Origin of the sequence: Pseudomonas sp. JL3 (assembly GCF_031570575.1) — a bacterium.
Classification (GTDB): Bacteria; Pseudomonadota; Gammaproteobacteria; order Pseudomonadales; family Pseudomonadaceae; genus Aquipseudomonas; species Aquipseudomonas cucumis.
The window spans coordinates 281,912-632,238 of the sequence record NZ_JAKWJK010000002.1 but is presented as its reverse complement, the minus strand read 5'-3'; the positions used below and the strand labels follow the sequence as shown (position 1 = coordinate 632,238).

General features: G+C 59.3%; 316 protein-coding genes, 2 tRNA genes, 12 pseudogenes and 2 riboswitches (1 of these 332 cut by a window edge). Of the genes and pseudogenes, 141 read left to right on the top strand and 189 right to left on the bottom strand.

Features of this window, described 5'->3' with window-relative positions; genetic code table 11:
• The 6 genes and pseudogenes from MMG91_RS06210 to MMG91_RS06190 all read left to right on the top strand — a co-directional run.
• Positions 1-3,228 (top strand): condensation domain-containing protein (locus MMG91_RS06210; RefSeq protein WP_310659067.1); only part of this gene is annotated, 3,228 nt, incomplete at its 5' end.
• Between the two features lie 609 nt (positions 3,229-3,837).
• A complete protein-coding gene (locus tag MMG91_RS06205) occupies positions 3,838-4,668 on the top strand; it encodes a helix-turn-helix transcriptional regulator (protein WP_310659066.1) in 831 nt (276 codons plus the stop codon).
• A gap of 108 nt (positions 4,669-4,776) precedes the next feature.
• Complete coding sequence (adeC, locus tag MMG91_RS06200) at positions 4,777-6,195, top strand: AdeC/AdeK/OprM family multidrug efflux complex outer membrane factor (protein ID WP_310659065.1); 1,419 nt, start codon at positions 4,777-4,779, stop codon at positions 6,193-6,195.
• A 402-nt stretch (positions 6,196-6,597) separates the two neighbouring features.
• Positions 6,598-6,822, top strand: a pseudogene (locus MMG91_RS28905) (HesA/MoeB/ThiF family protein); the annotation flags it as partial.
• 14 nt (positions 6,823-6,836) lie between these two features.
• Positions 6,837-7,271: pseudogene (locus MMG91_RS28900) on the top strand (metal ABC transporter solute-binding protein, Zn/Mn family); the annotation flags it as partial.
• Positions 7,168-7,509: pseudogene (locus MMG91_RS06190) on the top strand (DUF4198 domain-containing protein); the annotation flags it as partial. The pseudogenes MMG91_RS28900 and MMG91_RS06190, both read left to right, overlap by 104 nt.
• A 30-nt stretch (positions 7,510-7,539) precedes the next feature.
• Here MMG91_RS06190 and MMG91_RS06185 read toward each other — a convergent pair.
• The 7 genes and pseudogenes from MMG91_RS06185 to MMG91_RS06155 form a co-directional block, all read right to left on the bottom strand.
• Positions 7,540-7,884 (bottom strand): annotated as a pseudogene (locus MMG91_RS06185) (integrase arm-type DNA-binding domain-containing protein); the annotation flags it as partial.
• A 222-nt stretch (positions 7,885-8,106) separates the two neighbouring features.
• Positions 8,107-8,182: transfer RNA gene (locus tag MMG91_RS06180), tRNA-Gly, on the bottom strand.
• Between the two features lie 62 nt (positions 8,183-8,244).
• Complete coding sequence (pgsA, locus tag MMG91_RS06175; RefSeq protein WP_052964322.1) at positions 8,245-8,805, bottom strand: CDP-diacylglycerol--glycerol-3-phosphate 3-phosphatidyltransferase; 561 nt, start codon at positions 8,803-8,805, stop codon at positions 8,245-8,247.
• 33 nt (positions 8,806-8,838) lie between these two features.
• Positions 8,839-10,662, bottom strand: a complete 1,824-nt coding sequence (gene uvrC / locus MMG91_RS06170) for an excinuclease ABC subunit UvrC (protein ID WP_310659063.1) — start codon at positions 10,660-10,662, stop codon at positions 8,839-8,841.
• 2 nt (positions 10,663-10,664) lie between these two features.
• Positions 10,665-11,306, bottom strand: coding sequence for a UvrY/SirA/GacA family response regulator transcription factor (gene uvrY, locus MMG91_RS06165; RefSeq protein WP_008015884.1), 642 nt, complete (start codon positions 11,304-11,306; stop codon positions 10,665-10,667).
• Positions 11,307-11,433: 127 nt separating this feature from the next.
• Complete coding sequence (locus MMG91_RS06160) at positions 11,434-11,877, bottom strand: GNAT family N-acetyltransferase (RefSeq protein ID WP_305502158.1); 444 nt, start codon at positions 11,875-11,877, stop codon at positions 11,434-11,436.
• Complete coding sequence (locus MMG91_RS06155; protein ID WP_310659062.1) at positions 11,878-12,636, bottom strand: carbon-nitrogen hydrolase family protein; 759 nt, start codon at positions 12,634-12,636, stop codon at positions 11,878-11,880. It lies immediately after the preceding gene.
• A 626-nt stretch (positions 12,637-13,262) separates the two neighbouring features.
• On the opposite strand from MMG91_RS06155, the gene MMG91_RS06150 reads away from it, so the two are divergent.
• On the top strand, positions 13,263-14,351 hold the full coding sequence (locus MMG91_RS06150; RefSeq protein WP_310659061.1) for a 3-deoxy-7-phosphoheptulonate synthase: 1,089 nt from the start codon (positions 13,263-13,265) through the stop codon (positions 14,349-14,351).
• A 59-nt stretch (positions 14,352-14,410) separates the two neighbouring features.
• Here the strand turns inward: MMG91_RS06150 and MMG91_RS06145 are convergent, their stop codons facing one another.
• Positions 14,411-15,463, bottom strand: coding sequence for a hypothetical protein (locus MMG91_RS06145; protein ID WP_305445793.1), 1,053 nt, complete (start codon positions 15,461-15,463; stop codon positions 14,411-14,413).
• 339 nt (positions 15,464-15,802) lie between these two features.
• Between MMG91_RS06145 and MMG91_RS06140 the strand changes: the two genes are divergently transcribed.
• The 10 genes from MMG91_RS06140 (at position 15,803) to MMG91_RS06095 (ending at position 28,845) form a co-directional block, all read left to right on the top strand.
• On the top strand, positions 15,803-16,684 hold the full coding sequence (locus MMG91_RS06140; RefSeq protein ID WP_310659060.1) for a triacylglycerol lipase: 882 nt from the start codon (positions 15,803-15,805) through the stop codon (positions 16,682-16,684).
• Between the two features lie 151 nt (positions 16,685-16,835).
• Positions 16,836-17,117, top strand: coding sequence for a peptidylprolyl isomerase (locus tag MMG91_RS06135; protein WP_310659059.1), 282 nt, complete (start codon positions 16,836-16,838; stop codon positions 17,115-17,117).
• A 136-nt stretch (positions 17,118-17,253) separates the two neighbouring features.
• On the top strand, positions 17,254-19,122 hold the full coding sequence (locus MMG91_RS06130) for an extracellular solute-binding protein (RefSeq protein WP_310659058.1): 1,869 nt from the start codon (positions 17,254-17,256) through the stop codon (positions 19,120-19,122).
• On the top strand, positions 19,122-20,183 hold the full coding sequence (locus tag MMG91_RS06125) for a microcin C ABC transporter permease YejB (RefSeq protein WP_305502166.1): 1,062 nt from the start codon (positions 19,122-19,124) through the stop codon (positions 20,181-20,183). Before MMG91_RS06130 ends, MMG91_RS06125 begins: the two co-directional genes overlap by 1 nt.
• On the top strand, positions 20,183-21,205 hold the full coding sequence (locus tag MMG91_RS06120; RefSeq protein WP_305445797.1) for an ABC transporter permease: 1,023 nt from the start codon (positions 20,183-20,185) through the stop codon (positions 21,203-21,205). The genes MMG91_RS06125 and MMG91_RS06120 overlap by 1 nt, the downstream gene beginning before the upstream one ends.
• 14 nt (positions 21,206-21,219) lie before the next feature.
• Positions 21,220-22,794 carry an ABC transporter ATP-binding protein gene (locus tag MMG91_RS06115; protein ID WP_310659057.1) on the top strand — a complete coding sequence of 525 codons (1,575 nt, stop codon included), beginning with the start codon at positions 21,220-21,222 and terminating at the stop codon, positions 22,792-22,794.
• 72 nt (positions 22,795-22,866) lie between these two features.
• Positions 22,867-24,282, top strand: a complete 1,416-nt coding sequence (locus MMG91_RS06110; RefSeq protein ID WP_310659056.1) for a sigma 54-interacting transcriptional regulator — start codon at positions 22,867-22,869, stop codon at positions 24,280-24,282.
• A 275-nt stretch (positions 24,283-24,557) separates the two neighbouring features.
• Positions 24,558-25,949 (top strand): GntP family permease, encoded by a 1,392-nt coding sequence (locus tag MMG91_RS06105; RefSeq protein WP_305445800.1) that lies wholly within the window; start codon positions 24,558-24,560, stop codon positions 25,947-25,949.
• A gap of 7 nt (positions 25,950-25,956) precedes the next feature.
• Complete coding sequence (gene hbdH, locus MMG91_RS06100; RefSeq protein ID WP_310659055.1) at positions 25,957-26,730, top strand: 3-hydroxybutyrate dehydrogenase; 774 nt, start codon at positions 25,957-25,959, stop codon at positions 26,728-26,730.
• A 159-nt stretch (positions 26,731-26,889) separates the two neighbouring features.
• A complete protein-coding gene (locus MMG91_RS06095) occupies positions 26,890-28,845 on the top strand; it encodes an acetoacetate--CoA ligase (protein WP_310659054.1) in 1,956 nt (651 codons plus the stop codon).
• A 129-nt stretch (positions 28,846-28,974) separates the two neighbouring features.
• Here MMG91_RS06095 and MMG91_RS06090 read toward each other — a convergent pair whose 3' ends face one another.
• Together MMG91_RS06090 and MMG91_RS06085 are read right to left on the bottom strand one after the other, a co-directional pair.
• Positions 28,975-32,754: a hypothetical protein gene (locus MMG91_RS06090; RefSeq protein ID WP_310659053.1), complete on the bottom strand. Its 3,780-nt coding sequence runs from the start codon at positions 32,752-32,754 to the stop codon at positions 28,975-28,977.
• A gap of 304 nt (positions 32,755-33,058) precedes the next feature.
• On the bottom strand, positions 33,059-34,168 hold the full coding sequence (locus tag MMG91_RS06085; protein ID WP_310659052.1) for a PilT/PilU family type 4a pilus ATPase: 1,110 nt from the start codon (positions 34,166-34,168) through the stop codon (positions 33,059-33,061).
• Positions 34,169-34,287: 119 nt separating this feature from the next.
• Here MMG91_RS06085 and MMG91_RS06080 point away from each other — a divergent pair, with 119 nt between their 5' ends.
• Both MMG91_RS06080 and MMG91_RS06075 read left to right on the top strand, forming a co-directional pair.
• A complete protein-coding gene (locus MMG91_RS06080; RefSeq protein WP_310659051.1) occupies positions 34,288-36,825 on the top strand; it encodes a PAS domain S-box protein in 2,538 nt (845 codons plus the stop codon).
• A gap of 66 nt (positions 36,826-36,891) precedes the next feature.
• Positions 36,892-37,167 (top strand): peptidylprolyl isomerase, encoded by a 276-nt coding sequence (locus tag MMG91_RS06075; protein ID WP_007898282.1) that lies wholly within the window; start codon positions 36,892-36,894, stop codon positions 37,165-37,167.
• Positions 37,168-37,238: 71 nt separating this feature from the next.
• Here MMG91_RS06075 and MMG91_RS06070 read toward each other — a convergent pair whose 3' ends face one another.
• From MMG91_RS06070 to MMG91_RS06035, 8 genes are all read right to left on the bottom strand, one after another.
• Positions 37,239-38,171: a sugar kinase gene (locus MMG91_RS06070; RefSeq protein ID WP_310659050.1), complete on the bottom strand. Its 933-nt coding sequence runs from the start codon at positions 38,169-38,171 to the stop codon at positions 37,239-37,241.
• 67 nt (positions 38,172-38,238) lie between these two features.
• Entirely contained in the window at positions 38,239-39,456 is a 1,218-nt protein-coding gene (locus MMG91_RS06065; RefSeq protein ID WP_310659049.1) for an amino acid deaminase, read from the bottom strand.
• A gap of 39 nt (positions 39,457-39,495) precedes the next feature.
• Positions 39,496-40,260, bottom strand: a complete 765-nt coding sequence (locus tag MMG91_RS06060) for an IclR family transcriptional regulator (RefSeq protein ID WP_305445808.1) — start codon at positions 40,258-40,260, stop codon at positions 39,496-39,498.
• 176 nt (positions 40,261-40,436) lie between these two features.
• Complete coding sequence (locus tag MMG91_RS06055; RefSeq protein ID WP_123356725.1) at positions 40,437-40,826, bottom strand: RidA family protein; 390 nt, start codon at positions 40,824-40,826, stop codon at positions 40,437-40,439.
• A 24-nt stretch (positions 40,827-40,850) separates the two neighbouring features.
• Complete coding sequence (locus MMG91_RS06050) at positions 40,851-41,642, bottom strand: amino acid ABC transporter ATP-binding protein (RefSeq protein ID WP_305445809.1); 792 nt, start codon at positions 41,640-41,642, stop codon at positions 40,851-40,853.
• A complete protein-coding gene (locus MMG91_RS06045) occupies positions 41,639-42,301 on the bottom strand; it encodes an amino acid ABC transporter permease (protein WP_310659048.1) in 663 nt (220 codons plus the stop codon). The genes MMG91_RS06050 and MMG91_RS06045 overlap by 4 nt, the downstream gene beginning before the upstream one ends.
• A gap of 9 nt (positions 42,302-42,310) precedes the next feature.
• Entirely contained in the window at positions 42,311-42,973 is a 663-nt protein-coding gene (locus tag MMG91_RS06040; protein ID WP_105341167.1) for an amino acid ABC transporter permease, read from the bottom strand.
• Between the two features lie 52 nt (positions 42,974-43,025).
• Positions 43,026-43,874: a transporter substrate-binding domain-containing protein gene (locus MMG91_RS06035; RefSeq protein ID WP_305445811.1), complete on the bottom strand. Its 849-nt coding sequence runs from the start codon at positions 43,872-43,874 to the stop codon at positions 43,026-43,028.
• A gap of 341 nt (positions 43,875-44,215) precedes the next feature.
• Here MMG91_RS06035 and MMG91_RS06030 point away from each other — a divergent pair, with 341 nt between their 5' ends.
• Entirely contained in the window at positions 44,216-44,665 is a 450-nt protein-coding gene (locus tag MMG91_RS06030) for a thioredoxin family protein (protein ID WP_310659047.1), read from the top strand.
• 64 nt (positions 44,666-44,729) lie between these two features.
• Here MMG91_RS06030 and MMG91_RS06025 read toward each other — a convergent pair whose 3' ends face one another.
• The 5 genes from MMG91_RS06025 to cobW all read right to left on the bottom strand — a co-directional run bounded on the left by MMG91_RS06025 (position 44,730) and on the right by cobW (position 53,164).
• Positions 44,730-46,376 carry a phospholipase D-like domain-containing protein gene (locus MMG91_RS06025; RefSeq protein WP_310659046.1) on the bottom strand — a complete coding sequence of 549 codons (1,647 nt, stop codon included), beginning with the start codon at positions 46,374-46,376 and terminating at the stop codon, positions 44,730-44,732.
• 130 nt (positions 46,377-46,506) lie between these two features.
• Positions 46,507-47,052 carry a VWA domain-containing protein gene (locus MMG91_RS06020; RefSeq protein WP_305445814.1) on the bottom strand — a complete coding sequence of 182 codons (546 nt, stop codon included), beginning with the start codon at positions 47,050-47,052 and terminating at the stop codon, positions 46,507-46,509.
• A 119-nt stretch (positions 47,053-47,171) separates the two neighbouring features.
• On the bottom strand, positions 47,172-48,179 hold the full coding sequence (locus MMG91_RS06015; RefSeq protein ID WP_305445815.1) for an ATP-binding protein: 1,008 nt from the start codon (positions 48,177-48,179) through the stop codon (positions 47,172-47,174).
• Positions 48,180-48,319: 140 nt separating this feature from the next.
• The gene (cobN, locus tag MMG91_RS06010) at positions 48,320-52,099 is read right to left on the bottom strand and encodes a cobaltochelatase subunit CobN (protein ID WP_310659045.1); all 3,780 of its coding nucleotides are present in this window, start codon (positions 52,097-52,099) and stop codon (positions 48,320-48,322) included.
• A gap of 3 nt (positions 52,100-52,102) precedes the next feature.
• Positions 52,103-53,164, bottom strand: coding sequence for a cobalamin biosynthesis protein CobW (gene cobW, locus MMG91_RS06005; RefSeq protein WP_305445817.1), 1,062 nt, complete (start codon positions 53,162-53,164; stop codon positions 52,103-52,105).
• Positions 53,165-53,264: 100 nt separating this feature from the next.
• Positions 53,265-53,479: riboswitch (cobalamin riboswitch) on the bottom strand.
• A 188-nt stretch (positions 53,480-53,667) separates the two neighbouring features.
• A riboswitch (cobalamin riboswitch) is annotated at positions 53,668-53,896 on the top strand.
• Between the two features lie 121 nt (positions 53,897-54,017).
• Between cobW and MMG91_RS06000 the strand changes: the two genes are divergently transcribed.
• The 4 genes from MMG91_RS06000 to cobM all read left to right on the top strand — a co-directional run bounded on the left by MMG91_RS06000 (position 54,018) and on the right by cobM (position 56,182).
• The gene (locus MMG91_RS06000; protein WP_305445818.1) at positions 54,018-54,224 is read left to right on the top strand and encodes a CbtB domain-containing protein; all 207 of its coding nucleotides are present in this window, start codon (positions 54,018-54,020) and stop codon (positions 54,222-54,224) included.
• Between the two features lie 11 nt (positions 54,225-54,235).
• A complete protein-coding gene (locus MMG91_RS05995; RefSeq protein ID WP_310659044.1) occupies positions 54,236-54,943 on the top strand; it encodes a CbtA family protein in 708 nt (235 codons plus the stop codon).
• Positions 54,940-55,353: a cobalamin biosynthesis protein gene (locus MMG91_RS05990; protein ID WP_305445820.1), complete on the top strand. Its 414-nt coding sequence runs from the start codon at positions 54,940-54,942 to the stop codon at positions 55,351-55,353. Before MMG91_RS05995 ends, MMG91_RS05990 begins: the two co-directional genes overlap by 4 nt.
• Positions 55,354-55,435: 82 nt before the next feature.
• Positions 55,436-56,182, top strand: a complete 747-nt coding sequence (gene cobM / locus MMG91_RS05985; protein WP_305445821.1) for a precorrin-4 C(11)-methyltransferase — start codon at positions 55,436-55,438, stop codon at positions 56,180-56,182.
• A 160-nt stretch (positions 56,183-56,342) separates the two neighbouring features.
• On the opposite strand, the gene nfuA is transcribed toward cobM, so the two are convergent.
• Both nfuA and MMG91_RS05975 read right to left on the bottom strand, forming a co-directional pair.
• Positions 56,343-56,927, bottom strand: a complete 585-nt coding sequence (gene nfuA, locus MMG91_RS05980) for a Fe-S biogenesis protein NfuA (protein ID WP_007898222.1) — start codon at positions 56,925-56,927, stop codon at positions 56,343-56,345.
• A 158-nt stretch (positions 56,928-57,085) separates the two neighbouring features.
• A complete protein-coding gene (locus MMG91_RS05975; protein WP_310659043.1) occupies positions 57,086-59,371 on the bottom strand; it encodes a fatty acid cis/trans isomerase in 2,286 nt (761 codons plus the stop codon).
• A gap of 155 nt (positions 59,372-59,526) precedes the next feature.
• Between MMG91_RS05975 and metH the strand changes: the two genes are divergently transcribed.
• Positions 59,527-63,237, top strand: a complete 3,711-nt coding sequence (metH, locus tag MMG91_RS05970; protein WP_223485206.1) for a methionine synthase — start codon at positions 59,527-59,529, stop codon at positions 63,235-63,237.
• Between the two features lie 175 nt (positions 63,238-63,412).
• Positions 63,413-63,628 (top strand): DUF2970 domain-containing protein, encoded by a 216-nt coding sequence (locus MMG91_RS05965; RefSeq protein WP_310659042.1) that lies wholly within the window; start codon positions 63,413-63,415, stop codon positions 63,626-63,628.
• A gap of 6 nt (positions 63,629-63,634) precedes the next feature.
• On the opposite strand, the gene MMG91_RS05960 is transcribed toward MMG91_RS05965, so the two are convergent.
• Positions 63,635-64,714, bottom strand: a complete 1,080-nt coding sequence (locus tag MMG91_RS05960) for an ABC transporter substrate-binding protein (RefSeq protein WP_310659041.1) — start codon at positions 64,712-64,714, stop codon at positions 63,635-63,637.
• Between the two features lie 522 nt (positions 64,715-65,236).
• On the opposite strand from MMG91_RS05960, the gene MMG91_RS05955 reads away from it, so the two are divergent.
• On the top strand, positions 65,237-66,895 hold the full coding sequence (locus MMG91_RS05955; RefSeq protein ID WP_305445824.1) for a nitrite/sulfite reductase: 1,659 nt from the start codon (positions 65,237-65,239) through the stop codon (positions 66,893-66,895).
• Positions 66,879-67,373: a DUF934 domain-containing protein gene (locus tag MMG91_RS05950; protein ID WP_305445825.1), complete on the top strand. Its 495-nt coding sequence runs from the start codon at positions 66,879-66,881 to the stop codon at positions 67,371-67,373. Before MMG91_RS05955 ends, MMG91_RS05950 begins: the two co-directional genes overlap by 17 nt.
• A gap of 41 nt (positions 67,374-67,414) precedes the next feature.
• Here the strand turns inward: MMG91_RS05950 and MMG91_RS05945 are convergent, their stop codons facing one another.
• Together MMG91_RS05945 and sohB are read right to left on the bottom strand one after the other, a co-directional pair.
• Positions 67,415-71,356: a dermonecrotic toxin domain-containing protein gene (locus tag MMG91_RS05945; protein ID WP_310659040.1), complete on the bottom strand. Its 3,942-nt coding sequence runs from the start codon at positions 71,354-71,356 to the stop codon at positions 67,415-67,417.
• Between the two features lie 190 nt (positions 71,357-71,546).
• Positions 71,547-72,569, bottom strand: a complete 1,023-nt coding sequence (gene sohB / locus MMG91_RS05940; RefSeq protein ID WP_305502198.1) for a protease SohB — start codon at positions 72,567-72,569, stop codon at positions 71,547-71,549.
• Positions 72,570-72,759: 190 nt separating this feature from the next.
• Here sohB and MMG91_RS05935 point away from each other — a divergent pair, with 190 nt between their 5' ends.
• The 7 genes from MMG91_RS05935 (at position 72,760) to MMG91_RS05905 (ending at position 81,295) form a co-directional block, all read left to right on the top strand.
• Positions 72,760-73,470: a histidine phosphatase family protein gene (locus MMG91_RS05935; protein WP_310659039.1), complete on the top strand. Its 711-nt coding sequence runs from the start codon at positions 72,760-72,762 to the stop codon at positions 73,468-73,470.
• A gap of 64 nt (positions 73,471-73,534) precedes the next feature.
• Positions 73,535-73,849, top strand: a complete 315-nt coding sequence (locus tag MMG91_RS05930) for an SCP2 sterol-binding domain-containing protein (protein WP_310659038.1) — start codon at positions 73,535-73,537, stop codon at positions 73,847-73,849.
• Positions 73,850-74,153: 304 nt separating this feature from the next.
• The gene (locus MMG91_RS05925) at positions 74,154-76,001 is read left to right on the top strand and encodes an amidohydrolase (protein ID WP_310659083.1); all 1,848 of its coding nucleotides are present in this window, start codon (positions 74,154-74,156) and stop codon (positions 75,999-76,001) included.
• 293 nt (positions 76,002-76,294) lie between these two features.
• Positions 76,295-78,013 carry a hydrogenase maturation protein gene (locus tag MMG91_RS05920; protein ID WP_310659037.1) on the top strand — a complete coding sequence of 573 codons (1,719 nt, stop codon included), beginning with the start codon at positions 76,295-76,297 and terminating at the stop codon, positions 78,011-78,013.
• A gap of 83 nt (positions 78,014-78,096) precedes the next feature.
• On the top strand, positions 78,097-78,960 hold the full coding sequence (locus tag MMG91_RS05915; RefSeq protein ID WP_007898206.1) for a LysR family transcriptional regulator: 864 nt from the start codon (positions 78,097-78,099) through the stop codon (positions 78,958-78,960).
• A gap of 110 nt (positions 78,961-79,070) precedes the next feature.
• On the top strand, positions 79,071-80,213 hold the full coding sequence (locus MMG91_RS05910) for an SRPBCC family protein (protein WP_310659036.1): 1,143 nt from the start codon (positions 79,071-79,073) through the stop codon (positions 80,211-80,213).
• Positions 80,210-81,295: an SMP-30/gluconolactonase/LRE family protein gene (locus MMG91_RS05905; protein ID WP_310659035.1), complete on the top strand. Its 1,086-nt coding sequence runs from the start codon at positions 80,210-80,212 to the stop codon at positions 81,293-81,295. Before MMG91_RS05910 ends, MMG91_RS05905 begins: the two co-directional genes overlap by 4 nt.
• 27 nt (positions 81,296-81,322) lie before the next feature.
• Here the strand turns inward: MMG91_RS05905 and MMG91_RS05900 are convergent, their stop codons facing one another.
• Both MMG91_RS05900 and MMG91_RS05895 read right to left on the bottom strand, forming a co-directional pair.
• Complete coding sequence (locus MMG91_RS05900) at positions 81,323-81,583, bottom strand: hypothetical protein (RefSeq protein ID WP_310659034.1); 261 nt, start codon at positions 81,581-81,583, stop codon at positions 81,323-81,325.
• Between the two features lie 108 nt (positions 81,584-81,691).
• Positions 81,692-81,934, bottom strand: coding sequence for a DUF465 domain-containing protein (locus MMG91_RS05895; RefSeq protein ID WP_305445832.1), 243 nt, complete (start codon positions 81,932-81,934; stop codon positions 81,692-81,694).
• Between the two features lie 218 nt (positions 81,935-82,152).
• Between MMG91_RS05895 and MMG91_RS05890 the strand changes: the two genes are divergently transcribed.
• The gene (locus MMG91_RS05890; RefSeq protein WP_310659033.1) at positions 82,153-82,674 is read left to right on the top strand and encodes a DUF4142 domain-containing protein; all 522 of its coding nucleotides are present in this window, start codon (positions 82,153-82,155) and stop codon (positions 82,672-82,674) included.
• Positions 82,675-82,778: 104 nt separating this feature from the next.
• Here MMG91_RS05890 and MMG91_RS05885 read toward each other — a convergent pair whose 3' ends face one another.
• From MMG91_RS05885 to MMG91_RS05855, 7 genes and pseudogenes are all read right to left on the bottom strand, one after another.
• On the bottom strand, positions 82,779-84,890 hold the full coding sequence (locus tag MMG91_RS05885; RefSeq protein WP_310659032.1) for an ATP-binding protein: 2,112 nt from the start codon (positions 84,888-84,890) through the stop codon (positions 82,779-82,781).
• Between the two features lie 131 nt (positions 84,891-85,021).
• Complete coding sequence (locus tag MMG91_RS05880; RefSeq protein WP_310659031.1) at positions 85,022-88,099, bottom strand: error-prone DNA polymerase; 3,078 nt, start codon at positions 88,097-88,099, stop codon at positions 85,022-85,024.
• On the bottom strand, positions 88,096-89,511 hold the full coding sequence (locus MMG91_RS05875) for a DNA polymerase Y family protein (protein WP_310659030.1): 1,416 nt from the start codon (positions 89,509-89,511) through the stop codon (positions 88,096-88,098). Before MMG91_RS05875 ends, MMG91_RS05880 begins: the two co-directional genes overlap by 4 nt.
• Positions 89,512-89,518: 7 nt before the next feature.
• On the bottom strand, positions 89,519-90,136 hold the full coding sequence (gene imuA, locus MMG91_RS05870; protein WP_008006531.1) for a translesion DNA synthesis-associated protein ImuA: 618 nt from the start codon (positions 90,134-90,136) through the stop codon (positions 89,519-89,521).
• On the bottom strand, positions 90,136-90,753 hold the full coding sequence (gene lexA / locus MMG91_RS05865) for a transcriptional repressor LexA (protein ID WP_310659029.1): 618 nt from the start codon (positions 90,751-90,753) through the stop codon (positions 90,136-90,138). The genes imuA and lexA overlap by 1 nt, the downstream gene beginning before the upstream one ends.
• Before the next feature lie 38 nt (positions 90,754-90,791).
• Positions 90,792-90,950, bottom strand: a pseudogene (locus MMG91_RS05860) (LysR family transcriptional regulator); the annotation flags it as partial.
• Positions 90,951-91,026: 76 nt separating this feature from the next.
• The gene (locus MMG91_RS05855; RefSeq protein WP_310659028.1) at positions 91,027-91,914 is read right to left on the bottom strand and encodes a Dyp-type peroxidase; all 888 of its coding nucleotides are present in this window, start codon (positions 91,912-91,914) and stop codon (positions 91,027-91,029) included.
• A gap of 215 nt (positions 91,915-92,129) precedes the next feature.
• On the opposite strand from MMG91_RS05855, the gene MMG91_RS05850 reads away from it, so the two are divergent.
• On the top strand, positions 92,130-93,755 hold the full coding sequence (locus MMG91_RS05850) for an NADP-dependent glyceraldehyde-3-phosphate dehydrogenase (RefSeq protein WP_310659027.1): 1,626 nt from the start codon (positions 92,130-92,132) through the stop codon (positions 93,753-93,755).
• Positions 93,756-93,761: 6 nt separating this feature from the next.
• On the opposite strand, the gene MMG91_RS05845 is transcribed toward MMG91_RS05850, so the two are convergent.
• Positions 93,762-94,655 (bottom strand): DMT family transporter, encoded by an 894-nt coding sequence (locus MMG91_RS05845; protein WP_305449816.1) that lies wholly within the window; start codon positions 94,653-94,655, stop codon positions 93,762-93,764.
• Positions 94,656-94,789: 134 nt separating this feature from the next.
• Here MMG91_RS05845 and MMG91_RS05840 point away from each other — a divergent pair, with 134 nt between their 5' ends.
• Positions 94,790-95,227: an Lrp/AsnC family transcriptional regulator gene (locus MMG91_RS05840; protein WP_305445842.1), complete on the top strand. Its 438-nt coding sequence runs from the start codon at positions 94,790-94,792 to the stop codon at positions 95,225-95,227.
• Between the two features lie 57 nt (positions 95,228-95,284).
• The gene (locus MMG91_RS05835; RefSeq protein ID WP_305445843.1) at positions 95,285-95,614 is read left to right on the top strand and encodes a YceK/YidQ family lipoprotein; all 330 of its coding nucleotides are present in this window, start codon (positions 95,285-95,287) and stop codon (positions 95,612-95,614) included.
• A gap of 93 nt (positions 95,615-95,707) precedes the next feature.
• Here the strand turns inward: MMG91_RS05835 and MMG91_RS05830 are convergent, their stop codons facing one another.
• Positions 95,708-96,379: a Bax inhibitor-1/YccA family protein gene (locus MMG91_RS05830; RefSeq protein ID WP_007898177.1), complete on the bottom strand. Its 672-nt coding sequence runs from the start codon at positions 96,377-96,379 to the stop codon at positions 95,708-95,710.
• A 124-nt stretch (positions 96,380-96,503) separates the two neighbouring features.
• Between MMG91_RS05830 and MMG91_RS05825 the strand changes: the two genes are divergently transcribed.
• A tRNA-Ser gene (locus MMG91_RS05825) sits at positions 96,504-96,591 on the top strand.
• Positions 96,592-96,972: 381 nt separating this feature from the next.
• On the opposite strand, the pseudogene MMG91_RS05820 reads toward MMG91_RS05825, so the two are convergent.
• A pseudogene (locus MMG91_RS05820) lies at positions 96,973-98,409 on the bottom strand (IS1182 family transposase).
• 182 nt (positions 98,410-98,591) lie between these two features.
• Between MMG91_RS05820 and MMG91_RS05815 the strand changes: the two are divergent.
• The gene (locus MMG91_RS05815; RefSeq protein ID WP_310659026.1) at positions 98,592-99,134 is read left to right on the top strand and encodes a DinB family protein; all 543 of its coding nucleotides are present in this window, start codon (positions 98,592-98,594) and stop codon (positions 99,132-99,134) included.
• A 698-nt stretch (positions 99,135-99,832) separates the two neighbouring features.
• On the opposite strand, the gene MMG91_RS05810 is transcribed toward MMG91_RS05815, so the two are convergent.
• Positions 99,833-102,922, bottom strand: a complete 3,090-nt coding sequence (locus MMG91_RS05810) for an efflux RND transporter permease subunit (RefSeq protein ID WP_310659025.1) — start codon at positions 102,920-102,922, stop codon at positions 99,833-99,835.
• Positions 102,919-104,028 (bottom strand): efflux RND transporter periplasmic adaptor subunit, encoded by a 1,110-nt coding sequence (locus MMG91_RS05805; protein ID WP_310659024.1) that lies wholly within the window; start codon positions 104,026-104,028, stop codon positions 102,919-102,921. Before MMG91_RS05805 ends, MMG91_RS05810 begins: the two co-directional genes overlap by 4 nt.
• Before the next feature lie 222 nt (positions 104,029-104,250).
• On the opposite strand from MMG91_RS05805, the gene MMG91_RS05800 reads away from it, so the two are divergent.
• Positions 104,251-105,711, top strand: coding sequence for an efflux transporter outer membrane subunit (locus MMG91_RS05800; RefSeq protein ID WP_310659023.1), 1,461 nt, complete (start codon positions 104,251-104,253; stop codon positions 105,709-105,711).
• Positions 105,712-105,833: 122 nt separating this feature from the next.
• On the top strand, positions 105,834-106,619 hold the full coding sequence (locus tag MMG91_RS05795) for an SDR family oxidoreductase (protein ID WP_310659022.1): 786 nt from the start codon (positions 105,834-105,836) through the stop codon (positions 106,617-106,619).
• 111 nt (positions 106,620-106,730) lie between these two features.
• On the opposite strand, the gene MMG91_RS05790 is transcribed toward MMG91_RS05795, so the two are convergent.
• The 3 genes from MMG91_RS05790 to MMG91_RS05780 form a co-directional block, all read right to left on the bottom strand.
• Positions 106,731-108,002, bottom strand: a complete 1,272-nt coding sequence (locus tag MMG91_RS05790; protein WP_305478109.1) for an OmpP1/FadL family transporter — start codon at positions 108,000-108,002, stop codon at positions 106,731-106,733.
• 200 nt (positions 108,003-108,202) lie between these two features.
• Positions 108,203-108,829 (bottom strand): TetR/AcrR family transcriptional regulator, encoded by a 627-nt coding sequence (locus MMG91_RS05785; RefSeq protein ID WP_105341372.1) that lies wholly within the window; start codon positions 108,827-108,829, stop codon positions 108,203-108,205.
• Between the two features lie 368 nt (positions 108,830-109,197).
• The gene (locus MMG91_RS05780) at positions 109,198-109,467 is read right to left on the bottom strand and encodes a hypothetical protein (protein WP_305445870.1); all 270 of its coding nucleotides are present in this window, start codon (positions 109,465-109,467) and stop codon (positions 109,198-109,200) included.
• Positions 109,468-109,619: 152 nt separating this feature from the next.
• On the opposite strand from MMG91_RS05780, the pseudogene MMG91_RS05775 reads away from it, so the two are divergent.
• Positions 109,620-109,928 (top strand): annotated as a pseudogene (locus MMG91_RS05775) (class I SAM-dependent methyltransferase); the annotation flags it as partial.
• Here the strand turns inward: MMG91_RS05775 and MMG91_RS05770 are convergent.
• The 5 genes from MMG91_RS05770 to MMG91_RS05750 all read right to left on the bottom strand — a co-directional run bounded on the left by MMG91_RS05770 (position 109,916) and on the right by MMG91_RS05750 (position 116,221).
• Complete coding sequence (locus MMG91_RS05770; protein ID WP_310659021.1) at positions 109,916-111,235, bottom strand: outer membrane protein transport protein; 1,320 nt, start codon at positions 111,233-111,235, stop codon at positions 109,916-109,918. The pseudogene MMG91_RS05775 and the gene MMG91_RS05770 overlap by 13 nt on opposite strands.
• A gap of 162 nt (positions 111,236-111,397) precedes the next feature.
• Complete coding sequence (locus MMG91_RS05765) at positions 111,398-113,299, bottom strand: acyl-CoA synthetase (RefSeq protein ID WP_310659020.1); 1,902 nt, start codon at positions 113,297-113,299, stop codon at positions 111,398-111,400.
• Positions 113,299-114,255 (bottom strand): fumarylacetoacetate hydrolase family protein, encoded by a 957-nt coding sequence (locus tag MMG91_RS05760; RefSeq protein ID WP_310659082.1) that lies wholly within the window; start codon positions 114,253-114,255, stop codon positions 113,299-113,301. Before MMG91_RS05760 ends, MMG91_RS05765 begins: the two co-directional genes overlap by 1 nt.
• Before the next feature lie 175 nt (positions 114,256-114,430).
• Positions 114,431-115,522, bottom strand: a complete 1,092-nt coding sequence (locus MMG91_RS05755; RefSeq protein ID WP_310659019.1) for a VOC family protein — start codon at positions 115,520-115,522, stop codon at positions 114,431-114,433.
• A gap of 84 nt (positions 115,523-115,606) precedes the next feature.
• Complete coding sequence (locus MMG91_RS05750) at positions 115,607-116,221, bottom strand: TetR/AcrR family transcriptional regulator (protein WP_095053411.1); 615 nt, start codon at positions 116,219-116,221, stop codon at positions 115,607-115,609.
• A 354-nt stretch (positions 116,222-116,575) separates the two neighbouring features.
• On the opposite strand from MMG91_RS05750, the gene MMG91_RS05745 reads away from it, so the two are divergent.
• The gene (locus MMG91_RS05745) at positions 116,576-117,811 is read left to right on the top strand and encodes an NADH:flavin oxidoreductase/NADH oxidase family protein (protein ID WP_310659018.1); all 1,236 of its coding nucleotides are present in this window, start codon (positions 116,576-116,578) and stop codon (positions 117,809-117,811) included.
• Between the two features lie 22 nt (positions 117,812-117,833).
• On the opposite strand, the gene MMG91_RS05740 is transcribed toward MMG91_RS05745, so the two are convergent.
• The gene (locus tag MMG91_RS05740) at positions 117,834-118,478 is read right to left on the bottom strand and encodes a TetR/AcrR family transcriptional regulator (RefSeq protein WP_310659017.1); all 645 of its coding nucleotides are present in this window, start codon (positions 118,476-118,478) and stop codon (positions 117,834-117,836) included.
• 2 nt (positions 118,479-118,480) lie between these two features.
• Complete coding sequence (locus tag MMG91_RS05735) at positions 118,481-120,139, bottom strand: bifunctional 3-(3-hydroxy-phenyl)propionate/3-hydroxycinnamic acid hydroxylase (protein WP_310659016.1); 1,659 nt, start codon at positions 120,137-120,139, stop codon at positions 118,481-118,483.
• 302 nt (positions 120,140-120,441) lie between these two features.
• Between MMG91_RS05735 and MMG91_RS05730 the strand changes: the two genes are divergently transcribed.
• The 7 genes from MMG91_RS05730 (at position 120,442) to MMG91_RS05700 (ending at position 131,686) form a co-directional block, all read left to right on the top strand.
• Positions 120,442-123,339: an AAA family ATPase gene (locus MMG91_RS05730; RefSeq protein WP_310659015.1), complete on the top strand. Its 2,898-nt coding sequence runs from the start codon at positions 120,442-120,444 to the stop codon at positions 123,337-123,339.
• A gap of 107 nt (positions 123,340-123,446) precedes the next feature.
• Positions 123,447-123,662, top strand: a complete 216-nt coding sequence (locus MMG91_RS05725) for a hypothetical protein (RefSeq protein ID WP_310659014.1) — start codon at positions 123,447-123,449, stop codon at positions 123,660-123,662.
• Positions 123,663-123,779: 117 nt separating this feature from the next.
• Entirely contained in the window at positions 123,780-125,294 is a 1,515-nt protein-coding gene (locus MMG91_RS05720; protein ID WP_310659081.1) for a TolC family protein, read from the top strand.
• 31 nt (positions 125,295-125,325) lie between these two features.
• Complete coding sequence (locus tag MMG91_RS05715; RefSeq protein ID WP_310659013.1) at positions 125,326-126,438, top strand: efflux RND transporter periplasmic adaptor subunit; 1,113 nt, start codon at positions 125,326-125,328, stop codon at positions 126,436-126,438.
• Positions 126,435-129,530, top strand: coding sequence for an efflux RND transporter permease subunit (locus tag MMG91_RS05710; RefSeq protein WP_310659012.1), 3,096 nt, complete (start codon positions 126,435-126,437; stop codon positions 129,528-129,530). The genes MMG91_RS05715 and MMG91_RS05710 overlap by 4 nt, the downstream gene beginning before the upstream one ends.
• A gap of 403 nt (positions 129,531-129,933) precedes the next feature.
• Positions 129,934-130,725: an XRE family transcriptional regulator gene (locus MMG91_RS05705; protein WP_305445871.1), complete on the top strand. Its 792-nt coding sequence runs from the start codon at positions 129,934-129,936 to the stop codon at positions 130,723-130,725.
• A 286-nt stretch (positions 130,726-131,011) separates the two neighbouring features.
• Positions 131,012-131,686: a polysaccharide lyase family 7 protein gene (locus MMG91_RS05700; protein WP_310659011.1), complete on the top strand. Its 675-nt coding sequence runs from the start codon at positions 131,012-131,014 to the stop codon at positions 131,684-131,686.
• Positions 131,687-131,776: 90 nt separating this feature from the next.
• Here the strand turns inward: MMG91_RS05700 and MMG91_RS05695 are convergent, their stop codons facing one another.
• Positions 131,777-132,022 (bottom strand): DUF3079 domain-containing protein, encoded by a 246-nt coding sequence (locus tag MMG91_RS05695; protein ID WP_310659010.1) that lies wholly within the window; start codon positions 132,020-132,022, stop codon positions 131,777-131,779.
• A gap of 206 nt (positions 132,023-132,228) precedes the next feature.
• Between MMG91_RS05695 and MMG91_RS05690 the strand changes: the two genes are divergently transcribed.
• The 4 genes from MMG91_RS05690 to MMG91_RS05675 are packed head-to-tail and all read left to right on the top strand — an operon-like array spanning position 132,229 to position 135,336.
• Entirely contained in the window at positions 132,229-132,759 is a 531-nt protein-coding gene (locus MMG91_RS05690; protein WP_310659009.1) for an iron transporter, read from the top strand.
• Entirely contained in the window at positions 132,760-133,092 is a 333-nt protein-coding gene (locus tag MMG91_RS05685) for a cupredoxin domain-containing protein (protein WP_305426570.1), read from the top strand.
• A 22-nt stretch (positions 133,093-133,114) separates the two neighbouring features.
• Positions 133,115-133,969, top strand: a complete 855-nt coding sequence (locus tag MMG91_RS05680) for an FTR1 family protein (RefSeq protein WP_310659008.1) — start codon at positions 133,115-133,117, stop codon at positions 133,967-133,969.
• Entirely contained in the window at positions 133,957-135,336 is a 1,380-nt protein-coding gene (locus MMG91_RS05675) for a 4Fe-4S binding protein (protein WP_310659007.1), read from the top strand. The genes MMG91_RS05680 and MMG91_RS05675 overlap by 13 nt, the downstream gene beginning before the upstream one ends.
• Positions 135,337-135,351: 15 nt before the next feature.
• Here MMG91_RS05675 and MMG91_RS05670 read toward each other — a convergent pair whose 3' ends face one another.
• The 11 genes from MMG91_RS05670 to MMG91_RS05620 form a co-directional block, all read right to left on the bottom strand.
• The gene (locus MMG91_RS05670; RefSeq protein ID WP_310659006.1) at positions 135,352-136,047 is read right to left on the bottom strand and encodes an anaerobic ribonucleoside-triphosphate reductase activating protein; all 696 of its coding nucleotides are present in this window, start codon (positions 136,045-136,047) and stop codon (positions 135,352-135,354) included.
• Positions 136,044-136,211 carry an anaerobic ribonucleoside-triphosphate reductase gene (gene nrdD, locus MMG91_RS05665; RefSeq protein ID WP_305502229.1) on the bottom strand — a complete coding sequence of 56 codons (168 nt, stop codon included), beginning with the start codon at positions 136,209-136,211 and terminating at the stop codon, positions 136,044-136,046. The genes MMG91_RS05670 and nrdD overlap by 4 nt, the downstream gene beginning before the upstream one ends.
• 32 nt (positions 136,212-136,243) lie before the next feature.
• Positions 136,244-138,259: a ribonucleoside triphosphate reductase gene (locus tag MMG91_RS05660; RefSeq protein WP_310659005.1), complete on the bottom strand. Its 2,016-nt coding sequence runs from the start codon at positions 138,257-138,259 to the stop codon at positions 136,244-136,246.
• A gap of 200 nt (positions 138,260-138,459) precedes the next feature.
• The gene (gene moaA / locus MMG91_RS05655) at positions 138,460-139,452 is read right to left on the bottom strand and encodes a GTP 3',8-cyclase MoaA (protein ID WP_310659004.1); all 993 of its coding nucleotides are present in this window, start codon (positions 139,450-139,452) and stop codon (positions 138,460-138,462) included.
• A 23-nt stretch (positions 139,453-139,475) separates the two neighbouring features.
• Positions 139,476-140,435: a peptidylprolyl isomerase gene (locus MMG91_RS05650; protein ID WP_310659003.1), complete on the bottom strand. Its 960-nt coding sequence runs from the start codon at positions 140,433-140,435 to the stop codon at positions 139,476-139,478.
• A 10-nt stretch (positions 140,436-140,445) separates the two neighbouring features.
• Entirely contained in the window at positions 140,446-141,126 is a 681-nt protein-coding gene (gene narI, locus MMG91_RS05645; RefSeq protein ID WP_305426563.1) for a respiratory nitrate reductase subunit gamma, read from the bottom strand.
• Positions 141,119-141,874 (bottom strand): nitrate reductase molybdenum cofactor assembly chaperone, encoded by a 756-nt coding sequence (narJ, locus tag MMG91_RS05640; protein ID WP_310659002.1) that lies wholly within the window; start codon positions 141,872-141,874, stop codon positions 141,119-141,121. Before narJ ends, narI begins: the two co-directional genes overlap by 8 nt.
• 2 nt (positions 141,875-141,876) lie before the next feature.
• Positions 141,877-143,415: a nitrate reductase subunit beta gene (gene narH, locus MMG91_RS05635; RefSeq protein WP_038982852.1), complete on the bottom strand. Its 1,539-nt coding sequence runs from the start codon at positions 143,413-143,415 to the stop codon at positions 141,877-141,879.
• A 1-nt stretch (position 143,416) separates the two neighbouring features.
• Positions 143,417-147,190: a nitrate reductase subunit alpha gene (locus MMG91_RS05630; RefSeq protein WP_310659001.1), complete on the bottom strand. Its 3,774-nt coding sequence runs from the start codon at positions 147,188-147,190 to the stop codon at positions 143,417-143,419.
• Positions 147,191-147,259: 69 nt separating this feature from the next.
• Positions 147,260-148,657 carry a NarK family nitrate/nitrite MFS transporter gene (locus MMG91_RS05625; RefSeq protein ID WP_310659000.1) on the bottom strand — a complete coding sequence of 466 codons (1,398 nt, stop codon included), beginning with the start codon at positions 148,655-148,657 and terminating at the stop codon, positions 147,260-147,262.
• Positions 148,635-149,939 (bottom strand): nitrate/nitrite transporter, encoded by a 1,305-nt coding sequence (locus tag MMG91_RS05620; RefSeq protein WP_310658999.1) that lies wholly within the window; start codon positions 149,937-149,939, stop codon positions 148,635-148,637. Before MMG91_RS05620 ends, MMG91_RS05625 begins: the two co-directional genes overlap by 23 nt.
• Before the next feature lie 304 nt (positions 149,940-150,243).
• Between MMG91_RS05620 and MMG91_RS05615 the strand changes: the two genes are divergently transcribed.
• The 4 genes from MMG91_RS05615 (at position 150,244) to MMG91_RS05600 (ending at position 153,924) form a co-directional block, all read left to right on the top strand.
• Positions 150,244-152,046, top strand: coding sequence for a HAMP domain-containing protein (locus tag MMG91_RS05615; RefSeq protein WP_305445887.1), 1,803 nt, complete (start codon positions 150,244-150,246; stop codon positions 152,044-152,046).
• Positions 152,043-152,690 carry a two-component system response regulator NarL gene (narL, locus tag MMG91_RS05610; RefSeq protein ID WP_052964418.1) on the top strand — a complete coding sequence of 216 codons (648 nt, stop codon included), beginning with the start codon at positions 152,043-152,045 and terminating at the stop codon, positions 152,688-152,690. Before MMG91_RS05615 ends, narL begins: the two co-directional genes overlap by 4 nt.
• Before the next feature lie 86 nt (positions 152,691-152,776).
• Positions 152,777-153,451 carry a Crp/Fnr family transcriptional regulator gene (locus MMG91_RS05605; protein WP_305502239.1) on the top strand — a complete coding sequence of 225 codons (675 nt, stop codon included), beginning with the start codon at positions 152,777-152,779 and terminating at the stop codon, positions 153,449-153,451.
• A 74-nt stretch (positions 153,452-153,525) separates the two neighbouring features.
• Positions 153,526-153,924 (top strand): putative zinc-binding protein, encoded by a 399-nt coding sequence (locus MMG91_RS05600; RefSeq protein ID WP_310658998.1) that lies wholly within the window; start codon positions 153,526-153,528, stop codon positions 153,922-153,924.
• Between the two features lie 860 nt (positions 153,925-154,784).
• Here MMG91_RS05600 and MMG91_RS05595 read toward each other — a convergent pair.
• The 7 genes from MMG91_RS05595 to norR all read right to left on the bottom strand — a co-directional run bounded on the left by MMG91_RS05595 (position 154,785) and on the right by norR (position 161,484).
• Positions 154,785-155,252 (bottom strand): SCP2 domain-containing protein, encoded by a 468-nt coding sequence (locus MMG91_RS05595; RefSeq protein ID WP_305445890.1) that lies wholly within the window; start codon positions 155,250-155,252, stop codon positions 154,785-154,787.
• Positions 155,246-156,136: a U32 family peptidase gene (locus MMG91_RS05590; RefSeq protein ID WP_310658997.1), complete on the bottom strand. Its 891-nt coding sequence runs from the start codon at positions 156,134-156,136 to the stop codon at positions 155,246-155,248. The genes MMG91_RS05595 and MMG91_RS05590 overlap by 7 nt, the downstream gene beginning before the upstream one ends.
• Before the next feature lie 10 nt (positions 156,137-156,146).
• On the bottom strand, positions 156,147-157,142 hold the full coding sequence (locus tag MMG91_RS05585; protein WP_218394681.1) for a peptidase U32 family protein: 996 nt from the start codon (positions 157,140-157,142) through the stop codon (positions 156,147-156,149).
• A 132-nt stretch (positions 157,143-157,274) separates the two neighbouring features.
• Positions 157,275-158,510: a gephyrin-like molybdotransferase Glp gene (glp, locus tag MMG91_RS05580; RefSeq protein ID WP_310658996.1), complete on the bottom strand. Its 1,236-nt coding sequence runs from the start codon at positions 158,508-158,510 to the stop codon at positions 157,275-157,277.
• Positions 158,507-159,061 (bottom strand): molybdenum cofactor biosynthesis protein B, encoded by a 555-nt coding sequence (gene moaB, locus MMG91_RS05575; RefSeq protein ID WP_310658995.1) that lies wholly within the window; start codon positions 159,059-159,061, stop codon positions 158,507-158,509. Before moaB ends, glp begins: the two co-directional genes overlap by 4 nt.
• A gap of 167 nt (positions 159,062-159,228) precedes the next feature.
• Positions 159,229-159,876, bottom strand: coding sequence for a pyridoxamine 5'-phosphate oxidase (gene pdxH, locus MMG91_RS05570; protein ID WP_310658994.1), 648 nt, complete (start codon positions 159,874-159,876; stop codon positions 159,229-159,231).
• A 78-nt stretch (positions 159,877-159,954) separates the two neighbouring features.
• The gene (norR, locus tag MMG91_RS05565) at positions 159,955-161,484 is read right to left on the bottom strand and encodes a nitric oxide reductase transcriptional regulator NorR (RefSeq protein WP_305502243.1); all 1,530 of its coding nucleotides are present in this window, start codon (positions 161,482-161,484) and stop codon (positions 159,955-159,957) included.
• Between the two features lie 154 nt (positions 161,485-161,638).
• Here norR and ytfE point away from each other — a divergent pair, with 154 nt between their 5' ends.
• A complete protein-coding gene (gene ytfE, locus MMG91_RS05560; RefSeq protein ID WP_305502244.1) occupies positions 161,639-162,313 on the top strand; it encodes an iron-sulfur cluster repair protein YtfE in 675 nt (224 codons plus the stop codon).
• A 75-nt stretch (positions 162,314-162,388) separates the two neighbouring features.
• Here the strand turns inward: ytfE and MMG91_RS05555 are convergent, their stop codons facing one another.
• Positions 162,389-162,826, bottom strand: coding sequence for a hypothetical protein (locus tag MMG91_RS05555; RefSeq protein WP_310658993.1), 438 nt, complete (start codon positions 162,824-162,826; stop codon positions 162,389-162,391).
• Between the two features lie 28 nt (positions 162,827-162,854).
• Positions 162,855-164,045, bottom strand: coding sequence for an NnrS family protein (locus MMG91_RS05550; RefSeq protein WP_310658992.1), 1,191 nt, complete (start codon positions 164,043-164,045; stop codon positions 162,855-162,857).
• 504 nt (positions 164,046-164,549) lie between these two features.
• On the opposite strand from MMG91_RS05550, the gene MMG91_RS05545 reads away from it, so the two are divergent.
• Positions 164,550-165,233: a Crp/Fnr family transcriptional regulator gene (locus tag MMG91_RS05545; protein ID WP_008075049.1), complete on the top strand. Its 684-nt coding sequence runs from the start codon at positions 164,550-164,552 to the stop codon at positions 165,231-165,233.
• The gene (locus tag MMG91_RS05540) at positions 165,230-165,430 is read left to right on the top strand and encodes a protein DnrP (protein ID WP_095055898.1); all 201 of its coding nucleotides are present in this window, start codon (positions 165,230-165,232) and stop codon (positions 165,428-165,430) included. Before MMG91_RS05545 ends, MMG91_RS05540 begins: the two co-directional genes overlap by 4 nt.
• A 23-nt stretch (positions 165,431-165,453) precedes the next feature.
• On the opposite strand, the gene MMG91_RS05535 is transcribed toward MMG91_RS05540, so the two are convergent.
• The 6 genes from MMG91_RS05535 to MMG91_RS05510 form a co-directional block, all read right to left on the bottom strand.
• Entirely contained in the window at positions 165,454-167,295 is a 1,842-nt protein-coding gene (locus MMG91_RS05535; RefSeq protein WP_310658991.1) for a VWA domain-containing protein, read from the bottom strand.
• 78 nt (positions 167,296-167,373) lie between these two features.
• Positions 167,374-168,801, bottom strand: a complete 1,428-nt coding sequence (locus tag MMG91_RS05530) for a cbb3-type cytochrome c oxidase subunit I (RefSeq protein WP_310658990.1) — start codon at positions 168,799-168,801, stop codon at positions 167,374-167,376.
• A gap of 3 nt (positions 168,802-168,804) precedes the next feature.
• Entirely contained in the window at positions 168,805-169,245 is a 441-nt protein-coding gene (locus MMG91_RS05525) for a cytochrome c (protein ID WP_038982840.1), read from the bottom strand.
• Between the two features lie 159 nt (positions 169,246-169,404).
• Entirely contained in the window at positions 169,405-169,662 is a 258-nt protein-coding gene (locus MMG91_RS05520; RefSeq protein WP_305445902.1) for a cytochrome C oxidase subunit IV family protein, read from the bottom strand.
• An 11-nt stretch (positions 169,663-169,673) separates the two neighbouring features.
• Positions 169,674-170,261 (bottom strand): cytochrome c oxidase subunit 3, encoded by a 588-nt coding sequence (locus tag MMG91_RS05515; protein WP_310658989.1) that lies wholly within the window; start codon positions 170,259-170,261, stop codon positions 169,674-169,676.
• Complete coding sequence (locus MMG91_RS05510) at positions 170,245-171,027, bottom strand: CbbQ/NirQ/NorQ/GpvN family protein (protein WP_405046520.1); 783 nt, start codon at positions 171,025-171,027, stop codon at positions 170,245-170,247. Before MMG91_RS05510 ends, MMG91_RS05515 begins: the two co-directional genes overlap by 17 nt.
• A gap of 208 nt (positions 171,028-171,235) precedes the next feature.
• Here MMG91_RS05510 and MMG91_RS05505 point away from each other — a divergent pair, with 208 nt between their 5' ends.
• The 11 genes from MMG91_RS05505 to MMG91_RS05455 all read left to right on the top strand — a co-directional run bounded on the left by MMG91_RS05505 (position 171,236) and on the right by MMG91_RS05455 (position 180,275).
• Complete coding sequence (locus MMG91_RS05505; RefSeq protein WP_405046517.1) at positions 171,236-172,927, top strand: cytochrome D1 domain-containing protein; 1,692 nt, start codon at positions 171,236-171,238, stop codon at positions 172,925-172,927.
• 24 nt (positions 172,928-172,951) lie between these two features.
• Entirely contained in the window at positions 172,952-173,266 is a 315-nt protein-coding gene (locus tag MMG91_RS05500; RefSeq protein ID WP_063340230.1) for a c-type cytochrome, read from the top strand.
• Between the two features lie 16 nt (positions 173,267-173,282).
• Positions 173,283-173,609 (top strand): cytochrome c, encoded by a 327-nt coding sequence (locus MMG91_RS05495; RefSeq protein ID WP_310658987.1) that lies wholly within the window; start codon positions 173,283-173,285, stop codon positions 173,607-173,609.
• On the top strand, positions 173,606-174,784 hold the full coding sequence (locus tag MMG91_RS05490) for a cytochrome D1 domain-containing protein (protein WP_310658986.1): 1,179 nt from the start codon (positions 173,606-173,608) through the stop codon (positions 174,782-174,784). Before MMG91_RS05495 ends, MMG91_RS05490 begins: the two co-directional genes overlap by 4 nt.
• Before the next feature lies 1 nt (position 174,785).
• Complete coding sequence (locus tag MMG91_RS05485; protein ID WP_310658985.1) at positions 174,786-175,244, top strand: Lrp/AsnC family transcriptional regulator; 459 nt, start codon at positions 174,786-174,788, stop codon at positions 175,242-175,244.
• The gene (locus tag MMG91_RS05480) at positions 175,241-175,756 is read left to right on the top strand and encodes an AsnC family protein (protein WP_310658984.1); all 516 of its coding nucleotides are present in this window, start codon (positions 175,241-175,243) and stop codon (positions 175,754-175,756) included. The genes MMG91_RS05485 and MMG91_RS05480 overlap by 4 nt, the downstream gene beginning before the upstream one ends.
• On the top strand, positions 175,749-176,192 hold the full coding sequence (locus tag MMG91_RS05475; RefSeq protein ID WP_310658983.1) for an AsnC family transcriptional regulator: 444 nt from the start codon (positions 175,749-175,751) through the stop codon (positions 176,190-176,192). Before MMG91_RS05480 ends, MMG91_RS05475 begins: the two co-directional genes overlap by 8 nt.
• A complete protein-coding gene (locus tag MMG91_RS05470; protein ID WP_310658982.1) occupies positions 176,167-176,670 on the top strand; it encodes a nitrite reductase in 504 nt (167 codons plus the stop codon). Before MMG91_RS05475 ends, MMG91_RS05470 begins: the two co-directional genes overlap by 26 nt.
• A 26-nt stretch (positions 176,671-176,696) precedes the next feature.
• The gene (gene nirJ / locus MMG91_RS05465; RefSeq protein WP_310658981.1) at positions 176,697-177,875 is read left to right on the top strand and encodes a heme d1 biosynthesis radical SAM protein NirJ; all 1,179 of its coding nucleotides are present in this window, start codon (positions 176,697-176,699) and stop codon (positions 177,873-177,875) included.
• Between the two features lie 70 nt (positions 177,876-177,945).
• On the top strand, positions 177,946-178,785 hold the full coding sequence (cobA, locus tag MMG91_RS05460; RefSeq protein ID WP_310658980.1) for a uroporphyrinogen-III C-methyltransferase: 840 nt from the start codon (positions 177,946-177,948) through the stop codon (positions 178,783-178,785).
• Positions 178,782-180,275: a cytochrome D1 domain-containing protein gene (locus tag MMG91_RS05455; RefSeq protein WP_310658979.1), complete on the top strand. Its 1,494-nt coding sequence runs from the start codon at positions 178,782-178,784 to the stop codon at positions 180,273-180,275. The genes cobA and MMG91_RS05455 overlap by 4 nt, the downstream gene beginning before the upstream one ends.
• An 893-nt stretch (positions 180,276-181,168) precedes the next feature.
• Here the strand turns inward: MMG91_RS05455 and MMG91_RS05450 are convergent.
• The 10 genes from MMG91_RS05450 to MMG91_RS05405 form a co-directional block, all read right to left on the bottom strand.
• Positions 181,169-181,912: an SDR family oxidoreductase gene (locus MMG91_RS05450; RefSeq protein ID WP_310658978.1), complete on the bottom strand. Its 744-nt coding sequence runs from the start codon at positions 181,910-181,912 to the stop codon at positions 181,169-181,171.
• Positions 181,913-182,027: 115 nt separating this feature from the next.
• Positions 182,028-182,555, bottom strand: coding sequence for a nitrous oxide reductase accessory protein NosL (locus MMG91_RS05445; RefSeq protein WP_310658977.1), 528 nt, complete (start codon positions 182,553-182,555; stop codon positions 182,028-182,030).
• Between the two features lie 31 nt (positions 182,556-182,586).
• On the bottom strand, positions 182,587-183,417 hold the full coding sequence (locus MMG91_RS05440) for an ABC transporter permease subunit (RefSeq protein ID WP_310658976.1): 831 nt from the start codon (positions 183,415-183,417) through the stop codon (positions 182,587-182,589).
• On the bottom strand, positions 183,414-184,337 hold the full coding sequence (locus MMG91_RS05435) for an ABC transporter ATP-binding protein (RefSeq protein WP_310658975.1): 924 nt from the start codon (positions 184,335-184,337) through the stop codon (positions 183,414-183,416). The genes MMG91_RS05440 and MMG91_RS05435 overlap by 4 nt, the downstream gene beginning before the upstream one ends.
• Positions 184,334-185,626 (bottom strand): nitrous oxide reductase family maturation protein NosD, encoded by a 1,293-nt coding sequence (locus MMG91_RS05430; protein ID WP_310658974.1) that lies wholly within the window; start codon positions 185,624-185,626, stop codon positions 184,334-184,336. Before MMG91_RS05430 ends, MMG91_RS05435 begins: the two co-directional genes overlap by 4 nt.
• A 27-nt stretch (positions 185,627-185,653) precedes the next feature.
• On the bottom strand, positions 185,654-187,573 hold the full coding sequence (nosZ, locus tag MMG91_RS05425; protein WP_310658973.1) for a TAT-dependent nitrous-oxide reductase: 1,920 nt from the start codon (positions 187,571-187,573) through the stop codon (positions 185,654-185,656).
• Between the two features lie 55 nt (positions 187,574-187,628).
• The gene (gene nosR, locus MMG91_RS05420) at positions 187,629-189,809 is read right to left on the bottom strand and encodes a transcriptional regulator NosR (protein WP_305502271.1); all 2,181 of its coding nucleotides are present in this window, start codon (positions 189,807-189,809) and stop codon (positions 187,629-187,631) included.
• 109 nt (positions 189,810-189,918) lie between these two features.
• A complete protein-coding gene (hemN, locus tag MMG91_RS05415) occupies positions 189,919-191,307 on the bottom strand; it encodes an oxygen-independent coproporphyrinogen III oxidase (protein ID WP_310658972.1) in 1,389 nt (462 codons plus the stop codon).
• Positions 191,308-191,329: 22 nt separating this feature from the next.
• Positions 191,330-192,676 (bottom strand): coproporphyrinogen III oxidase, encoded by a 1,347-nt coding sequence (locus tag MMG91_RS05410; protein ID WP_305445921.1) that lies wholly within the window; start codon positions 192,674-192,676, stop codon positions 191,330-191,332.
• Positions 192,677-192,793: 117 nt separating this feature from the next.
• Positions 192,794-193,237, bottom strand: a complete 444-nt coding sequence (locus MMG91_RS05405) for a CopD family copper resistance protein (protein ID WP_305445922.1) — start codon at positions 193,235-193,237, stop codon at positions 192,794-192,796.
• A gap of 177 nt (positions 193,238-193,414) precedes the next feature.
• On the opposite strand from MMG91_RS05405, the gene MMG91_RS05400 reads away from it, so the two are divergent.
• Positions 193,415-194,107, top strand: a complete 693-nt coding sequence (locus MMG91_RS05400) for an SOS response-associated peptidase family protein (protein WP_310659079.1) — start codon at positions 193,415-193,417, stop codon at positions 194,105-194,107.
• Between the two features lie 157 nt (positions 194,108-194,264).
• Entirely contained in the window at positions 194,265-194,681 is a 417-nt protein-coding gene (locus MMG91_RS05395; RefSeq protein WP_305445923.1) for a CBS domain-containing protein, read from the top strand.
• A gap of 186 nt (positions 194,682-194,867) precedes the next feature.
• Here the strand turns inward: MMG91_RS05395 and MMG91_RS05390 are convergent, their stop codons facing one another.
• From MMG91_RS05390 to MMG91_RS05380, 3 genes are all read right to left on the bottom strand, one after another.
• Complete coding sequence (locus tag MMG91_RS05390) at positions 194,868-195,122, bottom strand: hypothetical protein (RefSeq protein WP_305445924.1); 255 nt, start codon at positions 195,120-195,122, stop codon at positions 194,868-194,870.
• Between the two features lie 489 nt (positions 195,123-195,611).
• Positions 195,612-195,809, bottom strand: coding sequence for a hypothetical protein (locus tag MMG91_RS05385; protein WP_305445925.1), 198 nt, complete (start codon positions 195,807-195,809; stop codon positions 195,612-195,614).
• Positions 195,806-196,000: a hypothetical protein gene (locus tag MMG91_RS05380; protein ID WP_305445926.1), complete on the bottom strand. Its 195-nt coding sequence runs from the start codon at positions 195,998-196,000 to the stop codon at positions 195,806-195,808. Before MMG91_RS05380 ends, MMG91_RS05385 begins: the two co-directional genes overlap by 4 nt.
• A gap of 183 nt (positions 196,001-196,183) precedes the next feature.
• On the opposite strand from MMG91_RS05380, the gene MMG91_RS05375 reads away from it, so the two are divergent.
• A complete protein-coding gene (locus MMG91_RS05375) occupies positions 196,184-196,378 on the top strand; it encodes a hypothetical protein (RefSeq protein WP_305445927.1) in 195 nt (64 codons plus the stop codon).
• 252 nt (positions 196,379-196,630) lie between these two features.
• Here the strand turns inward: MMG91_RS05375 and MMG91_RS05370 are convergent, their stop codons facing one another.
• The 4 genes from MMG91_RS05370 to MMG91_RS05355 form a co-directional block, all read right to left on the bottom strand.
• The gene (locus MMG91_RS05370; protein WP_305445928.1) at positions 196,631-196,861 is read right to left on the bottom strand and encodes a hypothetical protein; all 231 of its coding nucleotides are present in this window, start codon (positions 196,859-196,861) and stop codon (positions 196,631-196,633) included.
• Positions 196,862-196,971: 110 nt separating this feature from the next.
• A complete protein-coding gene (locus tag MMG91_RS05365) occupies positions 196,972-197,307 on the bottom strand; it encodes a hypothetical protein (RefSeq protein WP_305445929.1) in 336 nt (111 codons plus the stop codon).
• Between the two features lie 74 nt (positions 197,308-197,381).
• Positions 197,382-197,618 (bottom strand): hypothetical protein, encoded by a 237-nt coding sequence (locus tag MMG91_RS05360; protein ID WP_305445930.1) that lies wholly within the window; start codon positions 197,616-197,618, stop codon positions 197,382-197,384.
• A gap of 102 nt (positions 197,619-197,720) precedes the next feature.
• Entirely contained in the window at positions 197,721-198,947 is a 1,227-nt protein-coding gene (locus tag MMG91_RS05355; RefSeq protein WP_310658971.1) for an RtcB family protein, read from the bottom strand.
• Positions 198,948-199,038: 91 nt separating this feature from the next.
• On the opposite strand from MMG91_RS05355, the gene MMG91_RS05350 reads away from it, so the two are divergent.
• On the top strand, positions 199,039-199,278 hold the full coding sequence (locus MMG91_RS05350) for a hypothetical protein (protein ID WP_253549002.1): 240 nt from the start codon (positions 199,039-199,041) through the stop codon (positions 199,276-199,278).
• 54 nt (positions 199,279-199,332) lie between these two features.
• On the opposite strand, the gene MMG91_RS05345 is transcribed toward MMG91_RS05350, so the two are convergent.
• Complete coding sequence (locus MMG91_RS05345) at positions 199,333-199,551, bottom strand: DUF2188 domain-containing protein (RefSeq protein WP_305445932.1); 219 nt, start codon at positions 199,549-199,551, stop codon at positions 199,333-199,335.
• 221 nt (positions 199,552-199,772) lie between these two features.
• Here MMG91_RS05345 and MMG91_RS05340 point away from each other — a divergent pair, with 221 nt between their 5' ends.
• Positions 199,773-200,135 carry an NUDIX hydrolase gene (locus tag MMG91_RS05340; protein ID WP_310658970.1) on the top strand — a complete coding sequence of 121 codons (363 nt, stop codon included), beginning with the start codon at positions 199,773-199,775 and terminating at the stop codon, positions 200,133-200,135.
• A gap of 21 nt (positions 200,136-200,156) precedes the next feature.
• On the opposite strand, the gene MMG91_RS05335 is transcribed toward MMG91_RS05340, so the two are convergent.
• The 8 genes from MMG91_RS05335 to MMG91_RS05300 all read right to left on the bottom strand — a co-directional run bounded on the left by MMG91_RS05335 (position 200,157) and on the right by MMG91_RS05300 (position 207,581).
• Positions 200,157-200,930: a 1,6-dihydroxycyclohexa-2,4-diene-1-carboxylate dehydrogenase gene (locus MMG91_RS05335; protein WP_310658969.1), complete on the bottom strand. Its 774-nt coding sequence runs from the start codon at positions 200,928-200,930 to the stop codon at positions 200,157-200,159.
• 24 nt (positions 200,931-200,954) lie between these two features.
• Complete coding sequence (gene benC / locus MMG91_RS05330) at positions 200,955-201,968, bottom strand: benzoate 1,2-dioxygenase electron transfer component BenC (RefSeq protein WP_310658968.1); 1,014 nt, start codon at positions 201,966-201,968, stop codon at positions 200,955-200,957.
• Positions 201,969-201,978: 10 nt separating this feature from the next.
• The gene (gene benB / locus MMG91_RS05325; RefSeq protein ID WP_007941543.1) at positions 201,979-202,467 is read right to left on the bottom strand and encodes a benzoate 1,2-dioxygenase small subunit; all 489 of its coding nucleotides are present in this window, start codon (positions 202,465-202,467) and stop codon (positions 201,979-201,981) included.
• On the bottom strand, positions 202,464-203,828 hold the full coding sequence (gene benA, locus MMG91_RS05320) for a benzoate 1,2-dioxygenase large subunit (RefSeq protein ID WP_310658967.1): 1,365 nt from the start codon (positions 203,826-203,828) through the stop codon (positions 202,464-202,466). Before benA ends, benB begins: the two co-directional genes overlap by 4 nt.
• A gap of 244 nt (positions 203,829-204,072) precedes the next feature.
• Complete coding sequence (locus MMG91_RS05315; protein WP_310658966.1) at positions 204,073-205,032, bottom strand: AraC family transcriptional regulator; 960 nt, start codon at positions 205,030-205,032, stop codon at positions 204,073-204,075.
• Positions 205,033-205,150: 118 nt separating this feature from the next.
• Entirely contained in the window at positions 205,151-206,080 is a 930-nt protein-coding gene (gene catA / locus MMG91_RS05310; RefSeq protein WP_305445938.1) for a catechol 1,2-dioxygenase, read from the bottom strand.
• A gap of 51 nt (positions 206,081-206,131) precedes the next feature.
• Positions 206,132-206,422, bottom strand: coding sequence for a muconolactone Delta-isomerase (catC, locus tag MMG91_RS05305; RefSeq protein ID WP_007936026.1), 291 nt, complete (start codon positions 206,420-206,422; stop codon positions 206,132-206,134).
• Between the two features lie 10 nt (positions 206,423-206,432).
• Entirely contained in the window at positions 206,433-207,581 is a 1,149-nt protein-coding gene (locus MMG91_RS05300) for a muconate cycloisomerase family protein (RefSeq protein ID WP_310658965.1), read from the bottom strand.
• 130 nt (positions 207,582-207,711) lie between these two features.
• On the opposite strand from MMG91_RS05300, the gene MMG91_RS05295 reads away from it, so the two are divergent.
• Positions 207,712-208,602: a LysR family transcriptional regulator gene (locus MMG91_RS05295; protein ID WP_310658964.1), complete on the top strand. Its 891-nt coding sequence runs from the start codon at positions 207,712-207,714 to the stop codon at positions 208,600-208,602.
• On the opposite strand, the gene MMG91_RS05290 is transcribed toward MMG91_RS05295, so the two are convergent.
• From MMG91_RS05290 to MMG91_RS05270, 5 genes are all read right to left on the bottom strand, one after another.
• On the bottom strand, positions 208,599-208,850 hold the full coding sequence (locus MMG91_RS05290) for a DUF1652 domain-containing protein (protein WP_305449820.1): 252 nt from the start codon (positions 208,848-208,850) through the stop codon (positions 208,599-208,601). The genes MMG91_RS05295 and MMG91_RS05290 overlap by 4 nt on opposite strands.
• 136 nt (positions 208,851-208,986) lie before the next feature.
• The gene (locus MMG91_RS05285; protein ID WP_310658963.1) at positions 208,987-209,886 is read right to left on the bottom strand and encodes a polysaccharide deacetylase family protein; all 900 of its coding nucleotides are present in this window, start codon (positions 209,884-209,886) and stop codon (positions 208,987-208,989) included.
• Positions 209,887-210,153: 267 nt separating this feature from the next.
• Entirely contained in the window at positions 210,154-210,312 is a 159-nt protein-coding gene (locus MMG91_RS05280) for a hypothetical protein (protein ID WP_310658962.1), read from the bottom strand.
• 68 nt (positions 210,313-210,380) lie between these two features.
• Entirely contained in the window at positions 210,381-210,692 is a 312-nt protein-coding gene (locus tag MMG91_RS05275; RefSeq protein ID WP_162830927.1) for an AzlD domain-containing protein, read from the bottom strand.
• Entirely contained in the window at positions 210,692-211,390 is a 699-nt protein-coding gene (locus MMG91_RS05270; RefSeq protein ID WP_032830637.1) for an AzlC family ABC transporter permease, read from the bottom strand. Before MMG91_RS05270 ends, MMG91_RS05275 begins: the two co-directional genes overlap by 1 nt.
• A gap of 136 nt (positions 211,391-211,526) precedes the next feature.
• On the opposite strand from MMG91_RS05270, the gene MMG91_RS05265 reads away from it, so the two are divergent.
• Complete coding sequence (locus MMG91_RS05265) at positions 211,527-211,913, top strand: DUF2784 domain-containing protein (protein ID WP_310658961.1); 387 nt, start codon at positions 211,527-211,529, stop codon at positions 211,911-211,913.
• Positions 211,914-211,928: 15 nt separating this feature from the next.
• On the opposite strand, the gene MMG91_RS05260 is transcribed toward MMG91_RS05265, so the two are convergent.
• Positions 211,929-213,503 carry a sensor domain-containing diguanylate cyclase gene (locus MMG91_RS05260; RefSeq protein WP_310658960.1) on the bottom strand — a complete coding sequence of 525 codons (1,575 nt, stop codon included), beginning with the start codon at positions 213,501-213,503 and terminating at the stop codon, positions 211,929-211,931.
• 151 nt (positions 213,504-213,654) lie between these two features.
• A complete protein-coding gene (locus tag MMG91_RS05255; RefSeq protein ID WP_305506870.1) occupies positions 213,655-214,182 on the bottom strand; it encodes a DUF3087 family protein in 528 nt (175 codons plus the stop codon).
• 225 nt (positions 214,183-214,407) lie between these two features.
• Here MMG91_RS05255 and ppnN point away from each other — a divergent pair, with 225 nt between their 5' ends.
• Complete coding sequence (gene ppnN, locus MMG91_RS05250; protein WP_305445945.1) at positions 214,408-215,781, top strand: nucleotide 5'-monophosphate nucleosidase PpnN; 1,374 nt, start codon at positions 214,408-214,410, stop codon at positions 215,779-215,781.
• Positions 215,782-215,927: 146 nt separating this feature from the next.
• On the opposite strand, the pseudogene MMG91_RS05245 reads toward ppnN, so the two are convergent.
• From MMG91_RS05245 to MMG91_RS05235, 3 genes and pseudogenes are all read right to left on the bottom strand, one after another.
• Positions 215,928-216,065, bottom strand: a pseudogene (locus MMG91_RS05245) (DUF6124 family protein); the annotation flags it as partial.
• Positions 216,066-216,108: 43 nt separating this feature from the next.
• Positions 216,109-217,551, bottom strand: a complete 1,443-nt coding sequence (locus tag MMG91_RS05240) for an FAD/NAD(P)-binding protein (RefSeq protein ID WP_310658959.1) — start codon at positions 217,549-217,551, stop codon at positions 216,109-216,111.
• 62 nt (positions 217,552-217,613) lie between these two features.
• Positions 217,614-218,177 carry a helix-turn-helix domain-containing protein gene (locus MMG91_RS05235; protein WP_310658958.1) on the bottom strand — a complete coding sequence of 188 codons (564 nt, stop codon included), beginning with the start codon at positions 218,175-218,177 and terminating at the stop codon, positions 217,614-217,616.
• Between MMG91_RS05235 and MMG91_RS05230 the strand changes: the two genes are divergently transcribed.
• The 7 genes from MMG91_RS05230 to MMG91_RS05200 all read left to right on the top strand — a co-directional run bounded on the left by MMG91_RS05230 (position 218,172) and on the right by MMG91_RS05200 (position 225,436).
• Positions 218,172-219,200: a DMT family transporter gene (locus tag MMG91_RS05230; RefSeq protein WP_310658957.1), complete on the top strand. Its 1,029-nt coding sequence runs from the start codon at positions 218,172-218,174 to the stop codon at positions 219,198-219,200. The two genes, MMG91_RS05235 and MMG91_RS05230, sit on opposite strands and share 6 nt — an antisense overlap.
• 160 nt (positions 219,201-219,360) lie before the next feature.
• Positions 219,361-222,291: a monovalent cation/H+ antiporter subunit A gene (locus MMG91_RS05225; RefSeq protein WP_310658956.1), complete on the top strand. Its 2,931-nt coding sequence runs from the start codon at positions 219,361-219,363 to the stop codon at positions 222,289-222,291.
• Positions 222,291-222,635 (top strand): Na+/H+ antiporter subunit C, encoded by a 345-nt coding sequence (locus tag MMG91_RS05220; RefSeq protein WP_007935994.1) that lies wholly within the window; start codon positions 222,291-222,293, stop codon positions 222,633-222,635. Before MMG91_RS05225 ends, MMG91_RS05220 begins: the two co-directional genes overlap by 1 nt.
• Positions 222,632-224,317 (top strand): monovalent cation/H+ antiporter subunit D, encoded by a 1,686-nt coding sequence (locus tag MMG91_RS05215; RefSeq protein ID WP_310658955.1) that lies wholly within the window; start codon positions 222,632-222,634, stop codon positions 224,315-224,317. Before MMG91_RS05220 ends, MMG91_RS05215 begins: the two co-directional genes overlap by 4 nt.
• Positions 224,314-224,802 carry a Na+/H+ antiporter subunit E gene (locus tag MMG91_RS05210; RefSeq protein ID WP_305445952.1) on the top strand — a complete coding sequence of 163 codons (489 nt, stop codon included), beginning with the start codon at positions 224,314-224,316 and terminating at the stop codon, positions 224,800-224,802. Before MMG91_RS05215 ends, MMG91_RS05210 begins: the two co-directional genes overlap by 4 nt.
• The gene (locus MMG91_RS05205; RefSeq protein ID WP_038982602.1) at positions 224,799-225,077 is read left to right on the top strand and encodes a K+/H+ antiporter subunit F; all 279 of its coding nucleotides are present in this window, start codon (positions 224,799-224,801) and stop codon (positions 225,075-225,077) included. Before MMG91_RS05210 ends, MMG91_RS05205 begins: the two co-directional genes overlap by 4 nt.
• A complete protein-coding gene (locus MMG91_RS05200) occupies positions 225,074-225,436 on the top strand; it encodes a Na+/H+ antiporter subunit G (protein WP_305445953.1) in 363 nt (120 codons plus the stop codon). Before MMG91_RS05205 ends, MMG91_RS05200 begins: the two co-directional genes overlap by 4 nt.
• A gap of 76 nt (positions 225,437-225,512) precedes the next feature.
• On the opposite strand, the gene MMG91_RS05195 is transcribed toward MMG91_RS05200, so the two are convergent.
• From MMG91_RS05195 to MMG91_RS05180, 4 genes are all read right to left on the bottom strand, one after another.
• The gene (locus tag MMG91_RS05195; RefSeq protein WP_310658954.1) at positions 225,513-225,950 is read right to left on the bottom strand and encodes a DUF3995 domain-containing protein; all 438 of its coding nucleotides are present in this window, start codon (positions 225,948-225,950) and stop codon (positions 225,513-225,515) included.
• Positions 225,951-226,111: 161 nt separating this feature from the next.
• The gene (locus MMG91_RS05190; protein ID WP_310658953.1) at positions 226,112-227,128 is read right to left on the bottom strand and encodes an ABC transporter substrate-binding protein; all 1,017 of its coding nucleotides are present in this window, start codon (positions 227,126-227,128) and stop codon (positions 226,112-226,114) included.
• 119 nt (positions 227,129-227,247) lie between these two features.
• Positions 227,248-227,451, bottom strand: a complete 204-nt coding sequence (locus MMG91_RS05185) for a hypothetical protein (protein WP_030130591.1) — start codon at positions 227,449-227,451, stop codon at positions 227,248-227,250.
• Positions 227,451-227,921, bottom strand: coding sequence for a hypothetical protein (locus MMG91_RS05180; RefSeq protein ID WP_007907879.1), 471 nt, complete (start codon positions 227,919-227,921; stop codon positions 227,451-227,453). The genes MMG91_RS05185 and MMG91_RS05180 overlap by 1 nt, the downstream gene beginning before the upstream one ends.
• A gap of 410 nt (positions 227,922-228,331) precedes the next feature.
• Between MMG91_RS05180 and MMG91_RS05175 the strand changes: the two genes are divergently transcribed.
• Both MMG91_RS05175 and MMG91_RS05170 read left to right on the top strand, forming a co-directional pair.
• A complete protein-coding gene (locus MMG91_RS05175; protein ID WP_310659078.1) occupies positions 228,332-228,580 on the top strand; it encodes a hypothetical protein in 249 nt (82 codons plus the stop codon).
• A 148-nt stretch (positions 228,581-228,728) separates the two neighbouring features.
• Positions 228,729-228,959: a hypothetical protein gene (locus MMG91_RS05170; protein WP_305445955.1), complete on the top strand. Its 231-nt coding sequence runs from the start codon at positions 228,729-228,731 to the stop codon at positions 228,957-228,959.
• Positions 228,960-229,085: 126 nt separating this feature from the next.
• Here MMG91_RS05170 and MMG91_RS05165 read toward each other — a convergent pair whose 3' ends face one another.
• Positions 229,086-229,664 (bottom strand): hypothetical protein, encoded by a 579-nt coding sequence (locus tag MMG91_RS05165; RefSeq protein ID WP_305502311.1) that lies wholly within the window; start codon positions 229,662-229,664, stop codon positions 229,086-229,088.
• Positions 229,657-230,289 (bottom strand): hypothetical protein, encoded by a 633-nt coding sequence (locus MMG91_RS05160; RefSeq protein ID WP_305445957.1) that lies wholly within the window; start codon positions 230,287-230,289, stop codon positions 229,657-229,659. Before MMG91_RS05160 ends, MMG91_RS05165 begins: the two co-directional genes overlap by 8 nt.
• Positions 230,290-230,571: 282 nt before the next feature.
• On the opposite strand from MMG91_RS05160, the gene MMG91_RS05155 reads away from it, so the two are divergent.
• The gene (locus MMG91_RS05155) at positions 230,572-230,811 is read left to right on the top strand and encodes a DUF2789 domain-containing protein (RefSeq protein WP_310658952.1); all 240 of its coding nucleotides are present in this window, start codon (positions 230,572-230,574) and stop codon (positions 230,809-230,811) included.
• 63 nt (positions 230,812-230,874) lie between these two features.
• Here MMG91_RS05155 and MMG91_RS05150 read toward each other — a convergent pair whose 3' ends face one another.
• The 14 genes and pseudogenes from MMG91_RS05150 to iolC form a co-directional block, all read right to left on the bottom strand.
• Positions 230,875-232,098, bottom strand: coding sequence for a methyl-accepting chemotaxis protein (locus MMG91_RS05150; protein ID WP_405046519.1), 1,224 nt, complete (start codon positions 232,096-232,098; stop codon positions 230,875-230,877).
• Between the two features lie 588 nt (positions 232,099-232,686).
• Positions 232,687-233,091, bottom strand: coding sequence for a TraR/DksA family transcriptional regulator (locus tag MMG91_RS05145; RefSeq protein ID WP_007907888.1), 405 nt, complete (start codon positions 233,089-233,091; stop codon positions 232,687-232,689).
• 327 nt (positions 233,092-233,418) lie between these two features.
• Positions 233,419-234,441 (bottom strand): ABC transporter permease, encoded by a 1,023-nt coding sequence (locus MMG91_RS05140; protein ID WP_310658950.1) that lies wholly within the window; start codon positions 234,439-234,441, stop codon positions 233,419-233,421.
• 56 nt (positions 234,442-234,497) lie between these two features.
• Positions 234,498-236,063, bottom strand: coding sequence for a sugar ABC transporter ATP-binding protein (locus tag MMG91_RS05135; RefSeq protein WP_310658949.1), 1,566 nt, complete (start codon positions 236,061-236,063; stop codon positions 234,498-234,500).
• A gap of 69 nt (positions 236,064-236,132) precedes the next feature.
• Positions 236,133-237,059 carry a sugar ABC transporter substrate-binding protein gene (locus tag MMG91_RS05130; RefSeq protein WP_310658948.1) on the bottom strand — a complete coding sequence of 309 codons (927 nt, stop codon included), beginning with the start codon at positions 237,057-237,059 and terminating at the stop codon, positions 236,133-236,135.
• 366 nt (positions 237,060-237,425) lie between these two features.
• Positions 237,426-238,478 (bottom strand): Gfo/Idh/MocA family oxidoreductase, encoded by a 1,053-nt coding sequence (locus MMG91_RS05125; protein WP_310658947.1) that lies wholly within the window; start codon positions 238,476-238,478, stop codon positions 237,426-237,428.
• A 165-nt stretch (positions 238,479-238,643) separates the two neighbouring features.
• Positions 238,644-238,748, bottom strand: a pseudogene (locus tag MMG91_RS05120) (sugar phosphate isomerase/epimerase); the annotation flags it as partial.
• Between the two features lie 128 nt (positions 238,749-238,876).
• Entirely contained in the window at positions 238,877-239,887 is a 1,011-nt protein-coding gene (locus MMG91_RS05115) for a Gfo/Idh/MocA family oxidoreductase (protein ID WP_310658946.1), read from the bottom strand.
• Positions 239,888-239,923: 36 nt separating this feature from the next.
• Positions 239,924-241,855: a 3D-(3,5/4)-trihydroxycyclohexane-1,2-dione acylhydrolase (decyclizing) gene (iolD, locus tag MMG91_RS05110; protein ID WP_310658945.1), complete on the bottom strand. Its 1,932-nt coding sequence runs from the start codon at positions 241,853-241,855 to the stop codon at positions 239,924-239,926.
• 31 nt (positions 241,856-241,886) lie between these two features.
• A complete protein-coding gene (locus MMG91_RS05105) occupies positions 241,887-242,708 on the bottom strand; it encodes a TIM barrel protein (RefSeq protein ID WP_310658944.1) in 822 nt (273 codons plus the stop codon).
• Positions 242,709-242,734: 26 nt separating this feature from the next.
• Entirely contained in the window at positions 242,735-244,237 is a 1,503-nt protein-coding gene (locus MMG91_RS05100) for a CoA-acylating methylmalonate-semialdehyde dehydrogenase (protein ID WP_310658943.1), read from the bottom strand.
• Between the two features lie 44 nt (positions 244,238-244,281).
• Positions 244,282-245,091 (bottom strand): 5-deoxy-glucuronate isomerase, encoded by an 810-nt coding sequence (gene iolB / locus MMG91_RS05095; protein ID WP_310658942.1) that lies wholly within the window; start codon positions 245,089-245,091, stop codon positions 244,282-244,284.
• Positions 245,088-245,981 carry a myo-inosose-2 dehydratase gene (gene iolE / locus MMG91_RS05090; protein ID WP_310658941.1) on the bottom strand — a complete coding sequence of 298 codons (894 nt, stop codon included), beginning with the start codon at positions 245,979-245,981 and terminating at the stop codon, positions 245,088-245,090. The genes iolB and iolE overlap by 4 nt, the downstream gene beginning before the upstream one ends.
• Positions 245,982-246,137: 156 nt before the next feature.
• Positions 246,138-248,075: a bifunctional 5-dehydro-2-deoxygluconokinase/5-dehydro-2-deoxyphosphogluconate aldolase gene (gene iolC, locus MMG91_RS05085; RefSeq protein ID WP_310658940.1), complete on the bottom strand. Its 1,938-nt coding sequence runs from the start codon at positions 248,073-248,075 to the stop codon at positions 246,138-246,140.
• Between the two features lie 310 nt (positions 248,076-248,385).
• Between iolC and MMG91_RS05080 the strand changes: the two genes are divergently transcribed.
• Both MMG91_RS05080 and MMG91_RS05075 read left to right on the top strand, forming a co-directional pair.
• Positions 248,386-249,306: a MurR/RpiR family transcriptional regulator gene (locus MMG91_RS05080; RefSeq protein ID WP_310658939.1), complete on the top strand. Its 921-nt coding sequence runs from the start codon at positions 248,386-248,388 to the stop codon at positions 249,304-249,306.
• 109 nt (positions 249,307-249,415) lie between these two features.
• A complete protein-coding gene (locus MMG91_RS05075; RefSeq protein WP_310658938.1) occupies positions 249,416-250,027 on the top strand; it encodes a glutathione S-transferase in 612 nt (203 codons plus the stop codon).
• A 198-nt stretch (positions 250,028-250,225) separates the two neighbouring features.
• Here MMG91_RS05075 and hcnC read toward each other — a convergent pair whose 3' ends face one another.
• The 5 genes from hcnC to MMG91_RS05050 form a co-directional block, all read right to left on the bottom strand.
• Positions 250,226-251,485, bottom strand: coding sequence for a cyanide-forming glycine dehydrogenase subunit HcnC (gene hcnC, locus MMG91_RS05070; protein ID WP_310658937.1), 1,260 nt, complete (start codon positions 251,483-251,485; stop codon positions 250,226-250,228).
• The gene (gene hcnB / locus MMG91_RS05065) at positions 251,478-252,887 is read right to left on the bottom strand and encodes a cyanide-forming glycine dehydrogenase subunit HcnB (protein ID WP_310658936.1); all 1,410 of its coding nucleotides are present in this window, start codon (positions 252,885-252,887) and stop codon (positions 251,478-251,480) included. The genes hcnC and hcnB overlap by 8 nt, the downstream gene beginning before the upstream one ends.
• The gene (locus tag MMG91_RS05060; RefSeq protein WP_305445976.1) at positions 252,884-253,198 is read right to left on the bottom strand and encodes a (2Fe-2S)-binding protein; all 315 of its coding nucleotides are present in this window, start codon (positions 253,196-253,198) and stop codon (positions 252,884-252,886) included. The genes hcnB and MMG91_RS05060 overlap by 4 nt, the downstream gene beginning before the upstream one ends.
• A 212-nt stretch (positions 253,199-253,410) precedes the next feature.
• A complete protein-coding gene (locus MMG91_RS05055; RefSeq protein WP_310658935.1) occupies positions 253,411-253,950 on the bottom strand; it encodes a hypothetical protein in 540 nt (179 codons plus the stop codon).
• Between the two features lie 231 nt (positions 253,951-254,181).
• On the bottom strand, positions 254,182-255,108 hold the full coding sequence (locus MMG91_RS05050; protein WP_310658934.1) for a hypothetical protein: 927 nt from the start codon (positions 255,106-255,108) through the stop codon (positions 254,182-254,184).
• Between the two features lie 272 nt (positions 255,109-255,380).
• Here MMG91_RS05050 and MMG91_RS05045 point away from each other — a divergent pair, with 272 nt between their 5' ends.
• Positions 255,381-256,064 carry a response regulator transcription factor gene (locus tag MMG91_RS05045; protein ID WP_052966859.1) on the top strand — a complete coding sequence of 228 codons (684 nt, stop codon included), beginning with the start codon at positions 255,381-255,383 and terminating at the stop codon, positions 256,062-256,064.
• Positions 256,042-257,436 (top strand): HAMP domain-containing sensor histidine kinase, encoded by a 1,395-nt coding sequence (locus tag MMG91_RS05040; RefSeq protein WP_310658933.1) that lies wholly within the window; start codon positions 256,042-256,044, stop codon positions 257,434-257,436. Before MMG91_RS05045 ends, MMG91_RS05040 begins: the two co-directional genes overlap by 23 nt.
• Positions 257,437-257,495: 59 nt before the next feature.
• On the opposite strand, the gene MMG91_RS05035 is transcribed toward MMG91_RS05040, so the two are convergent.
• Both MMG91_RS05035 and MMG91_RS05030 read right to left on the bottom strand, forming a co-directional pair.
• Complete coding sequence (locus MMG91_RS05035) at positions 257,496-258,002, bottom strand: DinB family protein (protein WP_305445980.1); 507 nt, start codon at positions 258,000-258,002, stop codon at positions 257,496-257,498.
• Between the two features lie 99 nt (positions 258,003-258,101).
• Positions 258,102-259,220, bottom strand: a complete 1,119-nt coding sequence (locus MMG91_RS05030; protein ID WP_310658932.1) for an NAD(P)/FAD-dependent oxidoreductase — start codon at positions 259,218-259,220, stop codon at positions 258,102-258,104.
• Positions 259,221-259,525: 305 nt separating this feature from the next.
• Here MMG91_RS05030 and MMG91_RS05025 point away from each other — a divergent pair, with 305 nt between their 5' ends.
• The gene (locus MMG91_RS05025) at positions 259,526-259,822 is read left to right on the top strand and encodes a DUF2388 domain-containing protein (RefSeq protein WP_305502340.1); all 297 of its coding nucleotides are present in this window, start codon (positions 259,526-259,528) and stop codon (positions 259,820-259,822) included.
• Between the two features lie 64 nt (positions 259,823-259,886).
• Here the strand turns inward: MMG91_RS05025 and MMG91_RS05020 are convergent, their stop codons facing one another.
• From MMG91_RS05020 to MMG91_RS05010, 3 genes are all read right to left on the bottom strand, one after another.
• Positions 259,887-260,819 carry a pyridoxal-phosphate dependent enzyme gene (locus tag MMG91_RS05020; protein ID WP_310658931.1) on the bottom strand — a complete coding sequence of 311 codons (933 nt, stop codon included), beginning with the start codon at positions 260,817-260,819 and terminating at the stop codon, positions 259,887-259,889.
• Between the two features lie 147 nt (positions 260,820-260,966).
• Positions 260,967-261,635 carry an HAD-IA family hydrolase gene (locus MMG91_RS05015; RefSeq protein WP_310658930.1) on the bottom strand — a complete coding sequence of 223 codons (669 nt, stop codon included), beginning with the start codon at positions 261,633-261,635 and terminating at the stop codon, positions 260,967-260,969.
• A gap of 60 nt (positions 261,636-261,695) precedes the next feature.
• Complete coding sequence (locus MMG91_RS05010) at positions 261,696-262,103, bottom strand: response regulator (protein WP_305445989.1); 408 nt, start codon at positions 262,101-262,103, stop codon at positions 261,696-261,698.
• 202 nt (positions 262,104-262,305) lie between these two features.
• Between MMG91_RS05010 and MMG91_RS05005 the strand changes: the two genes are divergently transcribed.
• Complete coding sequence (locus MMG91_RS05005; protein ID WP_310658929.1) at positions 262,306-263,277, top strand: class I SAM-dependent methyltransferase; 972 nt, start codon at positions 262,306-262,308, stop codon at positions 263,275-263,277.
• Between the two features lie 185 nt (positions 263,278-263,462).
• Here MMG91_RS05005 and MMG91_RS05000 read toward each other — a convergent pair whose 3' ends face one another.
• The gene (locus tag MMG91_RS05000; protein WP_310658928.1) at positions 263,463-264,116 is read right to left on the bottom strand and encodes an NAD(P)H-dependent oxidoreductase; all 654 of its coding nucleotides are present in this window, start codon (positions 264,114-264,116) and stop codon (positions 263,463-263,465) included.
• 100 nt (positions 264,117-264,216) lie between these two features.
• On the opposite strand from MMG91_RS05000, the gene MMG91_RS04995 reads away from it, so the two are divergent.
• From MMG91_RS04995 to MMG91_RS04950, 10 genes are all read left to right on the top strand, one after another.
• Complete coding sequence (locus MMG91_RS04995; protein WP_310658927.1) at positions 264,217-264,858, top strand: TetR/AcrR family transcriptional regulator; 642 nt, start codon at positions 264,217-264,219, stop codon at positions 264,856-264,858.
• A gap of 101 nt (positions 264,859-264,959) precedes the next feature.
• Entirely contained in the window at positions 264,960-266,717 is a 1,758-nt protein-coding gene (locus MMG91_RS04990) for an L-lactate permease (protein WP_310659077.1), read from the top strand.
• A gap of 226 nt (positions 266,718-266,943) precedes the next feature.
• On the top strand, positions 266,944-268,317 hold the full coding sequence (locus MMG91_RS04985; protein WP_310658926.1) for a glutamine synthetase family protein: 1,374 nt from the start codon (positions 266,944-266,946) through the stop codon (positions 268,315-268,317).
• 7 nt (positions 268,318-268,324) lie between these two features.
• Positions 268,325-269,716 carry an aldehyde dehydrogenase family protein gene (locus tag MMG91_RS04980; protein WP_310658925.1) on the top strand — a complete coding sequence of 464 codons (1,392 nt, stop codon included), beginning with the start codon at positions 268,325-268,327 and terminating at the stop codon, positions 269,714-269,716.
• Between the two features lie 3 nt (positions 269,717-269,719).
• Positions 269,720-270,880 (top strand): iron-containing alcohol dehydrogenase, encoded by a 1,161-nt coding sequence (locus tag MMG91_RS04975; protein WP_305445995.1) that lies wholly within the window; start codon positions 269,720-269,722, stop codon positions 270,878-270,880.
• A 50-nt stretch (positions 270,881-270,930) separates the two neighbouring features.
• Positions 270,931-271,818 carry a YghX family hydrolase gene (gene yghX, locus MMG91_RS04970; protein WP_310658924.1) on the top strand — a complete coding sequence of 296 codons (888 nt, stop codon included), beginning with the start codon at positions 270,931-270,933 and terminating at the stop codon, positions 271,816-271,818.
• A gap of 246 nt (positions 271,819-272,064) precedes the next feature.
• Positions 272,065-272,253 (top strand): DUF1843 domain-containing protein, encoded by a 189-nt coding sequence (locus MMG91_RS04965; RefSeq protein WP_305445996.1) that lies wholly within the window; start codon positions 272,065-272,067, stop codon positions 272,251-272,253.
• Positions 272,254-272,294: 41 nt separating this feature from the next.
• A complete protein-coding gene (locus MMG91_RS04960) occupies positions 272,295-272,939 on the top strand; it encodes a DUF1842 domain-containing protein (protein ID WP_305445997.1) in 645 nt (214 codons plus the stop codon).
• A 54-nt stretch (positions 272,940-272,993) separates the two neighbouring features.
• Positions 272,994-273,575 (top strand): DUF1842 domain-containing protein, encoded by a 582-nt coding sequence (locus MMG91_RS04955; RefSeq protein ID WP_310658923.1) that lies wholly within the window; start codon positions 272,994-272,996, stop codon positions 273,573-273,575.
• A gap of 168 nt (positions 273,576-273,743) precedes the next feature.
• A complete protein-coding gene (locus MMG91_RS04950) occupies positions 273,744-275,201 on the top strand; it encodes a GDL motif peptide-associated radical SAM/SPASM maturase (protein ID WP_305502354.1) in 1,458 nt (485 codons plus the stop codon).
• A gap of 64 nt (positions 275,202-275,265) precedes the next feature.
• Here the strand turns inward: MMG91_RS04950 and MMG91_RS04945 are convergent.
• Positions 275,266-275,754: pseudogene (locus MMG91_RS04945) on the bottom strand (substrate binding domain-containing protein); the annotation flags it as partial.
• Between the two features lie 72 nt (positions 275,755-275,826).
• Entirely contained in the window at positions 275,827-277,248 is a 1,422-nt protein-coding gene (locus MMG91_RS04940) for an MFS transporter (RefSeq protein WP_310658922.1), read from the bottom strand.
• A gap of 128 nt (positions 277,249-277,376) precedes the next feature.
• On the opposite strand from MMG91_RS04940, the gene MMG91_RS04935 reads away from it, so the two are divergent.
• Positions 277,377-278,270, top strand: a complete 894-nt coding sequence (locus MMG91_RS04935; RefSeq protein WP_310658921.1) for a LysR family transcriptional regulator — start codon at positions 277,377-277,379, stop codon at positions 278,268-278,270.
• A gap of 19 nt (positions 278,271-278,289) precedes the next feature.
• Here the strand turns inward: MMG91_RS04935 and MMG91_RS04930 are convergent, their stop codons facing one another.
• Entirely contained in the window at positions 278,290-278,466 is a 177-nt protein-coding gene (locus tag MMG91_RS04930; protein WP_038982653.1) for a DUF1289 domain-containing protein, read from the bottom strand.
• Between the two features lie 3 nt (positions 278,467-278,469).
• Entirely contained in the window at positions 278,470-278,841 is a 372-nt protein-coding gene (locus MMG91_RS04925; protein ID WP_310658920.1) for a hypothetical protein, read from the bottom strand.
• Between the two features lie 454 nt (positions 278,842-279,295).
• Between MMG91_RS04925 and katG the strand changes: the two genes are divergently transcribed.
• Entirely contained in the window at positions 279,296-281,584 is a 2,289-nt protein-coding gene (katG, locus tag MMG91_RS04920; RefSeq protein ID WP_310658919.1) for a catalase/peroxidase HPI, read from the top strand.
• 316 nt (positions 281,585-281,900) lie between these two features.
• Here katG and MMG91_RS04915 read toward each other — a convergent pair whose 3' ends face one another.
• Both MMG91_RS04915 and MMG91_RS04910 read right to left on the bottom strand, forming a co-directional pair.
• A complete protein-coding gene (locus tag MMG91_RS04915) occupies positions 281,901-282,494 on the bottom strand; it encodes an NAD(P)H-dependent oxidoreductase (RefSeq protein WP_310658918.1) in 594 nt (197 codons plus the stop codon).
• On the bottom strand, positions 282,491-283,345 hold the full coding sequence (locus MMG91_RS04910) for a sterol desaturase family protein (protein ID WP_310658917.1): 855 nt from the start codon (positions 283,343-283,345) through the stop codon (positions 282,491-282,493). The genes MMG91_RS04915 and MMG91_RS04910 overlap by 4 nt, the downstream gene beginning before the upstream one ends.
• Before the next feature lie 64 nt (positions 283,346-283,409).
• Between MMG91_RS04910 and MMG91_RS04905 the strand changes: the two genes are divergently transcribed.
• Positions 283,410-284,372, top strand: coding sequence for an AraC family transcriptional regulator ligand-binding domain-containing protein (locus MMG91_RS04905; RefSeq protein ID WP_310658916.1), 963 nt, complete (start codon positions 283,410-283,412; stop codon positions 284,370-284,372).
• Positions 284,373-284,447: 75 nt separating this feature from the next.
• On the opposite strand, the gene MMG91_RS04900 is transcribed toward MMG91_RS04905, so the two are convergent.
• Entirely contained in the window at positions 284,448-284,822 is a 375-nt protein-coding gene (locus MMG91_RS04900) for a tautomerase family protein (RefSeq protein WP_123722202.1), read from the bottom strand.
• 108 nt (positions 284,823-284,930) lie between these two features.
• On the opposite strand from MMG91_RS04900, the gene MMG91_RS04895 reads away from it, so the two are divergent.
• Entirely contained in the window at positions 284,931-285,824 is an 894-nt protein-coding gene (locus MMG91_RS04895) for a LysR substrate-binding domain-containing protein (protein WP_310658915.1), read from the top strand.
• Positions 285,825-285,830: 6 nt separating this feature from the next.
• Here the strand turns inward: MMG91_RS04895 and MMG91_RS04890 are convergent, their stop codons facing one another.
• From MMG91_RS04890 to MMG91_RS04875, 4 genes are all read right to left on the bottom strand, one after another.
• Positions 285,831-286,724, bottom strand: a complete 894-nt coding sequence (locus MMG91_RS04890; protein WP_305446014.1) for a tyrosinase family protein — start codon at positions 286,722-286,724, stop codon at positions 285,831-285,833.
• Positions 286,711-287,166 carry a hypothetical protein gene (locus MMG91_RS04885; RefSeq protein ID WP_310658914.1) on the bottom strand — a complete coding sequence of 152 codons (456 nt, stop codon included), beginning with the start codon at positions 287,164-287,166 and terminating at the stop codon, positions 286,711-286,713. The genes MMG91_RS04890 and MMG91_RS04885 overlap by 14 nt, the downstream gene beginning before the upstream one ends.
• Positions 287,167-287,324: 158 nt before the next feature.
• The gene (locus MMG91_RS04880) at positions 287,325-288,224 is read right to left on the bottom strand and encodes a DMT family transporter (protein WP_305446016.1); all 900 of its coding nucleotides are present in this window, start codon (positions 288,222-288,224) and stop codon (positions 287,325-287,327) included.
• A 133-nt stretch (positions 288,225-288,357) separates the two neighbouring features.
• Positions 288,358-289,428, bottom strand: coding sequence for an SDR family oxidoreductase (locus tag MMG91_RS04875; protein WP_310658913.1), 1,071 nt, complete (start codon positions 289,426-289,428; stop codon positions 288,358-288,360).
• 74 nt (positions 289,429-289,502) lie between these two features.
• Here MMG91_RS04875 and MMG91_RS04870 point away from each other — a divergent pair, with 74 nt between their 5' ends.
• The 3 genes from MMG91_RS04870 to MMG91_RS04860 all read left to right on the top strand — a co-directional run bounded on the left by MMG91_RS04870 (position 289,503) and on the right by MMG91_RS04860 (position 291,401).
• A complete protein-coding gene (locus MMG91_RS04870; RefSeq protein ID WP_305446018.1) occupies positions 289,503-289,892 on the top strand; it encodes a MerR family transcriptional regulator in 390 nt (129 codons plus the stop codon).
• Positions 289,893-290,280: 388 nt separating this feature from the next.
• The gene (locus tag MMG91_RS04865; protein ID WP_310658912.1) at positions 290,281-291,123 is read left to right on the top strand and encodes an AraC family transcriptional regulator; all 843 of its coding nucleotides are present in this window, start codon (positions 290,281-290,283) and stop codon (positions 291,121-291,123) included.
• A gap of 62 nt (positions 291,124-291,185) precedes the next feature.
• On the top strand, positions 291,186-291,401 hold the full coding sequence (locus MMG91_RS04860) for a DUF6434 domain-containing protein (RefSeq protein WP_310658911.1): 216 nt from the start codon (positions 291,186-291,188) through the stop codon (positions 291,399-291,401).
• 337 nt (positions 291,402-291,738) lie between these two features.
• On the opposite strand, the pseudogene MMG91_RS04855 reads toward MMG91_RS04860, so the two are convergent.
• Positions 291,739-291,822: pseudogene (locus tag MMG91_RS04855) on the bottom strand (transposase domain-containing protein); the annotation flags it as partial.
• Positions 291,823-291,922: 100 nt separating this feature from the next.
• Between MMG91_RS04855 and tnpA the strand changes: the two are divergent.
• From tnpA to MMG91_RS04830, 5 genes and pseudogenes are all read left to right on the top strand, one after another.
• Positions 291,923-292,240 (top strand): IS66-like element accessory protein TnpA, encoded by a 318-nt coding sequence (gene tnpA, locus MMG91_RS04850; RefSeq protein WP_310658910.1) that lies wholly within the window; start codon positions 291,923-291,925, stop codon positions 292,238-292,240.
• Positions 292,237-292,386, top strand: a complete 150-nt coding sequence (locus MMG91_RS04845) for a hypothetical protein (RefSeq protein WP_310658909.1) — start codon at positions 292,237-292,239, stop codon at positions 292,384-292,386. The genes tnpA and MMG91_RS04845 overlap by 4 nt, the downstream gene beginning before the upstream one ends.
• Positions 292,383-292,571: an IS66 family insertion sequence element accessory protein TnpB gene (gene tnpB, locus MMG91_RS04840; RefSeq protein WP_310658908.1), complete on the top strand. Its 189-nt coding sequence runs from the start codon at positions 292,383-292,385 to the stop codon at positions 292,569-292,571. Before MMG91_RS04845 ends, tnpB begins: the two co-directional genes overlap by 4 nt.
• A 61-nt stretch (positions 292,572-292,632) precedes the next feature.
• Positions 292,633-293,535: pseudogene (tnpC, locus tag MMG91_RS04835) on the top strand (IS66 family transposase); the annotation flags it as partial.
• Positions 293,536-293,548: 13 nt separating this feature from the next.
• The gene (locus MMG91_RS04830) at positions 293,549-293,761 is read left to right on the top strand and encodes a DUF3224 domain-containing protein (protein ID WP_310658907.1); all 213 of its coding nucleotides are present in this window, start codon (positions 293,549-293,551) and stop codon (positions 293,759-293,761) included.
• Positions 293,762-293,976: 215 nt separating this feature from the next.
• Here MMG91_RS04830 and MMG91_RS04825 read toward each other — a convergent pair whose 3' ends face one another.
• From MMG91_RS04825 to cls, 5 genes are all read right to left on the bottom strand, one after another.
• The gene (locus MMG91_RS04825) at positions 293,977-294,285 is read right to left on the bottom strand and encodes a hypothetical protein (RefSeq protein WP_310658906.1); all 309 of its coding nucleotides are present in this window, start codon (positions 294,283-294,285) and stop codon (positions 293,977-293,979) included.
• Positions 294,286-294,329: 44 nt separating this feature from the next.
• The gene (locus MMG91_RS04820; RefSeq protein ID WP_310658905.1) at positions 294,330-295,043 is read right to left on the bottom strand and encodes a YafY family protein; all 714 of its coding nucleotides are present in this window, start codon (positions 295,041-295,043) and stop codon (positions 294,330-294,332) included.
• Positions 295,036-295,290 (bottom strand): hypothetical protein, encoded by a 255-nt coding sequence (locus MMG91_RS04815; protein WP_026331705.1) that lies wholly within the window; start codon positions 295,288-295,290, stop codon positions 295,036-295,038. Before MMG91_RS04815 ends, MMG91_RS04820 begins: the two co-directional genes overlap by 8 nt.
• Before the next feature lie 234 nt (positions 295,291-295,524).
• The gene (locus MMG91_RS04810; protein WP_310658904.1) at positions 295,525-296,136 is read right to left on the bottom strand and encodes a hypothetical protein; all 612 of its coding nucleotides are present in this window, start codon (positions 296,134-296,136) and stop codon (positions 295,525-295,527) included.
• A gap of 954 nt (positions 296,137-297,090) precedes the next feature.
• Complete coding sequence (cls, locus tag MMG91_RS04805; protein ID WP_310658903.1) at positions 297,091-298,386, bottom strand: cardiolipin synthase; 1,296 nt, start codon at positions 298,384-298,386, stop codon at positions 297,091-297,093.
• A gap of 315 nt (positions 298,387-298,701) precedes the next feature.
• Here cls and MMG91_RS04800 point away from each other — a divergent pair, with 315 nt between their 5' ends.
• On the top strand, positions 298,702-299,001 hold the full coding sequence (locus tag MMG91_RS04800; RefSeq protein WP_305502372.1) for a hypothetical protein: 300 nt from the start codon (positions 298,702-298,704) through the stop codon (positions 298,999-299,001).
• Positions 299,002-299,341: 340 nt separating this feature from the next.
• On the opposite strand, the gene MMG91_RS04795 is transcribed toward MMG91_RS04800, so the two are convergent.
• Entirely contained in the window at positions 299,342-299,956 is a 615-nt protein-coding gene (locus tag MMG91_RS04795; RefSeq protein ID WP_305502373.1) for an alpha/beta fold hydrolase, read from the bottom strand.
• A 223-nt stretch (positions 299,957-300,179) separates the two neighbouring features.
• On the opposite strand from MMG91_RS04795, the gene MMG91_RS04790 reads away from it, so the two are divergent.
• Positions 300,180-300,896 carry a class I SAM-dependent methyltransferase gene (locus MMG91_RS04790; protein ID WP_310658902.1) on the top strand — a complete coding sequence of 239 codons (717 nt, stop codon included), beginning with the start codon at positions 300,180-300,182 and terminating at the stop codon, positions 300,894-300,896.
• 114 nt (positions 300,897-301,010) lie between these two features.
• Here the strand turns inward: MMG91_RS04790 and MMG91_RS04785 are convergent, their stop codons facing one another.
• Entirely contained in the window at positions 301,011-301,913 is a 903-nt protein-coding gene (locus MMG91_RS04785; protein ID WP_305502376.1) for a LysR family transcriptional regulator, read from the bottom strand.
• Between the two features lie 92 nt (positions 301,914-302,005).
• Between MMG91_RS04785 and MMG91_RS04780 the strand changes: the two genes are divergently transcribed.
• On the top strand, positions 302,006-303,016 hold the full coding sequence (locus MMG91_RS04780; protein WP_310658901.1) for an aldo/keto reductase: 1,011 nt from the start codon (positions 302,006-302,008) through the stop codon (positions 303,014-303,016).
• A gap of 54 nt (positions 303,017-303,070) precedes the next feature.
• Here MMG91_RS04780 and MMG91_RS04775 read toward each other — a convergent pair whose 3' ends face one another.
• The 4 genes from MMG91_RS04775 to MMG91_RS04760 all read right to left on the bottom strand — a co-directional run bounded on the left by MMG91_RS04775 (position 303,071) and on the right by MMG91_RS04760 (position 307,071).
• Positions 303,071-304,669 (bottom strand): DHA2 family efflux MFS transporter permease subunit, encoded by a 1,599-nt coding sequence (locus tag MMG91_RS04775; RefSeq protein WP_310658900.1) that lies wholly within the window; start codon positions 304,667-304,669, stop codon positions 303,071-303,073.
• Positions 304,666-305,763, bottom strand: a complete 1,098-nt coding sequence (locus MMG91_RS04770; protein ID WP_310658899.1) for an HlyD family secretion protein — start codon at positions 305,761-305,763, stop codon at positions 304,666-304,668. Before MMG91_RS04770 ends, MMG91_RS04775 begins: the two co-directional genes overlap by 4 nt.
• Positions 305,764-305,861: 98 nt before the next feature.
• Positions 305,862-306,275, bottom strand: coding sequence for a cupin domain-containing protein (locus MMG91_RS04765; RefSeq protein ID WP_305426418.1), 414 nt, complete (start codon positions 306,273-306,275; stop codon positions 305,862-305,864).
• Positions 306,276-306,318: 43 nt separating this feature from the next.
• Positions 306,319-307,071: an SDR family oxidoreductase gene (locus tag MMG91_RS04760; RefSeq protein ID WP_310658898.1), complete on the bottom strand. Its 753-nt coding sequence runs from the start codon at positions 307,069-307,071 to the stop codon at positions 306,319-306,321.
• A gap of 241 nt (positions 307,072-307,312) precedes the next feature.
• Here MMG91_RS04760 and MMG91_RS04755 point away from each other — a divergent pair, with 241 nt between their 5' ends.
• Both MMG91_RS04755 and MMG91_RS04750 read left to right on the top strand, forming a co-directional pair.
• Entirely contained in the window at positions 307,313-308,902 is a 1,590-nt protein-coding gene (locus MMG91_RS04755; RefSeq protein WP_310659076.1) for a winged helix-turn-helix domain-containing protein, read from the top strand.
• A gap of 227 nt (positions 308,903-309,129) precedes the next feature.
• The gene (locus MMG91_RS04750; RefSeq protein ID WP_310658897.1) at positions 309,130-309,456 is read left to right on the top strand and encodes a barstar family protein; all 327 of its coding nucleotides are present in this window, start codon (positions 309,130-309,132) and stop codon (positions 309,454-309,456) included.
• Positions 309,457-309,647: 191 nt separating this feature from the next.
• Here MMG91_RS04750 and arsN2 read toward each other — a convergent pair whose 3' ends face one another.
• Positions 309,648-310,097, bottom strand: coding sequence for an arsenic resistance N-acetyltransferase ArsN2 (gene arsN2, locus MMG91_RS04745; protein ID WP_310658896.1), 450 nt, complete (start codon positions 310,095-310,097; stop codon positions 309,648-309,650).
• Between the two features lie 529 nt (positions 310,098-310,626).
• On the opposite strand from arsN2, the gene MMG91_RS04740 reads away from it, so the two are divergent.
• The 6 genes from MMG91_RS04740 (at position 310,627) to MMG91_RS04715 (ending at position 316,895) form a co-directional block, all read left to right on the top strand.
• A complete protein-coding gene (locus MMG91_RS04740) occupies positions 310,627-311,019 on the top strand; it encodes a hypothetical protein (RefSeq protein ID WP_310658895.1) in 393 nt (130 codons plus the stop codon).
• Complete coding sequence (locus MMG91_RS04735; RefSeq protein WP_310658894.1) at positions 311,019-311,879, top strand: SEC-C metal-binding domain-containing protein; 861 nt, start codon at positions 311,019-311,021, stop codon at positions 311,877-311,879. Before MMG91_RS04740 ends, MMG91_RS04735 begins: the two co-directional genes overlap by 1 nt.
• Positions 311,880-311,935: 56 nt before the next feature.
• Positions 311,936-314,890, top strand: a complete 2,955-nt coding sequence (locus MMG91_RS04730) for a KAP family NTPase (protein ID WP_310658893.1) — start codon at positions 311,936-311,938, stop codon at positions 314,888-314,890.
• Between the two features lie 451 nt (positions 314,891-315,341).
• Entirely contained in the window at positions 315,342-315,584 is a 243-nt protein-coding gene (locus MMG91_RS04725) for a DUF4177 domain-containing protein (RefSeq protein ID WP_310658892.1), read from the top strand.
• Positions 315,509-315,787, top strand: coding sequence for a membrane protein insertion efficiency factor YidD (gene yidD / locus MMG91_RS04720; protein ID WP_310658891.1), 279 nt, complete (start codon positions 315,509-315,511; stop codon positions 315,785-315,787). Before MMG91_RS04725 ends, yidD begins: the two co-directional genes overlap by 76 nt.
• Before the next feature lie 739 nt (positions 315,788-316,526).
• Positions 316,527-316,895 carry a DUF6124 family protein gene (locus MMG91_RS04715; RefSeq protein WP_007902308.1) on the top strand — a complete coding sequence of 123 codons (369 nt, stop codon included), beginning with the start codon at positions 316,527-316,529 and terminating at the stop codon, positions 316,893-316,895.
• 294 nt (positions 316,896-317,189) lie between these two features.
• Here MMG91_RS04715 and mqo read toward each other — a convergent pair whose 3' ends face one another.
• The 4 genes from mqo to MMG91_RS04695 form a co-directional block, all read right to left on the bottom strand.
• On the bottom strand, positions 317,190-318,836 hold the full coding sequence (gene mqo, locus MMG91_RS04710) for a malate dehydrogenase (quinone) (protein ID WP_305446037.1): 1,647 nt from the start codon (positions 318,834-318,836) through the stop codon (positions 317,190-317,192).
• A gap of 318 nt (positions 318,837-319,154) precedes the next feature.
• Positions 319,155-319,865 carry a GNAT family N-acetyltransferase gene (locus tag MMG91_RS04705; RefSeq protein ID WP_310658890.1) on the bottom strand — a complete coding sequence of 237 codons (711 nt, stop codon included), beginning with the start codon at positions 319,863-319,865 and terminating at the stop codon, positions 319,155-319,157.
• 76 nt (positions 319,866-319,941) lie between these two features.
• Positions 319,942-320,511: a YceI family protein gene (locus tag MMG91_RS04700; protein ID WP_310658889.1), complete on the bottom strand. Its 570-nt coding sequence runs from the start codon at positions 320,509-320,511 to the stop codon at positions 319,942-319,944.
• Positions 320,512-320,826: 315 nt separating this feature from the next.
• Positions 320,827-322,158, bottom strand: a complete 1,332-nt coding sequence (locus MMG91_RS04695; RefSeq protein ID WP_310658888.1) for a PLP-dependent aminotransferase family protein — start codon at positions 322,156-322,158, stop codon at positions 320,827-320,829.
• Between the two features lie 88 nt (positions 322,159-322,246).
• Here MMG91_RS04695 and MMG91_RS04690 point away from each other — a divergent pair, with 88 nt between their 5' ends.
• Entirely contained in the window at positions 322,247-323,143 is an 897-nt protein-coding gene (locus MMG91_RS04690; RefSeq protein WP_310658887.1) for a DMT family transporter, read from the top strand.
• Between the two features lie 139 nt (positions 323,144-323,282).
• Positions 323,283-323,828 (top strand): Hsp20/alpha crystallin family protein, encoded by a 546-nt coding sequence (locus MMG91_RS04685; protein WP_305502406.1) that lies wholly within the window; start codon positions 323,283-323,285, stop codon positions 323,826-323,828.
• Positions 323,829-323,913: 85 nt separating this feature from the next.
• On the opposite strand, the gene MMG91_RS04680 is transcribed toward MMG91_RS04685, so the two are convergent.
• Together MMG91_RS04680 and MMG91_RS04675 are read right to left on the bottom strand one after the other, a co-directional pair.
• Positions 323,914-324,831 (bottom strand): universal stress protein, encoded by a 918-nt coding sequence (locus MMG91_RS04680; protein WP_310658886.1) that lies wholly within the window; start codon positions 324,829-324,831, stop codon positions 323,914-323,916.
• A gap of 2 nt (positions 324,832-324,833) precedes the next feature.
• Positions 324,834-325,760 carry a universal stress protein gene (locus MMG91_RS04675; protein WP_305446045.1) on the bottom strand — a complete coding sequence of 309 codons (927 nt, stop codon included), beginning with the start codon at positions 325,758-325,760 and terminating at the stop codon, positions 324,834-324,836.
• A gap of 317 nt (positions 325,761-326,077) precedes the next feature.
• Between MMG91_RS04675 and MMG91_RS04670 the strand changes: the two genes are divergently transcribed.
• Positions 326,078-326,998 carry a universal stress protein gene (locus tag MMG91_RS04670; protein ID WP_305446046.1) on the top strand — a complete coding sequence of 307 codons (921 nt, stop codon included), beginning with the start codon at positions 326,078-326,080 and terminating at the stop codon, positions 326,996-326,998.
• 58 nt (positions 326,999-327,056) lie between these two features.
• Here MMG91_RS04670 and MMG91_RS04665 read toward each other — a convergent pair whose 3' ends face one another.
• Positions 327,057-329,897 carry a cation-translocating P-type ATPase gene (locus MMG91_RS04665; RefSeq protein WP_310658885.1) on the bottom strand — a complete coding sequence of 947 codons (2,841 nt, stop codon included), beginning with the start codon at positions 329,895-329,897 and terminating at the stop codon, positions 327,057-327,059.
• Between the two features lie 45 nt (positions 329,898-329,942).
• Positions 329,943-331,331, bottom strand: a complete 1,389-nt coding sequence (locus MMG91_RS04660) for an MBL fold metallo-hydrolase RNA specificity domain-containing protein (RefSeq protein ID WP_310658884.1) — start codon at positions 331,329-331,331, stop codon at positions 329,943-329,945.
• A 291-nt stretch (positions 331,332-331,622) separates the two neighbouring features.
• Here MMG91_RS04660 and MMG91_RS04655 point away from each other — a divergent pair, with 291 nt between their 5' ends.
• Positions 331,623-332,270, top strand: a complete 648-nt coding sequence (locus MMG91_RS04655) for a BON domain-containing protein (RefSeq protein WP_305446049.1) — start codon at positions 331,623-331,625, stop codon at positions 332,268-332,270.
• 57 nt (positions 332,271-332,327) lie between these two features.
• Complete coding sequence (locus MMG91_RS04650; protein WP_305506876.1) at positions 332,328-332,753, top strand: potassium channel family protein; 426 nt, start codon at positions 332,328-332,330, stop codon at positions 332,751-332,753.
• Positions 332,754-332,797: 44 nt separating this feature from the next.
• Here MMG91_RS04650 and MMG91_RS04645 read toward each other — a convergent pair whose 3' ends face one another.
• Positions 332,798-335,077, bottom strand: coding sequence for a heavy metal translocating P-type ATPase (locus MMG91_RS04645; protein WP_310658883.1), 2,280 nt, complete (start codon positions 335,075-335,077; stop codon positions 332,798-332,800).
• Positions 335,078-335,344: 267 nt separating this feature from the next.
• On the opposite strand from MMG91_RS04645, the gene MMG91_RS04640 reads away from it, so the two are divergent.
• Positions 335,345-335,887 (top strand): Hsp20/alpha crystallin family protein, encoded by a 543-nt coding sequence (locus tag MMG91_RS04640; RefSeq protein WP_305502413.1) that lies wholly within the window; start codon positions 335,345-335,347, stop codon positions 335,885-335,887.
• 61 nt (positions 335,888-335,948) lie between these two features.
• A complete protein-coding gene (locus MMG91_RS04635) occupies positions 335,949-337,316 on the top strand; it encodes an erythromycin esterase family protein (RefSeq protein ID WP_305446052.1) in 1,368 nt (455 codons plus the stop codon).
• Between the two features lie 21 nt (positions 337,317-337,337).
• Here MMG91_RS04635 and MMG91_RS04630 read toward each other — a convergent pair whose 3' ends face one another.
• Positions 337,338-338,000: a dienelactone hydrolase family protein gene (locus MMG91_RS04630; RefSeq protein WP_305446053.1), complete on the bottom strand. Its 663-nt coding sequence runs from the start codon at positions 337,998-338,000 to the stop codon at positions 337,338-337,340.
• A 1-nt stretch (position 338,001) separates the two neighbouring features.
• The gene (locus MMG91_RS04625) at positions 338,002-338,700 is read right to left on the bottom strand and encodes a phosphoribosyltransferase (protein WP_310658882.1); all 699 of its coding nucleotides are present in this window, start codon (positions 338,698-338,700) and stop codon (positions 338,002-338,004) included.
• 243 nt (positions 338,701-338,943) lie between these two features.
• Here MMG91_RS04625 and MMG91_RS04620 point away from each other — a divergent pair, with 243 nt between their 5' ends.
• Positions 338,944-339,510, top strand: a complete 567-nt coding sequence (locus tag MMG91_RS04620) for a phosphoribosyltransferase family protein (RefSeq protein WP_310658881.1) — start codon at positions 338,944-338,946, stop codon at positions 339,508-339,510.
• A 21-nt stretch (positions 339,511-339,531) separates the two neighbouring features.
• On the opposite strand, the gene MMG91_RS04615 is transcribed toward MMG91_RS04620, so the two are convergent.
• The 8 genes from MMG91_RS04615 to MMG91_RS04580 form a co-directional block, all read right to left on the bottom strand.
• Positions 339,532-339,795 carry an acyl carrier protein gene (locus MMG91_RS04615; RefSeq protein ID WP_305502419.1) on the bottom strand — a complete coding sequence of 88 codons (264 nt, stop codon included), beginning with the start codon at positions 339,793-339,795 and terminating at the stop codon, positions 339,532-339,534.
• A 9-nt stretch (positions 339,796-339,804) separates the two neighbouring features.
• Positions 339,805-340,920: a dihydrolipoamide acetyltransferase family protein gene (locus tag MMG91_RS04610; RefSeq protein ID WP_305502421.1), complete on the bottom strand. Its 1,116-nt coding sequence runs from the start codon at positions 340,918-340,920 to the stop codon at positions 339,805-339,807.
• A 40-nt stretch (positions 340,921-340,960) separates the two neighbouring features.
• Positions 340,961-341,947 carry an alpha-ketoacid dehydrogenase subunit beta gene (locus MMG91_RS04605; protein WP_310658880.1) on the bottom strand — a complete coding sequence of 329 codons (987 nt, stop codon included), beginning with the start codon at positions 341,945-341,947 and terminating at the stop codon, positions 340,961-340,963.
• Positions 341,944-342,927, bottom strand: coding sequence for a pyruvate dehydrogenase (acetyl-transferring) E1 component subunit alpha (pdhA, locus tag MMG91_RS04600; RefSeq protein WP_310658879.1), 984 nt, complete (start codon positions 342,925-342,927; stop codon positions 341,944-341,946). Before pdhA ends, MMG91_RS04605 begins: the two co-directional genes overlap by 4 nt.
• Positions 342,924-344,687, bottom strand: a complete 1,764-nt coding sequence (gene acsA, locus MMG91_RS04595) for an acetate--CoA ligase (RefSeq protein WP_310658878.1) — start codon at positions 344,685-344,687, stop codon at positions 342,924-342,926. The genes pdhA and acsA overlap by 4 nt, the downstream gene beginning before the upstream one ends.
• 72 nt (positions 344,688-344,759) lie before the next feature.
• The gene (locus MMG91_RS04590) at positions 344,760-345,644 is read right to left on the bottom strand and encodes a universal stress protein (protein WP_310658877.1); all 885 of its coding nucleotides are present in this window, start codon (positions 345,642-345,644) and stop codon (positions 344,760-344,762) included.
• A 171-nt stretch (positions 345,645-345,815) separates the two neighbouring features.
• The gene (locus MMG91_RS04585; RefSeq protein WP_310658876.1) at positions 345,816-346,049 is read right to left on the bottom strand and encodes a hypothetical protein; all 234 of its coding nucleotides are present in this window, start codon (positions 346,047-346,049) and stop codon (positions 345,816-345,818) included.
• Between the two features lie 73 nt (positions 346,050-346,122).
• Positions 346,123-346,620, bottom strand: a complete 498-nt coding sequence (locus MMG91_RS04580) for a BCAM0308 family protein (protein WP_105347051.1) — start codon at positions 346,618-346,620, stop codon at positions 346,123-346,125.
• Positions 346,621-346,898: 278 nt separating this feature from the next.
• Between MMG91_RS04580 and groL the strand changes: the two genes are divergently transcribed.
• Together groL and ftsH are read left to right on the top strand one after the other, a co-directional pair.
• Entirely contained in the window at positions 346,899-348,515 is a 1,617-nt protein-coding gene (gene groL, locus MMG91_RS04575) for a chaperonin GroEL (RefSeq protein WP_310658875.1), read from the top strand.
• Positions 348,516-348,646: 131 nt separating this feature from the next.
• Positions 348,647-350,327, top strand: the 5' portion of a protein-coding gene (gene ftsH / locus MMG91_RS04570; protein ID WP_310658874.1) for an ATP-dependent zinc metalloprotease FtsH. The gene runs 146 nt beyond the window's last position; 1,681 of the gene's 1,827 nt are visible here — the first part of the coding sequence; the start codon lies at positions 348,647-348,649; the stop codon falls past the right edge of the window.

The following is a 350,327-nucleotide window of genomic DNA, read 5'->3' as shown; positions in this document are numbered from 1 at the left end:
TACCTGGGGCGTAACGACTTCCAGGTGAAGATCCGTGGGTTTCGCATCGAGTTGGGGGAAATCGAAAACGCCCTGGTAGCGTGTCCAGGCATCCGTGAAGCGGTGGTGATCGCTCGCGAAGACAGCCCGGGAGAGTCGGACAGCAAACGTCTGGTCGCCTATGTCTGCGGCGAACCTGTGCCGGCCGAGCAACTGCGCAGCGCGCTGTTGAACGGTCTGCCCGAGNAAAACGCCCTGGTAGCGTGTCCAGGCATCCGTGAAGCGGTGGTGATCGCTCGCGAAGACAGCCCGGGAGAGTCGGACAGCAAACGTCTGGTCGCCTATGTCTGCGGCGAACCTGTGCCGGCCGAGCAACTGCGCAGCGCGCTGTTGAACGGTCTGCCCGAGTACATGGTGCCCAGCGCCTTCGTGCACCTCGACGCCCTGCCCCTCACCGCCAACGGCAAACTCGACCGCCGGGCCCTGCCCGCGCCAGGCCAGGAGTCCCTGGCCAGCAAGGCCTACGAGGCGCCCCAGGGTGACACCGAAGTCGCCATCGCCGAGATCTGGAAAGGCTTGTTGCATCTGGATCAGGTCGGGCGCCATGACGGTTTTCTAGAACTGGGCGGCCATTCTCTGCTTGCCGTGCAATTGCTCTCGCGACTACGGCGCAAGCTCGGCGCGCGGATCACCTTGCGCGAGTTGTTCGACGCGCCGACGGTACGCGGCCTGGCGTCACTGGTCAGCGCCGCCTCGCCGACCGAGTCGCAGTCGATTCCGCTGGCCAACCGTTCGGGACGCTTGCCGTTGTCGTTCTCTCAGCAACGGCTGTGGTTCCTCGACCACCTGGACCACGCCGCCGGTGCCGCCTACCACCTTCCGCTGGCTTTGCGCCTCAAGGGGGCGCTGAACAAACCGGCATTGCACGCCACCCTGGATCGTGTGGTGGCACGCCACGAAACCCTGCGCACCCGTTTCGAATTGGTGGACGGCGAACCGCTGCAAAAAATCGCTCCAGCCGATTACCGCTTCACGCTGGAGCAAGAGGATCTGCGCGCACTATCGGCGGCTGAGCGGTCGGCGACCCTCGCCCGCCTCGGCCAGAGCAATGCGACGCAGCTGTTCGACCTGAACCACGGACCACTGATGCGCGGCCATCTGGTGCAGTTGGCGGACGAGGAACATGTGCTGTTGATGACCCTGCATCACATCGTTTCCGATGGCTGGTCCAACAGCGTGCTGGCGCATGAGGTGAGCGTGCTCTACACCGCGTTCAGCCAGGGGCGCAAGGACCCGTTGCCCGCCCTGGCGCTGCAATACGTGGACTACGCCGCCTGGCAACGAAACGCGCTGGAAGGCTCGGCGCTGCAGGCTCAGATCGACTTCTGGCGGCAACATCTGGAGGGTGCGCCAAGCCTGTTGAACCTGCCGCTGGATCGCCCGCGTCCGGCCATTCAAAGCTATGCCGGCGGTATCGTCGACTGCGTCTTTTCACCCACACTCAGTGCCGATCTGCGAGCGTTCAGCCAGGCCCGGGGCACCACGTTGTTCATGACACTGCTGGCCGGCTGGTCGGTGCTGATGAGCCATCTGAGCGGTCAGCATGATGTGGTGATTGGCACCCCCGTAGCCAATCGTCAGCGTCCGGAACTGGAGCCCTTGATCGGCTTCTTCGCCAACACCCTGGCATTGAGAGTCGCCACCGGGCGTGAAACGAGTGTTGCTGAGCTGTTGGGCCAGATCAAAAACCTGACCCTGGCCGCCTATAACCATCAAGACCTGCCGTTCGAGCAAGTCGTGAGCGCCCTGCAACCGACCCGCAGCATGAGCCACAGCCCGTTGTTCCAGGTGATGTTGAGCCTGAACAATACGCCACCGGCCCCCCTGCAATTGCCGGGATTGGAGGTGGAGTCAATAGAAAGCGCCCACCGCACCACGCAGTTCGACCTGTCGCTGTCACTGATCGACAACACCGACCGCATCAGCGGCAGTTTGCAATACGCCAACGACCTGTTCGACACCGCGACCGTACAAAACATTGCCGAACTGTTCGCCAAGGTGCTGGAAAACCTGGTGGCCGATGGGCAGCAGTCGATCGGTCATCTGTTGGGCGACACGCCGACGCTGGTCCGTTCGACCAACGCCGTGGTCGTGCCACCCGCCGCCGAAGACAGCCCACCCCCGGCGTTACCTTACGAGGCCCCCCAGGGGGACACCGAAATCGCCATCGCGGCAATTTGGCAAGACTTGTTCAAACTGGAGCGAATCAGTCGGCATGACGACTTCTTCAGCATTGGCGGCATTTCCTTGATGGCGGTCCAGATGGCCTCACGCTTGCGCAAGGTACTCGGCAAGCCGGTGGCGATTCGCGACCTGTTTGTCGAGCCGACCATTGCCGGGTTCGCCTGGGCCCTCGACGGCCAGGCACGGCCAGTGTCTCGCAGCAATCTGGTGCCCATCCGCCGTACCGGCTCTCAGCGCCCGCTGTTCCTGGTCCATCCTCTGGGCGGCGAAGTGCAATATGCGCGGGATCTGGCTCCGTCGCTGGACCCACAAGTGCCGGTCTACGGCCTGGCCGCCAGCGGCCTGGTGGCGGGAGAAGCGCCGCTGTCCGACGTACCGGCCATTGCGGCGCGCTACCTGTCGGCGATTCGCCAGGTCCAGCCGCAAGGTCCGTACCGAATCGCCGGCTGGTCGGCCGGCGGTTTGATTGCCTATGAGATGGCTCGGCAACTGCAGGCCGGCGGCGAGCCCATCGACTTCGTGGGCATCATCGATGCGTCGGCACGCCCTGCTCCGACACCGAATGAATCCGTGAGCGAAGCGCAGTTCCTGATGGCCTGGCTGCCCGAGCAGATCGATGACGAGGTGTTCCGACAACTGACAGCGCTGGCGCAAAACGCGGACATCGAGGCGATGTTGGCCCTGTGCATCGCCAACCGCTTGCTCCCGGAGGAACTGCCTCACGATATCGATGCCGGGTTGTTGCGCAGCCACCTTGGGGTGGCCTATGCGACACGCCTGGCCATCGGCGCCTACGTCAGCCCGCCCACCTCGCTCAAAGTGTCGCTGTTTACCGCGAGCGAGCAGAAACGCAGCGATCCAACCCTGGGCTGGGGTGCGTTGCTCAAGGATCAGGTGAGTGTGACGACATTGCCCGGAACGCATAACACACTGGTCAGGGCCCCCCATGTGAGCGCTCTGGGCGAGGCGATTTCCCACGCATTGAAAACCGATACGGCGTCATAAACAGGCCTGGTTGTACGGCGATAAACACGCCGTACAACCCAGGGTTTGTATTCAGCAGAAAACTGCCGTTTTCAACGAAAAAAAAGCTGAAATATGGGGAAAACTACCCATAACTCAGGGCAATAAATAGAAAATAAATCTTAAAACGTGATTTTTTTGACAGCCATAGAAAATTTCTTCCATGCATTTATCCCGGGAAAATCAACCCAAAAAGATCACACGGAAATAGCGAAGCGCATCTATGCAAGCAACCCAACTCATTCTTTTAGCTAAATATTTTTCTTTAAAAGCGCTCACCACCACGAACTCTCCTTAGCCGCAGCCATAGAAAAAAACCTGCGCGATCTCCGTGTTCAACAGACACCGCCAACTAAACAGCGCCAAGTCAATGGCGTAGGATGTCCCTGTTTTCCACTACAGACTTTTCCTACGAAGGAACGCTTAATAACCCTACAGGCTGAATCGTTTTTGTGGACGGATCCCACAGGTGATATCTGACTCCCTAGGTATCAATTCCAGAAATAGCTGCAGCAATGGGTATCGAGTCGGATTTCATCCGTCAACGCCCCCATGAACTACAAGCAATTTCGAATATGCAGGATAAGCATAATGACTCAACAAACGAGTGTTGTTAGGAGTGTGGAAAAAACACACATCTACTTAGAGCTGGGAAAACTGATTTCAAGTGTTGGACAAGAAAAATTCCTGACGAATATGCACCAGCTGATTGTGACTTCGGTAGCTGTCAGTCGGATCGTTCTGAGTGAATGGACAGTTGACGACACACAATCAAATATTGTCGATGTGCAACTCTTGGGCTACGCCGGATTGCAGGAAAGCGCGCAAATGCATTCCGCTTGCCCGACCAGCGCCAAACAGCGTCACGATCATCCCTTGGTAAAAAGAGTGCTGGAAGTAGACGATGCCCTGTTGATTCATCTGAACGGGCGGATAAAAAACGAGAACGGCAATAGCTGGCTCGGTGTATCCCATCAATGCAGTCTGATTTCACGCAAGGCCAATCGTCGTTGCGTGATCTCACTGCACCGTCCCCGTGATCACCGCGATTTCTCCCTGCGAGAGCTGTCCTTTTTGAAATACCTCTCGGAGACACTGCTGCCGCTGGCGGAACGACATGCACATATCAATCGTCAGTCCAGTGCCAGGAACCCTGGCACCGCTGCGGCCCATTCGCTCAATGCCTTTGAACAGACGCAGTTGCAGCGCGAGTTCGATGAACGGCTGATGCCATGCGACGTAACCCTTTCGGTGCGTGAAAAAGAAGTCTGTCTGGGGCTGCTGGCCGGGGGCACCGTACCGGAGATGGCCGAAAAACTCTGTGTCAAAAACAGCTCCATCGAAACCTATCTCAAACGCGCCGCCGCCAAGTTGGGTGTCAGCGGACGACATGGCCTGGCCAAGTGGATGATCGGGTCATGACGACTCGCCACGGGCAACGGCAGACAAGGTAAACCTCGCCTGTGCCTCAGAGGCACGGGCAGTGTGACCGGATAACGACCAGGAATTTCCAGACAATGAGACAGGCCGATGTATAAATCCCTGAGCCCCTTGGTGTCCGCTGCATTCATCCTTGGCGGCTGCTCGCTGATCCCGGACTACCAGCGCCCCGAGGCCCCGATAGCCACACAGTACCCGCAGACGTCCGCCTACGCCCCGGCCCTGTCGGGTCCAATCGGCGCCGATCAGGGGTGGCGAGAGATGTTCCGCGATCCGGTGCTGCAACAACTCATCGAAAGCTCGCTGCTCAACAATCGCGACTTGCGGGTGGCGGTCCTCAACGTCGAGGCCTATCAGGCGCAATACCGAATCCAGCGTGCCGATATTTACCCGGCGATCAGTGCCAATGGCTCAGGTTCGCGCCAGCGCCTGCCATCCAGCCTGACGCAAACCGGTGACTCCGCGATCAGCAGCTCGTATTCGGCGACGCTGGGTATCAGCGCCTATGAACTGGACCTTTTCGGACGCATACGCAGCCTCAGCGAAGAGGCCTCATTCATCTATCTGTCCAGCGAAGAAGCCCGCCGCAGCACCCAGTTGAGTCTCGTGGCCAGCGTTGCCAATGCCTACCTGACCTGGCGTGCCGATCAGGAGTTGCTGAAGTTGACCCAGGACACGCTCCAATCCTACGAGCAAAGCCTGCGCTTGACCGAACGCACCAATCAGGTCGGTACCACTTCGGCCCTGGCCCTGAGCCAGTCGCGAACCTCGGTGGAAAGCGCCAGGGCCAGCCTGGCCAAATTCCAGCGCCAGGTTGCCCAGGACCTCAACAGCCTTGCATTGCTGGTGGGCACATCGGTATCGGACGACCTGCCCAGCCTCCCGCTGGCGTCCGACTTGCTCGCCGAAGTTCCCGCCGGCCTGCCTTCGGACCTGCTGCAACGACGCCCGGATATCCTCCAGGCCGAATACCTGCTGCAGTCAGCCAACGCCAACATCGGTGCGGCCCGTGCCGCGTTTTTCCCGAGCATCAGCCTGACCGCAAACGCCGGTAGCTCAAGCAGCGAATTGTCCGGACTATTCAAGGGTGGCTCCGGCGGCTGGTTGTTTCAACCGCAAATCAACATCCCCATTTTCAACGCCGGCAGCCTTCGGGCGAGCCTGGACTATTCGAAAATCCAGAAAGACATAAGTGTTGCGCAATATGAGAAGTCAATCCAGGCAGCCTTTCAGGAGGTCGCCGACGGCCTGGCCGCACGCAAAACCTTCCGCGACCAACTCACCGCGCAACACGACCTCGTGCAGGCCAACCAGGACTATTACCGTCTGGCCGAACGTCGTTATCGCATCGGCGTAGACAACAACCTGACCTTTCTCGATGCGCAACGCTCCCTGTTCAGCGCCCAGCAAACATTGATCATTGACCGGCTGGCGCAACTGACCTCCGAAGTCAATCTGTACAAGGCACTGGGTGGGGGCTGGACAGAACGTTTGAATGCGACGTTATGAGGATAATGAACATGAACACCTTCCAACCCGGCGAATACGTTCGCCTGCGCTCGGGTGGCCGAAAAATGATGGTAAAGCACCCAGCATTCGCCTCCCACCTGCCAGGGACGCCACTAGTGCCTTGCGAATACCGCGCAAAAAATCACAGGGTTCTGGGCTTCTTTGCTGCCCATTACCTGGTCCCAGCCCGGCCTTGAACCACCCATGGCGGTGGCGTGGCCAAGACGGTGCCCGACAACCGCACTATCACCCTGGAAGAAACATCGTCGCCTTGGTGACCGCCGTCAGGGAGGCCAATTTGTACAATTTGGTGGTACCCGTCCGAATTACATTCCATGCGTTATCTACCGTCCAAGGTTGAGATAGCACGCTGAGGGACAGCAGCGCCTCAAAGACAGCAAGGTGCTGGTGGTCGGTGCCGGGGGGCTGGGTTGCCCGGTACTCCTGTACCTGGCAGGTGCTGGCGTCGGGACGATCGGCATCATTGATAACGACATCGTCGACGTGAGCAATCTGCACCGACAAATACTCTATTCGATTGCCGATGTAGGCGACCTGAAAGTGTTGGCAGCCTTGCGCCGCATCAACCAGTTGAACCCCGACATCGTCGTCCACACCGTTGCCACGACGCTGAACCCGGACAATGTCCTGTCGCTGCTGGCGAACGCGACGTCGATGGCGGACTGTCGCCGTACGCCTGGCTCGGCCCCGTCAACGCCATGCGCATGTCGGCGATTATCGCTACCGACCTGGCACGCCTGTCCCCCTTCGATGCGCCTCGGATAGAGCGCAACCTCGCCGCACTCAAAGACCGATTGCGCCAGCTCAAGGCCAACTACGGTGCCCGGCTGCGATTCAGTCCTCCGACATTTCAAGGTGAAATCGACCATGCCGATCCAACGACGACTGCTCCAAGCACTTGCCGCCGTAACATTAGGCTGCCTGACAGGCGCTGCACAGGCCCATTTCCAGATGCTCTACGTCGAGGAAACGGCGCTGCCGCGTGCGGACAAACTGGAGTTCGCGCTAGTGTTCACGCATCCCTTCTCCGGCGGCCCCACCATGACCATGGATGAACCCCGCGCCTTCAGCCACATCAGCTCGCACGGCGGGGAAAAAATCGATCTGCGCCAATACTTGCGCCCTGTCCAGTGGCAGAGTCGCGATAACCAAACGACTGCCTATCGTGCGTCGATTCCACGGGAGTTGGTGCGCTCACTGGGTGACCATATCTTCGTACTCGAGCCCGAGCCCTACCTGGAAACCGAGGAAGACGTCTACATCCAACAGTTCACCAAACTGATCGTGAACGTGGGCGGAGTACCCGGCAACTGGGCAGAACCACAAGGGTTGCCGGTTGAGATCCAGCCACTGATCGAACACGGCCTCGAAGGTATGCTCTGTCGCAAAACGAACAGCACGGCGCTGCTGTTTACGGTGCTCATAGGGATTGATGCCTTGGGCAACCAAGGCACGCGCTTCATCACGACGGGTACGCGCTTCTTTGAGGCTAATTTGCGGGTAACAACCCAAGGACATGCGCTTCTGCTTGCCCGTCCAGTAGTAACGGAAAAGCCAGATCTTTCCACCGCTGGCCGTCACATTGAGCGTGAGGCCGTCACTGTCACCGAGCGTGTAGTCAATACCAGTGATTCGGGCGTACCGAATAGACATTTCTGAGAGTGCCATCGCGAGCTCCTGAACAGAGTCAGGACTAGATGCTCATCTCGCTACACAATCTGCTCCAGCCATAAACCGATTCAGTGCTCGTCAGAATCCTGGACTCAATCCTGGACTTAAACACACCGGATAGTGCTGGATTTCGGTGGTTCCCGCCGAAACGAAAAAAGGACCCGAAGGTCCTGATTTCAATCACTTACAGAATTCAGTGGAACTCTGCAGCGCAATATTTGGAGCGGGAAACGAGACTCGAACTCGCGACCCCGACCTTGGCAAGGTCGTGCTCTACCAACTGAGCTATTCCCGCGTCTTGGTGAGGCGCATTCTATAGAATCCTGATGCCCCGTCAACCCCTTGATTCAAAATAGTTTATTTCTTTTCCACGTCCGTCTTCAGATGCGGCCAGGCGGCCCGCAAGTATTGGACCATGGACCACAACGTCAGGCCAGCGGACACCAGCAGCAAGGCGTAACCCATCAGTACCCAGAAGGTGAAGTCCGAAGGGTTGGCCAGCAGGATCACCAGCGCCAGCATTTGCGCGGCGGTTTTCCATTTGCCCAGGTTCGACACCGCAACATGGGCGCGGGCACCGAGTTCGGCCATCCATTCGCGCAGTGCCGAGACGACAATTTCGCGACCGATGATAACGGCGGCCGGCAGCGTGAGCCACAGATTGCCATGCTCTTGCACCAGCAGAACCAGGGCAACGGCGACCATCAACTTGTCTGCAACAGGATCGAGAAAGGCCCCGAACGGTGTGCTTTGTTCCAGACGACGGGCCAGATACCCGTCGAGCCAGTCGGTCGCGGCGGCAAATGCGAAGACCGAGGCGGACGCCAAATAGCTCCAGTGGTAAGGCAAATAAAACAGCAAAATGAAGATCGGGATGAGCAGGACGCGTAGAACGGTAATCAGATTAGGGATATTCATCGGCACAACTGGCTACGAGGTGAGTTGGGCATTCTACTCGCTGTGCAGATTTGCATAAATCAACTCTGCGAGCTTTTTGCTGATTCCGGGTGCTTTGGCGATCTCTTCGATGCTGGCACGAGACAGCTCCTGCAATCCACCAAAATGTTTCAACAAATCGCGTCGACGCGTCGGACCGACGCCGGCAACGCCCTCAAGCGTAGACGTACGGCGAGTTTTTCCACGACGTGCGCGGTGCCCGGTAATGGCGAAACGGTGGGCTTCGTCGCGGATCTGCTGGATCAGATGCAGTGCGGGGGAATCGCCGCGCAAGGTAAATTCATGGGCCGCATCGTTGAGGTACAGGGTTTCGAAACCGGCCTTGCGCGTCGCGCCCTTGGCCACACCCAGGAGAATCAGGTCGGGCACAGCCAGTTCGTTAAGCACGTCACGAGCCATGGACAGCTGACCTTTACCACCGTCGACCAGCAGGATGTCCGGCAACTTGCCCTCCCCGTCCTTCAATTTGCTGAAGCGTCGGGTCAGGGCCTGGTGCATCGCGGCATAGTCATCGCCCGGCGTAACGCCTTCAATGTTGTAGCGGCGGTAGTCGGATTTGATGGGGCCTTCCGGGCCGAACACCACGCAGGACGCCACAGTGGCTTCGCCGCTGGAATGGCTGATGTCGTAACACTCGAGACGTTGCGGCGGCTCGTCCAGGCTCAGCACTTCGGCCAGGGCATCGAAACGTGCCGCAACGTGCTGCCGGTTAGCCAGACGCGCGCCCAGTGCTTGCTCGGCATTGGTGACCGCCAATTGCTGCCAGCGCGCTCGTGTGCCGCGCACTCGATGGCTGATGGTCAATTCACGACCGCGCAGCTCTTCGATGGCTGCGATCAGGGTCGGGAAGTCTTCGTGAACCACGTTGACGATCAACTCGCTCGGCAAGTCGCGCTCGGGACTGCTGATGAAATATTGGCCGAGAAACGCGGCCATGACTTCGGAAACGTCCTCCTCGATACCCACCTGCGGAAAGAAGTTCTTGCTCCCCAACACCCGGCCACCGCGCACGCTGATCAAGTGCACGCAGGCGCCTCCCGGGTTGACGAACGCCGCGATCACATCGACATCGCCCGTCCCGCCTTCCATGCTTTGCTGGTCCTGGACCCGACGCAGCAATGAGATCTGGTCACGCAGCTCGGCGGCACGCTCGAATTCGAGGTTAACCGCCGCCTCCTCCATGGCCGCAGACAACTCGTCCGCCAGGGCGTTGCTGCGCCCTTCAAGAAACATCACCGAGTGGCGTACATCTTCGGCATATACTTCAGGCTCCACCAGCCCCACACACGGCGCCTTGCAGCGTTTGATCTGGTATTGCAGACAAGGTCGAGCGCGGTTCTTGTAAAAGCTGTCTTCACACTGACGAACAAAAAAAGCCTTTTGCAGCAGACTCAGGCTTTCGCGAATCGCCCCTGCGCTGGGATAAGGGCCGAAATATTTACCCTTGGCCTTTTTTGCCCCCCGATGGATGCTCAAGCGTGGGAACTGGCCATCCGAGAGAAAAACATAAGGGTAGGATTTGTCGTCGCGCAGCAGGATGTTGTACGGCGGACGCCATTCCTTGATCAGCGTCTGCTCAAGCAACAAGGCCTCGGTTTCGTTGGCCGTGATAGTGGTTTCGACCTGGGCGATACGGCCCACCAGCGCAGCGGTCTTGGGGGCAAGACCGGCTTTGCGGAAATAGCTCGCCAAACGCTTCTTGAGATTTTTGGCTTTGCCGACATAAAGCAGCCGCGCATCGCAGTCGAACATGCGATAGACACCCGGCCGCCCGCTGACCGTCGACAGAAAAGCACTTGGATCGAAGATTTCAGTCATTTTCAGAGGCTGGCATCAACCATGCCGTGACGAACCGCCAGCAGCGTCAACTCGACATCGCTGCTGATCGAAAGCTTCTCGAAAATACGGTAACGGTAGGTATTCACTGTTTTTGGCGACAGGCACAGCTTGTCGGAAATGATCTGCACCTTCTGACAGCCGACAATCATCAAAGCAATCTGGATTTCCCGCTCCGACAAGGCGTCGAAGGGCGAATCATTGGTTGGCTGGAACGATTTGATCGCCAATTGCTGGGCAATCTGCGGGCTGATGTAGCGCTGCCCGGCAAACACCAGGCGAATGGCCTGGACCATTTCCGGCAATCCGGCGCCCTTGGTCAGGTAACCTGCAGCCCCTGCCTGTAACAGGCGGGTAGGAAACGGATCTTCTTCGCACACCGTGACCGCGACGACTTTGATGTCCGGATGACTGCGCAATAATTTGCGCGTGGCTTCAAGACCGCCGATCCCGGGCATCTTGACGTCCATCAGCACCACATCAGGTTTCAACTCACGTGCTTTAAGCAGGGATTCCTCCCCTGACTCAGCCTGGCCGACTACTTGCAGGCCATCGATGTCAGCCAGCATTCGTGTAATGCCTGTACGAACGAGATCATGGTCATCGACTACTAGCACCCTAATCAAGCAGACACCTCGCGATTTGGTCTTATTGGGTTGCCGGACACCTTAGCAAAAAGCAACTGGCAGACCTAGCGGCAAGCAGCATATAAAAAGTTTCAATTTATCTGACAAGGCTTGCCACCTGTGTGTTTCAGCGATGCAGCTCATTGATATCACGCTGCATTCTCAGGAAACACTCGTCTTTACCGACCACCTTCAAGCCCTTTCTTTCGTAGAGCACTTTCGCCGGGTTATTTTCAAAAACAGTCAGGCGTAATGCCGGGCGTCGTTCCTTGCACGCCATGGCGAATACCTGATCGATCGCCCAGGAACCGGCGCCCTGCCCCTGGTACGCTTCTAATAAATGCAATTCGCGGATATACAAGGCTTTAGCATCGCGGCTCAGACTGACATACCCCATCAACGTGTCATCACGCACAATCAGCCAGTTTTCGCGTCCCTCCCAAGCGACATCGAAGGCATCATCCAGCCACAACAGCTCATGTTGAATGTAGTAGCGAAGCATATTTCGACAAGTCAGGTCACGAGCAAAGTCCAAGTCCCGAGACGTTGCCGGACGCAATTCGAAACCCATTCAAGCCTCCGCGACCGCCACGATTTGCCCTTTCCAGCCGTCAGCATCGCGGCGAGCAACCACCATAAGATTCCCCGCCCCCGGCGCCGCCATAATCAACGTCCCGTCCGCTGCCCAGACCGCACTGCGCCCAGCCGACGCCCAGCCACCCGTTGCGCCACCATGGTTGGCCATCAGTACCGCCATCGAGTGGGTGCAAGCATAGCCTTGCAATAGCGCGGTATCTGGAGCGTAGCCGTTTTCTGTGATCAACACGCCCGCGGCATAAAGATCAGCCCCCCTCCGTGCCGCGGCTGCCGCGTGACTGGCGTGAGAAAAATCGGCGCAAACCGCCAGCGCGACGGTGTCGGTACCGATCTTCAATGTCGAACCGCCCGTTCCCGGGACAAATGCCACTTCCTCGCCGGGATGCAGATACTGCTTGCTGTAAACCTCGAGCGAACCATCGGCGCCCAATACCAGAGCACCGATCAATACCGGTGAATCGTCCGACAGACGAATCGGCATCCCAACGACACTGGTCACACCGACTTCCCGCGCGAAATCGCGCAGCGGTTGCAGCACCCCGACGTCTGGCACGATGGCCAGCTCCGCCGCCAAGCCGCGTTCGTACCCAGTCAGTGACAGTTCCGGAAACACCAGCAATTGCACGCCTTGCTCCGCAGCAACCTGCATGAAGCGCTGATGCCAGGCCATATTGGCGGCAAGATCACCGGCGATGGAGATCGATTGAGCAGCGGCAATGGTCAGTGTTGTCATGGTTCGTCCTTGTGACGCTGTGGTGGTTGGGCGCAGTGCGAAGTGTGTCACAACCCCCGACGTACTCAAGCGATAGACCCCCCATGATCATCGATAGCATTTTCTGATTGAATCCGCGTACCGGCCTCTAGTAAGCTCGGCGCATTCATCGGAGACAGACCATGCTCAACGCCCTCTCACAGCTTCGTACCGCCAGCGCCCCGCGCTCGGTTGCGGCTGCCCGGGCGAATGACGTTTGTGCTTCGGTCAGCTTTTATTTTGGGTATTGGTTTAGCCACTGGCGCGCCTGATACCTACAAGGCGCCCACTTTAAACGGGTCGCCACCAGAGAATTCTCAACCCCCGGTCGGCCTCCCGACCGGGGGTTTTGTTTTTTCAGCCCTGAACATTTTTAGCGTCAACCAGACAATTAGAGGATTCACGACATGAACTACGCCACTTATTACCGTTACGACAGTTTTACCGCCTGGCGATTTACCAGCCTCCGCTCGGGACAGCCTGCCGCCTCCGATCGGTCACCCACAGGTGGCAAGCACACACACGCAGCCAATCCGGCCAATTGTCGAACACCCCAGTAGGGCCGAGCGTGCGGGAACGAACCCGCCGCCAGCCCAGGAAGCCCGAATATGAACTCGTCCGTCTCTGCTCTGCCGCTGTCCACCCTGAGCCCTGCCAATGAAGCGCTGACCTTGCGTCTGCCCAGCTCATTGCAACTCAAACAGCAATTACCCCTCAGCAACGCCCTGACCCGGCAAGTCGCCGACCACCGTCAGGCAGTTCGCGCGATCCTCAACGGTGAAGACTCCCGTCTGCTGGTCATCGTCGGCCCCTGCTCGATTCACGATCCCCGTTCAGCCCTCGAATACGCCGCCAACCTGGCCCGTCTGTCTGCGCAAGTCAGCGATGAGATGCTGCTGGTGATGCGTGCCTACGTCGAAAAACCCCGCACCACGATCGGATGGAAAGGCTTGGCCTACGACCCGCATCTGGATGGCAGCGACGACATGGCAGGCGGTTTGACGCTGTCTCGCGAATTGATGCGCGAAATGCTCCAGCTGGGCTTACCCGTTTCCACCGAGCTGCTGCAACCGATGGCCGCCGGCTACTTCGACGACCTGCTGAGCTGGGTCGCGATTGGCGCCCGCACCACCGAATCACAGATCCACCGGGAAATGGCCAGCGGCCTGAGCATGCCGGTCGGGTTCAAGAACGGCACCGATGGCGGTGTGGCTGTTGCCAGCGACGCCATGCGCTCGGCCGCCCATCCGCATCGCCATTTCGGCGTCGATAGCCAAGGGCATCCTGCGATTATTCAGACACCGGGCAACCCCGACACCCACCTGGTACTGCGTGGCGGCCATCGCGGGCCGAACTACGACCGCGACAGCATCACCCAAGTGCACAACGATTTGACCAGGCTCAAGATCCCGGCGCGAATCATGGTCGACTGCAGCCACGCTAATAGCGGTAAAGATCCATTGCGTCAGCCAGCCGTGTTCAATGACGTGCTTGAGCAGCGCCTGCAAGGTGATCGCTCGCTGATCGGCATGATGATTGAGAGCCATCTGTTCGAAGGCTGCCAGCCGTTGAGCCCGTCGCTGCGTTATGGTGTGTCGGTCACGGACGGCTGCCTTGGCTGGGCCGGGACGGAACAATTGTTATTGCAGGCAACCGAGCGACTTCGTGCGCAGCGCCTTACTCGACAGCCAAAGTGACCAATGCCCGCCTTCCGGTTTTCAATCGAATACCGGAAGGCGGTTGACGTTATAAAGGTTTACGAGTGCACTTGAACCAACGTGGCTTCGGACTGCTGGCTCACATCATCGAGACGCTCGACCGAATAGGCTACTCGGACCGTCAAGTCCTGATGCTCACGCCAAAACCTGTAGGGAACGATAAATACAAGCGGTTGACCGGCCATTTCCCTGGAGATTTCACGATCATCGCGATGATTGAAATGCTCACCGTCACATTTCAGGTAAACCAGTTCCCCCTCTTCGGCCTGAGCATTGTCGATTACAACGGTGACACCATCGATCGCATCTTGCAGATCCAGCCAGCCCTCATCGGCTTCCAGCACGGTCGGTGCCAAAAGCGGCTCTCGTTGCAACGGGCCAATCAACAGTTTTGCAGGCTCTGAGAAGCGTGACGCTTGCCCCTTCTGCTCGACGCAATAGCTGATCGTAACGGCTGTCCCGAGATTAGGTGCAATACAGTCGGGACTTACCCAGAACGACAGTTCGCCGCCAACAGCAAAGGATTCGATTTTCAATGTGTCATTGAAACTCGCTTGTGGCGTAACACCTGCCCAGGACAGCAAGACCCGATCTCCAGCCGCCATCCGGGCATACGGTCTGATCGTTACGCGCGCGCCCTCCGTAACTCTGTCCGGATCGAGCGTGCCGCCCACCGCATCGTTCACAATCACAGGCAGCAAGTCTGGCCGGGCATCACCGACGCTCAGGTATAAACGCCCGGACTCCACAGGTCCACGAAGGCGCGCAGTGTAGAGGGTGTAATAAACCTCGAGTGACCCGCCATCCAGTGCGGCGATGTGTACGGCCGATACGCAAAAGACAATCGCCCTGCCCACCTGAGCTTCGCTGACAAAACGTGACACCTCATGCCGATACGCAACACCCTCTGAATCGATACCTGACCAGAACATGACCAGCTTGTCCCCGCAAGCCATGTGCGGGTAAGGCGTGACAGTGACAATGGCCTTATTGTCGGACGGATCGAGCGTGGCGTTATCCGCCTGATCCAGCTGTGGTGCCGCCATGCATTGCTCTACAACATTCAAACTATCTGCTTCATAAGTAGCCATTCATACACTCCAGTCCTTGGAATCAATGCCGCCTTGAGGTCGGCATCGAACGAAGCTTATTGAAACCCGCAGTGCTGATTCGCGCTGCCGGACAATCGCGTCGGCTTGCGCGGTAAAAGGACGTTTCAGAAGTAGGTCATTGCGAGGAAGCTCGCCGTCATCGCTAAAAAGATGTCCGAATATTCCGACCAAGACCTCACGCTCATCCGAACTTTCCTACCATTTCTATTCCGTTTTCATCAGGTTACAGCGGCTTTTTCATACATCGCTGAGCGGGTTGTGTGCTTTAGAGTGCCCCCTTGACCACACACCTGACCCTACTGCGAAAAAGGAATCTACATGCTACGGAATGCAACCACTCAGTATCCGATCCTGCTGGTCCATGGGCTGTTCGGCTTCGATCGCATCGGCAATCTGGAACTGTTCCATGACGTCAAACTGGCCCTGAGAAGTGCCGGCGCGAGGGTTTTCATCCCTCATCTGTCAGCCACCCACAGCAATGAAACTCGCGGCGAACAACTGTTGGCCCAGATCGATCGGGTATTGCAAGGAACCGGTGCAAGCAAAGTCAACCTGATCGGTCACAGTCAGGGCGCACTGGCTGCACGGTATGCTGGAGCGCTTGCGCCGGAGGCGGTCGCTTCGGTGACATCGGTCAGCGGGCCGAACCATGGCTCGGAACTGGCCGATTTCTTGCGCAAGGCGCTGACGCCCGGGCGCCTGCCGGAACAGGTGGCCGGAGCGGTGGCCACCCTGTTCGCCGACTTCCTGTCGTTGCTCAGTGGCAACCGACACCTGCCACAGAACGCCATCGCCGCGCTCAATGCATTGACTACCGAAGGTGTCGGCGCATTCAACGACAAATACCCTCAAGGGTTACCGAAAACCTGGGGCGGCAAGGGTCGCGAATTGGTGAACGGCGTGCGCTACTATTCCTGGAGCGGCACCTTGCAGGGAAATGTCGTCGATGAGGGGCTCCATGCACTCAATCCGCTGCACGGGTTCCTGCGGGCCTTCTCCCACTATTTCACCACCGAAGCCGAGCAAAATGATGGGTTGGTCGGCCGATTCAGCACCCATCTGGGTAAAGTGATCCGTTCGGACTACCCGCTGGATCATCTGGACAGCCTGGGCCAGACAACCGGTCAGGTCCGCCAGGGCATCGACCCGATCTCCCTGTATGTCCAGCATGCCGAACGCTTGAGAAATGCCGGCCTTTAAGCAATGCCAGGATGCCGCGCGATGTAGACGGGACTGAAATTGCCGGAATTGATATTGATGGAACTGATTTTGACGGAACTTTGAGAGAGAAATAGCCCACTGAATCCGGTAGGCTCCGCACTTTATTGAACATTGAATGGAGTATTTTCCCATGGCCAAAGCCACTGCCCGTCACATCCTGGTTTCCAGCGAAGAAAAGTGCAACGAACTCAAAGCCCAAATCGAAGCCGGCGCCGACTTCGCCGAAGTAGCCAAAGCCAACTCCACCTGCCCTTCCAGCCGCCAGGGCGGTGACTTGGGTTCGTTCGGCCCGGGCCAGATGGTCAAGGAATTCGACACCGTGGTCTTCAGCGCGCCAATCAATGTGGTGCAAGGTCCGGTCAAGACCCAGTTCGGTTATCACCTGCTGGAAGTGACCAGCCGTCAGGACTGATCAACGCTTTGAGTTTGCTACATAACGGCCCGCCTTTTGGCGGGCCGTTATGTTTTCGTTACGTGATACGGCTGGCGAGGGACGCGCCGCTAGCGTACAAATTGTGGTTATCGACCACCCGGCTCCAAGGCTGACAATGCGACTGGCTTTCCCTACTTTATTGTTCACTGCCGTGGCCCTGTTGCTGAGTGCCGCCGGTTTGTGCGCTGCACCGCAACATGCGTTGACCGTGTACGGTGAACCGGCGAAATATCCCGCGGGCTTCAGCCATTTCGCCTACACAAACCCGCAAGCGCCCAAGGGCGGCACGATGCGTCGCTCGGCGATGGAAATTGGCCATTTCGACCATATCCTGCCGTACATCGACAAGGGCACGGGTGTCACGCAGATCGACGGCTTGATCTACTCGCCTCTGGCCCAGCGCTCGCTGGACGAGCCCTATACCGTTTACCGCTTGGTGGCCCAACAGATGGAGCGTTCCGACGACGGACTGTCTCTGCGCTTCTATTTGAATCCGAAGGCCCGCTTTGCCGACGGCAAGCCGATCACCGCCGAAGACGTGCGCTACACCTTCGACCTGCTGATGACCCAGGGCAGCCTGCGCTATCGCACGCAATTTGCCGACGTCAAAGGCGTCGAAGTGGAGTCACCACTCACCATTCGGTTCGACTTCAAGAGCAACGAAAACCGTACCCTGCCCCTCGACATCGCCACCTTGCCGGTGTTTCCCGAGCACTGGTGGAAGACCCGCAACTTCGCCAGCGGCGGTGGTTACGAGCCGCCACTGGGCAGCGGGCCGTACCGGGTAAGTAAAGTCGATTCCGGGCGCAGCATCACCTTCGAGCGTAACGCCGACTGGTGGGGCAAGGATTTACCGGTCAGCCGCGGCCTGTACAACTTCGATCATTTCAGCATCGAGTACTTCGGCGATACCGACGTTGCCCGTCAGGTGCTGCGTGGCGGCGCCTATGACTACAACCGGGAATTCTCCGCCACCGCCTACTCCATCGGCTACGAAAGCCCGGCCCTGAGTGACGGTCGCCTGCAAAAGGCCCACTTGGCCAAAGAGGCACCGCAAACGGCCCAGGGGTTTGTGTTCAACCTGCAAAACCCGATGTTCCATGACCGCCGCGTGCGCCAGGCCCTGGCCATGCTCTGGGATTTCGAATGGAGCAACCGGCAGATGATGCGTGACCTGTACATCCGCCAACAGAGCTTCTTTTCCAACACCGACCTCGCAGCCCGACAACTGCCCGACGCGGGTGAGCGGGCGATTCTCGAGCCGTTGCGCGGGCAGATCCCCGACGAAGTCTTCACCCAGGTCTTCGAAGCCCCGAAAACTGACGGTAGCGGCATGATACGCGACAAACAGCTGCAGGCCCTGGACTTGCTCGAACAGGCAGGCTGGAAACCCGATGGCGATCAACTGGTCAATGCCCAAGGTCAATCGCTGAGCTTCACTTTCCTGGTCAGCCAGAATGGCATGGACCGGCTACTGCTGCCTTATAAGCGCACCCTGAAACAAATCGGCATCGACCTGAATATTCGCCGCATCGACGCCTCCCAGTACGTAAACCGCCTGATGTCCCGGGACTACGACATGATCGTCACCGGCTACCCGGTCACCACTTCGCCGGGCAACGAGCTGTACAACTACTTTGGCTCGATGGCGGCCAACGATCCCGGTTCCAACAACTACATGGTGCTGAAGAACCCGGCGGTCGATACGCTGGTCAATGGCCTGGTTCGCGCCACCACCCAGGCTGACATGCTTCGCTACGCCCATGCCCTGGACCGAGTACTGCAATGGAACTTCTATTGGATTCCCAATTATTACCCGCCAGGCAGCTCGACCGTGTGGTGGAACCGCTTCGGCATTCCCTCTGTGCAAGCGAGCAATGACGAAGCCATCGAGAGTTGGTGGGAAGTGAGCACCACCCCTTTGACCAACCAACAGATGACTGCCGAGCTCATCAAACGCGGCAAACCCGGAGGGCCGCACTGATGTGGGCTTACATACTGCGGCGCTTGCTGCTGATCATTCCGACACTGGTGATCATTCTTCTGGTCAATTTCGTTATCGTCCAGGCCGCACCCGGTGGCCCGGTGGAACAGGCCATCGCGCGCCTGCAAGGCATCGGCGGCGCAAGTGTCGGCGGCACTTCCAGCGAAGCCGTGCAGGGCAGTTCGCGTGCCAGCCGTGGGCTAGACCCTCAGTTGATCAAAGAGATCGAAAAACAATACGGCTTCGATAAGCCCGCGCCAGAACGTCTGTGGCTGATGCTCAAGAGCTACGCCCGCCTCGACTTCGGCAAGAGCTTTTTCCGCGGCGCCACTGTCACCGACCTGATTCTGGAAAAAATGCCGGTGACCATTTCCCTCGGGCTCTGGGCCACGTTGATCACCTACCTGGTGTCGATCCCTCTGGGCATCCGCAAGGCCGTGCACCACGGCAGCCATTTCGATATCTGGAGCAGCACCGCGATCATCATCGGTTACGCCATGCCGGCGTTCCTGTTCGCGATGTTCCTGATCGTGGTCTTCGCTGGCGGCACGTCGTTGAACTGGTTCCCGGTGCGTGGCTTGGTCTCGGACAATTTCGAGTCGCTGTCGACCCTGGGCAAAATCGCCGATTACTTCTGGCACCTGGTGCTGCCAGTGACGGCGCTGGTGGTCGGCGGTTTCGCGACCCTGACCATTCTCACCAAAAACTCCTTCCTCAATGAAATCACACGCCAATACGTGGTCACCGCCCGCGCCAAAGGTTTGAGCGAACGCCAGGTGCTTTACGGCCATGTGTTTCGCAACGCCATGCTGCTGGTGGTGTCGGGAATTCCCCAGGCCTTTATCAGCGTTTTCTTCGCCGGCTCGCTGTTGATCGAAGTGATTTTCTCCCTCGATGGCTTGGGTCGCATGAGTTATGAAGCCGCGGTGTCACGGGACTATCCGGTGGTGTTCGGTTCGCTGTTCATCTTCACCCTGTTCGGCCTGCTGATAAAACTTATCGGCGACCTCTGCTACACCCTGGTCGACCCGCGTATCGACTTCGCCGCGAGGAACGCCTGATGTTCAAGCTCTCGCCGCTGGGCCGTCGCCGTTTCGAGCGTTTCAAGAAAAACCGCCGGGGCTGGTGGTCGTTGTGGTTGTTTATCGGCCTGTTCCTGTTGACCCTGGGCGGCGAGCTGATCGCCAACGACAAACCGCTGATGGTCAGTTATCAAGGCTCGCTGTACTTCCCGGCGTTCAAACGCCACACCGAACAGGAATTTGGCGGGCAATTGCCATTCCAGGCCGATTACCGCAGCGATTACGTACAAAAGCTGATCCACAAGGATGGCGGCTGGATGCTGTTCCCGCCGATCCCGTTCAGCGATGACACGCCCAATTACGACCTCAACCAACCGGCACCGAGCCCGCCCTCGAAGGTCAACTGGCTGGGTACCGACGATCAGGCCCGCGATGTGCTGGCCCGGGTGATTTTCGGTGCGCGGGTGTCGATCCTGTTCGCACTGGCGCTGACCTTCATCAGCGCGTTGATCGGCATCACCGCCGGCGCGCTGCAAGGCTATTACGGCGGTTGGGTCGACCTGCTCGGTCAGCGCTTGCTGGAAGTCTGGTCGGGGCTGCCAGTGCTGTACCTGCTGATCATTCTGTCGGGCTTCGTCGAGCCGAATTTCTGGTGGCTGTTGGGAATCATGGCGCTGTTCTCCTGGCTGGCCCTGGTGGACGTGGTGCGCGCCGAGTTCCTGCGCGGGCGCAACCTGGAATACGTCAAGGCCGCCCGTGCGCTGGGCCTGACCGACCGCAAGGTGATCGTGCGGCACATTCTGCCCAACGCGATGAATGCCACCCTGAGTTATTTGCCATTCATTTTGACCGGGGCGATTTCCACTCTCACGGCGCTGGATTTCCTCGGTTTCGGCATGCCGGCCGGCAGTGCATCGCTGGGTGAGTTGATCGGTCAAGGCAAGCAGAACCTGCAAGCACCGTGGCTGGGGCTGACGGCATTTTTCACCCTGGCGCTGATTCTTTCTTTACTGGTGTTCATCGGCGAGGCATTGCGTGATGCCTTTGACCCACGATCTTGACGCGGACTATTGATATGACTGACAACCTGATCGAAATCCGTGACCTCAACGTGGCCTTCAGCGGCCAGACCGTGGTGCGCAACCTGTGCCTGGACATCCGCCCCGGCGAATGCCTGGCGCTGGTCGGCGAGTCGGGCTCCGGCAAGTCGGTGACCGCGCACTCGATCCTGCAACTGCTGCCCGAAAACGGCACGCAAACCACTGGCAGCATTCGCTATCGCGGCCAGGAATTGATCGGCGCCGACGCCAACGTCTTGCGCGAACTGCGCGGCAACCGGATCGCGATAATCTTCCAGGAGCCGGTGACCTCCCTCAATCCGCTGCACAGCATCGAAAAGCAGATCGGCGAAACCCTGTTGCTGCACAGAGGGCTGGGTGGCAAAGCGGCACAAGCGCGGATTCTCGAGTTGTTGCAGCTGGTGGGCATCCAGAAACCCGAAGAGCGGCTCAAGGCCTACCCGCACCAACTGTCCGGCGGCCAGCGGCAACGGGTGATGATCGCCATGGCCCTGGCCTGCGAACCGGAATTGCTGATCGCCGACGAGCCGACCACCGCGCTGGATGTGACGGTGCAGCGCAAGATCCTGCGGCTGCTTAAATCCCTGCAAGAGCAGCTTGGCATGTCGCTGCTGCTGATCAGCCACGACCTCAATCTGGTGCGCAGCATGGCCCAACGGGTGTGCGTGATGCACGCCGGGGAAATCGTCGAGCAGGCACCTTGCGAAACGCTGTTCACCGAGCCAAAACACCCTTACAGCTGCGTGCTGCTGAACGCCGAACCGGAAGGTGAAGCCCTGCCCCGGGACGAGCGTGAAAAGGTCCTGGAAGTGAACAATTTGCAGGTGCAGTTCGTCATCGGTGGCGGCCTGTTCCAGCGTAAAACTTACCTGCGCGCGGTGGACGGCATCAGCCTGAACGTTCAGCGCGGCAAGACTTTGGGCATCGTCGGCGAGTCCGGTTCGGGCAAGTCCACCCTTGGTCAGGCGATCCTGCGCTTGCTTGATTCCGAAGGCAGCATTCGCTTTCAGGGGCAGGCGCTGGATGGCCTGACGCAAAAGCAGCTGCGGCCATGGCGCAAGAAGATGCAGGTGGTGTTCCAGGATCCCTTCGGCAGCCTCAGTCCGCGAATGTCGGTGGCGCAGATCATCAGCGAAGGTCTTGAGGTGCACAGCCAGTCCACCCCGGATGAATGCGAAGCCCAGGTGATCAGGGTGCTGGAAGAAGTCGGCCTCGACCCGCAAAGCCGTCATCGCTACCCGCACGAATTCTCCGGCGGCCAACGCCAGCGCATCGCCATTGCCCGCGCGTTGGTGCTGAAACCGGCACTGATTCTGCTCGACGAACCGACCTCGGCGCTGGATCGCACGGTGCAAAAACAAGTGGTCGCCCTGCTCCGCCAGCTTCAGGAAAAATATGGCCTGACCTACTTGTTCATCAGCCACGACCTGGCGGTGGTGCGCGCCCTGGCCCACGACATGATCGTGATCAAGGACGGCAAAGTAGTGGAAAGCGGCGCGAGCCATGATGTGTTCGAGTCGCCGCAGCATCCGTATACCAAAGAGCTGTTGGCGGCGGCGCATCCGGGGTAGGCATAATCTGTGTCATGCAGTTGGACCGCGAAGGCGCCCGCCCAGACACCCTACATTCTGGACATGAAGCCCATGAACACCACCGAAAGCCTCAAGGACTACCAGCGCGTTCGCACCCTGGCGATCCGCTCACTGTTCGAAATCATCGAGCAATCGAGCGAAGGCACGGTGATTGTCGACCGCGATGCGAACATCGTCTGGATGAACGAGCGCTATGCCCGGCGCTTCGGTCTGGAGTCGGCCGCAGGTGCGATCGGCAGGGCCTGTGAAAGCGTGATCCCCGGCAGCCTGTTGCGCGAAGTGGTGCGCACTGGACGCCCCATCCTGCTGGACATGCAAGACACCCCCAAGGAACCGCTGATAGTGATGCGCCTGCCGATTCACGACGATGCCGGCGCGGTGATCGGCGCCATCGGTTTTGCCCTGTTCGATGAATTGCGCAGCCTGTCACCGATGCTCAAGCGCTACCTGAGCATGCAGGAAGAACTGGCATCGACCCGCTCGCTGTTGCGGGCGCGGCAGACCAAGTACAACTTCGCCCATTTCATCGGCACCAGCGCCGCCAGCCTCGAAGTCAAACGCCGCGCCCGGCGCAGCGCCAGTGCCGAGTCACCGGTGTTGCTGCTCGGCGAAACCGGTACCGGCAAGGAGTTGCTGGCCCAGGCGATCCACGGCGCCTCGCCTCGTGCGCACAAAGCTTTCGTCAGTATCAACAGCGCGGCGATTCCCGAGTCGCTGCTGGAAGCCGAGTTCTTCGGCACTGCCCCCGGCGCCTTCACCGGCGCCGATCGCAAGGGTCGCACCGGCAAGCTGCAGATCGCTCAGGGCGGCACGCTGTTTCTCGATGAGATCGGCGATATGCCGCTGCCTCTGCAAAGCAAGTTGCTGCGGGTGCTGCAGGAAAAGGAATTCGAGCCGGTGGGCTCCAACGAAGTGATCCAGAGCGATGTGCGGGTGATCGCAGCCACCTCTACCGATCTGGAAGCGGCGATCAAACGCGGCGAGTTTCGCGCCGATTTGTATTACCGCCTCAACGTGCTGCCGATTCAGGTCCCGCCCCTGCGTGATCGCCTCGACGACCTGCCAGCCCTCAGTGAAGCGATCCTCGAAGAGCTGCGCAGTCAGCACGAACTGAACCCCGAAGCTTTGGATTTGTTGGGTCAACACGCCTGGCCGGGGAACATCCGCGAACTGCGCAACGTCCTGGAACGCGCGGCCTTGCTCAGTGATGATTTGATGCTGAACGCGGCGGATATCCGCTCGGCGATTGGCAGTTTTACCCCAGTGCAGCGTGTGGTGCCTCTGCCCCTTCAACCGATTGCCCATGAAACCTTCAGTGAAGCTCGCGAACGGTTTGATCGGCAGTTGATTGAATCCGCCCTCGCGCAATGCGGCGGGAAGGTTATCGAAGCGGCGGCGCGGTTGGGGCTGGGGCGATCGACGTTGTACAAGAAGATGGTGGCGTTGGGGATTGCTGAGTCTCTATAAAGAGACATTGATCTCTATTGGTAGATATGACCTCTTCGCGGGCAAGCCTCGCTCCTACAAGTGGTGCGTTGACGTTCCCCGTAGGAGCGAGGCTTGCCCGCGAAAGCGTCAGCCCAACCACCAAAAATCTCAATACAGAGACAAAAACCCACACAACTCTCTCATTAATTAATAAACCCTTTATATTTCAACAACTTATCTTCTGGCACGAAACTCGCTATAGCCCTTCCCACAAAGCTTCACCCTACAAAAATAACAATCGAAGGAGACACACCATGAGTGTGATCATTGCCTTGGCAGCTCTTACGCTGCTGATGGTGGCTGCCTACCGTGGCTACAGCGTTATCCTCTTTGCCCCGATCGCCGCCCTCGGCGCGGTCCTGCTCACCGACCCTTCCGCCGTTGCCCCCGTCTTCACCGGGGTGTTCATGGAAAAAATGGTCGGCTTCGTCAAACTGTATTTCCCGGTGTTCCTGCTCGGTGCCGTGTTCGGCAAGCTGATCGAGTTGTCGGGCTTCTCCCGCTCCATCGTCGCAGCGGCGATTCGTTTGCTCGGCACTCGCCAGGCGATGCTGGTGATCGTGCTGGTCTGCGCCCTGCTCACCTACGGCGGCGTGTCGCTGTTTGTGGTGGTGTTTGCGGTCTACCCGTTTGCCGCCGAGATGTTCCGCCAGAGCAATATCCCCAAGCGCCTGATCCCGGCGACCATCGCCCTCGGCGCATTTTCGTTCACCATGGACGCCCTGCCCGGCACGCCGCAGATCCAGAACATCATCCCCAGCACCTTCTTCAACACCACCGCCTGGGCTGCGCCGTGGCTGGGTGTAATCGGCACGATTTTCGTGTTCTGCGCCGGCATGCTGTTCCTTCAGAGCCAGCGCAACAAGGCCCAGCGCAGCGGTGAAGGGTATGGTTCAGCGCTGCGCAACGAGCCGGAAACCGCACCGGACATCAAGCTGCCCAACCCATGGATCGCACTGTCGCCGCTGTTGATGGTGGGCCTGATGAACCTGCTGTTCACCCGCTGGATTCCAGAGTGGTACGGCAAGACGCACAGCCTTTCGCTGCCGGGTATGGCAGCACCGGTGACCACCGACATCGCCAAGCTGACAGCGATCTGGGCGGTCCAGGCAGCCTTGCTGGTAGGCATCGTCATGGTGCTGGTGTTCGCCTTTCAGACGATTCGCGGCAAGTTGGCAGAAGGCAGTAAAAGTGCGGTCAGCGGAGCGCTGCTGGCGGCGATGAACACCGCGTCGGAATACGGTTTCGGTGCAGTGATCGCCTCGTTGCCGGGTTTTCTGGTGCTGTCCGGCTGGCTCAAAAGCATTCCCAACCCGCTGGTCAACGAAGCGATTACCGTGACCCTGCTGGCCGGCATCACCGGTTCGGCGTCGGGCGGCATGAGTATCGCTTTGGCAGCAATGTCCGAGACATTCATCAGCGCCGCCCACGCCGCCAATATTCCACTGGAAGTGCTGCACCGGGTCGCCGCGATGGCCAGTGGCGGCATGGACACCCTGCCGCACAACGGCGCGGTGATTACTTTGCTGGCGGTCACCGGTTTGACCCACCGCGAGGCCTACAAAGACATTTTCTGTATTACGCTGATCAAGACACTCGCTGTTTTTGTGGTGATCGGTACTTTCTACGCCACTGGCATTGTGTGAGGTATTCATGACGACTCTTTCGGGCAAGACCGCACTGGTCACCGGTTCCACCAGCGGCATCGGCCTGGGAATCGCCCTGAGCCTGGCCAGGGCTGGCGCCAATCTGATTCTCAACGGTTTCGGCGATGCGTCGACGGTGATCGCCGAGGTCGAACAATTCGGTGGCAAGGTCGGCCATCATCCGGCCGACGTCAGCGACCCGGCGCAGATCGCCGACATGATCGAGTACGCCGAGCGTGAGTTCGGCGGCGTGGATGTCCTGGTCAACAACGCGGGCATCCAGCATGTGGCGCCGGTGGAAGATTTTCCCGTGGAGCGCTGGGACTCGATCATTGCGATCAACCTGTCGTCGGTGTTTCACAGCACCCGGTTGAGCTTGCCGGGGATGCGCACCAAGGGCTGGGGACGGATCATCAACATCGCCTCGGTGCATGGCCAGGTCGGTTCGGTGGGCAAGGCCGCGTACGTCGCGGCCAAGCATGGCGTGATCGGCCTGACCAAGGTGGTCGGTCTGGAAACCGCTACGACGAACGTCACCTGCAACGCCATCTGCCCGGGTTGGGTGCTGACGCCACTGGTGCAGAAGCAGATCGATGATCGCGCCGCGACCGGGATCGACCCCCAGCAGGCGCAACATGATTTGCTGGCCGAGAAGCAGCCGTCCCTTGAATTCGTGACACCGCCGCAGCTGGGCGAGTTGGTGCTGTTTTTATGCAGCGAAGCCGGTAGCCAGGTGCGTGGCGCCGCGTGGAATATTGATGGTGGGTGGTTGGCGCAGTAACTCGCCGCTAGCCCCCTGACACTGATCGTTCCCACGCTCTGCGTGGGAATGCAGCCCGGGACGCTCCGCGTCCAAAAAGCGGATGCAGAGCGTCCATTGGGGCATTCCTTTGCTGCGCGTGGGAACGATCTGGATGCATAAACAAGAAGAGGCCAAGCCATGTCCGACATCCTCTGGCAACCCGGCACCGAGCGCATCGGCAAGACCCGCATGGAGGCCTTCCGGCGCTTCGTCAATCAGCGACACACCCTTGAGATCGCCGACTACCCTGCCCTGCACCAATGGAGCATCGATCAACGGGCAGCTTTCTGGCAGGCCATCGTCGATTTCTTCGACATCCGTTTTCACGATCAACCGGACGCTGTGCTGATAGAAGGTGAACAAATGCCCAGCGCCCAGTGGTTTCCCGGCGCCACGCTGAACTTCGCCGAACACCTGTTGCGCCGTCGCGACGATGCCGTGGCGGTGGTGGCCATCGGCGAAAACGGCCAACGAGAACAACTGACCTGGGCCGAACTGGTGAGCCATGTCGCGGGTTTTCAAAATGGCCTGAAAGCCGCCGGTGTCGGCCTCGGCGATCGTGTAGCCGCGTGCATGCCAAACACCTGGCAAACCCTGGTGGCGATGCTCGCCACCACCAGTCTGGGCGCGATCTGGTCCTGTTCTTCACCCGATTTCGGCACCCACGGGGTGATCGATCGCTTCGGCCAGATCGAGCCGAAAGTGCTGATCACCTGCGCCGGTTACCGCTACGCCGGCAAAGAGATCGACCAGACCACCAAGGTCAATGAAATCCTCGGACAACTGCCGTCCTTGCAGCAATTGATCGTTGTGCCTTACGCACGTCCTCAAGCGCGCATCGAGGATTTCCGCTGCCAGGCCAATGTGACGCTGTGGGACGATTTTTACGACCCGGGCGGCGAGCCGCAATTCGTTCCCGTGCCTTTCGCCCATCCGCTGTACATCCTCTACTCCAGCGGCACCACCGGCGTACCGAAGTGCATTGTGCACGGCACCGGCGGCGTGCTGCTGCAACACGTCAAGGAACATGGCCTGCACACCGACCTCGGTGCCGGCGACCGTTTGTTCTACTACACCACCTGCGGCTGGATGATGTGGAACTGGCTGGTCTCGGCCCTTGCCGTCGGCAGCGCCGTGGTGCTGTATGACGGCTCGCCGTTTCATCCGGGTCCGGAGCGCTTGATCGACCTGATCGACGACGAACGCCTCAACGTCTTCGGCACCAGCCCGAAATTCCTCACTGCGCTGGAAAGCAATGGCTTGAAGCCGTGCGAAAGTCATGACCTGAGCAGCCTGAGAACCATCCTGTCCACCGGCTCGGCGCTGTCGCCGCAAAGCTTCGATTACGTCTACCGCGCGTTCAAGTCCGACCTGTGCCTGTCCTCGATGTCCGGCGGCACCGACATCGTTTCGTGTTTTGTGATCGGCAATCCGGTGCTGCCGGTGCGCCGTGGCGAAATGCAGTGCAAAGGCCTGGGCATGGCGGTCGAAGTCTGGAACGACGCCGGGCAGCCTGTGATCGGGGAAAAGGGCGAACTGGTGTGCACCCGACATTTTCCGGCGATGCCCATCGGACTATGGCATGACCCTGATGGGGAAAAGCTGCGAAAGTCCTATTTCAGCCTGTTCCCCGGCGTCTGGGCCCAGGGCGATTATGCCGAGCAACTGCCCCATGGAGGGATGCTGATCCACGGCCGCTCGGATGCGGTGCTCAACCCCGGTGGCGTGCGCATCGGCACGGCGGAAATCTATCGTCAGGTGGAGAAAGTCCCGCAGGTGCTGGACAGCGTCGCCATCGGTCAGCAATGGCAGGATGACGTGCGAGTGGTGCTGTTTGTGCGCTTACGCGACGGCGTGGAACTGGATGAACCGCTGCAACAGCAGATCCGCCAGGTGATCCGCGCCAACACCACTCCACGGCATGTGCCGGCGAAGATTGTCGCGGTGACGGACATTCCACGGACCATCAGCGGCAAAGTGGTCGAGCTGGCGGTGAGGAATGTGGTGCATGGCCAGAAGGTGAAGAACACCGACGCACTGGCCAACCCCGAGGCACTGGAGCAGTTTCGCGACCGCCCCGAATTGAATGACTGAAACACCCTTCGCAGGAGCTGCCGCAGGCTGCGATCTTTTGATTTTTGGTGTTAGATAAATTGCTAAATATCCAAAAATCGCAGCCTTCAGCAGCTCCTATGGGGGGTCGCCAGGAGGGTGCCGCTAAATTTAGTTCAGGGTTACCAGGACCGGTTCGGCAATTTTGCCATCGCCGCTTGCCATAGCGGCCTGCAGGATGGACATGTTGTTGTCATAGGTCAGCTTGTCGGTGTACAACTGACTGAGCAGCGACGTGACCACAGCCAGGGAGTCGGCATTTTCGAAAGCATTGTATTGCACCACCGCACCATCCTCGGCCACCGGAAGTTGCCCTGCAGCCAAGTTCAGCAGTGGCGCGACATCCAGCACTTGCTGTTTGCCACCTGCATTTGCCATATCGATGGCATAGCCGACATCCTTTGTCTGAGCCGCACCGTGGAGCATTTCATGAATCAGATCGTCAGCCACTACGCCATGGTTGAAACCATGACGGATGAAATGCTTATTTAGATTTCCCGTGTAGATTTCAATGAACGCTGTACCGGGTTGATCAGCAGCATTCAAGGCCTTCCAATGCTTGTAAGCGTCCGTGTTGAATGCAGCAATGTTGCCGTTATCCTTGAACGGGTCGAGAATAAAATTGCTCAGGGAGAAACCTGCGAAGTCTGTCCTGATCAGTTTCAGGTATTTCAATACTCGATCACGGGCACCGGCCGTATTTCTGCCCAAAAACATCTTCATGACAACATCGCGTTCCTTTGTGAAGTCATGAAGACTCAAAGCATTGATCGCGTTTTCAATTTTTGCTTTTGCCTGTGGCAAGCTTTTCTCAATGAAATGACGGGTATAACTGACTGGCAACGTTTTGAATCGAGGAATTCTGACGGGTGTCTGAAACGTGAAGTTGCTCAGCTTCGGCCCCCAGGGTTTACCGGTTCGGTCAAGGGCATACCATTTGAAGTCTTTACGCGCCGCCACAACGGTCAACGTTTCAGCACTTCCGCTGTGGGGTCGCCAAGTGCCCTGCCCGGTTTTCACGCCATGGGTTGTGCCAATCAGGCTTTGAGGTTTATGGGCTCCTTTGATATGCCTCAGCTGTTCCTTCGCCATGGCAACGATCTCTTGGACCTGCCCGCTCAATCGCATCCCTCCCTTGTAAACCAGCTTCCCTGTACCTTTCAGTATCGATGGCACGTCGTCCAACGGGTTAAAGATGGAAATGCCCGTACCAATAACCAGCTTGGCCAGACCTGTGAGCCGGGAGGCCATGCGAGAAGTCTTGGCCACCATACTCGCGGCCTTGGCGCCTGCGCCTGCAAAGGTCGCCACCAGAGCAATAGCATCCATGGCGCAACCATAGATGCCATCAACCACAAGATTGTGTTCCCCGGTAGACAGATCCTGTACGCACTTTTTGAACGGCACCGCGAGATCGACGATATAGGTGGCAATTCTTTCGCCTGTTGCACGCTCCAGTTCAAGCGCCGTGGGTTGAGTAGCGCTCGCTTCGAGTTGTTCGAACGTCATCAACGGGTGATGAGCTACGATGAATTGTGCGACTCGGGCAAGCTGCGGTTCTGCGAAATTCTGGTACTCACTTCTCTTCGGACTTGATGGCGTGACCGGCGCTGGCAATACGGCTAACTTGTCGATAATCGCCTTGCTGCGGATGACCTGGAAATCGTTCGCTACGCCCTCGGTATAGCATTTGAAATTGACTGGCAGACTTTCTTCAGGTGTCGGCGACACATGTGTTTTCAGATCGCCGCTGAAATCCATCCTTGCAGCCGACTGTAATTTTCCGGTACTGACGATCAGCCTTCCGAGTTCGTCGTTTTTATGTATCTCGCCGCGCAAAGTAAAAATCTCATAACACGATACGCGGCCACGATAGGAAACGCACATCACAATGCCAAAACGCCCTGTAGCGGCATCTTTACCTTTTTGACTCTCCACCGGTTCCTGAAAGACAAATGGGCCTGATATCGGCCTTTCTCGCATGAATACCGCTGAGTGACGGAGGGTGAAAAAAGTGACCTCACCGTTCAGAACATTCTGCAATTCGAAAAAGGAAAGCCGCGCGAGCGCTAACTTGATGCTTGTCGCGAGTGCTTTATTCAACTCGCTCAGGTAAAGATGTAATTGACGATGAAATTCATCGTTATTTTTCCTCATCAGTAACAGCAGCGGGTAACGAGTGTAAACACTGGCAACCGTGGGATCGTAGAGGTTCGGTTCTTTCTGGCCGCTGATATCGCGCAACAGATCCGGGGAACGGTGATTGGGGAAAACAGCGCGAAAGTCCCACTGACCTTTCACCAGATCGCCCGACATATGCAAGTCAACCATGGACATCTTGGTCGGCGAAGCATAGAGCCCCGGTTGCTGAGAAAGTACCGGCAGCTCGAGGAAATCACAGTTCGGGGCAGCGCGCTCCAAGGCCGCTCGCGCGATGGTTTTCCTGTCGGGCAATGGGGTGGAATACGCTTGGACGACCTGTGAAAAATTAGCCCCATATTGCTGATACGCGGTAATTGCACGTTGCGTCGTTTCTTGTTCGGTTCGACGCAGTTCTTCATTCGTCACCACGCCGTTAACCAGGGCCCAGTCAACGATCGGATCAATCAATGCCAAGGTGTGCAAATTCGCCAAAGACTGGCTGACCGGTTCCTGTTCCGCGTATGCCATGATCTGCGCATAAGTCATCACACGCGAAGCGCCACGGGTGACGGCTTCGACCAGTGCCACTCCACGGCAAAAGGACACCCATTCAACCGAACCGATCAGAATGGAAGTCGGAACCTGTCTGACCAGGAACTCGGGCGCCGTTTGCGCCAACAACAGATGAATCGCCAAGGGAGCCGTGTCGTGCGTTGCCCATCCATTGACAACGATGTGATCGCGCAAAGCCTCAAGGACGATGGCTGACGGCCTCCCGATATAACTTGGCGAGTACATTTCAAAGCTGCCGACAGATTTCCTTCCCTGGCTCTTGCCAATAAAAGGATTGATATCCAGCAACATGGCGGTAATGAATACTTGCCCAAGTTGTTGCGGGGAAATTTCCTGATCGGCCTCCACTCCAAACCACCCCAACAGCTCCAGGTACTTCTTGGCATACTCCTGAGAGATCGAGTGGCTGATCAATTGTTTTATCAACACGGCGGCATTGTCGTGCAGTGCAATCGCGGAAGCTGTTTCGCGGAACAGGACATCGAGCAGTCTTTCGCCCTTCGGAACAAGTTTGGCAGTTGCGTTCCTGATGGCTTTGCACTGTTCGGCAGACAAAACGATCAACGATTGATCATCGGCAACGATCTGTCCCCAGTAATTGCCAAGATGATCGATTTCAGGAAAATCAAATTCAAAATAATCTATCAGGCCTTTGACTTGCGCAACATTCTTGGGCACATCGAAACCGTGAAACTGAAGCCATTGGTCGACAACTATAATATTGTCCGTCCATATGTTACCTCCAGCTTCCCTGGCAACTTCCACAAGGATTTCCATAGCCTTTTGGCCATATGGAAAATTTTCGAAGTAACCCAGCTTGACGAAATCTTTCCAGTCCGAGCCACTCCATACTTCCAGCTTGCCGGAATCGGTAACGCGAAGAGGCAGGGGTCCGATAACATACTCTTGAGTCAATGCACTTCTTATAGCAACTGTGCTGGTCAATTCATTCAATAGAACGCTTCCCGGCACATAAATCTCATACAACGAAGAATCCTTCTGTAACTCCAGCTCATATTCGAACCAATCGATTGGTTCGTCACCACTGTAGTCTTTCAAGCATTCTTTCAGGCCAGTCAAAACCAATTGCCGCTCCACGGCATCCGCTTCTTGACGCTGTTGCTCATCACTATCTGATGCATACTTATAGGATTTATTTACACGTTCAAAGCTCATGACTAACCTTATATAAATTAACTTGCCGACTTATTCAGCCAAGACAGTCTTACTGACCAAAACCAGACAATCCAGCAGCAATCTATTAAGTAACATTTCCGACAAGCCAACAACGTAAAAACCAGCAAACTACAAATCAGCCTCAAACTCCCTACTCTCTAAAACTTGAGTCAATCACAGAAGCAGAACCACTCTTAAGTTTTAGATGTAACTTCAGGTTAGCAACCGAGACAGTGTGTTTTAACACCTGCTACAACCAACTTATTGTAGGCGCAGCCTTCGGCAGCGCCTACAAGGGTATGCGTCAGTCCACTAATCCCCATTCTCCCGGCGGGGTATGGGGCCCCGGCGCGGCCTCGGCGTGCATTTTCAGGCGCAGTCGCAAGTTGTTCACCGAGTCCGCATGTTTCAGCGCCTGCGCCTCATCAATCGCGCCCTCGGCAAACAGCGCGAACAGCGCCCCATCAAACGTCTGCATCCCCGCCTCTGAAGATTTCTCCATGATTCCCTTGAGCTCGCCAAACTCATTGCGCCTGATCAGGTCGCCGATGGTCGGCGTTCCCAGCATCACCTCCACCGCCGCCCGGCGCTGCCCATCGCGGGTACGCACCAAACGCTGGGAAACAAAGGCCTTGAGGTTATTGCCCAGGTCATGGAGCAGTTGCGTCCGGCGTTCTTCGGGGAAGAAGTTGATCACGCGGTCCAGCGCCTGATTGGCGTTGTGCGCATGCAAAGTGGAAATTACCAGATGGCCGGTATCGGCAAACGCCAGCGCGTGCTCCATAGTCTCGCGGTCGCGGATCTCGCCGATCAGCACCACGTCCGGCGCCTGGCGCAGGGTGTTTTTCAACGCTGCATGAAAGCTGCGGGTGTCTACGCCGACTTCACGCTGGTTGATGATCGACTTCTTGTGCCGATGGATAAACTCGACCGGGTCTTCAATGGTGATGATGTGGCCGCTGCTGTGGCGGTTGCGGTAATCGATCAGCGCCGCCAGCGAGGTCGATTTGCCCGAACCGGTCGAACCGACGAACAGTATCAGCCCCTGCTTGAGCATCACGGTTTCGAGCAGCACCGGTGGCAGCTTGAGGTCTTCGAAGCGTGGAATGTCGAGCTTGATGTTGCGCGCCACGATGGACACATCGTTACGCTGCTTGAAGATATTGAGCCGAAAGCGTCCGACCCCCGGCAGGGAAAGCGCCAGGTTCATTTCCAGTTCGCGATCGAACTCCAGGCGCTGTTCGGCGTCCATGATGGACGCGGCAATAGCCGCGACTTCACCCGGTTTGAACGGTTGCTCGGTCAGGGACTTGAGCACACCGTCAAATTTCGCGCTGGGTGGCGCGCCCGTGGACAGGTAGAGATCGGAGCCATTGCGGCTGGCCAGAGTTTGCAACAGTGCATCGATTTCCATGGCAAAAAGCACCCGCGAAGCATTCAATTGAAAAAATGACCCAAAACGGGTCATCCAGCGTCTACCGCCATGCAAGGATAGTAGACGCCGCCACACCGACTCACGCGCAGGACATTGTAATGAACGCACCACCGACCGCCAGCGACGCCCAGGCCCTGATTGCCCGACTGGACTGGACAAACAACCCGCTGGGCGCCGCCGATCACTGGCCGCAGAGCCTGCGCACCGCCGTGGACATTGTGATTCACTCGCCAATGCCGATGCTGTTGCTGTGGGGCTCGCAGCTTACGCAGATCTACAACGACGGCTTCGCCTTCCTCGCCGGCAGCAAACACCCTCACGCTTTCGGACAACCGACGCACCTGATCTGGCCAGAACTGAAAGACTTCACCGACCCGATTTACAGCGCCGTCCTACAGGGCCAGGTGCGAACCTACAGCGAACAGCGCTTTACCTTGCAACGCGACGGGCAAGATTCCGACTTCTGGCTGGATTTGACCTACAGCCCCATTCGCAATGAAAGCGCCGAGGTCGCCGGCATTCTGGTCACGGCCATCGAAACCAACGAACGCCGCCGCATCGCCCTGGAACTCGAGCAGCGCTCCGCCGCCAGCCTCAAGGCCCAGCAGGAAACCGAGCAGCGCCTGCAACTGGCGCTGGCTGCCACTGATGCGGTCGGCACCTGGGACTGGGACATCGGCGAAGACCGTTTCATCGCCGATGCCCATTTCGCCCAATTGCATGGCGTCGACGCAAGCCTGGCCAACCAGTTGCCCATCAGCGAATACCTCCACGGCGTACACCCGGAAGATCGCGCCATGATTGCCCGCAGCATCAAGCATTGCATTACTCATGGCAGCGAGTACGCCGAGGAATATCGCTTGCTGCAAGCCGACGGCCAATTGCGCTGGGTGTTTGCCCGGGGTCGTTGCTACAAGGATCATCATGGCCGGCCGATCCGTTTCCTCGGCGCCGCATTGGACCTGACCGAACGCAAACACATCGAACAGGCCTTGCGCCAAAGCCAGACCGAGCTGCAGCTGATCATCAACGCCATGCCGATCCTGATCAGTTACGTCGACAGCGAGGAGCGCTTTCGCCTCAACAATGCCGCCTACCTGGAATGGTACGGCCTGACGCCGCAGGAGCTTTACGGCCGCACCGTACGTGAAGTGCTGGGCGATGAAGCCTATGCCTTGCGCGCCGAATACATTGCCGAGGCGCTGAAAGGCAAGGCTTGCAGTTTCAGCATCAGCGCCGCGCACCGTGATGGCAGCACCCGTCAGGCCCTGATGAACTACCTGCCCCGTCATGGCGCGGACGGCGCGGTCAATGGCTTTTACATCTTCGTGATCGACGAAACCGAGCGCAAACAGACCGAAGAGGCCCTGCGCAACCTCAACGAAACCCTTGAAGAACGCGTCAGCGCCCGCACGCAGCAATTGGCCGAAGCCAACCAGCGACTGCAGAACGAGATGTTCGAACGCGAGCGCGCCGAAGACGCCTTGCGGCATGCGCAGAAAATGGAGGCGGTGGGACAGCTCACCGGCGGCATCGCCCATGATTTCAACAACATGCTCACCGGGATCATCGGCAGCCTCGATTTGATGCAGCGCTATATCGCCGACGGGCGTGCCGCCGAGATCGGTCGTTTTACCGAAGCCGCAGTGTCCTCGGCCCACCGTGCAGCCGCCCTGACCCATCGCCTGTTGGCGTTCTCCCGGCGTCAGTCGCTGGATCGCAAACCGCTGAATGCCAACCAGCTGGTGCATTCCCTGGAAGATTTGTTCCGCCGGACCAAGGGCGACCATATCGAGCTCAAAATGCAGCTGGCCGATGAAGTCTGGCCGGTCAGTACTGACGTCAGCCAACTGGAAAACGCCCTGCTCAACCTCGTTATCAATGCCCGGGATGCGATGCCCGAAGGCGGCGAGTTGGTGATCGAAACCGCCAACGTTCACCTCGACGGTAGCGACATTACCCCTCTGGAACCGGTCAGGGCCGGGGATTATCTGATGATTGCCGTTAGCGACAACGGCACCGGCATGACCCCGACAGTGTTGGCCAAGGCCTTCGACCCGTTTTTCACCACCAAACCCATCGGCCAGGGCACCGGCCTTGGGCTGTCAATGATCTATGGCTTCGCCCAGCAGTCGGGCGGGCATGTCAATCTTCACAGCCTGCCGGGCCAGGGCACCTGCGTTCGGCTGTATTTGCCACGGTTGCACGTCGCGGTGCCGGAGCACACCCTGGAGCCGCTCAACGGCGAAACACCGGCAGCGGTTGCCGGTGAAACCGTGGTGTTGGTGGAAGACGATCCAGCAGTGCGCATGCTGGTGCTCGACCTGCTCAATGAGTTGGGTTATCACGCTCATGAAGCTGAAGACGCGAAGGCCGCCCTGCCCTTGCTGGAATCAGACCTGCGGGTCGATCTGCTGGTGACCGATGTCGGGTTGCCGGGCATGAACGGTCGGCAGCTGGCGGAAATCGCGCGTCAGCATCGCCCGGATCTGAAAGTGCTGTTCATGACCGGTTATGCGGAGAAAGCTGCCGAACGCCAGGGTTTCCTGGAGGAAGGCATGGACATGGTGGCCAAACCCTTTTCCATTGACCTGTTGGCCAACAAGATTCGCACGATGATCGGCCAAGCGGGCTGAGTTAAGGCATAATCGCGCGCCCCACGCTGGCACCAACATAGCCACCACCGTTGCAAGGTACTGCCAATGAAAGCCCAAGCCCGCCATATCCTGGTGAAAACCTCGGAAGAAGCCGAGCAGCTCAAACAACGCATCGCCAAGGGTGAAGCCTTCGATGTGCTGGCCAAGAAATACTCCACGTGCCCGTCCGGCAAACGCGGCGGCGACCTGGGCGAAGTGCGGCCCGGGCAGATGGTCGGGGTGATCGATGCGGTGATCTTCAAAAAACCGCTGCGGGTGGTGCATGGGCCGATCAAGAGCAAGTTTGGTTATCACCTGGTGCAGGTGTTTTACCGGGATTGATTGGCTTGGCTTCAGGGCCTCATCGCGGGCAAGCCCGCGATCCGGTTGCGCAGCAAGCGGCCAACCACTGCTTATCTCGGAATCAGCGCCCCCGGCACCTGAATCACCCGACTCGCCAACCGATGCCCCGCCTCGGCAGCTTCAACCGGGCTGCCGCCCTTGAGCCGACAAGCCAAATACGCCGCACTGAACGAATCCCCCGCCGCCGTGGTGTCCACTACCCGTTCGACCACCTGCGCCGGCACTTCGAACGACTCACCGTCACAGCGAATCAGACACGCCTCGGCGCCGCGCTTGAGCACCACTTCCGGTGTGCCCATCTGCTCATACGCGGCAAACACCGCCGCGCAATCGGAGAAGTGGAACAGCGCCTGCTCGTCATCCACCGTCAGCAACGCCAGGTCGATATAGGGCAGAACACTGCGATAGGCCTCCCGCGCGTCCTCAACCGAGGCCCACAGGCGTGGTCGATAATTGTTGTCGAACACGATCCGCGCATCCCGCTGTCGGGCTTCGATCAGGGTTTCCAGAAGCTTTTCCCGCCCCTGCACACCGAGCACCGCCAAGGTGATGCCACTGAAATACAACACGTCGTAATCCGGCAGCGCCGCCAGAATCGGCGCGGCGGCCGGGGTGGTAAAGCAATCGCGCACTGCGGCTTCATTGCGCCAGTAGAGAAAGCGCCGCTCGCCGGCCGCATCGGTCTGGATGCAGTACAGGCCGGGCAAGCGACCGGGCAAACGCTGGACCATGTCCAGGCCAATGTTTTCGCTGGCCCAGCTCTGGCACATCGCATCGCTGAAACTGTCGTCACCCAGGGCAGTGACGTAATCCACCGTGCCGCCATCGCCCAGTTCACGGGCCAGGTAGACCGCGGTGTTCAGGGTATCGCCGCCGAAGCTTTGTTGCAGGGAGCCGTCGGCGCGCTGCTGCAATTCGATCATGCATTCGCCGATCAGGGCGATGCGCGGGGTGTTGGGGCCCAGGGGGCTGATGTTGTTCATTGATGTGGTGTCTCTGGTGTTTCGGTGGTGTCTGGATGCCCGCGAAGGCCGCACCTCGGTCTAAACCTTAGAAACAGGTTTCCATGGTTTCGATGACATTCAGTTGCTCATCCACCAAACACCCAATGCGCCATTTGTCGAACGTCAGACACGGGTGTGAAGTACCGAACGAAATGATATCGCCCACCTGCAATTCAACCCCCGGCGCCACGGTCATGAACGCGTGCTGGTCCATCACCGCCGTCACCTTGCAGGCACTCACATCATCGCCGACCGCCGGCACCACACCGGCCTTGTAACGCAGCAACGGCACCGGCAGACCGGCATCATAGGCCACGTCGCGCTTACCCAAGGCGATCACCGCAAAACCCGGTTCCGGCAACGACTGCACATGCGCCCAGACCTCCAGCGCCGGGCGCAAACCTTCGTGCAGGTCGCTGCGACGGTCGAGCACGCAGCATTGCGCTTCTTTGTAGATGCCATGGTCATGGGCCACGTAACTGCCGGGACGCAGCACGCTGAGGAATCGGCCGCCGGCATTCTGCGCTTCAAACGACTCGGCGATCAGGTCATACCAGGCCGAACCCGATGCGGTGATGATCGGCTTGGCAATGGCGAAAGCACCACTGTCCTGCAGCTGCACGGCCAGGCGCACCAAAGAATCGGCGAACGCACGGATGCCGCTCACCGCGTGATCGCCGTGAATCACCCCTTCGTAACCCTCGATGCCGGTCAATGCCAACGCCGGTTGAGCCGCGATTGCCTTGGCCAGCGCCAGCACTTCGGCCTCGGTGCGGCAACCACAACGACCGCCGACTACGCCGTACTCGATCATCACGTTCAGGCGCACACCGCGCGAGGCGAAATACGCGCCCAGGTCCGCGACGTTATCCGGGTGATCGACCATGCAATAGAAATCGAAGGTCGGGTCTGCCAACAGATCAGCAATCAGGGCCATGTTCGGCGTGCCGACCAATTGGTTGGCCATCAGCACCCGATGCACGCCATGGGCGTAAGCCGCGCGGGTTTGCGTGGCGCTGGCCAGGGTGATGCCCCAGGCACCGGCGTCCAGTTGGCGACGAAACAGCGCCGGGGTCATGCTGGTTTTACCGTGCGGCGCCAGCTCCGCGCCGCTGTTGCTGACGAAGTCCTGCATCCAGCGAATGTTGTGTTCCAGCGCGTCGCGGTGCAGCACCAGGGCCGGCAGGCTGACGTCACGCACAAGATTGGCGCCTGTGTGGGCGAAGCCCTTTTCCACGGCGGCAGTATTTTTGGCAGAAAACATGGTCGATCTCCTCACACTCGCGGCCGCAGACAGCCGCTTTTATTCGTTGATACGCCGGGCCAGGCTGTTGGCACTGTCGATCAGCACCCGACGATAGTCGTTGTAATTGTTCTTGGCATCGGCCCGTGGAGCGACGATGCACAGGGTCGCGATGGCCACGCCGTTCGGGTCTTTGACCGGGGCGGCGAAGCAATGGGTAAAGGTGTCGGCGACGCTATCGAAGGAAAAGAACCCGTCGATACCGGCTTGGCGGATTTCCTCTAGAAACCGCTCCAGCGGCAGACGTTCGCCGTCGGGCAGGATGAAGTCGTCGGGGTCGATCAAATCGACGATCTGCTGATCGCTCAGATGCGCCAGCAACAGGCGCCCGGAAGCGGTCCAGGGGATAGGTGCGTTCTCGCCGATGTCCGAGGAAATGCGAAAATGTCGCTCGCCCTCTTTCATCAACGCCACGGTGTATTTACGCCCGTTGAGCAGGCACATCTGCGCGGTTTCACGGGTCTGGCTGACGATCTCCTGCAAGGCAAGATCGGCCTCGCGAGTCAGGTCGAAATGGCGCAAATGCGCCTGCCCGAGGAAGTACAACTGACGACCGAGGTAAACGTGACCGTCCTTGCCCACAGGTTCGAGGATACGCCGCTCCAATAAGGACGCGACCAGTTCGTAGACCGTTGATTTCGGGCTGCCGATGCCGCTGGCGATTTCGTTCGGCCGCAGGGGCTGGCCGATTTCCTTGAGGAAATCGAGAATGTCGAACGCCCGGTCCAGACCGCGAGCCCGGCGCTTGATGGTGTCTTCGATCATGTTTCAGGTTCCCATTCAAAGTGCCGGGCAATCTACCAGATCACGCCCTTGAAGATCGTTCCCACGCTCCGCGTGGGAATGCCGCCAGGGACGCTCCGCGTTCCGCTTCCGAGCGTGACGCAGAGCGTCACGGGATGCATTCCCACGCAGAGCGTGGGAACGATCGGTGTCGGAACTCAGGCCTTTTTCTTGTACGCGACGCAATCAATCTCAACCTTGCAATCGACCATCATGCTCGCCTGTACGCAGGCCCTCGCCGGTGCGTGTTCGCTTTTGAAGTACTCGGAGAACACCTTGTTGAAACTCCAGAAATCCCGCGGGTCTTCCAGCCACACGCCGGTACGGACCACGTCTTCGAGCCCGTAACCGGCCTCTTCCAGAATCGCGATCAGGTTTTTCATGGTCTGGTGAGTCTGCTCGACAATGCCGCCCACGATAATTTCACCATCCAGCGCCGGCACCTGGCCAGACACGTGCAGCCAGCCATCGGCTTCGACGGCGCGGGCGAAAGGACGGGGCTGGCCGCCACCGGCGGTGCTGCCGGTGCCGTAACGAGTAATGCTCATGGGTGTTTCTCCTGATTGAAAAGGTTAAAAGCGAGTGTTCTTGAGAAATTCCGCCAGACGCGGCGACTGCGGGCGTTCGAACAGTTCCTTGGGTGGCCCCTGCTCTTCGATCCGCCCCTGATTCATGAACACGATCTTGTCTGACACCTCGAAGGCAAAGCGCATTTCGTGGGTCACCAGCAGCATGGTCATGCCATCTTCGGCCAGGCCCTTGATCACGTTCAGCACTTCGCCCACCAGCTCCGGATCGAGGGCCGAGGTGACTTCATCGAACAGCATCAGGCTCGGGTTCATCGCAATCGCCCGGGCAATCGCCACGCGCTGTTGCTGGCCGCCAGACAACTGACCGGGGTAATGATCGCGTCGGTCCAGCAGGCCAACCCGCTCCAGCCATTTTTCCGCCAGCGCCACGGCTTCATCCTTGTGCAGCTTTTTGACCTTGAGCAAGCCGAGGGTGACGTTCTGCAATGCGGTGAGGTGCGGGAACAGATTGAATTGCTGGAACGCCATGCCAGTCATGGCTCGATGACGGGCGATGACTTTTTCCGGGTGACGCACACGCTTGCCATTGACCTCGTGATAGCCGATGGATTCGCCATCGAGCAGAATCTGCCCGCCCTGGAACTCTTCGAGCATGTTCACGCAGCGCAGCAGCGTGGTCTTGCCCGAGCCGCTGGAGCCGATCAGCGTGACCACATTGCCGCGCTGCAGGGTCAAGTCGACGCCCTTGAGCACTTCGAGCTGGCCGTATTGTTTGTGCAGGCCGCGGATGTCCAGCAGCGCTTGATTCTGTGTCGAAACTTGAGCTTGTGTCATGGCAAGGCCACCCGCTTTTCAATGTGCCGGCCGAGTAATTCGATGGCGTAATTGATGATGAAAAAGAGCAAACCGGCGAACAGATAAAACTCCAGGGTCATGAACGTCCGGGCGATGATCTGCTGAGTGCTGAGCAGCAATTCGGCGACGCCGATCACCGACAACAGCGTCGAGGCCTTGACGATCTCGGTGGACGAGTTGACCCAGGTCGGCAAGATCTGCCGCAATGCCTGGGGCAACAACACGTAGCCCAGAGCCTGGTAGAACGTCAGGCCGATGGCCTTGCTTGCTTCCATCTGGCCACTGGGCAGCGCTTGCAATGCACCGCGCACGATCTCGGCGACGTGGGAGCCGCAAAACAGCGTCAGCCCCAACGTACCGGCCCCGAATGCGCTGATTTGCCAGCCCAATGCCGGCGCCATGTAGAAGCAGGCCAACACCAATACAAACACCGGCGTGCCGCGAATGATGTCGACGTAAAACCGGAACGGCGCGCGCATCCAGACCGTGCCGTAGGTGAGCACCAGACCGGCAACGATGCCGACCAGTGTGCCCAACAAAATCGCCAGCGCCGAACACTGCACACTGGCCAGAAAACCCTGCCACAGGACTTCCCGCGCCACCCATAACTCATGCAACCAACTGGGGGATTCGTACATGGGGGCCTCCTATCGGCGAATCGCCAGACGCTGCTCGAGGTAACGCAGCATCATGGCAATGAGGTAACAGGCCGCAACATAGAGCGCTGTGGTCACCAGCCAGGTTTCGATCACCCGGTAGCTCTCGACATTGATCTTGCGCGCGTAATAGGTCAGCTCCGGCACGGCAATCGCCGCCGCCAGCGAGGTGTCCTTGAACAGCGAAATGAAGTTGTTCGAAAGGGCCGGCAGCACGTTGCGCAGCATCACCGGCACGGTGATGTACGCCTTGACCTGCCACTCACCGAGCCCGATAGCCAGGCCGGCTTCACGTAGCCCCTTGGGAATGCTCAGCAGCCCGCCGCGAAACACTTCGGTCAGGTACGCCCCGGCATACAGCGACAGCGTGATGATGAACGACGGGATCTTGTCCAGACGAATGCCCAGGCTTGGCAACGCGAAGTAGATCAACAGGATCAACACCAGAATCGGCGTATTACGGATCACCGTCACATACACCGACGCCAGCACCCGCAATGCCCGATGCTTTGACAGCAAGGCAAACGCCATCAACAGGCCGATCACGCAGCCGATGGCGATCGACACCAGCGCCAGCTCAAGCCCCAGACCGAGCCCCGCCAGCAAGGTGTCGAAGTCGCGCCAGACGGCGGCAAAATTCAACTGATAGTTCATGGTCAGCAGTACCTTGAGCGGGGCGATTTAAAACCGCCCCGCTCTCACGGGATCATTTGTATTCGACGGGGAAACCGATGGTTGGGGTCGGCAGGTCTACACCGAACCACTGCTTGAACGACGCCGCGTAAGTCGGGAACTCAACGCCCGTCATGGCTTCATGCAGCACGGTGTTGACGAAGTTCAGCCAGTCCTGATCGCCGCGTTTGACGGCACACGCATAGGTCTGCGGGCTCCAGGCGTAGGTCGGGCTGCGATAGCGACCGGGGTTCTGCACCATCAGGTATTTCACCGACGACTGATCGGTGGCGGCAGCGTCGGCACGGCCGGAGTTCACCGCCTGATACATCAAGTCCACGCTGTCGTACTGATCGACCTTGGCCTTGGGCAGCGCCTGATGCACCAGTTCTTCGGCGTACACGTTCTGCAGCACCGCCACGATCACACCGTCGCCGGCGGCTTTCAGGTCGTCGATTTCCTTGTACTTGCTGTTGGCCGGCAACAACAGGCCCACGCCTTCGCGGTAGTACGGCAGCGTGAACGCCACTTGCTGGGCACGACTGGCGGTCACGGTGATGAACTGGCAACTCATGTCGACCTTGTCGGTCAGCAGATTGGGAATCCGCGCATCGGACGACTGCACCACGAATTCGACTTTGCTCGGGTCGTTGAACAGCCCTTTGGCCACCATCCGCGCGATATCAATGTCAAAACCCTGCAACTTGCCATCCGCTCCCTGGAAGTGCCACGGCGCATTGGTACTGCCCGTGCCCACAATCAACTTCCCACGGGCCAGCACACTGTCGAGCTTGCTGTCTGCCGCTTGGGCGACACCCATGACAGCGGCCGAAGCCGCGAGAACGAAAACACACGCTTTAAACAAAGAAGGTCGGCGTTGCATGGCAAGCACTCCAGGGTCATGTTTATTCCGCTATACCGGAACTAGGTATGTAACAACGGAATAGACAGCAGAAAGTGTGCCACAGGTTGTGGGGGGAATCTCGGGGAATTGAAAAGTGTTTTGAATCAGATGGATGCGCATGAGCGCGAGGAAGGCGTTACGAAACGCACAAATAAGAGAACGCTACCGTGGGACACAACGCTCGAGTACTTGCACCACATCTGAAGCCGTAGCGATTCAAAATGAAGCAGAGCCCTACCTGTAATTTCTGACAGTAGACCCACCTGCTCGCCTCCTTTAACGTCAACAGGCCTTCGATAGTCTTTGAAAAGGAGATTTCAATGAGCTCGATGACCACCCACCCGACCATGGCTGCGGTCTACCGCAAGGCGCTGAAAACCTGGCGCCCGGTGATTCTGTATTTCGGCAGCCAACACTGTCCCGCCTGCGAAATGGCCGGGCCGATTTTCCGTCAGATTGCAGAGCCCTATCGGCATCACGCGCAAATCTACATGCTCAATACCGGCGAATCGCCCAGGCATCCGGAAGTCACCGGCACACCCACTGTGCTGTTCTACAAGGACGGGAAGTTGCTGAAGAAACTCAAAGGAATTGGAACCCGGGAAACCCTGGAAGAAAACTTCAAAAAGCACATCGGCAAGCTCAGGCCCAAACAGATTGCCCGCAAATCCCGCCATGACTTGCCGTGGTTGCAGAAAACCTTCAGCACTTTATGCACCGCGCCTCGGGCACGGGAGCTGTTGAATGTACGTTTGATGAGTCATGTTTGAGTCGTCTGGGTGATCGCCTTCGCGAGCAAACCCGCTCCCACAGGTTCCCCTCCTTGCCGGGCTGTTATCGTCCGGCAAAACGCAACCGCGACAGCATGCGCAGATCGCCCGGGAGGTAATAATCATCGGTCCAGCTGTCATCCGGAGCCAACGGCCGGACTTGCTTGAGCGCCAGTTTTTTTGCGAAGTAGCGGAACCGGTAATGCTCGTAAAAGCGCAGCAGCTCGAGCCCATAACGATCGGCCAGGTCGGTGTCACCGCGGATAATCAGGTAGTTCTCGTCATTGCCGTTGCTGGCTGCGGCGCTGAGGTTGTGGCTGCCGCTGATGATGGTCGGTGTGTCGGTGGTGAAGTCGACGACGATGGCTTTGGTGTGCACCAGCAGGTTGCCCTTCTGGCCCTTCATGTTTTCCTTGAGCCAGCCTTCCAGGCCGGTGTTGAGCAGTGCAGTGGCGGCAAATTGGGCGGTGCGGTCGGCGTGGAAACCGGTGATGCGGCTCGCGGTGTTTTGCAGGCCGTAACGCAAGATGTCGTCGTGGGGTTGGCCGAGCAACGCGTTGAGCACTTCGTCCGGCAAGGCAAATGCCGTGACAAACAGCAGGTCTTTTTTCGCGGCGCTGATGATTTCGACGAACTCACGCAAGTCGCCCTGGCCAGAGCGCGGTGAGAAGCCGGCGAACAGCGCCTGGTCCGGCTCCATCGGATTGTTTTCCGTGAGCCATTCCCGGGTAGCGCCGACGTCCGCCGGTGTGGCCCAGACTTGCTCGAAAGTTTGCAAATAACTGGCGCCGATCCGAGCATCGTCCAGCACATGCACAACATTGGCCTGACGATAAACGCCGTTGGCGGTGAAATTGGTGCTGCCGCAGAGTACCGCTTCGGGCTGATGCTGCCCCGCTGCGTCGAGTCGGCTCAGGACCATGAACTTGTTGTGAAAGATGTTGTGGGTGACCCGCCCACGCTTGTTCGCCACCGGAATTTTTTCCAGGCTGGCTTCGTTCAGCGCCGTGGTGTCTTCGTCCGGTTGGGCGTGGTACAGAACCCGAACCTTCACGCCGCGCTCGAAGGCAGCGTTCACCGCATCGACGATCACCTTCAACTGGTATTCGTAGATCGCGATGTCCAGCGCCCACTGGCCATCCTCGGCCCGCTCGATGAACCCCAGCAAGCGTGCGAGCAGACCGTTTTCCAGCCATTGCCGCGGCGCGTCGGGCCAGGCTTCGATGGGCAGTTTCTTGTTGGCGCTGAGCAGCGCATCGAGGTCGGCGAACTTGCGCTGGAAGGCCTGACTCGCGGCCACCGCCCGGTTGAAGATGACGTTCTGGCCCGCTGGAAGGCCATTGTCGGTGGTGAGCGTCACTTCCAGAAACTCACCCAGCTGCGGCGCATCGGCGGTGCCGTAGGCCAGGTGAACCCGATAATGGATCGTCACACCCGGATTGACCGCGTAATCGGCCCAACGAAATTTCTGCAACGGCGCGGTATCGCTGGGGGTGGCGCGAAACTGGGGGAATGTATGAGCCTTGCCGGGGAAGGTCAGGCTGTTGAACAGAAACAGCCAGGGTTTGCTGCCTTGCTGTTTTTCGATGGCGAAACCCAGCAGACCTTTGCGGCGGGGTTCGGCCAGATCGATCGCCAGCAACACGCCGTTGGTGCCAGCGTAGGCTTTGACGCGAAAATCGTCCTGGTCATTGCGGGCTAGAACACGCATGGGTCACTCCTGTGATTGGCTTGCTTACAGCAGCATAGGGCAGCGATGCAGATGAGCTGCGATTATCCGTTTCCGAGGTGATGCCATCGCGAGCAGGCTCGCGATGGGGTCAATACTGTCAGCACAAAACTCAACCAGAAATCAGCTCATCGATATGTCGATAATCAACCTGCAATTGCGCCGCCAACACCTTTGCCCGGCCAAGACGAATCGGTCCGCGCTCGATGTCGATCAGCAACCCCGGGCAATCCAGCGCCGGCAACGTTGACCATTCCTTCAGCCGTCCATCCGTCACCAGCAGCAGCCGTTGCTGCTCTGCCGGAAAGCGCTTTTGCCGTGCCGACAGCCAACGCCCTGCCTCGCCCAATGCCGCCAGCACCGGTGTGCCGCCGCCGGCACCGAGCCCCTCGAGCCAGTCGCGCAAGCCAGCGGAAGCTTTCAAACCTTGCACCTGCCACGTCGGCACATGGCCGCTGGCGGTCAGCAAAGCCAAGCGCGCACGCTGTCGATAGGCATCGTCGAACAGTTGCGCCAGCAAGCCCTTGGCATCGCTCAACGCTTGACGACGCCGGGTCGAGGCCGAGGCATCGACGATCACCAGCCATAATTCATGAGGACTGCGGGTGCGCAGGTGAAACAACACATCATCGCGTTGACGCGGTCGGCCATTGAGCAAGGTGCCGGGCCAATTGATCGAACCGCTCAGGGCGGCGTGACGCTTGCCCTGTTTACCGTGATCCAGCCGTCCTGCGCGGGGTCTGGCATTCGCCCCCGCGTCTGATCGAGGGCGAATGCCTAGGGCTTTTTTGGCCAGCTCGGCACTTCACGTCGAGCGCCGACCGGCAGCGCCTGGGCGGGCATTTCGCCCCACTGGCCCTGACCTTCGCTTGGGTTGGGATTCTGGTTAGAGGGCGGCTGCGGTGCCTGGGATTGTTGCGGCATCGGTGGCGAGTGTTCGCGACGACGATGGCGCAAGGCAAATTCAGCGACCGCGTCGATATCGTCCTCGCTGATCGCGGTCGCGCCCCGCCATGCCGCGTGGGCCCGTGCCGCGCGCAACCAGACCAGATCGGCTCGCAAGCCATCGACGCCGGCAGCAAAACAACGCTCGGTGATCTGCGCCAGCGCGGCATCGTCGAGTGGAATGCTCGCCAGTGCCGAGCGCGCCTTTTGGCAACGCTCGCGCAGTGCGTGTTGTTGGCTTTCCCATTCGGCGCAGAACCCTTGCGGGTCGCTGTCGAAATCCAGTCGGCGACGGATGATCTGACCACGCTCGGCGGGTGCGGTGTGGCCACTGAGGGCGACGTTCAAGCCAAAGCGGTCGAGCAGTTGCGGACGCAGCTCGCCCTCTTCCGGGTTCATGGTGCCGATCAGCACAAACTTCGCCGAATGCCGATGGGAAATCCCGTCGCGCTCGATCAGGTTGGTGCCGCTGGCGGCCACGTCGAGCAGCAAGTCCACGAGGTGATCGGGCAGCAGATTGACTTCATCGACATACAACACGCCGCCGTCGGCCTTGGCCAGTACGCCGGGGGAGAACTGTGCGCGGCCTTCGCTCAAGGCCGCGTCAAGATCGAGTGTGCCTACCAACCGTTCTTCGGTGGCGCCTAGCGGCAAGGTGACGAATTGACCGCTGGCCAACAGGTCCGCCAGGCCTCGGGCCAGGGTCGATTTGGCCATGCCGCGCGGGCCCTCGATCAGCACGCCACCGATTTTCGGGTCGATGGCGGTCAGGTACAGCGCGAGTTTCAAGTCGTCGGCGCCGACCACGGCGGAGAGTGGGAAATGGGGGGTGTCGGTCATGTGGCATTACTCATTGTGGTCGGTGGTGTGATCGTTCCCACGCTCTGCGTGGGAATGCCTCAACGGACGCTCCGCGTTCGGCTCTTGGGACGCGGAGCGTCCCGGGCCGCATTCCTTTGCTGCGCGTGGGAACGATCCGGTTAGCCGTCTTCTTCTATATCCAGCAACAAATTCTCCAGCGCCTCGCGGTACTCGCCCGGCTCTTTCCACATTCCCCGCTGCTGGGCCTCCAGCATGCGCTCGGTCATGTCGCGCAAGGCGTGGGGGTTGTGTTCGCGAACAAACTCCCGGGTCGCCGGATCGAGCAAATAGGCGTCTGCCAGCAACGCATATTGATGATCGTCGATCAACTGCGTGGTGGCGTCGAACGCAAACAGGTTATCGACCGTCGCCGCCAGTTCGAACGCGCCTTTATAGCCATGGCGCTTGACCCCGTCGATCCATTTCGGATTGGCCGCGCGGGAACGAATCACCCGGTTAAGCTCTTCCTTCAACGTGCGGATCTTCGGCAAGTCCGGCTGACTGTGATCGCCGTGATAACTGGCCGTCGCTTCACCGCTGAGGCTTTCGACGGCCGCCAGCATGCCACCCTGGAACTGGTAATAGTCGTTGGAATCGAGCAAGTCGTGCTCGCGGTTGTCCTGGTTTTGTAGCACCGCCTGCACCTGGCTCAGACGCTGGGCGAACTGTTCGCGGGCGGCGGTGCCTTCATCGGAGCCGCCGTAAGCGTAACCGCCCCAGTTCAGGTAAACCTCGGCCAAGTCTTCACGGCTTTGCCACAAGCGACCGTCTATGGCGCCCTGCACGCCCGCGCCGTAAGCCCCCGGTTTGGCCCCGAAGATGCGCCAGCCGGCCTGCCGCCGCGCCGCTTCTTCATCCAGCCCGGACTCCAGCAGCGCTTGCCGCTCGGCGCGGACCTTGGCCGCCAACGGGTTGAGATCGTCCGGTTCATCCAGCGCGGCGACCGCTTGCACGGCTGCGTCGAACAGCCGGATCAGGTTGGCAAAGGCATCACGGAAAAATCCGGAGACGCGCAAGGTCACGTCCACCCGTGGGCGGTCCAGCAGACTCAACGGCAGAATCTCGAAGTCGTCAACCCGCTGACTGCCGGTCGCCCAGACCGGACGCACGCCCATCAGCGCCATGGCCTGGGCGATGTCGTCGCCGCCGGTGCGCATGGTTGCGGTGCCCCAGACCGACAGACCGAGCTGACGCAGGTGATCGCCGTGGTCCTGCAAGTGCCGCTCAAGAATCAGGTTCGCGGATTGGAAGCCAATGCGCCACGCGGTGGTGGTCGGCAGGTTGCGTACGTCCACCGAATAGAAATTGCGCCCAGTGGGCAGCACGTCCAGCCGGCCGCGACTCGGCGCGCCGCTCGGGCCGGCCGGGACGAATCGGCCGTTGAGGGCGTCGAGCAAGCCGCGCATTTCCGCCGGGCCGCAGGCGTCCAGGCGTGGGGCAACGACTTCGCGCAAGCTATCGATGATGGCGTTCACCTCCGACCAACCACCCTCCTGTGGGCCGGGTTGGGCTTGAGGCTGGTTCAACGTGTGCGAAATCAGTTGAGTGGCGAACAGCTCCAGGCGTTCACGGGTATCCCCGGCGGTGCGCCAGGGTTCATCGTTAAGCGATTGCAGTTCCACGGGACGTGGTCCGGTCCACGGCTCGGCCAACGCACAATCCAATGGATCAAACCCCAGCTCGAACGCCTTGGCCAACGCCCGCAACAGACTCGATTGCGCCCCACGACCATCGCCGCGAGGAATACGCAGCAAGGCCAATAAGGTGTCGATGCGCAACCGCCCGACCGGCGATTCGCCAAACACATGCAGGCCATCGCGGATCTGCGACTCCTTCAAGTCGCACAGGTACGTGTCCAGGCGCGGCAACCAGATCGCCACATCGGCATCGCTGTCGAGCTTCTCGTCCAGTTGCAGTTCGCGGTCGATGTGCGTGTCGCGCACCAATTGCAGAATGTCGCGCTGCAGTTCCCGGGCACGGCGCGGATCGAGCAATTGCGCTTCGTAATATTCGTCGGCCAACAATTCGAGATTGCGCAGCGGACCGTAGGTTTCGGCGCGGGTCAGCGGCGGCATCAGGTGATCGATGATCACTGCCTGTGTACGGCGCTTGGCCTGGGCGCCCTCACCCGGGTCGTTGACGATGAACGGATAGATGTTCGGCAGCGGCCCGAGCAACGCATCCGGCCAGCAGTTTTCCGACAGCCCGACGCCTTTGCCCGGCAGCCATTCGAGGTTGCCGTGCTTGCCCACATGAATCACGCCGTGAGCGCCGTAGGTGTTGCGCAACCAGAAGTAGAACGCCAGATAGCCGTGAGGCGGCACCAGGTCCGGGTCGTGATACACCGCGCTCGGGTCAACCTGATAACCCCGGGCCGGTTGAATGCCGACGAAGGTCAGGCCGAAGCGCAGACCGGCCACCATCATTCGTCCGCCACGGAACATTGGGTCGTTTTCGGGGGGGCCCCAACGTTCCAGCACGGCTTGGCGATTGGCCTCGGGCAGCGCGTTGAACATCAGGTTGTAGTCGTCCAGCGCGAGGCTTTGATGACAGGGACGCTGGTCGAGGGTGTCTAGGTCGTTGCTGACGCCGCCGAGCAATTGCTGGATCAGCGCGGTGCCGCTGTCCGGCAACTCGGCCGGCAGCGGGTAACCTTCGGCGTGCAGGGCGCGCAGGATGTTCAATGCCGCAGCCGGTGTGTCGAGGCCTACGCCATTGCCGATGCGCCCATCGCGCGTCGGGTAGTTGGCGAGGATCAGAGCGATGCATTTTTCGCCGTTAGGCACTCGCGCCAGATCGATCCAGCGCCGTGCCAGTTCAGCGACAAAATCCATGCGTTCAGGTTGCGGCCGGTAGCAGACCACGTCGGACTGACTGCGCTCGCTGCGCCAGGCCAGATCCTTGAAACTGATCGGCCGGCTGATGATCCGCCCGTCCAGCTCCGGCAGCGCGATGTGCATTGCCAGATCCCGCGGCCCGAGGCCTTGTTCGCTGGCGCGCCAACCGGGTTCATTGTCTTGGGCGCAGATCGCCTGGATCACTGGAATGTTGCGGCGAAACGGCCGCAAGTGCGGCGCTTCGGGGCTGGACTGGGCGAAACCGGTGGTGTTGAGAATCACCCCCGCCTCCACTTCATCCAACAGGTCCTCAACCACCATCAGGCAGCCGGGCTCTTTCAAACTGGCCAGCGCAATCGGCAACGGGTTCAACCCCGCCGCTTGCAAACGCTGGCAGAAAATATCGATGAAACCGGTGTTCGCCGCCTGCAAATGCGAGCGGTAAAACAGCACCGCCGCCACCGGCTGATCAGCTTGCCAGTCGGCTTGCCAATCGCTTAGTTCTGCGGGGCTTTTTTGCGGGTGATAGATCGCGGTGCGTGGCAGGGTTTGCGGCTCGGACCATGGATAGTCGCGGCCGAGCCAACGACTGGCGAGGCAGCGAAACAGGTCGAGCGCGTTGGCCATGCCGCCCTGACGCAGGAAGTGCCAGAGCCGGTCGCGGTCTTGCGCGGTGACGGTGCTCAGGTCACTGAGTTCCGGGTCCGGCCGATCGTCCCCCGGCACCAGAATCAGCTGCACGCCGCGCTCGGACAATTCCACCAGACGCTCAATGCCATAACGCCAATAGGCGATGCCGCCGTGCAGCGAGATCAGAATTACCTTGGCGTGGCGCAGTACTTCGTCGACGTATAGATCGACCGAGGCGTGATTCTGCACCTGCATCGGGTTGGCCAGGCGTACGCTCGGGTAATCGTCGGGCAACTGCTGCGCCGCTTCGGCGAGCAACGCCAGGCTGGAATCGCCGCTGCACAGGATCACCAGCTCGGCGGGGGTTTGTCCAAGGTCGGCAATGTTGTCATCCGACACGAAACCGCCGGGCTGGGTCCTGAGCAGGTGCATGGTTTAAACGCTGAGCGCAGCGCGCAATTGCGCTTCGAGCTGTGCGGCATCCAGCGCCTGACCGATCAACACCAGACGGGTGGTGCGCGCTTCTTCAGCGCCCCACTGACGGTCGAAGTGCTTGTCGAAGCGCGTGCCCACGCCCTGGATCAGCAGGCGCATCGGCTTGTTCGGCACCGCTGCAAAACCTTTCACCCGCAGGATGCCGTGCTGGACCACCAATTGAGTCAGCGCATCCATCAGCAGGCTTTCGTCGGCTTGGGGCAGCTCAATCGAGATGGAGTCAAACGCGTCATGGTCGTGGTCGTCTTCACCTTCATGGTGATGATCGTGATGGCTGTGGCGACTGTCGATGTGCTCTTCGGAACCGGCACCGAGGCCGATCAGCACGTCCAGTGGCAGACGGCCGCTGCTGGCTTCGATGACTTTCACCGCTGGCGGCAGTTCTTCGGCGACTTCCAGGCGCACACGGGCCAGGTCTTCAGCGCTGATCAGATCGGCCTTGTTGAGGATCACCAGGTCGGCGCTGGCCAGTTGATCGGCGAACAGCTCGTGCAGCGGCGATTCGTGGTCCAGATTCGGGTCGAGTTTGCGCTGGGCATCGACCTGATCCGGGAACGCAGCGAAGGTGCCAGCAGCGACGGCCGGGCTGTCGACCACGGTGATCACCGCGTCAACCGTGCAGGCGCTGCGGATCTCTGGCCATTGGAAGGCTTGAACCAAAGGTTTTGGCAGGGCCAGACCCGAGGTTTCGATCAGGATGTGGTCGAGGTCGCCGCGACGAGCGACCAGTTCACGCATCACCGGGAAGAATTCTTCCTGAACCGTGCAGCACAGGCAGCCGTTGGCCAGTTCGTAGACGCGACCGTTGGCTTCTTCTTCGGTGCAGCCGATCGAGCACTGCTTGAGGATTTCGCCGTCGATGCCCAGCTCGCCGAACTCGTTGACGATCACCGCGATACGGCGGCCCTGGGCGTTGTCGAGCATGTGGCGTAGCAAGGTGGTTTTGCCCGAGCCGAGGAAGCCGGTAACGATGGTGACGGGGAGTTTGGCCAGTGTTTTCATCGGATGCCCTTTGGCAAGGTGGCGGGCATACGGGACGACAATCGCAGCGGCAGGTGCGCGCGCGCAAGAGTTCCGCCACCGGATCACCCCGCCCGGTTGTAGTGAGAATCTGTATCGAGGCAGGTCTCCTGGCTGACGGTGTGCCAATCGTTCGACTGGCGTTTGCTGCGCCTTCCCGCGACCCTGATGGATCAGGGTTTGCAGTGGCGTGGCAGCGAACATCACCGTTCACAGTTGCGGGGGCAGCCGCGGCATCGACCGCGTTCCCTTCTTAGCTTCGGCAGATGCCGAAGAACCTCGAAAGCGCAAGGCTACGCATCGTGTGGGGGCGGGTCAATGTCCATGCCGCGTTCTGTGGCGGCTGGGATGACGCCATCGCGGGCAAGCCCGCTCCCACAGTTGATCGCATTCCCTTGTGGGAGCGTGGCTTGCCCGCGATGCAGACGACCGGGTTCCGAGTTGAGAACCCCTGCCAATTGACTCCCCGCCCCCGCCCATGCTCTCCTACACGCCTTGTTACGGGTGCCCTTCACAGGGTGAAACGGGAAACCGGTGAATCATGTGCTTTACTCTAAAGCCATGTCAGTCCGGTGCTGCCCCCGCAACGGTAAGCGAGTGAAGCGTCAAATCCACTGTGCCCGTCACACGGCATGGGAAGGTGATGCTTGCAGGTTTCGGCGCAAGCCCTGCCCCTCGCGAGCCCGGAGACCGGCCCGCAACACTAAAGTGACTTTTACGTTCACTGAATAACAAACCCGCGGTGGGCGGGCGCTGTTCGAAATCTCTGCGTGCCCCGGCGTGCGGCGGTTTTCATGCGCTCTATTCACCCGCTGACAGACCAGAGGGAAGCGCCATGTCGATCATCAGCAGCACCGGCAGCAACACCGATAAAAAGATCACGATCAGCACCACCACAACCCTGAGCCAACGCCTGACCGCCGCTTTTTGTGCGTCGATCCTTGGCGCCAGCCTTGTGTATTTCGCCGGTTTCTCGCACATCGAAGCGGTACACAACGCCGCGCACGATACCCGTCACAGCTCTGCCTTTCCGTGCCATTGAGACCTGCTGACATGAGCAAGCGTATTGCGCAAACCGCAGGTTTCACCGGGCTGCTGGCCGCCCTGCTGTTGACCCTGCTGCAAAGCTTCTGGGTCGCCCCGCTGATTTTGCAGGCCGAGACCTACGAAAAATCCGAGCCGGCCGCCGTTGAAGTCCACGAGCACGCTGCTGGTGCAGTCGCCGCTCACACCCACGATGCCGAAGCCTGGGAGCCGGAAGACGGCTGGCAGCGCGTGCTGTCGACCACCGGCGGCAACCTGGTGGTCGCGGTCGGTTTCGCCCTGATGCTTGCGGGCCTCTACACCTTGCGCGCTCCACGCCGTACCTCTCAGGGCCTGCTCTGGGGTCTGGCCGGTTATGCGACATTCGTGCTGGCGCCCACCCTCGGCCTGCCACCTGAACTGCCAGGCACAGCCGCAGCGGACCTGGCGCAACGGCAGATCTGGTGGATTGGCACTGCCGCGTCCACCGCTGTCGGCATCGCGCTGATCGTGTTCAGCCGCCACTGGCTGATGAAGATCCTCGGTGTAGCGATTCTGGCCGTTCCGCACGTCATTGGCGCGCCGCAACCGGAAGTCCATTCGATGCTGGCGCCGCAAGCCCTGGAAGCGCAATTCAAAATCGCTTCGCAGCTGACCAACATGGCGTTCTGGCTGGCCCTGGGCCTGATCAGCGCCTGGTTGTTCCGCCGCAAAAGCGATGGTCAATACTCCGCATGACTGACATCAGCGCAGTGCCGACCCTGGTGGTCGGCCTGGGCTGCCAGCGCGGCTGCCCCGTCAGCACGCTGCGGGCGCTGCTTGATCAGGCGTTACAGGCCCATCAAATCGAGCTTCGTGAGATCAAGGCCTTGGCCAGTATCGACCTCAAGCGCGAAGAACCCGCCCTGATCGAACTGGCTGAGCAACTGGCATTGCCGCTGATGTACTTCAGCAGCGAACAATTGGCCGGTTATGAACCGCAACTCAGCCACCACTCGGACATCGCGTTCGAGCGCACCGGCTGTTACGGCGTAGCGGAAAGTGCCGCGCTGGCACTGGCCGAACAACTTGCTCAGGCACCGGCAAAGTTGCTGATTCCACGACAAAAATACGCCCAGGCCACCCTTGCATTGGCCAGCGCCGCGTAAAATCCCCGATAATCCCCGCCTTCGATCATGAGCAATCTTCATCTGAAGTGTGCCCATGCCCTTTTTCTGACAGGAAACGACGATGACCGTCTACTTCATTGGCGCAGGCCCCGGCGACCCGGAACTGATCACCGTCAAAGGCCAGCGGCTGATTCGTAGCTGCCCGGTCATCATCTATGCAGGCTCCCTGGTCCCTGCCGCTGTGCTGGAGGGTCACCGGGCCGAACAGGTGGTCAACAGCGCCGAATTGCACCTGGAACAGATCATCGAGCTGATCAAGACCGCCCATGCCAACGGCCAGGACGTGGCCCGGGTGCATTCCGGCGATCCGAGCCTGTACGGGGCGATTGGCGAGCAGATTCGCTACTTGCGTGAACTCGACATCCCTTTCGAAATCATTCCCGGCGTCACCGCCACCGCCGCCTGCGCGGCCCTGTTGGGTGCTGAACTGACCCTGCCGGACGTGTCACAGAGCGTGATTCTGACCCGCTACGCCGACAAGACCGCGATGCCGGCCGGTGAAGAGCTCGGTAGCCTGGCGCAGCATGGGGCGACCATGGCAATCCACCTCGGGGTCAATCATCTGGAGAAGATCCTTGCCGAATTGCTACCGCACTACGGCGCCGATTGCCCGATCGCGGTGATTCATCGGGCGACCTGGCCGGATCAGGATTGGGTAGTGGGGACGCTGGCGGATATTGCCGGGAAGGTTCAAGCCAAGGGATTTCGCCGCACGGCGCTGATTCTGGTGGGTCGGGTGTTGGGTAGCGATCACTTCAGTGAGTCGTCGCTGTATCGCGCGGGGCATGCGCACCTCTACAGACCCTGAGATGATCGTTCCCACGCTCTGCGTGGGATGCCTCAATGGACGCTCTGCGTCCGCTCTTGAGACGCGGAGCGCCCCGGGCTGCATTCCCACGCAGAGCGTGGGAACGATCAAAAAAAACGGTGCTCACGGGCACCGTTTTTTTATGTTTGCAGCGAACACCTTAGTAGTAGGCGTTTTCTTTCTGCGTGTGGTCGGTCACGTCACGAACGCCCTTGAGCTCGGGGATGCGCTCGAGCAAGGTGCGCTCGATGCCTTCGCGCAGGGTAACGTCTGCCTGGCCGCAGCCTTGGCAACCGCCGCCGAATTTCAGCACGGCGATACCGTCTTCGACCACATCGATCAGGCTGACCTGACCGCCGTGGCTGGCCAGCCCCGGGTTGATTTCGGTTTGCAGGTAGTAGTTGATGCGCTCGTTGACCGGGCTGTCAGCGTTGACCATCGGTACTTTGGCGTTTGGCGCCTTGATGGTCAGCTGGCCACCCATGCGGTCGGTGGCGTAGTCGACTACCGCATCGTCCAGAAACGCTTCGCTGAACGAGTCGATGTAAGCGGTGAAACTTTTGAGCCCCAGCGCCGTGTCTTCAGGTTTTTCTTCGCCCGGCTTGCAGTAGGCAATGCAGGTTTCGGCGTACTGGGTGCCAGGCTGGGTGATAAAGACGCGGATGCCGATACCCGGAGTGTTCTGCTTGGAGAGCAGATCAGCCAGGTAATCGTGGGCGGCGTCGGTAATGGTAATAGCGGTCATGGAAACTCCTCGCAGGCTTGGACGCAGTTTACGCCAATCATCGCGCCGGACAAAGTCCTAGTATTTTTGTCGGGAAAGATGCGCCTGTCGATGATCCTCTGATCACCGCTCCTACAAGGGTTCGGTCAGGGTTCGGCGGTGCGTGTTCAGGCCCTCAATCAAAGATTCTCGTAGCGGTTCATATCCAGCACGCCCTCTTCCACCGGGTCGGTGTCGTGGATGTAGCGGCTCAGATCATGGAAATACTGCCAGAACTGCGGATGACTGCGGCGAATGCCCCAGCGTTCGACGATTTTCTCGAAACTGGCGGCGTCCCTGGCATTTTCCATCGCGTCGACGAACGCGGGTACTTGCCCGGCCGGGATGTTGAACATGAAGTTCGGATAACTGCTGAGAACACCCGGATAGATCGTCAACGTATCGAGCCCTGGCTGATAGCGCAGCGACTCACCGAGCAGGAACGCCACGTTGCTGTGGGCGCGGTTGCGCAGCAGGCTGTAGACCTCGCGTTTGCCGCTTTGGGTCTCGATGCGCAACATCGTGGCTTCTGGCAACTGATCGATGACCTTCAGCCCCGCAGCCGGACGTGAAGTCAGGCGGCTCAAGGCCTGTTCGGCGTTCTGCAACGCCAGATCGATGTTCGGCCGCGAGCAGTAGGCACCATCGCAACGGTTGATCGGGTCGGGCTTGGCATTGAGGTCGCCGTACCGGGCCAGCAATTGCAGGGCAAAATCGCGTTTCGGGTCCTTTTCGTCCAGCGTCAGCGCCGTCGGCTTGTCGTTATCGATGTACTCATAATCCAGCCACATCTTGAACTTGCCGCCGTTCTGATACCAATCGTCGAGGTAGCCATCCCGTGAGTCGGCCGGCATCAAGCGCAAGAAATTCTGCTCGGCACCGTTGCGAATCAGGTCGAAGTACAGTCGGGTCTGGGCCTGATGGGATACGTTGCCGAATACATCGAAGTTGACCGCCAACTGGTAATACGTGCGTTCCAGCAGCGGGTAATCGAACAGCCAAATGGTTTGCGGCACGTCACCGATCAGGCCTTTGTTCACCGAGGCGCTGTCGAAATGCCGGAAGATGCTCAGCAGTGCGTTGTCATTGCCGGCCCACAGGGTCGACCAGCTCGGTGCCGGTAAATCGGCGTAGTTGTCCCGGCGCAAGGCTTCATATTCGTTGCGTTTGTCGCGGTAGTCGTGCCACAGGCTCAGAACACTGCCGACGTCATCGTTCTGCCCCGGCATCGCCAGCAACGGCGTGGCCTGGCCGCGATAATTCGGGTCGGTGATGTAAAGGTCATGCTCGGGGGCCTGGAACAGCGCCCAGAAGTTGTCGCGGATCACGTCGGTGGCGATCTGGCCCCGGCAGACCGGGCCACGAATAAAGGTACGCACGAAGTACTCGGCGTTATCGAGCATGAACTGGTAGCGCGCCTGAGCCGGGATGGCCTCAAAGGTCGTGAACGGATTGGCCCGTCGCTCCGGCCCGTAACCCGGCAGCGCATTGACCTGCCAATTGCCGCTGTAAAACAGGCTTTTGATCCGCGCCATCTTCGCCGCGCTCAGCGGATAGGTGATGTGGGTCTTGTGCACGATCACGCCTTGCACCGGCCATAAACGGTAGTAAACCTGAGTGCCCGGATCGTCATTCGGACGGCGAGTGTTGATCAGATCGATCGGCTGCCCGGTTGGCGTGCGCGAACGTACCCACTGAAAGAAATGCCCCGGCTCGCCGTCCTTGAAATAGAGGTGCGCCAGGAACCAGTGCTCGAACAACCAGCGCCCCACCAGACTCTCCCGGGCGCCTGGCGCGTTGAGCAAATTTTCCCACTGCACCACCTGCAAGGCTTCCTTGGTGCTGGGCACCAGGCCCTGTTCATCAATCGGCGCGCCGGAGGCCAGCCAGCGTTGCAACGTCTGGTATTGCTGATCGGTCAGGCCGGTGACCGCCAACGGCATGCCTTCTTTCGGGTGGGAGCTGGCATAACCGTCAAACTCCGCCGGCATGGCGCACATGTTTTCCCGGTTCAGGCCCAGGACGATGTCTTCCGGCAACTTGGCGTTAGGTTGCAACGGCGTTTTGTGGCCCAGCTCGAGCATGCGCGCCATCAGCGCCGCCTGGCTGCCCTGGGCGTCAAGCACCGAATAAAAGCCCTTTTGCTGCCAGGCACGCTTGCCGAAGGCGTCATAAAACAGCCGGGTCGGCGCTGCGGCCTGGCTACGCTCGCCGTCATAGACAGGCACCTTCGTCGCGCCTCGAACCGCCCCTTCGCCACTGCCCAGATTGAGCTGACAGGCGGAGTCGTAGCAGGCATGGCAGGCCACGCACTTTTCGGTGAAGATCGGTTGAATGTCGCGGACGTAGGAAATATCCGGAGCTTGTGCAGCGGCGCCCCCGCTTAAAAACAGCATCAATAGGCTGGTGACGACGCGATACGACATATCCCTGGTCCTGATCATGAGAAAACGCCGCGATTCTACCGGCCTGACCCTCGTACCAACATGAACGATATTCATGCAAAACCCGCACATGCTCCAAAAGCGCACAGGTTTGTTATCATCCCGGGCCTTCGTCATGGCCTTACCGAGTAGTCCAAATGTCCGATCGCAGCGTTCGCCTTCAAGCTCTCAAGCACGCCCTCAAAGAGCGCATCCTGATTCTCGATGGCGGCATGGGGACGATGATCCAGAGCTACAAGCTCGAGGAGCAGGATTACCGTGGCAAACGCTTCGCCGACTGGCCGAGCGACGTGAAAGGCAACAACGACCTGTTGGTGCTGACGCGCCCGGACGTGATTGGTGCTATTGAAAAAGCCTACCTGGATGCCGGCGCCGACATTCTGGAAACCAACACCTTCAACGCCACCCAAGTGTCCCAGGCCGACTACGGCATGCAGGGCCTGGCATACGAACTCAACGTAGAAGGCGCACGCCTGGCGCGCAAGGTGGCGGACGCCAAGACCCTGGAAACCCCGGACAAGCCGCGTTTTGTCGCCGGCGTGCTCGGCCCGACCAGCCGTACCTGCTCGCTGTCACCTGACGTGAACAACCCCGGCTACCGCAACGTGACCTTCGATGAGCTGGTGGAAAACTACACCGAGGCCACCAAAGGCCTGATCGAAGGCGGCGCCGACCTGATCCTGATCGAAACCATTTTCGACACCCTCAACGCCAAAGCCGCGATTTTCGCTGTGCAGGGTGTTTACGAAGAGTTGGGCGTCGAGTTGCCGATCATGATCTCCGGCACCATCACCGACGCCTCTGGCCGCACCCTCTCCGGCCAGACCACCGAAGCATTCTGGAACTCCGTGGCCCACGCCAAGCCGATCTCCGTCGGCCTGAACTGCGCCCTGGGCGCCAGTGAACTGCGCCCATACCTGGAAGAACTGTCGAACAAGGCCAGCACCTACGTGTCGGCGCACCCGAACGCCGGCCTGCCGAACGAATTCGGCGAGTACGACGAACTGCCAGCGCAAACCGCCAAGGTCATCGAAGAGTTCGCCCAAAGCGGCTTCCTGAACATCGTCGGCGGCTGCTGCGGCACCACGCCGGGCCACATCGAAGCCATCGCCAAAGCGGTGGCCGGTTATGCGCCGCGTGAAATCCCGGACATTCCCAAGGCCTGCCGCCTGTCGGGCCTGGAACCGTTCACCATCGATCGCAGCTCGCTGTTCGTCAACGTCGGCGAGCGCACCAACATTACCGGTTCCGCCAAATTCGCCCGGCTGATCCGTGAAGACAACTACACCGAAGCCCTGGAAGTCGCCCTGCAACAGGTCGAAGCCGGCGCCCAGGTGATCGACATCAACATGGACGAAGGGATGCTCGATTCGAAGAAGGCCATGGTGACCTTCCTCAATCTGATTGCCGGTGAACCGGACATCTCCCGCGTGCCGATCATGATCGACTCCTCCAAGTGGGAAGTGATCGAAGCCGGCCTCAAGTGCATCCAGGGCAAGGGCATCGTCAACTCCATCAGCATGAAGGAAGGCGTCGAGCAGTTCATTCATCACGCCAAACTGTGCAAGCGCTATGGCGCCGCCGTGGTGGTGATGGCCTTCGATGAAGCCGGCCAGGCCGACACCGAAGCGCGCAAGAAAGAAATCTGCAAACGCTCCTACGACATTCTGGTCAACGACGTCGGCTTCCCGCCGGAAGACATCATCTTCGACCCGAACATCTTCGCCGTGGCCACCGGTATCGAAGAACACAACAACTACGCTGTGGACTTCATCAACGCCTGCGCCTACATCCGCGACGAACTGCCGTACGCCCTGACCTCCGGCGGCGTGTCGAACGTGTCGTTCTCGTTCCGTGGCAACAACCCGGTGCGCGAGGCGATTCACTCGGTGTTCCTGCTGTATGCGATCCGTAATGGCCTGACCATGGGCATCGTCAACGCCGGCCAACTGGAGATCTACGATCAGATTCCAGCCGAGCTGCGCGACGCCGTCGAAGACGTGATCCTCAACCGCACCCCGGAAGGCACCGACGCCCTCCTCGCCATCGCCGACAAGTACAAGGGCGACGGCAGCGTCAAGGAAGCCGAGACCGAAGAGTGGCGTAACTGGGACGTCAACAAGCGTCTGGAACATGCGCTGGTCAAGGGCATCACCACACATATCGTGGAAGACACCGAAGAGTCGCGCCTGTCGTTCTCGCGCCCGATCGAAGTGATCGAAGGCCCATTGATGGCGGGTATGAACATCGTCGGCGACCTGTTCGGCGCCGGCAAAATGTTCCTGCCGCAGGTGGTGAAGTCCGCCCGCGTGATGAAACAGGCCGTGGCCCACTTGATCCCGTTCATCGAACTGGAAAAAGGCGACAAGCCGGAAGCCAAGGGCAAGATCCTCATGGCCACGGTCAAGGGCGATGTGCACGACATCGGCAAAAACATCGTCGGCGTGGTGCTGGGTTGTAACGGCTACGACATCGTCGACCTCGGTGTGATGGTGCCGGCGGAGAAGATCCTGCAAGTCGCCAAAGAACAGAAATGCGACATCATCGGCCTGTCCGGTTTGATCACGCCTTCGCTGGACGAAATGGTTCACGTGGCCCGCGAGATGCAACGTCAGGACTTCCATCTGCCGTTGATGATCGGTGGCGCGACCACTTCCAAGGCGCACACGGCGGTGAAGATCGAGCCCAAGTACAGCAACGACGCGGTGATCTACGTCACCGATGCCTCCCGCGCCGTGGGCGTGGCGACGCAGTTGCTGTCCAAGGAACTGAAGGCCGGTTTCGTCGAGAAGACTCGCCTGGAATACATCGACGTTCGCGAGCGCACTGCCAACCGCAGCGCCCGTACCGAACGCCTGAGCTACCCGGTGGCCATCGCCAAGAAACCGCAGTTCGACTGGGGTAGCTACGAACCGGTCAAACCGACGTTCACCGGCGCCAAGGTGCTGGACAATATCGACCTTAAAGTTCTGGCCGAATACATAGACTGGACGCCGTTTTTCATCTCTTGGGATCTGGCCGGTAAATTCCCGCGCATCCTGCAAGACGAAGTGGTCGGTGAAGCCGCCACCGCGTTGTACGCCGATGCCCAGGAAATGCTTGCCAAACTGATCGACGAAAAACTCATCAGCGCCCGTGCGGTATTCGGCTTCTGGCCAGCCAATCAGGTGCGCGACGATGACATCGAAGTCTACGGCGATGACGGCAAGCCATTGGCCAAGCTGCACCACTTGCGCCAGCAGATCATCAAGACCGACGGCAAGCCGAACTTCTCCCTGGCCGACTTCGTTGCGCCCAAGGACAGTGGCGTGACCGACTACGTGGGTGGCTTTATCACCACCGCCGGCATCGGCGCCGAAGAAGTGGCCAAGGCCTATCAGGATGCGGGCGACGACTACAACTCGATCATGGTCAAGGCCCTGGCCGACCGCCTGGCCGAGGCCTGTGCCGAGTGGCTACACCAGCAGGTGCGTAAAGACTACTGGGGCTACGCCAAAGACGAAACGCTGGACAACGAGGCGTTGATCAAAGAGCAATACACCGGCATCCGCCCTGCTCCGGGCTACCCGGCGTGCCCGGATCACACCGAGAAAGCCACGCTGTTCAAACTGCTGGACCCGGAAGCGGAAGAACTCAAGGCCGGCCGCAGCGGCGTGTTCCTCACCGAGCACTACGCCATGTTCCCGGCGGCAGCGGTCAGCGGCTGGTACTTCGCGCACCCGCAGGCGCAATACTTCGCCGTGGGCAAGATCGACAAGGATCAGGTGCAGAGCTACACCTCGCGCAAAGGTCAGGAATTGAGCGTGACCGAGCGCTGGCTGGCGCCTAACCTGGGTTACGACAACTAACCCTAGGCCTGCTTTTGCTTTTGCTTTTGCCTTCGTAGGAGCGAGGCTTGCCCGCGAAGAACGATGATGCGGTCTCACGGGAAAGTCGCGTCATCGTTCTTCGTGGGCAAGCCTCGCTCCAGGTTTCGGGTGTATTGTCTATGCTTACCTCTCATGCATTGATGACGGGGGATTTATGGACGATCCAAACAACAAACCACCAACCTTTTGGCAGATGCTGCACAGCGTCATGGCGGCGGCGTTCGGGGTGCAGAGCGGGAAGAATCGGGCCCGGGATTTCACCCACGGCAAGCCGAGTCATTTCGTGATTCTGGGGATCCTGTTCACGGCAGTATTCGCGTTGACGCTGTTTGCCATCGTGAAACTGGTGCTGCTCCTGGCCGGGATTTGACCGAGCTCAGTGCATCAGGGTTTGCAAGCTGAACGGGTAGCGATACGACGTCGGTCGCCCCTTGGCCGAGAGCTTTTGAAAATCCACGCCGTAATCCTGAGTGGCATTCAACGCCAGCAATCGCTTGGCTTGTGCGTGAGCGATCAGCTGCAACAGCGGGATCTGCCGGTCGCGCCCGCCGTACTGGCTGACATCCACCCCCTGCTCGTAGTCATGCAGTTGCACCAGGGCCCAACCACCCAGGGTGAAGTGCCCGCCCAGCAGCACGCTCAACCGCCCCTCCAGCAGCGCCTGCAACGCGGCCGGTGAATTGTTGACGGCGCTGAACAGCACGTCCTTGCCGGGTTGACCACCCGTTTCGGCGTAGGCCTGCATGGCGCCAAAGGCCATTTCATCGTTGGCCGACCAGACCAGCGACGTTTGCGGATAACGCTTGAACAATAACCTGGCCTGTTCATAGGCGCGCTTGCGGTTCCAGCCGCCATAGACCAACTGGCGCAACCGCACTTCAGGGTGTTCGGCCAATGCCCGCATCATGCCCTTCTCACGCTGTTGCGCGGCTGGGGTGATCTTCAGGCCGGAAAAGGCCACGAGGTCAATGACTTCACCGGGTGCGATTGGGCGATGCAGGCGAATCAGCTCCTTGAGCATCAGGTAGCCACCCTCCTCATTGTTGGGCACCAGGCTGCCCAACCAGTCGGGATACTTGTCCGGCTGGGCGCCGAGCAGGCGCATCTGGTCAGCGGTCAGGCCGTTGTTGACCAAAAACAGCTTCACGCCGCTGCCCTGAGCCAGGCGCAGGATTTCGGGGGCGACGTACAGTTCGTTGACGAACACCAGATAATCTGGTCGATTCGGCCCTTGCAGAGCTTCGCGGGCCTGCTTGAGGGTTGTTTCAGCGTTTCGCTCGGAATACTGGATGTGCAAATCCATGCCCAGGTCCTTGGCCGCGGCCTGCATGAACTGCGAGTAACTGACCCAGAACGTCTCTTGGGTGGTCCCGGGATTGAGGAACAACACCGACGCCGCCTGGGCACACGCCCCCATGCCAAGCGTCAGCACTACACCACAGAGATACTTCAACATTAACGTCCGAGCCCCCGAAAATCCGCCGCGCATTATAGCCAGCGAAGTTCCTTGAAACGGCGCTTATTCCGTTTTTTGTCCGACAATCGTCGGCACCGGCCCGGACGGGGTCGTTTATTGATGGCTGACCCAGAACACCGCTGTGCCCACGACCAGGATGATCAGGAACAAAATCGCCCAGGCATCGACCGTGCTATCGCTTTTCCTTGCTTTGGTGGGGTTGCTCATTGCATCGCCTCTTGTCGGTTTTATCGGTGATTGCATAAAGACTCGAGCACAGTTAAGACGATGATTGCCCGCACCACAAATGTGGGTTTTACTCCCATGTGTTTCATTAGTCGTTTTGGTTCTTTACATATACTCAAACATCACTTTTGCGCATAACTGCAAACTGGTATCTTGCCTCCGCTCCGTTGGGAGTGCGCGGCCGTGCGCGCAGAATTGCCGAGGCAGTATCGGAGACTTCAGCAAGCGAAAAACGCAACTGGATCCGACCGGCCCAAGCCTGAGAACAGGACTTATATGTACGTATACGACGAGTACGATCAGCGGATCATCGAGGACCGCGTCAAGCAGTTCCGTGATCAGACCCGACGCTATCTGGCAGGCGAGCTGAGCGAAGAAGAATTCCGCCCCCTGCGCCTGCAAAATGGCCTTTATATCCAGCGCTTCGCGCCGATGCTGCGGGTGGCGGTGCCTTATGGCCAACTGACTTCGCGCCAGACGCGAATGATGGCCAAGATTGCCCGCGACTATGACAAGGGCTACGCCCACATCAGTACCCGGCAGAACGTGCAGTTCAACTGGCCGGCCCTGGAAGACATCCCGGACATCCTGGCTGAGCTGGCGACCGTGCAGATGCATGCGATCCAGACCAGCGGCAACTGCCTGCGCAACGTCACCACCGATCAGTTCGCCGGTGTTGCAGCCGACGAGTTGATCGACCCGCGTCCATGGTGCGAAATCGTCCGTCAGTGGACCACGTTCCACCCGGAATTCGCCTACCTGCCGCGTAAATTCAAAATCGCCATCAACGGTTCGACGTCTGACCGTGCGGCCATCGAAGTCCATGACATTGGCCTTGAGCCGGTGCACAACGCCGCAGGCGAACTGGGCTTCCGTGTGCTGGTCGGTGGCGGCCTGGGCCGTACCCCGGTGGTGGGCGCGTTCATCAACGAGTTCCTGCCATGGCAAGACCTGTTGAGCTACCTCGACGCCATCCTGCGGGTCTACAACCGCTACGGCCGTCGCGACAACAAGTACAAGGCGCGGATCAAGATTCTGGTCAAGGCCCTGACGCCTGAAGTGTTCGCGCAAAAAGTCGACGCGGAAATGGAACACCTTCGCGGTGGCCAGACCACGTTGACCGAGGCCGAAGTGCATCGCGTGGCCAAACACTTCGTCGATCCCGAATACAAGGCTCTGGACAACCAGACTGCCGAACTGGCCGAACTCGACAAACAGCACCCAGGCTTCGCCCGCTGGCGCACCCGCAATACCCTGGCTCACAAGAAGCCAGGTTATGTCGCCGTGACCCTCTCCCTGAAGCCGACCGGTGTTGCACCGGGCGACATCACCGACAAGCAGCTCGACGCCGTGGCCGACCTGGCCGACCGTTACAGCTTCGGTCAGCTGCGCACGTCTCACGAGCAGAACATCATTCTGGCCGACGTTGAACAAAGTCAGTTGTTCGCGATGTGGGGCGAGTTACGCGAGCAGGGCTTCGCCACGCCGAACATCGGCTTGCTGACCGACATCATCTGCTGCCCGGGCGGCGACTTCTGCTCCCTGGCCAACGCCAAGTCGATCCCGATCGCCGAGTCGATCCAGCGTCGCTTCGAAGACCTGGATTACCTGTTCGATATCGGCGAACTGGACCTGAACATCTCTGGCTGCATGAACGCCTGTGGTCACCACCACGTCGGCCACATCGGCATCCTCGGGGTGGACAAGAAAGGCGAAGAGTTCTACCAGGTATCCCTGGGTGGCAGCGCCAGTCGCGATGCGAGCCTGGGCAAGATCCTCGGCCCGTCTTTCGCACAGGAAGCCATGCCTGACGTGATCGAGAAGCTGATCGACGTGTACATCGAACAACGTACCGAAGACGAGCGCTTCATCGACACCTATCAGCGTATCGGCATCGACCTCTTCAAGGAGCGCGTCTATGCAGCGAATAATTAAGAACAACGAAGTCGTCGACGAAACCTGGCACCTGCTGCCGAAGGACTTCAACATCGACGAGATCAGCAATTGCGACGACCTTATCGTCCCGCTGCAACTGTGGCGCGAACACAGCCGTATGCTCAAGGCTCGCGATGGCGGCCTGGGCGTGTGGCTGGACGCCGATGAAGAAGCCGAAGAAATCGGAGATGACGTCGATCAGTTCCAGGTCATCGCCTTGAACTTCCCGGCGTTCACCGATGGACGCAATTACTCCAATGCTCGCTTGCTGCGAGACCGTTATGGTTTCAAAGGCGAACTGCGGGCGATCGGCGATGTACTGCGCGACCAACTGTTCTACATGCATCGCTGCGGTTTCGATGCCTTTGCATTGCGCGCCGATAAAGACCCGTACGAAGCCCTGGAAAGTCTCCAGGATTTCTCGGTGACGTATCAGGCCGCCACCGACGAGCCGCTGCCGCTGTTCCGTCGCCGTTGATGTCCAGGCCTTGAACCCTTTGCGGGGTTCAAGGCCATCCTCTAGGCCTGCTCGGCGATCACCGGAAATGGCCGCCCCATCGCCACCCAATCGCGATAAAGCCTGGCCCGATCCTCCAGCGACATGAACATCTCCAACGGATTTTCAGCATCGACCTCTGTGCCCTCGACCACCCAGATCAGCCAGTTCCACAACTCGTCCGATGCCTGCGCCTCGCTCAACAGTCGCCAGACCCTCGCTTGCAACGCCAGATAATCGACCTGAAAGTCCGCCGTCAGGCTGAGCCCATCAATGAGCCTCAGGAATCGACTGCCTGACGGCTTGACCGCCAATTGCTGCCAGATCGTTCGCCTGGCTTGCCGCAGTGCTTCGTCACCCTCCTGCAACCACGCAACCGGATTGCCATAATCGGCTCCTGGCGCGCTCAACCAAAGGTTGATCCCGGTGCGCTGTCGATGCCTGATCAGGCGTAGCAGCGTGTCTTCGTCCGTCAGCGGATTGCCCCAGAGCTTTACCCGATCCCGGGCAATGGCCTGGCTCAATACCGCCGGCGGAACCCGGGTTATTCGGTTGTCACGCAGGTCCAGCAACGTCAGGTAGGGCTCATCCCGAATCCCGATCGGGCACGAACGGATCTCTGTTTTCCTCAAATTCACCTCCCGCAGTTTGTCCATCCCTAACAACACAGGCGAAACACTCAGGGGGTTTTCACTCAAGTCCAGTGATTGCAAGTTGATCAAGTCACACAGTTGAGACGCCGTGTCCTCCCTGAATTTGAGAAACGCGGCTTTCAGATTCAGCGTTGTGAGATGGCTCATTCGCGGGATCGCCGGCGGTAGAACGCTCTCCAATACCTCCATGGCATCAGGCAGTCGCAGATCGACTTTCTCCAGACTCAATACGCGCAGGTTGGGGAAAGATTCAAGAAACCCGTTCAAGCTCTCACGTTCCGTCAGGTGCAATCCGCGCATCGACAGCTCAATCACGTCGTTGAACTTGACGTTCATGACCGGCAAGCGGTGGTAGTCCTCGAACTCCAGATCCAGTTTGTATCCCACTAACGCTTCGCCGGAATAGAGGCGATTGGCCTGCGGCGGGCACTTTTGCCAGATTGAGACCAGCTCGTCAGCCAGGTCTATCCGGGTCTCGCGCTCGAACTCCATCGTGTACTGCACCTGCGCGACGTTATGCTCCGCGATTTGCGCATGAGTCATGCCCACGGCGTCCTCGTCGCCAGCGGCCAGAAAGTCGATGTCCATGTCATCGAGATCCAGTAGGGTCCGGTCAATCCAACTGGTCAAATCCGTACTCAATTGCTCGAACTGTTGCTTCAGACCATCAAGGTGTGACTGAGCGCTTGCTCCGGCATGTTGCAGCCATTCATCGGCCTGCGCGTTGCTGAATTCGGGATAGAGTTCCCTCACTTGCAGCCTCATCGTCTGATGGGTCAACGCTGCGGCCTGCGGAGTCGTCGGAAAACCGCCGCCCCTCAAACCCTGCATTTCGAAAGGCAGCCCCCCGTCCATTCTGCCCAGGCCCAAGGCGAACTCGGCGCGTGACAGTGCCCGGTCGCGGAGTTTGAGCTTCAGTTCGCTGGCCGGGTTCAGCGACTGTAACTGCAGCGCCACCCGCTCGTCCGCGGACAACACACCGATGATGGCCCCGTAAAAATCCGTGCGCGCGATGGCTTGGGCGGGCACATCGACGTATTGATAGTGGTCGCCGATTTTGATCAAGCGTCGACAATCAGCCGCATCAAGCGAGCCGCAACGATCCAGCACCCGACCTTGCAGCGAGCCGTCGAGCACCTCGATTCGCAGGCCTTTCGGCCAGCCGGGCAGGTTTTTCAGCGAATGCAAGGCCAGCGTGTCCGAACCGGAATGGGCCACCGACCGCAGATAAAGGCCTTCGTAAGCTCGGGTAAGCCTCACATGCTGCTGGTACTGGCGGGCCTTGCTGTCCAGTTGTCTGAAGACTCCCTTGACCTGGCTCGCATCCGGCGTCGCCGTGAACTCTACGCCACAGCGATCAAGCATCTGCTCCACCGCACTTTTCGGCAGGCCGGGATATTGCTGTTGAAACAATCGAACCCATTCATGCTCCGAGTGTTGGAGCGCCTGATAGCGAGCGTTGAACAACTCCACTCGCCGGGCCTGCAACGCCTCGCTTCCGTCAGCCTGCGTTTTGTCGATGACCTCCACGACGTCCTGATCGATTTTGAAGCGGCTGATAGTGTCGGCCAACACAGGAGTGGGTCGACGACCGGTCTGCATCATTCGCAGCAGATCGTCATCAACAGCGCTGACCTTGCCGATTTGCGCCAGCACTTCGTCGCTGAAGGAATCCACCGGGGCGCCGATCCCTCGCAGCAGGCTCAGACGGGTCGGCATCTGCGCCCCCGACTCCACGGGGGCGACATGAACGGGTGGAGCGCCCACCGACGTACCATCGAGCCGCACAGCGGGCTCCTCGACCCCGTGTTCGGCCCTGGCCAGCGCGGCGGCCTCGGCGCCTTCGCCTTTTAACGAAGCGACAGCCCCAGCCAGCGGCAGTGCATTGAGCAAGCCGAACACGGTTCGCGTCACGCCTTCAGAACGCTCACTGGCCGTTTTCCCCTCAATGGCCTCATGCAGACCGTAACCGGCGTCAATTAGCCCGGCCAGCACCAACAATCCCTCACCTCCGGGCACAAACAACGCCAGCGGCCCGAACTGGTTGATCCATTGCACGATCGGCTCGACGAAAGCGCTCAGATTGTCACGGTTGACCTGGGCATCGTCGCGGATAGTCTTGACGCTGTCCTGGGCGGCCTGCTTCATGGAACGCACCAACTGCGCAAAAGGGTCGGATGCGCCGGGTGAGCGATCAAAGTCGATGTAGTCATCCGGATCCCAATGGCCATCATTATTGAAGAACCCGGCACTCTTCGTCAGCCTGTGCATTTTGGGATAAATCGCCATGCCCTCCAGCGCGGTCAGTACACCCGCATGAAAGGTGCCGTCCTCGCGATCCTCTTCAGAAAAGTGAGCCGCCAGTGCCTGTTTCGTATCAGCCACCCGGCCCTGCGCCACGATCCACTGACGCAACTGCCGGCTATCGGTGAATTCGTGCAGCGGTGAAGAATTTCCGGGGATGTACAGCAGCACCCTGGAGCCTGATCGCGCTCGAAAACACCAGATATCTGTCGCCGTATAACGGTACAGTTTCAACCGACTCGCCTCGACGCCGGGGGGCATTCTTGTCGGCGCCTGCAACTGCTTGATTGTCAGCGTTTCCCAGGTCTGCGCGGCGGGCAACCCGGCGGCTTGCATGGCGAGTTCCAGCCCCTTTCGGGACAGACACCGTTCTTGATATTGCAGCCGGGCCGCCATGACGAAAGCCGCCTTGACCGATGTCCTCAAGGCATAAGAACCGGGAACAGCAATGACTGCGTCCGACGGCCAGGCCTGATCAAGATAAGTCTGGTATCGACGGGGAAGAAACAACCCCCAGACCCACTGCTTGAAATCGGCAGGCCGCAGATTGATTTGCGTGTGCGGGCCATAGGATTGCGGAACCGTGGCGCGGTAAATGCCTTCATAGGTGTCGTGATTGCCGTTGCCCACATAGGCAAACTCATCGACCTTTTCGACAATGCGCACCGACGGCCCGATGTCGGGCGGTGTGTACAGCCCAAACGCGGTTTCGCCGAAGCGCCCATCACCCACCGTCTGATAATTGCCAAGCAGCGCCTGGATCAGGGAGCGAGAACTCCCCACCTGCCCCTGGTGGACACCGCTCTCAGGAGGATGCCCATGGTAGTTGTAGTCGAGCGTTACCAGCAGGGCCGTCTGCGGATCAATGTCGGCCCCCCACTTCTCCTTGATCAAGGACTCGCCAAACTGAGCGGGGGTTTGCGGTAGTGCGGTCTCCACCGCGGCCTTCAGTTCGTTACGTATCAGGACATTGGGCGTTGGGGCGTCGCCATGTGCGTGATCATTCATGTGCATTCCATTGCAAACTATTGGGAATCACCACATTACCCAGCCGCAACTCAAGCGTAAGTCGGAATGATCGGCAGGCCAGTTAGGACGTTTCGCAGAGTCCGCAGGAAAGTGACAGTCTGAAACGCCGGACGAAAAAAAACCGCGGAAATCCGCGGTTTGATTTTTTCCGGAGACGCCCGCCAGAGGCTTACCAGAAGCGTTGCTGGGTCAACCGGCTCCACCAGCTCAGCAATACGCGATCGATCGAACCGCTGGCCGCGATGCCGATGCGCTCCTGCAGGCTTTTGCGTTCGGCGTAATGCAAGTGATAGAGCTCGGACTGCTTGGCCCGTTCGGCAAGGTATTCATCGCTGGTCTTGAGTTCATCCACCAGTTGCTTGTCCAAGGCCGAGACGCCCAGCCAGATTTCACCCGTGGCCACTTCATCGATGGCCAGTTGCGGGCGATAGCGGGAAACGAAGTTCTTGAACAGCTGATGGGTGATGTCCAGGTCTTCCTGGAATTTCTCCCGGCCTTTCTCGGTGTTTTCACCGAATACCGTCAGGGTGCGCTTGTACTCACCGGCCGTCAGTACTTCGAAGTCGATGTCGTGTTTTTTCAACAGGCGATTGACGTTGGGCAACTGCGCCACCACGCCGATCGAGCCGAGGATCGCGAACGGCGCACTGATAATCTTCTCGCCGATGCACGCCATCATGTAGCCGCCGCTGGCCGCGACCTTGTCGATGCACACGGTCAACGGCACGCCGGCGTCACGAATCCGCGCCAGTTGCGAAGACGCCAGGCCATAGCTGTGGACCATGCCACCGCCGCTTTCGAGGCGCAGCACCACTTCATCCTTTGGCGTGGCGAGGGTCAACAGAGCAGTGATTTCATGGCGCAGGCTCTCAGTGGCCGAGGCCTTGATGTCACCATCGAAATCCAGCACGAACACCCGTGGTTTGGCCTCGGGTTTCTTCTTTTGCTTTTTCTCGGTTTTAGCCTGGGACTTGCGCAGTGCCTTGAGCTGATCCTTGTCGAGCAAGGTTTGCTCCAGGCGTTCGCGCAGCCCTTTGTAGAAATCATTGAGTTTGTTGACTTGCAACTGCCCGGCCGACTTGCGCCGCCCTTTGCTGCGCAACGCCGCAAAACTGGCCAGGACCACCAGAATGGCGATCACCAGAGTCACGGTCTTGGCCAGGAAAATGGCGTACTCGAACAAAAGCTCCACAGGGACTCCTTCAATCAATGCGCGGGGTTAACACGCGCGGGATACCTCCAGCATACCCATCCGCCAGCCTGACGACCACTGGCAACAGGCCTGTAACGGGCATTTCAAACAAGCGTATGTTTTTTCATTGACAGCTCACCGCCATCCTCATAACCTCGCCAAACCTTCAACGTACCGGGATGACGCGGACGTGGGCAGCATCTACTTGATTCGACATGGCCAGGCCTCCTTTGGTGCAGACGACTATGACGTCCTGTCGCCGACCGGTATTCGCCAGGCAGAACTCCTCGGCCAGCACCTGGCCGAACTCGGTGTCAGCTTCGATCGCTGCCTGTCGGGCGACCTGCGCCGCCAGCAACACACCGCCAACAGTGCGCTGGAACAATTCGCCGCCGTCGGTATGCCGGTGCCGCTGCTGGAAATCGATTCCGCCTTCAACGAATTCGACGCCGACGCGGTGATCCGCGCCCTGCTGCCGGCCATGTTGGAGGACGAGCCCCAAGCGCTGGATATCCTGCGCAACGCCGCACAAAACCGTACTGAATTCCAACGCATCTTTGCCTTGATCATCGAGCGCTGGCTCGCCGGCACCTACGACACACCGGGCCTGGAGAGCTGGCTGGGTTTCGTCGAACGCGTGCAGGCCGGTCTGCATCGATTGCTCGAACAAGCCGACAACACCCAGAAAATCGCCGTGTTCACCTCCGGCGGTACCATCACTGCCCTGCTCCACCTCATTACGCAAATGCCCGCAAAGCAGGCCTTTGAACTGAACTGGCAAATCGTCAACACCTCGCTCAATCTGCTGAAGTTTCGCGGTCGCGAGGTGGCCCTGGCTTCCTTCAACAGTCATGCACATCTGCAACTGCTGAAGGCCCCGGAACTCATCACGTTTCGCTGAGTCCGGATTATTGTGACCCTGGCTGTAATCACCCAGCTCTTATTACCCAAGAAAGGATCGAACCATGACCTCCGTAGCTGATGCCGTACAAGCAATGAAAGCCAAGTTCAACCCAGCCGCTGCTGCCGGTCTGGACCTGGTCTTCGGTTTCCGCATCGACGACACCAAGAACTTCTCGCTGATCGTCAAAGACGGCACCTGCGAACTGCAAGAAGGCGAGAACCCGGACGCCCAGGTCACTCTGGTAATGGACGGTGAAACCCTGCAAGGCATCGTCGACGGTTCGACCGACGGCATGCAAGCGTTCATGGGTGGCAAACTGCGCGCCGAAGGCGACATGATGCTGGCCATGAAACTGTCCGAGCTGTTCCCGGCCTAAGCACGCCGCTCCCGTCTTTCGGGAGCACGTCTGGCTGCATACGAATCCCGCCCCTTGTGGCGGGATTCGTCGTTTTCGCCCTCGGAAAACGGCTATCTATGGATTTGCCGACTATATTCCTTCTGGCCGCATGCGTCAGACATCGGCTGTTTGCCCTCACTTCTTTGTGAAGAACTTAGTGGAGAGCAGTGCCATGAGTCCACCTGACGAGCCCAACGACTTCAGCCGTCGCCGTGTATTGCAAGGCCTTTCGGCAGGCGCCGTCGGTGCCTGGGTCAGCCCACTATTCGCAGGGAGTAAAACCATGCCCGATGCTCCGGCCGATCTGATTCTGTACAACGGACGCCTGCACACCGTCGACTGCAAGAAACCCCAGGCCAGTGCTGTCGCGATCAAGGACGGGCGCTTCGTGGTGGTCGGCAGCGATGCCCAGGCCATGGCTCTGCAAGGTCCTGGCACGCAGATCATCGACCTGCATGGCCGCACGGTGATTCCCGGGCTCAATGACTCCCACCTGCACTTGATCCGTGGTGGTCTGAACTACAACCTCGAACTGCGCTGGGAAGGCGTGCCGTCCCTGGCCGATGCCTTGCGCATGCTCAAGGACCAGGCCGATCGCACGCCAACGCCGCAATGGGTGCGAGTGGTCGGTGGCTGGAACGAGTTCCAGTTTGCCGAGAAGCGCCTGCCGACGATTGAAGAACTGAACAAGGCTGCGCCGGACACCCCGGTGTTCGTCCTGCACCTCTACGACCGCGCCCTGCTCAACCGCGCGGCGCTAAAAGTGGTCGGCTATACCCGCGACACGCCAAACCCGCCGGGCGGCGAGATCCAGCGCGATACCAATGGCGACCCCACTGGCATGCTGATCGCCCGCCCCAATGCGATGATCCTCTACTCGACCCTGGCCAAGGGACCGAAGTTGCCTCTGGAGTATCAGGTCAACTCGACCCGCCAATTCATGCGCGAACTCAATCGCCTGGGCGTCACCAGCGCCATCGATGCCGGCGGCGGTTATCAGAATTATCCAGACGATTATCAAGTCATCCAGCAACTGGCCAAAGACCAGCAGCTCACGGTACGCATTGCCTACAACCTGTTCACCCAGAAACCCAAGGAAGAGCTGACCGACTTCAAAAACTGGACCAGCACTTCCCATTACGGTCAGGGCGATGACTTCCTGCGGCACAACGGTGCCGGGGAAATGCTGGTGTTCTCGGCAGCGGATTTCGAAGACTTCCTCGAACCCCGCCCCGACCTGCCGCAAACCATGGAGCAGGAGCTGGAACCGGTGGTGCGGCACCTCGTCGAGCAGCGCTGGCCCTTCCGCCTGCACGCCACCTACAACGAATCCATCAGCCGCATGCTCGACGTGTTCGAGAAGGTCAACCGGGATATTCCGTTCGACGGCTTGCCATGGTTCTTCGATCATGCCGAAACCATCACCCCACGGAACATTGAGCGGGTCAAAGCCTTGGGGGGCGGCATCGCGATACAGGACCGCATGGCGTTCCAGGGCGAGTATTTTGTCGACCGTTACGGCGCGAAGGCGGCCGAAGCGACACCACCGATCGCGCGCATGCTGGCCGAGGGGGTGCCGGTGGGCGCTGGCACCGATGCCACGCGCGTGTCCAGCTACAACCCCTGGACCTCGCTGTACTGGCTGGTCAGCGGCCGCACCGTTGGCGGGCTGGCGTTGTACCCGCAAGGTTTGAGCCGGGATACGGCGCTGGAACTGTTCACCCATGGCAGCGCCTGGTTTTCCTCCGAACAAGGCAAGAAAGGCCAGATCAAGGTCGGGCAACTGGCGGACCTGATTGCACTGTCGGCGGACTACTTTCACATCGAAGACGAAGCGATCAAATGGATCGAGTCGGTGCTGACCATTGTCGACGGCAAGATCGTCTACGGCAGCGTGGAATTTGAAAAACTGGGGCCTCCGCCCATTCCGGTGGTGCCTGAGTGGTCGCCCGTGGTGAATGTACCGGGGCACTGGAAACCATTGGCGCCGCTGACCGCACAAGTACACCAGTGTGTGGGCGCTTGCGCGGTGCATGCCCACAGCCATGAGCGGGCGCGGTTGTCGTCAGCGCCGGTCAGTGACTTTCAAGGGTTCTGGGGGGCGTTTGGCTGTTCGTGTTTCGCGTTTTGATTGGGACTTTTGGGCGCTGAGGAAGGCGCCCCTCTGAATCAAGCGAGTAAACCGCTTTTCGTAGGAGCCAGGCTTGCCGGCGAAGGCGCTCTCAAGGACGCCTTCGCCGGCAAGCCTGGCTCCTACATGTCTGATTTGCCCTTAACTGACGGGCCAATGAAACACCCACTGACACAAGCTTGATCTCGATCAGTCGCTCACTCCCTCGCAATCACTACTATCGCGCTTCCATCGAAGGCCACGGACGGCTCATTGGGAGCCTGCGGCCCATTTTTCTCAAGGAAGAGTCAATCATGCGGTCATTGAAAATCATTCTGCTGGCATCAGCATTCAACGGGCTGACCCAACGGGCCTGGCTGGACTTGCGTCAGGCTGGTCACTCACCCAGCGTGGTGCTGTTCACCGATGCAGACGCGGTGTGCGAGCAAATCGAACACTCTGGCGCAGACCTGGTGATCTGCCCGTTTCTCAAGGACCGGGTACCCCAACAACTATGGAGCAACCACCAGCGTCCCGTGGTGATCATTCATCCGGGCATTGTCGGCGACCGTGGCGCCAGTGCGCTGGACTGGGCCATCACCCGCGAACTCAGCCGCTGGGGTGTGACCGCGTTGCAAGCAGTGGAGGAAATGGATGCCGGGCCGGTCTGGGCCACCTGTGAATTCAACCTGCCCCAAGACCTGCGCAAATCCGAGTTGTACAACGGGCGCGTCAGCGATGCCACGATCTCCTGCATCCGCGAAGTCGTGGAAAAATTCATCGCCGGGTTCGTGCCTGTGCCCTTGGATTACAGCCAACGCCATGTGATTGGCCGCTTGCAGCCGAACATGAAGCAAGCCGACCGATCCTTCAGCTGGCACGATAGCTCGCGCTTCATCAAACGCTGCATCGACGCTGCCGACGGCCAGCCCGGCGTATTGGCGAGCCTGGCCGGCGGTCAGTATTACCTGTACGACGCTCACCTGGATTCGCGCAGCGGCATGCCGGGGGAGATTCTCGCGGTGCACGATGATGCGGTGCTGGTGGCGACCGGCGATACCAGCCTGTGGATCGGCTCGCTGCGACACAAACCCCAGCCCGGTGAAGAAACCTTCAAACGCCCAGCCCGGCATGTGCTCGCCGAACAGCTGGCGCAAGTGCCGCCCCTTGATTGGTCGATCGCCTCCCAGCCGTTCAACAATGAAAATTATCAACCGATCCGCTATCGCGAATCCGGCCACGTCGGCGAGCTGACCTTCGAGTTTTACAATGGCGCGATGAGCACCGAACAGTGCCAGCGATTGGTGGAAGCCCTGCGCTGGGCCAAGTCCCGGGACACCCAAGTGCTGCTGATCAAGGGCGGGCGCGGCAGTTTCTCCAACGGCGTGCACCTCAACGTGATCCAGGCCGCAGCGGTTCCGGGGCTGGAAGCCTGGGCCAATATTCAGGCGATCGACGACGTTTGCCAGGAACTGCTCAGCGCCCGGCAACTGGTGGTCAGCGGCCTGACCGGCAACGCCGGGGCCGGCGGCTTGATGCTGGCACTGGCGGCCGACATCGTCTTCGCCCGGTCCGACATCGTGCTCAACCCCCATTACAAAACCATGGGCCTGTACGGCTCCGAGTACTGGACTTACAGCCTGCCCCGCGCTGTCGGCCAGGCAATGGCGGAAAAACTCACGGAGGATTGTCTGCCGATCAGCACCGCCCAGGCCTTGCAACTGGGCATGGTCCAGGAAATCGGCCCTCGCTGCCCCGACGAGTTTGATCTGTGGTTGTTGCAACGGGCCAATGGTGCGTTGAGTGATCCGGCGTATCAGGCGATACGCGAACGTAAAAACCAGCTCGATACTCAGCTGATGCAACACTGTCGCAATGCCGAGCTGGAAGAAATGCACCAGGACATGGTGCAGAACCGCAAACAGTTTGCCGAGAAGTGCCGTAACTTTGTGTTCAAGCGCAAGGCGTGTGGCACGCCGCAACGGTTGGTGGCGCAGTGGGCGGTGGTGAAGGAAGTTGAATTGGCCGGGTGATCGGTAGCGATCTTTTGACCTGCTTTCTATCCCCAGGCGGCGCCTGCTCTTACAATGCCCGGACCTCCCACATCGGCCTGCCCATGGACATTGACCTCGCCCGCACCTTTCTGGAAATTGTCCGCCACGGCAGTCTGGCCGCAGCGGCTGAAAAACTGCATGTCACCCAGACCGCGATCACCGCCCGTGTGCAGAAGCTCGAAAGTCAGCTCGGCAGCACGCTGTTCGTGCGCAACCGCGCCGGAGCACGCCTGACGCCGAACGGTGAGGCCTTTGTGGTTTACGCCAACCAACTGGTGCAGACCTGGGAAGCGGCGCGCCGTGACTTGCCGCTGCCCGAGGGCTACCGCGATGTGCTGCACATCGGTGGCGAGGTCAGTCTGTGCAACCCGTTGATGCTCAGTTGGGCCGGCGAGCTGCGCGAGAAAATCCCCAGCCATGCCCTGCGCATGGAAATCCGCGACGGCGAAAACCTGCTGCGTCAACTGGAACTGGGAGTGCTGGATGCGGCGCTGGTCTATCAGCCCGAGTACTGGCCACGCCTGCAAGTGGAGCAGGTGCTGGAAGAAAAACTCATCCTGGTCCGCCTGGCCGGGCAGCCCGATCCTTACGTGTATATCGATTGGGGCCCGGACTTCCGTCGTCAGCACGATGCCGCGCTGCCGGAAAAGGCCAAGGCGGCCTTGAGCTTCAACCTCGGACCGCTGGCCTTGCAGTACATCCTGGAAAACGGCGGCAGCGGCTATTTCCGTACCCGCGTGGTCCAGAGCTACCTGGAAAGCGGCGTGCTGGAGCCAGTGCCCAAAGCTCCGGAGTTCAGCTACCCGACCTACCTGGTTTACTCCCGGGACCGCGACTCGGCGACCCTGCAACGAGCCTTCGATTTGCTGCGCGAAGTGATCAAGACGGATGACGACTGGTCCCAGCGCTGGAACCCCTTGACCTGACGCCAGGCGTCTTGCACCGGAGCATGGCGCATGTGGCCTCAAGGTTGGGCCAGCCTCTACGGCGGGATCGACTAATCTGCTGGTTATAACAATAACCCCAGGTGAACGCAGTGAGGCAAACCACCGAAGCATTCCGCGCGCGCTACCGTGCCGCTATTCATCCACTCTATAACCCTTGGCTGCATGGCGCCTTTGTGTTGCTGTTCGGTTTGCTGGCCATCGGCGCGTTCTGGAGCACCGTGCATCAGGTACACCCCCTGGAATGGCTGGCGGTGCCGCTGACTCTGTTGTTCTTCAATTTCGGCGTCTACGTCGTGCATCGACATCTGGGGCACCACAAAAAGCGTCTGGCGCGAATGTTCTACGCCCGTCACGCCGGTGACCATCACAGCTTTTTCACCCCCGGCCACATGACCTACGACAACGCACGCGACTGGCGGGTGATTCTGTTTCCGGCCTGGCTGATTGTGTTGCATACCCTCGTCATCACCGCGCCCGCGTGGTGGCTGCTGGCGCAGCTCAATGGCAACATCGCAGGGCTGTTTGGCGGCTGCATGGTCCTCGGTTACCTGACTTATGAAGTGTTCCATGCCTGCGAACATTTACCGCCCGGCAACCCGCTGACACGTCTGCCGTGGATTCGCCAGATGCGCCGTCTGCACGAACTGCACCATCGCCGTGAGCGGATGCAGGAGCGCAATTTCAATATCGTGTTTCCACTGATGGACTACCTGTTCGGCACCCTGTACTGGGAGCCGGAACAAGCGCCTCCACACCTGACGAGAACGCCCACCCGCCTGCAGCACGTGGTCGACATCGCTGGAAATCCGCTCGCCGTGCTCGCCTACGCCAGCACGGCGACACGTTGGCCGGAGTGGCATCCGTCCTCCCTCAAGGTCGATGGCCAGAGCGGCCCGTTGTATGCCGGGACGCGGTTCGAGGAAGACATTCGGGCCGGTGGGCGTGAGGGACACTTGAGTTGGGAGGTCGACGAATACTTGCCTGGTCGCCGCTGGAGCGCTCGGGCTCGGGGCGATCATGGACTGTCACTGGTGGTGACTTACGAGTGCGAGGCTTTTGGGGACGGCACGCGATTTGTCCGCACCCTGGAATATTGCTTCAGCGGTGTGGTGATGCGCATCGCCAATCGACTGTTGCTCAAGCGGCGCATCGAGCGTGAATCGGCGCAATCAATGCTGGCGTTACGCGAGATGGCGCAAAAACATCTGGCCTCGACAGGAGTCACCGCGTGAAAGCCCTCAAGTTTCGGCATTTATTGTTGCTGTTGATCATTGTGATTGGCGGCTTCCTGTTGTTATTACCCACCAAAGTCCAACCAATCGCCTGGACCCCGTCACCGGCGCCCTCCCTCATCGATGGCATCTACACAGACAATCAGCGCCTCAAAGGCGTGGAACGTGTCGGCGCCGCTGACATCGACGGCCCGGAGGCGTTGCTACTGGAGGAAGACCTTCTCATCACCGGCCTGCATGACGGCCGCTTGATCAGCACCAGCCTCGATGGCAAGACCACCAAGGTGCTGGCCGATACCGGTGGCAGGCCATTGGGTCTGGCGCGCCATCCCAATGGTTTGCTGGTGATCGCCGATGGGGTCAAGGGTTTGCTCTCGCTCGATGCTCAAGGCCGTGTGATTGCATTGAGCACCGCGGCCAATAACGTGCCCTTCGGCTTTACCGATGACGTGGTCATCGACAAACCCGGGCATTACGCCTATTTCAGCGATGCTTCCAGCCGTTGGGGTTACGGCAAGGATGGCGAGGCGATCATCGAGCACGGCGGCGACGGTCGATTGCTGCGTTATGACTTCCAGACCGGCACGACGACGGTCTTGCTGGATAAGCTGGAGTTCGCCAACGGCGTGACCCTGGGGCCTGACGATGCGTTTGTGCTGGTCAACGAAACCGGCGCCTATCGCATCAGCCGCTATTGGCTGACCGGGCCGAAAGCCGGAACCCATGATCTGTTCATCGATAATTTGCCGGGGCTGCCGGACAACCTGGCATTCAATGGCCGCGACCGTTTCTGGGTGGCGCTGTATGCCCCGCGCAATGCATTGCTCGACGCCACAGCGCCCTACCCTCTGGTACGCAAAATGATCGTGCGCGCGCTGACGGTCTTGCCCAAACCGGTGGAAAGCCGCGCCTTCGCCCTCGGCCTGGACCTCGACGGTAAAGTGATTGCCAATCTGCAGGACGCCAGCAGCGGCAATTATTCGCCCATCACCACCGTGCGCGAGTATGGGGACTGGTTGTATCTGGGGTCGCTGAAAGCGCGGCACATGGCGCGGTTGCCGTTGAGTACGGCATTGAAATAGGCGTGGCAGCGATCTTTTGATCGTGAGTCAACGCGGATCGATCTCACCATCGCGTTCCGAATTGTCTGTCTCTTCGCGCACTCGTTCCGGGTCGATGTCGGTGACGTCATCCTGCTCCAGAGGCGTTATGTCCTCATTGTCCGGCAATTCATCGATGCCCGGTTCATCCTCGGGGTTGACGGTGGTGCGTCCTGGGCTCAGGGGTTCGGGATGAGTCGGGATCGGATCGTAGCCGCCCTGTTCTTCGCTGGGGTATTTTTCTTTATGGGGAAAGGCTGGATGGGGCATGGGGCACCTCGCACGAGCCGCAAAGTCGGCTCTGATCGTTCGAGGTGCCGGTATTTATCCCCGTTCCAATTTTTCAGTCACCGGTCGTCGGTGATTCTGCATAGCGTCTCAAGAGGGCGTCTGAAGTCGATCAACGATTTTGTTCTTGACCTGTACGCGCTTCTCCTTGAGCTTCTTCAGTGCCTCATCGCTGGGCGCATCCGATTGTGCGGACTCGGCCTTCAACACCTCGGCATCCACCTGGGAGTACTTGTTGAGCAGTGAATCCAGTAACGTATCCTTGGTGCGTTTTTGCTGGATCTCTTCCTTTGAAAGTTTCAGATCCTGATACAGATCATGAGTCACCGGCATGGAACACCTCCGTTTGTTAATCGGTAGCAAACGCGATTGATTGCGCTCACCAGCTATCAGAATGGCCTTGCTCACCCTGTTCTGTCGACCGTCTATCAGACCAGCGGTGTCCGTTCGTCGCCCTGTCGCAAATGAGATAAAACCTTTGTATTCGCGCTCGCCTCCATTGATTAACGATCACCTGGATCGCCCATAAAAACCTGTGTGGAGAATGACCGATGGACGGATTCAATCTGCGTCACCTCGCCCTGGCCGTAGCCTTGAGCACCAGCATGGGCACGGCTTTTGCCGCCGCCTCCAATGACTTCGTCGATGACGCAGTGGAGGGTGGTATCGCGGAAGTCGAGACCAGCAAACTGGCTCTGGAAAAAAGCTCATCGGCCGACGTCAAAGAGTTCGCCAAGATGATGGTCACCGATCATTCCAAAGCCAATGATGAACTGGCGGCACTGGCGAAAAAGCATGACATCGAGGTGCCGGACACGACGACGATGGTCAAACAGGCCAAGGAAAAAATTCTCGATCTGCGCGATGAATCCTTCGATGCGGCCTATGCCAACAATCAGGTAAAGGCTCACGAAGAAGCCATTGAACGGTTCAAAAAAGAAGCCAACACGGTGACGGACGACAAAGAGAAAGGCGCCACCGACCTGAAGGCGTTCGCGCAAAAAATGTTGCCTGCGCTGGAAAAACACCTGGAGCAGGCAAAAAAACTCCAGGCGGCTCATCCCGATAAATAACCCTCGCGGAAACAAGGTTTACCCAGTGATCGCTCATCACGGGTAAGCCTTGATGTCGGTCGGTTAGTCCCCTGTAGGAGCGATCGCATTACGGCCTACAGGTCTCAACCACCCAGCACGCTGCGGATCATGCTCAACAGCGCTTCAGGACCATAAGGTTTGCTCAGCAGATAAGTGTCGGGGCTGAGTTGGTGATTGCGCGAAATAATGTCCCGGGTATGGCCGGAGGTAAACAGCACCGCCACCGGGGGATTCTGCACCTTGGCCCAGGCGGCCAGGTCCGAGCTTTTGATCAGACCGGGCATAACCACATCGGTGAAGATCAGGTTCACCGCCACGCCATCGAGCAACATCTGCATGGCCAAGTCACCGTTGGCCGCGGTCAGCACCTGATAGCCCTCTTCACGCAACAAGTCCACCACCGAGCCACGCACCGCTTCGTTGTCCTCGACCACCAGAATGGTTTCGTGCCCGCCCGGGTGCTGCGGATCATGGCGCGTTGTTTCACCGGGCAATGGGCGCAAGCTACGCGGGAAATACAGCTGCACCCGAGTGCCCTGCCCGACGACGCTGGAGATCTCGATATGCCCGTCGCTCTGTTTGACGAAACCGAACACCATGCTCAAACCCAGGCCGGTGCCTTGGCCGTCGGCCTTGGTGGTGAAAAACGGTTCGAAGGCCTGTGCGAGCACTTGAGGCGGCATGCCGACACCCGCGTCAGTCACCGCGACGCAAACATAGTCGCCGGCGACGATGCCTTTGCCTGCGCAAAACCTGCGGTCCAGGGCAATGTTCTCGGCGCTCAGGGCAATGGTCCCCTCGCCGTTCACCGCATCTCGGGCGTTGATCGCGAGGTTGAGAATGGCATTTTCCAGTTGATTGCGGTCCACGTAGAGATGCCATGGAGCGTCAGGCGCCGTCACCTTGATCTGGATAGTTTCCCCCAGCGCCCGCTGCAACAATTCTCCCAGTCCTTCGAAGATCTGCCATGGATCACAGACCGCCGGCGACAAAGGCTGACGACGGGCGAACGCGAGCAATTGCGACGACAGTTTGGCACCGCGCTCGACCGCGGCAATCGATGCACTGACCCGACGTTGCACGTTGGCGTTGTCCGGCTCGTGACGCGCCAGCAAATGCAGGTTGCCGGCGATGACCTGCAACAGATTGTTGAAGTCATGGGCCACGCCGCCGGTGAGACCGCCGATGGCTTCGAGTTTTTGTGACTGACGCAACTGCTCTTCGGCCGCCAGCCGCGCTTCGACTTCGTCGGCGACGCGCTGCTCCAGGTTGCGGGTGAATTTGAGCAACGACTCTTCGGCGCTCTTGCGTTCGTGGATGTCGATCAACACCCCGGGAAAGCGGAACGCCTCACCTTGCTCATTGAACTCGCAACACCCGCTGGCGAGCACCCACAGGTAACTGCCATCGGGACGCAGAACCCGGTATTCAGCGTTATAGGGAATGCCGGTTTCCACCGACTGGTTGATCCGTTCCTGAACCCAACTGCGGTCGTCGGGATGAATCTGCATTTCGGCGATGAGGGGTGGCAGGTTGGCCAGGTCCTGATCGGGCGGGTAGGAAAACGTGCGGGCGAAGCGTTCGTCGGCAGACAGCACATCAGCCTTGATGTCCCAGACGAACGAGCCGAGCAAAGCCCCGGCATTGAGCGCCAGGCGAACTCTTTCGTTGTCGGCGCGATAAGCGCGTTCGGCTTCCTGACGGCGGCGCTCGGAAATCACATGGTCAGTGGTGTCGACCACCATCGCCATGACCCCCGAGGGATGCCCGTCATCATCGGCGACGGGACTGTAGTAAAGATCCATCCAGACGTCTTCGGGTACGCCATCACGCAACAGCACCAAGGCTTTGTTGTGATAGGACAAGGTACCGCCCGCAAGGCAGGTATTCACCACATGCCGATTGAATTCGGCGACCTCTGGCCAGCCCAATTCCACCGGGGAACCCAGCAGGTAAGGATGGCGCCCACCGGCAAATCTGGAGTAGGCATCGTTATAGATCATGTAACCGGGCCGGCCCCACAGCATCACCATCGGCAGGGGGGAGGCGAGCAATAACTGCACCGCGCTGCACAGGCTCCCGGGCCAGGTATCGATGCGCCCGAGCTCGGTCAGGCTCCAGTCGAACGCACGAATGCGTCCGGCCATTTCGCCGCTCCAGCCGGTACATCCGTGGCTATTGTCTAGAAACTGCATCGACTGGCCTTATGTCCTGTGAATGACATGTTTCAGGCAGTGCAACGGCGTGAGGAGACGGTGCGTGCCCGTTTGTTTCGAGCACCGCCGACGCCAATGGTTTCATAGAGGTATAGACGAATGTCGCAGGTTCAGCGGAAATCCCGGCTGCGCACATGGATGCCGTCGAGCAATGAACTCAGGTCGCTCAAGCGCCCGGCAATCAGGTGCCGCACCTCGCCTTCCTTTTCCCAGCGCCCATCGACCTTGAGCAATTGCGAGCCAACCAATACCTGCCGTTGCCGTTCGGCCAGGTCACGCCAGACCACCACGTTGACATTGCCGAACTCGTCTTCAAGCGTCACGAAGGTCACGCCGCTGGCGGTGCCTGGGCGTTGCCGGCCGGTGACCAGCCCGGCAACGCTGACCGGTCGGCCGTGCTCGACATCCATAAGTTCTTTCGAACTGCGGCAACGCCGGGCTTTCAATTCACCCCGCAGCAATGCCAGCGGATGCGGACCGAGGGTGGTGCCGACACTGTTGTAATCGGCTTGCAGGTCCTCGCCCACGGTGGGTTTGGGCAGAGACACCGCCGGCTCTTCCGGGCTCGGCAAACCGGCAAACAAGCCGAGCTGTTTCTGCACCCCCGCCACCTCCCAGCGCGCCCGATGCCGATCACCGGCCAGCCCGCGCAACGCACCGGCATCGGCCAGTTGCTCCTGGGTGCGGGCATCGAGTCGCGCCCGTTCGCCGAGGTCGGCGATGTCGGCAAACGCCCCTTTCGACCGGGCGACTTCAATACGCCTGGCATCATCCTCGCGAAAGCCTTTGATCATCCGCAACCCCGTGCGAATGGCCGGCTGCGCGCCGGTGATCGGTTCCAGGCTGCAATCCCAGTCACTGGCCCGCACGTCCACCGGGCGAATCTGCAAATGATGCCGGCGGGCGTCCTGAAGAATCTGGTCCGGGCTGTAGAAACCCATGGGCCAGCTGTTGATCAACGCACAGGCGAAGGCCGCCGGCTCGTGGCATTTCAACCAGCAACTGGCATAAGTCAGCAAGGCGAAACTGGCGGCGTGGGATTCGGGAAAGCCGTAATTGCCGAAGCCTTTGATCTGCTCGAAGATCTGCGCGGCGAACTCCGCCGTGTAGCCGTTTTTCTTCATTCCGTCCGCCAGACGTTCCTTGTGCGGCTCCAGTCCGCCGTGGCGCTTCCAGGCGGCCATGGAACGGCGCAATTGATCGGCCTCGCCGGGGCTGTAGTCGGCGGCGACAATCGCAATCTGCATCACCTGTTCCTGGAACAGCGGCACGCCCAACGTACGCTCCAGCACCGCTTCGAGTTCTTTCGACGGGTAGATCACCTCTTCTTCGCCCTTACGCCGCCGCAGATAGGGATGCACCATCCCGCCCTGAATCGGCCCCGGACGAACGATCGCCACTTCGATCACCAGATCGTAGAAATTCTTGGGCTTGAGCCTCGGCAACATCGACATCTGGGCCCGGGATTCGATCTGGAACACCCCGATGGTGTCTGCATGGCCAATCATTTCATAGGTTTGCGGGTCTTCGGCCGGCACCGTCGCCAGACTCAGGTCACGGCCACGGTGCCGACGCAGCAGGTCGAAACAACGACGAATCGCGCTGAGCATGCCCAGCGCGAGGATATCGACCTTGAGCAACCCGACCGCGTCCAGATCGTCCTTGTCCCACTGGATGATGGTGCGCTCGGCCATGGCGGCGTTTTCCACCGGCACCAGGCTATCCAGGGGCTGTTCGGAAATCACGAAACCGCCAGGGTGCTGGGACAGGTGCCGGGGGAAACCGATCAACTGTCCCGTCAGGCTCAGCACCCGGCGCAACACCGGGCTATCGGGATTGAACCCCCCTTCACGCAGGCGCTCGACGGGCGGCGCCTGATCACTCCAGTGGCCGCAACAGTCGGCCAGGGCGTTGACCTGATCCGGCGGCAAGCCCAGTGCCTTGGCCACATCGCGGACCGCGCCGGCACCGTGGTAAGTACTGACCACCGCCGTCAGCGCCGCACGGGTCCGGCCATAACGCTGAAACACGTACTGCAGGACTTCTTCACGCCGCTCGTGTTCGAAATCCACATCAATGTCTGGCGGCTCATTGCGCTCTTTGGAGAGGAAACGCTCGAACAGCAACGTGCTCCGCTCCGGGTCAATCTCCGTGATACCCAGCACGTAGCACACCACCGAGTTGGCGGCAGAACCGCGCCCCTGACAGAGAATGTGTTGCTTGCGGGCGAAATTCACAATGTCGTGAACCGTCAGGAAGTAGCTTTCGTACCCCAGCTCGGCAATCAGCTCCAGTTCCTTGTCGATCTGCGCCAACACCTCGGCTTTAGGACCTTTTTCCCAGCGCCACCGAACACCCTTCTCTGCCAATTCCCGCAGCCAGGACGTGGCCGTTTGACCGTCAGGCACCAGCTCCCGGGGATATTGATAACGCAACTGACTGAGGTCGAACGTGCAGCGCCGGGCGATGGCCAGCGTTTCGTCGAGCAGTGCCTGCGGATAGAGATCGCGCAAGGCGTCGAGACTGCGCAAATGCCGTTCGCCGTTAGGGTGCAGACGCAACCCGGCCTCGGCCACCGGCAGGTGATGGCGGATCGCGGTCATGGTGTCCTGCAAGGCACGCCGGCCGCGAGCGTGCATGTGCACATCGCCGCTGGCCACCGCAGGGATTCGCAGTTCCCGCGCCAGGGTCAGCAGCGCCGCCAGTCGCCGGGTGTCGTCCTGCCCGCGGTGTAACTGAACGCTCAGCCACAAGCGCTCGGCGAAGGCCCGCTTCAGCCAGTGGCCCTGCTCAAAGTCATCGACGGCGTCCGGCACCCACAACGCCAACAGCCCCGGCAACGGCTCGCCGAAATCCTCCCGCAGCACCTGATACTGGCCTTTCTGCGTACGGCGTCTGGCGCGGGTAATCAGTCGGCACAGGGTCTGGTAACCCTCGAGATTTTCCACCAGCAGCACCAGTTTCGGGCCGTCTTCGATGCGTATTTCACTGCCGATGATCAGCGGCAATTCCACGGCCTTGGCTGCCTGCCAAGCGCGGACGATACCCGCCAGGGTGCATTCGTCGGTGATCGCCAACGCTTGATAGCCCTGCTTTTTCGCCCGTTGAAAAAGCTCAAGCGCACTGGAAGCACCGCGCTGGAAACTGAAGTTCGACAGGCAGTGCAGCTCGGCATAATCAACACTCATGCGAACCAGCCTTGCAGCCACAACGGACCGTCTTCACCCACTGCCCGATAGGCCCAGCCCTGCTGGCCGGAGCGGGTTTCGATCAGGTAGTAATCGCGGCGCACGTCGTCGCCATCCCACCAGCCCGATTCGATGCGTTCCGGCCCCATGAGGATGCGCGTCGAACCTTCGTGTACTGCCTGCGGCTCCGTCAGCAACCAGCCCGGACGTTGCACGGCAGGCAGCCCCCCGCAGGCCTGGCTGTCGACACTGGCCTGCCACGCGCATTCCGGCCGGTGATCGGCCTGGAACCGCAAGCCTTGCACCGCGTCATCTCCCAATCGCGCGCGCAAGCGTTCGCGCAGTTGCTCCCAGGGCAAGGACTGCTGCGGACGATCATCGAACAGTTCCTGGTACTGGGGCACGAAGGTCGGCAAGTCTTCAGCGCGCAGACGAAAACCGCGCACCGGCGCCTCGACCTGAACCTGTTCCAGGCGCCCCCGGGCCAGCTCGAACAGCATCGCCGGATCGCGCTCGGCACTGAGCAGGCCGACCTTGATCAGCGTGTCTGGCAACCCGGCGTGTTCCAGGTGCAGATCAAAACGCTGCACACCGCTGTCCCGGCCGCAGAGGAACGCCGACAGATCGCCGGTCAGCCTGCGCAACGGAAACAGCAACGCCTGATGAGACTGCACATCGAAATTGAGCTCGATGCGCACATCGAAACGGTCCGGCGGCAGGTAAAACGCCAGCGCCAGCCGTCGCTCGCCGAACAGGGTGTCCAGATGCTTGAGCACCTGAGCTTCGAAACGCCGGGCCAGGCTATGTCGTGGCAACGCCTGCACCTGACTCAAGGTGCGCAGCCCCATGCGCGACAGTGCCGTGGCAACGCTTGGCTCCAGCGCGATCCGGTCGACGGGCAACTGCCCGAGGTGGTGCTGCAAGGCTTCATTGTCCGGCACCACCAGACCGTCATAAACGTTGGCCAGCACCCGCGCCGCCACCGGGTTGGGCGCGGCAACAATCCGGTGACGAAACCCCAGCTCGCCGAGTTCCGCCCGCAATCGCGCCTCGAACTTCGGCCAGGGCCCGAACAAGCCTAGGCTGGATTCGATTTCAAACACCACGGCGCGCGGGTAATGCACGCTAACCTGAGAGCTGAACCGATAGGCCCAGGCAGCCAGGAACTGCTGCCAGTGCTCGATCTCGGCGGCGTCGTATTCGGCAGTGACAAAACCTTTGCTCAGGGCCTGGGCGGCGGTCATCGACTGGCCGGGCCGCAAGCCCAGCGCCCGCGCCGAACCGTTGACCGCCTGCAGTACCCGACGCTGGGCCGGACCGGTCAGCAGCGCCAGCGGCTCATCGGGGTCGGGGCGCTGACGCAGTACCGCGTCCAGCGCCAATTGCGGGAAGAGAATGCAAACCCAGCGCATGGCAACCTCAATGCCCGACGGCAAAGGCAATCGGCGCCGAACGGGCCAGCCCGCCCCGACACTTGAGCACCCGCAATTGCGCAGGTTTGGCGTCGATGGCGATGCGCAGGGCCGCTGGCGACGGGTTGATGGCTTCACTGAGCGAGCGGTAGGCGAACGCCAGGGTCTGACCCGTTTCCGCCGCCACCTGCAAACGTCGCAACGCTCGATCGTCGGCTTTGTGCGGCCAGCACAACACCGCCCCGCAACTGCCCGAACGCAGGCATTGCTCCGCCGCCCACAGCGCATCGCGCTCACTGGCCTGGATGATCGACAGTTGCCGCAAATCGACCCCGGCGTTCTGCCAGGCCTGGGGATACGGCACGTAAGGCGGCGCCACCAGCACGATGCGCTCACCTGCCGCCGACAGCCGCGCCAGCGCCGGCCACACCAGTTGCAACTCACCCACGCCCTGCCCGGCCAACAGGATTTCAGTCAGCGCCGCTTCCGGCCAGCCGCCAGTGGGTAATGCCGCATCCAGCGCCGCATGCCCGGTGGGTTGCGGGCTGACGGCCGGTGGCGCAGGCCGGCCCTTCCAGACCTGGCCGCCATTGAACAGCGTATCCAACGCAACGACGGCGCCCATCACCCTTGCCTCACCAGACCGCAGAACACGCCTTCGATGGCCAGGTCCTGATCGGCTCGAACAATGATCGGTTTATAGGCCGGATTGCGCGGTAACAGGCGGACAGAATCGCCAACCCGTTCAAAACGCTTGATGGTGACTTCGCCGTCGAGCCGCGCCACGACGATCTGGCCATTGACCGCTTCGGGATTGCGCCGCACGCCCACCAGATCGCCGTCGAGAATGCCGTCCTCGATCATCGAATCGCCCTGCACCCGCAGCATGTAATCCGGTAGCCGCGAGAAGATCGACGGATCAAGCAGCAAACGGCTGTGGACCTCGGCATCAGCACCGATCGGCGCACCGGCCGCCACTCGACCGAGAACCGGAACATCCAGCAGTTCGGGCCGCGGCGGTTGATTCAGCAGCCGGATACCTCGCGCCTGATGCGGATTGACCTCGATAAAACCGGCTTCGGTCAGCGCCAGCACATGCTTGCGCGCCACGCTACGGGAGGCGAAGCCAAAGGCCTCGCTGATTTCAGCGAGGCTCGGGGGCTGACCGTGTTCGGCGATTCGATCGCGGATGAAGGTCAGGATGGCGGTACGGCGGGGAGTTAAAGTCGTCATGGAGTACATTTGTACTCTTTTGGGTTTTTCCTGACAAGGACCGCCAGTCAGCTCAGCCCGCGTGAGGCCAGAAACCCTGCGATGTAATCGATAAAAGCCACGACTTTGGCGGTCGCTCGCCGATGGCTCGGATACACCGCCAGAATGTGCGGGCCAAAGCTGTCTGGGTCGATGTCGTAGTCCGCCATCACCCGCACCAGTCGACCGCTCCTACAGGGATTGCGCTGCAACAGTTCTGTACGTGATCCCTTGCAGGAGTTGCCGAAGGCCGCGGTCCGATGTTTAGCCGATGCGCAATGCGCGCAGGTCGAGGCGACCGTCCTTGAGCGGTGGGCACCAGTAGTAGCCGCCAGTGATCGGTCGGCTGATGCGATACAGACCGTCGGTGATGCCGTCTTCCAGACCGCTCATGCGCCGCAGCTGGGATTCGAATGCATCGAGGGAAAAACCAAAAGCCAGGAACATCAGGCCGGCGTCATCGCCTTCGATCCACGGCATCGAGCGACGGACCACGAAGGCTTCGGGTGTGAAGCTTTCCTGAGCGGTGCGTTTGACGTGGGCGGAGATCGGCGCGTCGTCGAGCTCTTCGTTGTCGCTCAGGCGACGGCCCATGATGTTGTCTTTCTCATGGGACGGCATCGCGTGGAAGCCTTTCAAATCATGCTGCCACTGTTGGATCGCGGCGAAGCTGCCACCGACCAGACCGTCCGCGCCTTCGCTCAGCAATGCGGCCGCTACAGCGGCTTCGGCGTGAGGGTTTTCGGTGCCGTCTTCGTAACCGGTCAGGTCGTGGCCGGTCATGTGGCGGAAGGTTTCGTTCATCTGCACCAGACGCAGGGCCGGTGCCAGCGCGGCTTCGATCGCATGGCTGCGATTGAACAGTTCGCCACGGTCAACACCGTGCAGCCAGCACCAGAGCGCGTGTTGGGTCGACGGATTGTCGACGCCGACACCGACCAGCGCAGGAAAAGCGCGCAGCCCGTCGATCTGCGCGTGCAGCGCTTTGACCAGGGATTCACCGAAGCCGACGACCGCCGACTTTCCGTCCACCAGGCGCATCAGGTTATCCAGCGCAGCCGGCAGTGCCTCGGCGGATTCAAGGGCGAAGAACATATGACGAGCTTGAGGCGGAACAGGGGTGGCGAGAATGCCCGGCTGGTAATAACTCATATGAACTCCTTCAGAAAAGAGCATGAAGTTTAACCGGGGGATCGTTACTTGTGTGTTTTCAGGCGAAAGATCGCCGCTTTCATGACCGGGGGAGCCGACAGATTCGCGATCCACAACGCCAAGCCAAAAAATCATAAGATGAGCCATGACAAGCGAGTCCGAGGTCTGCTAAAACGATTCATCAGTGCATCACCCAATCCAGACGGGGTAGCGATATGACCACAGCACAGATCCTTGGCAACCTGTTTCCCACCGCCGACAACGTCCCGGAAAAGTACCGCCTCAACGGCCAGACCGAACAGCGCGAATACTTGGTCGATGGCGAACTGAGAACCTGGTCCGGGCCCCTCGCCCAAGTCCGTAGCCCGGTGTACCTGAGCGGCGCGAATGGCGATGAACAAGTAATCCTCGGCAGCACGCCGCTGCTCGATGCCGATACCGCACTGACCGCGCTCGACGCCGCCGTCCGCGCCTATGATCGGGGCCAGGGCTTGTGGCCGACCATGCGCGTGGCCGAGCGCATCCAACACGTCGAAACCTTCCTGGCTCGCATGCGCGAACAGCGCGAGGCGGTGGTCAAGTTGCTGATGTGGGAAATCGGCAAGAACCTCAAGGACTCGGAAAAAGAGTTCGACCGCACCTGCGACTACATCGTCGACACCGTCAACGCCCTCAAGGAACTCGACCGCCGCTCCAGCCGCTTCGAACTGGAACAGGACACCCTCGGCCAGATCCGCCGCGTTCCGCTGGGCGTGGCGTTGTGCATGGGGCCTTACAATTACCCGCTGAACGAAACCTTCACCACGCTGATACCGGCGCTGATCATGGGCAACACCGTGGTGTTCAAACCGGCCAAGCTCGGCGTGCTATTGATTCGCCCGCTGCTGGAGGCATTCCGCGACAGCTTCCCGGCCGGGGTCATCAACGTCATTTACGGCAGCGGCCGCGAGACTGTCAGCGCACTGATGGCCAGCGGCAAGATCGATATCTTTGCGTTCATCGGCACCAACAAGGCCGCCAGCGACCTGAAAAAACTCCACCCAAGGCCTCACCGCTTGCGCGCGGCACTGGGCCTGGATGCGAAGAACCCCGGCATCGTTCTGCCGGAGGTCGATCTGGACAACGCGGTCAATGAAGCCGTTACCGGTTCCCTGTCGTTCAACGGCCAGCGCTGCACCGCGCTGAAAATCCTCTTCGTCCACGAAGACGTGGTCGAGGCGTTCATCGAGAAATTCAACGCCAAACTCGCCAGCCTCAAACCCGGTATGCCGTGGGACAGTGGCGTGGCCCTGACGCCATTGCCGGAATCAGGCAAGGTCGATTACCTGCACACGCTGGTGGCGGACGCGGTCAGCAAAGGTGCAGCCGTGGTCAACCCCAACGGCGGTGAAGCCCGCGCATCGTTCTTCTACCCGGCCGTGTTGTACCCGGTGACACCGCAGATGCGCGTCTATCAGGAAGAACAGTTCGGCCCGGTCGTGCCGATCGTGCCTTACCGTCATCTGGACACCGTGATCGATTACGTCCTGGAATCCGACTTCGGCCAGCAACTGAGCATTTTCGGCACCAACCCGGTGGCGGTCGGCAGGCTCGTGGACACGTTCGCCAACCAGGTCGGCCGGATCAACCTCAACGCCCAGTGCCAGCGCGGTCCGGACACCTATCCGTTCAACGGCCGCAAGAACTCCGCCGAGGGCACGCTGTCGGTGCATGATGCGTTGCGGGTGTTTTCGATTCGGACACTGGTGGCGACCAAATTCCAGGAGAGCAGCAAAGAGCTTCTCAGCGAGATCATCAGCGGACGTAACTCGAGCTTCCTGACCACCGACTACATCTTCTGAGGTCGATTATTGCGTCGCCACCCGCCGAAGCTTCAGGCTCCAGCCCTGTTGCATCCCGGCGGCGGCCAACAGAATCGCGGCGACACCGATCCACTGCAGCAGCTCCAGGCGATGGCCGAAGGCGAACCAGTCAACGAAAATTGCCGCAATCGGGTAGATGAACGACAGCGCGCCGGTGAGCGCTGTCGGCAGTTTTTGAATCGCACCGTAGAGCAGCACATACATCAAACCGGTATGCACGATGCCCAGGGTCACCAGACTGGCCCAGGCATCGGGCGTTTGCGGCATCGCCGAGAAATGTGCAAAAGGCGCGAGCAACAGCACGCCGGTGCAAACCTGGATCAACGCGATCAGATGCGGTGGCGTGCCGGTCAGGCGTTTGATGATCAGCGCGGCAATCGCGTACAGAAAGGCAGCCCCCAGCGCCAGAGCAACCCCCATCAGGTAATCGTTGCCGCCCTCGCCCTGCTCACCATGCGCGCTGACAATTGCCAGCATTCCGAGAAACGAAATGCCCAGCCAGAACAGTTTCTGCAGGGTGATCTTCTCTCCCAGAAACAGCGCGGCCAACCCGACCAGCATGAATGGCTGGACGTTATAAACCGCCGTGCCAATGGCAATCGAGGCGCGGGAGTAGGACGCAAATAACAGCACCCAGTTACCGACAATCGCCACACCGCTCAGTACGGCTAGCAAGAAAGTGGTGGATGTCAAAATGCCGGGGCGCAGAAAGCCGAACGCCGCGCAGATCAGCAATAAGGTGGCGGCACCGAACACGCAGCGCCAGAACACCACGTCCAGCACCGGTTGCCCGGAGACCAGCACGAACCAACCAATGGTCCCGGAAATGAGCATGGCGGCGGTCATTTCGAATGAGCCGTGACGTAGTGTTTTGTCCATCATCAACCTCCTGTGTTTGAGCCCAAAGTATGCCAATCCACCGAGGGGCTACTCCAGCGCAAAAAGCAGGCTAAACTCGGTTTCTGCCTTTTTTATCAAGGCTTATTCATTCGATTGCCTAACAGGGGTTCGCCATGACCGATGACATCGACCAAGTGCTGATCAGCGCGTTGATGGAAGACTCACGCCGCTCGCTCAAGGCCCTGGCACAGATCAGCGGCCTGTCCTCGCCCAGTGTCGCCGAGCGCCTGCGCCGCCTCGAAGAACGTGGCGTGCTCAAGGGATATACCGTCGAGATCGACCCCAAATGCTTCGGCTATCAACTCCAGGCCATCGTCCGCATTCGCCCGTTGCCGGGCCAGTTGCAGGAAGTAGAGCGACAGATTCAAGCCATCCCCGAATTCACCGAGTGCGACAAAGTCACCGGCGACGACTGTTTCATCGCCCGCCTGCATGTGCGCTCGATGGAACAATTGGACACTCTCCTTGACCGCCTCAACAGCCACGCCGAAACCAGCACCGCCATCGTCAAGAAGACCCCGGTCAAGCGCCGGCTGCCACCGATGGCGTGAGTGCTGTTTTGTTCGCAAAAGCGTAGATTGATCTTTTTCCGGCGAAGGATTGGCGGTATGAAAACTCAAGTCATGTTACTGGCGGCGCTGATGCTCGCCGGCTGCGGCACGTTCCAGACGGTAGTGCGCAGTGACGAGGCTGCGGCAAAGAGTCTCAAGGAACAGAAAACCTACTGCGGTGCGGTTCCACGGATTTATAGCGGCGTGACTTATGATTTTTGCACCCTGCATGCGCTTCCAGGCCCGGGCATCGATGAGTATCAATACAACAATGCCACGCCCTTTGTGCTGATCGACGTAGTTATTTCGGGCGCACTCGACACCATGCTGCTGCCCTACACCATTTATCGGCAGCAGGCTGATGGCAGCATTGTCATTGCCGAATAATCTTGGCCTCCCCAGACACGCTGGATGATCGGTGCTCCGATTTCCAGGCAATAAAAAACCCGCCGAAGCGGGTTTTTTACTCAAGGCTGACGATTAATCATCGCGGCTCATGATGCCGAACAGTTGCAGCAAGCTGACGAACAGGTTGTAGATCGATACATACAGGCTGATGGTCGCCATGATGTAGTTGCGCTCGCCACCGTGAATGATGGCGCTGGTCTGGAACAGAATGCACACAGAGGAGAACAGCACGAAACCTGCGCTGATCGCCAGTTGCAGACCGCTGATCTGGAAGAACAAGCTCGCCAGAGTCGCGCCCAATAGCACAAAGAAACCGGCCGTGATGAAACCACCGAGGAAGCTCATGTCCTTACGGGTGATCAGCACATAAGCCGACAGGCCGCCGAACACCAGCGCGGTCATCGCGAAGGCCGAGCTGACGACTTCCGCGCCGCCCTGCATACCCAGATAACGGTTGAGAATCGGGCCGAGCAGGAAACCCATGAAGCCGGTCAGCGCGAACGCAGAAACCAGGCCCCACGCCGAATCACGGAGTTTGTTGGTGAGAAAGAAAAGACCGTAGAAGCCGATCAGCACCACGAAGATATTCGGGTAGCCGACACGCATCTGCTGCGCGACAAACGCCATCACGCCGCTGAATGCGAGGGTGAGGGCGAGTAAGCCGTAAGTGTTGCGCAGGACGCGGCTAACCTCTAGCTGCTCAGCCTGCACGCTGTTATTAACTGCGTAATCCTGTTCGCGCATGGCGACACTCCTGTTGGGTTTGAAACGTTCAGTCGCAAAGATCATAACAGACGCTCTGTAACAAGCCATGCAGAGAGTTTGACAGTGTGTTTCATTCAGGTATTATGGCGCCCGCAACGCAAACGGAGGTGTGGCCGAGTGGTTTAAGGCAACGGTCTTGAAAACCGTCGACTGTAACAGGTCCATGAGTTCGAATCCCATCGCCTCCGCCATCTTATGTATGACAAAGCCCTGATTTTTCAGGGCTTTGTCGTTTCTGGGGTTCGCAGACTCTGTCGCAGCGTTTCTGGATCGTTTCCGCATCTTTTCGGCCATTTCCGCAACCTTGCCTCTCAGCCCGCCCTCCTCCCGCCAACATCAACTGCCCGACCTGATATGAAGGATGCGTTTGGTGTGGTGCAACAGGCAGCTTTCGGCCCAGGCTGTGTGAAAACGCACTGAATACGTCGAAAACGGAGAGTTGCGCGCGTTGCCTGCGAAACCAGCAGACGGACGCGCGAATTGCCTTAGTCCGCTACATAGGCGTTCGTAAATGCGGTTTGGGCCGCGCCAGCGGCCCAAACCGCCGCTCACGGACAATCATGCGGCTGGATTCACGACCTGATCGCTTCAAGCAATCCTGCGATGCCAAAGATGTTCATCATTCGCTTGAGGTTGTAGGCGAGCACGTGAAGGCTCATCTCAGTGCTCACTTTCGGCAGTGTTTTGGTCAGGAAGTGGGTGCTTCCCATCCAGAACTTGAGCGTTCCAAAAGGATGTTCAACGGTCTGTCGACGAACCCTCATCATCGCTGGATCATGTTCTAGCCGAACCTGCATTGCGTCGACTACCGCTTCATGCTCCCAGCGTTTCACACGGCGCTCCTTACCCGTCGTACATTGCTTGTGCATTGCGCAGGACTGGCAGCCCGAGAAGTAGTAACAATGCAATAACATGCCGTCTTCCACCGACGAATGCCGCCGGGTCAGTAACTGCCCCGCAGGGCATCGATACTCGTCCGATGCAGCAACGTAGATGAAGTCCTGCTTGCCAAATCGGCCTTCGGCTTTGCTGCCCGAGGTCAGGGGTTTCGGTACGAAGGTGGTGATGCCAGCCTGCTCGCAGGCAAGGATTTCCAGACCCTTGTAATAACCTCGGTCGGCTACCACCGTCAGCGACTCAGCGCCGATCTCTTCACGCGCGTGGTTCGCCATATTGCTGAGTTGCGTCCGGTCATTGCCAACATTGGTCACCTCATGGGCAATGATCAGATGGTGCTTGTCGTCGACGGCTGTTTGTACGTTATAGCCAACCGTTCCGGTGCCTCGGCCGCTCGTGGCCATTGAGCGTGCATCTGGATCGGTAAGAGAGATTTGCTGGTCCGGACTGTCATGAAGCTGCGCCTCGATGTCCTAGAGTTTCTGCATCTGCTGTTTCAGGGTTTCGATTTTTTCTTTCAGCCGCTCGGCCTTGGCCTCGGCCACTTCGGGCGTTGCCCGATCCGCCGAATCCATCGCCGCCAGATAACGGTCAATGCTCTGCTCGATCTGCTGCATGCGTGCCTTCACCTTGCCCTGGGTGAAGTTACGGTCACGATTATTGACGGCTTTGAATTTGCTGCCGTCGATGGCGATGATCGATTGAGAGAAGAGATTGAGGTTGCGACAAAGCACCACAAATTGCCGGCAGACACTGCGAATAGCCTTGCCGTTATCCTTGCGAAAGTCGGCAATGGTTTTGAAGTCTGGGGCCAAACGCCCCGTCAGCCACATCAACTCGACGTTACGCTCGGCCTCCCGTTCCAGCCGGCGGCTGGACTGAATCCGATTGAGGTAGCCGTAGATATAGATCTTCAGCAAGATCGCTGGATGGTAGGCCGGACGGCCCGTTGCAGCAGGATCAACGCCTTCAAACCCAAGTGCACCCAGGTCGAGTTCATCGACGAAAACGTCGACCACGCGCACTGGATTTTCTTCGGCTACGTAATCGTCCAAGCACTCAGGCAGCAACGTGACTTGCGTCCGAGCCTCACCCTCAATGAATCGCTTCATGATCGCCCCCTATACGATCTAGACGATCAGAAGGTTAGACAATCACTGGCGTTTTCACACAGCCTGGACCCAAAGCAGCCGGTCACGTGTCTACGAAATCAGCGGCGATTCAAAAAAACCTGCTCTAGAATGGCCCCCCAGATGAGCGTGGATCGCTTGTACTCACTCAAAGGATGAACACGATGGGCCGCACCAACCATATCTGCCTGATGGCGACCTATAATGATTGGATGAACGCAAAGGTTTATGAGGCGGCCAGAAGTCTGACAGATGAAGAGCTGTCAGTGGATAGGAAAGCATTCTTTGGTTCTATTCTCGGGACGTTGAACCATCTGGTGGCCGGGGACACTATCTGGCTAAAGCGATTTGCCAAGCACCCAGCGAATCACTTGGCTCTGGAGCCGATTCGACAGCTCCCTGCCCCCCAAAGCCTCGACCAGTTACTGCTCTCAAATATCCGAGAACTTTCGGCACATCGCGTTTGGCTCGATCAGCTAATTGTCGAGTGGTCTCGCTCCATTACAGAGTCGGATTTAGATTACACCCTCAATTACACAAGTATGAAAGGAGCCCCCGCTGACAAGAGCTTTTATGGCTTGGTCATGCATTTCTTCAACCACCAGACTCATCACCGAGGCCAAGTTACTACTTTGCTGTCACAAGGTGGTGTCGACGTAGGCGATACTGATCTGGTCGTCCTCATTCCTTCCGAGTCCCGCGCATAATCTAAAAACCAGCACTAGACCGGGATTTTCATCATGCCGGGTCGGTAAACCAGCGTGGCCATCTTAAATGACTACTGTGCCCTGAACGGACGCGAGGGGTGATCAGCTCATTCCTCAGCGACCGCTTTTGGCCGTTTTCTACCTGTCACGACTGACCAGGGCTGACTCCAAATCCCACTTCTGATGAAGGCCGTTTTCCACCAAGCGCAGTCTCTCGATTGCAGCTATGAAATTTAGGGCGATCATGAGCCCACCCAGAATGCCAAATAACCGGCCAAATTCGTTTCCGTAAATAAGTTCCCCCCCTTGATTTCAGAGGCCTCCAGAGCATCAATGAATACTGCCTAGCGGAAATGAATAAAACTTAAGGTATTGAAATATAAGGATTAATCTTCGGACTTGAAAACCGTCGACTGTAACAGGTCCATGAGTTCGAATCCCATCGCCTCCGCCATCTTTATACGACAAAGCCCTGATTATTCAGGGCTTTGTCGTTTTTGCCAGTTCACCCTTGTCGCCAACTGGAGTAGAGGTCGCGTGCGATTCGCTTTTGAGCTTCGGGATTAATCATTGAACCCTCTTCATTTTTCAGTCGACGCCCGTCAAAAGAAGCAAGCTATGGTGTACGGCTAATGCTTGTGATGAGGTAAACAGCGAGAGGACTCGGTGGTGCCCTCTCGTCGAGTAGATTCGATTGCTTACATCAGTTCGGCTGTTTCAGTTTGCCTCTGACTGACATGACTGATCTTGAACCAGATGGAGTACATCGCCGGCAGGAACACCAGCGTCACGATGGTTCCGACGAACGTACCTCCGATCAGTGTGTAAGCCAGGGTTCCCCAGAAGACGGAGTGTGTCAGGGGGATGAACGCCAGGATGGCCGCCAGCGCTGTCAGCAGCACCGGGCGAGCGCGCTGTACTGTGGCTTCGATAACGGCGTGAAACGGATCAAGTCCTTCTTGAGCGTTGTGATGGATTTGTCCAATCAGAATAAGCGTATTACGCATCAGAATACCCGACAGGGCGATTAGACCGACCAACGCATTGATACCAAACGGCTGCTGGAAGATAAGCAATGTCGGCACCACACCAATCAGCCCTAGTGGCGAGGTGAGGAACACCATGATCATCGCCGAGACCGAACGTACCTGCAGGATGATGATCAGCAGCGTGATGGCAATCATGATCGGGAGCAGCGGTAATATCGCCTGGCCGGCCTTGCCCGACTCCTCAATAGCCCCCGACTGCTCGATACGATACCCATCAGGCAACTTGTCAATGACCGGCTGCAGCTCCTTCATGATCACGCTCGAGACGTCCGGTGGCTGCAAGCCTTCGGCAATGTCGCCGCGCACGGTAATGGTCGGCGTGCGGTCACGCCGCCGAAGAATCGGATCCTCCATACGCACGTCCACTTCCCCTACCTGGGACAGCGGAACCCGCTGGCCCGCCGTGCCCACGAGCGTAATGCCTTCTATTTTTGCAGGGTCGAGCCGGATTTCACCCGCTGCACGCCCGATCACTTGCACTGAACGAATGTCTTCACGAACGGCCGTGATCGGTACTCCCGTGAGCAGGAACTGCAGCTGCTGCGCGACAGCACTGGACGTCAGTCCCACCGCCTGCAAGCGGTCCTGATCCAGGGTGAAATGCAGCGTCGGCGTTAGCGGGCCCCAGTCAGTATTGACGGTTCTCATCATGGGGCTCGCCTGCATCACTTCCTGTACCTGGCCGGCGATCTCACGCAATTTTGATGGGTCAGGCCCCATCACCCGATAGGCGACAGGAAAGGGTGAATACGGACCAAACACCAACTGCGTCACCCTGACACGCGCTTCTGGGGCAAGTCCTTCAGCAACTGCCTCGCGAATACGGAACTTGAGGGTCTCACGTGCCTCCTGACTATCCGTCAACACCACAACCTTCGCGAATGATGGATCAGGGAGCTCCGGCGCCATCGCCAGGTAGAAGCGCGGCGCACCTTGTCCGATATAGGCCGTGACGATTTTTGCTTCATCCTGCTTTTGCAGCCAAGCCTCAATCTTGGCAGTGGTGCTGCTGGTCTGCTCGATGGAGGTTCCATAGGGCATTTGCACTTCGACCAACACTTCTGGACGGTCCGAGGTGGGGAAGAACTGCTTCTTGACCAGGCTCATGCCAAGAATCGCCAGGGCGAACGTAGCGATAACAGTACCGGCCACCAGCCATTTGCGGGCGATGACGCGCGTCAAAATCCGGCGGAAGCGGTTGTAGTTGGGGGTGTTGTAAATGGCCGCGTGACCACCTTCGACCTTCTTGATCTTCGGCAACATCTTCACACCCAGGTAGGGGGTGAAGGCTACCGCGACCACCCATGAGGCAATCAGGGCAATGCCCACGATCCAGAACATGTTGCTGGTGTACTCGCCGGCTGTCGATTGTGCGAAGCCGTTGGGCAAAAAACCGATAGCGGTCACCAGCGTACCGGAAAGCATCGGTGCGGCCGTATGACTCCAGGCATACGCGGAAGCTTTGATGCGGTCGTAGCCTTCCTCCATTTTCACCACCATCATCTCGATAGCAATGATGGCGTCGTCCACCAGCAGCCCAAGCGCCAGAATCAGGGACCCGAGGGTAATACGATCAAAGTTCTTTCCAGTGGCCGCCATCACCACAAACACCACGGCCAGCGTCAGCGGCACAGCCGCCGCCACCACAATGCCAACATGCCAGCCCATGCTGAGAAAGCAGACAAGCATCACAACCAGCAAGGCGACGAAGAACTTGACCATGAACTCGTCGACGGCCGAACTGATATTCACAGACTGATCGGTGACCTTGGCGAGCGTCATGCCCAGCGGCATGCCTTCATTGATCCTGGTCGTCTCCGCGTCCAATGCCTTGCCCAGGTCAAGACCGTTCCAGCCCTCACGCATCACGACCCCCAGTAACAGGGCCTCCTCACCGTTATTACGCACGAGGAAAGTTGCCGGATCTTCATAACCACGCTCGACCGTCGCCACGTCCGAGAGCTTCAGTGTTCGACCTTGAATCGCAAGAGGTGTGTCACGAATCTTCTGCACCTTATCGAACGCACCGTCGAGACGGAGGAAGACTTGCGGCCCATTGGTTTCAATTGAGCCGGCAGGTGTGAGCACGTTCTGATTGTTCAGTGCGGCAAAAATGTCCTGGGGAGATACTCCCAGCGTGGCCAACCGATCATGGGAGAAGGAAACAAAGATGCGTTCGGTCTGCTCACCAATGATGTTGACCTTCTTCACGCCCGGCACATGCAACAGGCGCTGGCGCAACGATTCCGCTTCACGCACCAACAGTCGCTGCGGCTCGCCTTTGGCTTTCAAGGCGAAAAGCGCAAATGTCACATCTGAAAACTCGTCGTTGACCATCGGGCCAATCACACCCGCCGGTAGCTTGCGGGCCTCATCGTCAAGCTTTTTACGCGCTTGATAGAACTCCTCCTGCACTTGGGAGGGCGGTGTGCGATCGAGCAGTGTCACCATGGTGAAGGCGAGACCAGGACGGGTGTAGGTTTCCGTGCGGTCGTACCATTTCAGTTCTTGCAGGCGTTTTTCAAGTGGCTCTGCTACCTGATCCTGCATCTCCTGCGCAGTAGCGCCCGGCCACGCGGTAATGACCGTCAGCTGCTTGACCGTAAACGGAGGGTCCTCCGCACGCCCCAGTTGGAAAAACGACAGGATCCCTGCAACACCGATCAGGAAGATCAGGAACACCGTGATCGAGCGCTCGCGAACGGCGATCGCCGAAAGATTGAAGCGCCCCTGGCTCATGGATGGCTCCCGGCAACTTCAACGTCACCCTGTTGAGCCAATCTCACCTCCTCACCATCGCGCAGTAGATGTGCACCTAACGCTACAATCTGCTCGCCGACCTTGAGATCACCTGCAACTCGCGCTGCGTCATCGCTCAAGCCCAAGACCCGAACGGGTGTCCAGGTCACCTTCGCTGGTTTGCCAACAATGACCCACACGCCAGAGCCTTTGCCCGGGTCATAAACGGCAGCGATCGGCACTTGCAACACCTGTCCATTTGCGGTGCCTTCGGCAATCCGAAGCGTGACGGTCGAACCTAACGGCGCATTGGCCAGCGCGCCATCAAGCACATACCGTGCCTCAAAGGTGCGCGTCATATGATCGGCCGAATCAGAAAGCAGCCTCAGCTTCGCTGTAACTGCATCCGTGGTGTTGCCATAAAGCGTCGCCTGCGCAGTGGATCCTGCTGCCGGGCGTAGCGTCTCGGGCAAGTGCACGATGGCTTCGCGCTGCCCGGCCCGCGCCAGTCGAACAACAGGCTGCCCCGGGCTGATGACTTGCCCGGGCTCGGCGAGCGTCTCCACCACAACTCCATCGGAATCAGCAAACAACACCGCATAACCAGAAGCATTGCGAGCCACGTCAGCCTGCGCTTCGGCAGCGCTGAGCTGCGCTTTTGCGGTATCAGCCGCTGCTTTGACCTGATCGTACGCCGATGCAGAAATAGCACCCGCGGCGACCAGGTCGCGATATCGAGCCTCGTCATCTGCTGTCTGCCTGGCTCGGGCCCGAGCGGCTATGACCGACTCTTGCTGTGCTCGCGCCTGCAACCCCAGGTCGATTGGATCGAGGCGCATGAGCGGCTGACCCCGCTTAACGGTCTGGCCAGTGTCAACCAAACGCTCAAGGATCTTGCCTGAGACCCGAAAGCCCAGGTCACCCTGGACGCGGGCGGCCACTATGCCAGTGAAAGAACGTGAAACGTCGGACGCCACCTGAACCGCAGAGGACCTCACCAGAGGGGCATGCGTGCGTGGATCTTCAACGACGGATGAGTCGCCACACGCCGTCAGGACGAGAGGTAACAAGCAAGCGGCAACAGGGACAGGTAGAAGCCGGCGCATAGGTTCCCTTACTTAAACAATAGGACATGCGCCACATTCTCAGCACAGTGACCATTTATGTCAATGGTCACGCAATATGAGCTATCGAGATTCTCTGTGCCTATGCGATAAACGCCATATCTACTGGAGTAATCTTACAATTTGATCAAATGGCATTGATTGACAGGGCGTGACCATAAAGTAATATGGTCACAAATCATCCCCCGATTTGAAGGAACCTCAATGCCTCCCCTTCGCCCCATTGCTCTTTTGGTGAGCGCCAGCCTGATGGCAGGCTGTGCGGTCGGTCCGGACTATCAACGTCCGGACTCCCCTCTTTCGGATCGTTACCTGGGTCAGCCTGCTGTCGAGCAAAGGCCTGTAGCGGCGCCAGCCAGTCTTGTGACCTGGTGGGAAGGTTTTGGTGATCCCGTGCTAACCGACTTCGTCTCCAAGGCTCTTGAACAGAATCTGGATCTGGCGCAGGCGTCGGCGCGAGTCAAACAGGCACGGGCAGGATTGGGTGCCGCCAATGCCGCCTTACTGCCCTCGGGGAACATCAGTGGCCAGGCCGCGCGCGCCTACCAATCAATCGAGACTCCACTCGGCCAGGTGTTGAACTCAACGCCTGGCTATGATCGGTATGGAAGCTCCTACGAGGTTAATCTCGGTGCTGGCTGGGAGGTTGATGTCTTTGGCGGCCTGCGACGCGGACGCCAAGCCGCACTCTCCGAGTACCAGGCTTCTGAGGCGGGCGCCGCTGCCACACGACTGACCATCGCCGCGCAGACCGCCGATATCTACATCACCCTCCGCGGTTTGCAGGCCCGGCTGGACATTGCGAACCGACAAGTCAAAACGCAACAGGGACTGCTAGAGAAAGTCCGCTTGCTCTACGGCAAGGGCCTCGCTGCCAACTATCAGGTTCACCAGACCGAGGGAGCGTTATCGCAGGTCCAGGCGACAGTGCCAGTGCTGCAGACCGGCCTGGATGCTGCCATGAATGCACTGGATGTAATGCTCGGTACACCGCCAGGCACTCATCGCACGAAACTGACAAGTGCAGGAAGCATTCCTCTTGCGCCGCAGATAAAGGCCACGGGAACGCCGGCCGATCTGCTGCGCCGCAGGCCAGATCTCATCATGGCTGAGCGCCGCCTTGCGGCCTCCAATGCACGCATCGGGGTCGCGATTGCTGAGTACTACCCGAAATTCTCCCTCAGCGCATTGCTGGGGAGCGCCACGGCCGTCTCCGGCGGCAACCTTTTCACTGGCGGCGCCAATCAGTCGGCGGGCGTACTGGGGCTGCGCTGGAGACTTTTCGACTTTGGCCGCATAAACGCTCAAATCGATCAAGCCAAGGGACAAGAAGCCGAAGCCTTGGCCGCTTACCGTCAGTCCGTGCTGCGCGCCACCGAGGATGTCGAAAACGCGCTCTCCTCCCTGGTGAATCGGGAAGCTCAAGCAGCCACTCTCACCGGGGGTGAGGCGTCTCTGACACAGGCTCGCCAATCGTCGTTTATTGCCTATGAGAAAGGCACGGCCAGCCTGATCGATGTCCTGCACGCCGACGAGACGATGCTGCAGGCTTCCGATGCTCGGGCACAAGCGCGAACGGAATCGGCACGGGCGGCGGTTGCGGCATTCAAGGCGCTCGGTGGTGGCTGGCAGCCTCCTGAAGCTCAGCCTGTTGCGACACGATGATTTAACCAGGTGACGTAGCACTTGATGCACGCACCTCCCCCTCCTCTTTCAGCTACGACCCAATCCGAGAGCAGGTTTCGCTCAACCAATTGCTCAATAGAAACCAACTGGAGTACAGCGAAATGAAGTCGAACGAAAATTCCTGGGTGCTCATCACCGGCGCATCAAGCGGATTTGGCGAGGAGTTTGCCCGGCAATATGCAGCGCAGGGAAAATCGCTCGTTCTGGTAGCAAGAAGGCTGAGTAAGCTCGAAGCGCTATCGGCGCAGTTGCGCGAACGCTTCGGCGTTGATGTGATCGTCGAACAAGTAGACCTGTCCTCGATCCCCGCGATCATCGAACTGCATGAGCGACTCAGCGAACGCAATATAGTGATCGATGTGCTCATCAACAATGCGGGCCATGGATTGCAGGGGCCTTTCCTGGATCAACCTCTGGATGAGTCCCTGACCATGATTGATTTGGATATCGCCAGCCTGACAGCCCTGACACGCCTTTTCGCGGCCGACATGCGAGCCCGCAAACGTGGGCACATCCTGATGGTCGCAAGCTTGCTGTCCTTCCAGGGCGTGAAGAATTTCGCCGTTTACTCTGCCGCGAAAGCCTATGTTCTTCGCTTCTCTGATGCGCTTCATCGCGAACTGAAAAATGACGGCGTCGTCGTTACCGCACTTTGCCCAGGAATGTCGGATACCGGATTTGCAGAAAGCGCCAAGCAAAAGATCACGCCGGTCTTGAAAAGAGTGATGATGCAGCCTCAGCCCGTCGTGCAGGCAGGAATCCGTGCGCTGCAAGCTGGACGCATGAGCGTCGTGCCAGGCTTTGGCAACAAGGCCATCACTGTCTTGACGTGGGCCACGCCACGTCGCTTTCATCAGAATCTCATGGCGCAAGTTATGGGAGTCTGAGGAGGAGAAAAAGAGGCCTTTGCTTTGAGAGGAAAGGCCTGAATTATTTCCTTAAGAGTAGGGAGGCAACACGTACTCCCTACCCAACATTTGTGATGTAAAAGCGCTCAGCTAGAAACGGTAGCTAACAGAAGTACCGAGGCCTCTGGCACTGTTCTTGTATTTGGCACTGTATGCACCTCTGTTCGCCGAGGTCTCATTGATCTGCACGCTTTCCTCCCAAAGATAGGAATAAGCAACGTCGATCGTGACATTTTCCGCTGGAGTCCAACCGGCACCAAAGCTGATTACCTTTCGGTCGCCCGTAGGAATACGGGGACCCCGGTTGGTATTGTTGGTGGGCGACTGATCAACCGAAAACCCAGCACGAAGTACCCATTGGTTGTTTAGTTGATACGCCGTACCTATAGCGTGAGCCCACGTATCATGCCAGTTCTGTTCTTCGGTAATGGTGCCCAATTGGCCGCTCAGTAGTGGCGGTAAGCCGCTGTTCTCAATCGTCAACTCTTTAAAGCGGCTCCAGCGCGTCCAAGTACTTCCTACATATAGGGTCCAGTCGTTATTGAGTTGATGAGTCACCGAAAAGTCCACCGACTCGGGGGTGTCCACGTCCAACGATGCGTCATAGCTACGGCCACTGACTCCAAGCAAGCTAAAGATGCCATCGGTGACCTTGGTTTTGGCATCCAAGTGATAGCTAACCTTGGAGTGATAGGTCAGCCCCAAGCGTGTTTGGTCTGTCGCCTGGACCAGAACACCTGCGTTGAAGCCAAGTGCAGTGTCATCGCCAGTGCTTTTGAGCTTCCCGTCATTACGCCCAGGGCTTAGTGGATTGGGCACCATCCCGGACAGCTCACCGCTGATACGGTTGATGGTCGGACCAAATCCAATCGAAACTTTTTCGTTGAAGGCATAGCTGATGGTGGGCTGGAAAGTAAGTGTCGTGACTTCGCTCTTATTGGCGTAATAGCGTCCGGCAAAACCACTGCCGTAGTCGGTGATCAAGCCAAAAGGCACATAAAATCCGATGCCGAATGCCCAATGGTCATCGATAGGCTTGACGTAGTATCCCATCGGCACCGTAGTCGTGGGCACCATGTCACCGTCTTCCTTTCCCCCAAACGTACTGCGAGTCTGGCTGATGTCGGACTTCGCGAACAGCGTCGCCGCCCCCACGCTGACCTGCTCTCTTTTAAGTCGCGCCATGCCAGCCGGATTGCCGAAAACTGTGCTGGCATCTTCCGCAGAGGAGGAGCGACCAGCAAAGCCGGACCCCATCCCGCTGATGCTTTGTTCGTTGAGTGCGAAACCACCGGCAAACACATTGGAGGACGCAAGAACGACAGCCAGGCCAACGGGGCTCTTGAGCATTATTTTCTTCATTGTTTGGACTCTATGGGCGTCACTGAAAATAGAACATCGAGAACTACAGGGGCCCATACTATCCATGTGACCATATCAGTCAATGGTCACAATCAGCAAAAATTGAATGCCCTCCCCGGCGCTCGTTTACCGGAAACAGGAAACTGATGAGGGGATGTCGCCTTGACTCAAATGACCTGAATATTTTGATCAGCGAAGAGTCAAGGCATGAGGCTACGCAAGATGAGGTTGGTGGTAAGCGTGGGCGCCTCCTCAATAAAATCCAGATTGTGTTGCAGCAGCAATGGGTTGACGAAAGGTCGCAGCGCCAGATGGATCGCTTCGACGGTCTCGTCTAGCGGGGTCTTGCGCTCGAACTCTCCGACCTCTCGCCCTTCACGCACGATGTCAAAGATAAAGCGCTTGATCTGTGCTTCATAAACCTGGGCACTGGGCCAGCGCTCCGAAGCGGAAAATGCTGCGATGTCGTAGAGCTTGCGATCATTGAAGAACAGGTCCACACCCGTAGCAATCACGGTTTTTACCAGTCGACGGAAACGCTCGGTCGGTGAAACAGCTTCTGTGTTAACAGCCTGTTCGACTGCTGCAACGATTTGCCCCAAACAGTTTGAGCAAATGGCTTCGCCGATCGCCTGCTTGGAATCAAAAAATTTATAGATGTACGCTTTGGAAAAACCGATGGCCTTGGCCAGGTCGGAAACCGTGGTTTTACCGTAGCCATACTGACTGAAGTGCTCGTTGGCAGCGGCGACAATCTGGTCTCGAATGTCGTGCTCGGCTGGGCCACGAGTGCTCGGCGAGGATGAAGATATTGATGGCTGATTCATGAGAGCAGCTTACTCACCCTATCGCAGGCTGACAACTTGTGACTCTATATGAATATTGTCACACGTCAGCCGCATTACGTTTTTCAGTCCCACTCAGACGACTCGGCTAAAGCCACTGCAAGACAAAATCAATACAGAATTGAATCCCAATAAGCCATATCGATTCTCCTGGATCCGGCCTTATGCCGGGCGATCAACAAATAGCCCACGAATACATCTCACAGGCGCCGAAGAGTGGCTCCCGATCAACAAGACCAACCAGGTGGACTGAACGGCAACGGCGTCTGCCCCGATGAGGCAAACCCTGGTCGCGGCCAACGCCGCCGACATCACAGGGCTATAGCCGCGCCTCGCTGCCTGACCCACCCTCACTTTTTTCGCGAACTCTCCACGATCAGTTGATGCTTCGTGGTCTCGATACGTGTAATCGCAGGCACCTGGCCCGACCGAGAGTGGATCATCAAGTATTGCTGGGTGCGCTCGGTATCAAAGACCTGATTGGCTGCCTCCATCTCCTCAATCAACTGCCGATTGACTGAATAGTAGCCACAGGTCGCACATTTAAACTCATCAAAACTGCCTACTGGATACGCTTTCTCGGCGCTATCACCACATACGACGCAGACAGTGATGCTCATATACACCTCCTTTTTGAATCATCTATCAACTGTAGCTGATCCCGCCTCTATCAACCCTTCCGTCCGGGCATGGCCCGGCCTGGGACGCCCCATGCCCACAGAAAACAAACCGGCCGAGCCTAAATTCAACCTGAACACGCTAGACGGAGGTTTCCATAAACGCCCTGCTCGCCCCTGGCGGCGCGCTGGTGATCCAGACGCTGCATCCGTGGACTGTGGCGGCGGGCGACTATCAGGATGGTTGGCGGGAGGAGACCGTCACTGGGTTCAAGGGGCAGTGGCAACCCATGCCGTGGTACTTGCGAACGTTGTCCAGTTGGCTCAATGCGCTGGACATGGCCGGTTTTCGGCTGGTCGGCCTGCGGGAACCGCAGCACCCGCAAAGTCCTGTGCCGCAGTCGTTGCTGTTGGTGGCGGAGCAACGGGGATGCCTTGGGAATAGAGTCGATCAGTACCGATAGGTTGCCTGCACTGAAATTCCATTCGCACTATTTTTGTAGTTGGCACTGTATTCCGGTTGAAGTCCGGAGTTGTTCTCCTGAGTTACGGAAACTTTCGAATCCCAGAGATAACCATAAGCAAAGTCTATCGTCAGATCGGAATTCGGTGAGTAAGCGCCGCCCAAGGTCACGGCTTGGCGGTTACCAACCGGAACGCGCACGCCGCGATCAGCATTTCTAATGGGCGACGGATCATAGGCGTAGCCTGCGCGCAGCAGCCATTGTTGGTTCAATTGATAGGATGCGCCAACTGCGGCAGCCCAAGTGTCGCGCCAGTTCATTTCTTCGGTCACACGTCCCAGGCCAGCCGCTTGGCCCAGCGGGGAAAGACCGCTGTTGACTGCCTCGACCTTCTGGATCCGGCTCCAACGTGTCCAGGTGGCCCCCAGGTATCCCGTCCATCGACTATTGAAATGATGGGTGATGGATGTGTCCACGGATTCGGGCATAGTGAGGTCTATCTTGTTGTCATACTTTCCGTCCAGCGGGATAACGCTCGGGGAGGCGGAAACCTCAGTATGCCCTTCGAGTTCATAGCTCACCTTCGAGTGATAGGTAATCCCCCAACGGGTTGCCTCACTAAAGTCGACCAAGAGGCCGACGTTGTAGCCAATCGCCGTGTCATCGCCTTTGATGGTAACCAGTGTGTCCTGGCCGTTGTTCAGGGCGCCGGTGGCCAGGTAATTCTGAAGCTTTGCACTGAAATGGTTTATGGTCGGTCCACCACCAATGGACACGTAATCATTGATCCGCCAGGCAATGGTGGGCTGCAGGGTTATTTCCTTGGTCGTGCTGTAGGAGCCATGATAGCGACCCTGAAAAGAGCCCTCGTAATCATTGATCAGACCACTCGGGGCATAGAGACCCAGACCCATCGAAAAACGATCGTCAAGCGGCGTCGACATATAGGCGAAGGGCACGACCCCCAAAGGCACCGAGTCTCCCTCATTCGTTCCTGGGGCACTGCTCTGAGCATCGCTAATGTCGTCGCTTGCCGAGATGATCCCGGCGCCGCCGGAAATCTCACTACGTTTCAACTTGGTCAAGCCTGCAGGATTTCCAAAGATGGTGCTGGCGTCCAGTGCGGATGACGACCTTCCCGCATACGCAGTCCCTGCACTGCTGGCACTTTGTTCGTTAAGGCCAATGCCATTGGCGCCTGCCATTGTTGAGGCACCGAGGAGTGCCATGGCACTGGTGAACTTAATCCAGACAGCACACTTTCGCTGAGCAGAGAGACACGGAATCGCACGGCTATTCAGTTTCATTTTCCACCTCTTATTTATTATTTTTGTTGACTGCACGTAGGCAAGGCTTCGCCTTCCTGTGCACTTTTCAGTGCCGGTTGGAGTTGATCGAAGTTGTGTAAAAGGCCCTGGCTGAACAGCGCCAGGGCACGACTGCTGGACTTACGGGTGCGAATCAGAAACTCAATTAAGCCACTCGACTTGAAAGCTATAGCGCCCCAAGAGCGGAGCCAGGACTTCTTGGCCAGTTCCGGCCCTGATGCAGGCGACATGCCCACGGCGATTGTCCTGCACGACCTCAACAGCAATATCCGAAAGCCCGAGGCGTTCCACTTCCTCCTGGACTACTTTGGCAATCTCCCGCTGCTGCAAGGCAGGCTTGAATATCTTGCCCACGGCAGTCAGTGGTAACGCATCAAGGATTTCAATGCGCTTGGGGACCGCTGCCCGCTCGCTGATATTGAGATGAGCGAATGCTTCAAGCTCTTCGGCGTTGCAGGCTTGCCCGGGACGCAGTTGAACGTAGGCGACTGGCACCTCGCCCGAGTAGGCATTGGGGCTACCGATTGCGGCGGCCAAGGCGACGGCGGGATGCGCCTGCAGAGCCTCCTCGATTTGCTTGGGATCGATGTTGTGGCCGCCGCGAATGATCAACTCCTTCTTGCGTCCGGTCAGCCAGAAGTAACCCTGCGCATCCTGGCGACCCAAATCGCCCGTATTCAACCAGCGCTGACCGTCGATATCGATCCAGAGGCCCTGGTTGTGACGCTCCTCCAGATAGCCATTGAAGAGGTTCGGACCACTAATCGTGATGAGGCCGATCTCATCCACGCTGGCGTCGCGCAGGTACTCTCCAGCATCATCGAGCAAGATCGCGCGCATATCCTGGTAGGCGATCCGTATCCCGATGGAGCCGATATGGCGCTCGCCATTGGGCGGATTGACTGAGGAAACGCAAGCGCCCTCCGTAAGTCCGTAACCTTCAAGGATCTTTAACCCGGTCCGGCGCTCGAACTCTCGGAAAAGCTCAGCCGGCATAGGGGCGGCGCCACACATTGCATAGCGAAGGCTGGACAGGTCGCGGCCCTCACATTCATTTTGCAGAAGTGCAGCGTAGACAGTTGGCACACCGGAAAAGAAGTTGATACCGAAGTGCTCGACCATCTCCCAGAATCGCGGGATCACACCCTCGCCACGATACCCATGAGGCGTCCCAAGAATCACATGATCGCCTTGAGTCCAAGGCATCAGTCCGGTAACCAGTTGTCCATTGACATGAAATAGCGGCAGGCCACAAAAGATAACCTGGCCACTACTGCGTGGCTGTAAGTGAGCGGCCATGGCCCATGCATTGAATACTTCCGAGCCATGAGTACGCGCGGCGATCTTGGGAAGCCCGGTGGTGCCGCCCGTACAGATGTAAGAGGAGCATTCATCGTGGCGGATTTGCCGACCGCTCTTCAGGTGTGTGCGCGGCTGAGTATTCATCAGCGATAGCCAGTCGTGGATCGCGATACCGCTGTGTAAGTCTCGCGCCTTCAGTGCCGCCGCTTTCAAGGCCCCACGCACAGGTTCGGCGACATAGGGCTCCATGCTGACCCAAACGACAGACCTGATATCGGGTAATTGATCCAGCTGCGAAGCCAGTTTGGGCCATAGATCGCTGCCTGCCGTCGGCGCGAGCGTCACCACCACGGATGCCTTCGCGGCATTCAACAAGCCTGCCATCTGCTTGGCCTCGAGCAGAGGATTGATCGCCATGACGATGCCCGCCGCCTCCCCGCCCCATATCGTGAAATGGGTTTCCGGCAGATTGGGCAAGATAAAGGCAATAACCTCGCCCGGTTTTATGCCCAGGTCATGGAAGGCATTCGCCGCGCGGGTGATATCCGCGAAAAGCTGGGAGTAGTTCCACTTGTAGGTGCGCCGGAAATCGGCGGCGTCGGCGAAGAAGCTTAGTGCCGGTGCCTGGGGGGTACACCGGGCCGCCTGTCGCAGCGCTTCATAAGTGCTGCAAGCCAGGCCACGCTCCGACAGGGGGACTTGTTCGAGACTTTCGATGTCACTCAGGGTCTGCACAACCATCAGGCTTCCTCCACGACTCGGTTGCGTTGCACGCCGAGGTCGATCACACCATCGGCGCTGCGAATGCGCGCCTCGACCACGTCACCCGGCTTGAGATATTGCGTCCGACCTTCCTGCGCCTTGAGGAAAAGCTTCCACTTCGTGGCTTCTGGCATCAGGGCCGCAATGCGCTGTTTGGCAGGCGAAGGTACCGTTAGCGCACAGCCGGCAGGCGTACCGGTGGCGATCAGGTCTCCAGCGGCGAGATCTTGCAAGGCGGAGAGTTCGGTAAGGGTTTCAGCGGGGCCGAAAACCAGATTGGCCGTGCTGTCGTTCTGTCGCACCTGGTCGTTGACCGTCAGGCGCAGCTGCAGTGCTTTGAGGTAATGCATACTCTTGGCATCCAGCAGGCAGAGGTAGGGGCCGACCGGGCCGAAAGTGCGGTAGCTCTTGCCCTTGTAGAACTGCATCTGGGGAATCTGGATGTCACGGGCCGAGTAGTCATTGACGATGACGACGCCAGCGATGAACTCATGCAGATTGGCGTCGGTGACAGCAACAGCCCCGGTGATCGAGCGCTTCATCACAAGGCCCAGTTCGATCTCGTAGTCAAGGAAGCGCACGTGGCGCGGCTTGATCAGGTCGCTGTCAGCCGCCACCAGGCAACTCGTCGCCTTGGTGAAGATCATGTTGAATTTCTTCGCATCCGGGTCCATGCCCGATTCGATCATGTGCTGACGGTAATTGGCGCCCTGGCAGACAAACTGCTGGTTACGGGTCACCGGCGACAGCAGTTTCACTTCGCCCTGCGCAAGCTCCGTACCTTTGATTTGAGCGAGGTCGTCGATACTGTTCTCGCGAATGAAATCACCAGTGGTTTCAAAAACACCGGGGACAACCGTGATACGGCCCTGGCGAAGCACGCCCCAGTGGATACCGTTCTGAAATTCGAAGCGGACTACGTGTACAGCAGACATTGAAGGTACTCCTGGAGCGGCGTTTGTCTCACGCTCGGTGGCGGGAGAACTGTGGTGTTGTTCTGAGGGGGGGCTGGCAACGCTGAAGACCAACGCGCCGCCGGCGATCAAGGCGCCGGCTTTAAGCACATCCCGCCGGCCATACTGGGTTGGGTTGCCCGACATGGCGGCAGTCCTACCCGAACATCCGCATGAGCGTGATCAACTTGCGAATGCTCAGGTCCGGGCTGCGTCGCAGGTTGCGAAATAGCGCACGCAGTTTGGCCAAGCTCATCTTGGGTTTTGTAAAACGCTTGGGCATGCGCTGCCCCCACTGCGCCATTGCCTCGGGGCTCACCGGATGAATGCCCATAGGCCGCGTGGCCGTGAAGATATCCCCATCGCAGTAATGCTCGTGCTTATCGCCCCAAGGGTCTTGCCAGTAATCGAAGATCTGACTGCCCAGAATGTGTCGACCGATTCCCCATGAGTGCACCCAACCTCGCTCGCGCAGGACGCGCTGCCCCATGCCCACAGCGTCTGCATCGACGACCTCATAGGCGCTATGGCTATAGGTCGCCATGAACCCTTGCGCTATCGCGAGCGTGTGGTGATCCGCGGGAATGTCACCGAGGTCAAGGCGCATGAAGGCGACAATAGGGGTGCCATCGGGGAGTACCTGCACATCGCTGGGAATAAACCCGAAATGCTGCGTATACCAGGCACAGGTCGCCTGGTAGTCAGCCACTTCGATGACGATGTGGCCCAGTTTGAGTACTTCAGATGGAGCAATCGGCGGGCGCTGCGTGGCGTTGATTCGCGGTTGCTCCTGCGCCAGATTCCAGGAAAGAGGAGCTCTGTGTCCCAGCGTTATACCTGGAGTCTGGTCGCAAACCGCTTCCACAATGAAACCCGAAGGGTCGGTCAATCTGACGTAAGACCCGCCACCAGGATGTTCCGATTTCTCGACCGGTGACGCGCCTGGGATGCGCGTCAGTTTTTCCAGATCCTTGAGCGACTGGACTGCCAGTCCGAACCCGACAAAACGCGCCTGTTCTGCACGATGGATGCGGTAACAGTATGCAGTGGGGTCGGCGGCGCGCAGGTAAAGCGTATCGGCGTCCTGCTGATTGACCGTCAGGCCGAAGTCAGTCAGGAACCGCGCCGCCTCGTTCAAGTCCGGCCGTTGAAAGATCAGGTGAGTCAGATCCCGAGCCTTCACCGTCGGTTGCTGATGCCGGGCAGGTTGTGGTGTCGCTAACCGGGGCATTTCATTTTTGTGGGTCATTGTTCTTGTTTTCCGGGTTTTTAGAGCAAAGCCGTCCCCGCACCCCTGAAAATCAGGGGTGTCTGGTTGGGTCAGTTAACTAACTCAGTCGAGAGAAGGAAGTGCCGGCAACTCTGTGGTCGCCAGCGCACGAGCCTCCTCTGGTGAAACACCCAATGCCCGCAGCACCAGCTCGGCCGTGTCAGAACCTGATTCGCGCCACGTTCTGTGCCCTTCCAGCACCAGGAAAATCGAGCCGAGGACGCTGCTCGATATCAGCGTCAGTACAGAGAGCAATTGCTCCTTTTCAAACGTGTAGCGCCCACTGGACAGTCCGCTCAGAAGATCCGTCGTCGCTTGGCTGCTGAACATTTCGCGCAACGAAGAATTGCTCATGGCGAATTTATGTATGAACGCCCCCCACTGGGAGTCCTCGTGAGCCCGACGAATGAACAATCGAATGCCATTGGCAAGGCGCTGAGCCGGATCAGAGAGGGAATTGAAGCTCTTGTTGACGCGCTCATGCATCTCCTTCGCGAGATGGCTGGCGACCGCCTCGAACAGGCTTTCCATGCTGTCGATGTTGCTATAGACCGTGCCGCGCGCCACGCCGGCCTCTTGTGCGAGGTCGAGAATGTTCACTTGTGAGGTGCCTCTTTCAGCGAACAGGCGAAAGGCGGCTTGATGAATGCGGCGCTGTGTTGGATTTAGGGATTCCACGGTTCTCTCTCCAGGATTACCTTATGGCCTGATTGAACACTCGTGTTCATCCAACGTCAACAAAGTTTTTTCAATCAAGTACGTCAACCCCAATAAAAACCGTTCTACGACCGAAAAAAACTGGATGGTTAGATTGATATGGCAGATCGATGGAGGGCTCTGCACATTGACACAACTGAACACGCGTGTTCAGCTATATCGTGTTTCTGGCTCGCCGTCCCGGCAGGTCATCAAGCCGGCCCATCGATGCAAACCAGGACCTCAACAACCTGAGCAAGCACTGTGCAGACTGTGCTCAAACGGTATGACTCTTAGCGATGGCTGGCCGAATTCTCATCAGCTGAAGGACAAAACATGACCGGCTCAAAGCTCTTCAAACCGCTTCGTTTGCCTAACGGTACGGTGATTCCAAACCGAATCGCCAAGGCTGCCATGGAGGAGAATCTTGCCAATGAGGATCACGCTCCGGGGGAAGCGCTGGTTAAGCTCTATCGGCGTTGGGCGGAAGGTGGTGCCGGCCTGATCATCACTGGCAACGTCATGGTTGATCGCCACGCCTTGACCGGACCCGCTGGCGTAGTGCTTGAGGACGATCGGAACCTGGGCAAATTCAGGCTATGGGCCGACGCTTGTCGCAGTCACGGAGCCCAGGCCTGGATGCAAATCAATCATCCCGGACGGCAGCTGTTGGCTTCAATGGGGCAATCGGCACGGGGGCCCTCCGCGGTGGCTGTCGACATTCCCGGACTATCAAAGGCTTTTGTGCCGCCCAGGGCTTTGAATGAGCAGGAGATCGAAGAGCTGATTGAGCGCTATACCCAGGCTGCAGTGCTAGCCGAGCGCGCCGGATTCACCGGCGTGGAGATTCATGCAGCGCATGGTTATCTGTTCAGCCAATTCCTTTCGCCCTTGACCAATCGGCGTAGCGACCGTTGGGGTGGCAGCCTGGAAAATCGTGCGCAAATTCTCCTGCAAACCATCGACGCAATACGCCTGCGAGTGGCACCGACCTTTTGCGTCGCTGTGAAGCTCAATTCCGCGGACTTTCAGCGAGGCGGTTTCGATGCCGAGGATGCGGCTCGCGTGGTGGAAATGCTCAATGCCAAGGCGGTCGACCTGGTCGAATTGTCAGGTGGCAGCTATGAAAGCCCGGCGATGCAGGGGCAAACCCGCGATGGAAGCCGCTTGGCTCGAGAAGCGTATTTTCTCGAGATCGCGCAAAGAATAGGAGAAATAGCGCGCATGCCGCTGATGGTCACTGGTGGCGTGCGCAGAAAGGAGGTCGCGGAGCGAGTGGTGAGCGGCTCGGTGTCAATGGTGGGGCTTGCCACGGCGTTGGCAATCGAGCCGGCCCTGCCAAGCCAGTGGATGGCAGGTCAGGACACCGAAGTGGAGCCCGTCGTCGTCCCCTGGAAAAACAAGGCACTGGCGTCGCTTGCAGTGGCGTCAGTGATCAAGAAGCAACTCGGCTTGTTGAGCCAAGGCAAACAGACGAAACCCAGGACGTCGCCACTCATGGCATTGATCGGCAATCAGCTGAAGTCTCGTCGCCAGGCGAAGAACTATCGGCAATGGATTGGCCGGGCTTAGCCGGCCGAAGATGACATCAGCACTAGGGTAGCGGCTTACCGGCGATTTTCTTGGCTTTGGCAGGTGTGACGCCCAGAGCCTTGAGAATCATCTCGGCGACCCGCTGGTCATGCTCCGCCACCACACGCCCTTCCACAACCGAGCGCATGGCGCCGGTTGTGCACGATACGACCATGTCCAGGGCACTCCCTTCGTCCTCATAAGCGAAAGTGCCCGCGCGCAGGCCTTCACGCAGGTCGCCCAGCACATGAGTAGCCAGGCGCGAGCGCATGGTTTGATCGGAATGGATGATGCGCAGCAGTGCATTGGCCCATTGATGGTCGTAGGCGGCCCGACATACGAACATGCGCACGCCAATCGAAAGCCGCTGCGCGCCGCAATGCACGTCCGAACTCAGGGCGGAAATGGCATCGGAGAACTCGCTCGCCATGGCGATGCCAACCGCCTCGAGTACTTCGTCGCGTGTTCGAAAATAGTTGTAGATGGTGCCGTTGGATACCGCGGCCTCCGAGGCGACATCGAGCAGTGCAATCTCCCCCACCTCCTTACGTGCGACAAGACGCAATGCCGCATCCACCAGGCCGCGACGGGTGCGTTCACGCTTCTTGTGGCCCCGAGTGAGAGGCTCTTGCTCAGTTGCTTCTGAAGGAAAAGTGGGAGAAGACATCTTCACGCTCTTAATCGAGGAGGCTCGTTGATGGTAATGGAAACGCTGTCGGCAGTGGAATCGGCGCTACCCATCAGCATCAGGCAGTCTCGAACCAGGCTGCCTGCATCGAAGCCGGGAGCGTGGTGCATGATGATACGGTCTGGGCGGATCGCGACGAGCGTGCCTTTGGCAGCCAGCGGCAGGATGTCATGGTTCAGGTCTTCGATGAAGTCGCAAACGCTGTCGGAGCGCTGACCGCAAGGCCCTATCTGCAAGAAGTGACCTCCCATCTTTGTCCAGGAAAAGACCTCAGCAGCGCTCAGCAGTGACAACGGGTCAACACCGAATCCGACCAGGGTCAGGTTGTGTCCAAGAGCATCGTCGCTCAGTTGGATCTCCTGTTGCGTGTTGCGAACCCAGGCCTGGGGAAACAGACCGCCACGCACCAGCTTGTCGCCACGACGATGCTGCACGAACAGACCGTCTTTGAAGATGTTCTTCGGCTTGATGTCCAGCTGTTCGAAGTACTTTCTGGAAGCGGGAGTCAACGCCAGCACGCGCATCATTGCGTGGATGAAGAAAGCGCCGACCTTGTTTCTCGGCATCACCAGACTGCCCATGAGTTTCGCCAGATTGATCATCGCCTGGGCATGGGGGCGGCGCTCTACGTCATAGGTATCGAGTATTGAAGGCGCGGCTTGGCCCTGAAGGACCCACGCCAGTTTCCAGGCAAGGTTGGCGCCATCTCGAAGCCCCGCTACGAGGCCTTGCCCGACAAAGGGGGGGGTGATGTGGGCTGCATCCCCGACAAGAAAAGTTCGTCCCTTGCTGAATCTGTTGCAGCAACGCGCGTGGAATCGATAAATCGCCTTGCGCTCGATTTCCAGCTCCTGCGGATTGACCCATGGCGCGATCAGCCGGGCGATGCTTTCCGGGCTTTCCAGCTCTTCCCGGGATTCACCCGGGTGGAGCATGAACTCCCAACGCTCCCTTCCGCCGGGCGCGGGCATGTGTGGGGTTGGGCGCTGTGGATCACAGAGAAACTCAACGTGATCAATGGCTGACTTATGCCGGTTTTTGGCATCGACAATCAGCCAATCCTCTGCATAGGTTTGTCCTTCAAATTCCTGGCCAATCAAGGCCCTGACCCTGGAGCTTGCACCATCCGCACCGACCAGATATCGGGTGCGAATGAAATGCTGATGGCCGTCCTGGTCCCGCACGGAGGCGACGACACAATCCGGTTCCTCGACCAGATTCTCGAGTTCGAAGCCACCCAGGCTGGTCACCGACTTCAGTCCAGAGACCTGGTAACGCATCGCGTGTTCGAGGTCGGGTTGATAGAAAGTCACCAGTTTGGGGTGGCCGTCGATGCACCCCGCGGTATTGGCCCGACTGAACTGCCCGAGGACCGGGGAATGCATCTTCACTTCAGGGATAACGATCTTCTCGAAAGCATCTTCCGACAATCCGGCGAGTTGCAGGATACGAAGCGCCTCGTTGTCCAGAGCAATGGCGCGGGGCATGAGTACGACCTCATGGGTCTTGTCCAATACCAGGGTCTTTACCCCGTAGCGGCCGAGCAGCGCCGCGATTGTCGCCCCTACCGGACCGTTACCGACGACCAGCACATCGACGGCGGTGGGAGGCAGTTCGGTACCTTTCTTGTTGTTGTTCATCTCGAGCCCTTGTTGTGATTGAAGTCGTGAGATGCGCAGATCTCATCGTCAGGCAAGGTGAAGGTATGTAAAATTGAGACATATTTCAATATTGAAATTTTCGTCATTACCATTTCAGGGTCCATTACCACCCCCGAAAATGAGGCCATATGTGCTGTGCCATTGAATTGGCCCGCGATGGCCAGCGGGTAACGTCTGCGTCAATTTCCGACCGGCGAGGCTTGGCTTCTGCGCCAATCAGCGTTGTTATTGAATTAATGACCCAGCGCTATAAACGATGTTTTAGTCTTCAGGAATCCAACGTGGCGCGTCCGCAGCCCCATCCGAACCCAGTCCAGCTCTGCTTCGTCGAGTTCGAGCTCGACGAGGCCAATGCCTGCTTGTTGCGTAACGGAGAAACCGTGGCGCTGGCCCCAACGCCCTTCACCCTGCTGTGCGTACTTGCGCGCCAGCCGGGATCGCTGGTGACCAAAGATGCCTTGCTTGATGCCGTGTGGGGGCATCGGTTCGTCAGCGATTCAGTGCTGAAGACGGCCATCAGCGATCTGCGCAAGGTGCTGGGCGATGACCCAAGGCAGCCCCGCTTCATTGAGACTGTGTCGCGGCGCGGCTATCGCTTTATCGCCGCGCCCTCCCCTGCGCCTTCGATGCCACCGGCATCCGCGACGGTGTCAGCGGCAGACGCGTATCCGTCACCGCCTTTCATTGGTCGCACCGACAAGCTCTCAAGACTGCAACGGGCGTGGGAACGGGCTTACAGCGGGCAACGTGCAGTGGTCTGGCTGGCCGGAGAACCGGGGATTGGCAAGACCACGTTGATCGAGCATTTCCTCGCCAGCCTTGGTGGCATCGCCTGCGCACGCGGCCATTGCGTGGAGCACTACGGCACCGGTGAGCCATACCTGCCGGTGCTGGAGGCGTTGGCCGATCTGTGCCGCAGCGACCCCTCCCTGCCGACGCTGATGCGCGCCGTGGCGCCGACCTGGTTGTTGCAACTGCCGTGGCTGAGCACCGCGCAAGAACGAGACACGTTGCGGCGCGAGCTTGCCGGCATCGGTCCGGATCGCATGTTGCGGGAAATGGGTGAACTGCTGGACCGCTACACCGAACAACGGCCACTGTTGCTGATAACCGAAGACCTGCATTGGAGCGATCGGGCGACGGTCCAGCTCATCGACTATGTAGCGCGGCGACGTGGCCGCACGCGGCTTATGTGGCTGGCGAGCTTTCGCGTCGCCGAGGTGGTGGCGCTCGATCATCCACTCAACTCGTTGCGCCACGAACTGCGCCAGCAACGTCTGTGCGAGGAAGTGGTGCTCGATCCGTTCTCGGAAACCGAAGTCGCTGACTATGTCGCGCTGCGTTCGACCTCTCTGGCCCGCGATGAAGCCTTCGTGCGAGCCCTGCATGAGCGCACCGACGGTGTGCCGCTGTTCGTGTCGTCAGTCATCAGTGAGGTGATGGACACCACCGACGACGACGCCACCATCGAGGCCCGGCTGACGGGGATGGCGGTTCCCGAGAACCTCGCGACCATCATTGATCACTACATCAGCAAGCTCGGGCCGGAGCAGCGTGCACTGCTCTCGGCGGCAGCGGTATGCGGAGTCGAATTCCGGGTCGAGACGGTTTCGCTGGCCCTCGAGCGCGACCTCGTTTCGGTGGCCGACACCTGCGAGGAGCTGGTGCGCGAGCAGGTATGGCTCACACGGTCGCGGGCCGCCGAACTTGAAGAAACGATGGAGCTACCCTACTCGTTCCGGCATGCCCTCTTCCGCCAGGTACTGTACGACCGCACGCCGCGCTCATTGCGCACCCACCTCCATCGCCAGGTTGGCACTGCGCTCGAACGCGAGCGCATGGCCGGCGTGCCGGTTGCAGCCTCTGAGCTGGCGACACACTTCGACCGGGCCCGGCAGCCGATGACCGCGCTGCGCTACTACGCCGAGGCCGCGGAAGCCGCGTTGCTGCACTTCAGTCCGGCTTTGTGCATCAGTCTCACTGAGCGCGCGTTGGTCCTGCTGCGCCAAGCGCCAGAAGGGATAGAGCGCGATACGCTCGAAATCACCTTGACCACGCTGCAAGGCGTGTCGGCGTTCCATACGCTCGGTGTCGGCAGCGAAGCCAGGAACGCGTTCGAACGCGCCTACACGTTGCTAGCGGATGTACCCGAGCATCCGATGCGCGGTCGCCTGCTGCACGGATTCGGCTATCTGCTCGGTCTGCGCGGCAACTATACGCAGGCGCTGGCGGTAGCGGAACGCGCCGAAGCCCTCTCGTCCGAGGCAAACGATCCAGCGCTCATGCTGGTGGCGTGCATCGTCCAGGGCGAGGTGCATCACCTCCAGGGGCGCACGCAGGCGACCCGCCGCTGGCTGGAGCGCACCCTCGCAATCGCCGAGCCGCTGGACATCGGGGCGAACGAGATCTTTGCGGCCGATCCTCAGGTCATGCTGCACGGCATGCTGGCCATAGAACTTGTGCGTTCTGGCCTGGTTAAGCAAGGCCGGGCTCACATGCAGCAGGCACGGACCCGCGCACAATCGCTTCGCCAGCCTATGACCTGGCTGGTCGCCACCTGGCAAGAGGTGTTGATCGAGGTGCGGATGGGAAACCCTGTACGGGTGGCAGCGCTGGCCGACGACATGCAGACGTTGGTCGACGAGTATTCGCTCGCACTCGGGCGCACGGCTTGCCGCTGGTGGCGCGGCTGGGCCGACGCGCGCAACGGCGCACCGCTCGATGGCTACCGGAGCATCCGCGAAGCCTACGACGAACACACCGGGCTCGGCATGCGATCCGGCGCCAGCGAGGTGCTCGGCTACGCCGCCGAGGCGTTGCTGCTGGCGGGTGATTGCGACGCCGCGCAAGTCGAGCTACAGGAAGCCCTACGGGTGGGGGAAGAACTGGGCGAGCGCATATACCTGCCGCAACTGTTGCTGCTGGAGGCATCGATTGCGCGGATGCAAGGCCGGCTCGTTGCCGCCAGCACTGCGGTGCGGCGTGCAGTCGAGGAGGCTCGCGCCCAGGAAGCACCGTGGCTGGAGCTGCAGGCGCTGGTAGAGCTGTGTGAGCAATACGACGCCACAACCGAGGACCGCCAGGCCCTGGCGGCGCTGCTTGACCAGTTGCCCGAAACGGGGGGAACCGAGCTGGTGAAACGTGCGCGCTCGCTGCTTCAGGGCGCAAAGTCGGCTTGATGAGTTAAGGCCGGCGCTGGCCCGACCGAAGTCTGACCTTTCGCTTACGACTCGACCAGGGGGACGGCCTACGCTGTCGTCGAACTTTCTTACCCCCCTGGTCTGTGATGAGCCTGAACCCTGAATCCAAGTACCCAAACCGTCGCTCGTACGTCGTGAAGCTGCGCAGCGATGCCACGCCCGGGGCCCTCGTGGGCCGCCTCGAAAACCTGGTCACCGGGCGTCAGCGCGAGTTTTCGTCCGCCGATGAGTTGCTGGAGTCGATTGACTCGGACCTCACGTCGGCGGCCGGCGAGCACGCGGCAGAAACCGACGGCGAGTGACGCCTCCAACATGAATGAGCGCTCGATATGGCGACCGAATGGCGACGCTTCGCTGACGACTTCGCACACACCGGGCCCTACGCTGATGCCACCTCGAATCTACACGAGTCCAATCCGATGCCGCGACTTCCACTCACCCATCCACTTAACCGCTACGCCGGGCAGACGCCCCTGCAACACGCCGAACGCCTGCTCGGCGTCGTCGTGGGTGCGGCACTCGCCGCGTCTTTCGCTCTGGTCTTGACCGGTTGTTCCACAGAGGTCGCCAAGCCGTCGGTAGACCTGCCGGCCAAGTTTGCCGCAAGCACGGCCTCCGAAATGGAACCCGAAGCCGCGTGGTGGGAGACGTTCAACGACCCGGTGTTGACGGATCTGGTGCGCCGCGCGATGCGCGAGAACCGTGACATCAAGATCGCCGCCGAGCGTGTGCGCACCGCTCGCGCCGGTGAGACGATCAGTCGCTCCTGGCTCTTTCCGAGTATCGGAATGTCCGCCTTCGGCTCCGACCGTAGCAGCGGCTACGACACTGCCAAGAAGCAGGCTTATCCAGATACCAAGACCGTGGGCGCAGGCCTGGACGTCTCGTGGGAACTTGACCTCAGCGGACGCCTGCGTGCTGGCGCGGAAGCGGCCGATGCCGAAGCACTGGCTGCGGAGGATGGCGTGCGCGGCGTGCGCCTGCTGGTGATGAGCGACATCGCCAGTAACTACTTCACACTGGTCGGCGCACTGCGCCAGGCCGAAACATTACGCGCGATCTCGACGGCACAAGACGAAACACTGCGCCTGGTTAATGCGCGCCACCGTGTAGGGTTGGCGACGTCCTTCGACGTCGAGCGCGCACAGACCGATGCCGCATCGGCGCACGCGCAGATCCCACCGCTGGAGACGCTGGCAGCCGTATCGCGACACCGCATCGCGGTACTGATCGGTGACCAGGCCTTTAATGCCACGAGCATCCAGCCCTCCCGTGGCAACGCGGTGGCGCCCGAGGCACGCCAAGGCCAGCCCGCCACGCTGCTACAGCGCCGGCCTGATGTATTGGCGCTTATGGCGCAGCTCGATGCCGCCAATGCGCGTCGTAAACAAGCCGCAGCCGAGTGGTTCCCCCGACTGTTCCTCGGCGCATCCTACGGCCGCCAGGGCCTTGAGCTGAACGGTCTGGATCTGGGCGCCGCCCGCTTCACCAATGTGGCCGGCCTGCTCGCGATGCCGATCTTCAACGCCGGGCGCACACGCGCCATCAACGAGGTCGCCGAGAGCGGCCAGCGTGAGGCGCTACTGCGTGCCGAGGACGGCATTGTGCGCGCGCTCGAGGACGTGGAGAACGCCCTCGTCACGCAGACGCAAGAGCGTCAGCGCGCCCAGTCGTTGCAGTCGGCGACCGAGTCTGCGGAAGCAGCGCTGAGCCACGCGCAGTCGCTCTACGACAGGGGGCAGATCGACCTGTTGCCGCTGCTGGACGCGCAACGGGCGCGCTTGTCGGTGCGCCTGAGCGCCAACGACAGCAACACCCGACTGCTGCTCGATAGCGTGCAGCTCTACAAGGCACTGGGCGGGGGCTGGCAGGTGTTCGAACAACCCGCCACTCCCACCGCAGCCACCAAAGCCGACCGGCCACCACTTTCTTAAGAAACTGCCGTTTTTTCAAAGAGGAACCGCCTTGAAAACCTCCCTTACTGCGGCCGGCGCCTTGGCCGTAGCCGTCATGCTGTCCGCGTGTAGCCCGGACCAGCCAACCGTGCAGGCACCACGACCAGTACGCACCGTTGAAATCAGCTACGACCATGCACGCGACATCAATCGCTATGTGGGCACCGTACAGTCGCGGCACGAAGTCGACCAAGCCTTCCGCGTAGGCGGCAAAGTCGCCCAGCGCAACGTCGATGTAGGCCAGTTTGTACGCGAAGGCAGCATCCTGGCTGTGCTGGATGACAGCGACTATCGACTCGCCGAGGAAGCGTCGCGACAACAGTGGGCGGTTGCCGTCGAGCAGACGCGCCAGGCCGACTCGGACCGACAGCGCCTGACCGCGCTGAAGGCTGACGGCTCGGTCAGCGCGGCCGACGACGAGCGCGCGCATACCAACGCCCAGACCGCGCATGCAACCGCCGAGGCCGAGGCGCGAAAGCTTGAGCTCGCACGCAACCGGCTCAAATACACCATGCTGCGCGCCTCGCGTAGCGGCGTCGTCACGGCTGTACGCGCTGAGGCCGGGCAAGTCGTGGCGGAGGGCCAACCCGTTGTCTCGATCGCGAATCCGGATGAATCCGAGATCGTCATCGATGTGCCCGAGGATCAGCTGTCCGTCTTCAAGGAGGCGCGTTTCAAGGCCTCGCTGGCCAGTGCGCCGAACGAGATCTTCGATGTCACGCTGCGTGAGCTTTCGCCCCAGGCTGCAGCGCAAACACGCACCTATCGCGCGCGGCTCAAACCGATGCAGGCGCTGCCGCTGGGTGCCACTGCCACAGTAACGGCCGAGCGCGTGATGACCAGCATTTCGGTGGCGGCTGTGCCGGCCACGGCACTGACGCAAAACGGCGGCCAGCCGGCGCTGTGGGTGGTCACGCCCGAGGGCAAGGATCCGGTAGGCGTCGTCGAACTGGTGCAGGTGGCCGTGTTGGGCTACCGCAACGACGAGGTGCTCGTCTCCGGGCCGCAGGCCGGCGCATTGGTCGTCACCGCTGGGGTGCAGAAGATGGCATCCGGACTGAAGGTCGCGCTTCCCGGCGCGGCGATTGTTGACGCGAACACCACGCAGCAGGCCGCCCGATGAACAACCTGAACCTCACCGACTGGGCGCTGCGCCATCGCGCCATCGTCCTGTTCATGCTCCTCATTGTTGCTGTGGCCGGCGCTTTCAGCTTCACCAGGCTCGGTCAGCTCGAGGATCCGAACTTTTCCGTGCCCTCCATGACCGCCATGGTCATCTGGCCGGGCGCCACCGCCCAGCAGATGCAGGATCAGGTCCTCAATCGCATGGAGAAGAAATTCGAGCAAATCGACAACTTCGAAAAGGTGGTCACCTACGCACGGCAAGGCTACGCCGGCATGACGCTCACCGTGCGCGGCGGCACCTCCAAGGCTGACCAGCGCGAGGCCTGGTACCAGGCGCGCAAGAAACTCAACGACCTGAGCCGCGAGCTGCCTGATGGAGTGATCGGCCCGATCCTGAACGACGAGTACGGCGACGTGTATGGCCTGATGTACGCCGTCAAGGGCGACGGTGTTGGTCACGCCGACCTGTCGGACGCGGCCGAGGACATCAAGCGCCGCATGCTGAAGGTGCCGATGGTCAAGAAGATCGATGTCATCGGCAAGCAGGCCAAACGTATCTACGTCGAGTTCTCGCATGAACGTCTGGCAGCGCTGGGCATTACACCGTTGGCCATCGCCGAAAGCCTCAAGAGCCAGAACGCCCTGTTGCCCGCAGGCCAGATCGACACCCGCGGCGACCGCGTCATGGTGCGCGTGAGCGGCCAATTCGCCAGCGAAGAGGCAATCCGCAACGTGCCCATCTCCGCAGGCGGCCGGCAGATAAAACTCGGCGATATTGCGACCGTTACACGTGGCTTCGAAGATCCGCCGACCTACACGGTGCGCCACAACGGCCAGCCAGTGCTGATGCTCGGCATCACGATGACCGGCGACGGCAACATCGTGGACCTTGGCAAAGCGATGGACACGGCAGTCGCCAAGATCCAGTCGGAGCTTCCACATGGCGTGGAGCTTGAACTCGTGGCCGACCAGCCAACCACGGTGAAGGACGCAATCCTGGACTTCGGGCGCGCGCTGGCCGAGGCGCTGATCATCGTGATCGCGGTGAGCCTGGCCAGTCTGGGCTGGCGCGCCGGCCTCGTGGTCGCGACCACGGTGCCGCTGGTGCTGGGCGGCGTTGCGCTGGTGATGCTGGCGATGGGCTGGAACCTCGAACGTATCTCACTCGGCTCTCTGATTATTGCGTTGGGACTGCTGGTGGATGATGCCATCATCGCCATCGAGATGATGGTGGCGAAGATGGAAACCGGCATGGACCGCGTAAAGGCGGCCGCCTTCTCCTATCAGTCCACCGCCATGCCGCGCCTGACCGGCGCACTCATTACCATCGTGGGCTTCCTGCCGATCGGCCTCTCGAAGTCCACCACCGGCGAGTACGCGGGTGGTATTTTCTGGATCGTCGGCGCCGCGGTGCTGTTCTCGTGGATCTGTTCCGGCATCTTCACGCCGTACCTGGCGGTCAAGATGCTGCCCAACGACTTGGGCAAGCATCAGCACGGTGATCTGTACGACACGAAGTTCTATCGCGGCCTGCGCCGCCTGATCGACACCGCCATCGAGCGCCGCTGGGTGGTCATCGGTGCGACGGTTGGCGCTCTGGTGCTTGCCCTGGCCTGTATCAAGCTAGTGCCGCAGCAATTCTTCCCCAACAGTTCGCGTCCTGAACTGGTCATTGACCTGCGCGTCAAGGAAGGCGCCTCGTTCGCCGCGACGACCGAGCAGGTCAAGCACATGGAGGAGATCCTGGCGAAAGACGAGGACGTGCGTTTCTATACCGCCTACACCGGCGCTGGCGCACCGCGCTTCTATCTCTCGCTCAACCCCGAGTTGCCGAATCCGGGATTTGCCCAGTTCGTTGTGATGACCAAGGACCTGGATGCACGCGAGCGAGTACGTGAGAGGCTGGTGACCTCGGCCGACCAACAATTCCCGCAGGCGTGGGTGCGCGTGACTCGCCTCGAGTTGGGGCCGCCTGTCGGCTACCCGGTGCAGTTCCGCGTCGTAGGACCCGATACCCAAGTGGTGCGCCAGATTGCCCGCGACGTAGAGAGGGTGGTTGGGTCCAACCCGAAGGTGCGCGACCTCCAGCTCGACTGGAACGACCCGGTGCGCACGCTGAAGTTGGAGCTCGATCAGGACAAGGCGAGTGTGCTTGGCCTCACGCCGGCCGACGTGTCGCTGGCGACCCAGACCGTGATGAACGGCGCCACCCTGACGCAGCTGCGTGAGCACGAGGACCTGATCGACATCGTCGCCCGTGCCGTGCCCGCTGAGCGCCTGAGCCTCGACACACTGAAAGACATCAACCTCTACACGCGCCAGGGCACGGTGGTGCCGCTGTCGCAAGTCGCACAGGTGCGCTCTGAGCTGGAAGAACCAGTGCTGTGGCGCCGCAACCGCGACATGGCGATCACGGTGCGTGCCGACGTGAAGGATGGCGAGCAAGGTGTATCGGTGACGCAGGAGATCCAGCCGCTGCTTAAGGATATCGAAGCGAAGCTGCCTTCGGGCTACCGCATCGACGTGGGCGGCGCGGTGGAGGAAAGTGACAAGGCCAACAAGGCTCTGCTGGCGGTGGCTCCGTTGATGCTGATCAGCATCCTGCTACTGCTTATGCTGCAACTGCAGAGCTTCTCTCGCATGTGGATGGTGGTGCTGACCGCCCCGCTGGGCCTTATCGGTGTGGTGCCGGCGCTGCTGGTGTTTCAGTCGCCACTGGGTTTCGTCGCTATCCTGGGCATCATCGCACTGGGTGGCATGATCATGCGTAACTCGGTGATCCTGATCGATCAGGTGCAAACCGAGATCGCCGAAGGGCGTGATCCGTGGAATGCTGTGCTGGATGCCGCCATTCACCGAGCCCGTCCAGTGATGCTGACGGCGCTGGCCACCGTGCTTGCAATGATCCCGCTAACACGCAGTGTGTTCTGGGGGCCGATGGCAATTGCGATCATGGGCGGCCTTACCATGGCGACGCTACTGACGATCTTCTTCGTCCCGGCGTTATACGCCGCATGGTTCAAGGTGGGTCGCCAGACGGCCGCTGACAGCCAACAGGTACGGAAGGACGTCGCGCTCGCTTCTGAGTGATGAGTGCCGTGGCACTGTGTTCCCGACCTCACCGCTATTAGAAGGGCTTGCTCAGCATCGTTGTTGAAAACAACCAAGGTCAGCCGCGAGGTTCTGCAACAAAAACGCCGCTCAGTGAGCGGCGTTTTTGCGTTTTTTTGTGCGCAGGCGCGACTGAGAATGGGGCTATCGATTTTCGCCACATGGGAAGAACAGGATGTCGAGAATCCAGTGCGGCTTATGCGCAAGTTGCCAACGACATCAAAGATGAGCGTTGATAGTTTCAAGATGCCCGGATAATCCTGCAGCCACACCGGGGATCATCACGATCGGCCCCGTAGAGCAGCAGAGTTGCTTTTATCAGTCGAAAACTACTAGCAACGCTACTTGCAGAATTATCAGTTCTGCTAATACTCTTGTCGCCATGAAAACACGACGCCCCCTTACCCCTGAAGAAGTCGCTGAGAGCACCAGGCTCAAGGCTATTTACGACCAGCGAAAGTCTGCTGCCAAAGCAGCTGGATCAAATCTCACTCAAGCGAATGTGGCTGAGGCTTGCGGATGGTCTGGCCAAAGCGCCTTCAGTCAGTACGCCACCGGCAAGGTTCCACTGAACGTCGAGGCACTTCTGAAACTGGCAAAAGCCTTGAGTTTCAATGCCAGTGAAGTGAGCCCGCGCCTGATGTCGACCGTTGCAAGCGTTCAGCCATTCGAGCGCATTCAGCCAAGCGTATTGATGTCGGACATCCAGCCCTGGGATGACGACACTCCCCTGGATGACGATGAGGTCTACGTACCCTTCCTGCGCGAAGTGGAACTGGCAGCCGGATCAGGCCGTTTTGTGATTGAGGAAAGCGACAGTGCCCGGCTGCGCTTTTTCAAGAAAGACCTTCGCCATAACGGCGTTCAGTTCAGCAACGCGAAGTGCGTGGTTGTCAGCGGCAACAGCATGCTGCCAGTGCTGCGTGACGGCGCGACCGTAGGCATCAACGTCGGCAAGAGCTCATTGGGCGATATCGTTGACGGCGACATGTACGCCATCAATCATAGCGGTCAGCTACGCGTGAAACAGGTTTACCGCCTGCCGACGGGCATCCGCCTGCGCAGCTTCAATCGCGACGAGCATCCGGATGAGGACTACACCTTTGCCGAGATCCAGGAACAGCAAATCGTGATCCTGGGCCACGTGTTCTGGTGGGGGATGTTCGCCCGCTGATTGAGTCGAACCGTAGACCCTTTTTTTACCGATGAAGCCCGCCTGGCGCGGGCTTTCTTATGTCTGTCGAAAATATTATTAGCAATGCTATTTACTTAAAATATAAGCACTGCTACTTTTACTTCAAGCCAAGACAACACTACCCAGCATCGAAAGTCGCGGCACGAGCAACAACGAAAGCATCACTTCTGCCCATTCATCGAGTGGGCAGTGGGATGTAGGCCTACATCAAAAGCGCAAGGCTCATCGGAGCACAAGGTGACATCAATGAATTAGGGAAATGACCATGACCGTAGACATCAGCAACTACACAATCGCTACACCGCTTCCTATCTCCGACACCAACCCCATCGCACTTGAGCTCATCGGTTGGCGGGCACTGCTTGAATGCCCGGAAGTCGTTTCGATGCTTGCGGATGGCTCGCTGCAAATGACGGCACCGACGCTCGGCGCTTCGAGCAAAAGCACGCACCGGACGCGCTGCGAGTGGAAAGAGCCGGGTTATTGGCTGTTCACCAGCGCTGCTGACCACTGGAACCGACAAGAAATGCGGCTGACCAAAGTTAACTCGCTGCAAAAGGTTGTGATCGGTCAGATTCATGTGCAGGGTTCAGAGCGACCACCTGTCAAAGTGTTTTGGAACAAAGGCCGAATCACCATGGGGTTTCGGTCGAGTTATCTTCAAGAAGACCCGGTGAACACGACGGTTCTGGAAAATGTGCCGCTTGGAGCACTGTTCAAAATCAACATTCACGCCAATTCGAATGGCGCGGTCTCCGTTTCGGCGAGCTGTAACGGCGTCAAATCGACCTCCGCAATCATGCGTCTCGACAACACCTGGGACACGAAAACGCTGGCCTTCCACGGCGGTGTGTACAACCAGATCGATTACTCCGACACCACCGACCCCGAAGACGGTTCGGTGTGCATCATCAGCGATCTTTCCATCACCCACGCTTGATATCGCCTGAGTAAAACGGACCTGTAGGAGCCAGGCTTGCCGGCGAAGACGTCCTCAAGGGCGCCTTCGTCGGCAAGTCGGATCGCCGCATCAACTCTTTGCGGGCAGCGCATCATCGAGCAGTGTTTGGAAGTCATCCACCACCTTGTCTGTAGTAATGACCGCATCAAGGCCCCAGTCGCCAGGCAGGTGCCAATCCTCTCCAAACATCTCCGCCGGATGCATCGTGCGCTCGGAACCATTGCCGCATGCCAGGGACTTCGCCGGACAATACAGGTCGCATCCCCAACAGATCCGCTCGGGGTGCTTGGGGTTGACGGGGAAGTTCTTGGCCATGCCGATCTCCGATCATTGAGTGGCGTTCTTCCAACCTACAGCCCTTGCGCAACAGCAGCCTTGATACATATCAAGAATCGACATCCGGCCCCCCGCGCAATCCCTTGCCATCGGTTTAATTGCTCAAAACTTGATAACAATCATTATTGTTCGCAGCAAAGCTTCCTAGACTCGGGCTCCTACTCGTCAGTGCACAGGAAGCTATTATGCGTACCCCTTTTTCGCTGCCACTCGCCCTGCTCTTGCTCACACCACTGGCTCACGCCAAGGAATACCCAATCGGGGAACCACAGTTGTGTCCCGGGCTGGAAGTCGGGGCGGTGTATTTGCAGCCGATCGAAATGGCACCTGCGGGGATGATGCGCGCCACCGCGGATTCCGACGTCCACCTGGAAGCCGATATCCGGGCGACTGCGGACAATCGGCAGGGCTTTCAGGAAGGCAGTTTCGTGCCCTACCTGAATGTCTCTTTCAACCTGAAAAAACACGGCAGCGACCCCGAGATCAAAGGCGATTTCCACGCCATGGTGGCCAATGACGGTCCGCACTATGGCGATAATGTGAAGCTGCTCGGCCCCGGCAAATATCAGCTGACATTCACCGTCCTGCCACCTGGCGGTCATGGCTCCCTCGGGCGCCACACCGACAAGGAAACCGGTGTCGCCCCCTGGTTCGAACGCTGCGAACTGCACTACGAATTCATCTACGCCGGCATCGGTAAAAAAGGCGGCTATTGAATGAAGCGCCTGCATCTTGCCTGGCTGATGGTGGCCGGAGCCGTTGCGCCGTTGACGGCCCATGCCGAGTTGCCGAGCTTTGAGCTGATCCTGCGCGATGGCCACTTCACGCCGGCCTTGCTGGAGGTGCCGGCCGGACAGCGCTTCAAGATCGTTCTGAAGAACGTCGGCCAAGGGCCGGCCGAGTTCGAGAGCACGCCGTTGCGGGTTGAAAAAGTCCTGTCGCCGGGCGTGACGACCTTCGTGGTCATTCACCCGCTCAGGCCCGGTCACTACCCCTTTTTCGACGAGTTCAATCCGCAATTGCCCGAAGGCGGCATCCTCGCGAAATAACCTGTTAGCGCACGGAGCTTCCATGAATCAATCAATGTTCATCGTCTGGCGCGAAAGCGTCGAGGCGTTGCTGGTGATCGGTATTCTCCAGGCCTGGGCCGGCCAGCAAGGCCAACGTCATCGGCTGGTCAAATTCCTCTGGGCGGGCGTGGTGCTGGGGCTGATGCTCTCGGGCCTGCTGGCGGTGTTGATTCTGTTTGCCGGTGAGGCCATGAGCGGGTCAGCCAGTGAATGGTTCCAGGCCGCACTCGCACTGGTTGCCAGCCTGTTGATGGTGCAAATGGTCGGCTGGATGCACCGTCACGGGCGCAGCCTCAACCACGATTTGCGACGGCACGCCGATAGCCACCTGGCTCGACAAGGAGGCGCAGGCCTATTACTGCTGGCCATGCTCGCGATCAGCCGCGAAGGCAGCGAAACGGTGGTCTTTCTCTATGGCGCCGGCGCCCGGTTGCGAGGTCCGCAGCTCGGTTTGTTTGCCGTCGGCGGCGTGTTGGGACTGGTGCTGTCGGTGCTGACCATTACCCTGCTGCACAGCAGTCGCCGCTTCATTTCATGGCAACGATTCTTTGCCATCAGCGAAGTCATCTTGCTCATGCTCGGCGCCGCCTTGCTGGTCAGCGGCACCGAACGAATCGGCGGCCAATTGCTCGCCCTGGATTTGCCGGACGGGGTTTACCGCATCGTTGGCGAAGCGCTTTGGGACAGCAGCACGTTGCTGAGCGACAGCCACGGATTGGGTGGCTTTCTTGCAGGGTTCGCCGGTTATCGCGCAAGCCCCAGCGGCCTGACCTTGTTGGTGTGGATCGGTTATTGGCTGGCCGTCGGCGGCTGGCTACGGCAACGCACTGCGGAAAACCTGCCATGCCCGACCTGAGCCGACGCAATCGATGGCTCCAGCGTTTGGGTGACGGAATGCGTCGTCATGCGCCCGTCATCCGTGGGGTGCAGTGGGCTGTTGTCGTGTTTTACGCAGTGCTGTTGGTGACCCCGGCGCTGTTGCCGCTACCGGACAGCCAGGCACGGATATTAGACAACCTGACCTTGCTCGCGCAGTTCCTGTTCTGGGGGATCTGGTGGCCGTTCGTGTTGCTGTCGATGGTGTTTTTCGGCCGACTCTGGTGTGGCGTTCTGTGCCCGGAAGGTTCGCTCAGCGAATGGGCCAGCCATTACGGTAAAGGCCTGGGTGTGCCGCGCTGGTTGCGCTGGGGCGGCTGGCCGACATTGGCGTTCTGCCTGACGACCCTCTACGGCCAGTTGATCAGCGTCTATGACTACGCCCAGGCCGCACTGTTGATTCTGGGTGGCTCGACCGTCGCAGCGGTCAGCGTCGGGTTGTTGTTCGCTCGGGGCAAGCGAGTCTGGTGCCGTTATCTGTGCCCGGTCAGCGGCGTTTTCGCCCTGCTCGCAAGGCTGGCCCCTGTGCACTTTCAGGTCGATGAGCAACGCTGGATAGAGAATGCCGCACCACGCCTGCCGCCACCCAACTGCGCGCCCCTGCTCGATATTCGCCGCCTGCAAGGCGCCAGTGATTGTCACGCCTGCGGACGCTGCAGTGGGCAACGTGGTGCCGTGCAACTGATCGCCCGCTCCAGCAATCAGGAGATTCTTCAAGCGACGGCGCAGACCCTGTCCCCCTGGGACGCCCGCTTGCTGCTGTTCGGCGTAATCGGCTTGGCCATGGGCGCGTTTCAGTGGACGGTCAGCCCATGGTTTATTGCCCTCAAACAACACCTGGCCCAGTGGCTGGTCGAACACAACCAGCTCTGGGCCCTGCAGGACAACGCTCCCTGGTGGCTGCTGACCCATTACCCGCAGCTCAACGACAGCTTCAGCTGGCTCGACGGTTTCAGCATCGTCGCTTACCTGAGTCTGAGTTCGATCGTGCTTGGCACGGCGTTGATGCTGCTCCTGCGTCTGACGGCTCGACTGGCGCAAGACCGCGCACTGTATTGGCCTCTGGCGCTGACACTCACGCCCCTGGGCGGCGCCGGTCTGTTTCTCGGGCTGTCGGCCACCACCGTCAAATTGCTGCGTTATGAAGGCCTGCTGCTGGAGTGGGTGCAACCGGTCAGGGCCTGCCTGTTGATGGCCGCGATGGGCTGGAGCCTGCTACTGGGTTGGAAACGGCTGAGCCGCGAAGGTCTTTCCCAAGTGCAACGCGGGTCCGCCATCGCTTGCCTGCTTCTGGCCGAAGGCATGGTGGGATTTGGCTGGTGGTTGCAGTTCTGGGGCTGGGCTTGAGTTCCCCAGCCCCCGTTACCCCCGCAACACGAAGGCTGGAAACAACCCGCGCATGGCCTCCCACAACTCTGGCAGCAACGCTTGTGCCGACACGCTCGGCAACAGCGGATCGAACATCCGCTCGGTGCGAACCAGTTGCACGGCAAAGCGTTTGACGCCGAGTGCATTCAAGCGCTTTGCCAGGGTCAGAAGGCGCGCCGGCTCGAACAGATGCCAATGCACGGTGGTGCGGCATTCGTAGTCCACGCCACTGGCCAGCAGATGCTCGAGGCTGCGCCAGTTGGCGGTTCCACTGCCCTCGACCCGGGTGATGGCCTGGCAATCCTCGGGCAACGCCTTGACGTCGAAACCGACCCAATCCGCACCGGTCAGTGCTTTGGCGAACGCGGCCGGCTTAATCCCGGCGCTGTGCAAGCCGATGCGAAAGCCCATCGCCCGCACTTCATCCATGGCGCCGAGCAAGCCGTCCTGCAGAGTCGGCTCACCGCCGCTGAACACCACGGCATCGAGCAGGTCCTGACGACGTTGCAGAAACGCCAACACCCGCCGCCACTCCACTTCCTCACTGCCACGAGGGGGAATCAGCTGCGGGTTATGACAATAACGACAACGCCAGGCGCACCCCTGGCAAAACAGCACGCAGGCGAGCTGTCCCGGATAGTCGATAGTGGTCAGGGGCACCATGCCCCCGACCCGAAGCATTCGACTCATTGGCGCCCGGCCATTGCCGCGCTTTCAGTGAAGTGCACCCGCTCACGGTGCTCCGACTGTTTACCCGGATTGAACGCCGACACAGGACGGTGATAGCCCATCACCCGGGTCCAGACTTCGCAGCGTTGACGTTGAGCCTGGGGCAGTGTTTGCGATGCAGTCATGGTGAAGCTCCTTGCGGTTGAGTGGATCGAAATCAATGAGCGGCGCCGGCTTTCTGCTCTTGCAGCAGCAGGACCTCGTCGCATTTGGGGCAGAACTCATGTTCGCCATCGAGGTAACCGTGCACCGGGCAAATGGAGAAGGTCGGGGTCACGGTCAGGTACGGCAGGCGGAAGCGGCCAAGGGCTTTTCGCACCAGTTGCTTGCAGGCCTGGGTCGATGAAATCCGCTCGGCCATGTACAGGTGCAGGACCGTGCCGCCGGTGTATTTGCATTGCAGTTCGTCTTGAAGTTCCAGGGCCTCGAAGGGGTCTTCGGTGTAGCCCACGGGCAGTTGCGAGGAGTTGGTGTAATACGGCGCCAACGGGCTACCGGCCTGGAGAATGTCCGGATAGCGCTTGAGGTCTTCCTTGGCGAAGCGGTAAGTGGTGCCTTCTGCCGGTGTCGCTTCCAGGTTGTAGAGATGGCCGGTTTCCTCCTGGAAACGCAGCAACGTGGCGCGCACGTGGTCCAGCATGTTCAGGGCAAACTGCCGGCCATGCTCGGTGTGCATGCCCTCCTCGTCGCCGCTGAAATTGCGCAGCATTTCATGCAGGCCGTTGAGGCCGATGGTGGAGAAATGGTTGCGCAAGGTGCCCAGGTAACGCTTGGTGTAAGGGTACAAACCGGCATCCATGTGGTGCTGAATGACTTTGCGCTTGACCTCCAGGCTCTCCATCGCCAGCTCCATCAGCGTGTCCAGGCGCTGCAACAAACCACTGGTGTTGCCCTTGAACACATAGCCCAGACGCGCGCAGTTGATGGTCACCACGCCGAGCGACCCGGTCTGTTCCGCAGAACCGAACAAACCGCCGCCGCGCTTGAGCAACTCGCGCACATCCAGCTGCAACCGGCAGCACATCGAACGCACCTGATTGGGCTGCAGATCCGAATTGAGGAAGTTCTGGAAGTACGGCAAACCGTAGCGCGCCGTCATCTCGAACAGACGGTCGGCGTTTTCACTGTCCCACGGAAAATCATGGGTGATGTTGTAGGTCGGGATCGGAAAGGTGAAGACTCGCCCTTTCGCATCGCCAGCCTGCATCACCTCGATGTAGGCGCGGTTGAGCAGGTCCATTTCGACCTGTAGATCGCCATAGGCAAACGGCATTTCCTCCCCGCCGATGACAGGTATCTGCTCACGCAGATCCTGCGGGCAAACCCAGTCGAAGGTCAGGTTGGTGAACGGCGTCTGGGTGCCCCAGCGTGACGGCACGTTGAGGTTGTAGATGAACTCCTGGATCGCCTGGCGCACCTCCTGATAACTCAGCTGATCCTTGCGCACGTAGGGCGCCAGGTAGGTGTCGAACGAGCTGAACGCCTGGGCACCGGCCCATTCGTTTTGCAGGGTGCCGAGGAAATTCACCATCTGCCCCAAGGCGCTGCTCAAGTGTTTCGGCGGACCGGCTTCGACACGCCCCGGCACACCGTTGAGCCCTTCGTGCAACAGTGTGCGCAGCGACCAGCCAGCGCAGTAGCCGGCGAGCATGTCCAGGTCGTGCACATGCAAATCCGCCTCGCGGTGGGCCTGGCCGATGGCCTCGCTGTACACCTCGTCCAGCCAGTAATTGGCAGTGACCTTGCCCGACACGTTCAACACCAGCCCGCCCAGTGAGTAGCCCTGATTGGCATTGGCCTGGACCCGCCAGTCTTCACGGTCCAGGTATTCGTTCATCGAGGTCGCCACTTCGACCATGGTCCGGCGATCGCGACGCAAACGCGCGTGTTGTTCGCGGTAGACGATGTAGGCGCGCATGGCGAAGAAAAAACCGGCGTCCATCAACACCCGTTCGACACGATCCTGGATCTGCTCGACATGCAGCCTTGGCACTCCGTCCAGACGAGCGAGTACCGCCTGAAGCAAACCTTCAACCTCAACCTCGGTGTACTCCCCGGTTGCCTTGCCGGCGGCGATCAACGCCTGACGGATCTTGTCCGCATCGAAAGCGACCAGACTGCCATCGCGCTTGTGCAAGCGGTTACATCCTACTGAGATCAGCGTGCTCTGCATTCGGCCTCCAGATACTACATATAGATGTTTATAGACAAACAAACACAACATGCAGTGAAGACTACGGACAAAGGGCTGATCTGCAATTGATCGATATCAAGATTTTGCGGTGAAAAAAACGCCCGATGACGACACAGATCCTGTGGCAAGCCCGCTCCCACATTTGATCATCTGTGTTCTTACAAGCCGTGCAAGACAGCTCAACCGCCACTCATGTTCATGAACCGCACTATCTGCACCTCCCCTTCGGGGGTGAAATCGTGGCGCAACGGCTTGCCGCGCAGAGCCTTCTGCACCGCGTTGATCAGCGGTTGGTCATCCAGCGGATATCGCCGCAGCAATCCTCTTAAATCCAGTGCATCGTCCTGCCCCAGACAAAGCAACAGCTTCCCTTCAACGGTCATCCGCACCCGATTACAGCTGCCACAAAAGTTGTGGCTGTTGGGTGAAATGAAACCGATCCGGGTATCGGGATGGCGTTCCAGGCGCACATAGCGTGCCGGTCCGCCGCTGTTTTCAGTGCTGTCGAGTAACCGATGCTGGCTGGCGATCAGCGACCGAACCTCGTCGCTGGAACAAAACGATTCGCCCCGTGAACGCCCGACGTCGCCCAAGGGCATTTCTTCGATAAAACTGATGTCGATGCGCTGATCGATGGCGTATTGCACCAACGCCGGGACCTCATCGAAGTTGCGCCCTTTCATCACCACGCAGTTGAGTTTGATCCGCTCAAACCCCGCGTCCCGCGCCGCTTCGATGCCGCCCAGCACCTGATCGAGATCGCCGATGCGGGTGATCGCGCGAAACTTTTGCCCGTCCAGGCTATCGAGGCTGATGTTCATCCGCTTGACCCCCGCCTCCACCAATGGCCGAGCCAGACGGCCCAGTTGCGAGCCGTTGCTGGTCATGACCAGTTCACGCAAACCGGGCAGCGCGGCGATGTTGCGGCACAGTTCGACAATGCCCGGACGAATCAGCGGCTCGCCGCCGGTCAGACGGATTTTGCGTACGCCCAACCCGACGAACAGCGTTGCCAGACGCTGCAACTCTTCCAGCGTGAGCACCTGCTGACGCGGCAGGAAGGTCATGTTTTTCGCCATGCAATACACACAGCGAAAATCACAACGGTCCGTCACCGACATCCGCAGATAATCGATCTGCCGTCCAAAACCATCCTGCATGACAGCGTTCATCACATCTCCCGGTTTGCCTTGGATCACTGCACCAGCGGTGAGTCGGCGCCCTGCAAGTGGATACCGCGAATATCCGCCGCACCGATCAGGGTTTGCAGGTATTGCACCAGGGCTTTTTGCCAGACGCCTTGCTGCAACTGCGTGCGAATCGCCGTCGACACCACTTCATAGGGCAGCGGCATGCCTTCGATCCGCTGATCGACACTGACCACATGCCAGCCGTAGCGACTTTCCAGCGGTTTGCTGGCCAGGCCCGGCGCCAGAGTGAACAGCTGACGTTCCAGTTCAGGCACGGTCTGGCCCTTGCTGATCTGCCCTAAAGAACCACCCTGAGCCTTCGACGGGCAGGCCGAATACTTCACGGCCAGCTCGGCGAAACTGCCGGGAAACTCTTCCAGACGTTGCAGCAGAATTTGCGCCTGTTCATGCGCAACGGCGCGCGCCTCGACATCATCCGGCGCGCATTCGAGCAGGATGTGCCGAACCGCCAGCAACGGCGCGCTGTGAAAGCGCCCACGATTGTTTTCGTAGTAACGAAGACTGGTTTCCTCATCGCACTGCGGCACGTGCACCTCGCGTTCGAGCAACAAGCGCGTGGCCGCTTCTTCTTCGTTCTCGCCGGCACCGATCTCCATCGACACGCCGAGTTCGGCAATGCGCTGCTGCAACAACTCGCGGATCACCAGCGCCCGGGCGGCCAAATACACCGCCTCCTCGCGGCTTTCGGCCGGGTGATATTGCAGCTCCTGGGCCATTGCCTCCGGGGTGATCGGCACCTCGTTGACGCTGATGATCGGCCATTCCTGTTCGCTGCTGGCGATCAACTGCGCCGGGGCGTCATCGGCAACCGCCGGCTCAACCGGGAGTGCTTCAAACTGCGCCTGTGCGACTGGCGCGATGTCGAGAACGTCCTCGGCTTTTTTGGAAGACCCGCAGCCACCGCTGCCGCCGTTACCACCACCACATCCACATCCACCTGACATGATTGTCTCCTCAGTACTTCTGACGAACGATTTGATAACGACGCCCCAAGTACCAGACCGGTGCGCTGATCATGTGTACGAGACGGGTGAAGGGGAACAGCACAAACAGGGTCAAACCGAGAAACACGTGCAGCTTGTAGGTCAGCCCGACCGGCGCGATAGCCGCCGCCGCTTCCATCGGCCGCAACAGCACGGTGTTCTGCGCCCAGTCAGCGAGCATCACCATCACCGAGCCGTCCATATGCGCGGTGGACGCGGCAATCGTCAGCAGACCGAGCAGCAACTGCGCCAGCAGCACCAGCAAAATCAGGATGTCCGAAGGGCTGGAGGTGGCACGTACCCGAGGATCGGTGAGCCGCCGATTGACCAGCATCAGCAAGCCGATCAGGCACAACAAGCCGAAAAATCCACCGGATACCATGGCCAGCAACTGTTTGTTCTCAGTGCTGATCACATGGTGATAGACCGACGCAGGCGTCAGCAGGCCGACGAAGTGCCCGGCCAACACAAACAACACACCGATGTGAAACAGATTGCTCGCCACGCGCATGCCCCGTTGGTTGAGCATCTGGCTCGAACCTGCCTTCCAGCTGTATTGCGACAGGTCGAAGCGGGCCCAACTGCCGATCAGGCAGATCGCCAAAGCGACATAGGGATAGATCCCGAACAACAACAGATTCCATTTAGACATTACCGACCTCCTTGGCTGGCACGGCGGCCAACCCTTCATGCTGAAAATCCACCCAGTGCAACGGCACCGCGCTTTCTTCCCGAGCTTTGCCCGGTGCGCTTGGCAGTCCACTGCAACGGTCCTGCTGTTCGGCCTGGAGGAAATCCACGGCCTCCTCTTCCCAGATCTTGTCGAGGGCTTCGAGGGAGTCGTCGCGCGGTTCGGCGGCCACCTGCTCGCGCAGGTCAGCGACCGCTTGATGGGGCTCGGCCCCGGCGATTTGCAGCAGCGCGCGGAAGCAGCTGGCATAGGCGCTCTCGCGCTCTTCCAGGCGTGCGGCGAGCAAGGCCAGCAAGTGAGAAACATCCGCCAGGCCCTCGCGGGCCTCGATGTCTTCGCGGGTGGACAGGAACTCCAGGTACAGCGGGATATAGTCCGGCAGCTCTTTGACCCCGATGGCAAAACCGGCTTCTTCGTATTGCGCCATCATGTCGACCATGGCTTGGCCACGGTCGCGGGACTCACCGTGGACATGTTCGAACAACAGCAGCGACAGCGAGCGACCTCGGCCAAACAGCGCACCGTAATGCTCCTGCCCATCCATCAGGTCATTGCCGCAGATCAGCTCGAGCAATTCGAACAACGCGCCGCGTTGCTTGGGGCTGATTTCCCGTGACTGGATAATCGCTTGCTCCAGTTCATCGCGACCGCCAATCAGCGTCTCGGTCGGGTAATCGAGCAGCAGCGAAATCACTTTGAGAATTTGCATGCTCATTCCTCCCACAACTGGACGGTTTTCAGGATGTCGCGGCGGTTGGCTTTCTTCGCACCGAACATGTTGGTGTCGGAGCTGCCGCTGCAGCCGCTGCCGAAACTGAAGCCGCAACCGGAGCGTTCGGCAAAGGCGTCGCTCATGGCGTCTTCACGGTGCGCGCTCGGTACCACAAAGCGGTCTTCATAGTTGGCAATTGCCAGGTAGCGATACATCTCCTCCACCTGGGCCACGCTCAAGCCGACGTCCTTGAGTACTTGCAGGTCCTGAACGCCATCGACTTGTTCGGAACGTTTGTAGGCGCGCATCGCCAGCAAGCGTTTAAGCGCACGCTTGACCGGTTTTTCATCGCCCGCCGTCAGCAAGTTGGCCAGGTACTTGAGTGGAATACGCAGGCTGTCGACGTCCGGGATTACCCCGTTCATACCGACGGTGCCGGCCGTGGCGGCGTTCTGGATCGGCGACAGCGGCGGTACGTACCAAACCATCGGCAAGGTGCGGTACTCCGGGTGCAGCGGCAGTGCCAGTTTCCAGTCCACGGCCATTTTGTAGACCGGCGAACGCTGGGCGGAATCGATCACCGACTGCGGTACGCCATCGGCCAGGGCCTGACGAATCACCGCCGGGTCGTTTGGATCGAGGAAGATCTCCAGTTGTTTCTCGTACAGGTCCTGCTCATTGGCGGTGCTCGCCACTTCGCTGATGCGGTCGGCGTCATACAGCAGCACACCGAGGTAACGAATGCGCCCGACGCAAGTCTCCGCGCAAACCGTCGGCATCCCGGCTTCGATCCGTGGGTAGCAGAAGATGCATTTCTCGGACTTGCCGCTCTTCCAGTTGAAGTAGATTTTCTTGTACGGGCAGCCGCTGATGCACATCCGCCAGCCACGGCATTTTTCCTGGTCAATCAGGACAATCCCGTCTTCTTCACGCTTGTAGATCGCCCCGCTCGGGCACGACGCCGCGCACGTCGGGTTGAGGCAGTGCTCGCACAGGCGCGGCAAATACATCATGAAAGTGTTTTCGTACTCGCCGTAAATGTCCGCCTGAATCTTGTCGAAGTTCTTGTCCTTGCGACGCTTGGCGAATTCGGTGCCGAGGATCTCTTCCCAGTTCGGGCCCCACTCGATTTTTTCCATGCGTTTGCCGGAGATCAGCGAGCGCGGGCGCGCAGTGGGCTGATGCTCGCCCAGTGGCGCGGTGTGCAGGTGCTGGTAATCGAAGTCGAACGGTTCGTAGTAATCGTCGAGGCTCGGCAGATCCGGGTTGGCGAAAATGTTCGCCAACACGCGGAATTTACCGCCGATGCGCGGGTTGATCGTGCCGTTGGCGTTGCGGATCCAGCCGCCCTTCCACTTGTCCTGGTTTTCCCATTCTTTCGGGTAGCCGATCCCGGGTTTCGATTCAACGTTGTTGAACCAGGCGTATTCCATGCCTTCGCGGCTGGTCCAGACGTTTTTGCAGGTGATTGAACAGGTGTGGCAACCGATGCACTTGTCCAGGTTCAGAACCATGCCGATTTGTGAGCGAATCTTCATCTCAGTTCTCCTCGATATCGGTCGGCAGTGGACGTGGCAGGTCATCGCCACTTGAACCATCGAGCCAGTCGACTTTGGACATTTTGCGCACCACGACGAACTCATCGCGGTTGCAACCGACCGTGCCGTAATAATTGAAACCGTAGGCCTGCTGGGCATAGCCGCCGATCATGTGGGTCGGCTTGAGCACCACTCGAGTGACCGAGTTGTGGTGGCCGCCACGGGTCTTGGTGGTTTCCGAACCTGGCACGTTCACGATCCGTTCCTGTGCGTGGTACATCATCACCATGCCGTCCTTGACCCGCTGACTGACCACCGCCCGGGCGGTCAGTGCACCGTTGACGTTGAAGCATTCGATCCAGTCGTTGTCCTCGATGCCGGCGCGTTTCGCGTCGTTCTCCGAGAGCCACACAATCGGCCCGCCACGGCTGAGGGTCAGCATCAGCAGGTTGTCGCTGTAGGTACTGTGGATGCCCCATTTCTGGTGCGGGGTGATCCAGTTCAGGACGATTTCGATCTCGCCGTTGCTGCGCTTGCCTTTCACCCCTTCGATGGTGCGGGTGTTGACGGGCGGGCGATAACTCATCAGTTGCTCGCCGAACGCCTGCATCCACGGGTGATCCTGGTAGAACTGCTGGCGACCGGTGATGGTGCGCCACGGGATCCCTTCGTGAACGTTGGTGTAGCCGGCGTTGTAGCTGACGTGATCGTCTTCGAGACCCGACCAGGTCGGGCTGGAAATGATTTTGCGCGGCTGTGCCTGAATGTCGCGGAAACGAATCGCCTCGTGTTCCTTGGACAGCGCCAGGTGGCTGTGATCGATGCCAGTGAATTCCGACAACGCAGCCCAGGCCTTGACGGCGACATGGCCATTGGTTTCCGGCGCCAGGGACAGAATCACTTCCGCAGCATCGATCGCCGTGTCGATTTTCGGCCGACCCTGGCTGATACCGGCAGCCCCTTCGCGGTGGTTGAGCGTACCGAGGAATTTCACTTCGGCTTCGGTGTTCCAGTTGATGCCCTTGCCACCGTTGCCGTGTTTTTCCAGCAATGGCCCGAGGGACGAGAACTGTTTGTAGATGTTCGGGTAGTCACGCTCCACCACGTGCAGGTTCGGCGCGTTCTTGCCTGGTTGCGGCGCCACGCCGGCGCTTTTCCAGTCGGTGCCGCCAAACGGTTGGGCCAGTTCGCCGACGCTGTCGTGCATCAACGGGATGGTCACCAGGTCCTTTTCAACGCCCAGATGCCCTTCGGACATGCTGGAAAACGCCTTGGCGATGCCTTTGTAGATTTCCCAGTCGGAACGCGATTCCCATGCAGGGTCGATGGCGGCCGACAACGGGTGAATGAACGGGTGCATGTCCGAGGTATTCATGTCGTCTTTTTCGTACCAGGTCGCGGTCGGCAAGACGATGTCGGAATAGACGCAGGTCGAAGACATGCGGAAGTCCAGCGTGGTGACCAGATCGAGCTTGCCGATGGCGCCCTCGTCCACCCATTCGGCTTCTTCGGGTTTGCAATCGCCGACCTGACCGATGTCTTCGTTCATCACCCCGTTCTTGGTGCCCAGCAGGTACTTGAGCATGTACTCGTGGCCCTTGCCCGAGGAGCCCAGCAGGTTGGAACGCCAGATGAACATGTTGCGCGGGAAGTTCACCGGGCTGTCCGGCTGTTCGCAGGAGAAGCGCAGCGAACCGTCCTGCAGCGACTTGACCACGTAGTCTTTCGGGTCCATGCCGGCCGCAGCCGCATCGCGGCAAATGTGCAAAGGGTTAGTGTTGAGTTGCGGTGCGCTGGGCAACCAGCCGGCGCGTTCGGCGCGGATGTTGTAGTCCAGGGCATGCTCTGGGAATTGCGATTTATCGGCCAATGGCGAGAGCACGTCGTGCATGCTCATCTTCTCGTGGCGCCATTGCGAACTGTGGGCGTAGAAGAAGCTGGTGCCGTTCATTTGGCGAGGCGGACGGTTCCAGTCCAGGCCAAATGCCAGGGGCAGCCAGCCGCATTGCGGACGCAGTTTTTCCTGGCCGACGTAGTGCGCCCAACCGCCACCGGTCTGGCCGACACACCCGCAGAGCATGAGCATGTTGATCAGCCCGCGGTAGTTCATGTCCATGTGGTACCAGTGGTTCATCGCCGCGCCGACGATGATCATCGAGCGACCCTTGGTCTTGTCGGCGTTATCGGCGAACTCACGGGCGATCTGAATGGCTTTCTCGCGGCTGACGCCGGTGATCTGCTCCTGCCACGCCGGGGTGCCGGGCACCGAGGCGTCATCGTAATCCTTGGCGACGTTTTCGCCGCCGAGGCCGCGATCGATGGCCAGGTTGGCGGCCGACAGGTCGAACACAGTGGCGACCTTGGCCACGCTGCCGTCCGCCAGCACCACGTTATGCACTGGCACGCGGCGGTATTGCACGGCATCGCCGGCCACGTGCTGGAAATGCTCGTGGGACTCGCCGGCAAAATACGGGAACGCCACTTCGGCGACGTCATCACCGATCAGGCTCAGCTTCAGATCGATCTCTCGGCCTTCGCCGCCTTCGCGCGGCAGGATGTTCCACTTGCCCTTCTCGCCCCAGCGATAACCGATGGAGCCTTGAGGGGAAACCAGTTCGCCGCTGACATCCAGGGCGATGGTTTTCCATTCCGGGTTGTTTTCCTGGCCGAGGTTGTCGGTCAGGTCGCTGGCGCGCAGGAAACGGTCTGGCTGGTAACCGGCGCCCGGTGCCTTGTCGACCATTTGCTTGAGCAGCACCAGCACTGGCAAATCGGTGAAGCGCTTGGCGTAGTCAGTGAAATAGGCGCTCGGTTTGTCCAGGTGGAATTCTTTGAAGATCACATGGTTGAACGCCTGGGCCAGCGCCGCATCGGTGCCTTGTTTAGGGTTCAGCCACAGGTCAGTGAGCTTGGCGACTTCCGAGTAGTCCGGGGTGATCGCCACAGTCTTGGTGCCCTTGTAGCGGACTTCAGTAAAGAAGTGCGCGTCCGGGGTGCGGGTCTGCGGGACGTTGGAGCCCCAGGCAATGATGTAGTTGGAGTTGTACCAGTCGGCCGATTCCGGCACATCGGTCTGCTCGCCCCAGACCATCGGCGAGGCCGGTGGCAAGTCGCAGTACCAGTCGTAGAAACTCAGGCAGGCGCCGCCGATCAGCGACAGGTAACGCGAGCCTGCGGCGTAGCTGACCATCGACATGGCCGGGATCGGCGAGAAGCCGACGATCCGGTCTGGGCCGTATTGCTTGATGGTGTAGACGTTGGCCGCGGCGATGATCTCGTTGACTTCCTCCCAGTTGGAACGAATGAAGCCGCCCATGCCGCGCTTGCTTTTATAGGAGTCGGCCTTGACCTTGTCCTCGACGATGCTGGCCCAGGCTTCCACCGGCGCCATGGTCTGCCGCGCATCGCGCCAGAGCTTGAGCAACGGCTTGCGGATTTTTGGGTACTTGAGCCGGTTGGCGCTATAGATGTACCAGCTGTAACTGGCACCACGGGGGCAGCCACGGGGCTCATGGTTCGGCAGATCGTTGCGGGTACGCGGGTAGTCGGTCTGCTGGGTTTCCCAAGTAATCAGGCCGTTCTTGACGTAGATTTTCCACGAGCAGGAGCCGGTGCAGTTCACCCCATGGGTGGAGCGCACGATCTTGTCGTACTGCCAGCGCGAACGGTAGACGTTCTCCCAGTCGCGAGACTCTTTGCGGGTCTCTCCATGACCGTCGGAAAACTCGTTTTGCTTACGGTTGAAAAACCGCAATTGATCCAGTAAATGACTCACGGTGTAGTCCTCTCAGGCTTTGTCGCGGAGTCTGTGCTCCGCCCACGCAATGGTTGGATGCAGCTCGGCTCAGCAGGGTGTCGCGGCGCCTTTGCGCGCGTACCACCACCAGGTCACCACGATGCAGCTCAGGTAAAAGCCGACGAACATGTAGAAGGCCATCTCCGGGCCGCCGGTCTGGGCCATCGAAGTGCCGAAGGATTTGGGAATAAAAAACGCGCCGAAGGCGCCCATGGCCGAACTGAAGCCCAGGACGGCAGCCGATTCCTTGCCGGCATCCTTGAGCGCTTGTTCGCGCACTGCCGGTGGTTTTCCGGCCGAGGCTTTTTCATGTTGGGTGCGGAAGATCACCGGGATCATCCGGAAGGTGGAACCGTTGCCGACGCCGGTGGTGATGAACAGCAGCATGAACATGCCGAGGAAGCCGTAGAAGTTACCGCCCTGGCCGCTTTGCGGCAGAAAGTGCAGAACACCGAACACCATCACGATCATCAACACGAAGTTCCACAAGGTCACTTTCGCGCCGCCGAGCTTGTCCGCCAGCCAGCCACCCAATGGACGTACCAGCGCACCCACCAACGGGCCGAGGAAGGCGAATTTCAAGGCAATCACGTCAGGAAAAGAGGTTTTGATCAGCAGCGGAAACGCGGCGGAAAAACCGATGAACGAACCGAAGGTCGCCAGGTACAACCAGCACATCAGCCAGTTGTGTTTGCGCTTGAAGATCACCGCCTGTTCGCTGAACGAAGCGCGAGCACTGGACAGGTCATTCATGCCGAACCAGGCCAGCACCGTCACCAGGACAATGAACGGCACCCAGATGAAACCGGCGTTTTGCAGCCACAACTGACCACCGTCCGGCAGCGCTTGCGGCGAGCCGCCCATGAAACCGAACACCCCGAAGGTAATCACCAGCGGCACACAGAACTGCATCACCGAGACGCCCAGGTTACCCAACCCGGCATTGAGGCCCAGAGCTGTGCCCTGCTGCGACTTGGGATAGAAGAAGCTGATGTTGGACATGCTCGAGGCAAAGTTGCCGCCACCAAAACCACAGAGCAAGGCAATCAACACGAACACGCTGTAGGAGGTGCTCGGGTCCTGCACGGCGAAGCCCATCCAGATCGATGGCAACAACAGCGACGCGGTGCTCAGGGCGGTCCAGCGACGGCCACCGAAGATCGGCACCATAAAGGAATAGAAAACGCGCAAGGTCGCGCCGGACAACCCCGGCAACGCCGCCAGCCAGAACAGCTGGTCAGTGGTGAAGCTGAAGCCGATGGCGTTCAAACGCACAATCACCGTGCTCCAGACCATCCACACCGCAAAGGCCAACAGCAGCGCGGGGATGGAAATCCACAAGTTGCGCGTGGCGGTCTGTTTGCCGCTACTTCCCCAGAACGCGGGGTCCTCGGGACGCCAGTCATGAATGACCGGGCCTTTGTCAGGCTTTTGCAGAACGGACATGTTCTTCTCCTTGGGCAATGCTGGAAATCGGGGATGGGGTCAGCAGCGGCGCTTTACCCAGCACCGGGCTTTTGCGTATTTCGCTGAAGTACATCCAGGTGAGGGAGACCCAGACCACGCCGTACATCAACATGAAGCAGGAAGAGCGCACGCCGGTGAGGTCCACTAGGGCGCCGAACAGGATCGGCAGCACAAACCCGCCCAGGCCACCGGCGAGGCCGACGATGCCGGACACCGCGCCCATGTTTTTCGGGTAGTCATTGGCGATGTATTTGAAAACCGAGGCCTTGCCGAACGCGAAGGCGATGCCCATGACGAACAGCAGCACGGTGAACAACGCGGGGCTCAGGCCGATGTGGAAATCCACCGGACCGTCGATGGTCTGCACTTGCAGTTGGGTCTGGGGATACGAGAGCAGGAACAGGCAGATCCAGCTGACCCACAACACCCACCAGGTCACGCTTTGCGCACCCCAGCGATCCGACATCCAGCCGCCGACGGCGCGCAGCACGCCACCAGGCAGGGAAAAACAGGCCGCCAACAGCGCCGCGCTTTGCAGGCTGAAACCGTATTCCTGCACGTAGTACTTGGTCATCCACAGAGCCAGGGCGACGTAGCCGCCGAAGACGATCGAGTAGTACTGGCAGTAGCGCCACACCGCAGGGTCTTTCAGCGAGCGCAGTTGCTCACGCAAAGTGGCGCCGTTGGCACTGTGGTGGTCCTTGTTCTCGGCACTGAGGAACCAGAACAGCAGCGCGGTAATGAAGAGGATCGCGCTAAAGACTTTCGGCACCAGTTGCCAGCTGCCGGCGGCGATCAGTGCCGGGGCAAGAAACTTGGTCACCGCGGCCCCGGCGTTACCGGCGCCGAAGATGCCCATGGCGAAGCCTTGATTCTCTTTGTCGAACCATTTGGCGACGTAGGCAATCCCGACCGAGAACGAGCCGCCGGCCAGGCCGACGAACAAGCCCAGCACCAGGAACTGCCAGTAGGTGGTGGCGTGACTGATCAAATACAGCGGCGCGACGCAGGCCAGCATCAGCAGGAAGAACACGCTGCGCCCGCCAAAACGGTCGGTCAGCAAACCCAGCGGCAAACGCACCAATGAGCCGGTCAGCACCGGGGTCGCGGCCAGCAGTCCGAACTGGGTTTCGTTGAGCTGGAGCAGTTCCTTGATCGGCACCCCGAGCACGGCAAACATCATCCAGACCATGAAGCACACAGTGAAGGCCAGCGTGCTCATGCCCAGCACCAAGCCTTGTCGTACACGCGGTTGGGTCACAATGCTCTCCAGTCAGTTAGCCATGGCGGCAGACTAGAGAGGCCAACCCCGCAAAAACTTGACCCATGTCAACGAAGCCCAAGGGGGCATAGGCCTATGCTTGCACTGCCTACCTCTAAGGAGGTAGTGCAGAAAAACCTTAAAAGCCTTTATTTATCAGCTTGTTAAAGGTTTTAACCGACGCTTTTGCTGACAAGGAACTGTCGCCAACTCTTTAGAGGTAGCGCGCCCGGGATCGGCGGCAAAACCCCACGCTGGAACTTTGCATGCTTTGTTTTCTGATCTTTTTCCCGGACCTGAGCCGATGATGCGCTGGTTGCGCAGCTCCCTGCCCGCTCGCGCCGGGCTGGCGGTGATCCTGATCGCCGTACTCGCCCTCGCCAGTTCATTGAGCGCCGGGCTGATCGCCTGGTTCAGTCAGGGCGATGCCGCCGCCATCAACACCGCTGGCTCGGTGCGCATGGAGACCTATCACCTGAGCTGGAAACTGGCCGCGGGTGCAACGCCCTCAGAAATCGCCGCCATCACCGACAGCCTGCAAACCCGTCTCACCAGCCAGTCACTCAAGGCCGTGCTGGAAGATGGCCCAACCGCCGCCCTGCGAGTCAGCTATGGGCACATCCAGCAACAATGGAACGAGGATTTACTCCCGGCACTGCTGCGCGGCGATGCTGCCTACTTTCAGGTCCAGGCCCTGCCCTTCGTTGAACAACTGAACCAGTTCGTCAACCTGTTGCAGCGCCAGAGCGAACAAAAGCAGGGCTGGCAACAGGTGATCCAGGGCCTGGCCTTGTTTACCACCATGATTGTCCTGCTGATCGGTTTGTACGAGTTGCAGTACGGTGTCGTCACGCCCCTCAAAGAGTTGGTGGACGCAACCCAGCGCTTTCGTCGCGGTGACTTCAAGGTGCGGGTCAACCATCAGTCCCAGGACGAACTGGGCCAGTTGGCCACGAGCTTCAACACCATGGCCGAGACGATCGAAGAGTCGCATCGCACCCTGGAAAGTCAGGTCCGGCAGAAAACCCTGAACCTGCAACAGGCCAATGCCGCCCTGGAACTCCTGTATCAAAGCAGCCGAAGCCTGGCCACACGCCTGGCCAATGCCGAAGGCTTGGATGAGTTGATCCGACGCTTCCAGCAACGCCTGCCCGGCTTGCGCCTGTCGCTGTGCCTGCAAGGCCAACTGCAGGCACCGGCCCAACAGCTACTGGCCCTGCATGGCGCGAACATCCGCGAAGTCTGCGCCAGTAGCGACTGCGCCACTTGCCAGAAGCACCATAAAGCCAATCCGCAAGCCTTCAGCATCAGCAACCAGGGCAGTGAGCTGGGTGAGCTCAAGGCGCACTTTGTCGACGGGCATTCCATGCAAGCCTGGGAAACCCGACTGATCCAGGCCCTGGCCAACCTGATCGGCACCTCGCTGTCGCTCAAGCGCCAACGGGAACAGGATCATCGCCTGCTACTGCTCGAAGAACGCACGATCATCGCCCGTGAGCTGCACGATTCGCTGGCCCAGGCCCTGTCTTACATGAAGCTGCAAGTCAGCCGCATGCAGACCCTGATGCGCCGGGGAGAACCGACCCAGACCCTGGAAACCGTCACCGCCGAATTGCGCGAGGGACTGAACAATGCCTATCGCCAGTTACGCGAGTTGCTGACGACTTTTCGTTTGCAGATCCACGACGCGGGGCTGGTGCAGGAACTCAAGGACACCGCCGAGGAATTTTCCCGTCGCGGGGAATTTCAGGTGCATCTGCACGTCGACGCGCTGGCCTTTCAGCTCTCGGCCAGCGAACAAATCCACATTCTGCAGATCACCCGCGAAGCGCTCTCCAACTGCCTGCGCCACGCCCATGCGCAAAACGCCTGGCTGCAACTGCGCCAAGACGGCGAGACAGTCAGGCTGTCGGTCGAAGACGACGGTCGCGGTTTCAGCGGCAACGTCGACCAACGCGAACACCACGGCCTGAACATCATGGATGAGCGGGCTCGCAGCTTGCACGGCCAGCTGCAGATATCTTCCAGGGAACCCCAAGGCACCCGTGTCCAACTGGAATTCCACCCGGAATTTCTCGGGCAGCAAACAGAAGGCAGCACCCTATGACCCCGTCCCCGCAACACAGAATCCTGCTGGTAGACGACCATCCGATGATGCGTCACGGCATTCGCCAGATGCTCGAACTCGAAGATGATTTCCTGATCGTCGGCGAAGCCAGTCAGGGTGAAGAAGCACTCGGCCTGATTGAGCCGCTTCGACCGGATCTGGTCTTGCTCGACAACAACATGCCGCAAATGAATGGCATCGAAACCCTGCGCCGATTACGGGCGATGCACTACACCGGCAAAGTGCTGCTGTTCACCGTGTCGGACGCCGAAGACGATATTCGCGATGCATTGCGGCTGGATGCCGACGGCTATCTGCTCAAGGACATGGAGCCCGAACTGTTGATCCAGTACATCCGCGATGCCTTGAACGGCGCCTTGGTGATCAGCCCCGGCCTGACTCAAGTCATGGCCCAGGCGCTGCGCTCGCCGCCGCGCCAGGCCGTGGTGGAATTGACCGAACGCGAACGCCAAGTGTTGAAAACCATCGCCAGCGGCTTCAGCAACAAGGTCATCGGGCACAAGCTGGGCATCACCGAAGGGACGGTCAAGGTCCACGTGAAAAACCTGCTGCACAAACTCGGCTTGCGCTCGCGGGTAGAGGCGGCAGTGTGGGCCATGGAGCATCTGCGCAGTGCGGGCTGACGGGCATCCCTCCTTGGAGGTAGGCCTGCAGAGGCATAGGTCAATTGGCCTGCGCTCTCTACTATGACGGTCAGCGGAGGTACGCCATGCTGACCCACCCTTCCATCGTTTTAACGTTGCGCCGTCATCATCTGTTCAGCCAACTGCCGGAGAAAGTCTTCGAGGAAGTCTGCGGCCTGGCGATGCTCAAGCGCCTGAGTTGTCACAGCACACTCATGCACCAAGGGGATCCGGCCAGGCGTTTTTTCCTGCTGGTCAGCGGCCAGATCAAGTTGTACCGGCTCACCGGCGAAGGCCAGGAAAACCTGGTGGAGATCATCCAGCCCGGCCAGACCTTTGCCGAAGCCTTGCTGTTCAGCCAGGCCCGGCTCTACCCGGTGAGCGCCACCGCGCTGAAGGACAGCGTGCTGGTGAGTATCGAGGGCAACCATTATCGCAATGCCCTGGAGGACCAGCCGAAAGTCTGCCTGGCGATCCTCGCGAGCATGAGCGTTCACCTGCACCTGCGTCTGCGCGATATCGATACCTTGACCATGGCCAGTGCGACTCGTCGGGTGATCAACTTTCTGTTCCAGGAACGCCACCCGGTGACCGGCCAGATTGTCTTGCAGGTGTCTAAACGCCTGGTGGCGTCGAAGCTTGGGATTCAACCGGAAACCTTCTCGCGGATTTTGCATCGCCTGGTGGAGTGCGGCCTGATCGCCATGGAGCGTCGTCATATCAGCATCCTCGCTGAAGAGGAGCTGACGGCTTTCCAATAGTCGGAATTGACCGCCATCAAGGCGCGATGCCACGCACCTTGCACACTGGCAGCGTCCATCCACGGAGAGTGCAAATGCCCCGTTCAACCCTGCCTTTGGTTTACTCCTGCTCCGGTTGCTCCAACGTCGCCCAACTGGCCAATAGCCTGGCCGTGCGACTGGACCGCAGCGGCCTGGCTGAAATGTCCTGCATCGTTGGTGTTGGCGGGCATGTGGCAGCGCTGGTCAACAAGGCACGCTCGGGGCGGCGGATTTTTGCGCTGGATGGCTGCCCGTTGCAATGCGTTGAAAACTGCCTCAAGCAACATGGGCTGCATGCTGATGTGCATTTGATTCTTAGCCATTACGGGTTGCGCAAGCGCTATGGCGAGGACTGCACGGAGGCTCAGGGGGATGAGTTGTTTGAAGGGATCAAGCAGTTGATTGCCAGTGATGCTCGGCAGCATGAAAGCCGGCAGGAAACGATGGCCTGAAGAACAACAAAAAAACCTGTGGGAGCGGGCTTGCCCGCGATGGCGGACTGATCGCCGACCTATAATTTTGGTCGGGGTACATATCCATTCCTGCGGTAACGGCCACTATTGGTTTCGCTTTTACAGCGAGTCACTTTCGAAAAGCGCGAAAGTAACCAAAGCGCTTTTGCCCCTTTCGTTCGGTGGCTCGCCTGGGCTCGCCATGCCCTCGCTCCGGTCCTGCTCCGTGGGCCCGCCGCCATCGGCCATCCATGGCCGGGGGCGGCTAACCCGGCATCCATGCCGGGTTGCCCACTACGCAGAACCTCCACTCGGCCTCTCGAGGGGGCGAGTACCGCAAAAGCACCGCGAGGCGGCCTACCGGCCGGCCTGCTTCCTCAACGCCTGCGCGTGTTGATCGTTCCCACGCTCCGCGTGGGATTGCATCCCGTGACGCTCCGCGTCACCAGTGCGCAGGACTCAAGTCTTGCGTCGACAGCGGAACGCGGAGCGTCCCCGGCGGCATTCCCACGCAGAGCGTGGGAACGATCAGTGTGGGAACAGCTCCTGTTGCTTTTGCTTTGGCTTTGGCTTTTGATCTTGATCTGCCCCGTCGGAAGGCCGAGCGCAGGTTCTGCGCAGTGGGCACCGCGGCAAGAATGCCGCGGTAGCCGCCCCCGGCCATGGATGGCCGATGGCGGCGGGCCCACGGAGCAGGACCGGAGCGAGGGTACCCTGAGCCTAGGCGAAGGGCCGTACGTCAGGGGCGAAAGCGTTTGGTTACTTTGCGCTTTTCAAAGTAACCCGCCGTAAGGGCGGAACCCAAAGCCGCCGTTACCGCAGAAATGGATATGTACCCCGACCGAAAAACAGGTCGACTATCAGGCCGCCAACCCCTTCCCCGCCCGCTCCAGATTGCGCCACAACCACACAGGCAGCACATCAGGATCCAGACTGTCGATCAGGTTCTTCAACGCCAACCCCAACTCCGTATCACCCTCAATCACCAAACGCCGGCGAAAGAACAGCGTATCCGGATCTTCCTGACGACTCGCCAGCAATAAAAACTCCCGCCAGTTACCACTGATCGTCACATGCGCCATGGCGTGCTCGGCAATTCGCAACCCTTTACCACTGAGGGTCAGGTACCAGGACAACCCCAGATCCGGAATCCGCAGGCACAACCAACGCCCACGCAAAACCTCGAACTCGCCATCGCGCAATGGCTCGGCGAGGCAGCGATTCAGCGCCTGTTGCAACGCCAGGCGCTGCACGGCAAAAGGTACCCGGCGCACCAGCGGCAACAACCGGTCGGCACCTTTCAACAACCACTTTTTTCGATTCAACACAGGCCGACCTCCTCGACACGCAGCATGCCGGCCTGGCCATGCCAATAACCATTGCACCCTTCGACGAACAGCGGCGGCGTCTCGCCCAGACGAACCCGTTGATAGGCGGCGACCACTTCGGCCATGCCCTGGGCGCGAGGGCTCAAGCGCAACAGATCGGCACCGCAGGCCACCAGCCCGGAGTAATCGGCCAGCAGATTGGTCACCTCGGCCGACATCGTTTGAATACCGTTGATGGTGAACAGCGCCTGCCCTTCCTGGCTGGTCAACGCCAGGCCGTCGGGGTAGTTGATGCAGCAAAACTGGCAGTCATCCTTGGGCCGGTTTTCCGCACGGGCGGTGAAGCAGCGGGCGGAATAGGCCAACGGCAAATGCCCATAGGCAAAGATTTCAACTTCCGGCACTGCACGGCCCAGTTCGCGCACCTGCCCGATCACATCACCAATCAGCGCTGCCGAACATTCCACGGGCGGCACCCAACGAGTCATGCCGCTGTCGAGCAATTGCGCCAATGAGTGACCGTTGTACAGATTGAGGGCCGGGCCGCCCACGAACGGCAATTTGCGCTCGGCCAGGAACTGCACCGCGCCCATGTCGTTGGCTTCCACCAGCAATTGGCCGTTGTCGCACAGCCGGCGCAGGCTGGAGAGCTCAGACGCAGCCTCGATCAGCGTCAGGCTGGAAAGCATCAACTGTGCCTGGGTACATTCCTGCAACTCTCGCCCCAGCCCCAGCCATTGATCCAGTGAAAATGCCCGGCGTTTCGAGCACACGGTTTCCCCCAGGTAAATCACGTCCAGGGGCAAGGCCGACATCTCGGCGTAAAAGTTGCTAAGTTGCTCTTTGTCCCAATAAAACAGGACCGGTCCCAGGCTGAGCTTCATGTCGCCTCCCTCATTGCCATGATCGATGATAAGCACCCAAGGTGGTCTGGCTGCCTTCGGACAAACCGGCCAACACCTGACGCCATTCCTCCTTGACCCGAAAACTGCCCGGCGCGCCGCGATGGGCGTCCAGTGCCGCGCGCCAGACGCGGGTGACTTGCTCGACATAGGCCGGGCTGCGTTGGCGGCCCTCGATCTTCACGGCTTCGACACCGATGGCCGTCAGTTCCGGCAGCAAGTCCAGGGTGTCGAGGCTGGTGGGTTCCTCCAGCGCATGAAAGCGTTTGCCGCCGACCAGAAAGCGGCCCTTGCACAAGGTCGGGTAACCGGCCGATTCGTCAGGGGTGTAGCGATCGATCAGGACTTCGCTGAGGCGCGCGCTCAGGCCTTCGGCGTCCTCGCTCCAGCGCACCGCCTTGGCCGGCGAACAGACACCGCACAGGTTCGGCGACTCGCCGGTAATGTAGGAAGACAGATGGCAACGCCCCTCGGCCATGATGCACAAGCTGCCGAAGCCAAACACTTCGATGGGCACCGGGCTGCTGGCGGCGACCTGGCGTACTTGCGCCAACGACAACACTCGCGGCAGCACCGCGCGGCGAATGCCGTAGCGCTGCGCATAAAACTCCAGCGCCGCGGCGTGGGTCGCCGAGCCCTGCACAGACAGGTGCAACGCCAGTTGTGGATGCCGCTGGCTGGCGTAGTTGAGCACCCCGGGGTCGGCGGCGATCAGTGCATCGACGCCGAAATCGGCGGCACGGTCCACCGCTCGCTGCCAGCGCTCCCAGCCCTTGGGTTGTGGGTACGTGTTGACCGCGACGTAGAGTTTGCGTTGATGCTGGCGAATGTGGGCGACGGCGGCGTCGAACTGCTTGTCGTCCATGTTCAGCCCCGCGAAATGCCGGGCGTTGGTGTCATCGCGAAAGCCGACATAGACGGCATCGGCGCCTTGGCGCACCGCCGCTTTAAGCGCAGGCAGGTTCCCTGCCGGGCAGACCAGTTGCATGGGTAATCCTCATGAAAAAACGCGTCCGGGCCATCGCCTGATGCCCATGACGCGAGGGTCCGGGGCGTTCGAAAAAGGCGCTGCCAGTCTAGCGAGACCGGCAGGCACGGCCTTGACGGCAATCAATTGCCATCAATGCATCAGGTCGGCGAAGGACAGGAACATCACGTTGTCGTGCTTGAGCACTTGCTGCTCGCACTCAATCACCGCCAGCCCATCGGCCCAGCACGCGGCGGTCAACATGGCCGAGCTTTGCTGAGGGTGCAGTTCCACGCTCAACTGGCCGTCGGCGCCGGACGTCAATCGGGCCCGCAGGTACTGTCGACGCTTGTTACGCTGCATCCAGTCAAACCCGGCTGGCACGGCCAACGGCACCGGCAGCACGTCAGTCACGCCTTGGGCCCTGAGCAGGAACGGACGCACCACCACCAACGCGGTGATCAGCGCCGCCGAAGGATTTCCCGGCATGCCGATCCAGGGTTTGCCGGCCACTTCGCCAAAAGCCAGTGGCTTGCCCGGCTGGATGGCCAGCCGCCAGAAATCCACGTTGCCCAGTTCCTCGATCGCCTGTTTGAGGTGATCTTCCTCGCCCACCGACACGCCACCGGAACTCAACAGCAGGTCGCATTCAGAAGACGCCAGGCTCAAGGCATGCCGGCTGGCCGCCAACTCATCGACCATGACGCCATAGTCGTGCACCTCGACGCCCCAGCCGCGCAACAACGCGGCGAGACAATACCGGTTGCTGTTGTAAATCTGCCCCGGCGCCAAAGGTTCGCCCGGTTCACGCAGTTCATTTCCGCTGCTGAGCAAGCACACCTGCAACGGCCGATAGACCTCGACCCGCGCGATCCCGGCGCCAGCCAGCAACCCCAGTTCTTGTGCGCGCAGGCGTTTGCCGGCCTTGAGCAACAAATCCCCGCGACGAACTTCCTCGCCCTCCTTGCGCACATGATCGCCAACGGATACAGGCGGCAACCAGACGCGCTCGCCCTCGACCCGGCAGCGCTCTTGCGGCACGACGGTATCGGCACCCGGCGGCAATGGCGCGCCGGTAAAGATCTGCACCGCTTGCTGCGCGAGCAAGGGTGAACACGCTTGATCCCCCGCCGCAATGCGCCCGCCAATCGATAAACAGCCACCCGCCTGGGGCAGGTCAGCCGCCCTGAGGGCATAACCGTCCATGGCGCTGTTGTCCCAGGCGGGCAGGTTCACCGGGGAATGAATGTCCGCCGCCAGCACCCGCCCCATGGTTTGATCCAGACAGACCATATGCGCCAGGGGCGGCGGCGGTGCCTGGTCCAGCAGACGGCTGATGGCCTCGTCCACCGGCATCAGGTTGCCGATGTCGCATACCCGACCGGTCATGAGCGTGTCCCGCAGGCGTCGATGACCCGCTGCGCTTGCGGTTTCAAATGCGGGGCGAAATTGCACGGGCCGGTGCGACTGTCCAGTTGTTCGAGCAGGATCTTGTTCCAGGCCGTTCGGCAGGCTCCCGGCGAGCCTGGCACGCAGCACACCAGTACGCCGTTACTCATGCCGGCCAATGCCCGGGACTGCAGACTGGACATGCCGATCTCCTCCAGCGACACCTGCCGAAACAGTTCGCCGAAGCCTTCAACGTGCTTGTCCAGCAATGGCAAGACCGCTTGCGGTGTGTTGTCGCGAGCGGTGAAACCGGTGCCGCCGGTCATCAACACCACTTGCACCGCAGGGTCGGCGATCCACCGGGAAACGGTGGCGCGGATCTGATAAATGTCGTCCTTGACCAGCTCACGATCGATCAACACATGCCCGGCGGTTTGCAGCAAATCCGTCAGGGTCTGTCCCGACGTGTCGGTGTCAAAAGTGCGCGTATCGCTGATGGTCAGTACGGCAATGTTCAGGGGTTCAAACGTGCGTTGCGCCAGATGGGCCATATCCAGGTCTTCCCGTAGATGAGGGTATGGCCCGAAGCCTGAACCGGAATAGCGAGCGAGCCTATTCCTCCAAGGAGGTACCTCGACAGGGGGGACAATGGAGTGAATAACCGTAGCAGCTGGCGAAGCCTGCGTTCGGCTGCTGCTACGGGGAATTCATTCGTCGCTCAAGGCGCCAAGCGATTCCGTTGCCAAGCACCATCGCGCAACCGGTAATCGAGTCGATCATGCAAACGGTCGGCCCGCCCCTGCCAGAACTCCAGACGTTCAGGGCGCAAGCAGTAGCCGCCCCAATGCTCGGGGCGCGACACAGTTTGGCCGACGAAGCGTTTGATGGTTTCAGCCAGCATGGATTCCAGCGCTGCGCGGCTGGCCAACGGACGACTCTGCGGTGACGCCCAGGCCCCCAGGCGACTGGCCATGGAACGAGTATCGAAGTACGCATCCGACAACGCCGGATCGAGCCTGGACACTTGCCCTTCGATACGCACCTGACGCTCCAGTCCCGGCCAGAAAAACGTCATCGCAGCATAGGGGTTGGCGGCCAGTTGCTGCCCCTTGTCGCTCTGATAGTTGCCGAAGAACGTAAAACCTTCATCACTCAAGCCCTTGAGCAGCAGAACCCGACAGTGCGGCCGCCCTTCAGGGTCGACCGTCGCCAGCACCATGCTATTGACCTCGACAGGTGCGCACTCGGTGTCGCGAGCCTGTTGCAGCCACTGCCGGAACATCGCCAGCGGATCATCCAGCGCAGCTTCATCTTGCAGACCATTGAGGGTGTAGTTGCGGCGCATCTGAGCCAGGGAAAGGGGCATGACGGTGATCTCCGGAAGGTTTTACGCAGTGTGCGAGGCACTGCGCAAAGCCACCTTGACCGCCATCAACACTGTCGCCTACTTGAGACGCAGACGCCGCGCCAGTTTGTGCAGGTTGCTGGGGTCGATTTCCAGGATTCGCGCAGCGCTGGCCCAGTTTTCCCCGGACAGGCTCAAGGCCTGGAGGATTTTCTTGCGCTGGTAATCGTCGACGGCTTCGCCCAGGGGCTGGAACGGCAGATCAGCCGTAACGTCCGGGGATGATTCGACCACCGTCCCCGATGCCGCCATCGCGCTGTCGAGATCGAGAATTTCAGGCTCCAGCGTCATGATCAACGCGCGACTCGTCCCGCGACTGAGCTGCTTCAACGCAGCCCGACTGATCACGTGTTCAAGTTCGCGCACATTGCCCGGCCAGGTATAAAGCAGCAGCGCGCGTTCGGCCGCCGGCGACAGGCGCAAACCACGCAGGCCGAGCCGCGCCCGATTGAGTTCAAGGAAATGCCCGGCCAGCATCAACACATCGTTACCGCGTTCGCGCAAGGGCGGAATCGGCACCGGGTACACCGAGAGCCGGTGATACAGATCGGCGCGAAACAAGCCGTCGCGGATGCTGTCCGGCAGGTGCCGGTTGGTGGCGGCGATGATGCGCACATCGACATGCAGCGGTTTGTCGGCACCGAGGCGCTGGATCTCGCCGTTCTGCAGAGTGCGCAACAACTTCGCTTGCACACTCAAGGGCAACTCCCCGACTTCATCGAGAAACAGCGTGCCACCGTTGGCGGCATCGAAGCGTCCGGCACGGTCACTGGTGGCGCCGGAAAAGGCGCCTTTGACATGCCCGAACAACTCACTCTCTGCCAGCGACTCCGGCAAGGCGGCGCAGTTAACGTGTATCAGCGGTTTGTGGTGGCGCCGTGAAAGACGATGCAAGCGCCGGGCGAACAGCTCTTTGCCGACGCCGGTCTCGCCCAACAACAATACCGGCAGATCGGAGTCGGCCAGCACATCCAGCTCATTGAGCAACTGATGCAACACCTCACTTTGCCCGAGGATCTCGCCCTCCTCGACCGGCATGCGCAAGTCCTGGGGATCGCTGCGGGACAAACGCAAGCTGCGGTTTTCCTGTTCCAGACGGGTAACCCGCACAGCGGCTTCGATCTGCAACGTGCAGCGCTTGAGCTCTTCCCGCGCGCGGCTGTCGAAGGTCCCGGCGTGCAGCGCATCGAGGGTGATCGCGCCCCAGATCCGCCCCTCGACATACAGGCTCACGCCCATGCAGTCATGCACCGGCAGCGGTTCGCCGACATGGTTGTCGAGCAAGCCGTCGTAGGGGTCCGGCAGGCGACTGTCGGGTTCGAACCAGGTCGGCTCGCGCGACGCCATGATTGCCGCCAGCCGCGGATGCTGGGCGATGACGAACCGGCGCCCCAACGCTTCATGAACCAGCCCCACCGTCGCAACGGGCCTGAGGCTGTCGTCATCCAGACGCAGCAAACCCACGGCGCCACTGTTGAAGTATTCGCGCAGGGTATGGACCAATCGTTGCAACCGCACAGCATTGGGCAGCTCGACAATCAGGTCGGCTGCCAGGCTTTCTCGCAGCATGGTAGTAATCACCCTCTATGGTTGGATTCACCCTAAAGCGTCAGGGTGCCTATCACCACAACTAAAAATTAATCCTTGTTTTTCAATCAGTTGAACATGGCATGCCGGATGCAATAGATCAGGGGAACCGTTGAAACCCAAACAAGGAACCCTGATGAGCCAGACCCTATTGGAACAAAGCCTCGGCCAACTGGCCTGCGACATTCCCGGTGCCACCCGGATCTTCCATACCTTCAAACTGGACTTCTGTTGCGGCGGGCATAAAAGCCTGCGTGAAGCGGCCCTTGGCAAACACCTCGACCCGGTCCTCATTGCCGACGCCCTGAACATTCTGCAAGACGCCGGCGAAACCCAGCACGACTGGCGCAACGAACCTTTGGAACTGTTGATCGCCCACCTTCTGACGCGCTATCACGCCCGTCACCGCGAGCAATTGCCGGAGCTGATCCGTCTGGCCCGCCGCGTCGAGCAGGTCCATGGTGCGCGCAGCAGCTGCCCCAACGGCCTGGCCGATCTGCTGACCGACATGCAACAAGAACTCGAAGGCCACATGCTCAAGGAAGAACAGGTGCTGTTCCCGATGCTGCAACAAGGCATCGGTGCTCAAGCGGCTCCGCCGATTCAGGTGCTGCGTTTCGAACATGATCAACATGGTGAAGCACTGGAGAAAATGCTCGCCCTGACCAATCACATCATCCCGCCTGCCGATGCCTGTAACACCTGGCGTGCCCTTTATCGCGGGCTGCTGGAATTCAAGGATGACCTGATGCAACACATTCATCTGGAAAACAACGTGCTGTTCATCAATGCCCTGAACCCTCGCCATTGATCGATCGACAGTCACACCCAACCCGCGGCAGCCCACCGGTTGACGCGGGTTTTGTTTATCCGGAACTGCTTGTGATCAACCGTGCCAATAGAACATCGCCTTGGCCAGGATCACGATCAACACCATGTGCCCGAGGATGCTGCGGCGAATCCAGCTGGCGCGAGTCGCGGTCAGGCGCGCATGGGTCAGCCAATAGGCCAACAGCAAGTAATGACCGATGATGCTCAGGGCCAGGATGATCTTCAGGCTCAGCAACGTACCAAAGCTGCTGGCCAGCGGCTGACTCAATGCGCCCCGGTACTGCCACGCCAGGCCGACGCCAGCGCCATACAACAGCAACACCACGCCATGCAGCACCTTGCGCGAGCGCACGGCAATCGCCTGATCCGCCGTGGATTGCGCGGTATCCGCCAACTGCTGACGGGCGCGATGCCAGATAACCACCTCGAAAAACAACGTGCCGATGAAGGCAATCGCTGCCAGCAGGTGTGTGACCAGTAAAAAGGGATACATCAGCGCCAGCCTCTGTCAGTTCGCGTGCTCATCCCGGATGACCGTCCACCCGGGCCCGCAACAGCATCGGCCCATAGCGCCAGACATACAGCGCAAACGCCAACGCCCAGCACAGACCGGCCAGCCACAATGCCGGCAAGGGAAAGAACTCGACCAACACGACCCGGCTCAGGCACGCCAGGTTGAGCAAGATGAACGCCAGGGTCATGCCAGGCGGCGGCTCCAGCGCACGGCCGGTATGCCCGAGGCTGACCCGGGCGATCATCGCCAGCACCAGGCCGCCCATCGCCCCGATGGTCAGGCAATGCACTGCCAGGCTCGGATTAATCGGCACGCCGAAATGCCACAGCGCCATCCCGAGACACGCCACCGCCAACCAGCCATAAGCCAGGTACAACGACCACAGCAACGGCACGTGCCAGAGGGCGCGATCATGCCAGCGAACCAGGCGCACCAGATGCCCTGCGGCCAACACGGCGAACAACAGGCCCACCCAGAGATTGGGGGCAAGCGCAGGTCCGGCGGCATATAACAACGCCACGAGGGGCGAGCCAATCAGCAACAGCCAATCCAGCCATGGCCAAGGGGCAACGCCATCGACCTTGCCGAGGCCACGCTGGATGAAGAACGGAATCACCCGCCCGCCGATCAACCCCATCATCGCAGCCACCAGCCAAATGCCGGTCAGCACGCCTTGGCGCTGCAAGCCTTCATGCCCCTCGACCAGGCCATACAGGGACAACCCGTCGGCCGCGGCCAACAGCAGCAGAACCACCACAATCGGGTAGTTACGTTTCTGCCGCACCTTCCACAAGGTGAAGCCCATGAGCACCGCCACCGCCAACGGGAACGCCAGCTCAAGCACGGCAAGCAACGGCCACGGCGCATTGGCCAGCCAGGCCGCCCGCGCCAATAACCACAGCAACGCCAGCGCGGCCAACGGTTTGCCGCTGAGGCCGGGGCGACCGGTCCAGGTCTGCACCGCCGTCAGCAGAAAGCCCGCGATAATCGCCAAACCGAACCCGAACAGCAATTCATGCCGATGCCAGCCCAGCCAACCACCCGCCGGCTGCCAGTCCGACACCGAACCGCTAAAAGCCGCCAGCCACAGCGGAATGAACAGCACCGCCAACAGGGAGCCGGCGAGGAAAAACGGCCGAAAGGCCAGCCGAAACAGCGGCGTGATTGCCATCGCTTTACGGCGGTCAAGCACTTGCATAAAACCACTCCTCTGCCTTGTTGCCGACCTGGCGCCGACTCGCAGGCGCCGAGGTAAATCCAGGGGCAATCATCGGGCATTACCGATCCCTTGCCTTTGTCGCAGATCAAGTGTGCAAGGGGCGTGCCCCGATGCTCATTCGCCCCCCTGTAGCGAGAGGACTTACCCTTGTGGGAGCGAGCCTGCTCGCGCAAGGGTGATGGGTTCAGGGTACAAACGACCCTTTGATGGTCATTTAAACCCTAAAGATCACGGTATTTTTTACCCTGATTGCTGACAGCCCCAATAAACAAGGCCCTCCACGCCTGGCCCGCGTCTTGCTCTGCATGGGCAACCTTTTAAAAATCCTGGATCCCTCTCGATTACCCGGAGTCGTCATGAAAAAAGTCATCCAGCCACTGGCCTGGTTTGTTGTGCTGACCTCAATCCTGGCCTTGGCCAGCGGCGTTTCCCTGGGTCTCGTCTGACCTGATCCCCCCTTCTCAATCTTCAGGATGAATTCTCATGGTGCTTCATCGCGTCCATCACCAGATTCTGCGCAGTCATCATTTGTTCGAGCCATTGAACGAAGAACAGCTGGATGAATTGATGAGTACCAGCCACTTGTTGAGCATCGACAAGGGCGAGCCATTGTTCCGTCAGGGTGAGCCGGCCGATTCGTTCTATTTCATCATTGCCGGCGCGGTGAAAATCTACCGGCTGACACCCGATGGGCAGGAGAAAGTGTTTGAGGTCATCAGCGATCGGCAAACCTTCGCCGAGGCGATGATGTTGATGGACACCCCAAACTATGTGGCCTCGGCCGAAGCCATCTGCCCCACCCAGCTCTACCGGTTATCCAACAGCACTTACATGCGTCTGCTGCAGAGCAACAGTCGGCTGACCTTTGCACTGCTGGGCAAGCTCTGCGTTCGCTTGCATCAACGGGTCAACGAAATCGAGACCCTGTCACTGAAAAACGCCACCCACCGGGTCGTGCGTTATTTGCTGACGCAACTGGTGCGGCAGCAAACCGTAGACAGCCAATTCGAGCTGCCGATGGCCAAGCAACTGATTGCCGGGCATCTGTCGATCCAGCCGGAAACCTTTTCGCGGATCATCCGTCGCTTGATCGATGAAAACATCATCACTCAGGACGGCCGTCAGATCGCCATTCTTGATCGCTTGCGCCTGGAACAGTTCGAGTGAGTGCCATGCCCGTCTGCCTGTACTGCCAACACGCCAACCCACCACAAAAAGTCGAGTGCCGCCAATGCGGCATGCCCCTGCCGGCATTGGCCGCACACGCGGCGCAACGTCGGTTGCGCCGATTCAAGTGGTTCTGCATCGGCCTGACAATCTTCTGCGTGACGATGTTTTTCTGGCTGCCGCGCAGCATCAGCTGATGCTGCGTTGATCAAACCGGGGTTCAAGGCTGGGTCAGCTGGCGATACAACTGCGGCAGACGCAGCGGTAACTGCTCGGGCTGACGGATCAAGGTGAAACCATTGGCGCCGAACATGTACGGCAGGTAATCCCCGGCCTCGCGATCGATCGTGATACAGAACGGCGTCAGCCCCTGACGCCGCGCCTCCAGCACCGCCTCGCGGGTGTCTTCGACACCGTAGCGCCCTTCATACAGATCCAGATCATTCGGTTTGCCGTCCGTTAGCAGCAGCAACAGTTTGCTGCGCCGCTTGCTGTTGCCCAGCAATTGCGTGGCCTGGCGAATGGCGGCGCCCATGCGCGTGTAATACCCAGGCTTGAGCCCTTGAATGCGGCCTCGAGTGTTGTCGTCATAACGCTGGCTGAACGCCTTGAGTTCCTGCATGCGCACTTGCTGACGACGCAGCGAGGAAAACCCGTACAAGGCGAAATCATCGCCCAGCACCGACAGGGTTTCGCCGAACAGCAGCAGGCTGTCGCGGATGACATCGATGACGCGATGTTCATCGTTCAGGTGGGCGTCGGTGGACATCGACACATCGGCCAGCAACAGGCACGCCAGGTCGCGGCGGGTCTGTCGTTGCTCCATGAACAGACCGCGTTCGGCACACTGGCCATGCTCGCGCTCAACGTGAAAATCCAGCCAGGCCTGCATGTCCAGCTCAGAGCCCTGGGGTTGTTGGCGCAACCATTGACGGTCATTGCGCAGGTGCTCGAACTGGCGCCGCAAGCGATGCGCCGAGGCCTTCAACCGTAATGGCAGCGGCTGTGCCTCACAATCACGAGGCACCATCATTTGCAGATTGACGAAGCTGTCCTGCATCTGTTGTTTACGGTAGTCCCACTCCGGCAACTTGATGCCTTCGCCAAGGGGAATATCGTCGACATCGGCCGGTGGCAAATCCAGGTGCAGCTTGAGACCGCCGCCCTTGCGCAGGCGAGTGCGCGACAGGGTCAGTTCATCCAGGTCGTCGGCGACTCGGGCAGCGTCCGGGTCTTCGCTGTCATCCGACCAGCGATCCAGGTCGACGTGCTCGGTCCAGCTGAACAGGTTCTCCAGACGTACCACCAACAGCCCGCCATCGCGGGTGCTTTCGTCGATCCGCGTCGCGCGTTTACGCCCGCCTTTCTGTTCGCCGGGCGGCGTGGTCAACGACTCTTCGGATTCATCGCCCAGATCGGCAGCCTGCGGGCTGGCGAGGTTTTGTGGCGGGTACAACCACAGCGGCAACGGCCAGGCGGCCCGTTCGCTGCGGGGGAAATGTTCGACACTGCCAGGTTCGCGCAACGCCTGACATAACGCCCGCTCCAAAGCCGCTTCGCCGGCATTCAACGAGGCCGGATCGGGGCGCAATTGCAGATGGGCATCGACCAGTCGTTTGTAACGAGCACGCAGCGCGGGATAGCGTCGCAGCAGCTGTTGCGTCCAGCGTTGATTGTCCCGACCCCAGTGACGCATCTGACCGGCCTGTGCCGCCAGCAACGCGAGCCAGCGATAGAGCTCCTCATTCAATGCGACTTCAGGGAAGACCGCCAGGCTCGACGGCAGGCGCAGGTTCGTCGCGTCGCACCACGCCAACGGCACTTGTTTGCAGGTACCGGCGATCTGCTGCAACACGTTGCGCCGCAGCAGCAGGTCGCGGTCGCTGGCGGCTTCCACTCCGATGCCATTGGCACCGCCCATGGCACGAAACAACAGCGCCAGCGGGCGTTGCTGGCTGGCCAGTTCAACCCGTGCTTCAGGGAAGTCCGGGCTGGCACGCCGGGTAATGAAACGATGCCAGACACTGCCTACCCACTCTTCCAGTTCGACGGTAAACGCCATGATGCTTGCCCTTCCTGGAAACCAAAAAAACGGCCCGCTGTATCAGCCGGGCCGACCTTTTCTAGCCATTGCACTCGTTCATGAAGGTACAACCGCAGCCGGGGCGCGCAAGGCTGCGCGGCCACGTTGCTTGAAGCTGAGCAGGTAGCACAGCAACCCGGCGAAGAAGCCGAGACCGGCGCCCAGACGGGCCCAGAACAGCACCTGCAGATGTTCGACCGTGGCCATGAATGGCAACGCAATCCCGTCGGCCTGCCAGCGTTGCAGGTAAACCTGGACGACACCGGCAGCGGTCAGGAACAGCGTGATCATCACCATCGACAGGGTCATCAACCAGAAGCCCCAGATTTCGAAGGTCTGCGAACGCTCGTCAGCGGCTTCACCCAGCCCGCGCAAACGCGGCATGGCGTAGCTGATCAAGGTCATCACGATCATCGCGTAAGCACCGTAGAAGGCCAGGTGACCGTGCGCCGCCGTCAGTTGCGAACCGTGGGTGTAGAAGTTGACCGGTGCCAGGGTGTGCAGAAAACCCCAGACGCCCGCACCGAAAAACGCGGTGACCGTCGTGCCCTTGGCCCACAGTGTGGCGGCGCGGTTCGGGTGTTGCCGGCGACGGTTCTTCACCATGCTGAAGGCGAATATCACCATGGCCAGGAACGGTAGCGGTTCGAGTGCCGAGAAGATCGAGCCGACCCACAACCAGACCTCGGGCGCACCGATCCAGAAGAAGTGGTGACCGGTGCCGATGATCCCGGTAATCAGCGCCATGGCGATGATCACGTACAGCCATTTCTCCACGACTTCCCGGTCGACACCGGTGATCTTGATCAGGACAAAAGCGAGCATCGAACCCATGATCAGTTCCCACACGCCTTCCACCCAAAGATGCACCACCCACCACCAGTAGAACTTGTCGCGGGCCAGGTTGCCGGGGTTATAGAAGGAGAACAGGAAGAACACCGCAAGGCCGATCAGCCCGGTCATCATCACCATGCTGACGGTGGTCTTGCGACCTTTGAGCAGGGTCATGCCGATGTTGTAAAGGAAGCCCAGACACACCACCACAATGCCCATCTTGGTGATGGTCGGCTGCTCCAGGAACTCCCGGCCCATGGTCGGCAGCAACTCGTTGTGGGTCAGTTTGGCCAGCCCCGCATAAGGCACCAGCAGATAGCCAAGGATCGTCAGCACGCCCGCGGCGGCGAATACCCAGAACAGGATGATCGCCAGCTTGGGGCTGTGCAGTTCGCGGTCGGCCTCTTCCGGAATCAGGTAGTAGGCAGCGCCCATGAAGCCGAACAGCAGCCAGACGATCAGCAGGTTGGTGTGCACCATCCGCGCCACGTTGAAGGGAATGATCGGGAACAGAAAGTCTCCGATCACGTATTGCACACCCATGATCAAACCGAACAGCACCTGACCGAGAAACAGTATCAGGGCGAACACGAAGTACGGTTTGGCCACGGCTTGTGAGGCGAATTTCAGATGCGGATTAGCAATGCTCATCTCTCAGCCCTCCTTGTTTGGCGGCCAGCCATTGGTGTTGATGTTCGAGCTCCATTTGAGGAACTCGGCGATGTCATCCACCTCTTGCTCGCTCAACTTGAACTGCGGCATCGCTCGCCGGCCCGGTACGCCCAGCGGCTGCATTTTCATCCAGGCATGCAGAAAGGGTTTGAAACCCGCCTCCCCGCCGCGCCGCTGAAACACGTTGCCCAGCTCAGGCGCAAAGTAGGCACCCTCGCCCAGCAGCGTGTGGCAGCCGATGCAGTTGTTTTGCTCCCAGACCGTCTTGCCGCGGATCACGGATTCGGTTAACTGCGCTTCATTGCTGCGCTCTGGAAAGGTCTGTTCCGTGTGATAGGTCAAGGCCAGGAATATCAGGAAGAAGAAGATGCTTCCCCCGAAGTAGATGTTCCTGGCCATGCCTTTGGTGAAGGTCTCTGACATGGTCGCTTCCTCTTTGCTTGGCGTGCCCATGATAGAAAGCGAAGGGTTGAAAGCTGCTTGATGGCGATCAAGAAAGGCAGATGGTTTTGGTCGGGTAATACGCTTAAGTCGCACTCGGTCCATGTAGCAGCTGGCTTCGCCAGCTGCTACATGGATTGGTTAACCGACTGAAACCAGCGTCAGCCCTACAATGGCGGCCAACACCAACGCCCAGCTCACCATCAACCGGCGCCACAATCGCGGGGCATGGCGCATCTCCATAAAGCCATCGGCAATCAACCAGGCCTTGCCAACCGCCACCAGCAAAATGGCCACCGACAGCAGCCACGTCGCGCCCATCTGTGCCAGCACCACCGTGCACACGCTTAACGTGGCCAGCGCGGCCCAGCAGACCAGCAAAAACCTGGAAGCCGACATCGGAACCTCCGTCAATTCAGAACGTAGACCAGCGGAAACAGCACGACCCAGATCAGATCGACCATGTGCCAATACAGCACACCCGATTCGAGCCCACTGCGATTGGCCACGTTGTACAGGCCTCGACGGCAACGCTCGGCCAGCCAGCCGAGGATGACCATGCCGAGCAATACATGGAGAAAATGAAAACCGGTGAGGATCCAGTAGAGGGTGAAAAACGTGTTGTGCTCCATGCCCAGCCCCGAGGCCAGCAAGTGCCGGTATTCAGTAATTTTCAACACCACGTAGACACTGGCCGCGAGCAACGCAGCCAGCAGGTAGACAGCGCCGTGGCGAGACCGTGAACGCTTGACTTGCTCCTGAGCCAGCGCGGCGAACAGCCCGGCGGTGAGCAGGCTGAGGGTCATCGCCAGGCCGGTAGAAGTGTTGAGCAATAGACGGCTTTCACCGAACAGTTGCGGCTTGAGTGCCTGGGTCACGGCGAACGCCAGAATCAGGATGGCGAATACCGACAGCTCGGCCAGAATGAAAAACCACATCGCCAGATCACCCGGCAAGTGTCCCGGCGCAACGCGTCTGGACTCAGCCGAAATGGACATCAACCACGCCCATCAGCGCCGCAACGGTCAACGGATCATCGCTCAGCGGCTCGGCCAGGCAGGCCATGCACGCCTCGCGCGGGCTCATGCCGGAGCGGATCATTCGTGCGGTGAAAATCAGCAGCCGCGTCGAAGCGACTTCCTCCAGGTCATGTTGATCCAGCCTTCGCAGGGCCTGCCCCAGCTTGACCACTTGCGCCGCCAGCACGCTGTCTACCTGCGCTTCCCGGGCAACAATACGCTCTTCATCGGCCACCGGCGGATAGCCGAAACGCATCGCCACGAAGCGTTGTCGAGTGCTGGGTTTCATGCCTTTGAGCAGGTTCTGGTAGCCGGGGTTGTACGACACCACCAGCATGAATGACCGCGGTGCCTGCAGCACTTCGCCGGTGCGCTCCAGGAACAGCTCACGACGATCATCGGCCAATGGGTGCAGTACGACCACTGTGTCCTGGCGCGCTTCGACCACTTCGTCCAGATAACAAATGCCACCTTCACGCACCGCGCGGGTCAGTGGCCCGTCCTGCCACCAGGTGCCTTGGGCACCGATCAAATGACGGCCGATCAGGTCGGCGGCACTCAGATCGTCATGGCAAGCCACGGTGTACAGCGGCAGTTTCAACCGATGGGCCATGTGCTGGACGAAACGGGTCTTGCCGCACCCCGTCGGGCCTTTGATCAGCACCGGCATGCCGTGTCGCCAGGCTTGCTCGAACAGCGCCTCCTCATTGTTGAGCGGTTGATAGAAGGGTTCGCAAGACGGGATTCGGTCCATGGGCTGTGTGTTCCAAAAGCGGATTCAAGCCACACGCTACGGGCCCCTGCGACAACCTGGCAAGTGACATGGCCGGCAAACTTGATCGCGGTCAAGCGAGCATTGGCCTGCTCGGGCATAGCCTTGCACGGCACTAAGAACCTGCGTTCTGCGCTGCCGTTTCAGCACATCGCAAAGGTCTTGCCTGAGGAGAAATGGAATGCTGATCAGCAATAGAAAAACGTTTGCTCTGACTGTCGCCACATTGTGTTCGGCGCTGGCCCTTGCGGTGACTCATGCGGCCCGGGCCGAAGAGCCCGCTGCCGCTGCGGCCAGCCCGCTGATGGTCAAAGCCGCCGGGGCGCCCGACATGAGTCAGGCCGAGTTCGACGCATCCAAGGAAATTTACTTCCAGCGCTGCGCCGGCTGCCACGGCGTTCTGCGCAAAGGCGCCACCGGCAAACCACTGACACCGGACATCACCCAGTCCCGCGGGCAACCGTTTCTGGAGGCGTTGATTACCTACGGTTCACCGGCGGGCATGCCGAACTGGGGGACGTCGAATGCGCTGACCAAGGATCAGATCACGTCAATGGCCAAGTTCATTCAGCACGCGCCGCCGACGCCGCCGGAATGGGGCATGGCCGAGACGCTGAAAACCTGGAAAGTGCTGGTCAAGCCTGAGGACCGTCCGAAGAAGCAACTGAGCAAACTCAACCTGCCCAACCTGTTTTCAGTGACATTGCGCGATGACGGCAAGATTGCCCTGATCGACGGTGACAGCAAGAAAATCGTCAAGTTGATCGAGACCGGTTATGCGGTGCACATCTCGCGCATTTCCGCCTCCGGTCGCTACCTATTGGTGATTGGTCGAGACGCGCGGATTGACATGATCGACCTGTGGCCGGTGGAGCCGACCAAGGTTGCCGAAGTCAAAGTGGGCATCGAGGCGCGCTCGGTGGAGACCTCCAAGTTCAAGGGCTACGAAGACAAATACACCATCGCCGGCTCCTATTGGCCGCCGCAATTCACCATCATGGATGGCGAAACCCTGGAGCCCAAACAGATCGTCTCGACCCGCGGCATGACCGTCGACAAGCAGGAATACCACCCCGAACCCCGGGTCGCGGCGATCATCGCCTCCCATGAATGGCCGGAGTTCATCGTCAACGTCAAGGAAACCGGCAAGGTCATGCTGGTCAATTACCAGGACATCAAGAACCTCACCATCACCTACATCGATGCCGCGCCCTTCCTCCATGACGGCGGTTGGGACAGCACCCACCGCTACTTCATGACCGCCGCCAACAACTCCAACAAAGTGGCCGTGATCGACTCCAAAGATCGCAAGTTGGCCGCTCTGGTGGACGTCGGTAAGACCCCTCACCCCGGTCGCGGTGCCAACTTCGACCACCCGACCTACGGGCCGGTCTGGGCCACCAGCCACCTTGGCGATGACGGCATTTCCTTGATCGGCACCGACCCGGTCAAGCATCCGCAATTTGCCTGGAAACAGGTTGCCTCACTCAAGGGCCAGGGCGGTGGATCGCTGTTTATCAAAACCCACCCTGACTCCCGTCACCTGTATGTCGACACCACCCTCAACCCCGACGCCAAGCTGAGCCAGTCGGTAGCAGTGTTCAACATCGACAAACTCGACGCCGGCTACACCGTGCTGCCCATCGCCGAATACGCCGGCATCAAGCAAGGCGCGATGCGGGTCGTGCAGCCGGAATACAACAAGGCCGGTGATGAAGTCTGGTTCTCCGTGTGGAGCGGTCAGTCAGAGGAATCGGCGCTGGTAGTGATCGACGACAAAACGCTGAAGCTCAAATCAGTCATAAAGGACAAACGACTGATCACACCCACCGGGAAATTCAACGTCTACAACACCCAACACGACATCTATTGAGCTCCATCAATGCAAGGAATCCCCATGAAAAATACTCTGTTTTCACTGTTCGCCCTGACCGCTGCGCTGAGTGTGCAGCCGGCCATGGCCCAAGACGGCCAGGAGCTGTTCAAGAGCAAACCCTGCGCCGCCTGCCATTCCATCGACACCAAGCTGGTCGGCCCGGCGCTCAAGGATGTCGCGGCCAAAAACGCTGGTGTGGCCGGGGCCGTGGACACCCTGGCCAGCCACATCAAGAACGGCACGCAAGGCAACTGGGGCCCGATGCCAATGCCGGCCAACCCGGTGACGGATGAAGAAGCGAAGACACTTGCAACCTGGGTACTGAGTCTCAAATAGCCAACTGGAGGGCGCCATGAAGGTTTATCGACACGCTGCGATTCTGGCGGCCCTCCTCCTCATTTGCGCAACCGCGGTTGCCGCGCCCGACGCCCAGCGTCAGGTACAACTCGAACACCTGCTGGCCCAGGACTGCGGCGCCTGTCATGGCCTGCGCATGACCGGCGGGCTGGGTCCCGAGCTGACCCGCGCAACGCTGGCGGGCAAGTCCAGGGACAGCCTGATAGCCACCGTCAGCCAAGGTCGGCCCGGCACCGCGATGCCCGGTTGGGCCCCGCTGCTCAGCCCGGATGACATCCGTTGGCTGGTCGATCTTCTTCTCCAGGGATATCCCGCACCATGATCCGTTCAACCCTGCTTTTAGCGGCGACCGGGCTGTTGTTGTCCGCCTGCGCTCAGTCACCCTTGCGTGGTACCGGCGATCTGGGCGTGGTGGTGGAGCGCGCCACCGGCAGCGTGCAAATCATCGAAAGCGACACCCGCACCGCACTGGCCCGTCTCGAAGGCTTGGGCGATCTGTCCCATGCCTCGGTGGTGTTTTCCCGCGACCAGCGTTATGCCTATGTGTTCGGCCGCGACGGCGGGCTGAGCAAGATCGACCTGCTGACCCAACGCATCGATCAACGGGTGATACAGGGCGGCAACAGCATCGGTGGCGCGATCAGTCAGGACGGCAAACTCATCGCCGTGTCCAACTATGTGCCCGGAGGGGTCAAGGTGTTCGATGCTGAAACCCTGCAATTGGTGGCCGATATTCCGGCCACCCCCTTGGCCGATGGCAGCAAGCGCTCACGGGTGGTCGGCCTGGTGGATGCGCCCGGCCAGCGTTTTGTGTTCAGCCTGTTCGATACCGGCGAGATCTGGACCGCCGATTTCAGTCAGGGCAACACGCCTCAGATCAGCCGCTTCACCGACATCGGCCAGCAACCCTACGACGCGTTGGTGACCCCGGATGGTCGCTATTACATGGCTGGACTGTTCGGCGAAGACGGCATGGCGCAACTCGACCTCTGGCATCCGGAGCGCGGGGTGCAACGAGTGCTCGGTGATTACGGACGCGGCCAGGCGAAATTGCCCGTCTACAAAATGCCGCATCTGGAGGGCTGGGCCGTCGCCGATCACCAGGCCTTCGTGCCCGCCGTCGGCCGTCATCAGGTGCTGGTGATGGATTCGCGCACGTGGCAGCAGACCGCAGCCATCCCCGTTGCCGGCCAACCGGTGTTCGTCACATCGCGGCCGGACGGTCGGCAGCTGTGGGTCAATTTCGCCTACCCGGACAACGATCGGGTTCAAGTCATCGACAGCGAAACCCGTGCCGTGGTCGCCGATCTGCGGCCAGGCCCGGCGGTGCTGCACATGGAATTCACCGCACGCGGCGATCAGCTGTGGCTGTCGTTACGCGATGGCGATCAGGTTCAGGTCTGGGACCCGTACAGCCTGAAGCAACTGAGCACCCTTCCCGCCACCGCGCCGAGCGGCATCTTCTTCAGCAGTCGCGCGCAAAAAATGGGCTATTGAAATGAACCTCGACCCGCTCAGCCGCCAACTGATCGACCGCTTCCAGCACGGCATGCCGCTGTGCGCGGAACCGTACAAGGAGATGGCGCGGATTCTCGGTTGTCGCGTGGGCCAGGTGATGGCTTGCCTGGAAGAAATGGATCAGGCCGGCACCCTCTCACGGATCGGCCCGGTGTTCGAACACAGTCGCGCCGGGGCCAGCACCCTCGCCGCGCTCGCCGTGCCCGCCGAACGCTTGCAGCAGGTCGCCGAGCACGTCAGCCAATACCCCGAGGTCAACCATAACTACGCGCGGGAGCATTTCTACAACCTGTGGTTTGTGCTGACCGGCCCCGATCGCCAACACATCGACCGCGTTCTCGAACAACTTGAGAAAGACACCGGCCTCATGCCGCTGGATCTGCCGATGTTGACCGCATACCGCATCGACCTCGGTTTTGCTCTGGGAGAAAACTCATGAAGCCGGGATTGGGTCCGAAACAGGCACTGGCGCTGCGTCGGCATCTGGAAGGCGGATTGCCGTTGGTATCGCGCCCCTACCAGGCCCTCGCCGAACGGATAGACGCCGACGAAAACCAGGTGCTCGCGCAAATGCATCAGTGGCTCGAGCAAGGGCTGTTTCGCCGGGTTGGCTTGGTGCTCAACCATCGCGCGCTGGGTTTTACCGCCAACACCATGCTGGTGCTGGATGTTCCGGACGCGCTGATCGACGAAGTCGGCCAGCGTCTGGGCCGGGCGCACGGTATTACCCTCTGCTACCAACGGCCACGGCGCCTGCCGCAGTGGCGCTACAACCTGTTCTGCATGGTTCACGGGCGCCAACGCGCGCAGGTCGAGGCACAGATCCAGGCGTTGCTGGAAGAACACCTGCTGAGCGATCTGCCCCATCAACTGCTGTTCAGCACTCACGCGTTCAAACAGTGCGGCGGACGCTTTGCCCCCTCACCAACCGGAGCCTCCACCCATGGATGACCTTGACCGTCGGTTGATCAACCGCCTGCAACTGGGCCTGCCGCTGGTGCGCCACCCGTGGCAGGCACTGGCCGCCGAACTGGAGAGCAGCAGCACCGAACTGCTCGACCGCCTCCACGAATTGCTGGAAGACGGCATGCTCACGCGCTTCGGCCCGATGTTCGACATCGAACGCCTCGGCGGCGCCTTCACCCTCGCTGCGCTGGCGGTGCCGGAGGAGCGTTTCGAAGACGTCGCCGAGCAACTGCAGGCCCTGCCTGAAGTGGCGCACAACTACCGACGCGAACACGCCTGGAACATGTGGTTCGTGCTCGGCTGCCCGACCGAACAAGGCATCACCGAGACCCTGCAGCACATCGAAACCCTGACCGGCCTGCCGCTGCTCAACTTGCCCAAAGAGGAGACCTACCATGTCGGTCTGTACTTCCCGGTCTGAAGACACCCTGGCTCAGCGTCTGATCGAGCTGACCCAGGCGGGCTTGCCATTGCTGGACGACCCGTGGGCCTGGCTCGCCGAACAGCTGGAGCTGAGCGTCGAATCCACCCTGAACTTGCTCAAACGCTTGCAGGCCGAGGGCGCCATTCGGCGCATCGCCGCCGTCCCCAATCACTATCGCCTGGGCTATCGCTACAACGGCATGACCGTCTGGGATGTGCACGATAGCGACATGCCGCGCCTTGGCGCGCTGATCGGTGCGCAGCCCTTCGTCAGTCATTGCTATCGACGCCCGCGACGAACCGCGTGGCGCTACAACCTGTTCGCCATGGTCCACGGCCGCAGCCGCGAGGAAATCGACAGCTACCGTGAACACCTGCGCTACTTGCTGGGCGACGCCTGCACCGCCGACGAGATGTTGGTGAGCAGTCGCATCCTGAAGAAAACCGGTTTGCGGCTGCCGCCAGTGCCACGCTGAACACGCGCTTGTTCAAGGAGATTTGCATGTTGAGGATCAGCCAATACCTGCGTGCCCTGACCGGCCAGGCGCCTGCCCCCAGAACCAGCCCACCGGGCAGCAACCGGCCACCGGTGGTGATCTGGAACCTGCTCAGGCGCTGCAACCTGACCTGCAAACACTGCTACGCCACGTCCGCCGACAGTGTCTTTCGCGACGAACTGGATACGTCCGCCGCGCTGACCGTGATCGACGATCTGCACGACGCCGGGGTGAAGGTCCTGATTCTTTCCGGCGGTGAACCGCTGTTGCGCGACGATCTGTTTGTGCTCAGCGCCTACGCCCGCACCAAGGGTTTCTTTGTCGCGTTGTCCACCAACGGCACGCTGATCGATGAGCAAAACATCGCACAGATCCGCGCGGCGAATTTCGACTATGTCGGGATCAGCATCGATGGCCTGGAAGCCACCCATGATGCCTTCCGCCAACTCAAGGGCAGTTTCGCCAGCTCCATGCGGGCGATCCGTCTCTGTCGTGAACAGGGTATCCGGGTCGGCCTGCGCACCACCCTGACCCAAGAGAACCATCAACAACTGCCCCAGTTACTGGCGCTGATGCGCGAGTACGACGTGCAGAAGTTTTATCTGTCGCACCTCAACTACAGCGGTCGCGGCAAACGCAGCCGCAAGCTCGACGCCCGGCAGCAGATGAGCCGCGAGGCGATGACGCTGATCTTCGAACGGGCCTGGGAAGACATTGAGCACGGTCGCGACAGCGACTTTGTCAGCGGCAACAACGATGCCGACGCGATTCTCTTGCTGCAATGGGTGGGCCTGCATCTACCCGAACATTACCCGCGCCTGGAACACATGCTCCGGGCCTGGGGCGGCAACGCCTCGGGCAGCGGCATCGCCAACATCGACAACACCGGCGAAGTGCACCCCGACACCTATTGGTGGCAGCACTCGGTGGGCAACGTCCGGCACACGCCGTTTCGCACGCTCTGGCTGGACCAACCGGACGCCTTGTTGCAGCAGCTGCGTGTGCATCCGCGCGCCGTCGGTGGCCGTTGCGGCCAATGCCGCTGGCTGAGCATCTGCAACGGCAATACCCGCACCCGTGCCTGGGCCGAAGGCGACCTCTGGGGCCAGGACCCCGGTTGCCATCTCAGCGATGAAGAAATCGGTATGCCGCCATTAATGACCATCCCTTGCGTCATGCACTGAAGCACCCGCCTGGCGAGCCATCCGGCAAAGGATGGGGCCGGCTCACCTGATGAAGAACCAAGGACGTCCCATGCACCCATCGATTGTTTTACCGGCCGCACTTGCGTCCCCGTTCAGACCGGGCGAAGTAGCCTTGGTCGGCGCCGGCCCCGGTGATCCACGCTTGCTGACCCTGCGTGCCTGGAGCCTGTTGATGCAGGCCGACGCCGTGGTTTACGACCGCCTGATCAGCCCCGAGCTGCTGACGTTGATCCCCCTCACCTGCGCTCGGCATTACGTTGGCAAGGCCAGCGGCTGCCACAGCCTGCCCCAGGAACAGATCAACGAACTGCTTGCCGACCTCGCCGATCGGGGGCAGCGTGTGGTCCGGCTCAAGGGAGGCGATCCGTTCATATTCGGCCGTGGCGCCGAGGAGCTGGAGTATCTGCTGCAACGCAACATTGACTGCCAGGTGGTCCCGGGCATCACCGCCGCTTCCGGCTGCAGCGCTTATGCGGGCATTCCGCTGACCCACCGGGACCTGGTCAACTCCTGCCGCTTCATTACCGGGCATTTGCAGCGCGATGGTGAGTTGCAATTACCCTGGAGCAGCCTCGCCGACAGCAGCCAGACCCTGGTGTTTTACATGGGGTTATCGAACCTCGGGATTATCGCCCTGCGCCTGATCGAAGCCGGAATGGCCGCCGATACACCGGCGGCGCTGATCAGCAATGGCACGCGTCCCGACCAGCACGTCGCCCGAGGCAAGTTGCACCAGTTGCCAACCCTGGCGCTGGATTGCCCACCGGGCATTCCGACGCTAACGGTGATCGGCAAAGTGGTCGATCTGTTCGCTACCCAACAGCAGGAATACCCGGCACGCTTTTACGCCGCTCCGGTGTTGCAACGCCACGGTAAGGTGGCGATATGAGACGTATGCTGCTTGCCCCCTTGTTATGGATCGGTACGGCCCATGCCGGCGCAGCGATTCCACCCTCCGACGCGGCCGCCGACCTCTACCAACAGCATTGCCAAAGCTGCCATGGCGCCAACCGTTTCGGCGGTACGGGGCCGGCCTTGCTGCCGGAAAGTCTGAGCCGGATCAAACCCGATGAAATCCGCAGCGTCATTCAGAACGGTCGCCCCGCGAGTCAGATGACCGGGTATGCCAACGTATTCAGTCCGGCACAGATCGACGCGCTGGTGGATTACCTTCAGCAACCACCCGCCACCCCGCCCACCTGGAATAACGACGACATTCGCGGCAGTCATTCCATTCTCGCCGATATCAGCAAACTGCCCGACACGCCCCAGCATGGCGCCGATCCGCTGAACCTGTTTGTGGTAGTGGAAGCCGGCGACCATCACATCGACATCCTCGACGGTGATCGTTTCGACGTGCTGGCGCGGTTTGCTTCGCACTTTGCGGTGCATGGCGGGCCGAAGTTCTCGCCGGATGGACGCTTCGTCTATGTCGCCTCACGGGATGGCTGGGTGAGCCTGTACGACTTGCACAACCTGAAGCTGATCGCCGAGGTCCGCGCCGGGCTCAATACCCGCAACCTGGCGGTGAGCAAGGATGGCCGCTGGGTGCTGGTGGGCAACTATCTACCCGGCAATCTGGTGGTGCTCGATGCCCGCGATCTGTCGCTGGTCAAAACCATCCCCGCAATCGGCCAGGACGGCACCGCGTCACGGGTCAGCGCGGTCTACACCGCCCCGCCACGAGACAGTTTCATCGTGGCGCTAAAGGATGTGAAGGAAGTCTGGGAGCTGTCGAGCGCCGGCACACCGGACTTCGAACCACGACGCATCCAGGCCGAGGATGTGCTGGACGACTTTTCCTTTTCACCGGACTACAAGCAACTGCTGGCCACATCGCGCAAGGCCAAGGGCGGCCAGGTGATCGACCTCGACAGTGGCAAGGTGGTCACTGACATACCGCTGCCAGGCATGCCGCACCTGGGGTCCGGCACCTACTGGAAACGTAACGGTGAGTGGGTGTTCGCCACGCCGAACATCAGCAAGGGACTGATCTCGGTCATCGACTTCAAGACCTGGAAACTGATCAAGGAAATTCCGACCCTGGGGCCGGGGTTCTTCATGCGCAGTCATGTCAACTCGCGGTATGCCTGGACTGACGTGTTCTTCGGGCCTGATAACGATGCGATCCATTTGATTGACAAACAGACTCTGGAAATCGCCCATACCTTGCGTCCGATGCCTGGTAAGACGGCTGCCCATGTTGAGTTCACTCGGGATGGTCGCTACCTGCTTTTGAGTATTTGGGCCAATGAGGGTGCGCTGATTGTTTATGACAGCAATACCCTTAAGGAGATCAAGCGACTGCCGATGAACAAGCCGTCGGGCAAATATAACGTGGGGAACAAGATTGAGTTTGTGGAGGGGACTTCGCATTAGGGCTTGGGCTTGGGCTTGGGCTTGGGCTTGGGCTTAGGCTTGCGTGTATATCCGTTTCTGCGGTAACGGCGACTTATGGTTCCGCCCTTACGGCGGGTCACTTTCGAAAAGCGCGAAAGTAACCAAAGCGCTTTTGCCCCTTTCGTTCGGTGGCTCGCTTAGGCTCGCCATGCCCTCGCTCCGGTCCTGCTCCGTGGGCCCGCCGCCATCGGCCATCCATGGCCGGAGGCGGCTACCGCGGCATCCCTGCCGCGGTGCCCACTGCGCAGAACCTCCACTCGGCCTCTCGAGGGGGCGACTACCGCAAAAGCACCGCGAGGCGGCCTACCGGCCGGCCTGCTTCCTCTACGCCTGCGCGTGTTGATGATCGTTCCCACGCTCCGCGTGGGAATGCATCCCGTGACGCTCCGCGTCACCATTACGCAGGACTCAAGCCTTGCGTCGCGAGCGGAACGCGGAGCGTCCCCGGCGGCATTCCCACGCGGAGCGTGGGAACGATCTGTGTGGGAACGGCTCCTGTTGCTTTGCTTTGGCTTTTGATCTTGATCTGCCCCGTCGGAAGGCCGAACGCAGGTTCTGCGCAGTGGGCACCGCGGCAAGGATGCCGCGGTAGCCGCCCCCGGCCATGGATGGCCGATGGCGGCGGGCCCACGGAGCAGGACCGGAGTGAGGGTATGGCGAGCCTGGGCGAGCCACCGTACGTCAGGGGCGAAAGCGTTTTGGTTACTTTGGCGCTTTTCCAAAGTGACCCGCCGTAAGGGCGGAACCAATAGTAGTCGTTACCGCAGCAACGGATATGTACACCATCAAAACCTCACCCAACACGCCGCTTTCGCAGGCAAGCCAGCTCCCACAAGGGTCCGGGAACATCCGCAAAATTGTGAGCTCACCCATCACCCCAAGGTATAACCGTTATCAACCTTCCAGTCCTGCCCATAGACACCCCGGGCGCCTTGGGACAGTTGAAAAATAATCACATTGGCCACCGCCGACGCATCGAGAAAATGCCCCGGCAGCAGACGCTTGCCAAGGGTATCAGCGACATCATCGAGCTCACCGTCGCTCAATCCCAGGTTGTCCCACATCGAGGTCGCGGTCGGCCCCGGCGAAACAAGGTTGATGCGCACATCGTAACGCGCAAACTCCACCGCCAGCGTGCGCGCCTGAGCCGTCAGCGCGGCCTTGCTGGCAATGCAGGCAGCCAGACCGGGAAAGCTCGAACCGGTCAGGAAACTACCGACAAACACCACCGAGGCCGGGTTCGCCAACTCACCGCGCAACGCCGCCAGGGTGTTCAACGCCCCGGCACCGTTGACCGCCCATTGGCGCTCGAAGGCTGGCATGTCCAGGCTGTCGGCCATTTCGGCAATACCCGCGTTGGGCACCAGATAATCCACCCGTCCAAGCGCCGCCGCCCGCCGGGCCAGCTCTTGCAAGTCTTCCTCGCGCGTGACGTCCCCGGCGCACCATTGCAGCCGTTCACCGTAGATCTGTTGCAAGGTCGGCAAATCACCGGCAGAGCGTGACATCGCAAGCACCTTGACGCCACGTGGCAACAGCGCGGCGCACAACGCCAGGCCAATTCCGGAGCTGGCGCCGGTGATCACCGCCAAACGATCCTGAAACTCGGTTTGCATCATGTTCTCCTGGGCATCGTGAATGCCAAGCACTGGGGACGTTGTGAGCCCCTATCTTTGAACAGGCGCAGAAATACTGACTTGACGGCGATCACTTTTCTCGGTGGCACGCCGATCAATGAGTCGAGTGCGACATCGCTGGCTGCTGCTGAAGTACCGCCTGATCGATATCACTGAACCGCAGCACACGACCGCCCTGGTCGGCGGCCAGTTGTTCCGCAGCCTGCTGGCTGGAGAAAGACGCCAGCACCACGCCCATGGCGCCTTTGAGTTGGGTGCCGACCACGTAAAAAGCATCCTTGGCATCGATCAGATGGGCATCATTGGGTGCGTTCCACGGACTGCGGCCCATGTCGTGGACATACAACCGGGCCTCGCCATGATGATTTTCCGGTTGCAGCCACCAACCGATCATTTCCGCCGTGGAGCAGAATTTCTTGATGCCACTGCGCTCGACCACTTCACCCTTGGGCCCGGGGAAGCCATCGATGATCATGCCGCAAACATGGCATTCATCACTGGGATGAAAAGCAGCGGCGGCATCGCTGTAGGTGGTTTGCACCGGCTTGTCACAAGCCGCCAGCAGCACACAGACCATCAAGCCCGCCACGGCGCGTACCGTCGTCGAATACAGATTACTCATCGTCAGATGCTCCAAAAACCAAGGTGTGAATTCATGTCGCCCGTCGACGGAACAGCAACCAGGCCAAGCTCAAAGGCACCGCCACCCACAGCAACAGGCACAACCAGAGCATCGAGCCCGGCACAGGCAAATCGCTGCCCAGCGTCAGCACGCCAGCACTGCCGGCGCCGGGCTCGAAACCGGAGAGATTGATCAGGCGATAGACATCGGCGGGGTTGAGCAGCAATAACCAAGGCAGCACCTTCGGGTTGAACTGCCCTTCGCTGAGCACCAGCAGTGCCAGCAGCGCCAGGTCGAACACCAGCACGAAGAAGAACCACACCCCCAGCGCCAGCCCGGCAGCCGTGGATTTCTCGGCGGACACGCTGCTCAGCACATAGGCCAGCCCAAGAAAGCCCCAGCCCAGTAACGTCGACGACAGCATGAATCGTCCAAACGCCCAGAGCAGCAGGTTCAGTTCGACGTCTTCCACCAGCACGGCAATCGCGAGCATCGCGCAGCCAAAACCGATGAGGGTCGCCAGCGCCAGGATCAATCCGTGGCCGACAAACTTGCCGAGCAGAATGTGTCCGCGCCCCAGTGGATAGGTCAGCAACAGCAACAACGTGCCGCTTTCGTCTTCGCCGACGATGGCGTCATAGGCCAGCAGCAAGGCAATCAGCGGCATGAGGAATGTCGCCAGGCTGGCCAGGCTGCCGATGGTGGCGGGCACAGAGGTGAAGCCCAGTTGCCCGGAAGCCGCCGCCCCCAACCAGGCGATGCCGGTCGCCAACACCGCGAACAACAGGCTGATCGCCAACAACCAGCGGTTGCGCAAACCGTCGTTGAATTCCTTGCGGGCCATGTTCCAGATCGGGTTCATACGGTCTCTCCACTGGGGGTCGCACCGGCCCGGCCCATGTAATAGCGGTAGATGTCCTCCAGGGACGGCGGGTCGATTTCCACGTCGGCCGGCTCATGTTCATTGAGCAATTGGCGCAACAGGTCCAATTTGTTGCCATTGAGCGCAGCCACTTCAAGGCCCTCCACGCCCCAGCGCTGGGTGACGTGCCCAGCGTTGTTCCAGGATCGCTGCAACGGCCCGGCGTGCTTGAGCCCGTTGGCGCGAATCAGCGTCGGTAACCCGGCTTCTTCGCGCAAACTGCGCAGACTGCCGAGGGCCAGCAGGCGCCCCTGGGTCAGAATCGCTGCACGGTTGATATGCGCCTCGACGCCCGGCAATACGTGGGAACAGAGAATGATGCTGGTGCCCTGGCTGCGCAGCCGGTCGAGCAACCGATAAAGGTCTTGAGTGGCGATGGGGTCGAGGCCGACGGTCGGCTCGTCGAGCAGCAATAAGCGCGGCTCGCCGAGCAAGGCTTGCGCCAGTCCCAGGCGCTGGCGCATGCCCTTGGAATAGGTCTTGACCCGTCGATGCGCCGCACCCGCCAGGCCGACTTCCTCCAGCAGCACGTCCACCTGCGCGGGCGCTGCGCCTTTGAGTCGGGCGAAATGCCGCAAGGTCTCCTGGCCGCTCATCTGCGGATAAAAGGTCACGTTCTCCGGCAAATAGCCCAGCAAACGCCGAACCTGCGGATCACTGGGCGTGCGACCGAACACCCTGACCGATCCTTCACTGGCCTGGAGCAGACCGAGTACCAGTTTCATGCTGGTGGTCTTGCCCGCGCCGTTGTGCCCGAACAAACCCAGCACTTCGCCTTCGCCCAGGCTCAGGTTCAACTGATGCAACACGGTGGTGTACCCATAGCGCTGGCTGACGCCTTCCATGTCGATGACGTTCATGCGGTGGGCTCCTGGGTCAGGGGTCGTGTGGTGGGATTCATCAGCGGATGGCTGTCCAGGACGCCCGGCGATTTCATCACCGGAAAGGCCCGTTGCACCCAACGCAGCAATTCAATCCCGGGGCTGTTCATCAACAGCCGCACCTGCGGGTACAGCCACAGCAAGCGGTCGACGTTGTCGTTGGGTTCGTAGGCGATATCACCCAGGCCATCGTTGTTGCGATCCCAGCCCAGGTAATCGCTCCAGTAATTGCCCCGGCCATCCGCCGACCATTCCTGCAAGCGGGTGGCGACGTATTTGACCTGCCGTTGGTTGCCGATAAACGCGTTGTCGGCGATGCGATTGTCTTCGGAGCCGGCGGTGAGGTGAATGCCCACGGCGCTGTGTTCGAAGTGGTTGTGTTCGATGGTATTGAACAGCGAGTTGTAGATGAACAGCGCCTTGCCTTCGGCGCCGCTGATCATGCTGTCGCCGGTCGAGCCATCGCGCACGTCTGTGACGAAGTTGTCGCGCAAGGTTGAATAGGTGATGTAGTTCATCAGGATGCCGTAGTTCTGATCCTGTTCGGAGCGGTTGCCGATCACCGTGAGCTTGCGGCTTTGCATCAAGGCGTAGCCGGTGCGGGTGCGACGAGTCGTGTTGCCGATCAGCCGATTGTCGTTGGCGAACATGTAATGCACGCCGTAACGCAGGTCTTCCAGGGTATTGCCCTGCAGCAGGTTGCCGTTGGAGGTGTCGATGTAGATGCCATCGCGGGTGTCGCGCACCTGGTTGCCGATGACCCGGGCGCCATGCACCGCATACAGATGAATACCGTTGCCGCGATCCTGGGAACGCAGCGCCGGATCCCCCTGGATGCGGTTGTCGATCAGGCTCGCATCCTGCGTACCGTCGACCCAGATACCAAAACCCTGGCCCTGCAGGCGATTGCCTTTGATCACCGCGCCACGGGCCTTGGGCTGGAGGAACACCGCCGAATTCATGGCCGTGAGGTCGTGCCCCCAATCCAGAAAGGTACAGCCCTCGATCCGCACATCGGGCGCACTGACGATCACCCCGTTGCCCTGCCCTTGCGCCTGAAACACCGCGCCGGGCTCGCAAACAATCTGCATCGGTTGATCGACGCTGAACGAGCCACGGTACTCGCCCGCCGGCAAGTGCCAGCGTTGTTCAGCGTCAACCCGCAACGGCAAGGTGGTGATCGGTTGCACCGCCGCCAGTGCCCCACCTGACATCAACAGGAGCACAAGGGCAATGGCCTTCACCGGGTTTTCCTTGAAATCGGTCATCGCCCCGCTCCTGTCGAATGCCAACCGTCAGGCCCGCTCGACCTTCATGCGGCCGACCATTTCCATGTGCAGCGCATGGCAGAACCAGCTGCAGTAGTACCAATGCAGGCCGGCCTTGTCGGCGGTAAAGGTGATGGACGACGTTTGCTGCGGGCTGATCTCCATGCTGGCGCCATGGTTGGTCATCACGAAACCGTGGGTCACATCCTCGATCTGGTCGATGTTGGTGATGATCACGGTCACCTCGTTGCCCTGCTTGACGGTGAACTCGGTCAGGCCATAGGCCGGTGCCATGGAGGTCATGTAGACCCGCACATGATTGCCGTCGCGGATGACCTTGTTGTCGGTCTCCAGGTTGATCCCGTCTTTCTTGGCCAGCTCCACGGTGGCGGCAAAGAAAGGGTCGTTGCGGCTCCAGATCTTTTGGGTCTTGATCTGGTCCCGGCGCGCCAGGATGCAATCGTGAGGTTCGGCAAACGCAGGGCCGTCATGCACCAGCTTCATCTCATCGCCGGAAATATCGATCAACTGGTCATTTTCCGGGTGCAGCGGCCCGGTCGGCAGGAAGCGGTCCTTGGAGAATTTGCACAACACCACCAGCCACTTGCCATCCGCTTCACTGGTTTCGGTCAACGAAGCGTGGTTATGGCCAGGCTGATACTGCACGTCGAGCTTTTGCTTGATGTAATTGACCTTCTCGCCCTTGTAGGCGCGTATCGCTTCCTCCATGTTCCACTTCACCACCTGGCTGTCGATAAACAGCGTGGTGTAGGCATTGCCGCGACCGTCGAAGGTGGTGTGCAAAGGGCCCAGGCCCAGTTCCGGCTCGGCGACGATAACCTCGCGCGGGTCCTTGAATTTATCGGCGAACAAGTCGTCCAGCCGGTCGATGGCGATCATCGAGACCGTTGGCGACAGCTTGCCGTTGGCAATGAAGTACTTGCCATCGGATGAGGTGTTGAGGCCGTGGGGGTTCTTCGGCACCGGAACATAGCGAGTGAACTCGGAGTCCTTGCCATCGGTTTTACGACCGTCGACCACCGGCACTTTCGAGTCTTCCAGGGTGATGAACTTGCCGGCCTTGATCGCAGCCTCGATGCGCGGGATGTTGAACACCACGACCCAGTCGCGCTCGTTGCGCATCATGCCGCCAAGGTCGTAAGCCTTCTCCGAGTTGTAGCAGGTGGACGCCGCGTACTTGCCGGTGTAATCGGCGTCGGAGTTGTCCAGGTTGCCGTCGACGATCACCTGGAAAGCCATCTCCATTTTCTCGGCATCGATGGCATTGAACATGGTGAAGCTGTTCTTGTCTTGCAGGTCGAAGGTACGGCCGTCATTGGGGTGCGGGATGACAAATTCGGCATTGGCGAACACGTACTTGGTGTAGGGCACTTTTTGCAGACGCAGGCCGTGAATGGCTTGCACGTTCGGCACCGTGAGGATCTTGTCGCACTTCATGATGTCCAGGCGAATGCGCGCGACCCGGGAGTTGGCCTTGTCGTTGATGAACAGGTATTTGCCGTCGTACTTGCCATCGGTCATGGAGATATGCGGGTGATGGCAATCGCCATTCTGGAACTTTGCACTGTCGCCCAGGATCCGTTTGCTTTCGTTGGTCAGGCCCCAGCCGGTGGCCGAGTCGACGTTAAACACCGGAATACGCATCAACTCGCGCATCGACGGCACGCCCAGCACCCGCACTTCGCCCTGATGACCACCGCTCCAGAAGCCGTAGTATTCATCCAGCTCACCGGGGCCGACATGGATTTTCGCCTGCGCATCCTTGACCGCCGCGGCCCAGGACTCACGGCTGAATACCGCGCCGCCGAGGGTCGTGGCCCCCGCCAGCACCGCACCGGTGACGGCGCTACTGCCCAGAAAACCGCGACGGCTGAGCCCAGCCTTTTCCTCTTCCGGCATGGCTTTCTTGGATTCTGTGTCAGTCATGTTGCGTACTCCTTGAAGAGATAAAACGGTCACTGCGCACGTGCGTTCGCGAGCTTCATTCAGTCGCCGGCACTTCCACGACAGGTATCAGTTGCACCGCCACGGGCGCCGGTTTGCCGCGCTTCTTGCGCTTGTTGATCAGCGGCGGGCATTTGTTTTCGTTGTGGTAGGTCATCTGGCAATCGAGGCAGTAGTGGCACTCGTTGGCATTGATCCGGCCATCGGGATGAATCGCCTGGATCTCGCATTCCTTGGCGCACAACTGGCAGGGGCTGCCGCATTCCTTGCGGCGCTTGAGCCAGTCGAACAGGCGTAATTTGGTTGGAATCGCCAGCGCCGCGCCCAAGGGGCAGATGTAACGGCAATAGACTTTGCGCGTGAAAATGTTGATCACCAGCAGCCCCACCGCGTAGAGCACGAACCACCACTGGCGGTCGAACTTGAGGGTGATGGCGGTTTTGAAGGGTTCCACCTCGGCGAACAGTTCGGCGGTGGACATCGATTCCAGGGAAATACCAAAAAGCAGCAGCAAGATGATGTACTTGATCGCCCACAGCCGCTCATGCACCGCGAACGGCAATTCGTACTGGGGGACTTTCAATTTGCGCGCGGCTTCGTTGATCAACTCTTGCAGGGCGCCAAACGGGCACAGCCAGCCGCAGAACACGCCACGGCCCCACAACAGAATGCTCGCGGCGGTGAAGACCCAGAGCATGAAGATCAGCGGATCGGTGAGAAACAGCTCCCAGCGAAAGTGCTCGAACAGCGCATGCACAAAGGTCAGGACATTGACCACCGACAGCTGCCCCAAGGCATACCAGCCCAGAAAGACCACAGTAAAAAGCAAGTAACCACGACGCAGCCAGTGCAGAAAGCGTGGCCGGCGGGTGAGTTTGTCTTGCAGGAACAGAATGGCCGTCAGCAGCAACAACGCGCTCGCGAGTACGGCAATCTGGAAGTGTTTCTGGTACCAGATGGTCAACCACATCGGCCGGCTGGCTTCCTCGATGGCCGCCCGTTCTTCGGCACTGGGCGCAGGTCGCTCAAGGTAAGGTTCGGGCAGTTGATAAGGCAGTTCGAAGCTGCTGAAGGTGCCGCTGACCGGGCCGGTCTGACGCCGCACCAGCAGCTCCAGGGACCAGGGCGATCCCGGGTCGAATCCGGCCGGTTTGCGCACAATGAAAATCGACATTTCATTGAACTCGGGCATGCCCTCGGCAAACACGTCGGAAAGCCGCTGATGGTCCATGTCGCGAAAGCTGATGACGTTGCCGAACTGGCGCAATTGCACCCGATCGAAAATCCCGCCGCGCACATAACCTGAACCTTTATAGGAAAACAGCCCGCGCCCCAGCACCGCGATGGCCTGCTCGCCGGGTTTGAGTTCCTGCATGAGGAAGCGATATTGATTGTCGCCCAGCAGCGCGCGGCCAATGGTCGGCGGGTTCAAGTCGGCGGTGTACAGCTCGATAAAGGTATCATCGACTTGATCCGGGCCGGCGTTGTCGACGCCTTCGGCTTCGGTGCCCTTGAAGGCGGCATCGACCTGCCCACGGGTCAGGTTCAACCGGCGAATGGCGCCGTTACCGGTCAGTTGCTCCCAGGTGGCGGGCTCGTAAAAATCCTGGCGCACGGTGGCGGGCTTGTTCACCACCCCGCCCTTGTCCTCGATGAGCTTCAGCGATACGGCCACCTCATGGGCGGCACGCATGATGACCTCGTTGACCACCATGGCGGTGACCGTTGCGCCGGCAATGGCATCCACGGTGACCGCGCTCGGGTCGCTGGAGTGGCCGACCACCACCCGCTGGCTGACCTTGATCCCTTTGTATCGGGCGCTGAAACCATGGAGTTTTTCTTCGGGGATGCCGATCAGCAGAATCGGTTCGTGGTGCTCCAGCACATAGGCGTCCTGAATCACCCCGGCGGTGTCGAGGATCACCTGGGTGTTGATGGGTTTGCCCGAGTAGGCCGGAATGTCCACCACATCCAGGCTCTGGAACACATACCCGATGACCTTTCCGGCGGCGGACAGCGTGCGCACCTTGAACTTGCCTTCGGGTGCGGACACTGAATCGGTTTGCGGGAAGACCTTCTCGATGCGCTGCTGCTCGATGTCGCCGTATGACTTGGCCTGCACCGTCGCGAACATCGCGATCATCAGCAAGACCATCACCACTAGCCCGACGCTCCAGATGCGCAGGTTGCCAGGTATCGAAGGCTGATGGATTGTCATGAGCTCGCTGATTTCAAAGGGGCTTGCGGCCATGTTAGGGAGCGTTGTGTGCCCCGCCCTTGATTGAAATCAACTCGATAAAATTCCTCGCGCCAGAGCGCCCGACGCCTCAAACGGTGCGGGAAAACCGGCCTTTTTGCTCCCCTCCCAGATAGGCGTCAAATGCCATCGCGGCACTGCGCATCATCAAATGCCCTTGCGGCAACAGCACTAATTCGTCGCTGTGAATCTGCAGCAGTCCGTCGCGCACATGCTCGTCCAGTTGCGCCAGCGAATCGGAAAAATACTCGGTGAAGCAAATGCCATGACCCGCTTCGAACTTGGCGAAATCGATCCTGCCGTGGCACATCAGGTCGCTGATCACCTCGCGGCGCAGCAAGTCATCGGCGCTCAAGCGGTAGCCTCGATGCACCGGCAACAAACCTTGATCGATACGGGCGTAGTACTGCGAAAGCTCCTTGACGCTCTGGCTATAGCTGTCACCGACCTTACCGATCGACGACACCCCCAGGCCGATCAGGTCGCAGTCGGCATGGGTCGAGTAACCCTGAAAATTGCGTTGCAGGGTGCCATGGGTGCGGGCCCGCGCCAGTTCGTCGTCCGGCAAGGCGAAGTGATCCATGCCGATATAGACATAACCGGCTTCGGTCAGCCGGCGGATGGTCAGTTCCAGCAACTCCAGCTTGCGTTCCGGTGGTGGCATGTCCGCCGGGCGAATCAACCGTTGCGCGCGTACCAGCTCGGGTAAATGGGCGTAGCTGTAGGCGGCAATCCGGTCCGGGCGCAGGGCGATGATCTTGCCGAGGGTGACGTCGAAACTGTTCACGGTTTGCAGTGGCAGGCCGTAAATCAGATCGACGCTGATCGACTTGAATTGCGCCTCACGCGCCGCAGCAACCAACGCATAAATCTGCTCTTCACTTTGCTGACGATTGACCGCTGCCTGCACGTCGGGATCGAAGTCCTGCACGCCGAAGCTCAAGCGGTTGAAGCCCAGCTGACGCAGCGACTGGATTTGCTCGGTGCTGATGGTGCGCGGATCGACCTCGATGGAAAACTCATGGTCATCGCTGTCGTCCATGTCGAACGCCTGGTGCAGGCAATCCATCAGGTCCGCCAGCTGTTCACGGGTCAAATACGTCGGCGTGCCCCCGCCCAGGTGCAGTTGCGTGAGTTTGCGCGTGCTGTCGAACAACGCGGCCTGCATGACGATTTCACGCTTGAGGTACGTCAGGTATTCGACCGCCCGATGGGTTTTCTGGGTAATGATTTTGTTGCAGGCGCAGTAGTAGCAAAGGCTCTTGCAGAACGGAATGTGGATATACACCGACAAGGGCTTGGGCACCGCCGCCAGGTTGCTGTCGGAGGCGGCACGTCGATAATCGTCGACGGCAAACGCCTGATGAAACTGCGGCGCCGTGGGGTAAGAGGTATAGCGCGGCCCGGTGCGGTCATACTTTTCGACCAGGGCTCGATCGAAATCGAATGCAGGTTTCATGATCAATCAACTCGCGGGTGGGTTAATGCCTTGCACTGCCCGAATCCTTTTCAAACAGGTTGCAGATGGCATCCACTTCCGGCCGGCCGGCGGGAAGAATGCTGATGAAACGGTCCGACAATTCAATCAACCCGTCACGACTCAATTGCTCCAGCAATGGCCAGACAGATGCAAAGTACTTGGAGAAAATCAGCCCGTAGCGCCGCTCGATGGCGCGGATATCCAGCTCTTGATCACACGCCAGGCGCTCCATGACCATGTGTCTTATCTGATCCCCCGCTTCGAAACGCCAGCCGCGAGACGTCGGCAATTGGCTCCGGTCCAGTTGCTGCTGATAGCGCTCGATTGCGTCGGTGTTTTGCGTGTACAAATCGTCGATCTGGCTGATCGCCCCCAAACCGAAGCCGATATGGTCGCAATAGCCGTGACGGGTAAAACCGTCACAGGTGCGACGCAACCGGCCCCGCTCCTGAGCGATTGCCAGATCATCATCGGGCCGCACAAACTGCCCCATCCCGATGTAGTGATAACCGGCGCCCATCAACTGTTCGAAGCAGATCTGGCGCATCGCGCCTTTATCGTCCTGACTGCAGGGTTCTCTGACCTGGTCGCCGAGCATCGGCCGATAGCGGCGTGGTGGCCGTGCGTAGTCGAACACCATCAGCCTGTCCGGCTCCAGCTCGATAATGGTCGTCAGTTTCAGCGCGAAACTTTCTGGCGTCTGCCAGGCATGGCCAAAACCCAGATCGACGTTGATGGATCGATAACCAAAGGTGCGGGCGGCATCGATCAGTGAATGAACGGGCGCCGGGTTCTGGTAACAGGTCACGGACATGTCACAGTCACTATCGATATCCGGAACGCCAATGCTGACATGATTGAACCCCTGGTCGCGCAACGCGCCCATGGTCGACCAATCGGTATGGTGAAGGTCGACGTCGACACTGTAGTCGCCGCATTCGTGTTCGAGGAAGTTGAACCGGCCACGCAGATGATTCATCAGCCGCTCGAGGTGAGCGATGGTGGGTGTTCCGCCACCCAGATGAAATTGTTCGACCCGCTGCTCCGAGCTCAGGTGGCAACCGACGAGGTCGATCTCGTGTTCCAGGCGCTGGAGGTACTGTTCGATATCGCCATGCTCGCAGGAGGCATCGCGCGGGGAACAGAAGGACGGCTTGAGCCGCGACGGCAGCTGCACGTTCAGAGCTATCGGGCGTCGTTTCTGGCGGCTGACGCGCAAGGCTCGAAGCAAATCCAGAGAGCCGATGCCGTCATGAAACTTTTGCGTATCGGCATGGCAGTTGGGGTCGAGTACGCCCTGATCGCACCGAGCGATCAGATCGCCGGGGGCGTGAGAAAAATCGAGCATGACAGGTCTCCGAGACTGGCTGCGGATCAACAGTGTCCGGGATTGGCGATCAATGCTCCTTGACTTGTATCAAGCGCAAGCCAAGTGCTTGCAGGGCTGACGTTGCGGCACGGCGGCTCACCACGTCAGGTAAAACATCCCCTTGGCCAGCAACACGATGAGGACCATATGGCAGAACACACTGCCATGGATGAAATGCAGGTATCGAGCGTTCATTCGGCCGCTTTTGAACAGAAACATAGCGGCCAGAAAATGCAGGAGCACGCTCACGGCGACCATGATTTTCAATAGCAACAAGGTGCTGAACGATGAGGTCAGTGGCGTTGCAAGGACGGGCAGATAGCGCAGCCAGACCATGCCCAGCCCCGCGCCGAACAATACCAGCAGCACCCACGGCATCAGGGTGCGGGCTCGGCGGCCAATACCTTCCTCGACCAGCAGCATTACTTTGGCGGGCAATTGTTTGCGGATGCTTTCCAGGAACAGGACTTCGAAGAACACCGTGCCAATAAAGATCAGGGCGGCAAACAGATGAAAGGTTAGAAACAGCGGATAGAGCATGACTTTTCGCCCTCAGTTCAGCTGTCGGTTTCTGCGAAGAATACAGAGCAGCTCGACTCAGGCGGTTGACATCAATCAAGAAACCCGCGAATGCCGGATACGCCCTGGCAGCGGGTTGCGAACACGATCATCTTGAAACTATTGTCTAAGCTTAAGCTTCAGCATGAGGGCTTAGCCATGTGCGGACGACTTTCGCAGTATCGAGGTGTTCATGAGTTCGTGGCGGCGCTGAGCATGCCCAACGCCTTGGTCAACAATGCTGGCGATCAGCCGCTCGAGTTCTACAATGCCGCGCCGTCGACTCAGCTCGCCCTCTTCCACGAGGAAAGCGGCATGCTGCACGCCGACAGGGTTCGTTGGGGCTGGCGACCGCGCTGGGCCAAGGATCACGCAACACCGATCAATGCCAGGGTTGAGAAAGTCGCCCACGACCCATTCTTCAAGGAGATATGGCCGCACCGGGCAATTATTGCCATCGACAACTGGTTTGAATGGGTTTACGAGGGCGGTCCGAAAAAACAACCTTACCTGATCCGTCGCAAGGATTACGCGCCGATCCTGTGCGCCGCCATTGGTCAGTATCCAAGGTACGAAAAGGAGCCGGATGAGCATGACGGCTTCGTGATCATCACCGCGGACAGCGAGGGCGGCATGGTGGATATTCACGACCGGCGGCCAGTGACGCTCAATCCCGAACTGGCCCGGGAATGGCTTGATCCGTACACGCCCAAGGAGCGTGCCGAACAGATAATCCTGCAGCAACGCGAACCTTGCGATGCCTTCGAATGGTTCAAAGTGGACGTGGCTGTGGGCAATGTGAGGAACCAGGGCTCAGAACTGATAGAGCCTGTCGCCGGCCTGCGCACATGACCCGCCCGCTCAGACTCACCCTGCCTGTACGAATCCCCAGTGACGCCCCGCTACCATGACGAGTGGGGATAAAACAATCTGAACCCGCCCTTCACCTCCCAGTCGAAAAAATTGGCAGCCCTTAATCACTGAAGCATCCCTTTAAAGGAGTTTTTTCATGAAGATTTCGGAAGTCATGACGAAAGATGTTTTAACAGCCAAACCAAATCAGTCGATCCAGGAGGCCGCGAACATGATGGCCAGGATCGATAGCGGCGCCATCATGGTTGAGGAGCAAGAGCGTCTGGTTGGCATGATCACTGACCGGGATATAACCATTAGAGCCGTAGCCGAAGGGCTCACTGGCAACACCCCCATCAGTAAAATAATGACGGGCGGCATCCGTTATTGCTTTGAGGATGAAGACATAGAACAGGTCGCAAAAAACATGGCGGACGTGCAACTGCGTCGCCTGCCCGTGCTCAACCGAGACAAGCGTCTGGTTGGCGTCGTATCACTGGGGAACATCGCCAGCACTCGATCTCAATCCGCTGCTGCTACGGTTTTGCGCGGAGTGGCACAGGCTCATCATTGACCGGGCCGCTTAGCGTTCATCAGGATTAAAGCTCGCATGGATCTGGCACGCTCGCCTGGCCTGAAATATTCCTTGCAGAATCGGATTTCCAGGCCAGGCGAGTCTTTCTGTAAACATACACCGGGGAAGCTCACCACCCGGCTCGCCGAGATAGCCTCCCTCCAACCCGGTGCGTCTTGCGAAAAGTCAGTTTGGCTCGACGAGCAGGTCTTTGTCCTCCGCGCCTAGCGCCGGCTCTTGATCTTCCAACTTGTCGGTTTCACGCTTCTTTTTCAGTCGGGCTCGAGCGCGCTCGGTGTCATAGGTTTTTCCTTCAGCCAAGGCATCCAGGGTTGATGAAATCCGATAGAAACCACCGCACGGTTCGCAATGAATGCGCAAGCCGCCCCCGAATGAAAGATCTTCCAGCGCACTAGTGTTTCCACACAGCGGACAGTGCATAGCCACCTCCTGATTATTCAGTTAGCCGCTTTCAGCCCGCCATAAATGCTGACAACCTGGGTAGGCGCGATGACGAATAGCGGGGCATGTTGATATCGACAAGGGCTATCCATGGAGGTTGCTTATTTTCTTGTCGATAGATCGAGCAATGCCTGCGTGAGCTGAGCCCCTGTCGGAGCTGCCGAAGGCTGCTCCGACTTTAAAGCCAGAACTGACTAATCCGAAGTCAGCGGCTGCCTGGAACGGCTCAGCGCGATGACCGACCTCTCCCCGGTGTCGCGATGCAACAAGGAAACGTTGTAATCGTAGGTAGATATCAACGGCACCGGATCGTCATTGCGTGACATCTCAAGCCATCGTCTTGTGCGTTCGATGTCAAAGAACTCGTTCTTGCGTTTCATTTTCGCAACAAGGTTCGCCGAGACCTTGTAGCGTCCACATCCGGCCGGGCATTTGACTTCTGACCAGTCTCCAGTCGCGTGAACAGTGTTAGCGGCTGCCTGACAGATTAAGCACTTCATGTTCGATCTCCATATCCATGAACTTCCAACTGTAGACGATCCGCGACCAAGGGGCGTTCACCTGGCAGAAAACCCGATCATCCGTCGCGCCGACCGCCACGACCGCTTGGCCAGAATCGATCGTCGAAACGTAAAGAGCCCAGCGCAATGGCTGGGCTCCGGTCATCTTCTATTCTCAAGCATTTTGTCGGCGAGCGCTTTAGCCCTTTGGATCAGCAAATTCTGCCTGTCTTCGTGGGTGGCTTCTCCAACCACCGGTGCCGTCAGATGGCTTTCGGCAATCAACGCGGCACAGAAGTATTGATCCCAAACAGCGCTTTGCTCCGACACCTGTTTCTTCATTTGGTCGGCGATCATATGCGGCTCCTTTTGATGAGGTAGCACCGCCAGTTTACGCTCGAATCGCGAACAACCCGCGTTGCTTGAGATAATCGGCAGCTCATCGCGTTCACTGGCGACAAGTCGTTTCCTCAACTAGGATTTTTAGCGCACAGGACTTCGCCCACTGTGTCGTCGGGCGATTCATCAAAGGAGAGATAGATGACATCTACTCGTGATTCCGAGCAAACCTATCGAGCATGGTCGAACCCCATCTTGCTTGAGCTCAAGGAGAGAGAACATCAGCTAAGCCCTTCGGCACGCCAGGCGCTGCAAAATGTCCTGGTAGAGAGAAGGATTCTAAATACCGGAAACCCTTCTGGTAGAGATCGTCGCAAGGCTGATCCGGCTTGGTGAGTCCCAGGCATCAATAGCTTTCATACCCCCCGCTGCTGGCGCCTTGCCGGCAGCGTGCTCATCAGCAATCATCAGATTCCAGACAAAAAAAAGCCCAGGCAGCTGATGGACGCCTGGGCTTTAAAAATGCATAAACCGTGGTGGTGAACGCCGGGCAATATTACCCAATTGCTCGACTTGTAACAAGATGTTCTGATTCACCATCCAGTTACTAAATCTCCTAACTCATTAAATATCCACACTATTTTTAAGTCATCTACTGACCGTTCCGTCACTGACACCTTCGTTTACCGCGGAAAAAGCTCCTCGCGCATCGCGCACCAGTTCACGCCATTCAGCATTATTGATGAGCCCGGCTCCTTCCATTTCATCCGCAGCCGTCAGCAGTTTGTCGTAGTGTTCTTCACAATCCATCCCGGCCTCCGGTTCTCTCAAAAGCCGGTACCAGGCATCAAGGGCTGCCTTCTTTCGATCATCATTCATAATCAAACTCCCATGGACTGTCAGCTCTTGGAAGTTGATTCAGGAATGACCGTTCCTCGGTTCCGACATACGGCGGCTACCGACATCCAAAAACAGGAACGAAGCGAGCGTTACAAACAATCCCGGACGGCCTGGCGCAGCGACCCGGATTTGGCCCACGGTGGTCCCTGGTAAAGCGAGACTCGGCTGCCGTCCTTCGATTTCACGATATCCAGAATTTCGTCAGCGGTGATGATGCTCGGTGCGGTGATCCGGTAGCCGTTGGAAATCGCCGATTGCGTCGATCCAGGAATGTCCTGACGCCATAATGGCAGTACACACGCGGCATACTCCTTGGGCGCCTTCTCGCTGTACTTGCTGACATTGGGCTCGCCGGGCACCACGGATGCGGGTAGTGAACAGCCCGCCAACACAGCCACCGCTATTCCCGCCATCAACGTGCGCATAACGCTTCCCTATCCTGAAAAACGGGGAATGTAGCCTGTACTTGCGCAGACATCCAGCGGACAACCGACGATGTCTATAACGGGGCTTCGCCCTGCCCCGGCCCGGCCCCCGAGCCGGACTCGGGATACGATCTCGCGTTCAGATACGCCATCCACCGCTCATACGCTTCATGCTGCCATTTCGTGACCCGCTCCCATTCCGGACCGCTCAGCTGATGGGCCGAGATCAGTTTCATCATCTCCGTGGTTGCCGCATCCAGGTCAACGATCAGCTCATGTGCATGGTGTCTGAAATCATCGGTAGTCGTCATTTTGAAGATGGCCTCGCCCGAGCGAATAGATCATTACCTCAATACGACAGCAGAGCTGTTCACTCCGTTAATGTTCCCGACCAATGGAAGCACCTTCCATCACTATCCCTTCACACAGACCACCTGTCGCAAGGTGTGCAGCACTTCCACCAGATCACGCTGGGCGTACATGACTTTGTCTATATCCTTGTAAGCCATCGGAATCTCATCGATGACCGCTGCATCCTTGCGGCACTCCACATGAGCGGTCGCGCGGATCTGGTCTGCGACAGTGAAGGTATTTTTGGCTTTGGTGCGGCTCATGACACGACCGGCACCGTGGCTGCAGGAGCAGAACGATTGCTCGTTGCCGAGCCCCCGAACGATGAAGCTTTTGGCCCCCATGGAGCCGGGAATGATCCCCAGTTCGCCCTTCTTCGCCGACACCGCGCCCTTGCGGGTGACCAGGACCTCTTCACCGAAGTGCCGCTCTTTCTGCACGTAATTGTGGTGACAGTTCACGGCCTCCAGCGCGACCTCGAAAGGTTTTCGAATCACTTGCCGCGCTGCCTGAATCACCGCCTGCATCATCAACGCCCGGTTCTGTCGGGCGAAGTCCTGAGCCCAGCCCACCGCTTCGACGTAGTCGTCGAAATGCCGGCTGCCTTCCTTGAAATAGGCCAGATCGCGGTCCGGCAGATTGGTAATGTGCTGACGCATGTCCGCCTGGGCCAATTGAATGAACAGGGTCCCTATGGCATTGCCAACGCCGCGAGAACCGCTGTGCAGCATGAACCAGACGCGGTTGGCCTCGTCCAGGCAGACCTCGATGAAGTGATTACCGGTACCGAGGGTGCCCAGGTGATGGCGGTTGTTGGTACTGGCAAGTTTCGGGTACTTGTCGGTGATCGCCTTGAACCGTGAGCTCAGCGCTGCCCAGGCTTGATCGGCTTGCTGTGGAACGTGATTCCAGGCGCCTTCATCGCGCCGGCCATGGCTCAACGTGCGGCCATGGGGCACGGCCTTTTCGATGGCGCTGCGCAGGCCGTGCAGGTTGTCTGGCAAGTCGGCGGCGGTCAGTGAAGTGCGCGCGGCAATCATGCCGCAGCCGATGTCCACCCCCACGGCCGCCGGAATGATCGCGCCTATGGTTGGGATCACACTGCCGATGGTGGACCCTTTGCCCAGATGCACATCCGGCATCACCGCCAGGTGCCTGAAGATGAACGGCATTTTCGCGATATTGATCAATTGCTGCCGGGCTTCGCTTTCAACCGGCACACCCTCGGTCCAGAGTTTGATCGGCTTGCCGTTGGCGACTTCCAGCAGTTGGTAGACAGGTTGTTGCATGGTTTCGACTCTCGTGCGATCAGACGAACATAACGCTCCAGACAGGTAAATGGGACTACTATTTCGTAGCGGGGAATTGCAGGAGGTCATCATGTGGCTTAACGAATATGAACAGCAACTTCGGCGCGACCTGCAAGGTGTAGCCTCGGACCTGAGGTGGTCAGCGGTAGAGCTTTTGCGCATCGCTGAGCAGTTGCGCCTGGCCGGCAATGATGTGGACGCAGAGGCCACGCTAAGGCTGTGCGCGCTATTCCAGGGCGATGAAGAGCGATTGGCGGGCTATGCCGAGGAAGTAAAGGCAAAAGCCATCAGCCGAACGAAAGCTCACTAGAGAACGCTGCCATGAACAAATCAAAAGCCCCGGCGAACCGGGGCTTCAAGCGCGCTATTTGTCTGATTTCTGGCTTTCTGATTTGTGGCTACGCGACGCTTTGCCCGACCGGGCTCTGTAGGCGGGAAGCGCAGCCGCATAAGCCAGTGCTTCCTCTCTGCTGCCAAAGGCTCCAAGCCGGTCACCTTTGGTGCACACCCGCCAGGGGCCGTTGTTCACGCTGAGTACGTCATAGCCGTTCATGTGCATTTTAGTCAGCATCGGAACGCTCATAGTCACCTCCATTTTGGCAGTGATAGTCCTGGATCGACTCGACTACCTTACACCCGACCTTCACTGAAGTGCCAACCAGACGTCGCGTCAGGATTCCGGCATTTCATTGCACTTTCAGCCGCCCTGTCGACTCCAACCCTTGAAGCAGACACTTCTGCGGATTTCGGTCTGAATATTGCATTTTTATGACTGTTTTGTGACAAGCGGCAGTCGGGTAACCCATGAAAGTACGTGCAACCGTCATTTGCGAGCAGGACCGGCATATTCTCCTGGTGCGTAAACCCAGGTGTCGCTGGACCTTGCCCGGCGGAAAAGTCGAGCCTGGCGAAACCGCTGCGGGCGCAGCCATGCGAGAGCTCTATGAAGAAACAGGGCTTGAGGTCGATGACATGCTGTACCTGATGGAATGGCAAACGACCAGCACCCGGCACCATGTGTACGAGGCGTCGGTCGTCAACCTGACAGAGGCTCGGCCACGGAATGAAATCTTTGACTGCATCTGGTACCCGCTGGACACGGTACAGAACCTGAACACAAGCGACGCCACGCTCAGAATCGTCAAAGCGTTTCAGCGTCGTTTGTAGGTCACAGGTATTAACAGCCGCTCAGCCCGGATCGCCGCCACCGACCGGCATGATCATGCCGGTGATGTAGGAGGCTTCGTCGCTGGCCAGAAACAGAATAGCGCTTGCCTGCTCATCCAGCGTGCCATAGCGCTTCATCAAACTGCTGTCGAGGGTCTGGTCGACAATCTGCTGATACCAGAGCTTTTCCTGAGCGCTCAGTTCCATGGTATTGCGCGGGATCAGCCGTGGCGGCGCCTCGGTGCCACCGGGGGCGGTCGCGTTGACCCGCACGCCACGACCGGCCGTTTCGAACGCCAGGCAAGCGGTCAGTGCATTGACCCCGCCTTTCGCCGCACCGTAAGGCACACGATTGACGCTACGGGTCGCAATGGACGAAACGTTGACGATGGCGCCGCTTTCTTGTTCAAGCATGAACGGCAGCGCCGCATGACAACACCATAGTGTAGGGAACAACGAACGGCGCACTTCGGCCTCGATCTGCGCCTCTTCATAGTGCTCGAAAGGTTTGGCCCAGATCGTGCCGCCAACATTGTTGACCAGCACATCGAGGCGATCAAAACGTTCGACAGCGGTGCGCATCACACGGCTGCATTCGCTGTATTGCTCAAGGTCGGCGGTCAGGGCAAGCACCTGGCTACGCTGCCCCAATTCCTTTTGGAGTTCGAACACCAGATCGGAGCGGTCCACCAGAATCAACCGCGCACCTTCGGCGGCCATGCGCTCAGCCACGCGCCGACCGATGCCCTGGGCGGCACCGGTGATCAGCGCGATTTTTTCGTGGAATCTGTTCATGTCTCTCTCCCACAACAGCGCGGCTCAAGCCGCGCTGGCGGCAAATTTCTCGTAGTAGAAGTTCGCAGGCGCTATGCCTTGCTCGCGGATGAACTGGCTGACTGCTTCGACCATCGGCGGCGGGCCGCACAGGTAGACGTCGACGTCGCCATCGTTCAAATGCCGTGGCTCGATGTGTTGGGTCACGTAGCCCTTGAGCGGGTGCCGACTGTCGGGGTTGGCCACGCAGGCGCTGAAGCTGAAGTTCGGGATGCGTGCTGCGAAGGCTTCAAGTCGGTCGAGCTCCACCAGATCGAAGTCGTTGGTCACGCCGTAGATCAAATGCAGCGGATGCTCGCTGCCCTGCTCGGCGATTTTTTCCAGCATCGCGGTGAACGGCGCCAGACCGGTGCCACCGGCCAACAGCAACAATGGACGGCGGATGTCGCGCAAATAGAAGCTGCCCAACGGTCCGGCCAGGCTCATGCTGTCGCCGGCCTTGGCCATGCCGGTGAGGAAACTGCTCATCAAGCCGCCGGGTACGTTGCGAATCAGAAAACTCACCTCGCCGTCACGCTGTAACGAGCTGAACGAGTAGGCCCGAGTCTGCTCGCTGCCGGGAACCCCGAGGTTCACATACTGCCCCGGCAGAAACGCCAGTTTGCTCAGGGCTTCGCCCTTGATCGACAGCGCGATGGTGCTGTCGGACAACTGACGCACGGCGCTGATGGTCGCGTCGTAGCTGGCCTGACGGGTGCGGCAAACATCCGATGAAACCGGCACCCGCACCACGCAATCGCTCTGCGCCCGCATCTGGCAGGTCAGGACAAAACCCTGCTGCGCCTCGTCGGCGCTGAGGGCGTCTTCGATGTAGTCCTCGCCCAAGTCATAGCGGCCAGCCTCGGCGAAACATTTGCAGGTGCCGCAGGCGCCGTCGCGGCAATCCAGTGGAATATTGATGCCCTGGCGATACGCGGCATCGGCCACGGTTTCGCCAGCATTGGCGTCGATGAATCGGGTGACGCCGTCTTCGAAATTGAACGCAATGGAATGAGTCATGACGGCCGCCTCAGAGGTGGTAAACATCGATGACCTGGCGAACGTAGTCGTTCTTCAGGATCACTTTCTTGGCCTTGATCTGCGTGTTTTCACCGCGCACATCGAGGGTGTAGAAACTGCTGCCGAAATAGCTGTCGACGGTCTTGTAGCGAAAGCTCAGGGTGTGCCAGTTGAAGCGCACCTTGCACAGCCCGTCGGCCTGTTCGATCAGTTCGATATTGCTGAGATTGTGCGAGGTGCGGGTGTCCGGCACGCTAGCGCTGGAACGTTCGGTCTTGATGCGGAAGATGCGGTCTTCCAGGCCCGTGCGGTTGCCGTACCAGATCAGCGAGATTTCCCGCTGCGGGTCTTCGGTCAGCTCGTCGTTGTCGTCCCAGGACGGCATCCAGAAGGTGGCGTCCGGCGCGTACAACTCCAGCCAGTCGTCCCATTGTTTGTCGTCGAGGTAGCGTGCTTCACGGTAGAGAAAATCGCGCACCGCGTCATAAGTAATGGTCATTGCACAGCCTCCACTGCAATCAGTGCGGACTGTTCAGCGGCCAACGCCTTGAGCATCGTTTGCTGCCAATACTTGTGTTGCAGCACAAACAGGCCTTCGTCTTCGGTACGCACGCCGCTGAGCAGCGGGTGCAGGTCGATCTCTTTAGCCGCATCATCCGCGCCTTCCACCCAATGTTCGGCGCCACGGGACATATCGTTCCAGGCGGCGACGCTGCCCTGGTAACCCGTCTGGCAGGAGCGAAACTCTTCCAGATCATCCGGGGTCGCCATACCGCTGACGTTGAAGAAATCCTCGTACTGACGAATCCGGCTCGAACGGGCGTGGTCGCTTTCGCCTTTGGGGGCGATGCAATAAATGGTGATTTCGGTGCGGTTGACCGAGATCGGCCGGGCGATGCGGATCTGCGAACTGAACTGGTCCATCAGGTACACGTTCGGGTACAGGCACAGGTTGCGCGAGTTCTCGATCATCCAGTCGGCGCGGGCCTTGCCGAAATCCTGGGCGAGCTCATCGCGACGTTCGTACAGCGGACGATCTTCAGGGTTGGCCCAACGGGTCCAGAGCAGCATGTGGCCCTTGTCGAAGGAATAGAAACCACCGCCCTGCTTGGCCCAGCTGCCGGCGCTCATGGTCGGGTTGCAATCGCCGGCTTCTCGCTGTTTGCGCTGGTTCTGGGTCGCGGCGTAGTTCCAGTGCACGGAACTGACGTGATAACCATCGGCACCGTTTTCGGCGGTGAGTTTCCAGTTGCCTTCGTAGATGTAGCTGGAGGAGCCACGCAACACTTCCAGGCCATCGGCGGACTGATCGACAATCATGTCGATGATCTTTGCCGACTCGCCAAGGTGCTCGACCAGCGGCACCACATCAGCCTTGAGGCTACCGAACAGGAAACCGCGATAGGACTCGAAACGCGCGACTTTGGTCAGGTCGTGGGAGCCTTCGCAGTTGAAGCTCGCCGGGTAGCCGGCCGATGCCGGGTCCTTGACCTTGAGCAGCTTGCCGGAGTTGTTGAAGGTCCAGCCGTGGAAGGGGCAGGTGTACGTGCTTTTGTTGCCGGTTTTGTGCCGGCAGAGCATCGCGCCACGGTGACTGCACGCATTGATAAAGGCGTTCAACTCACCGTCCTTGTTGCGCGCGATGAAGATCGACTGGCGCCCCATGGTGGTGGTGTAGAAATCGTTGTTGTTGGGGATCTGGCTTTCGTGCGCCAGGTACAGCCAGTTGCCTTCAAAGATGTGTTCCATCTCGAGGTCGAACAGCTGCGGATCGGTGAACATCTCACGCTTGCAGCGATAGATGCCCTGCTCAGGGTCTTCTTCAAGCAGGGAGTGAAGGTATTCAGGTCGCAGGGTCATGGCCGCCGCCTCCATTGTTTTTATTCAGGCAGGGCCATGCTAGGACGAGGAGATGGGGCGGACTATCCGCGGGGTGCAGACCTGTATCCGTTTTGTGCAGCAGGTGATGATCGTTCCCTCGCTCTGCGTGGGAATGCAGCCCGGGACGCTCTGCGTCCCAAAAGCGGACGCGGAGCGTCCGTTGAGGCATTCCCACGCGGGAGCGTGGGAACGATCAAATAACGGTGGGGGTGCGTTTGCGAGGTCAGTGGCGGCGTTTGAGGGTGTCCGATGGCAATTCGCCGAACTGTTTGCGGTAGCTGTCGGAGAACCGGCCCAGATGCAGAAAGCCGTAATCCATGGCCACTTCCGTGACGTTGCGCACGTTGCAGGTCGGGTCGCTCAGGTTGGCGTGAATACGTTCGAGCTTTTTCTGCCGGATGTAGTTTTTCGGCGTGTCCCCCGCGTTGCGTTCGAACAACCCATACAGCGAACGCAGGCTCATTCGCGCCTGGCGTGCCAGTTCTTCGCTGTCGATGTCCTGCTTGAGGTTGCAGGCGATGTAATCGACCAGCGCCTCGAACGTGGCCGAGGGTGAGCCGGGATCAGTGCGCATGACGTTGGTTTTCATCAGGCCAAGCATCTTGCTGACAACGATTTGCGCATAGTGCTCCTGCACGCGAGGAATCTGCTCGGTGGCTTCCGCCTCCTGGCAAATCATCGCCAGCAGACCGACGAAACCTTCCAGTTCATTGAGCTGATAACGGTTCTCCAGAAACCGTATGCCCTGCCCCGGATACCGCCAGCGCTGCTCTTCACACACCGACTCCAGCAGCCGCGTGGGGACTTTCAGGATGAATTTTTCGCAATCACTGGAATAGGTCAGATCCACCGGATCGTCGGGGTTGATCAGCAGTAATTCGCCAGGCGCGAAGTAATGCTCCTGACCATGGCCACGCCACAGGCAGTTGCCGCGCAGCAGCACTTGCAAGTGATAGATGCTGTCCAGCGCATGGGACATAACCCGCACGCTCGCGCCGTAACTGATGCGGCACAGGTCGAGGCTGGCGAATTTGCGATGATCGAGGCTGGCCAGCGGTCGGCCGACCCTGGGCATCTGGAGGCAATGATTGCCGACATGCTGATTGACGTAGCCTGATACCGCGTAAGGGTCGGCGTGGTCGAAGACTCTGCTGCGATGACTCAACAATTGCGCTTGCATCATCGGATCACTCTCATTGTTATTGTTGATTGCGCCGCCATTCTAGTGTGCTGGCCGAAACACAGAAGGCCACGAGATAAACGGTCGGTTATCTCGTGGCCGGTTCGGCGGGTCGAGGGTATCAGTCCTCGAGCGCGCGAACCCGTTCGTGGCGTTGCTGCTCCTCAGGCTGGGCAGACGACTGCAGCGTGAAGTCGAAATCGATTTCAGCAAAACGACCGCTCACGCCATGGGCCGCCGCACGCTGCGGATCATCGCTGAAGGTGATTTTGGCGATCAGCTCATCACGGGTGGCATAGGCGAAATCGTCATGCAGGTACTGATCGCCGTCGAGGTTGATCTGGGTGGTCAGGTGGCGATGATCCGCTGCCGAAATAAAGAAGTGAATGTGCGCCGGACGCTGACCATGACGACCCAGTTGATCGAGCAATTGCTGGGTCGGACCGTCCGGCGGGCAACCATAGCCCGACGGCACGATGCTGCGAAAACGGTAGCGGCCCTCAGCATCGGTGACGATACGGCGACGCAGGTTGAATTCCGATTGAGTGGTATCGAAGTACGAATAAGTGCCGCCGGTGTTGGCGTGCCAGACATCCACCACCGCGCCGGCCAACGGTTCGCCAGCGGTATTCTTGACCTGGCCCTGCATGAACAGCACCACACCCGGATCGACGCCGTCATCCAGCCGCGCTTCGCCTTCCGACAGCGGCGCACCGGCCACATACAGCGGGCCTTCGATGGTCCGCGGTGTGCCGCCGGCTTTGCCGGCCTGCTCGTCTTCGGCGTCCATCAGCAGGTCGAGGTAATGCTCCAGACCGAGCCCGGCCACCACCAACCCGGCCTCTTGACGCGCACCCAGCACGTTGAGGTAGTTGACGGCTTTCCAGAACTCTTCCGGGGTCACGGCCAGGTCTTCGATGATGTTCACCGAATCCCGCAGGATGCGATAAACCAGCGCCTTGACTCGCGGATCGCCGGCGTCATTGAGCAGACCGCTGGCCTCTTCGAGAAACTTCTGGACACTGGCAGTGTGGGAAATCTTGACGTTCATGGTGGTTCCTCATCTTGTAATTATTAGCGTAGCGAACTGAACAGGCTGGGTTCAGCGGTCATCCTCGCGAATGGAAGAAGGATGCCGGCACAGCGCGTTGACCTCGATCGCCATGTACGGGTACAGCGGCAATTGCATCAGCAGGTCGTGCAGTTCCTGAACGCTGTCGACATCGAACACGCTGTAATTGGCATAGAGCCCGGCGATGCGCCACAGATGACGCCACTTGCCTTGCTCTTGCAGACGCTGGGCCAGGGCTTTTTCGTCGGCCTTGAGCTGAGCGGCGCGTTCCGGGTTCATGTCGACCGGTAAATTCACCGTCATTTTTACGTGAAACAGCATGATGCCCTCCTCAGGCTTGATGAACGGCAGTGGATGTCTTGTCCCTACGGAAAAACGCCAGGCGCTCTTCATCCAGAACAAGGCCCAGCCCCGGTGTTTGCGGGACGTGCAGTTGGAAATCGCGGTAGACCAATGGCTCGCTGAGGATGTCTTCGGTGAGCAGCAGCGGGCCGAACAATTCGGTGTCCCAGCCCAGTGTGTTCAGCGTGACGAAGGCATGGGCCGAGGCCAGCGTGCCGATACCGCCTTCAAGCATGGTGCCGCCATACAGGCCAATCCCGGCCGCCTCGGCAATCGCGGCGGTTCGCAGCACGGCGCGTGGGCCGCCGTTCTTGGCGATTTTCAGGGCAAACACCGAAGCCGCGCCCTCCCGCGCCAGGTTGAAGGCATCTTCCACGCACTCGATGGATTCATCGGCCATGATCGGCGCCGGGCTCACGGTATTCAGGCGCACCATGCCGGCGCGGTTATTGCGCGAGATCGGTTGTTCGATCAGGTCGATGCCGTTGGTTCCGAGGATACGGCAGGCGCGCAACGCGACCGCTTCGTCCCAGGCCTGATTGACATCAACCCGCACGCTGGCGCGATCGCCCAGCGCCTTTTTGATTGCAATGACGTGGGCCAGGTCGCGGTTGACCTCGCCGGCGCCGATTTTCAGCTTGAAGATCCGATGGCGACGCAGGTCGAGCATTTTTTCCGCTTCGGCGATGTCCTTGGCGGTGTCGCCGCTGGCCAGGGTCCAGGCCACCGGCAGCGCATCGCGAACGCGGCCGCCCAGCAGTTCGCTGACTGGCAGGCCGAGGCGCTTGCCCTGGGCGTCGAGCAAGGCACTTTCGATACCCGATTTGGCGAAGGTGTTGCCACGAATGCTGCGCTCCAGGCGCAACATCGCAGCATTCACATTGCCGCTGTCCTGGCCAAGCAGCAATGGCGCGAAGTGTTTGTCGATGTTGGTCTTGATGCTGTCCGGGCTTTCGTTGCCATAGGCCAGACCGCCAATGGTGGTCGACTCACCGACCCCTTCAATGCCGTCGGCACAGCGCACACGAATGATCACCAGGGTCTGGTTCTGCATGGTGTGCATCGCCAGCTTGTGCGGGCGAATGGTCGGCAGATCGACGATGATCGTCTCGATCGATTCAATGGCTGTTGCAAGCATGTCGCGATACCCGTCAGGTTCTTAAAGTTCTGGAACCGATTCTGGTACGGCTTTTTTCGGGAAGCCAATATAGAATTGGTCTGACTCGATACCTTAAAGGTATTCAACAGATTAACGTTCGGAGGCCCCCATGGAACTGCGTCACCTGCGGTATTTTCAGGTGTTGGCTCAAACCCTCAACTTCACCCGCGCCGCCGAACTGCTGCACATCGCCCAACCGCCGCTGAGCCGACAGATCCAGCAGCTGGAAGACGAACTCGGGGTGCTTCTGCTGGAGCGCGGCCGACCGCTGAAGCTGACCGACGCCGGGCGGTTTTTCCATGAACATTCCACCGCCCTGCTCGAACAGTTGGCCAAGGTTTGCGACAACACACGGCGGATCGGGCTGGGCGAAAAGACCTGGCTGGGCATCGGCTTTGCGCCATCGACCCTCTATGGTGTGCTGCCGGAACTGATTCGCCGACTGCGCAGCGGTGAGCCGCTGGCGCTTGAGTTGGGGCTCTCGGAAATGACCACGTTGCAACAGGTTCAGGCGCTCAAGGCCGGGCGCATCGACATTGGTTTCGGACGAATCCGCATCGACGACCCAGCGATCATCCAGACGGTTTTGACTGAAGACCGGCTGGTCGCCGCCCTGCCCGCAGGCCATCCATTACTGGCCGGGCCCATCAGCCTTCGTGACCTGGCAAAAGAACCCTTCGTGCTCTACCCCGGCAACCCACGGCCCAGCTACGCCGACCACGTGATCGCGTTATTCGAATCCTGTGGCGTGCACATCAACGTGGCGCAATGGACCAATGAGCTGCAAACAGCGATCGGTCTGGTGGGTGCGGGAATCGGGGTGACGTTGGTGCCGGCCTCAGTGCAGTTGCTGCACCGCGACGATATTGGCTTCACCCCGGTGCTGGAAGACAACGCCACCTCGCCGATCATCCTCAGCAGGCGCGTGGGCGATGTATCGCCGGGGTTGAATCATTGTTTGCAGATGATCGATGAACTGCTCCCGCGTGACAGACCCTAGGCCATGACACCAGCGAGGGCTCTGCGTCCGGCGCGCATTTCGGTGCGAAGTTCGCCGATCAGGTTGGAAATATCGCGGACACTGGTCAACTCGTCGGGCGATACGCCGGTGATCAACAGTTCAATCCGCCCGGTAGTGCGATCGAAGACCTTGATCCGCAATGTTTCATCGCCATTCACGGTGCATTCGCAGGAGAGCGGTTTGAAACCGGACTCAACAATTTGGCAAAGCTGCGCAAGTTGAACCATGGCGAATACCTTCCCTGGATGGTTTCCCGATTGGATCCACTCAGCGTAGATCAACTTCAATAAACCCGCGCCAGCGAACGCTAACAATTAGTGTTAGCTACTTCTCACTTTGAACAGTTAATCGCCCCGACATCGCTCAGTGGGTATCTGCGCCCCACAACCAGTTCCAGATCCCTGGCAGCTCAACCGCCTCTGAACTGTCACGGACAGTACGCGCCATGGCCGCTCGCTGCAGCGCTGCCGTGTCGTCGTAAAACGCTTTCTGGGCCGTGACCAGACCGGTGGCACTGGCACTGTCGAGGAGGATTTGCAGATATTCGCGGGTATGCCGGGCGGTATAGCGATTCAGGTCGTGAAAGGTCACCACCACCGGAATCACCCCGTCCACCGCCGGCAACTCGCCAAGGGCAATGCGCTCGCGGACTTCGGACAGTTGCAGCAGCAGATTGGCCCGTCGACGGAGGCTGGCGTTGAAGCCCCAGATCTTGCCGTCATTGGCGCTCAGATCGGTCAGCAATACGTGCATGCCATGCTGTTGATAGGCGGCAAAGGTGCGCTTGTCGTAGTTCCAGAATGGTGGACGCACCAGGGTCGGCGAGGCTTGGGTAATCGCGGCGATGTCTGCGCTGCCATCAGTGAGCGACTGCTCCAGTTCTTGCGGGTCCAGCGAACGATGGTTGGTGTGGCGGCGCGTGGCCGTGTGGAAGCCCAATAGGTGACCTTCGGCATACTCGCGACGCATGATCTGTCGACCCGCTTCACTGCCGCCAGCGCGTGAGTCACGGGTCTGCACGAAGAACACGGCTTTAATGTCGGGTTGCAGCGGATTGCGCGCGAGGCTGTCGAGCACAGTGACGGTCGGGTTGTAAAAACCCGACGCGCTGGGCCCGTCGTCGAAGGTCAGCAGAAAGCGGATCGGCGCTTTCTCGTGCAAACGCTGTTGCGTCTGCGGCGTCATTTCAATGGGCGCAGCGATGCAGCCTAGCAGGCCGACTGCGATGGCGAATGCGGAGAAAATTTTGACCAACTGCTTCATGTTTTGCCTTGGACCAGACCTTGCGGTCCTCACGTTTAATGGCAAAAACCCCTCGCCCATTCATCCCTCGATCGGCCCGCAGATCACTGCAAGCCGAGGTTGGATAAGGGTACACAGTGTTTGGTTCCAGCGCTCGCTGTCGGACTCTGGTACCCGTCTGGCTGTTATGCCCCAAAAATCAAAAGATCGCAGCCTTCGGCAGCTCCTACATTAAATGGCGCAGGAGCTGCCGAAGGCTGCGATCTTTTGATTTTGATTACCAGCCGATCAGGGTTTCAACGGACGCTCCTGGTCACGGTCCGACAGTTCTTTACCGTCGTCAGGATGCTTCCAGTCCGGCGTCGAACGCCTCTGTCGCTCGAGTTCTTCCTCCGTCGGTTCATCGAGGTCCTCATCCGGGTCCGGACGCTTTGGTTCAGTGGCCATGTCCACCTCCCTTCCTTAAAAGATCAGTCATCTGTTTTTAAGCGTAGAACAGTTTCGGATGAGACGACTCAGAGCCACCACCGCAGCAAAAAGAAGAACCCCATGCTCAACAACATGCTCAGCAAGGTGTTGCGGGTGTAAAGCACCAGGCCCACGGCCACCAGCGAACTGATCAGATAGGGGTTGTCCCACTGCAAGTTCAACTGCTTGTCGGGCATGAACACGATCGGCCCGCAGATCGCGGTGAGCATGCCCGGTACCGCGAAACCGAGGAACTGCCGGGCATTGCTGCTCAAGCGCACCGGCAGTCGAGGCTCGAGAAATACGTAGCGGTTAAGGAATACCAGCAGGCCCATCCCGATAATCACAGCCCAAACCATCATGTGCGCCCCACGTAGAGTTTGTTGCAGATAAAGCCTGCGGTCATGCCTGCCAACCCCGACAACACCAGGGCCGAGCCCCATTGCCAATAACTGAACAGCACCGAACAAAACAGTGAGACCGCCACGCAGACCACCGTCGGAACGTTGCGCACCACTGGCGTGATCAAAGCGATAAAGGTCGCTGCGATGGAGAAGTCCAGCCCCAGGTGTTCAAGGCCCGGAATGCTGCTGCCCAGCACAATGCCCGCCAGGGTGAAGAGGTTCCAGGCGATGTAAAACGTCAGGCCCACACCCAGGGCATACCAACGATTGAACTGCTGTTTGTCATGCTGACTGGTCAGGGCGAACAATTCGTCGGTGAGCAAAAAGCCCAGTCCCACACGCCAGCGACCCGGCAACGGGGAAATCACCGAACGCATGCTCATCCCGTAAAGCAAATGCTGGGAGGTCAGCAACAACGTGGTCAACAGAATCGAAAAGACCCCGGCACCGCCCTTGAGCATGCCGATGGCGACCAATTGAGCCGCGCCGGCAAACACGATGCTCGACAGCCCCTGGCCTTGCAGCGGTGTGAGATTGGCCTCGATGGCCATGGAACCGGCCAGCAATCCCCAAGGCGCGGTCGCCAGGGATAACGGCATGATGGCCGCGGCACCGCGAAGGAATGCACTGCGCGGCATGAGTGAGTTGGACATAACGCTCTACAACCAGGGAAAGACCCCAGACTGTGCCAGCAGTCGCGGTGGATGGCTTGAACAATCTTGCGCACTTTTGGCGATCTTCCAGCACGAGTACCATGAAGTGACTCATATCATGCGTCAGGGAATCGACATGCTTTACCGAATCGCCGCCGACGGGTTGGTCCTGTCTCACTTGTTGTTCATTCTGTTCGTGCTGTTCGGCGGGCTGCTGGTGCTCAAATGGCACCATTTGGCCTGGTGGCACCTGCCTGCCGCTGCATGGGGCGTGATCGTGGAAGTTTTCCACCTGACGTGCCCACTGACCGATTGGGAAAACCTCATGCGCCATGCGGCCGGGCAAACCGGTTACGGCGGTGGTTTTATCGAGCATTACGTGTGGCCGATTATTTACCCGGCCGGGCTGACACCCACGATTCAGCTGGGGCTGGGCAGCGTGGTGCTGGCTATCAACGTGCTGATCTACCTGCGTCTGATCCGGTTATGGAAGCTGCGGCACCCGACTCGTTCAGGGCAGTAACCGGTCTGGTTGAGTTCAGTTGGCAATGACGCTCATGTTCCGGCCACTGGCCTTGGCCACATACAGCGCCTTGTCTGCTGCGCCGATCAAATCTTCGGGCTGGCTTTGCGCCGTCTGGTTGTAGGCACAAACCCCAAGACTGACCGTGACGATGCCTTCGGGACTGCCGATGTGCTTGATGTCGGTTTGCTGCACCGCGCGACGGATTTTTTCCGCCACCAGAAACGCCCCCACATAATCGGTGCCGGGCAGCACCACCGTAAACTCCTCGCCACCGAAGCGGGCAGCAAGATCGCCGGGGCGCTGGATGTTGTCGGTGATGATGGTGCTGATCTTTCGCAAACACTCATCGCCCGCCAGATGCCCATAGTGATCATTGAAACTCTTGAAGTGATCGACATCGATCATCAGCAACGCAAGGCTGGTGTGGGTACGTCTGGCGCGGCCCATTTCCGCCAGGATGAACACATCGAATTGCCGCCGGTTGGAGAGCCCGGTCAGTGCATCCTCCAGAGCCAGCAATTTAAGGCTGTGGTTCACCTCAATGAGTTTTTCCTGAGCCTCCAGCAATTCGTTCTGAATATTGTTCTGCTGCCTCATGAGACGAATCAGGCGATTACCGAGAACGCTCAGGAACCCCAGCAGCAATACGACGATGCCTGCGTTCAGGATTGACTCCCGCCGCCAGACGGCCAGGACTTCATCCTTGTCGAGCGCGGTAAAGACGACAAGCGGATAATCCTCGACCCGCCGAAACCCCACAACTCGCTCCACCCCGTCCATATAGGACTTGACCACGGCCGTACCGGAATCGCCCTTGGGCAACAGTTGGGTAAACAGCGGCCCATTGGCAACGCTGGTGCCCATCTCAGCGTCGTTGAACGGGCTGCGAACAACGATGGTGGCATCGTCGGCGATCAGGTTGATCACGCCGTTCCTGCCCATGTCGATGCCGGTGTACAGGTTCAGGAAATGGTTGAGATAGATCGTCGCCAGCGCCACGCCGGCAAACCGGCCATCGGCGTGATTGACCCTGCGCGACACGGTCATGATCCACTCACCGGTCGAGCGGCTTTTTATCGACGGACCGATATGAGGCCCCCGGTCGGGATGATCACGGTGGTAGATGAAATATTCACGGTCGGCGTTATTGGCATTGGGCAGCACAGCGTTATTGGAGTTGGCGAGCCAACGGCCTTCTTCGTCGTAAACGAACAGCCCGTGGATCTGCGCCAACTCACCGCGCTGGGCGTGGAGCAAACGTTGCAGTCTGGGAAATTTCTCCGGCTCCATGCCGTCGTTTTCGAGGCGATCCACCAAGGCAAACAGCAGCGTATCGGCTTGCTTGATCGAGGCCTGAGCCTGCGAGGCCAGGGTTTGCGCCAGGTTGGACATCGCCACTTCGCTGTCGCGCAAATGATACTGGCGCGAGTTCCAGCCTTCCACGATCACAATGGCCGTCAAGGACAGGCACACCGCAAGCAGAAAAGCCGCGTATCGAACCTTGAGCGTTGATTCAAGTTGCTCGGGTACCGAAGGCGCGGCAAGCCGAGTGTTTTCAATACGACCGTTGACGGACGGATGTCCCATGACGCTCCCTGAATCCCTTATGACATGGCGAATTTTCCTGTTCGCCCTTTTAACGCCGGCCAGCCGTGCCAGGCGCTCACACCACTATGACTCATCAACGAATACGATAGGTGATTTGCACGAAAACGCTCATCGAAATCATCCGTGCCTGTTACAGCGGCGCCTGCTTTATTGACTCAAGCCAGGCCGGATTCAATTGCGTTTGCTCAGTCTCGATACCCAGCGCCTCCATCCGCGCCTTGTGCTGGTCCATCTCACGGGTCAACTGGCTATGGTCACTGGAGTTGCCATCCAACTGATGCATCTGGCTCAGCCCCAGATGATAAAAGCGCAGCAGCTTCATGGCATTCGGATCGCCCTTCTCCACCGCTGCAGTCACCTGGTGCATGACGTTGGTGATGCTCATCAAGCTACGCTTGAGCTGCCAGCCGTACACCGCTGGCGCCATCCATGCCTGGGTCCAGAACTTGCCGCGCATCAGCGCCGCCATCAGCAACAACGCGGCAAATACGCCGCCCACGTTGAAACGCAGATTGTCGCCACCGGGCTCACCGAACAGCGCCACCGCCGCCGTGGACAGCAGCATCGCCAGCGCCAGGAACATCAGGGCGATGATCACCGTGCTGCGTCGCGTCTGGCGTCGATAGGTTTCGGCATTCATTGGCTGGATTTCGAACATCGCGACGGGGTTCCTTACATCAATGGGAAAGGCTCTGTGGCAAAAAGACTGCGGGGCATTATCGCCTCCCCGAAGGATTTAGCTATGCTGGGGCTCCTTTACATCTTTTCATCGTCAAACGGGGACATAGCGATACAGCGCAGTTCGTGCCATCTTCATCATGGATACACACTATTCGGATGCCATGCGCCTGCCGGCGGGTGACATCGTTTTAAGGATCATTGAATGACCCAACGACATGTAATCAACGCCTCAGTCAGCCCTAAAGGCAGCCTGGAAACACTGTCCCAACGTGAAGTACAGCAACTGAGCGAAGCCGGAACCGGCCTCACCTACACCTTATTCCGCCAGTGCGCCCTGGCCATCCTCAATACCGGCGCTCACGTCGATAACGCCAAGACCATTCTGGAAGCCTACAAAGACTTCGAAATCCGCATTCACCAGCAAGACCGTGGCGTACGCCTGGAACTGCTGAACGCCCCGGCCGACGCTTTTGTCGATGGCGAAATGATCGCCAGCACCCGGGAAATGCTCTTCAGTGCCCTGCGTGACATTGTCTACACCGAAAACGAACTCGACGCCTTGAGCATCGACCTGAGCACCTCCCAAGGTATCAGCGACTACGTCTTCCACCTGCTGCGCAACGCCCGCACCCTGCGCCCCGGTGTCGAACCGAAAATCGTGGTGTGCTGGGGCGGCCACTCGATCAATACCGAAGAATACAAATACACCAAGAAAGTCGGCCACGAACTCGGCCTGCGCAGCCTGGACATCTGCACCGGTTGCGGCCCGGGCGTGATGAAAGGCCCGATGAAAGGCGCGACCATCGCCCACGCCAAGCAGCGCATCCACGGTGGCCGCTACCTCGGTTTGACCGAGCCGGGGATCATCGCCGCCGAAGCACCGAACCCGATCGTCAACGAACTGGTGATCCTGCCGGACATCGAAAAACGCCTGGAAGCCTTCGTCCGCGTCGGCCACGGCATCATCATTTTCCCGGGGGGCGCGGGCACGGCCGAAGAGTTCCTGTACCTGCTCGGCATCCTGATGCACCCGGACAATGAAAGCCTGCCCTTCCCCGTGGTCCTCACCGGGCCGAAAAGCGCCGCGCCATACCTGGAACAGTTGCACGCCTTCGTTGGTGCGACCCTCGGTGCAGCCGCGCAGCAGCACTACGAAATCATCATCGACGACCCGGTGGAAGTGGCGCGGCAGATGACTCAGGGCCTCAAAGAGGTCAAACAGTTCCGTCGCGAGCGCAACGACGCGTTCCATTTCAACTGGCTGCTGAAGATCGACGAAGGCTTCCAGCGCCCGTTCGACCCGACCCACGCCAACATGGCCAACCTGCAATTGAGCCGCAACCTGCCATCCCACGAGCTGGCCGCCAACCTGCGCCGCGCGTTCTCCGGCATCGTCGCCGGCAACGTCAAGGACAAGGGCATCCGCCTGATCGAAGAACACGGGCCATACCAGATCCGTGGCGATGCCGCCGTCATGCAGCCGCTGGACAAACTGCTCAAAGCCTTCGTCGCCCAGCACCGGATGAAACTGCCGGGTGGCGCGGAGTATGTGCCGTGTTATCAGGTGGTGGCTTGATACGCAAAATCTGTAGTTAAAGATCATTCCCACGCTCTGCGTGGGAATGCCTCAACGGACGCTCTGCGTTCGGCTCTGGAAGGGACGCGGAGCGTCCCGGGCTGCATTCCCACGCGGAGCGTGGGAACGATCAATGATCATCCTCGCTAGCCTCGTGGATCGAGGTTATCCAGCACCCGGTTGACTGCCAACTCCCCGAGCATGACCACCTGTTGAATCCCCAACATCATGTTGCGATGTGGCATGTCCATCAATCCGGCGAACTCACTGAGCATTGGGCTGGCCTGCTCGCGATGAGGCCCAAAAGAACACCCTCAAAACCCAGGGTCAAACCACCGGACACATACCTGCCAACCGCACCGCCAACGCCTTGGCCTGGCTCGCCACATCAGTCACCGCCGTGCTCTCCCACCACATCCCGCGCAACGGTGGGCCCATGGCGAACAAGCGGCTGGCAACCTGCCCATCGGCGCTTAGCACCGCGCCGTCATCTGCGGCGGCAATGCCTAACGCCAATGGCCCCGGCCGCACCAGCCCGCGCGCCAATAGCTGCTGCGGCAATGGCCGAGCCACTCGCCGCCAGTCGTATTCGATGCCGCTGGAGTTGATCAGCGCCGCGCCGTGCACCACGCAGGTTTGCGTCTCGCCACGGCGACGGATGCGGATATTCACCCCGCCGACCGATGAAGGCTCCAACCCTTTGAACGATGCAGCATGAATCCGCAACCGCCGTTCCCCGTGCAGCCGCGCCACCAACTCGGCACTCAACGGCGGCGAGCGATGGTGATGGCTTTCCCACCACGGCCGCACATGCCGTACAAACTGCCGACGCTGCACATCCGTCGCCTGGCTCCACAACCGCCCGATGTGCGCCCGCACGGTGTCGAGTGGCGCTTGCCAGTCGATGCCCTGGGCGATGGCGTCGTGGCACTGCCGACGCAGTTCGCGCATCAGCTGACGCGGCGTGCGAATGCTGTGATCCTCGGCCAAGAAATCGGCCCAGGCCGGAGGCTGTCGCCGCACATGCGGCAGCAGCCCATGACGGGAAAACACTTCGATCGGCCCGCGATGCCCGGCCTGTTCCAGTGACACCACGGCATCGACCATGGTCAGTCCCGAGCCGATGATCAGCACCGTTGACTGCGGATCGAGCTGACGCATGGCGGTCACATCCCATGGGTCGAGCGCCGCTGCGTTCAAGCCGCTGGATTCGGTTTGCGGCGTGCGCGCGGCGGCGAACATGCCAGTGGCCAGCACCGCATAGGCGCCTTGCAAACGCTGGCCATCGTTCAAGGTCAGGCGCACCGAATCGATATCGGTCTGCACATCGACCACTTCCGCGCGCACATGCTCCACCGTCGAACCGTACCGCGCGCCCACCACCTGCGCCTCGGCCAAACGCTGCTGCACATAAACGCCAAACAGCCCGCGCGGCGGAAACAGCTCACTGATCGGTACATGCTGCTGATCCGACTCCGGCCAACCGCCGGCCGCAATGTACTCGGCCAGCCAGTGGGTCAAATCATCAGCGTTGTCAGGATCGATGCTCATCCGCGCCGCGTTGCCGTTGAGCGTATGGCCCAACTCCACCGCGCTGTACGCTTCGCCCCGACCAAGTTCGGCGCGAGGTTCGATCACCAGCACCTGACGCTTGCCCGGCAAACGCAACAACTGCGCCGCCAGCATCGCGCCGCTGAGGCCGCCGCCGATGATCAGGATGTCTGCGTGGCGGATGGCGGGAGTCAACTGTGCGCCTGGTGTTTCAGTCATGGCGTTCTCACGGATCCATTGAGGCGTATTTGCGCCACATTAGTAGTTTGCTCGGCGAACAGTCAGATCACCACATTACGCACAAACCGCGCCGCCACCGCCCCATCATTGCGATAGGAATGGGGTTGATTGCTGGCGAACATGAAGAACTCACCGGCCGCGATTTTCTGCAGTTGGTCGCCGAGCATCAGGGTCAGGCAGCCTTCGAACACATAGAGCTGTTCGCTCCAGCCTTCCGCATCCGGCTCCGAAGGGTAATGTTCGCCCGGTTCGAGGCGCCATTCCCACAGTTCAACTTCGCGGGTGGCGGTGGCTTTAGACAATAGCACCGCTTTACTGCCCGGGATGGTGCCAGCCCAGGCCAGTTCGTTGATGCGGCTCGGGTCGCGGGCATCCGGGGCCTGGATCAGATCGCTGAAGGCCACGTCCAGCGCTTCGGCCACGCGGTCGAGGGTGGTCAGGCTGACGTTCTTCTCGCCGGCCTCGATGGCCACCAGCATCCGGCGGCTGACCCCGGACTTTTCAGCCAGGGCGGTCTGGCTCATGTCGGCGGCGTGGCGCAGACGTCTAACGTTCTGGCTAACGTGCTGGAGAACCGACGCCCGCTGGGTGGAATCTTTGTGCACTATATTGCTCACTTGGTGGTGTTGCGCAGTATACTGCCCAACTTCCGGCGCATTGTGCGTCTCCCTCAGGTAGCGCGCAAGGTCATGACGTCGGTGAACTCCTCCCCTGCTTCCTCCCGTTTCTCACGGTTCAGCAAAGCTGAGTGCGTGTTGGTGCTGATCACCATGGTCTGGGGCGGGACCTTTTTGCTGGTGCAGCATGCAATGACCGTCAGCGGGCCGATGTTTTTCGTCGGCCTGCGTTTTGCCGCGGCAGCGATTATCGTTGCCCTGTTCTCCTGGCGTCATCTGCGCGAACTGACCCTGTTCGAACTCAAGGCCGGGGCGTTTATCGGCGTGGCGATCATGCTCGGTTACGGCTTGCAGACCGTGGGTTTGCAGACAATTCCCAGCAGTCAGTCGGCGTTTATTACCGCGCTGTATGTGCCGTTCGTGCCGTTGCTGCAATGGCTGGTGCTGGGTCGGCGGCCGGGCTTGATGCCAAGCATCGGGATCATGCTGGCCTTTACCGGGTTGATGCTGCTGTCGGGACCGGCCGGCGCTTCGTTCAATTTCAGCCCAGGTGAAATTGCCACATTGATCAGCGCCGTGGCGATTGCGGCGGAGATCATTCTGATCAGCACCTATGCCGGCCAGGTCGACGTGCGCCGGGTGACGGTGGTGCAACTGGCGGTGACTTCAGTGCTGGCGTTTCTGATGGTGGTGCCGACTCAGGAAGTGATTCCGGGGTTCTCCTGGTTATTGTTGTGCAGCGCATTGGGGCTGGGCGCGGCGAGTGCGGCGATTCAGGTGGCGATGAACTGGGCGCAGAAGAGTGTTTCGCCGACGCGGGCAACGCTCATCTATGCCGGGGAGCCGGTGTGGGCCGGGATTGTCGGGCGGATTGCCGGGGAACGGTTGCCGGCGATTGCGTTGGTGGGGGCGGGATTGATTGTGGCGGCGGTGATTGTCAGTGAGTTGAAGACCAAGGATAAAGCGGTTCTTGAGGTTGAGGACGATCTGGATCGCGAAGCCGAGCACTGATCGTTCCCACGCGGGAGTGTGGGAACGATCGATAGCGATCTGAAACAAGGAAAAACAGGAATTTTCCACGCACTTTGTAGGATTCTGCGACAGCTTGGCGTTTGGTGATCGGGGAGCTGGCACGTATGATGCTTCACAAACTTCCGCAGATTAGAAGCCTATGTCCCTGATAGTTCTACTGCTTCTGCCTTTTATCGGCAGCTGTCTGGCAGCCTTGCTGCCGCACAACGCGCGTAATACCGAATCGCTGTTGGCTGGCCTGGTTGCCCTGATCGGCACCGTCCAGGTCGCCCTCTTGTACCCGCAAATCGCCCATGGCGGCGTGATCCGCGAAGAATTCTTCTGGCTACCGAGCCTGGGCCTCAACTTCGTTCTGCGCATGGACGGTTTCGCCTGGCTGTTCTCGATGCTGGTGCTGGGCATCGGCACGCTGGTTTCTCTGTACGCCCGTTATTACATGTCACCAGACGATCCGGTGCCGCGTTTTTTCGCGTTTTTCCTGGCGTTCATGGGCGCCATGCTGGGGTTGGTGATCTCCGGCAATCTCATCCAGATCGTGTTTTTCTGGGAGCTGACCAGCCTCTTTTCATTCCTGTTGATCGGCTACTGGCACCACCGCGCCGATGCGCGACGTGGCGCCTATATGGCGTTGATGGTCACCGGGGCCGGTGGCTTGTGTTTGCTGGCGGGGGTCATGCTGCTCGGCCATGCGGTCGGCAGCTATGACCTGGACAAGGTTCTGGCCGCCGGCGATCTGATTCGCGCACATGCCCTCTACCCTATTCTGCTTCCCCTGATCCTGATCGGCGCCTTGAGCAAAAGCGCGCAGTTCCCCTTCCACTTCTGGCTGCCCCACGCCATGGCGGCGCCGACACCGGTTTCGGCGTATCTGCACTCGGCGACCATGGTCAAGGCCGGGGTCTTCCTGCTCGCACGCCTGTGGCCGTCGCTGTCCGGCAGTGAAGAATGGTTCTACATCGTCAGCGGGGCCGGGGCCTGCACGCTGTTGATCGGCGCTTACTGCGCGATGTTTCAGAACGACCTCAAGGGCCTGCTGGCTTACTCGACCATCAGCCACCTGGGCCTGATCACCCTGCTGCTGGGCCTGAACAGTCCGCTGGCCGCCGTCGCCGCGGTGTTCCACATTCTCAACCACGCCACGTTCAAGGCCTCGCTGTTCATGGCCGCCGGGATCATCGACCACGAGAGCGGAACCCGGGACATTCGCAAACTCAGCGGCCTGATCAAACTGATCCCGTTCACCGCCACACTCGCCATGGTCGCCAGCGCGTCGATGGCCGGCGTACCGCTGCTCAACGGTTTCCTGTCGAAAGAGATGTTCTTCGCCGAAACCGTGTTCATCAACGCCACGGCCTGGATCGAGATGACCCTTCCGATCGTCGCGACCATCGCCGGGACGTTCAGCGTGGCCTACTCCCTGCGCTTCACCGTCGACGTGTTCTTCGGCCCAACCGCCACCGACCTGCCGCACACCCCGCACGAACCGCCACGCTGGATGCGCGCGCCGGTGGAATTGCTGGTGTTCACCTGTCTGGTGGTGGGGATCTTCCCCGCTCAAGTGGTTGGCCCGTTGCTCGCGGCGGCGGCATTGCCGGTGGTGGGCGGCACGCTGCCCGAGTACAGCCTGGCGATCTGGCATGGCTGGAACGCGCCGATGATCATGAGCCTGATCGCCATGTCCGGCGGCATCATGCTCTATTTACTGCTGCGCAATCAGCTCAAGCGCGGGCGCTTCACGCACCCACCGGTGATCAGCCACTTCAACGGCAAGCGCCTGTTCGAGCGCAGCCTGGTGATCATGATGCGCCTGGCCCGTCGCCTGGAGCGGCGGATCAGCACCCGGCGCCTGCAAACCCAACTGTTTCTGGTGGTGCTCGCCGCCGTGCTGGCTGGATTGATCCCGATGCTGCACAGCAGCCTGAGCTGGGGCGACCGGCCGAAAATCCAGGGCTCGATCGTGTTCGTGATCCTCTGGCTGCTGGCGATTGCTTGCGCCCTCGGCGCGGCGTGGCAAGCCAAGTATCACCGACTCGCGGCCCTGACCATGGTCAGCGTCTGCGGCCTGATGACCTGCGTGACCTTCGTCTGGTTCTCGGCACCGGACCTGGCCCTGACGCAATTGGCAGTGGAAGTGGTGACCACGGTATTGATCCTCCTCGGTCTGCGCTGGCTGCCGCGCCGGATCGAAGAGGTCTCGCCGTTGCCGAGCAGCCGACGCAAGGCACGCATCCGCCGTATCCGCGACTTGTTGCTGTCGATCATGGTCGGAGGCGGCATGGCGCTGCTGTCCTACGCGATGCTGACCCGCCAGACGCCCAACGACATTTCCTCGTTCTACCTCAGTCGCGCCCTGCCCGAAGGCGGCGGCAGCAACGTGGTCAATGTGATGCTGGTGGACTTCCGTGGCTTCGACACCCTCGGCGAAATCACCGTGCTGGTGGCGGTGGCCCTGGCCGTGTTCGCCCTGCTGCGACGCTTCCGCCCGCCGAAAGAAAGCCTGCAACTGCCGGCCCAACAGCGTTTGCTGGCGCCCGACGTGGTCACCGACCTGGTCAACCCGCGTCACGCCAGCGACACCGCGCTCGGTTTCATGATGGTGCCGGCGGTGCTGGTGCGTCTGCTGCTGCCGATTGCGTTTGTGGTGTCGGTCTACCTGTTCATGCGCGGGCACAATCAACCCGGTGGCGGTTTCGTCGCCGGTCTGGTGATGTCGGTGGCGTTCATCCTGCAATACATGGTCGCCGGCACCCAGTGGGTCGAGGCACAAATGAGCCTGCGACCGCTGCGCTGGATGGGCACCGGGCTGCTGTTCGCCACGGTCACCGGGCTCGGGGCGATGGCGGCCGGGTATCCATTCCTCACCACCCACACCTGGCATTTCACACTGCCGCTGCTGGGCGACATTCACATCGCCAGTGCGTTGTTCTTCGATATCGGTGTGTACGCCGTGGTGGTCGGTTCGACCCTGTTGATCCTGACCGCCCTCGCCCACCAATCGGTACGCGGTCATAAAACCAGCGCGCAACCCAAGCCCGTGGCCAAAGCGACTGCCACGCAAGGAGCCATCTGATGGAAGAAGTCATCGCAATCGCCATCGGTGTGCTGGCCGCGTCTGGCGTATGGCTGATACTGCGGCCACGGACGTTCCAGGTGGTCATGGGCCTGTGCCTGCTGTCCTACGGCGTCAACCTGTTCATCTTCAGCATGGGCAGCCTGTTCATCGGCAAGGAGCCGAACATCAAGGACGGCGTACCTCAGGATTTACTGCACTACACCGACCCGCTGCCGCAAGCGTTGGTGCTGACCGCGATCGTCATCAGCTTCGCCATGACCGCGCTGTTCCTGGTGGTGCTGCTCGCCTCCCGGGGCCTGACCGGCACTGACCATGTGGATGGCCGGGAGCCTAAAGAATGAATCTGATGGCACACCTGATCGCTGCACCGATTCTGCTACCGCTGCTGACCGCCGCGGTGATGCTGATGCTGGGTGAGAAACACCGCCCGTTAAAGGCCAAAATCAATCTGTTCTCCAGCCTGCTGGGGCTGGGCATTGCCGTGATGTTGCTGCAATGGACGCAAACCACCGGCGTGCCCGGCTCCATCGGTGTGTACCTGCCGGGCAACTGGCAGGTGCCGTTCGGCATTGTGCTGGTGGTTGATCGTCTGTCGGCGCTGATGCTGGTGCTGACCGGGATCATCGGCGTCAGCGCCCTGCTGTTCGCCATGGCCCGCTGGGACGGCGCCGGTTCGAGTTTCCATGCGCTGTTCCAAATTCAGTTGATGGGCCTGTACGGCGCCTTCCTGACGGCAGACCTGTTCAACCTGTTCGTGTTTTTCGAAGTGCTGCTGGCCGCCTCTTACGGGCTGATGCTGCACGGTTCGGGCCGGGCGCGGGTGTCGTCGGGGCTGCATTACATCTCGATCAACCTGCTGGCCTCGTCGCTGTTTCTGATTGGCGCGGCGCTGATCTACGGCGTCACCGGCACGCTGAACATGGCCGACCTGGCGCTGAAAATCCCGCTGGTGCCGGAAGCCGATCGCGGCTTGCTGCATGCCGGCGCGGCGATTCTGGCGGTGGCGTTCCTGGCCAAGGCCGGGATGTGGCCGCTGAACTTCTGGCTGGTGCCGGCCTATTCCGCGGCCAGCGCGCCCGTGGCGGCGATGTTCGCGATCATGACCAAGGTCGGCGTCTACACCTTGCTACGCCTATGGACGCTGCTGTTCTCCGGGCAGGCCGGGGCATCCGCGTACTTCGGTGGCGACTGGCTGATCTACGGCGGCATGGCGACCATCGTCTGCGCCGCCGTGGCGATCCTCGCCGCGCAACGCCTGGAACGCATGGCCAGCCTGAGCATTCTGGTGTCGGCAGGGATTCTGTTGTCGGCCATCGGTTTCGCCCAGCCGAACCTGATTGGCGCGGCGCTGTTCTATCTGGTCAGTTCGACCCTGGCCTTGAGCGCGCTGTTCCTGCTGGCCGAACTGATCGAGCGCTCGCGTTCGGCCAACGAAATGCCGCTGTTCGATGACGGCGAGTTGTTGCCACGGCTCCTGGAATCCTTGCAGCCGCCCAAAGGCTTCAACCTCGATGACGAACGTAAAGCACTGGTCGGCCAGGTGATTCCCTGGACCATGGCTTTCCTCGGCTTGAGCTTCATCGCCTGCGCCCTGCTGATCATCGGTATGCCGCCGCTTTCCGGGTTTATCGGCAAACTCAGTTTGCTCAGCGCCCTGCTCAATCCGCTGGGGCTGGGTAGTGGCAGCGACGAACCGATATCGAATGGCGCGTGGGGTTTGCTCGCCCTGTTGATTCTGTCCGGGCTGGCCTCGCTGATCGCTTTCTCGCGTTTGGGAATCCAGCGTTTCTGGACCCCGCAAGAGCGGCCGTCGCCCTTGCTGCGGCGCCTGGAATGCGTGCCGATCGTCATTCTGCTGGGGCTGGGCGTTGCGCTGACATTCAAGGCCGAACCGCTGCTGCGCTATACCCAAGCGGCGGCCGATGCATTGAACAACCCGCAGCAATACGTGATGGCGGTGCTCGGCACCCGTGTGATTCCAGGCCCGCAAGCCAAGACAGCGCTGCTGGAGGTGCAACCATGAAGCGTCTGTTTCCTGCACCGTGGCTGTCGCTGGCGTTGTGGCTGCTGTGGCTGGTGCTGAACCTGTCGATGAGCCCCGGCAATCTACTGCTGGGCGCCATGCTGGGGTTCTGCGCACCGTTGATGATGCGCAAGCTGCGGCCGCTGCCGATCCGCATTCGTCGGCCTGGGGTGATCCTGCGTTTGTTCTTGCTGGTCGGGCGCGACGTGCTCGTGTCCAACCTCGCCGTGGCCTGGGGCGTGCTCAACGCGGGCCGTCGTGCGCCTCGCTCGCAGTTCATCAAGGTGCCGCTGGACTTGCGCGATGCCAACGGCCTGGCGGCGCTGTCGATGATCTGCACGGTGGTCCCCGGCACGGTCTGGTCGGAACTGGCGCTGGATCGCAGCATTCTGTTGCTGCACGTCTTCGATCTGGATGACAAAAACCAATTTATCCAGCACTTCAAGGCGACCTACGAGCGCCCCTTGATGGAGATCTTCGAATGAGCGCATTGCTGTCGAACGCGATCCTGCTGAGCCTGTTCATCTTTTCGGTGGCGATGATTCTGACCCTGATCCGGCTGTTCAAAGGCCCGTCGGCTCAGGACCGGGTTCTGGCGCTGGATTACCTGTACATCATCGCCATGCTGATGATGCTCACGCTGGGCATTCGTTATGCCAGTGACACTTACTTCGAGGCGGCGCTGCTGATCGCCCTGTTCGGCTTCGTCGGCTCGTTTGCCCTGGCCAAATTCCTGCTGCGTGGCGAGGTGATCGAATGAGGCCTGAACTGTCTCTATGGGTGGAAATTGCGGTGGCGATTCTGCTGGTGCTGAGCAGCCTGTTTACGCTGATCGGTGCGGTCGGGCTGTTGCGGATGAAGGATTATTTCCAGCGCATGCACCCGCCGGCGCTGGCCTCGACCTTGGGCGCGTGGTGCGTGGCACTGGCTTCGATCATTTACTTTTCGGCGCTCAAATCGACGCCGGTGCTACATGCCTGGCTGATTCCGATTCTGCTATCCATCACGGTGCCGGTGACCACGCTGCTGCTGGCCCGGGCGGCGCTGTTTCGCAAGCGCATGGCGGGGGATGATGTGCCGGCAGAGGTGAGTAGTCGGCGGACGGAAACGGGGAGTTAAATCCGCGGGTTTGTGTTGATTGATAGGGCATCTTCGCGGGCAAGCCTGTAGCGGTCCGACTTGCCCGCGAAGCTTTTCAGATCCAGGCCACTGCCAACAACCCCGCCCCCAACACCACACACAACGGCGAATAGGCCCATGTATCCAGCCGGGCAAACCTCGAGCCCTTCTCCTGCTTGAAGAACCCCACCAAATTCGAATCGCCGATCGCCCGGGCGAACATCAGCATCGCGATCGCGCTGATCACCCATTGCAACGACCAGTGATGCACTGTGGGCAGATACAGCCCGACCCGCAGGCACACCAGCATCGCGATCAGCAGTAAACCCACCGCCACCAGCAACGTGGCAAAGCCCGACGGTTTGAACGCCGGCCTTGATGCCCCACCGCCCTCCCCGGGCACTCGCGGCACCGCCGCCTCGCTGCCCCACTTGCCACCCGCAGCCCAGTACAGGTGGACCAGGCTGATCAATAAAAAGATTGCAGCAATCCATTGCGCGACCAAAAGGCTCATATTCAGACATCCAGCGTGAAATGTTGCAGCAGGATGAACTTCCTTACGCGTTTTTGTAAGGGTATTCACTATCGAACAGTCGCTCGGCTGCAAACGCGGTTAAAAGCGCTCCCCACGGGACCTATGTACACCCGAGATTTCCCGGTTGCACATAAACCGGTTTATTTCAGGGACGCAGCGACTTTGTCCGCTACATCCTTGGGCACCCAGGCCTGCCACACGTCCGGGTGCGCCTTCATGAACGCCTCCGCCGCTTGACGTGGCGGGGTATGTTTTTCGCTCATCTCAGCCAGGGCCTTATTCAACGCTTCGATCGGCAAATCGACCTTGCTGAAGAACTCGGCAATCTGCGGGTATTGTTTCTGGAATGGCGTGGACACGCCGATGGACAGCTTCGAGGGCAGCGAGCGAGTCGGTTTCGGATTGGGGTTGTCGGCGTCGGTCAGGGTTTTCCAGGCTTCGGCGTCGAACGGTGGTTCTTGCAACTGAATCAGCTTGAAACGGCCGAGCAACGGCGTCGGCGACCAGTAGTAGAACAGGACCGGTTTGCCACGACGAATCGACGAACTGATCTCTGCGTCCAGCGCCGCCCCCGAACCACTGCGAAAGTTCACATAGCTGTCGTCCAGCCCATACGCCTTGAGTTTCTGCTTGTTGACCACTTCCGACGTCCAGCCGATCGGGCTGTTGAGGAAGCGCCCCTTGCCCGGGGTTTCCGGGTCTTTGAACACGTCCTTGTAACGTGGCAGATCACTGATACTGCGCAGATCCGGCGCCAGCGGCTTGATGCCCTTGGCCGGGTCGCCCTTGATCACGTATTCCGGCACCCACCAGCCCTCGGTAGCGCCCTTGACCGTATCGCCCAGTGCCGCGACTTTGCCCTCCGCTTCAGCCTTGACCCAGACCGGGCTGCGACCGGCCCATTCTTCGCCAATGACCTGAATGTCATTGTTGGCCAGAGCGGTCTCCAGGGTAATGGTCGTCCCCGGCAAGGTGTCGGTCGGCAAGCCATAACCCTTCTCGACGATGATCCGCAGGATATCGGTGATCAGGCTGCCGCTTTCCCAGTTCAGGTCGGCGAAATGGATCGGCGCCTGGGCAGCGAATACCGGAACAGGTGAAGCCAATAAACCGAACGTGGCCAGGGTAGCGGCCAATAACCGTCGAAATCCCTTCATGCTTTTGCACCTCGTGCTGTTCACAGCAATAGCAGGATGGCCTGACAAAGAAGACCGCAAGCCTCTGAATACTCAGTCATCTGACTGTAGTTGAGGTTCCTGCTTTCGAGGGGTGAGGATTAATTTTCAGAAGGTTCCTGCAAGCGTGCAAGCTCTCTTCTGACCATGCTGGCGTACGCCGCCGGACGCAACAGGTAGATCTGTGACGCCACCCAACTCAGCCAGGTTCCCTGTAGAACGGCCTTTTGAGCCAACAGCCGCTGCGCCTCGGCGTGGGCACTGGCCTGGTTCTGTTCGTGGAAATCGGCGCGGGTCAGGGTCATTACTCGCTGGCCTTGAAGGTCACCAGTTCGCCCTTGCGCCACTTGGCGGCCTTGGCGGTCACGGCTTTCAGGGTTTTGGTCAGGCCTTCCTGCAATTGTTGATGGGCCGCGAACACCATCACCACGCTATGACCTTCCTTGAACACAATGCCGTGGCCGTCTGCGGTGGTCACGAACGCGTAATCCCCCAGCCCATACACCGTCAGTTTGATTTCGCGGAATTTGATGTCCAGCTTGCCGCCTTCGCGGCTGGGCAATACGGAGGCGCTGAAATGATCGCCGACCTTGAGCTTCAGCCCAGGCTTGTCGTCCACCACCAGCGCTGATTCGGTGTCGAGCTCGGCAATGTAAATGCCTTCAGCATTCTGTTCGGTGATGTAGACGAAACGTGACTGAAACTGCTTAACCAGCTTTGCGCGCAAATCACCGAGTACGAACAAAGCATGCATATCGAGATTACTTACTGCCAAGGAAACATCCCCACATCTGAAAATGACGCCGTACGCCGGAAACGCGCACAGCAGAAAAAGGCGGCAATGCCGAGGTATAGCCAAATGACCCGGGTCGAATCCTGGAATGAGCAGAGGGCCCATTCATCGCGAGGTTTGAGAAGATTACTGGAACATCCCTCACGTCGTCTTGCCTGGCGGTCGTCAGATGTTGAAGGAAAACGCTCTTCTGACGGCCAGATAAAACCGGATTACCAACTTTAGGGAAAAATCTCTTTAAAAGAAGCACTTTTCCGACATATCGCCAGTAAAAAATTGCTTTAGATGGGCATCAATCGCCAACCATTGATGGCGATTCTAGAGCAGCCATGCTCACCGAGACTACCCATAACAACGTACACACGTCGGTAAAACCACGAAAAGGACTTCATATGTGCACACTGACTCACTTTGCCCAGCCTCATACACGGCACACAAACGGCTCGTCTCCTCTGCATTCGAGGGTGTTCCGCCAGCAGGACTTCCTGCCTGAAGAGCGTCTGCTCCCACGCTTTCAGGTGATATTGGCCGGCAACGCCTTTTTCCACATCAGGGAAATATCCACCGGACGTGTAAGAGGTTTCCGCGGCAATCATAACGAAGCCTGCGCCCTTGCCCGTTCACTCGAGGCACGCAGCTGACTATTCACTTCCATGGACGTTTCGTCATGTCGGCGACTTAACTCAGCCGCCGGCAGGCAACTACTGCCATACTGCCCGCCCAATGAAACCCGTCCCCAGAGGCGGACGGCCTTCAACACAACAACTATTTCCAAGGGAAGACTGCTACGTGACGGAATTTGATATCGGTGAATTTTTTATCCGGGGCGAAGCCAGAGAGGTCGAAGGCGAATTCCAGGCAGTCATTATCATGCGCGCCAAACCGCCGTTGACCACTGTGACGTATCACCAGGTCGAAAAGGATCGCTGGTTCAAGACCGCGGATGTTGCGGCCGTCGCCGCCCTGGAAGCCGCGAAAGCCCTGAAGCTTGCCGTCGATGAAGGGGCATTGAAAGCCTGAGAAGGGTGTGGACGACGTTCAGGTACTAGCGGGGGCCAGCGCGACTAAACAGCCTGCATCCCGGCCTGAAGTGTCTGCGGCGTGCCAGCCTTGCACAGATAGCACGCCTTTTATCTCGATAACCGATCAGATCAGCTTGCGCTTGACCGCTTCATCCAGCGTGCTTTGGGTCAGGTGCTTGAGCACCGTGTCCCCACGTTCATTGAACGGCAAACCGACAATCAACAAAACCTGCATCCAGGTACGAGTGCTCTCCTGTTTGACGATTTTGCCCAACACGTTGCCTTCCCGATCCTTGAACACCGTTTCCAGCGTGAAGGTGTTGCTGAACGTTGTCGGGATCACGAAGAGCGTGAAGCCCGTCAGCCAGGCACTCGCAACATTCCCCTGCTCGTTATTGGTCAAAGTACTCGTCACGTACAGGCTCGAGTCGACCTTGTCTGTGGTCACGTTCTTGAACTGCCCGGACTCCTTGAAGGTTTCCAGCATGTTCTGTTCCACCAGCGCCGCATTGCCGACGCCACCCGACAGTTCGCCGTTGAACTGCTGCTGGGTGGTCACGTGCAGATACGCACTGGGCTTGTCCTGCCTGGCTTGCGCTGGCGGCCATTGGTCCAACGGCGCCAACTCATGCTGGGAGTAGGAAATACAACCTGTCAGGGAGCTGCCGACCAAAAGCAGCAAAACCAGAAGATATTTATTCATGTGCAGCCAGTTCCTTTGACGGAGTACGCAGTTGAGGGGTGGCACTGGCCAGCAATTGGGCGATCAGATCGCGCAACTGGGAACCACCCAGACGCGGATTGAGGTAGTCGGCGTTCCACATGCCGACATTTTTGTCGAGCTTGACTTGCTCGACCGACCTGGCCAGTTGCTTGCCCTGACGGTCTTCGATGATCAGTTCGCCGGCGAGGTCGTATTTGTCGACGTAAATCGGCCCATCAACCCAAATCCAGATAGTCAGCGTTACCAGCGCACCGGGGATGTAAGCCGGATGCATGGTACGTTTGCCTGCCAGTGAGGTCAGGTTGAACTTGAGCACAACGTCGTCTTCGCCCGCCTTGGCCGGGAACACCACCACTCGCTTGAAGTAATCGCTTTTATCGACATAGGCGCTGACCTGCTCGGTCAGTTGTCGGCTGCCGGCGACACGCACCTTGTCATCCAGCTCAGGGGCGGAAATCACCACGTCACTGATCTGGGCACTGCGATCGAGGGTGGACGGCGCGGGGTTCAAGGGCTCACCAATGGGACCCAGCGGCGTGAAAGACACACAACCGGTCAATGACAGGCCAAGTGCAATGGCCATCAGATAAACAAGACGCTTCACTGCTTACATCCTTTTCATGCGGGATCGGAGGAGGATCGGTTCGAAAGAGATCACGCAACGGATGGGCAGATCAGCACCGCAAAGCGCTGAAGCCGGGGACGACGACATCCATGTACGGACACTTTGAATGGCGGCTTGGTGACGCCAAAAACGCGACGGCATCGTAAGCGCTGGAACAACGACAGGCAATAGCTTATCGCCATCATTGGTGGCGAATCCGGAAAAAGCTGCTAAAACCCTATCGAACTCTTGGCGCGACGAATTATCTGCAAGGAGATGAAGATGGATTCACCCACACATGATTTGAAAGGCCTGTTCGACCAGCTCGGTCTGGACTCGAGCGAGAAGGCCATCGACGATTTCATTGCCCGTCATTCCCCCTTGGCCGATGACAAGAAACTCATCGAAGCCGAGTTCTGGACCCCGCAACAAGCCGGCTTCCTCAAGGAACAACTGCGTGAAGACGCCGATTGGGCGCACGTGGTCGACAACCTGAACCTGCGCATGCACCAGATCCACTAACCCGGGCTAAATGCAGGCTGTCGTGCATTTCGGCACCCAAGCGGCCGGTAATCGACTGAGCTCTCAGCGAGGACTTTCCGGCTTGTAACCCAGGCGCAAACCACCCCAATGCCGGCCCTTGAGCATGATCGGTACCGACAGGTCGTGCATCAGTTCACCGGTGTCGCGGGTGTAAGTCTGCAACAGCACGGCCTGTTGATGGCTGCCACAGCGGATCCCGGTGCGGTCGGCGAATTTGCGCTTGGTGCGGTTTTGCAACGTATCGACCTGCACATCACCGGTCAGCGGTTTACTGAACACGGTGTTGTGGGTCGGCACATAACCCTGCTGCGTGCAGGCGATGGCGAACACCAGGCCTTCATGGCGCGGCAGCAATGGTTCCTGGATCGCCGGCAATACCTGATCGGTGTAGCGGTCGAAGCGGGTCTGGTATTTGGCCGGGCTGGTGTTGGGGATCGCCTGGTAATTGCGATCAAACAGGTCATCGAGACTGATCCGGCCCTGATCGATATCCGCTTCAAAACGCGCCGCAATCTGACTCGCGCCTTCGCGGGCCAGGTCGTAAATTCGCTGGTGATAGTCATCCAGTCCAACTTCGGCCAGGCGTTCGCTGATGGTTTCGGCCTGCCCTTCCATTTGCACCGCTGCCTGGGCGAGCCGCTGGGTCTGCTGGTCGCTGATCGCCAGATCGCTACGCATCTGTTCGATGGCGTGGAACAGACTGTCGAGCTGTTCGCGGTTGGTGTCCGCGCCTTGAGCGATTTCCCCGACCTGTCTTTCGACGCCGGCGGCCAGGCGCGCGATATTTTCCAGGTGCTGCCCGGTGTGCTCGACTTGGGCGACGCCGGTATTCAGATCGCTCGCCAGTTGACGAATCTGTTCCACCACTTGCGCGGTGCGTTGCTGAATGTCGGCGACCATCTCCCCGACTTCACCGGTCGCGGTCGCCGTGCGCGCGGCCAGCCCCCGAACCTCATCGGCCACCACTGCAAAACCACGACCGTGCTCGCCGGCCCGCGCCGCTTCGATGGCCGCGTTCAGTGCCAACAAATTAGTCTGGCTGGCGATGGACTGGATCACCAGCGTGACCCGCTGGATATCGTCACTGCGCAAGCTCAGGGCTTCGATCAGCTCACGGCTGCTGCTGGCACGCTGACTGAGTTGATGCATGCGCGCAATCGACTCGACCAGTTCCGTGCGCCCTGCTGCGCTGCTCTGATGGGCTTCACTGGCCGCGCTCAAGGCTTCCCGACTGAGTGTTGACGTAGCGTGTTCGGTGGTGATCATCACTTCGGCGCTGCTGACAATCTGCGCCGCGGCGTTGAGCTGCGATTGCAGCTTGTCCGCCAGTTGCTTGACCGAATAGGCCACGCCGGCGGCCGACAATGCGTTATGACTGGTGGTGTAGGAGAGATCGCGAGTCAATTCGGCGATGGCGCTGGAACTGTCCGCGGGGGTTGCATCAGGGAGAGTGCGCGAGCGCAGACGCGGCAGCCAGATAATCAGCACGGCCAATGGCAGGCCAAGGTAAAGCGACCAGCCAGCCAATGCCATGCCGCACAGCAATAGCATCAGGGCGATGCTTTGCAGGGTCGGCGTCAGCCAAAGGTTTTTCGGCAAAAGTACTGGTGCAGGCATTGCCTCAACCAGAGATCCGTCCCTCGTCATCTTCGTCACCCCACGCGTCTTCTAGTTGTTGTGATCGCATTAAACGCCACTACAAAGCCATTATCCATGGTCCGTTAGTAGTGGGCGTTGCAGCAGATCAATAGAAGTGCGCGAGATTTTTCGGGCGACAAAAAGCTTCGCGGGCAAGCCTCGCTCCTACAGACATCTGTAGGAGCGAGGCTTGCCCGCGATGGGGGCGCTACTGAATCAGGCCTGACGCTGGTGCTTGTCGATCTGCTCGTGACGCTCTTGAGCTTCGATGCAGTACTTGGTGGTCGGGCTGATCAGCAGGCGTTTCAGGCCGATGGCCTCGCCGCTGTCGTCGCACCAGCCAAAGCTGTCTTCCTTGATGCGTTCCAGGGCCTGCTCCAACTGAGGTAGCATGCGCTGGTCGCGATCGATCGCGTTCACCAGCCAGGTGCGCTCTTCTTCGACGGAAGCCGCGTCAGCCGGATCGGCCGGGGTGTCCAGGCTCTCGATGGCGATGCGATTCTGCTCGATGCGCTCATGGGTTTCGACTTTCATGTTCTGCAACAGCTCGGAGAAAAAAGCATGTTGCTCGGCATTCATGTAGTCATCCGCCGGCATGGCCAGCAACTTGTCCTTTGTCATTGATATCTCTATAAAAAAACGTGCATTAAGGCGAATTAGGGAGCGATCCGTTGAACCTGAAGCGGTCATTGGAAAGGCGCCGTTTATTCCAAGCGCCACCCGGCACTCAATTTACGAGGGGCGGCAGTCTAAGGCCCACTTGAGGCCTCAGCAACTGAAAAGACAGCAAATCTGTCCGACAAAGCCCTGAAAGTGCGCTAGGACAGGCTTTGAGGCGCTTATCGGAGTGCGTTTATAGCAAGAAATTCAGTCGAGCGGCTGTATATAGAAGACAAACGGCTGCGCCACGCGGGTCAGGCGTGGCGCATTTTTGCGTTTAGTCCGGCTTCAGCGCTTGAGTTTGCGCTTGTTGCGGTATTGGTCGATGACCACCGCCACCACAATAATCAGCCCCTTGATGATGTCTTGAATATAAGCATCAACGCCGACAAAGGTAAAGCCGCTGGCCATGACCCCGAGGATCAACGCGCCGATCACGGTGCCGGTGATCCTCCCTACGCCACCGGCCAGGCTGGTGCCGCCGATGACCGCCGCGGCAATCGCGTCCAGTTCATAAGACATGCCCATCCCGGCCTGCCCGGTCGCGGCCCGTGCCGACGCCACCACCCCAGCCAGGCCCGCAAGCAACCCGGCGATGCTGTAGACGATCACCAGATGCCGCTTGACGTTGATCCCGGAGGTGCGCGCCGCCTGCATGTTGCCGCCAATGGCGTAGGTGTATTTGCCGTACTTGGTGTAGCGCAGGGCGATGTGGAAGATCACCGCCGCCACCAGAAAGATGATCACCGGCATCGCGCCGTGTCCGATGGCCGTGTAGGAATCCGAGAGCATGCTCACCGGCTGACCCTCGGTGTAGTAGCGTGCCAGGCCGCGGGCCGAAACCATCATGCCGAGGGTGGCAATGAACGGTGGAATCCCGGTGATCGCAATGATGCTGCCGTTGATCGCCCCCGCCAGCAATCCCACCCCAAGCCCGACGATCACTGGAATCCACACCGGCAAGTCAGTCAGGGACGGAAACACCGCCCGGGCAAAGTCCGAGGTCTGTGCCAGGCTGGCGGCAATCATCGCCGACAGCGCCAGCACCGAACCGGAAGACAGGTCGATACCGGTGGTGATGATGACCTGGGTCACGCCGATCGCCAGCAGGCCGATGATCGATACTTGCAGGATCATCAGCACCAGACGCTGAGAGTTCATCAGGAAGCTCTGGTCCCGCACGATCCAGCCGAACATTTCGAAGACCAGGCCGATACCGATCAGCACCAGGAAAATACTCAACTCGGTCGGAAGGCGCCGGCGACTCTTGACCGGTGCCACTGCAGGCTTGTTTTCCAGTATCGCGTTCATAACCACTCACCTTTCTATTACATCGCGACGGCAGCCATGGCTACCGCCAGCATCCATTAGTGAACCGCGGACATACCCGAGGCCAGTTGCATTACCCGTTCCTGGGTCGCTTCGCTGCGGTCGAGGGTGCCCATCAGGTCGCCCTCGTGCATGACCATGACCCGGTCGCTCATGCCCAGCACCTCCGGCAGTTCCGAGGAAATCATGATCACCGCCATGCCTTCGCTGGCGAGGTAGGAAATAAGCCGGTATATCTCGGCCTTGGCGCCGACATCGATGCCCCGGGTCGGCTCGTCGAGAATCAGGATGCGTGGATTGGTCATCAACCAGCGCGCCAGCAAGGCCTTCTGCTGATTACCGCCAGACAGCGTGTCGATGCACTGCTCCAGCGACGGCGTTTTCACCCGCAGCTTCTTGCACATGTCTTCACACAACGCTCGCAGGGCTTTCTGCTGGATGAAGCCGTTGCCGACGTAATGGGGCAAGACTGCCATTTCCATGTTCTCCAGCACCGACAGGCACGGGAACAGGCCACTGAGCTTGCGATCTTCAGTCAACAGCGCGAAGCCCTTCTCGATCGCCATGTGCGGATCGCTGATGCGCACCACTTCCCCGTCGAGGCGGATTTCACCGCCGTCGCTTGGGGTGATGCCGAAAATAGCTTCGGCGACATTGGTCCGCCCTGAACCCATCAACCCGGCGATGCCAAGGATCTCCCCGGCATGCAGGTCGAAGGAGACATCCTTGAAAATGCCGTCCAGCTTGAGGTCGCGTACCGACAGCAACAGATCGCCGATCGGTTTCTCGCGCACCGGGAACAACTGGCTCAGTTCGCGACCGACCATCATCGAAATCAGGCTGTCGCCGTCCATGCTGTCGGCCCGTTGCAGGCCGATGTAGGCGCCGTCGCGGAACACCGCCACTTCATCGGCGATGGTGAACACTTCGTTCATTTTGTGAGTGATGTAGATGATGCCTTTGCCCTGGCTCTTGAGGTCGGCAATGATCGAGAACAGGTGGGCGACTTCCTTGTCGGTGATGGCCGAGGTCGGTTCGTCCATGATCAGGATGTCGGAGTCATAGGACACCGCCTTCGCGATCTCGACCATCTGCCGTTCGGCGATGCTCAGGTTACCCACCTGCTCTTCCGGGTCGAGATTAATCCGCAGGCGCTCCAGCAGCTTGGCGGTGCAGCGATGCATTTCGCGGTGGTCGATCATGTGCAGGCCATTGAGCTGCTCACGGCCGATCCAGATGTTCTCGGCGATGCTCATGTGCGGCATCAGGTTGAGCTCCTGGTGGATCATCGCGATCCCGGCCTGGAGCGCAGCCAGGGGTGTATCAAAGACCACCGGTTTGCCCCGCAGGCGCAACTCGCCGGCGTCCGGCTGGTAGATGCCGGCAATGATTTTCATCAGGGTGGACTTGCCAGCGCCGTTCTCGCCCATCAGCGCCAGCACGGAACCGGGACGCACCCGCAGCTGTACGTCGGACAAGGCCACCACACCGGGAAAACCCTTGCTGACGTTGATGATCTCCAGCAGGTACGGCTCATCGACAGGTGTTGCGGTTGGCTGGATACCCACCAACGGGGTGCTCGAAGCAGTCGCTGAAGCGAACATGATCAGGTACTCCATCAGCAAGGTCGCATCGCAACCTTGCGTGCTTATTGTTGTTATCGAACGGAGGGACTATTTGAACTGGTCAACGTTTTGCAAGGTGATCAAGCGATACGGCACCCACACCGCCTGCTCGACCGGCTCGTTCCTGGCCATTTTCACCGCGGTGTCGATCGAACCGTCCGCCTGCCCCTTGGCATCCTGGAACACCGAGACCAGCAGAGAGCCCTTCTTCACCGCGTTCAAACCATCGGGCGTACCGTCGACACCGGCGATCAGCACACTGCCTTTGGCGACGCCCGCCTGTTGCAAGGCCATGGCCGCACCGATCGCCATCTCGTCGTTGTTGGAGACGACCGCGTCGAATTTGCGGCCCTGGGTCAGCCAGTCGTTGACCAGGGTCATGCCCTTGTCCCGCAACCAGATGCCGCTCTGCTCTTGCTCGATCTTGATGTTCGGGTACTTGGTCAGCACCTCTTTTACGCCCTTGGTGCGGTTGGTGGTGGAGTTGTTGGCCAAATCACCGAGCAGAATCACGATGTCGCCCTTGCCGCCCATTTTTTCCGCCAGGTACTGCATCTGCATCTGACCGGCCTCCAGATCGTTGGAGGCGACAGTAACCACGCCTTTGGGCAGGTTCAGGTCATCGGGACGACGATTGACGTACACCAGCGGAATGCCGGCCTTGACCGCCGCTTCGGTGATTTTTTTGGTGGCGGCGGTATCCACCGGGTTGACCACAATGGCATCGACTTTCTGGCTGATGAAGCTTTCGACCTGGCTCAACTGCTTGACCACATCGCTGCGGGCGTCTTCGAACTGCAGCTTGACGCCTTCCGGATAGGACTTGGCTTTGGTGTCCATGGACTCACGCAGGTAAGTCAGCCAGGTGTCATCGAACTGCGACATGCTGACGCCGATCTTCATGTCCGCGAGTGCGGCACCGCTGGCGAGCATCAGGGACAAGGCGAGCGAGGCGAAACGGATCTTGGTCTTCATGAAAGGTCTTTCTCCACATTCTTGTTGGTTTTATGGATAAGGCGTGACGATTTCAGTAAGCGGGCAAGCGGACTATCGGCGCTCCCGGAATGCAGCAGACCAGGGCGCCCTTGCGTTCGACGCAAAGCAAACGGGAGACGGAATGAAACGAGACGCGAGGCAGGTCACAAGAGAGGTGCAGCGCGGAACGTAAAGCATGCAAAGCAGAGTTGAAGGTTTTCATCGACGGTACCTGGCTTTGTTTCTTGTTTTTGGTGCGTCTTTCACTCGTTCAAGGCCTGCTTGAGCGTGATCGGACGTTGATAGTCGGCAACCTGGAAACGACTTTATTGGAAAATAATTTCTATATCAACTCATTTTAGAATTTTATTCTGATTTTATTCCATGGCTTTCAAATGGGCTCAATGCCACCACTTGATGGCGCTCGAAACTGAGCCGCGCAGCGTCTAGCACGCGGGTGGTCGCCAGTGCATCACGGGCCTCGACCGGCAGTGGGCCACCGCTCTGTAACGCGGTTTGTAGCTGTAAATAGAACTGATTCCAGCAACCACGCTCGGACGGCACCCGCTCACGCACCTCACCCTGTTCGAAACAGCCCCAGCGACGGTGTTCCTCGACGCCCCAGCGCTCGCCTTCGGATTTCGGCGTAAGCCCGGCGAGAGTCGACGCCTCCTGCCCGTCCAAACCATCGACGCTGTAGCAGCCCTGGGTGCCGGTCACGCGAAAGCGCGGGCCGGGGGTGTTTTGCAGGCAACTGCCGCCCAGGTGCGAGATCACGCCGTTGGCATGGGTCAGGGACATAAAGAAGCCGTTGTCGAAGGGCTGGCCTTTTTCGAGGTAATCCAGTTCCGCGTAGACCCGGGTGACGGGGCCGAACAAGAGTAGCGCCTGATCCACCAGGTGGCTGCCCAGATCTCGCAGGAAACCGCCGCCGCTGCCGTTGTTCACCGACTGCGGCGAATAGCGCTCGATCCGCGATTCGAAACGGGTGACCTGACCCAGGGCACCGGTCTCAATGAGTTTGCGCACGGTGAGAAAGTCCGAGTCCCAGCGTCGGTTCTGGTAGACGCTCAGTTGCACGCCTTGGCGCTCGGCCATAGTTATCAGGGTTTGCGCCTGTTGTGCATCAGCAGCGAACGGCTTGTCGCTGACCACCGCCACCTCGTGTTCGATGGCGTCGAGCACCAGCGCCGGGCGACCTTTGAGCGGTGTGGAGATCACCAGCACATCGACCCCGGCTTCGACCAGTTGGCCGATGCTGTCGAAGGCTGGTACGCCGGGATGTTCCGCCGCCAGCAGTTGTCGGCGCTCGGCAGAACGGGTGACCACGCCCACGAAGGTCGCCGCCGGCAAACTGCTGATCAGCGGAGCATGGAAAAACCGGCCGCCATGGCCGTAACCGACAAGTCCGATACGCATGAAAGTATTCTCCTTATATGATCGTTGCCGCCATGGACGCTCTGCGTCCGCTTTGTGACGCGGAGCGTCACGGGATGCATTCCCACGCGGAGCGTGGGAACGATCGGCTACAGGTTTTGTGTAGGTCGGTCAGCGGCAGAGTTCGCTTTTGACGCGTTCGAGCACCCGGGGCGACAGTTCGATGTGTTCGTAACCGAGCTCGGCGACCTTGTCGACCATCTTGCCCAGGGACAGGTTGCGGTACATGTAGGGGTCTAGTGCGATGCGCATGTTTTTTTGTTCTCCTTAACCTTACGCTGATCGTTCCCACGCTCTGCGTGGTAATGCATCAATGGACGCTCTGCGTCCGCTTTTGGGACGCGGAGCGTCCCGGAGCGTGGGAACGATCATTACGAGGGTTAGCCGTAGAAGCGGGGGCGGTCTGGCAGGCCGACTTTTACGATCTGGCCACTGTTCTGCGCTTCGATGCAGGCATCAGCTGCCACCGCCGCCGCGAAACCATCCCATGCCGACGGTCCGCCGACCTGCCCGGCCCGTACACCGTCGATAAACGCCTGCAACTCGACGTCATATGCGGCGATGAACCGGTCCTTCCAGTCCATCAGAATCGCATTGGACAGCTTCGCCCCGCTGCGCAACTGAACCTGCGACGGTTCCGGCAGTTTGGCGATGCCGGTCTCCCCCACCACTTCGCACTGGATGTCGTAGCCGTACTGGCAGTTGACGAACACTTCAACGTCGATGCGCGTGCCCTTGGCGGTTTCCAGCAGCACGATCTGCGGGTCTTTCAAATGAGCGTGGGCCTTGCTGGTCTTGCGCGGGAACACCACTTGTACCGACACATAATCGTCGTCGAGCAACCAGCGCAACACGTCCAGTTCATGGATCAGCGTGTCGGTGATCGCCATGTCGGTCTTATAGTTTTCACCCACGGTCGGGTTGCGGTGGGCGCAATGCAGCATCAACGGCTCGCCGATCTGGCCGCTGTCGATCACTGCTTTCAACGCCCGATAACCTTCATCGTACGGGCGCATGAAACCGACCTGCACCAGCCGTTTGCCGTGGGCCACTTCGGCCTCGACGATCTTGCGGCAGCCTTCGGCGGTGACCGCCAGCGGCTTCTCGCAGAACACCGGTTTGCCGGCGGCAATCGCCGCCAGCACGAATTCTTCGTGGCTCGGGCCCCAGGAGGTGACGAGGATCGCCTCGACTTCCGGCGCCTTGATCAGCGCATGGCCGTCGGGATAGACCTCGGCAGTCAGTTTCAGATCGGAAACGACCTTGGCCGCTTGCTGCAAATTGATGTCGGTGACCGCGACGACCTGGCTGTTGAGCAAGGTCTGGCTGCAACGACGGATGTGATCCTGGCCGATGGCCCCGGTGCCGATAACTCCAAGCTTCAAAGACATTTAAAGACTCCCAGATTTGTTGTTCGTTTCGGGCAATCAGTATTGACGGGCCTTGGCCAGTCGCTCATTGAGGGTCTTGGCCACCGCGTCGGTGCGGGCGCTGGTGGAGACTTGCGCCACGCCGACCCGCCACCACGACAGGTATTTGTGAATCATGGTTTTTGGCAGGACCTTGATATCGATGAGCGTCGACACCGTCTGCAACCGCGCATCCGCCAACGCAGCTTGCAACGCTTCAACGGTGTTCACCTTGTAAGTCTTGCAGCCGTAAGCCGCCGCGCTCATGGCGAAATCCACCGGTACGAAACCGCCATCGAGCTTGCCGGTTTCCGGATTACGGAAACGGAACTCGGTGCCGAAGCTGTCCATGCCGTGTTCCATTTGCAGGTTGTTGATGCAGCCGAAGGTCATGTTGTCCAGCAGCACCACGTTGATCTTGCGTCGCTCCTGGATCGAGGTTGCCAGTTCCGAGTGCAGCATCATGTAGGAGCCGTCGCCTACCAGTGCATAGACCTCGCGCTCAGGCTCAGCGAGCTTCACGCCCAGTGCGGCGTTCACCTCGTAACCCATGCACGAATAACCGTACTCGACGTGGTAGGTGTTCACGCCCTTGCTGCGCCAGCTGCGCTGCAAGTCACCGGGCAAACTGCCGGCGGCGGCGACGATCACGGCGTTATCGGCCAGGGTTTCGTTTAGCACACCAAGCACGCGGCTCTGGGTCAGGCAGGAACCGGTCAGCTCGATGAATTCGCGCAGCACCGCCGGGTCCATGTGGTCGTTGATTTCCGGGACGAAATCTTTCGCCTGGTATTCGACCTGATAAATTCGCTCGACTTCGTCATCCAGTTGCGCCTTGGCCTGGCGGGGTTGATCGCCCCAGCTCGAGCGGTAATCACCCAACGCTTCGGCCAGTGCCTGCAAACCGGTTTTGGCGTCTGCCAGCAGCTGCACACCGTCAAGTTTCAGGGCATCGCAGGGACTGATGTTGAGGTTGAGGAATTGCACATCCGGGTGTTTGAACAAGGACTTCGAAGCCGTAGTGAAGTCGCTGTAGCGAGTGCCGACCCCGATGATCAAATCAGCATCCTTGGCCAACAGGTTCGCCGCCAGGCAACCGGTTTCGCCGATCCCGCCGACGTTCAGCGGATGGCTGGACACCACCGCGCTCTTGCCTGCCTGGGTTTCAGCGAAAGGAATATCGAAGCGCTCGGCGAACGCCTGCAACGCGGCATTGGCGCCGGAATATTTGACCCCACCGCCGCAGATGATCAGCGGTTTGCGCTTGCCTTTAAACAGTGCCAAGGCATCACCGAGCATCGCTTCGGTGGCCGGACGGCGCTCGAGGCGGTGCACGCGTTTTTGCAGGAAGTAATCGGGATAGTCGTAAGCCTCGGCCTGCACGTCTTGCGGCAAGGCCAGGGTTACGGCGCCGGTTTCGGCGGGGTCGGTGAGCACGCGCATGGCGTGGATCGCCGCGGTCATCAGTTGCTCGGGACGGTTGATGCGGTCCCAGTATTTGCTCACGGCCTTGAACGCATCGTTGGTGCTGATGCTCAGGTCGTGGAACTGCTCGATCTGTTGCAACACCGGGTCCGGTTGGCGGCACGCATAAACGTCGCCGGGCAACAGCAGCAAGGGAATACGGTTGGCGGTGGCCGTCGCGGCAGCGGTCAGCATGTTCGCCGCGCCCGGGCCTACCGAAGAAGAACAGGCGTAGATCTTGCGCCGCAGGTGTTGCTTGGCGAAACCGATGGCGGCGTGGGCCATGCCTTGCTCGTTGCGGCCCTGATGGACGATCAGGTCGCCGCTGTCCTGTTCCAGGGCTTGCCCCAGCCCCAGCACGTTACCGTGGCCGAAAATGGTAAAGATCCCGGCGACGAATTTGCTCTGAACCCCATCGACTTCGATGTACTGGTTATCGAGGAATTTCACCAGGGCCTGGGCCATGGTCAGTCTTGTTGTGGTCATGCTTGCACCTTTTCCGTATGCAAATCCGATGTCAGCTCAGGGATTTCTGCAGGTGATCCATGCTCGCGCCGATCGCCGTCTGGATATCCGCCAGGCCATGGACACTGTCGGCGAACGGTTCGAAGGACAGGTAGCCGCTGTAGCCGGTAGCGAGCAGGGTTTCGATCTGCGCCGCGTTGCCGAGGATGTCGCCCTCGCCCACCAGCACCCGGTGGCCGTCGCGGATGGTCGCCAGTGGCGCCTCGGCATCTTCGACGCCGGAGATGTGCACCAGCCCGGTCAGCTCGGGGAAGAATTCATGTTCGCTGGCCAGGTGATGGTGAAAGGTGTCATGCACCAGACGGAACACATCCAGCCCACCAATGGCCTTGATCGCGTCCATCGCCGTGCGTTTGCGCCGCAGCGAACATTCTTCGAAACCCAGAGGCTCGATGAAACCGAGGATGCCGTGATCGCGCAGGATCGGCGCCAGTTCACTCAGCGCCGTGCGCAGGCCGGAAGCACGTTGCGCCTCGGTTCGTGGATCGGCGCGGTCGTTCAATGGACACATCACCAAACCCTGCGCGCCGCAATCACGGGCATAAGCAGCAAGCTTCAGTGCGTGTGCGCGGCGCTCGTCATTCCAGACATCGAACGGATACAGCGCGTTGATCGACAGCACGGTGATGCCTTTGGCCGCGCACAGCTCACGCACGTGTTCGGGCGCGGTGCCGTCCTCGATCTCGACACCCTTGAGGTCATTGCGGATCTCGATGGCATCGGCCTTGAGGGTCACCGCCAACTCGATGAACGCGGGCAGGGACAAACGTGGGGCGACCATACGGTTCAGGGCGAAGCGCAGGGGTTTGCTCATTTTTTGTTGTTCTCCGCACAAGTGAATTATTTGGCTGTCGGCATGCTGAATTCAGGGCCCTTGGCAATGCTGTCGGGCCAGCGCTGCATCACGCTTTTGTAGCGGCTGTAGAAGCGGATGCCTTCTTCGCCGTACGCGTGATGATCACCGAACAACGAGCGCTTCCAGCCGCCGAACGAGTGCCAGGCCATGGGCACCGGAATAGGTACGTTGATGCCGACCATGCCGACCTTGATGTTGCGGGCAAACGAGCGAGCAATGCCGCCGTCGCTGGTGAAACAGGACACGCCGTTACCGAATTCATGGGCGTTGATCAGCGCCACGGCGCTGGCAAAGTCCGGCACCCGCACGATGCCCAGCACCGGCCCGAAAATCTCTTGCTGGTAGATGCTCATCTCGGTCGTGACCTTGTCGAACAATGTCGCGCCGACGAAGAAGCCGTTCTCGGCCCCCGGCACCTTGAAGTTGCGCCCGTCGACAATCAGTTGCGCGCCCTGGGCCACGCCTTCGCCGATAAAGCCCTCGACCTTGGTCTTGTGTTCGGCGGTCACCAGCGGCCCCATGTCGCTGTCGTCCTGCATGCCGTTGCCGACTTTCAGTTGATCGATGCGTGGCAGCAGTTTGGCAATCAATTGGTCGCCGACGTCACCGACCGCCACGGCAATCGAAATCGCCATGCAGCGTTCGCCGGCCGAGCCGTACGCGGCACCGATCAACGCGTCAGCCGCTTGGTCCAGATCGGCATCGGGCATGACAATCATGTGGTTCTTCGCCCCGCCCAGCGCCTGTACGCGTTTGCCGCGCGAAGTCGCTTGCTGGTGGATGTACTCGGCAATCGGCGTCGAACCGACAAAGGAAATCGCCTCGATGTCCGGGTGTTGCAGCAAGGCGTCGACCGCGGCCTTGTCGCCCTGGACCACGTTGAACACGCCGTCCGGCAACCCGGCTTCGGTCAATAATTTCGCCATCAGCAAACTGGCCGACGGATCGCGCTCGGAGGGTTTGAGGATGAAGCAGTTACCGGTGACCAGCGCCAGCGGGATCATCCACAGCGGCACCATCACCGGGAAGTTGAACGGGGTTACGCCGGCACAAACGCCCAACGGCTGGCGAAGGTTCCAGTTGTCGATGCCACCGCCGATGTTGTCGCTGAACTCGGTTTTCAACAGGTTCGGCGCACCGCAGGCGTACTCGACGATTTCGATGCCGCGCGTCACTTCGCCCTTGGCGTCCGAGAACACCTTGCCGTGTTCGCGGCTGATGATTTGCGCCAGTTCGTTGTGATGACGGTCGAGCAGTTCCTTGAACTTGAACATCACCCGCGAACGGCGCAGGGACGATTGCTCGGACCAGGCCGGGAACGCCTTCAGGGCCGAAGCAACGGCGTCGTCCACGGTCTTCTGACTGGCCAGCCCGACCCGCGCCTGAACCGCGCCGGTGGCCGGATTGAAGACATTGCTGAACCGCTCGCTGCCGCTGTCTTGCACCTGACCGTCGATGTAATGACCTATTACCGGGGCATCGCTCATTGTTCTTGTTCTCCGTTCGAATGTGGGAATTCAGGCTTTTCAATTCAAAGATCAAGCAACCAACTGTGCTGCGGATCGTTATGGAACTGCCAGACGCGTTTCGGGCCGGCCATCACGTTCAGGTAATACGACTCGTAGCCGTAGGGCACGCTGACCGGGTGATAGCCCTTGGGCACGACCACCAAGTCGCTGTTTTCCACGGCCATGGCCTGGTCGATGCTGCGGTCGTCGGTGTAGACCCGCTGGAACACGAAGCCTTGGGGCGGGTTGATCTGGTGGTAATAGGTTTCTTCGAGAAAGCTCTGGTGCGGCAGATCGTCGGTGTCGTGCTTGTGCGGCGGGTAGCTCGACGAGTGCCCGGACGGCGTACGCACTTCCACCACCAGCAGCGAATGGGCCGGTTCGGTGTCCGGCAGGATGTCGCAGACGTAGCGGGTGTTGGCACCCTTGCCGCGCACGCTGCGTTTCATGCTGTCGGGCTTGATCAGCCGTGGGCCAAGGTTTTCGGCGGTTGAACCGGAGGCGGCACAGACGGCGATTTGCACGTCACTGAGCGCGACCACTTGCGCCTGACTGCCCGGAGGCAAGTACGCCGCGAACGGGGATTTGTCTTCGAACACCGATTGTCGATCACCGATGTTGTCCCAATCGAACGCGCCCTGCCCCGGCGCTTCACCCTTGATGCTGACCCGACCGCTGAGCAGCACCAGACACAGTTCCTTGTCGCCGGCGCTGACCGGCAGGGTTTCGCCGAGGCTCAGGCGATAAGCGGCGAAGCCGACGTATTCCAGCTCCCCCTGCCCCAGCTCGACCATGGTCCGACCGCGTGCATTGCTCTTGACCAACAGGCTCATCGCGCGGTCCTCTCGTTGAGCAGCGCTCGCAGGGTGTCGTAGCCTTTTTTGGCGTAGACGTAACTCGGTGCCACCGCGGGATCCTGCTCGGCTTCCACTACCAGCCAGCCGTGGTAATCGGCGCCCAGCAGGACGTCGAGCAAGGCGCCGAAGTCGATATCGCCATCGCCGGGCACGGTGAACGTGCCGTTGATGATGCAGTCCGGGAAGCTCCACAGGTTGTTGCGCGCCAGTTGCACCACCGGTTTGCGCACGTCCTTGAAATGCACGTGGCAGATGCGTTCGATGTGTTTGCGCAGCACCTGCAAGGGTTCACCGCCGCCCATGTAGCAGTGGCCTGAATCGAACAGCAGGCCGACTTCACTGCCGGTCAACGCCATCAACTTGTCGATGTCTGCCGGGGATTCGACGTAGGCGCCCATGTGGTGGTGATAGGCCAGGCGCACGCCTTGAGACAAGGTGAAACGCGCCAGTTCGGTGAGTTTGTCGGCGTATTCCTGCCAGTCTTGTTCGGTATGAAAACGCGGGCGCTCTACCAGCGCAATGCTCTGGCCTTGAATCGAGTCAGCGACTTCGCCATAGACCAGCACCTTGGCGCCATTCTTCGCCAGCAGCTCGACATGGCTGGCGATGGCGTCGATTTCCTCGGCCGCGGAACGGCGGGCCAGACGGCTGGAATACCAGCCGGAGACCAGCGCCAGGTCGTAGGGCCGCAGCACGTCGCCGACGCCTTTGGCATCCTTGGGGAATTTACCGTTGAGTTCGAAGCCTTCGTAGCCGATGTCCTTGCCTTCGCTGAGGGCGGTGCTCAACGGCGTCTCGCCACCGAGGGACGGCAAGTCGTCGTTGCTCCAGGAGATCGGGTTGATGCCAATTCGGATAGCGGGCATGGCTGCACCTTTTATTGTTTTACATAACCAGTAAGAGCGACACAAAACCCTGTGGGAGCGGGCTTGCCCGCGATTGCGATCTAGCTGTCACATTGATGTTGAATGTGCCGCCGTCATCGCGGGCAAGCCCGCTCCCACAGGTATTGCGGGGTTTCATCAAGCCCGGGCCGTGCGCCAGGCGTCGATCAATTCGACGAACGTGCCCTGCACTTGGCGGATCAGCGTTTCGTCGTCGATTTCACCGGCCATCCACGCGCGGCTCGGCTCCTGGAAAATCGTCCGGCCTACGGCAAAACCTCGGCAGGTCTGGCTCTGGCTGGCCTGCTGAAACCCTTCGGCCAACGCCGCCGCTGGCGCATTCAGGCCCAACAGCACCACGCCACGGCAATACGGATCGCGTTCCTGAATCAGCTCGTCGAGTTGTTTCCATTCCTCAGCACTTTGCGCTTCGATCTTCCACCACGCCGGGTAGATGCCCAGGTTGTAGAGGCGTTTGAGCGCGCGATACAGCACGTCGGGGTGGGTCGACGGGTGATCCTTGGGCGGAATGATCTCCAGCAGTAGTTCATGCCCGCTGACCTGGGAGGCCTGATACAAGCCCTTGATCTGCGCTTCCTGCTCCAGACGCAGCAGCGGCTCGTCGTCGGGATGAAATTGCACCAGGCATTTGATGATCTGTTCTTGCGGCCAGGCGATCAGGTTGCTGCCGATCGAGCGACCGTGTTCGAACGCCAATGGGCGCGAACCCTGCACTTCCACCGGCCGCGCCACCCACCAGCCGCGACCGGTGGCGGCGTTCAGCGAGTCCTGACCGAAGCGTTGATCCGCCAACAAGCCAACGTCGGCCTCGACGCCCTGCTCACGCAAATCCGCTTCGACCCGCTCCACGGCTTTGATAAAGAGTTGTTTGAGCTCGCCGATCGCGTTCAGGTCGCGCCCGCCCTTGTGGGCCAGCTCCACCAATTGCCCGCGATGGTCGAAGGCGAAGATGAACAGTTGCTTCCACTGTTTGCGCGGCACGCTGACTTGATGCAGACGCTGCAACACGGCGTCCTGATCCGGCCGGGTGATCGGCACCGGGCTGTTGAATAGATAGTCGAGTTCGGCGCGGGTCGGCATCGCCGGGGCGCAGGCATGGCGCGACACCACCAAAGCGCCGCAGGCATTGGCCAACTGGCAGCAGCGCTCGTCGCTGGCATCCTCCAGCCAGCCGCTGAGGAAACCCGACATGAAGGCATCGCCGGCCCCCAGCACATTCAGCACTTCGACACGCACACCGGGATAGATCGCGCCGTCTTCGAGACGCGCCGGGATCACCCCGTGAATCACCGTGCAACCTTGCGGGCCGAGCTTGACCACCAACGTCGCCGCGCTCAGTTGCCGAACATTGCGCAGCGCGGTGAGCAAATCCTCGGAACCGCCGGCAATCAGGAATTCTTCTTCAGTACCGACGATCAGGTCGAAACGCGGGAGGATTTCCTGCACGTGCTGGCTGACGTTCTGATCGGCGACGAACCGGGTTTCGCCGTCCGCCTTGCCGGCCAGGCCCCAGAGCACCGGGCGATAATCGATGTCCAGCACCCGTTTGACGTTGTGCTTCTCGGCATAGTCCAGTGCCTGGATGCTCGCCTTGTAGACGCCGTCGGTGGAGAAATGGGTGCCGGTGATCAGCAAGGCTTTGCTGGAAGCGATGAAGGCTTCGCTGATGTCTTCGGCGCGCAACGCCATATCGGCGCAGTTTTCGCGGTAGAACACCAAAGGAAAGGTTTCGCGGTCCTTGAGGCCCAGCAGGACCATGGCGGTCAGGCGTTCCGGATCGACCTTGATGCCGCTGACGTCGCAGCCTTCGCGGGTCAGGGATTCAACGAGGAAGCGGCCCATGTGGTCGTCCCCAACCCGGCTCAGCATCGCCGACTTCAGCCCCAGCCGAGCGGTGCCGAAAGCGATGTTGGCGGACGAACCGCCGAGGTATTTGGCGAAGCTGCTCACATCCTCCAGCCGCGCCCCGACTTGCTGCGCATAGAGGTCGACGCCTAGGCGCCCCAGGCAAATCAGATCCAATTGACGCCCACTGGCAAAACGAGTCTGGCCCATGCTGGCTCCTGTTATTTTTATCAGCCTGCGTTCGGGGCGATGAAGGCGCCGAACACTCTTGGTGGATGCAGACTAAAACGACCGGGACCGAACAATCAATAATTATTCTAAATATTTTTTACGTGGAATATTTTTTCCAATAAACTTCAACACAAGCGTTCCAGACACAGTGCATCGTTTCAGCAGACCCCATGGCGGCCGCAAGCTCAAGATTTTATTCCGGCCTACCCTGTAGACTGCGCACAGCCAACCTATTGTCAGGGGATGACCCGCCTGTCATCTCTATAAGAACAAGCCAGAAGGATTCCTTATGTCCCGCACCGATCAGCCGGCTCCGACCGAGAGCACGCCCGACAGCGATCTCGTCAGCCCCCCGATCAATGCCGAGCGTTTGTTGCAGCTGATCACCGAGGAATACGAAAGCCTGCCGCGCCAGCTCAAACGCATCGCCAGCTACATGAGCCAGCAGAGCGACCGGATCATGGTCGACCGCATTAGCGATATCGCCCGCGAATGCGAAGTGCACCCATCGGCCATCGTGCGGTTTTCCCAGCGTTTCGGCTTCAGTGGTTTCAGCGAAATGCAGGCGCTGTTCCGCGAGGCCTACACCCACAAGACCACGCCGGTGCAGAACTACCAGCAACGTATTCGCAGCATGATCGCCAACAAGTCCCAGAAGGCCAGTGGCGGCGATCTGGCGCGCGAATGCATCAACGCCACCCTGTCGGGCATTGAACGGCTGGGGCTGGAACTCGATGACCAGGCCTTCGACAAGGCCGTGGACCTGGTGGTGAATGCCGATAACATCTACGTGGTCGGGGTGCGCCGCTCGTTCGCGGTGGCTGATTACCTGGTCTACAACCTGCAACACACCAACAAGCGCATCCACCTGGTGTCGGGCCTCGGCGGCAGTTACCGCGAGCAGATGCGCAGCGTGCGCGCCAATGACCTGGTGATCGCCATCAGCTTCACGCCCTACGGCAAGGAAACCCAGCACTGTCTGCGTATTGCCCAGCACAATCAGGCGAAAACCCTGATCATCACCGACAGCAATCTTTCCCCTTTGGCCAAGCGCGCCAACACCGTGCTGTTGGTCAACGAAGGCAGTTCGTTTGCCTTCCGCTCGTTGAGTGCGACCTTGTGCCTGTGCCAGGCGCTGTTTATCGCCGTGGCTTATCGACTGGAATTGAAGGTTGATGAGATTCAAGAGCAGGCAGGCTTTGAGGATTAGCCTTCGAGGATGAACAACAGGCCTTAGGATTGGCGCGGAACCATTTGCACGTCGCTGAACCTCGGCTAAGGTTGTCCATCCCCAAGGACCGTCTGTAAGGAGAGGCTCAATGAAACTGATCGGCATGCTGGATTCGCCCTACGTGCGGCGCGTCGCCATTTCCGCCAAATGCCTGGGCATACCGCTGGAGCACGAGTCGGTTTCGGTGTTCAGGACCTTCGAGCAATTCCAGCAGATCAACCCCGTGGTGAAGGCGCCCACCCTGGTGCTGGATGATGGCGAGGTGTTGATGGATTCGACGCTGATCATCGACTATCTGGAGGCTCTGGCCGCGCCGGCTAAAAGCCTGATACCCAACAATCTGGAGCAACGTTTGCGCTCGCTGCGGCTGACTGGCCTGGCGTTGGCAGCGTGCGAAAAGTCAGTGCAGCTTTACTACGAACGCAACCTGCGGCCCGCGGAGATTCAGTACGCGCCTTGGGTGGAACGGGTTGAAGGTCAACTGGCTGCGGCGTATTCGGCGCTGGAGCGGGAGCTGGAAAAACAGCCGTTGAAGACCGACGGTTCGATTGCGCAGGACGGGATTACCCTGGCGGTGGCCTGGAGTTTTACCAACCTGGTGGTGCCGGATCAGGTGGACGCCGCGCAGTTTGCGCGGATCAGCGCGTTCACGGCGTATGCCGAGGGGCTTGAGGTGTTTGTCGGTACGACGATTAACTGAGCCACAACGATCGTTCCCACGCTCTGCGTGGGAATGCATCCAATGACGCTCTGCGTCATATCGGACGCGGAGCGTCCGGGGCGGCATTCCCACGCGGAGCGTGGGAACGATCATCACAGGGGATCAGTGCCCGCATGATCGGCGCATGACCTGTAGGAGCGAGCGGTGCGGCGATCCGACTTGCCCGCGAAGGCGTCCTCAAACCATTTCCATTCCCTCAGGTTCAACCTCCGGCCCCCCTGCAAACCGATCCGCCAGAAACGGTGTGATGTCCAGCGGCAACGGCTCGTTGTTCACCAGTTTGTCCAGCAATACCCCGGTGATCGCCGACGTCAGAATGCCGGTGCGGAAATGTCCGCAGGCATTCAGGTAACCCTCTACCCCTTTCATCGGTCCGAGAATCGGCAGCTCATCCGGCGAGCCCGGACGCAACCCCGCCCAGCAGCGTTTCAGGTTGATGTCGGCCAGCGCCGGAATGCAACGCAGCGCGCCTTGCACCAGGCCGCTGATTTCCGGGTAGGTGGTGGTCACGTCGAAACCCTTGTCTTCGGTGGTGCTGCCGATCAGGATTTCGCCGTTGTCTTTCTGCGCCACATAGCAGTCGCTGGTGGTCAGGCACCCATGCAGGATCTTCGGCATGCGCTCGGTCAGCAGGATCTGGCCCTTCACCGGGTTCACCGGAATGCGAATGCCGGTGGCCTGCTCGCTGAGGTCGGCGGCCCAGGCACCGGCGGCGTTGATCAGCGTATCGCAACGGAACACGCCGGCCTCGGCGGTCTGCACGCCGCTGACCCGCGAGCCGTGGTGCAACACATCGGTGACGTTGGTGTTGAAATACAGATCCACACCGTTCTGCCGCGCGCCTTCGGTGTAGGCATCGGCCAGGCGGAACGGGCTGACCTGATGGTCGCAGAGAAACTCCAGCGCGCCCCTCGCCTCATGGCTGACACTCGGTTCGGCTTCGCGCAGTGCCGCTTGATCGAGCCAGCGCACCTGATCCGCCAGCTGTGGAATGCAAGCGACGATGTGTTCGGCGTAGAGCCGGTCTTCATCGTCATAGATCACGAATTTCAGTCCGGTCTTTTCGAACTTGAAATCCATCCCGTGATTCACCTGCAACTCCCGGTGCAGGTCCGGGTACATCGCATTGGACTGCAAGGCGAAATCGAAGAACGACTGCGGCAGAATGTGCGGCGTGCTGGAATCCACCGCCACGGCCGCGCCATGGGCTTCGCGCTTGCGATTGGCCGACATCATGCGGAAGAAGATCACCCCGCAACCCAGGCCCACCGACTCGCCGATCGCCCACAGGCCACCGGCCGAAGCACGGGTCGCGTTGCCCGGACGCTTGGCGTCGATCAGCGCGATTTTCAGGTGTTTGCGCTTGGACAATTGATAGGCACAGGACGCCCCGATCACACCGCCGCCGGCGATGACCACGTCATAGCGCTTACTCATGGCTTGCGGCCTCCGTGCCGACAGACTGGAACGCTGAAAAAGGAATCGGATCGACAGGAAAACGTGGTCGCAACCAACCCACATCCTGCCGGCCGGTGGCTTCTCGCAAACGGTCGGTGCAATAGCCCACACACATGCGTCCCTGACAATCGCCCATGCTCACACGGGTGCGCATTTTCAGGCCGGCCAGGTCTTGCACACCCTGCTCCAGCGCCCGATCGATGTCGGCGCGAGTCGCGTGTTCACAGCGGCAAATCACCGTGTCGGCGGCCGGCAATGCAGTCTGCCCGGCGCCGCGTTCGGTGTAGCGGTCGACGGCGGCGCGAAAGCGCACGATGGACTTGAGTTTCGACAGGTAACGGTCGCGCCTGACAAGTGCCAGTTCCAAGTCCAGCACATTGCGTTGCAGCAGGATCGACACTGCCGCAATCCGTCCCGCGAGCATGGCCGCCTCGCCCCCGCGAATCCCGCCCATGTCACCGGCCAGGTGCACATGGGGCTCGCTGCTTTGCTGCCAGACATTGGCGCTGGCCCGCAGATAGCCGTCGTCGCTGAAACTGTGATTCAAGCCCATTTGCTGGCTGAGTTGGGTGCGTGGAATGAAGCCGTAGCCGACCGCCAGGGTCTGCGCGGCAACTTGCTCGGCGCGACTCAGGTCCGGCTCCCAAGTGCTGGAGTACGGCGCGACGGTCACCGAACTCAAGTCACCCTCGCCCTGTGCCTCGACCACGCCCCAGCCATAGTGCATGGGGATGCCGTGCAGTTTCAGGTACGCGAGCATGCTCAAACCATCGAGAAACAGCTGCGGTTTGTTCAATAGCGCGAGGCTTTCCCGAGCGATCTTGCCGAACGCACACGCCTCGTAAACCCCGGCGACGCTCACCCCGGACGTGTGCAGTTGGCAGGCCACCAGCGGCAACAACGGACCGGTGCCCGCGATCACCACCGGCCCCTGCGGTTTAACGACGCCGCTCTTGATTTGCAGTTGCAGACCACCCAACAGAATCACGCCAGGCAAGGTCCAGCCGGGAAATGGCACGCTGCGTTCATGGCAACCGGCAGCCAGCAGCAACTGCGAATACTCGATCTCCTGCAAGCGCTCATCGGCGTCCAGCGCCACCAGTGCGCGAGTGCCTTCGGCACCGACCACGCGATGGTTCAAGCGCACGTCGATCAAGCCCGACTGCTTCCAAAACTCTCCATGCAGTTTGGACAGCGCTTCCGAATAGCGTGGCCCCAGATAATCCAGCTGGACGCCATCGCGCAAGGGGCCGCGATAAACCACGCCGCCGAGCCGCGAGGCTTCTTCAAGCAAGGTGCAACGCACACCGTGCCGGGCCAGTTCAATGGCTGCTGCCATACCCGCCGGCCCACCGCCGACGATCACCGGGCGCAGGCTCATAACACCTCCTGCCCGGCGATTCGGTTGACTTGGGTTTCGACGCTCATGCCCTCACGCACGATCGTCTGGCACGCGCGTCGTTTGTGTCGGCCATTGATTTTCACCAGGCAACATTGGCACACGCCCATGCCGCAATAGGCACCGCTGACTTGATCGTGATCGTTACGGGCCACTTGGCGAATGCCCAGTGATTGAATGACCGTCAGGACGGTTTCGCCGATGGCGGCGTTGACGGTTTGGCCATTGATGCGCACGGTCATGTCCGCCTGCATCAGCGGCTGAATATCGAAGGTTCTGTCTTGGCGTTGCATCGCGAAGTTCATCCTTGAAAAGTTCAAGTAAGGGTTGTTCAGCTCCATGCTGCACTTACACTTGCGGTGGCCCGATGAGATACAAAAACGAGGGGGCCTGCTCGAGCACTAGTCGATGTCGCAGCAAGGGCCTGGATTGTTCACGGTAAGGCATACCCCCGAACGAAATATTGATCCAGGCCAGTAAAAACTGCCGCACTCTTCACAGATCTTCAGCTGGAAAAAACGTAGTGCCCCTTGACCTTCTTCGAGCCCAGGAAGCCCAGATCCGGGAACAACAGCGTTTTGAGGTAAGCGACGAAAAACACCATGCCCAAGGTGATTGCGGCACCAATGAGCGTCAGCAACGGATCCTCCTCAAACCCCTGGAACATTCGCGGAAACTGGCTCAGGGACAGGATCACGTAGATGGTGTAGGCCTGCGCAACGTTCTTGTAAAAACCCCAAGCGAACAGCAGCGGCACCCCTGCGGCAAACAGGGTGAAAAACACGGTGGCACCTGGCCCGATCATCGAGCCGAGGAAGAACCCGAAGACTGCACCGAGCAACGCCTGGACAATGATCAGAAAAAGTAAGGTCTTGATCTTGCCGGAGTGACGCTGACACAGCGCAGGGTCCGCATAGGCACCGATCCAGTACGCCAGCACCCGATCCTTGACCTCCCCACCAGACAGCGTCTTGAAAATTTCGGTCTTCGAGCGCCCGCTTTCGAGCATCGCCACCAGTTGCCGTTTGCTTTCCTTTTTGTCCAAGGTATTTCTCCTGTCAGGCAACACAACATTAAAAGTGGGAGCGGATGTGCTCCCGCTGGGGCGATTCTCGCTGCTTGGGCATCCGAAAAGCAAAACGCCGCTTCTACCTGAGATAGAAGCGGCGCAGGCAAGTGCCTCAAAGAGTCACGTCAGCAAGGCAATCAGAATGATGATCGGGATCGGTATGCCGAGAAAGAACAGCAATAAAGAGCGCATGATGGTTCTCCTGGGTTAGCGAACAGGTGGCAGCGTCGTGGTTGTGGTGGTGGTGACGTAGGCATCGGTTTCCAGGTACTCCACGGCATCCCGACGACGACCGCCGAAAATCGCGGCGAGGCTGGCAAAAAATGCACCGGCCAGCAGCGCAACAAACATCCACAACGCGGTCAAGGCTGCGACTTTGGCCGCCTGTTCCGCAGCCATTTTGGCGTCTGTCACGGCTTTTTGGGTGCGGGCATAGACTTCATCGACACGACGCTCGGCGTCCGCTTGGGTGAGGTTGGTCCGCTGGGCGATCAGTTGCGCCAGATAGGCTCGATCCTCGACCGCCAGTTGGCCGTCATTGCTCAGGCTGCGCGCGAAGATGCGGGTGACGATGCCGTAGGCGGCGTCATCGCTGACAGCGACCGGGCGATCATCGCGGAACAAACTGTCGATAAAGTAGCCGTACGGATCACTGTCGGCATCGCTGACAGCCTGGGTCATGGCGCTGGCAGCACCGCCGGCGACCGTGGCCCCGGCCTGCACGCCGCCGCTGACGATGTTGCTGACCGAGCCGACCACCAGGGTCGCGGTCACCAGCGTCGCGATACACCAGGCCAGGAAACCATGGGCCGTGTCACGGAAGTAGACCTCATCGCCGTGCATGTAGGCCCACCTCACCCTCAGGCGACCGGCGATGTAGCCGCCAAGCCCGGACGCCACGAGCTGGGTAAAGGCCAGCCAGATAATCGTCGAGATACCCAGGCTCTTGGCGCTGACGCCTTCATGGGCCCAGGGCGAAACCACCGAAAAACCCAGGCCAAAACCAAGCAGTACGAGAATCAGCGACAACGCCGCAGCCGCCGCGGCCCCGGCGAAGATAGCGGCCCAGGACACGCCCGAGAGCGTGCTGAACTCATCTGCGACAGGATAAAAACCATCAGAGGATCTGTTCATTGTTGTAGTGCTCCAGGCAGGTGTTACAACTCGTCAAACGAGCAATTGCAGTCAACGTGCCAGTCGCGCCCCTTGGATAAATCGTTCTATTTCAATGCGTTGAAAACAATGAACTTCTCAGGATCATGCAGTTTGCAAGGAGTCAGTAATATCGGCGGGTTTTATGCATTGATCAAAACGAATGCCAGCATGAAATTTTATTTAGAAAACCATCGATCATTTCTTGGCAAAATGCCGTGCAACGTCTTGAACACCTAACCAGGCAAGCCCTTATGACCCGCATCTTGACCATCGAAGACGACGCTGTGACCGCCCGGGAAATCGTCGCCGAACTGAGTAGCCACGGCCTCGACGTGGATTGGGTCGACAATGGCCGTGAAGGCCTGGAGCGTGCGGTCAGCGGCGACTACGACCTGATCACCCTCGACCGCATGCTGCCGGAGCTCGACGGTCTGGCGATTGTCACCACCCTGCGCACCATGGGCGTGGCCACGCCGATCCTGATGATCAGCGCCCTCTCCGATGTCGATGAACGGGTTCGCGGCTTGCGCGCCGGCGGCGACGATTACCTGACCAAACCGTTCGCCACCGATGAAATGGCCGCCCGGGTCGAAGTCTTGCTGCGCCGGCAGAACACCGTGACCGCCCAGGCCACCACGTTGCGCGTGGCCGATCTGGAGCTGAACCTGATCAGCCACGAGGCCAGCCGCGACAGCCAGTTGCTGACGCTACTGCCCACCGAGTACAAGTTGCTGGAATTTCTGATGCGCAACACCGGGCAGATTCTGTCGCGGATGATGATTTTCGAAGAGGTCTGGGGTTATCACTTCGACCCCGGCACCAACCTGATCGACGTGCACATCGGCCGTCTGCGCAAAAAGATCGACCCGCCAGGCAAAGTCCCACTGATTCGGACGGTGCGAGGCTCGGGTTATGTCATTGCTGAACCCCTCTAAAGGCTGGCGCTCCTCCAGCAGCCGCTTGCTGGCGCTCTACAGTTCGCTGTTCGTGGCCTGGAGCGGAATTCTCATGGGCGTCATGTACTACGAGGTGTCCAGCTACCTGGACACCCTGGCCAAGCATTCGTTGATGCAACGTCAGCATCTGTTTTCCCGCTTTCAGGGCGAGCAATTGGAGGACGCCCTCGCCGCCAGTGTGACCTTCGACATTCGCGGCATCGATGCCTATGGCCTGTTCGATGACCAGCAGCACTACCTCAGCGGCCCCTTGCGCCAGATCCCTCAAGGCCTGCCGCTGGACGGCAAGATTCACATCCTCAGCGACTGCGTCGACGCCGACGACCCGACCCTGCCCACCGACAGCTGCGATGCCGTGGCGACATGGACCCTGGATGGGCGCTGGCTGGTGCTGGTGCGGGACAACGGTTCGTTATTTGCTGTGACCCGGATCATCCTGCACGCGCTGCTGTGGGGCGTGTCGCTGACCATTCTGCCCGGCATCGCCGGCTGGCACTTATTGAGACGACGGCCGCTACGGCGGATCCGGGCGATCCAGGCCAGCGCCGAAGCCATCGTTGCCGGCGACTTGACCCGACGCCTGCCGCTGTCCAACCGCCGTGATGAGCTGGACATGCTCGCCGCCATCGTCAACGCCATGCTCGAACGCATCGAGCGCTTGATGAACGAGGTCAAGGGCGTGTGTGACAACATCGCCCATGACCTGCGTACACCGCTGACGCGCCTGCGGGCGCAGCTGTACCGGATTCAGCAGCAGGCCGATGACGGTTCGACGCTGGCTGTGCAACTGGATTCGGTGCTCGGCGAGGCCGACACCTTGATGGCGCGTTTTCGTGGCTTGCTGCGAATTTCCGAGCTGGAGGATCGCCAGCGCCGTTCGGGTTTTGTGCAACTGGACCCGGTGCCGTTGCTGCAAGAGCTGCATGACTTTTATCTGCCGCTGGCCGAAGAAGGCGAACTGACCTTTGAACTGCAACTGCCCGAGTCCCTGCCCCGGCTCAACGGCGACCGGGCGCTGTTGTTCGAAGCCGTGGCGAATTTGCTGAGCAACTCGATCAAATTCACGCCGCCGGGTGGCAAGGTGATTTTGCGTGGGGTGAATGACGCTGGGCATACACGAATCGAAGTACTCGACTCAGGCCCCGGGATTGCGCTGGCCGAACGTGAGGCGGTGTTTCAGCGTTTCTATCGCGCCGAGGGCGGTAACCCGCAAAGCGGTTTCGGGCTGGGGTTGTCGATCGTCGCGGCGATTATCAGCCTGCATGGGTTTACGCTGGAAGTAGGCAGCAGCGAACTGGGTGGTGCGCTGTTGGTACTCGATTGCCGGCAGAATTTGATTCCTCAGGCCTGACACCTTCTCCATCACAAAGAAGCTCCCACATTAGATTTGCTTGGGCCGGGAAACTCGATTCAGTACCCCGGAACCTCGCGCAGAAACACTGGCAGATCAGTGATCGGCGGCAAGGCCGGAATCTCGACGTACATCTGGACCACCCAGCCTCGGTGATAACTGGCGTGGTTGACCACGTGCAACAGCATCGCGCCGGCGCTCATGACCCCGCTTTCCTCCGAGACGGAGGTGAATTCGATGGGTTTATCCAGCGAATCGTCGGTCTGGGCCGAGGCCCATCCACAGAACCATTGATCGATCTCCTGTTGCGCCATTCGCAGCTCGGGGAGTTCGGTATGGAGCAGGTCATGGGAGGTTTTGAAGTCGTGCCCTCGGCCCTCCAGGTGGGCTTGCCAGATGCAGTCCACCACGTAGATGTGGTTCAAGGTGCCGATGATGTTGTTGAACACCGACACCCGTTTGCGGTTGAGCTCTTCCGGTGGCAGCGCCATGAGGCTGTCGAAGAGTCGCTGATCGGCCCAGCGCCTGTAATCGGCGAGCATGCGGGCAGTGCGTACGTTGATCATCTGAGGTCTCCCATGAAGATGGGCGCATTGCCAAGAATAGTCCTCGCGGCTGGCAGCATCGTAAACGCTGATCATCGGTCACACCGTATGCGCCAGCTGCTACAAGGAATGCGGAGCGGCTAGTATTTGCACCACCCGGTCGGCCAGCGCCAGGCAACTGGTCAGCCCCGGCGATTCTATGCCGAACAGATTGACCAACCCCGGCACGCCATGCACATCCGGACCGCTGATGACGAAGTCGGCGGCCGGCTCGCTCGGTCCGCTGATCTTCGGGCGAATGCCGCTGTAGGCCGGTTGCAGGCTGTCATCGGGCAACGCCGGCCAGTAGCGCCGGATCGCCTGATAGAAACTGTCGCTACGGCGGGGATCGACACGGTAATCGACTTGCTCGACCCATTCGACATCCGGCCCGAAACGCGCCTGACCACCCAGGTCCAGGGTCATGTGCACACCCAGCCCGGCGCTTTCCGGTGCCGGGTAAACCAAATGCCGGAACGGCGCCCGGCCACTGAAACTGAAGTAACTGCCCTTGCACAGCCAGGCCTTGGGAACGTGCTGCGCTGGCAAGCCTTCGATCCGGCTCGCCACTTCAGGCGCGGACAATCCCGCGCAGTTGATCAATTGACGACAGCTCAACGTCATCGGCTGAGCCCCACCTATCTGCAGCTCGAAACCGTGCCCGGTGCATCGGGCTGATTCCAATGGCGTGTGAAAGGCTATCGAAGTACCGCACGCTTCGGCGTCTGCCTGAAGCGCCAGCATCAGGGCATGGGAATCGATAATACCGGTGGACGGCGACCAGAGCGCGGCAATACAGGACAGCGCCGGTTCAAGCGCCCGCGCCTGCCCGGCATCCAGCCATTGCAAGTCATCAACGCCGTTACGCCGGCCCTGCTCCAGCAATGCCTGCAAGGCATGGCGCTGGTGGTCATCAGTGGCCACGATCAGCTTGCCGAGACGCTGGTAATCGACGCCGCGCTCATCGCAGAAGGCATACAGCCGTTGCCTGCCCTCCACGCACAATTGCGCCTTGAGACTGCCGTTCGGGTAATAGATGCCGGCGTGGATCACTTCCGAGTTGCGCGAGCTGATGCCCACGCCAATCCCCTCGCCCGCCTCGACCAGAATCACTTCTCGCCCGGTCCGCGCCAGGGCCCTGGCCACCGCCAGCCCGACCACACCGGCCCCGACCACCACGCATTCAATATCGACGCTCACCTGCCCTCCACGCATTCAAGCCAGCCCTGGCTGCCGATAATCGACCACGCTGGAGATTATCGCCAGCATGACCACCAAGATCCCATCACGGGTTACATAGGGTTCCATCCAACGGTCATCAAAACGATAACTAACTGTCAATTAGCTGAACCACTACATACTTCAAGGGAGGGAGAGTGGGCCGGGAAACAAGGCGCCGAAGAACTGCTCGCCTGTGCATATATCGAATCGGCAGGGAACTCCTGAGCACCGTCAGGCATCCTAAATTATGTGTTACTTCCTTTACGCTTTCGGAGGACGCCGTCATGCGCCGTCTGTTGCTCATATCTTCACTAGTGCTTTGTTTGCCCGCTGCTTCGGCCATGGCCGATGTAGATGCAAAAGATGTCGCCACCTCGGCCGGGGTCTCCGCATCGCTGTACTCGACGTTCAAGGATGACAAAATCATGATTCCCGCACGGGATGACGCCTCTAGCTTCGTGGCGAGTGGCGGTACGATTCGCGGCGTTTACCTGGAGTCGGTGTTGCAGGAAATTCGCCAAAATCATCCCGACCTCAAGGCAAGCGACGAGGACCTGGCCAAAGCGATCCTCGCTCAATAAGCTCCCGTCGCTGAAACCTGTAAAGGTCAGTCGTGGGCCCGCAACACCGGATAGTGTTCGGGCCCTAGGTTGCTTGCGCCCCAGCGGACAGGCGCGCCCAGCCGGCGACCAATTGCGCGCTGATGCTGACACCGCCGCACACCACAATCACCACGTCATGGGCCTCGGCAATCGCCGGATGGTCAAGGTACGCCACCGCCAATGAAACGCCGCACGCCGGTTCGACCAATTGGCGCAAGTCATTGGCGTAACGGACCACGCCCATGATCGCCTCATCATCGCTGAGCACCACACATTCGTGCGCAAAGTCGAGGATGTGCTGCACCGGCCAGGCTGCCACCTGCGCCGCGCCAAGTGAGGTGGCGACGGTATCGATGCGCGGCAACCTCACCGGGTGGCCGGCACTCACGGCGGCTGCGAAAGACGCTGCGCCCCGGGTTTCGCAAGCAACGATTCGACAATCCATGCGCTGATGACGGATCAGTCCAGTGAGCAGGCCCGCCAGCAAACCTCCGCCGCCCACCGACGTCACCAACACATCGACCTGAGGACAGTCCTCGAGGATTTCATCGACCATCGTGCTGTGCCCTTCCCACAACACCGGATGATCGAAGGCTGGCACGTATTCGGTGTCCGCGCCCTGCGCGAGTTCTTTGGCTCGTTGATTGGCTTCGTCCCAGACCTTGCCGTGGACGATCACCTCGGCCCCGGTTTTCCTGATCCTGGCGCGGGTGCTTTCCGGGGTGGTATTCGGCACCACGATGCAGGCTTTCAACCCAAGGGCGGCGGCAGCCACGGCGGTGGCCAAACCGGCATTACCGCCGGAAGGACAGATGACTTTGCGCTTGCCCTGCTCCGCTGCCTGGCTGCACAAAAGGCCCATGCCGCGCAGTTTGAACGAGCCGCTGGGTTGCAGGTTTTCCAGCTTGAGCCAGATTCGCCGGGCCGGGGTCGACAGGCCCGGGTGCAGAATCAGGGGCGTTCGGATGTGAAGCATCGTGTGCTCCTTGTGACGCTCCCGGCTCGGCGAGATGTTCAACGAGCAGGGAGTGAATAGATAGCATCATCCTTATCCAAGCTTAGTTCACCCAGCCCCCGGGCTATCGTTCTGACGATAACGCGCTCCCACATTAGCCCTCCCACATTAGAGTCTGTACAGGCTGATTTGGCTGTGAGGATTCACTCGCGCCCCGACCAAGTCATAACCGGTCAGGGTGGCGTGAGGGGTCTGAAGCGGATGAACATGGGTCGCAGTGATGACCATGACGTGACCACCCGCCGCTTCACCTGCGCGAATCCCCACGGCGGCGTCTTCGAAGATCAGGCAATCGGTGGGCTCGACCCCTAACCGACGAGCGGCCAGTCGATAGCCCGCAGGGTCGGGTTTGCCGGCACTGACGTCTTCGGCGGTGACCATTACGCCAGGTTCGGGAATGCCTGCCGCCGCCATTCGGCGCAGGGCCAGCGCCCGTGGTGCGGAGGTGACGATGGCCCATTGATTGGCGGGCAGCGACTTGAGGAAACTCACCGCGCCAGCCACCTCGACAATCCCTTCCACATCCTCGATTTCCGCCTCGGTGATCCACGCGGCTTCAGCTTCAGCGTCCACCCCCGGTAAGGCCAGACGGTTGATGGTGTCGATAGCGCGAACGCCGTGGATGGTCGGCAGGAAGGTCTCGACATCGACCCCGTGGCGCAGGGCCCAGATGGTCCAGATCCGCTCGGCGGCAGCGATGGAATTGAGGACAGTTCCGTCCATATCGAACAGGAAGGCGCGGTACGGCGTGTTAAACACGGATGCTTGAACGGACAAAGGGCGATTTCCAGAACCAGGCGAATGTTGTCAGGCAATGTACATCAGCCGCGGCAGTTCCTACACGGTACGGTTCGGCTTCAAGGCGCTTTGCACGCAATCGAGCAACTGTCCCACCGCCCAAGGCTTCTTGATGAACGCAACCCGATGCTTGACCCCGGAGCTTTTCGGGGTTTCGAAGCCGGACATGATCATGATCGGTTTGTCCGGCCAACGGTCGCCGAACTGATTGGCCAGGTCCGCGCCATTGAGTTTGCCCGGCATGGTGATGTCCGTCAGCAACAGTCCTACCTCCGGCGCGTGCTGCTCCAGAAACTGCGACGCGGCGTCCGCGCTGATCTGGGGTTCAACCGTAAAGCCTTCCTCCTGAAGAATTTCGCACAGAAACTCCAGGATCAACGGGTCGTCCTCAACCACAAGAATCAAACCGTCAGACAAGTGCCCGTCCGCCGTCGATACTGGACCCATGACTGTGCCACTCCCTGATTACGTAAATGATTTGCGCGGGCTCAAATCCGCCACCTACAGGTATGAGCAGCGGACTTCGCGGAAATTCATTTTTGATACACCTGACGTGAACATTCTCCGTCCAGGCTGACAAATACGACCGTTTGTCAGCGCATAATTGTGGTTAAAATGCCGCCCCCTTATGCATGGCCGACTTTGCCCGATGAACCCAGATGCCCTCTCCGTCCTCCACGACCATTTGCTGACTGCGCTTGCGGCTGCGCCCGCAGAAACCCGTCGGCTGTTCCACGGCCGTGGCCGCTGCTGGCCGGGGCTGGAGCAATTGACTGTCGACTGGCTGCAGGGCGTGGTGCTGGTCTCGCTGTTCAAGGAGCCAGACCCTGCGCAACTGGAGGATTTGAAGCGGTTGCTGATGGAGATCACGCAGTCGCCGGAGTGGAAACAATCCGGCGCGCATACCTTGCTGCTGCAACATCGCTATCTGCTGCAAAGCACCACCGAATGGCTGCTCGGGGAGCCGATCGACGAGATGACGATCACCGAGGGCGGCCTGCATTATCGCGTGGACCTGGGCCGTAAACAGAACACCGGCCTGTTCCTCGACATGCGCTACGGCCGCGATTGGGTGCGGGCCAATGCTCAGGGCAAACGCGTGTTGAATCTGTTCGCCTACACCTGCGGCTTCTCGGTAGCTGCCATTGAGGGGGGCGCTGCGCATGTGGTCAATCTGGACATGGCTCGCTCGGCCCTGAGCCGTGGCCGCGACAATCATCGGCTCAATGGGCATGATCTGAGCAAGGTGAGTTTTCTCGGCCATGACCTGTTCAAGTCATGGGGCAAGGTCATCAACAATGGTCCTTACGATCTGGTGATCATCGACCCGCCGTCCTTTCAGAAAGGCAGTTTTCTGCTGACCAAGGATTATCAGCGCGTGCTGCGCCGCCTGCCCGAATTACTCAGCCCTGAGGGCACGGTACTGGCCTGCATGAACGATCCGGCCTTCGGTGCGGACTTCCTCATCGATGGCGTCACCCGCGAAGCGCCGAGCCTGCGGTTTGAGCAACGGTTGGAAAATCCGCCGGAGTTTCCCGATGCCGATGTTGAGTGCGGGTTGAAGGCGTTGGTGTTCAGACAGGATCAAGATCAGGCAGGTAGGCCGGGGGGATTAGACTAATGGTACTTGAGTGCCAGTCCCCGGCTTCTTAGGATGGTGATACGTAGCGGTTGGAGGTTTAAAGCCGTTGCGTAGGTGGTGAGTGAACTGAACCCCAATAAGCTCACCACTTGTTTCATGCGCATCTTGAGCCTCTGGCTCTACTTCCTCCCCATCAAAGAGCTTCGAGGCTCTTTTTTTGTCTTTCAAAAAGCATCGGCGCTGACCGGTCGGCAATGGTGAATATCCTGGGCCGCGTCGCTGCGCCTGGATGCACCGAAAAGATCACGACCAATCACCCGCGCAGCCTCCAGATGAACCGTCGGCGCCTGGATTTCCGAGTCGAGCAGCAGCTCGGACGTCACAACGCAGGCACCGCAATAATCGAAGATCCCATGGTCGATCTGCGTCTTCATGGCGTCGGCATAACCATGGCGTGCATAGGTTCCCGCGTCGGCGCCGCCGACACCCACAAGGTGAACCCGCAGGTGGCGAAGCTTCTTCTCCAACTTGGCATCCGCGCTGAAATCGAACGCCCATCCATTGGCGAACACACGATCGATCCAGCCTTTGAGCAGCGCCGGCATCGACCACCAATAAACCGGATAAACCAGCACCAGCGCATCGGCGCGATCGATCCTCGCCTGCTCGGCGGCGACATCGGCGGGGGGTGGGGCTTCCCGATGATGGACGGCGAGATCGGCCGCGCCGAACCTCGGATCGAACCCTTGCGCCCAGAGGTCCGCGATTTCGAAAGAGTTGTCGGAATCAGCCGCGGATACACCTTCGGCGATCTGCCTCGCGAGGCTATGGGTGAGCGACCGGGGGTCATGGTGAGCCACAACGATGAGTGCGTGCATGTCGAAAACTCCTGCTACGGAATGAGTGATTGAGGGCTAGAGATGCGCCCTATATACTCTTGGTAAGTTACGATCAGTAAGCTACTTTTGGTACATAAGCATGTCAAGCACCGAAATAACTGAGCAGGATTCCAGCCCGCTACCGCGTCGCCGGATGTCACGGGAAGAGCGCCAGCGCCAGTTGCTGGATGTCGCCTGGCAGCTGGTTCGAGAGGAAGGCACGGAAGCCTTGACCCTGGGCCGGCTCGCCGAACAGGCGGGGGTTACCAAACCGGTGGTTTACGACCATTTCACCACCCGCCCCGGGTTGCTGGCGGCGCTTTATCAGGAGTTCGACGCACGTCAGACCGCACTCATGGACACCGCGCTTCGAACCAGTGAACCGACGCTGGACAGCAAGGCGATGGTCATCGCCTCATCTTATGTTGATTGCGTCCTTCTTCAGGGCCGCGAGATACCCGGCGTGATCGCCGCATTGACCAGCTCGCCCGAGCTGGAAAAGATCAAGCGCGAGTACGAAGCGATCTTCATGGACAAGTGCCGCAACGCCCTGCTCCCCTTCGCCGGAACGGGCGAAATCGCACAAGCGAGTCTTCGGGCGATGCTCGGTGCAGCCGAGGCGCTGTCCCATGCCGCCGCGACCGGAGAGATCACGCCAGTGCAGGCACGGGACGAACTTTCCGCAACGATCGTGGCGATGGTCGAAAGGAGCGCACGCACTGGCGGCAGCCTCGAAACCTGAACGGCTGGCCCCGCCAGGACAGCAGCGTAATGCCACCTATACTACAAGCCACCTTCCCCCATGGGGGCCTGCGCTACAACAATAAAAAGCAGAGGTGGAGCATGGTCTGGCAGCAAATCTACGACCCTTTCGATAACCCGCTGCTATCAACCATCATGGCGGCGGTGCCGGTGGTGGTGATGCTGGTCTCCCTGGCGTTTTTCCACATCAAGGCGCATTTGGCGGCGTTGTTGGCCCTGAGCTCGGCCTTGCTGATTTCGATCTTCGCCTTCGGCATGCCGGCGAACATGGCGGGCTCGGCCGCGCTTTACGGTGCCGCCAACGGTCTGTTGCCGATCGGCTGGATCGTGCTCAACATCATTTTCCTGCACCGGCTGACGACCGAGAACGGTTCGTTCAAAGTGCTGCAGGATTCCCTGGCGCGCATCACCGACGATCGACGACTGCAACTGCTGCTGATTGCCTTCTGCTTCGGTGCCTTCTTCGAAGGGGCCGCGGGTTTCGGCACCCCCGTGGCGGTGACCGGGGCCATTCTGATCGGGCTGGGCTTTTCGCCCCTGGCCGCGTCTGGCCTGGCGTTGATCGCCAATACCGCGCCCGTGGCATTTGGCGCCTTGGGCACGCCCATCATCACCCTGGCCAAAGTGACCGGGCTGGATGAAATGGAGCTGTCGATGATGGTCGGCCGGCAGCTACCGTTTTTCTCGGTGATCGTGCCCTTCTGGCTGATCTGGGCCTTCGCCGGCTGGCGCAAGATGCTGGAAATCTGGCCGGCGATTCTGATCGCCGGGGTCAGCTTCGCCATACCGCAATTCCTCGTGTCCAACTACCACGGGCCGATGCTGGTCGACGTGATCGCGGCGCTGATTTCCATGGCCTGCCTGACCGGTTTCCTCAAGGTCTGGAAGCCGGCCACTGTGCATACCTCCGCCGCGTTGTCAGGCCGGGCCGACAACTCCAGGGTGGATGTTGACCCGGACGAGAAACCCAGCGCGACCTTTGCCAGCGATGCCAAACCCGCCGTGATGCGCGCGTGGATGCCGTGGATCATCCTCACAGTCTTCGTCTTCGCCTGGGGCACCCAGAGCTTCAAAAACCTGTTCGATACCCGCCCGGCGATAGATCCGCAAACCAGCTCGGCCAAGCTCGATCCTCAGGGCAAGCCGATGCGCGAAGCGAACCCGATCTTTGCCCCGACCTTGACCTTCACCACCATTCACCAACAGATCGAAAAGGTCCCGCCCGTCGTACCCGTGGCTAAAACCGAGGACGCGGTCTACAAGTTCAACTGGTTCACCAGCACCGGCAGCGGCATCTTGCTGGCGGCGATCCTCGGCGGGCTGCTGATGGGTTATTCCATCCCGCAGCTGCTGCACCATTATCTGCGAACACTGTGGGTGGTGCGTTATTCGCTGATCACCATTGTGGCCATGCTTGCCCTGGGCTTCCTGACCCGCTACTCGGGCCTGGACGCCACGATGGGTCTGGCCTTCGCCGCAACGGGCATTTTCTACCCCATGTTCGGCACGCTGCTCGGCTGGCTCGGCGTTGCCCTGACCGGCTCGGACACAGCCTCCAACGTGCTGTTCGGCGGCTTGCAACGGGTAACGGCCGAGCAATTGGGCTTGAGCCCGGTGTTGATGGCCGCGGCCAACAGTTCCGGCGGGGTCATGGGCAAGATGGTCGACGCCCAGTCGATCGTGGTCGCGTCCACCGCCACCCGCTGGTATGGCCATGAAGGTGAAATCCTGCGCTACGTGTTTTTCCACTCCGTGGTGCTGGCGATTCTTGTCGGCGGGCTGGTGACGTTGCAGGCGTATGTGGCACCGTTCAGCCATATGGTGGTGGGCGGGAATTAACCGAGGCGACCGCTGTTAGCCATGGCCCGGGTTCGCAGCCCCGGCCATGGTTCAGGCCAGATAACCACCGTTCACATCAGGCCGAAACTTGCGCATAACAACAGTAGGCTAAGCTTTCAGCAGCTCATTGCTCACGATGCTCGATTCTGCAGGGTTTGGTTTTTCTGGAGAGCGTCTGCAACAGCTATTTCAGACAGGCCCAAACCTTTCACGCAGGATTGACGTGATGACCGAGCCCCTCCTCAGTTTTGATGCACTCAAGCGCGCCGCTGCTTCCGGCGAGATCGATACCGTGTTGGTCTGCATGGTCGACATGCAAGGACGACTGGTCGGCAAGCGATTCCAGGTCGAATTTTTCATCGACAGCGGCCACGAAGAAACCCACTGCTGCAATTACCTGCTGGCTGATGACATCGACATGGAACCGGTGCCGGGTTACGCCGCGGCCAGCTGGAGCAAAGGTTATGGCGATTTTGTGCTGAAACCCGACATGGCCACCTTGCGTCGCGTGCCCTGGCTTGAGTGCACGGCGCTGGTGCTCTGCGACGTGCTCGATCATCACCACAGAAGGGACCTGCCGCACAGCCCGCGGGCGATCCTGAAAAAGCAGATCGAGCGCCTGCGCGAACGCGGCTATACCGGCATGTTCGCCTCGGAGCTGGAGTTTTATCTGTTCGACGAGAGTTATGAGGCGATCCACAAGCGCAACTACCACAAGCCGAAAACCGCCGGCCATTACATCGAGGATTACAACATCCTGCAGACCACTCGCGAGGAGCCGGTGCTGCGGGCGATTCGCAAACACCTGCAGGCCTCGGGTATTCCAGTGGAAAACTCCAAGGGTGAATGGGGGCCGGGCCAGGAAGAGATCAACATCCGTTATGCCGATGCCCTGACCATGGCTGACCATCACGTGATCATCAAACACGCCTGCAAAGAGATCGCGCAACTGCAGGGCAAAGCGATCACGTTCATGGCCAAGTGGCGCTATGACGCTGCCGGTTCCAGCAGCCATGTGCACAATTCGTTGTGGGACAAAAATGCCAAGAAGCCGCTGTTCTTTGATCCCAAAGCCGAGTTCGGCATGTCGAAACTAATGCGCTCCTGGGTGGCCGGGCAGCTCAAATACGCCAATGACATCACCTGTTTTCTCGCGCCCTACATCAATTCGTACAAGCGCTTTCAGGCCGGCACCTTCGCGCCGACGCGGGCCGTATGGAGTCGGGACAATCGCACCGCAGGTTTTCGTTTGTGCGCGGAAGGCAGCAAGGCCATCCGCATCGAATGCCGTATCGGCGGTGCCGACCTCAACCCCTATCTGGCCTTCGCCGCCTTGATCGCTGCCGGGCTGGCCGGTATCGACGAGAAACTCAACCTGGCGCCGCCCTTCGAGGGCGATGCCTACGTCGACGAGCACTTGCCTGAAGTGTCGAAAACCCTGCGCGAGGCCTGCGCCGCGCTCAAGGCGTCGAGCATGTTGCGCGAGGCGTTCGGTGATGAAGTGATCGACCACTACGTGCACACCGCCGAGTGGGAACAAAAAGAGTACGACCGGCGCATCACCGACTGGGAACTGCAGCGCGGCTTCGAGCGCTATTGAGCACACCATGACTGAGCTCGTTCAACTCATCTCCCCGGTCGATGGCCGGGTCTACGCCGAACGCCGCCGTGCCGATGCGGCGCAGATCGAGCAAGCCCTGATCGCCGCCGAAACCGCCCAGGCGCAATGGAAACGCCGACCACTGAGCGAACGCGCCGCGTTGTGCAGCGCTGCCGTGGATGCGATGTTGGCGATGAAGGACGAGATCGTGCCGGAACTGGCCTGGCAGATGGGTCGCCCGGTACGCTTCGGTGCCGGCGAGCTGCGCGGATTCGAAGAGCGTGCCCGGCACATGATCGCCATTGCACCTGAAGCGTTGGCAGCGGTGGAGCCCGCGCCTGTCGATGGCTTTCGGCGGTACATCAAACGCGAGTCGCTGGGTACGGTGCTGGTCGTCGCACCGTGGAATTACCCCTACCTGACGGCGGTGAATACGATCATCCCGGCGCTGATGGCCGGCAACAGCGTGATCCTCAAACACGCCACGCAAACGCTGCTGGTCGGCGAGCGTTTCGCCGAAGCCTTTCGCCGCGCCAATCTGCCCGAAGGCCTGTTCCACAACTTGCTGCTCGATCATAAACAGACCGCCACGATCATCGCTTCAGGACGCGTGCAGCAGGTGAACTTCACCGGTTCAGTCGACGCCGGCAAGGCCATGGAAGCTGCCGCCATGGGCCGCTTCCTAGGCGTGGGCCTGGAGCTCGGCGGCAAAGACCCCGCCTACGTCCGGGCAGGCGCCAACCTTGAACATGCGGTGGAAAACCTGGTGGACGGCAGTTTCTTCAACTCGGGGCAAAGCTGCTGCGCCGTCGAGCGTATCTATGTCGACGAAAAAATTTACCCGGCCTTTGTCGAGCGCTTCGTCGCCTTGACCCGCCAATACGTGCTGGGCAACCCTTTGGATCAAGCCACCACCCTCGGCCCGCTGATCACCCCAAGCGCCGCTCAATTCGTTCGCGGGCAGATCGCCGATGCGCTGGCACAAGGGGCCAGGGCGTTGATCGATCCAAAGACTTTTCCCGCCGACGCACCGGGCAGCGCCTACCTCGCGCCGCAGGTATTGGTGGACGTCACCCACCAAATGTCGGTGATGCGCGAAGAAAGCTTTGGCCCCGTGGTCGGCATCATGCCGGTGGCCAGCGACGACGAAGCCATCGCCTTGATGAACGACAGCGAGTTCGGGCTCAGCGCTTCTATCTGGACCCAAGACCTCGCCGCCGCCGAACGCATCGGCAACGAGATCGCCACCGGCACCGTGTTCATGAACCGCTGCGATTATCTGGACCCGGCCCTGGCCTGGACCGGGGTGAAAAACAGCGGGCGCGGCGTCACGCTGTCGCGCCTTGGCTATGAACACCTGACCCGGGCGAAATCCTTCCATCTGCGCCACGAGATCTGAGCCATGAGCCTGACCGCGAACTGGAACTACCCCACGAGCATCCGCTTTGGCGTCGGCCGCATCGCCGAGCTGGCCGAAGTCTGCCGCAGCCAAGGGATCCAGCGACCGTTGCTGGTCACCGACAGTGGCCTGGCGCGTGCCCCGATCACCACGGCAGCGGTGGAATCCTTGCGCTCTGCCGGCCTCGGTGTCGCGCTGTTTTGCGACCTCAAGCCCAATCCGATTGAAGCCAATCTGGCGGGTGGGCTCGATGCCTGGCGCGCCGGCAAACACGATGGCGTAGTCGCCTTCGGCGGTGGCAGCGGCCTGGACATGGGCAAGCTCATCGCGTTCATGAGCGGCCAGACCCGACCGGTTTGGGATTTTGAAGACATCGGTGACTACTGGACACGCGCCGACGAAAGCCGCATCGCCCCGGTCATTGCAGTGCCGACCACCGCGGGCACCGGTTCCGAAGTCGGCCGTGCGGCGGTGATCATCGACGAACGTACGCACACCAAACGCATCATTTTCCATCCGAAAATGATGCCACGGGTGGTCATCAGCGATCCGGCCCTCACCATCGGCATGCCGGCAAAAGTCACTGCCGGCACTGGCATGGACGCGTTTGCCCACTGTCTGGAATCGTACTGCGCTCCCGGCTTTCATCCGATGGCCGAAGGCATTGCGGTGGAAGGCATGCGCCTGGTGGCCAATGCGCTGGTACGCGCCGTACACACCCCCTCCGACCTCGACGCGCGCGCGCAAATGCTGGCAGCTGCCGCGATGGGCGCCACCGCTTTCCAGAAAGGCTTGGGTGGCATGCACGCACTCGCGCATCCGGTGGGCGCCCTGTACGACACCCACCATGGCATGACCAACGCCACTTTCATGCCCTATGTGTTGAAGTTCAATCGCCCGGCCATCGAGGAACGCATCACCCGTCTGGCGGCTTATTTGCGACTGCCCTCCCCGGGCTTCGACAGCTTTCTGGCCTTCGTCCTCAAGCTGCGCAAAGACATCGGCGTGCCCCATACGCTGTTTGAACTGGGGGTTGATGACAAGCAGGCCGATCTGATCGCGGACATGGCGATTGTCGACCCCTGCGCCGGCGGCAACCCGTTGCCGTTGACACGAACTGGCGCGGCAGAAATTTTCGACGCGGCGTTCCACGGCCGGCTCTAGCGCAATTGTGAAGTAGCGCAAACCGAACTCGACCAACAGGAAGCACGCAGATGGACCGTCTCACGGCGAAAGATTTTGCCCCTGAACTGCTCGAACTCTACGACTACTACGCCCACGGCAAAATCAACCGGCGAGAGTTTCTTGATCGTGCGGCGCTGTTCACCCTGGGCGGCTTGACGGCCACAGCCCTCCTCGCCGCCCTGAGCCCGGATTATGCGCTGGCCGAGCAGGTGCAATTTACCGACCCGGACATCATCGCCGAGTACATCTCCTATCCCTCGCCCAAGGGTCACGGGCAGGTTCGTGGTTATTGGGTGCGCCCTGCGAAAGCCACCGGCAAGGTGCCGGCGGTGGTGGTCGCGCATGAAAACCGTGGGCTCAACCCTTACATCGAGGATGTCGCTCGGCGCCTTGCCAAAGCGGGGTTCATCGCACTCGCCCCTGACGGCCTGACATCGGTGGGCGGCTATCCCGGCAACGATGACAAAGGCCGGGAATTGCAGCAGACCGTCGACCCGGAAAAACTCATGAATGATTTTTTCGCCGCCATTGAGTGGCTGATGAAACACGACGCCACCAGCGGGAAAGTCGGCATCACCGGCTTCTGTTATGGCGGTGGAGTCGCCAATGCCGCGGCCGTGGCCTATCCGGAATTAGGGGCCGCCGTGCCCTTTTATGGCCGTCAGCCAAAGGCTGAAGATGTCCCCAGAATCAAAGCCCCGCTGCTGCTCCACTATGGCGAACTGGATACGCGCATCAATGAAGGATGGCCCGCCTATGAACAGGCGTTGAAAGCGGCCGGCAAGACCTATGAAGCCTATATCTACCCCGGCGTTAACCACGGTTTCCATAACGATTCCACGCCTCGATACGATGATGCCGCCGCCAGGCTTGCCTGGGACCGAACACTGGCCTGGTTTCGGCGCTACTTGTCTTAGCGACACTGTTTTAATCAAGTGCGAACAATGGCGATAAGGAACTTAAGGCTTATGAAGAAGCAACTGAACAGGCCTTCCTTCATCGCCAATCTTAATATTGAACATACCGTCTACTAACCCATCGCGATTAATAAAATAATATTAAAAATTACTCTTCCGTTGGCCATTGCATATTTATCCGCGCCTGCTTAACTGCAAAAACTGCTGATGACAGCAGTGCCCGTAAACACCACGGAAGGAATCGTTATGAGCAGTTCAACTCGCCATAGCATGCCCCCCTATGGGGTGGCCATCCAAAGCGCGATCAAGGCAGGCGACCTGCCGCAAATGAAGGCGCTATTGAAACAACGCGATGCATCCACACCAGAAAACACAGAGCTAAGTAACGCTTACGAGCAGCTGGCCAAGGAAGTCGCACGCCTGGAAAAGCACTAACAGCTATTTCCGCTCCCCTTATTGCAATGGAGGCAATAACCATGTCTGGTTCTAATCAGCAACCTGTCGGTTTGTTCCCGCTCGGCTACCGAATTGGTACTTCGATGCCGGGTGCACAAAGTCTGGCACTCAATCTTCTGGTCTTTACCCCTGATGAAACTGTAAACGGCACCGCTGCAATCACTCAGGCGACCAACCCGCCGCTGGATGTGCATTCCGATGTCTGGGGCGAGTACACCTACCTGACAGTCATGTCACCCGGCATCAGCAAAATCCTGATCACCGCCCAAGGCAATCACGGCGGCTCAGGCTCGAACTCCATCGTGAATTTCAAGATTCAACTGGTGGTGGGCACTGACTGGAAGGAAGGCGTCGCCAACTATTCGTACCTGAATGGTCAGCAGTGGGTCGAGGTCAACAATGCTCCCGCCCATCTCATTGAGGCGGTGCCGTCCCACGTCTCCCCGCTGCCGTTGGAGCCAGGCCCGGTGATTCCGCCGGAGTCATCGTATCCACCGATCATGCCGCTGTACGCCGCACCGATTCAAAGTGCAATGGCCAGCGGCGACCTGGCCCAGATGAAAAACCTGTCGCGCCTGGCCCAGCAGCAACTGGATCAGCAACCCCAACTGCAGACGGCGCTTGAAACGGCCAAGGAAGAAATCAGCCGGCAGGAGCGCCGCTGACTCGACTACGAAATATGCCCGACTTGTCTTGAATACAAATAAGGGAGTAGCACCATGTCAATCGGACTTTTTCATACCCGCCTCAATGTCAGTAATCACCTGCTGGGCGCCCCGGTTTTAACCCTCGATCTGCTAGTGGATACCGCCAAGAAAAAAGTCAGCGGGATTGCGAGTATTTTCCAAAGCACCTACCCACCGCTCAACTTCCGTGCACGTGTATGGGGTGAGTACTCAGAAGCCAAGCTGGTGCCGACGGCGGAGAACCACATCATCCTCACCCTGGCGGGCAGCCCGAGCGGCCCTCTCAGCCAGATCGCCCAGACCTTCGGTTTGAAGGGCATTTTAGGCGGCGATTGGGCGAGCGGTTATGCCGACTACAAGTATCAGGAACAGGGCCACTGGCATTACGTAAAACACGCAGCGGTCAGCCAGGCTCCCGTTATTGTGCGCCCAGAGCATCCGCACCATGCGGTGCCGCTCTACGCCGTCGCGGTACAGCAAGCGCAAGCCAGCGGTGACCTGGCGCAACTGAAGGCCGTGATAAGCCAGGGTGAACAGCAACTGGCCCACAGCGGCGCGCTGCGCAACGCACTGGACCAGTTGAACGTTGAAATCGCTCGGCTGGAGGCTCGCTAAGCCCAGGGTGTAAACGCAATCCTTGTGGGAGCGGGCTTGCCCGCTCCCACAGGTTCCGCGCCCATTGACCAACAACAAAAGGTAAATCCGCTCGCGCCATTTGCCCAAGGAAGGCGCGAACACTTCGATGGATTCGTGCCGCGCACGCGTCGTGCGCAAGGATTTTCCATGTCAGACAGTCGCCCTGCCCGCTACCTCAGTGAAACCGACCTCAAACGCTACGTGCCGGTGCATGTGGTCTGGGAAATCACCCTGGCCTGCGATCTCAAATGCCTGCATTGCGGCTCACGCGCCGGCCATCGACGCCCCGACGAATTGAACACCCGGGAATGCCTGGACGTCATCGATTCCCTCGCGGCGCTCGGTACCCGCGAGGTCACCCTGATCGGCGGTGAAGCCTATTTACGCAAGGACTGGACGCAACTGATCCAGGCCATCCACGATCACGGCATGTACTGCGCCATACAAACCGGCGGACGCAACCTGACGCCGGCGAAAATGCAGGCAGCGGTGGATGCCGGGCTCAATGGCGTCGGCGTTTCACTGGATGGACTGGCCCCGCTGCATGACGCGGTGCGCAATGTTCCGGGCTCGTTCGACAAAGCGGTAGACACCTTGCGACGGGCCAAACAGTCCGGGCTTGCGGTGAGCGTCAACACCCAAATCGGCGCAGCCACGTTGCCCGATCTGCCCGAGCTGATGGACCTGATCATCAACCTCGGCGCCACTCACTGGCAGATCCAGCTAACGGTCGCCATGGGCAATGCCGTCGATCACCCGGAGCTGTTATTGCAGCCGTATCAACTGCTGGAAGTAATGCCGTTGCTGGCGCGTCTGTATCGCGAAGGTGTCGACCGCGGCCTGCTGATGAACGTGGGCAACAACATTGGTTACTACGGTCCTTATGAACACATGTGGCGTGGCTTCGGTGACGAGCGCGTGCACTGGAGCGGCTGCGCCGCCGGCCAGACCGTGCTGGCGCTGGAAGCCGACGGCACCGTCAAGGGTTGCCCGTCATTGGCAACGGTGGGATTTTCGGGCGGCAACGTACGCACCATGAGCCTGCACGACATCTGGCATTACAGCGAAGGCATGCACTTTGGCCGCCTGCGTGGTGTCGACGACCTGTGGGGTTACTGCCGAAGCTGTTACTACAACGACGTCTGCCGTGGCGGCTGCACCTGGACGTCGCACTCCCTGCTTGGCAAACCCGGCAACAACCCTTACTGCCATTACCGCGCGCTGGACCTGCAAAAGCGCGGGCTGCGCGAGCGCATCGTCAAACTCGAAGACGCGGCAAAGACCTCCTTCGCCGTCGGACGTTTTGACCTGATCACCGAACGCATCGATACCGGCGAGAAGGTCAACAGCGTCAGCGACAGTGGCCAGGTGATCAAACTGGCCTGGGCGAATCAGGGCCAGAAATCACCGGATGAAGGACGTATTCCACCGCAACTGGCGCTGTGTCGGGGCTGCTTGCAATACATCCATGCGCACGAAGTGACCTGCCCTCACTGTGCCGCCGATGTCGCCGCCGCAGAAGCCGTGCATCAGACAGATCGTGCCCGGCAACAAGCGATTATCAATACCCTGACCGGCCTGTTGGGGATGCCGCAAATACCTTGATGTGACTTTTATCATGCACATAAAAAACGCCCTGTAAGGAGTCAGGCTTGCCGGCGAAGGCGTCCTAAAGAGCGCCTTCGCCGGCAAGTCGGATCGCCGCACCGCTGGCTCCTACGAAAAGCCAAGGCGGCCTTTGCGCAAATCTGGCCTCCAGCCACTCCTTGAAAGCCATGAGCGTTGCCGGTGTGAACGCGGCGGATGCTCGCACCAGATAAATCCCGCCCTGGGCATCCAGATCCCACTCCGGCAGAACGCGCACCATCTGGCCGTTGGCGATTTCCCGGCTCATCAGCCACTCACCGGCGCCCAAAATACCGACGCCGGCCTTGGCTGCGGCGAGCAACGCTTCGCCGTCGTTCGAGGTCAAGGTTCCCCGGGTGATGACCTTCTCCTGCCGATCACCCTTCGACAAGCGCCATTCAGGAAACGCCGCAAGGCCGGTAAAGCCCAGGCAGTTGTGCTCGGTCAGTTCTTTCGGGCTGGCCGGTAAGCCGTGCTGTGCTATGTAACTTGGTGAAGCGCAGAGAATGCGGCGATGATCGCTGAGCTTCCTTCACTTCAGCGCAGCCCATCTGCGCAATGTACGGGAAGTATCGGCACTCGATCTAAAGTGAACAATACAGCTTCATTGCAGTTCATTACTGCACACGGTGCAGCAGTGTGAAACGCGCAGCGTCAGCGCGACAACAAGGGCCAGAACGATCAAGACTACAGCGACGGCAAACGTTATCCGCATCCCGTTTGCGATGGCGGCCGGAGATGCCGTGGTGATGTTTGCCGTCGCCGATGCAAAGGCGAACACCGCGCCCATGACCGAGGCCCCGGTGATCAGGCCGAGATTGCGCGACAGGCTGAGCATGCCGGCAATCACGCCGCGCTGGTCCGGGTGGATGTCGGTCATGATCGCAGTGTTGTTGGCCGCCTGAAATAACGCGTAGCTGGCCGTGATCACCGCGATGGGCGCCAGGTAACCGAGGATGCCAAGACCCGCCGGCATCATCGATAAAGCACCTGTGCCGAGCGCCATTGCGACGAGCCCGACAAGGGTCATGCGCCGAGTGCCAAAACGGTCCACCAGGCGACCGGCCGGCATACCGGTCAGCGCCGCCACCAACGGGCCGACCGACAAGGCAAGGCCGACAAGCGCCGTACCCAGGCCAAGCGCCCCCGAAAGATAAAACGGCCCGACCACCAGCGTCGCCATCATCACCGTCGAAACGAGCGTGCTCATGGCCAGGCTCGCGCTCAGGCCCGGCTCACGGAACAGCGCCAATTTAATCAATGGCGATGCAACTCTGGCCTCCACAACTATGAAAAACCCGGCGCCGAAAACAGCCGTCAGCAGCAGCGCGATATTGAGCAAACCAAAATCACCGTGCCCGATCGTCATGGCCAGCGCATACGCCCCGAGCGTCACCCCCAGCAGCAACGTACCTGCCTTGTCGAACCCCACCCACCGCGCTTTCGCCCGCCGTGCATCCGCCGGCAAATAGCGATACGCGAGCCAGATATTCAGAATACCCAGCGGTACGTTGAGCAGAAAAATCGCCTGCCAGCCAATGCCCGCGATCAACATCCCACCGAGCGACGGCCCCAGCGTGGTGCCTATCGCCGACATCGTTCCGAGCAATCCCATGGCGCTGCCGGTCTGCGCTTTCGGCACCGTCTCGCCGACAAATGCCACGGTCAGCGCCAGCATGATCGCCGCCCCGAGCCCCTGCACTGCTCGGGCGCCGACCAGCGACCCAAGCGACGGCGCCACACCACAAGCAAGCGATGACAGGGTAAAAATGCCGATGCCCGTCAGCAGCAAACGCCGACGACCGACGATGTCGCCCAGCCTTCCGACGCTGACTATCAGCGTGGTGATCGCCAGCAGATACGCCAGAACGATCCACTGCACTTGCTGAAAGGACGCATCGAATACCTCGGCCAGTGTCGGCAAACCCGCGTTGGCAATGCTGGTGTCGAGTGAGGGCATCAACATCGACAGCGAAAGACTGGCGAGCGCCCAGCGGACCGAGCCTGATTGAGTGATGAGTTTCATGGTTTGGCCACATCTGAAAGGTAGATCAGCAGCGTATGCCCGCGCGTGATATGGCGGAAGACGCACCACTTGCACTTGATAGATGCGTTTGACGCCATGTCACCCGCACGCCGTGCTAACGTTGGAGCATGACGACTCCCGACCTGAATTTACTGATTACCCTGGATGTGCTGCTCGCCGAAGGCAGCGTTGCACGCGCCGCCCAACGACTGCGCCTGAGCCCTTCGGCCATGAGCCGGGCGTTGGCGCGCTTGCGCGAAACGACGGGCGACCCGCTGCTGGTGCGGGCCGGACGCGGGCTGGTGCCGACGCCCCGAGCGTTGGAACTGCGCGAACAGGTCAGTCGATTGGTGCAAGACGCCGAAGCCGTTTTACGCCCCGCCGAACAGCTCGACCTCAAGCAACTGGTGCGAACATTCACGCTGCGCACCAGCGACGGTTTTGTCGAAAACTTCGGCCCGGCGCTGATTGCCCGTGCCAGTGAACAGGCACCCGGCGTGCGCTTGCACTTTGTGCAGAAGCTGAACAAGGACAGCACCGCGCTTCGCGACGGCTCCGTCGACCTGGAAACCGGTGTGGTCGGCGGCACGACGAGCCCGGAAGTGCGCACTCGGGCGTTATTCGAGGATCGCTTTATCGGCGTCGTGCGCACGGGGCATCCGCTGAGCCAAGGCAGGGTCACCGCCTCCCGTTATGCCGCCGGCAGGCACATCCTGGTCTCACGACGCGGGCTCGATAAAGGGCCGATGGATGAAGCCTTGAAAGGGCTGGGACTGGAGCGGGAAATCGTCACCATCGTCGGCGGTTTTTCGGCCGCGCTGGCGCTGGCTCGCGCCTCGGACCTGATCGCCACCGTGCCCGCCCGACACAGCCGAAACCTGCGCGCCGGCCTGCACAGTTTCGACCTTCCGTTCGACCTGCCGCCGATCACCATTTCGATGCTCTGGCACCCACGGATGGATGCTGACTCAGCGCATCGGTGGCTGCGTGATTGTGTTCGAGAGGTTTGTGCACAGGCCTAGAATTTCAGACCTGACCGCTTCATTTTTTCTGCAGCCCCTTCAACCGCAAACTCGCCCGCTGTACCGCCGCCATTTTTTCCGGACGCTTCATGCGTTTCCATTTTCTGATGTCGTCCTTGGTGCGGCCACAACTGACACACAGCTCACCACTCAGCTGGCAAATGGAAACACACGGATTTTCGATATCCTTGGCCACACTTCAACCCCGCGTCGAGCGCTTGGGCGCCAGGCGTTGCTGCCAGTTGCCGGCATTGGCGCGCTGACATTGCTCTTCAGAATCAAACTGCACATGGGCCGCTACCGGGCTGACGAGAACGTCCGCTTCGCTTAACGCCACGGTCGTCAGTTCGACCATGCGTTCGCCCTGCCCGTTCGCCAGCGCCTGATCCTTGTTGGCCTGCGTATCGAAGACCCAGATCACCCGCAGGCTGGCAGGAAAGACCGCGTAATCGACTTCGTGGGTCAGCCAGCAGAACCCGATTATTTCCGCTTTGGCGGTTTCACACGCCTCGGTCAGGGTGGTGATCAGGCGACGTTCGATGTGGGCCTGATCGCGTTTGCTTAAAGACATCGGGTATGGGTCCTTGGGTGGGCGTCGATGGAAAGGGCTCATCATACGATACCGGGCTGATCCGAGAGTTGCTGTGTCTGTGCTGCCCGCGAAGAGGCCCAAACACCCACCGCAAATCCCGGCCCTCGAAACGTCGCTGAAGAATATTGCGACGGGCCAGATAAAAGAAAATGCCTATCACCCCCCAATACTCCACCTATTAGCTGACTGCTTTATAGGCGTCTAACCTTATTGGAGCGCTGGCGTTAGCCGGCCGGTTGAGACTTGATAAAAGATACGAATGAGTCAGAAGCGTACTAGGCTTGCCGTGGGCCACCGTGCTGGCAACTCGATTGCTGCTCTCCAGACTTCCCGTGTGACCCCGACGATCAATTGATCGAACTGCTGGCCCTGCAGCCTATGTCATTGATTTCGCTCGTCGCTATTGCGCGCCCACCCTGGGCCGGATAGCCGGATGAATACGACCAAAGGTAGCGCACACATGGCAAATGAATCGAAATGCCCGTTCAATCACGCCGCCGCAGGTGGTGGCACGACGAACCGCGATTGGTGGCCAAACCAACTGAACCTGAAGATCCTGCACCAGAATTCGCGGCTGTCCGACCCCATGGACGAGGGCTACAACTACGCCGAAGCGTTCAAAAACCTGGACTTTCAGGCGCTCAAGCAAGACCTGCACGCGCTGATGACCGATTCGCAAGACTGGTGGCCGGCAGACTTCGGTCACTATGGGCCGCTGTTTATTCGCATGTCCTGGCACGCCGCCGGCACGTACCGCGTCGGTGACGGTCGTGGCGGTGCCGGCTCCGGTCAGCAGCGCTTCGCGCCACTCAACAGTTGGCCGGACAACGTCAGCCTCGACAAGGCGCGCCGGCTGCTTTGGCCGATCAAGCAAAAGTATGGTCGCAACATCTCCTGGGCCGACCTGATCGTGCTCACCGGCAACGTCGCGCTGGAGTCCATGGGCTTCAAGACCTTCGGTTTTTCCGGTGGTCGGCCAGACGTTTGGGAACCGGATGAGTCCGTCTACTGGGGCTCCGAAAACAAGTGGCTGGGCGGCGACACCCGCTACGACAAAGACAAAAAAGAACCCATGCAAGAACCCGGCGAAGGCCCACTCGTTGCTGAGCCGGGGGAAAATGAGGACAGCCGCACCGAAGGAGGACGCAACCTGGAAAACCCGCTCGCCGCGGTGCAAATGGGCCTGATCTACGTCAACCCGGAAGGCCCGGAAGGCAACCCGGACCCGGTCGCTGCGGCGGTGGACATCCGCGAGACCTTCGGGCGCATGGCGATGAATGACGAAGAAACCGTGGCACTGATCGCCGGCGGCCACGCCTTCGGCAAGACCCACGGCGCCGGCCCTGCCGACAACGTCGGTGCCGAGCCCGAAGCCGCGGGCCTCGAAGCTCAGGGCCTGGGCTGGAAGAGCACCTTCGGCAGCGGCAAGGGCGGCGACACCATCACCAGCGGCCTGGAAGTGACCTGGACCACCACGCCCACCAAGTGGAGCAACAACTACCTGGAAAACCTGTTCGGCTTCGAGTGGGAACTGACCAAGAGCCCGGCGGGTGCCAACCAGTGGACGGCGAAAGGCGGTGCTGGCGCGGGCATTATTCCGGATGCTCACGACCCGTCGAAGCGGCGTAATCCGACCATGCTGACCACGGACCTGTCCCTGCGATTCGACCCGATTTATGAGCCGATTTCACGACGATTCCTGGCGAACCCGGACCAGTTGGCCGACGCATTTGCTCGGGCCTGGTTCAAGCTTCTCCACCGCGACATGGGCCCCCTCTCCCGCTACCTCGGCCCGGAAATGCCCAACGAAGAACTTCTGTGGCAAGACCCGATCCCGGCGGTCGACCACGCCCTGGTCACCGACAGCGACGTCGCCGCACTCAAAGGCAAACTCCAGTCCTGCGGCCTGACCGTCTCGCAGCTTGTATCAACTGCTTGGGCGGCGGCTTCCACCTTCCGTGGCTCCGACAAACGTGGCGGCGCCAACGGCGGACGCCTGCGTCTGGCTCCACAGAAATTCTGGCAGGCCAACCAGCCTGAGCAACTGGCGAGCGTACTGGCGAAACTCGAGAGCATTCAGAACGAGTTCAACAACTCAGGGAAGAAAATCTCGCTGGCAGACCTGATCGTGCTGGCCGGTTGTGCCGGCGTCGAACAAGCGGCGAAAAATGCCGGCCAGACCGTGACGGTGCCTTTCACACCGGGCCGGATGGACGCCTCGCAAGAACAAACGGACGTCGAGTCCTTCGGCTACCTTGAACCTGTCGCTGATGGCTTCCGCAACTACCTCAAATCCCGCTACAGCGTACCGGCCGAAGCCTTACTGATCGACAAGGCGCAACTGCTGACACTCACCGCGCCAGAAATGACCGTGCTCATTGGAGGTATGCGCGTGCTCAATACCAACGTCGGACAAACCCAACACGGCGTCTTCACCAAGCAGCCAGAAGCGTTGACCAACGACTTCTTCAAAAACCTGCTCGATATGAGCGTGGAATGGAAACCAGTGTCGGAGGCCAATGAAGAGTTTGAAGGGCGCGATCGGAAAACCGGCGACCTTAAATGGACCGGCACGCGTGTTGATCTGGTGTTTGGCTCGAATTCGCAGTTGAGGGCGCTAGCTGAGGTCTATGCCTGCGACGACGCGAAGGAGAAGTTCGTGAAAGACTTCGTTGCGGCTTGGGACAAGGTGATGAATCTGGATCGGTTTGATTTGAGATGATCTGAGCAATATTGCTGAAAACCCGCAACGCCTCCCTGTGTGGAGGCGTTGTACTTTTTGCTGATCGCAGGAAGAGACTAAACGGGAGAGATCGTGGCGAGCGCCCCAATCAAAATGGTCAACACAAGAAATCCGCCCAGGAAAAATGCCATCTTGCCCATGGGGCCTCCTACGTAATGAGTTTGCGGTGCAGTGGCTACCGCACTGCTGACCGTGTTGTCATTGTGAGCCGCGGGCTGATCCCATTACAGATGCAGATAGCTCAAAAAAATAAGGATCAGAACAACGCAGAACCCGATCTTTAGCATCCGTGGCTTTACATCCCGGTAGAGAACTCTGGGGGGTGTTTAATTGCAGGTCGTATGGTGCGTAAAGCGGCATCGTATTGACACAGTAACTGCAGAGCCCAGTCGGCACGCGCCCGAATGCGGCTATCACTTTCATCCGAAGGCTCTTCGCTGTTTAGCATCGACTCTACGTTCCTGATGATGAGTTGTTCAGGCAAATACAGGATCCGGCTATTTTTGTAGCTCGATGCGCGTAACTCAGCAATTGGATATGCCCCTCCAAGCCCTGCCGAAACGCCGACCAACAGCGCAGGCTTATGTCCAAGTTCACCAAGCCCCGCGTACAAAAAGAAGTTTTTCAGGGCTGGGCAAGCCATGCCATTCCACTCAGGGCTGATCACGATCAGTGCCGTCGCTTTTTTGAGGATCGATTGCTGGGCATTCCAGACTCTGTCGGTGTCTTCTTCTGGCCAAAGCGGTAGCCGACTGGACGCCAGGTCGATCAGTTCGCTTGAGTCACACAGCTCAAGTTTCTCTAATCGGTCGCGCAGATACCTGGCGACCTTGACTGATTGACTGTTTGATCTGTTCGATCCAGACAGCAGAACGATATGACGACTCATCGCGCCACCTTCTGGTTAGCGTTTACCTTGGGTGCGGTACGGCGGGAACGCACGATGGGCCAGAACAATTCTTCTTTCCAGCTTATCGGTGACAAGTGTTCGATTCCGTAGGCTGGCGGACGCCGACGGGTAATTTTTGCGGTTCCGAACAGTACGTCCCAAAAAAACAACAAGTTGCCGAAATTGCCTTTGTAATGGGTAACGCCATCCTCGGCAGTCAAACCGTGATGTGCAGAGTGAGTGGAGGGTGTGGAGAAGGTTCGCTCCAAAACCCAAACAAGTGGGCGTAACGCGGGGATGCGATAAAGTTTGTCGTCCCATGCAACGCTGCTGTGCGCTGCGAAAATTACAGTCATCTTTACAATCAAATAAACATAATAAATGGGGGCAAGCCCAAGATATATCAGCATGCCAGATAGCCAGATACCGGGCATCAGAAGATAGTAGAAACTGTTGTTGCGATAGACGATGCGTACACTCATATAGGGTGCTGAGTGATGTGCACGGTGAAGCGTATAAAGTGCGGGAACCCGGTGAGTCAGGCGATGCCACCAATATTGGGTCATGTCATCCAGCAGTAAAAACAATACAAATCCTGCAATCCACGGGATTCCAGCCAACGCGTCCTTCATATCCGGTACGGCCTGACTTAGTATCTTGCCACTAAGCCACATGACTAAAGGGAATGTGATCGCCACCAGTATGCCGGAGCCGACGACTTCAATGAGTACGTCACGTTTACCGCCTGACGACTGACGAAACGAGGAACAGGCAAGCTCTAGCAAAACGAAGGCAAGGAAAATTCCGGCCACGATTACAGCAGGGTTATTGGCGAGCATTATTGTATTCATGGCACTCTCGATTTAGGCTGCGGGCAATGCCTTGTCATTAGAAACCCAGGAGTCAGCCCTCCCAATGCGCGAAATGGACAGAATTGAGCTAGAACCGGCCAATCGCCCGCCCCAGCGCTTTCATCGAGGCCGGCTGGGCCAAGTGCTGGAGCGCTTTCTTGACAGCCAGGTTTGCCGAAAAAGCACGGATTACAGCCTGATCGAACTGGATCAGCTTTGGCGCGAGGCGGCGCGCATTGATCCGGCGATCGGGTTAAAACTGTTCGCGCTGTTCACACCTCAGGACTGGCACGTCCTGGCTTATCTTTGCCTGTATAGCCCCGACGTTTTGTCGTCCATGCACCTCTGGGCGCGGTACGCACCGCTTGCATCGGACACTGACAATGTGAGGTTGGTGAATGATGAAAATGGCGTCGGAATCGAGCTGTGCGTGGATGCGCCAGGAGAGTTGGCGCAGTATGTGATCGAACACTACGGCGTGATGTCCATCGCGCAATTGCGACGTGGAACGGGGCAGGATGTGCAGCCGATTCTGGCAAAATTCATCCATTCGCGTCCCTCGTATTACAAGCAATATGCCCAGTGGTTTGGAGACCGCATCGAGTTTGACTGCCCGGTTAACCGCTTCTATTTCCATGCGCAAAGCTTGAGCCTGCCGATGCAGACCCGTCATCACGGGATGTTGGAGTTATTGACTCAGGAACTGGATCGACGGATTGCCGCGCATCGCAACTTCAGCGGTTGGTCAGCCAAGGTTGCCGAAGGTGCGCGACGATCTCTGGCGAGAGGTGAAACTCCAAACCTGGACAATCTTGCAAAGGCGCTGCATCAGACGCCCAGGACATTACGTAGACGCCTGGAAGAACAAGGCACGACCTTCAGGCAATTACTCGATCAGATTCGTGCAGAACTAGAACTGCATCTTGAGTTGCACGGCGAGTCGTTAACGGAGATTGCAGCCCAATTGGGCTACAGCGATGTGACTGCCTATCTCCATGCCCGCAGTCGATGGCGTGACGTTAAATAATTTGAATGAACAACTTCGGCACCGATGGTGGTGAACGACCGGTGCCTTCAGCGTTGTTGCCCGCCTGATAGAAAACTAGTTACCCCGCCCACCACCAAACGACCATTCATCTGCCGCGGTAGTGGTAATCACCACCATGACGTCCTCTGAGTCGATGCCTGGCGCTCGACTCAGTCTCTCGACCAGGGTGCGATAGAAACGCTGTTTCGTCTCGATGTCTCGAGGGCGACCGGCAGTAATCGCGATCAGCACAAAGTCATGGCTGCGTGGACCGCCCAGATAGCCGGGATCAAATATCAGTTCGCCCACTTCATGTTGGTGAATGACCTGGAACCGGTCGGCCATCGGCACTTCGAAGCTTTCTACCAGCGCGTCGTGCAGCCCCTGTGAGAGGGCTTGTAAATACTCGGCAGACTTTCCCCGGTGCAATGAAATACGTGCAAACGGCATAACGCTCTACTCCTGAAAAACCCACTGACAGGCGAAAATTATCAAGTCGCGATAATTCCGAATATCCGATTTAATGGCGACCATAGTCCTGAATTTTTGGATGATTCGATGCGCCGTCCGACCTTCGATCTTGATGTGCTGCGTACTTTCGTGACCGGTGTGGAGTTCAACAGCTTTGCCAAAGCGGCGGACCGGCTCAATCGCTCGACGTCTGCCGTGAGCGCACAACTCAAGAAGCTTGAGGAACAGATAGGCACGCCAGTGCTGGCCAAATCCGGTCGAGGGCTGGTGTTGACGCCGGTGGGTGAGTCCCTGCTCAGCCATGCCCGCCAACTGCTTGAAATGAACGACAGCATTTTCCAGACCCTGCACGAAAGCCAGACCGCCGCAACGGTACGTCTGGGGCTTCAGGAGGACTTTGGCGAACACTTTCTCAGCGACATTCTGCGACGCTACGTCAAGATGTACCCGAGGGTGAGCCTCGAAGTCAGGATTGCGCGTAATACCGAATTGCTTGCGTTGATCGACAGCGGTGGCCTGGACCTGGCCCTGACTTGGGACACAGGGCACAAGTCCCCTTATGCCACCCGCCTGGGTGAAACGCAGATGCACTGGATCGGGTCTCGTGACACACCATCGCTCAACTGCTCTGTAGATTCTCCCCTGCCATTGATCCTGTTCGACGCCCCTTGCGTGTTGCGCAGCGCGGCAACCCAGGCACTGGATGAGGCGCGAATCCCCTGGCGAATTGCACTGACCAGCCCCAGCGTGGGTGGAATCTGGGCGGCCGTTGCCGCCGGTTTGGGCCTCACGTTACGAACCCGCATTGGGCTGCCAGGACATCTCGCCATTATTGCTGGCCTACCCACACTGCCGACCCTCGGCTATGTGCTTTATCGTGGAGCAGAACACCTGGCGCCTGCCACCCGACAACTGGCAGCGTTGATACAAACCCGTCTGGAAGAGCAGGCGTTCAGTATCACTGCAGGCGCCTCCGTTTGATGCTGTCTAAAGCAGGTCGCCCAAGGTGTCGTACTTGTAATACTGGCTGTAATTCAGGACATCTCGAGGTGTCACCTTTTCCGGGAAAGGGCTGTACATCGGGTCATCAATCCGATGGAACTTGAGCGTATCCGGGGCATTTCCCGCCGGTACGTATGCGGCGGCGGGATGCTTCGCTTGCCATGCCGCCCAGAGCCGATCGACATTGCAATGATGTAGAAAGAACACTGGATCATTCGGCGAGGATGACAGTCCCATGTCACCACCGACCCATACATGGACGTTGTTATGAATGCGTTCTTCGCCCGCCCATCCCTCGATGCTGTTGCGCGCACCACCGGTGGTCTGCGCCGCGTTGTAGGGTGCTTTGTCATACACCGGGTTTTCATGGATGACCTTGCGCACATTGGCGCGGCTGGGCAGCGCCCCACCTCTTCCCAGATAACGCACCAAGGGGCGGTTTACCTTGTTTAGTTCCATGGTGCGGCCATCACCCATTACTCGCACTCGCCACGTCCCATCCACGAACTGTCCAAGGTACTCATCCGACCAGATGAGTGACGTCCTGGGGTCCTGAAGTTCCGCGTCAGTGTTCCAATCCCAGTACGGGACTCGAAAGTGTGGGTCGTTTATCGCCTTGCGAATCAAGGTTTCCAGCCGCACGAGGAAGTAGCGATGCCACGGCAAGAATGATGGCCCGCCATGCGCAGCGTTCCTGGCCATCTGCCCGGCAGGCGTTGAAATCATCATGGCCCGGTGGTGCCAGGCCACGAAGGAGTCATAAATCGAGAGGTTGGCCTGCCCGGGCCAAGGATTCTGCACGGGGTCCTTGAGTCGCTTTACCCCTTCGACGTATTTCTTGAGCGCCGGAAGATCATTGACCGCATTAGACCTGATCATGATGTGCTCCGTGGGCATGGTGGTCGGGCTGCTCTGCCCCGTCGCCATCGCCCTTGATGAAGGATTCTGGATAGGCATCGATCACCGCGGTCATCAAGTCGAGAGCCGATCCGTAAGTGACGAACGGGGTGGCGTGCGTATGGACCTGGCCCGCGTCGTCCACAAACAGATGCGCCTGGACCGGAGCCCCATCAACCTCCACCTGGTAGGTGGTGACGATCCGGACAACGTGCCCTTTGTGGTTAATCTCGCGAACAGTCCTGGCCTCATGTCCTGCATGCGGGTCCACGTACTCAGGAAACTGCTCCTTGATCCACGCAGGGTGCGTTTTGTCAGGATCGGTGATGGATATCTCTGCCAGAGCACCTATGTCAGGCGGGCTCAATAGCACGTTGGTTTTTGTATCCGTTGGTTCGGGGTTGGAGACGTTCTTCCGTGTCATGATTCCTCCTGGAGTGTGCCCTCGGACGATTGCCCAGACTGGCTGGAGGAAGTGTAGTTGGTGGCGGGTAGGCATGCCGCTGAACCCATCCGCTGGGCCAGTCGCTCAAAACACTTCAAAACCACTGATTGCTAAAGCAATCAGGATCCGAAAATAGCTCACTCGGTCGACGGGACGGACGCTTTGCTGCCCAAGCGGATCAGTTCATTGGAGAAACACAGCCCGACGATGATCAGTGCCGCCCCCGCGTACAGGCTTTCGCGCGGTACTTCATTGAGCGCCACAAACGCCAGCAGCGCGGCGAACAGCGGCTCGGTCAGCTCCAGCGCCTGCACTTGGGATGGCTTGAGATACTCGATGGCCTTGGTGGTGCAGAAGAAGCCAAGGATTGTCGGCAGCGCGGCCAGCGCCAGCAGTGCGGCGATCGCCAGCGGCGACAGCTCGCCGATCACGAAACCATCGGCCGCAGCCGGCATCAGCAGGTACAGGCTGCCAAAGAACAGCAATTGCCGGGTGAAGTGCAGTCCCCCCGACACGCCCATCCGCTTCATGGCAACCGAAAAGGCCCCATAGCCGCATCCGGCCATGGAGGCTAGCGCAGCACCTTGCAGGGTAAAGCCCTGCTGCAGGTCGGCGCCGAAGATCACCGCGATCCCGGCGATAGCCAGTGCGGCGCCCACGGTCGCGTTCGCGGTGATGGCATCCTTGAGAAAAATGCGCCCCAGAATGATCGAGGAAATTGAGGCACTGGCCATCAGCATCACCACCACACCTGCTGCAGCGTAATGGCGATAGGCGGACGTTTCGAAGTGGAACAGCACAAAGATGCCAAGGAACGCGCAGATAGCCGCCTGAGTCCATTTGGTCGTCGACGCCGGGCGCTTGAGGAAAAGCAGTAAGATCGAGAGAAGCATGCAACCCAGTACGGTCTTGATGACGGCGACACTGCTGGCGGTGAAGCCATTACTCATGAGTACTTTGCTGAGTACACCGATCGTTGCGTTCAGTGCCGCGGCGGAGAGTGCAAATATGACGCCTTTGCTGAAAGTAGATTGCATTGATGACGATCCCTGTCGCTGAATTGTCGTTCGATAGAATGCCGCCCTACATCGACGGCGCAAAGTTTGAGAATCCGAAGATCCCGCGAACCCCCGCATTCATTGTGGCATAAGCTGGATGAAGTCAGAGGGCCTAGCCCTTGGCTATGCAATATGAGTTGACGAACATTGCAGTGTGCTGCAAAGACTGACGTATATCCGGTTTGGCTATTCCATGCCTGTTGGCAAATTGCTCGACCGCCGCTGTATCAAAACGAGTGGTCTGGATAAAGTCCAAGGCTTCGGGTTTTGTATTCAAAAACCGCGCGACGGGAGGAATACTCAGTAGCAACTTCAGCAATCGGAGTGAAATGTAATGCTTGGGAGACTTTAAGCCCAAAGGTTGTGCCACCTGTACCAGGAGTTCTCGCAAGTTGGGAGTTTGGTCATCAAGCGCCAGCAGTTCCTGGCCCACCATGGCAGGATCAAAAGCACAAACCGCCACCAACTCAACCAGGTAATCCACGGTGACCAGTGGCAGCCAGTGCTCGGCGGTACCGGGCACGGCAGTCAGCTTTCCCTGCACAAGGTTGCGTATCAGCTCTCCCAGCGGCTGACCGTCAAGGATATGCCCCGTGCGGCTGTGGCCACAAACCGTCGCGGGGTGGACAACGGTAATCTCCCCGTTCTTGGCGGACATGACCTCCAAGGTCGCAAAATGCGCCTCCAGCTTGCTCCCCTCGTAACCACCGACATGTCGGTAGACGGCAGGCCAATTCGTCAGCTCCGGATAACGAGGATCAATTCCGATGCGTTGCAGATGTTCATGATTTTTCAGCATGTAGCCGCCGATCATCACTAACCGGCTTTTTTGCTCAGCCGCCAACAGCGCCACGCGCTTTGCCCCTTCCACATTCACCGCACGAGAATGCTCCACTGAAAGCCCCCATGCGAAGTGGGCGCCTAGGTGGAATACGACTCTGGCGTGCCTTAGCACTTCTCGGTCAGCAAGACTCAGCCCGAGGTTGTCCCGTTCCAGATCGCCAGCTACGGCAAATACCCGGGTTGCGCACCCTCCCAAATCGTCGACTTGCTCCCGCAGTGCAGCTAGTCGCTCTGGGCGACGCATCAACACCCGAATGGTGTGACCTTTTGCACTCAGGTACGCCACCAAATGTTGACCGATGAAGCCGGTACCCCCCGTGACAAAGCACTCCACGCTCATTTCCCTGTTCCTTGTTTAAGGTGAGAAATCAAGCGTAAACTATCGACCCAACTCTATAGTCAAGCGGTGTTTTCATGAAAATCGGCGAACTCGAGGCCCGCAGCGGCGCCAGCCGCCATACGCTGCGTTACTACGAGCAAATCGGCCTGATCTCACCGCTGCGGCAAACTAACAAATATCGCGTTTACACAGCGCAAACTCTGCAGGATCTGGACTTTATCCAGCGCGCGCAAAGCATGGGGTTTTCCCTGGGGGAAATAGGCGAGATTCTGGATGCGCAGCGGAACAAGCTGATCGATTGTGCTGACGGCGCAAAGCTAATTGAAAAGAAGATGGCAGAAATCAAACAGAAAATCGCCAACCTCCAAAGCATTTATCGGTATCTGGATGAAGAGCGTGCAAACCTCGAAGCCAGTGCTGCCAAGCAACTTGAGCTTCAGCAGCTGAACAACTCTTCCAACTGAACTGTCAGCATCTGGGAAACGGAAGCTGCAGCCTGCTTCCAGTTTCAAGCCCATCGCTTACGCATTTTCTAAAACCTTGTGGCCAGGCCCTAGACAGTAAGCGTCCGCCCAAAAGACCTTGCGTGGTTAAACGGGCGCCCATCTATGCGGCAGCAACTCGATAATCTCGCTCGGCCGCTGCATCGTAAGCGCCCAACCAAGACACCTTGACCTAAGGGGTCACCTTGAATAAGTGCCCAGGATATTCCTTCCGATGAAATCCTCAGAAACCGTAGCGAGGAGACATGGAGATCTTTAGACGTTCTGGTCGAAGGCAGAAACCGCAAGAACGATCAAATGCTTTACCCGTTCATTTGATAACGTTGCTCTACTTTCAAGGAGCGTCGTAATGCTGAATATCGAGAGAGCCCTGTGGTACATCGAGCTGAAGCTGGGATCCCACCTCGATTTGGGACGTGTCGCGCGCCATTGCAACATGTCTCCTTTTGCCCTTGCCCGTTTGTTTGCGCTGTCGACGGGCTGGTCGGTGATGCGTTACATCCGGGCGCGGCGTTTGAGCCAAGCGGCACTGACCTTGCGGCGGGGGGCACCGGATATCCTAAAAGTAGCGCTGGATGCTGGCTACGGTTCCCATGAAGCTTTTACGCGCGCCTTCTGCGATCTGTTTGGATTCACTCCGAAGCAGGTTCGTGAGCACGAGGATGAATCCCTCTCACTGGTGGAGCCTTTACGTATGAAAGAAAGGAAGCTGATAACACTCTCTGAACCCCGCTTTGAAACTAGATCCGAGTTTTTCATTGCTGGTTTGGGGGATCGTTTTACTATCGATAGGAACGAAGGCATCGTCAGTTTGTGGCAAGCGTTCGTTCCTTACATAGGGCGAGTACCATGTCAGGTAAACAGCTGGAACTATGGCCTGTGCTGTAATCCTGAAGAGGATGGTAGTTTTGAGTACATTGCCGGCACCGAGGTGTCCCGCGTCGACGGTCTTCCTCCAGCTTTTCGACACTTCAAAGTGCCACAGCAAAACTATGTCGTGTTCCGACACCAAGGCCATATCTCGACAATCCATCAGACATTCTTCACCATTTTCAATCACTGGTTGCCTGAATCTGGTTACGAGCTTGCCGACGCCCCTGAGTTCGAACAGTACAGTTCTGATTTCGAACCGTCCCAAGGCAAGGGTTACGTGGATGTGTGGATACCGCTTGCAAGAGTCCAGGCATCCTAATCATGGGATCGAAGCCTGCTATGAGTTTGTAAGTTTGACCATTATGCATGGAGTCTGCCCCCATGAGTTTTAACTGGCACAGTGACCAGCTCACAAGAAATACGACGGTCTGCAAGAATTATAGAAATACACAGAATGTTCGCAGATTCATGGTGGAGCACTGCGGCGTGGATTTTAGATTTGACAGGGATTTTATGGCTTGGATACGTAATGACGTATCTAAGACTCTCGGAGAAGTCGTCGAAGAGTGGCTGCGTCGACATCGCGATACCAATTGAACGACCGACAAGCATCAGGCCAACCACTCTGGATGTTAAAACGGTTACCCATTTGTGCGGCAACAGATCGCTAATCCCGCTCGCCCGTTGAGTCGGCAATCGAGTCAGCACGTCCGTAAGGTTGGCCATCACGCCTTCTAAATTAGCAACAGCTGGTATCGTTGGTCGATCCAACTATGATGCAGGGCTTAGATCCCGACTGTAGATAAAGCTATGCCAAGGTTGTCATTCACCATCAGAGTTTGTTTGCGTGTTGCCTTTTTTTCGCCACCGCTAATCACATCCGTGCAGATGCTTTACATGGTTTGCTCTGAGACTACGGATACGGGCCTAGCGCTTAACGCTGCATCGGCAGTCGCGTGAGCACGCCCTTTAAATACGCATACGGATCATGGCCGTTAAGCCGTGCCGACTGGTTCAAAGTAAGCGTTCCGGGAACACACCTTCCGAACTCCAGCATTAAGGGCGATGGTGTCCGCGTATTTTAAGCGGACGCGATCGCCCTTAACGTCAGGATTTCCATGCGCCAACGAAGCTCTTACCCGAAACCGTTCAAAGTCCAGGTTGTTCAGGAATGTCTGCAACCGGGCGCAACCCTATCCAGCGTTGCCATCAGCCACGGCATCAATGCCAGCGTTATCCGCAAGTGGCTACCGCTTTATCGAGATCAGCTACTAGCGGCGTTGCCGGCTTTCGTTCCGTTGAAAGCTACACCTAAACGGCAGGTGGAAGCGTTGGCGACCATTGAGTTGCCGCTTGGCGAGCAATCGATCACAGTGAAATGGCCAACGTCCGATCCTGAAGGCTGCGCCCGCTTTGTCCGTGGACTCACTCAATGATTCGCATCGACGCCATCTGGCTTGCCACCGAGCCCATGGACATGCGTGCCGGCACTGAAACGGCGCTGGCCAGGGTGATCGCGGTGTTCGGTGCGGCGAAGCCGCACTGTGCTTATCTGTTCGCCAACCCCGCGCCACTCGTATGAAAGTACTGGTGCATGAGGGGATTGGTGTCTGGCTGGCTGCTCGCCGGTTGAACCAAGGCAAGTTTCACTGGCCCGGTATTCGGAATGGCTGCGAGATGGAGCTGGATGCCGAGCAACTTCAGGCCTTGGTGCTCGGTCTGCCTTGGCAACGCGTTGGGGCGGGCGGTGCAATCACACTGCTTTAACGCCCGCCATTAGCCCATTGGTCTATCGCCGCAAACGGCTTGCTCTGGCAAAATTCGCGGCATGACTTCATCGCCCAATCTCGACCAAATGTCCCCTGACCAACTGCGTGCCCTCGCGGCGCAGTTGCTGTCCCAGGTTGATTCTCTCGGGCAGCAGGTCGACCGGATGGGCAAGAAGAACGACCGCGACCAAACCATCATCGAGCAGCTCACCCACGAAATCGCCTGGTTCAAACGTAACAAGTTTGCCAAGCGCAGCGAGTAACTGAGCCCTGCCCAAGGCAGCCTGCTCGACGACCTGCTCGACACCGACATCGCGGCCATCGAAGCCGAGTTGAAGGCGCTGAATCCGCCGGCTGCGCCGGCCGAACCACGCAAGCAGCCCAAGCGTGTTTCCTTGCCAGCGCAGTTTCCGCTTACCGTGATTTATCACGAACCCAACACCACCCAGTGCGCCTGCGGCTGCCAGCTCCAGCGCATCGGTGAAGACGTCAGCGAGAAGCTGGATTACATCCCGGGCATGTTCACCGTCGAGCAGCATGTGCGCGGAAAATGGGTCTGCCGCAAATGTGAAACGCTGAGTCAGGCTCCGGTTCCGGCCCAGGTCATCGACAAGGGCATCCCGACCGCAGGGCTGCTGGCTCACGTGATGGTGGCCAAGTTCGCCGACCATTTGCCGCTGTATCGGCAAGAGAAAATCTTTGGCCGCGCCGGCTTGGCTATCGCCCGCTCGCCCCTGGCGCAATGGGTCGGCCAAACCGGTGTGCAGCTCCAGCCCTTGGTCGATGCGCTGCGCGAAACAGTGCTTGCTCAAGGTGTGATCCACGCTGACGAAACGCCGGTACAGATGCTCGCGCCGGGCGAGAAGAAAACCCATCGCGCTTATGTCTGAGCCTACTGCACTACGCCTTTTTCGGCGTTCAAGGCAGTGGTGTACGACTTCAGCCCGAGCCGGGCGGGCGAACAGCTACATCGCGATGGAGAGCTTCAAGGGTACGGTGAATGGGGTAGAGGGTTCCTTTAACTTCATTCATTCCGCCTCCACTACCGGAATTGATCGTGCAGATGAGTTTTTCTGCATAGTTGGAGGCAGTGGTACGGATGGTTTGAAAGGGATATCAGGGTCAGGAGGGATCACAATTGACACCGATGGAACGCACCATATTTGGTTGAATTACCACCTCGAATAATTTAACAAGCCGTAAAGGGCACCGCCCCTGACGCATCAGGGAGGTGTCTTCGCTAGGTGCTTACTTTTTTCGAAACGGTTTCACCAGATAACGTCAGTTTGCAGCCCGGAACCTAGCAATAGGTGATCTGAGAACACTTACACTGGAAGTGACGACACCGATGCCTGACAGCAAAGGCATCGGTGTCTCTTGCCTGCTCTGGCAGGCCGTCGGGGTCAACTCATCTCTGGAACGAGGTGGCTCATGAACGTCAGGTTTTCAATAGCGTACATATACTCAGAGAATCTCGGATCTCCATCGTTGAACGCCTTTGCCACTTTTTGTGCGTTCTCAAGACTGTCCCACATTGCCAAGTCCGCGAAGACTCGGTCGTCGCTCATAGGGCAGTAGGCACGGTACTCGATCAAACCCGGAAAGGTCTTTAACGTTTCACGAAGCCCGGCGCGGAGCACAGGCACTTTCACAACGCATTCCGGTTTGACCTTGAAAATGGCTAATTCGAGTACATGAGATGAGCGCTGCATAGGGATGACCTGCTGTGTGTTAGTGAGCCCCAATTATCAGTGGCTCATACTGACAGCGTAGTGTCAGTAGTGGTGATCGCTTTCCACTGGCTTGCCTGGTGTTTCATATACGCTTGGAGATCAAGAGCAGGATTGTCGGGTGATGGTTGTTGGGCAATGGCGATGGAGGCTATGCGATCGACCCGAAAATCGCGGTAAGCCGCCCTGGCACTACACCAGCTTCCAACCGTCCACTTTCCTCCCCAGTAGAAAAGGCCAAGGGGGGAAATGAGGCGCTGCGAAACCACACCGTCCAAGCTTGTGTAAGTTATCTTCAGCGCCTGAGTGTTTTCGATGGCATTTCGAAGAGTTGCCAGATGGACTCGCGTCGAGGAAGGTGTTGTTCCAAGTGCCCTGATTTTTGCCGCGCCGGGGTCAACCTTGTGATGGACTATGGACGCTGAGATTTTGCTCAACAACATCCTCGCAGCAGCACTTAGATCGTTATCGGCGGAAGCTGAAAGCATTTCCATCCCGAGCATCAATGCATCCAGTTCGAGCCTGTTCAACGTTAAAGGCGGCATCTCAAAATCGGCATCCAAGGCATACCCCACGCCGGCGGTACCATAGATTGGGATCCCACTGAAGGAAAGGTCGTCGATGTATCGATAGATTGAGCGAACGGAAACGCCAATTCGGCTAGCCAGTCGTTCAGCAGAGATTGGCTGATGGACACGAATCAGATTTACCAATTGAAATAAGCGATCAGCTTTACGCACCAGGTGTGCTCAACTGAGAGTCCTTTGCAAGCTCAATGGCCGCGTTAATGGCGGCCCGAGCTTGGGGGCTATTCTTCCAGCAAGTTGATCCCACTGCTGCCGATGCCTGAGCCAGGATGTCACAGGCATTCGCTTTGCTGAGCACAGCTAGCGAGTCAATGCCCATCTGCTCAAGGCGAGCGATAACGGCCGGCCCTACGCCCTTTAGGGCCAACAAGGCATTATGTTCCGTCAGTGGAAATGGCATCCGTAAACTCCTGTTATCGGCCAATGAAGCAACCAGAGTTTGCCCGACGGGAGAGGGCATCTCAATAGATGACTCCATCGCCCTAAGCGCAGGCATCAGGAGACGCTTACGATGCAGCTGCCAACACCCAGCGCGCGAGTGAGATCGAGCAGCTGCTGCCGCATCGGTGGATACCGGCCTGACCAACGTAGAGCGATTCGGTCGCACGCTTGTCGGAAGCAAGCTATCGCCTGCTCAATCTGGCAATGCCTTAGCAATTGCCGCTTCAAGCATAGGTTTGGCAGTGTCACGCAAGAGCTGGCCGTGAGCGCCTACGACATGTTCGAAATCAAGCCTCAGAAGCCTCTCGAAGTCGGCGCCAAGGCTGCCCCCCTCCGGCGTGACGCGTTTCAGCCAAGGGCCGCCAATAAGTAGCGTCAGCTTAAAACCCATCATTCGAAGCACGCATCTGCTAAGGAAAGTCGTGTAACTCCAGTCGGCCCAATATTGAATGCTATCCGTGGCGATGAGCAGTTTTAGATTCTTCAGCAAAAGACACGCCTCAGGGTATTTGGCCACTTCATACACGAAAAACTGTGCATCAGGCATCGGCGGAGACGCTGCGGCGTTGATCACATGGTTTGCCGTAGGCACCTTGTAAGTCTCCGGTCGAGATTGACACCAGAACTCCGCCTGATATCGGTCAACGTAAAACCGATCGTCTAGACCATGGAAATCTCCTAGACGCAGGACATGGCGAACATTACCTAGTGCATCCAGCTGACTTAGTGCGGCATCGCTCAGGCGCACTGGGTTGATGAGGGTCAATTCATCGCCATTTTTGACAATGACCATGTTTCGGTTCATACGCATTCCAGGGCCGATCCTGATGCTGCCATGAACTAGGTAAACGTTGTGGAAAATAGGAGTGATAGGGTCATGGGGGAACGCGGGTGGGTACACTGACAATTCCTTGTGAAGTTATCCTTACTCGCTGCTTGGCGCATCCTTATCAACCCAAGCGTGACGACCGTACCTTACCTTGGGACGCCCTACGCATCCATAGCTGACCCTGCCAGCAATGTTCAGGTCCTATCTAGACCGTTGCGCGGTGAGGTTCGGGGCTACTGCACCTCATCGCAGATTCTGCTCAGTACAGGTAGGCGTCTTCACCTGACGGTTACTCATACTCATAAATGGAGCGAATCACAATCGGACTGGATTGGTGAGCGCTACGTCCCGAATAGGGCGATTCCAAGCGATGGGTGAGAGTAGGAATACTACGATAAGGAAAGCTACCTGGGACAGGTAGAACGGCTCCAGCCACTGTTGCTTCAATGCGACGTAAAAAGTGTTATGGGCTACGTCGACCAAAATAATCGCTACCGTAAGCACGATTCCGGCTCTTGGTTTGATGAAAAGTAGCAGTGCTGCAAGCGGGTCAAAAAACGTAAGCGCCCCCCAGAAAATACGGCTGGCCAAGTAAGTGTTAGGCCCGTATCCGTAGTCCCAGAACAATCCATACGAAACGTCTGCACGGATGTGATTAGCGGTTGCGATGAAAAGGCCGCATGCGAACAAAATTCTGACGGCGAATGACAATCTTGGCATAGCGTTATCTACATTCGTGAAATACGCCCTGCATGATAGCGGGATCAACCAACGACGCTAGCAGTTGCAAACTGGGAAGGTGTGATCGCTGAACGCTTACGTCCAGGGCGGCATTGCGAGTTTTCAAAGCTTGCGCTGCTTCTTGGGGTTGAGTTAGCGACATACCAATCAGGGGGCAGAACAGTGCATCTCAGCGACACGTCACTCAACTCATAGCCAGTATTCCCAGAGTCGCGCCATCTGCTCCTTGGCTCTCACACCGAGCGAGCGGCGCTGCCACTTTTCCAGCTTGATTTCGTTCGATTTGGCCAGATCAGCCAGGAATGCCGCCTGCATTTTTTTTCCAAACCCGGTGCCCAGCACAACAACGTTGACTTCATCATTGTGCAGGAAGCTGCGCCAGTCGAGGTTGGTGGAGCCGACACTCGACCACACGCCATCGATTACTGCTGTCTTGACGTGGAGTAGCGCGTCACGTCGCTCGTAAAGCTTGACGTTGGCCTTCAACAGCTCGCTGTAGTAGGCGCGACCAGCATGGAGCACTAGCCACGAATCGGTGCTGCTGGGTAGTACCAGCTTGACGTCGACTCCACGTGCTGCTGCCTCCTTGAGTGCCGCCAGCAACTGCGGGTCGGGAACAAAGTAGGCGTTAGTCAGCCATATCTCAGACTGCGCGCTACGTAGCGCCGAAATCAGCGTGGCATAGATCAGGCTGAACGGCTCATCTGGCGAGCTGCCGATGGCGCGCACCACCTCGGTGCCTTTGCGCTCAGGTGGCGGAAAGTAGTGGCGAGCCGCGAGTGGTTCACCTTTCTGGGCCGTCCAGGTTCCGATGAACAGCTTCTGCAGGTCTGCAACCACGGGCCCCTCGATGCGCAAGTCGGTATCGCGCCAAGGCAAATCACCCGTTGGGCGAGTCTTCGAGTGAGCGCTGAACGAGCCCCCCGAATAGACGCTGCTGATGTTGATCCCGCCGAGAAAGGCAATACGGCCGTCCACTATCAATAGCTTTCGGTGGTCGCGCTGGTTCACGTCCCAGCCCGCTTTGGCCGTCATCGGATTGACTGGGTTGTACTCCAGCACCTTGATGCCCGCTTCGGTCAATCGAGAGAAAAACGCTGAGGGTGTTCCAAGGGTTCCGACGCTGTCACGGATCAGATTGACCTGTACGCCTTTCTGTTGCTGAGCGATCAGTGCGGCGGCGAAGCGCTGGCCGACTTCATCATCGTCAAGGATGTAGGTCTCCATGTTGATGTGGTCGCGCGCAGCTTCCACTGCTTTGATCATCGACTGGTAGGTGGCGGGGCCGTCCTGCAGCAAGTCGACCTTGTTTCCTTCCGTTAGCGGGCTGCCGACGATGGATTCTTCGATGGCGAGGTGCACATCGAAGATGTTGGTCTCTGCGCCGGTGGACTTGAGTCGGTCGAGAATGGCCTTGCTGCGCTCGGCTGACAAAGGTCCGTGTATCCCGTCGAGTTGCACTGGCGCAGAGGGCGCGCGAGCCATGTCGGGCACTATCCTCGGCAATGTACTGCAGGAAACCACAAATGCCAGGAGCACAGCCACGCACAGCGCCAGAGGAATACATACCCCCTTACATGTGGCTAGAAGATTCATTAGACCCCTCTTGGTGAGGACGGTGATAGCGAGTCGCGACGCCATCACTTGTTTTGACCACTGTGTAAGGGCCGGGTTCGTCGTCAGAGGGTGCTTTTGGCCGATTACTGCCTGTCGCGACGGGCAGAAAACGACCCATAGCTGTCGTTCATTTGTGTCTATAAAATCCAGGGACCATTCGGCGAATAGTAGCGGGAGTAAAAGGTGCTTTCAGACAGCTTGCGGAATGTGAACCAGCAAATCGAAAAAACTATCGCTGCAATTCGAGACAAATGCATCGCGTCTGATGAAGTCGTCGTAGCTGATTACTTAAAGCGGTACGAGGCAAGCTTGGCGCTAATCGGTACTGGCTCAAAACAAAAGCTGGAGGCGAGCTTGAAGGGGCTCTTGAACTGCACGCGAGGCTACCTGGAAACCACCAGTCATTATGATCAGGAATTTCTCGGTGAAATGTGTGAGACGGAACGACTGATCAAGCAGCTGCTGAAGGACAAACTGCTGTGAGTTGGTGAAAAAGCCTGACATCTACCAAAAAAATATCTTCCAAAGTACGGGCTTATTGGCGGGGACGACCGTCCGCTTCTGGCCGTTTTCTGCCTGTCAAAGTCGGCAGAAAACGCCCCGTAGCAGGTGGTCAACGAGGTGCGAAATCACATGTCATAGACTCAATGTTGGTTCGTACACTTTTAGCTACGCTTAATTCTTTTCATCTCTACGCGATTTGCGCTGAGTATCCGGCGAGGTTAGGAGCGATATGCTTCCGGTTGTCTGTCCGCTATCCGAGATGTCTTGAAACGCACGGGGCCGCACAATCAGTCCTACGCGATGGCAACAAGTGTTCCACTCACCAGCAGGCCAGATGTCTCTCGATCAACCTCGCCACCTCGGCTGCGTGAGTAAAGCCAAGACTGTGATCGGCGCCAGGGAAAACGTGTAGTTCCGCGCGGGGTAACAGTTGAGCAAGGCGCTGGCCGACGCGAACAGGGCTGATCAGATCAGAATCTCCCCAGAGGAGCAGGACTGGCATGCGCAACTCGACCAACCGGAGCGTGAGGTCGGTGCGGTCGTCGAGAAACCACCTCGGCAGTGTCGGGTTGGCGGCAGCAAAATCCAGGCGCCAGTCATGCGCGTCCAGAGCAGACATATCCACCCCGCCAGAGGTGACGGTCAGCGTCAGGTGCGTGATCAGCTCAGGGCGTTCAAGCGCTGCAAGCACAGCGACTATACCGCCCATGGACTGCGCCACCAGCGCTGTGGGCCGGTCGATCTCGGCCAGCACGCGAGTCACCAGATCATCCATGCCGGTCACGCCAGGCAAGGGCGGAGTGTCTCCAAAGCCGGGCCAGCCGATATGGACCTGCTGCGCCGGGTGGGCCAGGCGCTCAGCAACCGGATACCAGAACCGGGTGTTACCTGAGGCTCCGGGCAGGAAAAGGAGTTTGGCGGGGGATGCGATCACAGGTTCGGTCCTTGAAGGTGGGATTGAAAGAGTCAGCAGGAGGGCAAAATGGAGGCCGTGCTTTCGCCCCGAAACTGACTGTCGCTACAAAGCGGAATTAGTCTGAATAGGCGAGAGATTGTTTGAACCGTACATTCCTTATGGGAATGCAGTATATAAAATTAATGAATTTTTATTATGACTGTGTGTGGCGTAGCGTGATGTGAGGACATGGAGAACCGCCTTGAATTCATCCCCTCTCAACGCTGCTGAAAAATTTGATACCTCTCGAGCCAATGAGTACGGACGACAGAGCCGTATCGCACTAGCCGGATATGACGCCTGCCACGACCTGACTGCATGCATGCTGGCGGCAAGCCTCGGCAATTCAAGCTCGACAAAAATACTGGTGGTTGGCGCTGGCGGTACTGCACAGGAAATTATTGCTATGGCCAAACTTGAGCCGCGTTGGCGCTTCACTGCTGTTGACCCATCCGGGCCGATGCTGGAGGCAGCGAAGCAGCAGTTAGAGGCAAACAATTTGCTTGAAAGGACGGCCATGCATCTTGGGCATGTTGAAGACCTGGCTGCAGACGCCTCATATGACGCAGCCACTTTGATCGGGGTACTCCATCATCTCGATGGCGATGATACCAAGCGGGAAATTTTACGATCCATTCGAGCTCATCTAAAGCCGGGGGCGCCGTTGATTGTCGCGGGGAATCAATATGCTTATGCCAGTCAGCCGTTACTGCTTGCTGCCTGGGGGCAACGGTGGCGGCAGCATGGAGCCAACTCGGATGAAGTGAAGGCCAAGCTTGGGAAAATCCTTCAAGGCGCCGACCCACCACATTCCGAGGCGGCGGTTCAAAAACTTTTGCATGACGCCGGATTCGGAGGCGCTACTCGTTTCTTCAGCAGCCTGTTCTGGAGTGCCTGGTTGACGTGTAAAACGGGTTGAATCTGGAAGCGGGTGGCTGCTTCTGGCCGATTGCTGTTCGACCCGAAGGGCTGCTTTCGACTGTGGATTCACCCCGGAGCAGTCATCGAAACCGCCGGTCGCGATGGTTCTGAATCAGGTTCGCAAGTCACCCGCTCTGATGAATTCGATCAGCGCGTTCAAGGCCGGTGGCACATGGCGCCGACTGGGGTAATAAAGAAAGAATCGGCTTGGCGGTGCTTTCCATTCCTGAAGTATTTCTCTGAGATGCCCGTTGCGGATTTCGTCGCGCGCCAGCTCCTCGTAGACATAGGCAATCCCAGCGCCATCTTTCGCCGCCTGGATCATCAGCGCATCGTCTTCCAGAATGAGCGGGCCTGTGACGGATAACCGTATCGGTTGACCGCCTGCCTGATACTCCCAGGCGTAAAGTTTGCCACTGGGAAAACGCCTGGCAATGCACGCATGCTCGAGCAAGTCGCGGGGGGCGTGCGCGATCCCCTTTTCGGCCAGATAGGCATCCGAAGCAACGGTCACGAACGATTGAGGGGCGCCGACAGGGACTGCGATCATGTCGCCGGCCAGGCTTTCACCAAAGCGGACTCCAGCGTCAAATCCGCCGTTCACGATATCGGTCAATCCATCGTCGGTGATCAGGTCCAACTGAATACGTGGATACCTGGCCACGAAGGGCGCGAGCACTTTCGCAAACACGATACGAGCCGCCGGGCGCGCCACGTTGAGGCGGAGTTTGCCAGCGGGCACTTCCTGCATCGAGGTCAAGTGCGCCAATACGTCGGCAACCTGGTGCAGGGTCGGGACCAGCGTCGCCAATAGCTGTTGGCCGGCCTCGGTCGGGGTCACGCTACGAGTGGTTCGGTTCAGCAACCTGATGCCCAGGCGTGCCTCCAACGCTCGCATCGCGTGACTCAACGCGGAAGCCGAAACGCCACGCTCGTCGGCGGCCTTGCGGAAGCTGCGATGGCGAGCAACGGCGGCAAAGGCATCGAGTTCAGAGAGATCGGGGTGATTACTCATGAATTTCGTTCAGTAGTTCAAATACGATTACCCATCTTATCGTCATCAGATCTCTCCCGGATACTTCTCACATCATTTGTGGAGAGGTCGTTATGCAAAAGAATCGTCTTGGATCATCGGATTTTCTGATTTCGCCTATTGGCCTGGGGACGTGGGCAATCGCTGGCACAGGTTGGGAATACAGTTGGGGAGCGCAGGATGACAAAGACAGCCTGGGCGCACTTGAGTATGCCGTCGAACGCGGCGTGAACTGGATTGATACTGCTGCGGTTTATGGCTTGGGCCATGCGGAGCAATTAGTGGGGCAATTGCTGCGTCGGGTGCCGGTCTCGCGGCGTCCTTTGGTGTTCACCAAAGGCAGCCTGGTCTGGGACCCGGTCACGAAGCAGATTTCGCACTCCCTGGCCCCCCAATCCTTGCTCGCCGAGATCGACGCAAGCTTGCGCAGGCTCCAAGTCGAGACTATCGATCTGTATCAGATCCACTGGCCTGCCTTTCCTGCCGACGCAAGCAGTGAAGGTATTGAAATGGCGCTTTCGGCATTGGCAGCCGCGCGCGCTCAAGGAAAAATTCGCGCTATCGGCGTATCGAATTTCGATGTCGCTCAACTCAAGCGGGCGCAGGCGGTGACAGAGATCGTTTCGCTCCAGCCGCCGTACTCCGCCTTGATGCGGGACATCGAGAATGACGTCCTGCCATTCTGTGAGCAGGCCGGGTTGGGTGTCCTTGCCTATTCCACACTTCAATCGGGGCTACTGTCCGGCAGCATGACGCGCGAACGCATCTCGCAACTACCCGAAGACGATTGGCGCAAGGCCCGAAGTGCTGATTTCCAGGAGCCCCGTTTGAGTGCGAACCTGACATTGGTTGACGTTATGGCACGCATTGGAGAAAGGCACGGGGTGAGTGCTGCGGCGGTCGCTATCGCCTGGGTACTTCGCCAACCGGTAGTGACGGGCGCCATTGTCGGAGCCCGCCGCCCAGCACAAGTCGACGGGCTGATAGCAGCCTCGGCGTTGCGCCTTAGCGCTGCGGAAATCGACGAAATTCGACCGTTCCTGCCGTCGGGCATGGGAACAAATGTTCCTGGTGCCGCCGCCTGACACCCCGGGTGGTCCGAGTGCTCTCCTCCCTCGCCATCGCTGGCAGGTGCTGTCTCACGCAACAGCTCGCGAAGCGCGCACTTTCTCGTATCGCGCGAATCCGATCTTGATGCCGACCAGAATGGGGGCAGCGATTACAAAAAGCAGGGCCACTGCAATGAACGCTGTGTCGAAGGCAATCACCGTGGACTGACTTGTTACTAACCGGCCCAGAAGGCTCGTCGCTGCTCGGCCAGCGGCCACTGCATCCATTCCTTTCGCGCTCAGCATGGCTGTCGTGGTCGTCATTCGTTCGATGACCGCGGCCCCGCCCGGCGTGACGTTGGCGCCGAGGACCACGGCATTGGTGACGACGTTATGGTCGATCAGGGTCTGTAGCCCTGCGACGCCGATAAGGCCACCTAACTGGCGACCCGTATTGAAAAGGCCTATTCCACTGGCGAGGTTTCGGCTGTTGAGGTGGCTGAAGGCGATCAGCGTGATCGATAGAAACAGGAAGCCAAGCCCCAGACCGCGCAACAGGATAGCCGCCATCATGTCGTCCGCGCCGCTTTCGCTGGTCGAACCGGACAGCATCCACATCGCAGCCATAATCATCAGGATTCCAAAGGGCACGGTGGCGAATGGCGCAACGCGGCGGGCCTGCATGAGCCAGGCCGATATGAGAAGCGCACCGACAAAAAACGCGCCACTGGGCAACAGCAGCTGACCGGCATCGGTAGGCGTGAACCCGAGGACCGATAGAGCGAACGCCGGAATCAGGTACGCGCTGCCGAACAAGGCGGCGCCGGCGACAAAACTGACGATAAAGGCGAAGGAAAAATCGCTCGATTTGAACAGGGTGAAATCGAACAGCCCCTGCCCTTTGGCCAACACTTGTTGGCCGAGAAATGCCAGCAGAGCGGCGGTGCCGATCACGGTTAGCCAGAGGATGCGAGGCTCCTCGAACCAGTCCCATCGGCTGCCCTGGCTGAGAACGTAGGTCAAACAGAACAAGGTGGCGGAGATCAGCGAGAAGCCGATCCAGTCAAACGGCCGGTGCCGGACTTTGGCGGGCGGCATTGGGCCGTCTGCGATCAGCACCAGTCCGCTAGCCACCAAGGCAATCGGCACAACGCTGAAGAAGATCCATGTCCAGGACTGGCTATCGATCAACCACCCTTGAAGCGCCGGGGCGAGCGTCGCGGGCGCGACAACGGCACCCATGGCAAACAGAGCCTGGAGGATTGGCTGAAGGGACCGCGGATAAGCGCGAAAGATGATCGCCTGCCCCCCGACCAGCAGGGTGCCACCGGCGAAGCCCTGAATAACTCGAAGTGCAATCAACAGATCCAGCCGAGCGGTGATGGCGGCAATGCCGCACGCCAGGCCCATGACCAGGGTTGAGCTGATCATCACATGACGCGAATTAAAACGCTTCAGCAGCCAAGGCGCGGTCATGAACCCGATCAACTTGAACGCGATGTAGCCGACATCCAACCAAGCAAACTCATCTGGCGTTGCGTAGGTGTCGCCGATGATGTCGCTGCGTCCGAGCGCCAGAACGGTGCTGGCGATCGCTTCCGTCAGCGTGGCAAGCACGATGCCCGCCATGAGCAGGACACCGGTCGTAACGCTGGCGTTGCTGCGCGTGGCGCTGGCAACCGTGTTCATGAGCCCTCCCCTTGCGCAACCTCGACCCGCGCGGACAGGCCAGGGACGATACGGCCCGGCAACGGGTTATGGGCAAGTCGGATTTTTACCGGAACCCGCTGCACGACACGCACAAAGTTTCCTGTCGCGTTGTCTGTGGGCAGCAAGCTGAACGCCGACCCGCTACCCGGTGCAAAGCTGTCGACCACGCCTTCAAGTGCCCCGCCGGGATAGCCGTCGACCGTGATGCGCACGCGCTGACCGGGGCGGATATGTTCGAGCTGGGTTTCCTTGAAGTTCGCCACGACCCACACATCATTGACCGGCACGATATCGAGCAACGAAACACCCGGCGTAACGAACCGGCCGACGCGGACCTGACGGTTACCGATAACGCCATCAACAGGCGCGTGTACCACGGTGCTGTCGAGATCGATCTGGGCCAGATCGCGCGCGGCCTGCGCCTGCGCCACAGCAGCAACGGCAGCTTCTCGCTGGGCCACAAGGACGGCGATGCGTTGCTGTTGAGCCTCGACCGTTGCCGAAGCGGCCGATACCGTCGCCTCGGCTCTGGAGCGTGCCGTGCCGGTTTCATCGACGAGGGCCTGGCTGACCGCGTTGCTGACGATAAGTTTTTGGCTGCGGTCATGGGTCTTGGTCGCCAGATTCATCTCGGCGGAGGCCGAGCGTCGCTGGGCTTCGGCCTGTCGAATCAGGGCACGCTGAAGCTGGGTTTCGGCATCGACGTGGGTCAGGCGAGCCTGGGCAGCGGCGACATTGGCAACCGCCTGCGCAAGCCGTGCGCGATAGTCCCGATCGTCAATCCGGAACAGGACGTCACCCGCCCGGACGGTCTGGTTGTCCTCGACCTCTACCGCCGTGACATAGCCCGCAACCTTGGCGGCGAGCGAGGTGAGGTCGCCGCGCACATAAGCGTTATCGGTGGAGGTCGAACCGCTCGAAAACGCCATGGCCCATCCGCCAGCCAAGACCACCACGGCACCGATGCACAGCAGGATGCCGATCATCTTTCTCTTGCTTTGCCGCGCCACCACGACAGGAGTCTCGACGCTTGCGCCGGTGGCAATGGCGGCCTTGTCCTGAAGCGAGTTCATGTTCTTGTTTCCTGTTCAATGCCAAGGATCCGCAACAGCCACAGGACGGCAGTAACCTGCCGCCCGGCTGTCGAGCGTCGATGAGCGCGTTGATCGGCTCACTTTTTGATGGGTGTGACGAGCTCCTTTTCGTTGCTGTCGAGGACGAACACGGCCAGCAGGCGTGCGGGTTTCGTGTCGCTGGCGTTGGCGCTGACCTCGTGCACGGAGCCCGGCTCCTCTACGAAGTTTTCGCCGACGTTGTAGATCTTTTCCGGCTCGCCTTTGACTTTGATGCGAAACGAGCCCTCCAGGACCGTTGCATAAATGAAGGCCGTTTTCGGATGGGTGTGGGACGGCGACGCGGCGCCCGGCCCGTATTCGACCAGCACGCCCTTCATGCTCTTGCCGGGGAGGTTGGGAATGGGACGGTCGAATACGACCGAGACCTTGCCTGCGGGCGGCTCGGCGGCCGACGCTGCGCTGATCGACAGCGCTGCGAAGGCAGCGGCCAAGAGATATCGGGTAAACATGGCAATGCTCCTTGGTGTGTAGGTGGTGTGAGCGCGCGGCCCGTTACCGAGCCGTCGACTGACTGAGCCAACCCTCGAAGCGGATCACGCCCAGGCGCGGGTTCTTGCCGGGGGTCAGCGATTGATCGTCGAGCACCGAACCGAAGTAGCGCGCGTGCACATCCGGCACGACCTTGCGCGTGTCCTGAGTGGCCCGCAGGAAGCGTCTGACCAGTTCGTCGAGCGGCATGGCCTCGGGACCGGCGACTTCGACCGTGCCATTGACCGGCGCTGCCAGCGTGACATCGGTGAGCGCCGCTACCACGTCGTCGGACGCCATTGGCTGGATCAGTGCCGGCGATACGCAAACTTCCTCGCCGACGGTGGCCGCCTGCGCAATGCCGCCGACAAACTCGAAGAACTGTGTGGCACGCAGAATGGTGTAAGGAATGCCGGACGCCTTGATCAGGTTTTCCTGCGCGACTTTGGCCCGGAAATAGCCATTCTCGGGCAGCCGTTCACTGCCAACGATCGACAGGGCAACGTGATGGCGAACCCCAGCGGCCGCCTCGGCAGCCAGCAGGTTACGGCTCGACGTTTCGAAGAACTCGAGAACGGCCTGGTCTTCCCACGAAGGCGCGTTCGCCACGTCGACGACGATATCGGCGCCATCCATCGCTTGGGCCAGGCCCTCGCGGGTGATGCTATTTACGCCCGTGCTGGGGGCGGCTGCGAGCGCGTCATGGCCGCGCTCGCGGAGGTTCTGCACAAGTTTCGATCCGATGAGGCCGGTGCCTCCAATGACGACGATCTTCATGGTTTCTCTCCACTTTTCGACTGCAACCATTGCCGTCGATGTAGATTGAGAGTGCCAGCGCGCGTCAGGGACGTCCTTGTACCGGCCTTGAGTTTGCCTTCAAGGAAGCTTGGTTTTTCGTCCAGAAAAACAGCTATTCGACGGGTATCCCTTGCCGCGGGCGCTGCCGTATTATCGATACCACTTACCCATCGCCAGCTCGGACACGGAGTCGGGGGCGCTCGACCAGGGGATCCTCACCTTGCCATTCGTGTTTGAAGACTACGTGCTCGATCAAGAGCGCCGGGAACTGACCTTGCGCGGACAAGTCGTGGCTGTCGGGCCGCAGGTCTTTGACCTATTGCTGCAACTCGTCAGCAACCGCGATCGCGTCGTCAGCAAGGACGACCTGCTCAACGCCGTGTGGAGCGGTCGGATCGTCTCGGAATCGACCATCACCAGCCACATCAACGCGGTGCGCAAGGCCATCGGCGATACCGGCGAGGAGCAGCGCCTGGTGCGCACGGTCCCCCGTAAGGGTTACCGCTTCGTCGGCGAGATCAAGGTGGATGAGGTCGGGGAACCACGACAGCCCGACATCGAAGAACCCACGCCCGAGGACCTGAAGCAAACGCCTGCGCCCACGCTCGTCCTGCCGGACAAACCCTCCATTACGGTCCTGCCCTTCCAGAACCTGAGCGGCGATCCAGAGCAGGAGTATTTCGCCGACGGCATGGTGGAGGACATCATCGCCGCCCTGTCGCGAATCCGCTGGCTGTTCGTCATCGCGCGCAATTCAAGCTTTACCTACAAGGGTCGGGACGTGGACGTCCAGGGCGTCGGCCAGACGCTCGGCGTGCGCTACGTGCTGGAAGGTAGCGTGCGCAAGTCCGGGAACAAGATACGCATCACCGGGCAGCTGATCGACGCGACGACCGGAACGCATATCTGGGCGGAGCGCTTCGAAGGCATGCTCCACGACATCTTCGAGCTGCAGGATCAAATAGCCGAAAGCGTCGTCGGCGCCATAGCACCGCAGCTGGAACGGGCAGAAATCGAGCGCGCCAAGCGCAAACCAACGGAAAGCCTGGACGCATACGACTATTACCTGCGCGGCATGGCCAAACTGCACAACGGCACCCGCGAAGCCATCGAGCAAGCGCTGCCGTTGTTCTACAAGGCCATCGAGCTCGATCCGGAAATTGCATCGGCCTATGGCATGGCAGCCTGGTGCCACTTCTGGCGCAAGTTGAATGGCTGGATGACCGATCGGCCTCGAGAAATCGCCGAGGGCGCACGACTAGCGCGTTTGGCGGTGGAGCTCGGCCGGGATGATGCGGTGGCGCTGACGCGAGGCGGACATGCACTTGCCCACCTCGCCGGCGATGTCGATGGCGGCATTGCCCTGCTCGACCGGGCACGCCTGCTCAACCCCAACCTCGCCCCCGCCTGGTTCCTGGGCGGAATCCTGCGCGCACTGCGCGGCGAAGCAGACGCCGCCATCAAGGATTTGACCCATGCCGTTCGCTTGAGTCCGCTGGATCCGGAAATGTTCAGGATGCAGGTCGGGATGGCGCTCGCACACTTCTTCGCCGGGCGCTTCGATCCCGCTTCTGACTGGGCGGAAAAGGCGCTGAGGAACCTGCCCTGCCTCCTGGCATCGGTTGCCCTGATCGCGGCCAGTCATGCGCTCAGCGGACGCATGGACAAAGCGAAGCAGGCGATGCAGCGTTTGCATGAACTGGATCCGTCTTTGCGTGTTTCTAATCTGAAGGACTGGTTGCCGATCCAGCGTCCTGAGGATTTTAAGCGGTTTGCTGATGGGTTGCGGTTGGCTGGGTTGCCGGAGTGAGTGTGGTTCGGTGATGTGGGGTTGGTTGCTAAGACCTGCCAGCCGCGAAGGACTGTTACCTCCCCAAGCTGCCTCTCGCGACAGGCAGTAATCGGCCAGAAGCGGCCACTGCAACGTCGTTTGTAGCGGATTGAGCCCTGGATTGCGCAAATATGCAGTCAGCAATTGACTTCACCTTGCGAGACCTCCATATCTGATTTTCCAACGTGGCGAAGGTTAATCTGACAATGGTGCAAGTGGATGCAAACCTGATTACTGACTGGCGAACATTCCACAGTGTTTTCGCAGAAAAATTCGGCTTTCCTAGCTTCTACGGCCGCAATATGGACGCCTGGGTTGATTGTCTTTCATACCTCGATGACCCCAGCGCAGAAATGTCGTCTATCCACGTCCAAAGCGGACAAACGCTTTCATTGGTCATCGACAATGCCCAGAGCTTCAAGCGCCGCTGTCCTGAACAATTTGAAGCGCTTGTGGAATGTGCAGCTTTTGTGAACTGGCGAATCGTCGTTGCTGGCGGCACCCCGCTCCTGGCACTTGCTTTCAATGTTTAAATGCTCGCCCACATCAATCGACAGGAGTGTTATCAACGACTGCGATGGGGCGAAGGTTGACCGTCAGGACAGGCGGCTATCGGCCAATAGCTGATCTCCTTACAGGGTTGAAAGCTACTCGGCATGAGTAGCATTTTCGGTCAATAAACGCTCCGCAGACACGGATTCCGTCCATTGGCGCGAACCGACAACTACTCCGTAACAACCGCAGCACCTAACGACTTTCGTAGATAGGTTGCCGATGCAGGACACAAATGCTTGAACTGGACGGTTTGACTGATAGCGACCGGCGCTTCACCCCTATCGAAAATTTCATACCCGTTGGCTGTAAAAAATCCAGTCGCGCTTTGAGTTAACAAATGCAACCGAAGCACCCCCTGGAAGGCAGCATATCGTTCCAGCTCTGACAGCACAGCTTTGCCAAGCCCTTTCCCCCGATGCGAATCACTAACGACTAGTGAGCGAAGCAGCATGTCTTGACCAGAACCCTCCAGTCCTCCGTACGCGATCCATTTTCCGTCCATCTCAAAACGGAAAAACTGCCTACCCGGTTCGCTTAAATCATCAAAGGGCAATGCGGCTTGACTCAGAGCCTCACGGAGCTGACTCAATCCGTTCGCCTCGATTTTAAACATCTGCATTATCAGTCCTTCTATAGCTCCCAAAGCACTCAACGCTAGCAGACTTAGCCGTTTTGGCCTTGTCGCCGGCCGACACGGTATTGGGCCCTTTGGGGTCGATTTCTGCCAGGCACGACAGGCAGAAATCGGCCAGAAGCGGTCGATCGTCGGGCATCATTTTCCCCCCAAAAGAGGCCTGTGATTGGGTGATTCGGCGACTCCAGTGCAGCACCGGATGACACCCCCAGCTTACCGGTTACGGCTCCATCCGAGTCGCCTATCCAAGGAGGCACAACTCCACAGCTGATGATTTTCGCGGATATCAGCTTTCGTTGGGCACGATTTCACAAATCCTCTGTACGTAGTAGCATTTTGCATTCATGAAGGGGCGCAAGGATTCGATGCCCGTGATAAGTGAGACTGGTTTGAAGCAAGGAATATGACCCACAGCTCTTATCGAGAACTACGATCACATCCAAATCAAGTGCTTAATTTCCGCCTAATAAATGGAGAAATTCCAGCGTGATTAATCCAAAGATGGAGTCTGCATATGAAAATTGAATTTATGACCGATCGGGGTTACGAAGGGGCCCTTGCCGTTGAGGCAGGCCCTTTCAAAAAGTGGCTCAAGATGAACCACCCTGAGATTGAGGTAGTAACGCCACAGGATGCGACGATATTTGATCTCCACGACTACTCATACATCATGCCCTTGGTTAGCCTAGCCAGCGATATGTCCTTGCAAAACTATCTCGCGCTTGTAGTCCAATATTTAGAAGCCTACACCAGTAGTCGCTTGGAGGGCGAGTCTGATGAAGTCCAGCTCAGCGCTTTCTATCAAGATGGGTCTGTAACAAAGGAATTCAACTTCAAGGGAACCACAGACGCATTGAAGGCCAGCATAAAAAAGTTTGACCTTAATAAGTTCATGGAATCCCCTTAATGTACGGGTTAAATCTTCTTGTTGCCGAGCTACCCAGTACCCAAAAGACTACTGTAGATATCCTAATACACATATCTACCAGAAATTATGATGATGCGCTGAAGTTAGTGGGCGAGGCGCAGACTGAAATCAACGGATATAAAACCAGCACAACCGAAGATTCGGCGAAAAATAACTGTTTCATTTATTACGTATTCTTCGAGCTACTTAAAAGCCTAGCTTCGTACTGGAAGTGTGTCGAGGCAGAAAAGTATTACGATTCTTGGTGCAGACTTCAGGACGCTTTCGACTGCCTGCGTCAACTAAAGCGATTTTATAAAGAAGAGAACACCTCCCTCCAGTTCATAACTCGACAACTACTCTCTGTAGAGAAAGTTTATCCTTACAAATATTTCTCAAGCTGCGGATTTATTGTTAGGCAATTTGAGTGCAGTCTCTGCTCTCAGAATATTGATAGTGATAACTGTCCGCATGTTAAAGGTCAGTTATATTCCGGGGAAATGGCAATCGCCATCGCTCGAAACATAAAAAGTATTGACCATCTAGCGATTGTTACCAACCCCAAAAACAAACGTCTGGTCTTAGCACCAGACGACTCTAGGCAGGAATTCAACCTACTCCGATTATTAATTCTAGAGTTCAATGCCAAAAAATGCTGCCCATTGAGTTTCGCGCAAGTCCACCTCATTGAGAAAATTCGCATCGATCCAGACCACCAAAGAGCCCCACGAAACTCGCCATGTTATTGCGGAAGCGGCAAAAAATACAAAAAATGCTGCATAAAGTCAGAGCAAATTCCTCATCTCCATATGGATATCTCTCTTGCGGCTTTGCTTGAAAGCCGAGCACCCCAGTTTTAACTGGACAAAAATCTACCGCAGCGCTATATCTGCAAAACGATACACTAGGAGTAAAAATGGCCAAGGCGAAGCCAGAGATGAAGATGCCAGAACTTATGGTGTTTCTTCGAACATTAGCAGTTGGATTTCTGCTAGCAGAAGTCTGGAGGGTATCAACCTATCTAGGTAATAACTTTGCCCCGAAATTGATCAATGTAAATTTCTACGCTACAGCCTCATTCATCTCCTGCATAGCGTTGATTTGCTTTCTATATATATTAAAGCGAGGAGGATTATCACATGCTGCTCGCATAGTTCGCAGCGGTAGAGTTGATCTACTTTTTGCAACCATAGTCGGCGCATGTGCTAACGAACTCCTTTCTTTGAAGCTTGAAGTATTCCACAAGGCCATCCAAGGTGCAGATCCTTACTGGACACCAGCGGTTCTAGCGCTGCTCTGCACAATATTAATATCACCACTAGTTCAAGCCTATTTTGCCGATACACAAAAAGACTCTTCCCAGCTATATTTTTTAGCAGACGATGAAATACAGCAGAACAATGAAGATGCATTAGGCTCTGAGTCTCAAGCTGAATCATTCGCGAAGACCGTGATGGCAAGTAATGCGCATCCAGGTCTAGTGTTTGGCATTGATGGGCCCTGGGGCGTAGGTAAAACGAGCTTCATAAACCTGGCAGCCCGTCACTGGGAAAAACATTCTAATGAAGTAATTGTTTGCCGCTTCGAACCACTTCGCTTTGCTTCTGAGCCAGATCTTACGGATAGGCTAATCAAGGAACTATCGGCAACCATTCAGCGAGAAGCCTATGCTCCTGAATTCAGGCCAGCTGCTACGCGGTATTCACGCCTGATAAAAGGCAAAGCAGATATATCCTTCTTGGGATTCAAGCTTGCTGTCGAACCCTCACAAGAAACCCTTGATGAGCTTTTAGATGATATTGATACTGTGCTTCGAAGAATAGGTCGACGCGTTATTATCGTCATTGATGATCTTGACCGCCTAGATGCAAAAACCGCCAACTCTGTTTTGTTCGCAACCCGCAGAACATTCAAATTATCACAGGCGACCTTCATACTTTGCTACGACACTGAAATTCTAGCAGGAGTACAGGAGGAAACTTCGCGCGCCCGTGAGTTCCTAGAAAAGTTTGTCACTGTGAAGCTCAGCTTATTTATCGACAGCACTTCCATACGGAATTTCCTGACAAGGGATTGGCGTAATGAAGAGCAGAAACTTGCATCGGTGCCTTCTGACACAATGGTACAGCTTGGTGCTGTGCTCAGCGAGCTAGCGAATATTCTTGAGGGAGATAACGCTGCTAGCTATCTACCTTTTGTTGGAAATCTTCGGAAGGTAAAACGTTTCGTGAACGCCCTGCTTATTCTACAGATGGAGCGCAGCGACCTATCACGTACAGACTTCAACAAGGTCGACCTCATTAATCTTATATTGCTACATTTATTCTACCCAGGTACCTTCCGGCTAATTTATGCAGAAGAGACAGAGGGTAGATCCGGCCGCTACTCATTGAAGAGAAATACTGAATCAGACTACTTCATGAACTCACCAGAGTTCTCGGGCCAATTAGAAAAGGAGCCAGCTCAAGCTTTCCTGCTACGTCAGCTCTTCGACGCAAAAACTCTAGAGCTCCCGGCACGCGCCGACATAGAGCAATCAGTACGAGCCAGTCGCGCATGCTTTAACCATGAAGAATCTCGCAATCTAGAAAACTACCTCAAGCTCATTGTAAGATTTGCCACCCCTGAGCCCCAGGATACCTTCGCGCTGTATCAAAAAGCTGTCACCGCAGTTATGAATGGTGAAAAAATCGCCACTATCCTATCATCAAACAACTTCAATCTAGCTGTTCATGAACGAGCCCATGATCAGTTCTGGAGACTGCTCGTCAATAGTTCCTCCAACTTAAACGATATTGCAGCCGAAGATGCCATTAACACCTTGGTTGAATACCTCCCCCGATATGCATCTATCGGCCGGTTTGACGGGAGCCTACGGCATAGATCTATCTACGCACTCTTGAGGCTTTTAGATCGAGCTGGCTGGAGTGGAAAGGGTGGCAATCGCCTCGAAAACTCTAATGAAAATGTGAGAGAGATAGCTCGACGAATTTTTGGCGAGGAAGAGTACAAGAACAAAGGTCTACTCGACCGGCTTGCAAACGATAACCGAGGTGCGTTGGGCTGGAATGACCTAATGCTATTTAGGCTTCAATGCTCGGCAGATCGCCAAGGCCAACTGTATAATCTTCATAGAGCACTCATAGTGTTTGATCACCCGGACGCAGAAACCTCAGGAGCGGTGGGAGGATTGGCAATCATGGGCATGAGAAGAATCTCCCAAATAATCTTTGCCAAATTTAAAGCCGACTACATTGATAGGAAAGTTAATTTTTACGCTGCAGTTGATGCGATTCCAGTGGAAAATTTTGACACCACGGGACTTTTGCTCATTCATAAAAATGATCCGAAATTAAAAAATGTAATTGTCAGCAACATACTCGCCAGCCGCTCAGGCGTAAAAAGCTTTGTGATATACCAGCTATGCAATAGCAAAGGAGCGGATGGCTCTGGAGTCGGTTGTGGTTACTACAATGAATTAGGTGTTGAGGACAATCACGGCATATCAAGACTAATTGATAATTACGTATTCGGTTTTTGCTTCAACCCTAAGGTTGATGAAGATAACGCCTATCACTTCCTTGACTATTGCCTCTCCAACCTCAGTAACTCGTATTTCGAGGTAACGCCAGGTGATGGCTTCGTGGCCGCCAGAAACGGTTTAATCGGCTGCTTCGACATTGAGAGCTTTGCCCAGTATTGGAGAGAGCATGGGGCTTTTGTCCGTGCAAAAGCTGAAGAAATGTCCAACCGGAAGGTGGTGACGTCAAACTATGTCGCTTCCTATACCGACGATTTGAATGGAGTATTCAAAGTCCTTGACGGTATCGTCGATGAGAGAGAGATCCAGCATAGCAGGACTAACAACTAGCACAGCTACTCGGCCTCGGCGGAATAGAACCAGCGGTCATTTGACCTGGCCGCTGTAGTCTGCATTTTTCCAACGCCTGAACCTATCCCCAACCTACCTTTAGCCGGAGCGGCTAGAGGATGTGGTCAGACGGCTGCTTCTGGCCCAGAGTGTGTAAAAACGCTGAGCCAAAATTGAAGTCTGCGCTCCTATGCCAAATCTGAAATTTATCGGCTGGTTGGAGACCTGAATTTTGCGTAGAAAACGCGATTTTCAGTTCTACTTTGGACACCAATCGCGCTGAAAAATGTTTTTTTTACACACTTTGGTCCGGAAGGCGCCCAGGCGAAAGCTTGCTTTTCTGGCCGATCCGGGAGCGTGCGATTCAGGTTGTTCATCCGGCACGGAACCAGATATAAAGCGAATGCGCTTTGTATTCAGGGGAATGCAAGCATTCATAGGGTGATCACGGATGTACATCTACAAAATGGTTCAAGTACCGCCAAACATTGAAGTTCGTGCGAAGGAGCACCGGGGGAACGAGGCCGCTGTTTATCTACAAAATGTCGTTAACAGTCATGCTGAGGATGGGTGGGAGTTCTATCGGATTGACACGATTGGCGTTTCAGTCAAACCGGGATGCTTCGACGCGTTAATGGGGAAGAAAAACGTGCTGAACCACTATTACGTGATTTCTTTGCGCAAGCCCCGATGATCAAGGTTTGCGCTCTCTCAGCAATTCGCTGGTATCAGCGAGTTGCTCCCGCTCGATTGCGAGATGCATGCCGATTTGAGCCTTCCTGTTCAAACTATGCGATACAAGCCATCGAAAGGTATGGCGTTCTAAACGGCTGCCGCATGGCTGTGGGACGCATCTGCAGGTGTCGGTACCCGAACGGCGGGAAAGATCTTCCCTGAACAAGTCTCGAACTGGTGAGCCCCGACGCCTTAACTGTTCAGCTGTTCTTGCCATGATCCTGACGGGCTGCTTTTGGGCCGTTTTCTGCCCTTCGCGATGGGCATAAATCGGCCAGTAGCAGTCGTTCCCTCGCGTTAGGGTTGATACAGCGTCAGGCGGTCGCCGGTATCTTGTCTCCCGTCACCGCCGCAGTGACCGAGCGGAGCAGCCCGTGGCACAGGGTACCCTCGGCCACATTCTCCTACCGAATCCTCGATTCAAAAAACCACGCCACCGTGCGCGCCCTGCATGACTTTAAGCGGGCGACAGATGCGGCCGCGCCGCAACACAACCCTAAAAATGTCAGACACTTCCTCTTTTTTTGAAAGTGCTTACACGTTTAACGATGCGTGTTTAAAGACACCCGCTGTTACGTCCTAACGGCTACAACGCCTTGCGTCGTTGCCTACGCGTGCGCCAGAATCCGCTGGCTTGTGCGGCTGTGGGGCGGGCTATATCGTTTCCCTGTCACTGAAAAACAGTGATCGGGTTTGGTAGCCCGCTTCGAAACAGTCGCATTGCGACACCTATGCAGTCTCTTCTTTTGGGACTCGACTTTATATGGTGGGCATGCGTGGGGCTCCTTCGTGAGCGCCGGGTTTCCCGTTTCGACCGGTCTACCAACCCACGTATGGCCGCCACTCTTCGTTTGGTAGCGAGGGTGATGGCTCCCCAATATTCGAAACCGGAGTTCCATCTATGTTCAAAGTTACACCTAACCCACCGGAACCGGACACCGATCCGGCATCCCCGTACGAATCCCTCGACTCGAAAAAATTCCACGAAGCCGCCGAGCGCGCCCTCAATTTCTACCTCAACCCGGCAGCGGTCATGAACAACACCCCACGCAAACCCAGCACCATGTACATGGTTGCGCCGGATGTCGGCCACGAAGCCTTGCTGGTTCAAACGTGTGAGAACCTGGCCTCGGCCAGTGTCATGGCCAGTGACATTGCTGCATTGGTGGAGGGCACCCACCGCAATACCCTGCTGGCGCTTCAGCAGGTCATCATGCTGGCGGAACTGGCGGTGAATCGAATGTTGGATAACTTCGTTCCACCTAAGTAATCACTCAGCCCTTTACCGAGAGGCTTGCCCCTCGGTAAAGGGCTTTGATAGTTACAATGCGAAGGGCGCATCCAGCTTCACCCTCAAATCCCCCTTCAAAAGCGCCAGCGGTGACATGGTCACCAAACGGCCGATCACGCGCTGGGGCTGCTCCGCAGCCCAACGGGAGCAAGCTCCCTCGCCACAAAAGCATTTCCTTTTGGCCACTCTCGCAAATCATCTGCACTGAATCCCACCCACAAAAAAGCCCACTGACCGTCACCGATCCAGTGGGCTTTCCAATCACGCTTCTACTTACAAAGCCATATCCGTCGCAGCATTAGCCTTCGGCGCCTTGGCCGGAGCGGCCGGTGCAGCAGCCGGAGCCGCCACCTGCCCCATCGCTGGCGGCGGAGTCAGCTCCAGCACCTTGGAGGTGTAAGCCCACTCTTGAGCTACTTTCTCAGGGCTGCTGTTCAGCTGAGTGCCATAGCTAGGCACGATCTGGTGCAGTTTTTCCTGCCAGGCTGGCGAGGCAACCTTGTCCTTGAACACTTTCTGCAGCACGGTCAGCATGATCGGTGCTGCAGTCGATGCGCCCGGCGATGCGCCCAGCAGGCCAGCGATGGTGCCGTCTGCGGAAGCAACGATTTCGGTACCCAACTTCAGCACGCCACCGGCAGCTTCATCACGCTTGATGATTTGCACGCGTTGGCCGGCTTGCCACAGGCGCCAGTCTTCAGCTTTGGCGTTCGGGAAGTATTCTTTCAGGGCGTTGAGGCGGTCTTCGTCAGACAGCATCAGTTGGCCTGCAAGGTACTCGACCAGCGGGTATTCCTTGATGCCGACCTTGGTCATTGGCCACACGTTGTGGGTGGTCGTGGTGGTCAGCAGGTCCAGGTACGAGCCTTCTTTCAGGAACTTGGTGCTGAAGGTCGCGAATGGGCCAAACAGGATGACGCGCTTGCCGTCCAGAACACGGGTGTCCAGGTGCGGAACCGACATTGGCGGTGCGCCAACGGAGGCTTTGCCGTAGGCCTTGGCCAGGTGTTGTTCGGCCAGGGTCGGGTTTTCGGTCACCAGGAACGAGCCGCCAACCGGGAAGCCTGCGTATTCCTTGGCTTCAGGAATGCCGGACTTCTGCAGCAGGTGCAGTGCACCGCCGCCCGCGCCGATGAAGACGAACTTGGCGTCGGTTTCGGTTTTGGTGCCGTCTTTCAGGTTTTTGTAGCTGACGCGCCAGCTGCCGTCTTCGTTCTTGGTGATGTCTTGCACTTCGCTAGACAGTTTCAAGTCGAACTTCGGCGTGGTTTGCAGGTGCGCGACGAACTGGCGGGTGATCTCGCCGAAGTTCATGTCGGTGCCGAGCGGGCTCCAGGTGGCCGCGACTTTCTGGTTCGGGTCACGCCCTTCCATCATCAGCGGAACCCACTTCTTGATCACAGCCGGGTCTTCGGAGTACTGCATGCCGGCGAACAGCGGGCTCGCTTGCAGGGCTTCGTAGCGCTTCTTCAGGAACTTGATGTTGTCATCGCCCCACACAAAGCTCATGTGCGGAGTGGAGTTGATGAACGAACGCGGGTTCTTCAGCACGCCTTGCTGAACTTGCCAGGCCCAGAACTGACGGGAGATCTGGAAGGCTTCGTTGATTTCAACGGCTTTCGGGATCTGGACGTTGCCCTTGTCGTCTTCCGGGGTGTAGTTCAGCTCGGCCAGGGCGGAGTGACCGGTACCGGCGTTGTTCCAGCCGTTGGAGCTTTCCTGGGCGACGCCGTCGAGGCGCTCGACCATTTCCATCGACAGACCAGGTTCCAGCTCATTAAGCCAGACACCCAGCGTTGCACTCATGATGCCGCCGCCAATGAGCAGCACATCGACTTTCTTTGCCTCTTCCGCGTGAACGGACGTGATCCCCATCGACAAAGCCAGCCCCAGCAGGGCCGTGTTCAGTTTCTTAAACATCTGTAGCACCTATGATAAACGCCATCCGCCCCCAATCCTCAACATGAGCAACCCAAGAGTACGGGTACGCAGGCAGCGTGCCGTGGGTTCCTGCACTTACAAGGATTTGAAGGTGGGCACACAAGGCCGACGTGTCTCCATCGACCTCAGTTATATGTCCCTCGTGCACTGACTTTTTATCATTATTGGCTCAGTTACTTGAGCGACATTGATTCTGTCTGCACGTCTGTGGACGTGCGAACTGAATAAGTCAAACCAAGTTAATGCGACAGAATATCACGCCTCGGCCAGCCTGCGCGCCCGAAAGGACTCAACAGTCTAGTCGGGACGAGACCCTCGCACGGCGTCTTTGCTCAAACGATCCAGCACAAACGCCTTGGCGTTGCGCGTCATTTGGTCGAGATGCCGGTCGCGCTGCTTCTCTGCATCGATCATCGCCCGCTTGCCGTGTTTCTGCAGCAGATACGTATGTATCTGCCGCACCTCCAGAGAACTGTAGATCGAAGTGACATCCAGCAAGCCCATCAAGCCTTCAGTGCCGTGATCACGGGTGTTCATCAGCACCTGAGTGCCGCGCACGCCCAGCACTTGAAAGCCCATCGATTCGAACCAGGGCACCTTGGCGACCGTGCAGGTCAGTTCGGCATGCGGGTAGCGGCCGAGCATGTCTTGCAGCATCGCCCGGGCGACGCCCCGCCGCCGATGGCTGGCCTGCACCGCCATATAGGCCACGCCGCACGCTTCGGGATCGTCCTTGACCGGCAGGTACAGCAGAAAGCCGATGACCGTCTCGGGGTCTTCGTCATCCGTTGCAACGATCAGTTCGACAGCAATGCCTTTGGCGCCACTGAGCGCTTCGAGGTAGAGATGAACCTCATAACCCACCGCGTATTGATAAACGTTGTACAACGGGTTGCTCGGCGCGATGCCCACCATGCTGATGTCGGTCAGATTGTCGACGACCATCTGCAGGATCTGGCTGTTGATGGGCTCTGGGCACGGGGTGGCAAAGTGGGTGAGCTGGGGCATTGCGTTGTTGACTCCGGGTTAAGGCTTACTAAGCATCAGCCCCGCTATTGTCACAGATCGAGCCCCTACAGGAAAATCACCGCTCGGGCGCGACGATGCGGAAGCGGATGTTGATGTCGTTGGACACAACCTTGTCGGCCCACTCCCCTTCCCCGATGTTGAAGTCGCTGCGTTTAACAATGATGTCGCCATCGAAGATCCCGATGGCATGTTCCGGCTTCAACAGCACCTTCACCTGCAACTCGCGCGTCATGCCCCTGAGCGTGAGATTGCCGGTGATCAAGTAGCGGTGATCGCCCAATGCCTCCACCCCGGTCGATTCAAAGGTCGCCACCGGATACTTCGCAGTATTGAACCAGGCAGGTTTTTGCAGCTCGCTGTTGGCATCGCTGGCCCCGGCGTCGATGCTGGCAAGGTCGATGGTCAGCTTGGCGTGAGCTGCGGAGGGATTGGCCGTGTCGAAATCGAGCGTGGCGTCGAACTTGCCGAAGGTGCCATACGCCCTGGAGCCGAACTGGTTATAAGTGAACGAGATCTTGCTGGCGGTGGTGTTCACCTGGGTGTATTCGACGGCTTGGGCGCAGGGCAAGGTGCCGACCAGGAGGACGGCGAGCAATGCGGCGAAACGCGGGAATCGAGGGGGCATGGGATTCTCCGGTTGAAGCGCCCTTCAGGGATTGAAGTACCGCACCGACGTGGCTGCGATAGCTGGACTTAAGCAAATAATCGTTGGTTACGCTAGGTGCTGGGTTAAATGCGATCTGTAGCAGCTGTCGAGCCCCAGCGAGGCTGCGTTCGGCTGCGCAGCAGTCGTAAAATCAGAGATTGGGGTACGTCAGGCAGACCGCGTCAGCCGGATTCACGACTGCTTCGCAGCCGAACGCAGCCTCGCTGGGGCTCGACAGCTGCTACAGCCGAACGCAGGCTTCGACAGCTGCTACAAGGATTGCGTAACGGCTTTTTACGAATAAGCCCCAATCATCCACTTCACTTTTTCCAGCGCCTCGCGCAATGCGCCCATTTCCACGGAGCCCAGCGCCAGGCGAAACGCATGGGGGACGTTGACTGAGGTGGCAAACGGTTCGGCGGTGGAAACCGACACATTTTCCCGCATCAATGCCATGGCGATCTGGTCGGCCCTTGCGTCTTCCGACAATGGCAGCCAAAGAAAATACGACGAGGGATGGCGAATGCAGCGTAGCCCCGCCAGTACCTCAGCGGCCACGGCTTGCCTGGCTTGCGCGTCCTGGCGCTTTTCGGCTTCCAGTTGCAGGACGGTGCCGTCGTCGAGCCATGCGGTGGCAATCGCCGTCATCACGCCTGGGGTATTCCAGGTGGTCGCTTTGATCGTGCGCTCCAGCGCGGGCACGTGTTGAAGAGGGGCGACGACGAAGCCGACGCGCAATCCGGTGGCCACACTCTTGGAGAGCCCCGACACGTAAACCGTCCTCTCGGGGGCGAGTACCGCCAGCGGCGCGGGGGGATTTTCCGCCAGGAAGGCGTAAGCGGCGTCCTCGATGATCAGCAGCCCATACTGGCGCGCAATGGTCACCAGATACTCGCGTTGATCGGCACTCATCACCCATCCCAGCGGATTGTGCAGGGTCGGCATTGTGTACACGGCCCGCACGCGCCTATGCCGGCACAGACTTTCCAGCGCCTGCAGATCAGGCCCGTGATCGAGCACGGGAATGGGCACGATTTCGAGGTGCAGTGAGTCGGCCAGGGCTTTGAATCCTGAATAGGTCAATGCATCCGCCGCGATCACGTCACCGGGTTGCAACAGCGCCATCATCGTCACGGCCAGCCCCTGCTGGGCACCGGTGACGATCAGCACCTGCTCCGCCTCAACGGTCAAGCCCCGGACGCGCAAATGGCGCGCCACAGAGGCGCGTTCATGCAGGCGCCCCGCGTGTGGCTGGTAGCGCAGCAGCGATTCCAGATCGCCGGCCGAGGCGAGCTGGCGCAGGGCATTTCGCAGCAGTTCTGTCTGCCCGGGAAGCGCCGGATAGTTGAAGTTCAGGTCGGTCATGCCGGCGGCAACGCTATGCTGGTCGATATTCTGGCCCGGCGACCACGAGGTTTCCCTGACGAACGTCCCCCGCCCCATCTCCCCGCTGACCAGGCCCATGGCTTCCAGCTCCGCATAGACCCGAGAGGCCGTTACCAACGCAAGGCCTTCCGTTGCCGCCAACTGGCGGTGGGTCGGAAGGCGCGTGCCTGGCAACAGTCGTCCTGAGCGGATGTCCGCCGCAAATGTGTCCACCAGTGACTTGTAGCGTGAACGAGGCATGCGCAAGTGTATCCATGACAATATTTTGATTGTATTGAGTTTCGTCCATACGATGCCTCCCATGCAACCTGCATAAAGGGAGTCCTCAATGGAACGCACATCGCACCTGCAAACCCACACCATGGAAAAGACCGCGAGCGGATGGCTCAACGGCTTCATTGGCGTGCTCATTTTCAGCGGTTCACTGCCAGCGACACGGGTGGCCGTTCTGGAATTTGAGCCGGTCTTCTTGACTGTTGCCCGGGCGAGTATCGCTGCCATTTTGGCGCTGTGCATGCTGCTGCTTTTCAACGAAAAACGGCCGGCCAAAAGTCAGCTTTTCTCCCTGGCAATCGTGGCTCTGGGCGTTGTTTTGGGGTTTCCGCTGCTGACTGCACTGGCACTGCAATATGTGACGTCTGCGCATTCCATCGTCTTCGTCGGCCTGTTGCCACTGGCCACGGCAGCCTTCGGGGTTTGGCGCGGTGGCGAGCGTCCCCGGCCGGTTTTCTGGTTTTTCTCGGTGCTGGGAAGCCTGCTGGTGGTGGGGTTTGCCATCTCCCAAGGCCTGACCGCTTCTGCGGCGGGAGACATTCTGATGTTGCTGGCCATCCTCGCCTGCGGACTGGGCTATGCAGAAGGCGCGAAGCTTTCAAGAACGCTGGGCGGCTGGCAGGTGATTTCCTGGGCCTTGGTGCTGTCGTTGCCCGTCATGATCCCGCTGACCTGGTTCCTGGCCCCGCCTTCGCTCTCGGGAATTACCCTGCCCGCCTGGTTCAGCCTGGCTTACGTCTCGCTGTTCAGCATGTTTCTCGGCTTCGTGTTCTGGTACCGCGGGCTGGCCCAGGGCGGGATTGCCGCCGTCGGTCAGCTTCAACTGCTACAGCCGTTTTTTGGCCTGGCGCTGGCGGCCACGCTGCTGCACGAGCAAGTCAGCCTTGGCATGTTGGGTGTAACCGTTGCGGTGATTCTTTGCGTGGTCGGCGCACGCAAATTCTCGAAATAGACGGTTCAGAAACCGACTGCTGGTCGGCCTCTGAGCCACAGGAATACTAACCTTTTAAGGTAAGGCCTGAATCTGTTGTGGTGGACCGGCCTCCGAGATGTTCCCGGCCCACCGCCGTACTGAAAAGGAGGAATGAAAAATGGCCAATTTAGAGAAAAAAATGCCGGTGCACACCGACGACGAAAAAACCGATCAGCAACCGCTGGCAACGGACCCTTGGCGTCCTCTGGAAAAACTGCGCCAGCAGGTCGATCACCTGTTCGAAGACTTCAATCGTGGCTCGGGGCTGATGCCTTTCCGGCGTGGGCTGTTCGATGTCGAACCCTTCTGGAGTCGGGAATTTATCGGCCGTAATTTGCCTGCGGTAGACATCACCGAGAAAGATAAAAGTTTCGAAATCACCGCTGAGTTGCCTGGCATGGATCAGGAAAATATCGACATCACGTTGTCCAACGGCAATCTGATCATCAAGGGTGAAAAGAAAGAGGACAAGGAAGAAAAAAGTAAGGGCTATCACCTGTCAGAGCGTCACTATGGCTCCTTCCAGCGGGCATTCAGCCTGCCCAAAGGCGTCGATGCCGACAAGATCGAAGCGAATTTCAGCAAAGGCGTGCTGAGTATCTCGCTGCCGAAGAAGCCCGAAGCCATGAACGCGGACAAAAAGGTGCAAATCAAATCCAGCTGAATCGCCCTTCACGCAACAGAAAGCCCCTTACCGGGAAACCGGTAAGGGGCTTTTTTTGTTTCGTGAAAGAGACTGGCAGGACCTGTCAGTCGACCCGGGGCAATGGCTTGATGATCGTCAGACTGCAGGGTGCCCGGTTCAATACGCTTTCAGCCGTACTGCCGATAAAAATATCGATCCCGTGATGGTAGGTTGTCCCCAATACCACCATGTCGAAAGCATGTTGTTCTGCGAAATGTGTGATCACCTCAGAGGGGATGCCAGGCAGCAGATGTCGCTGCTGTTTTTCGATTCCGTAGCGTTCGGCAAGCACCTCAAAGGCCTCCAGCTGAACATCGCTGACTGCGTCTCTCAAACTGCCATTCAGTGTCGCGGTTGGCACGTTCACTTCGGTCTCCCCCAGCTCCGACCAACCGCAGACGTTGAGCAGGTGCAAGGTGGCGCCAAAGGCCTCAGCCAGCGTCGAGGCGAGGTCGAGAATCCGGTCATTAAGCCCTTGGGTCAGCGCCTCCAGATGGGACAGGTCGATGGTGGCGAGTACGCTCAATGGGTTTGGGTGTACGTCATCGGTGACCAGGTGCAAAGGCGCCGGGCAATCACGTAGCAATTGCCAGTCCAGAGGTCGGTGGAAGGCGCGGTCCAGTGCCGACACGCGGTGTGTGTCCTTGATCACCAGGTCCGCATGGAAGTCGTTCACATACTCAAGCAGATGCGCCAGGCTCGGTCTGGCCCAGACCACTTCAGTGGTCACCTGCAACCCTTCGCATCGTTGAAACCGCGCTTGCTGCTCCAGCCAGTGACGATGCACCTGCAAGTAACCTTCCCGCGCCTGGGCCATCGCATCGTGATCGAACAAGCCGGCCACCGCCAGTGCCTGAACATGATCGAAAGCGACAATGTGCAACATTGCACCGGTTGCACAGGCCAAGGCTCGCGCCCGATCGAAAGCCGGTGTATGGACCATTTCGGTCGGGGCAATCAATAGCAGACGTTGAATTTTCACCTCTACTCTCCTTGCAACATCCTGCCGGGTTTGATCGCCAGCACACTGCAAGGCGCCCGATGCAACAGCTGTTCGGCAGTGGTTCCCAATAGCTTGTTCAACCCCGTGTGCTGCACCGTTCCCATCACAATGACATCGGTGTGGTGATCTTCGGCAAACTTGCAAATACTCGACAACGGCGCACCCTCGATGAAGTGGCGACATTCCGTTGGCACGCCATGGCGTTCAGCCAACGCCGCAAATGCCTCGTGTTGCGCTACTCCCAATGCTTCGTAAATACCGGTGGCCAAAGGGAGCGCGCCCACCCCCATGTCCTGGGCATACACAGCCGTCCAGTCATACACATGCACCAACTCAATCCGGGCTTCACACAGTTCAGCCAGCTTCGTGGCGGCGTCAATAATCTGGTCATTGAACACCAGGTCCTGGTCTTCGCTACGCAAGACATCGACGATGGCCAGCACGTTGCGTGGCCGCGGGTTCAGGGCGTTGGTCACCAGATGTACCGGCACCGGACAGTCGCGCAACAACTGCCAGTCCAGTGGCGTGAAAAACACCCGCTTCAACGCCGACTCCTCATGGGCGTCCTTGATGATCAGGGCCAGCGACATCTCGTTGACGAAGTGCAGGATTTCCTCGTAAGGGTGCTGCACCCACACCACCTCGCTGGTAGCGTCGACGCCGTGTTTTTTCATCAATTCGGCTTGTTCGGCAAGCCATTGCCGATGGGTTTGCAAATAACCGTCCCGGGCCAGGGCAATTTGCTCGGGGGCAAACAGGCCCGCGACTGCCAGGGCCTGCAAATAATCGAAGGCCACGATGTGCAACGGCAATTGCATCGCGCGGGCCAACATCGCGGCCCGATCGAACGCCGGAGTACGCGTCATGGCTGAAGGAGCGATCAACAGTAAACGCTGTGTCTGTGACATAGGGCACCTCGGCACACGGCCATCTCGATGCAGTGGGTAGAACCACAGAGTGAGCGCTTCAGAATCGGGGGATTTGATCTTTGTCAGCTATAGGGTCGACTGCTCCCCGGGATCGTCACTTTGCTGGAAGCGAACCCGCAAACGGCTCTACTGCGCAACCTGCCACACGTCGGGCTGCCTGTTGCATCACTCGCCAGGTTGATAAAGATCAATCCCGATCCCCCGGTCAGTGACAGGATAAAACGATGGCCTCGGTGCCCAAACGCATGGGTGCCATGGAGCAATGGTGTTTCTGCAATTTTGACGGGAGTTTTGTCATGTCTGAGCAATTACGCTTCATGCTGGTCGTCTCGCCGCTCATGGAAAACAGCCCTGCGTTCGACCGCGCCGCCGCGTTGGCCAAAGCCTGGGGTGCGGCCCTGCACATCGTCGCTTTCGATTACCTGGAAGGTTTGGCAACGGCCAGCCTGGTCAATGAACAAGTGGTGGAGCAGATGCGGCTCGGGTATGTCGAGCGCCATCGCCAATGGCTCGAAGAACAGGCTCGTCCCTTGCGTAAAATCGGTGTGCCCGTCACCACTGAGGTGGTTTGGGTTGAAAGACCGTTGCAGGAAATCCTCGTTCATCTCAAAGAACAGCCGATGGCCGTCCTGATCAAGGCTCTGGAGTACGAGTCGCTGCTGTCACGGATCATGTTCACGCCCCTGGATATTCATCTGCTGCGCGAATGCCCGGTGCCGCTGCATTTTGTCAGCCATGTGCAGCACGCTTTGCCACGCAAGATCGTCGCCGCGGTCGACCCCTTCCATAGCGATACTCAGTTTAAGGATTTCAACGACAGGATTCTGCGCGAGGCGTCAAAACTGGCGAGTACCTGTAACGCCGAGCTCGACGTTATCTATGCCCATGACCTGTCATCGATCAGCGCGGACGAGTTCGATTTCAACAACGCTTCGACGTTTTTCTCCCCAGGCAAAGCCAAGACACTGTTCGACGCACAGGCCGATGCTTTCCGCGAACTGGCCGAGCGCAACGGTATTGCGCCGGAGCAACAACACATGATCATGGGCAACCCGGCCAAGGTCCTTACCCATTACGCCGATGCCTACAACGTCGACGTGATTGTCATGGGCCGGGTCGGCCACCGTGGCATGGGCCGATTGGTGGGCAGCACCGTGGAGCATCTGCTGTACAAAATGCCGTGCAGTGTATGGGTGGTTTCCCCCGAGGATCTGTAGAGGCACGTTGCGACAGCGCTCGGTCATTACTGCCGGGCGCTGAGCCGCGCCATGAAGCTCAGGACAATTTTTGGCACAGGTCCTTTTCTTGCCACGGGCTTCTCAAACGCAAAACAAGCTTGCGCAATTCACTGAACCAGAAAACAGTGCTGGCCATTGCAAAACAAAGTCCCCACTGACTCAACGTCAACGCACTCGTGCCGAAAGCCCTATTGAGCGGTGACCAGTGCACCACTGCAATTTGCAAGATCATCGCCAGGACAATTGCACCCCAGAGCCACTGGTTGGCGAACAATCCGATGAATGCACTGGCCGACTCCGAGCGAGCACTCAGCGCATTGAACAGTTGCGCCAATACAAGGACCGTAAAACAGGCAGTACGGGCCAGAACCAGCGACTCATTACCCGGTATCAAGCCACCGGGCAGCATCCAGTCGATCGTCAGCAAACTCGCCAACGCCATCACCAGACCGACCTGGAGCACGCCAACCCACATGTTTGTATCGATGATTCGATCCGTTGGCTTGCGCGGGCTGCGTGTCATCACATCCTCACTGTGCGGATCAAGCCCCATCGCGATGGCAGGCGCCGCATCAGTAATCAGGTTGATCCATAGAATCTGCGTGGCCAGCAGCGGCAGGATGATCCCGCCCTTCTCATCAACCAGGCCGATGATGCCGGCACCGACGACGGCAAGAAAAACCGTTAGAACTTCCCCCATATTGGAAGACAGCAAGTAACGAAGAAACTTGCGGATATTGTCCAGAATCCCGCGCCCTTCGCGAACCGCCAGCACAATGGTTGCGAAGTTATCGTCAGCCAGAATCATTTTTCCCGCCTGCCTGGTCACCTCCGTTCCGGTGATGCCCATGGCAATGCCGATATCGGCTGACTTCAGTGCCGGTGCATCGTTCACACCATCCCCGGTCATCGCCACCACATGCCCCTGCGCCTGAAGCGCATCGACAATCCTCAGCTTATGTGAGGGGGCCACGCGTGCATAAACAGATGTCGATTTGACCGCCTCGGCCAAGGCCGCATCGTCCAGCTTATCCAGGTCGGCACCGGTCAACGCCCCGGCGCCGGCCTGGATGATGCCCAGATCCTCGGCGATGCGGGCAGCCGTTCGCGGATGGTCGCCAGTGATCATAATGATGCGGATGCCTGCCCGACGGGCCTCGGCAATGGCCGGTGCGACTTCTTCGCGCGGTGGATCACTGATGCCGACCGTCCCGATGAAAACAAGCGCTGTCTCAAGGGATGGACCGGCCGTGACATCCTCCTCGGGTGACAAAGGACGGTACGCCACGGAAAGCGTGCGCAAGGCCGCACCCGACAACTCATTCACATCGGCCACGGCTTTGGCGCGCAGGTCGTCGGTCAGCGGCACGACATCCATGCCGACTTGAACCCGTGTGCAATGTTGCAGAAGCACATCCGGCGCGCCCTTGCTGATCAGCAGTCGCTCATCGTTGCGCTCATGGTCGATGACCAGTGCCGACATCATTTTTCGATCGGAGGTAAAGGGTATTTCAGCCACGCGCTCGAAGCGTTCCCTGCTGCGTGCCGGGGCATCAAGCTTGCGCTCCGCGACCAGAAAGGCGCCCTCGGTCGGATCGCCTTGAATCACCCAGGTACCATCTTCCTGCTGCGTGAGCGCGGCATTGCCAGCCAGGCTTCCGCCACGCAACAACAGCACATTTTCGCTGTGCACCGGGCCGCCGCTCATGGGCATGTCCTGGTGATGAATCTGCCCCTGCGGGGCGTAACCGATACCGCTGACCACCCCTTTGCCTGATGCCGTCATGGTCTGCTGGATGGTCATTTCGGAACGGGTCAGCGTGCCGGTCTTGTCGGTGCAGATGACCGATGCAGATCCCAAGGTCTCTACTGATGACAGGCGTTTGATGATGGCTTTGTTGCGGGCCATCCGCAGCATGCCGAATGCGAGCACCAGTGATAGAACTGCAGGCAGCCCCTCCGGCACCGCGGCTACCGCCAGAGATACGCCCAGCAGAAGAACCCGCAGCACATCGTCGACCGTGTGAACATCCGTGAGCATCAGTACCGCCGCAACGACAACCGCAGCGATCAGCAGAATAGCGATGCCCAGCATCCGCCCTATTGCGCGCACTTCCTTTTGCAGAGGCGTCACCTCTTCGGGCGTGACATCCAGCAGATGAGCGATCGCCCCGACTTCAGTCGCCATCCCGACGGCAGTGACGACGCCAAGCCCCGTACCCTGGGCGATGGCTGTGCCTTTGAACACCATATTGGAACGCTCTGCCAAAGGCACTTCGGCGCTCGAACACGTTGTGTTTTTCGAGACGGCTTCACTCTCTCCGGTCAGCGATGCTTCCAGTACCTGCAAGGCATTGGCCTGAACAAGACGAGCATCGGCGCCCACCGAATCGCCCTCGGCCAACACCAGCAGATCGCCGATCACCAGTTGCTCGCTGGGGATACGCGTCAAAGCCCCATCGCGGATGATGGAAGAAGTGGTTTGAGTCAGTTTGGCCAACGCCGCAACCGCTCGCTGTGAGCGGGTTTCCTGGAAAAACCCGAGGAACGCATTAGCCAGCACAATCAGGGTGATAACCAACGCATCGACCGGCCAATCGCGGCTATCGCTCAGGAACCAGATGGCCAAGGTGATGGCCACTGCGACGAGCAGCAGATACACCAGCGGATCCTGAAACTGCGCCAGCAGATAATGCCAGGCGGGTTTGACCGGTTGAACCCGTAGCACATTGGGCCCGTCTCGGTTCAGACGGGCTTGGGCTTGTGCATTGGATAAGCCCAGGCAGATGTCAGTGTCCAACTCACGGGCAATCGTCCCCACGTCTTCAAGGTGTGGGCGAGCGATAGTGTGGCTGCCAGATTCAACTGTCTTGCTCATCTTATCCCCGGCCCTTTGCCGAAACACCGGCCAAGAAATTTACGGTCAGAGTGCTGAGTTTGAGGGCTGATCGACGGGTGTCAATTCAACACGGTCGCGGTACTCCGGCACCGAAACCGACCAGCCCAGTTCCAGACTGATACGCCGGCGCAGTACATCCGAGGCATTCGGTTCCCCGTGCACCACATAGGTATGTTTCGGCGGCCGTTTGAACCCGCGCAACCACTGCATGATTTCATCTGCATCGGCATGCGCGGACAGGGTTTCCATCGGTATCACCTCGGCCCGGATCGGCACGTCTTTGCCATGGATACGCACCGATGGAGCACCGGCGACGATCTGCGCACCGCGAGTACCGCCCGCCTGGAAGCCCGGCACCAGCAGCGTATTCAACGGGTTGGGTGCCAGTGCCTTGAGGTGATGAAGTACCCGTCCACCGGTGGCCATGCCGCTGGCGGCGATGATCACCGCCGGGGTGCGTTGCCGGTCCAGTTCGATAGAGTCTCGGGTCGAGCGCACGAAATGCGCGACATGGCACATGCCTTCGCACTCCTGCAGTGACAGCCGGTGCTCACTGCGAAAACGCTGATACAGGCGCGTGACATCGGTCGCCATGGGGCTGTTGAGGTAGATCGGCAGGTCCGGGATCGCCCGCTTCTGGACAAGCCTGTACAGGTAATACATCAGCAATTGTGCACGCCCGACCGCAAACGATGGCACCAGCGTGATGCCGTGGCGCAAAGCAGTGCGGGTGATGACTAGCGCCAGTTGCTCCTCCGGGGACTCAACAGGGTGCTGTCGGTCACCGTAGGTCGACTCCACCAGCAGGTAATCGGTCTGCTCGATGATTTCCGGGGCGAACATCAATGGATCGTTCGGCCGCCCCAGGTCCCCGGAACACACCAGCGTCATGCCATCAGCCACCACTTCCACGGTGGCGGCGCCCAATATATGTCCGGCGCAGCGCAACAGAATGCTCATACCCGGCACAATCTCGACCCGGTGGTGCAACTCCACCGGCCGCAACAGTTTCAGCGCTTGCTCGGCGTCTTGCTCGGTATAAAGCGGCAGCGCCGGGGTGTGTTTGGAGAAGCCGTGGCGGTTGGCAAACTCGGCCTCCTCTTCCTGCAAGCGGCCACTGTCACGCAGCAGGATTTTCACCAGTTCACAGGTCGCGGGCGTGGCATACACCGGCCCGCGATAACCGTTGCGCACCAACACCGGTAAATAGCCACTGTGATCCAGATGGGCATGGGTCAGCACGATAGCGTCGAGGTCGCGAACCGGTACCTGGAAAGGGTCCCAGTTGTGCAAACGCAGTTGCTTATAGCCTTGGAACAAACCGCAATCGATCAGCACATGGTGGTCGTGATGTTCCAGCAGGTACTTGCTGCCGGTCACCGTGCCCGCCGCACCGAGAAATGTCATTCGCATCGTCACTTCCTCAAACCAGGTAACGCTTTACCTGACGGACAAACGCTTATCCATGGTTTTCCCCTCGGTTCATCGCGACAGGGAAGTGTCAGGCTGTGATGAACAGTATCTGGGGTTATCGCCGTGGGGCTCTGACTTTTGTCAATTAATGACCGGCTAGTGATAGCCGGACGCACTCACAGAAGCCTTGTTGATTTAGCTCAATGTCTTGACTTCGTTCACGTGTAAAAAAAACTGATCGGGCCAGGCTTGCGTCCGTTGTCATCCACGCATCAGACAGAGGGCATCACCATGAGCGACTTGAGTTTGCGTCAACATATTCTGGAAGAGCTTGAATTCCAGCCTGGTATCGATGCTGCCAACATCGGTGTGACCGTGGACAACGGCGTCGTCACGCTCTCCGGGCACGTCAAGAGCTACTTGCAGAAAATCAACGCAGAACGCGCGGTAAAAAGCATCAAAGGCGTACGCGCATTGGCCGAAGAAATTCAGGTCAGACCGGAGAAAAACGCTGGCACGGCGGATGACACCATCGCAGCCCGGGCCTTGAACATCATCGCGTGGAGCTCCGACATTCCCGAGGAAGACATCGAAATCACGGTGCAGAACGGGTGGGTCACCCTGGAAGGCGAAGTGGACTGGCAATACCAGAAAGAAACCGTGGAGCGGGCCGTGCACAAATTGTCGGGAGTGGTGGGCATAGACAACCGGCTGACCCTTCGTGCGCGGGTGAATGCGGTCGATGTCCAGCAGCGTATCGAAGAGGCCCTCAAGCGCAATGCCGAAGTCGATGCCAAGGGGATCCATGTCAAGGTCGAAGGCGACGTCGTGAAGCTTGAAGGCAGGGTTCATTTGTGGCGCGAACGCAAGATAGCGGAACGTGCAGCCTGGTCGGTGCCCGGTGTGAGGCAGGTTGAAGATCATTTGCTGCTCGCCTGAGTCAACGACCTGGGAAAATCGTGGATCGCACCGACCGCGTTTCACTGGAGGTGCATGATGATCGCGGTCACGTTGATCAATACTTTGGCGGTGGTCATCGCAGTGGTGATCCACTACGAATGCCTGTTGCGCCTCAACGACTGGTTGCCGAGGCTTAAACTCTGGAGCCGTTTCAGGATCGTCGTCGGGGTGTTCGGAGCCCTGACGGCCCATGCAATAGAGGTGTGGTGCTTCGCGCTGGTCTATTACCTGATGGTGCGCTCAGGCGAATGGGGCAACTTGACGGGAAACTTCGATGGCTCGCTGATGGACTGCGTGTACTTTTCATTCACCACTTACACGACAATCGGTTTCGGCGATATTTCACCCGTGGGCAACCTCAAGTACCTGACGGGTCTGGAGGCCCTGACCGGTCTGGTACTCATCACCTGGACGGCATCCTTTTTGTTTATCGAAATGCAGAAGTACTGGAAACGCAAATAACCCGTCGCCCTTCCCTTGCACGAGCGACTGAAACCGGCTTTTCATTAGCGTCTGTCGAGATAACGGAACAGTTCCTCCTCTTGGTCAAAGTGCAGTTGTACAAGGGTATCCAGCCGAATCAACTGGTGCTGAATCTCATCGGCGCAAGCCGTTGCAGGGTCGGCACTGAAGTCAGCACTCATACGCGCCAGCAAATGGATAAGGCGGAAAATCTCTCGGTGGGCATGACTCAATGCCGACAAGGGGTCCTCACCCTGCATGCTTTGCGTCAGCAGCGGGTACAGGTTTTTTTCATCTTCGCGTTCATGACAGACCAGTGAGACTTGCAGCTTTTTTACCAGTTCGCCCAAGTCGGTCTGCGCCTGCTCGAGTGGACGCAGGGCAAAGTCATTGGCCATCTGATGCAGATCGCTCAGCACCGTGGAAAGCTGATCGTGTTCGTCCTGCAGGCGATCGATATGCTCCCCGGCAAGCTGTTGGCGCACACCTCGCGACGGCATCAATGCACGCAAGGCATTGATAATGATCACCACGTCGATGCCTTCCTGCGCAATGGCGCCGATAAGCGGCGGCAGATAACCGAAGGCCGCCACAACCATGGCCAGCAAGGACATACCCATACCAACCAGCACGCCTTGGCGGGCGATGTGACGGGTCCGGCGGGCAATGTCCAGCGCCTCGACCAGACGATCCAGACGATCCACCAGCAGCACAACCCCCGCGGCTTGCGCAGAGGCCGTGGCACCGCTGGCCCCCATCGCCACACCGACATTGGCCGCCGCCAGTGCGGGGGCATCGTTGATGCCATCGCCCACCATCAGAGTGCTGGCGCGCAGGCAACCTTCCTGGACCGCACGCACTTTGTCCTCGGGGGTCAACCCGGCACGCAGCTCGTCAATCCCGGCAGACAGCGCAATCATCTCGGCGGTTTCCAGCCGATCGCCAGTGAGCATGACGATTCTCTCGATGCCTCTGTTGCGCAGTCGACGCAGGGTCAGCGGGGTTTCCCGACGCAGGTTGTCCGAGAAAATCAGCAGCCCGGCGAGCGCCCCATCCACTTCAATGAAACTGCCACTGCACGCCAGGTAATCCATATGGCGCAGCATGGTGGTGGCCCAGCCAGGCACAGGCATGTCTTTTTGCACAAACGACAAGGTGCCGAAGCGCACATGCTGGCCATCAATCAGCCCGCCAAGACCCGCGCCCGGACTTTCTTCGACGTCCTGCGGCAGGCTGAGCGGTAATCCACGTTGATGCGCCGCTGTGACAATGGCCTGGGAGATCGGGTGCGTGGAGGCTTGCGCCAGCGAAGCGGCCAGCCCAAGCAGGCGCTGCGGATCGACCGCTCCGTTGGTTTCAATCGACTGCAGACGGGCGTGGCCGCTGGTCAGCGTGCCGGTCTTGTCGAGAAACACCTGCTTGACCTCGGCCAGCGCTTCCAGGGTCACGCCGTCCTTGATCAGAATCCCGCGCCGCGCCGCCCTGGAGATACCTGACATGATCGCGATCGGCACCGCCAGAATCAAAGGGCAAGGTGTGGCCACCACCAAAACCGCCAGCGCGCGCAAAGAATCTCCGCTCAGGTGCCAGGCGATCCCGGCAATCAGCAATGTCAGTGGAATGAAGAGCAATGCATAACGGTCGGCCAGACGCACGAAAGGCGCGCGCGAGCGTCGTGCGGCTTCGGCCAGGCGCACCACCCCGGCATAGGTGCTCTGCGCTGCCGTTCGCGTGGCTGTCAGAAGAATGGGCGCACCGACATTGGTGACGCCGCTGGGCAGTTGCTCCCCTGCCTGGCGGGTGACCGGCAGTGACTCACCGCTGAGCGCCGATTCATCCAGAACGGCGGTAGAACTGAGCAGACGGCCATCGACCGGTACCACCTCCCCCAAGCGTACAAGCAGTGTCTGCTGCGGCTGGATCTGCTCAACCGGTATCTGCCGTAAATCGCCACTTTCCTGCAGCCAGGCAAAGCGTGGCGCCCGGTCGACCAGCGCACGCAGCTCGCGTTCGGCGCGTTGTTTGGTAAAAAACTCCAGGATGCGCCCGGACGCCAGCATCAAGGCGATCACCGCCGCCACCAGCGTCTGTTCAAAAAACAACGCTGCTGCAATCGACAGTAATGCAATCAGGTCTACACCGGCCTCGCGCCGGGCCAGGCGCCCGGCAATCTCGACGAGCAATACCAGGGCCATCACCAAGCTACCTGCGGCCCAGCAAATCGACGCCCAGTCAGACTTCCCGACGACCTGCGCAATGCCCCCGACCAACAGGGTCAGGGTGGTGAGCAGTAATAGCGCCGGGTCCAGCCACTTACCGAGCATTGATGTGAGCTCCTCCAAAAAGCGCTTGCGATGCAACGCTGCAAGCCTGCGACATGAATGGATAGAGCTTAGGACTCGAATGCCCGGCATGTTCGCCATGCGTCATCAATTGGGGCCGTTTTTATCGTTAGCGCAACGGCCGCGACCAGCCCCACTGCCGTCTGCGCTCTTTCTGATCTAAATCAAACAGACTTTGGCCGTTCACGTAGACATTAAGAGTCAGCGTTCACACCGCCATATCTTCTGTTCACCAAGAGGAGAAATGAAATGAGCGACTCTGCGAAAAAAGTACCCGTGAAAACCGAAGAAAAAACCGGTCTGCGCCCATCGACAACCGATCTGTGGCATCCCTTGGAAAAGCTTCGCCAACAGGTGGATCACCTGTTCGAAGACTTCAATCGAGGTTCAGGGTTGTCAACATTCGGCCGTGGACTGTTCGATGTAGACCCTCTGTGGCGCCGGGAGCTGACAAGCCGCGCAATGCCTGCGGTAGACATCACCGAGAATGACAAAAGCTTTGAAGTCACTGCCGAACTGCCCGGTATGGATCAGAAGAACATTGAGATCAAACTGTCCAACGGCAGCCTGATCATCAAAGGGGAAAAGAAAGAGGAGAAAGAAGAGAAAAGGAAGGGCTATTACCTCAGCGAGCGTAGCTATGGTTCCTTCGAGCGGATGTTCAATCTGCCTAAAGGTGTCGACGCCGAGAAGATAGAAGCGAGTTTCAACAAAGGCGTGCTGAAGGTCTCGCTGCCGAAAAAGCCCGAAGCCATGCAGGCGGATAAAGTCGTGCCGATCAAAGCCGACTGATCCCCTGACAGTCCTGCCCCTTGCCGGGAAACCGACGAGGGGCTTTTGTAGGGTGACGTTCATGAACACACCTTCCCAAGACATGCTGAACACACTTTATGGCTCACATGCGCACATTGACGAGGCCGCCATCGCCCCGCTCTTGCGTCAATACGCTGAGCCCCTGCCGGCACTGGATTCACCTGCTTTCGGTGAAATGTTCGACCGCTACGCGGATGCGCGCGTGGTGATGATCGGTGAAGCCAGCCATGGCACCAGCGATTTCTATCGAACCCGGGCGGCGATCACCCAACGACTGATTGAGCAGCATGGGTTCAACATTGTTGCCGTCGAAGCAGACTGGCCAGACGCAGGCCATGTTGACCGTTATGCCCGAGGGCTGGCGCATTCGGCATGGACACGGCACATCTTCAGCCGGTTCCCGACCTGGATGTGGCGCAATACCGATGTGAAAGCGTTCGCTCACTGGCTGCATCAGTACAACCATCAACACGCGCCTGAACGCCGCGTAGAGTTTCGCGGCCTCGACGTTTACAGTTTGCGCAACTCGATCCATGAAGTACTGAGTTATCTGGACCGTGTCGACCCGCAGCTGGCACACGAAGCTCGGCGGCGCTATGGCTGTTTGACCCCCTGGCAGGATGATCCTGCGCTGTACGGCCACTTTGTCGAACGCGACGGGGTGATGCCCTGCGAGCATGCCGTGGTCGAACAGCTCAATGCCATGCTGGCCGAACAATTGGCCGGGTTGATCAAGGACGATGAGGCGTTCTTCAACGCAACGCAAAACGCCCGGGTCGTGCAGGCGGCGGAACAGTACTACCGAGCGATTTATCGAGGTTCGACCGCCTCCTGGAACCTGCGTGACAGGCATATGTTCGACACATTACGGGCGCTGCTTGAGCACCGCGGTCCTCAAGCCAAAGCCGTGGTGTGGGCGCACAACTCGCATATCGGCAATGCAGCCGCCACGCACATGGGCTGGAAGGGACAGTTCAATATCGGCCAGCTATGCCGCAGCGCCTATGGGCGCGATGTCGTTCTGATCGGCATGAGCACCGACCGTGGCCAAGTCGCCGCAGCCGATGACTGGGATGGCGAGATGCTCATCAAGGACGTCCGGCCGTCTCGCCCAGACAGTTGGGAGCGTCAGTTCCTCAAGGCCGGCGTGCCGGCTTCATTGACCGACTGGCGAGATCCGCAGCGAAAAGATCTGCGTCAAGCCCTGTCCAAACCTCTGCTGGAGCGGGCCATCGGTGTGATTTATCGCCCCGAAACCGAACGCAGCAGTCATTACTTCGAGGCAGTGCTCGCCGAACAATTCGACGCCATGGTCTGGATTGAACAGACAACACCGGTGACGGCCTTGCCCTTGCCAAAAAGCCAGACGCTGGAACCGGAAGACGAAACCTTTCCATTTGGCGTATGACCAGCATCAGACGGCAGTAGTCTACGTTGGACGGCTACCGTGCAAATACCGCTCGAACCAGTCGCCAGCCAGCCTGGCGACTGCTTCGAGTGTGCCCATTTCTTCAAAAAGATGCGTAGCGCCCGGCACGACTTCCAGCCGTTTCTCACACTGCAAGGCATGGCTGCTTTGCACATTAAGACTGAGCACCACCGGATCGTGCTCACCGACAATCTGCAGGGTCGGTGCCTTCACGCGGGCCAGCGCCGCCCCCGCAAGGTCGGTCCGCCCTCCTCGGCTCACCACGGCATGCACCACGTCCGCACGCTCGGCCGCTGCCATCAGCGCCGCAGCGGCACCGGTGCTGGCGCCGAACAATCCGATCCGAAGCTGTTGCAGTTCGGCATCGCGGCCAATCCAGTCGATCACCTTCACCAGTCGCCTGCATAGCAGCTCGATGTCGAAACGCAATTTCCGGGTCTGATTGTCCAGGCGTTGCTCCGGTTCCGTGAGCAGATCGAACAGTAATGTGCCCAGCCCTCGCCGGGCCAGCGACTCGGCAACCAGTTGATTACGCGGGCTTGAACGACTGCTGCCGCTGCCATGGACGAAAACCACCAGGCCGACAGCGTTCTTGGGCAGACGCAAGTCGGCCGACAGCGCCACGTCCTCCAGGTCCAGTTTTCGATAGCGAGCCTCAATCATTTCAATCCTCCTGACCGGGAACACTCCCGCCGGATTCTCTGTGCCAGGCCCGTTGCAACAGATCGATGACTTCATCGTCCGAGGTCTGGGAAAAGTTCATGTACCAATAACCGATCGACATCATCCACTCAGGAATGAGCGGGCAGATCACCTCATCGACTTCGCTATACAGGGCTTCGAGCGTATCCAGCGGTGCCACCGGCACCGCAACGACGATGCGGGCCGGTGATTGCAGGCGCACCGCGCGTATCGCCGCCATCATCGAGGCGCCGGTCGCCAGGCCATCGTCGACCAGAATCACCACCTGATCCTTGAGTTGCACCGGCGCGCGTGTCCCACGGTATGCACGCTCGCGACGCAACAGCTCCTGGGTTTCCCGTGCAACCACGTTATCAAGTGTGCGTTGATCGATACGGTTCGCCCGCAGCGCATCGTCATTGACGATTTGTATGCCGCCACTGGCAATGGCGCCCATGGCGAACTCCTCATGGAATGGCATCCCCAGCTTGCGCACCAGCATCAGGTCGAGGCGAACTTCCAGCGCCGTGGCCACTTCATAGGCCACCGGAACGCCGCCACGGGGTAAGGCGAGAACGATGACATCGGGGCGATGAGCGTATTTGAGCAACGGTTCTACCAGTCTTCGACCGGCATCAACCCGGTCGCGCAAGATGGTTTGCGATGAGGAACCCTGAATCACTTGAAACCTCCCCGGGCGATCACGCCTGTCGGTGTGTATCACACCGCCCTGATTTCTCCGTGGGCAGCCGTTGCATCCTCGCTGAATCAAGCATCATCCTTGGTTTAGATTCCGCTCCTGAGTCTCCTTGTTGTTGATTTATATCAAGTCTGCGCGCAAGGCTGTCCACTGGCCCTCGCAGTCGCATGCCCTGCACAGCCCTTACGCTATGATTCACCCATCGGCTTTCGACGGGAGACTGCCATGCCAACTCTGCCTGCGAGTCAGCGGTTGCGCTTGTACGACAGCGATGAGCTCGATTCGGTGCTGCAGGCGATGGCGCGCCAGGCCGCAACCCTGTTGCCGCCCGCTCAAGCGGCACTGATTGGCATCCAGCGCCGCGGTGAGCCTCTGGCACAGCGTTTACGGCAACATCTGTCACGTCAGACCGGCCAGCCAGAACTGCCTCTCTACCCCCTGAAGGTCAAGCGCTATGCCGATGACCTCAAGGTGCTGCATGCACAGACGGCACTGACCGAGAATCCGCTTCTCAACACGCTGGACCTTGCCAATACCACCCTGCTGGTTGTCGATGATGTGCTGTTTGAAGGCCATTCGCTCCTGCGCACCTGCGCGTACCTGGCGCAACTCGGTGCTCGTCGGGTCTACACGGCAGTCCTGGTCGACCGGCATGTCTGCCAGCAGCCGATCCATGCCAATATTGTCGGCGTGCACCTGCAAGTGGCCGCCCATGACATCGTCGAATGCAACGTGCCCCCCTACGAAATGGAGTTTTGCATTGAAGTGCTGCGTCACGGCGCCGCCCGCTGACGGCGCGACTGATCAAGGGTTTCAAGTGGCCTGCGCGCTGGGTGCGCCCTTTTGCAACAGATAGGCGACAAGCTTGTCCAGGGTGTCCACGTGTTGGTAATCGGTTTCAGGAATGGCAATGCCCAGGCTCCGATTTAGGGCTTCGATGAGCCGAAGCCAGTCCATCGAGTCCAGATCAACCTCCTCGCGTAGCGACCGGTCACTGTGTAACTGCTCAGGCTCGACTTCAGGAGCGATGCTCTTCAAGGCGCTCAACACCTGATTGCGTACCGATAGCGGGTCCATAGGCTCACCTCAAAGGTTCTCTGGCGTTTGTAACAAGCGACGGACTTCCCCCAGAAAGCGAGCGCCATAGTGACCATCGCTGACCCGATGATCGGCAGACAAGCTGCTGACAACGGTGGGCATGACGCACAACTGGCCTTCGTTCACCCAGGGGCGCTCGCAGATACGACCGAAGCCGACCAGGGCGACCTGCGGCGGATAGATCACACCCAGTACGCTGTCTACGCCCTGATCGCCGAGTTGGGTGACCGTTATGCCCGCGCCACCAAGCTCGGAGCTGCGCAGAGAACCGCTGCGGGCGCGCTCCACCAGGCTGGCCAGTCCACTCATCAAATCGGTCAAGGCTGTGTCCGCCACATGACGCAGCACCGGGGCGACCAGCCCCCCCTGGCGCAGGGTGATTGCCACCCCAAGGTCGGTATCGAGCGCAGGTTCAAAGGCATTGTTCTGCCAGGAACCGTTGAGCTGCGGATAGTCGCGCAGGGCCAACGCCACCGCTTTGAGCAGCAACGCACTGGGCAACAGGCGCTCCTGTAAGGGGCTTTTTGCATTGTGTGCCTGCAACCAGGCCATGGCCTTACCCAAGGCGATGGTTTCACTGAGGTAATAATGGGGAATCTCGCGCTTCGAACGGCTCATGGCCGCTGCGATCGTGTGCCGCATGGCCTGGTTATGGTCAGGCTCCGGGGCCACACGGGCGGCAGCCTCGACATCTTCCAGAGTAACCACACCGTGGGGGCCATGGCCTTGCAATTGACTGGCGCTGAGCCCCAACTCGGCAGCGCGCTTGCGTGCAGCCGGAGAAATCCTCGGGCGTCTATCGGAGAGGTTTTCTTCTGCGGTCAGCACCGGTGGGGTCGGCATCCGTCGCGCGGTCTGCGCACTTTCACCGGGCTCCAGCAACAGCGCGATGGGTGTACCCACGGGTACCTTGGCGCCGACGTCGATCAGCAGTTGCAGGACCGTGCCGTCGTGCCAGCACTCTACGTCGATGGCGGCCTTGGCCGTATCGACCACGGCAATCACCTGACCAGGCTTGAGCGCATCGCCCGGGTGGATTTTCCATTCCAGCAACGTGCCTTCATCCATATCGGCCCCCAGAGACGGCAATTTGAATTCGATCATGGTTGACCCTCCCGGCCTTGGGTTCGACACGTCGATGCCATCACGCGGACGTGCCCTGGCACAGCTCATGCGCGGCCGCGACGATCGTCGACACCTGTGGCAACGCAGCCTCTTCGAGATGCCGCGGGTAAGGTATCGGCACCTCGGCGCTGCACACGCGTGATGGCGGAGCATCCAGCTCGAAAAAGCTCTGTTCGATAATCCGCGTGATGATCTCGGCGGCCAGACTGCCGCTGCGCCAGCCTTCATCGACGACAAGGGCGCGGCGTGTTTTACACACCGAGGCCATGATTGTCTGGTCATCCAGAGGGCGCAGAACCCGCAGGTCGATCACCTCGCAATCAATGCCCTCCCCGGCCAGTTGCTCCGCCGCTGTCAGGGCCTTGCCGAGTGTGCCGCCGTACGCAATCAGGGTCAGGTCGTTGCCAACTCGGCGAACCTTGGCGGAACTGATGTCCAGAGTCTTCCAGTCGCCGGTATCAGCTTCCATGTTGTAGAGCTGGGCGTGTTCGAAAATCAGCACCGGGTCCGGATCCAGCAGCGCAGGCCAGAGCATGCCGCGTGCATCCTCGACGGTCGCCGGGGCGAGAATTTTCAGCCCGGGGATATGCGCATACCAGCCTTCGAGGCTGTGGGAGTGTTGCGCCGCGAGCTGACGTCCCGCGCCCGTCGCCATGCGCACCACCAGGGGAACCGAGAATTGGCCCCCGGACATATGCCGCAGGGCAGCAGCCGTGTTCATCAGAGGATCGAGGGCGAGCAGGCTGAAATTCACCGTCATGATTTCTACGATCGGCCGCATGCCCCCCAGCGCCGCGCCGATACCGGCCCCCACGAAGCCCAATTCGGACAATGGCGCGTCTCGAATGCGCTCGGGGCCGAATGCTTCAAGCAGCCCCAGAGAGACGGCGTAGCTGCCACCGTAACGGCCGACGTCTTCGCCCATCAGAAATACCCGAGGGTCCCGTTGCAACGCTTCACGCAGTGCCTCGCGCAGCGCGTCGCGGTAGGTCATGCGAGTGCTCATGGCGCGGCCCTCGGGGTGTAGACGTCGCGAGACAGATCCTCCAACGGTTCCAGGCTGCCGCTTTCGGCATAAGCGACGGCGGCCTCCACTTCGGCGTCCACCTGGGCCAGGACCGCCAGAAAACCGGGTTCGTCCAAAAGGCCTTGGGCCTTGAGCCGGGCACTGTAGGTGTGAATCGGTCCGCGGGTCTTCCACTGCTCTACCTCAGCCTTGTCGCGATACAGCTGCGGATCGAACATCGAGTGGGCGCGAAACCGATAGGTACGAAACTCCAGGAAAAAAGGCCCGCGCCCTTGCCGGATATGTTCAACCGCCTCACGAGTGGCTTCATACACCGCGACCACATCCATGCCGTCGACAGACCGGGTCTGGACCTTGTACGCCGAGGCTTTGGCACACAGGTCGGTTTGCGACTGCGAACGCTCCAGGGCCGTGCCCATGGCATAGAGGTTGTTCTCGCAGCAAAACAGCATCGGCAACTGCCACAAGGCGGCCAGGTTGATCGACTCGTGAAATGCTCCCTCGGCCATGGCACCTTCACCAAAAAAGCACGCGGAGAGCCGCGATCCACCCTGCATACGCTCGGCCAGCGCCAGGCCGACAGTAAGTGGCAAGCCACCGGCGACGATGGCATTGCCGCCGAAGAAACGTGTGCCGGCATCGAACAGGTGCATTGAACCGCCACGCCCTCGCGAGCAGCCTTCCTGGCGCCCGTACATCTCGGCCATGATGGTGTTCATGGGCACTCCCTTGATCAGGGCATGGCCATGTTCGCGATACGTTGCGACCACTGCATCGTCGGCTGCCAGTGCATGCAGAACACCGACGGCGACCGCTTCTTCACCGATGTACAGGTGCAGGAAGCCACGGATCTTGCTCTCTCCATACAGCTCGCCGGCACGCTCCTCAAGGCGACGGATGCGCACCATGTCCCGCAGCAAGTCGAGAGCAAAGTCCTTGGGCAACGATTGCAGGCTCATGACGGATTCTCCAGGCTGGAAGTATCACCTTCAGGCAAACCCAGCTCCCGGGCCTTGAGCAGACGTCGCATGAGTTTTCCGCTACGGGTGTGCGGCAGTGCCTGCATGAACGCCAGTTCCTTTGGCGCGACCACGGCACCGAGACGCTTGCGTCCATGGCCCAGCAATTCATCGTGCAGCGCCGGGCTGGCGGTGAATCCGCTCTTGAGCGAAACAAACGCCTTCACGGTTTCACCCAGCAGAGGATCGGGCTTGCCAATCACGGCGGCCTCGGCCACTGCCGGATGTTCCATGAGCGAGCTTTCAACTTCGAACGGGCCGATCAAGTGCCCGGCCGACTTGATGACATCGTCGCCGCGACTTACGAACCAGAAATAACCGTCGGCATCGCGACGCACCAGATCGCCACTGAGGTACCACTCACCGACAAAGCTCTGTCGATAACGCTCCTCCTGCCCCAGATAAGTACGGAACATGGCGGGCCATGGCCGTTTCAGAGCCAGTTCACCGACTTCATTTTCCTCAAGAAACACCAGCGAACCGTCCGCCTTGCGCTCGACAATGGCCGCCTCGACACCGGGCAAGGGTTTGCCCATGGAGCCCGGTTTAATCGCCATCGAGACCGTGTTGGCAATCATGATTCCGCCGGTTTCGGTCTGCCACCAGTTGTCGTGGATCGGCAGCCCCAACACCTCTTTACCCCACCAGACCGCCTCGGGGTTGAGCGGTTCTCCGACACTGGCAATAAACCGCAGACAGGGAAAGCGATGGCTGCGCGCCAACGTATCTCCGGCTTTCATCAGCAGGCGAATGGCCGTCGGTGCGGTGTACCAGACCGTTACCTGTTGTTTTTCGAGAATCCGGTACCAGCGTTCGGCATCGAATTCGTTGCCCTCGACCACGCTGGTGACGCCCAGCAGCAGCGGCGCGAAGATCCCGTATGAAGTCCCTGTGACCCAACCTGGATCGGCAGTGCACCAATAAATATCTTCGGGGTGCAAATCCAGCGCGTATTTAGCGGTGACCCGGTGCGTCAGTGCGGCGCCATGCACATGCAATACACCTTTGGGGGTGCCGGTCGTGCCGCTGGTGAAGTGTAAAAGCGCGGGACTGTCGACCGTGGTCCGGGCGATGTCGAAATCGTCAGCGGCTTCGGCCAGCAATCGATGCACGCTGAGGGTGCCCTCCACGGCGTTCGTATTCCCACCCTCGGCGTCATACAGCAGCACATGCTTGAGTGCCGGCAAATGCTGACGAATAGCCGCGATCTTGCGTCGATAAAGGGATTCGCTGGTCAGCAGCACACTGCCTTCGCCAAGACGCATCCGGGTTTCGATGGGCTCGGGGCCGAACGCGCAGAATAACGGCGAAACCACGCACCCGAGCTTCAAGCCACCGAGCACGCCCAGATACAGTTCCAGCCCTTGGCCACAGAGCACAAACAAGCGTTCGCCGGGGGCCACGCCCAATGTTTTCAGCGCATTGGCAAATCGGTTGGTCAGCGTGCTCAGTTGCCCGTAACTGATGTCGCGGTGCCCACCCTGGCGATCGAGAATGCGCAACGCCGTATGTTCACGCGCCCCTCCCATCGCATGCCGATCCACCGCCTCATAGGCGAGGTTCATGCCGCCCCCTGGCAACCCGGCCAATTCGAGCGCCTCCACCTGCCAGGAAAAGGCTGCGCGGGCTTGCTCGCTGTCCAGCCAATTGGGCTTTGTCGGCAAACCGGTGAGTTTCTTTTTGATCATCGGCAAATGCATGGGCTTCACCTCAACGGCTGTTCATCACAACCTGTCACCCAGGGTTGTGATCAACCGTGAACGGGGCCGTCCCTAGACCGCCAGGACGCTGCAGGGCACCTGATACAGAATATGTTCGGTCGTGCTGCCCACCAGTTTGTTCAAGCCATGGGACTGGACTCTGCCCATCACGATCACGTCCACCTGATGTTCGTTGGCAAACTCACTCAGCGCCGACACCGGGTGCCCGAGAATGAAATGCCGACGGTCAGAGGCCACGCCGTACCGACCGGCCAGGGAAAGGAACGATTTTTCCAGTTCTTTGCGCAACTGTTTGGTCAGCTCCGACAGCGTCAGGCCGCCGCCGCCCATATCGCCCAGATAGTCTGTGGTGTCGCAGGCGTACAGCAGGTGCAACTCGGCATTGCACTGCAGCGCGAGGCCATTGGCCTGCTGGACGATCCGGTCATTGAGCTCTTTGTCGGCATCGGTACCCGAAGCATCGACCGCGGCCACGATCTTGTGCGGCAAGGTGTGACCACTGCCGCCTATCAGATAGACCGGCACCGGACAGTGGCGCAGCAAGTGCCAATCCAGCGGGGTGAAGAACGCGCGCTTGAGCGCCGATTCATGCTGAACTTCCTTGATCAACAGGTCGGGCTGCATTTCCGTAACGTGATCCAGAATGTCCTGCTGCAAGTCATCTGCCCAGGCCACCTCCGCCGTCACTTCGATCCCCCGACCACGGATATTTTTTGCCTGATACGCCAACCAGTCGCGATGGTCTTGCAGGTAGGTCTCCCGCGCCGTTTCCCGCACGCCCTCTTCAAGCAGCGACAGAATGTCCAACGACTTTATCAAGGCAGCGATATGCAAGCGTGCCCCGCTGGCCTTGGCCAGGGCCGCCGCATGTTGTATTGCGGGAGAGTGGCGCAGGGCCGGGTTGATGATCAATAACAACCGTTGATACTGGCTCATGATCTGACTCCAGGCAGGTGGGCTTCAACACGCCATGGCCTGTTGCGAGGGCGCGGTCGTTGCGCCCTCGCTGGATCAGGCACCAGCGTCAACCCAGACTCCTCCGTTGCACTGACACTGGCGTTGATATAAATCAAATACCTTCGCCGGGCTACTTGCCGCAGCCTTGCATCATGGCTCGCTCTTGTTCATGGTTTTCAACCATTCCCGCCGGGCTTGACGGTATTTGTCATCCGCCAGTTTTTTCGCTGCAGAAAATCGTTCTATCGACTGAGTCGAAACAGGCTCGCTCAACAACGCATAGGCTTGTTTGCTCAGTCGGTCGGCTTCGGAAAAGAGCGCCGCACAACGATTGATTGATTCAGAACAGGCGGCAGATTGTGTCGTTGAATCATTGACGATCATGGTCGTACTCCTCGATCCTGACCTCCTGTCATTTCTTCAGGTTTGCAGCGTCGAGTACACCCCTCGCCCGGTTCTACTCGTCACGCGTCCAATCGATGCTCACCCCAAACTCGTCATCGCTGTACTGATAATCGGCGTGGCCTTTGAAGGCCGCTTTCAGTGCATGGCCCAGGCGGTTCGCGAGATGGATGCCTGTGGTGGTCACAACCAGCGCGCCCTCGGAATCGGTCAGGCTGATGATGCGCTCCAGGGCATGCTCGGCTTTTTCCTTTTTCTCGGTGTTTTCGATCAGGTTGATGATTTCGTTTCGATGCGCGGACAAGAAGCTGCCCGATAGCGTGAGCGTACCCGCCGGATGATTGTCATTGGTACGTTGGCAGGCTGGGCAGGTCACCGTTTGCGCATCATGAACCACCGTGTTCTCAGGAACTTTCCAGGTCCAGTTACCGGCCTGGTAGGCGGCCCCACACTGCGGGCAGACGGCAGAGCCTTCGATTTTCGGCAAGCAATAAGGATCACGGGCCGGTGTTTTGAACAGTTGGTTTTTCTGACTCTGCTGAAACTTGTCCATGGTCTTTCCTCGCAAATGAGTTGGCTAAAAATCCCACGCGAAACCGTGTTTTCAATTCGCCCCCCTCCCAGTCAGCTCCACTGAAAACACCGTGGATTCGAAGAGTTCATTTGGGCCCGGTTTGCTGTGGCGCAGGTTGATATTTGTCAATTCGGGCCAACAACCGACGGTCGATCATCCGAACGGTACGTACTGTGGCTTTGTTGATAAAAATCAACGCTGCACATGCCATTTCATAGAAGCTGAAAAGATGCAGAACTCTTCAGGAGAGCAACCTGATGGCCCACACAAAAATCCTGTTTCGTGCTGCCGCTCGCGAGAAAATCCTGAGTGGAGCCACACAACTGGCGGACGCTGTCCGGGTGACCCTGGGACCGAAATCGAAATCGGTGTTGATTCAGAGTAAATGGGGCAATCCGACGGTCTGCAATGACGGCGTGACGATTGCCAAACGGATCAACCTGCTGGACCCCGAGGAGAATCTGGGTGCGCAAATGCTGCGTCAGGCGGCGGAACGCACCGGCGAGGCCGTCGGGGACGGGACCAGCACATCGACGGTGCTGGCCCATGCAATCCTGGCTGACGGCATCCGCAACGTCGTCGCCGGTGCCAGTGCGATAGACCTCAAGCGCGGCATGGACCGGGGGCTTTCTCTGGTCATGCAATCGCTGCTGGCGCAATCGCGCCCGGTCAGCACACCCAAGGAAAAGGCCCAGGTCGCCACGCTTTCGGCCCATAACGACGCGGTCATCGGTCAACTGGTTGCCGACGCTCTGGAAAAGGTCGGCATTGAAGGTGTTGTCAGTGTCGAAGAGTCCAAGACCACCGAAACAGTGGTCGAGGTCATGGAAGGGATGCGCCTGGACCGTGGTTATGTCTCGCCCTACTTCGTGACCGATACCGAGAAGATGCAGGCCGAACTCGACGATGCCTACCTGCTGCTCTGTGACCATAAGATCGGCGTGCTCAAAGACCTGCTGCCATTACTGGAACTGATTGCCAAAAGTGGCCAACCACTGGTCCTGATCGCCGACGACATAGAGGGTGAAGCGTTGACCACTTTGGTGGTGAACCAGATTCGGGGGGTATTGCGCGCGGTGGCAATCAAGGCGCCGGGCTTCGGTGATCGACGCAAGGAAATGCTTCAGGACATTGCCGTACTGACCGGCGCAACCGTGATCTCCAATGAGCTGGGGATCAACCTCGAACAGGTGGAATTGAGCCAGTTGGGGCGGGCTCATCGAGTCGTGGTGCAGAAAGACAGCACGGCGCTGATTGGCGGCGCGGGTAAACGCGAAGCTATCGAGGCGCGCCTGCAACAGATCCGCGTGCAAATGGACAACACCACCAGCGATTACGACCGGGAAAAACTTCAGGAACGCCTGGCCAGGCTGTCTGGCGGCGTGGCGGTGATCCGCGTCGGCGCGCCTTCCGAATCTGAAATGAAAGCGCGCAAGGATGCACTGGACGATGCGATTTCCGCGACCCGGGCGGCGATCGCCGAAGGCATTGTTCCAGGGGGCGGTCTGGCCCTGCTCAAAGCCGTGCCGATGATTGCAGCCGAAGAAACCAACCATGAGGGCGATGTCAAAACCGGCCTGCAGATTCTGCGCAGGGCCTTGGAAGCACCGGCCCGGTTCATCGCTGAAAACTCGGCGGTGGATGCCGGCGTGGTCATAGCCCGCATGCTCGCCGAATCGGGCAACGTGGGCTTCGATGCGGCAGCCAATAGTTATGTGGACATGTACGAAGCCGGCATCATCGACCCGACCAAGGTGGTGCGCATTGCCCTGGAAAATGCCGTGTCGGTCGCCAGTATCCTGCTGCTCACCGAGGCGACCATGACGGATATTCCGGAAAAGGAATCGCCTGCCCAGCCACCGTTTCCTGAATGACCGACACGAGGCGAGGTGATCTGTGCACATCATCCGGCGCCCTGCGCGAGGGAGAAGCTGAAGCAGGCTATCTTTATTAAATGGGTTGGCCGCGGGCTTACCGATATGCGTTCCCACTCAGAGCCAAGGCCATGAAAAAGAACGACCAGTGGAACCTGTCCTACTTCGCGATTGCTTTTATCGTAATCAGCCTCATGCAGATATTCTTTGGCGAGCGCCAGGCGGTGCAGCCCCTGCCGTACAGCCAATTCCTGCAACTGTTGAACGAGCAAAAAGTCAGTGATTTGCGGGTCGAGAAGGACCAGATCAGCGGCAAGTTGCAAGAGCCCATCGACGGACGCGAGCGGTTTTCCACGGTGCGGGTCGATCCGGCACTGGCGACCGAACTCTCCCAATCGGGCGTCGGTTTTACCGGAACCACCGAAAATACCTTTATGAACAGCCTGCTGGGCTGGTTGTTGCCGTTCATGCTGATCATGGTGTTCTGGCATTTTCTGTTTCGCGGGATGGCGGATAAACAGGGCCTTGGCGGGCTGATGAATGTCGGCAAATCCCGGGCCAAAGTGTTTGTCGAACGCGATACCGGGGTGACCTTCGCCGATGTCGCGGGCATCGACGAAGCCAAGGCCGAACTGGTGGAAATCGTCTCGTTCCTCAAGGACAAGGCCCGATACGCACGCCTGGGCGCGCACATTCCCAAGGGCACCTTGCTGGTGGGCCCGCCGGGCACCGGCAAGACCCTGGTGGCGAAAGCCATCGCCGGAGAAGCCGGTGTGCCGTTTTTCTCGATTTCGGGGTCCGAATTTGTCGAAATGTTCGTCGGGGTCGGTGCGGCCCGGGTACGCGACCTGTTCGAACAGGCACGCCAGGCGTCGCCCTGCATCATCTTCATCGATGAGCTCGATGCGCTGGGCAAGATGCGCGGCGTCGGCGTGTTAGGCGGCAATGACGAAAAAGAACAGACCCTCAACCAGCTACTGGCCGAACTGGACGGCTTCGACCCCCGCGAAGGCGTGGTATTGCTGGCCGCGACCAACCGGCCGGAGGTCCTTGATCCGGCGCTGTTGCGCGCCGGGCGCTTCGACCGGCAGATTCTGATCGACCGTCCCGATCGCAGAGGCCGGGAAGCGATTCTCAAGGTTCACCTCAAGAAAATCACCGTGGAGCCAGGGCTCGATGGCGCACGTATCGCCGAAATAACCACCGGTTTCACCGGCGCCGACCTGGCCAACCTGGTGAACGAAGCGGCCATCGTCGCCACCCGCCGCGGCGCCGATGCCGTCAACCTGAATGACTTCACGGCCGCGGTAGAACGCCTTATCGCGGGGCTTGAACGCAAGAGCAACCTGCTTGATCCCGACGAACGCCGGGTGGTGGCCTATCACGAAATGGGGCATGCGTTGGCCGCCAGCACGCTGCCGGCGATGGACCCGGTGCATAAAGTCTCGATCGTACCCCGGGCCATCGGCTCGCTGGGCTATACCTTGCAGCGACCGACCGAGGATCACTTCCTGATCAGTTGCCAGACGCTCAAGGACCGGATTGTCGTGCTGATGGCCGGGCGCGCCGCCGAGGACCTTGTCTACGGTCAGATCTCCACCGGTGCCGCCGACGATCTGGGCCGCGCGACCGATATCGCCCGCCAGTTGATCACCCGGTTCGGCATGAGCGCCGAACTCGGACAGTCGGTGCTGGAGAAGCAAACCCCAACGTACCTGGGAGACCGCATGGCCACGGTGGGCGAGAAGGATTATTCGGAACAGACCGCCCGGGAAATCGACCTGGGTATCCGCGCCCTGCTCGATGAAGCCT

What these genes read in the sequence shown, in the direction of transcription:
- MMG91_RS05555 (WP_310658993.1), bottom strand. Translation starts at nt 162,826, where the DNA reads ATGTATCCCTTTTTACTGGTCACACACCTGCTGGCAGCGATTGCCTTC.
- MMG91_RS05720 (WP_310659081.1), top strand. Translation starts at nt 123,780, where the DNA reads ATGCCGCGACTTCCACTCACCCATCCACTTAACCGCTACGCCGGGCAG.
- nrdD (WP_305502229.1), bottom strand. Translation starts at nt 136,211, where the DNA reads ATGACTGCATCGCAAACACTGCCCCAGGCTCAACGTCAACGCTGCGAA.
- MMG91_RS04900 (WP_123722202.1), bottom strand. Translation starts at nt 284,822, where the DNA reads ATGCCGTTTGCACGTATTTCATTGCACCGGGGAAAGTCTGCCGAGTAT.
- MMG91_RS06045 (WP_310659048.1), bottom strand. Translation starts at nt 42,301, where the DNA reads ATGTACGAATCCCCCAGTTGGTTGCATGAGTTATGGGTGGCGCGGGAA.
- MMG91_RS05400 (WP_310659079.1), top strand. Translation starts at nt 193,415, where the DNA reads ATGTGCGGACGACTTTCGCAGTATCGAGGTGTTCATGAGTTCGTGGCG.
- MMG91_RS05815 (WP_310659026.1), top strand. Translation starts at nt 98,592, where the DNA reads ATGGGCCGCACCAACCATATCTGCCTGATGGCGACCTATAATGATTGG.
- MMG91_RS05005 (WP_310658929.1), top strand. Translation starts at nt 262,306, where the DNA reads ATGAACCCAGATGCCCTCTCCGTCCTCCACGACCATTTGCTGACTGCG.
- MMG91_RS05670 (WP_310659006.1), bottom strand. Translation starts at nt 136,047, where the DNA reads ATGAGTCGAATGCTTCGGGTCGGGGGCATGGTGCCCCTGACCACTATC.
- MMG91_RS05385 (WP_305445925.1), bottom strand. Translation starts at nt 195,809, where the DNA reads ATGACCGGAGCCCAGCCATTGCGCTGGGCTCTTTACGTTTCGACGATC.
- MMG91_RS05175 (WP_310659078.1), top strand. Translation starts at nt 228,332, where the DNA reads ATGTGCACACTGACTCACTTTGCCCAGCCTCATACACGGCACACAAAC.
- MMG91_RS06015 (WP_305445815.1), bottom strand. Translation starts at nt 48,179, where the DNA reads ATGACCGACACCCCCCATTTCCCACTCTCCGCCGTGGTCGGCGCCGAC.
- narJ (WP_310659002.1), bottom strand. Translation starts at nt 141,874, where the DNA reads ATGCAAATTCTCAAAGTGATTTCGCTGCTGCTCGATTACCCGACCGAG.
- hcnB (WP_310658936.1), bottom strand. Translation starts at nt 252,887, where the DNA reads ATGAGCCTGCGCCCGGTGATCGTCGGCGGTGGGCCGGCGGGTATGGCA.
- MMG91_RS05765 (WP_310659020.1), bottom strand. Translation starts at nt 113,299, where the DNA reads ATGGTTGTGCAGACCCTGAGTGACATCGAAAGTCTCGAACAAGTCCCC.
- MMG91_RS04610 (WP_305502421.1), bottom strand. Translation starts at nt 340,920, where the DNA reads ATGATCGAATTCAAATTGCCGTCTCTGGGGGCCGATATGGATGAAGGC.
- MMG91_RS04765 (WP_305426418.1), bottom strand. Translation starts at nt 306,275, where the DNA reads ATGTTTACCCGATATCTCTTGGCCGCTGCCTTCGCAGCGCTGTCGATC.
- MMG91_RS04890 (WP_305446014.1), bottom strand. Translation starts at nt 286,724, where the DNA reads ATGATCAGGTCTAATGCGGTCAATGATCTTCCGGCGCTCAAGAAATAC.
- MMG91_RS05960 (WP_310659041.1), bottom strand. Translation starts at nt 64,714, where the DNA reads ATGTTGAAGTATCTCTGTGGTGTAGTGCTGACGCTTGGCATGGGGGCG.
- MMG91_RS04915 (WP_310658918.1), bottom strand. Translation starts at nt 282,494, where the DNA reads ATGAGTCGTCATATCGTTCTGCTGTCTGGATCGAACAGATCAAACAGT.
- MMG91_RS05920 (WP_310659037.1), top strand. Translation starts at nt 76,295, where the DNA reads ATGCGGTCATTGAAAATCATTCTGCTGGCATCAGCATTCAACGGGCTG.
- cobM (WP_305445821.1), top strand. Translation starts at nt 55,436, where the DNA reads ATGACCGTCTACTTCATTGGCGCAGGCCCCGGCGACCCGGAACTGATC.
- MMG91_RS05360 (WP_305445930.1), bottom strand. Translation starts at nt 197,618, where the DNA reads ATGACGACTACCGATGATTTCAGACACCATGCACATGAGCTGATCGTT.
- MMG91_RS05125 (WP_310658947.1), bottom strand. Translation starts at nt 238,478, where the DNA reads ATGCGTATCGGACTTGTCGGTTACGGCCATGGCGGCCGGTTTTTCCAT.
- MMG91_RS06140 (WP_310659060.1), top strand. Translation starts at nt 15,803, where the DNA reads ATGCTACGGAATGCAACCACTCAGTATCCGATCCTGCTGGTCCATGGG.
- pdhA (WP_310658879.1), bottom strand. Translation starts at nt 342,927, where the DNA reads ATGAGCCTGCAATCGTTGCCCAAGGACTTTGCTCTCGACTTGCTGCGG.
- MMG91_RS05690 (WP_310659009.1), top strand. Translation starts at nt 132,229, where the DNA reads ATGCGTACCCCTTTTTCGCTGCCACTCGCCCTGCTCTTGCTCACACCA.
- MMG91_RS05350 (WP_253549002.1), top strand. Translation starts at nt 199,039, where the DNA reads ATGTGGCTTAACGAATATGAACAGCAACTTCGGCGCGACCTGCAAGGT.
- MMG91_RS06115 (WP_310659057.1), top strand. Translation starts at nt 21,220, where the DNA reads ATGACTGACAACCTGATCGAAATCCGTGACCTCAACGTGGCCTTCAGC.
- mqo (WP_305446037.1), bottom strand. Translation starts at nt 318,836, where the DNA reads ATGTTTAAGAAACTGAACACGGCCCTGCTGGGGCTGGCTTTGTCGATG.
- cls (WP_310658903.1), bottom strand. Translation starts at nt 298,386, where the DNA reads ATGGCTCGCGCGCCCTCTGCGCCAGTGCAACTCGACGGGATACACGGA.
- iolD (WP_310658945.1), bottom strand. Translation starts at nt 241,855, where the DNA reads ATGACCACAACAAGACTGACCATGGCCCAGGCCCTGGTGAAATTCCTC.
- MMG91_RS05255 (WP_305506870.1), bottom strand. Translation starts at nt 214,182, where the DNA reads ATGTTCGAAATCCAGCCAATGAATGCCGAAACCTATCGACGCCAGACG.
- MMG91_RS05885 (WP_310659032.1), bottom strand. Translation starts at nt 84,890, where the DNA reads ATGCAGTTTCTAGACAATAGCCACGGATGTACCGGCTGGAGCGGCGAA.
- MMG91_RS05945 (WP_310659040.1), bottom strand. Translation starts at nt 71,356, where the DNA reads ATGAATGATCACGCACATGGCGACGCCCCAACGCCCAATGTCCTGATA.
- MMG91_RS04940 (WP_310658922.1), bottom strand. Translation starts at nt 277,248, where the DNA reads ATGAAACTCATCACTCAATCAGGCTCGGTCCGCTGGGCGCTCGCCAGT.
- MMG91_RS06060 (WP_305445808.1), bottom strand. Translation starts at nt 40,260, where the DNA reads ATGATCGAAGACACCATCAAGCGCCGGGCTCGCGGTCTGGACCGGGCG.
- MMG91_RS05915 (WP_007898206.1), top strand. Translation starts at nt 78,097, where the DNA reads ATGGACATTGACCTCGCCCGCACCTTTCTGGAAATTGTCCGCCACGGC.
- MMG91_RS05625 (WP_310659000.1), bottom strand. Translation starts at nt 148,657, where the DNA reads ATGTCCGTTCTGCAAAAGCCTGACAAAGGCCCGGTCATTCATGACTGG.
- yghX (WP_310658924.1), top strand. Translation starts at nt 270,931, where the DNA reads ATGGACCGTCTCACGGCGAAAGATTTTGCCCCTGAACTGCTCGAACTC.
- MMG91_RS05830 (WP_007898177.1), bottom strand. Translation starts at nt 96,379, where the DNA reads ATGCGCGAACAGGATTACGCAGTTAATAACAGCGTGCAGGCTGAGCAG.
- MMG91_RS05390 (WP_305445924.1), bottom strand. Translation starts at nt 195,122, where the DNA reads ATGCACTGTCCGCTGTGTGGAAACACTAGTGCGCTGGAAGATCTTTCA.
- MMG91_RS05010 (WP_305445989.1), bottom strand. Translation starts at nt 262,103, where the DNA reads ATGGGTCCAGTATCGACGGCGGACGGGCACTTGTCTGACGGTTTGATT.
- MMG91_RS05785 (WP_105341372.1), bottom strand. Translation starts at nt 108,829, where the DNA reads ATGAATCAGCCATCAATATCTTCATCCTCGCCGAGCACTCGTGGCCCA.
- MMG91_RS05195 (WP_310658954.1), bottom strand. Translation starts at nt 225,950, where the DNA reads ATGAGCCTTTTGGTCGCGCAATGGATTGCTGCAATCTTTTTATTGATC.
- MMG91_RS05520 (WP_305445902.1), bottom strand. Translation starts at nt 169,662, where the DNA reads ATGTCGGCTTCCAGGTTTTTGCTGGTCTGCTGGGCCGCGCTGGCCACG.
- MMG91_RS04995 (WP_310658927.1), top strand. Translation starts at nt 264,217, where the DNA reads ATGTCAAGCACCGAAATAACTGAGCAGGATTCCAGCCCGCTACCGCGT.
- MMG91_RS05605 (WP_305502239.1), top strand. Translation starts at nt 152,777, where the DNA reads ATGCTGACCCACCCTTCCATCGTTTTAACGTTGCGCCGTCATCATCTG.
- MMG91_RS04770 (WP_310658899.1), bottom strand. Translation starts at nt 305,763, where the DNA reads ATGAACTCGCTTCAGGACAAGGCCGCCATTGCCACCGGCGCAAGCGTC.
- katG (WP_310658919.1), top strand. Translation starts at nt 279,296, where the DNA reads ATGAATACGACCAAAGGTAGCGCACACATGGCAAATGAATCGAAATGC.
- MMG91_RS05650 (WP_310659003.1), bottom strand. Translation starts at nt 140,435, where the DNA reads ATGTCAGGTGGATGTGGATGTGGTGGTGGTAACGGCGGCAGCGGTGGC.
- MMG91_RS05200 (WP_305445953.1), top strand. Translation starts at nt 225,074, where the DNA reads ATGAGGCCTGAACTGTCTCTATGGGTGGAAATTGCGGTGGCGATTCTG.
- MMG91_RS06160 (WP_305502158.1), bottom strand. Translation starts at nt 11,877, where the DNA reads ATGGGTTTCGAATTGCGTCCGGCAACGTCTCGGGACTTGGACTTTGCT.
- MMG91_RS05545 (WP_008075049.1), top strand. Translation starts at nt 164,550, where the DNA reads ATGGTGCTTCATCGCGTCCATCACCAGATTCTGCGCAGTCATCATTTG.
- norR (WP_305502243.1), bottom strand. Translation starts at nt 161,484, where the DNA reads ATGCTGCGAGAAAGCCTGGCAGCCGACCTGATTGTCGAGCTGCCCAAT.
- MMG91_RS05340 (WP_310658970.1), top strand. Translation starts at nt 199,773, where the DNA reads ATGAAAGTACGTGCAACCGTCATTTGCGAGCAGGACCGGCATATTCTC.
- MMG91_RS05845 (WP_305449816.1), bottom strand. Translation starts at nt 94,655, where the DNA reads ATGGACAAAACACTACGTCACGGCTCATTCGAAATGACCGCCGCCATG.
- MMG91_RS05990 (WP_305445820.1), top strand. Translation starts at nt 54,940, where the DNA reads ATGACTGACATCAGCGCAGTGCCGACCCTGGTGGTCGGCCTGGGCTGC.
- MMG91_RS06120 (WP_305445797.1), top strand. Translation starts at nt 20,183, where the DNA reads ATGTTCAAGCTCTCGCCGCTGGGCCGTCGCCGTTTCGAGCGTTTCAAG.
- MMG91_RS06055 (WP_123356725.1), bottom strand. Translation starts at nt 40,826, where the DNA reads ATGAGCATTACTCGTTACGGCACCGGCAGCACCGCCGGTGGCGGCCAG.
- MMG91_RS05925 (WP_310659083.1), top strand. Translation starts at nt 74,154, where the DNA reads ATGCCCGATGCTCCGGCCGATCTGATTCTGTACAACGGACGCCTGCAC.
- MMG91_RS05155 (WP_310658952.1), top strand. Translation starts at nt 230,572, where the DNA reads ATGGATTCACCCACACATGATTTGAAAGGCCTGTTCGACCAGCTCGGT.
- MMG91_RS05115 (WP_310658946.1), bottom strand. Translation starts at nt 239,887, where the DNA reads ATGTCTTTGAAGCTTGGAGTTATCGGCACCGGGGCCATCGGCCAGGAT.
- MMG91_RS04910 (WP_310658917.1), bottom strand. Translation starts at nt 283,345, where the DNA reads ATGAATACAATAATGCTCGCCAATAACCCTGCTGTAATCGTGGCCGGA.
- MMG91_RS05215 (WP_310658955.1), top strand. Translation starts at nt 222,632, where the DNA reads ATGAATCTGATGGCACACCTGATCGCTGCACCGATTCTGCTACCGCTG.
- MMG91_RS05950 (WP_305445825.1), top strand. Translation starts at nt 66,879, where the DNA reads ATGCAGCGAATAATTAAGAACAACGAAGTCGTCGACGAAACCTGGCAC.
- MMG91_RS04785 (WP_305502376.1), bottom strand. Translation starts at nt 301,913, where the DNA reads ATGAGTAATCACCCCGATCTCTCTGAACTCGATGCCTTTGCCGCCGTT.
- MMG91_RS04700 (WP_310658889.1), bottom strand. Translation starts at nt 320,511, where the DNA reads ATGCCCCCTCGATTCCCGCGTTTCGCCGCATTGCTCGCCGTCCTCCTG.
- MMG91_RS05995 (WP_310659044.1), top strand. Translation starts at nt 54,236, where the DNA reads ATGAGCAAGCGTATTGCGCAAACCGCAGGTTTCACCGGGCTGCTGGCC.
- MMG91_RS04950 (WP_305502354.1), top strand. Translation starts at nt 273,744, where the DNA reads ATGTCAGACAGTCGCCCTGCCCGCTACCTCAGTGAAACCGACCTCAAA.
- MMG91_RS05370 (WP_305445928.1), bottom strand. Translation starts at nt 196,861, where the DNA reads ATGAATGATGATCGAAAGAAGGCAGCCCTTGATGCCTGGTACCGGCTT.
- MMG91_RS06085 (WP_310659052.1), bottom strand. Translation starts at nt 34,168, where the DNA reads ATGGAAATCGATGCACTGTTGCAAACTCTGGCCAGCCGCAATGGCTCC.
- MMG91_RS04585 (WP_310658876.1), bottom strand. Translation starts at nt 346,049, where the DNA reads ATGATCGTCAATGATTCAACGACACAATCTGCCGCCTGTTCTGAATCA.
- MMG91_RS04875 (WP_310658913.1), bottom strand. Translation starts at nt 289,428, where the DNA reads ATGAGCGTGGAGTGCTTTGTCACGGGGGGTACCGGCTTCATCGGTCAA.
- MMG91_RS04690 (WP_310658887.1), top strand. Translation starts at nt 322,247, where the DNA reads ATGGAACGCACATCGCACCTGCAAACCCACACCATGGAAAAGACCGCG.
- cobN (WP_310659045.1), bottom strand. Translation starts at nt 52,099, where the DNA reads ATGCACCTGCTCAGGACCCAGCCCGGCGGTTTCGTGTCGGATGACAAC.
- narI (WP_305426563.1), bottom strand. Translation starts at nt 141,126, where the DNA reads ATGTCTAAATGGAATCTGTTGTTGTTCGGGATCTATCCCTATGTCGCT.
- MMG91_RS04975 (WP_305445995.1), top strand. Translation starts at nt 269,720, where the DNA reads ATGAGCCTGACCGCGAACTGGAACTACCCCACGAGCATCCGCTTTGGC.
- MMG91_RS06080 (WP_310659051.1), top strand. Translation starts at nt 34,288, where the DNA reads ATGAACGCACCACCGACCGCCAGCGACGCCCAGGCCCTGATTGCCCGA.
- yidD (WP_310658891.1), top strand. Translation starts at nt 315,509, where the DNA reads ATGCTTCGACGCGTTAATGGGGAAGAAAAACGTGCTGAACCACTATTA.
- MMG91_RS04865 (WP_310658912.1), top strand. Translation starts at nt 290,281, where the DNA reads ATGCTGAATATCGAGAGAGCCCTGTGGTACATCGAGCTGAAGCTGGGA.
- MMG91_RS04925 (WP_310658920.1), bottom strand. Translation starts at nt 278,841, where the DNA reads ATGTCTTTAAGCAAACGCGATCAGGCCCACATCGAACGTCGCCTGATC.
- MMG91_RS05895 (WP_305445832.1), bottom strand. Translation starts at nt 81,934, where the DNA reads ATGCCGGTGACTCATGATCTGTATCAGGATCTGAAACTTTCAAAGGAA.
- MMG91_RS04760 (WP_310658898.1), bottom strand. Translation starts at nt 307,071, where the DNA reads ATGAAGATCGTCGTCATTGGAGGCACCGGCCTCATCGGATCGAAACTT.
- MMG91_RS04810 (WP_310658904.1), bottom strand. Translation starts at nt 296,136, where the DNA reads ATGAACCGAAACATGGTCATTGTCAAAAATGGCGATGAATTGACCCTC.
- MMG91_RS05800 (WP_310659023.1), top strand. Translation starts at nt 104,251, where the DNA reads ATGCCTCCCCTTCGCCCCATTGCTCTTTTGGTGAGCGCCAGCCTGATG.
- catA (WP_305445938.1), bottom strand. Translation starts at nt 206,080, where the DNA reads ATGAACGTCAAGATTTCCCACACTGCCAGTGTCCAGAAGTTTCTCGAA.
- MMG91_RS05135 (WP_310658949.1), bottom strand. Translation starts at nt 236,063, where the DNA reads ATGTTCGCTTCAGCGACTGCTTCGAGCACCCCGTTGGTGGGTATCCAG.
- MMG91_RS05280 (WP_310658962.1), bottom strand. Translation starts at nt 210,312, where the DNA reads ATGGCCACTGAACCAAAGCGTCCGGACCCGGATGAGGACCTCGATGAA.
- groL (WP_310658875.1), top strand. Translation starts at nt 346,899, where the DNA reads ATGGCCCACACAAAAATCCTGTTTCGTGCTGCCGCTCGCGAGAAAATC.
- MMG91_RS05680 (WP_310659008.1), top strand. Translation starts at nt 133,115, where the DNA reads ATGAATCAATCAATGTTCATCGTCTGGCGCGAAAGCGTCGAGGCGTTG.
- MMG91_RS06105 (WP_305445800.1), top strand. Translation starts at nt 24,558, where the DNA reads ATGAGTGTGATCATTGCCTTGGCAGCTCTTACGCTGCTGATGGTGGCT.
- MMG91_RS04960 (WP_305445997.1), top strand. Translation starts at nt 272,295, where the DNA reads ATGTCTGGTTCTAATCAGCAACCTGTCGGTTTGTTCCCGCTCGGCTAC.
- MMG91_RS05435 (WP_310658975.1), bottom strand. Translation starts at nt 184,337, where the DNA reads ATGAACGTCATCGACATGGAAGGCGTCAGCCAGCGCTATGGGTACACC.
- MMG91_RS04715 (WP_007902308.1), top strand. Translation starts at nt 316,527, where the DNA reads ATGTTCAAAGTTACACCTAACCCACCGGAACCGGACACCGATCCGGCA.
- MMG91_RS05930 (WP_310659038.1), top strand. Translation starts at nt 73,535, where the DNA reads ATGACCTCCGTAGCTGATGCCGTACAAGCAATGAAAGCCAAGTTCAAC.
- MMG91_RS05780 (WP_305445870.1), bottom strand. Translation starts at nt 109,467, where the DNA reads ATGAGCATCACTGTCTGCGTCGTATGTGGTGATAGCGCCGAGAAAGCG.
- MMG91_RS05295 (WP_310658964.1), top strand. Translation starts at nt 207,712, where the DNA reads ATGGAACTGCGTCACCTGCGGTATTTTCAGGTGTTGGCTCAAACCCTC.
- MMG91_RS05810 (WP_310659025.1), bottom strand. Translation starts at nt 102,922, where the DNA reads ATGAGCCAGGGGCGCTTCAATCTTTCGGCGATCGCCGTTCGCGAGCGC.
- MMG91_RS06205 (WP_310659066.1), top strand. Translation starts at nt 3,838, where the DNA reads ATGACTCAACAAACGAGTGTTGTTAGGAGTGTGGAAAAAACACACATC.
- MMG91_RS04740 (WP_310658895.1), top strand. Translation starts at nt 310,627, where the DNA reads ATGAAAATTGAATTTATGACCGATCGGGGTTACGAAGGGGCCCTTGCC.
- ppnN (WP_305445945.1), top strand. Translation starts at nt 214,408, where the DNA reads ATGACCCAACGACATGTAATCAACGCCTCAGTCAGCCCTAAAGGCAGC.
- imuA (WP_008006531.1), bottom strand. Translation starts at nt 90,136, where the DNA reads ATGGGCGCCGTCGTTGCGTTGGATACGCTGTTCAATGGCGGCCAGGTC.
- MMG91_RS04825 (WP_310658906.1), bottom strand. Translation starts at nt 294,285, where the DNA reads ATGCAGCGCTCATCTCATGTACTCGAATTAGCCATTTTCAAGGTCAAA.
- MMG91_RS05535 (WP_310658991.1), bottom strand. Translation starts at nt 167,295, where the DNA reads ATGGCGTTTACCGTCGAACTGGAAGAGTGGGTAGGCAGTGTCTGGCAT.
- MMG91_RS04725 (WP_310658892.1), top strand. Translation starts at nt 315,342, where the DNA reads ATGTACATCTACAAAATGGTTCAAGTACCGCCAAACATTGAAGTTCGT.
- MMG91_RS06090 (WP_310659053.1), bottom strand. Translation starts at nt 32,754, where the DNA reads ATGAGCTTTGAACGTGTAAATAAATCCTATAAGTATGCATCAGATAGT.
- MMG91_RS04605 (WP_310658880.1), bottom strand. Translation starts at nt 341,947, where the DNA reads ATGAGCACTCGCATGACCTACCGCGACGCGCTGCGCGAGGCACTGCGT.
- MMG91_RS05725 (WP_310659014.1), top strand. Translation starts at nt 123,447, where the DNA reads ATGAGCCTGAACCCTGAATCCAAGTACCCAAACCGTCGCTCGTACGTC.
- MMG91_RS04965 (WP_305445996.1), top strand. Translation starts at nt 272,065, where the DNA reads ATGAGCAGTTCAACTCGCCATAGCATGCCCCCCTATGGGGTGGCCATC.
- MMG91_RS05290 (WP_305449820.1), bottom strand. Translation starts at nt 208,850, where the DNA reads ATGGTTCAACTTGCGCAGCTTTGCCAAATTGTTGAGTCCGGTTTCAAA.
- moaA (WP_310659004.1), bottom strand. Translation starts at nt 139,452, where the DNA reads ATGAACGCTGTCATGCAGGATGGTTTTGGACGGCAGATCGATTATCTG.
- hcnC (WP_310658937.1), bottom strand. Translation starts at nt 251,485, where the DNA reads ATGAGTAAGCGCTATGACGTGGTCATCGCCGGCGGCGGTGTGATCGGG.
- MMG91_RS05840 (WP_305445842.1), top strand. Translation starts at nt 94,790, where the DNA reads ATGACCGATGACATCGACCAAGTGCTGATCAGCGCGTTGATGGAAGAC.
- MMG91_RS05700 (WP_310659011.1), top strand. Translation starts at nt 131,012, where the DNA reads ATGACCGTAGACATCAGCAACTACACAATCGCTACACCGCTTCCTATC.
- MMG91_RS05685 (WP_305426570.1), top strand. Translation starts at nt 132,760, where the DNA reads ATGAAGCGCCTGCATCTTGCCTGGCTGATGGTGGCCGGAGCCGTTGCG.
- MMG91_RS04815 (WP_026331705.1), bottom strand. Translation starts at nt 295,290, where the DNA reads ATGCCATTTCCACTGACGGAACATAATGCCTTGTTGGCCCTAAAGGGC.
- MMG91_RS05485 (WP_310658985.1), top strand. Translation starts at nt 174,786, where the DNA reads ATGAACCTCGACCCGCTCAGCCGCCAACTGATCGACCGCTTCCAGCAC.
- MMG91_RS05080 (WP_310658939.1), top strand. Translation starts at nt 248,386, where the DNA reads ATGTCCCGCACCGATCAGCCGGCTCCGACCGAGAGCACGCCCGACAGC.
- MMG91_RS05335 (WP_310658969.1), bottom strand. Translation starts at nt 200,930, where the DNA reads ATGAACAGATTCCACGAAAAAATCGCGCTGATCACCGGTGCCGCCCAG.
- nfuA (WP_007898222.1), bottom strand. Translation starts at nt 56,927, where the DNA reads ATGACCGCTATTACCATTACCGACGCCGCCCACGATTACCTGGCTGAT.
- MMG91_RS04635 (WP_305446052.1), top strand. Translation starts at nt 335,949, where the DNA reads ATGAACACACCTTCCCAAGACATGCTGAACACACTTTATGGCTCACAT.
- MMG91_RS05660 (WP_310659005.1), bottom strand. Translation starts at nt 138,259, where the DNA reads ATGCAGAGCACGCTGATCTCAGTAGGATGTAACCGCTTGCACAAGCGC.
- MMG91_RS05600 (WP_310658998.1), top strand. Translation starts at nt 153,526, where the DNA reads ATGCCCCGTTCAACCCTGCCTTTGGTTTACTCCTGCTCCGGTTGCTCC.
- benA (WP_310658967.1), bottom strand. Translation starts at nt 203,828, where the DNA reads ATGACCCTGCGACCTGAATACCTTCACTCCCTGCTTGAAGAAGACCCT.
- MMG91_RS04870 (WP_305446018.1), top strand. Translation starts at nt 289,503, where the DNA reads ATGAAAATCGGCGAACTCGAGGCCCGCAGCGGCGCCAGCCGCCATACG.
- MMG91_RS05035 (WP_305445980.1), bottom strand. Translation starts at nt 258,002, where the DNA reads ATGATCAACGTACGCACTGCCCGCATGCTCGCCGATTACAGGCGCTGG.
- MMG91_RS05495 (WP_310658987.1), top strand. Translation starts at nt 173,283, where the DNA reads ATGAAGGTTTATCGACACGCTGCGATTCTGGCGGCCCTCCTCCTCATT.
- MMG91_RS06125 (WP_305502166.1), top strand. Translation starts at nt 19,122, where the DNA reads ATGTGGGCTTACATACTGCGGCGCTTGCTGCTGATCATTCCGACACTG.
- moaB (WP_310658995.1), bottom strand. Translation starts at nt 159,061, where the DNA reads ATGGCCCATCTGGCGCAACGCACGTTTGAACCCCTGAACATTGCCGTA.
- MMG91_RS05145 (WP_007907888.1), bottom strand. Translation starts at nt 233,091, where the DNA reads ATGACAAAGGACAAGTTGCTGGCCATGCCGGCGGATGACTACATGAAT.
- narL (WP_052964418.1), top strand. Translation starts at nt 152,043, where the DNA reads ATGACCCCGTCCCCGCAACACAGAATCCTGCTGGTAGACGACCATCCG.
- MMG91_RS05185 (WP_030130591.1), bottom strand. Translation starts at nt 227,451, where the DNA reads ATGACCCTGACCCGCGCCGATTTCCACGAACAGAACCAGGCCAGTGCC.
- uvrC (WP_310659063.1), bottom strand. Translation starts at nt 10,662, where the DNA reads ATGACTGAAATCTTCGATCCAAGTGCTTTTCTGTCGACGGTCAGCGGG.
- MMG91_RS04620 (WP_310658881.1), top strand. Translation starts at nt 338,944, where the DNA reads ATGCCAACTCTGCCTGCGAGTCAGCGGTTGCGCTTGTACGACAGCGAT.
- MMG91_RS06030 (WP_310659047.1), top strand. Translation starts at nt 44,216, where the DNA reads ATGAGCTCGATGACCACCCACCCGACCATGGCTGCGGTCTACCGCAAG.
- MMG91_RS05210 (WP_305445952.1), top strand. Translation starts at nt 224,314, where the DNA reads ATGAAGCGTCTGTTTCCTGCACCGTGGCTGTCGCTGGCGTTGTGGCTG.
- MMG91_RS05150 (WP_405046519.1), bottom strand. Translation starts at nt 232,098, where the DNA reads ATGATCACCACCGAACACGCTACGTCAACACTCAGTCGGGAAGCCTTG.
- MMG91_RS05705 (WP_305445871.1), top strand. Translation starts at nt 129,934, where the DNA reads ATGAAAACACGACGCCCCCTTACCCCTGAAGAAGTCGCTGAGAGCACC.
- glp (WP_310658996.1), bottom strand. Translation starts at nt 158,510, where the DNA reads ATGACCGGTCGGGTATGCGACATCGGCAACCTGATGCCGGTGGACGAG.
- MMG91_RS05300 (WP_310658965.1), bottom strand. Translation starts at nt 207,581, where the DNA reads ATGCTTGCAACAGCCATTGAATCGATCGAGACGATCATCGTCGATCTG.
- MMG91_RS05890 (WP_310659033.1), top strand. Translation starts at nt 82,153, where the DNA reads ATGGACGGATTCAATCTGCGTCACCTCGCCCTGGCCGTAGCCTTGAGC.
- MMG91_RS04630 (WP_305446053.1), bottom strand. Translation starts at nt 338,000, where the DNA reads ATGATTGAGGCTCGCTATCGAAAACTGGACCTGGAGGACGTGGCGCTG.
- MMG91_RS05500 (WP_063340230.1), top strand. Translation starts at nt 172,952, where the DNA reads ATGAAAAATACTCTGTTTTCACTGTTCGCCCTGACCGCTGCGCTGAGT.
- MMG91_RS04590 (WP_310658877.1), bottom strand. Translation starts at nt 345,644, where the DNA reads ATGAGCCAGTATCAACGGTTGTTATTGATCATCAACCCGGCCCTGCGC.
- MMG91_RS06110 (WP_310659056.1), top strand. Translation starts at nt 22,867, where the DNA reads ATGAACACCACCGAAAGCCTCAAGGACTACCAGCGCGTTCGCACCCTG.
- MMG91_RS06035 (WP_305445811.1), bottom strand. Translation starts at nt 43,874, where the DNA reads ATGCAACGCCGACCTTCTTTGTTTAAAGCGTGTGTTTTCGTTCTCGCG.
- MMG91_RS05745 (WP_310659018.1), top strand. Translation starts at nt 116,576, where the DNA reads ATGACCGGCTCAAAGCTCTTCAAACCGCTTCGTTTGCCTAACGGTACG.
- tnpB (WP_310658908.1), top strand. Translation starts at nt 292,383, where the DNA reads ATGAAAGTACTGGTGCATGAGGGGATTGGTGTCTGGCTGGCTGCTCGC.
- MMG91_RS04935 (WP_310658921.1), top strand. Translation starts at nt 277,377, where the DNA reads ATGACGACTCCCGACCTGAATTTACTGATTACCCTGGATGTGCTGCTC.
- pgsA (WP_052964322.1), bottom strand. Translation starts at nt 8,805, where the DNA reads ATGAATATCCCTAATCTGATTACCGTTCTACGCGTCCTGCTCATCCCG.
- MMG91_RS06075 (WP_007898282.1), top strand. Translation starts at nt 36,892, where the DNA reads ATGAAAGCCCAAGCCCGCCATATCCTGGTGAAAACCTCGGAAGAAGCC.
- MMG91_RS05475 (WP_310658983.1), top strand. Translation starts at nt 175,749, where the DNA reads ATGGATGACCTTGACCGTCGGTTGATCAACCGCCTGCAACTGGGCCTG.
- MMG91_RS04650 (WP_305506876.1), top strand. Translation starts at nt 332,328, where the DNA reads ATGATCGCGGTCACGTTGATCAATACTTTGGCGGTGGTCATCGCAGTG.
- MMG91_RS05445 (WP_310658977.1), bottom strand. Translation starts at nt 182,555, where the DNA reads ATGAGTAATCTGTATTCGACGACGGTACGCGCCGTGGCGGGCTTGATG.
- MMG91_RS05315 (WP_310658966.1), bottom strand. Translation starts at nt 205,032, where the DNA reads ATGATGCAAGCGCAATTGTTGAGTCATCGCAGCAGAGTCTTCGACCAC.
- MMG91_RS05380 (WP_305445926.1), bottom strand. Translation starts at nt 196,000, where the DNA reads ATGATCGCCGACCAAATGAAGAAACAGGTGTCGGAGCAAAGCGCTGTT.
- MMG91_RS04830 (WP_310658907.1), top strand. Translation starts at nt 293,549, where the DNA reads ATGGAGAGCTTCAAGGGTACGGTGAATGGGGTAGAGGGTTCCTTTAAC.
- MMG91_RS05955 (WP_305445824.1), top strand. Translation starts at nt 65,237, where the DNA reads ATGTACGTATACGACGAGTACGATCAGCGGATCATCGAGGACCGCGTC.
- MMG91_RS05790 (WP_305478109.1), bottom strand. Translation starts at nt 108,002, where the DNA reads ATGAAGAAAATAATGCTCAAGAGCCCCGTTGGCCTGGCTGTCGTTCTT.
- MMG91_RS05515 (WP_310658989.1), bottom strand. Translation starts at nt 170,261, where the DNA reads ATGTCCATTTCGGCTGAGTCCAGACGCGTTGCGCCGGGACACTTGCCG.
- MMG91_RS05760 (WP_310659082.1), bottom strand. Translation starts at nt 114,255, where the DNA reads ATGTCTGCTGTACACGTAGTCCGCTTCGAATTTCAGAACGGTATCCAC.
- narH (WP_038982852.1), bottom strand. Translation starts at nt 143,415, where the DNA reads ATGAAGATTCGCTCACAAATCGGCATGGTTCTGAACCTGGACAAGTGC.
- MMG91_RS04660 (WP_310658884.1), bottom strand. Translation starts at nt 331,331, where the DNA reads ATGCGAATGACATTTCTCGGTGCGGCGGGCACGGTGACCGGCAGCAAG.
- MMG91_RS06150 (WP_310659061.1), top strand. Translation starts at nt 13,263, where the DNA reads ATGAACTCGTCCGTCTCTGCTCTGCCGCTGTCCACCCTGAGCCCTGCC.
- MMG91_RS05550 (WP_310658992.1), bottom strand. Translation starts at nt 164,045, where the DNA reads ATGCAAGTGCTTGACCGCCGTAAAGCGATGGCAATCACGCCGCTGTTT.
- MMG91_RS05490 (WP_310658986.1), top strand. Translation starts at nt 173,606, where the DNA reads ATGATCCGTTCAACCCTGCTTTTAGCGGCGACCGGGCTGTTGTTGTCC.
- MMG91_RS04885 (WP_310658914.1), bottom strand. Translation starts at nt 287,166, where the DNA reads ATGACACGGAAGAACGTCTCCAACCCCGAACCAACGGATACAAAAACC.
- MMG91_RS04955 (WP_310658923.1), top strand. Translation starts at nt 272,994, where the DNA reads ATGTCAATCGGACTTTTTCATACCCGCCTCAATGTCAGTAATCACCTG.
- MMG91_RS04640 (WP_305502413.1), top strand. Translation starts at nt 335,345, where the DNA reads ATGAGCGACTCTGCGAAAAAAGTACCCGTGAAAACCGAAGAAAAAACC.
- MMG91_RS04705 (WP_310658890.1), bottom strand. Translation starts at nt 319,865, where the DNA reads ATGCCCCAGCTCACCCACTTTGCCACCCCGTGCCCAGAGCCCATCAAC.
- nosZ (WP_310658973.1), bottom strand. Translation starts at nt 187,573, where the DNA reads ATGACTGACACAGAATCCAAGAAAGCCATGCCGGAAGAGGAAAAGGCT.
- MMG91_RS05165 (WP_305502311.1), bottom strand. Translation starts at nt 229,664, where the DNA reads ATGAATAAATATCTTCTGGTTTTGCTGCTTTTGGTCGGCAGCTCCCTG.
- MMG91_RS05530 (WP_310658990.1), bottom strand. Translation starts at nt 168,801, where the DNA reads ATGAGCATTGCTAATCCGCATCTGAAATTCGCCTCACAAGCCGTGGCC.
- MMG91_RS04730 (WP_310658893.1), top strand. Translation starts at nt 311,936, where the DNA reads ATGGCCAAGGCGAAGCCAGAGATGAAGATGCCAGAACTTATGGTGTTT.
- MMG91_RS05900 (WP_310659034.1), bottom strand. Translation starts at nt 81,583, where the DNA reads ATGCCCCATCCAGCCTTTCCCCATAAAGAAAAATACCCCAGCGAAGAA.
- MMG91_RS04655 (WP_305446049.1), top strand. Translation starts at nt 331,623, where the DNA reads ATGAGCGACTTGAGTTTGCGTCAACATATTCTGGAAGAGCTTGAATTC.
- MMG91_RS05880 (WP_310659031.1), bottom strand. Translation starts at nt 88,099, where the DNA reads ATGAGTGTTGATTATGCCGAGCTGCACTGCCTGTCGAACTTCAGTTTC.
- MMG91_RS05585 (WP_218394681.1), bottom strand. Translation starts at nt 157,142, where the DNA reads ATGCAACTGGTCTGCCCGGCAGGGAACCTGCCTGCGCTTAAAGCGGCG.
- MMG91_RS05740 (WP_310659017.1), bottom strand. Translation starts at nt 118,478, where the DNA reads ATGTCTTCTCCCACTTTTCCTTCAGAAGCAACTGAGCAAGAGCCTCTC.
- MMG91_RS05695 (WP_310659010.1), bottom strand. Translation starts at nt 132,022, where the DNA reads ATGGCCAAGAACTTCCCCGTCAACCCCAAGCACCCCGAGCGGATCTGT.
- MMG91_RS05355 (WP_310658971.1), bottom strand. Translation starts at nt 198,947, where the DNA reads ATGCAACAACCTGTCTACCAACTGCTGGAAGTCGCCAACGGCAAGCCG.
- MMG91_RS05470 (WP_310658982.1), top strand. Translation starts at nt 176,167, where the DNA reads ATGTCGGTCTGTACTTCCCGGTCTGAAGACACCCTGGCTCAGCGTCTG.
- MMG91_RS05965 (WP_310659042.1), top strand. Translation starts at nt 63,413, where the DNA reads ATGGACGATCCAAACAACAAACCACCAACCTTTTGGCAGATGCTGCAC.
- cobA (WP_310658980.1), top strand. Translation starts at nt 177,946, where the DNA reads ATGCACCCATCGATTGTTTTACCGGCCGCACTTGCGTCCCCGTTCAGA.
- MMG91_RS05205 (WP_038982602.1), top strand. Translation starts at nt 224,799, where the DNA reads ATGAGCGCATTGCTGTCGAACGCGATCCTGCTGAGCCTGTTCATCTTT.
- MMG91_RS05805 (WP_310659024.1), bottom strand. Translation starts at nt 104,028, where the DNA reads ATGCGCCGGCTTCTACCTGTCCCTGTTGCCGCTTGCTTGTTACCTCTC.
- MMG91_RS05265 (WP_310658961.1), top strand. Translation starts at nt 211,527, where the DNA reads ATGCTTTACCGAATCGCCGCCGACGGGTTGGTCCTGTCTCACTTGTTG.
- MMG91_RS05105 (WP_310658944.1), bottom strand. Translation starts at nt 242,708, where the DNA reads ATGAGCAAACCCCTGCGCTTCGCCCTGAACCGTATGGTCGCCCCACGT.
- MMG91_RS06025 (WP_310659046.1), bottom strand. Translation starts at nt 46,376, where the DNA reads ATGCGTGTTCTAGCCCGCAATGACCAGGACGATTTTCGCGTCAAAGCC.
- MMG91_RS05260 (WP_310658960.1), bottom strand. Translation starts at nt 213,503, where the DNA reads ATGGGACATCCGTCCGTCAACGGTCGTATTGAAAACACTCGGCTTGCC.
- MMG91_RS06070 (WP_310659050.1), bottom strand. Translation starts at nt 38,171, where the DNA reads ATGAACAACATCAGCCCCCTGGGCCCCAACACCCCGCGCATCGCCCTG.
- MMG91_RS06000 (WP_305445818.1), top strand. Translation starts at nt 54,018, where the DNA reads ATGTCGATCATCAGCAGCACCGGCAGCAACACCGATAAAAAGATCACG.
- MMG91_RS05615 (WP_305445887.1), top strand. Translation starts at nt 150,244, where the DNA reads ATGATGCGCTGGTTGCGCAGCTCCCTGCCCGCTCGCGCCGGGCTGGCG.
- benC (WP_310658968.1), bottom strand. Translation starts at nt 201,968, where the DNA reads ATGACTCATTCCATTGCGTTCAATTTCGAAGACGGCGTCACCCGATTC.
- MMG91_RS05755 (WP_310659019.1), bottom strand. Translation starts at nt 115,522, where the DNA reads ATGACCCACAAAAATGAAATGCCCCGGTTAGCGACACCACAACCTGCC.
- MMG91_RS05285 (WP_310658963.1), bottom strand. Translation starts at nt 209,886, where the DNA reads ATGAAGCAGTTGGTCAAAATTTTCTCCGCATTCGCCATCGCAGTCGGC.
- catC (WP_007936026.1), bottom strand. Translation starts at nt 206,422, where the DNA reads ATGCTGTTTCACGTAAAAATGACGGTGAATTTACCGGTCGACATGAAC.
- pdxH (WP_310658994.1), bottom strand. Translation starts at nt 159,876, where the DNA reads ATGCCCCTTTCCCTGGCTCAGATGCGCCGCAACTACACCCTCAATGGT.
- MMG91_RS04895 (WP_310658915.1), top strand. Translation starts at nt 284,931, where the DNA reads ATGCGCCGTCCGACCTTCGATCTTGATGTGCTGCGTACTTTCGTGACC.
- MMG91_RS05140 (WP_310658950.1), bottom strand. Translation starts at nt 234,441, where the DNA reads ATGAACGCGATACTGGAAAACAAGCCTGCAGTGGCACCGGTCAAGAGT.
- MMG91_RS05480 (WP_310658984.1), top strand. Translation starts at nt 175,241, where the DNA reads ATGAAGCCGGGATTGGGTCCGAAACAGGCACTGGCGCTGCGTCGGCAT.
- MMG91_RS05040 (WP_310658933.1), top strand. Translation starts at nt 256,042, where the DNA reads ATGTCATTGCTGAACCCCTCTAAAGGCTGGCGCTCCTCCAGCAGCCGC.
- MMG91_RS05375 (WP_305445927.1), top strand. Translation starts at nt 196,184, where the DNA reads ATGACATCTACTCGTGATTCCGAGCAAACCTATCGAGCATGGTCGAAC.
- MMG91_RS05875 (WP_310659030.1), bottom strand. Translation starts at nt 89,511, where the DNA reads ATGCGCTGGGTTTGCATTCTCTTCCCGCAATTGGCGCTGGACGCGGTA.
- MMG91_RS05795 (WP_310659022.1), top strand. Translation starts at nt 105,834, where the DNA reads ATGAAGTCGAACGAAAATTCCTGGGTGCTCATCACCGGCGCATCAAGC.
- MMG91_RS05025 (WP_305502340.1), top strand. Translation starts at nt 259,526, where the DNA reads ATGCGCCGTCTGTTGCTCATATCTTCACTAGTGCTTTGTTTGCCCGCT.
- MMG91_RS05100 (WP_310658943.1), bottom strand. Translation starts at nt 244,237, where the DNA reads ATGAGCGATGCCCCGGTAATAGGTCATTACATCGACGGTCAGGTGCAA.
- MMG91_RS05060 (WP_305445976.1), bottom strand. Translation starts at nt 253,198, where the DNA reads ATGCAACGCCAAGACAGAACCTTCGATATTCAGCCGCTGATGCAGGCG.
- iolC (WP_310658940.1), bottom strand. Translation starts at nt 248,075, where the DNA reads ATGGGCCAGACTCGTTTTGCCAGTGGGCGTCAATTGGATCTGATTTGC.
- MMG91_RS05455 (WP_310658979.1), top strand. Translation starts at nt 178,782, where the DNA reads ATGAGACGTATGCTGCTTGCCCCCTTGTTATGGATCGGTACGGCCCAT.
- MMG91_RS05710 (WP_310659012.1), top strand. Translation starts at nt 126,435, where the DNA reads ATGAACAACCTGAACCTCACCGACTGGGCGCTGCGCCATCGCGCCATC.
- MMG91_RS06095 (WP_310659054.1), top strand. Translation starts at nt 26,890, where the DNA reads ATGTCCGACATCCTCTGGCAACCCGGCACCGAGCGCATCGGCAAGACC.
- MMG91_RS05430 (WP_310658974.1), bottom strand. Translation starts at nt 185,626, where the DNA reads ATGACCGATTTCAAGGAAAACCCGGTGAAGGCCATTGCCCTTGTGCTC.
- nosR (WP_305502271.1), bottom strand. Translation starts at nt 189,809, where the DNA reads ATGACAATCCATCAGCCTTCGATACCTGGCAACCTGCGCATCTGGAGC.
- MMG91_RS05020 (WP_310658931.1), bottom strand. Translation starts at nt 260,819, where the DNA reads ATGCTTCACATCCGAACGCCCCTGATTCTGCACCCGGGCCTGTCGACC.
- MMG91_RS04645 (WP_310658883.1), bottom strand. Translation starts at nt 335,077, where the DNA reads ATGCTCGGTAAGTGGCTGGACCCGGCGCTATTACTGCTCACCACCCTG.
- MMG91_RS04990 (WP_310659077.1), top strand. Translation starts at nt 264,960, where the DNA reads ATGGTCTGGCAGCAAATCTACGACCCTTTCGATAACCCGCTGCTATCA.
- MMG91_RS04670 (WP_305446046.1), top strand. Translation starts at nt 326,078, where the DNA reads ATGTCTGAGCAATTACGCTTCATGCTGGTCGTCTCGCCGCTCATGGAA.
- MMG91_RS05275 (WP_162830927.1), bottom strand. Translation starts at nt 210,692, where the DNA reads ATGGTTTGGGCTGTGATTATCGGGATGGGCCTGCTGGTATTCCTTAAC.
- tnpA (WP_310658910.1), top strand. Translation starts at nt 291,923, where the DNA reads ATGCGCCAACGAAGCTCTTACCCGAAACCGTTCAAAGTCCAGGTTGTT.
- acsA (WP_310658878.1), bottom strand. Translation starts at nt 344,687, where the DNA reads ATGCATTTGCCGATGATCAAAAAGAAACTCACCGGTTTGCCGACAAAG.
- MMG91_RS04980 (WP_310658925.1), top strand. Translation starts at nt 268,325, where the DNA reads ATGACTGAGCTCGTTCAACTCATCTCCCCGGTCGATGGCCGGGTCTAC.
- MMG91_RS06155 (WP_310659062.1), bottom strand. Translation starts at nt 12,636, where the DNA reads ATGACAACACTGACCATTGCCGCTGCTCAATCGATCTCCATCGCCGGT.
- MMG91_RS05405 (WP_305445922.1), bottom strand. Translation starts at nt 193,237, where the DNA reads ATGCTCTATCCGCTGTTTCTAACCTTTCATCTGTTTGCCGCCCTGATC.
- MMG91_RS05975 (WP_310659043.1), bottom strand. Translation starts at nt 59,371, where the DNA reads ATGTCGTATCGCGTCGTCACCAGCCTATTGATGCTGTTTTTAAGCGGG.
- MMG91_RS04665 (WP_310658885.1), bottom strand. Translation starts at nt 329,897, where the DNA reads ATGAGCAAGACAGTTGAATCTGGCAGCCACACTATCGCTCGCCCACAC.
- MMG91_RS04775 (WP_310658900.1), bottom strand. Translation starts at nt 304,669, where the DNA reads ATGAACACGGTTGCCAGCGCCACGCGCAGCAACGCCAGCGTTACGACC.
- MMG91_RS06130 (WP_310659058.1), top strand. Translation starts at nt 17,254, where the DNA reads ATGCGACTGGCTTTCCCTACTTTATTGTTCACTGCCGTGGCCCTGTTG.
- MMG91_RS05190 (WP_310658953.1), bottom strand. Translation starts at nt 227,128, where the DNA reads ATGAAGGGATTTCGACGGTTATTGGCCGCTACCCTGGCCACGTTCGGT.
- MMG91_RS05000 (WP_310658928.1), bottom strand. Translation starts at nt 264,116, where the DNA reads ATGCACGCACTCATCGTTGTGGCTCACCATGACCCCCGGTCGCTCACC.
- metH (WP_223485206.1), top strand. Translation starts at nt 59,527, where the DNA reads ATGTCCGATCGCAGCGTTCGCCTTCAAGCTCTCAAGCACGCCCTCAAA.
- hemN (WP_310658972.1), bottom strand. Translation starts at nt 191,307, where the DNA reads ATGAAACCTGCATTCGATTTCGATCGAGCCCTGGTCGAAAAGTATGAC.
- MMG91_RS04780 (WP_310658901.1), top strand. Translation starts at nt 302,006, where the DNA reads ATGCAAAAGAATCGTCTTGGATCATCGGATTTTCTGATTTCGCCTATT.
- MMG91_RS04695 (WP_310658888.1), bottom strand. Translation starts at nt 322,158, where the DNA reads ATGCCTCGTTCACGCTACAAGTCACTGGTGGACACATTTGCGGCGGAC.
- MMG91_RS06050 (WP_305445809.1), bottom strand. Translation starts at nt 41,642, where the DNA reads ATGACACAAGCTCAAGTTTCGACACAGAATCAAGCGCTGCTGGACATC.
- MMG91_RS05450 (WP_310658978.1), bottom strand. Translation starts at nt 181,912, where the DNA reads ATGCAAACCGAGTTTCAGGATCGTTTGGCGGTGATCACCGGCGCCAGC.
- MMG91_RS05440 (WP_310658976.1), bottom strand. Translation starts at nt 183,417, where the DNA reads ATGAACCCGATCTGGAACATGGCCCGCAAGGAATTCAACGACGGTTTG.
- lexA (WP_310659029.1), bottom strand. Translation starts at nt 90,753, where the DNA reads ATGTACTCCATGACGACTTTAACTCCCCGCCGTACCGCCATCCTGACC.
- MMG91_RS05855 (WP_310659028.1), bottom strand. Translation starts at nt 91,914, where the DNA reads ATGAGTTATTACCAGCCGGGCATTCTCGCCACCCCTGTTCCGCCTCAA.
- MMG91_RS04880 (WP_305446016.1), bottom strand. Translation starts at nt 288,224, where the DNA reads ATGCAATCTACTTTCAGCAAAGGCGTCATATTTGCACTCTCCGCCGCG.
- MMG91_RS05735 (WP_310659016.1), bottom strand. Translation starts at nt 120,139, where the DNA reads ATGAACAACAACAAGAAAGGTACCGAACTGCCTCCCACCGCCGTCGAT.
- MMG91_RS06040 (WP_105341167.1), bottom strand. Translation starts at nt 42,973, where the DNA reads ATGAACTATCAGTTGAATTTTGCCGCCGTCTGGCGCGACTTCGACACC.
- MMG91_RS04750 (WP_310658897.1), top strand. Translation starts at nt 309,130, where the DNA reads ATGGTGCAAGTGGATGCAAACCTGATTACTGACTGGCGAACATTCCAC.
- MMG91_RS05050 (WP_310658934.1), bottom strand. Translation starts at nt 255,108, where the DNA reads ATGAACAGATCCTCTGATGGTTTTTATCCTGTCGCAGATGAGTTCAGC.
- adeC (WP_310659065.1), top strand. Translation starts at nt 4,777, where the DNA reads ATGTATAAATCCCTGAGCCCCTTGGTGTCCGCTGCATTCATCCTTGGC.
- iolE (WP_310658941.1), bottom strand. Translation starts at nt 245,981, where the DNA reads ATGCCCGCTATCCGAATTGGCATCAACCCGATCTCCTGGAGCAACGAC.
- MMG91_RS04860 (WP_310658911.1), top strand. Translation starts at nt 291,186, where the DNA reads ATGAGTTTTAACTGGCACAGTGACCAGCTCACAAGAAATACGACGGTC.
- MMG91_RS04905 (WP_310658916.1), top strand. Translation starts at nt 283,410, where the DNA reads ATGCGCGAAATGGACAGAATTGAGCTAGAACCGGCCAATCGCCCGCCC.
- MMG91_RS05835 (WP_305445843.1), top strand. Translation starts at nt 95,285, where the DNA reads ATGAAAACTCAAGTCATGTTACTGGCGGCGCTGATGCTCGCCGGCTGC.
- MMG91_RS04985 (WP_310658926.1), top strand. Translation starts at nt 266,944, where the DNA reads ATGACCGAGCCCCTCCTCAGTTTTGATGCACTCAAGCGCGCCGCTGCT.
- MMG91_RS05590 (WP_310658997.1), bottom strand. Translation starts at nt 156,136, where the DNA reads ATGAAGCTCAGCCTGGGACCGGTCCTGTTTTATTGGGACAAAGAGCAA.
- iolB (WP_310658942.1), bottom strand. Translation starts at nt 245,091, where the DNA reads ATGAGCCTGTTGGTCAAGAGCAATGCACGCGGTCGGACCATGGTCGAG.
- MMG91_RS06145 (WP_305445793.1), bottom strand. Translation starts at nt 15,463, where the DNA reads ATGGCTACTTATGAAGCAGATAGTTTGAATGTTGTAGAGCAATGCATG.
- MMG91_RS05045 (WP_052966859.1), top strand. Translation starts at nt 255,381, where the DNA reads ATGACCCGCATCTTGACCATCGAAGACGACGCTGTGACCGCCCGGGAA.
- nirJ (WP_310658981.1), top strand. Translation starts at nt 176,697, where the DNA reads ATGTTGAGGATCAGCCAATACCTGCGTGCCCTGACCGGCCAGGCGCCT.
- cobW (WP_305445817.1), bottom strand. Translation starts at nt 53,164, where the DNA reads ATGAAAACACTGGCCAAACTCCCCGTCACCATCGTTACCGGCTTCCTC.
- MMG91_RS05395 (WP_305445923.1), top strand. Translation starts at nt 194,265, where the DNA reads ATGAAGATTTCGGAAGTCATGACGAAAGATGTTTTAACAGCCAAACCA.
- MMG91_RS05850 (WP_310659027.1), top strand. Translation starts at nt 92,130, where the DNA reads ATGACCACAGCACAGATCCTTGGCAACCTGTTTCCCACCGCCGACAAC.
- MMG91_RS04845 (WP_310658909.1), top strand. Translation starts at nt 292,237, where the DNA reads ATGATTCGCATCGACGCCATCTGGCTTGCCACCGAGCCCATGGACATG.
- MMG91_RS04580 (WP_105347051.1), bottom strand. Translation starts at nt 346,620, where the DNA reads ATGGACAAGTTTCAGCAGAGTCAGAAAAACCAACTGTTCAAAACACCG.
- MMG91_RS05240 (WP_310658959.1), bottom strand. Translation starts at nt 217,551, where the DNA reads ATGACTGAAACACCAGGCGCACAGTTGACTCCCGCCATCCGCCACGCA.
- hbdH (WP_310659055.1), top strand. Translation starts at nt 25,957, where the DNA reads ATGACGACTCTTTCGGGCAAGACCGCACTGGTCACCGGTTCCACCAGC.
- MMG91_RS05410 (WP_305445921.1), bottom strand. Translation starts at nt 192,676, where the DNA reads ATGCTCGATTTTTCTCACGCCCCCGGCGATCTGATCGCTCGGTGCGAT.
- MMG91_RS05075 (WP_310658938.1), top strand. Translation starts at nt 249,416, where the DNA reads ATGAAACTGATCGGCATGCTGGATTCGCCCTACGTGCGGCGCGTCGCC.
- MMG91_RS05270 (WP_032830637.1), bottom strand. Translation starts at nt 211,390, where the DNA reads ATGTCCAACTCACTCATGCCGCGCAGTGCATTCCTTCGCGGTGCCGCG.
- benB (WP_007941543.1), bottom strand. Translation starts at nt 202,467, where the DNA reads ATGACCATTACTTATGACGCGGTGCGCGATTTTCTCTACCGTGAAGCA.
- MMG91_RS04685 (WP_305502406.1), top strand. Translation starts at nt 323,283, where the DNA reads ATGGCCAATTTAGAGAAAAAAATGCCGGTGCACACCGACGACGAAAAA.
- MMG91_RS05365 (WP_305445929.1), bottom strand. Translation starts at nt 197,307, where the DNA reads ATGCGCACGTTGATGGCGGGAATAGCGGTGGCTGTGTTGGCGGGCTGT.
- MMG91_RS06135 (WP_310659059.1), top strand. Translation starts at nt 16,836, where the DNA reads ATGGCCAAAGCCACTGCCCGTCACATCCTGGTTTCCAGCGAAGAAAAG.
- MMG91_RS05525 (WP_038982840.1), bottom strand. Translation starts at nt 169,245, where the DNA reads ATGTCAGAGACCTTCACCAAAGGCATGGCCAGGAACATCTACTTCGGG.
- MMG91_RS04735 (WP_310658894.1), top strand. Translation starts at nt 311,019, where the DNA reads ATGTACGGGTTAAATCTTCTTGTTGCCGAGCTACCCAGTACCCAAAAG.
- MMG91_RS05220 (WP_007935994.1), top strand. Translation starts at nt 222,291, where the DNA reads ATGGAAGAAGTCATCGCAATCGCCATCGGTGTGCTGGCCGCGTCTGGC.
- MMG91_RS05675 (WP_310659007.1), top strand. Translation starts at nt 133,957, where the DNA reads ATGCCCGACCTGAGCCGACGCAATCGATGGCTCCAGCGTTTGGGTGAC.
- MMG91_RS05770 (WP_310659021.1), bottom strand. Translation starts at nt 111,235, where the DNA reads ATGAAACTGAATAGCCGTGCGATTCCGTGTCTCTCTGCTCAGCGAAAG.
- MMG91_RS05345 (WP_305445932.1), bottom strand. Translation starts at nt 199,551, where the DNA reads ATGAGCGTTCCGATGCTGACTAAAATGCACATGAACGGCTATGACGTA.
- MMG91_RS04615 (WP_305502419.1), bottom strand. Translation starts at nt 339,795, where the DNA reads ATGGACCCGCTATCGGTACGCAATCAGGTGTTGAGCGCCTTGAAGAGC.
- MMG91_RS05130 (WP_310658948.1), bottom strand. Translation starts at nt 237,059, where the DNA reads ATGAAGACCAAGATCCGTTTCGCCTCGCTCGCCTTGTCCCTGATGCTC.
- ytfE (WP_305502244.1), top strand. Translation starts at nt 161,639, where the DNA reads ATGAGCCAGACCCTATTGGAACAAAGCCTCGGCCAACTGGCCTGCGAC.
- MMG91_RS06065 (WP_310659049.1), bottom strand. Translation starts at nt 39,456, where the DNA reads ATGTTTTCTGCCAAAAATACTGCCGCCGTGGAAAAGGGCTTCGCCCAC.
- arsN2 (WP_310658896.1), bottom strand. Translation starts at nt 310,097, where the DNA reads ATGCAGATGTTTAAAATCGAGGCGAACGGATTGAGTCAGCTCCGTGAG.
- MMG91_RS05225 (WP_310658956.1), top strand. Translation starts at nt 219,361, where the DNA reads ATGTCCCTGATAGTTCTACTGCTTCTGCCTTTTATCGGCAGCTGTCTG.
- MMG91_RS05505 (WP_405046517.1), top strand. Translation starts at nt 171,236, where the DNA reads ATGCTGATCAGCAATAGAAAAACGTTTGCTCTGACTGTCGCCACATTG.
- MMG91_RS04675 (WP_305446045.1), bottom strand. Translation starts at nt 325,760, where the DNA reads ATGTCACAGACACAGCGTTTACTGTTGATCGCTCCTTCAGCCATGACG.